Below are 457379 nucleotides of genomic sequence, written 5' to 3'. Positions count from 1 at the left end.
GGATCCTTGAGCGCCGCGTCGGCCTTCTTATCCGTCATTCTCGTCTCCTTCTCGCGGGCCGTGCTCAACGAACGGCGCGTGGCAGCGCGGGCGCGGCCGGCAGGACGAATTGAAAAGAGCGGAATGCTTCGCAGCCTCGGCCCTTTTAGTCCCTTGTTTAACGTGGCGGCAAGCCGGCCGGCCCAAATGACCACGAACCGCCAGAATAGGCCTTGCCTTCGGCTGGCTCAAGGGGAAATAGCTGTTCGCCAATCGTCTGGCGGCAGTTTGGCGCCTTGACGCGGCGCTCTACGACGGGCGTGGTTCCTCCGTAGGGTCGTAGAGCCAGATTTTCATGGAAACAGCGCCGGTTTCAGCCCTTTTTGAAGATGAGAGCGCCTCCCTTCTCTTTGGGAATGCGTTTGGCCTGCTCGGCCGCGAAAAAATAGACATCATGCTGCAGCGGCGGATGATCCTCACCCGCGACACGATCGAACGTGGCCAAATGCAGCCCGCAAGTTTGGACTTGCGGCTTGGCCCCAAGGCCTACCGCGTCCGCGCCAGCTTCCTGCCCGGCAAAAACCGGACGGTTGCCGAACAGCTACAGAATTTGAAATTTCATGAAATCAGCCTGACCGGTGCCGGCGCGGTTTTGGAGCGTGGCTGCGTTTATGTCATTCCGCTTCTTGAATCCCTTGTCCTGCCCGATAGCATTTCGGCCGTCGCCAATCCGAAAAGCTCGACCGGGCGGCTCGATATTTTCACCCGCCTCATTACCGATCGCAGCGAAATCTTCGATCACGTCGAACGCGGCTACAAGGGACAGCTTTATGCCGAAGTCTCGCCGCGCAGCTTCAGCGTTCGCGTGCATGAGGGCAGCAAGCTGAATCAAATCCGCTTTCGCCGACTCAACTCGTCGCAGCTTTCAAATACCGACTTCACGTTGACCGACAGCCAGCTCGCCGCACGCCATCGCGATCAGAAGCTGGTCGACGGCGATCAGTTGAACCTGCGCGACGGTCTCGTGTTGCGGGTCGCGCTCAGCACGGAGACGATTGGCGATATCGTCGGCTATCGCGCGCAAAAACATACCGACATCATCGATGTCGATCGCGTCGGCGCCTATGATATTGCCGATTTCTGGGAACTGGTCCGCTCAAGGCCGGACAAAAGGCTGATCCTCGATCCGGATGAATTCTACATTCTGGCCTCGCAGGAGAAGCTGCATATTCCGCGCGACCTCGCGGCCGAAATGGTGCCGATCGACCCGGCAATGGGCGAGTTCCGCGTCCATTACGCTGGCTTCTTCGATCCGGGTTTCGGCTTCACCGAGAGCGGAGAGCCGGGCAGCCGGGGCGTGCTCGAAGTGCGCAGCCATGAGGTGCCGTTCATTCTCGAAGATGGGCAAATGATCGGGCGTCTCGTCTACGAGAAAATGGCGGAAGCACCGCAAGCGCTCTATGGCCAGGTCGGCGGTTCCAATTATCAGGGCCAGGGGCTGAAGCTCTCCAAGCATTTCCGTATGCCTTAGCCCTTTTCGTCATCGGCGATCGCGTCTTAAAAGGACTGGCGCGCCTCCAACGTGCCACTGCCCACATGGACCCCCGATGCCGCATGCCGCTCTGATCACCTTTGCTCTTATCGCGCTGACGGCGATCGGCGCGATCATGGCGCGGCGGTTGCGCGTTCCCTCGTCGATCTTTCTCGTCGTCTTCGGCATCGCCGCGAGCTTTCTGCCGCATCTGCCGCAGATTCCGATCGAGCCGGATGTCGTTTTGCAAGTGCTGTTGCCGCCGCTGCTCTATATCGCCGGCGTCGGCGCGAGCTGGCGCGGTTTCAAGCGCGAGTCGGGCGAGATTTCTTTGCTGGCGGTCGGGTGTGTCTGCGCTACGGCGGCCGCCGTGGCTGTCACTGTGCATGGCCTTCTCGGATGGCCGCTGGCGCTCGGCTTCGTCCTCGGCGCGATCGTCGCGCCCCCGGATGCCGTGGCGCCGCTCGCCATTCTCGATGGGCTGGCGTTGCCGCAGCGTATTATAACCATTCTGCAAGGCGAAGGCCTTGTGAACGATGCCACCGCGCTGATCATTTTCAGTTTCGCCGTAACCGCCGTGGAAAAAGGCACTTTTTCTCTGCCGATTGCGGCGGGGCTGTTCGTCGTTGTCGCGATCGCCGGAATAGCCTGGGGCATCGCCGTCGGCTGGGGCACGCTGCGGCTGCGCCGTCATATCGGCGATCCCGAAATCGAACTCACGATCGCATTGCTCACGCCGTATATTGCGTTCTGGCCTCTGCAGGCGCTGGGCGGCTCCGGCGTTCTCGCCGCCGTCGTCGCGGGGCTTTATGTCAGCGCCAATGGCGCGAGTACGATTCCCGCGGCCACGCGTCTTCAGGGCTATTTCTTCTGGCGCCTCGTCGTCTACATCACGGAAGGATCGATCTTCGTCATCACCGGCTTGCAGGCCCATTCGATCGTCGCGGCGTTGCGGGACAAGTCCTGGGAGAAGCTCCTGCTGCCGGTGGGCGTGGTCATCCTTGCGGTGGTTGCGGTGCGCCTGATCTGGGTCGTTATCCTGACGCGCTTTCCGCGCGATCTGATCCGCAAGCGCGAGGGCAAACCCGCGCCACCCTGGCAGCATGATGTGTTCATCGGCTTCACCGGCATACGCGGCGTCGTTTCGCTGGCGGCGGCGCTGTCGATTCCCTTCACGGTTCAGGGGACGCCATTTCCGCAGCGCGACTTTGTGCTGATCATCACCTTTGCGGTGATCCTGGCGACGCTCGTAGGGCAGGGCCTCAGCCTGCCGTTCGTCGTCCGTAAGCTCGGCCTTGATGTCGATGGGCGACGCGAACTGGCGGGGGCCAAGGACCGCGAAATCCGCGCCCGCGTGGCAGGGGTCGAAGCGGCGCTGAGTGATCTGGGTGCAATCGGGCCAGATGGCATAGCGCCCGGCACGTTGCGCGTTTTACGCAACCGCTTTCGCGATCGCCGCGACACGCTGATCAGCGCGCTCAAGCGTGTCGATAATCAGTTCGGCGATTCTCTTGCCGTTCAGCTTCGTCTCATCGGGGCCGAACGAAAAAAGATCGCCGAACTCTACGCACGAGATGCGTTGACGGACGAGGCACGCCGCCGGATCGAGCGCGAGCTCGATCTTGAAGACGCGCGTGTGCGGCATGCCCACGACGGCGCCTTACCGTTCAAGATCGACGATCCGCTGCCCTGAACGGCGGTGACACAGTCCGGCGCTCGTCTTTGGTCATGCGAAGCCGAAAGCGCGATAATGAGTTTATCCACGGTCTATTGGCCATCCGCGTAACGCCGGGTAGCGGGCCGATCAGCTCTTTTTGAGTGGATCGAAACCGACTTGCGGTGCAAGCAAAAGCCCGAGAGCCCAACCGATATAAAAACGCACATCCATCCAGAAATCCGCGGCGTCATAGAGATGAAACGGCAGGACGTGTAAGACCTTTGTCGCGGCTTGAAGGAGCAGAATCGTCGCGAGCCAAACGGTGCTGACAGCTAAAACGAGTCTTGCGCCACGGCCGCGATTTTCGAGAACACCATGGCGATATCCGAGGCCAAGAATCGCCAAGCTCGGAATGGCAGCGCTGATCACAGAGCCAACCGGCCATGAAAATAACCATTCGGCGATAAACGGGGTGCCGGCGGCGGCGATGCCGAGGGGGATCGCGAGCCAGCGGCACGCTGCTCCGAGCCATGCAATGGTAACTGCAAATGGCCCGATGGCCCAGGCCGCTACGAGCGCGAAGGCAGCCAAGAGTCCGGCGTTCTGATCAGAATGTCCGCCGTGCTTAGCGGACACGAAAGCGATCAACGCATCATGTAGACAAATGGATACTATCGCAAAAACAAACGCGAGGCTCGCGGCAAATAACGCATTGGGTGTCCGTTTGCGTACTGGTCGATACCCCGTCCGATTGACGAGATATTCTCGCAAATACTGCATCATTGGTTCGACAAAGAACGCGAGAATCATCCCGACCAATAGGGCCGAGGGTAACCACGTCCAAATCGGCACCGAGAATGCAATTTGTAACCCTCGCCAAATGAATTCCGGCGCAGCGGCGCAAATCGCCACCCATAACGAGGTGATCACCACGGATAGGCCAGTGATCAGTGCGGAGGTGATATTCGAGCCGGGGTGCAAATTACTCGGGGAGGGCATGTACACATCTCAGCCTGATGGGACACATCAGATCAGGTTGGGCCATATCCGTAAAGCAAAGCGACCACATGAGCTGTTATCGTTCGCGTCGGGATAACAGGCATGAGTATTTCGTCTGACTTTCGGATCGAATCGATTGATGGAAAATTCTTGGTGCATAAGCTCTGTGTTGTGTTTGGTCCTCACGTCTTCAGCACCGCGCCATTGCCGCGTCGTTAGCCTCTACAATTTGCGCGAAGCTTTGCGCGGCATTGCGGGGTCAGTTTCAAAAAGTTCGCGATCATGCAGGCTTTTACGCGACCTTCAAACGGGATATTTTAAACCCAAGGGTAAGCTATTCTTCGACTGCCGCTCCTTCAGCTTCGCGACGGTGTCGCGCGTGGTGACTGCGCTTTCGCCGCAGCAAAGGGCTTTTCGTCCGCAAAGTCCGGTTTAGGATGGCTTCGTTCGGCTTACGTGCCCATTTACCTGCGGAAGAAGGTCGGGCATAATGACCGCGCTGTTTAAGCCTAAGCCATTGAATTATAATGTTCGATCGGTGAATTAAGCAGCCGGTGCGCGGGCGTAGTTCAATGGCAGAACGGCAGCTTCCCAAGCTGCATACGAGGGTTCGATTCCCTTCGCCCGCTCCAGCCACATGCTGCAATGCTGCGGCCTGTTGGCCTAGGGGCGCGATCTGAGGAATTTCAACGCAAAACCGATTTCGAAAACGCGGACGACGTCCGCCGCACGATGGATCGCCCCGCGTAAGACGATGCGGCTGCTCTCCGGCGGGATGATCCTCGCCCTGATCAGAGCATCGTCTTCTGAGATATTGACGAGCGTGCCTTCGCGTAACGTGCCGGTGTGATCGAGGAATTGACACCTTTTAATGGACGGCTCGACTGTTGAGATTTTTGAGGTCGCACCGGTGCCACGTTCGACCGCGACGGCATAGTTCGCGGCCATGCGTGCCAGCCTGTCGCGGATGGCCGGCCGATATTCACTATCGATCCGCACGTCAAAACCTTCCGGCTTCTTGGTGGCAACAGTGCCGGCGAGGCTGCCTAATTCCTCTACATGCAGACGCACGCCGGTGCCTTCCGGCAAGCTTTCGGCCTGTGTACGCGAAGCTTCGATAGATTGGCCCGCCTTCGTATCGTAGACGAGATGGACGGCATCGGCCGCGATCTTCGTCGTTTTGCAGTGTAACGGGGCGCCTGTCGCGCTCTCGCAGGTCGTCTGCAATTGCGCGTTGATCGATGGATGATAGTTGTAAAGAGCCATCATGGTCGTCAGCTCTTCGGCCTGAATCGCCGGAGAGCGTTCACGATTCTGCAGCACTCTTTTCTCAGCCGCGACCACAGACCGCCGCTCGGAATTCGATGCCGATTCCTTCCCTAATTCCCAAATTCTGTAACGATGCTTGTCGCGGTCGTTCATTGGGTCTTCCTCGCTTCAAGCGGAGGTACCGAATGTAACAGATCAGATTATTTCCAAAGAAATAGTAAAGCTGACTTCCCTCGAAGTCGTACAAGCGTCCGGATACGGAGAATGAGGCGCATACAGTTGTGAAGGCGAGCGACAACCGTAGCACCGCACGAATTCACGATTACCAATGCAACAGAAGACAATGCTCTAAGAAAGTCGTACCGGCCATTCGACTTTTGTCTAATATTGAATTCGCATCTCTCGTTTTGGAACATCGAGACTGGCCTCAAAAATCACGCCACTCCGTTTTAGACGGCGACGGTTTGCGAACCACGGCCGTGTTGCCAGTGCTGCCAACCGTTTTCAACATCGGCCGCGAAGCCTGCGGATTTGGCTTTTTCCCCGCATGAGATTCAGCTTCGCGAATTGCCTCCCGACCCGTCTTGAAACGACCGATCATATGCGCGAGACGTTCGGTCTCTTCCGAAAGCAAGTGCGCTGCTGCGGTCGACTCCTCCACCATTGCAGCGTTCTGCTGGGTGACTTTATCCATTTCGTTAACCGCGATATTGACTTGGTGCAGCCCCGCTGCCTGTTCCTGCGCACTCGTCGCGATATTGCTGACAACCTGGTTGATTTCGATTACCTGCTCGACGATCCGCTGAAGCGCTTTGCCGGTCTCCTCGACCAAATGCACGCCCTGATCGACCTGGGTAGTTGAGGCCGAAATCAATCCTTTGATTTCCTTGGCGGCCTCTGCTGACCGTTGCGCTAACCCGCGCACTTCCATCGCCACGACGGCAAAACCGCGGCCAGCGTCGCCCGCGCGAGCGGCTTCTACGCCGGCGTTCAAGGCGAGAAGGTTCGTTTGGAAGGCGATTTCGTCGATGACGCTGATGATCTGACTAATCTGGTGGGATGATTTCTCGATGCCGGACATAGCGTGCATCGCTTCGCTCACCACGACGCCGGCTTTTTCCGCCTCCATCTTTGCCGCGGAGACGGTGACATGGGCATAGTTTGCGTTCTCAGCAGTCTTTTTGACCGTCGCGGTGATTTCGTCGAGGGCGGCGGCCGTCTCTTCCAGGCTGGCCGCTTGTCTCTCGGTGCGGTGTGACAGGTCGTCGGCGGCGACGGCAATCTGCTCGGTACCCGAGCGAATGGCCTGCGCGTTGGCGCTGACCGCCAACACGGTTTGCTGCAGCTTCTCCATTGAGCTGTTGAAGTCGATGCGCAGTTGCTGGTATTCGACAGGAATGTCGTCCGCCAATCGGCAGGTAAGATCGCCGTCCGAGAGAGAGGACATGGCCTTGCCGACGGAAGCCGACACGTCCTCGCGTTCTTGCGCGAGCACGGCTTCTTCCGCCCTTTTACGCGCGGTTTCGGCCGCTCTGAGATAAGCCGAAATCGCAAAGTCCATGTCGAGCATAGTTGCCTTGATGAGTGCGCCGAGTTCTGCTGCGACCTGTTGGACGGGCATGCGTCGCGATCCGAAACGGTGCTTGGGGAACCGCGCCTCCATAACTTTCGCAACGAGCACCTCGACCACGAGAGCATAGCCGCCGATGTACCAGCGCGGCTCAAGGCCGATCTTTGCGTGAATATCGCCGACGGCCGAGGCGGCTCTGACATAGTCGCCGTCAAACCGGCCGCTTGATATCGCGTCCCAGTGAGCAAGCTGTCTGCTTTTGGCGCTCACAATCTGGGCTTCGTTTGAGAAGAATTTGACCGTTTCGGGGAAGCGGCGCACTTGCGCATAAAACGTATCGAGCGCGCCGGGCAATTCCTGGGTGATGATGGTTTTGACCGACTGAATATTCTTCTGAGCCTCGGCCCCAAGGTTCATGAATTTGAGTTGGTCGGCTAGCACGTCCACTGACATCGCTTGGCTCCAAAAAGGGCAATCCAACCGCCGCGGAATCTTAGAATCTACTGTGTCGTTTCGCGTAACGCGTGCGCTTTTACTGACTAACGAAGATCGGCCGCGTGGCCTGCGAATCACCAAATAAAATAAGATCTACTTTTGGTAAGTTGGTGCGACGGAATGGTCCATGTAAAGTTCACACTTATGCCGTTTTTCAGCAAGGCATCAAAAAATATTTTCAATAATTGATATTTTTATACTTAGATTGGCAACATAGATTGTGAACATATCTTGTGCGTGTTGGGTATGTCACCAAGTATGACCAGCGTTGCCAATTCATATTATCTATGTGCTTATCGTAGCGGCGCAGGTTCCGCCGCTAGAGAGTCGGAATGCTTTATAATGACATTCGCGAACGCGGTCGGCCTTGCGTTGCATGTCCGGCCGGATATCCGCCAGCCTGCTGCGTATTGATTGATCCTCAAGCCGAAGAGTTTGGCCGATTTCAGCAACGCCTCGCGCAAAACTTCGAGATCTTTGAACCTCACCGCAATGTCTATCTGCGCAATGCCAAGTCAGACGATATCTATATTTTGTGCGACGGCTGGGCGTTCACGTTTCTACAAACGGCGGATGGCCGGCGCCAGATCATCTCCTTCCTGGTGGGTGGGGATTTCTCCTCGCCCGGCATATTGTTCGAGGAGACATCGGCCCTGTCGCTGCGAACGCTGACAAAGGCGCTGTTCTGCCGCATGAAACGTGCCGACGTGAGAAAAAAGGTCGTTTCGTCCGACGAGACATTGGATGTCATCGGCAAGATCGGCGCCGCGAACGAGCGGGCGAAGAATGAGCTCCTGCTCGATCTTGGACGCCGCAACGCCGATGAGCGGATTGCGCATTTGATGCTGACCCTGACCGAACGTCTGGATCGTCTGGGCACGGTTCAAGGAGGCACCTATCCTTTTCCGCTACGCCAGCGCGACATGGCCGATGCTACGGGGCTCACGCCGGTTCATGTCGGCCGGACGATCGCCAAATTTCGCGAGTCCGGGCTGATCGAATTGTCCGCGGGGTTCTTGAGAATCCTCAACCGCACCGAACTCCGCCGTATCGGCTGCATCGACTGAAATTGGCAGCGATAGGTTCTAAGAGACGTCTAATCCTGAAGGGCGAGGCGATAGCCGACGCCTGTTTCGGTGAGGATGTGGCGTGGCCGCTCGGGGTCGCGTTCGATTTTCTGCCGCAGCGCGCGGATGTAAATGCGCAGATATTGGACGTCGGCATCGCCACCCCAGACCTCACGCAGGATAAAACGATGCGTCAGGACCTTGCCAGCATGCGCGATCAGTAATCGCAGCACATCATATTCTCGCGGTGAAAATTTCACCTCTTGGCCGCGGACGGTGATGATCCGGCGGACGAGATCGGCGGTCAAATCGCCGTTGCGGAAAATCGCTTTCTCACCTTGCTGCTGGAGGCGGTGACGTTGCGCCGCGCGGATGCGTGCCAGCAATTCGTCGATGCCGAAAGGCTTGGTGACGTAATCGTCCGCACCGAGATCAAGCGCCGCGACTTTCGCGCCCTCTGTCTCGCGGCTCGACAAAACAATGATTGGCAACGTTTCGCCGGCGCCGCGCAATTGGCGGATGATCTCGATTCCATCAATGTCGGGCAGGCCGAGATCGAGGACGACCACATCGGCTGCCTTCGCGCGGATCGCGTCGAGGGCGCTGCGCCCGTCCTTCGCTTCAGAGACGACATAGCCCTGCGTCGCCAGACTTGGCCGCAGAAAGCGTAAGATTGCCGGTTCGTCATCGACGACCAGCACGCGCAGGGGTGCCGAAAGTGTCGTCATGTCATCGCCTCTATATTTGACGGGGGTGGCACAGGAAATTTGAGTGTGAAGATCGCGCCGCTCCGGTCTGTGCGGTTTGCGGCGGTGATTGTGCCGCTCATGGCTTCGACAAAACCGCGGCAGATGGCGAGGCCAAGGCCGGTGCCGGCGCGCTGGTGGTCGCCGCGATGAACGCGATAGAACTTGTTAAAAATCTGCTCATAATCCGCGGGCGGGATACCTTCACCCTCGTCGGTGACCGTAATCAGAACATTGCCGTTCTCGCGGTGCGCACCGAGCGTGATCTTGGTACCGGGCGGTGCGTATTTTGCAGCGTTGTCGAGCAGGTTGAAGAGGACCTGCTCGGTCAGCACGACATCGAGCGAGAGCATCGGCAGCTCCGGCGCGACGGCGATTTCCACTTTATGGTCTTTCAGGATTTTCTGCCCCCGTTGGAGCACGGCGCCGACGAGATCGGAGACATCCACCAGATCGGAATTGGGTTTGAGCGACCCCGACTCGAGCCGCGTCATGTCAAGCAAATTGCCGATGAACCGGTTCAGCCGCTCGCCTTCTTCCTGAATTGTCCGAGCTAGGCTTATCTGTGTCGCGCGGTCGAGTTCGGCGCCGTGGGCGACGAGGCTTGTCGCGGATCCGATGACCGAGGCCAGCGGTGTGCGCAGATCATGCGAGATCGACGTCAGCAGCGCCTGCCGCAGCCGGTCCGTCTCCTCCGCGAGTCGGGCCTTTTCGATATCCGCGGCAAGATGGATGCGCTCGATCGCCAGCGCCGCCTGGTCCGACAGTGAATCGAGCAGACGGCTTTCTTCGGAGCGCAGCAGGGGGCCCGGGCGTTCTGAATCGATGCCAATCACGCCGATGGCACCGCGTCCGGTACGCATGGGAATAAAGAGCCGCTTGGCGCCGGGGAGCGTGTCGGCGCCACGGCCGGCAGCGTGATTCCTCTCGAACGACCATTGCGCGGCTGCGAAATCGGCTTCGTCCAGGCGATCCTCGGGTGGATAGCCGCCCATCGGCTCGAGCTTACCGTTGCGCGGCAAAAGTAAAACGACATTCACTTTCAAAAGCAGCGCGATCTCGTAGACACTCGCCCAGATGATATCGTCGAGCGACGCAGCCCCGGCCAGCTTGCGGCTGAAAAGATAAAGCTCTTCGGTAATGCGGGCCCGCGCCCGCGCCGCGATCGCCTGCGTCCGCAAACGCGCGGCGAGATTGCTGGCGATCACCGCAACAATCGCGAAAGTCGTCAGCGCGACGACATTTTCGGGATCGGCAATCGTAAACGTGTAAAGCGGCGGCAGGAAAAAGAAATTGTAAGCCAGCGCACTGGCCAACGCGGCGACAAGCGATGGGAAGAGTCCGTAGCAGACGGCGCTTGCCAGCACGCCGATGAGGAAAACCAGCGCGACGCTGGAAACGCCGAGCGTCTCGCGCAACAGAAAAGCGAAAGCACCCGCGCCGGCGACGAAGACGAGGCTCTTAAGATAGACGGTCCAATCCCGCGGAGAATCGGGCGCCACAAACGCAAAACGTTGTGTTTTGCCGGCGGCGGAATCCGCTGTCGCGATGTGAATGTTGATGCCGCCGGCGTTCTGGATCAGTTTATTGAGAGTCGAGCCGCGCAGAATGTCGAGCCAGCTTGCACGGCCGGTCCGGGCAACAAGGATGTGCGTGACATTGTGCGTATGGGCATAGTCGAGGATCGTCGTTGCGGCATCCTCGCCGGGAAGGGTGACGGCGGTTCCACCGAGCCGCGTTGCAAGCTGCAAAGTTTCGGCAACCGTCTTGCGTTCTGCTTCGTCGCAACGCAGTTCGCGTGATGTCTCGACGTGCAGAGCCGTCCAGGGCGCGCGCAGATATTCGGCGAAGCGCCGCGCCCGGCGCACCAAAGCGGCGCTGCCGCCGCCGCCGTCAATCGCAACCAGTACGCGCTCGCCAGCCGGCCAAGGCCCGTCGATCGCATGCGATTGCATATAATCGACCATTTGTGCGTCGACACGCTGCGCCGTGCGGCGCAGAGCCAATTCACGCAAAGCCGTCAGATTGCCGCGCGAGAAATAATTCTCGATCGCGCGCGCAGCGCGATCGCCGACATAGACTTTACCCTCGCGCAGTCTGGCGAGAAGATCGTCGGGCGTCAGATCGATGACTTCGATGTCGTCGGCGTGATCGATAATGGAGTCAGGGACTGTCTCGCGCACGCGGGTATGCGTGATACGCGCGACGATATCGTTGAGACTGTCGATATGCTGGATATTGACGGTGGTATAGACATCGATCCCCGCGGCCAGAAATTCCTCGACATCGAGGTAGCGTTTCGGGTGACGGCTTTCGGGCGCGTTCGTATGGGCGAGTTCGTCGACCAGAACCAGCTTGGGATGCCGCACCAGTATGGCGTCGATATCCATTTCCGTCAGGACGCGGCCTTTATAGACGACATTGCGGCGGGGGATGACTTCGAGGCCGGCGACGAGCGTCTCGGTTTCGGCGCGGCCGTGGGTTTCGACGACGCCCACGACCATATCAATACCCTCGCGCCGCTTCGCCTGGGCCGTCAGCAGCATTTCATAAGTTTTGCCGACTCCCGGGGCCGCGCCAAGAAAGATCTTGAGGCGTCCGCGCGTGCCGTTTTCGGCTTCGCGGAGCAGGGCCTCGGGAGATGGCCGTTTGTCGCCTGACGGAATATCCATGTGCGGCGATCATATCCTAATGTTCCGATTCAGACGATTCACTCGCACTGCGTCATTGCGAGGAGCGGAACGACGAAGCAATTCAAGTCTTGTCCTGGATTGCTTCGCTTCGCTCGCAATGACGTAAGCGGTTAGCTTTTTTTCAGCGCGTCGAGGGCGAGGTTCAGGTCGAGAACGTTAACATGCGGCTCGCCAATAATGCCGAAGAGCCGTCCCTCGATATGTGCCGCGACAAGCGTTTTGAGCGCGTCCTCGGTGACGTTGCGGGCTTTGGCAACGCGCGGCACCTGGAAATAGGCCGCCGCCGGCGTGATGTCCGGATCGAGACCGCTGGCCGAAGTCGTGACGAGATCGACCGGCACGGGAGCCGAGGGGTTTTCCTTATGCAGCCGGGCAGCGTCGGCCTGAACGCGCTGGATCAGGGCTTTCGATATCGGCCCGAGATTCGAGCCGGTCGAATTATCGGCAGCGTAGGGCACGGGATCGGATTTCGTCGGATCCTTCGCATCGGGCTCCGTGGTCGCCGAGAGGCGGCCATGGAAATATTTGTCGCTGATGAAATTCTGGCCGATCAGCATCGAACCGATCACTTTGCCGTCCTTTTCGATCAGACTGCCGTTTGCCTGATGCGGGAAGAGAACCTGGGCGATGCCGGTCATGCCGAGCGGGTAGGCGAGGCCAGTGATGATTGTCATCAAGACGATCATCAGGATGGCAGGGCGGATTTGTTTCAACATTGGAAAATCCTCAGACAAGACCAATGGCAGAAACTGCCATGTCGATGAGCTTGATGCCGATGAACGGCACGATGATGCCGCCGAGCCCGTAGATGAGCAGGTTACGGCGCAGGATGTTGGCCGCACCAAGCGGGCGGTACGTGACGCCTCTGAGCGCCAGAGGCACCAGCGCGATGATGATCAGCGCATTGAAGATAATGGCTGAGAGAATCGCGCTCTGCGGATTATGCAGATGCATGATGTTCAGCGCCTGAAGCTGCGGGTAGAAGGCGAGGAACATTGCCGGGATGATGGCGAAATATTTCGCCACGTCGTTGGCGATTGAGAAGGTCGTCAACGCACCGCGCGTCATCAGCAATTGCTTGCCGATCTCGACGATCTCGATCAGCTTGGTCGGATCGCTGTCGAGATCGACCATGTTGCCGGCTTCGCGCGCCGCCATCGTGCCGGTGTTCATCGCCACACCGACATCGGCTTGCGCCAGGGCCGGGGCGTCGTTGGTGCCGTCGCCGCACATTGCGACGAGTTTGCCTTGCGCCTGCTCAGAGCGGATGAGCTTCAGTTTCATTTCCGGCGTCGCCTGAGCGAGGAAGTCATCGACCCCCGCTTCGGCCGCGATCGCCGCCGCGGTGAGCGGATTGTCACCCGTGATCATCACCGTGCGGATACCCATGCGGCGCAATTCCTGGAAGCGCTCCTTGATGCCGCCTTTGATGATGTCCTTGAGGTGGATGACGCCGAGGAGTCGCCCGTCCTTGGCGACGCCGAGGGGTGTCGCGCCCGCTTTGGCGATTTCGTCAGACTTGGCGATAAGTTCGCGAACCGAGACTTCGATGTCCGTGGAGCTTTTGCTACGGGCATAGGCGATCACTGCATCGATCGCGCCTTTGCGGATTGAGCCTTCGCTGCTGTCAATGCCGCTGATGCGTGTTTGCGCCGAAAAGGGAATAAAGGTCGCGTTCAGGCTCGAAAGATCGCGGCCGCGGATGCCCTGCTTTTCCTTGGCGAGAACGACGATCGAACGGCCCTCCGGTGTTTCGTCGGAGAGCGACGCAAGCTGCGACGCGTTGGCAAGATCGGCCTCGCTGACGCCCGCCAAGGGAATGAAGGCGGTCGCCTGACGATTGCCGAGTGTGATCGTGCCAGTCTTGTCGAGCAGCAGCGTATCGACGTCGCCCGCGGCTTCGACCGCGCGGCCGGACATGGCCAGTACTTTGAAGCGCACGAGACGGTCCATGCCGGCAATACCGATCGCCGAGAGCAACGCGCCGATGGTCGTGGGGATCAGCGTTACGAACAAGGCGACGAGAACGAGCACAGTTGTCGAGCCACTGGCGTAAGACGCAAAGCTCGGGATCGTCGCGACGGCGAAGACGAAGATGATCGTCAGGCCGGCGAGCAGGATGTTGAGCGCGATTTCGTTCGGCGTCTTCTGCCGCTCCGCGCCTTCGACCATCGCGATCATGCGATCGAGGAAGGTCGAGCCCTGCGCGGCGGTGATCTTCACCTTGACCCAGTCAGAGATCACCAGCGTGCCGCCGGTGACGGCCGAGCGGTCGCCGCCGCTTTCGCGGATCACCGGCGCCGATTCACCGGTGATCGCCGATTCATCGACCGAGGCGACGCCTTCGACGACATCGCCATCGCTCGGGATCAGATCGCCGGCTTCGACGAGCACGATATCGCCGGGTTTCAGCGAGACGGCCGGCACCGAGCGCCAGGCCGTACCCTTCGCGTCCGGTTCGTCAGCTGCCCGCAGCAGCTTGGCATCCGATTCCGTCTTACTGCGCCGCAGGGTCGCCGCTTGCGCCTTGCCGCGGCCTTCTGCGACCGCTTCAGCGAAATTGGCGAAGAGTACGGTAAACCACAGCCACAGGATGATCTGGAAGGCAAAGCCGTAATGGCCATGCCCCAAGATCACGTCGCGGATGAAGAGCAATGTCACGAGAGCTGCGACCACTTCCACCGTGAACATCACAGGGTTGCGGATCAGCAAACGCGGATTGAGTTTCTTGAACGAGTCGCCGACGGCGGTGAGGAGAATATGCGGGTCGGCCGAACCGGCGACCGGCATTCTCGTGCGAGTGGATTGGTCCATAGCTTGCCTCTTGGCTTAATAGAGAGTGCCGGCGTTCATCGCCAGATGTTCGACGATCGGGCCGAGTGCGACTGCAGGGAAATAAGTCAAACCACCGGTGATCAGGATGACGCCGATGAGCAGGCCGACAAACAGCGCGCCGTCGGTCGGGAAGGTGCCTGCCGACGCTGGCACGATCTTCTTCGTCGCGAGGGAGCCAGCGATTGCCATGATCGGCGCGATCATCAGGAAGCGGCCGATGAACATCGCGAGGCCCAGCGTCGAATTATAGAAGGGCGTATTGGCGGTGAGGCCTGCAAAGGCGCTGCCGTTGTTGCCCGTCGCCGACGTATAGGCGTAGAGGATCTCGCTGAACCCGTGCGGACCTGAGTTCGCCGGACCGGCGAGGCCCGCCGGCAGAACGGTCGCAAGCGCCGTAAAGCCGAGGATCGAGAACGGCAGAATGAGAATGGCGAGCATGGCCATTTTCACTTCCTTCGCGTCGATCTTCTTGCCCATGTATTCCGGCGTGCGGCCGACCATCAGCCCGGCAATGAAGACCGCGAGGATGGCGAAGACCAGCATGCCGTAGAGGCCCGAACCGACACCGCCAAAGATGATCTCGCCCAGCATGATGTTGACCATCGGCACGAGACCGCCGAGCGGCATCAGGCTGTCATGCATCGTGTTGACAGCGCCTTCCGATGCATCGGTTGTCACGGTTGTGAACAACGCCGAATTGGCGATGCCGAACCGGACTTCCTTGCCTTCCATATTGCCGCCGGCCTGCAGCGCCGAAGACGCCTGGTCGACGTGGAGCGCGGCAAAAGCCGGATTGCCGGGTGCTTCGGAATGATAAACGACGGCCACACCGGCAAAATAAAGAATGCCCATGACCGCGAAGATCGCCCAGCCCTGGCGTTGATTGCCGACCATCCGGCCGAAGACATTGGTCAGGGCTGCGCCGATCACGATGATCAGGATCATCTCGATGAAATTGGTCAGCGCGTTCGGGTTTTCGTAAGGATGCGCGGAATTGACATTGAAGAACCCGCCACCGTTGGTGCCGAGCATCTTGATGACTTCTTGCGAGGCGACGGGACCCTGCGCAATGACCTGTTTCGCGCCTTCCAGCGTCGTCACCGCAGCATAGGGATTGAGGTTTTGCGGCATCCCCTGCCAGACGAAGAACAACCCGACGACGATCGAAGCGGGCAGGAGTATGTAGAGCGTGCAACGGGTCATATCGATCCAGAAATTGCCAATCGATTGCGCCGAACGTCGCGCGAAGCCGCGAACCAGAGCGATAGCGAGAGCAATGCCGGTCGCCGCAGAGACGAAATTATGTACCGTCAACCCGGCCATCTGCGTGAGATAGCTCATGGTGGTTTCGGGCACATAAGACTGCCAGTTCGTATTGGTGACGAAGCTTACCGACGTATTGAAGGCGAGACTCTGCTCGACCGCGCTCTGGCCCTGCGGGTTGAAAGGCAAGATACCTTGCAGTCGCTGGATTGCGTAAAGCGCGACAAAACCCGCAGCGCTGAAGAACGCCATCGCGATCGTATAGGTGACCCAATGCTGCTCTTCGGCCTCATTGACGCCGCAGACGGCGTAGATCGCGCGTTCAACTGGCCGAAGGATCGGCGAAAGGAAAGTCCGTTCGCCCGAAAAAACGCGCGTCAAGTAGAAGCCGACCGGCTTCGTCAAGGCGATGATTGCCACCGAATAAAGGGCAATCTGAATCCATCCGTTCACAGTCATAGCAAAAACTCCTAGAAGCGTTCGGGACGGACGAGCGCGTAGACGAGGTAGGCGAGGATGAAGACGACGGCGAGGCCGCCGAGCGCGTAATCGATGATCATGGTCGGCTCACAATCTGTCGCAGACGAAAACGTAAAGGGTGAGGATCAGAAACGCGGCGATGCCGATCGCGAGATAAAGAATGTCAAACATGCGGACGACCTCCGTGGCGCGCGCTAGAAAGAGCCAGCGAATGATCGCAGGACACGATCTGCCGCCTTCGGCTCGTGGTCGTGATGTGGCCCAAGGCGCATAAAGGTTCGAGCGGTCTTCGCGGCGGCGGATATATAAATTTCATATAAATGCGTGGTGTGGCTCCCCCTGGCGGCTTTGATGCAGATCAAAGCCGGGGCGGGATTTGCAGCTACGCTTGGAAAATGTCCTCGTTCCGTGTCCTCGCTGAACGCAACGTACCGCGCTACACGTCTTACCCGACGGCGCCGCATTTTTCCGCCGCGGTTGGGCCTGAGACATATGCGCAATGGCTTGGTGCGCTCGCGCCGGACGCGCGGCTCTCCTTTTATATTCATGTGCCTTATTGTTCGGACATCTGCCTCTATTGCGGGTGTCATACCAAGGCCGTGCATCAGCGCGCGCCAGTCGATTTCTATGCCGAGCGGCTCATCGACGAGATCGCGCGGGTGGCGGAGATCGCGGCTGGGCGACGCGTGACGCATCTGCATTGGGGCGGTGGTACACCGTCGATCCTCGGAGCCTACTGGCTGCGCCAGATCATCCGAATCCTTGCCGCGTCATTCGATCTTTCGGAGATCAAGGAGCACGCGATCGAACTCGATCCACGGCATATTTCGACGGAGTTGGCGCAGACGCTGGCTGAGATAGGCGTCAATCGCGCCAGTCTGGGTGTTCAGGATTTCTCGCCGCATGTGCAAAAGGCGATTGGCCGTCTCCAGCCGTTTGAACAGGTCGCACATGCCGTCGGCCTGTTACACGAGGCCGGGATTTCGAATATCAATATCGATCTGATGTATGGCTTACCGCATCAGAGTGCTGAGGATGTCGACGCGAGCGCGCAACTCGCCGCTTTGCTGTCGCCGCAACGGATCGCACTGTTCGGCTATGCGCATGTACCTTGGCTAAAGGCAAATCAGAAGCGCATCGATGAGGGAGCTCTGCCTGGCGTCGTGGCGCGGCTCGCGCAAGCGCAAAAAGCGGCCGAGACGTTGACAGCTTTCGGCTATGTCGCGGTCGGCTTTGACCATTTCGCGTTGCCCGACGATCCGCTAGCGGTCGCCGCGCGCGAAGGCCGTCTCCACCGCAATTTCCAAGGCTATACGGTCGATAATGCGGAGGCGCTGATCGGACTCGGTGCGTCGGCGATTGGCAAGTTGCCACAAGGTTTTGTGCAGAACGCCGCTGATATGGCGGGCTATATGCGCCGCATCGATGGCGCCAGCTTCGCCACGGCGAAAGGTTTTGCCACCTCGGCCGAAGACCAGCGCCGGGCGATGATCATCGAAAAGCTCATGTGCGGTCTCGCGGCGGACCTCGGCGGACTCGCGGGTGCTTACAGTGCGGAGATGGAATCGTTACGGCCGTTGATACAAGACGGGCTGGTGGAGTTCGACGGCTCGCGGCTCGCGATTACCGAACGCGGCCGCCCGTTCTCGCGGATCGTCGCTGCTGCTTTCGATGCGTATCTGCCAGCAAACGTCGCACGGCATTCCATGGCCGTATAACGACGCGGCCTATTCGCCCGTGGCCGCCATCGGCAGTAGAGCGACATTCGCCAAGTCTTGCTTATTATGCACGGTCAGCCGTTCGCGGGCGAGCGAGATCAAGCCTTCGCGGCGGAGAGTCCCCAAGGTACGGCTTGCATGGGTGATTGTGATGCCGAGCGCATCGGCGATATGCGCAAGGCCAAGCGGAAACGGGACGACATCCCCTTCCGCATATCCACGTCTTTTCAGCTCATGGAAAAGCGAGAGCAAAAGCCAGGCTGTTCGTTCCTGTGAATTGCGCTGGTTGATTTCCGCCAGCCGCGCTTCACCGCCGACGAGACCGGTGGCGCAGACGATCTCGATCCGGCGCGTCGCTTCCCTTGAGACCTGCGCCTGATCGGTGATCTCCTTCAAGGCAAAGGTGCAGAGCTTTGCATCAGTGAGCGCATGAACGGTGTAGGGCAGGCGCGACACGAACAGCAGCGGCAAAAGGATCGGATCGCCGGGCAACAAAAATTCCAGAATCTGTCGTCGGCCATTCGGGAGAACGGTGAAGCGGAAGGCCCAACCTTCACGCAGGATGTGAACCTGCCCACCAACACTCCCTTGATAATAAATCGAGCGGCCTTTGCGGCAGATATGAATGCCGGCGCCGTCGTGCGCGATTGCCATCTGCTTGCCGGACGTTTTGCAGATTTCGAGCATCGGGCATTGCGCGCAAACGCGGAGGAGCCGGGAATCGCCGAAGCCAGTCATGCTACACCGTTACCAAAATCTGCAGGGAGCCAAGCGCTCCGGCGCGCCGGTCGGGGGCTTTAGCGCATCCTGCATTCTGTCATCAATTGAAATCAATGCCGTGCGCTCCCGTTGGTCGCCTCTGCGCCAAGTTTTTCTCTATAGCTACGGCCGGGGAGTAACCTTGCGAAATGTCAAACTCATAAATCAAATATGCGCTGCCACATGTCGCAATGGTCTTGTCGGGCGCGGCGTGGGATTGAGATTTGGCTTCTTCGGAAGCTTTGGAAACGCCAATCCCATAATAGGGCATCAAAGCTCATCAATGACCAAGCGACAGCGATTGATTCTGGGATCGGCGTGCTGCCTAGCTGCCATCCCGCGGGCGGCTAACGCTCATAATCCTTTCGAATTCCAAACACCCGTAACGCCGATCGCGCGGGAAACTCTCTATGTCCATGATCTCTTTCTGACGATCATTGCGGTCCTTTTCTCGGTCGGTTCTGGCTTTCTCCTCTTTTCGATCATCCGCTATCGGCGCAGCCGCGGTCATCAGCCCGCGACGTTCTCGGCGCCGCGGACACCGCTGCAATGGGGGCTTTCCGCTCTTCCGATCCTGACTCTTATTGTCATTGATTATGTCGTCATGGGCATACCCGCCTATCACGCGGTCCTCACGCTTGCGGACACGCGCAACGATGCTGCGCTCGTCATCAAGGTGACGGGCAGCCAATGGCGTTGGCGCTACGACTATCCCGACGCAGGGATTTCCTTCATCAGCAATCTGGCGACGTCGGCCGAGCAGCGCGATAGCGGCGCGCCGACCGATCCGAATTATCTTCTTGAAGTCGATAAACCGCTCGTTCTGCCCGTCGGCAAGAAAGTGCGCGTTCTTCTCACATCGACCGATGTTATCCACGCTTGGTGGATTCCTTCCTTTGGCATCAAGCAGGATGCGGTGCCGGGCTTCCTGCGCGAAACCTGGGTGAAGATCGACCGGCCCGGCATCTATCGCGGCCAATGCGCCGAGCTTTGCGGCGTCGGCCACGGTTTCATGCCCATCGTCGTCGAGGCGAAGGCACAGCCGGATTTCGACAAATGGCTTGCCGATGCGCAGACGGCGGCGGCGCAGGCGGCGGCGGTGACGACGCTGAGCAAAGCCGAGCTTCTCAAGCGCGGCCAGCAGGATTATGCGAATTATTGCGCGATGTGCCATCAGCCGACCGGGCTCGGTATGCCGGGCGCGATTCCGCCAATCGCCGGCAACAAACCGTTCAGCGCCCCGCCGGCCATGACCGATCTGCTGGCGCAGCGCGGCTTCTACAACAGCGGCAAGATCGTCGTCGGCCCTGTGGCGCGCCATATCGATATCGTGCTGAAGGGTATCCCCGGCACGCCCATGCCTGGCTTCGGCACGCAGCTCAGCGATGCTGATGTCGCCGCTCTCGTGACCTATGAGCGCAACAGCTTTGGCAATCAGACCGGCGACGTCGTCCAGCCCTCCGCTGTGAAGGCCGCGCGGGCGAAATAAGACTTGGTGCTTGAGAAGAGGAAACCCGATGAGCAGCGCCGCAACCGACCTCGGCCATCACGACGCCCATGACGAGCCACGAGGCTTGCTGCGCTGGTTGACGACGACCAATCATAAGGACATCGGCATCCTTTACATGCTGTTCGGGCTGACGATGTTTCTGCTCGGCGGCTTCTTCGCTGAACTGATCCGCGGCCAGCTTATCCATCCGGCCAATCATTTGCTGACGCCGGAAGTCTACAATCAGGTCATCACGCTGCACGGCCTCGTTATGGTGTTTGGCGCGCTGATGCCGGTGACGGCGGGCTTCGCCAATTATCTCATTCCGCTGATGATCGGTGCGCCGGACATGGCGTTGCCGCGGCTGAACAATTGGGGCTTCTGGCTGCTGCCGCCGGCCGCCATCGTTCTCGTGCTGCCATTCATCTTGAAGCTGATCGGCATCGGCAACGGCCCGGTCGATACCGGCTGGACCATGTATGCGCCGCTCTCGGTGCAGGGCGGCCCCGGTGTTGATTTCGCGATCTTCGCCATTTTCCTGCTCGGCGCCTCATCGCTGATGGCCTCAATCAATATCGTCGTGACGATCTTCAACCTGCGCGCGCCGGGCATGACGATGATGAAGTTGCCGCTCTTCGTCTGGAGTTGGCTGATGACCTCGTTCCTGCTGATCGCGGTTTTTCCGGCGCTCATCGCGGGAAGCGCCATGCTGCTCGCCGACCGGCATTTCGGTACGCATTTTTTCAGCGCCGCTGGAGGTGGTGATCCCGTGCTCTGGGAGCATCTGTTCTGGTTCTTCGGTCATCCGGAAGTTTACATTCTGCTGTTTCCGACCGCCGGAATCATGTCGCACGTCTTGCCGACCTTCGCGCGCAAGCCGGTCTTCGGATATCGCGCCCAGGTCTATTCTTATTGGGCGATCGCGGCTTTATCGGTCGTGGTCTGGGCGCATCATATGTTCACTTCGGGCATGCCGGTCGCCGGGCAGCTCTATTTCATGTATTCGACGATGCTGATCTCGGTGCCGCTAGCGATTCTCTTTTTCTGCTGGATGGGCACGATCTGGAGGGGATCGCTCAGTTTCGAGACGCCGATGCTGTTTGCGCTCGGCTATATCGTTCTCTTCTTCATCGGCGGCTTGACCGGTCTGGTTCTCGCCGATGCCGTCGCCGATCAGCAATATCACAACTCTTTCTTCCTCGTTGCGCACTTCCATTATGCGCTGTTTGGCGGCCCGATCATGGGTGTCATCGCCGGAGTCTATTATTGGCTGCCGAAAATCACCGGCCGCATGTACAGTGAGCGCCTTGGCAAATGGCACTTCTGGCTGACGATGATCGGGTTCAACATCACCTTCATGTCGCAATTTTTCCTCGGCGTTGCCGGCATGCCGCGTCGCATTCCCGACTATGCGCTGCAATTCGCGTCGCTCAACACGGTGTCGAGCCTCGGCGCCTTCATTCTCGGCGCGGCGCAATTGCTGCTCGTCTACAATGTCATTCGTGCCGCAGCTGGCTACGGCAAGCGGGCTACGAACCAGGTTTGGGAAGGCGCGGAAGGACTCGAATTCACGCTGCCGTCGCCGCCGCCGCATCATACGTTTGAAGAACAGCCGGTCGTCGCATGAGCGAGGATGCCGGTGCCACAAAGACCACGACGAAGCGCGCGGCAAACGGGCGGCTCGCTTGGGTTTTGGCGGTTGTGGCGCTCGGCTTCTTCGGCTTCGGCTTCGGCCTCGTGCCGCTCTATAACACCCTTTGCCATTTTACCGGGCTGAACGGCAAGACGGACGAGGCGAGTGCGCGACCCGTGGGCGGCGTCGATCTATCCCGCACCGTGACAGTCGAATTCATGAGCACGGTAATGCCGGGTCTGCCGTGGCAATTCCGGCCGATGGAGCGGCGCTTGCGCGTTCACCCCGGCGAGCCTTCGACAGCAACTTATCTCGCCACAAATCTCGGCGGCACACGATTCTATGGGCAAGCCATCATGAGCGTAAGTCCGGAGCAGGCGGCGACACATTTTAAAAAGATCGAATGCTTTTGCTACCACAAGCAGGGGCTCGATCCGCAGCAATCGCGCGTCATGCCGGTCGTGTTTTTTGTAAGCCGCGATCTGCCGCCGGAAATCTCGACGATCACAGTGTCCTATTCGGCTTTTCCGGTTGCGGAAGAGGCCGCGCTGAGGGGAGTTAATTAAAGTGAGCGCAGATGTCGCCGCAACCCGCCGCTATTTCGTCCCGCGGCCGAGCCCCTATCCGGCGCTCATGTCGTTTTCGATCATGCTGCTCGCGATCGGCCTCGGCCTCGGCGTGAACGGCTATCCGGCCGGCCGATGGTTCGCCGGCGTCGGGATAATATCGATCCTCTTCGCGCTAACACGCTGGATCGGCAAGGTCATCGCCGAGAGCCAGGGCGGCTTCTATCATCATTGGGAGGATCGTTCATTCCGGCTCGGCATGATCTGGTTCATCGTTTCCGAAGTGGTGTTGTTCGCGACGTTGTTCGGTGTCTTATTTTACGAGCGCGAAGTTTCGCTCCCGTGGCTTGCGTCGCTTGATGCGCATTTCACGCCTTGGCCGCACTTCTCCGGCGCGTGGCCATCTGCGGGCCCGGCTGGAAAGCATTTTTCGACCGTCTATCCTTGGGGCATCCCGGCGCTCAATACGCTGCTGCTCGTCAGTTCCGGCGCAACGGTGACGCGGGCGCATTATTGGCTGCGGCGGGATCGCCGTGACGCGCTCACCTTCTGGCTGGCGCTGACGATCTTGCTTGGCGTGATCTTCCTGGTTTTGCAGGCGCGGGAATTCTATGAGGCCTATACCGAGTTAGGTCTGACGCTCGGCTCCGGCGTCTATGGCGCGACGTTCTTTGCACTGACCGGCCTGCACGGATTCCACGTCACGGTCGGTGTCGTGATGCTGACGGCGCTGCTCGCGCGCATCTTGCGTGGCCATTTCGACGCGAGCCACCATTTCGCTTTCGAGGCGGTGAGCTGGTACTGGCATTTCGTCGATGTGGTCTGGCTGTTGCTCTTCGTCCTGGTTTATTGGCTGTAAGCTAACTTAATCTGGATCCTTGTCGGACGTTGCGCGCCGCATGGCCTCGCGCAGGTCGGACCAGCGTCGATAGCCTTCATTGGCGCCAAGCAGCGCGAAGGCGAGAACGAACGGGATCAGATAATAGATAATGCGGAACATGAGCAGTGAGGCGAGCACACCCTCCTGCGACGGGATCGGCAAAATCTTGAGCATCGTCGCCTCAAAGACGCCGATACCGCCGGGCGCATAGCTTGCGATGCCGAGCGCGCAGGCGAACACATAGACCGCCGCGAAAGTGAAGAAATCAATACCATGCGTGTCGGGAAGCAAGGCGTAAAGAACGCCTGCCGCTGCGCAAAGATCGATGACGCTGAGGACAATCTGCGCCGTCGTCAGCTTGAACCCCGGCAGTTCGAGTTTGAAACCTTGAATGCGCGTCCAGCGATGTTCGACAGACACCCACACGAGATAGGCGACCAGGCCGCCAAGCGCGGCGATGCCGATCAACATATTGATGTGAGGTGCGAAATGATCGAGCTGGCTGATCATCCCGGCGCGAAAGATCAGACCGATCGCGAGGATGAAGACCATGCCGAGCCAATAGGTGACGCCCGCAATCACCGTGAGGCTGGCGATCTTTGCCGGCGAGATACCCGCTTGCGAATAAATCCAGAAGCGCACCGTGCCGGCGGTAATCAGCGGAAAGCCGAGCGTGAAGCAAATCGCATAGCTCGTGAACGAGGCGAGCGCCGTCGTCGTATACGGCACTTTCTGGCGCAATTGCAGCAGAGCGACGCCGTCGTAGCCGGTCAATGCGAGGAAAGATAAAGCCGTCAGGCCGAGAGCGGCGAGGATCTGGTTGTTTTCGGTGGCATCGAACGCGGCCCGCAATTGGCCGGGGTTGATATGCGCCAGGGTGTGGATGAGGACGAAAATGGCAAGGGCCGCGATGCCTAGACTGAAACACGCGCCAATGTAGGTCGCGATCTGTCGTCGGCGCTTGTGGTCTTCGCCGCCGCCCTCCGCGGAAAAGCTCGCCAACCACGAGTGTAGATTAGGCTTCTGCGGCAGACTGCCCCCCAGGCCGCGCCGGCCCTTCATGCGTTCGGGGCGTACTTCCTCATTGATCGCCATTCATTTTCCGTCGTGCAAGCGCTCTGGCAGGCGGGTTATGTGGGCTGAACGCGCCAGGGGCAAGTCCCGTTGCCCTTCCTGTAGATGAGTCGCGCCGCGGGCAGGTCAAGCGTTGCGTCGCATCCGCTTGTGCCCTCGAGCTGGAATGTTAACTATTTGATAAAGCGAGCCTTTAGCATAGCTCGTAGCAGACGGGTTCAATTATTTTGTGTCAGAGGCCAGGCCAGTCCTTGCCAATTCGGGCCGGCCGTTGCGAAATCACCACATTATTTTGCCATCCCTTGGCGATGCGGCAGCTTGGGCGCGCCTGCGGCGGAAAACCGGCGCCTTTTTAACGGACGGAGCGAATATGCGCGCGGTCGCTGGCTTTCTGTGTCTGCTGCTGGTTCTCGCCGTCTCCGGCCGCGCCGAGACTCTGCAAAGCGATTATCGAAACGCCAATCTCGCCAGCGATGCCGTTCGGCTCGCGGCGCAAGTGGCGCAGGACGGCGATGATCTGATGGATCAGACGCCGGACGCACTTCGGCAGGCCGCGGCTACGGCGCTCGCCAAGCGCGATTCGAAGGGTATGCTTCACGCTCTGGCCGGGCTGATCGCCATTAATCCGAACGATGCCACAAGCTGGCTTGCCTATTCGCGCGCGGAAGTTGCGTCCGGCAATTCCGACGACATTCTGCAAGCGGCAACGACGGCCGCCTATCTGGCTTACCTCAAGGCCGCCGACAAACGGCAAGCCGCCCTCGCGCTCGCGCAGCTCGGCGCCATCTTTGCGCAGCGTGAATCGTGGCGCCCTTCGCTCGACGCCTATCACGCAAGCCTTGGGCTTGTGGACGATCTAGCGGTGCGGACGACCTATCAAAAAGAGCGCGACACCTATGGCTTCCGCATCCTCGACTACAAGGTCGATAAGGATTCCGCCGCGCCGCGGGCGTGCTTCCAGCTCTCCGAGTCGCTGGCCGGCGGCCACGTCGATTTCGCGTCCTATGTGAGCGTCGCCGGTATCGATCGACCGGCGGTTTCGGCGGAAGATCAGCAGATTTGCGTCGATGGCCTGCAGCACGGGGCGCATTACACGATCGTTCTGCGGCAGGGGATTCCTTCGGCGGTCAATGAGCAGCTTTTGCGCACGGCGACCTACAACATCTATGTGCGCGACCGCTCTCAGCAGGTGCATTTCACAGGCAAGAATTATGTGCTGCCGCGCGTCGGCCAGCAGGGCATTCCGGTTGTCTCCGTCAACGTCAAAAAGATTGCGGTGCAAATTCTGCGCGTCGGCGACCGCGGCCTGCTGCCGATCATTACATCGAGCGATTTTCTCTCCCAGCTTTCGAGCTACCGGCTCGATCAGCTTAAGAACAGCGACGCGCGCAAAATCTGGAAGGGTACGCTCGATGTCGCGAGCCTGCTGAACAAGGATGTGACGACCGCCTTTCCTGTGCTTGAAGCGGCCGGCGCCTTGCAGGCGGGCGTTTACATCATGACGGCGAAGCCCGGCGACGGGCTCCAGTCTTCGGATAGCGACGACGATTCGAATGTCGCGACGCAATGGTTCGTCGTATCGGATCTCGGCCTCACTGCGCTTTCAAGCCGCGATGGTCTGCATGTCTTCGTGCGTTCGCTGACGAGCGCGAAGCCGCTTGCGGGCATTTCGCTACGTCTTGTCGCGCGCGACAACGAAGTGCTCGCGACCAAGCAGACCGATGCCAACGGCTATGTTCGCTTTGAGCCGGGCCTCTCGCGCGGCAGCAATGGCCTCGCGCCGGGTCTCATCGTCGGTGAGGACGGCAAAGGCGATTACGGCTTCCTCAATATGCAGCAGGGCGCGTTCGATCTGACCGATCGCGGCGTCTCCGGCCGCGACGTGACGCAGCCGCTCGACGCTGAGGTTTTTACCGAGCGCGGCGTTTATCGCTCCAACGAGACCGTCTATGTCACCGCATTGCTGCGCGACGCCAAGGGCAGTGCCAAGACCGGCGTGCCGCTGACGCTTGTCGCCAAGCGGCCGGACGGCGTCGAATACAAGCGCGTGCTGATTGCCGATCAGGGTGCTGGCGGGCGCAGCTACGGGCTGACACTTTTGCCATCCAGCGCCAGCGGCACATGGCGTGTTGAGGCCTACGTCGATCCGAAAGGCGCGCCGGTCGGCGAGGCGACATTCCTCGTCGAGGATTACGTGCCCGAACGGCTCGACTTCAAACTCAAGCCACAAGAGACGCAGGCGCGGGCCGGTGACTCAAGTACGGTCGATGCGAATGCACGCTATCTTTACGGCGCGCCGGGCAGCGGCCTCGATATCAGCGGCGATGTGACTGTCGAGGCGGCGGGGAATCACGGCCTGCCGATTCTGCAAGGCTATGAGGCGGGTCTTCAGGATCAGACGTTCACCGCGGTCAGTAAGGATTTGCCGACGAGCGCGACGACCGACGCCAAGGGCGACGCGAAAATCGACGTGCCGATTCCCGATATCGCCGCCACGCAGCCGCTCGAGGCGAAGGTCACCTTGCGCGTCGGCGAGCCGGGCGGCCGCGCGGTTGAGCGGAGCGTCACGCTGCCGATCCTGCCGAAGGGTGGCCTGATCGGCGTGAAGCAGGATTTCGTGACGCTCGGCGATGGCGACATCGCCTCGTTCGATGTGATCGCCGTCAATTCGAGCGCCGCGCGCGTCGCACGCAAGGGCGTGACCTGGTCGCTCTATCGGCTTCTGACCGATTACCAATGGTACAATCAGGATGGGCATTGGGATTTCGAGACGGTGAAATCCTCGCGCCGTGTGGCTTCCGGGACGCTCGATCTTGCTGCTGATGCTTTGGGTAAAATCTCGGCGCCGGTGGAACTCGGCGATTATCGTCTCGATGTCACCAGTGCCGATCCGAACGATGCGCCGACGAGTGTGACATTCGGTGTTGGCTGGTCGGGCGATGCGAGCGCCGATGCGCCCGATCTTCTCGAAGTGACGCTCGACAAAAAGGACTATGCGCCGGGCGAGGCGATGAAGATCAAGATCGCCTCGCGCTTTGCCGGCACGGCGACGGTCGCGATCCTCAATGATCAATTGAATTATTCGTCGCTGGTCGATCTGAAGAAGGGTGACAATCTCGTCAGTGTGCCGGTCAATGCCGCTTGGGGCGCGGGCGCCTATGCTGTCGTCTTCGCGCATCGGCCGCTGGATCAGGCCGCGCAACGCAATCCGGGCCGGGCGCTGGGGCTGGCGTGGTTCAGCGTCGCCGCCGCAAGCCACAAGCTCGGCGTCGCTTTCGATACGCCGGACAAGCTGCGGCCGCATCAGCACATCAGCGTTCCGATCACATTGACAGGTTTGGCGCCGGGCGAGCAGGCCTATGTCACGCTGGCCGCCGTTGATGTCGGCATTCTCAATCTCACGCATTATCAGACGCCTGATCCGCGCAAATATTTCTACGGCCAGCGCACGCTCGCCTCCGAAATCCGCGACATCTATGGTTTCCTGATCGATGGCATGCAAGGCACGCTTGGCGCCATTCGCTCAGGCGGCGACGCGGGCGGCGATCTGCAAGGCAACAAGCCCACGGAAGCGCCGCTCGCGCTCTTTTCCGGCGTTGTGAATGTCGGGCCAGACGGCAAGGCGGAGGTCGGGTTTGATCTGCCGCCGTTCAACGGCACGATGCGCCTCGCTGCTGCCGTGTGGACCGCGGAAAAGGTCGGCAGCGCCAGCGCCGATATCATCGTCCGCGATCCGGTCGTCGTGCAGCCGACGTTGCCGCGCTTTTTGGCGCTGAAGGATCATTCGCGACTCTATCTGCAAATCGACAATGTCGAGGGCGAAACAGGCCTCTACAATTATGATGTCTCGGCGCAGGGGCCCGTCTCGGTTGTGGGCCGCGGGCGCGGTGCGATCCGCCTCAAAGCGGGCGAGCGCACATCGCTGTCGGTGCCGCTTGTCGGCACGGGAATCGGCGAGGCCGACATTGCCTTCAAGATGAGCGGCCCCAGGTTCAAGACCGAACGTAATTTTGCACTCGATGTCGAACCCGGGACGCCCAACATTTATCGACGTGTGGTGCGGCAACTGATGCCAGGCGATTCATTCCTCGTCACGAAGGACCTGACGGCGGAATTTCTGCCAGGCACCGGACGTGTCTCTGCGGCCGTCGCGAGCCTGACCGGCATCAATGCCGCGGGCAATCTGCAGGCGCTGGCCGATTATCCGTTCGAATGTTCCGAACAGCTCGTCAGCCGCACGATGCCGCTGCTCTATGTTGCCAAGCTCGCCGATCCTGAGGCGCTTGCGTTCGATACCGGCATCGCCAGCCGCGTCAATCGTGCCATCGCGCTGTTGCTGGCGCGGCAGGATTCGACCGGCGCGTTCGGGCTCTGGTCGGCGGGCAATGCGGATGACGCATGGCTCGATGCGTTCGTCACCGATTTTCTCACGCGCGCACGCGAGGAAAATTATGACGTTCCGCAGGAAGCTTTCGCCCAGGCTCTTGAACGGCTGCGCAATTACGTCGCCAACACGAGTGAGGTCCAGGCCGGGCAGGCGCCGGCGCTGGCTTATGCCATCTACGTCCTCGCCCGCAACGGCAAGCCGGTGATGGAAGATTTGCGCTATCTCGCTGATGCGCAACTTTCGGCTTTCCAGACGCCGCTGGCGCGGGCGCAGCTCGCCGCATCGCTCGCGCTGCTCGGCGATCGCGGCCGCGCTCAAAAGGTCTTCGCAGCGGCGGGCGAAAGTCTGGCACAAGTGAAAGATGCCGACAGTTTGACACGGACGGATTTCGGCTCACGCCTGCGCGATGGCGCCGGGCTTCTGACATTGGCGGTCGAAGGCGGCGCCGACAACACGCAGATCGAACAGGCGGCACAGGTTGTCGAAAGCGCCCGTGATGCGATCGATTATACAAGCACACAGGAAGAATCCTGGATGGTTCTCGCTGCCGAGGCGTTGGCCGCGCGCGATGTGTCGATCTCGCTCGCTATTGACGGCACGGCGCATAGCGGCGCCTATTATCGAACCTGGCTCGCCGCGAAACTTTCCACGCAGCCGGTGAAGGTCGTCAATCAGGGCGCGCAGCCCGTCACCCTGGCGCTGACAACTGCCGGAAACCCGATCTTGCCGGAGCCCGCGGCCGGGCAGGGCTATACGATCGAGCGTGGATATTATTCGATGGACGGCAACCCGATCGATCCGACGAAGATCAAACAGAACGACCGCTTCGTCATCACGTTGAAGGTGACGGAAAACGCCGCCGCCCATGCGCATCTCGTCCTCAACGATCCTTTGCCGGCGGGTCTCGAGATCGATAATCCCGATCTGTACGACGGCGGCAATGTCGATGCGCTCTCCTGGGTGAAGACCGACGTCCAGCCGACGCATACCGAATATCGCGACGACCGCTTTGTTGCGGCCTTTGACCGCGACGGCCAATCGGTGGCAACCTTCGCGGTGGCCTATATCGTCCGCGCCGTGACGCCCGGCCGCTATGTCGCGCCGGCGGCCACGATCGAGGACATGTATCGCCCGCAACGTTATGCGCGGACGGCCACGGGCAATGTCACGGTCGCGGCGCCAAAATGATTCTGCGGCGCTGGCTGATCTTCCTTGGCGCCGCGTTTCTCGTCGCCGTCTTCAGCCTCTCATGGGCCTGGGACGATTATTTCGCCAGCCTACATCCGCTCGACCTCGCGTTGGCGGAGCGCGCCTCGCCGGTTGTGCTCGACCGCTATGGGCAATTGCTGCGCGCCTTCACGATGTCGGATGGCCGCTGGCGTCTGCCGGTCACGGCACAGGATGTCGATCCGCGTTTCATCGCCATGCTTCTCGCTTATGAGGATCACCGCTTTTATACGCACCGCGGCGTCGATCCCGAAGCGTTGGGGCGCGCCGCGCTGCAATTTGCGACCCGCGGGCGAATTGTGTCCGGCGGTTCGACCCTGACCATGCAGGTCGCGCGTCTGCTTGAGCCGCGCAAGGAAAAATCTGTCGCATCGAAAGTGCGGCAGATGGCGCGCGCGCTGCAACTCGAATCGCAATACGCCAAATCGATCATTCTCGATCTCTATCTTGGCCTCGCGCCCTACGGCGGCAATATCGAAGGCGTGCGCGCGGCGAGCCTCGCCTATTTCGGCAAGGAGCCGAAACGCCTGAGCGTTGCCGAGGCCGCGTTGCTCGTGGCTTTGCCGCAGTCGCCGGAAGCGCGGCGGCCAGATCGTTTTCCGGTGCGTGCCCGCGCCGCGCGCGACCGTGTGCTGGCGCGTGCCTATCGTCGCGGCGTTATCAACTTGGCTGAGCGCGATGAGGCCATGCAGCAGGATGTGCCGCATGCGCGGCTGGCCTTCCCACATCTCGCGCCGCACGCGGCCGAAGCGGCCTTACGTGCGGATAAGGAACATGGTGTTCATCATTTGACGTTGTCTGCGGCGTGGCAGGCGCCGCTCGAACAATTGGCGCGGGAGAGCGCGCAGCGGCTCGGTCCGAAAATTTCGGTAGCAATCCTCGTCGTCGACAACGCGACCGGCGAAGTTCGCGCGCATGTCGGCGGCGCGGATTATTTCTCCGCACCGCGCAAGGGCGCGATCGATATGACCAAGGCGTTTCGTTCGCCGGGGTCGGCGCTGAAGCCCTTCATCTATGCGCTCGCTTTTGAATCAGGCATCGCGCATCCGGAGACAGTTCTTGACGATAGGCCGGTGCATTTCGGCCAATATGCGCCGGACGATTTCGACCTCGGCTTCGAGGGCACAGTGACGGCGCGGCACGCCCTCCAAATGTCGCTCAATCTGCCGGCCGTCGAACTGCTCAATGCCGTCGGGCCGGAGCGATTTCTCGCGCGGTTGCGCAGCGCCGGCGCTGAGGTGAAACTTCAGGACGATCAACCGCCGGGACTGGCCATCGGCCTCGGCGGCGTCGGCATCCGGCTCGTCGATCTCGTCAAACTTTATGCCGGACTAGCGCGCGGCGGCAGCGTGCCGGTTCTGCACGAGCGTGCGATGGGCGCGCTCACATCGCATGCGCGCATCTGCGAGCCGGTCTCGGCCTGGTATGTCGCCGACATTCTGCGTGGCGCACCGCCGCCTGATAACGCGCCGTATAATCGTCTCGCCTTCAAGACCGGCACGTCTTACGGCTATCGCGACGCTTGGGCCGCCGGTTTCGACCGCAGGAATACGATCGCCGTCTGGGTGGGACGACCTGACAATGAACCCGTCCCCGGCCTCATCGGCCGTGTGGCGGCTGCGCCGATTTTGTTTGATGCTTTCGCGCGCATCGGCAGCGATTACGAGATCATCCCAAAACCCGCTGATGCGCTTGTCGCGCGCACATTGGATTTGCCGCCGCCGCTCAGGCAATTGCGCGACGATCATGTCGCCGATGCCGGCAATGGCGATACGCAGGCGCTGAAGATCATTTATCCGCCGAATGGCGCGCGCGTCGATCTCGGCCTCGCGGCGCCCGACGCCAGTGACCTCGCGTTGAAGGCAGCAGGCGGCGTGCCGCCGTTCCGCTGGATGGTCAATGGCACACCCGTCGGTGCACCCGATCCACGCCGTGAGTCCGAATGGACGCCAGACGGCGCCGGCTTTGCCCGCATTTCCGTGATGGATGCAAAAGGGCAGTCGGACAGCGTGCGCATCCGACTGCAATAGATCAGGCCTTCGGATAATCCGTGCCTGCCGAGACGGGTGCCCATTTCATAATTTCGGCCTGCAAGGCACCAAGCTTTTCACCAACCAATTGCAGCGCGTCCGATCCGAGCAGCAGATGTAGCGGCGGCTCTTCCACCTGCGTGATGTGCAGCATGGCTTCCGCCGCCTTGCGGGGATCGCCCGGCTGGGTGCCATTACGCGCCGCGAGTCGCTTGCGTGACCAGCCGGCGGAGGGCTCATAATCTTCGATCGTGCGTTCGACATGTCGCATTGAGCGCCCCGCCCAATCAGTGCGGAAGCCGCCCGGCTCGACGAGCGTCACCTTGATGCCGAGATGCTTCACTTCCTTGGCTAGCGATTCCGAAATGCCTTCGAGCGCGAATTTGCTGCCGTGGTAGGCGGAAATTCCGGGGAAGGCCATGAGCCCGCCCATCGAACTGATATTGAGGATGTGGCCGGCGTGGCGGCTGCGCAGATAGGGCAGGGTCGCCTGCATCATCGCAATGGCGCCGAAGACATTCACCTCGAACTGCTGACGGAAATCGGCGAGCGTCGCTTCCTCCAGCGCGCCCTCGAATCCGTAGCCGGCATTGTTGACGAGCACCTTAATGCCGCCGAGCTTTTCTTCGGCTTCCTTGACGCCGCGATGCACCGCGGCTTCATCGGTGACATCGAGCAGAATGCCGAAGGCGCGGCCCGGTGCGAGCTTTTCGAACTCGGCTTTATCTGCGTCCTTGCGAACGGTACCGGCGACCTTGCCGCCTTTTTCGAGGATTAGTTCCGACAGCGCACGGCCGAAGCCGCTGCTGACACCCGTGATGAGCCAATTCATAGCGAACTCCTTATTGAAAGCCGACGATCGGATGTGGGACATAGGGCGATTCGAGCTTGGCGATTTCATCCGCCGTCAGCTTTAGCGACAGGGCCGCGACCGCATCGTCGAGGTGGTTGAGTTTGGACGCGCCGATGATTGGCGCGGTGATGCCGTCTTTCTGCAACAGCCAGGCGAGCGCGACCTGCGCGCGCGGCACGTCACGGGCCTTCGCAACGTCTGCGACCTCTCCGGCGATCTTCTTGTCGGACTCGAGTCCATAAAGCGTCTTGCCGAAGACATCGCTGTTCTGGCGTTCACTCGTCTCGTCCCAATCGCGCGTCAGGCGGCCGCGCGCGAGCGGGCTCCAGGGCAACACGGCAATCTTCTGGTCGCGACAGAGCGGCAGCATTTCGCGCTCTTCTTCGCGGTTCAAGAGATTGATGTGGTCCTGCATGGAGACGAATTCCGTCCAGCCGTTGAGGCGCGAGATGTAAAGCGCCTTGGCGAATTGCCATGCGAACATGGAGGACGCGCCGATGTAGCGCGCCTTGCCGGCCTTCACGACATCATGCAGCGCCTCAAGCGTTTCCTCGATTGGCGTAGCGTGATCCCAGCGATGAATCTGGTAGAGATCGACATAATCGACGCCAAGACGGCGTAAGCTGTTATCGATCTCGGCAAGAATTGCGCGGCGCGACAGGCCGCCGCCGTTCGGCCCAGGATGCATACGACCGTGCACCTTGGTTGCGATCACGACATCCTGGCGCGAAGCAAAATCCTTCAGCGCGCGGCCGACGATTTCTTCCGATGAACCATCCGAATAGACATTCGCCGTGTCGAAGAAATTGATGCCGAGTTCGATTGCCTTCTTGATAATCGGCCGGCTCTTTTCCTCGTCGAGCGTCCAGGTGTGCGGGCCGCGTCCCGGCTCGCCATAGGTCATGCAGCCAAGGCAGATGCGCGACACGTCGAGTCCGGTGTGGCCGAGTTTTACGTAGTCCATTCTTCGATCTCCGGAATGCAAACGGCCGCGGGAGCCGCGGCCGTGAAAGCGTAAGTCGCGCGGCTCAAACGAGCTTGAGAGTGACCTGGACGTTGCCGCGCAAGGCGTTGGAATAGGGGCAGACCTTGTCCGCCTTCTCGATGAGCTGCTGGGCTTCTTCGTGCGGCAGGCCGGGCAGCGATACGTCGAGTTCGACTTCAAGGCCGAAGCCGCCTTCCGAGCGCGGGCCGATGCCAACGATCGCCGAGACGGCAGTATCCTCGGGAACTTTTGGGCCGCCCTGCGACGCAACAAATTTCATGGCGCCCAGGAAACAGGCCGAATAGCCGGTCGCGAAAAGTTTTTCGGGATTGTTGCCGGGCGTGCCGGGACCGCCGAGTTCCTTCGGGATGGTCAGCGTGACATCGAGCGTGCCGTCTTCCGTACGCGAATGGCCGTCGCGGCCGCCATGGGCGGTGGCCTTGGTGCGATAAAGAACATTGACCGACATGGCTTTACTCCTTGGGCTGAATTCATGCGGGCTGGCGCCGGGCGTTTAAGCAGGCGCCACTCACATGAAACGTATTGGAGCGGTTTTCAATCTAGCCCCGCGGCGGGCGGAAGGTCTCGCCTGTATAAACGAACCGGCTGTGTCCCGCTTGTTGGATATTGCCGAAATCGCTGGCCGGCTGAGTCGCAGGGCTTCTTGCATCGGCACACCGAAGCGGCGATAATTGCCGTTCAACAACGACGATTCTCATCCTTATCGCCTTGAAAGAGGCCGAATTTCCCGCCAAACACTCTGAGTCCTCAGCAATTATACGAACAAGGGACCAGCGGGCTTTTGTCGTCATCCTCTCGGATTTATATACGGTCTCCCATGCGCACCGTTTCCGCTTGCTCGTCACTCGTCGCTCTGCTTCTTCTTGTCACGACGCTGGCGATCGTCCCCGCTGCGGCGGAAGTCATCGCGGCGCGTTATGCGGTGACGCTGGTCGGGTTCCGGATCGGTGAGGCAAGCGCGCGGGGCGCCGTCAGCGCCGCGGCTTATCGCGTCGCACTCGACGCGCATCTGACCGGCTTGGCTGAGTGGCTCGCGCATATGCGGATCGCGCTTGCATCATCGGGCGAGATTCGCCGCGGTGCGGTTCTGCCGAATGCTTATGCGACAACGGCCGCGTCGGAGCGCGATACACGTACCGTTCGCATGGCGCTCGCAGCTGGCAATGTGCGCGCCGTCGATATTTCTCCGCCACTCGACGACGAATCGATTCGCATCCCCGTTTCGTCGGCGGAAAAACGCAACGTTCTCGATCCGACAAGCGCACTGATCATGGCAGTGCCCGCCGGGGAAGCATTGGTCGGACCAGCGGCCTGTAACCGTACGCTGCAGATCTATGACGGCGTTGTCCGCTTTGATTTGACGATGAGCTATAATGGAACGCGCAACGTGTCAGCCATTGGCTACGACGGCCCCGTGTCCGTCTGCGCGGTTCGCTACAAGCCCATCGCTGGCCATCGTTACGATTCGCGCTCGACGAAATTCATGGCGCAAAATCACGATATCGAGGTTTGGCTCGCGCCGATCGAGCGGGCGCATGTCGTCATCCCGTTCCACATCGGGCTGCGGACGATGGCCGGCATGGCCTATGTCGATGCGGTTGAGCTTCATTTGCAGCCAAGCGGCAAGACTTTGAAGGCCGACCGCTGAAGATTCGCGTGCGCCAATTCACGGCGCTTTGAACGATCGATGATTTTTCATCGCGGACTTGACAAAGCGCGTCGTCAGAGTCCGTCCCGAGTCGTACGCGGCGTAGCCTATGAAGCCCCGGAAAAGCTCGAGATTCACAACCCATAGCGATGAATCGATCTCACGCCCAACATCTTGCGGTGAACAAACGCGGATTCCGGCCCAGTCAGCGATTCGGGCTCGATTCGTTCGTGGCGTGTTCGAAGTGTCAACGGAAATGGCAATCTCGCCATGGTGTTTGCCACAGATTGAAACAGGCGCCAGGTACTTTCGTGGCATTTAGATGATGGAAATGCCCTCGCTGTCAGCTCGCCGCGACTTGTCGCCGGGCCATCGGAAGCGCATATGTCACCCGCCGGCGCCGGCACGCGATTGCCGTCGCTGAAAGTTAGTCTCGATGAACCTCGCCGTATGAACCTCGTCGTTCCTGGCTCTCGAATTCATCCTCCCGATCGTGCGCGTGGCGTAAAAATCGTGTTGGGGCCGACCAACACGGGCAAGACGCATTATGCGATCGAGCGCATGCTGGCCCATCCGACAGGGATGATCGGCTTGCCGCTGCGTCTATTGGCACGCGAAGTCTATAACCGCGTCGCTGAGAGGGTGGGGCCAGCCGCCGTCGCACTCGTCACCGGCGAAGAAAAGATCAAGCCGGAATCGCCGCGCTATTGGGTTTCGACGGTCGAGGCGATGCCGCGCGATCTCAATCTCAGCTTCGTCGCGGTCGATGAAATCCAGCTTGCCGCCAATCTCGACCGGGGCCATGTTTTCACGGACCGGCTGCTCAACCGCCGCGGCCGTGACGAGACTTTGCTGATTGGCGCTTTGACAATGCAGCGCCCGCTTGAGGCTTTGTTGCCCGGCGCACCAATCATTTCGCGGCCGCGATTGTCGAAGCTGAGCTTCGCAGGGGAGCGCAAAATCGCGCGCCTGCCACCGCGCAGTGCGATCATCGCTTTCTCGGTCGAGGAGGTTTATGCGATCGCCGAATGGATCCGCCGCCAGCGCGGCGGCGCAGCCGTCGTGCTCGGGGCTTTGTCGCCGCGCACGCGCAATGCGCAGGTGGAGATTTATCAAAACGGCGATGTGGATTATATCGTCGCGACAGATGCCATCGGCATGGGGCTTAATCTCGATGTCGATCACATTGCGTTCGCGGCCGATCGCAAATTTGATGGCTGGCAATTCCGGCGGCTCAATCCGGCCGAATTTGGCCAGATCGCCGGTCGCGCCGGCCGCCACATGCGTGACGGCACATTCGGTACGACCGGGCGCTGCGCACCTTTTGACAATGAACTTGTCGAGGCGATCGAGGAACATCGTTTCGAGCCGGTCACAATGTTGCAATGGCGCAATAGCGACCTCGACTTTGCGTCGATCAGTGCGCTCACAGCCTCGCTCGATCAGTACCCGACGGATAGGGGTCTGACGCGCGCGCCGCTCGCGGAAGATCAAATGGTGCTTGACATCGCGGCGCGGGACGAGAATGTCCTGCGGGCGACCAAGACCGCGGCTGACGTGGCGCGGCTTTGGGACGCCTGCCAAATTCCCGACTACCGCAAATTGTCGCCGGCAGCGCATGCCGAACTCGTACTTTCGATCTATGGCTTTGTCGTCCGGGCGCGTCATATTCCCGAAGGCTGGTTTTCACGCCATATTCAGGAGCTTGATCGCGTCGATGGCGACCTTGACACCTTGTCCGCGCGGCTGGCTCAGGTCAGGACATGGACATTCATCGCCAACCGGCCCGATTGGCTTCGTCAGCCGGAGCATTGGCAGGAGGTCGCGCGTCAGGTAGAGGACAGGCTGTCGGACGCGTTGCACGAACGTCTCGCACAAAGATTCATTGACCGGCGCACAAGCGTGCTGATGCGCCGTCTGAGAGAGAACGCGATGTTGGAAGCCGAAATCACCCCAGGCGGCGATGTGCTGGTTGAAGAACAGCATGTCGGGCATTTGTCGGGATTTCGTTTTACGGCCGATCCACTGGCCGACGGCGAAGCCGCCAAGGCCTTGAACGCTGCGGCGCAAAAAGCGTTGGCGAGCGAGATCGAGGGCCGCGCGCGCCGCGTGCATGAAGCAGTCGATGAGGCTTTCGTCCTCGCCAATGACGGCGTCATCCGCTGGCTCGGCGAAGCGATCGGCAAGATCGTGCCGGGCGAGCATATCCTGCAGCCGCGCGTCACGGTTCTCGCCGACGAACAATTGACGGGCGCGTCTTTGGAAATTGTCCAGAAGCGTCTCGATTTGTGGCTGGCGCAGCACGTCAAAAAGCTGCTGGGTCCGCTTGCCGAATTGGAAAATGGGCAGGGGCTTGAGGGCATCGCGCGCGGCGTGGCCTTCCGTATTTCTGAATCGCTGGGCGTGCTTGAACGTTCGCAAGTTGCGGAAGATGTGAAAAGTCTCACGCAGGAAGCGCGCGCGACATTGCGCAAGCTCGGCGTGCGGTTCGGGGCCTATCATCTTTATCTGCCGGCGCTGTTGAAGCCGGCGCCGCGCGCCTTCGCCGCGCAGCTTTGGGCCTTGCGCAATTCTACTGTTGAAAGCATCCAGGGGCAGGCCGAAGTGCCGCATCTTGCCGCCTCGGGCCGTACGTCCTTCGTTGCCGACAAAGACATTCCGAAGGGATTTTATCGCGCGGCCGGTTTCCATGTCTGCGGCGAGCGGGCCGTGCGGGTCGATATATTGGAGCGGCTTGCCGATCTCATTCGCCCGGCGATTGCGTATCGGCCGGGCACCACGCCGGGGGATCCGCCGGCAGGTGCTGCGGATGGCGACGGCTTCATTGTGACCGTGTCGATGACGTCGCTCGCCGGATGCTCTGGCGATGCTTTCGCCTCGATCCTGCGTTCGCTGGGCTATCAAAGCCAACAGCGCAACGGCCCGGCGATTACCGTGCCGCTTGTTCCGAAAGCTTCGATCGAGTCCATCACGCCTACGACTGTGGAGGCGGCGTCGCAAGACGCGACTTCGACGGACCCAGCCGCGTCAAGTGTCGAAAGCGGTTCGGACGACGGGGCTTCGACGCTGGACGTCGTTTCGGATGAGCCGCCAGCAGCGCCCGACGCCGTTTCGGATGAGGCGCTGGTGTCGCCTGTAGACGAGGCGACTATTGCGGCTGAACCCGCCCCGGTCGAGGTGATTGAGGTTGAGGCCACGGCCGCCCCTATTGCCGAACTGGCAGAGGCGCCGGTCGCCGAGGCTGTAGCGGACCCGGAACTCGCCGAAACAGCGACGAGCACGGAACCCGCTGAAACGGCGGCTGCGGCGGAGGCTATCGAAAGCACCACCGCCGAAGTCTCGGCCGAGCCCGCGACGATCGAAATCTGGCATCCGTTCCGGCATCGCCAGGTTCGGCGTCCGGCGCGGCCACAACGACAAGGTCAGGCGCAGGGGCAAGGCCGGTTTCAACGGCCGGCGCAGGAGGCGCCAGCAGGCGCCTCGGCCGTTGCAGCGCCGGATGCAGCGGCAGCGGCGAATCAAAATCCGCGCCCGCCGCGGCCGGAACATCGCCGCCGTCACAATTTCGACGGCATCCCGAACGGCGCGCCACGCCCGGACCGGAAGCGCGATTTCTCGCAAAAGGACGCACACCGCGGGCCGCGCAATGGCGACGGCCAGGCTAAGGGCAAATGGTCGTCCGCCGAAAAGCCGCGCGAACGCCAGCCCGATCCCAATTCGCCCTTCGCCAAGCTGCTTGAATTGAAGCAGCGCATGGAAGAGGGAAAGAATTGAAGTGGGTTTAAATTCCGCAATCTGACGTGTGACGGCGGCTGGGCGAGGGGGCGACATAGGGGCTTCCCCGGCACGGCACCCCCGTGTTATCCCGGCAGGATTGACTTAAGCTATTGGTCTGACTTCCGCGCAGACGTTCTCGGAAAAGGGGATTATCGGTGGACACAAAGAGTTCCGAGCAGAAGGACGAACTCATCAACCAGATCGTTGATGTGATCGTTTCGGAAGGGATGATCGATCGCGAAAAGGTCAAGATGGACGCCTCGATCGAGAGCTTGGGACTGAAGTCCATCGATATCGTCATGATCCTGACGGCGCTTGAGGAAAAGTTCGACGTCTACATCCCGATGGACGGCCCGTTTCACGAGGCCAAGGATGTCAAAAGCCTGATCGATGCTATGGCGAATTATATCAGTAAAGAAAAGACCGCCTGAATGGCGCAAAGGCGGGTCGTTATCACAGGTATAGGCGCGGTCTCGTCGTTGGGGATTGGAGCCAAGGCGCTCTGGGAGGGAGCACGCGACGGTCGTTCCGGCGTGCATGAAACGACCTTCCGCCATCCTTATCCGGGTCGCATCAAGATTGCGGCGCAGGTTCAGGATTTCGATGCCACGCTCTATCTCGACAAGAGCACATTGTCGCTTTGCGATCCTGTGATCAAATATCTGCTCGTCGCGGCCGATGAGGCGGTCCAGCAGGCGGGCCTTTCCCGCGAAACGCTGCAGGGGCCGCGCACGGCTGCGATCATCGGGACCGGCATTGCCGGGATGAACACGATTGAGGACGGGCTCTACACGGTTTTCAAAAGAGAAGTGCGGCCGGACCCGCTGACGATCCCACGGCTTATTCCAAGTTCATGTCCCGCCATGGTCAGCATGCGCTATGGCACGACAGGGCCGTCGTTTGCGGTTGGCAGTGCCTGTTCGTCAGCAACGCAGGCCATTGGCATCGGCATGCAGATGATCCGCGCCGGCATGATCGACCGCGCCATTGTCGGTGGCACGGAGGATTGCGTCACGATCGGTACGATGCTGGCGTGGGAAGCGTTGCGCGTGCTGACGCCGAATTTCTGCCGGCCGTTCTCGAAAGACCGCAACGGCATGGTGATCGGCGCTGGCGCCGGCGTTTTCATTCTTGAGGCGGAAGAGATTGCCGCCGAGCGCAACGCTTATGTGCTCGCGGAGCTCGCTGGCTATGGCACCACAAGCGACGCCAAGGACCCTGTGCGGCCGGATGTGTTTGGCGCTGCCTCGTGCATGCGCAATGCGATCGAGGACGCCGGCGTGACGCCGGACGAGATCGATTACGTCAACGCGCACGGGACAGGTACGACGGTCAACGATCTGACCGAATCCGCGGCGATCGGAGTCGTCTTTGGCAAGCGGGGACCACATGTGCCGGTGTCCTCGACGAAGCCCATCCATGGCCACGGCCTTGGCGTCGGTGGCGCCTTTGAATTGATCGTCACGCTCGGCGCCTTGCGTGAGAATGTTGCGCCGCCAACGATCAACTGGCAGGTCGCTGACGAAAAATGCCCGGTCGATTGCATCCCGAACGAAGCGCGGCCGATGCCGATCAATGTCGCCATGTCGAACTCGTTCGCTTTCGGAGGCATCAATGCGACGCTCGTCGTGCGCCGTCTCGCTGCCTGAGCCGATCGAGATTGGGGGACGCCATGTCGGGTGAGCGGGCCCTTGGGACGTTTGTTGTACGGGCGGCGGCTGCTGAGGCGGCGGCATTTCGCCGTGAAACCGGCGGTACGGGGCAGGGTGTTCCCTTCACATTCCCCGTGCGCTGGCTGGCGCGGGCAGACTTCCACGCGGTGGCTGTCGACATGATCGGCGACGGCAATTGGGTGCCGATTCACGAGTCGCAGAGCTTCGATTATCGGACGCCCCTCGCGTCCGACACCGACTATGAAATGGCGGTGACGATGAAGCGCGAAATCGAGCCGTCGCGCATCGTGCTGGTCGCGCAGATCGGCCTCCCGAACGACGCGTCGCATCTCACGATGGAAATGATCCTGCGGATCATCCCCTTGCCGACGGAGCAGGCCGCGTGACGCTTCTGGCTAAATCCGAGCAAGAGAATTTGCGCGCCGGCGACAAGCTGCTGCCGCAAACATTCGGGCCTTTCGAGATGCCGCATCTCGCGCGCTATGCCGAGGTTTCCGGCGATTCCAATCCGATTCATCTCGATGAAGCCCTCGCGCGTAAAGCTGGGCTCGCAGCGCCGCCGGTGCAGGGCATGTTGCTGATGAGCGCGTTCGAACCGGCGCTCACGGCGTGGCGGCCGGATTTCGTCCTGCAGCGGCTTTCGGCCAAGTTTCTACGCCCGGTTCTGGCGGGCGAGAGCATTGTCGTATCGGGCCGTGTCGGCAGCGTTGCCGGGGATGGCGCGGCCCGCGCCACGCTGCGTCTGATGGCGCATAACGAACGGCGCGAAATCGTCGTTCTGGCGGAAGCCGTGCTTGTCGCGGCGAACTAGGCGACGATGCAGCAGCCCCGCGCCATTCTCATCACGGGCGCTTCGAGCGGGATCGGGCGGGCTTTGGCGCTGGCCTATGCCGCGCCGGGACTTCATCTCACTTTGCTGGGCCGCAATTCCGAACGCCTCGCCGAGGTCAAAGCGGCGGCCGAAGCGCGCGGCGCGACAGTGTCCGCGATCCCGGTCGATGTGCGCGACCGCGTGGCCATGCATGGGGCCGTGCTTGCCGCCGACAGTCCCCACCCAATTGATCTCGTCATCGCCAACGCGGGAATCACGACCGGCCTCGCTGACACAGCGGTCAGCGAAGACCCGGAGGCGGTTCGCGCGTTGCTGGCGACGAATCTGTTCGGGGTCCTGAACACGATCGAGCCGTTGATCGGGCCGATGTGCACGCGGGGGCGGGGGCAGATCGCCGTCATCGGCTCGCTCGCAGGATTGCGCGGCCTGCCGTTCTCGCCAGCCTATAGCGCCAGCAAGGCGGCGGTTCACGCCTATGCGGAATCGCTGCGCGGGCGGCTCGAACGCCGCGGCGTGCTGGTCAGCCTCGTCGTTGCCGGCTTCGTCAAAACGCCGTTGAACGATTCAATCGACGCCGTCAAACCGTTCGAGGTCAGCGACGTTCAGGCGGCGACAATTATCAAAAACGGCCTGGCGCGAGGACGGGCGGTCATCGCTTTTCCGATGGCACTCTATCTCGCGACGCGGCTGGCGCGCATTCTGCCGCCGCGTTTCGTCGATCGACTCTTCACTCGCTTTTCGGTCAATGTTCCTGAAACGCAAGAAAGAGTGAAATCATGAACTTAGCGCCTGCCGGGTTTTCCTTGTTTTGATTATCATTTTCGTGCTTCAAACGCGGGCGAGGCCCGCCCGAGAGGCCGCGCAGAGTAACCCCGAAAGGCGCGCAGCTTGATCCTCATCGAAATTCTGCGCTCGATTCTCGAAGTCATTCTCGGAATTGCCGTTTTCGGTCTTGTTGCCGTCGGTGTCAGCTTTCTCATCCTCATCGTCATTAACATCATCGAACTCGCAACCGGCAAGCGTTGGCGCGAGCCTGTGCCGCCGCTCAAATTGAGCGATGCCGAACTGCCGCACGTACTCGTTCAGATTCCCGCTTTCAACGAAGGCAAGATCGCAGCGGATGCGCTCTTCGCCGCCGCGACGCTCGACTGGCCACAAGACAAACTCCACATCCAGCTTCTCGACGACAGCACCGACGAGACATCGGAACTTGCGGAAGCAGCGACGCAACAATTACGCGCGCAGGGTTTCGATGTTCTGCATATACGCCGCGATGACCGCGATGGCTTTAAAGCGGGCGCGCTCGCGCATGGGATGACGAAGAACGACGCGCCGATTGTCGCCTTGCTGGACATCGATTTTCGCGCGCCGCGCGGCTGGCTGCGCATCGCGGTGCCTTACCTTCTCGCCGATCCGAAGGCCGGTTTCCTGCAATCGCGCTGCGAATTCTCCAATTATCGCACGAATTGGCTGACGCGCGTGCAAGGCCTCATGCTCGACGCGCATTATGTGATGGAGCAGGCGACACGCTATCGCGCCGGCTGGCTGTTCCAGTTCAATGGAACAGGCGGCCTCTGGCGGCGTGCGGCGATCGAGGCGGCCGGCGGCTGGATGGGCGATTCTCTCAGCGAGGATCTCGATCTCGTGGTGCGCGCTGAACTTGCCGGTTGGCATGGAATCTTTCTGATGGACCCTGCCGTGCCTGGCCTCGTCCCGGATCGACTCGACCATTGGCGGGTCCAGCAGCGGCGCTGGTCGAACGGTTTCGTGCAGGTTGCGCGTAAGCTGCTTGGCGACGTGTGGAGTTCGGATTGGACATTGGGCCGGAAGATTTCGGCGAGCGCCCTGATCCTCATTCAGGCATTCTACCTGTGTGCGGCGACCGCGACTTTGGCGCTTCTCGCCTGCGTCGTGCTGCGCGGCTTCAATATCGTTCCTTATTTGCCGATGATCGAGTTCTTGCTGATCCTGATCGCGATCGTGGCCCTGAGCATGACGCTGCTGCCTTATCTTATTTTACGGCGCGGCTCGGTCTGGCAATATCTCACCACTGTCGTCTCGGTGCCGCCGATGATGATCTATATGAGCGTTTCGAATGCGCCTTCGATCCTGAAGACGGTTTTCCGCGGCAGCCGCGAGAGTTTCATGCGGACGCCGAAGTCTCATCAGAACGCCGGCACGCAGGAATTCTAGCCTAGCCGCGATTGCGGCCAAGCATTCAGTCGTCCGTGAAGAACAACCAAGCTACTGATTAAGAGTGATTTTTGGGTCTCGGCCAGTATTGGTTTTTGCCGGATTTGGCGGCTTGGGGATGGTTTTTTCTTGCAAATTGATCGGCGGCTCTGCTCGTGATTCTCTTCGTTTCGGGGACGAAGCGGAGGGTGATTCTGATGCGGCCGAAAGAGCAGCGCGAGACTGGGCAGAAGGATCTTTTCAAAGCCCGGCTCGACCAGATCGTCGACATGAGCCATCCGCTCGCGAAGCTCGCCGGGGCGATCGATTGGGGCTTTCTCGAAACAAGCTTCGGTGCCGCCTACAGCGACAAGCCGGGACATCCGCCGCTGGCGACCAGGCTGATGGCGGGGCTCGCCATCCTGAAGCACATGCACGATCTTTCCGACGAGGTTTTGTGTGATCGTTGGGTCGAGAACCCCTATTATCAGCTGTTCTGTGGCGAGGAGTTTTTCCGCCACAAGCTTCGCTTCGATCGCTCCTCGATCACGCGCTGGCGGCAAAGGATGGGTGAAGAAAGGCTCGTCGCGCTTTTGCAGGAGAGCCTTGCAACGGCGCCGCGCGTTGGCGCAGCAAAACCCGCCGACTTCACCAAGGTCATTGTCGACACGACGGTGCAGCCGAAGGCGGTCGCCTTCCCGACCGATGCGCGGTTGATGCATCGTGCGCGCGAGCGGCTGGTGCGGCTCGCCAAGAAACATGGCGTCGGGCTGCGCCAATCCTATGTGCGCGTCGGCAAGTTCGCTTTGATCCAGCAGCAGCGCTATGCGCATGCCAAGCACTTCAAGCGGGCAAAGCGGGCGCTGAAGACGTTGAAGACCCAGCTCGGCCGCACCATCCGCGACATCGCCCGCAAGATCAAAGCCCACGCGCCGCTCGAAGACGCCTTCGCTAAGGAGCTGATGCTGGCGCGCCGGGTTCACGCGCAGAACAGGAACCTGCGCCGCATCAAAGGCACCCCGGCCGATGCCGATCTCCGCGTCTTCAGCCTGCATGCGCCAGAGGTCGAATGCATCGGCAAAGGCAAGGCGCACAAGCCTTACGAGTTCGGCGTGAAGGTCTCGGTCGCGACGACGCTCGCGCACTCGAAAGGCGGCCAATTTATCGTTCACGCCAAGGCTCTGCCCGGCAAACCCTATGACGGCCATACGCTTGCCACCGTCATTCCCGCCATCGAACGCATCGTCGGCGCCGCCCTTCAGCGCATTATCGCCGACGCCGGCTACAAAGGTCACAATGCGCCGCAGGAACACCGCTTCAAGGTCTATACCGCCGGCCAAAAGCGCCGCATGACCGATGCCATCAAGCGCGAGATGCGAAGACGCTCGGCCGTCGAGCCGGTCATCGGCCATGCCAAATCTGAACATCGCATGGGCCGCAATTATCTTGCCGGACAGGCCGGCGACGCGATCAACGCCGTGCTCGCCGCCGCTGGCTACAACTTCCGCCGCCTCTTGGCCTGGTTCAACCTTTTGTTGTCCGCAATCTGGATCGCCATCAGCCCCGCAAACGCCCCGGAAACACATTACGAAACCGCTTGGGACGCCTTCTTCACAGACGACCATTCATTATCTTGGCAAGGCCGAGGCGTCTCGTCGCATTTGCGCCGCGAATTCTAGCGCGTCGCGGCGGCGGCCTCATTGGCGCGGCGCAGGATCGAACGATCGACGCGCGAATAGAGCGTGTAGCGCGGATCGAAGATGAAGGTGAGAAACAGCTTCGTCAGCGATTTATGCGCCTTCAAATTGTCGTAGAATTCCGGCGCCATGCGCTTCAATTCGGGCAGCGCCCGCCACGGGATTTCGGGAAAGTCGTGGTGTTCGTTGTGGTAGCCGATGTTGAGCGCCACGATGTTGAGCGGCCCGTAATAATCGTAGGTTTCCTGCTGCGGATCGAAGGTGAAATGCTCCTGGATCCAGCGCGCGCCGAGCGGATGCAGGCCGACGGAAAACCAGAATGACGCGAAGAGATAGAAAAGCGCGTTCCAGCCGAAGAAATAGAGCATCGCGACATCATAGACGATGACGACGACCGTGTTGATGTAGGTCCACTTGCCCCAGATCGGCACCGTGCCCTTGAGCCGGCCGAGGCGGGAGAGCTGCCAGAAGGCAAATCCAAAGAGCCAGAACGCTTTGCCATACCAGCGATTGCCCGCGAGCTTCGCTTCAAGATGGCCGGGCAGGTCGGCGTCATACTCGTAGTCGCCAAGATGCGAATGATGTTTCTGGTGATAGCAGCGAAAGCCCATCGCGGTCGGGAAGGCATTCGGCAGGTCGGCCAGGATCGCCACCCATTTGTTGGCATCCGGCGTTTTGAAAATCGTGTTGTGAACCGCGTCGTGGATGACGACGAACATCGCGTGGTTGGCGAAGGCGCCGACAAAATAGGCAACGATCAAGATCAGCCACCAATAGCCGAGGCCGAGATGGCCGAGATAACCGGCAATCGCGGTCTGGCCGATGACAACGCCGAGCGTGATGAACGCGGTGAGCGGATCGGTGACGAAAAGTTCGGCGACCTCGGGGTGCGCGGCCAGAATGGCGCGCCGACGCTGCGGATGCGGCCGCATCGGCTCCGCGACGAGGAAATCGTGCGGGGGCTCGTTGCTCTCAGCCCCTGTATCTCGAACCGCTATATTCATGTGCGAAGCCTCGCTTATCGCGTCCCGAGTTCTCGCCCCCCAGCGAATTCATGTCTACCAGTAACCAGAAACCCTCGCCTTGCGAAGGTCTACGGTCAACTTTGGAAGCGAACCAATCGTCGAACGAAGGGTCCGATCCTCGTCTTTAGGCCGCGACCGCCTTGGGTGCCGCGGCCGCCGTCAGATCCTTGCCGTAGATGCGGTGGACTTTGTCGATCTCCGCGCCAGACATTTCGATCGGCTTGCGCATACCCATATTGTCCTCGAGCACCCAGCCGAATTCGCAATGCTCGATCGACGGATATTGTGCGGATCGGCGGCGGATTTCCTGGATGAAGGCAAGGATGACCGCACCGCCGATGGCCTTGCGCTGCAGGGCTTTGCGAACGCCAAAGAGCATCAGACGCGCGGTCTTGTATTGGTGGTTGCGAACGCGCGAAATCACCTTCGGCAAGCCGAACGGAAGCAGTTTGCCTTCAAAGTCTTCGGTGATCTCGTTCAAATTCGGCAAGACGACGGCGAAGGCCTGCGCAACGCCATCCAGCTCGACCATGAAGCCGCATTCGGGCGGCATTATATATTTCAGCGAGTCGGCCGAGGCCATGAATTCCTCGTAGGTGAACGGCACGAAGCCCCAGTTCTCGCTCCAGGCGTCGTTGAAAATATCGACAATCTGTACCGCTTCGGCCTTGATGTTTTTGAGGTCGATCGTGCGGATCTTCAGGCGATCGCGCCATTCAGGCCGGGAGACGATGCCGGCCCCTTGGTCCTTATCCTTGTCGGTGATCGCATAGCGATAGGAGATCAGGTCGCGGGCTTTCACGTAGCCGTGGCGTTCGAGCATCGCCGGCAAATAGGCCGGGTTCCAGGGCACGAAAATCATCGGCACGGCCGTATAGCCTTCGACAAGCATACCCACTTCGCCCCAGATGTATGGTGAGAAAGGTCCATGCACGATTCCAGCACCGCGATCGCGCAACCAGGTCTCCGCCGCTTCGAGCAGGGCGCCGAGTACAGCATCATCCTCGATCGTATCGAGACAGCCGAATTGCGCCGGCGAGGCGCCGAGCGGCACAAGCTCTTTGTAGATCTGTGCCTGAATGCGGCCTGCGATTTTGCCATCCTTATAGGCAAGCCACGCCTGCCAATCGACCGACTCGAAATGCGGATTGAACTTCGAGCCGTATAGGGCCCAACGCTCCACGTCGAGCTGCGCGGCAAAGCCCTTCATGCCCTTATAGATGAGCCGTTGGACTTTGCAGAACTCCAGGAAGCCGCCAAGCCCTTTGACGGGAACGATCTTGATTTCACTCATCCGATTTCCGTTGCCGACGCTCATCGAGACTTGAAGCGGCGCTGATGCGAATTCTCATCTCGAAGCGTTCATGCGACCGAAAAGTCTCACTTTTTCGGCACTGGCCTTCAGGGCGTGGCGCTAACAGGCTCGCCTTTGACCAACGCCTGGTTTTGCGGCCGGGCGAGGAGATTGATGACACCGCGGATATCTTCTTCGCGATGCGTAGCGGAGAGGAAAAAGCGCAGCCGCGGCTGATTTTTTGGCACGCCGATCTGGAAGATCGGCGGTACGTAATAGCCGTTCGCCATGAGATGTCGGGAGGCGGCGACGGTCTCAAGACCATCACTAAACAGGATCGGCATAACGCCGCGCCCAATCGCCGGGCCGGTATCGAGCCCGGCCTCATGCGCGAGCTCGAGGAACAGCTCCGCATTGTGGCGCAGTTTTTCGATACGCCAGGTTTCTTTCTGGACGATATCCAGCGCCGTCGAAGCCGCTGCCGAGATCACCGGCGAGATACCGACGCTGAAAACAAAGCCAGGCAGGGTATAGCGTAGCCATTCGGTGACCGGCTTCTTGCCGGCGATGAAGCCGCCGCAAGAGGCGAAGGTCTTCGAGAGCGTACCGACGATGAGATCGATCTGATTTGGATCGACACCGGTATGTTCGCAAAGGCCGCGACCGTCCTGGCCCAGAACGCCGATGGAATGTGCCTCATCGACCAGGAGCCAGCAATTATAGCGGTCCTTGATCTCGACGAGACGCGGCAAATCGACGATGTCGCCGTCCATGCTGTAAAGTGATTCGACTGCGATCAGCACATGGCGGTAGGAGCCACGCTTCTGCTCAAGCAGCGATTCCAGATGATCGAGATCGTTGTGCTGGAAGAAATGGCTCGTCGCGCTTGCGGCCTTGGCGCCGCTGATGATGCTGTTGTGGGACAGTTCGTCGAGAAAAATTGCATCATGCGTGTTCATCATATGTGAAATCGCCGTCACATTGGTCAGATAACCCGAAACCAGCGTGAGAACCGATTCGACGCCGAGGAAACTGGCGAGCTTGTCTTCCAAAACATGATGGGTCGAGCGTTGACCGCCGACGAGGCGCGAGGCGAGGGCGCCGACGCCCTGTTCCTCAAGCGCGTTGAGTGCGGCGGCCTTCACGGCCGGATGGCCGGAGACGCCGAGGTAATCGTAATTGGCGAAGCTGACAAAATTCCGCCCGTTCGCCTGAGCGTCGTGACGAGCCGTATCGGTCTCAACAAAAAACGGATTGTATTGTTCGAGGTAGGCTTTGCCGGCGAGCCCGAAGCGTCTGTTCGCATAGTCTGCGAGACTTTTTATGCGATGTGCCAAGTCAGATTGTCCATATGTTCGAGCCTAGCCTTGCGAGAATCGACAAGGCGGACCGGGCCTTCTATGTCCCTGGAGCCATAACATTCCCGACGGCGGCCAGCAAAAAACGCGAACAATCGGCCGTGGGCGGCGTCGGGCTATAGAGCCCGCAATTAGCTCAACGTCTTTAGAAGCACAAGCTTAGGATGATAAGTCAAATAGGGTTACAAAGCGTAACAAAAGCAGCGCACAAAGCAGAAAAGGGCCTCGCGCGTGGCAAGTGACACGATTCTCGTCGAAACCCATGAGAAGGTTGGGCTGATTCGGCTCAACCGCCCTCAGGCGCTGAACGCCATCAACGCCGAACTGATGGTGGCGCTCAACGAGGCGCTCGATGCCTTGGAGGCTGACGCCGGAATTTCCGCGATCGTACTGACGGGCTCCGCCAAGGCCTTCGCGGCTGGCGCCGACATCAAGGAAATGCAGCACAAGACCTATGCCGAGGCGTTGATCCCGGATTTCATCGCCAATTGGCAGAGGCTGTCGCGGGTGCGCAAGCCGACAATTGCGGCGGTTGCAGGCTTTGCGCTCGGCGGCGGCTGCGAAATCGCCCTGATGTGTGACTTCATCATCGCCGCCGACAATGCCAAATTCGGCCAGCCGGAAATCAAACTCGGGATCATGCCCGGTGGCGGCGGGTCGCAGCGCCTGACGCGGGCGATCGGCAAGGCCAGGGCGATCGAACTTTGCCTGACGGGCCGAATGATCGACGCTGAGGAGGCCGAGCGGGTGGGGCTCGTCGCCCGGATCGTGCCAGCAGATCAACTGGAGGCCGAAGCCTTGAAGACGGCGGCCACCATCGCGGAACATTCGTTGCCGGCTCTGCTGCTGACGAAAGAGGCGATCAATCGCGTCGCCGAATCGAGCTTGGCCGAGGGGCTGCTCTTCGAGCGGCGCGCCTTTCAGTCGCTTTTCGCCACGCATGATCAGAAAGAGGGGATGGCGGCTTTTGTCGAGAAGCGGCCGGCCAAGTTCGAAAATCGCTGATTTATCTGGTGCTTTTGGGCCGGTCTTGCCGCGGCAAAGCGTTTAAGGCGCGGTGTGAAAAAACTCGCGGGCGCGTTGACGGCCAGCGCGAGCGCAATTATAACCTGCCGCTTCGAGTTTGCGCATCCGCCGATGCGGCCCTTTACGGTTGCCTTCGGCCGAGCCTTTCCAGGACATTTCTATCTATGGCGAATACTTCGTCGGCCAAAAAGGCCGTCCGTAAAATTGAGCATCGCACGACGGTCAACCGTTCCCGCCGTTCGCGCATGCGCACCTACGTCCGCAAGGTCGAGGAAGCGATTGCCGCCGGCAATCACGAAGCCGCCGCCGAGGCGCTGAAGGCCGCTGAGCCGGTGATCGTCCGCGCTGCCCAGAACGGCATCATTCACCGGAACACAGCCTCCCGCAAAGTCTCGCGGCTGACGCACAGTATTCGGGCGCTGGCAAAGGCATAATCCCGAAAAGTCGCAGACTTTTCGGATGAGCTTATGCGTTTAAAAGAGCCTCAGCGCGCCAGCCCGTATGCGTAATCCAGCCACGCGGTGAGCTGTGTGAGATCGCGTGCTTCGATCGTCGGTCCGCACCAGATGCGCAGGCCCGGCGGCGATTGCCGGTAGGCGCCGATATCATAGGCGACACCGGCTTCTTCGAGAATTTCCAGCATTTCTTCGACCAGAGCATGCTGCTCCGGGGCGGGCAGTCGCGCCACCTCGGGCTCGGCTAAGGTTAGGCATAGGCTCGTGTTCGAGCGGGTTACCGCGTCCTTGGCGAGGAAGTCGATCCAGTCCGTCGTTTCGACCCAAGCGCCGAGCGTGCGCGCATTGGCGTTGGCGCGGGCAATCAGGGCGTCGAGGCCGCCGACCGATTCCGCCCAAGCCAACGCGTCGAGATAATCTTCGACGCAAAGCAGCGACGGCGTATTGATCGTCCAGCCCTTGAACAGGGCCTCGTCGAGGCGGCCGTGCGCGTCGACCAGACGGAAAATTTTCGGAATCGGCCATTGTGGGCGGTAGCTCTCGAGCCGCGCGACGGCGCGCGGGCTGAGAACCAGCATTCCATGCGCCGCTTCGCTGCCGAGCGCCTTCTGCCAGGAGAAGGTGACGACATCCAGCTTCGGCCAATCGAGCTCCTGCGCGAAAACGGCGGAGGTCGCGTCGCAAATCGTCAGCCCTTGGCGGTCGGCGGCAATCCAGTTCGCGTCCGGCACACGCACGCCGGTGCTGGTGCCGTTCCATGTAAAGACAATGTCGCGGGCGGAATCGGTCTTGGCGAGATCGACGATCTTCCCGGGCGGGGCGCGGAAGGTGCGCAGATCTGCGAGTTTCAGCGACTCGGCATCATGTACCCAGCTTTCGCCGAAAGCATCCCACGCCAGCACATCCACCCCGCGCGCGCCCAGGAGCGACCACAGGGCCATTTCGATCGCGCCGGTATCGGAGGCTGGCACGATAGCAATCCGATAATCCGCCGGAACGCTGAGCACGGCACGCGTGCGATCAATCGCTTCCTGCAGCTTCGCCTGGCCGGCGGGGCTGCGGTGCGAACGCCCGAGCAGCGCCTCCCTGAAAATCTCAGGCGTCCAGCCGGGCCGTTTGGGGCAGGGACCGGAGGAGAAGAAGGGCTGGGCGGGCTTGGTGCGCGGTTGGGGAGGCGCGAGGGTCATGCCTTGTTTTGCGGCCAGAAGCGGGAAAGTGCAACTGGCCGCTTCAAGATGAGTGATCTTAATCGACGATGTACCGAACGCCGAGGCGGACTTCCTGCGAACTTAGGTTCTTGTTGAACAGTGAATCCGAAAGGGACCTAAACGACATCGAGCCGAAATTCACGTAGCGGTAGCCGATGTCGAGCTTGAGATTCTGCGATATGTCGTAAGAGAAGCCAGCCATCAATGCGAAAGCGAAATTCCATTTGGATGACGAGGTGGAATAATTGGGATGTTGCGCCCCAGGAGTGAAAGTCGGTTGTGGGTTAAGTCGAACACCCTGGTTGTTATAATAGACCAGCGGTACTGGCGACGGGTTTGGAAACGTTAAAGTGGCATTGTAGGGAGCGCCTCCCTGAGTATTGTCAACAACGTTGAGACTTTGCTGCGCATTGAGATAGGCTGTGCCGATACCACCGCCGATATACGGTGTTACGCCCCAATAATTCCCAAGATCAACGTAGCCGTTGGCAAGAAATAGATTTTTTTGCAGCGAGGTATGTTCGTTGTAGCCGCAGGAATCATAAACCGGAATGATTCCTTTTGGGGGTTCGATCTGCGAGCCGTCTGGGTTGAAGCCGCTGAAGTAAGGATCAAGGGCAACCGCGCAATTTCCTGCCGTGGAACCGCCCATGGGCTGGCTGCCGTAATAAGTATATGTCGCGTCCGTCCGGAACCATTGGTTGAACTGATAGCCAGCGCCGAGTTCGGCCGACCAATTAAGCTGTTGCGTGAACGAGATGTTGGACGGATCCGAAAGCAAGTTAGCTGTGTCCTGCACAGCCCCGCCGACGCTGCCGCGAATGTACCAGCCGGTGCCGAATTCGACGGGCTGCGTCGGCGCGTCCGCTTGTTGATCGTCCTGTTGACCGCCGAAGAACGATCCGAGATCGGCAGCTTCGGCTTGAGAAGCAGCGCCGATTGCAGCCGCAGCCGTCAACGCAAAGCTGCAAAAAATAGAGGCGCGATTCGACATCGCTTGTGTTCCTTTCGGCTCCCAATTGAAAGGAAGTCTGAAGGATATTTCTTAAGTCCCGCTTAACTATAAAAAATAACGCATCGAAAACCATAAACCGGTCCGCGTTTCCGTCGCGGCAAACACAAAAAAGCGGGCCAGAGGCCCGCTTTTCTTTTCGAGGAATCTTTCCGCTCAGTATTTTGTGACGAGCGGCGGAGGCGGGGGCGGTACGTCGGCGAAAATGTAGCGCAAGCCGACGCGAACTTCGTTCGCAGTCAAATGGAAGCTCTGGGTTTCAGGCGTCCCGCATCCGCCGTCGCAAACGATGCCGCCGCTCGTCAGAGTGCCCATGTCCAGATAGCGGTAGCCGACTTCGAACTTCCAGTTTGGCGAGATGTTGTAGTCGATACCGGCCATCGCAGCCCAGGCCAATCGGGCCATGCCGACGTCCGGCGCAGTGCCGAAGGATGTTGGCGTGGAGAATGGGCCGAAGCCTCTATCCGTCAGCCCGTGGAACTGATGAAACGCCACACCGACGCCGCCGCCGACGAAAGGCGTGAAGCCATACCAGGTGCCGACGTCGAAATAAGCGTTCGCGAGAATATCCTCGCTCTGGATGGAAGCGTTGTAGGCATCGCCGCCAAAAACACCGCCGCCATCGTTGAAGCTTTCCACGTTGGAATAATGCGTCGGCGTCCGATATTCCGCGGTCACGTCGGCGCGGAACCAATTGTTGACCTGGTAGCCGACGCCGCCGCCGAAGCTTGCCTGCCCATCAATGCCCGCGCCGGTGTCGGCGAAGCCGGGCGTGGTGCTGGCGAGGTTTGACCTGACACTGCTGAGTTGGTCGAAACCGTAGCCCACGTCGCCGCGCAGATACCAGCCACCACCAACAGGAGGCGGCGGCGGTGCCTCGACGGGCGGCGGCGGCGGTAAATCAAGATCAGCCGCGTGGGCGGCGTTTACTGCGCCGATCGCCACGGCGCCGGCAATGATGACGACTCTAAAGCTGGCCATAACGATCAGTCCCCTCAAAGGGGCGCGAGCGGTCATGCCCGCGCCGGTCCAGTGGAAGGAAAGATGCCGCAAACAGCTTAAAAGGGTCTTAACCCTAACGCTTAACGTTAATGGCCCGTAAGATCAGTAGTTTGCGTATGATGCGGCCCGCAACTTTACGGGGGCGTACACCTAGGCCGCGACGGCGCTCAGCGCGTCGCAGACATCATCGACGATTTTCTCGACAAGGTCGCGGTCGTCGCCTTCGCCCATGACGCGGATGACCGGCTCCGTGCCGGATGGCCGGATGACCAGCCTGCCGTTCGCGCCGAGCATCCGGCGCCCGGTTTCGATGGCGCGGGAAACGCGCTCTTCCTCAAGCGGCTGGCCGGTGCGGAAGCGGACGTTCTTGAGCACTTGCGGCACGGGCTCGAATCGATGGCAGACCTCGCTCACCGGCTTTTCGCGCCGCTTGACGATCGAGAGCAATTGCAGCGCCGCGACCAGACCGTCGCCCGTGGTGCAGTAATCTTTCAGGATAATGTGGCCCGATTGTTCGCCGCCGAGGTTATAGCCATGCTCGCGCATATGTTCGAGCACGTAACGGTCGCCGACAGCAGTGCGGGCGAGGGCGAGACCGATGCTCGAAAGATAGCGCTCGAAGCCGAGATTCGACATCAGCGTGGCGACAATGCCGGGCCGCGACAGGCGCCCGTCCTGCTGCCAGCTTTCGGCGATCGCCGCCATCAATTGGTCGCCATCGACGACCTTGCCGCGCTCATCGATGACGATGACCCGATCCGCGTCGCCGTCCAGCGCGATGCCGATATCGGCGCGCATTTCGCGCACCTTGGCGGCGAGCGCTTTAGGCGCGGTCGAGCCGACATCGCGGTTGATGTTGAAGCCGTCCGGACTGTCGCCGATAGTGAAGACCTCGGCGCCGAGTTCCCAGAGCGCCTCGGGCGCGACCTTATAGGCGGCGCCATTGGCGCAATCGACGACGATGCGCAGCCCTTCAAGCGATGTATTTCCAACGAGGGTGCGCTTGGCGAATTCGATGTAGCGGGCGCGGTCGCCCTCGACGCGCATGGCGCGACCCAGATCGCCGGGTTTGGACAGTTTCAACGGCTGCTCGCCGTCGAGGATGGCTTCGATCCGCGCCTCGACCTCGTCGGAGAGCTTATAGCCGTCCGGGCCGAACAATTTGATCCCGTTGTCCTCGAACGGATTGTGCGAGGCGGAAATCATCACCCCGACATCGGCGCGCATCGAATGCGTGAGCATCGCGACGGCGGGCGTGGGCATCGGCCCGAGCAGCAACACATCGACGCCGACGGAGGTGAAGCCGGCGACCATGGCTGTCTCGATCATATAGCCGGAGAGCCGTGTGTCCTTGCCGATCACGGCGCGGTGGCGGTGGTCGCCGCGCTGAAACAGGATGCCCGTGGCCTGCGCCACCTTCATCGCCAGTTCGGGCGTGATAACCTTATTGGCTAGGCCGCGAATTCCATCGGTCCCGAAATGCTTTCCCAAGCCCTGGTGCTCCTGCGTACACTGGATTATCGAGCCGGCGGCGCGGCGAAAACGGCCTCAAGGGCTCTAGGGATACTATCCCAATCTCAAACCAACACCCAATGCTAAGCCAAATCAGTTCGGCGTTACAAATTCACGAGAGGGAAGTCGCGGGCCTTTCCCGGTGAATTTCTTCTCGAAAACCTAACTTTGGTCGAAGTGTGCCTTATGATGTGGTTGGGTAATCTGGATTTTTTTAGCATGACTCGATTGAACGCATATGTGACGGCACTGACGCTGGCCGGATTTATGATCCTGAGCGCAACCTCGCTGAGCTTCGCGCAAAACTACGGCGCACCGCCGGACAATGTCGGCGGTGGCGGCGATTCGCAGGGCAATGGCGGCTCTTATACGCCGGACGCGAGCGGCGGCAGCCCCGACGCAAGCCTGATCGTCCGCGTCGAACGGCTTGAGGATCAGATCCGGCAGATGACGGGCCAAATCCAGCAGATGCAGTTCGAGAACCACCAGCTTCAAGATCAGCTGAAGAAATTCGAGCAAGACGTTGATTTCCGCCTCCAGGACAGCCGTGGCGGCCACCTCCAGCGTCACAGTGAAATGACGCCGGCCTCACCGCCGGCGGCGGTGACGGATGCGGACAGCGGATCTGCTTCTTCCAACGCCACGGCGGACCCGGCTGATTCGGCGGATGCGGGCGCGTCGGCCGATACGCCGGCGCGGCATGGGCGCGGCGACGATGTCTTCGACCCCGCAGCCGACCCGAATGCGCCGGGCGCGCCGAAGCCGCTCGGCGCGGGGGAAAGCGCGCCACCGCCGCCGACTGCTGATAATGCCGGCGGCGCGGCCAACAGCGATCCGAACGCGCCGCTCAACCTTCAAAGCGCCTATACGCCCCCCGCGCCCAGCGTGCCCGCTGGCGGCGTTTCAACGCCCGCCGACACCCACCTCGCCAGCACGCAGCCGGAGCCGGCTTCGCCGCGCCAGGAATTCGACGCGGCGCTCGGCTATTTCAAGCAGAAGGATTACGACAACGCCGAGCGTGGCTTTCAGTCGTTCCTCGACAAAAATCCCAAGACCCGCCTGACGGCCGAGGCGATGTATTTTCTCGGCGAATCCTATTCGGCGCGGGGCCGCGCGCGAGAGGCGGCTGAGCAGTTCCTCAAGATTTCGACGAATTACGCGGATTCGGCGCGGGCGCCACAGGCAATGCTCCGGCTCGGTGAATCTTTGCACACCTTGGGCGCCAAGGAGCAGGCTTGCGCCACCTTCAGCGAAGTGCCGCACAAATATCCGAACGCCTCGGCGGCGGTGAAAGCGGCCGCGGAGCGCGAGGCCAAGCGCAGCCAGTGCGGCGCTTGAGCGGGGAACTAGCGCCCACGGAGCCTCTCAGCGGCGCGAGCCTCGTGTCCCTTTTTGCGGCACTTGCCGGACGACGCGCCTTGCTCGCGGTGTCCGGCGGTCCGGATTCCATCGCGCTGATGCGGCTTGCCGCGCAATGGCAGGGGCAGGGCGCACCCGCTGGAACAAGCTTTTTCGTCGCCACTGTCGATCATGGTCTGCGTAGCGAATCACGGGCGGAGGCTGAAACGGTCGGCCGCTGGGCGCAGTCGGTCGGCCTGGCGCATCAAACCCTCATTTGGCAGGGAGCAAAGCCCCGCACACGTGTCCAGGAGCGGGCCCGCGCGGCGCGTTATGCGCTGCTGCGTGCGCATGCCCAGTCGCTCGGCGCGGATTATTTGCTGACAGGACATCACGCTGATGATCAGGCGGAAACGATTCTGTTTCGGCTGATGCGGGGCAGCGGCATTGGCGGCCTTGCCGGCATGCAAAGCATGACAGAACAGGATGGCGTCGTCCTCTACCGGCCGTTGCTTGGTGTGCCGAAAAAGCTGCTGATCGATTATTGCAACGCGTGCAATCAACCCTATTTTCGCGATCCATCAAATGAGAATTTGGCTTTTGCACGTACGAGGTTACGAGAAATTCTTCCACTTCTCGATGAAGCGGGTCTGGATGCCGCAGGTTTGGCCCGTCTCGGGCGCCGCACGGCGCGAGCCGAGCGTGCTTTAGCTGCTCAAGCCGATCTCGCGCGGGCAACGCTCAAACGGACGTCAGCTCCGGATATTGTCCATATTTCCGCCGCGAGCTTGCGCGATCTGCCGGAAGAGATTTTGCTGCGTGTCGTTGGAGTCGAAATCGCGGCTCTCGGCAGTAAGCCACCGCGTCTCGAACGGCTCGAAAGTTTGGCGCAAGACCTGTGTGCAGCATTGCAATTACGTAAGGTCTGGCATCGTACGCTCGGCGGGGTGAAATTATCGCTTGATGGAGAGGGGTTGACCCTTCAACGCGAGGCGCTTCGGCGGCGCGGCGGGGTCAGTGCCTCCGCTCATCTGGCGTCACATGACCCTGCTTTTCCGAGGGGCAATGCGGTATCTTAAGTTCCCTTGGCAAGCCTTCCGGCCGCGCCTACATTACATCAACGCGCTCCGAGAGGAGTGCCTCCTTTAACGGGCTTGTCTCAGAGGTCGGAGCCAGCCTGTCGCGAGTAGAATATGCATCCGAATTTCAGGAATTTTGCACTCTGGGTCATCATCTTTCTGCTCGTCGTCGCGCTCGTGATGTTGTTCTACAACCCGAGCCAACGAACGGCTGCGCAGGACAGTATCAGCTTCAGTGAGTTCTTGAGCGACGTCCAGGGCGGTCAGGTCCGCGAGGTGACGATCGTTGGCAACGAAGTGTCCGGCCATCTCAAGAACGACAAGGCGTTCGAGACCTATACGCCGAACGACCCCTCGCTGGTGCAAAGCCTCGTCAAGAACGGCGTGACGATCAACGCCAAGCCGCCGTCCGACGGCAATAGCTGGCTTTTGACCCTGCTGATCAACGGCCTGCCGATCCTAGCTTTCGTCGGCATGTGGATTTTCGTCACCCGGCAGATGCAGGGCGCGGGCGGTAAAGCGCTCGGCTTCGGTAAATCAAAGGCGAAGCTGCTGACCGAAGCCCACGGGCGCATCACCTTTGAGGATGTTGCTGGCGTCGATGAGGCCAAGGAAGATCTGCAGGAGATCGTCGAATTTCTGCGCGATCCGCAAAAATTCCAGCGGCTCGGCGGCCGGATTCCGCGTGGTGTGTTGCTCGTCGGGCCCCCCGGCACGGGTAAGACGCTGCTTGCCCGCGCCATCGCCGGCGAAGCCAACGTGCCGTTTTTCACGATCTCGGGCTCTGACTTCGTCGAAATGTTCGTCGGCGTCGGCGCGAGCCGCGTGCGCGACATGTTCGAGCAGGCGAAGAAGAATGCGCCCTGCATCATCTTCATCGATGAAATCGATGCGGTCGGTCGCCATCGCGGCGCTGGCCTCGGCGGCGGCAACGACGAGCGCGAGCAGACGCTGAACCAGTTGCTCGTCGAGATGGACGGCTTCGACGCCAACGAGGGCATCATCCTCATTGCCGCGACGAACCGGCCGGACGTGCTCGATCCGGCGCTGCTGCGCCCGGGCCGTTTCGACCGCCAGATCGTCGTCCCGAACCCGGACGTCATTGGCCGCGAGCGCATCCTGAAGGTGCATGTCCGCAAAGTGCCGCTGTCGCCTGATGTCGATCTCAAGACCGTCGCGCGCGGCACGCCGGGCTTCTCGGGCGCTGATCTGATGAATCTCGTCAACGAGGCGGCGCTGCTTGCGGCGCGGCGCGGCAAACGCATTGTGATGATGAGCGAGTTCGAGGACGCCAAAGACAAGATCATGATGGGTGCGGAGCGCCGCACTTTGGTCATGACGGAACAGGAGAAAATCCTGACCGCCTATCACGAAGGTGGCCACGCGATTGTCGCGCTCAATGTGCCGGCGACCGACCCGGTCCACAAGGCGACGATCATACCGCGCGGCCGTGCGCTTGGCATGGTCATGCAGCTTCCCGAACGCGACAAGCTGTCGATGAGCTACGAGCAGATGACGTCGCGTCTTGCGGTGCTGATGGGTGGACGCGTCTCCGAGGAGATCATCTTCGGCAAGGACAAGGTCACGTCCGGCGCCCAGTCGGACATCGAGCAGGCGACGAAACTCGCCCGGGCGATGGTCACGCGCTGGGGCTTCTCCGACCAACTCGGCACCGTGATGTACGGCGAGAACCAGGAAGAAGTCTTCCTCGGCTATTCGATGGGCAAGCAGAACAACATCTCCGAATCGACCTCGCAAAAGATCGATGCGGAAGTGCGCCGCCTCGTCGAAAGCGGTCTCGCGGATGCGACCCGCATTATCACCGAGAAGCGTCAGGATCTTGAGACCCTGGCCAAGGGCCTTTTGGAATACGAGACGCTGACCGGCGAAGAGATCTACGGTCTCTTGCGTGGCGAAAAGCCGATCCGCGATGCAGGCGACGAACCGCCGCCGGCACCGGCGCCGCGTCCTTCGCCTGTCCCGGCGAGCGGGCGGCAGCCGAAGGCTGGGCCTGAGACCGGCGGTCTGGAGCCGCAGCCGCAGACATAAAGAGTTCTGCTTCGCTATAAAATCCAAGTGCGGCGCTAACGGCGCCGCACTTTTTTTGAGCTGTCGCGACCTTTTGCGTTCGCGCTTAGTCTGGCCTTCCGTAAGCGGTGCAAATCCCCGGAGGCTCGGACGATGCTGGGTTTACATTTTAATCTTGCGACCGCGGCGGGCGTCGTTCTCGCGACGGCGGCAACGGACGCGGTCTATGTCATGTTCACGTCGGCCGTCAGCGCGGGGCACCGCTTTTCGGCGGCGAGTTGGAGCAGCTTTTGGTATCTGCTCTCGTCTTACGCTGTCATCAATTACACAGAGAACTGGATTTACGTGTGCTTCGCCGCTGCTGGTTCATGGGTCGGCGCATTCTTTTCTCTGACTTTCTTGCGTGCGATTCCCTCACGTCCGCCCGCGGGTGCGCCCCCAGAATAAACGACGAGCCAAGCGAAGAGTGTTGGCGTTGACGAGCCTGTCCGGGCGGAGCGCCTTGCCTAGCGAGCGTCAAAACAAAAGGCCGGTCTGTGTGACCGGCCTTTTCGTAACTTGGAACCGCCTATTAGGCTTACGACTGACCCGGGTTCAGGTCGGTCACGACGCGGCGGTTTTGCGACCAGCAGGAAATGTCGTTGCAAACCGCGACAGGGCGTTCCTTGCCGTAGCTGATCGTGCGAATGCGCTCGCCCGAAATGCCACGTGCGGTCAGATATTCCTTGACGCGTTCGGCACGCCGCGCACCCAGCGCGAAGTTATATTCGCGCGTGCCGCGCTCGTCCGCATGTCCTTCGACAACGAAATTGTAGCGACCGTATTGCTGCAACCAGGTGGCCTGCTTGTCGAGCGTCGCTTGCGCGGTTGGCGTCAGCTCGGTCGAATCTGTTTCAAAGAAAACGCGGTCGCCGACATTCTGGCTGAAATCCTGCGGCGAACCAGGCGTCGCAGTGCCATAGCCGCCAGCGAGACTGTCAGCCCCGGGATTTTTGGCGCAGGCCGCCATGGCGAGGGCAGCGCCTAAAGCTACGGCAAGCTTGAAAGCTCCCGTGCGCGGGTGAAGGCTCATGACAAAACTCCTTTCATGGCACTCGATCCGATAGTCCTACCGGGCGATGGTTAAACGAAGGTTCCGTCAACCTTTATGAGACCTTCTTGAAAAGCGTTGCATTTGGGCCATCGGCTAAGATGGTTAAGTTGGCCTTGATGGCAGTAATACGGCCAGCGGCCCGCTTTGGAGCACTTGAGAACTTTCCGCTCCGAAGCGTGCTCAAAAAGCATCATTTCGCGATTGCGGTGACGCTTTCGGTGCGGAAGGGATGGGGGGCGTAGACGCCCAGAATTTTGAATTCCTTGCAGAAGAATGCCAGTTCCTCGAAGGCCCGCGCGAGCGCGGGATCGTCGGGATGGCCGTCGACATCGGCGAGAAATTGAGTCGCGGTGAATTCGCCGTCGACCATATAGCTTTCGAGCTTTGTCATATTGACGCCGTTGGTGGCGAAACCGCCGAGCGCCTTATAAAGCGCTGCCGGGACGTTCCGGACGCGGAAGACGAACGTCGTGACGGTCGCAACAGTGCCGCGTTCAGGCCAATGCGGCGCGCGCGCCAGAATGACGAACCGCGTCGTATTATGCTTCTCGTCCTCCACGTCAGCCGCGAGGAGATCGAGCCCATAGATCTCCGCGGCCAAAGCTGGCGCGAGCGCGGCCTTCGTCGAGTCGCCCCATTCGGCGATCTCCTTGGCTGAGCCTGCGGTGTCGCCGCTGATATGGGCGACAAGGTTCAGCTTACGGATGATCTTCCGGCATTGGCCGAGCGCGTGGACGTGGCTATAGACCGATTTGAGACCATCGATCTTCGCGCCCTTGATCCCTAGCAATTGGAAATGCACCGGCAGGAAATATTCGCCGACGATATAAAGCCCCGCTGTGGGCAAAAGCGCATGGATATCGGCGACGCGCCCCGCCAGCGAATTCTCGATCGGGATCATCGCATAATCGGCGGAGCCATCGGAGACCGCCGTAAGCGCATCCTCGAATGTGGCGCGGGGCAGGGGCTCGAAATCCGGATAGACGGCGCGGCAGGCGATATCGGAATTGGCGCCGGGCTCGCCCTGATAAGCGATTTTTCTGTTCGTCATCTCTCGTCTCAGAAGCGCGCGTCCGCGGAGGACGCTTTCGCAGCCTCGGCGCTCGGAAGGACCGCCGTTTGGATAAGGTCCCAGATTTACTGGCGAAGCCTTTACCCGCAGGAAAATTATTATTGGCCGCCTTATACGGGTTGCCAAGGCTGCGGCAAAGCGACTAATCAACGGTCGCTAATATGATCGCCGTCAATGCCGGCTCTGCGGGGGAGTTCGTAAGGCCATGAATTCTTTTGAGTTCAATAAGATCGCAGGGGGCGTTCTCGGCACGCTTCTTTTTGCTCAGGTCGTTTATCTGGCGTCGAGCGCGCTATTCTCGCATCCGGCTCCGCCCAAGCCAGCCGAATCGGCTGCGACCGACGCTGGGAAGCCCGCGGCGGCGCCAGCGCCAGCGCCGGCCGAACTTCTCGCCGCCTACATCGGCAAGGCCGACGTCAAGAAGGGTGAGGACGATTCCAAGCCCTGTCAGATCTGCCACAATTTCGCGAAGGGCGGCGGGATCATCCTCGGGCCGCCGCTCTATGGCGTTGTCGGGCGCGCGCGCGCCTCTTTCGCGGGCTTCCAGTATTCGGATGCGATGAAGGCCAAGGGTGGCACCTGGACGCCGCAAGACATTTTTATCTTCATCAAGGATCCGCAGGCGTTTGTGCCGGGCACGAAGATGACCTTCTCCGGCGAGCCCTCGCCTGAGAAGCGCGCCGACATCGTCGCTTATCTCGACACGTTGTCGGACCATCCGGTGCCGCTGCCAGCACCCGCCGCGCATTAAAAGGTCCTGGCTAAAGCTCCATGAAGACCGGCCGCGCTTGCGCGGCCGTTTTGTTATCGCGGACGGTCTCGTGTTGCGCTGCCGGGTTAAAAAGCGACATAATCCTCGGACAGTCTGACCGCATCTCGCAAAGCGTCAGAGAGGCTTTTTTGACATCGCAGCAACGTTTGGTCGTTTCCCGCCGCTCCGTTCTACAACTTTGCTCCGGCCTTATCGGCGCCAGCATTCCATTCAGGTCCATCCCGGTTCTGGCCGATGCGCCGGCCAGTGGCGGCGAAACGCATGGATTGTCGATCTTCGGCGATCTAGCATTGCCAAAAGATTTTAAGTCCTTCGCTTACGTCAATCCGCAGGCGCCGAAGGGCGGCCAGCTCGCCTTGCAGCCGAGCGGCGGCGGCGCCAACGTTAGCCCGACGACGTTCAATTCCTTCAATGATTATATTTTAAAGGGGGATGGCGCGGCCGGCATGGGCGCGATCTTCGACTCGCTGATGGCAGGCAATAGCGACGAACCGGACGCACTTTACGGCCTTGTCGCCGAAAAGGTCTGGGTCTCCACCGACAAGCTGACTTATCGATTTTTCCTGCGCAAGCAGGCGCGCTTCCATGACGGAACGCCACTGACGGCGCATGATGTCGTCTTCTCGCTCAATATCCTCAAGACGCAAGGCCATCCGGCGATCTCGCAATCCCTGCGCGATCTCGAAAGTGCGGTCGCCGAAGCCGATGACGTCGTACGCGTGTCATTGCGCAAGGGCCACGGCCGCGAAGCGGCGATGATCATCGCCGGCCAGCCGATTTTTTCCGCCGCCTATTACGGCAAGAATGCATTCAACGAGACGACGCTTCAGCCGCCGCTTGGCTCCGGTCCTTATAAGGTCGGCGCTTTCGATGCGGGCCATTTCATCGTCTTCGAGCGCGTCGCCGATTATTGGGGCAAGGACCTGCCGGTCAATGTTGGGCAGAACAATTTCGATCGCATCCGCTACGAGTATTTTGCGGATCGCAAAGTCGCCTTTGAGGCCTTCAAGGCCGGTGTTTTCACGTTCCGCGAGGAATTCACCTCTGCCGTCTGGGCGACGCAATACGGCTTTGCCGCGGCCAACGATGGCCGTGTGAAACGCGAGACATTGCCGGATCAATTGCCGCTGGGAACGCAGGCATGGTTCCTCAATATCCGCCGCGACAAGTTCAAGGACATCCGAATTCGCGAAGCGCTTGAGCAGTGTTTCGACTTCGAATGGACAAACCGCAACATCATGTACGGGCTTTATCATCGTACGACGTCCTATTTTCAGAACTCGCCGATGATGGCGACCGGCACGCCTTCGCCGGAAGAACTCGCCATTCTCGCGCCCTTCAAGGCCAAATTGCCGGCGGCCGTCTTCGGCGAGGTGCCGGTGCCGCCCGTCTCGGACGGCTCTGGTCAGGATCGCGCGCTGTTGCGCAAAGCAAACGATCTCCTCATCGCCGCGGGTTGCAAACGCGACGGCGACAATCTACTGCTGCCTGATGGCAAACCTTTTGAAATCGAGTTTCTCGATTTCGATAACGCGCTCGAACCGCACACCGCGCCCTTTATCCGCAATCTCAATTTGCTCGGTATCACGGCGCGCTTTCGCGTCGTCGATCCGGCACAATTCAAAGAGCGGACGGATAATTTCGATTACGACATCATCACCTCGCGCTTCGGTCTCGGACTGACGCCAGGGGAGGCGATGCGCGCCTATTTCAGCTCGCATACAGCTAATGTGCCGGGCTCCTATAATATTTCTGGCATTGCGGATCCCGTCATCGACGCCCTGATCGAAGAGGCGCTGGTCGTCGATACGCGTGAGAAGCTCACCTACATCTGCCGCTCGATCGATCGCATTCTTCGTGTCGGGCATTATTGGGTACCGATGTGGAACAAGCCCAATCATCTTGTCGCCTATTGGGACCTGTTCTCTCGGCCCCAACGCAGCGCGAAATACGATATCGGCGTCGTCTCGACCTGGTGGTACGACACAGCCAAGGCCGCGCGCGTTCATCTGCCCGGGCAGTGATATGCTCGCCTATCTCGTCCGCCGCATCCTTTTGATGATCCCGACGGTCTTCGGCATCCTGCTTATCTCGTTCGTGATCGTACAATTCGCGCCGGGTGGCCCGGTCGAGCGCATCCTGGCGCAATTGCAAGGGCTCGAGACCAACGCGACAGCGAATTTCACCGGCGGTGATACTCGCGCGGGCGGCGGCGGCTCAGCGGAGTTTGGCTCGCGCTATCGTGGTGCGCAGGGGCTTGACCCGAAATTCATCGCTGAACTCAACAAGCAATTCGGCTTCGACAAGCCGGCGCCGGAACGTTTCTGGATCATGCTGAAGGACTATCTGCGCTTCGATTTCGGCAAATCCTATTTCCGCGACACGTCGGTGCTCGAATTGATCAAGGAGAAGCTGCCAGTCTCGATTTCGCTCGGGATCTGGATGACGCTCATCTCCTATCTCATTTCGATCCCGCTCGGCATTGCCAAGGCGGTGCGCGACGGCTCGCGTTTCGATGTTTGGACATCGAGCGTCATTATCGTCGGCTATGCGATCCCGAGTTTCCTTTTCGCGATCTTCTTGATCGTGCTCTTCTGCGGCGGCTCGTTCTGGCAGATTTTCCCGCTGCGCGGCCTGACGTCGGAGAATTTCGATACGCTGTCGCTGTTCGGCAAGATCAAGGATTACTTCTGGCACATCACCCTGCCGGTGACGGCGCTGACATTGAGCGGCTTCGCGACGATCACCTTCCTCACCAAAAATTCCTTCCTCGATGAAATCCGCAAGCAATACGTGCTCACCGCGCGGATGAAGGGTTTGAGTGAACGGCGTGTGCTCTACGGGCATGTGTTTCGCAATGCGATGATGATTGTCATCGCCGGATTTCCGGGCGCATTCATTAACGCGTTCTTTGGCGGCGCACTGCTGATCGAGACGATTTTCTCGCTCGATGGCCTCGGGCTGCTTTCCTATGAGTCGGTCATCAACCGCGATTACCCGGTAGTCTTCGCCAATGTCTATATTTTCGCCTTGCTCGGTCTCGTGGTGAATTTGATCGCTGACCTGACTTATACCTGGATCGATCCGCGCATCGATTTCGAGACGCGGGAGGTCTAGCGATGAGCGCGCCCGCGTCGATCGCCGCCACGAAGGGCGAATTTGGCCGCGCGCCGCCGCTAAGTTCAAGCGGGTTGATCCGGCTGTCGCCGCTCAATCGGCGGCGGCTCGCCAATTTCCGGCATAACAAGCGCGGCTATTGGTCGTTGTGGATTTTCCTGATCCTGTTCGTCCTGTCGCTGCTCGCCGAATTCATCGCCAACGATAAGCCGCTCGTGGCGTCTTACAAAGGTGAGTTCCTGTTCCCGATCTTTCGCGATTATCCGGAATCGCAATTCGGCGGCTTTCTCGCCCGGACAGATTATCGCGATCCATTCATCTCGGATGAGATCAAAGCGCATGGCTGGATGATCTGGCCGCCGATTCATTATTCTTACCGGACGATCGAACGTGCGCTGCCGACGCCCGCGCCATCGCCGCCGACCTGGATGTTGACGAAAGCGCAATGCGACGCCGCGGCGACGCGCGTCTTGCCGCCGGGCAAGCCAAACCACGGCTGCGGGGATATCGAATGGAATTGGCTTGGCACCGACGATCAGGGCCGGGATGTCGCCGCGCGGCTGATCTACGGCTTCAGGATTTCGATCCTCTTCGGCTTAGCGCTCGCATCTGTTTCTTCCGTCGTTGGCGTCGCGGCGGGGGCAGTGCAGGGCTATTTCGGCGGTTGGATCGATCTCATCATGCAACGGCTGATCGAAATCTGGTCTTCCGTGCCGCAGCTCTATTTGCTGATCATCATATCCTCGATCATCACGCCCGGCTTTTTTATTCTGCTCGGGACCCTGCTGCTGTTTTCATGGGTCAATCTCGTGCATGTCGTGCGCGCCGAGTTTCTGCGCGCACGGAACTTTGAATATGTAACAGCGGCGCGGGCGCTCGGCCTCAGCAATGCGCGGATCATGGTCAAGCACGTCTTGCCCAACGCGATGGTTGCGACGCTGACATTTCTGCCCTTCGTGCTCAACGGCTCGATCTCGACTTTGACGGCGCTGGACTTCCTGGGCTTCGGCCTACCGGCGGGTTCGGCTTCACTTGGGGAATTGCTGCTCGAAGGCGAGTCGAACCTTCAGGCGCCGTGGCTTGGGCTTACCGGCTTCTTCGTCATCGCGATCATGCTGTCGCTGCTGATCTTCATCGGCGAAGCGGTGCGCGACGCCTTCGATCCGCGAAAGACGATTGCATGAGCGACGCGCCGCTCCTCGATGTCCGCGATCTGCGCGTCGTCTTCCAGCAGGACGGAAAGGCGTTCGATGCCGTCAAAGGCATTTCGTTTTCGGTCTTGCGCGGGCGCACGCTGGCGATTGTCGGTGAATCCGGCTCCGGCAAATCGGTGACGGCCATGTCGATCCTGCGGCTGCTGCCGCCGGCGGCTACGGTCTCCGGCACGGCACTGCTCAAGGGCGAAGACATCCTGAAATTGAGTGAACGACGGCTGCGCGGCATTCGCGGCGCCGCCGTCACTATGGTCTTTCAGGAGCCGATGACCTCACTGAATCCGCTGCATACGATCGAGCGGCAGGTCGGCGAAATTCTTGAATTGCACGGCGGCCTCAAAGGTGCGGCTTTGCGGCGGCGGATTATCGAACTGCTCACCGAGGTTGGTATTCCTGACCCGGCGCAGCGTCTGTCCGCCTACCCACATCAGCTCTCCGGCGGTCAGCGTCAGCGCGTGATGATCGCGATGGCGCTTGCCAACAGGCCCGACCTTTTCATCGCTGACGAACCGACGACGGCGCTCGACGTCACGGTGCAAGCCCAAATCCTGACCTTGCTGAAGGATTTGCAGCAACGCTATGGCATGGCCATGCTTTTCATCACGCATGATCTCAACATCGTCCGCAAGCTCGCCGACGATGTCGCGGTGATGCAAAAGGGCGAGATCGTCGAGGCGGGAAGCGTCGCGCAGATTTTCAAATCGCCGCAGCATCCCTATACAAAGGCGCTCCTTGCGGCCGAGCCGAAGGGGACGCCGCCACAGAGCGATCCGTCGGCGCCGATCGTGCTCGAAGCGCAGGATATCCGTGTCCATTTTCCGATCCGGCGCGGCCTGCTGCGGCGGACGGTCGGCGCGGTAAAGGCGGTCGATGGTATCTCGCTCGTTTTGCGGCAAGGCGAGACACTTGGCATCGTTGGCGAGTCGGGATCCGGCAAGACGACGCTCGGCCTCGCCGTGCTGCGGCTGATCCGTTCGCAGGGGCCGATTGTCTATCTCGGTCAGCGCATCGACGGGCTGTCGTTTCGGGCTATGCGTCCGCTGCGGCGCGACATGCAGATCGTGTTTCAAGACCCTTACGGCTCGCTGTCGCCGCGGCTCTCGATCGCCGATATCGTCGCCGAAGGCTTGATCGCGCAGGGCACACGCCTCAGCCTCTACGAGCGCCGCGAAATCGTCGCCAAGGCGCTCGCCGACACGGGACTCGATCCAGCAGCAATGGATCGCTACCCGCACGAGTTTTCAGGCGGCCAGCGCCAACGCGTTGCGATTGCGCGGGCAATGGTGCTGGAGCCGAAATTCGTCGTGCTGGACGAGCCGACATCGGCGCTGGATATGTCGGTGCAGGCGCAAATCGTCGATCTGCTACGCCAATTGCAGCAGAAGCGGGATCTCGCTTACCTCTTTATCAGCCACGATCTGCGCGTCGTGCGCGCACTCGCCAGCGAGATCATCGTCATGCGTCACGGCAAGGTCGTGGAACAGGGCGTTGCGAGCGAGATTTTCGCCAATCCGCAGAGCGATTATACCCGGGCTCTATTCGCTGCGGCCTTTGCCATCGAGGCGGACCGCAGCGGCGCGGTCGCGCAATAGTACGTGGCCTCACAATTTTGCGGTGCGCGAACCCGTGCCTTTCGGCGTCTTGATCGTGGTGCAGGTGCCTTTGGGGACGAATCTGAAATAATGGCCGTCGTAATCGATCGCTTGCGTCCCGGCGCAGGTGGTGCCGGCGCCGGCGGCACAATCGTTCTGGCCCTTCAGCGCGACGCCAAAGCATTTCTCGGACTTTTTGGTTTCGGCCTGCGCCTGAACGGCGATCAACGCGACGGCTGCGGCAAGTGAAGAGGCCAGGGTCGCCTTGGCCAGTGTAGATTTGGTCATCATGAATCTGCTCCCGAGCCTCGATAAATGGGGCCCGCCTTGAAGCTCAAGACGGTTTGCAACCCGCACCGCTCTGGTACGGCCGGCCTTCGCTGAGCGTTACCCCCGAACGCGGCAGATTTTAGATCACGAAGGCGTGACAAGACGTGGGTAAAAAGGCATGTAACGCCGAGCCGGGCTTTTGCGAACGCCAAAGAGGACGCGTGCGGGTAGACCGAAACAGCGAGTGGAGCGCTCTTCTACGCGCCGCCAACGCGGGGGATGCCCGGGCCTATCAACGGTTCCTGCAAGAATTGGCGCCGGTACTTCGGGCGTTTGTGCGGCGTTTGCTGATGCGAACGAGTTCGGGGGGTACTGAGGCTGAGGACATCGTGCAGGAAATCTTGCTTGCCATCCACCTGAAACGGCAGACCTGGATAGACACGGCGCCGGTGACGCCCTGGGTCTTTACGATCGCGCGGCATAAGACCATCGACGCGCTGCGGCGGCGCGGCCGCCATATCGACGTGCCGATCGATGATTTCACCGATGTTCTGGCCGCGGAGAACGAGGAGCCCAACCTCGCCAGCGTTTATATCGATCGCGAGCTTGGAACGCTGCCCGATGGCCAGCGCAAGGTTGTGCAGGCGATCGCCGTCGCGGGCGATTCCATCACCGAGGCGGCGGAGAAGCTGAAGATGACGCAAGGCGCGGTGCGGGTGGCTTTGCATCGCGGGTTGGCAGCGCTTGCGGCGCGCACCACCAAGAGGAGTGGCAGCGCATGAAGACGGACGATCTGATCCGTAGTCTTGCCGCCGACAACGGCCCGCGCATGTCGCTCGGCCGGGCGCTGCTCTATGGCTTCTTACCAGGTATGGCGATTTCCTTGCTTATCTACGCCGTGCGGATGGGTATGCGACCGCATATTTTCGATATGATTGGCGAGCCGCGACTCCTCTTCAAGATCGCTTTTCCAATCGCGGTTTTTGCCTGTGCCGGGCCGTTGGCTTTGCAATTGGCGCGGCCGCGCGGCAATCCGCGGCCGCTTGTCATCACCCTCTTGGCACTCCTGGTCGTGCTTGCCGTCGCAATCGTGGCTGAACTTTCCGTTTTGCCGCCAGGTCTTTGGTCCGTTCGGCTCATCGGCCACAATGCCCGCTTCTGCATGGTGATGGTCCCGTTGCTTTCGGCGGCGCCCTTGATTGGCGCATTGATCGCCCTGCATCGGGGCGCGCCGCAAAATCCCGGCCTCACGGGCGCGACCGCCGGGCTTTTTGCCGGGGCTTTTGCCGCCTCGCTTTACGCGACCCATTGCCCCGACGATTCACCGCTTTTCGTCGCCACCTGGTACACGCTTGCGATTCTCGTCGTGATGATCGTCGGCGCGCTGGCAGGCAACCGCTTCCTGCGCTGGTAGCTATTATTTTACCTGCCGCTTTTCGAGCTTGCGGGCGAGGGTGCGCCGATGCATGCCGAGCCGCCGCGCGGTTTCCGAAATATTGAAATCGGCTTCGACCAGCGTGCGGTGGATGTGCTCCCATTCGAGCGTTTTGATCGAGGTCGGCCGCTCGGTGAGTGGCACTTCGATATTGCCAGCCGATTTCTTGAAGGCTTCCTCGATATCGTCGGTATTCGAAGGCTTAGCGAGATAATGGCAGGCGCCAAGCTTGATCGCCTCGACGGCGGTCGCGATGCTGGCATAGCCGGTGAGCACGACGATCAGCATATCGGGATCGTGCGCGTGCAGGGCTTCGACGCAGGCGAGCCCCGACCCACCGCCAAGTTTCAGATCGACGACCGCATAACCCGGCGTCTGCGTCTGCAGTAACGAACTGACGTCCGCGAGGCTCTCGGCGAGCAGGACGTCATAGTCACGCCGCTCAAACGAGCGCTTAAGCGTGTTGGCGAAAGCGGAATCGTCCTCAACGATCATCAGCAGACGCTCATTCGGCATAATGTGGCGCTCCAATTACCAGCGCGGTCAGCGGCAGGCGCAACGTGACGATGGCGCCCCGGCCGGCGCGATTACGCGCCTCGGCGATTCCGCCGAGTTTCCTGACCACATTCACGACGAGGAAAAGACCGAGCCCACGGCCCGCGCGGCCCTTGCTCGATTGATAGGGGCGCCCGAAATTGGCAAGAATCTCAGGCGCAAATCCGGACCCGAGATCGCTGACTTCCAGAATGAGCGAATCCGTGTCGCGCATCGCGGTGAAGCCAACCCAGGTCGGCGAGGCTTCGACGGCATTGTCGAGCACGTTGAAAACGATCTGCTTCAGCGCCGAATCGGAGACGATGGGCAGATCGGTGCCGAATTTATTCTCATAGGAGAGCACCGCCGCGGGTCTGCCCTCGCGCCAGCTCGCGACGATATCGTCGAGGAATTTTGTCACCGTGGTGATGCTTGGAGCTTCGCCACGCGCCTCGCCGGCCGAAAGCAGAATGTCGGTGACGATCGCCTTACAGCGATTGACGGCAGCCTGCATTTCCTCGACCTCCTGACGCATCTCGGCATTGCCTTTGATCAGCGGCATACGCCGCCAATCGCCGAGGATGACGGAGAGAGAGGCGAGCGGCGTTCCAAGCTCATGCGCCGCCCCTGTCGCGAGCAGGCCGATACGAACGATATGATCCTCCTCGATCGCGCTTTGTCTGAGCGCGGCGAGACGTGCATCGCGTTCGCTCAAGTTGCGCGTGATGCGGGTCAAGAACACGACAAGCAGCGCTGCGTTGAGAATGAAGCAGACGAGCATTCCGAAAATGTGCAGGGAGAACATATCGCCGGACCAGCGGCGCGGCATTTCCAAAGGCTGGTGGAAACTAACAAGCACGACGAAGCCGGTGAAGGCGAGCGCGACGACCAGCCAGGTCGATTGCGCGTCCAGCAGGATCGCCGCCATCGTGATCTGGAGCAGATAAAGCGAAACGAACGGATTGGTCGCGCCGCCGCTCAACCAAAGTTGCGCCGTTAGCGCGAAAACGTCGAGCATTGAGACAAGAAGCAGCGCCGCGCTGCTGATATCCTCGTGCAGGCGCAGCCAAATGAAGCTTGCGACATTGACCAGAATCAGCGCGGCAAGAACGGCGAGCATTGCGGGCAGCGGCAGGAGGATGCCGAGCCCATATTGCACCATCGTGATGGTGACGAGCTGCCCGACTACGGCGACCCAGCGAAACTGGATCAGCAGAACCATGTTCTTGCGGTTGGCGGCGTTTGAAATCGGCGGCGCGGTCTTCGGCTCCGCGCGGCTTGAGGCGTGCGGCGTCGCTTCGAATTCCGGCTTCGCGATCTGAGTGTCTTCGCGCGCGAGCATCTGGTCCAGCATCAGTTGCGTTGGCGGACATTATAGAGGGTTGCGCCGGCCAACATCAAAGCCAGGCTGAACCAGGTCAGCGCGTAGAGGAGATGGTTGTTCGGGAAGTCGAGCACGGTCAGGCCGCCGCGGGGCCACGCTTCGGGGTCGGCGCCGGCCTCGACATCGATGAAATAGGGCGCGACGTCAGTTAGCCCGCGAGCGCTCGCGATGGCGACGACGTCGCGGGAATACCAGCGGTCCTGTGCTGGATCGTTCGTGCGCAAAAAGCGGCCTTTCGGCTCCGTCATTCGCAGCAGGCCGGTCACTGTGGTTTCGCCATTGACCGCGCTGTGCGCCGCAGGTGAGCGCCGCTCCGGCGGAACAAAGCCGCGATTGGCGAGAATAATAAAGCCTTGGTCGGTCTTGAACGGCGTCAGGACCCAAAAGCCCGGACCTAGCGCGGTCAGAGCCTGGACATCGGTCTCATGACCGTTGAGGAAATGTCCGACGGTGCTCACCCGCAGATATTCGTCCCGCTTAACGGAGACTTTTGGCCAGTCTATTGGACCCGGTGGCGCAACGGGCGCGGCGTGGACGCGCGCATCAACACGGGCGATGAGGCCGAGTTTCCAGACGCGGCGTTCAAGCTGCCACACGCCAAGACCAATTAGCCCGGCGATGACGAGAAGGACGCCGGCGAGAACCGCGAACCGTGCGAGCGGCGAGCGTTGCCCGCCGCCGCCCGTAATTGTCACGGCATTTGTCTCATGACGGCAGGAGTCGGCGCCATGTTCGAGGTCAGATGGAACATGACCCACAGGGAGCCGCTGAGCGTGATAAACAGAACGATCGCGGTGAACATGAGCGTCAGGAACGTCCAGCCGCGCTCGGACCTGAAGTTCACATGCAGGAAATAGATGATGTGGACGACAATCTGCACGGCGGCGAACGCCATGATCGTGATCGCTGCGATAGCCTTGTTGGCGATGACGCCCGACATGATCAGCCAGAAGGGAATGACCGTCAGGACGACCGAAAGGCCGAAGCCGATCAGATAGCTTTGCAGCGTCCCGTGCGGGGGGGCGTCATCATGGCCGTGATCGTCGTCGATCGCGTGCGCGTCATGGCTCATCGCAACATCCCCAGAAGATAGACAAAGGTGAACACGCCGATCCAGACGACGTCGAGAAAGTGCCAGAACATGCTGAGGCACATCAGCCGGCGCTTATTGGCCGCGATCAGGCCTTTGGTCGCGACTTGCGACATCAGAACCAGCATCCAGACGAGGCCGGACGTGACGTGCAGGCCGTGGGTGCCGACGAGGGTGAAGAACGATGACAGGAAGGCGCTGCGCTCCGGCGTCGCGCCTTCGTGGATCAGGCCGGCGAATTCGTGCAATTCGATGCCGACGAAGCTCGCGCCGAAGAGTGCGGTGACGGCGAGCCAGCCTAAGGTGGCGCCAGCTTTATCCTTCTCCATCGCCAGCATGGCGAAGCCGTAGGTGATGGAGGAGAGGAGCAGCATCGCGGTGTTGACCGCCACAATCGGCAGTTCGAACACGTCCTTCGGTGCAGGGCCGGCGGCGTAATTACCGCCAAGCACGCCGAAGGTCGCGAAGAGGCACGCGAAGATGAGACAATCGCTCATCACATAGATCCAGAAGCCCAGATAGGTGCTTCCGCCCTCGGGATGCTCGTGCTCGTCGACGACGTAATAAACGGGCGGTTGCCCGCCATGGGCGACGGTGTCGCTCGCAACGGTCATGGATTAAACCTTCGCCGAAAGATGACGGGTGCGCTCGTCTTCCGTAAGGCTGACGTCAGCCGCCGGAATATAGAAGTCGCGGTGATAGTTGAACGTATGCGCGATGCCGGTCGCGATCGCCGCGGCAAAACTCACGATCGCCAGCCACCAGATGTGCCAGATCATCGCGAAGCCGAAGGCGGTGGCGAAGCCCGCAAGGATGATGCCGGCGGCTGTGTTCTTCGGCATGTGGATCGGCTTGAACCCTTCGAGCGGGCGAACGTAGCCATGTTGCTTCATGTCCCACCAGGCGTCGATGTCATGCACCACGGGCGTGAAGGCGAAATTGTAGGAGGGCGGCGGCGACGAGGTCGACCATTCCAGCGTGCGGCCGTTCCACGGATCGCCGGTCGTGTCAGCCAAAGCTTCGCGATTCTTGATGCTGACGGCAATCTGAATGAGGAAGCTGACAATCCCGAGGAAGATCAGCACGGCGCCGACGAAGGCGATGATGAACCAGTTGTGTAGCGACGGATCGTCGATCACACGCAGGCGACGCGTGACGCCCATGAAGCCCAACACATAGAGCGGCATGAAGGCGAAGTAGAAGCCGACGACCCAGAACCAGAACGACATCTTGCCCCAGAACTCATCAAGCTTGAATCCGAAGGCTTTCGGAAACCAATAATTGACGCCGGCAAACATACCGAACAGCACGCCGCCGATGATGACGTTGTGGAAGTGAGCGATCAGGAAGAGGCTGTTGTGGAGAACGAAGTCGGCCGGTGGGACGGCCAACATAACACCTGTCATGCCGCCGATCACGAAAGTGAGCATGAACGCGACCGTCCACATCATCGGCACTTCGAAGCGGATACGGCCGCGGTACATCGTGAACAGCCAGTTGAACATCTTCGCGCCCGTGGGGATCGAGATGATCATCGTGGTGATGCCGAAGAACGAGTTCACGCTCGCGCCGGAGCCCATCGTGAAGAAGTGATGCAGCCAGACAAGATACGAAAGGAGCGTGATCACGAGCGTCGCGTAGACCATCGACGTATAGCCGAAGAGGCTTTTGCCGCAGAACGTCGCAGTCACTTCCGAGAAGACGCCGAAAGCCGGCAGGATGAGGATGTAGACTTCCGGATGGCCCCAGATCCAGATGAGGTTCACATACATCATCGGGTTGCCGCCGAAATCATTCGAGAAGAAATTGAACCCGAGATAACGGTCGAGCGTGAGCAGGGCGAGCACTGCGGTGAGCACGGGGAAGGCGGCGACGATCAGGATGTTGGCGCAAAACGCCGTCCAGGTGAAAATCGGCATGCGCATCAGAGTCATGCCCGGTGCGCGCATCTTGACGATCGTACAGATCATATTGATGCCGGAGAGCAGCGTTCCGATACCTGCGATCTGCAGACCCCAGATGTAATAATCGACGCCGACGTCCATGCTGTAAGCCGCTTCCGACAGCGGCGGATAAGCGAGCCAGCCGGTGCGCGCATATTCACCGATGAAAAGCGAGATCATCGTCAGCACGGCGCCGGCGACCGTCATCCAGAAGCTGAAACTGTTCAAGAATGGAAAGGACACGTCGCGCGCGCCGATCTGCAGGGGCATGACCAGATTGATCAGGCCGGTGATGAACGGCATGGCGACGAAGAAGATCATGATGACGCCGTGCGCCGTGAAAATCTGGTCGTAATGGTGCGCCGGCAGATAGCCCTGGCCGCCACTAGAGGCCAACAATTGTTGCGCGCGCATCATCAGCGCATCGGCAAAGCCGCGCAGCAACATGATGATGGCGAGCACGAGGTACATCACGCCGATCTTTTTGTGATCGACGCTGGTGAACCATTCCTTCCAAAGATATCCCCAGGCGCGCAGATATGTGAGCGCGCCGAGAACGACGACCCCGGCCACCGCGACGCCGGCGAACGTCATGATCAGGATCGGCTCGTGATAGGGGATCGAATCGAGGGTCAGACGACCGAAGATTTCTTTCTGCAGGGTCGGATCGAGCATAGCCTATTGTCTTAGCTTGAGAGCGTCATTCGGCGGAAGCTTGCGGGGACGCAAGATGCACGGGTTCGGAAATCCGGCGCGCAAGATCGGCCACGCTGGTGCCGGTTTCTAGCACGCCGTTGCGCTGGCATAGTGCGGCCACGTAGGCACGCATCGGTCCCGAACCCCGCCGGGCATATTTGTCGTAGACGAGCGGCATGATGTTGTTGACGCCGGCGAGGCCGAGACCGCCCTTCGCATCGATCGCCATCATTTCGTCGAGGCACATCTTGCCGGGTTCGACGCATTGATTGAGCGCGAGCTTGAATAGCGCGGCATCGACCGTGCCCCAAGTCTTGGGAGGCAGATTCTGGCTTGGCCGTTCAAGGTCGAGATAAGTGTTGCGATCGAGTGCGCCACCGTCAGATTTGACCTTCGCGACCCATTTATCGAAATCGGCCACGCTGAGGCTGGTGTAGGGGAAATGCATTCCGGCGAAGCCGTCACCGCTGTAATTTGCCGAAAGGCCCGCATAGGTGCCGGTCTGGGTCATCACGGCGTGAAGCTGCGTTTCCATCCCCGGCATGGCATAGATCATGCCCGCCATCGCCGGGATGTAGAACGCGTTCATGACGCTGGAAGAGGTGATGCGGAACTCGACCTGCCGGTCGATGGGGGCACTAACCTGATTAAGTGTCGCGATGCCGTATTGCGGGTAGATGAAGAGCCATTTCCAATCCATCGCCACCACATCGATTTCAAGCGGCTTCGCATTCGCAGGTAGCGGCTTGCCCTCGGCGATGCGATCGATAGGCCGGTAGGGGTCGAGCAAGTGTGTACCCGTCCATGTGATCGCACCCAGCGCGATGATAATGAGGAGGGGAGCCCCCCAGATGACCAGTTCGAGCTGCGTCGAATGATCCCAGTCCGGCTCGTAGCGGGCGGATGTATTGGACTTGCGATAATGCCAGGCAAAAAGCACTGTCAGTGCCATCACCGGGACGATGACGAGCAGCATCAGCCAGACGGAATCGAGCAGGGCATCGCGTTGCTGAATAGCGACATCGCCGGAGGGATCCAGTACAACCGCTTTGCAGCCGCCGAGGAGCGCGAGGCACGAAAGCAAAACGATGGAGCGCAGACGTCTCACGGCAATCCCATCCTTCGGTCCGGTCCGCCCTTTGGCCGGACGGTTATTGTCATGACTGGCTAGCTGCACTGCAAAAGAGCGGCTATTGGACAATTTGCCCAATGCCCCGATAGCGCGTTGCAGCAGAAAAGAAGCGAAATCCTTGTGGGCCCTTGCGTGACCGTCTGCAATGGCCTTGCCACTACGGAGTAAGATCGACCCATGAGCGCCGAATCCGCAGCGCCCCACGCAGTTCTCCCGGCCGATTCCGTATTGCCTGGGGTTGATCCTCACGGCGATGTGAGGCCGGCCGATGTCGCGACGGGTGTGATCATCGGGCGCACGTCGGAATATTTCGATTTCTTCGTCTATGCGATCGCGTCGGTCCTTGTCTTCCCGAAATGGGTCTTTCCCTATGCCTCGCCGCTGAACGCCACGCTTTATTCGTTCGTGGTTTTCGCTGTCGGCTTCCTGGCGCGGCCGATCGGTGATGCGATCTTCCTGTCGGTCGAACGAGCCTGGGGCCGCGGTGTGAAACTGACCGCTGCCCTATTTCTCATGGGCGCCTCGACCGTCTCGCTCGGCTTTTTGCCGGGTTACGCGCAGGTGGGCTGGGTTTCGGCACTCATCCTGGCGATCTTGCGCATCTGCCAATGCATGGCGTTTGGCGGCGTCTGGGACGGTCTGCCGTCGCTGCTCGCCATTTACTCGCCGGAAAAGCAACGCGGCTGGTACGCGATGATTCCGCAGCTCGGTGCGCCTCTGGGGCTGATCGTAGCGAGCGGCCTCTTTGCTTATTTCATCGCGTATCTGTCGCCGCAGGACTTTTACGATTGGGGCTGGCGCTATCCGTTCTTCGTCGCTTTCGCGATCAATGTCGTGGCGCTGTTTGCGCGGCTGCGAATCGTGGCTGCGCCGGAATACCGCGAGAAATTCGAAGCACTCGAATTGCAAGCCGCGCCGGTCATCGAGACGATCGAGGCGGAGGGCCGCAACATTCTCATCGGCGTGTTTGCGCCGCTGGCGAGTTTCGCGATGTTTCATATGGTGACGGTGTTTCCGCTGTCCTGGGTCATGCTGTTTACGAAACAGACGCCGGTGACATTTCTGATCATCGAGCTCATTGCGGCGGGCTTCGGTGTGGTCGCCATCGTGGCATCCGGCTATCTCGCCAATCGCGTCGGCCGCACGCGCGTTTTGATTGTTACCGCCGCCGCCATCGCCGCGTTCAGCGGCTTCGCGCCGCAATTGCTGAATACCGGTGTTGTCGGCGAAACGAGCTACATGATCATCGGCTTCATTCTGCTGGGTCTGTCGTTCGGGCAGGCCTCGGGAACGGTCGCGTCGAACTTTGCGCCGATCTATCGTTACACAGCCTCGGCCCTGACATCGGATCTCGCCTGGCTGTTCGGCGCCGGCTTCGCGCCGTTTCTCGCGCTCGCCCTTTCGGCGCGTTTCGGCGTCATGGCCTCGGGCGTCTATCTTCTCTCCGGCGCCATCGCGACGGTCACCGCGCTGGCCATCAATCGCCGGCTTGAGGTCGATTAGCCCGAAGCTATCGGGGAATCAGCAGCTTCTCGGCCAGATCGGCGAGGTCTGCTGCTGCAAAGTCGACTGTCACGCTTGGGGCCGTTTCACCACGACCCGCCCCATGTTCGTCGGGCCGCGCGATGTGCGCGGTGTGCAGCCCATGGCTCGCGGCCGCCGCGAGGTCGCTGCTGTGGCAGGCGACCATCAGACATTCCCTGGCTTTGAGACCGAAAGCATCCACGGCATCGAGATAGATTTGAGCCTTGGGTTTGTAATCGCGCGAAAAATCACCGCCGAGAATTGCGTCCCAAAGGAAATTGTTGCGGCGCGCGAGATCGACCTGCAGGGCGATGTTTCCATTGGACAATGGCGCGATACGAAACTGCGTCCGTAATCGTGCAAGCGCCGCCGGCACCTCTGGCCAGGCGTCGAGTCTGTGCCAGGCGAGGTTCAATTCGGCGCGTGTATCTTCATCGAGATGTTCGAGGCCGAAGCGCGGGAGAATACGATCGAGGTTGCGGCGATGGATAATATCGAGCCGGACGTAGCCTTCGCGTCCCGAGCGGATTTCTTCCATGCCTGCCTGATATTCGCCGCGCCAGGCATCGGCGAAAGCGCCCCAATCGAGAGTCTTGCCGGTCGGCGCGATGAGCCGCTCTGCCTCGCGTGCGACGCCAGTGCGGAAATCGACGAGCGTGCCGAAGACATCGAAAAAGAGGGCTTTTATCGGGGTGTCGGGCAACGTCCACCTCTCATACTGCGAGGGGACCTCATTGGCGCGGTTTTGGTTATTCGTCCAGCGGTCGCGTGAAAGTTATTGGTTTGAATGGTGGGCGGTACAGGGATCGAACCTGTGACCTTCTCCATGTCAAGGAGACATTCTCCCGCTGAACTAACCGCCCGTTGGTTCAGTTGAACCATAATACATTGGGAAGCTGCCTGTAATTGCTCAGGCCAATACTATTACGTCAACGTAGTGCTTTCCCGCTGAGCTACGCGCCCTGAAACGACGGCCTCTCGACCGCGGGAAGAGAGGCTATATCGGCTTCGTGCAGGCTGCGCAAGCTGTCGATGTGCGGCGCTTCACGCCGCCGCAAGCAGCCGGTTCACCTCGTTGACGAGGTCTTTCAGATGAAAGGGCTTCGACAGGATTTTCGCCTGTCGTGGCGCATGGTTGTCCGGGTTGAGCGCCACCGCCGCGAACCCGGTGATGAACATCACTTTGATTTCCGGGTCGAGTTCGGTCGCCCGCCGCGCCAATTCAATGCCGTCCATCTCCGGCATCACGATATCGGTCAGGAGAAGCTCAAACGGTTCTTCGCGCAGCCGGTTATAGGCCGAGAGGCCATTGTCGAAGGAAACGACGGCATAGCCGGCATTTTGGAGCGCCTTGGCCAGGAAGCGACGCATGTCGTTGTCGTCCTCGGCGAGCAGGATCTTTTGATTTGGCTGAAAAGAATTGTCGTTCATCGGTGCCCCTGATTTACCGTCTATCAAAGCCCGATCCGGTAAAAATCGAGTGAAAATGATCATATAATGAGCGGGTTTCGGTCGTTTTCGCGGAGATTTGACCGGCGCCTGATGCATCGACAGATTGGCCGGCTGATGTCAAACTCCCATGACGCTGACGCCTCGGCCGGCCTTCGGCGGCCTCCACTGGAGCATTAATGGCCTCATTTATTCCCGGCAACCTTTCGTCTTTGCCGCTCGCGTGGGCCATCCCAGTGCATGAGCCGGAGCTTGATCCGCCGTTCGAAATCGTCGACCCCGCGCGCCTGGCATCGCCGCTGGTTCTCTCGTCGCCGCATTCGGGCTCGATCTATCCCGCGCAATTTCTGGCGAGTTCGCGGCTCGATGCCGCGACGCTGCGACGTTCGGAAGACGCCTATGTCGACGAGCTCTTCATGGGTGGCGTCCGCTCTGGCGGGCCGTTGATACGCGCACGCTTTCCGCGGGCCTACCTTGATCTCAATCGCGAGCCCTACGAACTCGATCCGCGCATGTTCGAGACGCGCCTGCCAAGCTTTGCCAACACGCGCTCCGTGCGTGTCGCCGGCGGTCTCGGCACAGTGGCGCGAGTCGTCGGCGATTCGCAGGAGATCTACGCTCATAAACTGCGCCTCGATGAAGTGCTCGCCCGGATCGAGACGCTTTATAAACCATATCATCGCGCGCTTGAGACGCTGCTGTCGCGCGCCTGGCAGACATTCGGGATGGCCGTCCTGATTGATTGCCATTCGATGCCGTCGGTTTCGATATGCCCGCCGGGGCGGGAAAGCGAGCGCAAGGTCAAAGCGGATTTCGTCCTGGGCGACCGCTACGGCACGAGTTGCGCGGGCGATCTCATCGATCTCGTGGACCACGAATTGCGCCGCATGGGTTACACAATTTTCCGTAACAAACCCTATGCTGGTGGTTTTATCACCGAGCATTACGGCGACCCGACGAATCATATCCACGCGATGCAGATCGAGATCAATCGCGGGCTTTACATGGACGAGGCGAACATAACCAAAGCGCCGCGTTTCGAGGCGATCGCCAGTGATTTGTCGAATGTCGTTGCGGCGCTCGCCGCGCATGTCGCCTCCGGCTATTCAGGCACGGTCCGCGCTGCGGCCGAATAAAGCATCCTGAAAAGAAAGAGGCCGCCTGCAATGAAGCAAGCGGCCCAAGTCTAGGGAGGAAACGCCCAAGGAGGGCATCGGCGACAACCGGGTTGTCGCACCGCAATAATATGGACGTGCGTCGCACAAAGCGCAAGTCTTATTGACCTATTTGTGGGTTGTGCGGCGGTGCGACGCATCGAGCATCTTAAAGCATTATATATACACGTATTTTCCCTTTGAAATCTTGACTTTCAGGCGCTTCTGACGCGTTGCCATTGTGTCACGCTGGCGGGGTTAAAGAGTTTAGCTTGAGTTCGGCGCGCCATTCAAAATCCATTGCCGTTATGGTCCATTCGATTCTCTCGGGTCTTGCATGACAGCCGTCGATCTCACCGCCTTTATCGAAAAGCTCGCCGACGTCGCTGGCCAGACGATCTTGCCGTTTTTCCGCACGACCTTTGGCGCCGAGGACAAAAGCGCAGGTGGCGTTTTCGATCCGGTCACCGAAGCCGACCGAGCTGCCGAAGTCGCGATGCGCCGCCTTATCCGCGAAACTTTCGCCCATCACGGCATCATCGGCGAAGAATTCGGCAATGACCGCGACGATGCGGAATATGTCTGGGTGCTCGATCCGATCGACGGCACCAAAAGCTTCATTTCGGGTTTTCCGACATGGGGAACCCTGATCGGTCTCTTGCATAGAGGCCGGCCGATTTACGGCGCGATGGCGCAGCCGTTCACGCGCGAATATTTTTTCGGCGATGGGAAAGTCGCGACTTGGCGCGGGCCGGGGCACGACCACAAGCTGATACAACGCAAGCTCTACGTCCGCGCCTGCGAGGCCTTGTCGCGCGCGACATTGTTGACGACTTCGCCGCTGCTGTATCCGCCGGACGCGCTGTCCAAATTTCGCCGCGTCGAGGAAAAGACGCGACTCTCGCGCTATGGCTATGATTGCTACGCCTTCGCGATGCTCGCCGCGGGCCACGTCGATTGCGTCATCGAAGCTGGCGTCAAGGCTTACGATATTGCGCCGCTCATCCCGATCGTCGAAGGGGCAGGGGGCGTGGTGACAACCTGGACCGGTGGCGATGCGGCCGCTGGCGGCGATGTCATCGCCTCGGGTGATGCGCGTCTGCATGAGGCCGCGCTGGCCTTGCTCGCTTAAACCCGCGCAGCCAGTGGCCAACGCAACAGACCGCGCCGGCGGCGGCGTGGTGGGGCCGCGCGCAGCGTCTTTGCCATCTCATCTTCCGCGCCCGGAATGAAGGCATCGAAGGCCGCCCAGAACTGGCTGCGAAAAACATCGCGCTCCATCAAAATGTCGTGGCGCGCCTGTGGCAGCGTGATGAAATGGCCGGCCTTGAGACGGCTGGCAAAGGCTTCGATCGCCGGCGTCGCAACGATCCGGTCGGCACCGACGGCAATCACAAGCGCCGGTGTCAGCGTCCTGCGCGCATAATCGGGATTCTCGAACTGGCGCATCAATCGCAGCGCCGCGTTCGCCCAGCTCACGGTTGGGCCGCCGATAGCAAGTTGCGGGGCGGCGTTGAGCGTCGCGACGGTGCGCGCATAGCGCGTTTCGTCCGATGTCAGGACTTGCTGCGCAAAGGGCCGCAGGTAGATCGATCGGCCGCTGGCGCCGGGGATGTAAGAGCCGCCGAGACCGATAATATCCAGGCCTTCGATAAAGAGCCGCGCCCCGGCCTTGAAGCGCAATAGATATAAATCGATCATGGGCGACGTCAGAACCAGCCGCGCAAAAGGCGAACGACCCGCGTGCGCCTGCGCCAGCAGCACGGCGGCACCCATGCTGTGGCCGAGCGCGAACCACGGCTTCGGGCACAGCGGCGTCAGGATCTGGTCGCGTAGCGCGACGAGGTCTCGCTCATAAATCTCAAAATCGTCGATATGACCTTTACGGGAATTGCGGAGCTGACGTTCGGACAAACCTTGCCCGCGCCAGTCCAGCGCCACAACGGCGAAGCCGCGGGCAAGCAATTCTGCGACGGTTTCGAAATAGCGTTCGATGAATTCGGCGCGTCCCGCAAGAATCACGACGGTGCCGCGTTGCGTTGGCCGGCCCTCCCAACGCGCAACGCGCAAGTTCACGCCATCCTGCGCGGTCAGTGTCGTGACGATGGCGCCGTCTGGGACGGGATTGGCGGGAATGCTGATCAGATCCAAGACGAAGCCTTACCTTCGCAATATTGCGGGCGTGTTCGGCGTCCTGGAATTGTTGCCAGAACCATCCTTGCAACGGCCAAAACCCCTACCATATCGAGGTTGCGTGGGCCAATCGGACGCGCAGAAAACTGGGTGCAGTCAGGGCTTTAGGCCGGCTGTTGCCTGCTCGCTTTTTTTGAGGAGAACGCAAATGCGCCAACTCGATCTTACGCCACTTTACCGATCGACCATCGGCTTTGACCGCCTGTTCAATCTGGTCGATCAGGCTGCTGGCTTTGAGGCCGCCCCTTCCTATCCGCCCTACAATATCGAACGTACGGGCGAAGATTCCTATCGCATCTCTGTCGCTGTCGCCGGCTTTAGCGAGAACGAGCTTTCGGTCGAGAGCCGCGAGAACAGCGTGATTCTCCGGGGTTCGAAGGAAGCTCGGGTTGAAAGCGATCCGGCGAAGAAGGAAGTCCTTTATCAGGGCATTGCCGCGCGCGCGTTCGAGCGGCGTTTTCAGCTCGCCGACCACGTCTACGTAAAGAGTGCGAGCCTTGAGAACGGTCTGCTGCACGTCGATCTCGTGCGCGAATTGCCGGAGGCGCAGAAGCCCCGTCAGGTGCCGATCGGCAAGGCGGCCACCGGCCCGAAGGCCGTCGAGACCGATTCGTCGCCAAAAGCTGCATAATCCCGCGTAGCGCATCCCAGCGGATCGGGAAGGGCGCCCACGCGGCGCCCTTTTCATTGGCGCTTTATTGACCGGCTTTCGGCGCGGCTTTGTGCGCCGTGTCTTTGCGGGGTGGCAGTTTGGTGTTTTCGATCAGATGGCCGCTGTCTGCGTCGAACACCATCCGATGGGCAACGCCATTTGCGTCCTCGGCTTCTGCAAGGAAAATATTATCCTTGCGGCGCGGTTTCGCGACGAGATGAAGACCAAGCCTCGTCACGCGGCGGCGCACGTCTGCAACCGTGAAACTCCGCGGTGCCTCATAGCCGCTGCCCGGATAGTCAGGACCCGGCGGCCCTTCATCGCCCGGAGGACCTGGCGGTGATGGATAGCCGCCATGATAGTCATGGTAATAAGGATAGGCCCACGGCGGCGGCCCATATTGTGCGTTTGCTGGAATAATTGTGAGCGAGGCCAGAAGACTGCCGGCAAACGCAAGGGCGCCTCTGCGCACGACACGGAAGCTTAGCGTACGAGAGCCAGACATGTGTCCTCCATCCGGTCGGCGTCTATCATAACCTTCACAAGAATTCCGGCGAAAGTCGGCATGGATTACGGCGGCGCGGCGACCCGCGGCGCTTGAACGAAGAAGGGCAAAAAGATGCGCCGATCGCGATCGATTTCACTACGGCAACGTTGCGGCGCGATATTTTGCCCTCGGGCCTAAAGTGTGCTTGTGTTTTCATTCTAAATTTGAAAAAGTCCCGCCGCGGATAGGACAGCCTTGTTGACCTTTTAAGATGCTGGCACGTTTCCAGCATTTTCTAGTCGCAGAGCTGGTCGCGACGGCGGGCATTCTCAGACAATGGGCGAGTTCGACCCGGCTTTGAGTTTTGGGGACGGAGCATGACGGCTGTGGAAAAGCATCAGCGGATTGGGTCGGAACTCGGGGGTCAGACGGCCGGCAAAGCCGCTTTTTCCGTCGGCGCCGGTCTCGATCCCGGCCTGCCGCCGGCGCAGGGTCTCTATGACCCACGCCAGGAGCATGATGCGTGCGGTGTCGGCTTTATCGCCAATATGCACAATCAGAAGTCGCACGACATCATCGGCAAGGGTCTGGAAATCCTCCTCAACCTCGATCACCGGGGTGCCGTGGGGGCAGACCCCAAGGCGGGCGACGGCTGCGGCATGCTGGTGCAGATGCCGCATCGGTTCTTTGCGGCGGAAGCCAACAAACTCGGCTTCCGGCTTCCGGCATTAGGCGAATACGCCGCCGGTCTCATCTTCCTGCCGCGCGATCCTGAAATCCGCAGCAAGATCGAATCGCTGATTGCATCGGTCGTTGCCGCCGAAGGGCAGGTTTTGCTCGCGTGGCGCGACGTGCCGCGCGATTCGTCCGGACTTGGTGAGAGCATCAAGCCGACAGAACCTGTCATCCGGCAGATTTTCATCGAGCGCGGCCTCGACGCGGGGCGGTCGGGCGCCGACTATGACGAGTTCGAGCGGCGGCTGTTCATCCTGCGCAAGGTGATCTCGAACAGCGTGCGCGATCTCAACGATCCGCGCACCAAGGGATTCTACATCGTCTCCCTGTCGTCGCGCACGATCGTCTACAAAGGTCTGCTGCTCGCGACGCAGCTTGGCGAATATTTCAAGGATCTGCAGGATCCGCTGTTCGAATCGGCGCTGGCGCTCGTGCATCAGCGTTTCTCGACCAACACGTTCCCGACCTGGCAGCTCGCGCATCCTTACCGGATGGTCGCGCATAACGGTGAGATCAACACCGTGCGCGGCAATAACAATTGGATGGCCGCGCGCGAAGCGTCGGTCAGTTCGCCGCTGTTTGGCGACGACATCAAGAAGCTTTGGCCGATTTCCTACGAGGGACAATCGGACACGGCCTGTTTCGATAATGCGCTCGAATTCCTCGTGCGCGGCGGCTATTCGCTGACGCACGCGATGATGATGCTGATCCCGGAGGCCTGGTCGGGCAATCCGTTGATGGATGAGAGCCGTCGCGCTTTCTACGAATATCATGCGGCGCTGATGGAGCCGTGGGACGGCCCCGCCGCCGTGGCTTTCACCGATGGCCGGCAGATCGGCGCGACGCTCGACCGTAACGGCCTGCGTCCGGCGCGCTATATTGTGACCGATGACGGCTTTGTCGTCATGGCGTCGGAAGTCGGCGTGCTGCCGATCCCGGAAGAGAAGATCATCACCAAATGGCGGCTTCAGCCGGGCCGGATGCTGCTCGTCGATCTCGAACAGGGCCGCATCATTTCGGACGACGAGATCAAGGCGGAAATGTCGAAGCTGGCGCCTTACGGCGACTGGCTGGCGCGCACGCAGATCAAGCTTGAAGAATTGCCGACGCCATCCGGACAACGCCCACCGCGAGGCGATGCCTCCTTGCTCGATCGCCAGCAGGCGTTCGGCTACACGCAGGAAGATATTGCGCTGCTGATGGAGCCGATGGCCGAGACTGGCCAGGAGGCGATCGGCTCGATGGGTACCGACACGCCGATCTCGGCGCTGTCATCGAAGTCGAAGCTGCTCTACACCTATTTCAAGCAGAATTTCGCGCAGGTGACGAACCCGCCGATCGATCCGATCCGCGAAGACATCGTCATGAGCCTCGTGTCCTTCATCGGGCCGCGGCCGAACATTTTCGACCGCGAAGGCAATTCCAAGCGCAAGCGCCTTGAAGTCAAGCAGCCGATTCTGACGAACGACGATCTGGAAAAGATCCGCAACATCGGCATGGTCGAAGATACGTTCGACACACGCACGCTCGACGTGACCTATGGGGCCGACAAGGGTGCCGAAGGCATGGCCGAGGCGCTCGATCGGCTCTGCAGTCGCGCCGAACAGGCAATCACGAGCGGCTATACGATCATCGTTCTGTCCGATCGCCTCGTCGGGCCGGACCGGATCCCGATTCCGTCATTGCTCGCGACTGCGGCCGTGCATCATCATCTGATCCGCAAGGGTCTGCGCACCTCGGTCGGCCTTGTCGTCGAGACGGGCGAAGCGCGCGAAGTGCATCATTTCGCGCTGCTCGCGGGCTATGGCGCCGAGGCGATCAACCCCTATCTCGCGTTTGAAACGCTGTACGCAATCGCCTCCGAATTGCCCAAGGATGTCGACGGGCACGAGGCGGTGAAGCGCTACATCAAGTCGATCGACAAGGGCCTGATGAAGGTCATGTCGAAGATGGGCATTTCGACCTATCAATCTTACTGCGGTGGACAGATATTCGATGCGATCGGCCTCGCCGATGATTTCGTCGCCCGCTATTTTACCGGCACGGCGAGCCGCATCGGAGGCATCGGCCTCGCCGAAGTCGCACAGGAATCGGCACGCCGGCATCAGGACGCTTTCGGCAATGCGCCGATCTATCGCAACGCGCTCGATGTCGGCGGCGAATATGCCTATCGCATTCGCGGCGAAGTGCATTCCTGGACGCCGCAGAGCGTCTCGCTGCTCCAGCACGCCGTGCGCAGCAATTCCGTCGAGACCTATAAGTCCTATGCGGCGCTGCTGAATGAGGAGAGCGAACGGCCGTTGACGATCCGCAGCCTGTTCCGCATCCGCCCGGCCGAGGAAGATGGCCGTACGCCGGTGCCGTTAGAAGAAGTCGAGTCGGTAGCAACGATCGTCCGGCGCTTTGCGACGGGCGCCATGTCGTTCGGCTCGATCTCGCGTGAGGCGCATACGACTCTCGCGATCGCGATGAACCGCATCGGCGGTAAATCGAATACGGGCGAGGGCGGCGAGGAATCCGATCGCTTCAAGCCGTTGCCGAACGGCGATTCGATGCGCTCGGCGATCAAGCAGGTCGCTTCCGGTCGCTTCGGCGCGACGGCGGAATATCTGGTCAACGCCGACATGATCCAGATCAAGATGGCGCAAGGTGCGAAGCCCGGCGAGGGTGGCCAATTGCCCGGCCACAAGGTCGATGCCGTCATTGCCAAGGTTCGCCACTCGACACAGGGCGTCGGCCTTATTTCGCCGCCGCCACATCACGACATCTATTCGATCGAAGATCTGAAGCAGCTCATCTACGATCTGAAAAACGTCAATCCGCGCGCCGACGTGTCGGTGAAGCTCGTCTCGGAAATCGGTGTCGGCACGGTCGCCGCCGGGGTGTCCAAGGCGAAGGCCGATCACGTCACGATCTCGGGCTATGAGGGCGGTACGGGCGCTTCGCCGCTGACCTCGATCAAGCACGCGGGCTCGCCGTGGGAGATCGGCCTCGCCGAGACGCATCAGACGCTGGTGCTCAACCGGCTGCGTTCGCGCATTGCCGTGCAGGTCGATGGTGGTTTGCGCACTGGGCGCGATGTCGTGGTCGGCGCGCTGCTCGGCGCCGATGAGTTCGGTTTTGCCACCGCGCCGCTGATCGCGGCCGGCTGCATCATGATGCGCAAGTGTCATCTCAATACCTGTCCGGTCGGTGTCGCGACGCAGGACCCGGTGCTGCGCAAGCGCTTCGTTGGCCAGCCCGAGCATATCATCAATTATTTCTTCTTCGTGGCTGAGGAAGTGCGCGAATGGATGGCCAGGCTCGGCTATCGCACATTCGATGAAATGGTCGGCCAGATGCAGATGCTCGACCGCGCCAAGGTCGTCGAGCATTGGAAGGCGCACGGCCTCGATTTCTCGAAATTGTTCCATAAGCCGACTGCCGACGGGCCGGAGGCGATCTATCATTCCGAAGGGCAGGATCATCAGCTCGAGAGAGTGCTCGACCGCGGCCTGATCGCGGAGGCGCAGCCGGCGATCCAGCGCGGCGCGAAGGTGCGGATCGAAACGACGATCCGTAACAGCGATCGCACGGCGGGCGCCATGCTTTCGGGGGAGATCGCCCGCGTCTACGGCCACACCGGCCTGCCGGACGAAACGGTCCATATCAAAATGAAGGGCACGGCTGGACAGAGCTTCGGTGGGTGGCTCGCCAAAGGCGTGACGATCGAACTCGAAGGTCAGGCCAACGATTATGTCGGCAAGGGTCTTTCGGGCGGCAAGATCATCATCTATCCGCCGGCAGAATCGCGCGTCGTGCCGGAAGAGTCGATCATCGCGGGCAATACGGTGCTCTACGGCGCGATCGCCGGGGAATGCTACTTGCGTGGCGTTGCTGGCGAGCGTTTTGGCGTGCGTAATTCCGGCGCGATCACAGTCGTTGAGGGCACCGGCGATCACGGCTGCGAATATATGACCGGCGGCATTGTCGTCGTGATCGGCAAGACGGGCCGCAATTTCGCCGCGGGCATGTCGGGCGGCATCGCGTATGTCCTCGATGAGGATGGCGATTTCGCCCAGCGCTGCAATCTGGCGATGGTCGAACTCGAACCGGTCGTCGCCGAAGAAGAGAAGATGCAGGAGAGCTATCATCAGGGTGGCGATCTCGACTTTCACGGTCGCGTCGATGTCATGCGTGACATGACGCGCTTCGATGCCGAGCGCCTGCATCAGCTGATCAGCAATCACGCGGCCTACACGGGCTCGATGCGGGCGCGTCTCATCCTTGACAATTGGGATGAGTACAAAGGCAAGTTCCGGAAGGTGATGCCGGTGGAATACCGGCGCGCGCTGGCCGAGCTTTTGGCGCAGGAAGAGGATGCGCCGCCATTCGCTGCCGCGGGCGAATAAACGTCAGGCATTCGCAGATAATCGATTTCGCCCGCTGGTAACGCGGGCGCGTTTGGGGCTGATATGGGCAAAGTTACGGGCTTCCTCGAAATCGACCGGCGCGACCGGCGCTATGCGCCAGCGTCCGACCGCATCCGCAATTACAAGGAATTCATGATCCCGCTTTCCGAAGAAGCGACAAAGGATCAGGCCGCGCGCTGCATGGATTGCGGCATCCCGTATTGTCACAACGGCTGCCCGGTTAACAATCAGATCCCGGATTGGAACGACCTCGTCTACAATTCCGATTGGGAAGAGGCGGCGCGCAATCTTCATTCGACCAATAATTTTCCGGAATTTACCGGCCGCGTTTGCCCGGCGCCGTGCGAGGCTGCCTGCACGCTCAATCTCACCGATCAGCCGGTGACAATCAAAACGATCGAATGCACGATCGTCGATCGCGCCTTTGCGAAGGGTTGGGTCAAGCCGGAGCCGTCAGAGCGCCGCACGGGCAAGAAAATTGGCGTCGTCGGCGCGGGTCCCGCGGGCCTTGCCTGCGCGCAGCAGCTCGCGCGCGTCGGCCATGATGTGCATGTCTTCGACAAGCATCTGAAAATGGGGGGCTTGCTGCGTTATGGCATTCCCGATTTCAAGATGGAGAAGCATCTGATCGAACGCCGCGTTCAGCAGATGGAAGCGGAGGGTGTGAATTTCCACGGCGGCGTCAATGTCGGCGTCGATCTCGATCCCGCCAATCTGCTCGATGATTGCGACGCTCTCGTGCTTGCGGGCGGGGCGGAGAAGCCGCGCGATCTGCCAATTCCCGGGCGCGATCTCGCCGGCATTCACTTCGCGATGGATTTTTTGCCGCAACAGAACCGCCGCGTCAGCCGCGAGCCGTTCCATACCAATCAGCCGATCCTCGCGGCCGGCAAGCGCGTTATCGTCATCGGTGGCGGCGACACCGGTTCGGACTGCATCGGTACGTCGGTGCGTCAGGGCGCCGTGAGCGTCACACAGCTTGAAATCATGACGATGCCGCCGGAGAAGGAAAACAAGCTTCTGACTTGGCCGGATTGGCCGCTGAAGCTGCGTACCTCGTCGAGCCACGAGGAAGGCGCCAAGCGCGACTTCGCCGTGATGACCAAGGAATTTCGCGGCGAGAACGGCGTGGTCAAGCAGCTTGTCTGCGTCCGTCTCGACGAGAAGATGAAAGAGATTCCCGACAGCGCGTTCGTTCTCGAAGCCGATCTCGTGTTGCTCGCGATGGGGTTCGTTGCGCCGATCTACGAAGGTCTGTTGGAAAAGCTCGGCGTCAAGCTCGACGGGCGCGGCAATGTCGAAGCCAATGTGAAGGACTACAAGTCCTCGCTCGACAAGATTTTCGCGTGTGGCGACATGCGCCGCGGACAATCACTCGTCGTCTGGGCGATTCGCGAAGGCCGTCAGGCGGCGCAGTCGGTCGATGAATTCCTGATGGGCGAGAGTGTCCTGCCGCGCTGAGAGGGCGCGGCCGCTCAAACGCCCTTGTTTAAATGGCTGTGCTTGCGGCCATAGAGGAAATAAATCGCAAGCCCGATCACCAGCCAGACGGCGAGCCGGATCCAGGTATCGGGCGGCAAGCCGATCATCAGAAGCAGTGACACCGCCGCGCCGAGCGGACCGACGACCACGATCGCGGGCGCTTTGAATGGCCGTTCAATGTTCGGATGCCGGAAGCGCAAAATTACCACGCCGATGCAAACGACAACAAAGGCGAACAGCGTTCCGATCGAGACGAGCTCTCCGACAAGGCCGATGGGGGCGAGGCCGGCGAGAACAGCGACAATGATGCCGGTCGTGATCGTCGTGATATAGGGCGTACGAAATTTCGGATGTACGCGCGCCGCGAATGGCGGCAGAAGGCCATCATGCGCCATTGCGTAAAAGATGCGCGTTTGTCCAAGCAACAGCACCAGGACGACAGAACTTAAGCCGAGGATGGCGCCAAGTTTTACGATCGGTGCGAAAAAGCCGAGGCCGATGTGATCGACACCTACGGCGATCGGGTCCGGCACGTTCAGTTGGTCGTAGGGGATGATGCCCGTGATCACCAGGCCAACGAGCGCGTAGAGGAGCATGCAAAAGAAGAGCGAACCGAGGATCGAGCGCGCCATGTCGCGTTTGGGATCGATGGCTTCCTGTGCCGCCGTCGAGATCGCATCGAAGCCGATATAGGAAAAGAAGACAACGCCTGCGCCGCGCAACACGCCGCCCCACCCGTAATGTCCGGGCCCCAAAGCCGGGGGTATGAAGGCGCCATGCGGATTGGTTGCGGTGACCCAATTCGATGTCTTGAAGAAGAAGGCGCCGATCGCAATGAAGAGAATGATGATCACAAGCTTGATCGCGACGATCACATTGTTCGCGACTGCCGAGTCGCGAATGCCGATCACGAGCAATGTGCTCATCAGCATGATGATGAAAGTCGCAGGAAAATTGAAGAACGCGCCGGTATGAGACCAGTGCCCGCTTATGGGATCGAACGCGAAGGGCGCACTGGCATAAGCCGACGGAATATGCAGCCCGATATTGTTGAGGAAACTCGTGACATAGCCGGACCAGCCTATCGCGACTGTTGTCGAACCCAGCGCATATTCGAGGATCAGATCCCAGCCGATGATCCAGGCGATGAATTCGCCCATGCTCGCATAGGCGTAAGTGTAGGCGCTCCCCGCAACGGGGACGGCGGAGGCAAGCTCGGCGTAGCAAAGTCCCGCCAGCGCGCAGGCAAAGCCTGACAACAGGAAGGAGAGGACGATCGCCGGGCCGGCATATTCGGCTGCGGCATGACCGGTGAGGACGAAAATGCCCGCCCCGATGAGGCCGCCAATTCCGATCGCCGTCAGACTTACAAGGTTGAGCGTGCGCTTAAGGGGCGGGCGACCGTGCGCAAGAATGCTCTGGGATTCGGCATTTGTCGCTTCCGCTTCGAGAACCGCCAATGATTTGCAGGCAAAAAGATCGGCCATGCGGTCCCCCAGTTTGGTTCAGTCTACAAGTTGCAGCCGTTCAGGAAAGGCGGTTGCGAGAGCGTCTTTTCGTGGCGCAATGATGCCGCGTTCGGTGATGAGTCCTGTCACAAGGCGCGCGGGCGTCACGTCGAACGCCGGATTGGTGGCACGACTTCCCTCCGGCACGATGCGCACCGTTTCGAGCCGGCCATCGTCCGTCCGTCCGCGCATGTGCGTGACTTCGCGCGCATTGCGTTCTTCAATCGGAATGTCGCGCACACCGTCCGCGATCGCAAAGTCGATAGAGGAGGAGGGCGCCGCGACATAAAACGGCACGTCGTTGTCCTTTGCCGCGAGGGCTTTGAGGTAAGTGCCGATCTTGTTGCAGACGTCGCCGGTTGCTGTTGTGCGGTCGGTGCCGACAATCACGAGATCGACGCCGCCATGCTGCATGATGTGGCCGCCGGCATTATCGACGATCACCTGATGCGAAATGCCTTGCTGCGAAAGTTCCCAGGCGGTGAGCGAGGCGCCTTGGTTGCGCGGCCGGGTCTCATCGACATAGACGTGAAGATCGATGCCGGCATCCTGCGCTTTGTAGATCGGCGCTGTCGCCGTGCCCCAGTCAACCGTCGCAAGCCAGCCGGCGTTGCAATGAGTCAGGATGTTCACGCGCGATTTGCGCTCCGCGATCTCGCTGATCAGCGCGAGGCCGTTGACGCCAATAGCGTCACAGATCGCGACATCGAGATCGGCAAGTTCGCCAGCTTTGGCGAAAGCGGCCTCGGGCCGTGCGGCCGGCGGCAAAGGCGCGAGCGCCGCGCGCATGACGTCGAGCGCCCAAGCGAGGTTGACGGCTGTCGGCCGCGTTGCGAGCAGTTTTGCGCTTGCCGCAGCAAGACCGGAATCGCCCGGATCGTCGCGTAAGGCGATAGCCAAGCCATAGGCTGCGGTGACGCCGATCAACGGCGCGCCGCGAACTTTCATGTCCTTGATGGCCGATGCGAAGTTGTCGAGCGTGACGAGTTCCGAAATCACGAATTCGTGGGGCAGGCGGGTCTGATCGATGATCATGACCCCTCCGCCATTCGCGGCCGGCCAGATCGTACGGGTCGGCTTGCCGTCAACGCGCATCTAAGATCCTGAAAGAATGTGGTTTCGCAGGGAGGGTCGAGAATTTGTGCGGCGAAAGCATGGGCAGGTTTGGCAAGCAAGCGCCGCGCCGGAAATGTGCGATTTGTCGCAAACCTGCCGCCTCCGGACGGGGAAATGCCGATTCTTCAACAAGCTTTTAACGAAATCCCCTGCAACGTTGCGAATGTCTTAATCTGCTGCCGGGACACATGCCATGGATTCCTCTGCCGATCCGCAAGCTTTCGACGATAAGAAATCCGAGTCTGTGCCTGAAGGCGCGGCCGATGCCGCACCCGCTGCGCCGGGTGAAGCGAACAACACGTCGCACGCGCTGACGAAGTTCGAACCGAAAGCCGCGACCAGCGCGAGCGGAGCCGAAAGCGAGGAGCCGCCGGAAGTCGAATCGTTTCCCGGTTCGGCGCTGGTTATCCTGCCGCCGCAGAAAGAAAAGATCGGCAGCGGCTTCAGCGCCGGCGAGCGCCTTGGTGGTCCAGCGCGGATGAAACGGAGTTCATTGACAAATAATGCCATGCGCGCTGCGGCGGTCCTGCTTATCGCAGGGGGCGCCTATGCCGTTGGCAGCCATTATTTGTCGGCTCCCGGATCGGCTCCCGCGCATGCTGCGATGGTGCCGCAATCTGCGACGGTCGCTGCGATCGCTCCGCCTGCGACGGAGGCCACGCCATCGGCCGTATCTGTCGGCTCAGACGAACCGCAACTCGCCGCGCTTCGCCACGAGACGGTCGCGCTCAACAGCGAAGTTCACAAGTTGCAGGCACGTCTCGCGGCCTTGCAGGGCGAACCCGACCAGATGCGCAGCTTGCGGAAAAGCCTTGATGGGCTGAAGGCCGGCTTCGAGGCCGAAAAAGCCGATTACAAGGCGCAGATCGCGCAACTGACCGCCAAGCTCGACCACGCTCATGCTGCTACGGCCGAAAAAGCGCGCGTCGCGCGTCTCGACGCTCAAGCTATCCAAGCGACGCTCGACCGTGCGGCGCGGACAGAGACCACGTCGGGCGATTCAACCGGGTCGATCCCGAATGCGGCCGCGCCCAGCCCGGTCACGCTCGCCTCTGCCGTGGCGCCCCGCCATGCGTCGCAGCCACTCAACGATTGGGTCGTGCGCGATGTTTATCGCGGCATCGCCTTGGTCGAAGGGCCGCAAGGTGCCATCGAAGTCATGCCGGGTGATACGCTTCCGGGTGCGGGGACGGTGCGTGCGATCGAGCGGCGCGGCGATGGCTGGGTCGTGGTGACAAGCCGCGGCTATGTCGATTACGAGCACGATTAGAGGGAAGCGGCCGTCCGCCTCCCTTTCACGATGGGGCGGCGGGAAGGCGGATCGGCGCTTCCAAGCATTTCAATCTGAGCGATTGCTTCCGCAATAGGCGGCTGCGCAATGGCTGACGGTGCCCGTCCAGCGATCCAGGACGACCACGAAGTTCTGCGCCTCCACGATTTGGTATCGGAAGAGATACGCGGCCAGCAACAACGCGAACACCGCCAAGCCAAGCCACGCTATGTTCAAGAATCTCATTTCCGTCTCTTCGAATGCGCCATGTAACCGCATCGAACTCAAACATATTTCGTACATCAAAAGCGATGGTATTCAGCGTTAGGTGCGGCCGGAGCGAAACTGCGCGCGGCATAGCGGGCTGAGTTTCGAAAAGTTCGCAATCATACAGGCTTTGACCGGGCGCTCCCACGGGATGTATTGGCGGCACAGACGAAAGGCGTCTGCGCGACAGGCGCGTCGTTGCTGCGGGGTTCCCGCCGCAAAGGCTGGCGCCGCGCAGATTGAAACGAGCAACAGCGCCAAGCAGACACGAAGGATCGAGTTCATCATTTGCCTCTCAAGATAAAACTTACGTCATTAATGGTGACATTTGTCGTCTAGGATTTTCGCCTCGTCCGTATCTTTGAACGTCATTCCTGAAGTTGCGTGCCCTCCGACAATGATTGTGCCGACTTCGGTCCATGTTCCGTCGCTCCCGCGCTGCCACGCATCGCAGGGAACCTTGTTCAAGTCCTGAGGCCAGTTTTGGATCGTGTAGGTAGCGGCGCTGGCAAAAGCAGAGGACGCGGATAAAAACACAAGGGCGAGAAACGTTCTCATAGCGACCTCTAAAGTTCGCGACGGGAATTTTGAAGGTTGCTCTGGTTGCAGCCTCGTTCAACCTTTTGTTTTCTGAGCCTGACACCTAGGGTCAGGACTCATTGATTAGAGCCAGAAGATGACGGCGGCTGCGATACAGATGGCAGACATGAATGTATGGGCGCATCGGTCGTATCGGGTGTGGATGCGTCGCCAGTCCTTGAGCCTGCCGAACATGTTCTCGATCTTGTGCCGTTGACGATAGAGCTCGCGGTCATGTTCGATCGGCTTTTTTCGGTTTGACTTCGATGGGATGCAGGCCGCGATGCCGCGTTCGGTAAGAGCCCGGCGAAACCAGTCGGCATCATAGCCCTTGTCAGCGAGCAACTGCTTCGCGGACGGTAGAGCATCGATCATCAGGGCCGCGCCCCTATAATCGCTCATCTGGCCTTCGCTGAGCAGCATGATGACGGGGCGCCCCTGACCATCGCATACGGCGTGCAGCTTGGAGTTCAGGCCGCCCTTCGTGCGGCCGATACGTCGGGAAACAGACCCTTTTTTAAAAGGCTGGCGGCGGTGCGATGCGCTTTCAGATGCGTCGCATCGATCATCAGACGAGATGGCTTGCCGGCCTTGCGTGCCAGTTCGGCGAAGATCTTGTTGAACACGCCGAGGCGGCTCCAACGCACAAACCGATTGTAGATCGTCTTGTGCGGACCATAGCCGGGCGGCGCATCGCGCCAGCGCAGACCGTTTCTGATGACGAAGACGATGCCACTGATCACCCGCCGATCGTCAACCCTCGCAATCCCGTGCGACAATGGAAAATACGGTTCGATCCGGCGCATCTGCGCCTCCGACAGCAACAACAAATCAGCCATGGCGATGCCTCCCGACATCCCCATTGAATCAATCCGCTAACCCTCACGCAACAATTTAATGGGTCCTGAGCCTAGTCTTACTGCGTCATAAATTTCGTAGCCTGACTTTCTTGATCGGTCGTGCACAGCAGGGACATCGCGCGAGTTGTCTGGCGAGCGCGACCGTTAATCGTCGTCGCATGGTCGCGATGGAGTTTGGGATGTGACGTTCTGTGCGCAGCGGCAGAGCCGCGGGGTCGCTGATTGGCGGAAAGACAAGGCGTTTGGAAGACCCCGCCGGGACGCATGCCCGAGGGGGGAATCGTCTGCCTTTCGCAGATCAGGAATCCATAGGAGGCAATGCACAGCGTCGCGTGATGATGGAAGCCGCGCCAGCCGCGGCCTTCGAAGTGCCCCAGGCCGATCTCCTGCTTGAGATCCTGATAATCGCGCTCGATGCGCCAACGCAGCTTTGTAAGGTCAACCAGACGCGTGAATGCGATTTTCTCCGGCAGCGTCGAGAACCAGTATTTTATCGGTTCAGCTTCGCCCTTGGGCCACTCGATCAATAGCCATTCTTCAAGCCGCGCCTCGGACAGATTGTAATCGCGATGGGCGGCACGAACGCGCAGGCGTGCGAAACGCGAGGTGAGCGGCTCGGCGGTTCCTTCGCGCCATGTGACCGTGCGCCAGGCTTTGGCCGGCAGGCTCTGCGCCAGCGCCTTCACCGAGATCGGTTGGTGGTGGCTGTCGCGGCGCATCAGGCTGGGTGGGCGGCCGCGGCCTGACCACGCCTTGGGACGAGCCGGTGCGGTGCCCGGCGCCCACACTGTGGTGTTGGGCAGAATGCCGGCGACATAGGTCAAGCCCAAGGCGGCAATGGCCCGGCGCAGCTCCGTGTTGGCGCCATAGCCAGCGTCCATCAGGACGACGCCGCGAGGCAGTCCCGCGTCATAGGCCGCGCGGATTTGCGCGAGCGCGATCTCGGGCTTGGTCTTGAAGCCGATCTCCTGAGGCACATGGGCTTTGCACCGCCGCAGTTCGTCGTCGGCCCAGTCGTGCGGAAGATAGAGCTGATAAGCTACCGGCAGGCTGGCGTGCCTGTTGGCCAGCGACAGCGAGACGGCGACCTGACAATTATCCTGCTTGCCCAGCTGGCCGCAATATTGCCGCGCCACGCCGACCGAATGCCGGCCTTTCTTGGGGAACCCTGTGTCATCGATGATCCACGCCTGGATTGGTCCATGGTCCTCGATCTTCGGCAGGACCATCTCCTGCACCTTGGCCAAAACCGCCTCATCGGACCAGCGTCCCTCACCCACGAAGTGCAACAGGGATTGGTGCTGTGCCGCCGTCCGTTCCGGCGCTGTCACCGCCGCCATCGGCTCAACGCTCTTGCGTTCGACCGGCATCAGAAGCCCGGTGCAATAATCGCGTAGCGGACGAGCTCGGTCCACATGACCGAGCACGCTCACCAGCCCTGCAACGTAACCCAAAACCGTTCCGCACAGCCATCCGTTCGAAGATCCATCATGGCCTCCGTGCCGAAATGAATCTCCCAAGCCTACGTGAGTCGCCTCCGCAAACCGCCGCGGCTTTCTGACTCAGTAAGACTAATCCACTGTCTTTGTCGGCATCCAAGAAGACGAAGCGCCCTCTTTAAGGGCGCGCTCGACTGGCAGTGGGTTTGCGACGAAATATGCGCCCAACGGTTCTCCATGCCACGCAGATCATTCCACCTGTTAAGACGAGCAGGCCGACCGCCACCGCGCCCGAAACATAGGGGTATGCATAGACCACGTAGAGCAATCCGCTGGTGGCGATGTCCTCAGTTGTAGAAAGGGCGATATTGCTGAACGGCTCGGGGCTGACGTTGACTATCGCGCGCGCCCCGGCTTTGCCGCTATGCGCCAGCAGCGCACCGCCGCCGCCAAGAATGAAAGCCACCACCTGCATCGTGGGATCGGACGGATCGACGATGGCGGTCGCCAAGAGGGCGCCGCCTATTGGGCGGATTGCCGTATGGACCGTATCCCAGATCGTGTCGATCCACGGCACCTTGTCGGCAAAGAACTCGCAGAGCGTTGCCAATGTGGCGGCGCCCATCACCCAAGGGCTAGCCAACACGCGCAACGCCTGAAGATGCTCGGGTAGCGGCACGATATGCCAGTGCATCGCAAGGCCCGTCGCAAGAATGCACAGATAGAGCCGCCAGCCTGAAAGCAGGCTGACGCTGGCGGCGATGCCGAGCAGTGTTATGATTCCAGGATGTGTATTCATCGGAGCGTCTCGCTTCCATATCGAGCCGTGAGACGGGCTCGATCAGCTTAGCGCAGCGTGTGGCCTTTTTTCAATTTCATGACCCGTTCGCCGCACCGTTGACGCTCGGAGCCGGTGAGGCAGCCCCATGTTCGCCGTCGATTAAAGCAATGTATCGGGAGTTAGCGTCTTGTGCGGCTGTCGATTGGCGTGACCTGCGGCCCATCTGCGGTTATTTTGCCACGATGCAGAGAATCACCCTTGTTCTGATCATATTGACCGCCATGACCGTTGTGCCGGCTCAAGCCATCCAGGACAGCTTCACCCCTCGGCTCATCGAGGCCGTCCAAAATTATCTGCAGGCTTATGAAGTCTGTCTTCGGCGCGTCATCGCGGCTTCGCCGGTCGCGGGCAAGAAGCCCGAACAAATCGCGACGGCAGCTATCAAGATATGCAAGGAACGGGACGCCGATGTCAGGGCGACAAGACGGCGGGTGTATGGGTTCCCGAGCGTGGATAACTTCATGGCTGGGACAGGCGACAGGATATTCGCCTTCAGCGTGGAGCTGGCAAAGGCCCACATCGCAAACTCGGGTCTTCGGTAGCGTCCTGGGTCCGAACGCCGCAGATGCCCAACACATCGAACTTAGACACTTAAAGCTAAACCAGAACTTTAAGTCCGAACTCGGCGGCGCTTTCGCTGAGCCAATGACAGAAGGCGGCCGCGAAACTGCGCGGGACAGCGACGTCATAGGTCGGCGCGTCGTCGATCTGCCAGATAACGACATTGAGATGCGCGCAGGAGGTCGAGGCCGCATCGCCCGCCTGAAAGGCGCGCGGATGCAGATCGACGCCAAGTCCTTTCTCGAATGTAGCGCGCGCGTTTGGACCCGCGATCCGCAAAACGGCATAGCCGCTCGATTGATCCGTGATCGCGGCCGTCTCGCCCAGGCCTTGACGCAGCGCGTTCACCAAATTGTCGCCGCCTTCGCGCACGGCTAGCCAAGCGCGGGGACCCGTTGCGACCAGTATGAGGCCACCGCCTGAACTCATTTTGCTCCCCAACGTGAGTTCGACGCCGAAAGCCTCTTTAAGGCGCTGCGCGAATTCGCCAATTGGCCCGCGCGCGATGATTGTCGCAATCTGCGGCGCGCGTTCGCGCACGTTGACGCCGGGCAGGCCCGTGAGCCCGATATCTTTCAGAGCGCCGACACAGGGCGAGCGAAATTCCAATACTTCACTCATGCAGCCATTTCCCTTCGGGATCGACGAAGATCGGGGGAAACGACCTCGACCTCGACATCGCCGTTGCGGACGGGATCGTAGGCGCGGACATATTCGCCGATGCGCGTCGCACCGTGCTTGAGCAGCCCCAGCCCGACCCAGCAGCCGGCGTGCGGCGAATAGGCGACGGAGGTCATATAGCCCTCGTCATTCTCTGCGCTTTCCGCGGCGTCGAGGGGTAGGAGATGCGCGCCGGAGCGTAGCCGCTGGCCCGGGTCGACAGGCTTCAGGCCGACGAGGCCGGGCCGTTCCGGATCGGTCAGCGCCGGACGATCCGCCAGCACGCGGCCGATGAAATCTTTTTTCTTGGAGAGCATCTTGCCGAGGCCGAGATCCGCCGCCGTCGTCTGGCCGTTCAGCTCGGGCACGGAGACGTGCCCCTTCTCGATGCGCAAGACGCCCAGCGCTTCGCTGCCGTAGGGTACGACGCCAAACGGCGCGCCGGCGCGCATCAATGCGCGCATGAGGCTGTCGCCATAATTCGCCGACACGGCGATTTCGTAGGCAAGCTCGCCCGAGAAGGAAATGCGATAGAGCCGCGCCGTGACGCCGCCCCAGACGAATTCGGCGCAAGCGAGGAATGGAAAGGCCTCATTCGACATATTGAACGCATCGCCGAACAGGTTCTTCAAGAGTTCCCGCGATTTGGGACCAGCAACGGCATATTGCGTCCATTGTTCGGTGACCGACACCATCGCGACATCGAGCTCCGGCCATAGAACCTGATGGCAGAATTCGAGATGCTGCATCACCTTGCCGGCATTGCCGGTGGTGGTCGACATCACATATTCCTCCGGGCCAAGCCGCGCGGTCGTGCCATCGTCGAGCACGAAACCATCTTCGCGCAGCATGAGGCCGTAGCGCGCTTTGCCCACCGGCAGAGTCGAGAACATGTTGACATAGACGCGATCGAGAAAAATACCGGCATGGCGGCCCTGAATGTCAATCTTGCCGAGGCTCGAAACGTCGCAGATGCCGACCGCCGCGCGCACCGTCTTCACTTCGCGGGTCACGCTTTCGAGCCAATCACTTTCACCGGCCTGTGTGAACCAGCGCGGCCGCAACCATTGTCCGGCTTCGACCATTGTCGCGCCGTTTTCGAGCGCCCAGTCATGGCCCGCGCAATAGCGCGTCGCCTTGAAATGCTTGCCGACATGGCCACCGGCCAAAGCCCCGATCGCAACGGGCACATGCGGCGGCCGGAAGCGCGTCGTGCCGGCATCGTGCATCGTGCGGCCGGTCAGATGCGCCATCAGCGCTTGACCGTTGACACTCGACGTCTTGCCTTGCTCGGTCGCCATGCCGAGCGTCGTGTAGCGCTTCAGATGTTCGACCGAGCGGAAGCCTTCGGTCTTGGCGATGGAAATGTCTTTGGCGGTCACATCGTTTTGCTGATCGACAAAGGCTTTCCCTTTGCCACCCTCGATATACCAGATCGACGACGTCGAGCTTGGCTCGTCATCGGCGCGCGGAATATCCGCGGGCGTTGCCGCAAAACCAAGGTCGGCGGCGAGCGTTTGGCCGGTTTGCATTCCAGCCTTCAGGCAGGCGCCAAGGCCGAAATCGCCGGCCGCGGCTCCCGCGACTCGCATGCCAAGCGGAAGTTCACCGGGCAAAAAGGCGCTGTGCGTATCCGACCAGATGGGCTTGCCGCCAAGATGCGTCGTCAGCCCCACTTGCGGATTGTGGCCGTTGGAGACCGCCAGCACGTCCACGTCGAATTGAAGCACTTTGTCGTTCTTTCGCACATCGATGCGCTTCAATCCGAAATGTCCGTGCGTGCCGGTCACGAATGCATCGAGCAGAATGCGGACGCCGGCGCGGGCGACGGGCCGGGTGAGTGAGTCCGCGACGCTGCCTCGCGAGTCGATCATGATCTCGATTTCGAGACCGGCGTTCAAGACGTCCTGCGCGGCGAGCCAGCCGTCATCCGACGACACGAAGAATGCGATCTTGCGGCTGGGCGTTGCGGCGAAACGGTTGACATAGGTGCGCAGCGCAGAAGCCAGCATTACGCCCGGACGATCGTTACCGTTGAAGACGATAGGCCGCTCGATCGCGCCCATCGCATTGAGCGTGCGGCGCGCAACGATCTGCCAGAGACGCTGGCGCGGCTGGTGCGGCGCTGGTTGCGGCAGATGATCGGCGACGTGTTCGAGCGCGCCATAGACACCGCCGTCATAGGTTCCGAAAACAGAGGTGCGGCGGAAAATGCGCACGTCCGGCATCGCGGCCAGTTCCGCTTCAGCATTTGTGACCCATTCGGTGCCGGGCATGGAATCGATTTCGCGTGCCTCAGATAACAGTCGGCCGCCCAAGCGGAAATCTTCCTCGCACAAGATGACGCGTGCGCCTGCGCGCCCGGCGGCCAGAGCCGCAGCAAGACCCGCCGGTCCGGAGCCGATGACCAGCACATCGCAATAGGCCGTCGCGTGCTCGTAATGATCCGGATCGGGCAGGGCGCTCGCTGCGCCAAGCCCGGCAGCGCGGCGGATCGCCGGCTCATAGACCTTCTCCCAAAAGGAGGCGGGCCACATGAACGTCTTGTAGTAGAAGCCGCCGACGAAGAGTGGCGCGAAAAGCTGATTGATCGAAAGAATGTCGAGGCTGAGCGACGGCCAGCAATTCTGGCTTGTCGCAACGAGGCGGTCATACAGCTCGATCGTTGTCGCTTTGGTGTTCGGCTCGCGCCGCGCGCCGTCGCGTAGAGTGACAAGTGCATTCGGCTCTTCCGGCCCGGCGGTGAAGATGCCGCGTGGCCGATGATATTTGAAGGACCGGCCGACGAGTTTGACCCCATTCGCCATCAACGCGGAGGCGAGTGTGTCGCCGGGATGGCCGAGGTAATTCTTGCCGTCGAACTTGAAAGCGATTTCGCGGCGCCGATCGATGAGGCCGCCGTTTGGCAGACGCAGCAGAGCGCTCATCGCGCGCCCTCCCTGGCGAGAACGGCGCTTTCGATTGTATGCGTGCGCGTCTCACGCACGACTTTCAGCCACGAGCGACAACCGAACGCATGATACCAATATTCCTCGCTCGGGCCGGCGGGGTTGGTGCGCAGATAAGCATAGTCGAAGAATTTCTCCGCCGCGTCTGGCGCTGCGGGATCGGGGCGCGGGCCTGTCGCTTCGCCGAAGGTGACGAATTCGGAAAGGTCGCGGAAACCGCAATAGGGGCAGGGGATACGCATGGCGTCTACATCACGATGGTCTTAGAGCGGGATTGAAACAAAAAACCGGTCTCCACTTTTTTGCATCCCGCTCTAATGCAGATTGGGTTGCGGGCCTTGGCCCTTTTCGTCGAGGACCGCGCCGCGGGCGAAGCGATCGAGCCGGAAAGCCGCGGCAGCGGAATGTGTTTCGTCGCGGGCAATCAGATGAGCGAAGCACCAGCCCGCCGCGGGCACGGCTTTGAAGCCGCCGTAGTTCCAGCCAGTGTTGAGATAGAGGCCTTCGACCGGCGTCTTGTCGATGATCGGCGAACCATCCGCCGACATGTCCATGATGCCACCCCAGTTGCGTAGAACGCGCAGGCGCCCAATCATCGGCATCAACGCCATGCCGCCTTCGCAGACATCCTTCACCGTCGGCAGATTGCCGCGCTGGGCATAGGACTTGTAGCCATCGAGATCGCCGCCGAAGACGAGGCCGCCCTTGTCGGATTGGCTGATGTAGAAATGACCAGCACCGAACGTGATGACGTTCGGAATGAGAGGCTTTAAACCTTCCGAAACGAAAGCCTGAATGACATGGCTTTCGATCGGCAGGCGCAGGCCGGCGAAGGCCGCAACGCGCGAGCTGTTGCCGGCAACGGAAAGACCGACCTTTTTGGCGCGGATGGGGCCGCGCGTCGTCTCAACGCCGGTGACGCGGCCGTTCTCGATGGTCAGGCCCGTCACTTCGCAATTCTGCACGATATCGACGCCGCGGTCGCTGGCACCGCGCGCATAACCCCAGGCAACGGCATCGTGCCGTGCCGTGCCGCCACGCTTCTGCAAAAGGCCACCTTGAATCGGGAAGCGCGCATCATCGAAATTCAGAAATGGCAGCATGGCGCGCACCTGCTCGCGGTCGAGCAAGTCCGCATCGACGCCGTGGAGCCGCATCGCATTGCCGCGCCGCGCATAGGCGTCGCGCTGGCCATCGGAATGATAGAGATTCAACACGCCGCGTTGGCTGACCATCGCATTGTAGTTGAAATCCTGCTCCAGTTTTTCCCAGAGCTTCATCGACCATTCGTAGAAGACGATATTGCCGGGCAACAGATAGTTTGAACGGATAATCGTCGTGTTGCGGCCGATATTGCCGCCGCCGATCCAGCCTTTTTCCAGCACCGCGACATTGGTGAGGCCATGCTCTTTGGCGAGATAATAGGCGGTCGAAAGACCGTGGCCGCCGCCGCCGACGATGATGGCGTCGTATTCCGGCTTGGGTTCGGCATCGCGCCACGTCGGCGTCCAGCCTTGATGGCCGGTGAAGGCGTTTTTCAGCAGGGACAAGAAGGAATAATGCATGTCGATCGCAAAGGGGCGGCGGCGCTGCGGCCTTGACTTCGGCCAGCATGGACGCGGATAAATGGAAAATCTTGTCCACGAGCGCCATTTCCATGACCAAAGGCGACATATCAGTGGGGCAGCGCGATGAGGTGCGAAAGCTGGGCTTTCTGCTGATCGACGATTTCGCGCTGATGTCATTTGCGTCCGCGATTGAGCCGTTCCGCGCTGCCAATGTGCTCGCGGGCCGCAGCCTCTACGAGTGGGTCGCGATCGGTGTCCATCGAAACGGCGCAGCCGCGTCCGCCGGACTCTTGGTGCAAACGCAGCATCTTGTGGGTGCCGATCTAGATCTCGATACGCTTTTTGTTTGCGCCGGCGGCAATCCGGCGGAATTTGCCGACGAGGCGACATTGCAATGGCTTCGGCGTCTGGCGCGCCGCGGCGTGCGGATCGGCGGCGTCTCCGGCGGCCCTTTCATTCTGGCCCGCGCCGGCCTTCTCGACGGCCACCGCTGCACCATTCACTGGGAACACGTTCCGGCTTTCCGCGAAAGCTTTCCGCAGCTCACATTACGCTGCTCGCTCTATGAGATCGACCGCGACAGGCTCACGTGCGCCGGCGGCATTGCCGCGCTCGACATGATGCATGCATTGATCGCCGCGGAGCAGGGTCGTGTGCTCGCCGACAAGGTCAGCGACTGGTTTCTGCAAACCGACATCAGGCTTGGAACGGGCGCGCAACGTCGCTCCCTGCAGGAGCGCTATGATACAGCCAATGCGCATCTCCTGACGGCGTTGGAGCTGATCGAAGGCCATGTTGAGCGCCCGATGAAAAGGCGAGCCCTGGCGCAGGCTGCCGGCATCTCCGTGCGCCAGCTCGAACGGCTCTTCGCGCACCATCTCGATACGACGCTCGACGGTCATTATCGCGAAGTCCGGCTTGAACGGGCGCGAACGCTGCTACGGCAGACGGCGATGCCGATTGCGGAAGTGGGACTTGCGAGCGGCTTTCAAAGCGCCAGCCATTTCTCCCGGCAATTCAAAGAGCGCTTCGGCCATGCGCCCCTGCAGGAGCGACCAATAAAGGTGAAAACGAAAATCAGGTCCGGTCGCGTTGATAGATGATGATCGAAAGATAGGTCATCGGCAGTTCGATCAAATTCTCCGGGCCATGCATGGCGCTCGAATCGAACAGAAGCGAATCTCCCGGCGCGAGTCGATAGACCTTATCGCCGTGGCGATAATCGACGACGCCGGTGAGCATATAGATGAACTCGCGGCCGGCGTGCTGAAACGCGGTGTAAGGCGCGGCTTCTTTCTCCAAAGTGATGAGATAAGGCTCGACCGCGATGTCACCACCCAGCGCGTGGCCGAGAAGCTGGTAGATATGCCCGACCTTGGAGCCGCGCCGCTCGATGACGACGCCTTGATCCGCCTTCACGAAAGAGCAATCGCGCTGCTCCTCGAAGGCGGCGAAGAGGGAGGTCATTGGCGCGCTCAACGCCGCGGCAATCGATTGAAGCGAGGCGAGGGAGGCCGAAATCTGCCCCGTTTCGATCTTCGACATCATGCCGGTCGAGATCTGCGCGGCGCTGGCAAGATCGGCGACCGAGAGATTGAGACGCCGCCGCAATTGCCGGATCTGGCTGCCGATCGCCCGCTCGAGGCTGCGCGCCTCTCCAGGCGGAGCGTTTGAGACCGTCAGCAGATTTTGTGCAGTGGTAGCGGAATCGTCTGCCACTGCGACGGCGTTCTTCGTCTTGCGATCCATGCTTTCGACCGGCGAATGTGAATTCGACAAGCTCTAACGATTAACTTGCGCGCAATATCAACCGCAAGGTACGACGCACCTTGGTGCCGATATTTTTACATCCATCCACCGGGATAATACGGCAACGGCAAAACTTATCCAGTCAGATGCGCTTTGCCGTGCCTTTGAGCCTAGCAATCAAGCGTCGTCTCGACCTCCCATTTGCTGAGATGGCGCATATATTCGTTCCAATTGTCGGTTTTGAGCTTCACGTAAGCAGTCACGAATTCGGTGCCGAACGCCTTTTCAAAGAGCGGCGAGGCTTCGAGTGCCCGCAAGGCATCGAGCAGATTGAGCGGCAGCTTCTTGGCGCCTTCGACGAGATGGCCGTGCGTATACATATTGATGTCGAGCCGTTTGCCCGGGTCGCGCGAATGCGCGAGACCGTCGAGACCCGCTGCCAGAAGCGCCGCCTGAAGCAAATAGGGGTTGGCTGCGCCGTCGGCGAGACGGAATTCGAACCGCCCTTCTTCGGGAATCCGCACCATGTGAGTGCGGTTGTTGCCGGTATATGTGATCGTGTTCGGCGACCAGGTCGCGCCCGATAGCGTGACCGTGCCGTTGATGCGCTTGTAGCTGTTGGCCGTCGGATTGGTCAGCGCGGTCATCGCCTCGGCGTTGGCGAGAATGCCGGCGAGGAAATGGTAGCCAAGCTTCGAGACGCCGAGTTCGCCCTTCGGATCCTCGAAGACGTTCTCGTCCTTCTTCCAAAGCGAAACGTGTGCGTGACAGCCGTTGCCGGTGAGGTTCGAGAAGGGCTTTGGCATGAAGGTCGCGCGCAGCCCATGCTTTTCGGCGATCGACTTCACCATGTATTTGAAGAACGAATGTCGATCGGCCGTCACAAGCGCATCGTCGTAATTCCAGTTCATTTCGAACTGGCCGTTGGCGTCTTCATGATCGTTTTGATAGGGCTTCCAGCCCAATTCGAGCATGCTGTCGCAGATTTCCGCGATCACATCAAAACGGCGCATCAAAGCCGTCTGATCGTAGCAGGGCTTGGCCTGGAAATCGCTGGGATCTGAAATACAATCGCCAGCCGGCGAGATGAGGAAAAATTCGCATTCCACGCCGGATTTCATTTGCAGGCCCTGTTCGGCCGCGGCGGCGATTTGACGGCGTAGAACGTTGCGTGGCGCCTGTTCGACTTCCTTGCCGTCCATCCAGGGATTGCCGGCGAGCCAGCCGACTTCTTTTTTCCACGGTAATTGGATGAGGCTGTCGGGATCCGGGATCACGAACGTATCGGGGTCGGCTGGCGTCATATCAAGCCAGGTAGCAAATCCCGCAAACCCTGCGCCGTTCTTGGCCATGGCGGTGATGGCTTCCGTCGGCACAAGCTTGGAGCGCTGCGTGCCGAACAGATCGGTAAACGAGATCAGAAAGTATTTGATGCCGCGATCTTTCGCGATCTTCTCGAGATCTTTTGACATGTCCTTTTCCTATCCCAAGCTTGGGTTATTAGCGTTCAGCTCGCCTCGTTTTGTCGCTCCGGGCAAGGCGTGAATGTCGATCGGCGCGCATGCACCGCAGGCACGATTTCTGCAAAGACGGGATATCAAGGCCGGCATTAGCCGCCACTTCCACAGGACTGATTTCGTCGAACCAGTGAAGGGCGATTCCTGGATGTCAGGAACCGAGCGATGCAGCGCATATACTATTGATCTCCTCCGTTATCACACGGTATTGGCAAAAATTATTCCCGTCAACTAAAGGGAACTAATTTTTCGTCACAGGAAATTATTGGTATTTGCCGCTTTGGGAGCCAGGAGGGAGTCACATGGCCTCGCCGTTAGTTCCATTCTGCGCGAGAGCAGATTGCATGCCTGTTGCAGGTACACCTCCGACGACAAGGTAGACGGGCGGCTCGGCCAAGCGACGCACGCGGTAAGGTTCCTGTTCCCAGAAGAAATGCGCAATCAGCCAATGAAGTGGCGGCGGCGCCCCCATGACGATGGCGCCTGGCCTACGCCGTTTGGCCTCGGCCAAAATCCGTCCTGATGCATTGCGCGTACCGACGACAGCGGCCGTGGCTTCAACGCCGCGCTGCTGCAATTGGTGCAATATTTCAGCGACTCTGTCGCGCTGGGCCTGCCATTCGCGCTTGGTCGGCCTCAAACCTGGATGGGGCAGGCCGAAACTGCTGCCCCAAACGCGCGCGATCATGAGCACATGCACCGGCGCATGTGCCTTTCGCGACAGACGCGCCGTGAAGTCCAAAACCTCTGGCGTTATCGGTGCGCCCTCCGACGCTAGGAGGATGGAAGCCGGCGCGGAGTCTTGGGGGTCAGGCGGTTCCGGCGACCGGCTCCAGGGCCAGCGCCGCGCGAATTTCAATGCCATGGCGCAATCCAAACGAGGTTGATGAAAGATTCGATCAGCAGCCGCGCAGGCTGCTGATCGTCTTGATCTACGTCTCGTCCTGCTTAGGACGTCGCACGGGCTTCGATCGCCGGCTTTCGCTTGTCCTCATACCTCCGGTACCAATAGAGCGGGAGGTAAGCGAGGAGCGCTGCCCAGCCGGCCCAATAGTAGATCTCAACATTGCCGAGCTTCGAGTACCAAAGGCCGCCAAACAGCCAGAACACGAAATAAATCACCGCCAAAGCCAGGGCGACATATTTCATGAATTCCGGCAATCTGAATGGCCGCCGCAACTCGGGCTTATCTTGCCGAAGCAGAAAGTAACCGATCAGAACCGGAATGAAGGAAATCGTGTAGCCGACATTGGAAAAGCTGTAGATTTCCACCGCGCCGCCAGCCAGCACGACAAGCAGCGAACAGACAACGTTGAAGGCCATGGCGCGGGCCGGCACGCCATGTTCGTTGAGTTTCGTGAACCATGTTGGAAATTCACCGTCGAGCGCCATTTGATAGAGCGCGCGACCCGACCCCATGATGGCGTTGAGCGCGGAAAGCGCCAGCGCCACGATGAGCATCGCGGCGATGATCCAGTTTAACGCTTGTCCCGCGACGCCGGGGAATATCTTGCCGGCGAAGGTCACGAAGATCGTCTTCGGGTCCGAAAGGGCGGAGTTGGACAGCGCCTTTGCGCCGAGCACAACGATGAAGGCGATTGGGATAAGCGTGTAGATGAAAACGCCGTAGCCGCCTTCAAGGTTCATCGCGATCTTGGCGTCATGATCGGGATTGGAACACTCGCCGATATAGCAAGCGGCGGCTTCCATCGCGATCACGTTCCATGTCAGCAGGAAGCCATAGGCGATGTAGACTTCGAACCAGTTGAAACCGCTGATCGGTGAAAAGAAGCTTGTTCCGTCTACGTGTTTGAACCCGGCGAGTTCGTTGAAATGGACGACACCGGGATTGAAAATCCAGGCGACCGCAATGAACGTCAGCGGAATCATCGAAAGCAAAGCCAGCACCGTGGCGAAGGCAGCACCGAACTTGATTCCCCGGTACGCCGGAATGAAGAACAGCAGGATGCCGATCACCGAGATGACCAATGTCGACCAGGCGATGAACGTATGGATTGGGGTGAAGCCGGCCGTCGTGTTGAAACCAAAACGGTCGGCGAGATAGGCGGCCGCCAGGATCACGTTGAGCGGCGCGACGGGGAACCAGCCAAGCCAATAAGCCCAGGCCGTAAAGCCGTTGACGTGCTTGGCGAATTTTGGCCATCGGGACACGAAGGCCGGGTAGGCATACGACGGCGATCCGCCGGTGCGCTCCGGCATCATCGCCGCAAGTTCGGCAAGGAAGAGGCAGAGCAACCAACCCGTCAGCGTGATGAAGACGGTGATCGGAATCGACGAAGCGCCGAGCGAGGTGACCATCACTGGCGCGATGCCCGTCACCAGAATGGTGCCGGCCAAGCCGATGACGAAAGCGCCCCACCATCCGGTCTCGCGTTTTAGTCCACCGGCACTGTAGCCCAAGTGATCGGTTGCATGAATATCTATGCTTTGATCAGACTGAATTGTCATTGGTCTCGCGCTCCTTGGTTGCCGGCGCCGAGATGTTTTTATTTTTCATACGATCGAGCGTGCCTTGTTAGGCACGTGCCAACCGCGATGCTGTTTTTTTATTCATCGCGGAATTGCAGACGTCTCGATACCGGCTTTTTGCTTATGTCGTTTCCTCACGACGTCAGGATGCTTCGAAAAATCATTCCCGTAAAGAAACTCTTTTTCCAAAATGAAATTTTGTGGGCGTGCGCCCATTTCATTGCCTATTTACGATGCAATTTGCCGCGATGTTTGACAGCTTTCATTTGCGCTTCGCAATGCAGCGCAGTTTTCGCATTGCGGTTTTTGCATCGCACAGCGATCAGCGAAGAACTGCGCGCTTTCAAACAGGCGTTTCGTTTTCGACTCGGCCATTGCTGAATCAGAGCAGCGCGTAGGTAAAGATCGCGAGTCGAAGCGCGTGAGAGTCGAGCGCAACATGATACGCGCAACGAGATCAAGCGGTGATCAAAAACTCTCTTGGCAAGCGCGGCCGCGCACCCGGAACTTTCACCCTTGCCTCCAGTTGCAGGTGCGACTGAATGCAAGGAGCTCAAAATGCGGACCGTTCCTGTTTTATCGATTTTTCTTCTACTGAGCGTGCCAGTGCTAGGTTCATCCGTGGAGGCCCAGTCGCTGACTGAAAAGACCGGCATAAACTCTTTGATCGGCAGGGCGGCATCGACTCAGGATTTCGTGACGGAAGCTGGCATCAGCGACATGTTCGAGATTCAATCGAGCAAGCTGGCGCTGGATAAGGTCAGCGACGATGCGACGAAGACGTTCGCCCGGCATATGATCACAGATCACAGCAAGACCACCGCTAAACTGGAAGATCTGATCGATTCAGGCAAAGTCAAAGCGAAACCGCCGACCGTGCTCGACAATTCGCATCAATCCTTGCTCGATAAGCTCAAGTCGCTGAGCGGCGCGGATTTCAGAAAAGAATATCTCGACGATCAGGTCAAAGGGCATAAAGATGCCGTTGACCTTTTCAAGCGCTATTCCAAGGGCGGAACGAACCCCGATCTCAAGCAATTTGCCGACAGCGTTTTGCCGACGATCGAGCGCCATCTCGACATGGCGCAAAATCTCGACAAGTAAAGAACTCGTTTTTCCGTTTATTTGCGTGATATAAGGCCTCACGAATTTCGTGAGGCCTTTATGCTCGCTGCTGATGACGAAATCCTTCGGACCGCGCTCGCGTGGCACGCGCAAAGTGTCCAGGTTGCCATTGCGACCGTTGTCGAGACGTGGGGGTCGGCGCCGCGCCCGATCGGCAGTCAATTGGTCATCGGGAGTGATGGCCGTTTTGTCGGGTCGGTCTCGGGAGGTTGTATCGAGGCAGACATTATCACCGAAGCGCTCGATGTTATCGCGGATGGCCAGCCAAGACTGCGCGAGTTTGGCGTTAGCGATGAAACGGCATGGCGCGCCGGTCTGTCGTGCGGTGGCCGCATAAAAATTTTCGTCGAGCGCGTTGACTGATGCGTGCCGCCCTTCTCGCCGAAATGAACGCCGAACGTGAGTCACGCCACGCGTCCATACTCGCTACCGATATTGCGACGGGCGCACAGCGTCTCATCCGCGACACGGAGGTTGATGGCGATCCGCTCGCGCCGCAATTGCGTGAGCAGCTCCGTCTTGGCAAGAGTGCATTAGTTGAAAGCGGGGATTCGACATATTTTCTGCGCGTGCGCGTGCCCACGCTGCGCATGGTCGTTATCGGCGCGGTTCATATCGCGCAAGGCCTGACGCCCATCGCGCGTCTTGCCGGCTACGACGTCACGGTAATCGATCCGCGCAGTGCCTTTGCCACGCCGGAAAGGTTTGAAGATTGCGAAGTGATCGCGCAATGGCCGCAAGACGTATTTGCGACGCGTCCGGTCGATCGCTACACCGCGATGGTGGTGCTCTCGCATGTGCCCGATATCGACGATGAAGGTATCAAGGCGGCGTTCACAGGCGAATGTTTCTATGTCGGTGCACTCGGCTCGCGCAAAACCAACGCTGCGCGGCTTGAGCGTTTGCGGACGCAGAATGTTCCCGAGGCTGCGCTGGCGCGAATCCATGCGCCTGTCGGCCTCGACATTGGCGCCGTGGGTGCGACGGAGATCGCGATTGCGATCATCGCGGAGGTGATCGCGGCGCGACGGCAAAAGCCGCTGCGGTCGGAACAGGGCGCGTGAACAAAATCGCCGCGATTATTCTTGCGGCTGGCCGCTCGACGCGTTTCGGAGACGACAGGTCGACGACAAAGCTCGTAGCTCAATTCGGCGGCGCAGCGCTCGTGCACCGTGTAGCCGAAGCAGCACTTGCGTCGCACGCGTTTCCAGTCATCGTCGTGACGGGCCTGGCCAGGGACGCGATAGCGGCGGCGCTCAAGGATTGCGACGTGAGGCTTGTCGATGCGCCGGATTATGCCGCAGGACTCTCGCAATCGTTGCGGGCGGGCGTCGCCGCCGTGCCAGCTGATGCCGGCGGCGCGATCGTTTTGCTTGCCGACATGCCGCTGATTACACCAACGCTGATCGATGCTTTGATTGCGACATTCGAGGCGGCGCCGAATGCCACGGCAGTCGTTCCAACCTATGCCGGCCGTCGTGGCAATCCGGTCCTTCTCGCGCGGACGCTTTTTGCTACGGTTGCAAAGCTCGATGGCGACCGCGGCGCCGGGAAAATTCTTGCGGAGATTGAAGGCGTCGTCGAATGTCCCGTGTGGGACGAGTCAATTTTCGCCGACGTCGATACGCCGGACGATCTGCGCCATCTCGCCGATTCCCGGGATTAATGACGAGTTGAAATGTCAAATAGGTTGCCGCAATCTTCGCCCAAGTCCAAGCTCCTATAAGTGAAGCAAGCTCCTATGAGTGAAGATGGAGCGGAGCCGGTCGTGCCCCGCCACGCAAAGAGTCACGTATGATCGATTTCATCACCACCGCGCCACTCTGGGCACAGACCTTTTGGATTCTGATTGTGCCGACAATCATCTTTATGTTCGGACCACTCGTCGTCCGGCGGTTTGTGGCCCTTGAGAGCCTTTCCACGAACAATGAGGTCGCCGGGTTCAAATTCGCGACCGTCGGCGTGTTGTATGCCGTGCTTCTCGCCTTCTCGATCATCATTGTGTGGGAAAAATTCAACGACGCCGAGTCGACCGTCGAGCGGGAGGCAGCCGCTGCGGCAACCATTTATCATTTGGTTCCGGGCCTCGATCCCGCACAGGCCGTCGCGACGCGCAATGCCCTGACCGTTTATTTGAAATCGATCGTCACCGAAGAATGGTCGGCGATGGAGCAGGGGCGGGCGAATCGATCGACCTGGACGGATCTCGGCAACATTTACGTAGCGCTGCTGACGAATGACCGGACTGCGAAAGGCGACGCAACGGTCAAAGCCGAAATTTTCAATCAGCTTAATACATTGACACAGGCGCGGCGGACGAGGCTGCGCGCGGCCGAAGGTGACGTGCCAGGGCCTCTTTGGATCGTTCTCTTCGGTGGCGCGGTTCTGACGATCGTTTTTACCTTCTTCTTCGGCACAAAAAACCTGCGCGCACAGACATTGATGACCGGCTTTTTGAGCGTGCTGATTTTCTCCGAGTTGCTGATCGCTGTCGCGCTCGACCGACCGTTCACCGGCGGGATCCGCGAATCACCGGACGCCATCGTCCACGTGCTGAACGACTTCTCACCCTAGTTCACGCTGCCGCCCCGAGGCCGTAATTCAGGCGTCCAGTTCGACGGCTTAAGAAACTCGAATCGGGGGAAAGATGCGCAAAGCTTGGCTCGTGGCCGTAGGTCTATTGATGATCGCTGTGCCGACTGCACTTGCGGCGCAGGAACGTGCGGTCGATGGAACGCTCGGGGCCGTGGCTGGTGCGGTCGTCTTCGGTCCGCTCGGCCTTATCGCGGGGGCTGCGGTCGGCGCGACGGCTGGGCCTGGCATCGCGTCAAGCTGGGGTTTGCGACACCATCATCATTATCGTCGTGTCCGCTACGTCAGACATGAGCATTAGGATGGATAGATCGGCGTCACCGAAACTTATTGCGAATCATACCAGCCTTGATCGTGCCGTCCGCCACATTGACGGCGCGTCAGGCAAACGCAGCGCCCGCTTTCGTCGCAAACGGGCTTGCGATCTGCGCTGCAAGGATATTCGCGGCCATCATAGCCACGCATCGCACCGCCGCAGGCACCTTCCCAATATTGCGCTTTCGCCGGCGAATAGGCGGCGAAACAAACCAGCGCAAAGATGGCGGCCGCGATGATTCTCAAGCCCATTATTCCATCCCATAGCTGGTGCCGGTTGCAGGAATCGAACCCGCGACCTACTGATTACAAATCAGTTGCTCTACCAACTGAGCTAAACCGGCATTCTCGCTGCGGTGTCCCAGATGCAGGGAGCTAACAGCGTCGGCCCGCGCTGGCAATGGCGTCTGCGGCCAAAAATCTTAAGTAAAGCTTCACCAAATTGCGAAAAATTGAGGAAGTGTCGCGTTCTTGCCGATGTCCGCATCGGGCATTGGCCGCATCCTTGCCGTAATGGCGGCCTAGCTTCGCCGAGAGTGCCGGTCGGTAGGCCACCAGAGACGTTTGCCTGTGCGAGCGAGTCCCTCTGGATCGACGGTCAAAAGGTTCTAGAGCGTCGTGCGGCGCGCTTTCGGAGGGGAGAAATGTCGGATCAAGTGAAGTCTGCGTTGAAGTCGGGCGTCGCGCTCGCACTTGCCGCAGGGCTTGTAACTGCCGTCGCTCTGCCGGCTCAAGCTGGTGGGGACGGGGGCGCTTTCGCGGCCGGTCTGATTGGCGGCGCCGCTCTTGGCGTCATTGCGGGCAGCGCTGCTGCCGCCGCGGCACCGCCGCCGCCTCCACCACCGCCGCCAGGCTATTACGCGCCGGCCTACGCGGGCGGGCCCTATCCGCCGCCCCCGCCGCCGCCGCGCTGCTGGTATGAGCCGCAGCAGGTTTGGGATGGCTATGCCAACGCCTATGTCGTCCGGCGCGTCCGGGTCTGCCAATAAATCAACTGATTCTGTGCTCTAGGCGCGTCCTGGCCGGTCGAAAGCTGGACCCGGGGGCTTTGGCGCGTTAATCCTCTTGTTTCCGTTAATGGTTTCTTAACCTTTGGCGGATGCGAGGGAGCGTGGCATGCGCATCAAGGTTCTTCTGTTTTTCGTCCTGGCTGGGTTTTGCTCGGCTGGCCCCGCCGCCGCGGCGTCCAGATTTGTTGTCTTGTCGGCGGCTCATGGCTTTTCCATTCCGCGCATCGGCCATGGCGCCGTGCTGCACAGCCGTTCGCATCGTTTCTTAGGCGGCGTTGACGGGGCTTATGATGCCTGGCTGGGTGCCGGCTACCCGATCGCGATGGACGACGATTCGACGGGGGCGCTTCCGCCGCCTCCATATCCGCCGGCGGTCTATTATCCAGCTTATTACGCCCCCCAACCGCACTGTGTCCGGCCGAAGATTATCTATCTTACGGATGAGAAGCCGGTCGCCAACCCACCGCGCATCATTTACGGGACGGCGCCGCCGCAATGCTATTGATATTTATTTCAATATCATAGGCTGCTTAATTCATATTTTGATTTAGCCGGGCAGCCGGCTACGAACCAGGGCGAGGGCGACCGCGCAGGCGTTTGATACGTTGAGGCTTTTGATGGCGCCCGGCATGTCGAGCCGGGCGAGCAGATCGCAATTCTCCCGACTCAGCCGCCGCAGGCCTTTGTCTTCCGCGCCGAGCACCAAGGCGACCGGCCGCGCCAGCGGCGCATCCGCGAGCGATACGGGGCCGTCTGAATCGAGCCCGACCCTCTGATAGCCAAGCTCGCCCAATTCTTCGAGCGCACGGGCCAGATTGACGACGCTGACGATGGCGACATGCTCCAGGCCGCCCGAAGCGGCTTTGGCCAGGGTGCCGGTAAATTCCGGCGAGTGACGCTCGGTGGTCACCAGCGCATCTACGCCGAAGGCCGCGGCGGTGCGCACGATGGCGCCGACATTATGCGGGTCGGTAATCTGATCAAGCACCAGAACGATGCCGCTTTTCGATTCGATGTCATCGAGATCGCGGGCAGGGAGCGGCTCGGCCTCAAGCATGACGCCCTGGTGGACCGCCTCGCCGCCGAGGCGGCGATTCATATCTTCAGGCGCGACGATCTGCGGCACGATGCCCGCAGCTTCGCATTCTGCCGCGAGCCGCGCGGCTGCTGCGGGCGTCGCGAAAAGCCGAAGCGCCCGCCGCCGTTTGGTCCGCAAGGCCTCGCGCACCGCGTGGAAGCCATAGAGAACGGCAACCTGCGAGGAGGGCCGCCGGAACGACGGCGCGGCGCTTGCGGCCTCTCTGCTGCCCGGGCCGTGGGGTCTTCGCGGCGGCGGACGGGTGCCGGTTTTTTCCGGGCCGCGATGGCGGCCGGCATCGGAATGGGGAGGCTTTTTGCGCAAGGCCTTATCCTAATTGGGTGGCGTGCCTCGCAGGGGTTGACGAAGCGCCGCCGACTTTCCATAAGCGCCCGATCAACGCGCGCAAAGCTGCCTGCTGGCCGCGGCTGTGCGGGGGAGTGTCCCGAGTGGCAAAGGGGGCGGACTGTAAATCCGCTGGCTATGCCTTCGTAGGTTCGAGTCCTACCTCCCCCACCAATTTGCCCCACCAATTTGATTTTTCACTTATTTCTAATGGCGAGGACGCTAGAATCGCGTCCCGCACCTCCTTAGCAAATCTCAGAGGATATGGATCGCCCGTGAATGAAGACCATCACCATAGACATACGCGGCGGACCGAGGCACCTCGCCGCGACTGGCGGCGCATTCATCATTCGCCGTGGTTTTGGGTCGGCGCTGTCATGTTCGTGGCCGCGATCGGGATCTACGTTTGGTCGGACGATCTCGCCTGGCGTCCGCGAATTGAACATCGGTGAGGCCAAGCCCTGACGACAGAGTCAGCTTGGCGCAAGAATAGGGGAGCATTCTCTCATCCAGAAAATACTGGTTACAATTATCCTCAAACTTATTGCGCGCTTTAGCCCCGTTCGGCCATGAAGGCCCAGCGGGGCGTTCTTTATCCTGCTGATGGCTGACGACCCTCAGAAAGCCGATCGCACGACTTCGCTCGGCTATTTCCACCCGCCACCGGGCAGTCGGCCATGGTACGGCGTGTCGCGGCAATGGCCCCAAGGTCCGCGCCAATATCCCGGAGGGCAGCTGTTCCAGTTCCCTTGATACACGCCCCAGTATCCACCCGGGTAAGGCCCATACCCAAAGCGATGACAGTAGCCGCCTGGACCCCGGTACCAGCCATATCCGCAACCTTGCGCGGCGAGGATGATAGGCGCGCCGGAAACTCCGGCGGCGTCGGAGGCGATCGGCATCGCCTCGGATGCTGAAGCAGCCGCGACGAGAGCGGCTGCACAAGAAAGGGACAACAATAGTTTTGTCATGTGGACAGTCCTCTTAATGAGCGCTCGACGCTCATTACTTACAACTAGGACCGAGCGAAATGCCTCGCAACTAAAGCTGATAAATCTGATTAATAGATTCAATATTTCGACTACGCAACTTGATATAGACAGAGTATACCGTAGGTAAATAACTTTTTCGGTTGCTGCACTCATAGAATCTGAGGTTGCTCTAACTTGCCGTTGCCAATTATCTCTCGTCGGGCCGACGGCTGCGCGGCGTAACCAATGACGCTGCAGTCCACTTTGGACATCACGCTGTCCGTTGCAACGAATACGCTTCGCTCGAGTTAGTGCTTCGGTAGGAGGCCAAAGATGTAGGAAGCAATTACCGCTAACTCAATTATCGTCTGGTTTGTCTGGGGATTTTTCATGGCCTTGGGCTGGACGCTTGGCTGCTATGCCATGGACCGCTTGCTCGGCTATTTGCCGTGGCGGCAGCAGGCGCGGCGATGATTGCCAAAGACGTTTTTAATCTTTCAGGGCTTGTCCCCGCGCTCCAGCGCGGGCTCCAGAAATGGTCGGTTGCCGCGGCCTCAGCCGTGCCCGTGGACCAGAAAAATCTGCACCAGCGCCACTAAGGTCTCGGCAAAAATGAGAGCGACGATGATTGCCTCGAGCCGGGCGGAGCGATCGACGTCCAAAATGTCGGTGAGAGTCTGGCCGGTTTCGACAATCACATTGAGCTTTTGCGTCACCGCCTTGGCGCGCTCGTTCAGTTCATACTCGTCTTCGAGCCTGGCATAGAGCCGTTCGAGGCTGGGGTGGTCCCAAAGGATATCCGGCTTTTCCTCCACCGCGACGCGACCGGAAATCCGATGCTGCGCGATGAGCGCCTGCCCAATCAGCTTGAGCATCGAGCGCCGGTTCCAGGGCGCGCGGCCGGTGCGCGCCAGTGCGACGGCGAAGGGCTCGATCGCGTCGAAGACGCCGCCGAGCTTGTTCTCGTCGCGCGCCAGCGATACCGATTTTGCCAAAGCATCGGCGACGACAAGAAAGCGCGCGGGTGAAAGATCGGGGATTTCGACGGGGCCGCCGGGCTGGACGCGATCCTCATAATCGGCGCGGATTTCGAGCGCGGCGGTTTCTTCGTTTTTGTCGTCCGTCCGGCCGGAAATTCTTCCCGCGATTCTCTCGAGAAAGCCTTTTTCCTCGGCCGGACTCAAACCGGCAAAGACGACCACGCCGAAGCGGTAGAGCGCGATGAATTTGGTCGCGGAGAGCCGCGTCGCGAACGGCACGGTTGCGATCATGTCGCCGCGCGCAATGCCCGTGGCGTCGATACGGTCGCCAACATGGATCGCATGCGCGAGGACGCGCGTGATAGCGCTGGGGGCGCCAGCCGCGACCGGCGCCGCCCCGTCATTATCAATCGCATCGTTCTGCGTATTGTCCGACATTTTCTTGCGCCATCCAATTTCGCTGAGCTTCTGTGGTTCCGGGAGCTGGCCTGGACCGATCTTACGACGTTTGGGAGCTAAATAGAGCCAATGAAGCCACGTTATCGGCGCCGGGCCGCGCCCCATAAGGTGTGGCCATGCTGTTTGGGGGCCGGGCACGCGCCTTCACGGGTTCGAGTCGCGTCTCCTTATTTAATTTTCTCGGTATTTCGGGAATGGACTGAGTCGGGCTGCTCGATTTTTCATGTTGCAGCCTTCGCCCCAAAATCATCTGATTACAAAAGGTTTTCAAAAAGGGCGCTGGCACTGAGCCACTTCGAAGCAGGAGAGTTCGATGTTGGATGGCGTGATGCTGCTGTGGTTCCTGATGACGGGGCTGGCGCTGCTCTTCGTGGCGATCGACATTCGCTCTACGCCGGAATCACCGGTGCTGAAGTGGGGATTTTTGTTATTGACTGCCTATGCCGGGGTCGTCGGCGCATTCCTTTACGTCCTCGGTTGCCGCGAACCCTTGCCCGGTCTGCACGAACGCTACACGGCCGTGCGCTGGCGGCAGACGTTGGGCTCGACGATGCATTGCGTGGCTGGCGATGGCCTCGGCATTCTCGCCGGTGCCGTGCTTTCGAGCGTCCTCAGCCTCACGGGATTGACCGAAATCATCGTCGAATATGTTCTGGGCTTCGCTTTTGGCTGGACGATTTTCCAATCCCTGTTCATGCGCGCGACTTTGGGGGGCTCTTATCGCCGCGCTCTGGCGGCCACGTTCATCGCGGAACTGCTGTCGATGAATCTCTTGATGGCCGGAATGCTCCCGACGGTGGCGGCCCTCAGAGCGCATATTGCCTCTGCGGAGAATCCGCTGGCGCCAGCCTTCTGGTTCGTCATGTCGATGGGGCTTCTTGTCGGCTTTATTGTTGCCTATCCGATGAATTGGTGGCTGGTCGCCAACCATCTCAAACACGGGATGATGACCGTCCGTCCTGCCGCCGTGGCTGCGAACGTCATGGCCGGGATGGATATGCCGGGCGTCAAAACTGAAATGTCTATGGGGGCAGGCGGGCCTACACGGCCGTCCGTGCCGGCGATGGCCTTATTGTCATTCCTGGCGCTCATTGCGGGCGTGGTGATCAGCTTCTTTTTGCGGCACTCTTGAGCCGGTCAACGGAATTAAGCGCCCAAGGAAGGAACCGCCGGCAAGCGGCGGTCCCATCGATTTGTTAGCGGACGAAAGTCTTGCAAACTTTCACGCTATCGAGCGCCTTGCTGGCGTCGTCCCAGGACGAGAACGTCTTGTCGCTGACGACCTTCATGCCCGGATAGCCGTTATGAGACGTAACGACGGCGGCGCAATTGCCAACCGTGTCCTTGATCAGAGAGAAGCTCTCTGCAAAGGCCGGCGAAACGATAAGAGAGGCGAACAAGGCGGCCGCGATCAGCTTCTTCATGAATATGCTCCATTCCAGATTTCTCAGGCCGCGCCAACGCGCAGACCTGAAATCACTCAAATACGAATTCCGATGGAATGGACCAGCAAATTATTGTGAAAGCGGCCAAAATCCGCTCCGCGCGGCCACGATTCCTCAGAACTTGAAGAATTTTTCCCGCAGCGCGTCTTCGAGTTGATGCTTGGCGTCGATGACCTTGTTGCGCGCATCGTCTTCCTTGAAATGCGCGTCTTCCCAGGCATCCAGATCTTCGATCGATTGCGGCGCGGATGAAACCAGCGTCTCTTCTTCCCGGATGGCGGCAATCCAAGCTTCGACAGCGGCTTTATATGCGACTTGAAGTTGGTCGAGTTCGATAGCGATATCAGACATAGGGCACCTCCCGCTGCTCCTGCTTAGGTTGCGATCATGAACCTTACGTGACGCGACGAGGCTTCGCGGTTCGCTAGCCCTTCGCTGGTTTCGGCGTGCGCACGAAACAGATTGTCGGGGCGAGCGGCAGCTTCTTGCCGGAGTTCATTTGGAAGATCGTGAAACCGGCGGGACACTCGCTGGCCTTCGACCTCATGATGATGGTGGTGCGGATCGTCGTGTCTTTGTCGGCGGCGGTCTGGGCGAGGGCCGGCATGATTGCGTTCCCCAGACAAAAGATAATGCCCAGCATGACTGACGTGTGTCGCATATTATTCCTCGTTCGCGCCGCGTCTGCGAGCTTGCGCCGGCGCCGGTTGCAATGACTTTGGCGCCATAGCATAGTCCGCCGCGCGCGGGTGTAGCTCAATGGTAGAGCAGCAGCCTTCCAAGCTGAATACGAGGGTTCGATTCCCTTCACCCGCTCCAAGCAAAATCAAGTGCTTACTGCATGATGTGAAAACGGAATTTTTCCGAATTTGGTCGCAAATTCGGAAGAACCATTCAGCCTTTGTTCCGACGCCGCCTACCTTCAATGCGCGCCGCATCGGCTTGACGGACCTTCTCCAGATCGACGGGATTGTAGGTTTTGAACAGCCGGTTAGAGCGGTCGATCGAGTTGCCGAATTTCTCCGTGGAAAGGCTCGCGCCCTTCTCGTCGCCGCCGGTGAAGACTTCGATCACCCCGGACCGGCGCATGTCGCGAAGCTGCCGGAGATCTGATTTATCGACCATAGCGCGCACGGTGGCGTAGTCGCCAGCCATCCGGCTTTCGCCATACGGGACGCCGCTGCGCATGCAAAACAGGACTGTCTCCGGGTGTAGCTCGACGCCGGTGACGATCCCGCGCATCTCAAAATAGCGACGCACGAGATGATCGCCAAACTTTGAGAGCGTTCCGATAACCGGGACCCCGGTCTTTTGCCGGCCTTCCTGTGAGCGGTCCATAAAGAAGCGTCCGTTTTTCGGATCGATTGAGAGGTGTCGGCCACGGAGTGTTCGAGCATCAACCGGCGCGAAGCCGGTATCGAAAAGCACCATGATGATACAGGCGAGGCCATGATAGCCGGCACGCCACGCCGCTTTCGCGCGTACGACGACTTCGCCGTGCGATAGACGTTGGTTTCGCGGCTTCGGTTCGGTGTTGACCACTCCGATCGAGGGATCGGAAAGCGTCGTGTAGCGAAGCGCGACCATCTTCCGCCAGAATGCCCGCCATGTTTTTAAGGCCTTATGGGCCGCATCAAGGCCGCTGGCGCGCTCGATCTGCTGCCTCCACTCCGAAATATCCTCGAGAGTTACGGCGTCAGGATGCGATGTCGCGAAAATCGGTTCGATGCGCTTGACCCAGGCCTCCCACCAGATCTTATGGCGCGTCGACGGTGCCAGCCGCCTCCATTCGCTGGTCTGGACCCAGCGTTGCCACGCTTCGCCGATCGAGTCGGGGGGATAGATTTGGGCGAGGCACGTCGTCTCGCGCGCTTCCTCGCCGCGCGACTGCTGTTTTTTTGCCGGCTTGCCTTTGCGGTCTGCGTTCCATCGCTCGTAAAGGGTCCAGGCCGCCTTGCGGGCTCGATCGCAGTCTGGGCCGAGCGAGCAGGGCTTAAAGCCCATCTGCACCATGCGGCCGCGCGGCTCGAAATATCGAACACCGGCGATCACGCGGGTGTAGGGGATCTTAATCACCCTGTCTCGCTTTTCCCCCATCCCATACCCCAAGACGCGCCCTGATACTGCCTGGAGGTTCGCGCCCCGAGGTGGTCGCGGTCAAGCCGGAACGGGCATCCATCCATAATTCGACGGCTTTGCTATCGTGCATTCCGGTGTCGGGGTCCGGGCGGGGAAACCCGCGAGAATACAGGCGTTCTAGCACTTGGTCGAAGCGAGCGACCGAAAGCCCGAGGCGGCGGGCGACCTTCTCGGCCGGCATATCGCGGGGGTCGACGCGAAAACGCAGCACGCTTAGAGCCTCCCATCGCGCCGGCCGCAGACGCAACGAACTTTTGTGCCAGCAGACTCTGTGAGCTCAACCTCGCTCATTGGGACGGTTCCCCCGAATTGAACCAAAGCCTTCGCGGCGGCGCTTCCATAGTCGGACCCTTTTTCATGACGAGAACGCTGTAGAGAATCACCCGATCTTTGGCGGCGTCGACGTGAGCAGATTGATCGCGGCGATCTCGGCTTTCTGATCCGCCTCGGCGTGGTCTTTGATACGTTTGTTCGCATTGTTCAGCGCACGGATATAGAAATGCTCATACGCTTTCGGATCCTGCGAAGCTTTCTCAAGCTCTAACAACGCTCCCTTGCTCAATGCTTCGCCAATGAGACTTATGGCCATATCAACCGCCTCGTTCGCCGAGATTTGGGATCGCGCGCGGTTATCAATGCCCGCAACGAAGATGGCACTTGCCGTAGAAGAGAACATCTCGGCCTGCTTCTCACGGGGGAGGCCGGTCCGTTCTTCGATTGAGGCGTCTTTCTTCTGCTCAGGCATGATTTTAGTCCTTCTGGTTGCCAAGATGCTGCGGCGGAAAAGGGGAATGAGACCGAGAAGGCACATTCAGATGAACACGCGGCTCAGCCGGGGGCGGACGAACAGTCGTGGAGCTTCCGACATTACCGTGTTGCGCCAGCGGCCTTCCTTCGAGCGTGCCGAGCGGGCCATGCGGTTTTTCTCCACGGTGGTGCTCGGTCGAAGCCCGAGCCGGCGTCGCGGCAACAGGAAGACGATTTCCGCCGGTTGCGGCCACGGCGTCATAGCGGTCGACGGCGGCGGCCACCAAACTCTGCGGAGGCAAGGCCTGGGTCGGTTCGGGGTTGGCGGTCGCCGAGGCCGGAACCTGGGTGAAGGACGAGTGAAGGTGGGGTGCGTAAACTGCGTCGTCGGAAGCAACTACGGCATCGCCGGCGATCAACTTTTGCTTGGTCAGATCCTGTTTCGTTGCCTCGATGGCAACCGCGGCACCACCGCCAATCGGTCCCGAATTTGGGTCCGGCGGCGGCGGGGTGGCCAGAGAACCGCCTTCTGCGTCATCGGGCGGAGATTCTTTCTGGGCCTCGGCCGACTTGCGGTCCTTTGACGCCGCAATACCGTCGCGGAGATCGCCGGTCGCAACCGATTCGCGCCGCGCATGGATGGCGGGGCTCGGTTCGCTGGTGACAATCACCGGGACGGGGACTTCGCCCCGCGCCCGCGGATAGGACGGCGCGAGGATTGGATCGTATGAAATGTCCAAGACGTCCCGTTCGCCCGCGACATCGTGCTGATCGTCAAGGCTTGGTTCTACGCGTTCGACGGCGATCGTGCCCCCGCCACTTAGCGGGTCCAGCTTCGGGGCGGGGGGCGCCGACGCCGGCAACGCGCCGTCCTCGCCATCGTCGTTAGGCGGCGTTTTCTTCGTCGCTTCGGCGGTTTTGCGCTCCTTCGCAGCGGCGATGCCAGCGCGCTGGCGGGCGTTGCGGGCGGTGTGCTCGGCTTGCACCTCGGTTTGGCGGTTTTGAAACTCAGGCGGGGCGACCAGGCCGTTAAGCGCCATAGCCAGGAGGAGTTTATCGCGCTCCTCAGGCCCGGCAACGTGCTGGAGCTGCTCGCAGACGCGGGCAATGTGGTCGAGCGGCGCAAACATTAACAATTCACCCAGCACATTAATTAGGCGGGTCCGCGCCGCGGGGAACTTTAGGGCAAAGGCCATTTCTGTCTCCAAAACCTTCGTGGGATGCGCGAATCGAGCGCCTACATCATACCACTAAACGTTTAGTGAGTTGGAGTCAACCATTTGCGTCTTAATCTGATGGTGCGTTACATTGAATGACTTGGTTATATGCGGGGGGAGGCATGCCTTTAACGTCTGGCGAACTTATAGAACTGGTGGCCAAACTCACGGACGTACCGGCGAAGACAGTCGCGCTTCATGCGCGGAATCTACGTCTCGCGGGCCGCTTGACGACCGGGGGCCGCGGACCGAGCGCTCCGCACATGACGACAGCCGATGCGGCAAGGCTGCTGATCGCGACCGCCATGAGTGACTTGGTGTTGCAATCTGTTGAAACGATTCAAATGGCCGACAGTCTGCGCAGTGGCATCCCAGAACTCTCTGGGAAGGAACATTATTTTCTCGATCATAACCCGGGGCGTCCATCGTCCGGGGCTTTGTTTGCAAATAGCTGCCGGAGACTGCTCTTCACAACATTTGGTGAAGCCGTCAAAAACCTTATCGAGGCCGCGGGACAAACCAACCCTCTGTTGCTTGAAGTCTACACCGATTCAGGACAGCCTTATGAAATCATGCACCCGGGCATTTTGGTTCTGGCTAAGATGGTGCCCGAAAAGGGAAAACGTGTAATTCGGAGCGCGAATATTGTCTTAGGTTATGGCTCTGAATTCGAAATCAAGGCCGATTACGTAATTCCGAAATCCATGCGTTTGCGCCGCCACGACGTGCATTCCCATCTCAAGCGTACCGAGGAGCTGGATGAGTTTCCAATTATGAAGTTAGGAAGCGCGCTAATCTCGGCGGTGAGCGAAACACCCGGCTGAATGCCGCGAGCGTCGCCGCCCGCTGATCGAGCGAAGCTGAGCATTAAAAGTTCTCGTCAGCTAAAAGTCCTTGCGAATATCGAACACGGTGCGGTAGTATGACCCAGTCATACTGCGGATAAATGTCATGGCGACTGTCGAGAAACTCAGCATCGCGCTCACGCCGGAACTCGCCGACGACATTCGGCGGGTGATTGCGAGGGGGGAGTATGCCTCGACCAGCGAGGTCATTCGCGACGCGCTGCGCGCCTGGAAGCAGGCGCGTCAAGAGAAGGCTGCTGCCATTGAGGAGCTGCGCAAGCTCTGGCGGGAAGGGCGGGGGAGCGGCGAACGCGTTCCGTTCGATAAAGACGACATCAAGCGCCGCGGCCGCGAGCGGCTCGCATCATCCCGCGCCGGCAAAGTCTGAGGCTGGATGGGCCACCTTACCTTAACGCCGCGCGCCCGCGCCGATCTCGACGATATCTGGCTACACATTGCCCTGAATAATCTGGCCGCCGCCGATCGGCTTATCGATGAGATCGCCTCGCGCTGCGAAAACCTGACGGCTCATCCTCTTCTTGGACCGGCGCGGCCCGAGATCGCACCGAACGCCAGATCGCTCGTCGTCGGCAACTATGTGGTTCTCTACCGTCTGGCCGGTGAAGGCGTCGAAGTTGTCCGCATTGTCCATGGGGCGCGGGAACTCCAACGCCTGTTCGACGTCACGCCGGACGACGTCTGAACATTTCCGAATTTGCATAATTTGAGGCTACGCAGGTAGTCGTCTGTGAAGAAGGCGTCCCAAGCGGTTTCGTAATGTGTTTCCGGGGCGTTTGCGGGGCTGATGGCGATCCAGATTGCGGACAACAAAAGGTTGAACCAGGCCAAGAGGCGGCGGAAGTTGTAGCCAGCGGCGGCGAGCACGGCGTTGATCGCGTCGCCGGCCTGTCCGGCAAACGAAGAGAATCACGAGCAGAGCCGCCGATCAATTTGCAAGAAAACCCATCCCCAAGCCGCCAAATCCGGCAAAAACCAATACTGGCCGAGACCCAAAAATCACTCTTAATCAGTAGCTTGGTTGTTCTTCGCGGACGACTACACCCAAGCCTATGAAAAACCTCAAAAAGATGTAGCCCTCCAAGCTGAATACGAGGGTTCGATTTTCCTTCACCGGCTCGAAATTTTGGAAAGTTTATGAAAATCACATTGTTGGCAGCGATTGCCGCGATTGCGCTCAACCTGAGCGGTACCTCGAACGTGTTTGCCGCGCCCGTTAACGGCGCCGCGATCTCGGGCGCATCCAGTTTTTCCGCGCCGATCAGCAAAGCCCATTGGTGTCGGGTCCATCGCTGGTGCGAACACGGCCACTGCTGGGTGCATCGCCGCTGCTGGTGACGGAAGAGACGCTATATTGCGAACCGGGGGCCGCGCGATAAGCGCGTCCTCCGGGACATATTTGGAATTCAAAAACATTTCCGACGCGGGAGAGGGCCATGATCGTCGCGACGACTAATGACATCGCCGGCTATAGAATCGTTCGTCATCTCGGTCTCGTTCGCGGCATCACGGTGCGCTCGCGCAGCGTGGTCGGCAATTTTGTCGGCGGCTTGCAATCCTTCTTCGGCGGCCAGATCAGCGCCTTCGTTCACCTTGCCGAGACCGCCCGGCAAGAGGCGTTCGATCATATGTGCGAACATGCGAGCCAAGGCGGGGCCAATGCCATTGTCGGCATGCGTTACGACGCCAACGAGATCACCGACGGAATCACCGAAGTCCTCGCTTACGGGACCGCGGTCTGGGTCGAGCCGATCTAGCTCGAAGGCCCTTTGAGCGCGTGCCAACCCTTTTCCGCCCGCGCCAGATTCGTGTGCGGTGCATCGAGGAAATAAACGAGCGATGTTGCGCTCGTGAAGCAATAGAGCTTGTGGGTGTCGGGATCGGTCCAGTTGATCGAACAATCTGCAGGAACTAATTTGCCTGCCGCCAAGCCGATTGGATCATGATCGTCGAAGCCGCCCTTCATCTTCACCGGCGGCACAACCCATTTCCAGGTTCCCATGCCCGACTTTTGTGCCGCCGCGATCCGCGGGTCGTTGACGGTGTCCGCCATGTCGCTGCTCGAGACCTGGGTGGTTTCAGGCGCGGGCAGGCCGCTTTGCGCCGAGACGGGCGTGCTCAAGCCGCTCGCGAGCCATGCGCTGGCCAGGCAGGGCAAAAATTGTACGAAACCCCGGATTTTTGTCATGAGAGCCTCCAGCAATCGGCGACCTTCAATATAAGCCGCTCACTTCGATAACGCATCACAATCGCCGAGGGTTTTCGACGGGCGGTATAGTCCAAGCGGTCTAGGAATAGCCGCAACCTCGATATGGGCTTTCGCTTGCTTTGGCCGCGCACCTGCGGCAAATACGGGACGCTAGGAGTGTAGCTCAATTGGTAGAGCACCGGTCTCCAAAACCGGGGGTTGGGGGTTCGAGCCCCTCCTCTCCTGCCATCTAAGTTTTTATTCATGAAAAACAATGACTTGTGCACGGCGATCCATCTCTCGGCCGCGACGCGCAGACTATAAGTTGGTGGCATAGGCAAGAGCAGGGGTGCGGAATGCGTAGGGCTGTGTCCAGGTGGGCGTTGCTGCCTCTGGCTCTCTTGGGTCTCGGCCAGGTGCCGGCGTGGGCGGAGAACACCGCTTGCCGGGGCCTTGTCGATGCGATGGTCAAGAATTCCAAGACGCCTTACCACAGCGTCGGCACAATCTCGTTCGACCCCAAGGATCCGCCAGCGCCCGGCACGACAATCTCACCAAAGCCAATATCGACCGAATCGATTTTCACCGGCACGCAGGTTTTTGCAAAAACGCCGAACGGACAATGGAAAGATATCCATGCCGTGATCTCAGATTTGCAGCAGCGGGTTGCAGACAGCGTCAAGAGTTTTACAGATTGCAGGCGGCCTCCCGATGAAATGATCGACGGCAAGCGATTCATTGTCTACATCGGCTCTCAAGACAGTGGCACGCTCAATATCGCGACCAAAATTTGGGTGTCGGTCGAAACGGGCACACTGGCCCTTTCCGATGTCATGATTACTGCACCTACGCCCCCGGACGGCAAGATCAGGCGTCAATTGATGTCGTTGCGCTACGATTATAGCGACATCAAAGCCCCGGCGTCATCGAACTAGTCGGTCGAGCAGACTCATACCTAGGCCGCTATTTTGCCGCGTGTGCCGAAAAGATAGATCAGCCCGCAGGCGAATGAGATGATCCCGGCGAGAATGAAGGCCGGCACGAACGATCCTTTGGCCTGGATGAGCGCGCCCGTTATGAAAGGCGCCAGCGCGCCGCCCACTGAGCCACCGACATTTTGAACGGCTTCGAGCGTCGCAACGACATTTGGCGGCGCGATCACCGCCGGCAAGGCCCATCCGCAACTTGAGGCGACATTCGCAGCGAAAAGCCCGCAGGCGATCAGGCCAATTGCGACATAGACATTTCCGCTCTGCGACGCCGCGATTGTAAACAGCCCGGCTGCCAGCAGGCCCACGACTGTCGGCCACCGGCAGGCTGCGGCCGGACTGATTCCCCGTCGTATGAGCCCCTCGGATATGAAGCCACCGCCGAGGGCGCCGAAAAAGCCCGCGGCGAGCGGCACCGCCGCCCAAAACCCGGCGCTGGCGACGCTCTGATGGCGCGAACTTTCCAGATAGGCTGGCAACCAGGTCGCATAGAGCCAGGAAATATAGACGACGCCGAAGAAGCCGAGGAACATGCCCCAGGTCGTCGGAAAGCGCAGGAGCCATAAGGCTTGCCGAAAGCCGATATGCGGAACGTCAGCCGAGTCCTGCCGGCGAATTTCCGCGAGATCGGCCTCGGGCACGTTCGTATTCTCAGGTGCACGGTAGAAGACAACCCAAAGAGCCGTAACTGCGAATCCGGCGAGGCCTGCGATCAGAAACATCTCGCGCCAGCCGAAAGCCAGCATCAGCCACGTCAGCAGCGGCGGCGCCAGCGCCGGTGCGAGCCCCGAGGATGAATTGAAAATGGCGATCGGCAATGCGCGCTGGTCAAGCGCAAACCAGTCCGTGCAGACGCGTGTGCCGCCGATATACATCGGGGATTCGCCGAGACCCAATGCGATGCGCGCGATGATAAATTGGCTGAGTGAGCGCACGAAGGTCGCGCTGAGCTGAGCCAGTGACCATAAGACCAAGCCGACGCCCAATGTCCGGCGCGCTCCGAAGCGATCGAGGAGAGTGCCCGCCGGAATTTGTGCCAGGCCATAACTCCAGGCGAAGGCCGAGAGCAGCACGCCAACCTGGCCGTAAGAAAGGTGAAGCTCCTGATGAACTTGCGGCTCAGCGACCGCGACCGCGGCGCGATCGAGGTAATTGATGCATCCGGCAGCGACGAGCAGGCCCACCGCAATGACGCGCAGGCGGTGTGTCGTCGGTGAATAGATGAAAGAGGAAGGCGTGAAGCTCTGGCGTCCGGTAGGGCGATCGGCTGCCATGTTATGCGGATGCAACGGGCGAGGCGGATGATAAGGTCTTTTCCACTGAGCGCCCTTTCATGAGTGCCGCGACCTGAAAGCGAGAAAGAACATGCCGGACCGTATACTCGTAATTTACGGATCGTATCGAGTCGACCGTCTGGGAATAAGGCTCGCGAACTACCTTGTGCGAGGCCTCAGTCAGCGCGGCGCAGAGGCGGAACTCATCGATGCCAAAGCGATCGGCCTGCCGATGCTTGATCGCATGTACAAGGAATATCCAAAAGGCACGGTGCCAGCGGCGATGGAGGCGCTGGCCGAAAAGATTCGAAGTGCCGACGCCTTCATCTTCGTGACCGGCGAATACAACTGGGGGCCGCAACCGGGCCTCAAAAACCTGACCGATCATTTTCTGGAAGAATGGTTTTGGCGCCCGGCCGCGGTGGCAAGTTATTCCGCCGGGCGCTTCTCGGGCGTTCGCTCGGGAACGGTCTGGCACGGCATTCTTTCGGAAATGGGTATGGTCGTCGTGTCGAGCACGCTCGCCGCCGGCCCGATCACGCAGACGCTCGACGCTAATGCGCAGCCGGTCGGTGAGGGCGGCAAGGCGCTCGAACAGAGCTTCCCGCGTTTTGCCGACGACCTCGCATGGTGGACGGAGGCTGCGCGCGAGCAGCGCACGCGCCGCGCGCCACCTTACTAGGATATGCAAATGAACGATCTGCTTCCTGCAAATCCATCAATCGACCAGCTTGCCCGCATCATCGGCAATGTCGCCGCACCGGCGTTCTTGCTGGGTGGCGTCGCATCATTCATTTCAGTGTTGATTCGCGGATCAGCCACATAATCGAACGGTCGCAATATTTGCACAGCATCGCCGATGACGATACCACCAAGATCTATCTCAAGACGGACATTCCCCGGCTTAGGCGCCGGGCTGCACTCTTAAATCGATCGCTGTTCTGCGCTATCGTAGCGGCGATACTTACCGCGCTCATTATCATTGTTGCCTTCGTTAGCGCGTTCTACCGCGTGGCACACGAATATGGCGTGGCGTTCTTGTTCGTAGCCGCGCTGATTACGTTTTGCGTCTCGCTGATTGATCTCGCCCGCGAGACGCGAATTGCCCTTCGCGACAATGATCTTCACAAATAGACCATTGCGGTACGAATGAATATTGAGTGGGACAAGTAGAAGTGGCTTTTCTCCCTTGCCCCTTCGCTTGATAAAATTCACACGGCGCTGAGGCCGAAGAGGGCGAAGCGCTGGTCGGCATCGGTCCATGTTGCGCTGACCTGCCAGCCGCTTTCGATCGCGAGTTCGGAAAAGCTGTCGATCGAGTATTTGCGCGAGCTTTCCGTATGGATCGTCTCGCCGTCATTGAAAGCAAAGGAGTGGCCGGCGACGGTGACATTTTGCTCTGCGAGACTGACGAGATGCATTTCGATGGCGGATTCGGCCTCGTTCCAGCGCGCCTCATGCGCGAACCGAGCGAGGGCAAAATTGCCGGAGAGTTCGCGGTTGATCCGCGCCAGCAGGTTGAGGTTGAACTCGGCCGTGACGCCGTCGCGATCGTCATAGGCGGCGATCAGCGTCGGGATGTATTTCTTGAGATCGGCGCCGATCATCGCAAGGCCGCCGGGGCCCACGTGGCGGCGCATCCGCTGTAGAAACGCCAGAGCTTCGGCCGTATCGAGATTGCCAATCGTCGAGCCGGGGAAGAAGGCCACGCGGTGCTTTGCCGGCACATGCGCCGGAATGTCGAAATCGGAGGTAAAGTCGGTCGCGATCGGATGGACGTGAAGCCGCGGAAAGCGATCGCGCATCCGCGTCGCTGTCTGCTCCAGAAAGTCGGCTGCGATGTCGATCGGCACGTAAAGCGCCGGCGCCTCGAGCGTGCCGAGAACGATTTCGGTCTTCACGCCGGCGCCGGCGCCATATTCGAGGAGAATGGCGCCACGACCGCACAGATTGGCGATCTGCCGGGCGTTGTCGCTGAGGATCGCGGTCTCGGTCCGGGTCGGATAATATTCGTCTAGCTGCGTGATCGCCTCGAAAAGTTCACAGCCGCGGTCGTCGTAGAGCCAGCGGGCGGGCAACGTCCGTTGCGGGCGCGCGAGCCCGGTCAACACGTCGGTGCGAAAGGCATCCCGCTGCCGCGTTTTAGCATCGACGAACTCAAGCATCAGGCATCCTCCGCCAGGCGCAGGCCCGAGAACTGCCAACGGGCATCGGGCGGAAAGAAGTTGCGATAGGTCGCGCGAATATGGCTCGCCGGCGTCACGCACGAGCCGCCGCGCAGCACGAACTGGCCGCACATGAACTTGCCGTTGTATTCGCCGACCGCGCCGTCGGCCGTCCGGAAGCGCGGGTAGGGCGAGAAGGCGCTGCGAGTCCATTCCCAGACATCGCCGTACATCTGGCGCAGGCCATTTGTCGGCTTTGGCGCGGGCCGCGGCCGCAGCCGCTCGCTGTCGAGCAGATTTCCAGTCTGCGCCACATCACGCGCGGCATATTCCCATTCGAACTCGGTCGGAAGACGCCGTCCGGCCCAGGTCGCGAAGGCGTCGGCTTCGAAATAGCTGATGTGCGTGACCGGGGCGGCGGGATCGACGGGCTGCGCACCGCGCAATGTCATCGTCCAATAATTGGCCTCGCCGCGGTCGTCCCAATAGAGCGGCGTGCTCCAGCCTTCGGCCTGGGTTTTGGCCCAGCCTTCGGACAGCCAGAGCAGCGGATTGCGATAGCCGCCATCGGCGATGAACTCGATCCATTCCCTATTGGTGACGAGGCGGTCTGCCAGCCGGAACGGTTCGATGAATGTTTTATGCCACGGCCCTTCGCAATCGAACGAAAAGCCTTCGCCATCGTGGCCGGCCTCGATGAGGCCGCCGGGCAGGGGTAAGAATTGCAGAGCATCTGCGCCATCGGGTTCGACGGCGAGCGGCTCGGCGCTTTTGTAAGCCGGGCGCAGCGGGTTCTGCGCGAAGAGGTGCAGAATGTCGGTGAGCAAAAGCTCCTGATGTTGCTGCTCGTGATGACAGCCGAGTTCGATGAGCTCCGTTGCGGCGTCCGGCGCCGATTTTTCGAGCAGACGCGCAATGCCGGCATCGACATGTTCGCGATAGCGATAAACATCGTCGAGGCTGGGGCGGGTGATTAGACCGCGCTTTGGCCGTGGCTGTCGCGCGCCAATCGAATTGTAGTAGGAATTGAAGAGGAAATTGTAGGTCTCGTCGAAACATCGATAGTCCGGCAGAAACGGGACCAGCACCATCTTCTCGAAAAACCATGTCGTATGCGCCAGGTGCCATTTGGACGGACTCGCATCCGGCATGGATTGCGGCGTCGCATCCGCATCGGACAATCGAGCCCCAAGGCCCCGGCTCGTCTCACGCACGCCCTGATAAAAACAAAGGAGCTGGGGCGTCTTTAAACGCGATCGGAAAAGGGCAGCCGTCATCCTCGTGCTCCTCCGCTCTCTGGCCGGTATCATTTGGGGTGGCTGTAGAGAAAGGCAAGCTTTTCCTACGCGGAAGGGGTTTAGTGAAAAAATCCTTCTCTTGCGGGAACCTTATCGCGGGCTGCGAGTTGCGACGGGCTTAGCTTGCTGATGAAGCTGAGTTATCTCGGGGGAGATTACATGCGCCGTGCCGCCCGCGCTCTATCGCAGGCCGTTACCAGTACCGTTTTGGATTTCGCTCGATGGGCTGCGCCGGTCGCCAAGGCTGGCGTTGTAATTACCCTTGCCGGCTCCTGCATCACCGCGCTGGCTGATACAAAGCCGTTGCAAACGCCATTGCCGGCTCCGAAACCGGCTGCTGCACCAGGGCCCTCCAAAGACGCCGTCCCAGCCGTGGTGCTCGATGATAAAGACATCGAAGGCGTGATGGGCCGCGAAATCTACAGTATCGCCGGCGACGATATGGGGCGGATCGTCGATCTTCTCGTCGATCATAGGGGGAATCTTCGTGCCGCAATCATCGACTTTGGAGGATTTCTCGGTGTTGGTAGCCGGAAGATTGCCGTCGATTGGCACGCAATCCAGTTTGGGCAGGATAGGGCACTCTTGTCGCTGACTCGCGATCAGGTTCGCGTGGCGCCGGAATATAAGGAGGGGGAACCGGTTGTCATTTTAGGACCAAGTTCATCGGCGCCGCTGCAGCGGCTCTCGGCGCACCAGCAGCAAACGGCACCGGTGACGGCACCGGCAAAATGATCGACTGAACGAAGACATTCGCCGCGCTGAATCATCGCCGGAATTTTTGCTGTTGTCCGAACGAGAAGGTCAGTGACGCAATTTCCGGATATCAAGGCGAATGCGACAAGCCCCCATCCGTCGCGCCGAAGCCTCGTCGGTCTCGACTGGTTTACGTTTTTCCTCGCCGATGTCCAGACGGGCTTCGGGCCGTTCGTTGCCGTCTATCTGACCACGGCGCAATGGACGCAGCAGGATATCGGCTTCATCCTGTCGATCACCGGAATTATCGGGCTGCTCGGCCGGATGCCGGGCGGTGCACTTGTCGACGCTGCGCGCTCCGAACGTAACGTCGCCGCCATCGCAGTTGTCTGTATCGGTATCAGCGCCTTGATGCTCGCGGCGTGGCCGCTTTTTCCGCTGGTTTTTCTCTCGACAGTCCTCAGCTCCAGCGCAAATTGCGTGCTCGCGCCGGCCATCGGGGCGATCAGCCTCGGGCTTGTCGGCCATTTTGCGATCGGGCCACGTCTCGGACGCAATGCGCGCTTTGCCTCGCTCGGCACAGTCGTCGCGGCGGCGGCCATGGGCGTCGGCGGATACTTCTTCTCAAGCCGATCCGTCTTCATCATCACGGCGCTTCTTCTCGGCCCGACCTTGATCGCACTCTGGCAAATTCGCTCGGGGGAAGTCGATCCGACGCGCGCGCACGGCGGCAGCAAACCTCTGGTGCATCCGGAGCAGAATCTCTTACGTCTCGCGCTGAATGGGCCATTGCTCGCCTTCGCGGTTTGTAATTTGCTCTTTCAATTGGCCAACGCCGCCATGCTGCCGCTCATGGGCAGCATTCTGACGATGCGCTCCGCCAATTGGGCGACAGTTCTCATCGCGGCGTGCATCATCGTGCCGCAACTGATCGTTGCGGCGCTGTCGCCCTGGGTTGGACGTCGCGCCGACAAATGGGGGCGCCGACCGCTATTATTGATCGGCTTCGGCGCGCTGCCGCTGCGCTGTCTACTGTTTGCCTATATGCCCGACCCGAGCTTCGTCGTTTTCGAGCAGATTCTGGATGGAATTTCAGCTGCGGTTCTGGGCGTGCTCGTACCGCTGGTCGTCGCAGACATTTCGCGCAACACGGGACGCTTCAATCTCGCGCAGGGCGTCATCGGCACGGCTGTCGGGATCGGCGCCGCGCTCAGCACATCTTTTGCCGGATATGTGAGTGATCATTCCGGCAGCCAGAGCGCGTTTCTCGATCTGGCTGCCATCGCCGCTTGCGGCTTCGCTTTCGTCTTGTTCGTGATGCCCGAGACGCGGCCACGTTGATGGAGATCAAAACCTCGCGACGGCTAACGGGCGGGGCGTCGCCGCTCTGATCAGTTCGTTATAAACTTCAATATAATCGTTGGCCATGCGGCGTGACGTAAAGCGTTCTTCAAAACGCTTGCGAATTTGCGCCCGCGAAAGCTGCGACAAGCGCCGGATGGCGCCAACCGCACTCGTTTCGTCTTCGACAATGAAGCCGGTTACGCCATCTTCGATGACTTCTGGCACGGAGCCGCGGTTGAAAGCGATGACCGGCGTCCCGCACGCCATGGCTTCGATCATGACAATCCCGAAGGGCTCCGGCCAGTCGATCGGGACGATCAATGCAAGTGCGCCGCTGAGGAATTCGGGCTTCTGTACGTCACCGATTTCACCGATGAACTCAATATTGTCATGCGTGAGAAGCGGGCGAATTTGCTCTTCAAAATAATCCACATCCGCCGCGTCCACTTTCGCGGCGATTTTGAGCGGCAGGCCCGCACGTATCGCGATCTTGATCGCGCGATCGACACGCTTTTCGGGTGAGATACGACCGAGAAACGCAAGATATCGCGGCTCAGCCGGGATCGGCGTCAGCAGATTTTCGGGCATCCCATGGTGGATTGTCCGTGCCCAGCGCGCATTGGGTGCCGGACGGCGCTGCGAATCTGAAATCGAGACGAGAGGCAACGACGAAAACGTCTTAAAAACCGGCTGCAATTCGGGCAGGTCAAGGCGACCATGCAGTGTCGTCACGAATGGCGTCGATTGCCGGGTGAAGAGCGAAAACGGGAAATAATCCAAATGGAAATGCAGCAGATCGAACTCATGCGAGCGTTGATAGACATGTTCGAGCATTGCGATGTGGAGCGCGCTCGGTTCGCGGACGGATCCGTCAAGACGCAAGGCGCAGGGCCACATGGGCGCAAGCGTTGCCGACGTGCGGGAGTCGCCGCTTGCAAATAGAGTGACATCATGCCCTAGCGCGACGAGCTCTTCGGTAAGCCAAGAAACGACACGTTCCGTGCCGCCATAAAGACGCGGCGGGACCGCTTCATAAAGCGGCGCAATCTGGGCAATACGCATTGGAATGAATCCTCGTGAACGACATTTCGAAGCGCAATCGCGGACTGTCGCACGGTTGCAGAACTAGCGATCTGTAAATCGCCTGCAATCGGCCGCCCGAAACTGCAGAGACAACGCGCAACGGCCTAGTTTGTTCAAACTTTTTCGCACTGCACACATTCGACAGGAACTTAAAGCTGCGCTTGGCGTTTGTGATTAGCCGGTCGAACAAGCAGATCTCTGTCCAATAATCGCCGGTATTCAATTTGTAGCGAATCCCGACCGGGGGAAGGTCTTGGATGGACGATCTTTGCCAATACGCCAAGCGGCCGACGGGTTTTGTTCTTCGCTATGTCAAGCTTCAGCCAATCTCGCATCTGATCATATCGATCTGCGTGCTGGCGGCTGTGGGTTGCTCGGTGAGCACGCAATTTGGCATCAAGTTTCTGGTCGATAGCCTGTCGAAAGGCGTGGGCAATGCCAATCCCTGGACAGCCTTTGCACTCTTGTGCGGCTTCATCGCAGCTGACAATTTGCTGTGGCGCGTCGCGGGGTGGATTGCAGCCAGTTCATTCGTTCGCGTGACGGGTGATATGCGTCGCGAAATGTTCCAGCATTTGATGGGCCATTCGCCGAGCTATTTCTCCAACCGTCTACCTGGCACGTTGACGAGCCGCATCACGGCCACGTCCAATGCGGCGTTCACGATCCAGAACATGTTCATCTGGAACGTGCTGCCGCCCTGCGTTGCGACCGTGGGCGCTATTGCCTTCATTGCCGCCGTAAATCTGCAAATGGCCGCGGTGCTGAGTGTCATTGCCGGCATCGTCGTTGCGGTGATTTTCAGAGTTGCCGCGAAGGGGCGGCCGATTCATCAGGACTTCGCCGAAAAAGCTGCCGCCGTCGATGGCGAGATGGCCGATGTCGTGGGCAACGTTTTGCTCGTCAAAGCTTTTGGCGGCTTTAAAAGCGAGCGCAATCGCTTCGCCGGCAAAGTGGGGCAAGAGATGGGCGCGCGGCGGCGCAGCTTGCGCTACCTTGAGAAATTGCGCCTGTTCCACGCCGTCGCGACATCGATCCTGGTCGCGGGTCTTCTGGGCTGGGCGATCCTGCTCTGGCAGCACGGCGCGGTAAGCACAGGCACGGTCGTTCTCGTTTGCACGCTTGGCGTTTCGGTCCTCGCCGCGACGCGCGATCTCGCCGTGGCGCTTGTCGACATCACGCAGCATATGGCAAGGCTTGCGGAAGCCCTGCGAACCCTGCTGGTCCCACATGAACTTGGCGACCGCCCCGGCGCGGTTGCGCTCGCGCGCGCGGGTGCGGAAATTACCTTCCAGGATGTGTCCTTCCATTATCCCGGTGGTCCGCAAGTTGTGAAAGACTTCAGCCTGCGCATCCGCCCGGGCGAGAAGGTCGGTCTTGCTGGACCTTCCGGCGGCGGCAAATCGACCTTGCTGGCTCTGATGCAGCGTATGCACGACGTGCAGGCTGGGCGTATTCTGATCGACGGTCAGGATATTGCGATGATCACGCAGGAAAGTCTGCGCGCCGCGATCGCCGTTGTCCCACAGGACATCAGCCTCTTCCACCGCTCGCTGATCGAGAATATCCGCTACAGCCGACCGGATGCATCCGATGACGACGTGATGAAAGCCGCCGCGGCGGCGCATTGCGATTTTATCGACGATTTACCGGACGGCTTCAACACCACGGTAGGCGACCGAGGGTTGAAATTGTCCGGCGGTCAGCGTCAGCGCATCGCGCTGGCGCGGGCGTTCCTGAAGGACTCACCGATCCTGCTGCTCGACGAAGCAACCTCGGCGCTCGATCACGAATCCGAGGAAGCCATTCGCGAAGCCTCGGTGCGGCTGATGAAGGGGCGCACCGTCATCGCGATTGCGCACCGTTTAACGACGCTGCGAGACTTCGACAGGATCGCGATGCTTCAGGACGGCGAACTCGTCCAGGATGGACCGCCGGGCGAGCTGATCGACGTTAATGGCTATTACAGCGATTTCGCGCGGCGGAAGATGACGGCGCGGCGAAAGTACCACGAGCACGCTGACGGATCGGTTCGGCGCTACGCGATGGACGCTTAACTGATTGTTGTCGCCCAGATGTCGCCCTTGCGCGATAGCACATTGACGGCGACGTCAGTGCCGGTGCGCCGGAGCTGAACGGACATGCTGGCGTCGTTCAGCGTTAAGCCGTGCAGCGTTACCTCTTCGAGGAAATCCGGCAGGTGCGGCCGGTTGAAGATGACGTGACGATTGGCTGGATCGAAGCTGAGGCCGAGCGACGCGGCGAGGACGGCCAGTGGAGTAGCAGCCGCCCACGCCTGCGGCGAGCAGGCGACTGGATAAAAGGTCGGCCCCTGGCCACGCACACGGCGAAAGCCGCAGAACAGCTCCGGCATGCGGCGCAGGTCGATATAAATCGAGGCTTCGAACAGGCCCTTGAAAATCCGTGTCACTTCGGCGCCAAAGCCGTAACGCGCGAAGCCCAACGCGATCAGCGCATTGTCGTGCGGCCAGACTGAGCCGTTGTGATAGCTCATCGGATTATAGCGCGCTTCGGACGCTGCGACGGTTCTGATGCCCCAACCCGAAAAGCCGTCATGGTCTGTGAGATTGCGAACGATCTGCGCCGCGCGCGATGGCAGCGCGATGCCGCTGAACAACGTGTGGCCGGCATTTGAGGTCAGCACGCGGCAGGGACGCTTTTCGCCGTCGAGCGCCAGGACGTAAGTGCCGAGCGCCTCGTCCCAGAACTGCGTATCAAAATGTTTCTGAAGCTGTTCGGCCTCATGCTCAAGCTTTCGAGAGCGATCATGATGGTCGAGGCGTGAGGCGATTGTCGCCGCGGCGCGTTTCGCAGCATAGACGTAGCCTTGGACTTCAACGAGCGCGATGGGGCCTTGCGCCAACGTGCCATCGGCATGGAAGACGGAATCATGGCTGTCTTTCCAGCCCTGATTGAGCAATCCATCATCACTCTTGCGGCCATATTCAACGAATCCATCGCCGTCGCGGTCGCCATAAACGTCGATCCAATTCAAGGCCGCTTCGATATGGGGCCAGAGCTGCTTTAACGCGCGCGCATCGTCAGTTCTTTGCAGATAGGCCCCGGCAAGAACGACGAACAGAGGTGTGGAATCGACGCTGCCGTAATAACGGCGGAAAGGGACTTCGCCGAGTTCGGCCATTTCGCCGCGGCGTGACTCGTGCAAGATTTTGCCGGGCTCGGCGTCGGCCGCCGCGTCGATTTTATCGGCCTGATTTGCCGCCAGATAAAACAGCACGCCGCGCGCGAGCGCCGGGTCGATCCAGAGCGTTTGCAAAGCCGTGATCAAAGCATCGCGGCCGAAGACGGTGCTGAACCACGGAATGCCGGCATAAGGGTAGGGGCCCTCGGGCAAGTCCGTCGTCAGCATATGAAGGTCGGCGACGGAGCGGCGCACGACTTCATTGAAAATGTCGTTGGAGGTCTCGACCGAAGCCTCGCGTGCGAGCGCGGCGCGAAGATCGCGCCTTGCATCGCGCAGCGAGGAAAAGAACAGCCTCCAAGGTGGGATATTGGGCGACACGTTCTCGCAGCGAATTTCGATGAAAATTGACGCACGCTCGCTGGGCTCGAGATCCACGTCGAAGATCGCGTGATTGGCTGTCAGATGTGTGGGCTGCGGCGAGAAACGCAGTTGCGTATCGCGGCGCCGGTCATCGAGGCCTGTGTAGGACATGACGACGGAATCCGCTTTCACTGACGTCGGATGATAGGTGCCGCGCCGTTCGCGCTTGCTGCCGCGAACCTCGAAGAGGTCCGCGAAATCGGCGGCAAAATCGATCTGGATTTTGACGCGCTCGCGCCGCTCGCTGAAATTGCGTACCGCCAGCCGCTCAAAATTCGCATTCTGCCATACGAATTTCAGCCGCCGCAGATGGATGAGATCATGTTCCAGGGCGATATGGTCTCCCTTGTGCAGATCGGGATTCGTCAAATCGCAGATCAGGGCTCCATTGTCGTCGCGCAATGTCGAGCTCAGGAGGATCGGCCGCTGACCAAAGATCGACAGACTCAGATGCGACAGGTGCCGCGTGTCACGATGAAAGATGCCTTCGGGGCTGCCGAGCGAGGAGAGTACATCGCCATTGTCATCGAACATTGCGAACGTGTCGCCATGCTTCAGCGTGCGCGTGCGGCGCTCCTGAAGCGCGGGAATTGTGAACTGGAACTGCTCGTCTTGAGCATCCGGCAGAATGCTGTCTTCCATGATACGTCGGCCTTTATTTCCGAAGGCGCTAGCGGAATCTCTGTCTTAAGATATCCAGCTAACCAAGATTTCGACACGTCCGGAAGGAAGCCGCCCGGAGTTCTTATGTCTGAAGCTTGAACTGAAGTATTGTTGCTCGCGAGGCCGTTTTCGACAGGCTCATCGGACGAGGCAGATTATTGCGGATAGCTTGCGTATATGACGATATCAATCTGTAAGTGCGACCTTCGGAGCGGATTGCAACTATTTTTTGGCGCTCGCAAAGATGCCAACAGGTGAGTGCGGGATGTGCCCTGTCATTGCGGCATTGCCGATTGTTGAAATGCGGGCTCGGGCGTGAGAGCTTTGCAATATGGGGTTCCGTCTCGATACTCAGGCCGATCTGAAGAAGGGCGTCGCACGTCTCGTCGCGCTGGATAAGCGTTTCGCGCCGATCGTCGCTGCGACGGGCGTACCGGGGTTGCGCCGCCGTGAGTCGGGTTTCGCCGGGATCGTTGCGATTGTCTGTGGGCAGCAGCTTTCGACCGCCAGCGCCAACGCGATCTGGGAGCGTTTGCGAGCCGCCTTCGATCCGATCACGCCAGCGGCCATCGCCAAGGCGCGCGCCGATCGGTTGGCGCGGCTGGGCCTCTCGGCCGCGAAGATCAAGACGTTGAAGAGCCTTGCGCGCGAGATTGTCGCCGCGCGCTTCGATCTCGATGCGCTCGCCGACGAGGACGCTGAAATCGCGCACGCAAAGTTGACGGCGCTACATGGGATCGGACCTTGGACAGCGGATGTCTATCTGCTGTTTTGCCTCGGCCATCCAGATGCATGGCCGGCGGGCGACCTCGCGGTGCAGGAGGCGGTCAAGCTCGGATTGGGGCTTCCCATCCGTCCCACAACCAAGGAAATGATGGTGCTCGCAGAAGCTTGGCGGCCATGGCGCGGCGTCGCGGCGCATGTCTGGTGGGCCTATTACAGGACCGTTAAACAGCGCGAAGGAATCCTTCCTACTGGTCCCGCCGCCAAAGCGGCGCGCCGGCAAGCAGCGCGCGTAGAGGTATGATGCAACCGGCATTCTCCTGGCAGACCTGGGCTGGCCTTTCAGCGGTTTTCGCCGCGTTGACGGCGATTTTGGCGAAACTCGGCGTCGAGAACATCAATTCAAATTTCGCGACGCTGATCCGCACGATCTTCATCCTGATCCTCGCCGCGATCATCGTTTCCGTCACGCGGGCATGGCAGGCGCCGAGTTCGATTTCACCGCGAAGCTTCCTGTTTCTGGCGTTGTCGGCCTTGGCGACGGGCGCCTCATGGCTCTGCTATTTTCGTGCGCTTCAATTGGGCCAGGCTTCCAAAGTCGCGCCGGTCGATAAACTGAGTGTCGTCCTCGTCGCGCTTTTTGGTGTCACATTTCTCGGCGAAAAGCTTTCCGCCATGAATTGGCTTGGGGTCATATTCGTGGGCGCCGGGGCGATCTTGTTGGCTTTTAAATTTTGATACGGCCGGCGCGGATCGGCGAGGGGGAAACATGATCGGGGAAATTTTTATCGGCGTCCTGATTATCTTCGCCATAATTTTGGTGCTGCCGATCTTCCGGTCGATCTTCACCATTCAGCAGGCGCATGCCGGCATCATCGAGCGGTTCGGCAAATTCAGTCGCGTTGTCGAGCCGGGCCTGCACGTCAAACTTCCCTATATCGACAGGCTCGCCGCATTGCTGTCGTTGAAGATCGAACAGAACATCATCACCGCGGACACGAAGACGAAGGACAATGTCTTCGTGAAGGTCAATATCGCCGTCAATTATCGCGTAGTCGCTGGCCGTGAGCGTGAGGCGTTTTATGTGCTGTCGGACGCCAAAGGGCAGATCCAGGCTTATGTCCTCGACGTCGTCCGTTCGAAAATTCCGGCGATGACACTCGACGAAGTTTTCGAGAAAAAGGACGATGTCGCACAGGCGGTCACGCAGCATCTTTCGGAATTGATGCAGCAATACGGATTTGAGATCGTCAGTTCGCTCGTCGTCGATGTGCAGCCGGATCCCACGGTCGTCGCCGCGATGAACGAAATCCAGGCGCAAACGCGGCTTCAGCTCGCGGCGCAGGCCAAAGGCGAGGCCAATAAGATTTTGGCGGTGAAGGCCGCCGAGGCCGAGGCCGAGTCGAAGGCTTTGCAAGGCAAGGGTATTGCCGACCAGCGCAAGGCCATTATCGCAGGGCTCAACGATTCCGTGACAAGCCTCTCGACGACGGCGCACACGCCGCCGGCCGAAGTGCTGCGCACGCTGCTCATGACGCAATATTTCGATACGATTCGGGAAATCGGTATTCAGTCCGGCTCCAAGGTCATTTTGCTTCCGCATAATCCCAGCGCGATGACGGAAATTGGCAACCAGATTCGCGATGCAATGATCGTCGCAGAGGAAGTTAAGTGATCCGACTCAAGCATAAACAATTGATAATATTTAAAAATCATTAGTACATAAAAAAGATAGAATGATATATTGACTTCTCGATTGAAACCCGTTTGTTAAGACCTCTCGAAACCGTGATCTGCACGGTTGACGGTCATTTCGTGGGGGTTGAAGAGGGTCATGCGGATTTCTGGATTGAAGACGGGATTTGCCGTAGCTCTGACGGGCTTTGTCGCTCTTGCCGCTGGCGGCTGGAAATATGCCGAGGGTGCCCAGTCGGTCACGCTGCTCAATGTCTCCTATGATGCGACCCGCGAGTTTTATCAGTCGATCAATGATGCCTTCGCGGCCGATTACCTGAAGAAGACCGGCACACAGGTCACGATCCAGCAGTCGCATGGCGGCTCCGGCAAGCAGGCGCTGTCCGTCGTCAACGGTCTGCAGGCCGATGTGGTGACGCTCGGCCTGGCCTGGGACATCGACGCGATCGAGCGGGCTGGACTGCTCAAGCATGGCTGGCAGGCCAAATTCCCGGATAATTCCGCGCCTTATACATCGACAATTGCGTTTCTCGTGCGCAAGGGCAATCCCAAGCACATCCACGACTGGAAGGATTTGTTGCAACCCGGCGTGCAGGTGATTGCCGCCAATCCGAAGTCCAGCGGCGCAGCGCGCTGGGTCTTCCTTGGACTTTGGGGCGCAGTCGGCGGGGCAAAGACCTACGATCTTTCGACCAAGGAAGGTCTCGCGGCTTCGATCACTGACGGCAATGCCGCGAAGGATTTTCCGATCTACAAGAACGCCGCGGCGCTCGCGGCCGTCACCGCGCTTTACAAGCACGTGCCGGTTCTCGATACCGGCGGGCGCGGCGCGACGGTGACCTTCGCCCAGAAACAGATTGGTGACGTGCTGGTCAATTGGGAGAACGAACTCTATTTGGCGACCGACGAATTCGGCAAGGACAAGTTCGACATCGTTTATCCCTCCACCAGCGTTCTCGCGGAACCACCGGTTGCGGTCGTCGATTCCATCGTCGATAAGAAGGGTACGCGAGCAGTTGCGACGGCTTATCTGGACTATCTCTACACGCCCGACGCACAGGACCTCGCCGCGCAATATCATTATCGGCCTCGCAATATCGATATCTATAAGAAATACGAAACTACCCTTCCGCCCGTGAAGCTGTTTACGGTTGATCAGGCATTCGGCGGCTGGCCGCGCACGCAGAAGACTTTCTTTGCTGATGGCGGCGTCTTCGATCAAATCTATAAGCCAACGAAGTAAGGACTCCGCCTTCGCTTTGGTACAAGGCTGTGCAATTGCGGTCTTGGAATACGGCGGCTAAACGAAGGTCGGCTATATTGAACGCGGCGGCCATCGGCTTGCGTCTTATGAGAGTTTGAAGAATGGCGGGCGCGCGCAAGGTCATCCCCGGCTTCCGGCTGACGCTCGGCTATACGCTCTTCTATCTCTCGCTTCTGGTGCTGATCCCGCTCGCGGCGCTGGTCCTCAAGACCACGCAATTGTCGTGGTCCGAGTTCGTCGCGACGATTACCGATCCGGTCGTCGTCGCGGCTTATCAATTGACCTTTGGCGCCGCGGCTCTGGCTGCGATCGTCAATGGTCTGTTCGGCCTGATCGTCGCCTGGGTTCTTGTGCGTGAGCCTTTTCCGGGCCGGCGTTATTTCGATGCGCTGATCGATTTTCCCTTTGCGCTGCCGACTGCCGTCGCCGGCATCACCTTTTCAAACCTCTATCTCACCGATGGCTGGATTGGCGGCTTCGGCGATCACGCAGTTACATTTCTGAACGGGCTGGCGGGTCATTTCGGCCACCCGAATGCTCTGTCCGCCGGCGCGCTGTCCTGGCTGGACTTTCCTTACAGCAACACCAACACCGGCATTGTGATCGTCCTGATCTTCGTCGGGTTTCCGTTCGTCGTGCGCTCGGTGCAGCCGGTGCTGCAGGAATGGGATCCGCAATATGAACAGGCGGCCTATAGCCTTGGAGCAAGCGGGGCGACGACTTTTCGACGCGTGATCTTTCCGGAGATTTTCCCGGCGTGGCTCAGCGGTGTCGCGCTCGCCTTCGCTCGCGCCATTGGCGAATACGGCTCGGTAATCTTCATTGCCAGCAACATTCCGGGCAAGTCGCAGATCGTGCCGTTGCAGATCGTCACCAAGCTCGACGAGTTCGAGCCGGCCCAGGCCACCGCCATTGGCGTCGTGCTGCTGTTCTTCTCGCTCCTGATCCTGCTGGGCATCAACGGGATCGAAACCTGGTCGCGACGCCGGTCGCAAGCGGCGGTCTGAGCGATGTCCGGGGCGCCCATTCTCCAAACGCACACCGCTCCGGCGCGTTCGAACAAGGCCGAGCGCAGCGTGACCGGACGCGTGCTCGTCACGGCCGCGGTTTTGTTTCTTACGCTGTTTATCGTCCTGCCAGTCACCAATGTGTTCACGCAGGCGCTCTCGAACGGTGTCGCCGCCTATTGGCACGTGTTCTTTCCGCCGGCCGTCGATCCCGCGGCACATCTCACGATCTTCCAGAGGCACCGGCAGGTGGCCGCGGTTCGGCAGGCCGCCGATACGTGGAATGCGATCCGCTTGAGCTGTGGCGTCGCTGCCATCGTCGTGCCGCTCAATATCATCTTTGGCATCGCCGCGGCTTGGGCGATTACGAAGTTCCGGTTCCGCGGCCGGCTCCTGCTGCTGACGCTGATCGATCTGCCATTCTCGATCTCGCCGGTCATTGCCGGTCTGGTCTTCGTGCTGCTCTTCGGACGCGGGGGCGTGGTTGGGGATTGGGCGACAAACGTGACCTGGCCGGACCCGACTTCGCTCACCTGGCAGGGCTTTTCCGGCCATTGGTGGCCCTTTGCCTTCGCCAATACCTACACCGGCATCATCTTCACCCCGGTTGCGATCGTGCTCGCCACGTCATTCGTGACCTTTCCGTTCGTCGCGCGATCTCTGATTCCACTGATGGACGCGCAAGGCTCGGACGAGGAGCTTGCCGCGCTTTCGCTTGGCGCCAGCGGCTGGCGGACGTTCTGGACGGTGACGCTACCGAATATCAGGTGGGGCCTGCTCTATGGCGCGATCCTGTGCACGGCGCGCGCGTTCGGCGAATTCGGCGCCGTCTCGGTCGTCTCCGGCCATATCGATTCCAATGATACGATTCCGTTGCGGGTCGAGAAGCTTTGGGACGGCTATGACATGCAAGGCGCCTTTGCGGTTTCGACCTTGCTTGCGCTGCTGGCCGTTGTGACCTTGATCATCAAGGCAGCGGTCGAGATCAGGACCAAACATACCGAGACGGCCGCCGCGGCGGTTCATGAGGTGAAGCCCGATGAGTATCGAAGTCCGCCGGATCAGCAAGACCTACGGCTCGTTCCAAGCGCTGAAGGGCGTAAACCTTAAGGTCAATTCAGGCGAGCTTGTCGCGTTGCTTGGGCCGAGCGGCTCCGGCAAGACGACTTTGCTGCGCGTGATAGCCGGGATCGAGGCGGCCGACCCCGGCGGCGAAGTCTTGTTCGACGGCCTTGACGTTTCCGACACCGATCTTGGCAAGCGCAAGATCGGGTTCGTCTTCCAGCATTATGCTTTGTTCAAGCAGATGAGCGTCTTCGAGAACATCGCTTTCGGTCTGCGGTCGAAACCGTGGCGGCAGCGCCCATCGAATGCCGCGATCAAGAGCAAGGTCGAGGAATTGCTGTCACTCGTCCAGCTCAGCAATTTCGCCCAGCGCTATCCTTCGCAATTGTCGGGCGGCCAGCGTCAGCGCGTGGCACTTGCCCGTGCGCTCGCCGTCGAGCCGCAGGTGTTGTTGCTCGATGAACCGTTCGGGGCGCTCGACGCCACGGTGCGGCGGGAGCTACGCCGCTGGCTGCGTAAATTGCATAATACGATCAAGGTCACGACGATTTTCGTGACCCACGATCAGGAAGAGGCGCTCGAGGTCGCCGACCGCGTCGCGGTGATGAACGCGGGGGGCATCGAGCAATATGACGCGCCCGAGGAAGTCTACGAGCATCCGGCGAACCCGTTCGTGTTCCGCTTCCTCGGCAATTACAATCTGTTCCACGGCCGGCAGGAAAGCCAGGCCTCGGGGCAGGGGAGCACCGAAGGTGAAGCCGTTACGTTCGTGCGGCCGCACGACATCGAAATCTCCCGCGAGAGTGACGCCAGTGCGATCGCAGCCAGGGTGACCCATATCGGCTTTGCCGGGGCCGCCGTGAATGTCGAACTCATCAGACTCGATGATCAACGATCGATCGATGCGGAGCTGACGACGCAGACCTATCGCGATCTGGCGCTGAAGGTCGAAGACCAGGTCTTCGTCCGCCTGCGCAATGCGCATTCCTTCGCCGACGATTACTCGATCTGAGGCGATCTCATCCGAGGCCGGGCGGGGGTAGTTGAGACTTACTGAGAATTCGCTTGGCGCGGCCAATCGCCTGCACTATATTGTCGGGATGTGGCGCGTGGCCGGTTGGCTCCGCGCCCTGATTTTTTTAGCCGGGGCCGCATGGGCGATATCGGTGGCCGCAGCCGCCGGAGTTTGCCGGGGGCGGGCAGAAAATTCCTGCAAATTGGGTGTTTGAGCGACTATGGCCGATCCGCTGCAATTCATTCAGGAAGTCCGTCAGGAGGCCGGCAAGGTCACTTGGCCGACTCGCCGTGAGACGTTGATCACGACGGGTCTCGTCATCACGATGGTCATTCTTGCGAGCCTGTTCTTTCTCGCCGTCGATGAAATTTTACAATTGGTTGTCCGCTTCGTCCTGAACGTCGGGCATTGATTCGAGGGGTTTTTCGGTTTCGTCATGAGCATGCGCTGGTACATCGTCCACGCCTATTCCAATTTCGAGAAGAAGGTCGCTGAATCGATCCGCGAGCAGGCGGCGCAGCGCAATCTGTCCGAGAAGTTCGAGGAAATCCTCGTGCCGACCGAGCACGTTGTCGAGGTGCGCAAGGGTCGCAAGGTCAATTCCGAGCGGAAGTTCTTCCCCGGCTATGTGCTCGTCAAATGTGACCTGACGGACGACATCTATCACCTGATCAAGAACACGCCGAAGGTGACGGGCTTCCTTGGCGCCGACAAGAAGCCGATGCCGATTTCGGATGCTGAGGCCGACCGGATCAAGGGCCAGGTGGCTGATGGTGTCGATCGGCCGAAGTCGACGATCTCCTACGAGATCGGCGAGACGGTGCGGGTCGCTGACGGCCCGTTCGCGTCCTTCAACGGCACGGTCGAGGAAGTCGACGAGGCCCGCTCGCGCGTCAAGGTCGCAGTCTCGATCTTCGGCCGCGCAACGCCAGTCGAGCTCGAATATTCGCAGGTCGAGAAAGTTTAAGAATTTTCGGTGCTTGCACCGAAATGGGCGATGCCCTAAAGGCTCGCCTTCCGCTGTGGGAGAAAGGTCCGGTCTGCCGCCGGGTCGCCTTTTGTACCACAATCCGCAACTCCGATCTTAAGATCGGCTTGTAGGAGATTGAAATGGCAAAGAAAGTTGCCGGTTATATTAAATTGCAGGTTCCGGCCGGCGCCGCCAATCCGTCGCCGCCTATCGGCCCGGCGCTTGGTCAGCGCGGCCTCAACATCATGGAATTCTGCAAGGCCTTCAATGCCAAGACCGCGCAGATGGAAAAGGGGACGCCGATCCCCGTCGTCATCACCGCTTATCAGGACCGCTCCTTCACCTTCGAGATGAAGCTGCCGCCGGTCACCTTTTTTCTGAAAAGGGCCGCAGGCATCACCTCCGGTTCGAAGACCACGGGCCGTGGCTTTGTCGGTCGCGTGACCAAGGCTCAGATCAACGAGATCGCCGAAAAGAAGCTGCCGGATCTAAATTGCGCGACCGTCGAGGCCGCTGCCAAGATGATCGAGGGCTCCGCCCGCTCGATCGGCCTTGAAGTGGTGGGGTGAAGCCATGACCCATATTGCAAAGCGCGTTGTTAAATCCCGCGAAGGCATCGAGCGCACCAAGCTTTATCCGATCAGCGAGGCCGTAAAGCTTGTCAAGGAACGGGCGAGCGCCAAGTTTGACGAGACGGTCGAGATCGCCATGAACCTCGGCGTCGACCCCAAGCATGCGGATCAGATGGTCCGCGGCGTGGTCAATCTGCCGAACGGCACGGGCCGCACGCTGCGCGTTGCCGTGTTCGCACGTGGCGCCAAGGCTGATGAGGCCAAGGCGGCTGGCGCGGATATCGTCGGCGCGGAAGATCTGGTGGCGACCGTTCAGGGCGGCCAGATCGATTTCGATCGCTGCATCGCGACGCCGGATATGATGCCGCTCGTCGGTCGCCTTGGTAAGGTGCTGGGCCCGCGCGGCCTGATGCCGAACCCCAAGGTCGGAACGGTGACCATGGATGTCACGGCTGCGGTCAAGGCGTCGAAGGGTGGTGCGGTCGAATTTCGTGTGGAAAAGGCCGGCATCATTCAGGGCAGCGTCGGCAAGGCATCCTTCGATGAAACGAAGCTGGTCGAGAATATCGCGGCCTTCGTCGATGCCGTCGCCAAGGCCAAGCCGCAAGGCGCAAAAGGCACCTATATTCAACGGGTTGCCATCTCCTCGACGATGGGGCCTGGGGTCAAGGTCGATCCAGCCACCGTCCATGCATAAGAGTGTCCGGGACTGATTATCAGGGTTCTTGACAAGCTGAAAAAAAGCTGAATCAACCCCTTGGCATATTAGGGTCTTGCGTTTAAATAGACGGCTCGGGGTTGCTGGCTCTGCCGCAGCCCCGAACCCATTTAGCTTCCGCGTCTCGACACGCAGTCTTTCATTAGGCGGCGTGAAGAAGGCGCGGCGGAATGACCGGTGAACTGGCGGATTTCGATCCACTTGGTTTCTCCGGTCATGTCCTGTCCGAGACTGCCGGCGTCCAATATGGGGTTTTCGAACTCCACAAGGACTTAATGTCGAAGACGCGCGTCCGGTTCCGGTGTTTCGGTTTCGGATTGCACGTTCGAGATGCCAGCATAGACGGGGTCGAAGCGGAATACGAAGCGCAGGTGCGGCAGTTCCTGCAGCCTTTGATTTTGGTCGAATCCCTCTGTCCGGGACGCGGGGCGTTCCGGAGGACAGGCGTAGCGCCGTGCGACAGCCGGCTGACGCAACCAAGCGGGTGTGAATCCCGCGAGACAGAGAGAGTATTGTGGACAGAGCTGAGAAGAAAGCCGCTGTCGCCGCTCTGAACGAGGTCTTTAACAAGACGTCGGTTGTGGTGGTGGCGCATTATTCCGGCTTGACGGTGGCCCAGATGCAAAATCTGCGTAAGCAGATGCGCGACGCGGGCGCCACGGTTCAAGTCGCAAAAAATCGCCTTGCCAAGATCGCCCTGGAAGGAACCGACACAAGCTCGATTACGAGCCTGCTGAAGGGACCGACCCTGCTTGCCTATTCGCAGGATCCGGTGGCGGCCGCCAAGGTCGCCGTCGGCTTTGCCAAGGATAACGAGAAGCTCGTGATCCTCGGTGGCGCGATGGGAAAAACGTCGCTCAATCCGGAGGCCATCAAGTCGCTCGCGACTTTGCCGTCTTTGGACGAATTGCGCGCCAAGCTCGTTGGGCTCATCCAGGCGCCGGCGACAAAACTCGCGCAGCTTTCGACCGCACCGGCTGCCAAGCTGGCGCGTGTCATTTCTGCCTATGCGAACAAGGACGCCGCCTGACGGCCGTCTCAAAATTTTCAGCTATTCACGACCAAATTCGAAGGAAAACTTGCAATGGCCAATCTGGAAAAAATCGTCGAAGACCTTTCGAGCCTGACGGTTCTCGAAGCCGCGGAACTCGCCAAGCTACTTGAAGACAAGTGGGGCGTCTCGGCCGCTGCGGCGGTTGCCGTCGCTGCCGGCCCGGCTGCTGCTGCCGCCGCTCCGGTCGAAGAGAAGACCGAGTTCACGGTCGTTCTCTCTGCCGTCGGCGACAAGAAGATCGAAGTTATTAAGGAAGTCCGTGCCGTCACCGGTCTTGGCCTGAAGGAAGCCAAGGATCTCGTCGAAGGCGCGCCGAAGCCCGTCAAGGAAGGCGTGACCAAAGAGGAAGCCGAGAAGATCAAGGCGACCCTCGAGAAGGTCGGCGCGAAGGTCGAGCTTAAGTGAGTTGCGGCGGGATCGCGCGCGGTCCCGTTTTTTGATCGAGCGGCTCCGAGGCGTGCTTCGGGGCCGTTCAGCCGTTCCTTATCCGGCTGGTCGATTGAATTTTTTGATGGGGAAGGGCCCAAAACACCCTGCGGACGTCTGTGGCCGCGCAATGTTTTCGGGATGCATGCGGCATCCTGCGCAAACTAACCTGCGAGGAGCACGATGGCCCAACCCATAACGCAAACTTTCTCTGGCCGGAAGCGGGTTCGCAAGTTTTTCGGACACATTCGCGAAGTGGCGGAAATGCCGAACCTCATCGAGGTTCAGAAGGCATCCTACGATCAATTTCTGCTCGTTAACGAGCCCGAGGGCGGCCGCCCGAACGAAGGCCTCGAGTCCGTGTTCCGCTCGGTCTTCCCGATCTCCGATTTCGCGGGCGTGTCGCAGCTCGAGTTCCTGAAATACGTTTTCGAACAGCCGAAGTACGATGTCGACGAGTGTCGTCAGCGCGGCATGACCTTCGCTGCGCCGCTGAAAGTCACGCTGCGCCTCATCGTATTCGATGTCGATCCGGAAACCGGCGCCAAGTCCGTCAAGGATATCAAAGAGCAGGACGTCTATATGGGCGATATGCCCTTCATGACGTCGAACGGCACCTTTGTCGTCAACGGCACCGAGCGCGTCATCGTCTCGCAGATGCATCGCTCGCCGGGCGTCTTCTTCGATCACGACAAGGGCAAGAGCCACTCTTCGGGCAAGCTGCTTTTCGCGGCGCGTATCATTCCGTATCGCGGCTCCTGGCTCGATATCGAGTTTGATGCCAAGGATATCGTCTATGCGCGTATCGACCGCCGCCGGAAAATCCCGGTGACGTCGCTGCTTTTTGCGCTTGGCATGGACGGCGAAGAAATTCTCAGCACGTTCTATAACACCGTCATCTACACGCGGGCCGGTGAAGGCTGGCGCGTGCCCTTTGACGCGGAGCGGATGAAGGGTGTCAAGGCCACCGAAAATATGATCGACGCCGATACCGGCGAAGTCGCGGTCGAAGCAGGCAAGAAGCTCACTGTCCGTGCGGCGCGGCAATTGGTCGAAAGGGGCCTGAAGGCGATCCGCGCGCAGGATGTGGACCTGCATGGCCAGTACATCGCGACCGACCTCTACAATCCCAGTACCGGCGAAATTTTCGCCGAGGCGGGTGACGAGATCACCGCGAAGACTCTGCCGGCCCTGATCGAGGCGGGCTTCGAGGAACTCCCGATACTCGATATCGACCATATCAACATCGGGCCCTATATCCGTAACACGCTCGCGGTCGACAAGAACTCCTCGCGCGAGGAAGCATTGTTCGACATCTACCGTGTCATGCGTCCAGGCGAGCCGCCGACGCTCGATACGGCGGAAGCGATGTTCCATTCGCTCTTCTTCGACGACGAGCGCTACGATCTCTCGGCCGTCGGCCGCGTCAAGATGAACATGCGCCTCGATCTCGATGCGCCGGATACGATGCGCGTCCTGCGCAAGGCCGATATCGTTGCGGTCGTGCGGGCGCTTGTCGATCTGCGCGATGGACGTGGCGAGATCGACGACATCGATCACCTCGGCAACCGGCGTGTGCGCTCGGTCGGCGAATTGATGGAAAATCAATATCGCCTCGGCCTGCTGCGCATGGAGCGCGCGATCAAGGAGCGCATGTCCTCAGTCGATATCGACACGGTCATGCCGCAGGATTTGATCAACGCGAAGCCCGCGGCCGCGGCGGTGCGCGAGTTTTTTGGCTCGTCGCAGCTCTCGCAGTTCATGGATCAGACCAATCCGCTGTCGGAGATCACCCACAAGCGACGCCTCTCGGCGCTTGGCCCGGGTGGCTTGACGCGCGAGCGCGCCGGCTTCGAAGTGCGCGACGTGCATCCGACGCATTACGGCCGCATCTGTCCGATCGAGACGCCGGAAGGCCCGAACATCGGCCTCATCAATTCGCTCGCCACATTTGCGCGCGTGAACAAGTATGGCTTCATCGAGTCGCCATATCGCCGCGTCAAGGACAGTTTGGTGACGGATGAAGTCATCTACCTGTCGGCGATGGAAGAGTCGAAGCATTACGTCGCCCAGGCCAATGCGCCGGTTGATGGTCAGCGCCATCTGACCGAAGACCTCGTTGTCTGCCGTCATGCCGGCGACGTCATCATGGTCCCGGCCGAACGTGTGGACTTCATGGACGTGTCGCCGAAGCAGCTTGTCTCGGTGGCTGCGGCGCTCATCCCGTTCCTTGAGAACGACGACGCGAACCGCGCGTTGATGGGCTCTAACATGCAGCGCCAGGCGGTGCCGCTTGTGAAGGCTGATGCGCCGTTCGTCGGCACGGGCATGGAATCGGTGGTTGCGCGTGATTCGGGCGCGGCGATCGCGGCACGTCGCGCGGGTGTTGTCGATCAGATCGATGCGACTCGTATCGTTGTGCGTGCAACGGAAGAGGCCGACCCGAGCAAACCCGGCGTCGACATCTACCGGTTGCTCAAGTTCCAGCGTTCGAATCAGTCGACCTGCATCAACCAGAAGCCGCTGGTGCGTGTCGGCGATTTAGTTCGCAAGGGCGACATCCTCGCTGACGGCCCCTCGACCGATCTCGGCGATCTCGCGCTTGGCCGCAACGTGCTCGTCGCGTTCATGCCGTGGAACGGCTATAACTTCGAAGATTCGATCCTGCTCAACGAGCGGATCGTCAAGGACGACGTTTTCACTTCGATTCACATCGATGAATTCGAGGTGATGGCGCGCGACACCAAGCTCGGCCCGGAAGAAATCACGCGCGACATTCCCAACGTCTCGGAAGAGGCGCTGAAGAATCTCGACGAGGCTGGCATCGTCTATATCGGCGCGGAAGTACAGGCGGGCGATATCCTCTGCGGCAAGATCACGCCGAAGGGTGAGAGCCCGATGACGCCGGAAGAGAAGCTCTTGCGCGCCATCTTCGGCGAGAAGGCGTCCGATGTGCGTGACACGTCGATGCGTGTTCCGCCGGGCGTCCAGGGCACGATCGTCGAAGTGCGCGTCTTCAATCGGCACGGCGTCGAGAAGGATGAGCGCGCTCAGGCGATCGAGCGCGAGGAAATCGAGCGGCTCGCCAAGGACCGTGACGACGAGCTCGCAATTCTCGACCGTAACGTTTACAGCCGCCTCGCGGAATTGCTCTCCGGCAAGACGGCGATCTCGGGCCCGAAGGGCTTTAAGAAGGACACGGTGCTGTCGCGCGATATCCTCGAGAGCCATCCGCGTTCGCAATGGTGGATCTTCGCCGTCGAGGACGACAAGCTCATGGCCGAGACCGAGGCCATGCGTAAGCAATATGACGAGGCCAAGAAGGGGCTGGAAAGCCGCTTCCTCGACAAGGTCGAGAAGTTGCAGCGTGGCGATGAATTGCCGCCCGGCGTGATGAAGATGGTGAAAGTCTTCGTCGCGGTGAAGCGCAAGATTCAGCCGGGCGACAAGATGGCCGGCCGTCACGGCAACAAGGGTGTCGTTTCGAAGATCGTGCCGCCGGAGGACATGCCGTTCCTTGCCGACGGGACGCCGGTCGATATCGTGCTCAATCCGCTCGGCGTGCCGAGCCGCATGAATGTTGGCCAGATTCTGGAAACGCACCTTGGCTGGGCCTGCGCTGGTCTCGGCAAGCAGGTCAGCGACGCAGTGAATGCCTATCAGCGGAGCCACGATGCGGGCCCGCTGCGTGGCACGCTGAGCCACATCTACGGTGCCAAGAAGGAAATCGACGCGCTGTCGGAAGAGACCCTGCTTGAAGTTGGCGAAAATCTGCGGCGCGGTGTTCCGATCGCGACACCGGTCTTCGACGGTGCACACGAGAAAGACATCGTCGATATGCTGAACGAAGCCGGGCTCGATGCCTCCGGCCAAGTGACGCTTTACGACGGGCGCACGGGTGAGTCGTTCGATCGCAAAGTGACGGTCGGCTACATATATATGTTGAAGCTGCACCATCTGGTGGACGATAAGATCCACGCGCGCTCGATCGGGCCTTACAGTCTCGTCACCCAGCAGCCGCTGGGCGGCAAGGCGCAGTTCGGCGGCCAGCGCTTCGGCGAAATGGAAGTCTGGGCGCTTGAGGCTTATGGCGCCGCCTACACCTTGCAGGAGATGCTGACGGTGAAGTCGGACGACGTCGCGGGCCGTACGAAGGTCTATGAATCGATCGTGCGCGGCGACGACGCGTTTGAATCCGGCATTCCGGAAAGCTTCAACGTGCTCGTCAAGGAGATGCGTTCGCTCGGCCTCAATGTCGAGCTGACGATGGCGGCGAAGCCGGAGGAGCTGCCGCCGGCAGAGGCGGCCGAGTAAGTCTGGCATCGAATGGCTCGCCAGTATCGCGAGCAAGGCGAAGCGATCCGGTCAATCCGGGTTGCTTCGTCGCCGAGCGCCTCGCAATAGCGCGTTATGCATGAGTGAGCGTTTTTAGAAATTTCGCCCGCGGCCCGGTGGTCGCCCGCGCGGGCAGGTCAGGAGAAGACGATGAATCAAGAGGTCATGAATCTCTTCAGTCCGGTCGTAGCGCCGCAGGCGTTCGACCAGATCCAGATCTCGATCGCGAGCCCGGAGAAGATTCTCTCTTGGTCGTTCGGCGAAATTAAAAAGCCAGAGACGATCAATTACCGGACCTTCAAGCCGGAGCGCGACGGTCTATTCTGCGCCCGTATCTTCGGGCCGATCAAGGACTATGAGTGCTTGTGCGGCAAGTACAAGCGGATGAAGTACAAGGGCGTCATCTGCGAAAAGTGCGGCGTTGAGGTGACCCTCTCGCGCGTGCGGCGCGAGCGCATGGGCAATATTTCGCTTGCCGCCCCCGTCGCCCACATCTGGTTCCTCAAGTCGTTGCCGTCGCGCATCGGGCTTCTGCTCGACATGGCGCTGAAGGACCTTGAGCGCATTCTCTATTTCGAGTCGTATATCGTTCTCGACCCAGGTCTCACGCCGCTCAAGGACCGTCAGCTCCTGAACGAGGAAGAATACCTGCGTGCGCAGGACGAATATGGCCAGGATTCCTTCACAGCCATGATCGGCGCGGAAGCGATCCGCGAGATTCTGCGCTCGCTCGATCTGCAGAAGATCGCCGAGCAGCTTAAAGTCGAAATCTCCGAGGCGACGACCGAGCTGAAGCCGAAAAAGCTCGCCAAGCGGCTGAAGATCATCGAGGCGTTCATTCACTCGGGCAACAAGCCCGAATGGATGATCCTGACCGAGATTCCGGTCATCCCGCCGGATCTGCGTCCGCTCGTGCCGCTCGACGGCGGCCGATTCGCGACCTCGGACCTGAACGACCTTTATCGCCGCGTCATCAACCGCAACAATCGTCTGAAGCGGCTGATCGAACTGCGCGCGCCGGACATCATCATCCGTAACGAGAAGCGCATGCTTCAAGAAGCGGTCGATGCTTTGTTCGACAACGGACGCCGCGGCCGCGTGATCACGGGCGCCAACAAGCGGCCGCTGAAGTCGCTGGCCGACATGCTGAAGGGCAAGCAGGGCCGCTTCCGCCAGAACCTGCTTGGCAAGCGCGTCGACTATTCCGGCCGTTCGGTCATCGTCGTCGGTCCGGAGCTCAAGCTGCACCAGTGCGGCCTGCCGAAGAAGATGGCGCTCGAACTCTTCAAGCCGTTCATCTACTCGCGCCTCGACGCCAAGGGCTTTTCGGCCACCGTCAAGCAGGCGAAAAAGCTCGTTGAGAAAGAGAAGCCGGAAGTTTGGGATATCCTCGATGAGGTTATCCGCGAACATCCGGTGATGCTGAACCGCGCGCCGACGCTGCACAGGCTTGGCATTCAGGCTTTCGAGCCGAAGCTTATCGAAGGTAAAGCGATCCAACTGCATCCGCTCGTCTGCGCGGCGTTCAACGCCGACTTCGACGGCGATCAGATGGCCGTTCACGTGCCGCTGTCGCTTGAGGCGCAGCTTGAAGCGCGCGTGCTGATGATGTCGACGAACAATATTCTGCATCCGGCGAATGGTCAGCCGATCATCGTGCCGAGCCAGGATATCGTTCTTGGGCTTTATTATTCGACGCTGATGCGCGACGGCGAGCCGGGGCAGGGCATGGCCTTCTCCGACATCGGCGAGCTTGAGCATGCGTTGAATGCGAAGGCCGTAACCCTGCACACGAAGATCAGGGGCCGCGCCTGGAGCTTCGATGAACAGGGCAATCGCGTCGCGAAGATTTTCGACACGACGCCCGGCCGTCTGTTGCTTGGCCAGCTCGTGCCGAACCACAAGAAGATTCCGTTCGACGTCGTCAACAAGCTGATGACGAAGAAAGAAATCTCCAACATGATCGACGCCGTCTACCGCAATTGCGGTCAGAAGGAGACGGTGATTTTCTGCGACAAGATCATGGCGCTCGGCTTTCGTGAGGCGTTCAAGGCCGGCATTTCGTTCGGCAAGGACGACATGCTTGTGCCGGAGACCAAGAAGAAGATCATCGAGCAGACAACGGCGCTCGCCAAGGAATATGAGCAGCAGTACAACGACGGCCTCATTACCCAAGGCGAGAAGTACAACAAGGTTGTCGATGCCTGGGCGAAGTGCTCCGACAAGCTCGCCGAAGAGATGATGGCGCGTATCTCGGCCGTCCATAAGGACGAGCATGGCCGCGATATGCCGATCAACTCGATTTACATGATGAGTCATTCCGGTGCGCGCGGTTCGCCGACGCAGATGAAGCAGCTCGCCGCGATGCGTGGCCTGATGGCCAAGCCGTCAGGCGAGATCATCGAGAGCCCGATCATCTCGAACTTCAAGGAAGGTCTGACCGTTCTTGAATACTTCAACTCGACCCACGGTGCTCGTAAGGGCCTCGCGGATACGGCGTTGAAGACGGCGAACTCCGGCTATCTGACGCGGCGTCTGGTTGACGTCGCGCAGGATTCGATCATCACGATGGTGGATTGCGGCTCGACGAAGGGCATCCGCATGCGTGCGATCATCGATGCCGGCCAGATCGTTGCGTCGCTCGCGACCCGTATCCTGGGCCGCACCGCCGCGGAGGATCTCAAGAGCCTCGACGGCGAAATCATCGTTCCCGCCGGGACGATGATCGAAGAATGGCACATGGATAAGATCAACGCCGCCGGTATTCAGGAGGTGAAGATCCGCTCCGTTCTCGTCTGCGAGGCGAAGAACGGCGTCTGTGGCACCTGCTACGGACGCGATCTCGCACGCGGCACGCCTGTCAATATGGGCGAAGCCGTCGGCGTCATCGCGGCACAGTCGATCGGCGAGCCGGGTACGCAGCTCACGATGCGCACGTTCCACATCGGTGGCGCGGCGCAGATCGCGGATTCGTCGTTCCTCGAAAGCAATTTCGAAGGCACGGTCAAAATCCGCAACCGGCATCTGGCGCGCAATTCCGATGGCGATCTGATGGTCATGGCGCGTAACGTCGCCGTCGTCATCGAGGGGCCGGATGGAGTCGAGCGTGCGGTGCAGCGCGTGCAATACGGCGCGCGGCTCAAGGTTGATGAGGGTGACAAGATCAAGCGCGGCCAGCGGATTGCCGAATGGGATCCCTATACGCGTCCGATCCTGACCGAGGTGGATGGTATCGTCGGCTTCGAGGACCTCGTTGAAGGTTCCTCGATGTCGGAGGCGGTCGACGAATCGACGGGTATCGCGAAGCGTGTCGTCATCGATTACCGTCTCAACCAGCGTTCCGCGACGTTGAAGCCGGCGATCGTGCTGAAGGGCGCCGACGGCAAGATCCTCAAGCTGCCGCGTGGCGGCGATGCGCGCTACACTTTGCCGGTGGACGCGATCTTGAACGTCGATCCAGGCGCCAAGATGAAGGCCGGCGACATCATCGTGCGTATCTCGATGGAATCGGCCAAGACCCGCGACATCACCGGCGGTCTGCCGCGTGTTGCGGAGCTCTTTGAGGCGCGCCGTCCGAAGGATCACGCGATCATCGCTGAGGCCTCCGGTACGGTGCAATTCGGCCGCGACTACAAGAACAAGACGCGGATTTCAATCGTTCCGAACGAAGAAGGTGCGGAGCCGATCGAATATCTGATCCCGAAGGGCAAGCACATCCATCTCCAGGATGGCGACATCGTGGAGAAGGGCGATTACATCGTCGACGGCAACCCCGCGCCGCACGACATCCTGGCCATCAAGGGCGTCGAGGAACTCGCTGCTTATCTCGTCAACGAGATTCAGGAAGTCTACCGGTTGCAGGGCGTCAACATCAACGACAAGCACATCGAGGTGATTGTCCGGCAGATGTTGCAGAAGGTCGATATCACCGATCCGGGTGATACGGACTTCCTGTCCGGCGAACAGGTCGACCAGATGGATCTTGAAGAAGCCAACGAGAAGGCGCTGTCCGAGGGCGGCAAGCCCGCCAGCGGCACGCCTGTGCTCCTTGGCATCACGAAGGCCTCGCTGCAGACGCGCTCGTTCATCTCCGCCGCCTCCTTCCAGGAGACGACGCGGGTGCTGACCGAGGCCGCCGTCAACGGCAAGACCGATACGCTCGAGGGCCTGAAGGAGAACGTCATTGTAGGCCGGCTCATCCCGGCGGGCACGGGCGCGGCGATGGCGAAACTGCGCCGAATCGCTACGACCCGCGACGAGCTCATCATTGCCCAAAAGGCGACCGACGCGCCGCTCGCCCTCCCGCCGGCGGAAGCCGTTCCGGAAAGCGCTGCGAAGTAAAAAACTGGAAGCCGCCCTCCTTCTGCTGTGGAGAAGGGCGGCTCCGTGCTTGTGACGTGAAATTCCCCTCTGAAAGGGGTTGACGCGTCTCGGGTGTGTCATTAAGTTCCGCCCACTTTCGACAGGTCGTAGGTTCTTTGTTCATCAGGACGTCTCGTCCGGAACGCAGTGAGCCTAAACGCTGTCGGTTTCAGCGTCTGACAAGTCACATCGGGTCCGCGGTTTAACCGTAGACCTTCTGGGGGCAAGACCGGGGCCATGCCGCGGTCCTCTGCGATGTTCCAGCGCCGGAAGCCCTCTCGGGGCTGAAGGCGCTGATTTGTTTATGCGCGACCATAGTTTCGCCGCCCGGCGTGTTGGGCGGAAAGAGTGCTGAAGTTTTAATTGCCGCTTTGGCGGCTGCTTTGGGATTTGAAGGGCGAATATGCCGACGATCAGTCAGTTGATCCGCAAGCCGCGGCAGGAAAAGGTCTATCGTGAGAAAGCGCGCCATCTGCAGGCTTGCCCGCAGAAGCGCGGTGTCTGCACGCGCGTCTATACGACGACGCCGAAAAAGCCGAACTCCGCGCTGCGTAAGGTCGCCAAGGTGCGCCTGACCAACGGCTTCGAGGTCATCGGCTATATCCCGGGCGAAGGCCACAATTTGCAGGAACACTCCGTGGTCATGATCCGCGGCGGCCGCGTCAAGGATTTGCCAGGCGTGCGTTACCACATCCTGCGCGGCGTGCTCGATACGCAAGGCGTCAAGAACCGCAAGCAGCGCCGTTCCAAATACGGTGCCAAGCGGCCGAAGTAAGATTGGCCGGACGCGTTCTGCGGGTCCGGTTTGGTTAAGAGAATTTAACGGATGGCCGCTTTGGCGGTCGACGCAAAGAGAGTGAAGCAATGTCGCGACGTCATCGCGCCGAGAAACGGGAAGTCATTCCGGACGCCAAGTTCGGCGACGTCATTCTGGCCAAGTTCATGAATTCGATCATGTACGACGGCAAGAAGTCGAACGCCGAATCCATCGTCTACGGGGCTTTCGATGTCATCGAGGGCAAGCTGAGGTCCGAGCCGTTGCCGGTCTTCAAGCAGGCGCTGGATAATGTTGCGCCGTCGATTGAAGTTCGTTCGCGCCGCGTCGGTGGCGCCACGTATCAGGTGCCGGTCGAAGTGCGGCCCGAGCGTCGGCAGGCGCTTGCCATCCGATGGATCATCACCGCCGCCCGCGGCCGTAACGACAAGACGATGGTCGACCGGCTATCAGCGGAGCTGATGGATGCTGCCAACAATCGCGGTAACGCAGTGAAGAAGCGGGAAGACACGCACCGGATGGCGGAGGCGAACCGCGCCTTCTCGCATTATCGCTGGTGATTTTTCCGAGACCCTGAAGGAATTCGTTCGATGCCGCGCGTTCATAAAATCCAAGACTACCGAAACTTCGGTATCATGGCGCATATCGACGCGGGTAAGACCACGACGACGGAGCGCATCCTTTTCTATTCCGGCAAGTCGCATAAGATCGGCGAAGTCCATGAGGGCGCCGCCACGATGGACTGGATGGAGCAGGAGCAGGAGCGCGGCATCACGATCACGTCTGCCGCGACCACGACCTTCTGGAACGGCTATCGTCTGAATATTATCGACACGCCCGGCCACGTCGATTTCACGATCGAAGTGGAGCGGTCGCTGCGCGTGCTCGACGGCGCGGTTTGCGTGCTCGACGGCAACCAGGGTGTTGAGCCGCAGACGGAAACCGTATGGCGCCAAGCGGATAAGTATAACGTACCGCGTGTCGTCTTCGTCAATAAGATGGACAAGATCGGCGCCGATTTCTTCCGCTGCGTCGAGGAGATTCATACCAAGGTTGGCGGCCGCCCGATTTGCATTCAATTGCCGATCGGTTCGGAGTCGAATTTCAAAGGCATTATCGATCTCGTACGGATGAAAGCCGTCGTCTGGGAAGACGAGGCGCTTGGTGCCAAATATCACGACGAGGATATTCCAGCCGAGCTGCAGGAGCAGGCGGAAAAATATCGCCACGATTTGGTCGAGGCGGCCGTCGAACTCGATGACGATGTGATGGGTGCTTATCTCGACGGCACCGAACCGGACGAGTCGACGCTCAAGCGCCTCATCCGTAAAGCAGTTCGCGACATCGCCTTTATTCCGGTCCTCTGCGGCTCGGCCTTCAAGAACAAGGGCGTGCAGCCCTTGCTCGACGCCGTTGTCGATTATCTGCCGTCGCCGCTCGATCGCGAGGCGATCAAGGGCGTTGACGTGAACACCGGCGAAGAGACCGTTCGCGTCGCCAATGACGACGAGCCGTTCTCGATGCTTGCCTTCAAGATCATGGACGATCCGTTCGTCGGGTCGCTGACCTTCGCCCGCATCTATTCGGGCAAGATCGATTCGGGCACCACGGTGCTCAATTCGACGAAGGACAAGCGCGAGCGCATCGGCCGTATGTTGCTGATGCACGCCAACAACCGCGAAGACATTAAAGAGGCTTTTGCCGGCGACATCATCGCGCTTGCTGGTCTCAAAGATACGCGCACTGGCGACACGCTATGCGATCAGCAAAAGCCCGTCATTCTTGAGCGGATGGAATTTCCGGAGCCGGTCATCGAGATCGCCATCGAGCCGAAGTCGAAGGCCGACCAGGAGAAGCTTGGCATCGCGCTGTCGAAGCTCGCTGCTGAGGATCCGTCCTTCCGCGTTTCGACGGATCAGGAGTCCGGCCAGACTATTCTGAAGGGCATGGGCGAGCTGCATCTCGACATCAAGGTCGATATTCTGAAGCGTACCTATAAGGTCGACGCCAACATCGGCGCGCCGCAGGTTGCCTATCGCGAGCGCCTGACCAAGCGCGTCGAGAAAGATTATGTCCATAAGAAGCAGACCGGCGGTACGGGTCAGTTCGCGAAGGTGGTCATCATCTTCGAGCCGAACGAGCCAGGCGCTGGCAATGTGTTCGAGTCGAAGATCGTCGGCGGCGCCGTGCCGAAGGAATATATTCCGGGCGTTGAAAAGGGCATCAACAGCGTCATGGGCTCCGGTGTTCTCGCCGGCTTCCCGGTTGTCGACGTCAAGGCGACATTGATCGACGGCGGCTTCCACGACGTCGATTCATCTGTTCTCGCTTTCGAAATCGCTGCGCGCGCTGCGTTCCGCGAGGCGTTGCGCGAGGGCGGCTCGGTATTGCTCGAGCCGATCATGAAGGTCGAAGTGACAACGCCGGAAGATTACACCGGCTCGGTCATGGGCGATCTGCTTGGCCGGCGCGGGCAAGTGCAAGGCCAGGACATGCGCGGCAACGCGGTGGTCATCAATGCGATGGTGCCGCTCGCCAATATGTTTGGTTATGTCAATCAATTGCGGTCCTTCAGCCAGGGCCGTGCTAACTACACGATGCAGTTCGATCACTACGAGCAAGTGCCTGCGGCGGAAGCCGCCAAGGTGCAGGCGAAGTTCGCCTGAGGACTGGGAAAGGGTTGAAGGAGCCGAGTCATGGCCAAAGAAAAATTTTCGCGCAACAAGCCGCATTGTAACATCGGAACGATCGGTCACGTCGATCATGGCAAGACGTCGCTAACTGCGGCGATTACCAAGGTCTTGGCTGAAACGGGCGGTGCGACCTTCACGGCCTATGACCAGATCGACAAGGCGCCGGAAGAAAAGGCGCGCGGCATCACGATCTCGACGGCGCACGTCGAGTACGAGACCAAGGCGCGCCATTATGCGCACGTCGATTGCCCCGGCCACGCCGACTATGTGAAGAACATGATCACCGGCGCAGCGCAGATGGACGGCGCGATCCTCGTCGTGTCGGCTGCTGACGGCCCGATGCCGCAGACCCGCGAGCATATCCTGCTTGCGCGCCAGGTCGGCGTGCCGGCGCTCGTTGTCTTCCTGAATAAGGTCGACATGGTCGACGATCCGGAATTGCTTGAGCTCGTCGAACTCGAAGTCCGCGAGCTTCTGTCGAAGTACGAGTTTCCCGGTGATGATATTCCGATCACCAAGGGCTCGGCTCTTTGCGCGCTTGAGGGCCGCAACCCCGAGATCGGCCATGACGCTGTTCTGGCTCTGATGACGACGGTTGATGATTACATTCCGCAGCCGGAGCGTCCGATCGATCAGCCGTTCCTGATGCCGGTCGAAGACGTGTTCTCGATCTCGGGCCGCGGCACGGTCGTCACGGGCCGTGTCGAGCGCGGCATCGTCAAGGTCGGCGAGGAAGTCGAGATCGTCGGTTTGAAGCCGACCGTCAAGACCACCGTCACTGGCGTCGAAATGTTCCGCAAGCTGCTCGATCAGGGGCAGGCGGGCGACAATATCGGCGCGCTGCTACGCGGCACCAAGCGTGAAGACGTCGAGCGCGGCCAGGTGCTGTGCAAGCCCGGCTCCGTGAAGCCGCACACCAAGTTCAAGGCTGAGGCTTACATCCTCACCAAGGACGAGGGCGGCCGTCACACGCCGTTCTTCACCAACTATCGTCCGCAGTTCTATTTCCGTACGACGGACGTGACCGGTGTCGTCACGCTGCCGGAAGGTACGGAAATGGTCATGCCGGGCGATAACGTAACGATGAGCGTTGAGCTGATCGTGCCGATCGCGATGGAAGAAAAGCTGCGCTTCGCAATTCGCGAAGGTGGCCGCACCGTCGGCGCCGGCGTCGTCGCTTCGATCCAGGAATAAGGTAACTCGGCCGGACGCGGGCTTAAGTCCGCGTCCGATCGTCAAGGAAAAAAGAAGATGAACGGCCAAAACATTCGCATCCGCCTCAAGGCGTTCGATCACCGAATTCTCGACACCTCGACCAAAGAGATCGTGTCGACGGCGAAGCGGACGGGTGCGCAGGTGCGCGGCCCAATTCCGCTGCCGACAAAGATCGAGAAGTTCACGGTCAACCGCTCGCCGCATGTCGATAAGAAATCGCGCGAGCAGTTCGAGATCAGAACCCACAAACGGGTGCTCGATATCGTCGACCCAACGCCGCAGACAGTCGATGCTTTGATGAAGCTCGACCTCGCTGCTGGTGTCGATGTGGAGATCAAGCTTTAAGCGTCGCTGGCGAGAAGTGCATACTTCTCCGATTTTGGCGATGCCATAGAGATTTATGCACTGTCTTATGACGGTGCGATGAAAAGGACGAACGGGCCGGGGCGGAAGCTTTGGTCTTGAAGGACAAAGAACATGCGGTCAGGTGTTATCGCACAGAAGCTGGGCATGACTCGCGTCTTCACAGACGGCGGCGAGCATGTACCGGTCACGGTTCTGAAGCTCGATGGCTGCCAAGTCGTCGCGCAGCGGACCAAAGAGGTGAACGGCTACACAGCCGTGCAGCTGGGCATCGGCCATGCCAAGGTGAAGAACGTGTCGAAGGCCGAGCGCGGCCGGTTCGCGATCGCCAAAGTCGAGCCGCGTCTGAAGCTGGCTGAGTTCCCGGTCGAGGAAGCGACGCTGTTGCCGGTCGGCGCGGAGATCACTGCGGATCATTTCGTCGTCGGTCAGTTCGTCGATGTCACCGGCACGAGCATGGGTAAGGGCTTCGCCGGTCCGATGAAGCGGTGGAACTTCGGCGGTCTGCGCGCGACACACGGTGTCTCGATCTCGCACCGCTCGCATGGTTCGACTGGTGGCCGTCAGGATCCGGGCAAGACCTTCAAGAACAAGAAAATGGCCGGTCATATGGGCGCTGACCGTGTCACGACGTTGAATCTGCGCGTCGTGCAGACCGATGTTGAGCGTGGCCTCATCCTGGTTGAAGGCGCCGTGCCTGGCACCAAGGGCGGTTGGATCTATGTCCGCGATGCCGTGAAGAAGGCGTTGCCGAAGGACGTTCCGCAGCCCGGCAAATATCGTTTGGCCACGGAAGCGCAAGGCGAGACGCCTGCAGGGGCGCCTACGGCGCCGGCGGAAGGAGCTTCGTCGTGAAGATCGACATCACCTCGCTCGAAGGCGGCAGCGCCGGCGAAATTGAATTGAATGATGCCATTTTTGGCCTGGAACCTCGCGCGGACATTCTTGCCCGCATGGTGCGCTACCAGCTCGCCAAGCGCCGGGCCGGCACGCATCAGACGCAGGGCCGCGCCGACGTCGCGCGGACCGGCAAGAAAATGTACAAGCAGAAGGGCACCGGCAATGCCCGCCACGGCTCGGCCCGCGTGCCGCAGTTCCGCGGCGGCGGTCGTGCCTTCGGTCCCGTCACGCGTTCGCATGCGCATGATCTGCCGAAGAAGGTGCGCGCGCTGGCGTTGAAACATGCGCTCTCGGCCAAGGCCAAGGACGGCGGCATCATCGTTTGGGAAAACGCCGAGTTTGCCGAAGGCAAGACCAAGGCGCTGCTTGGCCATTTCGCCAAGCTTGGCCTGACCAATGCGCTGATCATCGACGGCGCGACCGTTGCCGCGAATTTCGGCCAGGCGGCGCGCAACATTCCGTCGATCGATGTTCTGCCTGTGCAAGGCATCAATGTTTACGACATCCTCCGCCGTGAGAAACTGATTCTCACGAAGGCGGCCGTCGATGCGCTGGAGGCGCGTTTCGCATGAGCACGTCGAAGACTTTCGCTACGGCGCGCCACTACGATCTGATCGTCTCTCCGGTTATCACCGAGAAGGCGACGGCGGCGTCGGAGCACAACAAGGTGATTTTCAAGGTCCGCAAGGAAGCGACGAAGCCTGAGATCAAGGCCGCGATCGAGAAGCTATTCGACGTCAAGGTCGAGGCCGTGAACACGCTGGTCCGCAAGGGCAAGCGGAAAGTGTTCAAGGGCGTGCGCGGCGTGCAGTCGGACGTCAAGCAGGCGGTCGTGACGCTGGCCGAAGGGCACAGCATCGACGTGACCACCGGGCTCTGAGGGTAGGATCATGGCACTCAAGACATTCAAGCCCATCACGCCCAGCCTTCGCCAATTGGTGATTGTTGACCGGTCGGAGCTTTACAAGGGCAAGCCGCTCAAGCAGCTCACCGAAGGCAAGTCCTCGTCGGGCGGCCGTAATAACAACGGCCGCATAACTGTTCGCTTTCGTGGCGGCGGCCATAAGCAGACCTACCGGATCATCGACTTCAAGCGCCGTAAGCTTGACATGCCGGCAAAGGTCGAGCGGATCGAATACGATCCGAACCGCACGCCTTTCATCGCGCTCATCCGTTACAGCGACGGTGAGCAGGCTTATATCATCGCGCCGCAGCGCCTTTCGGTCGGCGACGAAGTGATTGCTGGTCAGCAGGTCGATGTGAAGCCGGGCAACGCCATGCCGCTTGCGTCGATGCCGGTCGGCACGATCGTGCATAACGTCGAGATCAAGATCGGCAAGGGCGCCGCTATGGTGCGTTCGGCCGGCAATTTCGCGCAGGTCGTCGGCCGCGATCAGGGCTATGTCATCGTTCGTCTCAATTCCGGCGAGCAGCGGCTTGTTCACGGCCAATGCTTCGCGACGGTCGGCGCGGTGTCGAACCCGGATCATATGAACGCTTCGGTCGGTAAGGCCGGTCGTAGCCGCTGGCTTGGCCGCCGTCCGCATAACCGCGGCGTCACCATGAACCCGGTCGATCACCCGCATGGCGGCGGCGAAGGCCGCACCTCGGGTGGCCGGCATCCGGTCACGCCCTGGGGCAAGCCGACCAAGGGCAAGAAGACCCGCTCGAACAAATCCACTGACAAGTTCATCGTGACCTCGCGTCACAAGAGCAAGAAGAAGGCGTAAAGCAATGGCGCGCTCGCTCTCCAAAGGTCCGTTCGTCGACGGCTATATGCTGAAAAAGGCAGATGCCGCGCGCGGTTCGGGCCGCAACGAAGTTATCAAGATCTGGAGCCGTCGCTCGACGATCCTGCCGCAGTTCGTCGGCCTGACGTTCGGCGTCCATAACGGTCATAAGCACATCCCCGTTATGGTGAGCGAGGATATGATCGGCCACAAGTTCGGCGAGTTCTCGCCCACCCGGACGTTTCACGGACATTCCGGCGACAAAAAAGCCAAGAGAGGCTGAGGCGCATCATGGGCAAGCAGCAAGCGCCGCGCGCTTTGAAGGATAATGAGGCGAAAGCCGTCTGCCGGATGATTCGTGTCAGCCCGCAGAAGCTGAACCTCGTCGCGCAATTGATTCGCGGCAAGAAGGTGGAGCGCGCCTTGGCGGAGCTCGAATTTTCGCGCAAGCGCATTGCGGTCGACGTCAAGAAGACGCTCGAGAGCGCGATCGCCAACGCTGAAAATAATCATAACCTCGATGTCGACGATCTTGTCGTCGCTGAGGCGTTCGTCGGCAAGGGCCTTGTGCTCAAGCGTTTTTCGCCGCGTGCACGCGGTCGCGCCGGGCGGATCGAGAAGCCGTTTTCGAATTTGACCATCGTCGTGCGCGAGGTCGAAGCGCCGGCACCAGCCGGGGCTTGAGGAGCAAGCAATGGGACAGAAAGTCAATCCAATCGGCCTGCGCCTTGGCATCAACCGGACCTGGGATTCGCGCTGGTACGCCAACAAGGGCGAATACGGCAAGCTGCTGCACGAGGACATTCGCATCCGCGAGCTTCTGTTCAAGATGCTCAAGCAGGCGGCCGTGTCGAAGGTCATCATCGAGCGGCCACATAAGAAGTGCCGCGTGACGATCTATTCGGCGCGCCCCGGCGTGGTCATCGGCAAGAAGGGCGCGGACATCGACAAGATCCGCAAGGCCGTCGCGAAGCTCACCGAGTCCGAGGTCGTCATCAATATCGTCGAGGTGCGCAAGCCCGAGGTCGATGCGACATTGATCGCAGACTCGATTGCCCAACAGCTCGAACGCCGCGTGGCTTTCCGCCGCGCAATGAAGCGCGCCGTGCAATCGGCGATGCGTCTTGGCGCTGAAGGCATTCGTATCAATTGCTCTGGTCGTCTTGGCGGCGCCGAAATCGCCCGTCTCGAATGGTATCGCGAGGGCCGGGTGCCGCTGCATACGCTGCGCGCCGACATCGATTATGGCACCGCGACGGCGCATACGGCTTACGGCACGTGCGGCATCAAGGTCTGGGTGTTCAAGGGCGAAATCCTCGAACACGATCCGATGGCGCAGGACAAGAAGATGGCGGAGCAGGATCACGGCGGCGGTGGTGGCGGTGAACGCCGTCCACGGCGCGATCGCGACGCGGCCTGAGAACGACGCGAAGATTTTGAAAGACTAGAACCATGTTGCAACCTAAGCGCACGAAGTTCCGCAAAGCTTTCAAGGGCCGTATTCACGGCGACTCGAAGGCTGGGTACAACCTCGACTTCGGCGAATATGGCCTGAAGGCGATGGAACCCGATCGCGTTACCGCACGCCAGATCGAGGCCGCCCGCCGCGCTATGACGCGGCATATGAAGCGCGCCGGCCGCGTCTGGATTCGCATTTTCCCGGACGTGCCGGTGTCGAAAAAGCCGACGGAAGTCCGCATGGGTAAGGGCAAGGGCGCGCCGGAATTCTGGGCCGTGCGTATCGCGCCCGGCCGTATCATGTTCGAGATCGGCGGCGTGCCGACGGAACTCGCGCGTGAAGCGTTGACGCTGGCAGCCGCTAAGCTGCCAATCAAGACGCGCTTCGTGCAACGTATCGTGGAATAGGAGGCGCACCGTGAAAAACAAGCAACGTTTGTCGGACCTGCGCGTCATGTCCGCGGATCAATTGGAACACGAAGTCCTGAACCTCAAGAAGGAGCAGTTCAATCTGCGCTTTCAGCGGGCGACCGGGCAGCTTCAGGATACGGCGCGGGTGCGCATCGTCCGCCGCGATATCGCGCGGGCGAAGACGATTGCCGCCACGCAAGCTAAGAAAAAGGTTTAAGTCATGCCGAAACGCGTTCTCCAGGGCGTCGTCGTCAGCGACAAGCAGGATAAGACAGTCGTGGTGAAGGTCGAACGGCGTTTCACCCATCCGCTGCTGAAGAAGACTGTGCGGCGGTCGAAGAATTTTCATGCGCACGATGAGGCCAATAAGGCCAAGGTCGGCGATACGGTGCTGATCGAGGAAACTCGTCCGATCTCGCGGCTGAAACGCTGGGTCGTTGTCGAGGGTGCCGCGGCGGCCACAACGAATTAAGCCAGGTCCTGCAAGGGATTCGGGCATTGGAACAAGAAACTCAGGCGAAGTCCGGCGACGGAAACCTGTCTGACAAGAAAGGCGCAAGGCCATGATACAGATGCAGACCAATCTCGACGTCGCCGATAATTCCGGCGCGCGCCGCGTGATGTGCATCAAGGTGCTCGGCGGTTCAAAGCGGAAATATGCCTCGATCGGCGACATCATTGTCGTTTCGATCAAGGAGGCGATTCCGCGCGGCCGCGTCAAGAAGGGCGACGTGATGAAAGCGGTGGTCGTGCGGACCGCCAAGGATATCAAGCGGCAGGACGGTTCGGTCATCCGCTTCGATTCCAATGCCGCCGTGCTGATCAACAATCAGTCTGAGCCTGTCGGCACCCGCATCTTCGGACCGGTGCCGCGCGAGTTGCGCGCCAAGAACCACATGAAGATCATTTCGCTCGCGCCGGAGGTTCTGTGATGGCCGCGAAGATCAAAAAAGGCGACAAGGTCGTCGTTCTCACCGGCCGCGACAAGGGCCGTGGTGGCGAGGTGCTGCAGGTATTGCCGCGTGAAGAGCGTGCTGTTGTGCGCGGCGTCAATATCATCAAGCGCCATCAGCGCCAGACGCCGAGCCAGGAAGGTGGCATCATTTCTAAGGAGAGCACGATTCACCTCTCCAACCTCGCGCTGGCCGATCCGAAAGACGGCAAGGCAACGCGGGTGAGCTTCAAAATTCTCGACGACGGCCGCAAGGTCCGCGTTGCCAAACGTTCGGGAGACCTGATCGATGGCTGAGCCGAAAAACGAAAAGGGCGCGCCGAAAGGCGGCGCCAAGAAAGACGCAAAGCAGCAGGCCAAGGGCGGCGGTGAAACCCGGTCGGCGCGGGCGCGTGAAAACGCCTCTGCCGAGCCGTTCATCGCGCCGGCTGATTACGTGCCGCGTCTCAAGAAGCATTACAATGAGGTCGTGCGTGACGAGCTCGTCAAGCAGTTTGGCTACAAGAATGCGCTTGAAGTGCCGGTGATCGAGAAGATCGTGATCAACATGGGCGTCGGCGAGGCGGTCAATGACACGAAGAAAGTAACCTCGGCGGCAGCCGATCTTGCTTTGATTGCAGGGCAGAAGCCTGTTATCACCCGGGCCCGCAAGGCGATCGCGACCTTCAAGGTGCGCGAGAACATGCCGATCGGCGCGAAGGTGACGTTGCGCAAGACTCGGATGTACGAGTTTCTCGATCGTCTCGTGACGATCGCGTTGCCGCGCGTGCGCGACTTCCGCGGCCTCAACCCGAAGAGCTTTGACGGGCGTGGCAATTATGCGCTCGGCATTAAGGAGCACCTCGTGTTCCCGGAAATCGATTACGACAAGGCTGAGAGCATGCTCGGTCTTGACGTCATCGTTTGCACGACGGCGAAAACCGACGAAGAGGCGCGCGCCCTTTTGCGCGCATTCAACTTCCCGTTCCGGCAGTGAGACCCGGTCTCAAACGCGGAGCCAAGAGGTAGGTATATGGCTAAGAAAAGTTCGATCGAAAAGAACAAGCATCGCGAGAAGCTCGTCAAGCAATATGCGGCGCGCCGCAAGCGGCTGAAGGCTGTGGCGGATGACCAAAACCTTCCCGCTGAGGAGCGCTTTGCCGCGCGGCTGAAGCTTGCCGAATTGCCGCGCAATTCGTCGGCGGTGCGCGTGCGCAATCGTTGCGAAGTCTCCGGCCGTCCGCGTGGCTTCATCGGCAAGATGAAGATGTCGCGTATTGCAGTCCGTGATCTCGGCTCCAGTGGCCAGATCCCGGGCCTTGTGAAATCGAGCTGGTGAGGAGGGCCGCATGTCCGTGAACGATCCGCTCGGCGATATGCTGACCCGTATCCGCAATGCGCAGATGCGCCGCAAGGGCAAGGTGAATACGCCTGGCTCGCGGCTGCGCGCGCATGTGCTCGACGTCCTGACGCAGGAAGGCTATATCCGCGGCTATTCGGCCACGGAATATGGCAATGGCCGCACCGAGTTCGAAATCGAACTCAAATATTATGACGGCGAACCTGTCATCAAGGAATTGGAGCGCGTGTCGAAGCCCGGCCGGCGCGTCTATGCGGCGGTTGCCGAGATGCCCCAGGTTGCGAATGGCCTCGGCATCACCATCGTGTCGACTTCGAAGGGCGTGATGGCCGACCATACGGCGCGCGATGCGCATGTGGGCGGCGAAGTGCTCTGCAAAGTCTTCTGATCGGAAAGTAGGATAGCGATATGTCTCGCGTCGGAAAAAAAGCCGTCGTTCTGCCAGCCGGCGTCACTGCCAAGGTTGAGGGACAGAACATTGCCGTCAAGGGCGCGAAGGGCGAATTGCGCTTCGAGGTTCCGGGCGACGTCAACGTCAGTTTCGCTGATAACCAGATCAAGGTTGATCCGCGCAATGAGACCAAACGCGCCCGCGCGCTGTGGGGAACGGCCCGCGCGCAGGTGAACAATCTCGTCATCGGCGTCACCAAGGGCTTCGAGCGTAAGCTTGAGATCAACGGCGTCGGCTACAAGGCCGCCGTGGCCGGCAAGAATTTGCAATTGTCGCTAGGCTACAGCCACGACGTGGTCTTCCCGATTCCGCAAGGCATCGCGATCACCACGCCGAAGCCGACCGAGATCACGATCGTCGGCATCGATAAGCGCCAGGTCGGGCAGGTGGCGGCGGAAATCCGCGCCTTTCGGCCGCCGGAGCCCTATAAGGGCAAGGGCGTGAAATATTCTGACGAATTCATCTTCCGCAAGGAAGGCAAGAAGAAATAAGGCGCAAGCCTTCAGGAGTTTGGACCTATGGCGAAGGATATCAAGACAGGGGCTCGTCGCAAGGCGCGTGTCCGGCGGGCGGTCAAGGCCCATGCCTATGGCAAGCCGCGTCTGTCGGTGCATCGTTCGTCGAAGCAGATCTATGCGCAGATCATCGATGATGCGGCTGGCCGCACGGTGGCCGCTGCCTCGACGCTTGAGAAAACCAATCGCGACGCGCTGAAGACCGGCGCGACGATCGAGGCGGCGCGCGAAGTCGGCAAGCAGATCGCCGCCCGCGCACTCGAAGCGGGCGTGAAAGAGGTCGTCTTCGATCGCGGCGCTTACGTGTACCACGGCCGCGTCAAGGCGCTTGCCGAAGGCGCGCGCGAGGCGGGGCTGACCATTTAAACAATTCGAAGCGAGCGGCAGCAGAACGCCGGCCGCGTAAGTGACGAAAGAACGGAAGAGACTATATGGCACGCGAAGGTGAAGGCGGCGGCCGAGGCCGCGATCGGGATCGGGAAGACAGCGAATTTGTGGATCGTTTGGTCCACATCAATCGCGTCGCGAAAGTGGTGAAGGGCGGCCGGCGTTTCGGCTTTGCTGCGCTTGTCGTCGTCGGCGACCAGAAGGGTCGCGTCGGCTTCGGCCATGGCAAGGCACGCGAAGTGCCGGAGGCGATCCGCAAGGCGACGGAAGCTGCCAAGCACTCCCTGATTCGCGTGCCGCTGCGCGAAGGTCGTACGCTGCATCATGATGTGACGGGCCGCCACGGCGCGGGCCGCGTCGTCCTGCGCGCCGCACCGGCCGGTACCGGCATCATCGCCGGCGGCCCGATGCGCGCCGTGTTCGAGACGCTCGGTATGCATGACGTCGTCGCCAAGTCGCAGGGTTCGTCCAATCCCTACAACATGGTCCGTGCAACTTTCGATGCCTTGCAGCAGGAAGACTCGCCGCGCGCGGTTGCCGCGCGCCGTAGCCTGAAGGTTTCGACGCTGCAGGCACGCCGCCTTGGCGGCGATTCCGAAGCCGCAGCTGAGGCGTAAGGATTTTGCCATGACGAAAACGTCGAAATCGAAGCTCGTCGTCGAGCAAATCAAGAGCCCGATCGGCCGTCCGGCCGCGCAGCGCTCAACGCTGATCGGCCCTTGGCCTTAACAAGCTTGGTCGCCGTGCGGAGCTTGCCGATACGCCGGCCATCCGCGGTATGATCGATAAAGTCGCGCATCTCGTGCGCATCGTCGAGAACGCGTGAGGATAGTCAAATGAAACTCAACGAGATCACCGACAATCCCGGTTCGTCGAAAGACCGCATCCGCGTCGGGCGCGGCATTGGCTCGGGCAAGGGCAAGACCGGCGGCCGCGGTGTGAAGGGCCAGAAGGCGCGCACCGGCGTTGCCATCAAGGGCTTCGAAGGCGGCCAGATGCCGTTGCATCGGCGCCTGCCGAAGCGCGGCTTCACCCCGCCGAACGCCAAGGACTACAACGAAGTCAACATCGGCCGTATTCAGGAGGCTGTTGCCGCCGGCAAGCTTGCCGCCGATACGCTTGTTACGATCGAGGCTTTGGTGGCCGCCGGCGTGGTCAGCAAGCCCCGCGATGGCGTCAGAATCCTTGGCGTCGGCGAAATCAGCGCCAAGCTCGCTTTCGAAGTCGCGGGCGCCTCGAAATCGGCCATTGCCGCCATTGAAAAGGCGGGTGGTTCGGTCAAGCTTCTCAATGTCGTAGCAGAGGCTGCGACAGACGCCTGAGCGACGGTTGCAGGGGAGCCTTTGGCTCCCCACATCTTGAGCTTCAGGGTATTTTTGTGATTTGGCGTTGAAAGCCAGGCGGAGCACTTTATGGCATCGGCCGCAGAACAGCTTGCTGCTAACGTCAACTGGGGCGCTTTCGCCAAAGCCGATGAACTCAAAAAGCGGATTTGGTTCACGCTTGGCGCGTTGATCGTTTACCGGCTCGGCACTTATATTCCGCTGCCGGAATTGATCCCGCAGCCTTCGCCCATGCCTTCAATGGCAATAGTCAGGGCGTCTTACAGCTCTTCAATATGTTTTCGGGCGGCGCCGTGCAGCGCATGGCGATCTTCGCCCTGAACATCATGCCCTATATCTCTGCCTCGATCATCATCCAGCTTCTCACGAGCGTGTTTCCGTCGCTTGAGGCCTTGAAAAAGGAAGGCGAGTCGGGGCGCAAGATTCTCAATCAATATACGCGCTATCTGACTGTCGTACTGGCCGGGTTCCAGGCTTATGGCATTGCTGTGGGCCTGCAGGGGCAGGCGGGCATCGTCACCAATCCGGGTATCTTCTTTACAATCACGACGACGATCACGCTGGCCGGCGGCACCTTGTTCCTGATGTGGCTTGGTGAGCAGATCACAGCGCGCGGCATCGGCAACGGTTCCTCGCTGATCATTTTCTCCGGCATCGTCGCCGCTTTCCCGCTGGCGATCGTTCACACGCTGGAACTCGGCCGCCAGGGTCAGCTCTCGACGTTCCTCATCCTCGCCGTCGTAGTGGTGGCGATCGCGGTGATTGCCTTCATCGTCTTCATGGAGCGGGCCCAGCGACGGTTGGTGATCACCTATCCGAAGCGCCAGCAGGGCAATCGCACCTACGACCGGCAGACGTCGTTCCTGCCGTTGAAGCTGAATACGTCCGGCGTTATTCCGCCGATCTTCGCCTCGTCGTTGCTGCTTCTGCCGACGACGATCGCCAATTTCTCAAGCCATGGCGGCACTACCGGCGGCATCCTTTCGACGATCTCGCTTTATCTCGGCCACGGCCGGCCGCTCTACATGATCCTTTATGTGTTGCTGATCGTTTTCTTCGCCTTCTTTTATACGGCGATCGTCTTCAATCCGACCGAAACCGCCGACAATCTGAAGAAACATTCTGGCTTCATCCCCGGCATCCGGCCCGGCGAGCGCACCGCACAATTTATCGATAAGGTTTTGATGCGGATTACCGTTCTCGGTGCCGGCTATCTCTGCCTCATCTGCATTTTGCCGGAGCTTCTCGTATCCTACGCCAACATGCCGTTTTATTTCGGCGGCACCTCGCTCCTCATCGTGGTTAGCGTTATGATGGATACTGTGGCGCAGATCCACGGCCACCTTCAGGCGCACCAGTATGAAGGTCTGGTCAAGAAAGCGAGATTAAAAGGGAAGAAGCGATGAGGTTGATTCTGCTCGGACCGCCCGGAGCAGGCAAGGGGACACAGTCGTCACGCCTCGTAAAGAAATACAGCATCCCGCAACTCTCGACCGGCGACATGCTGCGTGCCGCGGTTGCGGCCGGCACGCCGATCGGGCTTAAGGCCAAAGCGGTGATGGACGCGGGTGGCCTGGTCTCGGACGAGATCGTGCTTGGCATCATTGCCGATCGGATCGATGAGCCGGATGCGGCCAAAGGTTTTATTCTGGACGGTTTCCCGCGGACGGTGAAACAGGCCGAAGGGCTCGATCGGTTGCTCGCCGACAAGGGACTGAGCCTTGATGCCGTGGTTGAGCTGAAGGTCAACGAAGCCGAATTGCTGGGACGGATCGAGAAGCGTGTGAAAGAGACACTCGCCGCGGGCGGTAGCGTCCGCGCGGATGACAATCCCGAGGCCTTCAAGACCCGGCTTCACGCCTATCGTGAGATGACGGCGCCGGTTTCGGCCTATTACGCCGAGCGCGGCGAACTGAAGACGGTGGATGGCATGGCGCGGATCGAATCCGTAAGCGCGGCCATTGATGACGCCATTGCAGCGGCCCAGAATGTATGAGGCTTGCTACGGATAAAGCTCTGATTTTGCCGCGATTTGCAGTTGACGGCGCGCATCTGAAACACTAGGTAAAGCGTTCAAACCCAAATAAACCGGTCCGGCCTCTCTGGCTAGCCATGAGAGGGCAGTTTATTGTTATCAGATATCCCCGCAAGGGCCGGTCTCCACCGGACGCGGGATTTCCCGCCGCCAATACGCGGCAGACATGGAGAAAATAGTGGCTCGTATTGCTGGCGTTAACATTCCGACGAACAAGCGTGTCGTCATCGCCCTTCAGTATATTCACGGCATTGGCCCGAAGAACGCGCAGGAAATCATCGAGAAGGTCAACATCGCGCCGGAGCGCCGTGTGCATGATCTGACCGATGCGGAAGTTCTGCAGATCCGCGAAACGATCGACCGCGATTATCAGGTCGAAGGCGACCTGCGCCGCGAAGTTTCGATGAACATTAAGCGGCTGACCGATCTCGGCGTCTATCGCGGTCTGCGTCATCGTCGCCAGCTGCCGGTGCGCGGTCAACGTACCCACACCAACGCCCGCACCCGCAAGGGCAAGGCGAAGCCGATCGCCGGCAAGAAGAAGTAATCGCGCGAGACGCGCTCGCGCCCTGGCTGCCTGATATGCCGGGGTGCGTATGATTTGACGTTTAAACCAAGAAGCCCGAGCGCCTGGAATTACGGGCGCGCTGGAAGGACCAAGAGCAATGGCAAAAGAAGCAACCACACGCGTCCGCCGCCGCGAGCGCAAGAATATCGTCTCCGGCGTGGCGCATGTGAATTCGTCGTTCAATAATACAATGATCACCATCAGCGACGCGCAGGGCAATACGATTTCCTGGTCGTCGGCCGGCACGATGGGATTTAAGGGTTCGCGTAAATCGACGCCTTATGCTGCGCAGATGGCGGCTGAGGATGCGGCGCGCAAAGCCGCCGAACACGGCATGCGCACGCTTGAAGTCGAAGTCTCGGGCCCGGGTTCGGGTCGCGAATCAGCGCTGCGCGCCTTGCAGGCCTCGGGCTTCACCGTCACATCGATCCGCGACGTGACGCCGATCCCGCATAACGGCTGCCGCCCGCGCAAGCGCCGCCGCGTCTAATTGTTTTAACTCGCAGAGGCTTTCGGTATTGGCCGGAAGTCCCTCATACCCCCATGAGGATGCTCTCGTGATTCAGAAGAACTGGCAGGAGCTCATTAAGCCGAACAAGCTCGAGGTTTCCCCGGGCGACGATTCCAAGCGTCTCGCAACCGTCGTTGCCGAGCCGTTGGAGCGTGGTTTCGGTGTGACGCTCGGCAATTCGCTGCGGCGTATTCTTTTGTCGTCGCTGCAAGGCGCGGCAATTACCTCGGTGCATATCGACGGCGTGCTGCATGAATTCTCGTCGATCCCCGGTGTTCGCGAGGACGTGACCGATATCGTCCTCAACATCAAGGACATCGCGATCAAGATGCAGAGCGAGGGTCCGAAGCGGATGGTCTTGAAAAAGACCGGCCCGGGCAAGGTCACGGCCGGCGACATTTCGACCGTTGGCGATGTCCAGGTGCTGAACCCCAATCTCGTCATCTGCACGCTCGATGAGGGCGCAGAAATCCGCATGGAATTCACCGTCAACACCGGCAAGGGTTACGTGACGGCGGATCGCAATCGCAGCGAAGATGCGCCGATCGGCTTGATCCCGGTCGATAGTCTTTATTCGCCGGTGCGCAAGGTCAGCTATCGCGTCGAGAACACCCGCGAGGGCCAGATCCTCGATTACGACAAGCTCACCATGCAGCTCGAAACCGATGGCTCGGTTTCGCCGGAAGATGCCGTGGCTTATGCCGCGCGCATTCTGCAGGATCAGCTCAATGTCTTCGTCAATTTCGAAGAGCCGCGCCGCGAAGAAGTCGCGCCGTCTATCCCAGAGCTCGCCTTCAACCCGGCGCTGCTCAAGAAGGTCGACGAACTCGAACTATCAGTGCGTTCGGCGAACTGCCTGAAGAACGACAACATCATCTACATCGGCGACCTGATCCAGAAGACGGAAGCCGAGATGTTGCGCACGCCGAACTTCGGCCGAAAGTCCTTGAACGAGATCAAGGAAGTGTTGGCGCAGATGGGCTTGCACCTCGGCATGGAAGTCACCGGCTGGCCGCCGGAGAATATCGACGAACTCGCCAAGCGGTTCGAAGAGCATTATTGATATCGCTCCCTCCCCGAAAACGGGGAGGGAATAATACCCGGCCGTACCTTGGCACGGCGGCCGCATAAGGAGACTGGCCATGTATCACGGTCGCGCGAAGCGCCGCTTCAATCGTACAGCCGAGCATCGCAAGGCGATGTTCGCCAATCTTTCGCAAGCCCTCATCAAGCATGAGCAGATCGTCACGACGCTGCCGAAGGCGAAAGACCTTCGTCCGGTCGTCGAAAAGCTCGTGACACTCGGCAAGCGTGGCGACCTGCACGCGCGCCGTCAGGCGATTGCGCAGATCAAGGACGTCGATCTCGTCCGCAAGCTCTTCGATGTTCTCGGTCCGCGCTACAAGACCCGCAATGGCGGCTATACGCGCGTGCTGAAAGCCGGGTTCCGCCAGGGCGACAATGCGGCGCTCGCCGTCATCGAGTTCGTGGATCGCGACGAGGATGCGAAGGGCAAGGATTCAGGCCCGGTTCGCGAAGAGGCCGCTGCGGGGGCTTAAAGGCCATGCCGATGACATCGGGTGCCGTCGTCGGCGCGCCGAAGTTGATTTTATATTTGGAAGGGGCGGTGCTGGCACTCAGCGCCGCCTTTTTCTTTTGGCGCGGGACGCCCAACTCGGCGCCGACCGGGCGTTTGGCTATGGGCTTAAATATGCCACGGCCTTCGGTGACACACATTTGGGATACATTGGCCGCTAAATCCGGGTGATTGGTGGAATTGACGAGGACTGCATGAAAGAGATTTCGCGCTTCGGGATTGTTCTTGCTTTGACTCTCGGCTCGGCTCTTGCCGTAGCGCCTCTGGCGGCCGATCCGGCCGTGCCGACATCGGCCGGCGAGATCACTTTATCTTTCGCGCCCATCGTCAAGAAAGTCGCGCCCGCCGTCGTCAATGTTTACGCGTCGCGTACCGACGTTCAGCCGCGCAATCCTTTGTTCGACGATCCGGTCTTCCGGCATTTCTTTGGCGATTCGCAGGAGCAAAGACCAGGCGGCCCGACCGCGCAATCGCTCGGCTCCGGCGTGCTGATCGATCCGAGCGGCCTTGTCGTCACCAATTATCATGTGATCGCGGGCATGACCGACGTGAAGGTCGCGCTCTCGGACCGTCGCGAAATGCCGGCGAAGATTGTGCTGCGCGATCAGCGCACCGATCTGGCTGTGCTGCGGCTCGATGGTAAAGGACCGTTCCCGTATATGGAGTTCGACGATTCCGACAAGCTTGAGGTCGGCGATCTCGTGCTCGCCATTGGCGATCCTTTCGGTGTCGGGCAGACCGTGACGCAAGGCATCATCTCGGCACTGGCGCGGACGGAAGAAGGCATTTCGCACTACGGCTTCTTCATTCAGACCGATGCGGCGATCAATCCCGGCAATTCCGGCGGCGCGTTGGTCGATATGCGTGGCCGCCTTATTGGCATCAATTCGGCGATTGTCTCGCAGACTGGGAGCTCGGTCGGCATCGGCTTCGCGATACCCTCCGACATGGTGAAGGTCGTTGTCGCGACGGCAAAAAGCGGCCGTACCGAGGTTCGTCGGCCATGGCTCGGCGCGGGCCTGCAAAACATCACCAAGGATATCGCCGATTCCCTCAATCTCGACCGCCCGGTCGGCACGCTCGTCACCGACGTGACGGCGAAGGGGCCCGCTGAGAAAGCGGGACTTCAGCACGGTGATCTGATCGTCGCCGTCGACGGCCAGTCCACGGATGATCTCGAAGCTTTCAGTTACCGCTTCGCGACGGTACCGCTCGGCAACAACGCTATCTTCTCGGTGATCCGTGATGGCAAGCCGCTCAAACTCACGATCAAGGCGGAGCCGGCACCGGAACTGCCGCGAGATCCGGTGAAAATCGCCGGATCATCGCCCTTCGCGGGCGCGACGGTCATCAATATTTCGCCCGCGGTGGCGGAGGAGTTTTCGCTGGAATCAGCGCAGCACGGCGTTGTCATCAGCGATATCGATAGCGACTCGCGCGCGGCGGTGGTCAACCTGCAGAAGGGCGACGTCGTGATCGCGGTCAACAATACAAAAATCAACACGACGCATGATCTGGAGACCGCGACGGCTGGCGAGCATTATTTCTGGAAAGTCAGCATCGGCCGCGGCAACCAGATCATCACGACTGTCGTCGGCGGCAACTGAGGGCATGGGGCATGAAACGAGGCAATCAACATGATTGCTTCGCCAGCTTCGTAGAATTTAGGCTGCGCGCCGGCCGCCCTTTTCGGCCGGCTTCAAGCGGCTGAGGCGGCGCTTCAACGACGACCAGAGATGGGAGATTTCCTCGGCGGCCTTGCCCTCGGAATCGATTTCCGTCGCGCCCATGCCTTCGCGGGCCGCTTCCTGATAATCGACGCGTGCGACGATGAAGGGGCGTAGCAAGCCGCCCATCGCCTCGACGGCGGCGGCGCCGTCGTTGACGCGCTGGCTTTCCTGCATCGGTGGACATTGGTTGAGGATAAAAGCGTAATCCTTCGCGAGCGTCTTCAGCTTGCCGCGCGTCGCTTCGCTCGCCCAGATATCGAAGATCGTCGGGCGGGCGGGGATCAGGCAAAGATCGGCCACGCGCATGGCGGCATCGGCCGCAGGCGAATCCGTCGCCGGGGTGTCGATGATCACGAGCGTAACACGTCCGCGGGCCAGAGCCGCGACAGCGGCCTCAAGCTTCGCCGCCGTTACCGCTTCGCACGGCATGTTTTCGTCCTGGCGGCGATGAGCCCATTTCAGCAATGATTTCTGCGGGTCCATGTCGAGGAGGAAAACGCGCTCGCCGCTTTCCTGCGCCGCGACGGCGAGGCAGGCCGCCAGCGTGCTCTTGCCCGATCCACCCTTTTGATTGACCATTGCGACGACACGCATGCGCGATGCTCCCGACATTCGACTCAGAATATACTTCCTTTCAATTCTCATCGAAACGTTAACCGACTGATAAAGATTTGGATTTCGTGTCGGAGCGGGGACGTGCGATGATGCGTGCGGATGCGTTTTTGCCCTTCATTTCCGAGGCTTTCGCGCCCAAATTGAAGCAATATGTCCGATCTTTTCGCCGCCGCTCATTTGTCTGATCAAGCCCCGCATCCGCTGGCGGATCGTCTGCGCCCGCAGCATCTGGATGAGGTTGCCGGGCAGGATCATTTGCTCGGGCCTGAAGGGGCGTTAGGCCGTCTGATCCGCGCTGGTTCGCTCGGCAGCCTGATTTTCTGGGGGCCGCCCGGCACCGGCAAGACGACCGTCGCGCGGCTTCTGGCGGCGGAAACCAAGCTCGCTTTCGTGCAGATCTCGGCGATTTTTACGGGTGTCGCCGAACTCAAGAAGGTGTTCGAGGAAGCGCGCAAGCGCCGCGCAATCGGGCAGGGCACGTTGCTCTTCGTCGATGAAATCCATCGCTTCAACCGCACGCAACAGGACAGCTTCCTGCCTGTGATGGAGGATGGCACGATCACGTTGATCGGCGCGACGACCGAGAATCCGAGCTTCGAACTGAACGCTGCGCTTCTGTCGCGCGCACGCGTGCTGACTTTTCGCGCCCTCGACGAGCCGGCGCTCGACAAGCTTCTGACTCGCGCCGAGACGCTTGAGGGCAAAGAGCTGCCGCTGACGCCGGACGCCCGCGAGGCCTTGCTACGCATGGCGGATGGCGACGGCCGCGCCATCCTGACGCTGGCCGAGGAAGTCTGGCGGGCCGCGCCGCTTGCGCCGCTCGATGTCGAATCGCTGACCGAGATCGTCCAGCGCCGCGCACCGATTTACGACAAGGCGCAGGAGGGCCATTACAATCTCATCAGCGCGCTGCATAAATGCGTGCGCGGCTCAGACCCCGATGCGGCACTCTACTATCTCGCGCGAATGCTCGACGCGGGCGAGGCGCCGCTTTTCATCGCCCGGCGCATCGTGCGCATGGCGACCGAGGATATTGGCCTCGCCGACCCGCAGGCGCTTGTCGTCGCGAACGCGGCGAAGGACGCCTATGATTTCCTCGGTTCGCCGGAGGGGGAACTGGCGTTGGCCAACGCGCTGATCTATGTCGCCACCGCGCCGAAGTCGAATGCCGCCTATCGCGCCTATGGTGCCGCGCAACGTCTCGCCAAGGAGCACGGCTCGCTGATGCCGCCGAAGGTCATTCTCAACGCGCCGACGAAATTGATGAAGACCGAGGGCTATGGCTCAGGTTACGAGTACGATCACGACGCGCCTGAAGCATTCTCGGGCCAGGATTATTGGCCGGAGAAACTTGGGCGGCAGGACATCTATCGTCCTGTCGAGCGCGGCTTCGAACGCGAGATCAAGAAGCGGCTCGAATATTGGGAAAAGCTCAGGAAGGAACGGGGACGAGGGTGAAAAAAGCACCTGCAAAGGTTCGGGCGAAAAGTCTCCCATCGGGAGAAGGCGGCGGCTTGCGCGGCAAGGTACGCGTCGCGCGAACGCCAAAGACGGAACCCTCTCCCCCGGTCGCGCCCGCCGGCCACCACCCGCTCCTCGAGGAAGAGGTGATCCATCGCACCGTCCAGACGCTCCTGGTCAGCGAGGACGAGGATGGATTGCGACTTGATCGCTGGTTCAAGCGGCATCTGCCGACGCTGTCGTTGTCTCATCTGAACAAGATCGTCCGCACCGGTCAGGTGCGTGTCGATGGTGCGCGCGCGACGACATCGACGCGGCTGGTCACTGGACAGAAAATCCGCGTCCCGCCGGTCAATGTTACGCCGCCAGCGCCGAAGCCTGCCTTCAACGAGGCCGACCGCAACGCGATCCGCGATATGATCCTCTATGAGGATCAGGATCTCATGGTGCTCAACAAGCCGCATGGCCTTGCAGTGCAGGGCGGCTCCGGCACCAAGTATCATGTCGATGGCATGCTGGCCTCGCTCGCGGACGAAAAGGGCGAGCGCCCGGTGCTTGTGCATCGGCTCGACCGCGATACGGCGGGCGTCCTGCTTATCGCCAAATCGCGCCGTGTCGCGGCGAAGCTGGGCGACGTTTTTCGCTCACGTCAGGCAAAGAAAATCTATTGGGCACTCGTCGAAGGTGTGCCGAAGCCCGCACAGGGGCGCATTTCGCTGTTTCTCGCCAAGGGTGAGGGGATGGGCGACGACCGCGGCAAAAAGGGGCCAGCACCGCACGCCAATCGCGAGAAGATGCAAATCGCCAAGCATGGCGATGCTGAAGCGCAGCATTCGGTGACGTATTACGCCGTGGTCGACAAGGCTGCGCCGCGGCTGGCGTGGCTCTCGATGAAGCCGATCACCGGCCGCACGCATCAATTGCGCGCCCATGCTGAAGCTATTGGCCATCCGATCGTCGGTGATCCGAAATATTCGGGAGATGCCAACACGCCGCGCCGGCTCGATCCGATCCGGCAAATTCCGGATGGCGTTGAACACAAGCTGCATCTGCTTGCGCGCCGGCTCGTGCTGCCGCATCCGCGTGGCGGGACGCTTGATGTGACGGCGCCGCTGCCGCCGCATATGCAAAAAAGCTTCGACATGTTCGGCTTCGACGTGAAGGGCCGCGATCCGATCGAAGACGCGCCGGAATAATTATCCGGCGTAAGTCCCGTAGACCGGCCGATAAGCGCGGCTACGAATGTGGGCGGAGATATCGGCCGGGCGCGGCACGCCGGCGAGGTCGTGATCGAAGATATATTCTGCGATGCGCGCCGCGACATGCAGCGAGGCTTCGAGAATCTTGCTTTGCGGCGGATAGATCAGCCCGTCGGCGAGATTTTTCTCGGTCACCTGTTCGGCAACCGCTTTCGCCGCGACAATGAACATTTGCTCCGTCACGCGCTTGGCTTCGGTGGCGAAGATCGCCATGCCCATCGCCGGAAAAATATAGACATTATTGCCTTGGCCGGGCGTAAAGCTTTGGCCTTCGATCTCGACGGGGGGGAAGGGACTTCCGCTGGCGAAAATCGCGCGGCCTTGCGACCAGCGATAGGCTTCCTCCGCCGTACATTCCGAGCGCGACGTCGGGTTGGAATAAGGAAAGATGATCGGCCGCTTGTTGATATCCGCCATGGCTTCGATGACGGCCTGATTGAACAATTTCGGCACGGTGCTGACGCCGATGATGCCCGTCGGGCGCAGTTCCTTGACAGCCTCAACGAATTTGGAAATCGGCGCATGATCGAGCGCGAAAGGCCGTTGAAAATCGGCGAGATCGTTGCGTGTACGCACAACAAGGCCGTTGATGTCGAAGAGGGCGTTGCGCGCGCGCGCCGTCTTGAAGTCGAGCCCTTCGAGCGTCATCGCCTCGCTGATGAGTTCGGCAATACCGGTCGCCGCCGAGCCGCCGCCAAGGAAAAGAAATCGCTGATCGGTGAGCTTCTGTTTCGTGATTCGCAACGCGGCGAAAATGCCCGCGAGCGCGATCGCCGCCGTGCCCTGGATGTCGTCGTTATACGTGCAGATCTTGTCGCGATAGAGTTCGAGGATCGGCACGGCGTTGAAATTGGCGAAGTCTTCCCATTGAATGCAACACTTGGGATAAAGCGACTGCACCGCTTCGACGAACTCATCGATGAAGGCGGCATAGTCCGCGCCGCGCACGCGCTTTTGATTGAGGCCGAGATAGAGCGGGTCTTCGAGCAATTCCGGATTGTTGGTCCCGACATCAAGCGTGATCGGCAGGCAATATTGCGGCGGCGTGCCGGCGCAGGCGGTGTAGAGCGCGAGTTTGCCAATCGGGATGCCCATGCCGCCGACGCCCAGATCGCCCAGGCCCAAAATTCGCTCGCCATCTGTGACGACGATGAATCGAACATCTTTTTGCGGCCAATTGCTGAGGACCTCACGCAGCCGACCGCGAGCGGTGATCGGCAAATACATGCCGCGCGCGACACGGTAAATCTGATCGAATTTCTGACAGGCCTCGCCGACGGTCGGCGTGTAGACGATCGGCATGAAGGTCGCCGGATCGGACATCAAGATCGCGTAGAATAAGGTCTCGTTGCGCGCCTGAAGATCAGACAAAAACATATATTTCTGCAGATCATTGTCGAGATTGGCGAGTTCCGAATGGATTCGCGCCATCTGCAGTTCGAGCGTGACGGGGCGGGGCGGTAGCAATCCTTCGAGCCCGAGCGCCTGGCGCTCAGCCTCGGTAAAGGCGGTGCCCTTGTTGAGCCTCGGCGTGCGGAGGAGCTCGTAGCCAGCGGTTGTGATTTCAGAGGACATTTGCAGGTCCAGATTTCAGCGGATTGCGTGTGAGCTACCATAAAACACGCAAAACCGCGCCGCACCGAGATAATTTTCGCAACGCAGCGCGGTCATATTTTCTTGTCCGGGGATTTAACCGCTATTGCGTAGCCCGGCCGAAATTCCGTTGATCGTAATCTGCACGCCACGCAGGATCGATTCATCCTCGTTGTCCGCAGCGCGATGCAGCTTCAGCAATTCGACCTGCACATGGTTCAGCGGATCGAGATAAGGAATGCGCATGCGCAGCGAGGCATCGAGCATCGGATTATCCTGCAACAATTCCTTCTGGTTGGTGATCTTCAGCAGTCCATCAACCGAAACCAGCCATTCAGCGCGAATAGCCTGGAAGATTTTGTCGCGCACATTGCGGTCGGGCACGAGTTCGGCATAGCGCGAGGCGATGCCGATATTGCTCTTGGCGAGCACCATTTCCATGTTCGACAGCATGGTGCGGAAGAAGCCCCATTCGCGATACATGTCCTGAAGGAATTTCAGGCCGGTGTCCGGATGCTTTTCGGTCCACGCCTTGAAGGCGGAGCCGAAGCCAAACCAACCCGGCAGCATAAGCCGGCATTGCGCCCACGAGAAAACCCAGGGGATCGCGCGCAGATGCTCGATCTTGCGCGTCTTCGTGCGCGAGGCCGGACGGCTGCCAATGTTCAACGTTGCGATCTCGGTGATGACAGTCGAGCCCCAGAAATAGGATTCGAATTCGGGCGTATCGTAGACAAGCGCGCGGTAGGCCTTGAAGGCATAGCCCGACAGCTCTTCCATCGCCGAAAGATATTCTTCCTGCGGCGCGTGCTTCTCCGGCATCAGCAAAGAGGCTTCGAACGTCGCCGCGACGAAGGTTTCAAGATTACGTCGGCCGACATCCGGATTTGAATATTTGGACGAGATGATTTCGCCTTGCTCGGTGACGCGGATTTGGCCGCCGACAGCGCCGCTCGGCTGCGCCAGGATGGCCTCGTAGGCCGGGCCACCACCGCGGCCGACCGAGCCGCCGCGACCGTGGAAGAGACGCAACTTGACCTTATGCTTCTTGAAGGTCTCGACGAGGCCAATTTCGGCCTTGTACAATTCCCATCCGGAGGTGATGAACCCGCCATCCTTGTTGCTGTCGGAATAGCCGAGCATGATCTCCTGCGTATCGCCGCGGCTTTCGACAAGGCGGCGATAGGCGGGCAGGGCGAAAGCTTTCTCCATCACGCCTGCACAATTGCGCAAATCTTCGATGGTCTCGAACAGCGGCACGATATCGATCTTGCTCTTGCCGCCCGGCCCGATCAGGCCGACCTCCTTGAGGATGATCGCGAGTTCGAGCATGTCGGAAACGGATTCCGCCTTTGAGATGATGCTCGTGCGGATCGCCTCGGCGCCATAGGTCGCGCGCGCTTCGACAGCCGCTTGGAAGATCGCGAGTTCTTTCCGCGTCTCGTCCGAGTAGGCGAAGAAGGGCGAGATCAGCGGACGGACTTCGCTCAGCTCCTTGGCGAGAATTGCGACGCGCTCGTCCTCATTGCGTGAAGTGTAATTCGTCCCCGGCGCGACAGCTTCCAGCAGTTCCGCGATCGTGCGCTCATGCACGTCAGAATTCTGCCGCAGATCAACCGTCGCCAGATGGAAACCGAAACAGCTTGCCGCACGGCGAAGCGCCCGCAGCCGCCCGCGTGTGACAAGCCGTGCGCCATTCAATTTCAACGACTGGTCGATGATATGCAGATCGCGGCGGAATTCGTCCGCATTGCGATAAGGCGGCATGAAGTCGTCGCGCGAGCGGATCGGGTATTGATCGTCGATCGCACGCAGATTTGCCGCGACGCGGCCGCGGATGGCGGCAACGGCGCGGCGGTAGGGCTCCGCCATGCGGTGCGGTGAGGAATCCGGGGAACTCGAGGCAAGTTCGCGCAACTCGTCGGTGATTTCGACGAGTTCTCCGGTGATTGAAAGCTCCATACCGAGCTTGCTCAATTCATCGAGGTAATGCGTCAGAATGCGTGCGCCGTGCATCTGCGTCGTGGACCGCAGAACTTCGGCATCGACAAACGGATTGCCATCGCGGTCGCCACCGATCCAGCTTCCAAGCCGCAGGAACGAGGCGATCGGAACATCGTCGAGGGACGGATCGTAGGCACGCACCTGACGTTCGACTTGCTGATAAAGGCGCGGCACTTCATCGAGGAATGTATAATCGTAATAGGCAAGGCCGTTGGTGACTTCGTCGCGGACATTGAGCTTCGTGCGACGTAGCAGGCTCGTCTGCCACAAAAGCAGGACGGCGCGGCGGATCTTGTCCTCGATCTCCTGTTCCTCGTCGGGTGTCCATGTCTGCCGGTCGCGCCGTTCGAGCAGATGTGCGATCGCCATCTCGCGCATCATCGTGCTTTTGCGCCGTACCTCGGTCGGATGCGCGGTCAGCACCGGAACCATGAAGGCGTGATCGAAGAAATCCTGCAATTGCGCGGCAGTAATGCCGGCCTCATGGGCGCTGGAGAGAGAGCGTGCCAGCGTGCCGGGCTGCGGGGGGACGTTGGCGATGGCATCGCGCCGCATCTTGCGGATCAGGTTCTGATCTTCCGCCAGATTGGAGAGGTGCGAGAAATAGCTATAGGCGCGAACGATCTGCACGGATTGCGTCGGCGTCAGCGAGCGCAGAATGGATTCAAGTTTAGCGCGTGCCTCCTGGTCGCCATTGCGATGGAAGCGCACCGAGGTCTGGCGAATGAGCTCAACCAGGTCGAAAATTTCCTGGCCCTGCTGATCGCGCACCGTGTCGCCGAGAATGCGTCCTAGAAGCCGAATGTCGTCCTTCAGCGCGCGATCGGGCTCCCGGTCGGCGGTAAAGTCGGTTCTGTCGGTCTCTTTGTTCATCTTTTTCTCCGGCGCTTCCTTTATTCCCGCTCCTTCTATAGCCGCTGACGCGCGCCCGTGCTGCGTCTTTTTCGGTCAGCCGCGCGCGACATTTCACCCCTAAAGGGTTCTGCGCTAAAGGAAACTGATGCGCGACGATCTCACGAAACCACAGCCTCAGCCGGCCGATCCCGTTGCCCTGGCGCGGCGCGAACTGCAAAAAGCGCTTCCCGGGCGTTTCTACAAGGACGTGCGTGCCAAACCCCTCGGCGACGGCTTCGCCCTTGCGCTTGACGGCCGCATTGCAAAGACCCCGGCCAAGCATGACTTGGTCGTGCCAACCCCGGCGCTAGCCGATGCCATCGTAGGCGAATGGCAAGCGCAGGGCGAGAAGATCGATTTTGCCGCGATGCCGCTGACACGCCTCGCCTTTACCGCCATCGACGGGATCGCCGGTAAGGTTCAGGCCGTGACCGAGGACATCGTCAAATATTCGGAAACCGATCTCGTCTGCTATCGCGCTGCTGAACCAACCAGTCTGGTTGCGGCTCAGGCCGCGGCGTGGGATCCGATCCTGGATTTTGCTGCGACGCAACTTGATGCGCGATTTGTCTGCGCCGAGGGCGTTATGTTTGTCTCCCAGCCGGAGGCCGCCCGCGCGGCGATTGCGGCTCGGGTGGCCGAGATTGGGGGAGGGATGAATGCGCCCTTCGCCCTCGCGAGCCTTTCAACGATGACGGTTCTGACCGGCTCGATCCTCATTGCGCTGGCACTCACAGGCGGCGAGCTGAGCCTCTTTTCCGCCTGGGCCGCCGCGCATGTCGACGAAGACTTTCAGGCCCGCCAATGGGGGCAGGATCGCGAGGCGACGGCTCGGCGCAACCTACGCTTTGCCGATATGGCCGCCGCGGAAAAATTTTGGCTTCTCCTCCATAGGCCGGAAAAACGCCCGGAAGAGCAGTACAATCCTTGAGTTCCTCCAGCCGGAGGCATAGGTTCCGGCCAGACTGAAAAGGAGTCCGAAATGGGATCGTTGTCGATCTGGCATCTGCTGATCCTTGGTGCTGTTGTGCTTCTGCTGTTTGGCGGCAAGGGCAAGATTTCAGACATCATGGGTGATTTCGCCAAGGGCATTAAGTCCTTCAAGAAAGGCCTTGCCGACGAGGATGCGCCGTCTGCGACCGCGCCCGCCTCGCTCGATCATCGCCAAGCCGTTGAAGCTAATCCGGTTTCCCAGTCGCAGAAGGTCAATTGACCCTTCCGCGCCAACGGCGTTCGCTTCCCCATGTTTGAATTCGATGCCGGCAAGCTGCTGATCATCGCCGTGGCGGCGTTGATCTTCATTGGCCCAAAGGATCTACCGCGCGTGATGCGGCAAGTCGGCCAAGCTGTCGGCAAACTCCGCCGCATGGGCGCCGACTTCCAGGCCCAGTTCATGGAGGCAATGAACGAGGCCGGCGCCGAAGACATCAAGGCGAGTGTCAATACGTTGAGCGACAGCGCCAAGATCAATCTCGACTTCGATCCCCTCAATGTGGCGAAAAGTGAAGCCGCGCAGATGACCCGCCAGATCGAGGCGCCCATCGGCGCGCCAGCCGCACGGGGGCCTGCGATGGTGCCGGAGACAGCCGAACCTGAAGCCACGGCCGGGCGCGCTGGCGGCGATTGATACCATCCCCATGACCGACGCTGACATCGAGTCGACCCGCGCGCCGCTGATCGAGCATCTGATCGAATTGCGAGCGCGTCTCATCAAGGCGCTGCTCGCTTTTATCGCGATGTTCGTTGTCTGCTTTTTCTTCGCGAAGAATATCTACAATATCCTGCTCGTTCCCTATCAGCATGTTGCGGGGCCAGGCGCCAAACTGATCTTTACTGCGCCGCAGGAATACTTCTTCACGCAGATTCAGGTTGCTCTATTTTCGGCGGCATTTCTGGCGTGCCCGGTGATCTTCGCGCAGATTTACGCGTTCGTGGCGCCGGGGCTTTATCGGCAGGAGCGGCGCGCCTTCGTGCCCTATCTTTTCGCGACCCCGGTCTTTTTCCTGCTCGGCGCTTTGATGGTTTATTTCGTCGTCATGCCCAATTTGCTGAGCTTCTTCCTCGGCATGCAGCAGGCAGCCCAGCCGGGCCGGGCGCAAATCGAGCTTTTGCCGCGTGTCAGCGAATATCTGGCGCTGATCATGACGCTGGTTTTTGCCTTTGGCGTTGTTTTCCAACTGCCCGTGGTGCTCACGCTGCTTGGCCGCGTCGGCCTCGTCAACGCGCCCTTCCTGCGGCGCCAGCGCCGCTATGCCGCCGTGCTTGTTTTCGTCGCTGCGGCGATCCTGACGCCGCCAGATGTCTTTTCAATGATGGCCCTTGCCGTTCCCGGCATGCTCCTTTACGAGCTTTCGATTATCGCGGTCGCCTTCCTTGAGAAGCAGCGCGCCGAAGCGGCGGCCAAGTCTACGACCGGCACCTGATCCAGAGTACGCCCCATGCATGACATCAAATGGATTCGCGAGAATCCCGAGGCTTTCAATGCCGGATTGAAGCGGCGTGGGTTGGAGCCACAATCGGTGGCCTTGCTGGCGCTCGACGACAAGCGCCGCGCCGCGATTGCCAAGGCTCAGTCGGCGCAGGAGCGGCGTAACGCTGCCTCCAAAGATGTTGGCGCCGCGATGAAGGCGGGCGATGGTGCTAAGGCGGCGATCCTGAAGCAGGAAGTGGCCGATCTTAAAACAGCGCTCACCACCTATGAAGACGAAGAGCGCAGCGCGATTGCCATCTTGGATGCCGCGCTTGCGCAAATTCCCAATATCCCGCTGCCGGAGGTTCCCGACGGTAAGGACGAGAACGACAACCCGGAGCTTCGTGCCATCGGCGGCAAGCCCCAATTTTCCTTTGCGCCGAAAGAGCATTTCGAGATCGGGGAAAACCTCGGCCTGATGGATTTCGATACAGCGGCGAAATTGTCCGGCGCGCGTTTTGTCGTTCTGAAAGGCGCACTCGCGCGGCTGGAGCGCGCGCTGGGTGCGTTCATGCTCGATCTGCATACCAGCGAGCATGGCTATACAGAGGTCAATCCGCCGCTTCTCGTCCGCGACGAAGCGATGTTCGGTACGGCGCAATTGCCGAAGTTCCGCGACGATCAGTTTCCGACATTTTTGGAACCGATCGCGCGGCTCGACGGAATGCTGGAATACGAACGCCGCCGCGGCGAAGAGAGAGACGCGATCGAGGCCGAGGCGGAAGTGCGCGGCGAGCAATTCGTCGAGGACTTCATCCGCGGTGCCAAGGGCCGTGGGCTCGATGAGCGTTACGCCAGAAATCTCGCGATGCGCGATGCGCGTTACGATCTCTACGCTGAGTTCGATCTCAAATATTGGAACCATCAGCTCGCCAAAAGGGCGCTCTGGCTCATCCCGACGGCGGAAGTGCCGCTAACCAATCTTGTCCGCGAGTCGATTCTCGAAGAGAAAGAACTGCCGCTGCGCGTCACCGCCTGCACGCCGTCTTTCCGGGCGGAGGCCGGCGCCGCGGGGCGCGATACGCGTGGTATGATCCGCCAGCACCAATTCACCAAAGTCGAACTCGTCTCGGTCACGACCCCGGAAGAAGCCTCCAAAGAGCACGAGCGCATGTTGGCCTCTGCCGAGGAAGTGCTGAAGCGGCTCGGCCTGGCTTATCGCGTCGTGACGCTTTGCACCGGCGATATGGGTTTTGCGGCGCAGAAGACCTACGATATCGAAGTCTGGCTACCGGGGCAGGGGCGTTATCGCGAAATTTCGTCCTGCTCGCTCTGCGGTGACTTCCAGGCGCGGCGCATGAATGCCCGTTTCCGGCCACAGGACGAGAAGGCAACGCGTTTCGTCCATACCTTGAACGGCTCCGGCGTCGCCGTTGGACGCGCGCTGGTCGCGGTTCTGGAAAATTATCAGAACGAAGACGGCTCGGTGAACGTCCCTGATGTTTTGCTGCCATATATGGGCGGTATCAAGCGGGTCTCGAAGTCAGCTTAGGCGAATCACGGTTAAGATGCGCATTTTGGTCACCAATGACGACGGCATTCATGCACCTGGGCTTCAGGTCCTCGAGCGGATTGCCGCGCAGCTCTCCGATGATGTCATCGTCGTCGCGCCGGAGCATGACCAAAGCGGCGTCTCGCATTCGCTCTCGCTCAACGATCCGCTGCGGCTGCGCAAGATTTCCGAACGGCGTTTCGCCGTTAAAGGCACGCCGACGGATTGCGTGATCATGGGCGTGCGCGAGATTTTGCGGACGCGCCAGCCGGATCTCGTTCTTTCCGGTGTTAACCGCGGCTCGAATGTCGCCGACGACGTAACATATTCCGGCACGATCGCGGCAGCGATCGAAGGCACGATTCTCGGTATTCGTTCCATCGCGCTGTCGCAGACCTATCATCCGGCCGATCACGACGAATTGGATTGGGATTGCGCCGAAGTTCATGCGCCGCGGATCATTGAATCCCTTCTTGCCGAGGGCATCGACCGCGATGTTCTCATCAACCTGAATTTCCCCGGCTGTCCGGCTGGAGATGTCGAGGGCGTCTCCGTCACCCTGCAAGGGCGACGCGACATGCAGTTGGCCCGGCTTGAGCGTCGCCACGATGGGCGTGGCAACCCCTATTATTGGGTTGCCTTCGATCGGGACGCCAGCGCGCGCCGGCCCGGCACCGATCTCGATGCGCTCTGGAACAACCGCATTTCTGTGACGCCGCTCAAGCTCGACATGACGGACGAGGTATCGGTCACGCGCTACACGCGCATCTTCGACAAGCCTGAATTTATTCCTCGTCCCAAGGAACGCGCCGAATAGCTGTTGGGCTTCGGCGGCCAGCTTTAAGCCTGGCCTAAATCATGAAAACATGAGCCTCCGTCTGATTCGGCTGCGTCACCAGCGCGGCGGGCATGGCTGCGTCGGGTGAGGAACGCAGATCTTGAGCAAAAGCAGATCATTGGCCATTGCGGAGGAAAATGCCGCCGCCGCGCGTGCCGAAGAAAAAGCCGCCTTTCTGCTGCGTTTGCGCTCCGGCGGCATTCGCGATCTTGATCTCTTGCGGGCTCTCGAAAAAGTGCCGCGCGAGATGTTCGTGCCGCACCGGTTTGTCGATCTCGCGCGGCGCGATCTTGTTTTACCGATCGGTTGCGGTCAAACTCTGTCCGAGCCTTCGCTGGTTGCGCGGATGATCGCAGCGCTCGGCGTCGGGCCTGACCATCGCGTGCTCGAAATCGGCACGGGCTCCGGCTATGCGACGGCGATCCTCGCTGAATTGGCGGCGCAGGTCAGGTCTGTAGAGCGGTTTCAGACGTTGGCTTTGGCGGCGCGGCTGCGGCTCGAACGCTTGGGCAAACAGAATGCCGAAATCGTCTTCGCCGACGGGCTCGCGCTGCCGGCCTCCGCCGGTCCGTTCGATCGCATCTTGATTCACGCGCGGCTCGATAACCTGCCGCCGTCGCTCGCCGCGCTGTTGTCGGAAGAGGGCCGGATTGTCATGGCGCGCCCTCATGCGCGCCTTCCGCGCCGGCAGATACTGGTCGAGTTGCGTCACGGCAAAGATGGCGAAATGCAAGAGACGGAACTCGGCACGTGCCGTTTGCAGGCCTTGTTGCCCGGCGTGGCCGAGGTTCTTTGAGGCAGGCCGCGTTAACGTCGCATTAAGCTAAAATGCGAGGGAATTAGGTGAAGCGGCGTTCATCTTAAACGCTCCCTTAACTCGCTTGCTTCCTTAATGCGATCCACGATTTTCGTCTGTGGGTTGCGTCATGGCTAGTTTTGCGTCGGCTTTAAGCTCAGGTTTTACGATACGCCTTTTCATGATTGGCGCCTGCGCCGGTCTGCTTGCTGGTTGCGCCGATTCAGATCGCCTTTCCAACCCGTTCTCGGACCCTTTCCGCGGCGATGTTGATCGTACGCCGACGGCGAGCATTTCCGAGCCGACGCAATCCTACGCACCGACGCATCCGGTCGAGTCGCGTCCGCTGACGCCGCCGAGCGGCAGCTATTATTCCCATTCGAGTGCAGCTTACACGGCGCCGTCTTACCAGAGCCAGCATGTGGCTTCGCGCGGTTGGAGCGGCAGTGACACGCAGACGTCACCCGTCCGCCAGAGCGTCGCCGGTTGGACCGCAGAAGGCGGCATGCCGGTGGTCGTTGCCTACGGCGAAAGCGCCGAGATCATCGCGCGCCGCTATGGAATTCCGACCGAGGCTTTGGTTCACACCAACGGCTACGCTTCTGCCGCGCAAATTCGCCCCGGCGCGCATATCGTTATTCCGACCTATAATGCCGGACTCGCGGCATCGAGCGGCGTACGCTTTTCCGCGGCGCGTGACGAACAGCGCCGCGCGCAAGCACGCCTGCATGAAGAGCATCTGCATTTCGTTCGCGGGCCGGACCCGGCGGATACGCGCCGCAGCCGCATCGCGGAGGCCAAAGAACGGGCGCATGAAAAGCTGGTGCTTCGCGAAAAGCATGAAAAGCTGGCGCATATCGCGAAGTCGCATGCGCGCCACGACGCCGAGGCCGATCCAATCGTGCCCGTTCATACTCGGGCGGCCATGCTCGCGCCATCGACGCATTCGGTGGATCGCATGCCCACTGCGACCCTGGAATCCGAGCATGACCAGCAGGCGGCGCTCGCCAATGCTGCGCCGGAATTCCGCTGGCCGGCGCGCGGCCGTATTACCGAAGGATATCGCCGTGGTTCCAACGACGGCATCAATATCGCGCTGCCGGAAGGTACTGCGGTCAAGGCGGCCGAGGCGGGAGTGGTCGTCTATGCCGGCAACGAAGTGCGCGGCTACGGCAACCTTGTTCTGATCCGTCATCCCAATGGCTTCGTGACCGCTTATGCGAATAATGGCGAACTCGACGTCAAGCACGGCGAAGTCGTCCGGCGCGGGCAGATCATTGCCAAGTCGGGCGAGACTGGCAACGCCACATCGCCGCAGCTTCATTTTGAAGTCCGCAAGGGCGCGACGCCGGTCGATCCCACGCAATATCTCGCTGGGCTTTAAGCCGCCGCCACATGATTGCAAAAAAAAGCAGTCCAGAGTTTTCTGGACTGCTTTTTTATTTCTCGTCTCGCGATGACGTTGCGGTTAGTTCGCCGGCTGGCCAGCGTCGGCGTTACGGCGCGGGCGGCCGCGGAAGGCTGGCCGTTTTGTCGGCCGCGCGGCCTGTCCCGGTTTTGCCTGGGGCGCGCCACGATGGTTCGCGCGCTGCGGATGACGTTTCTGCTCGTGCGAGTTCGGCCGTTGCCTCTGGCGATCGGCTGGTTCGGCGCGGTGGACGCCGGGTGTGCGCCGATCCGTGACCGACAGCGTCTGCCGGGTCAGTTTTTCGATCGCCCGCAAAAGATGCTTTTCGCTATCGTCGCAAAGCGAGACGGCGATGCCTTCTGCGCCGGCCCGCGCAGTCCGGCCGATGCGATGGACGTAAGTCTCCGGAACGTCGGGAAGTTCGAAATTCACGACATGCGTGACAGCATCCACATCAATGCCGCGGGCGGCGATGTCGGTCGCGACCAGAACCTTGGTGCGACCGGCGCGAAAGGCGTCGAGCGCGCGCTGGCGTTGCCCTTGGCTCTTGTTGCCGTGGATCGCAGCGGACGGAATGCCTGCAGCTTCGAGATGCTGCGTGACCTTATCGGCGCCGTGCTTCGTGCGGGCGAAGACGATGGTGCGCTGAAACGCCGGCTGCGCCAGCAATTCAACAAGCAGGCTGCGCTTTGCGGCCGCATCGACGAGGTAAACCTCCTGCGCGACGCGCTCGGCAGTTGCCGCCACGGGCGTGACTTTAACCTCGACGGGATCGCGCAAAAAGTCGGCGGCAAGCCCGGCGATTTCCTTCGGCATCGTCGCCGAGAAGAACAGGCTCTGACGCTCCTTTGGCATCCGCGAGATAATTTGGCGGATCGGAATGATAAAGCCGAGATCGAGCATGTGGTCGGCTTCATCGAGCACGACCACCTGGGTCATATCGAGCCGGACGTTGCCGGTTGAGAGATGATCGAGGAGGCGTCCGGGCGTCGCCACCAGAATGTCCACGCCACGGGCGAGGGCCTTGATCTGGCCGACACTGCTCACGCCGCCGACGACCGTCGCGACACTTAAATGGCCAAACCGGCCGTAGGTGCGGAAACTTTCGGTGATTTGCACCGCCAGCTCGCGGGTTGGTGCCAGCACCAGCGCGCGGACACTGCGCGGCGCCGGCCGCTGTTTGTCGTGGAGGAGACGATTGAGGATCGGCAAGGCAAACGCGGCGGTTTTGCCTGTGCCTGTCTGGGCGATGCCCAGCAGATCGCGGCCCTGGAGCAGGGACGGAATGGCCTGCGCCTGGATCGGTGTCGGATGTACGTAGCCCTCCTGCTGGAGGGCGCGAAGCAGCACCTCGGAAAGGCCGAGGTCGGAAAATTGTGTCACTGAATGTCTTTCTTCAAGGCAGACCCCGCGCCGCGTCCAGAAGGACGCACGCGAACTCATACGAGGGTTTGAGACCGCCCCGCGTATCGGGCTGCCGGCTGGATGTGGGGAGGCGCTCAACAGATCGCCGATCTTTTGATCAGCCTACGCGACTGGAGCACATCATGCTGCGATGCAGCGATTCAGGCTTTACAGGTTTTGCCCCGCCGCGTCAACGAAGGGCTCATATCCGCGCAGCAAAGACGAGATAGGCTGCGATCTCGGCAGCTTGCTGCGCGGCGCCGGCGACATCGCCGGTCTGGCCGCCGAGCTGGCGCCGCGCCAGCGCCGTCATGCCATAGGCCGCGGCGGCACTGACCAATAGGCCGCCGAGAACGCGCCAAAGACTGGCGCCGGCCAGTAGCGGCAAAAGGCTGATAATGAAGGTGAGGAGGGCCGCCATCCGTAACGGCGGCTGATCGCTCCGCGCCGAAAATCCTGCACCTTCCGCGCGGGCGGGCGGCAAAAGAGCGAGCGGCATCAGCCCCAGCGTGCGGGAAACAGCGCCTGTCGCAATCAGGATGAGACCGGCCAAAGCGATATTGTGCCGCGCCAGAATCGAAACGCTGAAAATCCGCAGCAAGACGCTTGCGAGCAATGCGAGCGTTCCAAAAGTGCCGATCCGGCTGTCTTTCATAATGACGAGTCGTTGTTCCGGCGTGGCGCCGCCTGTCGAATCGGCGAAATCGGCGAGGCCGTCTTCATGAAAGGCGCCGGTGACGATGATGAGCGCGAAGATCGCAAAAATCGCGGCGATCTGCGACGTCAGCCCGAGTTCCGTGACGAGTAGCAGGACGAGCGCCGCGAGGCTGCCGATCAGCGCACCAGCAAGCGGCAACATTTTCACCCGCGCGGATATTTCGGCCCCATGGGGATTTGATTCGAAGCCGAGCGGTGGGATCGGCAGCCGCGAGTAAAAGCGCAGGCACGCCACGAGATCGGCGGCGAATTCAGTCAGGACTTCGCGGATGTTGGGAAAATTCATCTCCGCAGTTTCAGACGGTGCGTTTGCTTTGTCGAGCGTCCGTTTTCGCTGAATCCACCGCGTTTCCAGCAATTCTGCAAAATACCACCTCACACCGTATCTGACGGTCGTGTATGGTCGAAGAGCAAAGCAGTCTCGCAACAGACGGGAACGCCGCGCCAGAAGCGTCAAAATGAAAACGGCGCTCGATAATATCCAGGGAGAACGTCATGGCTGGGGACATCCAGGCTATCGAAAGCAATCCAAAATTTCAGGAATTGGTATCAGCCAGGCGATCGCTCGGCTGGTCGCTGACTGCGCTGATGATCGTGATCTATTTCGGGTTCATCCTGTTGATCGCGTTCGATCCCAAATTTCTCGGCATGCCGATCGGCAGCGGCGTCATGACAATCGGTATTCCAGTTGGTCTTTTCGTCATAGTCGCCGCGTTTGTTCTCACCGGCATTTATGTCGCGCGCGCCAACGCGACTTACGACGCCTTGACCCAGCAGATCGTCGAGGAGAGCAAGTGATGTCACGCTTGAAGCTTTTCCCGGCGGCCGTGCTGCTTGCCTGCGTCGTACCATCGCTCGCCCTAGCCGATGCCTTGACCGGGCATACGGTCAAACAGCCGACCAATTGGGTCGCAATCGGCATGTTCGTCGTTTTTGTCCTCATCACTCTTGCGATCACGAAATGGGCGGCCAGCAGGGCGCGTTCGCGGGCGCAATTTTATTCGGCCGGCGGGTCCATCACCGGCCTGCAAAATGGTCTGGCCATCGCCGGCGATTTCATGTCGGCAGCGTCATTCCTCGGCATTTCCGGCCTGGTCTACCTCTCGGGTTATGATGGGCTCATTTATTCCGTTGGCTTCCTTGTGGGCTGGCCGATCGTCACGTTTCTGATTGCCGAACCGCTGCGCAATCTCGGCCGTTACACATTCGGCGACGTCGCTTCGTTTCGCTTCGAACAGGCGCCGATCCGCGTGCTCGCGGCCTGCGGCACGCTGGTGACTGTCGCCTTCTACCTGATTGCTCAAATGGTAGGTGCTGGTTCGCTTATCAAATTACTCTTCGGCCTCGATTATTGGGTCGCAGTGGTGATCGTCGGCGTGCTGATGATCGTCTATGTGACCTTCGGCGGCATGGTGGCGACGACGTGGGTGCAGATCATCAAGGCCTTCTTGTTGCTTGCCGGGGCGACGTTCATGGCTTTCATGGTGCTCGCGCATTTCGGCTTCAGCCCTGAGGCGCTCTTTGCCAAGGCCGTCGCGGTACATCCGAAGAAACAGGCGATCATGGCACCGGGGTCTTTTGTGACCAATCCGATCTCGGCCGTATCGCTCGGCATCGCGCTGATGTTCGGGACCGCCGGCCTGCCGCATATCCTCATGCGGTTCTTCACTGTCGCCGACGCCAAAGAGGCGCGCAAGTCGGTATTCTATGCCACCGGCTTCATCGGCTATTTCTACATCCTGACCTTCATTATCGGCTTTGGCGCGATTGCGCTCGTCTCGACCGACCCCGCCTATCTGACCGATCCGGCCAAGGGCATTTTGGCTATCAGGGGCGGCGCGAACATGGCGGCGATTCATCTCGCGGCTGCGGTGGGCGGCAATGTTTTCCTCGGCTTCATCTCGGCGGTGGCTTTCGCCACGATCCTTGCGGTCGTGTCAGGACTGACGTTGTCGGGCGCATCTGCAATCAGCCATGATCTCTATGCGACGGTGATCAAGGCCGGCAATGCGAATGAGAAAGATGAAGTCTGGGTCTCGAAGGTCGCGACAATCGTCCTCGGCATCGTGGCGATCCTGCTCGGGATCGTTTTCGAGAAACAGAATGTTGCCTTCATGGTCGGTCTTGCGTTTGCGATCGCCGCCTCGTGCAACTTCCCGGTGTTGCTCATGTCGCTGCTTTGGCGCGGTATGACGACGCGCGGCGCGGTCATTGGCGGCTTCCTCGGTCTCATCACCGGGCTCATTGGTGTTGTTCTGTCGCCAAGCGTCTGGGTGGAGGTGCTCGGGCACGCGAAAGGCTCGGCGCCGTTTCCTTATACCAATCCGGCGCTGTTCTCGATGACGATCGCATTTATCGGCATCTACGTCTTCTCGAAGCTCGACAACAGCGCAAGAGCGGCCAAGGATAAGGCCGGGTTCGATGCACAATTCGTGCGGGCGCAGACGGGCATTGGCGCAAGCGGCTCGTCAGGGTACTAAAACATTGAAAAAAGAGGGCATTGGACCGTCGTCCACGCCCTCTTTTTGCCATATGCGCTGCCCCGCAGTGTGGCTTTAAAGCCCTAGCGACGGCTGCGGGGGTCGGCCATACTCCACGATCACAATAAGTTTAAACCGGGGGTGCGGAATGCTCAAAAAGATCGCGCTTGCACTTCTCGCGCTCGGCCTTGCCGGATGTGGGCCGCTCGGGCTCCCGTCGCCGTCCGCATCTACATCAGCCTCCACACAGCAGCCGCAACATCTGAATGATTTTTCCGCCATGCGGTGCGGCGACGCGACCGGGCCGACGACAGGCTGCTGACGTGACTATTTAGCGACCGCCGTTTCCGGCAGGTCGGCGTAATCTTCGGCGCGCGTCTCGTCGAGCGCCGTATTTGGCAACAAAGCTGAAAGCACCGCCGCGACCAATACGTTCGCGACGAAAGCTGTGACGCCGTTATAGACGGTGAGATTTGAGCCGAAGATAGCATGTACTGGCACCCAGGCCGCCGGCGTCCAGGCGAGCCACGTGCCAAGCACCATGCCGGTCGCCCAGCCGGCGAGAAGCGCCCAGCCATTGAACCAGCGCGTATAAAGCCCGAAAATGACGGCGGGGAAGACCTGCGCCATCCACATGCCGCCGAGCAATTGCAGATCGAGCGCGAATTTCGTCGGCACGAAGAGGATGAAGGCAAGCGCGCCGACCTTGACGATCAGCGACATCAGCTTGGCGAGCACGGCCTCTTCCTGCGAATTCATCGCAGGATGAATGAACGGCTTCCAGATATTACGCGTGAACGTATTGGCCGCGCCGATCGACATGATTGCGGCGGGAACCAGCGCGCCGATGGCGATTGCGGCGAAGCAGAAGCCGACAAACCAATCGGGAAAGACGGCGAGGATCAGGTGCGGCACGGCATCTTGTGGATTGGTGACATGCACGCCCGCTGCGAGCGCCATATAGCCCATCAGAGCGATCAGCGCGAGCATCACCGAATAGGCGGGAAGTGCCACGGCATTGATGCGGATCGTATTGCCGCTTCGGGCCGAGAGCATCCCGGTCATAGAATGCGGATACATCAGCAGCGCGAGGCCTGAACCAATGGCGAGCGTGATGAAGGGCAACATTTGCTTGGGCGAAAGCAACAGGCCCGCAGCGATCTTGCCGCCGCTGACCGCGGCTTTCTTGGCAAGCGCCGCCCCCGCTGCATCGAAAATCGCGCCATAGCCGCCGAGCTTCATCGGTACAATGACGATTGCGGCAAGCACAAAGATATAGATCATGATGTCTTTGACGAAAGCGATCATGGCCGGCGCGCGCAATCCGCTGCGATAGGTGTAAAGCGCCAGGATGACGAAGGCGATGGTGAGCGGCAGGTGGCTCATGATGCCATGGCCCTGGAAGCCGAGCGCGTCGATGACACGCTCCATGCCGACGAGCTGCAACGCGATATAAGGCATGGTTGCGAATATGCCGGTGAAGGCGACGGCAAGCTCCAGCCAATTATTGCCGTAGCGGCCAAGCACATAATCGGCAGCGGTCATATAATTCTTGCGATGCGCCACCGCCCAAAGCCGGGGGAAGGTCGCGTAGAGCAGGGGATAGATGATGATCGTATAAGGCACGGCGAAAAAGCCGTAGGCGCCGACGGCGTAAACGACCGAGGGCACCGCGATCACGGTATAGGCGGTGTAGATGTCGCCGCCGATCAGGAACCAGGAGATCCAGGCGCCGAACCGGCGTCCGCCGAGGCCCCATTCGTTCAGATCGTTCAGATCGCCGCGTTTCCAATGCGCGGCAACGAAACCCAGAATTGTGACGAGGAGGAAGAAAGCGATGAAAACGCCGGCGGCCATCCAATTCAGATGATCGATCACCGCTTCTCCCCCTTATAGACGAGATACGTCACAAGGCTGGAGGCTGGAATCAGGACAATCAGAAACCAGTAGAAGAACGGAAATCCGAACAGACGCGGCGTAGTGGAATTGTAAAACGGCACCAGCAGCGTCGCTAAAGAGGGCAGACTCAAAAGTAGATATTTCATCTTTCCCCCGTGCGGCGTCGGCAAGTTCTTTCGTTGACGGCAAGACTTACAGAAGCGGGCAATTGCGATCAAGCCGCACGGTCGCTGAGATCAGCGCGCGACGACCTCGACGTCGCGATCGTGCGTCGATTCGACTTTGAAGGTCGCTTGATAGGTCTTGTCGCCGTGCCGGGCGATGGCGACATATTCGCCTTCCGCCAAGACGAGTGAGGGAAAGGCGCCGATCAGTTCGCGGATCACGTCACCGCCGGGTGTGAGAATGGTGAAGGCCGAATTGGCCAAGGCTTCGCCGCCTGGCGCATTGACGAGCTTCAGCGTCATCACGGCGGCGCGGTGGCGCAGCGTCGCGTCGGTCAGCTTGCCGGGCTGAACGCGCAAGTCCGCGTTGACCACCGAGTTCGTCGCATTGGCGATGCCGTTTTGCGCCATCGTGCCAAAGCCGGTTGTGTCGAGCAGCGTCGAGACGATGTGATAATTCCCTTCCGGCAGGCCGATGACATCACCAGCCCGGGCTTTGGAGAGAATGAGTTTGGCCTCCGCATTGTTGTGCTCAGGCACGTAGATCGAAATCGTCAATTTTGCGGGATTGATCGGTTGATCGCCGAGCACTGGCACGATCCGCAGGCCGCCCGCGTTGAGCAGCAGCCGTTCGCTCGTCGGCGCGCCAGCCATCATGACGCGTTGCGTCATGCCCGCGAGGCCCATCGCACAATGGACGATGTAATTACCGTCCGGCAGCGAGAATGAGGGTGAGGCTTCGCTCGATTCCGCGACAAGCCTGTGCGATCCGTCGGCCTCCGTCACTTCGTCGAAGACGCGCCATTTGAGACCCGATGTGACCGGGTGCAGGTCGGTGGCACTGAGCAAGGCCGAGAGCAGCAGAGTATTATGCGGCGTCTGTGCTTCGTTGTCGTGGCGCGGGCCGAGAAGGCCGCCGCGCGGAATCATTGGCGCGATGGCATCGGAATCGTTGTCCTGCGCAGCGGCTTGCCATGAAGCGCTCAGCACGAAAACGAGAGAAAGCACCGCGAGGGCGGGCATGCAGTGGCGAGCAAACCGGATCATCGAGAGAATCTAGCAGGAAATCCGGCTTTGTCATGGCCATCGCTAGGGCGCCGTCGCGTGAAAAGACGTGCGCCGCAAGGCATTCCATGCCATGAGCAGCGCCGAATTTGGATGAAAAAGGCGATAGATTTGAACAATTCCATGATCGAACTTTTGCAGAGGCGCCGCTCGGCGCCGCCTGCCACGATGGCAGGGCGTGCCCCCAGCGCCGAGGAACGCGACCTGCTCCTGACGCTTGCGTCTCGGGTTCCCGACCACGGCAAAATCGTGCCGTTTCGTTTCATTGTGTTCGAGGGCGAAGGCCAGCAAAAGGCCGGCGAGATCGTTGCGAAGGTTTATGCAAAGGCACATCCGGACGCGAGCGCATCCGAACTCGAAAAGGAACGCCGCCGTCTGACGATGGCGCCGCTGGTGATCGGCGTGGTGTCGCGTACCGAACCGGAGCATAAAGTCCCCGAATGGGAGCAAGTGCTCTGCGCGGGCGCGGTTTGCTTCAATCTTGAAGTCGCTGCCAACGCGCTCGGATTTTCGAGCATCTGGCTGACGGAATGGCATAGCTACGACCGCGCCGTATTGAAGCGTTTCGGCATCGGCAAGGACGAGAAGATCGCAGGCTATATTCACATCGGTCATGATTCGGGGCCGCGCGAAGACCGGGCGCGTCCCAAGCTCGCGGATATCGTCACCGAGTTCGAGGGATGAGGGGCCAATCGTGTTCTATACGCCGGAGCACCGCGACCGACATCTGCTGCCGCACGACCCTTTCAAGGCGCTGATCGCGCCGCGGCCCATCGGTTGGGTTTCGACCAAAGGCAAAAGCGGTGCGCTCAATCTCGCACCGTACTCTTTCTTCAATGCGGTTGCGGATCATCCGCCGATTGTGATGCTGTCGTCCCAGGGTTGGAAAGATTCCGCGACGTTCGCCAGCGAGACGCGCGAATTCGTCTGGAACATGGCGACTTACGATCTGCGCGAACCTATGAATCTCTCATCGGCAAATCTGCCGCGTGGTGAGAGCGAATTCGCCTATGCAGGGCTGGAAACCGCACCGTCGCGTTTCGTCGCGCCGCCGCGCGTCGCGCAAAGTCCGGCTGCACTCGAATGTAAGGTCATTGATATTCTACTCTTAAAGGATTTGGACGGGGCGTTGACGGGCAATGTTCTCGTTTTCGGTCAGGTTGTCGGTGTCTATGTCGACGATGCTTTCATCAAAGACGGACGGGTCGATACATCGGCCATGCGGCCGATCGCACGCTGCGGCTATATGGACTACGCCGTGACCGACAAATTGTTCGAGATGCCGCGCCCGCGGCGCGTCTGAAGACTCTATTTGAGATTGGCGCGCGCGCTCGCAATGTCGGCGGGATCGCGCACAAGTATCGCGTCGAAGCCGTCGCGCTTCGCCGCTTTGCCGGCATCGGGTGAATTTGCTACTGCATCGTCCGCGAGAATGGCCGCGACGCCAGCGGCCCTCGCGGCGAGAAGCGTGAGATTACGCGCGAGGTCGAGCGGCGGTGCGCTCAAATCGGCGATCTCCAGCGATGCTGCGAATGCCTGCGCGTCGAAGGCGAGCGCCACGAGCCGCGGGCTTGCGCTCACGAAGCTGCCCAACTGAAAAATAGTGCCGGACGCGGCGACAAGCGCAATAATCTGGGTTGCGCCGTCGGCAAGTCCCAATTCGGCTTCGCGGACGGCGAGCTTGATGCCGAGATGCTGCACATCCGCACCGTTGCAGGTTGGCAGAACGATTCCGTCGGGCGCGGCGCACATTGCGGCATCGAGATCATTGTCGAACGCGCCATTGAGAGCGCCGAGGCAGACGTAGAGCTTCGGATTCGCCGCCCGCTGCTGTGCCGCGCGTAGGGCGTCCGCTCCAATTGGGCCTTTCAGCCAAAGCGCGTCGGCGCCGCTCGCAGCCGCTTTGTCGAGTGTTGCCGGGTCGGACGGAACGAAAAGATGAACGCGCATGTCTCTGCCTTAAGGGTACGTTTACCATGATCGCGGATGGTGAATGAGAGCTTAAGACGCCGCGTTTGCCGCTGCGTGCAGGACATTCCGATGATTGTGCGTCGATTTATGAATTGGGCGCGGACCGCCAGCGCAGTGCAGCGGGCGGAAGCGGCGGCGGCCCTGGCACGCGTCTATCTCATCACCGATCTGGAGCCCTCCGAGCGGGGAGAGGCAGATCTGGCGCTGACCGGTCTGCTCGACGATTCGTCGCCGCTTGTGCGCCGCGCGCTCGCCGAGGCCTTCGCCAGCGCGCCAGATGCCCCGCATCATATCGTTCTCGGCCTCGCCGATGACCAATCGGATATTTCCTCCATCGTGCTCGGCCGGTCGCCGGTTCTGTCCGATTCCGATCTCATCGATTGCGCGGCGATCGGCGATGCGATTGCCCAATCCGCGATTGCGCTGCGTCCCGTCGTTTCGGCGGCCGTTGCGGCTGCAATTGCCGAAGTCGGCGCCCGCGAGGCGCTGATCTCGCTTGCCATCAATCCCGGCGCCGATCTGCCGGCATTTTCGCTGCGCCGGATGGTCGAGCGGTTCGGTTCTGATGCCGAAATGCGCGAAGCCTTGTTGACGCGGCCCGGTCTGCCGACGGCCTTGCGGGCCGACCTCGTCGCCGCCATGGCGGATGCTCTGCGGGCTTTCGTCACCGAACGGGAATGGATGTCTGGCGAGCGCGCGCAGCGTGTGATGCGCGACGCTTGCGAGCAGGCGCGAGTCATCATTGCTGCGACGAGCGAAGAGGGCGATGGTGCTGTCGCGCTCATCGCCCATTTGCGCACCTGTGGACAGCTCACCGCGAGCCTGCTTCTGCGCGCGTTGCTCTCCGGCAATGTCAGCCTGCTTGAAGCGGCGCTTGCCGAACTTTCGGGATTGCCAATCATGCGGGTGAAAGGCCTCGCGCGCGACTGGCGCGGCGCAGGCTTCGCCGCGCTTTACCGCAAGGCGGGAATGCCGGATGCCTTGATGCCAGCCTTCCGTGCGGCGATCGAAGCACTTGGCAATGGCGATATGGGCGACGCGACGGGTGCGAGTCTGTCACGCCAGAGGGTCGAGCGTGTGTTGACGGCATGCAAGGCCGAAAACGCCGGCGAACTCGATTCGCTGCTTGCGGTTCTACGCCGCTTCGCGGCTGAAGCCGCGCGAGATGAAGCCAGACAATTCTCTGCGGCTCTGCCACGCGCGGTGGCGGGCGTCGAGCGTATGGCGCTGCCCGACTTGTCCAGTGCGGACGAACCGCCGCTGCTGCTCGTTGATCAGGACGCGGCCGAAACGATGCCTGTCGGCATCATTATCGATCTCGCGGCCATCGAAGCAGAACTCGCGGCAGCCTAGCTCTCCATCAATTTATGCAGCACGGCGTAATGGATGAGCAGGATCGTCTTGGCATCCTCGATCTCGCCACGCGCGATCATATCCAACGCTTCGTCGAGGCTCGGTTCGACGACATCGATGTCCTCGCCTTCGTCCGCCAATCCGCCGCCCGCCGCGATCCTGTCCTGAGCCGAATAGCGTGCGGTAAAGAAGCTGATTTTCTCGGCATAGACGCCGGGACTCATATAGGCGGAGAAGAGGAATGTCGGCGCGCCGATCCTGACGCCGGTTTCCTCCAGAACTTCCATCACGATGCGCTCCGGCGCCTCTGCACCTTCGAGCTTGCCGGCGCAGGTTTCGAGCAGGCTGTCGCGGCCTTCGACGAGATAGACCGCCGGACGGAATTGCCGCACGAGCAGGATGCAGCGCCGCTCCGGATCGTAAAGCAGTATCGTAGCGCCAGGCCCGGTATCGTAGAATTCGCGCTCAATCTCCTGCGGCTTGCCGTCGAACTGGCGCCGCCAGAAGGTGACGCGTTCGAGCAGACCGAAGCCGCGCGAAACCACTTCACGGCGAAGAATTTTAACCGCGTCGTTCATCTTCAAAGCCGAATTGTTCGCGCAGGATCCGCTCGTCGAGCGAATGGCCGGGATCGTGCAGAATGACGAGGTTCGTCGCATGGTCCATTGCGATTTCGACTTTCACAACTTCCTTGAACTCAAAATGGTCGGCGACGGCGGCGACGGGCCGCTTGACCGCCTCAAGCACGTCGAGCGTCACATGTGCAGAATCAGGCAGCAGCGCACCGCGCCAGCGCCGCGGCCGGAAGGCCGAGATCGGCGTCAGGGCCATCAGAGGCGAATTGAGCGGCAGGATCGGCCCATCGACCGAAAGATTATACGCCGACGAGCCGGCCGGGGTTGCCAACAGCACCCCGTCGGCGATGAGTTCCAGGAGGCGCTCCTTGCCGTCGACCGAAATGCGAATTTTCGACGCTTGATAGGATTGCCGCAGAACCGAGACCTCGTTGATGGCCATCGCAGTCGCGATTTTGCCGTGAATGTCGGTCGCGATCATCGCCAGCGGATGGATGACGGAGGATTCCGCATCGTCGATCCGTTGGATCAAATCGTCTTCGCGGTAATCGTTCATCAGAAAGCCAACCGAGCCTCGGTTCATCCCGTAGATCGGCTTGCCGGTATGCATGAAGCGATGCAGCGTCTGTAGCATGAGCCCATCGCCGCCCAACGCGACGACGACATCCGCCGTCTCCGGATCGCTATCGCCATAAAGCTCGATCAGGCGTAACCGCGCCGCCTCGGCCTCGGGCGTGTTCGCGCTGAGGAAAGCGATGCGCCTCCCGGGTGCGTTGGCGTTCGTGTCGGTCATCATCGGGCTTTCGTCCACCGCATGTTGAACACCGCAGCCGGCTGCCGCCGGTAGCCGCCTGGCTCAATAGGCGGCGTAGCTTTTTTCCTCGATAATCGCGCTTTGCAACAAGGCGTTGATTTCGCGCTTTAATGCCGCACGGCGGTCGTTGGTCTGATAGACCGAACGGGCGAGGGCGATGAATTCCGGGCCGAAGTCTTTGGCGCGCTCGTACTCGCGAATATCGTCCTCGACGTGCCACAATTCCTGATTGGCGGCCTTTAAGGCTGCGGTGAGTTCCGAAAGCTCTTCGCCGGGCGTGATCTGCTCCTGGAGCACGGCACTCAACAGTTCATATTCGCGGCGAATATTGGCGCGTTTGGCCGTTTCGTTGATCTGATCGAGCTTGATCTCGAGAATCGTGATCTTGTCGATCAACTCGCCGGCGGCGATTTCGACGAAAATGGGCATGGGCGGCCCCCCTGCGGACGCGTTTCGCTCTTAAACGCTCCCACGCTCACCCGCAATACGTTGAAATGCAACCCGCCCACCTATAGGAGCGTGTTCCGGAAAAGTTGCATGACTTTTCCGATCAGAACACGCTCCAATATTTTGATTTGGCGCGATTTCTTGTCGGCCAGATGATTCCATCTGGCCGGAAAGCGCGCTAGAAGCGCCTCGCGCCCCGAGACGCGGCTTTGCGTGGATCCTATGCCCGATTTTTTGCTTGAGCTTTTTTCCGAGGAAATTCCCGCCCGCATGCAGGCGCAGGCGGCGGACGACCTGAAAAAGCTCGTCACCGATGCTTTGGCCGCGCAGAATATTTTCGGCGAATCCGCCGGCAGTTTTGTCACGCCGCGCCGTCTCACGCTGCACATCGAGGGTTTGCCGCCGCGCCAGCGCGACACGAAGGACGTCCGCAAAGGCCCGCGCACCGACGCGCCGGCTGCCGCCATCAACGGTTTTCTGAAAAGCGCCGGTCTCACCGATATTGCCGAAGCACAGATCGAGAGCGACCCGAAAAAGGGAGATTTCTACGTCGCGACGATCGAACGGCCGGGCCGAGCGACAGAGGAAGTTCTGGCGGACATTCTACCGCCGATCCTGACCAATTTCCCCTGGCCGAAGTCGATGCGCTGGGGGGCGCAATCGGCGCAGCCGGAGGCGTTCCGCTGGGTGCGGCCTCTCCATTCGATCCTTGCGACGTTCGGGCCGGAGACCGAGGAGCCGGAGGTCGTCGCGTTCTCCATCGCCGGTATTACGGCTGGCAACGTCACGCACGGCCATCGCTTCATGGCGCCCGGCGCGATCCGCGTGCGCCGTTTCAACGATTATGCGACGTCGCTCGAAAAGGCCAAAGTGGTGCTCGATGCGGCACGCCGGCGCGACATCATCTTCCACGACGCGCGCAATCTCGCCCATGCGCAGGGGCTGGAACTGGTCGAAGACACCGGGCTTCTGGATGAGGTGGCCGGGCTCGTCGAATGGCCGGTTGTCCTGATCGGCGCTTTCGATGCGGAATTTCTGGCCCTGCCGCCGGAAGTGATCCGCGCCACGATCCGCGCCAACCAGAAATGTTTCGTTCTGCGCGATGCCGCGACCGGTGCGCTTGCCAATAAATTCGTCCTCGTCGCTAATATCGAGGCGCCGGACGGTGGTGCGGCGATTGCGGCCGGCAATGCCCGAGTCGTGCGGGCGCGGCTATCGGACGCGAAGTTTTTCTACGATACCGATCTTCAAGTAAAACTTGAGGATCGTCTGCCAAAGCTCAAAAATATCGTCTTCCATGCCAAACTCGGTTCGCAGGCCGAGCGGGTCAGAAGGTTGGCCGAACTTGCGCGTTGGCTGGCGCCGCACGTCGGCGCCGACGCCGGTAAAGCCGCTCATGCGGCACGTTTCGCCAAGGCCGATCTCGTCACCGAAATGGTTGGCGAATTCCCCGAGCTGCAGGGCCTGATGGGCCAATATTACGCCCGTGCGCATGGCGAGGCGGCGGACGTCGCGACGGCCATCGGGGAACATTATCGCCCGCAAGGCCCGTCGGATTCGATTCCCGCTGCGCCGGTTTCGATCGCGGTGGCGCTGGCCGACAAGCTCGACACGCTCGTCGGCTTCTTCGCCATCGAAGAGAAGCCAACCGGCAGTAAGGACCCCTATGCACTGCGTCGCGCGGCGCTGGGTATCATCCGCGTCATCCTCGAAAATAATCTGCGGCTGCACATCACAGCAGCGATAGAGGCGACGCGCGAAGGTTACTCAAATCTTAAAAGCGTTCCGAATGATCTTGCATCGAGCGTGCTTGGCTTCTTCGCCGATCGCTTGAAAGTCTATCTGCGCGACAAGGGTGCGCGGCACGATCTGATCGATGCGGTCTTCAGCCTGCCGGAGCAAGATGACCTTTACTTAGTCGTTCGTCGCGTCGAGGCGCTTGGCTTGTTTCTCGAGAGCGACGACGGCAAGAATCTCCTTGCCGGTTATCGCCGCGCCGCCAACATTCTGCGCGCCGAAGAGAAAAAGGCCGGTGCCGGCGAGGCTAAAAGTTACGCCGAAGCTTTCTCTGCCGGAGCACTCGTTCTGCCGGAAGAAAAGGTGCTGGCGAACAGCCTCGGCATCGCCGTTTCTGAGGCCGACCGCGCCATCGCTTCGGAAGATTTTGCCGGCGCCATGCGGGCGCTGTCGCATTTGCGCGCGCCGGTCGATGCGTTTTTCGACAAGGTGACGGTCAATGCCGACGATCCGGCGCTGCGGCTGAACCGGTTGCGGCTGTTGAGCGGTCTCCGCGACGCCGTTCACCGCGTCGCCGACTTCTCCAAAATCTCGGGTTAAGAGACTGCCGGGTAAAGAATTTTCCTGGCAGTCGTCATCCCTATATTTCGCGCCGTTTCGATCCCTCTCGAATCTATATGGCCGCTTCGCCAGATTCCAGGCGCTGCCGGGATTTGTTCTGACGCGTTTTCTTTACGCGAAGCGATATCCACTTCGCTCGAAAACGCTTTGGGTTTCGGCGTTGGAGACCAAGATGAGATCGAGAGCACGTGCTCGGAATGCTGCCACCGAGCCCAGTATTATCATACGGCCCGAAGTTTTATTTGCAGGCGTCGTCGCCTGCATCATCGTTTTCTGCATGCTTGTGCGTGCCGCCGATCTTCTGTCCGGCCATTGAGAGACGGTCGATGCACATCGAAGAGCAAGGCGAGGCGGCTGCCGATTGGCCGCATTTTGTTGTCGGGCGCGATCAATTGGCGCGCTGGGTTGTCATTGAGACGCACGGCCTCTGCGGCGGTGTCTTCCGGGATCAGGCGGCGGCGCTGCGCTACGCCGAGGAAGAATCCCAAGCCTACAAGGCCGATTTCGAGATCAGCGGCGAGCCCGTCAGCCTGAAATTCGCTTAAAAAACGTCACCCTCGACTTTCTCCGCCGATTCGCTACCAAAGCCGGATCGGCGGAGGTGCGCTTATGGCGAACGAGAAGGCGAGGAAACTCAAATCCATGGGCATGACGGTCCGCGGCGGGGCCTTCGTGCTGCGCGGACGCGATGCGCGCCGGCTCGATTGGCGCGATCCTTATCACTTCGCGCTGGCGATGAGCTGGCCGCGTTTTGCGGCTCTATTTCTTGGCGTCGATCTTTCGCTCAACTTTCTCTTTGCGTTGCTTTATCTGGCGCAGCCGGGCAGTCTTGTTAACGCGCGGCCGGGCTCGTTGACCGATGCGTTCTTCTTCAGCATCGAGACGCTGGCGACAGTCGGCTATGGCGTGATGTCGCCGGCAACGCTTTACGGCCATGTTGTCGCGACGGTCGAAATCTTCGCCGGCATGACCTTCATGACGATCATGACCGGCCTTGTGTTCGTGCGCTTCTCGCGGCCGCGCGCGCGGGTCATTTACGCAGAGAATGCAGTCGTCGGGCATTTCAATGGCGAACGCACACTGATGATCCGCGTCGGCAACGGACGGGCCCATGCCATGGCGGAGGCGAAAGCGCAGCTTTCCGCTCTGATCAGCGAATGGACGTCTGAAGGCCAATTCTTCCGCCGCGTCTATGATCTCAATCTGTCGCGCTCGCATATCCCGGTCTTCGGCTTGACATGGACGCTGATGCACAAGATCGACGAAACGAGTCCGCTTTACAAATACGATGCAGAAAGCTTTCAGAAATTCGTGATGCGCCTGTTTCTTTCGATCGAAGCCCGCGATCCGATGCTTTCGGCGAATGTCTACGACGGCAAGGACTACGATCCGAGCGAAGTCCTGTTTGGCAGCCGCTATGCCGATGCTGTTGCGGTGGACGAGCAGGGACGCACGATCGCCGATCTGTCCCGTATCGGCTGGACGGAGCCGGAAAATGCCGCGCCCGAGCCTGAACCTAATTGATTATTCGGCGTCGAGCGGCGCGGTGCCGGCCGGCTTGCCGTCGGCGCCAAACGTGATCTTCTGAATTTTTTCCTCGGCGTTTTTTAGCAAATCGTCGCAGCGCTTCTTCAAAGCCTCGCCGCGCGCGTAGATCGCGATCGATTCCTCAAGCTCGACATTGCCTTTTTCCAACCGTTCGACAATCGACTCGAGTTCTTTCATCGCGGTCTCGAAGCTCAGCGTGCTGATGTCGTCGTTTTGATCGGTGCTCACATTTGGCTCGCGTCGAAAAGAGAGAATGGATCAGTCGAGTTCAAGTACGAAAGGTTCGGCCTCGAAACAATCCGCGCCGCGGCCGATCTGCTTGATGGCTGCGCTCATGCGTCCGTCGCGCGCCAGGATGCGGTCCGCCAAAGCGACGAGATGCATGTTCGGCGTCGCGGTGGGCGACGCACGCCGCAATTGCTGCGCGAGTGAGGTCTCGTCCACGTCGGATTTGAGCGCGCAGGCGGTGATGTAGGCGGCGGCCGTTGAACGGCTGACACCCGCATAGCAATGGATCACGATCGGCTCGGCCCGGTCCCAGGCGCGCACGAAGTGGATGAGGCTCTGCACGTGATCCTCTTCGGCGAGGATATGCCCCTCCATCGCTTCGCAAATATCGGAGATTGCCACATGAAGATGACGTTCCGGCGCGATGGCCGACGGCCGCGACACGCGAATATTGTTATTGACGAGAGTGACGAGCGACTTGGCGCCCGTCGCCTCGGTGAGGTCGGCGATCCGCGACAGGGAGCAGACGTGAATACGCGGCACCGGGCGATTCCTCTTATCGAATTGGCTGGCGGCCGAGTCGTCGCGCCGCCGCCATTCTAATCGTCTCGTCGGAGCCGGGCGAGGGCATCATGCCGTTAGATGCGATAACTTTTTTAAACGATTGATTTTTCTAGCTTATTTTTCACGCCCGGCAGCGCGGCAGCCTCGGTCAGTGCGCGTAATTCGGCGAGAAATCGCTCCGCCGCCAGTTGCGGGGGCCAGGGCGCGAAGGCGGCGTCGCCATAGACCGGCTGCAATGGGTCCTGCGCCAGCGGGTCGTAGGGGATGCGCAGTACGCGGTGAACCTCGTCCTCGGTCCAACCGACGACTCGCACGGCTTCGGTCGCGGCGGCGATCCTGTCGTCCTCCTTGTGAAGGCGCTTTTCCTTCGCCGTCCAGGCCGACAGGCCGTAGCGCACGTCGATGGCACTTTGCAGACGCACGACGAGATCGTGATAGGCCTCGCCTAGGAATGGCTTGAGTGGCGAAATCGAATCGAAGCCGAGCAGGCCTTCGTCGGCATCGTGCAACAATTCGCGCAAATCGGCGCGCACGTCCTTCGCCTCCGGGAAACGCCGCCGCCGCAATTGCAGCACGAACAACGAATGCTGCGCGACGGACAGTGGCAGCGGCCAGGCTGAATGCCCGCCCCAGCGATAGGTACGCGCAAGACCGAGCGCCAGATCTTCGTCCTCCCAATCGAACGGGGTCGGATTGAGAAGGTCGAGCCGTTTGCCGGACGGCAGCCGAACCCAGGCGCGCGCGGCCATGTCAGCGGCCCTTGGCGTGATGCTTGGCGAGCGCCGCCACGGCGTCGTGCCGCCAGCAAGGCACGATATGGTCGTTGACCATGCCGACGGCCTGCATGAACGCATAGACGATTGTTGGGCCGCAGAATTTGAAACCGCGTTGCTTCAGGTCTTTCGAGATTTTGGCCGAGAGCGGCGTTTCAGCCGGGATTTGTCCCTGAGTGCGAAACTTGTTCTGGATTGGCGCGCCATCCACAAAGTCCCAGAGGTATTTGCTGAAGCCGCCTTGCTCCTGCAAGGCAAGATAGGCCTGTGCGGAGGTGACTGAAGCTTCGATCTTGGCGCGATTGCGGATGATGCCTTCGTCCTGCATCAAGGTTGCGAGCTTCGCCGGTTTGTAGCGGGCGATCTTGGTTGGCTCGAAATAATCGAAGGCTTTGCGGAAACTTTCGCGGCGGCGCAGGATCGTGATCCACGAAAGCCCGGCTTGGAATCCGTCGAGAATGAATTTCTCGAACAAGGCGCGGTCGTCGAATTCTGGCACGCCCCATTCATCATCGTGATAGGCGAGATAGATCGTATCGACGCCGGGCCAATGGCAGCGCGTCTTGCCGTCGGGATGTTCGTGCGTGTGCGTCATTGCGGCGGCACCGGTGCGACATTGAGCGCGGCGGCGCCGGCGGTAAGTTTCGTGCCGGCCGTTCGCGCATCTTCGACGCGATCGAGCCGCAGCATGGCAAGGCCCTGCGCACCGGCGACGGAGCCGATGTGGCCGATGTTGATATCGCCCATCATCACCTCGCTGCCCGAAGCCGGCGGCGGCCCATCAAAGTGAACTTTGACGATTCGCTTGCGCGCCGATTTGCGGAAATGCACGCGCGCGACGACCTCCTGGCCCGGATAGCAGCCCTTGTTGAAATCGACGCCATGCAGCCAGTCGAGATCGGCATCATGCACGAAAGCGTCGCCATAGGGGAAATCGACGCCGCCTTTGGGCACGCCAAGCGCGGTGCGATGCGCCTCATAGGCGTCTTGCGGGGTCGTCGCGAAGGCCAGCGCCTCGGCCGGAGCGATGAGTCGAAGCCCCATGTCGGCGGTGCGCGGATCGGCAAAGGCGAGACCTGAGAAATCTGCTGGCACCGACTCTCCCCAAACGGTGGCGACGGCCAGGCTGGCGCTCGCGTCCTCGATCGTCACCGGGGTGCGCAGCTTGTGCAGCGTAAGCTTGCGGATGAGGTCGGCGATTTGCGCGCGGGGGCAATCGAGCAGGCAGCCATCAGGCATGGGAATTACGAAAAAATCGAACAGGAGTTTTCCCTGACCGGAGAGCAGCGCCGCATAGCGGGCCCCTCCCGGCTTCAGGTCGAGCAGGCTGTTGGTGACGAGCTTATGCAGAAAGCTCAGCGCCTCGATGCCCGAAATTCTGATAACGCCTCGGTCAGCGAGGAAACTTGCGCCTTTGTCCATGAACTATTCCGGCTTGCGTTACACCCCAATCGTATTTAATCGGCCCGAACGGGGCCGCAAGGCAAGTTTTGGCGCGTCTTCAAGCAGCGAGACCCATGTCCCAGACTTTCGATCTGATCCTCAAGGGCGGCGTTCTGGTCAATCAGGATGGAATCGGCGCGCGCGACATCGGCGTCCGTGCCGGCAAGATCGCCGAGATCGGCGACCTGTCGCGGGCTTCGGCCGACGAAGTGATCGACGCCAAGGGGCTGCACATCCTGCCGGGCGTGATCGACACGCAGGTGCATTTTCGCGAGCCGGGCGCAACGCATAAGGAAGATCTGGAGACGGGGTCACGTGCGGCGGTCATGGGCGGCGTCACCGCTGTCTTCGAAATGCCCAACACCAATCCACTGACGACCGGCGCGGCCGAGCTCGAAGACAAGGTGCGCCGGGCGCATCACCGGATGCATTGCGATTTCGCCTTCTGGGTCGGTGGCACGCACGAGAACGTCAAGGACATTCCCGAGCTTGAGCGGCTGCCGGCCGCGGCGGGCATCAAGGTTTTCATGGGCTCGTCCACCGGGGCGCTGCTTGTCGCCGACGATTCCGGCGTCGCGGCAATTCTCGGCCAGACGCGGCGGCGTGCAGCGTTTCATTCCGAGGATGAATATCGGCTCGAAGAACGCAAGAATTTGCGCGTCGCAGGCGATCCCTCATCGCATCCCGTCTGGCGTGATGAAGAAGCGGCGCTCAAGAGTACGCGGCGGCTCGTCCGCATCGCGCGCGAACAACATGCCTCGATCCATGTGCTGCATGTCTCGACAGCAGAAGAGATCGATTTTCTGGCGCAGCATAAGGATGTCGCCAGCGTCGAAGTTACGCCGCAGCATCTGACGCTGAGCGCCGACGATTATGCGCGGCTTGGCACGCGGTTGCAGATGAATCCACCGATCCGTGCGCCGCGCCATCGCGAGCGCATCTGGTATGGGTTGCATCAGGGCATCGCCGATATCCTCGGCTCCGATCACGCACCGCACACGCTGGAAGAGAAGGCGAAGCCCTATCCGCAAAGCCCCTCGGGCATGACAGGCGTACAGACGCTTGTTCCGATCATGCTCGATCATGTGAATGCCGGGCGGCTGAGCCTTGAACGCTTCGTCGACATGACAAGCGCCGGGCCGGCACGGCTCTTCGGCATCGCCGGCAAGGGACGGGTAGCCGTCGGCTACGATGCCGATTTCACGCTCGTCGATCTCAAGCGCCGCGAGACGATCGCCGATCAATGGAGCGCGTCACGCAGCGGGTGGACGCCTTATGACGGTGTCACGGTCACGGGCTGGCCAATTGGCACCATCGTGCGCGGGCAGCGCGTGATGTGGCAGGGCGAGATCGTCACGCCGGGGCAGGGTGACGCGGTGCGGTTTATCGGCAGTCTATAAAGTGCAAACGCCCGCAAAAGCATAACAACGCCGGGGCATCGCGTGGGAGGACGTGCATATGCGATTCAATCGGGCGTTGATCTCGGCTTTTTTCGTTTGGGCTTTTTCCTTCGCCGCGCACGCTCAGCCGGCGCCGCAATCGGATAGTGACAAAGCGCCGACGATCCTCGCCTGTTTCAATGCCGGGCAGACGGCGATTCGCGATCTCCGTGCCTGCGCCCAAGCGTGGCTGACGCCCACGGCCCTGCTGCTGTGCGCGCTCCAAAACACGGACGCAGGGAAAGCTGGTCCGATTGCGTGTCCCTTTCTGCCGGATACGCCTAATGGACGCGCGATCCTGGATGCTCTTCTGGAGCAGCAATATTTGACGCGCGACAGCAATCTGTCCCTGGATACGCGCAACTTCCCCGGTCTCCCCAGCGCCGCCACTGTGGACGCTTGCAATAAGACCGCCGCGACACAGCAAGATTTCCTCGCCTGTATTCAGACGTCGATGCGCCACGATCAAAGCCAGGCGCTTTTACAATGTGTCGGAGCGACCGATTCGGAGACCGGGCGCGCCTTGTGTCTTGCGAAAAGCGTGGCAGCCGATCCGGATCTGCCTGCCATCGTCAAATGTTTTGGCGCGCAGGGCGCCGCGCCCGACAAATTTGCATCCTGCCTCGGCGCCCCTGATCGGGTCGCGGCGGCGAAGGCGGCGATCGGATGCGCCGCGCAGGCTGGAACCTCCGCATCGGCGCTCGCCGATTGCCTTTTGCCAAACGCCAGCCCTGCCGAAAAAGCGCTCGCAGCCTGCCTTGTGCAATCTGAAGATGACGACAGAAGCGTCGCCGGATGTCTCGGCAATTTTTCGCCTGCGATGGGGCGTGCCGAGCAAGCCTCGGCCTGCTTTTCCGATCCGGGGAATAGCGCCGCGAAATGCGCGGGGGTGCTTTTAGGCGGCACAACTCACGTATCGGAAATCGTTGCCGCCTGTGCCGGCGTGCGGCGCAACGCGCAGGTCGGCTGTTTCCTCGATAAAAGACCGGAGCTGGCGGCGACGCAAAGGCTCTACGGCTGTTTCGCGAACGGCGGCGAAGGCAGTTCGCTCGTCGCGGCTTGCACCGGCGAGCTCGTCCCGGATGAGAAAATCCGCCGGACGCTTGCCTGCGCCACCGTCGCGAACAATGATCCTGCAACACTTGCCGTCTGTGCAGCGGGTTCGGTTTTGTCGGATGACGCGGCGCATCTCGCCGAATGCGCCGCCACCTCGCAAGACTCGCCTGTTTCTTTCGCGTTATGTGCGGCTGCGCCGAAAACGGATGACAATTGGCGGATTTCCGCGCAATGCGCCGTCTCATCGGCAGGCGATTCAAAATCCTATGAAGGCTGTATGGGAACGCCGCTCGCGATGAACGAACTTGGCAGGTGCTTCAAAGGCAAATTCGGCAAGGATTGTTTCGGGCCGGGCAACACCCTCGCCAAAATACTCAATATCGCGCAGTGAAGTCGCAAACGAATCGTCGTCGCAGAGCTTTACGACGTCCCATATCGATGCGTGACATCGCGGGCGATCTTGCCGGTTTCGTCGAGGAAGCGGCCGATCACGACCTTCGCGTTCGGCGTACATTCGCGGTAGCTCAATTCATAGCCGTTGAAGCCGCGGTTGTAAGCGCCGGCCAGCCTTGAGCGGCGTGACGCATTTTGCGTCTCAGCGTCCATCAGCGCGCTCATCTTGTCGCGCCAGATCTGGGCATCCTGACTGCCGCAAAGATGCTGAAGATAGGTCAATGCGCCGAGCAGTTCCGATAGGCGCAAAAGCTGCGGCTCGTAAGGTGGCGGCGGCTCATCCGGAGGTGGCGGCGGTGGTGTGCCGGGCTTGGCATTGGCGACGCCGGGTTTGGGCAGAGATGCTGACGGATGCGGGTGAGGATGCGGGCGGGGACGGCGCGGGATCGTCCGCGGGGGCTCGAATTCCTGCGGCCTATATTGCGGCGGCGCTCCGAAAAGATTGAAACCGCCGCCGCCAAACCACCCCTGCGCCTGCGCGGCCGGCGGCGCGAAGCTGCAAAGCGCGCTGACGAAGATGATCGCGTATCGTTTGACCACGAGTTCAGCCCGGACTTTTCTGCATCAAAACCTTATGCGCATTGGTCACGACTTCGATGAGGCGTGGCGATGTCGCAAGTTGCGCAATTTCATCCGGATAAGTCCACAGAATTTCGCCCGCTTCAGGGCCGGGCGCGCCTTCACCCGAAATCCATCGCGCCACGAAGGACAGAATGACAAAGTGCCGGGTCAGGCCGTCCGTATCGGGTGGGGCGATGATTTCGACATATTGGTTGAAGCCGACAAGCTCGGCCTTGACGCCGGTTTCCTCTTCGAGTTCGCGCAACGCGGCATCGGCGACCTTTTCGCCCGCCTCCAGATGACCGCCCGGCAGGGTGAAAAGCCCCGCATACGGCGGCTTGGTCCGCGTTGCGAGCAGAACGCGCCCGTCGCGGAAGACGGAAATGCTGACGCCGACATGCGGACGCGGTGCATCGAACGCCAATGCGCTCACGGATAAAGCCGCTGCTGTTGCCAGCCGCCTTCGGGCGTCGCGCGGGTGAAGACAATGCGGTCGTGAAGCCGGAATGCGCCGTCCGACCAGAATTCGATCGCGACCGGCGTGATGCGATAGCCAATCCAATAGGGCGGCCGAGGCACCGTGCCGAGCGCGAATTTGGCGGCATATTTTGCCGCGGCTTTTTCGAGCGCGAAGCGGCTTTCGAGCGGGCGCGACTGCTGACTGGCCCAGGCACCGATGCGGCTTTGCAGCGCGCGGCTGGCAAAATAGGCGTCGGCTTCGGCATCGCTTGCCTTTTCGACGAGCCCGCGGACACGCACCTGTCGGCGCAGCGACTTCCAGTGAAACAGCACAGCGGCTTTCATGTTCTGCGCCAGTTCAAGCCCTTTGGCGCTTTCCGAATTGCTATAAAAAACAAAGCCGTTCGAGTCGAACGACTTCAGCAAGACCATGCGGACATCGGGCAGGCCATCGGCGCCTGTTGTCGCAAGTGCCATCGCATTTGGATCGTTGGGTTCAGCCTTCTCCGCCTCTGCCATCCAATCTGCAAAGAGCGCGAACGGCTCGTCAGCCTCGGTAAAGTCACACACAGTTAATTTATCCATGCCTAGGCTTTCAGGGCCATTGAATGAGGTTAAGCTTTGTCCAACAGGCGGGGGTCGCGTTGCATGCGTTATACGGGAAATAGAGTCGGTCTGACGAGGGCTTCAGCGTGGCCTTTGCTTGCCGTCCTGTTTACCGCTACGACGCTCAGCGGGTGTTCCGTATCGATGCCGATGGGCTCGCTGCTCGGGGATGACGATTCGACCGGCTCGATCCAGAAATCGCAATTCGATGGTCTCGTTGGCGAAGATTGGCGCCGCGCCAAGGCGGCGCTCGCCTCAGCGCTTGGCGGTGACGAAGCCAAAAATAGCGTGGCGTGGGCAAATCCGGACTCCGGCGCCAAGGGCTCGTTTGTGCCTGTCGGCTCCGCCTACCTGACGGCGTCCGGCACCTGCCGCGCCTTTGCTGCGGCGGTCGATCGTCATGATGCCGACGATTCGCTGCAAGGCACGGCCTGCGCCGGCAAGGATGGCGATTGGCTGGTCACGGATGTCCACGCGGTCGGCAAAGGCTAAGCGCCTGCATTTTCGAACCAGCCGCGCGAGGCTTGCGCCAAACGCATGAAACCCCCAAGTTGGCGGTGAGACATTTGCGCCCGTGCCATAGCGCGTGTTCCGAAAAAGTTGCATGACTTTTTCGATCGGAACATGCGCCAGAATTAGCGTGCTTTCTTATCGACCGGATATCCCATCTGGTGGGGAAGCGCGCTGCGGGCGGGCGCGTTAACGGGCTCGAAGATGCGTGATCCATATATTGTTTTAGGTGTAGCGAAGACGGCCAGCCTCGACGAAATCAAGAAGGCCTATCGAAAGCTTGCCAAGAAATTTCATCCCGACCAGAGCAAGGACCCCAAGGCGAAGGATAAATTCGCCGAGGTGAGCTCTGCCTATGAGATTATCGGCGACGAGACCAAGCGCGGCCAGTTCGACCGTGGTGAGATCGATGCCGAAGGCAAGCCGAAGTTTCAGGGATTCGAAGGCTTCGGCGCTGGCGCCGGGCAGGGCGGATTTACCCGCCGCGCGCCGGGCGGTGGATTCGAGCACTTTGAATTTCGCGGCGCACCGGGTGGTGGTGGCGGCGGAGCCGGAGGGTTCGACGCGAGCGACATTTTCAGCGAATTGTTTGGTGCAGGACGCCGCGGCGCCGGCCAGCAGAGCCGCTCCTTGCCGCGCGGCGAGGATGTGACGGCGGACATCAGTGTCAGCCTGCGCGAGGCGGTGCATGGCGGCAAAAGCCGTGTCAGCCTTCCCACCGGCCGCACACTCGAAATCAATGTTCCAGCCGGGATTGAAGACGGCAAAACGATCCGGCTGAAGGGGCAGGGCCATCCGAGCGCCTATGGCGGCGAGGCGGGTGATGCGTTGGTGACTGTCCGCATCGCCAAACATCCCTATTTCCGCGTCGACAATCGCGATCTGAGACTCGATCTGCCGCTGACCCTCTATGAGGCCGTGTTGGGTGCGAAGGTCAACGTGCCGACGCTTGACGGTAAGGTGGAACTGACCGTTCCGCCCGGGTCGAACGGCGGCCGCACCCTGCGTCTTCGCGGCAAGGGGCTGCCCCATCCAGGCGGCACGTCCGGCGATCTGCTGGTGACTTTGCGGATTGTCCTGCCGGATGGGTCCGATCCCGATCTCACCGCGCTGGCTGAGAACTGGCAGAAGCAGCATCCCTACGATCCCCGGCAGGATCTGACCTGAAGCGGCCACCCGGCGGGGATCACGATTGCGGGCTTTGACTGTAACAATCGCAAGCCATCGTGATTTATTAGCCTTGAACCGCCTGCAATCGCAGCAAGTTCCGCTTTGAAAGGCGTGGGTTTGCCGGGATGGCGCGACGACATGGGCTTGGCCAATCGGCGTAAACCGGGTTAAAGGCTTCAAGCCCGGCGGCGTCGCCCGCGCGCGGCCTCTCAATTATTGCCCAGGACCCAGAATGACGCAGCCGGAGCGCCTATCCGCAGAGACGAACGCCACCGGAATTTTGGCTGGTAAACGCGGCCTCGTGCTGGGCGCGGCCAACAATCGTTCGATTGCCTGGGGCATTGCCAAGGCGGCTCGTGCGGCGGGCGCCGAGCTTGCCTTCACCTATCAAGGCGAGTCGCTCGAAAAGCGCGTGCGCCCGCTCGCGGAGGAATTGCAGGCCGCCGTCGTCGGCCATTGCGACGTGACCGACGAAGCGAGCATCGATGCGGTTTTCGGTGAGATCGAGCGGCTCTGGGGTAGCCTTGATTTCGTCGTCCATTGCGTGGCGTTTTCCGACAAGGATCAGCTCACGGGCCGCTATGTCGAGACAACGGCAGACAATTTCAGCAACACGCTGCTGATCTCCTGCTATTCCTTCACCGCGATCGCGCAGCGCGCCGAAAAGCTGATGACGAATGGCGGCTCGCTGCTGACGCTCACTTATTACGGCGCCGAGAAGTGGATGCCGCATTATAACGTGATGGGCGTTGCCAAGGCGGCTCTTGAAGCCTCCGTGCGCTATCTCGCCGCCGACCTTGGACAGAAGAACATTCGCGTTAATGCGATTTCGGCGGGTCCGATCAAGACGCTTGCCGCGTCGGGCATCGGCGACTTCCGCTACATCCTCAAGTGGAATGAATATAACGCGCCGCTGCGGCGCTCGGTGACGATCGACGAAGTTGGCGAGAGCGCCGCCTTTCTGCTCTCGCCATTATCGCGCGGCATAACCGGCGAGATCATGCATGTGGACGCCGGCTATCATATCGTCGGCATGAAAAATCCCGCCGCGCCGGATATGTCGGCGCTCATCAAGGAATAGACGCTTGATCCCGAAAAGTTGCAGACTTTTCGGATAAGATCATGTGCGAAAACAATGTCGCATAATACGTTTGGTCACCTGTTTCGCGTCACGACCTTTGGCGAGAGCCACGGGCAGGCGATCGGCTGCGTGGTCGATGGCTGCCCGCCGGGCATTGCGCTCACCGAGGCTGACATTCAGCATTATCTTGACGAGCGCCGGCCGGGCACCTCACGGTTCACGACGCAGCGGCAGGAGAGCGATAAAGTCCGCATCCTGTCCGGCGTGTTTGAAGATCGCACGACCGGAACGCCGATCGGTCTGCTGATCGAGAACGAGGATCAGCGCTCGAAGGATTACGACGCGATCAAGGACAAGTTCCGTCCGGGTCATGCCGATTACACTTACGAAGCGAAATACGGCATTCGCGATTATCGCGGCGGCGGCCGGTCCTCGGCGCGCGAGACGGCGATGCGCGTCGCTGCCGGCGCCATCGCGCGAAAAGTCCTCGGCAATGTGACCGTCCGTGGCGCGCTCGTTGCGATGGGCAGCGAGTGGATCGATCGCGCCAAATGGGATTGGGACGAGACGCGGCGCAATGCCTTCTTTTCTCCAGATGCCGACAAGGCGCGGGAGTTTGAGACGCAGCTCGATGCTATCCGTAAGTCCGGCTCGTCGATTGGCGCGGTGATCGAGATCGTTGCCGAAAACGTACCGGCGGGCTGGGGTGCGCCGATCTATAGCAAGCTCGATTCGGAACTCGCCTCCGCGTTGATGTCGATCAATGCGGTGAAAGGCGTCGAGATTGGCGATGGCTTTGCCGCCGCGGCGCTGTCGGGCGAAGAAAACGCCGACGAGATGCGCATGGGCAATGACGGCCTGCCGATCTTTTCGAGTAATCATGCCGGCGGCATCCTCGGCGGCATTTCGACAGGGCAGGCGATTGTCGCGCGCTTCGCGGTGAAGCCGACATCTTCAATCCTGGCACCTCGTAAAACGATTGATCGTGCCGGCGCGGAAACGGAGATCGCCACTAAGGGACGCCACGACCCCTGCGTCGGCATCCGCGCGGTTCCCGTCGGTGAGGCCATGGTCGCCTGCGTGCTGGCCGACCAGTTCCTGCGCCATCGCGCACAGGTCGGTTAACGCACGCCGTAATTGACCACGCCGATAATCGGGCCGAGCGGCAACAAAGCATCATCGCGGCCGACAGCCGGCGCATAAAGACTCGAAACCGAGCCATCGAGAAAAAGTGCGTTCGGACAATTCAGCCGGTCGCGAAACAGCGTGGCGAATTGATAGAACGTCACCGGGTCGTCCGAGATCGCAAAGACGACGATATGGCCGTCGCGTACCCCAACGCCGTTGCGGATTTTCTGCGACGTCCCCGAGGCTTCGATTTTCGGATGCAGCGCGCCTTCGATGACCAGCATCGGGCCGGACTGTGTTGCGTATTCAGGATGTAGATGAGCTTCAAGATAGCGGCTCGTCTCCATAATGCCGGCGTGCCGGGCGTCGAAATAGAAGATGCCGTTGGGCTTCAAGTGAAAATTGCCGGAGCCTGCGCGCGTATTGGCCGGCATAAGCTGACGGCCGCCCTCGACATAAAGCCCGATGGGGCGATAATCCGTCCCGAACATGCCGGCATTCATCGCGAAAGCGAGCGAATCGCCACGTGATTTCAGAGCCTCGGCAATCGCGGCAAAATTGCTATAAGGCTTGCCATCCGCACCCGCCAGGAAAAGCCGCAGCCGTGCTCTGCGCACATCGAAGGTACAGATCGTATAGCGTTGGCCGCCCTCGCTGATGGCATTGCAAGGCCCGCTTTCCTGCGCGTGCGCCGATGCCAGCGCAGAGGATAGGAGAATGGCGCCGAGCGCGATACGCAGCAACAGCGCGTCAAGACCAGTTTTGCGCAGCATTGTCCAAGCGGCCGATGTTCCTTATCTAGCTTAGATAACAGGATTCGTGGAGTTTTCAGAATGCGTCATACCGTGACAGAGGCGATCGAGGCCATCGCTCGGGGCGAGATCGTGATCGTCACCGATGACGACGATCGCGAGAATGAGGGTGACCTCATCTGTGCCGCGTCGCTCTGCACGCCAGAAAAGATGGGCTTCATCATCCGCCATACGAGCGGTATCGTCTGCGCGCCGCTGCCCCCAGAGGAGGCGCGTCGTCTCAATCTGCAGCCGATGGTCGCCACGAACGATGCCCCGTTGGGTACGGCCTTCACAGTCTCCGTCGATGTCCGGCATGGGCTGACGACCGGCATTTCCGCCGAGCAGCGCTCGAATACGGTGCGGGCGCTGGCCAATGGCAATATGGGCGCTGCGGATTTCGTCCGCCCCGGCCATGTGTTTCCGCTCATCGCCCGCGACGGCGGTGTCCTGATGCGCTCGGGGCATACCGAGGCGGCCGTCGATCTCTGCCGCCTCGCGGGCCTGCCGCCGGTCGGCGTCATCTGCGAACTCGCCAACGATGACGGCAGCGTGATGGCCGGCGCGCAAATCCAGGCGTTTGCCGATACCCATAAGCTCAAGCGCATCTCGGTCGCCCAACTCATTGCCTATCGGCAGGAGCGGGAAAAACTCATTGAGCGCGTCAAGGTGTTTCCGGTCGATGGGCCAAGCGGCCCGCTGACAGGTTACGCCTACGCGACGCCTTATGAGCCCGTGCATCACTTCGCTTTTGTTCAAGGCGAAATCGGCGACGGCCGCAATATTCCGGCGCGCCTGCACCGGGTCGATCTTATCGCCGATGTCATCACAGGAAGCGCGCAGATTCCGAAGACATTGGCGTGCTTCCGCAAAGAGGGACGCGGCGTTCTTGTCCTGCTGCGCGATGGCACGGCGGGTGTGCCGGTCCTGTCCGATGTGAAGGAAAGCGCCTCCGAGGCGATGCGGACCAAGGAATGGCGCGAGATCGGCGTCGGCGCGCAAATCCTGCGCGACCTCGGCATCTCATCGATCCGGCTACGCACGTCGTCGCCGCTAAACTACGTCGGCCTGTCCGGCTTCGGTATCGAGATCGTCGCTTACGAGCCGGTCGAAGGCGAGAAATAACCGGAACCCATCAGCGCCGCGACATGCGCGGCGGTGGACCGGCCGAGCCCGACGAGATCATAGCCGCCTTCGAGCAGCGACACGATTCGGCTGTCGCAGCAATGTTCTGCGGCTTCCATGAGTTGCGTCGTGACCCATGCGAAATCAGCCTCCGTGAGATTGAGGCTCGCCAGAGGGTCGCGCCAATGCGCGTCGAAGCCCGCTGAGATGATCACAAGATCCGGCGCGAAGGCGATTAGCCGCGGCAGAACGACGGCTTCGATCGCCTCGCGAAAGATGAAGCCATCGGCGCCGGGTGCGAGTGGCGCATTGACGATCGTCCCGTGGGCGCCGGTTTCTGAGGCGGCGCCGGTGCCGGGAAACAGCGGCATTTCATGCGTTGAACAATAGAGCACGCTGAGGTCGGCCCAGAAGATCGCCTGCGTGCCATTGCCGTGATGGACGTCGAAATCGACGATGGCGATGCGCTCGGCGCCATGCGCGGCCTGGGCGTGCCGTGCGGCGATCGCGGCATTGTTGAAAAGGCAAAAGCCCATCGCATTGGTTTGGCTCGCATGATGGCCGGGCGGCCTTGTCACCACGAAAGCGTTATCGGCGTCGCCGCGCATGACGGCATCGACGGCTGCGATGCCGCCGCCGACCGAATGCAGGATCGCTTCCCAGGAGCCGTGGCTGACGGGCGTATCGGCGTCGAGATAGGCGATGCCTTTTGTGGGGATGGCGGCTTCGATCGCCGCGGCATAGGCTGGCGGATGCACACGCAGGATCGGTTCGAGTCCGGCCCGCGGCGACGCTTCGCGCTTGAGGTCGTGAAATGCTTCGGCAGTGAGCGCCTGATCGATCGCGCCAAGCCGAGCCTGGGATTCCGGATGGCCCGGACCGGTGTCGTGGCCAAGACTCGCGGGATGGCTGAAGAGCAAAGTCGTCACGGGCGCCCGATGCAATCGGAGTGATTCGCCTGAAGCGTAGCATTGGCGTACGACAGTCCGGCCGACGCAGTCCCTCGGGGCGGATTCTGGCCTTTAAAATGTTTCATTTGCGCCACAGCATTTCCTCTTCTTGCTGTGCCAGAGGCTACGAACGCTTGTAGCAGTGGCGAGACTGCAGCCGATGCGTTATTTCCTTCATAAAGGCGGGGATCGTTGAAATGAAATTTCGCAAAATCATTTGGGCACTGCCACTTTTTACATTCTTGGCGGGTTGCGAGGCGGACGGATTGGCGACCCCTGATCCGAGCCTTTCGGGGCGCGATCAAGAGTTTCTCGCCCTCGCACCGAAGGCCGACATTCCTTCGCAGTTCCATCGCTATGAAGTTGAAGACCCGACGGGCCAGTCGCCTGGCACGGTTGTCGTCGATACCAAGCATATGTATCTCTACTACGTCATGCCGCACGGCAAAGCCATGCGCTACGGCATTGCAGCCGGTTCCGAGGCTGCGGGCTGGACCGGCACAGCCAAGATCGGCGCCAAGCAGGAATGGCCGCATTGGATGCCGCCGTCCGACATGTTGAAGCGCTGGCCGCATCTGCAGCCGACGGCAGACGCCGGTGGTCTTCCGGGCGGTCCGGAAAATCCGCTCGGCGCGCGCGCCATGTATCTCTACCAGGGCAACAAGGACACGATGTACCGCATCCACGGCACCAACGAGCCGGAGCAGATCGGTCAAGCGGTGTCTTCGGGTTGCATCCGCATGTCGAATATCGACGCCATCGACCTCTATAACCGGGTCAAGGTCGGCACCACGGTCGTCGTCGAATAGACCGGACAAAATACACGGCTCATCATCAAGAAGATTCGGCGCCTGCATCTTTGATGCAGGCGTTTTCGTTAGGCGAGGGCGCTCTCGCTGCCGATGTTGACCAGCACGATTTCCGGCGGCCGGAACAGGCGGATCGGTGCGATCGACGTGCCGAGTCCGGCTGAGATGATCATATGGCGGCCACCTTCGACGATGTGGCCATAGACGTTCTTCATACCGAATTGGGCTTCAGTAAATTGCTCCGTGATGATCGGCAGATTGACCTGGCCACCATGCGTATGGCCGCAAAGAGTCAGTGACACGCGCGCCGGGACGCGGGGGAATACAAAGGGTTCATGCGCCAGCAAGAGAACTGGCGCGCCGTCGGCCGCTTTCGCGAGAGTTCCCTCGAGATCGTCGTCGCCTTGAAAGCCACGCCAGTGCGCGTTCGGGTGGGCCAATTGATCGCCGAGGCCGGCGACCCAGAAGGGCTGGCCGTTTTTCATCAGCCCGACCGCTTCATTGTCCAATAGTTTGAAGTTCGCCTGGTGCAACGCGCTGCGGATCGCCGCAGCATCGTCGCTCCGCATATGCGGCAGCGCGCCGTGCCACCAATCGTGGTTCCCGAGGATCGCGAAAACGCCGAGCGGCGGACGCAGGATCGACAAAGCCTCCGCCCATTGCTCCGGATAGACCGGACCCGTCACGAAGCGATGTGCAGCGTTGAAGTCGCCGAGCAGAAAAACGATGTCTGGATTGAGTAGATTAGTGACTTCGGCGATATGGCGAATTCGCGCGGCGGACATCTGCGGTTCGCAGGCGTGGATATCGGCGATCAACGCTGCTTTAAGATTGAGCCCCGGCGTCCAATGCGGCGGCGTCAGACCATAATTTGTGACGTCGAGACGGAACCCCGGTTCGATCACGCAGGCATAAGTGCCAAGGCTAGCGCCAGCCAATGTCATGGCGCCGGCGCCTTGAAGAATGTGCCGGCGGGTCAGCAAGGTCATTCGGAAAACCGATCAAGGCGCGCATGGCGCACGTATACGGCCGCCATAATGAAGCGGCGGCCGCTGGGATCAGGTTTTCCTAGGGAAGGTTAGGGGCTAAAATTTGTTCACCCCTGTTCTTTAGGCAGTGCTTTAAGCTGCACGTCCGTCAAAGCGGCGCGGCTGCTGGCGTTTGGCGTCTTCCACCTGTTTGTCGACGGGCCTTGGCTGCGTCGCCTGAAGCGCGGCCGCGACGGCGGAAATACCGATTTCACGATAGAGGCGGGCAAGAATATCGCGCGCATCGCCGGGCGCCTGGGCGTAGCGCAAATTTGGATCTTGTTCCTTCATCGATTTTTCTCACTGTCTTGGCGCACAAACGCATTGCACATGCAGGAGAGCTTCGGGCGGGGCAGTAAACAGAACCTTTCGAATTTAAGTTAAAGCCGCGCGAATTTTATTTCGCCGGCATTTGGCCGCAGGTTGTGTCCACGCTTCAACATCCGTAATTTTGCGTGGGGTCCGCGGGTTTACTCATGCGCCATCTGATCATCGAGGAGCCGTTTTCGGAGAGCGCGATCTGGGCGCGCCGCCTCGCCGTCTTCGCTGTCGCCGTCGTTGCGACCGGCCTCGGCCTTGCGCGCCTTGGTCTCGATCCGACGGCTGTCCTGGCGGTCATCGGCTCGGCGATCATCCTCGCCTGTCTCGCCATCCTTTGCGCTGGCGCCGCGAGCGTCGAAATCTGGCAAACCGGACGCAAGGGTGTCGGCCTCCTTTTTGGTGGCGCGTTCCTCGCGGTGCTTTTGCTCGCTTATCCCGCCTATCTCGGCGTGCAGGCCGTACGGCTACCGGTGCTCAACGACATTTCGACCGACACCGACGATCCGCCGTCTTATTCCCTGTCGCGGAAAGCTATGACCGCCCGGCACGGCTGGATTCCGCCGTCCATTTCGGACGCTGCACGAGAGGCACAGACTGGAGCCTATCCGAATGTGCAGCCGATCTATCTCGATCTGGAGGCCGATGATGCCTATCAGGCCGTACTCGCCGCCGCCTCGGCCCTACGCTGGAAAATCGTCAATGCAATTCCGCCCGGCGGAAGGCTTGGGCTCGGACACGTGGATGCGATTGCGCACGGCATGATTCTCGGCTTCGCCGATGACATCACGGTCCGTATCTGGCCCTTAGCCGGCGAGACGCGCGTCGATATCCGTTCTTCATCGCGGATTGGGCGGCATGATTTCGGCGGCAATGCTTCGAGGATCGAAGCTTTTGCCGCCGAATTGAAGACCCAGGCTAATGCGAAATAGTCAGATACGGCTGTAGACGCCCACAAGCCCGTCGCCTTCGGGAACCTGCACGAGCCCGCGGGTTCCGAGATCCCGCAGATGTGCAAGAACGGAAAGCCCGGCGGCGCTGCGAAGGCGCGGGTCGAGCCCTTGGTAGAGTGATGCAACGAGCGTTGGAATGTCCGCTTGTCCTCTATCGAGCGCTGCCAGGATCGCGGCCTCGCGCAGCCGGCGATGATGCAGCAGGGCGCGAACCATGCGTTGCGGTTCCGTTAGGCCGCCGCCGTGGCCGGGCCAATATTGCACGTCGTCCCGCGCCAGCAGTTTTTCGAGCGAGGCCATGTAGTCGCGCATCTTGCCATCGGGTGGAATCACCACCGTCGTTGCCCAGGCCATGACGTGATCGCCGGAGAACAGTGCGCGTTCCTCAGCCAGTGCAAACGCCAGATGGTTGCCGGTATGGCCGGGGGTCGTCACGGCCTTGAGAACATAGCCGGGCCCGTTGATTTCATCGCCGTCGGCCAAAACCCTGTCCGGCCGATACGTGCGGTCATGCGCGGCTTCGAGCCCCGAACTGCTTCCATTCTCGGACGCGATGTAGGGCGCACAGCCGATGATTTCCGCGCCCGTCGCCGCCTTCAAAGCCACAGCGCCTGCCGAATGGTCGCGGTGCGTATGGGTCACGACAATGTGCCGGACCTGCTCGTCCTTCAAAGCATCGAGCAGTGCGGAGAGATGCGGGGGGGAATCCGGTCCGGGGTCGATAACCGCGACGTCGCCGGTGCCAACGACATAGGTACAGGTGCCGGTGAAGGTCATCGGGCCGGGATTGTCCGCAATGATGCGCCGTACGAGCGGCGAAAGCCGGACAAGTTTATCGGGCGCGCCCGGTGAGCGGAGGTCGAATGGAATTTCCGGATCGGGATTGCTCATTCGGGCGATGCCGCGTCGGTCTTGGCAGCTTTATCCAGAAAGACCTGTGCTAGAGCGTGATAGATGCTGTCCTTGCAGATCGACTTCGAGACGGCATCAGCAATCAGGGCGGCCAGCATCAAGGGGATGATCATCCTATGGTTTTGCGTCATCTCCGACACGATGACGAACGACGTGATCGGCGTCTGGACGACACCCGTGAGATAGGAAACCATGCCGACCAATGCCAGCGCGCCCAGAGGCACATCCTGAAACAGCGGATGAAGATTGGCAGCGAGCCCTGCGCCGACTGCCAGCGATGGCGCAAAGAGGCCGCCGGGAATGCCGCCGATCGAGGAAAACAGGCTCGCGAAGAATTTCATGAGGCCGAAGACGGCGCAGGACGGCATGGCGCCATGAACGATCGCACGCGCCTGCTCGTAACCGGTGCCGTAGCTCGTATCGGCGGAAAGTAGGCCAGTGAGCGCAACGCCAAGCCCGCACAACATCGCGAAGGCGATCGGACGTTTGGCGATCAATCGTCCAGCTTGGCCCGGTAGGCCACGCGCGAAACCGACGACGATGCGGCTGAATAGACCGCCCGATAGGCCGCCGAGAACCGCGCATACAGGAACAACGAGCCAGGCGCGGCCGAGTGGCAGCACCGCAGCCGTCGAGCCAAAATAGGTATAATCGCCAACGAGACCGAGAGAGGTCAGGCCCGCGGCGATAATCGCGCCGAGAACGAGACCGCTTGTCCGTGATTCAAACGAACGGCTTAACTCTTCGATGCCGAAGACGATGCCGGCTAGCGGCGTGTTGAACGCGGCGGCAATGCCCGCCGCAGCACCGGCGAGCAGCAGTCCGCGTTGATATTCCATCGCGCGGCGCCCCATCGTATACATGAGTGCGGCGCCGACCTGGACGGTTGGCCCTTCGCGGCCGATCGAAGCGCCGAAGAAAAGCCCGAGCGTGACGGCGACGATTTTCCCAACAGCGACGCGCAAAGATACGAGCGCGGTGCGTGTCGGGCCCTCCGGCAGTTCGCGCGCGGCGATCACTTGCGGAATACCGCTGCCTTGCGAATTCGGAAAAACATGCAGGGTGAGAAAGACGATGAGACCGAAACCGAATGGCGTCAGCACGAGCGACAAGTATCGAGAGATATTTAGGAGCTGATGGAATTCATGCTGCGCGAGATCAGCGAGTATCGCCATCAGAATGGCCGCTCCACCGACGAGAAGACCACCGATGACAAACAACGTCCGACGGCCCCAGGGCCGCAACGCGTCGCGCGTCGCAATTCGAAGATGGGTCAGGCGGCTTGGGTCGGGCATCGGCGGGTTATGTGCGATTTTGCTTTGTTGTCAGACGTTTCATGCCACAGAAACGGTCGGCGGCAAAAATTCCATAAGTTTCTCGAACGTGGAGGCGTCGGGAGCATTATGCGGGATCGTCACGACGGGCCCCTTCCAGAAATGACTGAGGCTCTCGCGGGTTGCCTCCATCGTTACACTCGAATTTTTTGTTTCATTGAGGACGAGCGCAGCGATGTGCAGATCACGCTTTTGCGCAACTTCGAGCGCCGTGAGTGTATGGCTCAAGCTGCCGAGATAAGTGCCGGCGATCAGGATCGTTGGAATTTTGAGCGCCGCGATGAGGTCGCAGACCGTCGATTGCGCATCGAGTGGCACCATCAGGCCGCCGATGCCCTCGATGAGCAGTACGTCTTCGGCTTCGGCGATCGCCTCGGCGCAGAAGCGGTGGACGGCTGAGACGTCGATCGTCCTGCCTTCCTCTGCTGCCACCATATCCGGCGAGAGCGGTGCGGCGAATCGCCAGGGCGAAATCGCCGCGATCGCATCGAGATCGACGTTGCGCCCACAAGCTTTGAGCAGCAGAGCCGCATCGCTGGCGGCGAAGTTTTCCGCGTCGAAGCCGGTTGCTATCGGTTTCAATACAGTGACCTTGCGGCCGTGCTGGTGCAACGCGTGAATAAGCCCGGCCGTGACGAAGGTTTTGCCGATGTCGGTTCCCGTTGCGGTGATGAAGAGAGGGGACATGATGACGTTCCCGCTAAGCCGGCGCGCGAAGATCGAGCCGAGCGACAACATCGGCGAGGCGTGCCACATCCTCGTCACGATGCGCGGCAGAAAAAGCAAAGCGAAGCCGGGCAGAACCTTCCGCCACCGTCGGCGGGCGGATCGCGACGACGAGAAAGCCTTCGTCTTCCAGAATTCTTGAAGCCTTGAGCGCCGTTTCCGCCCGGCCGAGGACGAACGGCACGATCGGGCTTTGCGCCTCAGGCAGTCCGAGCCGTTGCGTGAACGCGCGGGCATGCGCAAGAGGACGCGCACAAAGCGCCGGGTCGGCGGCGATGAGATCGAGCGCGGCAATCGCCGCAGCCGTGCTCGCTGGCGGCAGCGCGGTCGAGTAGACGAGCGTGCGCGCCCGCGATGTCATAAGATCGATCACATCGCGCGAGGCGCAGAGATAGCCGCCATAGCTGCCGAGCGCCTTCGACAGCGTGCCCATTTGAAGCGGGACGTGGGCTTGATGTGTTTGCGTGTCGAGAACGGCGAGACCGTGGGCGTCATCGGTCATCAGCCAGGTATCATGCGTTGCGCAGACATCTGCCAGGGCCGCGACAGGCGCGCGGTCGCCATCCATCGAGAAAACGTGATCGGTGATGAGGAGGGCATGCCGATGGCGCTCGCGCTCTGCGCTGAGAATGGCATTTGCATCGTCCACATCATTGTGACGGAAGATTCGAGTCGTCGCGGGCGAAAGCCGGCCGCCAGCGAAGATGCACGCATGCGCCAGTTCGTCGATGAGGATCAGATCGCCATCCCCGGCGAGCGCCGGAATAACTCCAAGATTTGTCAGATAGCCGGAGCCGAAAACGCGCGCGGCCTCAGTATGTTTCAATTGCGCGAGCCGCGCCTCAAGCACGTCAAGTAACGGATAATTGCCGGTGACGAGGCGCGAGGCGCCGGCGCCCGCGCCAAACGCCTCGGTTGCGTCAATGGCCGCGGCCTTGACGCCCGGATGCTGCGACAGGCCCAGATAATCGTTGCACGAAAAGGACACGAGCCGGCGCCCGTTGCGCATGACAATGGCGCCGTCCGAGCGCTCGGTTTTCACCAGGCCTCGCCGCAGGCTCGACTTGTCGAGTTCCGCCAGTTTGTGTCGCGCAAATGCGTCGAGGGATTTCACGGGCTTTCCTTCGTTGCCATTGCGGTTTAACCGTGGCGCCCGGCTCTGGCAACAAGGCGTGTCTTTTGACGCAAGATATTGATTGGCAAGGTATTGATTGGAAAGAGGCTTGGCGCGACTACATCTGGCTGCCCTATGCCCAGATGAAGGATATGGCGCCGCCGCTTGCGGTTTCCGCGACACATGGTTCGCGCATCGTGCTTGCGGATGGCCGCGAGCTTATCGATGGGATCGCAAGCTGGTGGACGGCCTGCCATGGCTACAATCACCCGCATATCCGCGCCGCAGTCATGCAGCAGCTTGAAACCATGCCGCATGTCATGTTTGGCGGTCTGATCCACGAACCGGCGGTGCGGCTCGCGTCGCGGCTTTCAGCGCTGTTGCCAGGCGATCTCGACCGCGTATTCTTCTCCGACAGCGGCTCGGTTGCGGTCGAAGTCGCGCTGAAAATGGCCTTGCAATATTGGCTCAACAAGGACGTGCGCGGCAGAACCAAGATGCTCGCCTTTCGCGGCGCCTATCACGGCGATACATTCGCGACGATGGCGATCTGCGACCCTGACGAAGGGATGCATAAGCGCTTTGCTGGAATTTTGCCGGAACAGATCATTGCCGATCTGCCGCGCGACGAAGACGCGATGGCGGCCCTCGACGCGCTGATCGCACAACATGCCGATAAGCTCGCGGGCATTATCGTGGAGCCGCTGGTGCAGGGCGCCGGCGGGATGATTTTTCATGATGCGATTGTGCTGTCGCGTTTGCGCGCACTCGCGGACAAATACGATCTTCTTTTGATTTTCGATGAGATTTTCACGGGCTTTGGCCGCACCGGCACGATGTTCGCCTGCGAATCTGCGGATGTCGTGCCGGACATCATCTGCCTGTCGAAGGCCCTGACCGGGGGCACCATGCCGCTCGCCGCGACAATCGCACGGCAAAAAATCTTTGACGCTTTTTGGTCCGACGATCCGACCCATGCGCTGATGCACGGGCCGACCTTCATGGCGAATGCTTTGGCCTGCGCAGCGGCGAACGCGTCGCTCGACCTCTTCGCGCACGAGCCGCGGCTGGCACAAGTCGCCGAGATTGAAGCCTCGTTGAAGGCGGGGCTTGAGCCTTGCCGTGACATGCGCGGCGTTAAGGATGTGCGCGTCCGCGGCGCGATCAGCGTTGTCGAATTTTCGAAAATTGACAATATCGCAACGCTAAAGCGACGCTTTGTAGAACGTGGCGTTTTCATCCGGCCATTTGGCGATATTATTTATCTCACGCCGGCCTTAACCATCAGCGGTGACGATTTGCGGCAGCTGACAGACGCCATCGTCGAAGTGGTCCGCAATGAACTCAATTGAATAAGCTTGGCTTTTGGCAGCTCTTGCCAAATGCGCGTTTCGCCCGCATATAGCGGGCCTCGCTTTTGGACTGACTTCTGAATCGCTTCGTCTGGACTGCCGGCGCACGTTTCAGCCACGTTACCAAATTCGACTGAAACAAGCGGCCGCGCTCATGCGGCCGTCGAGCAAATGCCGGAAAGGGCGATCGATGGCAACCGGAACTGTTAAATTCTTCAACGATCAAAAAGGTTATGGTTTCATTCAGCCGGACGACGGCGGCAAGGACGTGTTCGTGCATGTCAGCGCCGTCGAGCGTTCCGGCCTGCGCGGCCTTGTCGAAGGCCAGAAGGTAAGCTTCGAGGTCGAGACCGACCGTCGTTCGGGCAAGCCGTCTGCGGTTAATCTGCAAGCCGCCTGATCGTAAAGATTTGAACTGAAAAGCCGCCGTTCCTCTGAACGGCGGCTTTTTGCTGGGTCAAAGCGTCGAACTGACGTGGCCACCATTTTAATGAAAATTCCGGCCTTTCGGCAGAACGTGGTGGATGTCGTCGCGCTTGTCGGCTGTGGTTTGTCCGGTCTTTGTGTCAAATAATGTCGGCGGTGTGTGGCGCATTTGATTGCGCGGATGCCGTTGCGGATTTTTGATTGGTTGGGTGAGGCTGTTGTCCGGTCGGGATAAAACTCCGAGCAGCGGTGTCAGATCGTCGAGCCGTTCGACGACGACATGAATGACGCCCGATTCCGATTGCAATCGCCCGGTGATGGCGACGAAACGCGCAGCGATGACAATCGCCCGGTTGGATTCGAAAATTTTCGGCCAGACGATCGCATTGGCGATGCCTGTTTCATCCTCGATCGTCAGAAAAATCACGCCGCTTGCCGTACCAGGGCGCTGCCGGATCAGCACGAGTCCGGCGGTGCGCACACGCTGGCCCGAAGCCATGAGTGCAAGATCCTGCGTACGCACGATCTTTTCGGTTTTAAGATGCGGCCGCAGAAAGCTGACCGGATGTGCCTTCAGCGAGAGCGACAAATGCCGGTAATCCTCGACGACATGTTCGCCAAGCGACATCGGCGGCAAATGCGCTTCCGGCTCCAGCGCGCGGAAGCTTAAGTCTCTCAATAAGGGGAGGTCGTCCTTATCGCCGGCCCGATTCAAGCCGCGCACGGCCCAGAGCGCGTCGCGCCGGTCGAGGCCGAGGGAGCGGAACGCATCCGCTTCGGCCAGCGCCGCGAGAACGCTTGGCGCGAGACCAGTCCGCAGCCAGAGATCGCGGATTGAGTCATAGCCTTTGCCGCGATTGACGACGAGCGCTTCCATATCCGCTTGGCCAACGCCCTGAATCTGACGAAAGCCAAGGCGTAATTTATGCGTGGAACGGATATCGTGTCGCATTGAGGCATGGCGCGAATGGAGGCGCGACGAACACGTGGTTTCGTCTTCTTCGAGCGTACAATTCCAGTCGGAATAATTGATATCTATTTCTTCGACCGCGACGCCATGTTCGCGCGCGTCGCAAACGATCTGCGCTGGTGCATAAAAGCCCATCGGCTGGGCATTGAGCAGGGCGCAGGCGAAAACATCCGGATAACGGCATTTGATCCAGGCTGAAGCATAGACGAGCAAAGCAAAAGAGGCCGCATGGCTCTCGGGAAAGCCATAGGAGCCGAAGCCCTCGATCTGTTTGAAACAGCGTTCGGCAAAATCGCGCGGGTAATGACGTTCGACCATGCCTTCGACCATTTTGGTACGGAATGTGTCGATGATGCCGACGCGTTTGAAGGTTGCCATGGCGCGGCGCAACCTATCGGCCTCGGCCGGAGTGAATCCTGCGGCGACGATGGCGATCTTCATCGCCTGTTCTTGGAAGAGTGGAACACCAAGCGTCTTTTTCAGCACCTCTTCGAGTTCTTTCGAGGGATAATTGACAAGCTCCGGATTCTGCCTTCGCTGCAGATAGGGATGCACCATATCGCCTTGAATGGGGCCGGGCCGGACGATCGCGACTTCGATGACAAGATCGTAGAACGTCTGCGGCCGCAGCCGCGGCAGCATCGACATTTGTGCGCGGCTCTCGATCTGGAAGACGCCAATCGTGTCGGCATTTGAGATCATATTATAGACCGCACGTTCTTCCGCCGGAATGGTGTCGATCACATGATCGATGCCGTAATGCAAACGTAGAAGGTCGAAACTCTTTCGCAAACATGTGAGCATGCCGAGGGCGAGAACATCGACCTTCAGGATGCCGAGCGCATCGAGATCGTCCTTGTCCCATTCGACGGTGGTGCGGTCGTCCATTGCGGCATGGGCAATGGGCACGGTTTCATCGAGCCGGTCGCGGGTGATGACGAAGCCGCCGGTGTGCTGCGAAAGATGGCGCGGGAAACCGACAAGCTCCTGCGCAAGCGCCAAGGTTTGCGCGAGGCGATCCTCGCGCGGATCGAGGCCCAGGCGGCGGATTTGTTTCTCCTGTGGGCCTTCCGAGGAGCCACCCCAGAGCGAACTCGACAACGCGGAAATCGCATCTTCCGAAAGGCCAAAAACCTTGCCGACATCGCGGAGCGCTGAGCGGCTGCGATAGGTGATGACCGTCGCCGTGAGCCCGGCGCGCGCACGGCCATAGCGATTGTAGATATATTGCATCACCTCTTCGCGCCGCTCGTGCTCGAAATCGACATCGATGTCGGGCGGCTCGCCCCGGTCTTTCGAAATGAAGCGTTCGAAGAGCAGCGCAGATTGCGCCGGATCGACATCGGTGATGCCGAGGCAATAGCAGATCGTCGAATTGGCCGCCGAACCACGCCCTTGGCAGAGAATGTCTTTACTGCGCGCGAAACGCACGATGTCATGCACGGTGAGAAAGTAGGGCGCGTATTCCATCTCCGCGACGAGCGCGAGTTCGTAAGCGAGCGTGTGTTTCACCTTCTCAGGCACTCCGCCCCCGTCCTCATAACGCTTCTCTGCCCCGGCCTTGGCGAAGGCTTCGAGCGCCACTTGCGGCGAGGCGTAGCCTTCGCGCAATTCTTCCGGATATTGATTCTTGAGATCGGCGAGCGAAAAGGTAAGACCTTCGAGAAAGCGCAAAGTCTCGTCGATGGCCTCAGGTGCTTCGGCGAAGAGCCGCGCCATTTCGCGGCCGTCTTTCAAATGCCGTTCGGCATTGGCTTGCAATTTCCGGCCGATTGCATCGAGCGTCGTGCGGTTGCGGATGGCAGTGAGTACATCCTGCAACGGGCGCCGCGCCGCTTCATGCATCAGCACATCGTTCGTGGCAATGAGCGGCATGCCAAGATTTCGTGCCAGCGCGGCGCGTTCGGCCAGCGCCTGGCGCATCTGCGGGCCATAGATCATGCTCACGGCGAGCCAGACGCGGCCGGGGGCAATGTCGCGTAGCTGCTGCAGGAATATGTGCGCACCGCTCGATGATTCAGACGGCTTGCTTTGAAGCGAAAGTGCGCGCGCCGGCTCGGCTGCGAAATCCGCATAGAATTTGCCGGGCTTTGCGTCGTCGTCGTCCGGTTCCCAGGTACTCATCGGAAAAACCGCGAGTTGCAGGCCTTCGTTTGCGTCGAGCAGATCGGCAGCTTCGAGTCGGCACAGCCCCTTCTGTCCTTTTAGATTGCCGCGCGTGATGAGGCGTGTGAGCCGTGCATAGGCAGCGCGATCTTGCGGATAGGCGAGGATATCCGGCGTGCCATCGCAAAAAACCAGACGGCAACCGATGGCGATGCGCAAAGTCTCCGGCTCAATCTTATTTTCGCGTGCGAAGAGATGCGCGCGCACGACGCCGGCGAGCGAATTACGGTCGGCGATACCAAGGCCTCTCAGACCGAGCTTATAGGCGTGTTCGACGAATTCTTCCGGATGCGAGGCGCCGCGCAGGAATGAGAAATTCGTCGTCACGCCAAATTCGGCGAAGGGGACAATGATCTTTTCTGCTGGGGTCGCGTCATCGCGGGCAAAGCGAAGCAATCCAGTTTTTGTGTCTGGCTTGCCGCGCGTCGGGTGCGGACGCACATCGCCGCTCACGCGAAAAGTCCATGCATGAACCAGCGCGGCCGCGCCGTCTCGGTTTCGTAGAGACCTTCGCGAAAGAGCCAGAAGCGTCGCCCTTCGCTGTCCTCGGCGCGGAAATAATCGCGGGTAAGGGCTTGATGGCGCCACCATTCCGAGGCGATCCGCTCCGGACCTTCGATGGCGGCTACTTCATGCAGCACGCGCCGCCAGCGGAAGCGGACGGGCGGTCCGTCCGGCACGCTGGCGATGGCCTCGATCGGCTCCGGCTTTTGCAGCAGACGGATCGGGCGAAACGGAAGCTCGCTTTCGGCGTCATGGCCGGGCTTGTCTCGGCCATCCACGTGATGTCGCGGCGATAATGCTGCAAAAAGAGGTGCATCGGCTTGGCGTGGATGCCCGGCACGAGGCCGGGCATGACGCGCGCCGGAGGCAGGCATCGCCGTCACCGCAAATTCTGGCCAATGAGACTCGGCGAGCGTCAGCCTAGTCACGCGCCGCACACCGAGCCGTGCGCCGAGCCGATCAATGAGGTCGGCAAGGTCCTGCTCCGCTGCGGGGGTCAGCCAATTGGTCTGGTCCTCATCCTGCCGCTCGACCGCTTCGGCCGCGAGTCGCACGACATCGAAACCAAAGCCCGCATCGAGCGGATCGCGCTCGTCCACATTGCCCGCGGCCTCGATCTTTTCGCGAAACAGCCGGGCGATGACCGCTGGGTTGCGCAAAGGCCGGCTGGTGCCGGCGCGCAAATGTCTCACACGACCATCGACGCCGAAGAGACTCACGTCGAGCTGACGCGCGCCGTGGCCCTGTCGCGTGAGCAGGCGCGAAAGTTCCTGGGCGAGGGCGAGGATCGTCGCTTCAATCGTCTCGCGTTGGACAATCGGCTCGGCAAAACGCCGCTCAGTGAGATAGGCCGGCGCTTCGAAGCGTGGCGTGATCGGCGTTCTGGTGCGTCCGAGCAGGGCATCGAGCCGGTGGAAAAGAGCTTGGCCGAACCGGGCGGCGAGGGGCGCGCGCGGTCGCAGAATGAGATCGCTGATACGGCGCAGGCCCGTCTGGGCAAGGCCGGTCAGACTCTTTTCATCGAGCCGCAGAGCGGCAAGGGGCAGTGCGCCAAGCTGGCGGCACAGATCCGCCTCGCTGATATCCTCGGGCAAAAGGCGCGTTTCGCCAAAACGCGCGAGCGCCCAGGCGGCTTCCGGCGTCGGGGCGAGCGCGGCGCGGGCGGCAAAGCCTTGCGTTGCAAGCCACTGCTCGATCTCGCCGAGAAGTTTGGCTTCGCCGCCGAAAAGATGTGCCGCGCCGGTGACGTCGAGCATGGCGCCATCGGGTGCATCGAGCGCGGCGAGCGGCGTGAAGCGGCGGCACCAATCGGTGATCGCGGCCAATGTCGCGGCCTCCGCCGTTTCATCCGCGGCGCAACAGCGCAAGCTGGGGAGAATGGCGCGCGCGTCCGCTAGCGCCAGGCCGGGCTTCAATCCATGCCGGGCGGCAGCACGGTTCACGGCGGCAAGCCTTTGCGCACTTTTCACCTTGGCGATGGTGGCAAGCGGCGCCCTACGCGCTTCGACGTTGCGGCGGGTGATCCGATCCGTCGCCAGCGACGGTAGCCAGAGGGAGAGATAACGCGTCACGGAATAAGACCTCTCGATGGTCCCAGAGAACGGGATAAAATTTGTCACGGTCGATAAAAAAGCCGTTCGGTCCGGCGCGTGCCTTGGCAATGCGGACATCGAAGGCGGCGGGGCCGGGCAGGGAGATGCGACTGGCGGCAGACGCCGAATGCAGGCTCGACCGGGTGCGGATTTCGAAACGCGTCTCGGCGCTGCTCGAAAGCGCCTCGGCCCGCGCTGGGCCGCCGAGGAAGAGGAGACCGGCCGTGCCGTGTTTCTGCGCGGCCAAGACAAGCCGGCGCGAAGCGGTGAGGTCATAGAGTTTTGAGGAGAAGATTTCGCCGATCACCGCGGCCGGCGCCCGGCATTTCAGCGCTTCTTCGATTGCCCAAAGTGCGTCTTTGGCATTCGCTGCGTGGACAAGAGCGAGCGCGTCCGGATCTAGCCCGTAAAGCGCGAGGCCGGGACCATAGAGAGCGCCTTGTTCGAAACCGGCAAAATCCTCGCCGATCCAGATGAGCGGCGCCTTGCGGCTGGCGGCAAAGCGCGCGGCCAACGCTAGGGCGAAGCCGGCTGCGGCCGGGGCATCGCCCGGGCCGGCGGCGGTGATCTCATGCAGCGCGCCAGCCGCAAGGCCACCAAGCAGACGATCGAGCTTTGTCTCGCCGAGAGAGACGCGTGCGCGCGGGTCGTCAGACGCCGGATGAGGCGCTGCGGTAATGCCGGGGATCGCAATACCAGCGATCTCTCGGCGCAAAAGGCTGAGCCGCCCCGCCACACCGCTCCCATGCGGAAGGGTTTGGCGAAGCCGCAAAAGCTCCCCGGCCATGTCTCTCGACCAAATGTTCCATATTTGTTCTTACGGATTCCCCTTTTTGAGGAGGGAGTCAAGGGAGGAGAAAGAGGGGTAGTGTCTTCCGTAATGGGCCTTTGGGTGTCAATCCTCGTTTATCCATCCGCCGGTATCACGCTTCCGTCCGTGGTCGGCGTCTTGCCGCCACAAGATGACATCAGATGGAAAGTCGGAGCCGATCTCAGTTGCGCGCTCGAAGCGCAAGGCACTACACGGTTTTCCGACCTTCCGCGTCCCGGCGAAGGGACCTCGGAGAACGTCCTTACGGACTGTTCAATTCATCAACAACATTACGACTTCATGCCGAAGCGGCGCCTTCCTCCCGGTTCCAGTGGAACTCGCTGCCATCGACCCACATGCGATGCAGGACAGTGGCCAGCTTGCGGGCCACAGCCACCAGCGCCCGCTTGGCGCCTCGCCGGCGGGCGACCATCATCCCCCAGGCTTTCAGCGACGATGGCCGCGCCTTGAACAGCAGGACCAGGGCGGCTTCATAAAGGGTAGCACGCACCATAGCGTCGCCAGCCTTGGTGATACCGCCGCTCACGTCCGTCTCGCCCGACTGGTATTTCCGCGGCGTCAGGCCGAAATGAGCGCCGACGGCACGCGATGATTTGAACCGCGCAGGATCGTCGATCGCCGAAGTAAAGGTCAGCGCCACCACCGGCCCAACGCCCGGTGCCGTCATCAACCGCCGACATATCCCGTCCTGCCGCACGATCGCCAGCAGTTGGCGGTGTAGCTTGGCGAACTCCGTCCGCAGCGCTTCCCGGCACCGCAACAGTGGCTCAATGACGCTTTCCAGCATCGCCTGGCCAGCGATCAGCTCATGCACTCGGCCGGCGAATCCCAACCTGCTCGCCAGACCAACCTTCAAACCGAAGCCCCGCAACAGGCCGCGGATCGCGACCTCAATGTCGATCATCTTGCCGAGCAGCAGCTTGCGCGCCGTTAGCAGGACCCGCGTTTCCTGCGCCGGCAGCGACTTGCGATGCACTGAACGAAACCAGCCCATGCGCAGCAGCTGGGCAATGCCGCGGGCATCCTTCCGGTCGGTCTTCACCGTCATTGCCGAAAGGGCCGCCTTGACGTGCCGGGTTTCCAGCAAGACCACTTCGTAACCGGCATCCGTCAACCCCGCGTGCAGCCACTGCGACAGCGGACCCGCCTCAAGCCCGATCCGGATTACAGGAAAAGCCAAGCCTGCAAACAGCGCCGCCAGCGCAGCCGGCTCGCTCGAGACCTTCGCCTCCCGGATGATCTGGCCTTTCTCGTCCACAATACACACGCTGCTCTGTTCCAACGAAACGTCGATCCCGGCATAATACTCCATGGCAGTCCTCATACTGTTTGGGGCCGTAAGGACCCCGTTGATCTACACATCATCAGTATCGGGGACTGCCACCCCTACCGGCTAGAGCCAGTGCGCCGGCCCATTACGTCATCTCAGTTTGAAATTTCTGACCCCTCCCTCCCAAGCTTGGCACCGACCGCTCCCCTCTTTAGAGGGCCGGAAGCTGTGCTATGGGAGCACGCATGTCCGACTACGATCTGCCGCCCGAGGATCAATTCTTATTTCCAACACCGCCGCGTACGCCGTGGCGAACGTGTTGGAAAGAGCATTGCGATCTTTTCAGGCGGATGGAATGGCTGGCAATTATGCTTGCCATCGTACTCGGAACCTTTTTGGCGGCATGGCTGTCAGGTGGTGCCATGAATATCGTGGCTCCTGTAATTTTTATTGGCTGGTTGCTTGCAACAATTGCGTGGCTTCGCGCACCAGAAATTGGGCCTAGGTCAAAAATTTGCTGGATAATTGCGACCACTCTTTTTTCTTTTTTTGTGGCTTCTCTAATCTCGCACCGCCATCCAGAAGCATCGATTCAGACTATCAATGTTCCTGTTACAAATTCTCCGATAACAAACTATCCGCTGTTCTTATTTCCGTTAGCGGAAGATATGTTTCGACAATCGCCGCGCGCGCATCCCTTTTGGAACACCTGTGTAAAATTAGAAAATATGCAAAATGTCATCATTGAAGAAAGCGATTTAGCCTGTGAAACAGGCATAGACGCAAAAAATTCAAAAGACATTTATGTCAAAAAAACAAAGATCACCGAACCGAACCCCTAGTTGTGATCATTTGGTTTTATAAGGCCCACGCTTCTTGGGTTCGCCGTCCCGCACATCAATCAGCGCAACAATATCCTCCATGCTCCAAAGCTTGTCAGTGAGCCCGGCAGCCATAGCGGGCGACATGCGAAGCGTTTGTGCATCCGAACGAAGTTGTAAAACACGAAGTAGAGCGACAGTGCACTAACAGGCTGCTGAAAAACCCTCTTCCTTTGCGGGGCTGATCGTGATTCCATTTCGTTGGGAGACAGCAGCATGCGCGGCAGTGACGAAGGTTCGGGACAGCTTTTCAGTTATGTTGATCTGGAGGCGCGGGTGCGCCGTGATCATCCGTTGCGAGTGATCCGCGCGATCGCCAACGAGGCGCTCGGAGCCCTGGCGGCGGATTTCGCGGCGCTCTATTCGAAGGTCGGCCGTCCGTCGATCCCGCCGGAACGGCTGCTGCGGGCGATGCTGTTGCAGGCTTTCTATTCAGTTCGCTCGGAACGCCAGTTGATGGAGCGATTGGATACCGACTTGCTGTTTCGTTGGTTTGTCGGGCTCGCCATTGACGATCCGGTGTGGGATGCGACGGTGTTTTCCAAGAACCGCGATCGTCTGCTCGATGGGGCGATCGCCGCGAAGTTCCTCGCCGCCGTGCTGGCCCAGCCGCGCGTCAAAAGGCTGATCTCGTCGGATCATTTCTCCGTCGATGGCACGCTGATCGAGGCTTGGGCCTCGATGAAAAGCTTCAAGCCGAAGGACGATTCAGGGGATCAGCCGCCGTCAGGTCCTGGCCGCAACGCCGAGGCGGATTTCAAGGGTGAGAAGCGCTCGAACGAGACACATGCCTCGACCACTGACCCCGAGGCCCGACTTTATCGCAAGGGGCCGGGCATGGAAGCAAAACTCGCTTTCCTCGGCCACGCCTTGATGGAGAACCGTTGCGGCCTCATCGTCGATGCCTGTCTCACGCCCGCCAACGGCCATGGCGAACGCATCGCGGCGCTGGCCATGATCGAGCCGCGCGCCGATCGGCCAAAAGCCATCACGCTCGGCGCCGACAAGGGTTATGACGCGGCCGATTTCGTCAATGAACTGCGAACCATGAATGTGCGTCCGCACATCGCGCAAAATATCAGCGGCCGGCGTTCAACCATCGACCGGCGAACAACGCGCCATCAGGCCTATTCGGCGAGCCAGCGCATTCGTAAACGGATCGAGGAGGCCTTTGGTTGGATGAAGACCATCGCCGGGCAGCGCAAGACGAAGTTTCGCGGCGTCGATCGCGTGGGCTGGGCCTTCGCCTTCGCCGCCGCAGCCTACAACCTCGTCAGACTACCGAAATTGATTGAGGAGATGACACCATGATGCCACCTAAGGCGTCGCTCATCACAGCCACATCCGCCGACCGTCATCATCGACAAAGCCATTCTCGGAAAGTCAGCAGCAACTCTCTCCGCGCCTGAAGCACCGCAATTTTTCAGCAGCCTGCTAATGCGGTATTATGCAGCAGCCGCCACAAGCCATCTAGCTGAATCTCGCCTATTTTGGCGGCATGGCTGAAATCCGCACCACCAATAGCTGCGACCGTCTTCGCGCTCGTCCGCGATAGCAAACATCCTCGACTCCCCTGAATAATTTTGTTTGGAAAAGCATTGAACTAAAATCGTCTACAAAACGGGCAGAGAATACGTCTGCGGCTATCGCGTCGCCAAGCAGGATTAGAAGCTCATCCTCAGACAATTCCAGGAGCACGCAACCGCATCGCGGCCCCGGCATACGTCCCGCAATCTTATCGAGATTTCATCGCGATGATGCTGCGTAATGTGACTGCTAATCCCAGCAAATTGAGGTTGAGAACGAATCCGGGCGCAACCTAACAAAATCGCGAGCGCCGTAACGCTTTTGTCCGCATAAGCGTAAAAAGAACCAGCTGATCGTCCGGAGACCTCGCCAATGGCCTCGCCCCACCTGTTTTATCGTCATCCGCTCTGGATACGGGTGACGCATTGGCTCAATGCGATTTGCATGGCCGTTCTTCTGATGAGCGGGCTGCAGATTTTCAACGCCCATCCGGCGCTCTATTGGGGCCAGAAATCGGATTTCGACCATCCGATCTTTTCGATCAACGCGGTCGAGGACGCGCAGGGCAACGAGAGCGGCGTTACGATGATCGCTGGGCGCAGCTTCAATACGACGGGCGTCCTTGGCCTTTCGAGGGGTGGCGATCGCGCTTTCCCCGATTGGGCGACATTGCCGCATGAGCAATGGCTGGCGATCGGGCGGCGCTGGCATTTCTTCTTCGCCTGGATTTTTGTCATCAATGGCCTGATCTATATTCTGACCTCGCTGATCGGGCGGCATCTGCGCGGCGATCTCGTGCCGACGCGTGCTGACCTCGCGCATATCGGTCGCTCGATCTGGGAGCATGTGCGGCTGCGTTTCCCGAAAGGGGATGAGGCGAAGCGCTATAATGTGCTGCAGAAGCTCGCCTATCTCATCGTCGCCTTCGTGCTCGGTCCCGTGATGGTGCTTGCCGGGCTGACGATGTCGCCGCGGATCGATGCGAGCTATCCGATTCTGCTTGAGATTTTCGGCGGCCGGCAATCGGCGCGGACGATCCATTTCATCTGCGCTTTTTCATTCCTCGGCTTTTTCGTCATCCATATCGTCATGGTGCTCTTATCGGGCGTGTTCAACAATCTGCGTTCGATGATCACCGGCTGGTATAATCTCGGAGAAAATCGTGAGCACGCCTAAGGATATCGAGCGGCGCAAGTTTCTGCTGCGTGCAGCGGGCGGTCTCGCCGCCTTGTCGCTCGGGGGGTGCGACGACAGCCTGTCGCAAAACCCGAAGGTCATCGACATTCTTGAAAGCGCCGAAAATCTGACGCGCGTGTCGCAGAAGGCGATCACGGGCGCGATGACCCTCGCGCCGGAATATAGCGAAGCGGACATTTCCACGGATTTCCGCGCCAACGGCACGACCGATCCGGGCGACGACAAGTACAAAGCCCTGGCAAAGAACAATTTCGCTGATTATCGACTTAAGGTTAGCGGTTTGGTTGAGGCGCCCGCGCAGTTTTCGCTCACCGATCTGCGGGCGATGCCATCACGAACGCAGATCACCCGGCACGATTGCGTCGAGGGCTGGAGCTGCATCGGCAAATGGAAGGGCGTGCCGCTCTCGCTGGTTCTGGATAAGGTGCGCCCGAAATCGAACGCACGCTATGTCATGTTCTATTCGGCCGATCCGATGGATGACGACACGGGGCCGAACAGCCTCTATTACGAGAGCATCGACATGCAGGGCGCCTATCACCCGCAGACGATCCTTGCCTACGATATGAACGATCAGTCGCTGCCCGTTCCCAACGGCGCGCCGCTGCGGCTGCGGGACGAACGCCAGCTTGGCTACAAGATGGTGAAATACATCATGGAGATCGAGTTGGTCGAAAGCTTCGCCCATATCCGCGGCGGCAAAGGCGGTTATTGGGAAGACCAAGGCTATGAATGGTATGCGGGGATTTAGCTCTTATTTCTTCGCGTAATAGTTCACCGTGCCGTCGATCCAGTCCTGCCGCTGCGGCGAGAAAATATCGATGTCGATCGTATCCTCGGTGAAGTGGAATTCATGCGGCACGTTCGGCGGAATGATCATCAGATTACCGGCGCGCAAAAGATATTTCTTGCCTTGCGAATAGACCTCGCAGGCGCCTTCCGTGATCCAGGTGATCTGCTCGTTGATATGATGATGCAACGGGACGATTGCACCTTTCTTCATCGTCCATTTCACGAAGGTCGAATGCGACCCGTGCAGATATTGCCGCGAGATCAACGGTGACATTTCATCGATCGGCTGCGCGTCGAGTTCGTAGAGATTAGGCAGCGCCGCGATATGGCCGCTGATATTCGGGTCGATGCCGCGGCCGGGCGCGTCCGTGACCTGAGGTGGCGCGATGAGTGCCGGTGCGATGTCCTTTGTCATGACCCCTCCCGTTTGCGCGATACATTGAACATAAAAATATTACTCCGCAATGGCGGTGTCTGCCCGGCGCCTTGCATTTGCGACACAAAAATTCGCGCTGAGCCCGGCTAATATTCCAGGCGCGGCTTCGTTGAAGATCGCACCGAAGCCGAGAAACTTCCAAAGCGCGGCGGTGACAAAACCGGCGAGAATGGCGGCGGTGACCGAGCCGCCGGTGCGCTGCCAGCCGAGCACGCGAACCATCATCGCGGGCGCGAGCGCCGCGCCGAGAAGGGAGATGGAGGAGAGAACCAGGCTCACGACCGACGCGTCGAGTTTCGCCGAGATTGCCATCGAGAAAATGCCAAGCAGCAGGACAATCGGCCATAAAGGCAGCGTGCGGGGCGTCAGCATTTCAATGATGTCGAATTTCGCCGTCTGTGCCATCGCGACCAGCAGGCTGTTGGAAGTCGCGGCGATGGTCGCGAAAATATCGGCGACGATGAGGCCGGTGAGGATTGGTCCCATGTTGGTGCGGAAGAAAAGGCTCAAGCCTGCCTCCGGATCGTGGATTGCGGGCATGAGTCCGCGCAACGCGATGCCGAAGATCGTCATGCTTATCCAGGTGAACTGGATGAAGCCGATGAATATCCACCACGCGCCGCGCGTCTCGTTCGGTGTGCGGCCGGCGAGGTAGCGCGAAGTCATCTGCGGCTGCCCGAGGCCGAAGCCGAAAGCCGACGCGGCGAAGCCAAGCATGAACACGAGCGCGGCGACAAGGCCGTGCGGCAAAAGTTGGAAAAACGACGGGCCAGCCTGCGTTGTCTTTTGCCAGAAAGTTTGGGGATGCTGCGTCGCTACAAAGATGACGGCGATGAGCGCGAGGCTGGTGCCGAAAATGCGGATCAAGGCTTGCAAGGTGTCGGCATAGACGGAGCCGCGAAAGCCGCCGATCCCGGTGTAGAGGACGATCAAAGCCGCGAACAAAACGAGCGACAGAAAATGCGAAAAGCCGAAGGCGCCTTCGAGAAATTTTTGGCCCGCGATCCATTGCGCAGAAATATAGCCAGTGAGGCAGAGAAGAATGAGCGCGCCGGCAAGTATCTTGACACGACGCCGCGCAAAGGCGGGCAGGCCGCTGGCGATTACGTCGGTGAGCGTGGCGGCGCGCGTCTCGCGGCCAAGGCGATTGATCTTGTCCGGGAAGAAGGTCCAGAACGCGATGTCGCCAAAGAGCCAGCCAAACGGCAGAAGCAACGCTGGCACGCCGAGCGTATAGCCTAACCCCACGACGCCAGTGACGATGAAAGCGCTGTTGCCGGTTGCTCCGGCGCTGAGGCCGACGAGCCATTTGCTCAGCTTCTGATCGGCGAGGGCGTTCGAGTTGAGTTTGCGTGCATGGGCGCGGCCAAGAAAAGAGACGGCGAAAGTCCCGGCCAGTGTGGCGAGGAAGATGAGGACCGATAGGTCGTCGGCGTCATGCATAAAAGGGTTCCGCTCACTCGCTGAACCATAGAGCGCACCGTCACACCGAAAGCTAGAGGTAGGGGAGTTTCAACGCCGGTGGCTTGCCGTGGTCTCATAAAAAGAAATGCCGGCAGGAATCCCGCCGGCATGAGTATTCAAGCAAGTAACGCGCGCTGATTACCGACGATGTCCGCCACCCCGGTGACCGCCACCGCCACGATGTCCGCCGCCATGCCCGCCACCGCGATGTCCGCCACCACGATGACCACCGCCGTGGTGTCCGCCACCCCGGTGTCCGCCGCCGTGCCAGCCACCACGACCGCCGTGTCCGCCGCGATGTCCGCCATGCCAGCCGCCGCCATGCCAGCCACCGCGGTGTCCGCCCCGCCAATGGCCGCCGCCATGCCAGTGACCGCCGCGGCCCCAATAACGTCCGCTGTGCCAGCTCCAGCCGCGCCAGCCGTGGCCGCCGCCCCAACCAAGGCCATTCCGCCAAGCGTAACCGCACCAGTACCAGCCGGGGCCGCGCCAGCCGGTATCATACCAGCAATAAGTCTGGCCGCCCCACACATAGGCGGTCTTCTCGATAGCGCCCAGGTCGGCGCCGGATTGCACAACCGCCGTCTGGTTCGCGATCGGCGCGGCTTCTGCCGTCGTCGCCAGCGAGCCGACGGCGATGATCATCGCCGCAAGCATCGATAAAACATAACGCATCTCGATCTCCCCATTGAGATTTACGACGAGACCACCCCCGGTTCAGTCCAAGGCGAGATCCCAGCCTAAGTCTAGAAACGCACCGATGAATGGGAACTGAAGAAAACCCGCGACAAACGAATGCTATTTAGGCAATGGCAGCCTCAGCGATCGAAAACAGCGCATGTTCATACAATCGTGATTGAGACATCGACGTCACAAAACATCCCGGCGCTAAGCCTAACTGATTTTTCTGCATCGGAAATACGAGCCGAGTACGAACCCTTTAAGCCCACCTTAACCGTAACCATCGTTTGGTGATCGGAAAAGCGGGAAGCGTCTCGGAACGGCTCGGTGATAGATGATGCAGCAGACATCGGCTCTCAGTTTAATCGACATCGAGCATGGTCACCCGGCTGCAGTCGCGATTGCGCTCAGAAGCGGCGGCGATTTCAGGATCGCGGTCGATCCGCTGAGCGGCCGCAACAAATACGGCGTTCCACCCGCACCCGCCGAGGATGAGATCTGGTTCTCGTCGTCGACAGCTTCAGCAGTCTCGCCACTTGGCTTTGACGCGGCGAGTGCAGCTTACGACAGATTATTCGCCGATGAGGCGAGTCGCAGCCTCGCGCCCGGGCGGTGGTTCGATAATTTACGTGCGCGTATCGCGGCGCTCTCCGGTTGTCAGGGGACTCAGGTTATCCTCTGCGCATCCGGGACCGAAACCGAAATTCTCGCGCTCACACTCTCTCGCCACCTCCTCCGCCGGCCTTTGACGAACATCGTCGTCGCGACGCAGGAGACCGGTGTCGGTGTCATGCATGCGGCTGCCGGCACGCATTTCGACAGTACGGCGGCGTTGCAGCCGGGCGTGGAGAAGGGCACGCCTCTGCAAGGTTGGGAGCATGAGGCGATCCAAGCGGTCAAAGTCGATATCAGGGATTCGAACGGCCAACTCCGCTCACTGGATGACGTCGATCAGGCAATTCGTGACGAAGTCTCACATGCGCTTCGGTCGGGGCGCGACGTGCAATTGCATGTTCTCGATACGTCGAAGACGGGGTGGGGCGGCCCGAGTCGTGCTGCCGCAAAAGCGATCGTCGCGGCGGATCCAAGCCGTGTGATGGTTGTCGTCGATGCTTGCCAACTGCGCTGTTCCTTCGAAGATATCCAGGCCGATCTTGAGAGCGGCTTCCTGGTGATGATCACCGGATCGAAGTTTGCCGGTGGGCCGCCATTCTGCGGCGCGTTGCTGATTCCACCGGCACTTGCCGATCGGCTGGAAGACCTGGAGGCGCCGGCGGGGCTCGCCGCTTATTCGGCGCGTTTCGATTGGCCAAAGCGCCTACGCGTTGCTCTTCGCGGGACCGAATACACTCCGTTCAATCTTGGTCTTGGTCTGCGATGGGAAGCGGCACTTGCCGAAATCGAGGCCCATGTCGCGATCAGGCCTGAGTTGCGCAAGCGTATCGCTCTCACCTTCGGCGACCACGTCCGGGAACTTGTCGCGGCACGCGCGCATCTACGTTTTCTTGATCCGGATGCACGATCATATCTGGGCCGCACGCCGACGATATATTCGATCGTGTCGGGCGATGGAAACGCCGCGCAAACCTCGGCCCTTCACAAGGCGCTTCGCGCGCCGATCATCGCCGCTGGCGCCGGGAAGGCCGGCGAGGCGCTTGCGCGTATGTGCCATTTCGGCCAGCCCGTCGCGATCGGGAATCGCGCCGCTCTGCGCGTCTGCATCGGGATGCCCACGATTCGCGACATCGCGCAAAGGCTTGATCGCATGCCAATGCAAAGCGCCTATCTTCCTGTCGCGCAGGATCTGGAAATCGCTTTCCGTAAGTGGGACATCCTCGAAAAAAGGGCAAGTTTGTGAGCAAGGACGATCTTGCTCATACCGACTCGACCGCCGTGGCCAGCGTCCACGACGGATCGGCCCTGTTCGACACGGCGCATGCGGACAAACCAATCGATAAACTCGAGGCCTTCCGTCGCATTTGCGCGGAGAGCGGCCGCAAACCGACGGACATCGTCAAAGAATTCTTTGCCTTGGCGCGAGGCCGCGGCCGGCTGTCGTTTCGAGATTACATTGCCTATCGGCTCTACGACGACAACTTCATCGGCGGCGCGGATAAAACCGCCTTTATCGGCCGACGCCGCAATCAGGAGCTTGTCGGAGAGATCAACTACCGGCACGAATGGAATTGCCTCGCTGACGACAAGTTTGCCAATGCCAGCTATCTGGCAAGCTATGGACTACCAATCATTCCGACAAAGGCGATCTTCGCGCCGAACATGCGTCGAGGCGCAAAGAGCCTTCTGAAAAGCCGAGCCGACCTCCAACGCTTTCTGTCGGACCCGGCCCAATATCCTCTGTTCGGCAAGCCGATCGACGGCTTCCAAAGCCTGGGCTCGATAGCGCTTGTAAATTTGGACCGGGAGACCGGACAGATTACAACTTCACATTCCCTCGTCTCGGTCGATGCTCTTGTCGAAGCGATCGATACGAATTTCAAGGACGGATATATTTTTCAGACCCAGCTTCATGGTCATTCCGATCTTGCGCCTGCAATCGGAACCGGCTTCAGCACAGCGAGGATTATCACCATCGCCACGGAAGAGGGCCCCCGTCTTTTTTCGGCTGCGTGGAAAATCATTGGCGGCGCCAATGTCGCCGACAATTATTGGCGCCCCGGCAACATTCTCGCGGCGCTGGATCGCGTGAGCGGCGGCGTTTTAAAGGCCGTGACGGGTAATGGCTTCGAGATGAAGGACATCGATCGTCATCCTTCGACCGGTGTATTGTTGCTGGGCTTGGTGCTGCCAAAATATTCGGAGGTGATAGAGATCGCCATCGAGGGCCATCGGACGCTTCGAAATGTCGGTATCATCGGATGGGATATCGGCGTGACCAACGAAGGGCCGGTGATCGTCGAGACCAACGTCATGCCGGATCTGATGCTGGTACAGGCAGCCCATCGCTCCGGCGCGTTCAACGACGATCTGGCGACGCTGCTGACGCGTCAGAAATCCGGGGCGGAGGCCCACAAGCGCGCAATGGCTGCGACACTGGTCAAGGACTGAGCAGAGTCTTCATTGCTGGTTGAGCCCGTCAGGCGCTCGCGGCCCGCAAGACGGCCAAAACGATCGTGCCGCTTCGTAGCTCATATGACCGGGGACGCCGCGGAACGGAGGATAGCCGCCGCGTCTCCTGATCCATGCGTCGAGATCGCGTCCAAGCGGAATAGGATCGCCGTAATTCGTCCGATGAAACGCAAACTCTGCATGTGGCGTAATGCAGACGTAGGGCCGCGCCTCGCTCGCGAGGGTCATGCACGACGAACCGCAAAAGCCATTGATAACGACTTGCACCTGCGCCGCGCGGGCGGCGTGCGCCGCTTGCTCAAACCACGCGACATGGCCCCCGCGGCTATATTCAACGACACAGGGGTCCTGGCATGGGCCGAATACGCGGGCGAGCAAAACGAGGGCGACAGAAGCTTGGCTCATTGCCGCGATCCTTTGCAATTACGATGCTACGGCACCGCTCATCGCCGCCGCTGCGGGGCCCGGGCCGTCGCGACGGCAAAATATCACGCGTAAGAATTAACAATAGAGTCCGGATTGGCGGCCCCGTTCTTGGGCTAGAGCGAGGACGCTGTCGACGACGGGCGTCGCGACCTCGACCAATCGTCCCAGCTCTTGAACCACAGTGACGATAGCGTCGATCTCGAGAGACCGGCCGCGCTCTAAATCCTGCAGCATCGACATCTTGTGCCCTGGAACGGCACCGGCAGCCGTCAACCGCCGATCGATCATCTCGTCCGGAATGCGCACGCGCAGCGCTTCGGCAACCGCTTTTGCCTCCAGCATCATTGTTTTGCACAAAGCCCTGAGGCCTGGCTCGTTGGCAATTTGATCAAGCGTTGCCAACGTTAAAAGGCTGATTGGGTTGAAGCAGACATTGCCCCATAGTTTCAGCCATATGTTCCATCGGATGCCTTCGCGAATTGGAGCATCAAAACCGGCCGATATCAAAACGTCGCGCAACATCGCGATGCGCTCGGACCGGGCGCCGTCCGGCTCCCCGATCGTGAAGCGATTGAGTTGATGATGTTCGATCACGCCTGGCGCTATGACCTCACAGGCCGGATCGACCGCACAGCCAATCGCGCGTTCCGGTCCAATCAGGCGCCATTGCTTGGCGTCCGGATCTACACTTTGTAAGTGTCGTCCCTCAAATTGGCCGCCCTCTTTATAAAAATACCACCAGGGAATTCCATTCATCGCGGTGACGACGGCGGTGTCGCGCCCCAGCAGCGGTAAAAACTCCGCCGCGCTGGCATGCGCCTGATGCGCCTTGAGAGCGCAAATCACGATATCCTGCGGACCAAAATCTGACGGGTCGTCGCTGGCGGGAAAGCGTGCGACGCGCTGGCGCCCATCCGAAATCAACTTCAAACCATCTTGGCGTATGGCCGCCAGATGAGCGCCACGGCCGATGCCGCACACATCATGACCTGCGAGAGCCAGTTCGGCGGCCATATATCCGCCGATTGCCCCGACGCCGAACACGCAAATTCTCACGTTTTCTTCTCCGACATGCGCGTCGATGATTTAGCTGCGCTGGTAGGAGCATCTTTAACCGGAGCGCCCAGCCCAGCAAAAAGGCCCGTTTTACGGGCCTTTTTCATGCTCACCATGTTGGCTGGGGGACCTGGATTCGAACCAAGATTGACGGAGTCAGAGTCCGCAGTTCTACCGTTGAACTATCCCCCAAGACGCTGAGAAATAAGCGTTTTGGGTGAGGGCGGCGCTGTTGAGGGGCGCCGATCACCCTCAGAGGGCCACACACCTAAGACATTTGCCGGGTTTTTCCAAGCGCGAAGGCGAGGGTGGGGATCAGATATTGACCTTGTTGAAGATCGGCGCGGGCAGACCGCGGACGACCAGCATGATCCCACGCCAAAATCCCGGCGCGTAGATCGCCGGGCCGCCTTTTTCGCCGGCGCGGACGATCACGACTGCGACGGCTTCGGGCGTCGCCCAGAGCGCACCCTTGTTGGCGATCGCGTCCGTCATTGGCGTATCGACGAAGCCCGGCTTGATGATTACGGCGCGGGCGCCCAGCGGCGCGAGCTTATGCGCGATTCCCTCGACGAGATGGGCGAGGCCGCCTTTGGTCGCGCCATAGATGTAATTGGAGCGACGGCCGCGATCGCCGGCGACAGAGCCAATCACAAGTAGGGTGCCGCCGCGCTGTTTTTCCAGAACCGCGCTTGCCGCGAGACACCAGGCGGCCGCGCTGGAGAAATTCGTGGCAATGAGTTTCGCGGCGGCGGCGGGGTTGCGTTCGAGTTCGGCATGGTCGCCAAGCGCGCCATAGGCGAGAAGCAGAATGTCGAGGCCACCGAGATGCTCGACCATTTTGGCGAGTTCCGCGCTGGCGTCCGCACTGACGAAATCGAGCGGCCAATCGATCGTTTCGCGTGCGCCACGCGCTTTCAGATCGGTCGCAATTTCGTTGAGCCGCGCCTCGTTGCGTCCGGCAAGAACAATTCGTGCGCCGCGCGTGGCCCAAAGGCGGGCGGCGGCTTCTGCGATGGCCGATGTCGCGCCTAGGATCACAATTCGCTGGTGGACCTGCGGCACGACAATTTCCTCGGATGCGCCGCTCATATCGCCACCCTTCGCCAGAAGTCGGAACTCATCAGAGGGTCCCTTTGCAGTTCCTGCCAACGCGGGAACGAGCGCTGGAACATGTCGCTCGGAATGCGGCCATCTTTAGCCGGATAGAGCGCACCCCCAGCCTCGGCGACGATTGCGTCGAGCCGCGCCAGCAAGGCGAGCGTCGCCGCGCCGCGATTGGGAAAATCAAGCGCCAGCGTCGTGCCGGCGCGGGGAAACGACAACAACCCGACGGGTGGAAGGTCGCCGAAGGTTTTGAGGACGGCGAGAGACGAACCCTGACCATCGGCCGCGATGGTTTCGAGCAGGGTGCGGATCGCAGTGCGCTCAGTCGCGCGGGGAACGACGCATTGATATTGGAGAAGGCCTTTGCCGCCGTAGAGTTTGTTCCAGCCGTGCACCGCATCGAGCGGATAGAAGAATGGCGCATAGTGCTGAAGCTTTTTTCCGCTGCGGGCTTTGTTGACGCGATAATAAAGCTCGTTGAACGCGCTGATGCTCATCCGGTTGAGCACAAAATTCGGTGCGTCTGCTGGTATGCGCTTCAATGTCCCATCGCGATGGCTGTCAAAAGATCCATAGGGTGTCCAATCGGCGCGGGAAAAAATACCCCGACCCAAATTGTCCCCGCGCGCAAGACAATCGACCCAGGCGACCGTGAATTCAAATTTCTCAGCGCTCGCCTCAGTGATGTCCCAGAACGCGTCAAGATTTTCAAACGGCACGGTTTCGGATTCGAGATAGGCGCTGTCGATCTTGACGAGATCGATTTCCACCCATTCGATCAATCCTGTGAGGCCGAGGCCGCCGACTGTCGAGGCGAATAAAGAGGGTTCGGTTTGCGGCGTCAGCGTCAGCCGGCCGCGATCGCTGCGCAGCAGGCCGATGGCGCGGACGTGCCGGCCAAAGGTCCCGGCTGTGTGATGGTTTTTGCCATGGACGTCATTGGCAACGGCGCCGCCGAGCGTGACAAAGCGGGTCCCCGGCGTGACGGGAAGAAACCAGCCGTGTGGCACGATGAGTTGCAGGATCGCCGAAAAGCTTGCGCCAGCTGCGGCGCGCAGAATTCCATTGGCGGAGTCGAAGTGGATGATGCGATCGAGCTTCGACATGTCGATCAGGTCGCCATCCCCGTTGAGACAGGAATCGCCGTAGGACCGCCGCAGGCCCGATGCAAGCAGGCTTGAGTTTCGCGCTGCGTCCACCAGAGGAGGGAGCTGATCGAGGAAACGCGGCGTCGCAACGTGTTGCGGCTCACGCACCACACGGCCCCACGACGTGATGTCGTTGCGAGTAACGAAAGGTTCGCTCACGTTCGGACTTTCCTGATCAGAGAGGCATCAATCCTTCGCACACACGGAAGGGCGATGCGAACCGGAAATCTCATCGCGCGCAATCCAGCTTCGCCGTTGAATATATCTTAGCGCGACAAGAGAGAAAACCGCGAGAAGATAAGTTCGGAGAAAATACCGCTCTCGCGAGTTCAGCGAGCATTAGCGCCGTCTTGTTACGATCATATGCCAGCCGGCTACTTTCGCAGAAATGGCCGCATTCCCTCACGCGCCAATTCGTCGGCGCGCTCATTCATCGGGTCGCCGGCATGACCTTTGAGCCAGTGCCATACGATCTTATGCGGCGCGGCGGCCTGTTCGAGTTCCTGCCAGAGTTCGATATTCTTGACCGGCTTTTTATCGGCCGTGCGCCAGCCGTTCTTCTTCCAGCCCGCGAGCCAGGTCATGATGCCGCCGCGCAGATAGGCGGAATCCGTATAGAGATCGACAGTACAGGGCCGCTTCAAGGCTTCAAGAGCGCGGATCGCGGCGGTGAGCTCCATGCGATTGTTGGTCGTCGCCGCTTCGCCGCCCGCAAGTTCCTTACGATGCCCGCCGAATGTCATGACGGCGCCCCAGCCGCCGGGGCCGGGATTTCCGGAGCAGGCGCCGTCCGTCCAGATCGTGATCTTTTCACTCAACGCGTCAACCCGAGATTCTGCGCGCCCGTGGTCTGCTGGTGAAAGCGCAGGCGGCGCGCATATTCGCGCGGATCTTTCGGCCGGACGAGGGCGCCAGGTGGAACATTCAACCAATCGACGAGGCGTGTGAGGGTGAAGCGCAGGGCAGCGCCGCGGGCGAGAACAGGCAAAGCAGCGGCTTCTTCATCGGTCAATCGGCGGCAGGCTTGATAGGCGTCGATCAGCGCCTTTCCTTTGGTGATGTTGAACGAAAAATCCGCTTCGAAACACCAAGCGTTGAGACAGATCGCGAGATCGTAGGCGAGAAAATCTGTGCAGGCGAAATAGAAGTCGATCAAGCCTGAGACATCGTCGCCGAGGAACAGAACGTTGTCCGGAAAGAGATCGGCGTGGATGATCCCGCGCGGCAGGCTCTGCGGCCAAAGTCCGGCAAGCGCCGAGAGTTCGGTTGCGAGAAAGTCAGCGAGCCCAGGCTCGACGCTATCGGCGCGATCTTCGGCCTGGGCGAAAAGGTTGGGCCACGCGGACATTGAGAGATCGTTCGTGCGCTCGTGCGGAAAATCAGCGCCCGCGAGATGCAATTGCCCCAGCGCTGCGCCGAGCGCCGCACAATGCGCGACCGTCGGCATCCGCGTCGAAACGCCTTCGAGAAAAGTCACGATGGCGGCGGGCTTGCTCGCGAGCGTGCCAAGCAGGACGCCCTGCCGGGTTTTCACCGGCTGGGGGCAGACGAGACCACGCGCGGAAAGATGTTCCATAAGGCCGAGGAAGAACGGCAGGTCGCTCGCGCGGACGCGCTTTTCATAAAGCGTCAGGATGAAGAATCCAGCGGCGACATGCAGCAGAAAATTGGAATTTTCGACGCCTTCGGCAATGCCTTTATAGGCAAGCAATTGGCCGAGATCGTAATCGGCGAGAAAGCCCGCGAGGGCCGTGTCGGAAACTTCAGTATAGACAGCCATGAGCGTGTGCGCGACTCGGAATGAGCGGCCAACTTGCCCGCAGGTTTAGCACTTGGGAAGGGGGGAGAAGATCGTAGGAGAGCCGCAAGTCTTGGTTGGTATTTTTACCTGAAAAAGGAGAATAAAAAAGAATTTTTATGCCTTTTTTGAGAGCAGGATGACGCATTGCTGCGTGACAATGCGTCACGCGTGAGCTACAAACGCCCACCGTCCAGTTGAGAGCGTTCGAGTTCTCCTGAACGGGTACGTAGTCCAAGTCGTGGGAGGAACCCCTTTCGCATCGTCTGCGTGGAAACGCGCTATCCCCAAACGGGAACAGACGGGAAAGGGTCTAGGGCGAGGGAGCGGAAAGGCGAAGTCGGGCCCTTGAGCCTGCTTCGCCTTTTGCTTTATGGGGTGCGCGCCGACTCGCCGCGTGACCATTTGGCTTTCGTTTCCGCACAGAAGTCCGGATAGCGCCCGGCGGCGATTGCGGCGCGGACCTCGGCCATCAGCGTTTCGTAATAAGCAAGATTGATCGTCGTCAGCAGCATCATGGCGAGAATTTCGCCGGCTTTCACGAGATGGTGCAGATACGCGCGGGAGTAGACGCGCGCCGCTTCACAAGACGATTCCGGATCGATGGGCCGCGTATCGTCGGCATGTTTTGCGTTGCGCAGATTGATCCGGCCGAAGCGGCTGTAGACGAGGCCGTGGCGGCCCGCGCGCGTCGGCATCACGCAGTCGAACATGTCGATGCCGCGCCGCACGGATTCGATGAGATCGTCCGGCGAGCCCACGCCCATCAGATACCGCGGGCGCGCGGCCGGCAGATGCGTAACGCTTGCCTCGATCATGGCCAGCATCACCTCTTGCGGCTCGCCTACCGCAAGGCCGCCGAGCGCATAGCCGTCGAAACCCATATCAACCAGCGCCTCGGCACTCGCGTGCCGAAGCGCCGGGTTTGCGCCGCCCTGGACAATGCCGAAGAGAGCATGGCCGGGTTGCACGCCGAAGGCGATCTTGCATCGCTCCGCCCAGCGCAACGAAAGCCGCATGGCACGCTCGACCTCGGCCTCGGGCGCGGGCAGCTTCACGCATTCATCGAGCTGCATCTGGATGTCGGAGCCGAGCAGGCGCTGAATTTCCATCGCGCGTTCAGGTGTCAAATGATGCCGCGCGCCGTCAATGTGGGATTGAAAGGTCACGCCGCTTTCGTCGAGCTTCCGCAGCTTTGACAGCGACATGACCTGAAAGCCGCCGGAATCAGTGAGGATCGGCCATTGCCAATTCATGAACCTATGCAGGCCGCCCAACGCGGCGACGCGCTCGGCCCCCGGCCGCAACATCAGATGATAGGTATTGGCGAGGACGATATCGGCGCCGAGCGCATGAACATCTTGCGGGAACATCGCCTTGACGGTCGCAGCTGTGCCGACCGGCATGAAGGCGGGCGTACGGATCGTACCGCGCGGCAAATTGATTGCGCCTGTGCGCGCATTGCGGTCCTTGGCGTGAATGTCGAATGTGAGCGAGGTCGTCATGATTGCGGGGCGAGCAGGCATGCGTCGCCATAAGAATAGAAACGATAGTCCGTGGCAATCGCATGCCGATAGACGGCTTGCATTGTTTCGAGCCCGCTAAAGGCCGAGACGAGCATGAAGAGCGTCGAGCGCGGCAGATGGAAATTGGTGAGCAGCAGATCGACGGCTTTGAAGCGATAACCCGGCGTGATGAAAATCGCGGTATCGCCAGAAAAGGGCGCAATCTGACCATCGGCTGTTGCTGCGGATTCGAGCAGACGCAACGATGTCGTGCCCAGCGCAACGATGCGGCCGCCCGCCGCGCGTGCCGCATTCAGCCGCGCCGCTATCTCCGCGTCGATCTCGCCCCATTCGGCATGCATGTTATGCGCGTTTGTGTCGTCTGACTTCACGGGCAGAAATGTTCCGGCGCCGACGTGCAGGGTGATCTCCGCGATGTCAACGCCCCGCTTGGCGATTGCCGTTTTCAGTGCGGGCGTGAAATGCAGGCTCGCGGTTGGCGCCGCGACCGCGCCGCGGTGGGTCGCGAAGAGACTTTGATAATCATCCGCATCTTGCGCATCGGCCGGGCGTTTGCCGGCGATATAAGGCGGCAGAGGCATGGCGCCGAGCTTTTCGACGGTGCGATCGAGATCGTCGCCAGCGAGCGCGAAAGTAAGCAAGACTTCGCCCTCGCCGAAATTTTCGAGCACTTCAGCTTCGAGAGTCGCCGCCCCATTGCGCGCGAAAGCGATCGTGTCGCCGCGTTGCAGTTTCTTGGCGCCCTTCGCAAACGCGCGCCATGTGTTGGCGGAAACGCGCTTGTGCAGCAGCACTTCGATCTTGGCTTGTGTCGTGCCGCGGCTGCGCACACCTTCGAGCCGGGCGGGGATGACGCGTGTATTGTTGACGACAAGGATATCGCCCGGGCGCAGAAAGTCCGGCAGGTCGCGGATCGTCCGATCTTTGAACAATTCAGATTCGCCGGGCGTGACGATCAGCATCCGTGCCGTATCGCGCGGGACCGCCGGGCGCAAGGCGATCCGCTCGGGCGGCAGATCGAAATCGAAAAGATCGACACGCATATCATCCAGCCGTCATTGCTGGGCGCAAAAGCGAAGAAGCAATCCAGTCTTTTTCTCTGGATTGCTTCGTTTCGCTCGCAATGACGGAATTGCGCAATGTTAGCTCAATTTGGCGGAGACGATTCGGTCCGGATCGCGCACCGGTTCGCCGCGCTTGATCGTGTCGATATTCTCCATGCCAGAGACGACCTTGCCCCAAACCGTATATTGCTTGTCGAGGAAGCGCGCGTCATCGAAGCAGATGAAGAATTGCGAATTCGCCGAATCGGGGCTTTGCGCCCGCGCCATCGAAACGGTGCCGCGCACATGCGGCTCCGCATTGAACTCGGCCTTCAGGTTCGGGTATTTCGAGCCGCCGGTGCCGGTGCCATGCGGGCAGCCGGTCTGCGCCATGAACCCATCGATGACGCGATGAAACGCGACGCCATCGTAGAAGTGCTCATCGACGAGCTTCTTGATATGCGCGACATGATTGGGCGCGAGATCAGGCCGCAGTTCAATCACCACGGGGCCCTTGGTCGTTTCGAGAGTTAGGGTGTTGCCGGCTTCCGCCATGCCGATGCCTCCAATTTGTATTGGGCTTCCCATAGTCGAAGCCAGCCGCAAGGTAAACCTTCGCAAAGGCTAGCGCGGGCTTGGCCGCGCTAGCCAGCAAGGCGTTACTTTGTGTCAGTCGCGAGTTCCATCTTCACGATCTTGTCCGGGTCGGTGACGGTGCCGTTGTCGGCCTGCGAGCCCTTCTTGATCTTGTCGACGACATCCATGCCATCGATGACTTCGCCGAAGTTCGTGTACTGGCCGTCGAGAAATCCGGCATCGCCAAAGCAGATGAAGAATTGCGAATTGCCGGAATTCGGATCATCGGCGCGCGCCATGCCGAGCGAGCCGCGCTTGAAATGCGCTTTGTTGAATTCGGCGGGCACGTTCGGCAGATCGGAACCACCGGTGCCGGTGCCGGTCGGATCGCCCGTCTGCGCCATGAAGCCGTCGATCACGCGATGAAACTTGAGGCCGTTGAAGAAGCCGCGCTTGGTCAGAATCTTGATCTGCTCGACGGTCTTCGGCGCGAGATCAGGCCGCAGCAGGAGCGTGACGCGCCCGTCCTTGGTATAAAGATAGATCTCGTTTTTGAGATCGGCCGCAGCAAGCGGCGCAGTCAGGAACATGAAGGCGAAGACAGCCAGAAGACTGCGGCGGACGAGGTGCATATTTCCTCCTTGGAAAGCTTAAGGCGCGTTGTTGAGTTTTACGGCGAGGGCTTTGGCGACGACATCAGGCACGAAAGGCGCGATATCGCCCCCGAGCAGCGCGATTTGGCGCACCAATGTCGCGGCAATGTGACGAACTTGCGGAGAGGCTGCCAGGAAAATCGTTTCGATCTCTGGCGCCATGATCGCATTCATGCCTGTCATCTGCGCTTCATAATCGAGATCGGTGCCGTCGCGCAGGCCGCGGACCAGAAGCGTTGCGCCGGCTTCCCGCGCCGCCGTTACGGCAAGCCCGGAAAACGTCAGCACCGATAATTTGCAGGAATGGTTTGCCGTGAGACCGCCGCAAGCAGCGCGGATGAAATCAGTGCGCTCGGCCGCGGAAAACATCGGCGTCTTGCCCGGATGCACACCGATCGCGACCACAAGCTCGTCGCAGAAACGCGCCGCGCGCGCGATGATATCGACGTGCCCGTTGGTCAACGGGTCGAACGTGCCGGTATAGAGCGCCTTGATGGTCATCGCGGACTTCTAGCCGAGGGCGCGGGCAGGGGCAAATCTCCCCTCTCCCGCGCCGTGATTACTCGCTTGCGGTTTCGTCCGAAGCCTCGCCGTTTTCCGCTGCTTCATCTTCGCTGATGCACTCAACGCTGACGACACGCTCGTCCTCGGCGGTGTTAAAGACGATCACGCCTTGCGTGCTACGGCCGGCAACGCGGATGCCTTCGACCGGGCAGCGGATCATCTGGCCACCATTTGTGACCAGCATGATTCCGTCGGTCTCCTCGACCGGCATTGAGGCCACGAGTTGCCCGTTGCGCGGGTTTACGGCCATCGCGACGATGCCTTTGCCGCCACGCCCGGTGATCCGATACTCGTAGGACGACGTGCGCTTGCCGTAACCGTTCGCTGAAATCGTCAGGATGATTTCCTCCGCGGCCGACATTTGCGCATAGCGCTCGGAGGACAGCGCGGCGGCGGCTGCCTCTTCGCCATTCGTGTCGTCGTTTACAGCTTCGGTCGCCTCAGTCTCCCCGGCAATGGCGCGGCGCATCTTGAGATAGGCCGTACGCTCGCCGCTGTCGGCTTCGATATGGTGAAGGATAGCCAGCGAAATGACGCGATCGCCTTCGCCAAGCGAGATGCCACGCACGCCCATCGAATCGCGGCCCTTGAAGACGCGAACGTCAGTCACCGGGAAGCGGATGCACTGGCCGTCCGCGCTCGTCAGCAGGACATCGTCATTCTCGTTGCAGATCTGGACGTTGACGATCTCTTCGCCGGGATCGAGCTTCATGGCGATCTTGCCGGCGCGATTGACCTGGGCGAAGTCGGAGAGTTTGTTGCGCCGCACAGTGCCGCGCGTCGTCGCGAAAATTACGTCGAGCTTTTCCCATTGCTCTTCGTCTTCCGGCAACGGCATGATCGTCGTGATGCGCTCGCCCTGTTCGAGCGGTAGAATGTTGACCAACGCCTTGCCGCGCGCCTGCGGGGCGGACGCGGGGAGACGCCAGACCTTTTCCTTGTAGGCTTGCCCAAGCGACGAGAAGAACAGCACCGGCGTGTGCGTCGAAGCAACGAACAATTTGGCGACAAAATCCTCGTCGCGCGTCTGCATGCCGGTGCGGCCTTTGCCGCCGCGACGCTGCGCGCGATACGCCGAGAGCGGCACGCGTTTGATGTAGCCTGCATGCGAAACGACGACGACGACATCCTCACGCTGAATGAAATCCTCGTCTTCGAAATCGGCGTCGCTATCTAGGATGATCGAGCGGCGCGGTGTCGCATGCGCGAGTTTAACCGCCAGCAACTCATCCTTGATGATGCCGAAGAGTCGCGCACGCGAGCGCAGAATGTCGAGATAATCTGCGATCTCGGCGGCGTGCTTTTCCAGCGCCTGGCCGATTTCATCACGGCCGAGCGCCGTGAGGCGCTGCAAGCGTAGCTCCAGGATACCACGCGCTTGCGCCTCGGAAAGCCGGCACATGCCGTCTGCTGACAGCACATGGCGCGGATCGGCGATCAGCGCGATGAGCGGCGCCATATCGCGCGCCGGCCATTCGCGGCTCATCAAGGCTTCACGTGCTGTCGCCGCATCGGGCGAGGTGCGGATGACGCGAATGACCTCGTCGATATTGGCGACGGCGATGGCGAGACCGACTTGCAGATGCGCCGCATCGCGCGCCTTGCCGAGCAGGAATTTCGTGCGGCGCGTGACGACCTCTTCGCGGAAATCCACGAAGGCTCGCAGGAAGTCCTTGAGGTTCAGCGTCTCCGGCCGTCCGCCGTTGAGCGCGATCATATTGGCCGGGAAGCTCGATTGCAGCGACGTGAAGCGCCAGAGCTGGTTCAGCACGACATCGGCCACAGCATCGCGCTTCAGCTCAATGACGATGCGCATGCCCTGGCGATCGGACTCGTCGCGCAGGTCGGAAATGCCTTCGACTTTCTTCTCGCGCACGAGCTCGGCGATTTTCTCGACCAGCGTGGCTTTGTTCACCTGATACGGAATTTCGGTGACGATGAGCGCCTCGCGCTCCTTGCGGATTTCCTCGACCTCGACCTTGGCGCGCACGAGGATAGAGCCGCGACCGTTGAGATAAGCGGCGCGAATGCCGCCACGGCCAATGATATTGCCACCGGTCGGGAAATCAGGTCCGGGGACGATTGCGATCAGCTCTTCGATGCTGATCTCGGGCCGGTCGATGAGCGCGAACACCGCGTCGATCACTTCGCCAAGATTGTGCGGTGGAATGTTCGTCGCCATGCCGACGGCGATGCCGCCGGCGCCATTGACGAGCAGATTGGGAAATTTCGCGGGAAGAACGACGGGCTCGTGTTCGCGGCCATCATAGTTCGCCTGAAAATCGACCGTCTCGTTGTCGAGATCGTCAAGCAACGGCAGCGCGGAGGTCGCAAGACGCACCTCGGTGTAGCGTTCGGCCGCCGGTGGATCGCCATCGACCGAGCCGAAATTGCCCTGGCCGTCGATGAGCGGCAGCCGCATCGAAAACGGCTGCGCCATACGCACCAGCGCATCATAAATCGCGAGGTTGCCGTGCGGATGATACTTGCCCATCGTATCGCCGGTGACGCGCGCCGATTTGTTATAGGGCCGGTCCGGCAGATAATTGTTTTCATACATCGAAAAGAGGATGCGCCGGTGCACCGGCTTCAGGCCGTCGCGCACATCGGGGAGCGCCCGGCTGACGATCACGCTCATCGCGTAATCGAGATAGGAGCGGCGCATTTCGTCAGAAATAGAGACCGGACGGACGTCCGAATCCGTGGGTCCGGCGCCGTTTTCGTTATTATCGGCCAAGGCAATTCATCCAAACTTGGGAGGAGACTTCTATATAATCAATTGCGCCCAAAAAGGCCAGCCGAGCAGGCTTTGAGTGGCTCAAAAATACTCATAAATTTCAATCTCTTATTGTGGGGACTTGGGATTCTAACAGGCGGATGCGGCGCGAGGCCGCGCATGGCTTGCGAACCGGCCTTTTTCGCGACGAAGTTGGCGTTCGATTCGCACCATGGATGCGGAGCAGAAAGACCGCTAGGCCGCCAGAAATTCTCTGATCTTTTCGCCAAGCGGTGCCATGGCAAAGAGGCCATTGGCATGGCCGAAGGGTCCGTGGATTTCAGCCGTCTCGACCTCTGCGCCGCCCTTAGCGATCGCCGCCGCCGTCGCGCGGGATTTGGCGGCGCGAAAGACCTGATCTTCGGGTGAATAGAGCAGGAGAGTTCTGGCTTTTATCTTTTCGAGATCGGCGACCGTACCCGTCGGCCCGACAGCAAAAGTCTGGTTGGCTTTCACAAGATAAAGCAGATGATTGGCGTCGGATATTTTTGCGCGTTCGGCAGCAATGCCTGACACCACCGTCTGCGCCTTGAAATAATTGCGCAGCGCATTTCCAGGATCAGCGCCGGGCTCCGCGAAGGTGCGGCCGAATTGCGTGTCAGCCCAGATCCAATGATTAGCCTGCAATGTGACGAGTTCGAGCGCCAGCTTCAGGCCCGCGAGCGGCTGTTCATCGAGCGCGTAGGCGCCGTTTTTCCAGGCCGGATCGGCGATGATCGGCGCGCCCCAAAGGCCAAGCCACGCGATGAGCCACGCATCCACTTCGCCCGCGCAAATGACGGGGACGATACGATCCATCATGTCGGGATAGATGGCGGCCCAGGCGAGCGTCTGCAGGCCGCCCATCGACGGGCCCATTACCGCATGAAGCCTGCGGATGCCAAGATAATCGACGAGCGCCTTCTGCACAGCGGCGAAATCGCGGATCGTGACCAGTGGAAAATCGAGACCGTAAGATTTTCCGGTGTCAGGATTGATGCTCGCGGGACCTGTCGTGATGACATGCGGATCGCGCGCATTGAGATTGACCAGCGTGTCGGATGAGAAGACGAAATAGCGATCGGTATCGATCGCCTTGCCCGGGCCGATCAAAGCGTCCCAATAGCCGGGAAAGACATCTTCTTTGGCGTGGCGGCCGGCGGCGTGACTGGTGCCGGAAAAATAATGCGCGATGAGGATTGCATTAGAGCGATCCGCATTGAGCGTGCCGTAGCTCTCCCAGCCAATGCGGACATTTTTGATGAGCTGGCCGCCGGATGTGCGAAACTCCGGCAGCTCGAAGACTTTTTTCTCGACGATCATGCAGCGATCCCCCGCGGCATGATCGTCTGATATCTATTAAAACGGAATGTCGTCGTCGATCATTTCCGCGGCGCGGCTTGGGCGCCTGTCGGAGTCCATCGGCGACGAACGACCGAAGCTGGCACCGCTGCTTGCGGCTTCAACCGCGCCGCCACGCTCGTCGAAAGATTCGCCACGCGCACTGCCGCGACTGTCGAGCAACGTCAACTCGCCGCGGAAACGCTGCAGGACGACTTCCGTCGTGCGGCGCTGGTTACCGTCCTTGTCGGTGTATTCACGCGTCTGCAATTGGCCTTCGAGATAGACCTTCGAGCCCTTCTTGCAATATTGCTCCGCGATCTTCCCCAAATTCTCATTGAAGATCACAATATTGTGCCATTCGGTGCGATCCTTGCGCTCGCCCGAGGCTTTGTCTCGCCAGGATTCGGTCGTCGCGAGGCTGAAGTTCACGACGGAATCGCCGGAATTCATCCGCCGCACTTCCGGGTCGCGGCCCAGATTGCCGATCAGAATGACTTTATTGACGCTGCCCGCCATGACTCTCTCCATTACGCGCTTTGGCCGTGGACCTTAGGGCCGTAGCCGCCTGCCGTAGACTCCAAATAACCCCTCAGATCGGGTTTTCCACGGAAAGGCATTGTTCTTCGTTTGTTCCTAACAATTCTGTTGTTACATAGCAAGTTAGAAATTGACGCTTGCGGCATCGCAAAATCTTGGCAAACGCGCGCCGTGCGGCCTAGGCTGGGCGGCAGACGACGCCGCATCGGGGCGGGGAAACATTCATGTCACAAAAGCCGCTCGACTTCAGTCTTCTGTTGAAGTCCAAGCTGTCCCGACGCTCGTTCGTCGCAGATGAAGTGATTTTTCGCGAGGGCGACAAGGCTGAAGCGCTCTTCGTCATCGAAAAAGGGCAGGTGGAAATTCAGGGCGGCCGGCGCGTCGTCGCCATCCTGGGCCCCGGCGAATTTTTCGGCGAAATGTCACTCGTCGATCCGGCACCGCGCAGCGGCACGGCAGTCGCGGTGACCGATGTCACGCTCGTGCCTGTCTCCGAAAAGGAGTTTTTGCGGATCGTCGGCGAGACGCCGAGCTTCGCGCTCGATCTCATGCGCCTCTTCGTGCGACGCATCCGCGCGCGGGACGGGTATTATTGAGCTAAGCCGGACATTGCCGATAATGATGACGCGCCTTTTGACGAACCGACCCTCGTCGACATGACCATTCATTCGCCCGTCCGGCGGGTCGAGTCGCCGTCCGGCAGCCTTATTTCCGATTGGTATCCGCACGCGCAGCTGCTCGACAGCTACGCCATCGACATCCCCTCTGCACCGTCGCCCAACATGCGCCAGCTCGCGACGCTCGCTCTCGGCAATCCTCCGGTCTGGTTCCGCACGTTGTTGACAATCCGGGACGCGGCCATGCGCCCGCTCGGCGTCAAGAGTTCCCGCCAGTTGCGCGAGGGCACGCCGTTTGCAGCCCGTGTGGACTTCTTTCCGATCCTGGAAGAGAAAGAAAACGAGATCGTCTTTGGCGAGGATGACCGGCATCTCGACTTCCGCATATCCTTGCTGCGTATCCGGGCCGGCGGCAATACAAAGGTCATTGCGACCACGGCGGTGCACATCCACAATCGCCTTGGGCGGGCCTATATCAACATCATCCGCCCGTTTCATCATCTGGTGGTCACGCGATCCATGGCGCGGCTGGCAGCTGGATGTTGAAACCGTCAGGTGCTAGGCGAGCGTCATCTCGCCGGTTGCATTCTCCGTCGTGCCACGGCTCAGCGCGGCATTGAGCTTTACCCTGTCCAACTCGCCTTCCGAGGCCGAGATCACCACGGTCGCGACACCGTTGCCGATGAAATTGGTCAGTGCCCGGCATTCGCTCATGAATTTGTCGATGCCGAGCAGAATGGCCATGCCAGGGACCAGGGCTGGCGAGACCGACGATAGCGTCGCTGCCAGCGTAATGAAGCCGGCACCGGTGACGCCCGTCGCGCCTTTCGAGGTCAGCATGGCGACGAGCAGGATCGTCATTTGCTGACCGAACGAAAGATCGACCCCCAGCGCATGGGCGACGAACAGCGTCGCTAGCGTCATGTAGATATTCGTGCCGTCGAGATTAAACGAATAGCCGGTCGGGACGACAAGGCCGACGACCGAGCGTGAGCAGCCCAGCACCTCGAGTTTTTCAATGAGACCGGGAAGGCCGCTTTCCGATGAACTTGTGCCGAGCACGATCAGCAATTCGTCCTTCAGATAGGCGAGAAACTTGAAAATATTGAAGCCCGCCAGACGGGCGATCGTGCCGAGTACGACGATGACAAAAAGCGCCGACGTCAGGTAAAACGTCGCAATCTCGCCGGCGAGCGCGCCGAGCACTTGCGTCCCGTATTTGCCGACCGTATAGGCCATCGCGCCGAAGGCACCGATGGGTGCGGCCCGCATCACGATGTTGATGATTCCAAAAACCGCAAGCGTGGCCTGGTCGAGCACATCGGTCAGAAGCTTGCCGCGCTGGCCAAGCGCCATCAGGGCAAAGCCAAACAGAATCGAGAAAAGAAGCACCTGCAAAACATCGCCGCGCGAAAAGGCGCCGATGGCGGTATCGGGGATGATGTTGAGCAGATATTGGACCGGGTGCTCCGCGCCGGCGGCCTTGGCATAGGCCGCAACAGCGGCGGCGTCGGCATGTGCGGCAAAGCCCGCGCCAGGGCGCACCAGATTGCCGACGAGAAGGCCGATCGCCAGAGCGAAGGTCGAGACAATTTCGAAATAAACGATGGCCTTGACTGCGACGCGGCCGACCTTGCGGGCATCGGAAATATGGGCGATGCCCGCCGTCACCGTCAGGAAAATGAGCGGTGCGATCACAATCTTGATGAGCCTGACGAAGCCGTCGCCGAGCGCCTTCACCCAATCGGCGGTGGCGACGTGGGGCGCAAGCCAGCCAAAAATCGCGCCGAGGGCAATGGCGAAGAGCACCTGCGCATAGAGCAGCTTATAGATCGGCGTTCGGATTTTGACGGCGGGGGCGGTGGCATCCATGGCGTTTCCTGCTGGCGTTTTCGTTCTTCTTGGGCTGGCTTCTCAGGCTTGGCGGCCCCGCCGAAAAGGCGCTCTTGGCCTTGGCTCGGCGAGCCCCTATCTTAAGGCGTTCCGATCTTCGACGAACCTTAAGCCGCGCGCAACTCGCCGCGACGTCCGACCTGATATTTCCTCTCTCCGGAGAGCCAAGATATTCTACGAAAGTCCATGAAAGCACCGCGCAAGACCATCCCCCGCAAAGCCAAAGAGCCCGAACTCGACCTGCCGTTCCCCAAGGACGACCGGCGGCTCATCGTCGTGCGCGGCGCGCGCGAACATAATCTGAAGAACGTCGACCTCGTCATCCCGCGCGACAAGCTCGTCGTGTTCACCGGTCTGTCCGGCTCCGGCAAATCGTCTCTCGCTTTCGATACGATCTACGCCGAGGGCCAACGCCGCTACGTCGAATCGCTTTCGGCCTATGCCCGGCAATTCCTGGAGATGACGCAGAAGCCGGACGTCGATCAGATCGACGGGCTTTCGCCGGCGATTTCGATTGAGCAGAAAACCACGTCGCGCAATCCGCGTTCGACGGTCGGCACCGTCACCGAGATCTATGACTACATGCGCCTCTTGTGGGCGCGCATCGGCATTCCCTATTCCCCGGCGACCGGCTTGCCGATCGAGAGCCAGACGGTCTCGCAGATGGTCGATCGCGTGCTGGCGTTGCCAGAGCGCACACGGCTTTATTTGCTGGCGCCGGTGGTGCGCGGCCGCAAGGGCGAATACCGCAAGGAAATCGCCGAATATATGAAGCGCGGCTTCCAGCGATTGAAAATCGACGGACAGTTTTACGAGATTGCCGACGCGCCGACGCTCGACAAGAAGCTCAAGCACGACATCGAAGTCGTGATCGACCGCATCGCGGTGCGGCCGGACCTCGCGGCGCGGCTTGCGGAAAGTTTCGAGACGGCGTTGGAGCTGGCGGACGGCATCGCCGTCATCGAATATGCCGACGAGAAAGATGAGAACGGCAAGGCGAAGCAAATCGTCTTCTCGTCGAAATTCGCCTGTCCGGTTTCAGGCTTCACCATTTCCGAAATCGAGCCACGGCTTTTTTCGTTCAACAATCCATTTGGCGCATGTCCGGTCTGCGGCGGTCTTGGCAGCGAGGAGACGGTCGATCCGGACCTGATCGTGCCGGATCCGAAACTCACGCTGCGCAAAGGCGCCATCGCGCCTTGGGCGAAGTCCACATCGCCTTATTATCTGCAGACGCTGGAATCGCTCGCCAAACATTACAAGTTCCGGCTCGATACGCCGTTCGAGGCGCTACCGAAAGACGTTCAGGAGATCATCTTCTACGGTTCGGGCGATGATCCGATCCGCTTTTCCTACAACGACGGCCTGCGCTCCTACGATGTGAAGAAGCCGTTCGAGGGCGTCATCAGCAATCTCGACCGGCGCTATCACGAGACGGAAAGTGAATGGGCGCGCGACGACATTTCTCGTTTCATGACGGCGACGCCCTGCAAAGCCTGTAAGGGCTACCGGCTGAAGCCGGAGGCGCTCGCGGTCAAGATCGAAGCCAAGCATATCGGCGAAGTCTCGGAACTCTCCGTGCGCGAAGCGCGGAGCTGGTTCGGCGCGCTACCGGAAAGGCTCGACGAGAAGCGCAGCGAAATTTCGCGCCGAATCCTGAAAGAGATCAACGACCGGCTGACGTTCCTGATCGACGTCGGGTTGGATTATCTGACCTTGTCCCGCGCATCGGGCACCCTCTCGGGCGGCGAGAGCCAGCGCATCAGGCTCGCCTCGCAGATCGGCTCGGGCCTCACGGGCGTGCTTTACGTTCTGGACGAGCCGTCGATCGGTCTGCACCAGCGCGATAACGCCAAGCTGCTCGAAACCTTGCGGCGGCTGCGCGACCTTGGCAACAGCGTCATCGTCGTTGAGCATGACGAAGACGCGATCATGTTGGCCGACCACGTGGTTGATGTCGGACCGGGGGCAGGGATTCATGGTGGCGAGATAGTCGCGCAGGGCACGGCGGCCGAGATCATGGAAGATCCGAAGTCGCTGACCGGGCAATATTTGTCAGGCCGTTTGCAGGTGCCCGTGCCGCGCACGCGGCGCAAGCCGGACCCGGCGCGCAAGCTCAGGATCGTCAACGCGACCGGCAACAATCTGAAGGACGTGAGTGTCGATATTCCGCTTGGTCTCTTCACCGCCGTTACGGGCGTTTCCGGCGGCGGCAAGTCGACGCTGATCGTTGATACGCTCTACAAGGCCGTGGCGCGCAAGCTCAACGGCTCGATCGAGCATCCGGCGCCGCACAAGGCGATCGAGGGCCTGCAGCATCTCGATAAGGTCATCGACATCGATCAATCGCCGATCGGCCGTACACCACGTTCGAATCCAGCGACCTATACCGGCGCCTTCACGCCGATCCGCGAATGGTTCGCGGGTCTGCCCGAAGCTAAGGCGCGCGGCTATCAGCCGGGACGTTTCTCGTTCAACGTCAAGGGCGGCCGCTGCGAGGCCTGCCAGGGCGATGGCGTCATCAAGATCGAGATGCACTTTCTGCCGGACGTCTATGTGACCTGCGACGTCTGCAAGGGCACGCGCTATGAGCGTGAAACGCTGGAAGTGAAATATCGCGACAAGTCGATTGCCGACGTCCTTAACATGACGGTCGAGGAAGCCGGCGCACTGTTCAAGGCGGTGCCATCGATCCGCGAGAAAATGGAAACGCTGAGCCGTGTGGGCCTCGGCTATATCAAGGTCGGCCAGCAGGCCAACACCTTGTCGGGAGGCGAGGCGCAAAGGGTGAAGCTCGCGAAAGAGCTGGCGCGCCGCGCGACCGGGCGCACGCTCTATATTCTCGATGAACCGACAACGGGTCTGCACTTCCACGATGTGGCGAAATTGCTTGAAGTGCTGCATGAGCTTGTCGAGGGTGGCAACAGTGTCGTCGTGATCGAGCACAATCTCGATGTGATCAAGACAGCCGACTGGATCATCGATCTCGGCCCCGAGGGCGGCGTAGGCGGCGGCGAGATCGTCGCGCAGGGAACGCCCGAAGCGATCGTCAAAGTCCCGCAGAGCCACACCGGCCATTATCTCAAGGCGATCCTCGAGCGTCGCGTGACACAGCGCAAAGATGCGGCGGAGTAGAGAGCGGTAGGAAGCCTGCGACCAAAATGCCCGATCGTATGCGTATTTCACATGTGTTTATTCAAACTTTCTATCGATCATTGGCATCGATTGGCAAATTTCCCCGGAGGGGTCTTGTGACACTTGATTACAATAGTGTCACATTCGCTGAATGCATGCGTTTAAGGCATAACAGTGCCGCGATCTTTAAACTTCTGCTCAGGCAAAAATCGATTTACGAAAGCGGGGACGCTGGCACACCTTGAGTTATTCCAAATTTTTCTTGGTGTTTCCGGCTTTGACGCGAGAGCTTTATTACCGCGACTCGCGTGCCAAAATGCCCGCCGGATCCTCCTCCCATCCGGCGGGCGTTTTCTTTTTCTAAGTCGCTTTATTCCGCGCCGGCTTTCAGCAGTTTGTAGGTGATCGCATCGGTGAGCGCCTGAAACGAGGCGTCGATGATGTTCGCTGATACGCCGACCGTCGACCAGTTTTCGCCGCTGCCGTCGCTGAATTCGATCAGCACGCGCGTCACGGCATCCGTGCCGCCCTGGAAAACGCGGACGCGATAATCGACCAATTCGAGATTCTGGACGAAGGGTTGATACTTTCCAAGATCCTTGCGTAACGCGAGATCGAGCGCGTTGATCGGACCGTTGCCCTCGGCGACCGAAATCGATGTGTCGTCGCCGATTCGCATTTTCACGACGGCTTCGGAGACGGTGACATATTCGCCCTTGGCGTTATGGCGACGCTCGGCATTGACGCTGAAACGCTCGACCTCAAAATAATTCGGCACCGTGCCAAGACTGCGCCGCGCCAACAGTTCGAAGGATGCCTCGGCGCCTTCGTAGGCATAAAGCTGGGCCTCTTTCTCTTTGACCTCATCGAGGAGGCGCAAAAGGCGCGGATCATTCCTGTCGAGCGCGACACCGAAGCGTTCGAGCTCGGCCAGAATATTGGATTTGCCCGCCTGACCCGAGACGAGCAGCCGGCGGTGATTGCCAACGGTGTCTGGCGCGACGTGCTCATAGGTCGCCGGCTCTTTCATCACGGCCGAGGCGTGAATGCCGGCCTTGGTCGCGAAGGCGGAGGCGCCGACATAGGGCTGATGCCGGTTTGGCGCCCGGTTCAGGAGTTCATCGAGCGTATGGCTGACCTTGGTCAACGCGGCGAGCTGATCGGGCGACACACCAATGTCGAACGCCTCGGCATAATCCCGCTTCAAGAGCAGCGTCGGGATGATCGAGACGAGATTGGCATTGCCGCAGCGTTCGCCAAGGCCGTTCAACGTACCCTGAATCTGCCGCGCGCCGGCGCGCACCGCGGCGAGCGAATTCGCGACCGCGTTCTCCGTGTCGTTATGCGCATGGATGCCGATGCGGTCATTCGGGATGTGCTTGGCAACCTCGGCGACGACGCGCTCGACCTCATGTGGCAGCGTGCCGCCATTGGTGTCGCAGAGGATGACCCAGCGAGCGCCGGCCTCGTAGGCTGTGCGGGCGACTTCTAAGGCATACGCCGGGTTGGCCTTGTAGCCGTCGAAGAAATGCTCGCAATCGAGTATGGTCTCGCGTCCGCGCTTGACCGCGAGGCCGACCGATTGCGCAACGCCGGCAAGGTTGTCCTCAAGCGTCGTGCCGAGGGCGACATGGACATGATAATCCCAGGATTTCGCGACGTAACAGATCGCGCCGGCTTCGGCGTCGAGCAGGGCGGCGACGCCAGGATCGTTTTCGGCTGAGCGGCCGCTGCGGCGGATCATGCCGAAGGCGGCGAATTTCGCGTGATGGAATTTTGGCTTCTTCGAAAAGAATTCGGTGTCGAGTGGATTCGCGCCCGGATAGCCGCCCTCAATGTAATCGACGCCAAGCGCGTCAAGCAAAGCGGCGATACGGCGCTTGTCGTCGAGCGAAAAATCGACGCCCGTTGTCTGCGCGCCATCGCGCAATGTCGTATCGTAGAGGTAGAGACGTTCTCGGCTCATGGACGTTCGCGCCCGGCCGACGCTTCAAGCGTCTTCGCCATTTTCGTATTGGCGAGCCATTCGCCTTCGAGCGCGATGCTTTGGCGAAGCTGTGGCTTGAATCCAAGCTTCTCGAAGAAGGGTAGGGCGGTGTCGCTCGCATCGACGCTGAGCGTCTTAGCCTTGCGCCCGCGCGCCAGCGTTTCGATCGCGGTGGCGAGAAACGTGCCGATTCCTTCACCCGCAACTTCCGGGCGCACATAGAGCATGTCGATGTGATCGTTTCCCTTCAGGCTGATGAAGCCGACAGGTTCGCTGTCACGCAAGGCGAGCAATGTCGTTTGCCCGGCGAGGCGCTTGGCAAAGCTTTCCTCGTCGTCGGCGCTTGCCATCCAGGCGGCGCGCTGCGCATCGTCGTAATCGTCTTCGGTCAATTCTCCGATCGCATCGCGGAAGATTTGCGCGACCGTCGCGGTATCTTGCGGCAGAAAGGGGCGCAGGGCGGGCTTAGTGCCGGTGGCGCTCATCGCTTGACCTCCCAGCTTGTGGTCCCGTCCTTGTTATCCTTCAGGGCGATGCCCATGCCGATCAGTTCGTCGCGGAGGCGGTCGGACTCGGCCCAATCCTTCGTCCGGCGCGCTTCAAGCCGCGCTTCGATCAGGCTTTCGACATGGCTCTTGTCTAACAAGATGGGCGCCGGATTCCAATCGGCAAGATCGGATTGGAAAAGCCCGATGAAGTGGCCGGAAGATGCGAAGCGCGTTCCTGCCAGTGCGACATCGCCACTCTGCGCCTCGCGATAGAGCCGGCGCAACACGGTGATGGCTTCTGGCGTATTGAGATCGTCTTCAAGCGCGACAAGAAATTCCGGCGCCAGGGTGGCGGAGGAAACCGCGAATTGCTTGGCCACGGGATAGAATTTATCGAGTTCGCGCTGGCTTTCGTTGAGGCTCGCAAGTGTCCAGTCGATCGGCTGACGATAATGCGCCTTCAGCATGTTGAAGCGCAAAACCTCGCCAGGCCAATCCTTCAGCGCCTCTCTGATGGTGATGAAATTGCCGAGGCTCTTCGACATTTTCTGGCCTTCGACCTGCAGGAAGCCGTTGTGCAGCCAATAGTTCGCCATCACGCTATGGCCGAAGGCCGAGCAGGTCTGGGCGATCTCGTTTTCATGATGCGGGAAGACGAGATCGATGCCGCCGCCGTGGATGTCGAAAACTTCGCCGAGGTATTGCCAACTCATGGCCGAGCATTCGAGGTGCCAGCCGGGGCGTCCGTAGCCCCATGGGCTTTCCCAGCCGGGCTCATTCGCGGCTGAGGGCTTCCATAGCACGAAGTCCGTCGGGCTTTTCTTGTAGGGCGCGACTTCGACGCGGGCGCCCGCCACCATCTCGTCGAGCGGGCGCCGCGACAGACGCCCATAATCCGGCATTGACGGTACGTCGAAGAGCACATGTCCTTCCGCGACATAGGCATGGCGCGTGAGAATGAGCCGCTCGATCAGGGCGATCATCGCATGGATATGCTCGGTCGCGCGCGGCTGGATATTCGGCTCAAGGCAGCCAAGTGCCTTGGCGTCGGCCTGGAAAGTCGCGTTGGTTTCTTCGGTCAGTTCGCGGATGGAGATATTCCGCTCGGCGGCGCGGGCGTTGATCTTGTCATCGACGTCCGTGATGTTGCGGACATAGGTGACGTGGTCCTCGCCGTAGAGATGGCGTAGCAGCCGATAGAGCACGTCAAAGACGATGAGCGGCCGCGCATTGCCGATATGGGCGAAGTCATAGACCGTCGGCCCGCACACATACATGCGCACGTTGGCTGCATCGATCGGCTCGAAGACCTGCTTCTGCCGGGTCTGCGTGTTGTAAAGCTGCAAAGCCATAGCTTCCCTTTACAGCCTCGGCTGGCCTGGGAGGTCCAATCTGAACTCGGGAAGAGGACGAGACGTCTCCGGCCAGCGCGAAGCTAGCGAATAATTATCCGGCGAGGGCGGATGGAGCACGTCATGGGTGGAACATGGGCGAGAAGAAGCCGCCGGTCAAGCTGTTCCGAACGGCACACTTAACCGTTTTTTAGCTCCGCCCGGAGAAAACTTATTCACCTGCGGGAGTCCGATTCCCGGCCTCCGCGGGCGTGGACGCGGAGTGCCGATCATGCGCTCAGGGCGTTTGGGGGGCGTGATGACGTTTATCGTGCGCGATTACCGGCGGCTCGTGCCGCTCGGTCTATCGATTTTAGCTGGCCTGATCGCGCTGGCGGCGATGCGGACCGAAGCACGCGCACAGGATAAACAAGCCCTCGCCAGCGAGACTTTTGTCATTCCCGCCGACGATGGCTACGGCACTGAAGACTGCCTTGGCAAGGACAAGACCTGCGGACAAGTCGTTGCCTCGGCCTGGTGCGAAGCGCACGGGATGTCGGAACCAATCGCCTTCGGCCCGGCGTCTGATGTGACAAGCGCGACGCGGAGCCTGAAGCCGGTCAAGCTCGACCCGAATTCCTTCATTATTACCTGTCGCGAGTAGACGGGGCGTCAGCCCGCAGAACTGGTGATTTGCAGAATGGCTTGCGCGGCGAGGCCGGCGGCGAAGATCAATCCTGCGTCGCGATTGGAGCGGAAGAGTCTTAGCGCGAGATTGCCGTCAGCGGGCTCGAGTCGCGCGATCTGCCAGATGAAATGCGCGCCGAGACAGAGCCAGCCGAGCAGGCCGAAGCCGTGTGCCGCGCCAGCCGCAAAGAGTGCCGCGCCGATGAACCCGAAGGCGAGCACATAAAACGCGCCGACGCCTTCGCGCACGTGGGCGCCGAATCGCAGCGCCGTCGATTTCACCCCGGCGACGAGATCGTCCTCGATGTCCTGCAGCGCGTAGATCGTGTCGTAGCCGATCGTCCAGCAAATGCCACCGAGGTAAAGCAGAACGGGCGGCCACGCGAGGCTGCCCATTTCCGCCGCCCAGCCGACCAGTGCACCGAACGCGAAGGCAAGCCCCAGCACGGCCTGTGGCCAGAACGTGATACGTTTCATCAGCGGATAGATCGCGACGATTACGAGCGAGGCGGGCGCGAGCAGGAGGGTGAAACGATTGAAGCAGACCAGAACCGCGAGACCGACAAGTATCAGCGCCGCAAGAAAGCCGATGGCCGCTTGCGGACTTACGCGGCTTGAGGCGAGCGGCCGGTTGCGGGTGCGCTCGACCTTGGCGTCGATATCGCGGTCAATGAAATCGTTATAGGTCGTGCCCACGCCGCGCATGGCGACCGCGCCGATCAGGAACAGCGCAAGATGCCAGAGGTTGGGCGGACTGTGCCGCACGACGCTGGCGAGCAGCGAGGCCCACCAGCATGGCAGCAATAAAAGCCACCAGCCGATCGGCCGGTCGAGCCGCGCGAGCTGGATATATGGCTGCCAGGTATAAGGCGCGTGCCGCAGCAGCGTCGGACGCCCGGCGTCTGGAAGGCCTGCGCCGAGCGGAGAATTCATAGAGGTCCGGAAGGCAATTTCTGGCCACCGAGGGCGGAATCACTGCCCGCCTGCTGCGCTTTCTTTTCCTGAGCCGCGAAGGCGCAGGCCTTGCCGGCAATCTCGGTCGAATGTTTGTAACTTTTGTCGAGGTTCGAGATCGCGTCGTCGGGGATCATGCACCAGTCCTTGTTCTTGGCGAGGTAGTCGAGCATCGCCTTTTCCGCGACCGCAAGCTCGCGCAGTTTGGGGCAGGAGAGGGCCGGATCGAGCTGGCCCTTGGCGGACGAATGGGCGATCTTGTTCAAGGATTGAATGATATCCATGCGCCGTTTCGACAGGTTGCCGATATCCTCGCTGCATTCTGCGGCGTGCGCCGGCCGGCTCAGGCCAAGGAAAGTTGTGACCGGCGCTCCCCATGAGAGGGCCAGAAGTGCTAAACCCACGGCCGCTGCCGCGCCGCGGGTTGGAAGAAGCTGCATCAGCATGGCGCTCGTCCCGCAAATTCGTTTTGACTGTAACGTGTTGGTCTCATAGCAAAAATCCCTTGCGGGGGGCAAGCGCCCGGCGGAAAGGGAGAGAATGGCACGCTACGACTTCACCACACACCGGCTTTTCGTCGAGGCGCCGCTTCAGACCGGGGCGCGGATAAATCTTCCGCAGCCGGCGGCGCATTATTTGCGCAACGTATTACGTCTTTCCGATGGCGCGGAACTGCTGGTTTTCAATGGGCGCGATGGCGAGTGGCGGGCGGCTCTGGCCCCTGCCGCCAAGAAGCAGACGGCCCTCGATGTGCGAGCCCAGGTGCGGCCGCAAGAGGCGCCCCATGATCTGCATTACCTGTTCGCGCCGCTCAAACATGCCCGGCTCGATTATATGGTGCAAAAGGCGGTCGAGATGGGTGCTGGTGTTCTTCAACCGGTCCTGACCCAGCGTACCCAGGGCGAGCGGCTTAACATCGAGCGAATGCGCGCCAATGTCGTGGAAGCGGCCGAGCAATGCGGCATTCTGGCAGTCCCTGACGTCGTCGCGCCGGTGAAACTTGCGGCACTCCTCGCCGCATGGCCGGCGGAGCGAATGCTCGTTTTTTGCGACGAAGGGGCGGACGTTCAAGACCCCGTCGCAGCCTTGTCGGCATGCCCTCGGCCGACGGCTTTGTCCGTGTTGATCGGTCCCGAAGGCGGATTCGATGACACAGAGCGCGCCGCGCTCCTCTTGCTACCGCAGGTGGCTCGAATCTCACTCGGCCCGCGCATCTTGCGGGCCGATACGGCGGCCGTCGCGGCGCTGACCCTGGTTCAGGCGGTTTGGGGCGATTGGCGCGATGGTGCTTGAAAGCCAAACATTTGCGGCGGCGCGTCCACGATATTGCCTCAAACCATTCTTAACCATTGCGTCGTCGAATGAAACGAACGTCCCGGTGGTCGTGATCACTAGGGCCGGAAAATTGCCGCGGCAGCTCCCTCGGCAATTCAAAGATAGGACTGTTCATGTCTCTCGGATCGCACTTCCGTATCGGTCCTGTCTGTTGCGTTTCGAGTCTGCTGTTTCTTGCCTTCACCCCGTCGAGCTTCGCGCTCGGCACTTGCGCCGCGTACGGGCCTAATTTTGCTCTGGTGGAAGGGACGCATACCTGCGTCAGAATCGGCGGGCATATGCGCGTGCAGTTTTCGCCCTCGGCCGAAGCTGACCCTTTCGAGACAGGCAGCCTGCACGCAAACGCGACATCTGCAACATTGCGCAGCGAAGGCTTCGATAACGACGGCGGCCTACGCCATATGCGCGTCGATACGAACGACGAATCGTATCGCTAAAATACACATTCGCTGAAAGCAGGATCGACGCTGCCGTTCCACTTTGTCTTGAAATGGTGGATCAAATTTTCGGCTTGGCTTTTCCCCGCAACGACAGCTTCAAGCGGTTCAAGAAACATCGTTTCGTCGTTTTGCATCGCATCGCGTTGGGCGCGGTGTATGAGCCCCTGCCTGGCGAGAGCCAAGACGTCGCGCGCGATGTCCCGCAATAGACGATTGCCGATCTTGGCGCCGAGACCCAGACGCGGTGCCTCGGCCCGCAAAGTCTCGCGCGCTTCGTCATCCCAGTTCTTGACGATGTCCCAGGCGCCATCCAGCGCCGACGTGTCATAAAACAATCCAAAACAAAGCGCGGGCAGCGCGCAGAGAAACGGCATGGGACCGGCATCGGCACCGCGGATCTCAAGATAGCGCTTCAGCCGCACCTCCGGGAAAATCGTCGACAGGTGGTTGGCCCAATCGGACAAGATTGCCCGTTCGCCGGGAAGTGCCGCGAGCCGGCCGGCGAGGAGATCGCGAAAACTCGCACCGGCGACATCATGATAATGATCGCCGCGCTTGACGAAATACATCGGCACATCGAGCGCGTAATCCACGTAGCGTTCGAAACCCATTCCCGGCTCAAACGCGAACGGCAACATGCCGGTGCGCGCGGCATCGGTGTGGCGCCAGATCTCCGAGCGCATAGAGAGATAGCCGTTGAGCTTGCCGTCGGTGAAAGGCGAATTGGCGAAAAGCGCGGTGATCAGCGGTTGCAGCGCGAGCGACACGCGCAGCTTTTTCACCATGTCGGCTTCGCTCGCATAATCGAAATTGGTCTGCACCGTGCAGGTGCGAAACATCATGTCGAGCCCATGCGTGCCGACCGTCGGCATGTAGCGCGCCATAATCTGATAGCGCTGCTTCGGCATGATCGGCGTCTCATGACGCGTCCATTTGGGGCTCATGCCAAGGTCGAGAAATTCGATGCCAAGCGGCTCGGCGACCGTCTTCAGAGTCTGAAAATGGCGATCAAGTTCCGCTTTCGTCTCGTGCGCGCTCGCAAGCGGTGCGCCGGAAAGTTCAAATTGGCCGCCGGGTTCAAGCGAGATCGCGCTGCCCGCCCCATCGTAAAGACCTATGCTGTTGCCGCCTTCGATGATCGGCTCCCACCCAAGCGCATTCTGCATTCCGTCGAGCAAAGCGCGGATGCCGCCCTGGCTGGCGCGCCCGGCATAAGGCACCGGGCGCAGGTCGGCGCGATAAAATGGCAGCTTCTCGTGCTCGGTGCCGATGCGGAATTGGTCCAGCGGCTTCGCGCCGGCTTCGGACCACGCTACGAGCTGGTCACGCGACGTAACGGGCGTCGAGTCGGAAACGTCGCGGGCCATAAAAAGCTTTCGTTGATCTCTTGTGCGGGAAAGACGGCGAGAGAGCTAATGCACGGAGGCTTTATGACGGGCTAGTTGCGCCATTTCCGCAGATATTTCAGTTTGCTCGCACATATCTCTCAGAATGCACTTTAGGGCGAACGGCCGGTTCTCTGGCCTCGGCGAAACCAGATCGCCGAAGTCGCCTAATAAGCGCAGCCACGCCTACTTCGCAAGAGACGCGCGTCAATCTCGGCCAATCGCTCAAGGCTAGTTTACTGTTTGCGGGTAGGGCAAAGTTTTGCTGGGCTGCTTAAGAGTTCCTCCATCGCCGGTATGCTATCGAGCGGCAAGGAGATTGTTATGAGCCTTATTCGGCGTTTTGCCCTGGACAATCGCGGCGCCACCTCGATCGAATATGCCATGATCGCGTGTGTGATTTCGGTCGCCCTCGTTGCGGGCGCGCGCGCCGTCGGCCTCGCCCTGCAAACCAAGTTTTATGGCCCGCTGTCTTCGAATTTGAGCTGACGTCCTCGCGGGCCGACCCGCGAGAACGCGTGTGCTTCTGCGGCTAGCGGCTGCCGCCGAGAATTTTACCGATTTCGTCCTGCAAGCCGGATTGCGAAATGTTCGACGGCAGATTGCCGGTCTGGAACATATTGGTCAGCGAAGTAAGCGCCCCGCCGAGAGATGAATTCCCCGTGGTGCTGCTGGCGCCCGAGCCGGAAGACTGGCCGCCGAAGAGGCCGCCGAGCAAATTCGTCAATATGCTGATCAGGCCGCCGCCGGAGCTGCCGGCCGTTGTACCGGCCGCGCCGCCGAGCACCGAACCGAGGTTGCCTTGTTCGGCCGCCGTGGCGAGCTGGCCCAGCATGCCGCCGAGGCCTTGATTTTTGAGCGAGGTTGCGAGGCCGCCAATGACGACCGAGGCGACGACCGGGAGCATCTGCATCAGGATGTCGGGCCGGATTCCGGTCAGGGCCGATGCACGTTGAACGATCTGCTGAATTATATGATTTGAGCCGAGAATTTGCGACAGCGTATCGCTGCTCTTCTGCGTCGCTGCGGGCGATTGCGCGGCGTTGGGGTCGTTGAACGAGGCCTGGTGCGTGCTGTCGTTGACCGCCGAAATGACCGAGCCGAGCGTGCCGGGGTTCGCAGCGGCTTTCGTCAAACCAGCTGAGAGCGCAGGAATGAGAGCCTGAACGGCGGCTTGCGCCTGTTCCTGTGAAAGGCCGAACCGCTGCGCAATATTATTGATGGCTTCGCCACCCTGCGCACTTTGCAGAATGTCATTTAGGTTGAACATGCACAAATCTCCTCGCTGCCGGCCGCATTGTTGCCGTCGCTGCACCGGCGCCCGTATCACGCGCGGTAATCCTACGTGGTTGAAGGCGAATTTGCGAGAGGCGACCCCTGGCCATTGTCCCGGCAACCCGCAACATTGCGCGAGGACGCCCTACCAGTCTGTTATGACATTGATCTTACGCCGCTTTCGAGATGGCGGCCTAATGCGCTTTCTTACCGAAGATGAATTGCTGCGGATTTTCCTGAACGGATTTGATGACCTTGTCGAGGTCTTGCAGCGTCTGACGCCCGTCGACGGCAAGCCCTTCGTATTGGCGCAATCCGGTACTGCTGAAATGATTGAGATTGGCGGTCAGCTCCTTCGTCCGCTCATCGAGATGGTCGGCGAGGATATGGATCGATTTGGCTGCGCCCGCGATCTCCTGGAACGCGCCCTTTGAATCGGTCGTCTTGAAGAAGCCGCCGAGGCTGGTCAGCACAGTATCGACCTGATCGGCAGCCTTATTGAGTTTGGCGGAGAGTTCCGAGAGATCCTTGATCATCGACTTCACTTGCGCCGGATCGACTGCTTTCACGACATGATCGGTGTCGTCTGCCAAGGTCGAGAGCTTCGTCGAGAGAGGTCCGATTTGCTTGCCGACCTCCGTCATCGCCGAAAGGAATTGCTTCACGCCGTCCGAATTTGCAGCGAGGGCGTCGGAAAACTTTTGTATGTTCTTGATTGATGCATTCAAGGGCGGCGCGTCGTCGTCGAGCAGCTTGTTCGCCTTGGTCAAGAGATCGGAGGCCTGGCCGGTGATCGAATGCGCCGCCTCCAGCAAGTCTTGAAAATTCGAGTGTTCAGCGATGATGACTGGCGGGCCGCCGTCGGCCGGCTTCGGCAGGATCGGCGCGCTGATGTTGCCGCCGGAGAGCGCCACCGATTGCACGCCGGTGAAGCCGCTTGATTCGAGCTGTGCCTTGGTATCCGCGCGCATGGGCACGCGTGAGTCGACGCTGATCAACGCGTAAACATGCGCTGGATCCTGCGGCATGAGATTGATCTCGGTGACTTCGCCAACACGCACGCCATTGAACAGCACGAAGCTGCCCCGGCCGAGGCCTGCGATCGAGCCGGCGAAGATCACTTTGTAAGTGTGCGTGCCTTCTGGCCTTGTGCCGCCTCCGGAAAGCCAGAAGATGGAGAAAAAGCCGACAGCGATCACGGCGAGCGCGAAGGCGCCGATCAGCGCGTAATGGGCCCTGGTTTCCATATGTCCTCGTCGTTTATCGTACCGGTGGCGTCGCGCGCGCCTGCGGCCGGGAGGCCGCGTCCGCCTGGCGCGCGCGTTTGCCGTGGAAATAATTGCGCAGCCACGGATGCTCCGAGGCCAGCATAGTGCCGATCGGCCCGGTCGCGATGACCTTCCCATCGGCTAGGGCGGCCACGCGATCGCAGGCCGCGAAAAGGCTGTCGAGGTCGTGCGTCACCATGAAGACTGTCAGTCCGAGCGTCTTCTGCAACGTGGCGATCAATTCGTCGAATTCGGCGGCACCGATGGGATCGAGCCCCGAAGTGGGCTCGTCGAGAAAGACGAGTTCCGGATCGAGCGCCAAAGCGCGGGCGAGGGCGGCACGTTTGATCATGCCGCCGGACAATTCGGCCGGATATTTGTCCGCCGCATCGGGCTGCAGGCCGACGAGTTCGATCTTCAGCATCGCAAGTTCGTCGGCGAGCCGTCCGGTCAAGCGTAGATGCTCGCGCAGCGGCACTTGCACGTTTTGCTTCACCGTCAGACCCGAGAAGAGCGCGCCCATCTGAAACATCACACCGAAACGGCGCTCGACCCGTTTGCGCGCGGCGAAATCGAGTGTGTCGAGGTTAGAGCCGAAGACTTCGATCGTGCCGCGCTGTTTGGGTGTCAGGCCCAGGATGGTGCGCGTCAGCACCGATTTGCCCATGCCGGAGCCGCCGACGAAGCCCATGACTTCGCCACGGCGCACGTCGAGATCGAGCCCATCGAGGATGATTTTATCGCCGAAGGAGACGCTCAGATCGCGCACCTTGATCGCGAGGGGCGTCGTATCTCCGGGCGGCGCGGCATTAAGGAGCGGGGCTTCGATCATCGCTAGAACCGGATCGAGCTGAAGAAGATGGAGAAGATTCCATCGACGACGATGACCATGAAGATCGCTTTGACGACGGAAGCCGTCACCTGGTGGCCGAGCGATTCCGCTGAACCCGCGACATTGAAACCTTCGGTCGCGGCGATCAGGCCGATGACGAGCGCCATGAACGGCGCCTTGATGACGCCGACCCAGAAATCGCTGGTATCAACGGCGTTCTGCAAATGCGTGAGAAAATTCTCCGGCGTAATGCCGCCGTAGGCCCATGCGACGAGCAGGCCGCCAAAGAGCGCGGCCGTGTTGGCGGCGATGGTGAGCGCAGGCAACGCCAGGACGAGCGCGATCAGCCGCGGCACGACAAGAACTTCGATCGGCCGCAGGCCCATCACATGCAGCGCGTCGATTTCCTCGCGCATTTTCATCGCGCCGATTTCGGCGGTAATCGCGGAGCCTGAGCGTCCGGCGATCATGATCGATGTCAGCAAGACACCGAGTTCGCGCAGCGTCAGCATGCCGACGAGATCGATCGCGTAAGTCGGTGCGCCGAACCTTTGCAACAAATAAATGCCGCGTTGCGCGACGATGCCGCCGACGAGAAAATTGATTAGCGCGATGATGGGCAGGCTGCGGAAGGCGAAATTCTCGAAATGGAAGACGACGGACGGGCCGCGGAAGCGCGACGGCTGCAGAACGAGTCGGCCGAGGCTCGCCACCACTTCGCCGAGAAACGAGACCGCGTTGAAAAGATCGCGGCCGGTGGTGACGAGGCTTTCGCCGACATCCGCGGCGATCTCGAACGCGATATTTTTGTGCGGCTGTGGCAAGTCCGGGAAGGCCCGATACCGCGCCTCCGTGAGCAGGATTTCGAATTCCGGCCGCACGCGTTCGAGCCGCGTCGCAACACCGCGGCCATTCAAATCCTGCCGTGTGCGGTCGATCAGAAAAGCGCCGGAGGTATCGAGGCGCTCTATCTCGCCGAGGTCGAAGATCGCTTGTGTTGCACCATGCGCGCTCGCGATCAGCGTCTCGACGCGCTCCTGAAGTCTGCGTGCAGCATCGATTGTCCAGCTTCCGGCGAAACGGAAGTACAGGGCATCGTTGCTCCAGGTGCTTGAAAAATCCGGGATTTGCGGCATCTGCCCGACGGGCCGGAGAGGGTGCTGATATGCTCTCGTTAAAAGCCGACATCGCGGCAAAGTCGAGGCAAAGTTATTCTGCGGCGCTTTGTGCCGCAGCCCCGGCCCAGACATCGAGATCTGCCATTGCGCGTGCGCTTAACGCGCGTTTCTTCGCGGCGGCTTTATCCGTACCGCGCAGACGTTTGCCGTCCTCGGCCTTCAACGCGGCGTCCAAAGGCGGAAAGAGCCCGAAATTGACATTCATCGGCTGAAACGAGGCGCGGCCGGCGTCGATCACGGCGATATGGCCGCCGGTGATGTGATTGACCAGCGCGCCGAGCGCGGTGGTCGGCGGTGGCGATTCGAGTTCGACGCCGAGGCGTTCGGCTGCCGCAAGCCGTCCGGCAAGAAGGCCGATCGCGGCGCTTTCCACATAGCCCTCGCAACCTGTGATCTGGCCAGCAAAACGCAGCCGGGGTTCGGCCTTCAAACGCAGCTTCGCGTCGAGCACTTTCGGCGAATTGAGGAACACGTTGCGATGCAGGCCGCCGAGCCGGACGAAATTCGCGTTTTCGAGACCGGGAATGGTGCGGAAGACGGCGACCTGCGCGGCATGTTTCAGCTTGGTCTGGAAGCCGACCATATTGAACAACGTGCCGAGCTTGTTGTCCTGGCGCAATTGCACGACGGCGTAAGCCTTCTTATCCGGCTCATGCGGATTGGTGAGGCCGAATGGCTTCATTGGCCCATGACGCAGTGTCTCGCGGCCCCGCTCGGCCATCACTTCGATGGGCAGGCAGCCGTCGAAATAGGGCGTATCCTCGAAGTCCTTGAACGCGACCTTTTCGCCGGTCAGCAGACCGTCGATGAAAGCCTCGTATTGCTCGCGCGTGAGCGGGCAATTGATGTAGTCGGCGCCGTCGCCTTCCGGTCCGACGCGGTCATAGCGCGATTGGAACCATGCCTTGTCCATGTCGACCGTTTCGCGCGAGACGATGGGTGCGATCGCGTCGAAAAAGGCTAGATCGGCTTCACCCGTCAACGTGCGAATTGCTTCGCCGAGAGCCGGCGAGGTGAGGGGGCCGGTGGCGATGATGACTTGATCCCAATCCGCCGGGGGCAGGCCTGCGATCTCGTCACGGACAATCGTGATGTTGGGTTCGGATGCAAGGCGCCGCGTGACGTGTTGCGCGAAGCTCTCGCGATCAACCGCAAGCGCGCCGCCGGCGGGCACTTTATGCGCATCGGCGGCGGCGAGGATGATCGAATCGAGCCGCCGCATCTCGCGATGTAGGATACCGATGGCGCTCGTCTGCGGATCGTCGGCGCGGAACGAATTAGAACAGACGAGTTCGGCAAAATCGCTGGTCTGATGCGCTCCCGTCATGCGGACGGGACGCATTTCGTGCAAGACGACAGGCAGGCCATGACGCGCGATCTGCCAAGCGGCTTCCGAGCCTGCGAGTCCCGCGCCAATGATGTGGACCGGCCGGCTCACAGGCGCGGATCGATATCGGTTTTCGTGAGGCCGAGTTTGGCCGTGCGTTCAGCCGCGGTTTCGAGCATCGGCAGGATGTCGTCGACCGCTTCGGCCACGAGATAGCGCACTTCGAATTTCGCCTGGATAAAGCCTTGCGTCCGCATATGGGCGAAAACGTCGAGCAGCGGCCGCCAGAAACCACCGATATCGGCGATGAGCACGGGCTTGGTGTGGCGTTCGAGCTGTACCCATGTCAATTGCTCGACCAATTCCTCCAGCGTGCCGATGCCGCCCGGCAGCGCGACGAAAGCGTCGGCCTTCTCGAACATCAGCCGTTTGCGTGTATGCATGTCCGGCACAACGATCAGTCTTTGCGCGGCTTCTAGCGCAACTTCGCGATCCGATAGGAATTGCGGGATGATGCCGGTGACATGGCCGCCTTCGGCGAGAACGGCGCGCGCGACCGCGCCCATCAGCCCGGTGTTGCCGCCACCGTACACGAGGCCAATGCCCGCGCCAGCGAGGACGCGCCCGAAGGCAGTCGCAGCCTCGACATGAATAGGCGTTGTCCCTTGCCCCGAACCGCAATAGACGCAGACATTGCGGATGAGACCGTTACCTGGGGCGGCGAGGGGCGAATCCTGAAAATCGATTGTTGCTGTCATGGCGCGCTTGTCGCGCCCGCGCCCAAAAGGGTCAAGAAATTCCGGGAAAATGTGATGTCGCGCCGCAAGACACGGGGGACGACGCCTCGCGACCTCTATGATTCCGCTTCACTATTCAAATAATGCAGTTAAATGAAACTGAGAACCAAACGACGGATAAGTAAGTCCGCGAGGAGGACGCGCCGATGAGGCCACCACAAATTGCAGCCCTTGGGCTCGGTGCCGCCGTGGTCGCCGTCGGTGCTGGCCTCGTTTGGCACGAATATCGGGCGAATGCGCCAGCGCCGCGCGCGCTTTCGTTCGCGGCCGTCAACCCCGCGAAGCCTGAGCCGCGGGTTCCCGCGACACCGCCGCCGCAGCAAACCGCAAAAGTCGAGCCGGCGGTGCCGGAAGCGCCGGTGCCACCGCCCGCGGCGGACCTCGCGCCGACCTTGCCGCAGTTTGACACGGTCCGTGTCGAACCTTCGGGCGACACAGTGGTCGCGGGTCATGGCGCGCCCGGTGCGCAGGTCGCGCTGCTCGCCAACGGCAAGCCGATCGCTAACGAAGCCTCGGACGGCGCTGGCAATTTCGTTATCATCCCGACGCAACTGGCGCCGGGGAATTATAATCTGACATTGCGGACCGAGCGGCCCGGCAAACCCGCCGAAGTGTCCGTTCAGGTCGTGACCGTATCCGTGCCGGCCCGTGGCCAGAAAAACCTGGTCGTCGCCGTGGCAGAACCCGGCAAGCCGACGCGAATCCTCGCCGACACGTCCGCACTGGAGAAACCGATGGCACCGCCTGTGCCCGGCGCTCTGCAGACGCCCTCGGTCAGTTTTAAAACGGCCGAAGTCGATAAGGACGGCTTCTACGCCACCGGCACGGCGACACCGCCCGGCGAGCATTTGCGCATTTATCTCAACGGCACCCACATTGCCGATCTCGCCGCCGCGGCTGACGACCATTGGTCGCTGACGGTGAAGCGCGGTCTCTCGCCGGGCCATTATATATTGCGCGCCGATGCTCTGGACGGGGCGCAAAAGGTTAGCGCCCGCGCCGAGGTCGGCTTCGACGTGCCGCTTCTCACGGCCTCGGCGGCACCGACCCAACCGCATAGCGGGGTGACGCAATCCGATGCCGAACCGACGCCCGCCATGTCCGCGCCGGGGTCGATGCAGCAGCGGGCTGAGGTGCCGCCGGCCGCTTCAACCTTGAACGATGCCGTTGTGCCGACCCTCGGAACGGCCACAGTCATTCACGGCGACAGCCTCTGGCGGATCAGCCGGAAAATCCTCGGTCATGGCGTCCGCTATACGTTGATCTATGAGGCCAATGCGTCGCAAATTCGCGATCCGAATCTGATCTATCCCGGTCAGGTTTTCGTGGTGCCGCCGCAGCCCTGAAACGGCTTCAGCCCGAGGGCGTCCGCGGCATCTGGGCGGGCGACTAGGGATTTGCACGGGTGCGCCTATATGAAAGCCAGCGCCGCTGCCGGGCGCTAGTGATCACCCGCGCCGATCTGTCGTTCAAAGAGAAATATGCTGCAAACCAATCCGATATCGTCCTCCGCGCCCGTCAAACATTCGTGGTCCGCAAATCTCGCGGCCAGCGTGACCGGCATCTCAGAGGTTTGGAGGAAACTCTGGCCCTATGTCTGGCCGAGTGGCCGGCGCGATCTGCAAATGCGGATGTACGCGACCTTCGTGCTGCTCATCGTGGGCAAGCTCGTCACGGTTGCCGTTCCCTATGCGTTCAAATGGGCGACCGACGAACTCTCCGGCCATCACCTGACGCATCACATTCTCGGCTGGGTGGTCGGGCCGCTGGCTTTGACTCTGCTTTACGGCTTGATGCGCATCATCATGGCCGCCCTCACGCAGGCGCGCGACGGGATCTTTGCTGATGTCGCGATGCACGCCGTGCGGCGCCTCGCCAATGACGTCTTCATCCATTTGCATCTTCTGTCGCTGCGCTTTCATTTGCAGCGGCGCATCGGCGGCCTGACGCGCATCCTCGAACGTGGGCGCGACGCGATTGAAACAATCGTGCGCACCGTCGTCCTCGTCGCGGCGCCAACGGCCGTCGAATTCTTGCTGATTCTCGCTGTCGTCTTCTTCCAATTCGACTGGCGCTACACCGCCGCGGTCGCTGTGATGATCGCGGCCTATACTGCCTTCACGCTCGTCGCCACCAATTGGCGGATCGGCATTCGCCGGACGATGAATGAGAGCGATGTCGACGCCAACAGCAAGGCACTCGATTCGCTGCTGAATTACGAGACGGTCAAATATTTCGGCGCCGAAGGTCGTGAGGCGACGCGCTACGACAAATCGATGGCGCGCTATGAAGCAAACAGTGTCAAGTCCTACACCTCGCTGACCTTTCTCAATTTCGGTCAGGCGTTGATCTTTTCTCTCGGCCTTACCGTTGTCATGGCGATGAGCATCATGGGCGTTCGTGCCGGACACAACAGCGTCGGCGATTTCGTGCTGATCAACGCGATGATGATCCAGCTTTACCAGCCGCTGAATTTCCTCGGCTCAATCTATCGCGACATTCGGCAGGCGACGATCGATCTCGAAATGATGTTCGGTATTCTCGGGGAATATCCCGATATCGCCGACAAGCCGGGCGCGAAGCCGCTTGTCGTCTCCGGCGGCGACGTCCGCTTCGACAATGTGCGTTTCAGTTATGATCCCGAGCGCGAGATATTGAAAGGCGTGAGCTTCGAGGTTCCAGCGGGCAAGACCGTTGCCATTGTCGGTTCCTCCGGCGCCGGCAAATCGACGCTCTCGCGGCTGATCTTCCGCTTTTATGAGCCCTCGTCGGGCGCGATCACGATCGATGGCCAGAATATCGACAACGTGACGCAGAAATCGCTGCGCGCCGTGATCGGCATGGTGCCGCAGGATACCGTGCTCTTCAATGATACGATCGCCTACAATATTCGCTACGGGCGCGCCGACGCCAGCGATGCCGACATGCGCGAGGCAGCGCGTCTTGCCCAGATCGATCGGTTCATCGAGAGCCTGCCGAGCGGCTATCAGGCGCAGGTTGGCGAGCGGGGTCTGAAACTTTCCGGCGGCGAGAAACAGCGCGTCGCCATTGCCCGGACGATTCTGAAAGCGCCGCCGATCCTCGTGCTCGATGAGGCGACCTCGGCGCTCGACAGCTTCACCGAGGGTGAAATCCAGGATGCGCTCGATCGCGTTTCGCGCGGCCGCACCACGCTTGTCATCGCGCATCGACTCTCCACCGTCGTCAATGCCGATCAAATCCTCGTTCTCGATCAGGGGCGAATCGTCGAGCGCGGATCGCACACGGTGCTGCTCGAAAAAAATGGCATCTATGCCGCCATGTGGAACCGGCAGAACGAGGTGCGTCGCGCCGAGGAAGTCTTGCGTCGGGCTGCCGCGGAAGAGCAGGGTGTCACGCGCCCGGTAGAGGATGATACAGCCGAGCCTGCTGCTCGCTCTTACGTCGAAGATGACGCCGACATCGCATTGGGATAAAGCCTTGCAGCCATGAGCGTCATCGACTCCATCCGTAAGCAAATTCCGCCGATCCACCCGGAAGGCTATATTTTCATCGCGATTTTCGTGGTGATTACGCTCATTGCAGGCTGGATCTTCGATCCGCTGTTCTGGATCGGCTTGCTGCTGACGATCTGGTGCGCGCTTTTCTTCCGCGATCCGGTGCGGGTGACGCCGCAGGCGAGCGATCTCGTCATTTCGCCGGCGGATGGCAAGGTTTCCGCCGTGGGTCTCGCCGCGCCGCCACCCGAATTGGGCCTCGGCGCCGACCCCTTGCCGCGCATCTCGATTTTTATGTCGGTCTTCAATGTGCATGTGAATCGCGCGCCGATGGCGGGCCGCGTCGCCAAGATCGCTTACCGGCCGGGTATCTTTCTCAACGCGGATCTCGACAAGGCCAGCGAGGACAACGAGCGCAACGGCCTCGTGATCGACACGGCCGCGGGGCGGATTGGCGTCGTTCAGATTGCCGGCCTCATCGCCCGGCGAATCGTTTGCTTCGTCGAACAAGGCGATAGCGTCGATGCGGGTGAGCGTTTCGGCCTGATCCGCTTTGGGTCGCGGGTCGATGTCTATCTGCCGCATGGGGCGCGGGCGCTGGTCGCGGAAGGCGCGACCGCGATTGCGGGCGAGACCATCCTGGCCGATTTCCACGCCGATGAGCCGGTGCGCCTGTTCAAGCTGGCCTAGGGCCGAGATCAAGCAGGTTTCCGTCGTGCCACAATTTGCTTTATGAAGGCGGCGATGAGCGATCCTTTGCCGCGACGATTTTCTGTGCATGAACGCGAGCCGGAACAGGGCGAGCGCCGGCTCGGACTCGTGCGCGGGCGCCGTTTTCGGCCGGTGCCGTTACGCATCATCCTGCCCAACCTCGTGACGTTGCTGGCCCTTTCGATGGGCCTGACGGGCATCCGTTTTGCCATCGAGGGGCAATTCCAGATCGCGGTTCTTGTCGTGATTATCGCCGCCATTCTAGACGGTCTCGACGGGCGCATCGCGCGGGCGTTGCGCGGCACGAGCCGTTTCGGGGCAGAGCTTGATTCGCTGGCCGATTTTGTCGATTTCGGCGTCGCGCCCGGCTTGATCCTTTATCTTTGGAACCTGCATCAGCTCAAAAGCTTCGGCTGGTTTGCCGCGCTGGTCTTCGCCATCGCCTGTGCGCTACGGCTCGCCCGCTTCAACGTTTCGCTCGATGATCCCGACCGCGCGAGCTGGGAAGGCAATTTTTTCACCGGCATGCCGGCTCCCGCCGGCGCGATCCTTGGGCTTTTGCCGCTGTATCTTAATTTCTCGTTCCTGGGCCTTCCAGCGACGCACGTAACGGCGCCGTTCGAAATCGCCTATGTGCTGCTGATCGCCTTCCTGATGGCGAGCCGGATTCCGCATTTTTCGGCGAAGAAGATCGGCCGCGTGCCGCGCGAATATGTCATTGTCGTTCTGTTCGCCATTGCAGCTTTGATATTGCTGCTGGCGAGCTTTCCTATGGAAGTTCTGGCCTGCCTCAGCCTGGTCTATCTCGCGACCATCCCCCTGGCGGTCATGAAATACCGGGCTTTCGCCGCGCGGGACACAAAGGCCGCTACTTGAGCGGATGACGTTGCCGCAGCAGTTCACAAATCCGTCGTTCTCGATTAGGGTCCACGCCGCCTATATCCGTGAAGCCGTGGCGGCCGGCTTCAGCAGAAGGAATCAAATGTCGAAAGAAGAATTGCTCGAGTTTCCGGGCGTAATCACAGAATTGCTCCCGAACGCGACCTTCCGGGTCAAACTCGAGAATGAGCACGAAATTATTGCCCATACGGCCGGAAAGATGCGTAAGAACCGCATCCGCGTCTTGACCGGCGACAAAGTCCTCGTCGAGATGACCCCCTACGACCTGACCAAGGGTCGCATTACCTATCGTTTCAAGTAAATTCGGGCGGCGGCCGTGAGCGGCGAGAGCAAACCCTGGCGGCCCAAGCTGATCCTCGCTTCGGCGTCCGTGCGCCGGCTCGAACTCTTGCAGCAGATCGGGCTTGATCCCGACGCCTTGATTCCCGCCGATCTCGACGAGACACCCAATCGTGGCGAGTTGCCGCGTGTTCTCGCCGCGCGACTTGCGGCCGAAAAGGCGGAGGCCGCAGCAAAGATCGCTGCCCAGCGGCCCGAACTCGAGGGCGCCTTTCTGGTCGCGGCCGATACAGTTGTCGCAGTCGGGCGCCGCATCCTGCCGAAATGCGAGGTCGTCGATGAAGCGACGCAATGTCTGCGGCTGCTCTCGGGCCGCATTCACCGTGTCTATACCGGCGTGACGCTCATCACCCCCAAGGGCGGCCGCCGGCGGCGGCTGGTCGAGTCGCGCGTGCGCTTCAAACGCTTCTCTACCGATGAGATCGAGGCCTATCTCGCCTCCGGGGAATGGCGCGGCAAAGCCGGCGGCTATGCGATCCAGGGGCTCGCTGGCGCTTTTGTGGTAAAGCTCGTGGGGTCTTATACGGGCGTGGTCGGTCTGCCGCTTTACGAGACGCTGTCGTTACTTGCGGGGGAAGGGTTCCCGGCGCATTTCTTCTGGTTGAATCGCGTCTAGTCGCGAAGTCTCCCTCGGAGGGCATCCTAGGAGCATCATGCAGTCCAAGGCTCACGAAAAGCACGACAGCGCGCCTCAGAGCCGTCCGTGCCCGATTTGCGGCAAGCCGGCGAGCGCAGCGGATCGTCCGTTCTGCTCGGCGCGCTGCGCCGATGTCGATCTGCATCGTTGGCTCAAGGGTGCCTATGCGCTGCCTGCGAAGCCGGAAGATGACGACGCCGACGATTCCGGGCTAAGGGATGCCTCGCCGGAGCAGGATTGATCCCGGTGCCGAGGTTCGGTCCGCGGGAGCGTCATGTTTTTCGTTGTTGCCAAGCTGTTTTGGGCGCTCGCTGAGCCGTTCAATTTTCTACTGATCCTGGGCTTGATCGGGGTGGCGCTGAGTTTCAGCCCGTGGCGCTGTTGGGGTCATCGGCTCTGCGTGATCTCGCTCGCTCTTTTCACGATCCTGACCTTCTCGCCGCTCGGCGCATTTCTGCTACGGCCAATCGAGGATCGTTTTCCGCTGCCGCCTTTGAATATCGCCGCGCCGACCGGCATCATCGTTCTCGGCGGCGGCCTCGACGAGGATCTGACGGCGACCCGGCACGAGCCGACAGAGGTGGGCGAGCGCGTGACGATGGGCGCGGTCCTCGCGCGCCGGTTTCCCAAGGCACGCCTGATCTTTACCGGCGGCTCCTCAAGCCTGCGCCCGAGTGGCGCGGATGAAGCGACCGGCGTGCGCGAGCTTTGGACCGAATTGGGCGTCGATCCGGGACGCATGGCCTTTGAGACGAGATCACGGAATACCTGGGAGAACGGCCTTTTCGCCCGCCCGCTGACGCGGCCGCAGCCGGGCGACACGTTCCTTCTGGTCACCGCGGCCTGGCACATGCCACGCGCGATGGGCGTGTTCCGCAAGCTCGGCTACCATGTCATCGCCTATCCGACGGACTACATGACCCTCGGAGATAGTCGCGATTATGGCTGGTTCCATCTTGGCATCGGACAGCTCGGGATGTTCCAGGCTGGTCTACACGAATGGATCGGCCTGACCGTCTATCATTTCACTGGCAAGACGAGTGCCTGGTTCCCGGCGCCCTAACATGGCCGAAAAGCAACTTGCACGGCGCATCGTAAGCCAATAAATCCGCTTTGATTTTCAAGCTGAAACGCAACAAGCCGCGGACCGACGCGGCGGTAATATGGGAAGGAAGTTTTATGCGTCATTTATGGTTGGCGGTTGCCATCGTTCCGTTCGCGCTTTCCACAGCGCCCGCTTTTGCCGTCGATCCGCTCGACATTCAGCATTGCCAGCAGCAGGGCGATGCGGATCTGGCGATCAGTGGTTGCGGCAAGATCGCTGCGGATAAGAGCATCGATGTTCACGACCGCGCCGTCGCCGCCTTCAACCTCGGCATCGGCTATTATGCGAAAAACGATTTGGACAATGCGATCAAGGCCTGGACCGACGCCGTTTCGTTCGAGCCGGCTTATGCTCATGCCTACAACAATCTCGCCAAAGCCTATTTGGCGAAGACCGATTTCGGTTCGGCGATCAAGAACTACGATCAGGTGATCAAGCTCGATCCGAAACATGCGCTGGCTTATAAGGGCCGTGGTATTGCTGAATTTTTCAACGGTGAAAAGGATAAGGCCAAAGCCGATTTTGAGCAGGCCGTGGCGCTCGATTCGTCCGATGCTTATTCGCTGCTGTGGCTCGAACTGACTAAGCGCAGGCTCGGTGCCAAGGCCTCGCCTGATCTCGCCAAAGCCACGACGCAAGTGAACATGACGTCATGGCCAGCGCCGCTGCTTCTGCTCTACGCAGGTCAGATGACGCCGCACGATGTCGTTCTCGCAGCGCAGAACGTCGATCTCAAGGTTTCCAAGGCGCGCATGTGCGATGTCGGCTTCTACGCTGGCGAGTTTTCGCTCGCCCAAGGCGAAAAGAGCGACGCGATCGAATTGTTCAATCATTCGCTCGATGTTTGCTTCAATTCGGTTGATGAGAAGACGGCTGCGACAGCAGAGCTCAAAGCCCTCGGGCAAAACTAGGAACGAGGCGCGCGTGTCGCTCACGCTTCTCATCGCCAACAAGGCTTATTCGTCCTGGTCGCTGCGGCCCTTCATCCTCATGCGCCATTTGGGGATCGCGTTCGACGAAATCGCGATTCCCCTGGGTCAGGAGACGACGCGGGCGGATATTCTCAAATATTCGCCGTCGGCGCGATGTCCAGCCTTGATCGACGGCGATCTCGTGGTTTGGGATTCGCTCGCCATCATCGAATATGTGGCAGAGAAATTTCCTGATCTGCCGGTCTGGCCGCGCGACCGGGCGGCACGTGCCGTCGCCCGCTCGCTGGCGGCTGAAATGCATTCGGGTTTCCAGCCGCTGCGTGTCCATTTGCCGATGAACATGCGCCGCGCGGTGAAACGTCGCGATCTCACGCTAGAGGTCCTGGCGGATATTGCGCGTCTTGAAATTGCATGGTCCGATGCGCGCGGAAGATTTGGCGCGGGCGGCGACTTTTTGTTCGGGAATTTCTGTGCAGCAGACGCGATGTTCGCGCCGGTGGTGAACCGGCTCTACATCTACGATGCGCCGGTCAGCGCGGCGAGCCGGGCATATATGGAAGCGGTCATGGCGTTGCCTGCCTATCAGGATTGGCGCAAAGGCGCTGCGGCGGAGACTTGGCGCATCGCCAAATACGAGGAAGTCTAAGCGTCGGACGGTCTAATCCGGCGCGATTTAAAATGCGACGCATGGAGGCCGGACGAAATGCATTATTTGCCGCTGTCGCTGCCGTTCTTTTTCATGCTCGGGGGCATTCTTGTCCTGCTCGTCATCTGGGTCGAGGTCCGGGCGCTGACATTTGCCTATCAGCGTGCCGGGATCAGTTCGCCCGCTGCCTTGTTCATGCTGTTCGCCTCCTGGGTCGGCAGCTATGTGAACATCCCGCTGTTCTGGCTGCACGGCCGCCCGGTCATGTCGGATCAGCAGGTTGATTTCTTTGGCATGCAATATGTCGTGCCGACCGCCGATTGGCAGGGAACGGTACTTGCCGTGAATGTCGGCGGTTGCGTGATTCCCGTTCTGCTCTCGCTCTATATCCTGACGAGATACGATCTTTGGGTGCTCGGCGCGGTCGGGACCGCAATTGTCGCGGTCATCACGCATATGATGGCAACTCCGGTGCACGGCGTCGGCATTGCGTTGCCGATCTTTGTGCCGCCGATCATCACGGCGATCGTCGCCGTCATTCTCTCTCGCACTTATGCCGGCCCGCTTGCCTATATCAGCGGCAGCCTCGGCGTGCTGATTGGCGCGGACCTCTCGAATCTGAACAAGGTCGCCGACCTTGGCGCGCCCGTCGCGTCGATCGGTGGGGCGGGGACGTTCGACGGCATTTTCCTGACCGGCGTGCTGGCCGTGCTGTTGGCGAGCCTCACCGCGCCGCGTTATCAGCCTGCTTTAGGCCGTTAGGTCTTGCGCTTTTTCTTCCCGTCCGCCTCCGTAACCGCCGTGTGATAGTCGCGGCGGATTTTGGCAAGATCGACGCTGGGCTTGGGATATTTCATGCCGAAGTCCACCATGGTTTCCGCGACGATCTGGGAGATCGCCAGATTGCGGAACCATTTGTGGTTCGACGGGATGACGAACCAGGGCGCATCCTTGGTACTCGTCGCGCTCATCGCTTCTTCATAGGCGTCCATATAGGCGTCCCAGAATTCGCGCTCGGTATAATCCGCCTCGCTGATCTTCCAATTGCGCTGTGGGTCTTCGAGCCGCTGGGCGAAGCGTGCGAGCTGTTCCTCCTTGCTGATATGCAGGAAGAATTTGAGGATATGCGTGCCGTTGTCGAGAAGCTCTGATTCGAAATCGCGAATCTGCGCGTAGCGTGACCTGCAGGTCTCTTTGTCGATCAGCTTATGCACGCGAGTGATCAGCACCTCTTCGTAATGCGACCGGTTGAACACGCCGACCTGGCTGCGCCGCGGCACCTTGATATGGACACGCCAGAGAAAGTCATGCGCTTGTTCTTCAGGCGTCGGCGTTTCGAAGCGCGCAACACTGACGCCTTGTGGGTTCATGCATCGCATCACATGCGAAATGGTCCCATCCTTGCCGCCGGCATCCATAGCTTGGAGCACGATGAGCAAAGCCCGCTTGTTTTCGGCATAGAGCAGGGTCTGCAGCTGGGCGAGCCTATGCCGGTAGTCCTCGGTCAGATCGGCGGCACCGGCCTCGGATTTTTGATCCGGCGTACCCGCTGGGTCGATTTCCGAGAGGCGAAGCTTTTTATCCGGTGCGACGATGAATTTCTTGCGATAGTCCATGACGGCTTCTAGCACGGGTATTATGTGGCCGTCATATTATGGCCGGAGCCCTCCATTGACGCTTCATCTGCTGAAACTTGCCGTTGGCGCGGAGTCGATTGCCGATCTTGAGGATTTTCAAGCACGCCGCGCTCAGCCGCCATTTCATGTGACGCGCATGGTCCCCCGGCGCGTCGAAGAATTGCTCGATGGCGGCTCGCTCTATTGGGTCATCAAGGGGCAGATTGCCGTCCGGCAGCCGCTACAGGCAATCGAAGCCTTCACCGACGACGATGGCGTGAGCCGCTGTCGGCTGGTGCTCGACGCGGCGATTGTACGGGTCCGGCCGCGGCCGTTTCGAGCCTTTCAGGGCTGGCGCTATCTGCAGCCGAAGGATTCGCCGCCGGATCTCGCGAGCCGGGATGTCGCCGAGATGCCGGAGACGTTACGCAGCGAACTTGCAGCTCTCGGCTTATTATGATGGATCGTAGCCAGAAAAAAGTCGCGGCGTTCGCAAAGCGGCTTGCCGAGACTGCGCCGGCATAGGAACGTAAGCTCTGACGCAAACGGGCAGGGCGGATGCCTTATCTCCTCGTAGGCTTTTTGGTCTTTTATCTCGTGCTTTGGGGCATGCGGGCCTTTGCCCGTGCAAACCCCGCCGCGCTTGCCGTGGCTCTGCGGCGTTTTGGCGGCGTCCTGGTGTTGCTCCTTGCGGGATTGGCGCTTTTACGGGGCAGCCCGGATGGAGCGGTGGTCCTCGCCGCGATCGGGCTCTGGCTTCTGGCAAGCGCCGCGAAATCATGGCGTAGCCGGCTAAGCACGATTGCCGGGCGGCGCACCGGGGCGACATCGCGGTTGCGCTCCGCCGTCATTGAGATGGAGGTCGATCATGCCTCCGGCACGATCTGCGGCACGGTGCTGGCGGGACCTGACGAGGGCAAGTCGCTCGCACAGATGACGCGCGAACAATGCGAGACGTTGCACGCCCTGTGTTTGCGCGAAGATCCGGACGGCGCGAAGCTTTTAGAGGCTTATCTGGACCGCCGGTTTCCCGGATGGCGTCCGGCACGAAACGAGAGTGCGGACGCGCGGCGCTGGCGCGCGCAGACTTCTGCCCGTCCGGGCATAATGACTGAGGATGAGGCCTATGAGGTCCTGGGCCTTCACAAGGGGGCGACGCGTGACGACGTCGTGCGCTCGCACCGGTCCTTGATAAAGAAATTGCATCCCGACCACGGGGGATCGACGGATCTTGCTGCTCGTGTCAACGAGGCCAAGGACGTTTTGATGCGCAGACACAACTAACTCCTACGCGATACGCGACGCGGTCGTCATCGCTGACGACCATAAAAACATTCCACTAATTCTTCATTGCGAAGCAGGCGAAACCAGATCTTTTTAGGCTACGGCAGACGGCTTGTGCGTCACCTTCGTCGAGGCCCGCGAAACGCGCGCGGTAAAGGGTGGCTTCGCCTTTCTGAACCTTCTGCGTAAAGGCGTGCGCATCGTCGAGTGCGCTAAGCCCGCGCGCCTTGGCGCGAGCCAGCAGCGCATGAGCCTTGTCGGCGTCATCGGTCGCACCGATCTGGATCATCCAGCCGGACGGAAGAGCCTGCGCCGCGTCCGACGCATCGTCGTCCTCGTGTGCTTGAGGCTTGACCTCGATACCGGCGGCGGCGAGCTCGCTATCGGCGATAACGGCCGAAGCCTTATGGATTTTCGCCGGTGCGGGGCCGGTCACCCAATGCAAATTCGAAGGAGTCGCGCTCGATGCTTCGGGCCGTCCGGTCGAACCATCGAAGGCGACGCGATTTACGCTGCCGGTTGTGGCGTCAGAAGCATCGGATGCGTCGCCGGCGTCCGTGGCGTCCGCGGTATCGCTGGTGTCTTCGTCGGAAGAAGCCGCCGGGGCGCTGGCGATATAAGCTGGACGCGGCCGTTCGACCGGCATGGGCACGGGCTCGGCCGCCTGGAGGGCTTCCGCCTTCTCAGCCCATGACGAAGTCTTGGTAATGTCTGCGGCCTGTGGGCGGGCTGTCGCGCGTTCTTCGACGACCTCGGCGATCATCGGCGCCGTCCGGCGCATCGAGGCTTCCTGGATTTCGCGGCCGATGAGGGCGGCCATCGCCCGGTCGCGGCTCGCCGCGGTGGCGCCCCCCATAACAACAGCAATGATTGCGCGTCCGTCGCGATGCACCGAGGTCAACAGGTTGAAGCCGGAGGCGCGGGTATAACCCGTCTTGATGCCGTCCATGCCAGCGATTCTGCCGAGCAGGTGATTATGATTGCGGATGAGTTGGCCGTGAAAGGCGAACTCCTGCAGCGAGAAGTAATGATAATAGCGCGGAAACCGCTCCTGGATGGCGCGGCCGAGAATGGCGAGGTCGGCGGCCGTCGTGATCTGCGCGTCGTTCGGCAGGCCCGAAGCATCGGCGTAATGGGTATGCGACATGCCGAGCGAATGCGCCTCGCGCGTCATCATGGCGCAAAAATTCCCTTCGCTGCCACCGATGGCTTCGGCGATGGCGACGGCCATATCGTTGGCGGACTTGGTGACGATCGCCTTGATGGCGCTATCGACGTCGATGGTCTGGCCGGGCCGCAGGCCGAGCTTGGTCGGCGCCTGCGCGGCGGCATGGGCAGAAACCGTGAGGCGCGAATTGAGATGCAACCGCCCTCTGTCCAGCTCCTTGAAGAGCAGGTAGAGGGTCATGACCTTGGTGATTGAGGCGGGGTGGCGCAGCTCATTTTCGCTCTGCGCGTAAAGGACGCGACCGGAATTGCTGTCGACGACGATTTCGGCAAGGCCCGAACTTCCGCCCCCGGCTGCATATCCGTGATGCCGCGCCGCATATTCATGGTGTCGGCGATGGGAAGCGACCCGGAAACGCGCGTGGTGCGCGGAATGGGCGAAATGCCGGAGGTGGTGGCGGTGATGGGCTTCCGCGGGACTTCCGAGCGCCGGAAGCAGCGATGCCGCGAAACTTGCCAGGATCAGAGTACGCCCACGGCCCGCCAAGCCACGCATAAACATCACGCGTCTATCCTTTAAAGCCGCATTATCAAATACTTAGACAGCGTGCATCCCCGCTAGGATCGCTGAACTCACTGGCGAAAGCTAAAAACATTTCACCGAATGCTCGAATAAAACTAAAATGTCTCGGTTACCCGTCGGTTAAAGCGATCGGGTAAATACCGGCTCGGCGTGTCAGGAAGAGATTTTTGTTGCACTGCAAAAAATCTTGACCGCTTTTGTGCAACGCACTATATAGCGGGGGTGGCCCCGGGGCTTATCTCGACGCGAAGCCCTTTGGCATGGAATGCTGCAATTCACCTCTATGCACGTCAGTCAAAGGAGCAACGCATGGCAACGAATTTTGATGATTTCCAGAAATTCAGCAAAGAGCAGCTCGAGGCCGTGAGTTCGGTCGCGTCGTCCCTTGCCAGGGGCTTCCAGACGATCGCCGCGGAAACGACGGATTATTCGAAGCGCTCGCTCGAGACGAGCTCGGCTTATCTTGAGAAGCTTGTCGGCGCCAAGTCGCTCGACAACGCGATTCAAATCCAGTCGGAATATGCCAAGGTCGCTTACGAAGGCTTCGTCGCCCAGACGAGCAAGATCAGCGAACTTTATGCCAGCCTCGCCAAGGAAGCTTTCAAGCCGGTCGAGAGCGCGATTGCCAAGGTCCAGTCTGTCGCAAGCAGCGTGACGCCGATCGTCAAGTAAGATTCGGCAGGGTCGCACGCGCGAGGGCGGATGCCTCGTCCGCCGGATAGTGCGCTCTCATAGACATTTCAAGACCCCAAAAGGGGCACTGAAGGCTCGACAGATGTCGGGCCTTTTTTATTGTCTCGCGCACAGGCAGAATTGCGAATCGCCAGATAAGCGAAATAAATTATCGCCACGATGACACGCTATTCTGGAAATGCCACGTTTTGTATCTATCTTGCATGGATCGGCAAGATAATTGCTGAGAGTGGCAATCGCGGCGCAGTTTCGCCTAGGCGAGCGTTGCGAACCGGAGTTATGGTTGCGTATTGACCGGAGTTCCGGTCGGGAAAGCTTCCGGCCGCTCCGTGCCGCTTGCGCGACAGGAGGCAAAGGCATGCCGTCACGGGCAGCCAAGGACCCACAAAAAATCAATGATCCCGGGCCGGGGAACGGCACCGCGGTCATCACGCGCACCAAGCCGCAGACGCGACGCCCCAATATGTATCGCGTGCTGCTCCTCAACGACGATTACACGCCGATGGAGTTTGTCGTGGTCGTCCTACGCAAATATTTCAACAAAGGGCCGGAAGAGGCGACGCAGATCATGCTTCATGTCCACCAGCATGGCGTCGGCGAATGCGGTGTTTTCACTTACGAAGTCGCTGAGACTAAAGTCACCCAAGTGATGGACTACGCCAGGAAGCATCAGCACCCACTGCAATGCATCATGGAAAAGAAATGAGAGATCGGAGTTTCCATGCCGTCCTTCTCACGTAATCTCGAGCAGACTCTTCACCGCGCTCTCGCTGTTGCCAACGAGCGCCATCATGAATACGCGACGCTGGAGCATCTCCTCCTGAGCTTGACGGAGGATACCGACGCCGCGGCGGTTCTGCGTGCGTGTTCGGTCGATCTCGAAATCTTGCGGAAGAATTTACGTGATTACATCGACCAGGAGCTCGACAATCTTGTCAGCGATGGTCGCGAGGATGCCAAGCCCACGGCTGGCTTCCAGCGCGTCATTCAGCGCGCCGTCATTCATGTCCAATCTTCGGGCCGCGAGGAAGTCACGGGCGCGAACGTGCTTGTGGCCATTTTCGCCGAGCGCGAGAGTCACGCCGCCTATTTCCTGCAAGAGCAGGATATGACCCGCTACGACGCGGTAAACTACATCAGCCACGGCATTGCGAAGAGGCCCGGTATGTCCGATTCGTCAAAGACGCCGCGCGGTGCCGACGACGATGACGGCCGCGACGGTAAGGATAAAGAGAGCGGCGACTCCAAGAAAAAGGAGGGCGCGCTCGATGCCTATTGCGTCAACCTCAATCGCAAAGCGAAAGATGGCCGCATCGATCCGCTGATCGGTCGCGAGGCCGAAGTGCTCCGCACGATCCAGGTGCTTTGCCGCCGGCACAAGAACAATCCGTTGCTGGTCGGCGATCCGGGCGTTGGCAAGACCGCTATTGCCGAGGGTCTGGCGCGAAAGATCGTCAAGAACGAAGTGCCGGAAGTGCTGGCCGATGCGACCGTGTTCGCCCTCGACATGGGCACGTTGCTCGCCGGCACACGCTATCGTGGCGATTTCGAAGAGCGCCTGAAGCAGGTGATGAAGGAGATCGAAAACCATAAGAAGGCGATCCTTTTCATCGACGAGATTCATACCGTCATCGGCGCCGGCGCGACATCCGGCGGCGCGATGGATGCGTCCAACCTGCTAAAGCCGGCTTTGGCGCAAGGCACGCTGCGTTGCATCGGCTCGACGACCTATAAGGAATATCGCCAATATTTCGAAAAGGACCGTGCGCTGGTTCGTCGCTTCCAGAAGATCGACGTCAATGAACCGACGGTCGAGGATGCGATCGAAATCATGAAGGGGCTGAAGCCCTATTTCGAGGACTATCACAAGGTTCGTTATACCAACGAAGCCGTGAAGGCGGCTGTCGAGCTCTCGGCGCGCTACATCCACGACCGCAAGCTGCCTGATAAGGCGATCGACGTGATCGATGAGACCGGCGCGAGCCAGATGCTGGTCCCTGAGGCAAAGCGCAAGAAGACGATCGGCATCAAGGAAATCGAGACAACGATCGCCACGATGGCGCGAATCCCGCCGAAGACCGTGTCGAAGGATGATGCTGAAGTGCTCGAGCATCTGACTCAGACATTAGAGCGGGTGGTCTATGGGCAGAACAAGGCCATCGATGCGCTGACGTCGGCGATCAAGCTCGCGCGTGCGGGTTTGCGCGATGGCGAGAAGCCGATTGGCTCTTATCTCTTCTCGGGCCCGACGGGTGTCGGCAAAACGGAAGTCGCACGCCAGCTCGCCACGGCTTTAGGTGTTGAGCTGCTCCGCTTCGACATGTCGGAATATATGGAGCGTCACACGGTGTCGCGCTTGATCGGTGCGCCGCCCGGCTATGTCGGCTTCGATCAGGGCGGTCTCTTGACCGATGCGATCGATCAGCATCCGCACAGCGTTCTTCTGCTCGATGAGATTGAGAAGGCGCATCCTGATCTCTACAACATCCTGTTGCAGGTGATGGATCACGGCAAGCTGACGGATCACAATGGCAAGCAGATCGACTTCCGCAATGTGATCCTGATCATGACGACGAACGCCGGCGCCGCCGATATGCAGCGCGAAGCCTATGGCTTCACGCGCACGAAGCGCGAGGGGGAGGATACGGAGGCGATCAATCGCATGTTCGCACCGGAATTCCGCAACCGTCTCGATGCTGTCGTGACGTTCGGTCATCTGCCGAGCGAAGTTGTCGCCAAGGTCGTCGACAAGTTCATTATGCAACTCGATGCTCAGCTTGCTGAGCGCAACGTGACAATCGAGCTGACCGATGAGGCTCGCAATTGGCTCGTTGAGCATGGCTATGACGAGCAGATGGGCGCGCGGCCGATGTCGCGCATCATCCAGCAGACCATCAAGACACCGCTGGCCGATGAAGTGCTGTTCGGACGGTTGAAGAACGGCGGCAATGTTCGTGTCGTCGTGGTGGCGGATGAGGACGGCGGCAAGAAGCTGGGCTTCGTCTTCCCTGAAGGCCCGGTTCTGCCGCGGCCGGAGAAGGATATCGTCGAGGCGAGCAAGAAGCGTGTGCGGCCGGAGCCGGAAGTGCGTCGCGCCCGAGCGCGCAAGCTTAAGACGGACGACGATGATGACGGCGGACCGGAAGGCGAGCCTGACGACGACCTGCCGACCGACGAGGCACTTGATGCTGAGCCTTCGGATGAGACAGCATCCGAAGGCGAAGCGAAGCCTTCCGGCATCGTGCCCAACGTACCGCTGCAGGGCTAAAGCGAAGGTTTGCTTCGAATGAAGAAAGGGCGGCTATGGCCGCCCTTTCTATTTCAACGCCGTAGCAATTTTTGTCTGGAATTTCTCGAGAACTTCCGGCGCTTCCATTGCGCTTGCCGAGGGCTTCAATTCGATGCCTTCCCAGCGTGGTAGGATATGGAAATGCAGGTGAAAGATCACCTGGCCGCCGGCGCTTTCATTCGATTGCAGTAAAGTGAGTCCCTCGGCGCCGAGGCTGTTCTTCACAGCGGCCGCGACCTTTTGCACGCGTTTGATGAGTTCGCCCAGTTTATCCGGATCGGCATCGAGAAGGGTGCGGGCAGGGAACTTCGGGATGACGAGCGTATGCCCGTCAATACGGGGCATGATGTCCATGAAAGCGAGCGCGACGTCGTCTTCGTAGACTTTGTAGCAAGGGATTTCACCGCGTAAAATTTTCGCGAAAACGTTGTTGTTGTCGTAAGCCGAGGACATGAATGTTCACTTTGTTGATTGCCGTGCGACGATAATCGAGGTCAGGTGTAGGGCAAAGCTTTCTGGAGAAATACCGTGACTGCAATCGCCATTTAGTAAATGTGACATCTACGTGTATCGTAGACAAAATCGAGTTTCTTTATGAATTCTTCATCATCTTGAGCGTGACGGATTTAGCCCTTCTTGAACGGCGCAAGTTCAGCATATTCAGCGAGCTGTTCATCCATGATGACACGTTCCCGGACAAGGTAATCATCGATCGCCGATGCAAAACGCGTGTCCGCAATATCATGAGCTGAATAGGTGGGCACAGCAGCATAGCCGCGGGCAAGTTTGTGCTCCCCTTGCGCGCCGGCTTCGACCCGCTTCAACTTATGCGTGATGGCATAATCGATCGCCTGATAATAACAGACCTCGAAATGCAGAAACGGGTGTTCCTCGATCGCGCCCCAATAACGGCCGTAAAGCGCATCCGTACCGATGAAATTCAGCGCGCCGGCAATGTAGCGTCCGTTGCGCTTGGCCATCACCAGCAAAATGCGCGGCGCGAGACTCGCACTGATCTCGCTGAAGAAGCGGCGGCTCAGATAAGGTCGGCCCCATTTGCGTGAGCCGGTATCCATATAAAACTCGAAGAACGCATCCCAGTGCGTTTCTTGAATTTCGCTGCCGGTGAGATGCTCGATGCTGATCCCGTCAGTGATCGCGCCCTTACGCTCGCGACGAATCGTCTTGCGCTTGCGTGACGCGAGGTCATTGAGGAAACCGTCGAAATCGGCATAGCCCTTGTTGACGAAATGGAACTGTTGCCCGGTGCGGCGCAGGAATTTTGCCTCGCCGAGTGCCAGCCATTCGGCCTTTGTCGGGAAAGTGACATGGATCGATGAGGCTTCTGTCTCTTCACGCCATTTGCGCAGGCCGAGAATCAACGCAGCCCTTGCAGTCGCGCCGCCTTCTGGCGTCACGAGCAGGCGCCGTCCCGTGACTGGCGTGAAGGGTACCGCGACCTGGAGCTTGGGGTAATAATCGAGGCCGGCCCGCTCGTAGGCATCGGCCCAGGCGTGGTCGAAAACATATTCGCCCATTGAATGGGTCTTGAGATAGGTCGGCGCGGCCGCGAGCAGGTCGCCGCTGTCGTCTTCGACGAGGACATGCGTTGGTACCCATCCGCTTTTGCGCCCGACGGAGTCCGAGTCTTCGAGTGCAGCCAGAAAGGCGTGCGAAATAAACGGATTGAATCGCTCTTCGCCGTCAGATTCCGTCGGCGTTGTCACCACTGGGTTGGCGCAGGCATCCCATTGCGCGGCGTTGATTTCGCGGATTGAGGCTGCGATGCGGATTTTATATTGGAAGGTCATGCTTGCGGATCGAATTCGGTGGCCCATTCTACATCCTTCGCGTCTGCGCCAAAACATCGCCAAAAGCTTGGCAGCTCTGGCGTTTTGCGAAGCCAGCGTCCCATTCTCGTCACCTTTTGGCGTCATTGACGCCCGGGCAGGCCAGTCGCCGGGCGGCGGCGTGGGGTATTTGATGTTGGCCTTTTCGCGCGCACATCCATGCGGCAAACTTTTGCCTCTTCTAGCCGGATTGCTTCTCGCCAGCCTCGTCGCGGGCTGCGCGTCGACGACTGGAATGATGGCGAGCGCTGACGCTGGCCCGCACTCGATTCTGACCTTCGTCTGCTCAACCCGCGATTCCGGTCCCGGCGGCGTCGATACGATGCGGACTGACGGGCCAGCCTATTCCTTGCAGATCCTCAGCATCCCGCCAGATCACCATCCTGGCCAGATCGAACGGCCGGCATTCGGGAGTCCGGATCCGCAGCATCACTTTATGGTCGCCAGCACGCGTGATCTCAGCGAGACCGAATTCCGCAACGAACTTGCTACCGATATTTCCGGCCGCATCGGCTCGAACCGCGATGTGCTGCTTTATGTGCACGGGTTTAACACAGGCTTCGATGCCGCGCGGTTCCGGTTGGCCCAAATCGTCACCGACGGCCGCTTTGGCGGTATTCCGGTGCTTTTCACATGGCCGGCAAGCAACAATTTGTTGGACTACGAGGCGGCGCGAGAAAGCGCGACGGCTTCACGCGACTCACTTGCCAATCTGCTGAAGGATCTGAGCGAGATTCCGGACATTGGCCGCATCCATATTCTGGCCCATTCGCTGGGCACCTGGCTTACCATGGAAGCGCTGCGCCAGCGCGCGATCGCCGGCAGCCCCAGCCTTAATGGCAAGCTCGGCCTCGTGATGCTGGCGGCGCCGGACATCGATCTTTCCGTGTTCCGCTCGCAGCTTTCAGAACTCGATGCATCGCATTTTTCCGTTCTCGTTTCGGCCGATGATCGGGCATTGTCGCTATCGCGGACGCTGGCCGGGGATCGGCCGCGCGTCGGTGCGCTCGATCCGCGCAAGCCATCCGATCGTGCGGCGCTGGCCCGCCTCGGCGTGAAAATTTACGATCTTTCGGGCAAATCCGATGGACTGATCGACCACGATGCCTATGCCGATCTGCCAGACGTCGTGCGCTCGATCGGCGCGCAGATCGGCCGCCAACGCATTCAGGATCAGGACGTCACAGCGGTGCTTGGGGAGCGCCCGGTCGATACGCAGGTTTCGACAGCGCCCCTGCAGCCGTCATCGCAACCTGTTGCCGGCGCACCCGCCGGTTCCAGCACAGGGGGCAACGTGTTGCCGCAAACGCCGCTGCCCGGCACGCTACCGGTGCCCGCATCAGCGACCGCGCATTAAATCGGCTCGCGTTTAATTTTGGCGCGCGGCGCGCCAAAGGCCGCCGCAAAATGCGGTCGGCGACGACCAGAAGCCCTTGCCGCCGGAGCCTTTCATCTGGCCGCCAACATTTGCAATCTGATCAGCTTTGCGGAACGCCAATGAAATCGTGCCGTCGCTCTCGATCCCACCGCTTGCTGTCGCCGCAGGATCGCTCAGCGCAACAATGCGAAAATCGCGAACCGTGAGCGTTCCCACATAGGATGCCGGGCAACTTCCATGGCCATCGGTGGTCGTGATCTCGACGTTGTACGTGCCGTCGAAACCTTGCTGGGCCGTGGCCGTGGCTATCTTGTGGTGGTGGCGGGCCGCTACCGGGCCGGCAAACGCGGCGCAAAGCGCGGCAAAAACGCAGAAGCGAAGCCAGAAGCGTGGCATGGGAAATTCCGATGGGATTGGCCACCGAGCAATTCAACGGCGTTGCCGCGAACTGTTCGCGTGAGCCTTGATGGCAGAGCCCCAGCTTTTGCCGCACCGCGCTCATAAATCAAGAGCTTTGCTTTGCCAGCAAAGCTCATAGGCGCTTAATCACCATCATTCGGGCCACACCAGCCCGGCAGGAAATCCGTTTCTTTGCTTTTGGCGAAACCAAGAGCCTTTTCGATCGCCGACGAGAAATCGGATTCGACGAGCTTGCGCTTGATCCGTCTGCGCAGGAAATCGGCCCAAAGAAATTCGGCGAAGGGCGTCGTGTCTTTGGCGTAGCCACCAGCGCGGCGCAATTCGCCGGCAAGCGAGCGGAATGGATCATCGGCGAGATCGGTGAGCGCCTTCGGCAGATCGGCATAGGTTTTGCGCTGTCCATCCGCATCGAAGGGATGCATCCAGCCGCGATTGTCGAGGAAAACCCAGAAAGCTTCTTGGCTCAGCGTCCGCAGGTCAGCGACGACGTTGACGAGAATGTCTTTGACCTTCTCCTCGATCAGGGCGAGGCCCAGATGGTGATGGTCGATGACGTAATGGCGTTCCTTCGGCCCGAGAATGACCGGGATCATATGTTTGCCGAGGAATTCCGAACCTTTCGAGTCGGCGATTTCCTTCCAGGCTTTGCGCTTTTCTTTCACCTCGCGGTATCCGACGGTGATTTGTGTCGGACGCAAATCGGCAAGGGGAACCGGTTTCAAGAGGGGTTCGCGTACGCTCATCTTACGTCTCTCACTGGTCAGTTGAGTGGCGTGCAACCTAGGCCAGAGTAGGCGCGGCGTAAACTGGGCTGCGCGCTCTCGCGACGCTCAGGGAATTGAGATGTCAGATTCCGCACGAAGCGCGCGGATGACTTTCGGCGAGAGGTCTGCTCGCGTTGGCAGGTGATGATCGCGTTCGAATTGCGTGATGGCCTTGCGTGTGGCGTCGCCTTCGATGCCGTCGGGCTCTAATACAAAGCCCAGTTTCACGAGGGCCCGTTGGACCCCCAAGACGGTCCGGCTCGGCTTTGGCGGAACATCCGAGGTTTGGCTGTCCTCGTGCAGAATCTGGGAGATCGGGTCGGCATGCGGCGCGGCTGGCCGTGACGGCCGTTTGTTATGGGCCGGTCCGGGCGCCTCGTCCTGGCGGATGAATTGGCCGAGAGGGTCTGCATTAGGGGCGGGCGCGACCGGTGCAGCGCTGACGTAAGGCGTTGGTACGGACGCTGACTCTGGAGCTGGAACCACAACGCGCGCGGGCGGGGCCGGCGCTATCGCCGACGCTGCTTCGACCTGGGCCGTCGCATGGCCGAACAATGGTGCAGGGTGGCGTGTCGTCTGCAATTCGAGTGCATTGACCGTAATGGCGACTGCCATCGCGACGAGCAGGGCACCGGCAACGCGATTTGGATAATTCGCGACGCCGCCGAGAAACCGGGCGACACCGATTAGCTTGCTCAGAGAACTTTTCCGCGCGGCGGGTTTTCTGCGGCGCGGTTCGGCGACGAGGAAATCATTGTCGCTGCGGGCGAGAGCTTCACGCAATTTTCTTCACCATCATCTCGTTGCTGAAAACACGTTGATCGTCACTGCGCGAGCGGCGCGGCAAGGTTTCGATTTTGGCCGTGCCGGTCTTGCTCGCTGGCAGACGGCGGCTGTCGAGCGGCAGGCGGACGCTGACGCAGGTTCCACGATCAGGTTCGCTCTCAATCGAAATCGTCCCGCCATGGAGACCGACGAGGCCGCGCACGACAGAGAGCCCGAGCCCCGTGCCCTCGTAAGGCCGATCATACGATGCGCCGGCTTGAAAGAATGGGATGCCGAGACTGGCGAGGTCGTTCTGCGCGATACCGATGCCGGTATCCGCGACCGAGACGATGATGTGGTTGCCATCCGGCCGCAGCTTGATCGTTACACGGCCGCGCGGCGGCGTGAACTTGATCGCGTTGGAAAGCAGATTGAGAAGAACCTGCCGATACGCTCGCTTGTCGCCGATGATCTCATCGATCTTCTCGGGATAGGCGCGAACAAGCTCGACGCTACCCTCGGTCGCCTTGAGTTTCACCATATCGCAGCAGAGATCGATCAACGGCGGCAACGGGAAAGGCTCAGCCCTGATCTCGAACGCGCCCGACTGAATCTTTGACATATCGAGAATGGTATTTACGACGGCGAGCAGATGCTGGCCGGATTTGTGGATGATCGCAGCATATTCGCGCTGTTTGCCGGGCTCCTGCGGGGACAATCCCTCGTCGGACAGAATCTCCGAAAAGCCGATGATCGCGTTGAGTGGCGTGCGCAATTCATGGCTGACATTGGCAAGGAACTGATCTTTCCAAAGATTTGCATCTTCGGCGGTGGCGCGTGCGGCCTCATAGTCCTGCTCGCGCTGCTTGATTTGCGTGATGTCGTGCAACGTCGATACGACGCGCCCCGAGTGCGCCGTTGCATCCCCGGCCTCGGATGAGCAATGCTGTGCGCGCAATTCGATCCAGCGAAAGTCTGAGTCGGCGCCCGCCTCGCCATGCGGACCGGGCGCGCGCAAGCGCAGGGTTGCCGTCGCAATGCGCGACGATGTCGCGGCATCGGAAATCGCTTTGAGAAACGCCGGCCTATCAGCGACGTGGATATGTTCAAAGAGGCCGCGGCCCAGGAGATCGGCGCTGGGCAGGCCGAAAAGATCATAGCAAGCCGGACTGACAAATTCCGCGGTGCCGTCGCTGGCATGATGCACGATCAAGTCGCCGACCATCTCGTAGACCGCGCGATAATAGTCCGAACGTGCGTGAGCCGACGTCTCGCGCCGGTGCTGGAAAGCGACGAGGCCATAGGCGACGAACGTCGCGTAGGCGATCGCCGGCAGTACGAGAGCCGGCGCGTGACCGCTGGCAAGGCTCGAACGGATAAGGATCAGCCCGAGCGCCGCAAGCGCGGACAGAGCTCCGCCGCCGAGTACAAGCCGGGAATTCTGTGAAAGCGCACCCTCAAATGGCGCAAGGACAAGCCAGACGAGAGCGGCTTCCCATGGACCACCAGCCGCTGCAACCGACGCCGCTGCGCCGATGAAACTGGCGATGCAAATCGTCTGTGCCAGCAACAGATTGCCGCTACGCGACAGCAGCAGAACAGCGCCGATCGGGACAATACACCAGACGAAGACAAGGGCATGCCACAGCGCTGGCGCGCCATAGATCGCGAGAAACAGCGGCGCGAGGCATATGACCGTCATCGAACTCGCCAAACGGCGAAGAATGAAGGTCTCATGGCGCAGGCGCTCAGCCGGACGCGGCAGAACGTTTGGATGCACCAGGGAGGTGATCTGCTTCTCGATATTTAACGCAAAACTCAACCGCTGAACTCCGGCTTCCGCGCGACGGCGCAGCAAGCTGCGGGCGCGGCCGCGAAGCGAAGGGGATCGCAACTCGTCTGCGAATCTCCGCCTTTCGACGAAAACAAGTTCGCAGGCGCGTCTTAAGTGAACACTAAGCCACACCATCAAAACGCTGGCAGCGATGAAACGCCCGAGAGGAAGCGCAGCGGCGGGAGACGCGAATTCTCCCGCTATGGTTTAGAAGGTCTTGCCAGATAGCTTCCCGCGCGCTCGGCGAATGGTCATCAAAAGGTAAATCTTGCGGCTCGAATTGTCGTGCCGATAATCGCACGATTTTTATGCGCTCCGGCTAGGGTATCGCATCGGTCGTTCTGCGGCTGCCTGAGACGAGACGAATATGTTCTTTTTGATCCGCTGCGTTTTCTGGCTTTGGGTGGTGTTCAGCACCATCTTTGCGCAGCCTTCGGGCGAGCACGGCACGCCGCATGCGTCGTCGTCCGCGCCGCAAGCCGTGGCTCTGCAGCCGATTGCCTCGAACGCACAAGCCTGGCTCGAGAGGGCCGCAACCAGGGTTGCAGACCGCTGCGGGAGTGCGCCGGCAACTTGCCTTGCCGTCGCCGCGCAGCTCTCCAAATTGGCCGGCAGCGGCATTCCGGCTTCCGCATGGCCGAGCGCGCAGGTCACGCAAATCACGCCGGAAGTTCCACGGAACCCGGATGTGCCTCTGCCACCGCGCCGGCCCCAAAACTTCGCCAGAACGGCCCGGCCGACGCTGGAGAAGACAGCGCGGCATGAATATCTTATGGATCAAGAACGCGCCGAGTTCTGACCCGGCGCAGGCGCCGGATGGATCATGAGCCTCGACGAAATCATCGAAAACTTCAGCTATCTGGACGATTGGGAAGATCGTTACCGCTACGTTATTGAGCTTGGCCGCACGCTCGAGCCAATCGACGAAAGCGCGCGAACCGATGCCAACAAGGTGCTCGGCTGCGCCAGCCAGGTTTGGCTCGAAACTCACGTCGATCACGGCGGGCAGGGAGAGCCGATCCTCAGCTTTCGCGCCGACAGCGACGCGCATATCGTGCGTGGTCTCATCGCGCTGATCCTGGCGCTTTATTCGGGCAAGACTTCTGCGGACATTCTCGCGACCGACGCGGAAGCGCTTTTTGATAAGCTCGGCCTCTCCGCGCATTTGACGCGCCAGCGTACTAATGGCACGCGCTCGATGGTCGAGCGTATCAAGCGCGATGCGCGGCGTGCGGCGGAAGAGACTGTGGCTTAGCTGGACGGATTGGAAGGATTACCGCTTGCGCCGGCGCTGCTGGCCGAGCCCCATCTGTTTGGCAAGGTTGGAACGCGCCTTGGCGTAGTTCGGCGCGACCATCGGATAATCCGGAGGCAGGCCCCATTTCTCCCGGTACTCATCGGGTGACAAATTATACTGGGTCCGCAAATGTCGCTTGAGCGACTTGAATTTCCGGCCGTCCTCAAGACAGATAAGATAATCGTTTGTGATCGATTTTTTGGTCGGTATCGCGGGCTTGGGCGCCTCCGCCACGACGATGGGGTGTCCAGAGGTGACCTTCAACAGCGCCGAATGAACTTCATGGATGAGGCTGGGCAAATCGCTCGCAGGAACGGAGTTGTTGCTGACATAGGCAGAAACAATTTCAGCCGCCAATTCAATGTAGTTTCCAGAATTTATGTCGCTCATTTGCCGGCCCCTGCTTTTAATTTTAAGTCAGCATTGATCAAAAAGTAACGGATGCACCACAGACATCGCGTCGCATCCCCATAAAATCTTTTGAAAAATCACCACAATGCGATTTGTCACGCGACTCTTCAGGAATCGCACGGAGGTGATAAAATGAAAACTTTCACGGCACAACTGCTCGACAGTCTAAGATTATGGAATTCCACCGGAAAACTTAGATGCCCTTACGTCAGCTTCTAACTAGATGGCCGAAATCGCAGGTACGGCCAAGTCTAGGCGTGGAAGGATGCTTTAAGCTCGGCCATTGAATTGAAATGGCGTGTCCCTTCCGCGGATTGTGCCTCGATCGATCCATCGGCGAACATCACGTAGATCGTGCCGTCGGCCTCATAGCGGCCAATGGCCTTCGGCTTGGGTGCTTCCGGTGCGGAAGCTCCGTTTCCTTCAGCAGCGGCAAATTCGGCTGGCGCCGCAGGCACCGGTTCGGCTTCCGGCTCTTGCGTCTCGACTTCGAGTTCGGCCTCCGCTTCGCGGCGCAATAACTCCGGCTCGTCAATGTCGAGATCGTCGAGATGCAGTGGTGGCGGTGTTACCGGCGCCGGTTCAGGTTCGGTCGAGACAGGTTCGGCCGGGGTAGGTTCGGCGGGGATTGCCGGCTCGCGTGGCGGCTCTGGGCGTTGATTGAAACTCGGCCAATTCAAGGAAAAATCGTCTGCCACGCGTTGACGCAATGCGGCGATCGCGGCTGATGGCTCCGTTGTATCTTGTGAACGCTCGAATTGGGGCGTCAACCGTGGCCGTTCTTTTGGGAGCGGGCTCGGGATCACATCCGGCGGGGGCGGTTCCGGCAGTTCGTCCCGCGCGACCTCTTCTTCAAAGAGAGAGGGAGCATCGGCGTCGAACAGCACTGGACCGAAGTCGGGGGCGACGGGCGTTTCGATCGGGGTAACAGACGGCGCTGGTGTTTCCAGGAGCACGGGGCCGGCGGCAGGCCGTTCGACGCCGGCTGCCCAAAGGCGCTGCAAATCTTCGAGGCTCTTGACGACTCCTGCAAGGCCCAAGGTAATCACACCGCCCGTCAGTGCGGTCGTCCCCGCAATGACGCTTGACCACCCGCGCTCGACTTCGATGATGTTCGAGCCGCTGAAGAGGAAATAGCCACCGACCACGATGAGAATCATGCCGAGGACGAAAAGGGCGTATTTCATGATTTCCGCCTCCGTGCTTTAAAAGCCAGCGCGAGCATTTGACTTGGCCTGTCACATTGCCTGTCATCCGTTGTGGTATCGCTAACGGAAGGGAAGGGTCGGCCGGCGGACGTCAGATGTCGCTCAACCACGCTTCCGGTTCGCACCTTTGCCCAGTATAAGGTTGCCGAACCGTCCCGCCTTCCTACCTGACATACGCGGCCCGATCCTTTCGCGATGGGATATTGCGGCCGCCTCATGAGTTTCCCCGTCTCCATGCCAATAAGGAGTAGACATGGCTCTCACGCTTCCCCCCCTGCCTTATGCTTACGACGCGCTACAACCCTATATGTCGCGTGAAACCCTCGAATATCATCACGATAAGCACCATAAGGCTTATGTCGACACGGCCAACAACCTCCTGAAGGACAGCCCGCTGGCAGACAAGCCCCTGGCAGAGATCGTCAAGGAATCACACGGCAAGAATGCGCCGCTTTTCAACAATGCTGCCCAAGCTTACAACCATACCCACTTCTGGCATTGGCTGAAGCCGAACGGCGGTGGCGCAATTCCCGGCAAGCTTGAAAAAGCGCTCGCCGATTCATTCGGCTCCGTTGAAGAGGCGAAGAAGCAGCTCGTTCAGGGCGGCGTCGGCCAATTCGGCTCCGGCTGGACGTGGTTCGCGCTTAAGGACGGCAAAATCGAAGTCATGAAGACCGCCAATGGCGAAAACCCGCTGATCTTCGGTGCAATTCCAATTCTTGGCATCGATGTCTGGGAACATTCCTATTACATCGACTACCGCAATCGTCGTCTCGATTATCTGCAAGCTGTCGTCGATCACCTCGTCAATTGGGAATATGTTGCCGAGCGCTTCGAAACCGGCGAAGCTTAAACTAGGTTTCGCCTGAATTGCGGCGATAAAAGGTCGGCCAAGCATTTGGCCGACCTTTCATTTTGTGTACCTTGGTCGCAACGGCGTGCGTTTTGACTTGGCGCCGAAATAAAAAGATCGTGGTCCTCCGCGATTCGCGGGGGCGGACGCTTGGATGTATAGAAACCTTTTCTCCGTCGCAGTGCTGACGCTCGTTTCGCGCGCGACGGGATTTATCCGCGACGTCATTCTGGCCGCCGTGCTTGGCGCGGGCCTCAATGCCGATGCGTTTGTCGTGGCTTTCCGGCTGCCAAACCATTTTCGTGCGATCTTCGGCGAAGGCGCGTTCAACGCCGCCTATGTGCCTTGCTATTCGCAGATTCTGGCGAAACGCGGCGCCGAGGCGGGGCGCCATTTCGCCAGCCAGATATTCACACTGTTGTTGGCCTCGCAGGTCGTGCTGCTGGCTGCGGCGCTTATTTTCATGCCGCAGTTTATTGATCTTCTGGCGCCGGGATTTCGTGCTGATCCGCAGAAATTCGCGCTCGCCGTGACGCTGACTCGGATCACTTTTCCCTATTTGCTTTTCATCACGCTCGTCACATTGCAATCAGGCACGTTGAACGCGCTGGAGCATTTCACCGCCGCGGCCTCCGCGCCGATTTTGCTGAACGTCGTGATGATCTTCTTTCTGGCATTGGCGTTTCTTTTTCCGAGCGCCGGGGTCGCCGCCGCGGTCGGCGTCACCGTTTCGGGCATCGCGCAATTCGCGCTCACGTTCATGGCGCTGCAGCGGATTGGCCTGCACGAACATCTCGTGCGTGACGTCTGGAATGCCGACGTCAAGCATTTCTTTGTCATCCTCGGCCCGGCGGTGATCGGCTCGGCCGGCGTGCAACTCGCGCTTTTCGCCGATACGATCATCGGCTCGATGCTGCCGACGGGCGGCGTTTCTTCGATCTATTATGCCGACCGCATCTATCAATTGCCGATCGGCGTTGTTGGCATTGCCGCCGGCACGGTGCTGCTGCCGGAAATGAGCCGCCGTCTGGTCCGTGGCGATGCAGACGGCGCTTATCACGCGCAGAACCGGACAATGGCGCTTTCTGTGACGATCGCCGCACCATGCTTCGTCGCCTTCGTCATGATCCCGGAAATCATCATGCGCGGCGTTTTCATGCATGGTGCTTTTAACGAAGCTGATGCGCTCGCCGCCGCCGCAGTTTTGACAGCCTATGGATTCGGCATCGTACCGATCGTCTTGATCCGTTCGGCGGTCGCGAGTTTTCAATCGATCGGCGACACGCGAACGCCGATGTATGTCTCGCTCTTCGCCGTGGCCGTAAACGTCGGCTTAAAACTGCTGTTATTCCATCCGTTCGGCGCCGCGGGTCTTGCCACGGCGACAGCCACGGGTGCCTGGATCAACCTGCTTCTGTTGATGGCGATCGCCTCGCGTCAGGGCCTGATGCGGCTCGATTGGGTGTTCGGCAAAAGCGCGGCGGTGACATCCGTCGCGGGCTTTGCCTTGGCACTTTTTGCTTTGCTCGCTGCTTGGCCGGCGGCCGAATTTTGCGCCCGCCTGCCGCGCTTCCAGAACGAGAGCGAGTTGATTCTGCTGCTTATCGGCGGCGCTTTGGTTTATGCGCCTGTGCTGGGCGCAGGACTTTATGCGACAGGCGTGAGGCTCGGGATTCGCTCGCGGCGTCAGCGAGCCTAGAATTTCCGCGCGACTCCGCGAAGTTTTTCGTCATAGACGACCGCCTTTATCGCGCCGCGCGTGGACCGTGGCGCGGGCTTGACGCCATCCTGATTCCGAATGACGTGGCCGACGGCTTTCTTTCGCTCCATGTCGGTCATCCTTTCCTGCGGCGCTCGCCCGATCTGAAATTTGCCGATGAAATCGTAGAGCTGTGACATTTCCTGTGACACGGAATGGGCGGCTGCGGTCGTCTCTTCGACCATTGTCGCATTCTGTTGCGTCACGCGGTCCATCTCGTTGACAGCGGCGTTGACCTGATCGAGACCAAGTGCCTGTTCGCTGGCGCCCGTTGCGATCTGGCTGACGACATCACTGATGTCGCCGACCTGTGCCATGATTCGTTCGAGCGATTTACCGGTTTCTCCGACAAGCTTCACGCCGTGATCGACTTGCATGCTGGAGGCGGAGATCAGGGCCTTGATCTCCTTGGCGGCATCGGCGGAACGTTGCGCCAGGCGCGAACTTCAGAAGCCACGACCGCAAAGCCGCGTCCGGCATCGCCAGCGCGGGCGGCTTCCACACCCGCGTTAAGCGCAAGCAGATTGGTTTGGAAGGCGATCTCGTCGATGACGCCGATGATCTGATTGATTTGCTGTGCCGATTTGGCGATCGCATCCATCGCGGCGATGGTTTCCTGCACGACGAGGGCGCTTTGCTTGGCGTTTTCATCGGCAGCCAAGACGACCGATCGCGCATGGCGCGCGCCCTCGGCCGACTTCTTGACCGTCGCGGTAATCTCATCGAGCGCCGCCGCCGTCTCCTCAAGGCTTGCTGCTTGTTGCTCGGTGCGGCGCGAGAGATCGTCGGCGGCCGAGGAAATCTCCTGCGTGCCGGAATGGATGGCCTCAGTGCTTCCAGAGACAGCGCCTATCGCGCTTTCAAGCTGTTCTACGGCCGCGTTGAAATCGCCTTTTAATTTAGTGTAGGCGTCTGGAAGATCATCGGAAATGCGATAGGTCAGATCCTTGCCTGCAAGCTTGGTCAAGCCGGCGCCAAGGGCATTGACGGCGTTCGCCGCCTCGCGCTTAACGGTTTCGTTTGCTTGCTGCGCGGCTTGGCGCTGCCCGTCGAGTTCATCGAGATAGACGGAAATGGCGAGGTCCATGTCGAGCATTGCCGCCCTGACGAGCGCGCCCAAGGACTCCGCGACACTTTGGGGGTTGCGCTTCGAGAGTTGCGTCAAGCGCGGCCATTGCTCCTTGACAAGGGCACGGACAAGCTCGGTGAGGACTGCCGCGTAGCCGCCGATATACCAGCGCGGTTCAAGGCCGATGCGGGCATGGGCCTGACCGATGCGCCGGACAGCATTTGTATAATCCGTATCAAAGTTTGCTTCGGCGATCAGCGCCCAATGCTTTTCCTGATGGCTTTGCGCAGCCGCGATGTGACGGTCGTCGCTGAAAAAAGCCCGCATATGCGGCGTGGCGCGGACCTTATCATAGAAGGTGTTCAGGGCGGGGCGGATGGCCTGCGCGAGAACAGGCCTCAAGTCCCGGAGCGCTGTGCGTATCCCCTCGTCGAGCCCCAGAAAATCGAGACGTTCACTCAAACCATCCAGGCTATACGCGGACTCAGACATGGGGCCTCAGATTCCAATGTATTGATTCGCCCTGTATATGACGTGGATTGAGTTCCGCTGTTGATTAGGATCAATATTGTGTCGGAGATCTTTCGTATTGGAAACGTTTTTACCTCATTAAATTCTCATTAATACTTACAACCAGAAATATAGACATCCGCGGCAGAGTTGAAACTTGGTGACATCGAACGTCGTGAAGAGCGCTGCAAAAGACTGCGGGAATCGTCAGGCGGATTGACCTGGAGCATGATTGCGAAAAGTTGCAGACTCTTAGGAGCGTAATGGCGCTTTTGCACCCGCGCCCGCGCGACAGCCTTGAGCAGATGCGATGTCTCGCATCTGCTCAACTTGGAAATTTTAGATCGATGGTTGCGGCTGCGCGGCAATTCCATCGCAGGTCTTAGCGCCTTAGAATAGCCCTTCGATCTGGCCCTTGTCGTCGAGCCGGATGTTCACCGCTGCCGGCACTTTCGGCAGGCCGGGCATGGTCATGATTTCGCCTGTGATCATCACGACGAAACCAGCACCAGCCGAGAGCCGCACTTCGCGCACCGGAACGGTAAAGCCGGTCGGTGCGCCGAGCTTGGTCGGATCGGTCGAGAAGGAATATTGCGTCTTCGCCACGCAGACGGGCAAATGGCCGAAGCCGAGCGCCTCAATGTCGGCGATCTGCTTCTTGGCCGCGGGCTCAATCGAAATATCCTTCGCGCCATAGATATCCTGCGCGATCTTACGCATCTTCTCGGTGAGCGAGAGGTCGTCGGGATAAAGCACCTGGAAGTTGGCTTTGCCGGATTCGGCGAGCTCGATAACCTTCTCGGCGAGCTTGACCGCGCCCTTGCCGCCTTCCGCCCAATGTTTGCAGACGATCGCCTCGGCGCCGAACTCGTCGCGCGAGGTCTTGGCGATGATCTCGAGTTCATCCTCGTGATCGCCGCCGAAATGGTTGATCGCGACGACGACCGGCAGACCGAACTTGCGCACATTGGCGACATGGCGGCCGAGGTTGGCGAGGCCGGCCTTCACCGCCGCATGGTTCTCCTTGCCGAGATCGGCTTTGACGACGCCGCCCTGCGCCTTGAGCGCGCGGAGCGTCGCAACGATGACGGCGGCGGATGGTGCGAGGCCTGCCTTGCGGCACTTGATGTCCATGAATTTTTCCGCGCCAAGGTCGGCGCCGAAGCCCGCTTCCGTCACCGTGTAATCGGCGAGCGCGAGTCCCGCCGTCGTCGCGATCACCGAATTGCAGCCATGCGCGATATTGGCAAAGGGACCGCCGTGAATGAACGCCGGCGTGCCTTCCAGCGTCTGCACCAGGTTCGGCATCAGCGCGTCCTTGAGCAGAACGGTCATCGCGCCCGCGGCTTTCAAGTCTTCCGCGGTGATCGGCTTTTTATCCGGACCATAGGCGACGACAATCTTACCCAACCGATCTTGCAGATCGGCGAGATTGCGGGCGAGGCAGAAGATCGCCATCACTTCCGAGGCAACGGTGATGTCGAAACCGTTTTCGCGCGGATAGCCGTTGGCGACACCGCCGAGCGAGACGATGATCTCGCGCAGCGCGCGGTCGTTCATATCCACCACACGGCGCAGCGCAACGCGGCGTGAGTCGATCGCCGGCTGATTGCCCCAATAGATGTGATTGTCGATCATCGCCGCGAGCAGATTGTGCGCGGCGGAGATGGCGTGGAAATCGCCGGTGAAATGTAGGTTGATCGCCTCCATCGGCACGACCTGGGCATAGCCGCCGCCGGCGGCACCGCCCTTCATGCCGAAGCACGGGCCGAGCGAGGGTTCACGCAGGGCAACGACGCTCTTCTTGCCGACATGGCGCAACGCATCGGCGAGGCCAACCGAGGTCGTTGTCTTGCCTTCGCCGGCCGCCGTCGGGTTGATGGCGGTGACGAGGATGAGCTTCGATTTCGCGCGGCTTTTGGCGCGTTCCTGCGCCTCGGCCAAGAAGCCGAGATCGACCTTGCCGATCTTCGTGCCGTAGGGCTCGACCGCCTCAGCCGGAATGCCGATCTTCTCGGCAATCTTCAGGATAGGTTCGAGCTTGGCAGCGCGGGCGATTTCAATATCGGTGGCCATGGCGGTCCTCGGGTTCGGTCTCGCGCTGGTTGACGCCGCGCAAGTTGTTGATGGCGGAAACTTATAAGCCTTCTTGGGCGAAGCGTGGTCCTGCCGTCAACGCGCCAAAAGGTCAATGCCCAGTTTGACGCAGAGTGCGCTTCCGCGCCGCACCAACGGCGCGGGCAGTGCAGCATTTTGAGCGCGCTGACTTATGCCGCGCCGAGCGCCGTCAATATCCGCGCCCAGCTTCGCGCGCCCTTATGAAATGATGAAAGCTCGTACTTCTCGTTCGGCGAATGGATACGATCGTCTTCGAGGCCGAAGCCGATCATCAGGCTTTCCATGCCGAGGTCGCGTTTGAACGCGCCGACGATCGGGATCGAGCCGCCCGAGCCGATCAGCACCGGCTCCTTGCCCCATTCGTCGTGCAACGCCGCACGGGCACGCGTGAGCGGCGCCGAGTCGAACGGCAATTGCAGCGCCGCGGAGCCGCCATGCGCCATGAACTCGGCGTGGCAATCGGCCGGCAGATGCGCCTTGACGAAAGCGCGGAAGTTCGCGGCGATCTTCTCGGGGTCCTGGGCACCGACGAGACGGAAGGAGATTTTGGCGCTGGCCTGCGCCGGGAGCACCGTCTTGAATCCCTTGCCGGTATAACCGCCGATGATGCCGTTGATCTCGCAGGTCGGTCGCGCCCAGATCATTTCGAGCACGCTGCGGCCTTTCTCGCCCACCGGAACGGAAAGACCGACATCCTTGAGGAATTGCGCGCCGTCGAAGCCAATCTCGCGCCATTGCGCGGCGATCTCCGCCGGCAATTCGGCGACGCCATCGTAAAAGCCGGGCAGGGTGACGCGGCCATTTTCGTCGTGCAGATCGGCGATGATTTTCGTCAGCACATGGACCGGATTGACCGCCGCGCCGCCGAACAGACCGGAATGAAGGTCGCGATCCGCGCCCTTGATGACGACTTCCTGCGTCACGATTCCACGCAACATGGTGGTGATGGCCGGCGTGGCGCGATCAAGCATGCTCGTATCGCAGATCAGCGCGACGTCGGCGCGGAGTTCATCCCTATTCTCCGCGAGGAAGGCGGGCAACGAGTGCGAACCTGATTCCTCTTCACCCTCCAAGAGAATGGTTATGTCGCAAGGGAAATCGCCGGTTTCTTTCAACGCCCGACACGCCTCGACGAAGGTCATCAACTGGCCCTTGTCGTCAGAGGTGCCGCGGCCGACGATCTGGGTGCCTGTCGGCGCGTCGGCAAGGCGCGGCTCGAAGGGCGGGGTCTTCCAGAGATCGAGCGGGTCGGACGGCTGGACGTCGTAATGCCCATAGAACAGTACATGCGGCGCGTTGGCGCGCCGGGCTTTCGCCTTGGCGATGACCATTGGCCGTCCGGCGGTCGGCCGCACAGAGGCTTCAAACCCGAGGCTGTGCAATTCGTCTTTCAGCCATTCCGCCGCATTTTGGCAGTCCCCGGCGTAGGCCGGATCGGTCGAGATCGATGGGATCGAGACAAGGGCGAAAAGGCGCTGCAACGCCGCGTCCAAATTCGCATCGATTTTCGCCAGCGCGGCATCGAGCTGAGCCATGCGGCCTCCGTAAGGTGTGGGATGCCGGCTGGCTTAACCGCTTGGCGTCGGAGCGGCAAGTCCTGCCGCCCAAACAAAAGGCCGGCCCTGGGGGCAGGGCCGGCCTCTCTGCTCAAAAAGAACTTCCGATCAGAAGATGTGGCGGAAGATCCAGTAGAGCGTGGCGGAGAGCGTGATCGCGCAAGGCAGGGTCAGCACCCAAGCGAGGGCGATATTGCGCAGTGTCGCAAGTTGGAGCCCCGAGCCATTCGCCGCCATCGTGCCGGCAATGCCGGACGAGAGGACGTGGGTGGTCGAGACCGGGAGACCGAAGTTGTCGGCCGCGAAGATCGTACCCATCGCGACGATTTCGGCGGCGGCGCCCTGACCATAGTTCAGATGCTCCTTGCCGATTTTTTCGCCGACGGTAACGACGATGCGCTTCCAGCCGATCATCGTGCCGAGGCCGAGCGCCAAGGCGACGCAGATCTTCACCCAGATCGGGATGAACTTCGTCGAGAGATCGAGTTCCTTCTTATAGGCGGTCAGCGTTTTCACGTCGCTCGCTGAAAGGGAGCTCGCTTTGTCTTTGCTCAGAACGCGAATCGCTTCCGAGGTCAGGTACATGTCGTTGCGGGTGTTCGAAACCTGGTTTGCCGGCACTTTGGCAAGCGAGCCGTAGGTCTGCACCTGTTTGGCGATGTCCTGGATCAGCGCGGCGAGCGACGGATAAGTGCCCTCGTTGAGCTGATGCTGGGAGACATAGGCGGTCACCGCGGGGCGGGGATCGCCGATGATGTTGTAGCCACTCGCCTTCGAATTGACGACTTTTGACGCCGCTTCCGAGGTGGCGACAAACGTCTGGATGTGATGCGGAGGCACAGCGCGGTTAAGTGCGTAGGCTGTCGGCACCGTGCCGATCAGGATCAGCATGATAAGGCCCATGCCCTTCTGACCGTCGTTCGAACCGTGCGCGAACGAAACGCCGGTGCAGGTCAGAACCAGAAGACCGCGGATCCAGGCCGGCGGCGGCTGATCGCCCTTCGGTTCTTTGAAGAGATCCGGATTCTTGATGAGAGTCTTGAAGATCAGCAGCAGAAGCGCTGAAAGGGCAAAGCCAACCAGCGGCGACAGGAGCAGCGCATAGCCGATTTCGGTCGCCTTGCCCCAATCCACGCCCGAGGTGCCGTCACGGCCACGCATAAGTGCGTTAGCAACGCCGACGCCAATGATCGAGCCGATCAACGTGTGGGAGCTCGACGCCGGGAGGCCGAGCCACCAGGTGCCGAGGTTCCAGATGATCGCGGCGATCAACATGGCGAACACCATGGCGAAACCCGCTTCTGAGCCGACCTGGAGGATCAACTCCACTGGCAGCAACGAGACGATGCCGAAGGCAACGGCACCGGTCGAGGTCAGAACGCCAAGGAAGTTGAAGGTGCCCGACCACACCACGGCGACCTGCGCCGGCAGCGAGCGGGTATAGATGACGGTGGCGACGGCATTGGCGGTATCGTGGAAGCCGTTGACGAATTCGAACCCAAGGGCAATCACCAAAGCGACGCCAAGGAGGAGGTAAGGCAGGACACTTTTGACGACCGTCCCGGTCGCTTCGACGTCATTATGCACACTAAAAGCGGCGAACAGCAGTCCGCAGCCAATAATCGTAAGAAAAACAATCACAGCCTTCATATCGATCGGATGATCGAGTTTCGGGGCAGGACCTCGCGTCTCTTGCGGGGCGGTATCAATAGATGAAAGGGAAGTCATGGCGCGCATCCTCCAAACGGCGGCGCTAACCAAACCGAAGTGCATTGCAGTTTTGTGACAAAGTTGGGGATGCGGGCGATATGGGTCCAGTTTAATGCGATTGCGAAGCGATATCTGGATTGCCGCGTATTTGCGGCGCTGCGGCGTAGAAGGCGCACCCGCCTACTTACGCCGACGGGGCGCGGCGGAAGCCGGCACCATATTCGTAAAGATCGACAGGCTTGATGGACAGGCCGCTCTGTTTGGCCCAGCACCGCCGAGCGAAGTTGATGACGGCGTGCGCCTTTTTACCCGGCTTCATAAAGAAGAATGGCTCGATCCCGGCGCCATTGAAGCGCGGCTTAAACGCGAAATCGACTTCGATGTCGATCTTTGGATCGTCGAAGTCGAAGATCGCCTCGGCCGCAATTTTCTCGATCTCGCAGACGCGTCCTGATGCCTTTGTAGCGCCGGAGCCACGCCGCGCTTTTCTTTCCAATCTTTTAAAATCCGTTGAGAAAGCATTAACCAACCCGGGGTGACGCTTGTCCTCACGGGCTCGGCGTGATGCGGAGAATAGGGACGGACGCAGGGCCGCGTGGAGGTCAAACCATGGGCGAGCTGTTAGCTTTTAGGGCGCAAACGCGCGTTGCGCGCAGCGCAGCGCCGCGCGGCGAGGAGGCGGAAATTCTCTTCTTTACGGGTGTGCGTTACATTCGCACAGAGACTTATCACGAGGCCGCCATTCGATCCGATCGCATGGACACAAAGCGCAAAAGTGTCGCCCAGCGCGAGCAGGCGCCGCATTAATTGTCTTGCGCAATTGTTTCGGGGGCGCAGGCGACCGATTTGACTTCCGCCTCGGCCTCAGCGCGTTCGCTCGGATAGGCCGAAAGAGCGTTGATCAGGACGAAGCCCTTGGCGTCCGGGGCGACGAGGCGCAATTCCTTCAACGGCTGATCATTTTCATCGTCGTCATTATCTTCATCGTCTTGCTGCGCGGCGTCGAGTTCTGCCTGCGTCATGATGGTGACGTCGATCGTTCCGTGCAGTGAGGCACGATCGGTCATCGAATAAAAAACCTCTCCGGTTCGCGTGCGAAACGACATCGTCAGCAAACGGTTGTCGGGAAGATCGGCGTGAACATGCAGCGGCCCGTCGGAAAGGTCGTAAAGGCACACAGCTTGCGCCAAGGCCGGATCCGCGAACGGTTCAATTTCATGACCAGGCTGCGCCTGCGGCAAGAGCGTCGTCTTGCCCGGTTTCGCCAGCGTAGCGAAACGCTGATAAGCGTCATGCGCAGCGACATGCGGCATCATCAATATCGAGACGATATGAACAAGGCCTGCGACGCAGAGAACGCCGGCCAAATAAAGCAGCAAGCTGAAGAAGCGGTCACCCAGGCTCATGAGCACCTGCCACGCTGGATTTTCGGCAGTGCCGCCGCCTCGACTTTTGTCGTGCCGAAGTCAAGCAGCGTATCATAGAGACGAAGCATCAGAGCGAAGCGCCTGGTGTCGCCGACGGGCAGCCAATTGCCGGGCCGTGCCTGGCGGCTGACGTCGATAGCGAACGTCCCGTCCGCTGCACGAACGACCTCCCGCGACGTGAAGCCGAATTTTTGCGGCTGGTTGGAAATCAAAAATCCCTTTGGCGATACGATCGTCAAAGTCCAGTAACGCGTTGGTGGGACCGTGCCGCTGATTGTGTAATCGCATTCAGGCCGCAGCGGCGCATCCTCGCTATCGGTGCGCGCAATGAAGCTGAGGCCTTCGGCGCTGCCGAGCGGCAACTCGGCCGTGCGGGCAATGATCGCATGGGCATAGGGATCGATATCCATGGTTCCCGCTTTTGGCTGGCCAAGCCAGGGGCCGGCGCGGGCCGTATCGAAACCGATGCCACGATCGAGCACGCGCGCGGTGATGAGGAAGCCGAGCAATGTGCCGACAAGGACGGTGAGAATGAATTTGATGAGAGTCAACGCACCAGGCCTTCAGCACTCATTGCGGCGCAGGTCCATCCTGCCGGTTGCTCGCGACGTTATGCGCCGCCGTCTCGATGCCAGCGAGGACATCGGCGGAATGGCGTGACAGCGCTGCAGGGTGGCGCGGCGGAGGCGGCCCCGCGTCCGCGGTTGCTGCCACCGGCGGCGCTTTAACGGCGACGGGCGGGGGCGGTAATCCCGGCAGTGGTTTCAATTCGATGCCCTGATGCGCATAGGCCATGATGATGTGCCAGGTCATCGCCGGCAGCGAGCCACCAGTCATGTTGTCGGTCGGCGTGTCGTCGTCGTTTCCAAACCAGATCGTGCCGACGAAATTACCCGAATAGCCATTGAACCAGGCGTCCTTGAAGCCGTTCGTCGTGCCGGTTTTTCCGGCGATATCCACATTATCGAGCTTAGCGCGCTGCGCGGTGCCGTCCTGTACGACATTGCGCATCATCGTCACCATGTCGATGATTTTATCCTTGTCGAAGACCTGTCGCGGCGGGGGATTGTCACGCTGATAGCTGTAAACGAGATCGCCGTGGCTGTTGTAGATTTCGACCGCGGCGTGCGGGGTTATATGCTTGCCGCCGTTGGCAAAGGTGGCGTAGGCGCCGGACATTTCGATCACATTCACATCGTCGGCGCCGATCGGCAATGAGACAGTGTCGGGCAACGGCGTGCTGATCCCCATCTTGCGGGCCGTCTCGATGATTTTAGCGCGGCCGCGTTTGGCTTCCTCGTAGACATTGTTGTGACCGGGCACTGAATTCGCCGCGCCGATCGCGATCGACAGCCGCACGGCCACCGTGTTGAGTGAATGCGTCAGCGCGGTGATGAGCGGAACGTTGCCCATATATTTGTTGCCGAAGTTATGCGGGCACCAATTTCCGATACAGACCGGCGCGTCGAGAACGACCGTCGTTGGCTTGTACTTGCCCGTCAGCAGTGCGGTCAGATAGACGATTGGCTTGAACGATGAGCCCGGCTGGCGCATGGCATCGGTGGCGCGATTGAACTGACTCTCGCCATAGTCCTGGCCGCCGATGAGCGTGCGGACTGCGCCGGTCGAAGGGTCGAGAATGACCATGGCCGATTGTTTGACATGGTAGCCTGGACCGAATTCGCGAAGCTGGTTGGCAATCGTCATGTCCGCGTATTGCTGCAGATTTGAATCGAGCGCTGTCCGCACGGTCAGCACGCGATTGTTGCCGAGCTTGCCTGCGGCCGAGAGCTGATGCACTTCGCTATAGGCCCAATCGAGGTACCAGTCCGGCGAATAGGTTTGGCCGCGTGCGACCGGCGTCGCAGGATTTCGCACCGCGGCATAGATTTGACCTTCGGTCAGATAGCCGGCGTCGACGAGATTATTCAGCACCTCATTGGCACGGGCGCGGGCGGCAGGCAGATTGACGTGCGGCGCATATTTGGTCGGCGCTTTAAAGAGACCCGCGAGCATGGCGGCCTCGGCAAGGCTGACATCGCGGACCGACTTGCCGAAATAGAATTGCGACGCGGCTTGAATTCCAAATGTGCCGCCGCCCATATAGACGCGGTCGAGATAGAGCTGGAGGATTTCACGCTTGGTCAGATGGCCTTCGAGCCAGAGCGCGAGATAGGCTTCCTTGACCTTGCGGGTCAGCGTCCGCTCATTGGATAGAAAGATGTTTTTGGCGAGCTGCTGCGTGAGCGAGGAGCCGCCCTGGACCACGCCGTTGGCCTTCGCATCGACCATCAGCGCGCGGAAAACGCCAACGAAATCGATGCCGATATGTTCGAAGAAGCGCCGGTCTTCGGTGGCGATCACTGCGTCGATCAAATATTTCGGCATCTGCTCGATCGGCACGGAATCATCGTGTTTGATCCCGCGCCGGCCAACGATCTGGCCATAGCTGTCGAGAAAGGTGACGGCGAGGTCTTCCTTTTTCAGCCAATCGGCGCCGGCGGTATCCTCGAAGGCCGGGATGGCGAAGAAAAGGGCGATTAGCCCGATCACGACGGCGATGTTCGAGCCTTCGCAGAAGAGTTCGACGAGCAACCGCCGCCAGCCGGACACATGCAGCCGGTCCATGAAGGCGATGAGCGAGGCATAGGCACTGCGCGAGCGCTCCCCCGACTCGAACATGGAAGAGTCGAAAAAGGCGTCGATTTCGAGTAGGGCGCGGGAGGCCCGTTTATAGAGCCTGGACGAACGCAGCCTGTCCAAAACACTCATGCCGCTGTGGCTTTCTTCTGGGCCGAGACCGGAATGGATTGCAATTTTAAAGCATCGGACCGAAAAGTGCGAAGCGGTTTTCGGGCAAATGCGATGTGACCGAAAGACTTAAGGCCAGCTTCCTCTTCGCGTAAACGGGCGGCCGCTAGGCGCCATTCTGCGATTATGGGTTCGGGACGGGCCGCGGGCAAAGGCACAGACATGGCTCAAGAACCACAGCGTCGGGGCAAGAGCATGGCAAAGACGGATGCCTATTGGGAGAAGCCGCTCGGAGACTTGACCGCGGCGGAGTGGGAAAGCCTTTGTGACGGCTGCGGCCGCTGCTGTCTCGTTAAGCTGGAAGACGAGGACACCGGCCGCATCTATTTCACCGACGTGGCCTGTCGGCTGCTCGACGTCGAGACCTGCCGCTGTGCCGATTATGCCCATCGCCGTCGCAAGGTCCGCGATTGTCTCAAACTCACGCCAGACCTGGCGGCATCACTTCATTGGCTGCCGCCGACCTGCGCCTATCGGCTACGAGCGGAGGGCCGGCCGCTGGCCTGGTGGCATCCACTTGTCTCCGGCTCGCCGGAGACCGTTCACGAGGCGGGAATTTCGGTACGCGGCCGGGTCGAACTGACCGAGACCGATCTCAAGGTCGATGATTATACCAACCACATCGTCAGTTGGCCGGGCCGTTCGCCCCGCGCCGCGCGGAAGCGTTCCGCGTAAACGTCAGCCGAACGGAGAAGCGCGATCTTTCAGCGAATGCGATAGGGCCTGATTTACCAAGGCAAAAGCTCAATGCCAGAGTGTTTTGCAAGCCAAGTAGCCCGGCCGACGACACAGAAACCCTTGTTATTTCACCAGAAATAAAGGTCTTCTCGGGGCGTTGCGAGCCAAAAATTGCGCGATGCACCGATCACTTTGCTATTAACTGTAAGAACTCTTTACCAATAGAGGCTTTAGCTACGGGCATCAGATTTCAAGGACTGCGCCCGTGACCACACGTTTCGACCCCTCATCGATTTTACGCGCCGGCCGCGCGTTTGTGGCCGACCTTATTTTCCACGCCCGGCACGAACTTTCGCGCTTTAAATCCGATCAACGTGGCAATGTCGCGATGATCTTCGCCTTATGCTCGATTCCGATCCTCTTCGCGGTTGGTGCAGGGATTGATTACACCAACGCCACGCGGCGCAAGGCCAAGCTCGACGCGATCGCTGATACGGTCGCGCTGTCCACGGTCACGCTTTCGGGGAGCCCGCCGGCCTACTCACCCATACCGGGCGAGGGATTGGATCAGACAGATGCGCAGACCCGGGCGCAACTGATGTTCAATTCTCTCGCCAGCGCTGTGATCGGCGCGACCAACGTTCATGGAACGGTGACGGTTACTGACGGGACCAACTCGTCGCAGCCCCCGCGTTCAACGAAGGTCGTATACACCGCAAACTCGATCGATGCCTTCGGCGGCATCATCGGCATGAAAACAATTCCGATCGGCAACGGAGCCGGTGGCGCCGTGGCGCAAGTGTCTATAGCGCCCAACATCAATTTTTACATCCTGGCGGATTCGTCGCCGTCCATGGCGATTCCAGCCTCGGCTCAGAACATTACCGATATGTTCAATTACACATCGAGCGGCACGGGGGGCGGTGGGGATAACGAAGGCGGTTGCTCCTTCGCTTGCCATGAATCCGATTACAAAACGTGGGTTTTGCCTGGAAATTCTTCTTGTATTGGGGTCAACGCCAACTCAGGCTCGGTTACGACAGGGAGCGGGAAGAATAAAAAAACTCAGACATTCACTTACTACACGGCAGGAACTTCCAAAAATCCCGGTTACGTCGATGATTACACTTATGCGGAATGCGTGCAGGGCATGACACTTCGTATCGATAATCTGCGTGCCGCCGTCCAACAGCTTGGCCCCTATGCGACAAGTATGAGCCAAGGGAGCGGAAGCACATTAGGCAATGGCGCGGTGTATCAGATGTCGGTCGCCACATTCGATACCGATTGGACGACCGCATCCCCATGCAATTCTGGCAATCCGCCGCTACATTTTATCTCTGGGGGAAGTTCCCTGACACCGCAGGATATGTCCACCGCTTCCACGGCTGCCGCGAATATCCAGATGCTGCAGGTGTTTGACAATGGAAGTTTCACAGGCGTGAATCAGACGTCGTCAACAGATCCCAGTCAATACCAGCAGACCTGCACGAACTTTCAGGACGGCGGTACAGCGCTCGACGCGGCCATGAAGCAAATCAGCACGCTGATGCCGACGCCGGGCAACGGAACCAAATTGCCGGGAGACACGCCGCAAGAGGTGTTGATGCTCATTACCGACGGCGTGAATGACTATCAGGTCAACGGCGGCGGACGAACCATTTCGATGATCAATACGGCAAATTGCACCGCCATCAAGCAGAAGGCGAGCGCCGCCGGGTTGCCAATTCAGATCGCCGTACTTTATCTTAACTATTCAGCTTTGCCGAGTAACAGCTTCTACAACGGCAATGTTAAGCCGTTCGATAGCAACACGGTTCCGACGCCAAATCCTAATAATGCAACCGCCCTGCAATCCTGCGCGTCGTCGCCGTCTCTCTATACCGAGGTCTCGACGGACCAGGATATTAGCACGGCGCTGCAGTCGCTTTTCACTGCCGCAGCGAACCAGGCAGCCCATTTAACCGAATAGGTCGCAAAACTATCTGAAATGTTTTGGCCGGGCTTGTCCCGGCCATTTGCGTGGTTGAATCCAGTCAATACCGCTCGAGGTTTCACAACGTTCAGACGATTTCACGGCGATCTGGCGAGAGTGCAAGGCCGTAATATAAGTCGGAATAATTTGGTCTCAATGACGTCAAGACGTGACGCGTTTGACCCGGTCGAGTATAGCTGACTATTGCGGACATTCGTTGACGACAGGGACGCAGGTACCTGTCCGCGGGTACAGATAGATCGAGTCGGAGAGTGTCATCGGTCGAATGATCTTATAGCCAAGGATCGGCGTGTAGCCGTAGCTGACCTGCCCGTAGATAATTGTGATGTTTGCCCCTGCCAAGCTGCTCGGAAGTGTGAACGCAGAGCCAGCGACCAAAGCATTATTATTGTTGGGCCAGGATTGACTCCAATTTACCGTCGCATTGCCGTTCGAATCCGTTACAATTTGCGATACGGTCACTGTCAGAGTGGTTGACGGGTACGGCGCTATAACTTGCGCCGCTGCCGCCAGATCCGTCTGAATCGTGGACGCCGGGACTAAGCCGGTTGAAACGGTCTCTCTAGTGACGAGATCGGTAATCGTGCGCGCCGTGATCGTGACCCTGTGGCTGATCGAAACCGCTTGGCCGACCTGCGTCACGCCCACAAAGACGAACAGCATAATCGGCAAGGTCAATGCGAACTCGACCGCCGCAATCCCTTTTTCATGGGATGTGAAGCGTGTCAGGTTATCGTATAAAAGGTGCGAGCGCATCATTGTTGGCCTGGCTCGTTTTTGAACACCGCAGTTCCGATCAGCAGGCGCTTGCCGTTCGCCAGATCGGCGAGGTTGAAGCTCATCGGGCTTCCGAAGACCGGCCATTCGTACATGACCTGGAGGATCACGGTGTTCGGGGTCAAACCGTGCGATCCGGTGCTGTAGCTCCATTGGTTCTGCTGAAGCGTGGTATAGGTCGGCGCTGAAGTGTTCACGCCGCTGAATGAACTCGCGGCCTGCATGTTGACCATCAGGTTTGAACAATTGAAGAGCGCGGGCAGATAGCTACAGACTTTCTGGGTAAACTGAGCCTGTGTCAGGTAACCGGTCTGACCCACAGTACTCGATACCTGGCCGGTCATGACGAGGCGACCCGCTTCATCTGTCGCATAGTCCAATTCCTGCTCAGCCAACAGAACGAGCGCAGCTTGCAGCGACGCCATAATGATCGCGAAAAGCGGCAAGGCGACCATCGCGAATTCCACCGCGGCCGCGCCGTCTTGATCGCGCACGAATCGGCGCGGCAATTTCGGCCAGCGGAAGCGCTTTCTGGAGGCATGATCTGGTTCAGCGGTCATAGCCAAGCGTCAGGGGTCTCGGAAACATTTTGTCTCGAAAGACCCTATCCGATGGAAATTGCGCAATAGTTACGGGAACGCCTCTATTCGAGTAAACGAACCGTTGCGTCGAGAGGGTAGGCTTTGCAAAGCCCGGGAGCGCCTGTATAGCTTCGCTGATCCGCCCGATGTTCATCGCGCATTCACCGCGTTGAAGCGAGTCTCGACCCGATGCGGCACGCCGGCCTTGTACTCGCAGCTCTTTTCTTTGCCTGCGTCCAAGCGCTGGCAGCCGGAACGTCGCGCCAACCCGGCAGTGCGCATAGTCCGCATAGTGAAGGTAGCGGCCGGCTTGGGACGAACTCACACCTTAGCAGTGCTCTCCATCTCGCTGGCGCAGCGCGGGCGGTCCCGCCGGAGCACGAATGCTTTTCAGCTTCGCAGACGCGGGAGAAAATTGCGGCGCACAAGCTCGCCGAGCCGTTCAGGCTGCTGATGGGCGCTGCTCGCCGTTACGAGGCCGAGGCGCTTGGCGTTCGACTTTGCCGTCGCAAAGAACAATATATCTATGAAATCAGCCTTTTGCGGACAAATGGCCGGGTGATTCACGTTTATACCAATGCATTGACGGGCCAGATTCTCAGCGCCAAAAACGCCAAGTGAGTGTCGCCGAATGAACTGCGGTTAGGGAGAGCGGATTGCGGCTTCTGGTTGTCGAGGATGATAGGGATTTGAACCGGCAGATCGCGACCGCGCTGACGCAGGCGGGCTATGCGGTCGATCGCGCCTACGACGGCGAGGAGGGGTGGTTTCTGGGTGATACGGAGTCTTATGACGCTATCGTCCTCGACCTTGGTCTGCCGAAGAAGGATGGAATCAGCGTCCTCAAGGATTGGCGCGATGCCGGCCGTGCGATGCCGGTGCTGATTCTTACGGCGCGCGACCGCTGGAGCGACAAGGTACAGGGCTTCGATGTCGGGGCGGACGATTATGTCGCCAAGCCCTTTCACATCGAGGAGGTTCTGGCGCGAATCCGCGCTCTGTTGCGGCGCGCAACCGGCCATGCCTCAAACGAATTGACCTGCGGACCCGTGCGGCTGGACACTCGTTCAAGTCGTGTCCTCGTTGATGGCAATCAGATCAAACTGACCTCGCATGAATACCGGCTATTAGCCTATCTCATGCACCATGCTGGCAGGGTCGTCTCGCGTAGTGAACTGGTCGAACATCTCTACGATCAGGACTTCGACCGCGACTCGAATACGATCGAAGTTTTCGTTGGGCGCCTGCGAAAGAAACTCGGGATCGATATCATTCAGACGGTGCGCGGACTTGGCTATGTCGTTGCCGAGCCGGAGGCTGAGCAAGCAGGCAAAGGCGACAAGCCGGGCGCACCCGCACCCAAAACCTCCTGATGCGACGCCTCAATCCGCGACATTGGTCGATCGCGGCGCGGCTGTTCGTTTCGGCTGCGGTGCTCAGTTCGATCATTCTGGTCATCGCTGGCGCGGGTCTTTCCGCGCTCTACCGCAAATCGGCCGAGACGCGCTTTGACGAGCAGTTGGGATTTTATCTTCGCGCTCTTGTCGCCGACATCGCCTCGCCCAGCGAAGAAAACCGTCCCCAGCAATTCGAACTCGGCGAACCGCAATTCGAGATTCCGCTGTCCGGCTGGTATTGGCAGATCACCCGGCTCGACGGCAACGATCCGAATATCATTAGTTCGCGTTCGCTCTTCGCCGAGCGCCTGCCGCAGCTTGTCACCAAGGGTGTTCCAGCCGGCGTGGGCGGTGCGCGCGACGGTTATGTGAAAGGTCCTGACGAAAAAATCCTTCGCATGGTCGAACGCACCATCGATACCGGCGATGAAGGCATCTATCTCGTGCAGGTTGCGGCGACGACGGCGCCGATGGAATCCGAAGTCGAAGGCTTCGAACTCGCGTTGATCGTGACGTTTACGTTGCTCGCCGCGGCGCTTGTCGGTTCGGCGGTGCTGCAGATGCGTTACGGGCTGGAGCCCTTGCGCCGCTTGCAGGAAGGCGTCGCGTCGATCCGGCAAGGGCAGGGCGAAAAGATCGGCGGCGAGTTTCCGCAGGACATTGCACCCCTTGCCTCCGAAGTGAACCTCCTGCTCGACGCCAACCGCGAGGTCGTCGAACGCGCCCGCACCCAGGTCGGAAATCTGGCGCATGCACTGAAGACGCCACTCAGCGTCATTATCAATGAGGCGGACATCGAAAAGGGTCCGCTGTCGTCCAAGGTGCATGAGCAAGCGGCGATCATGCGCGATCAGGTGACTTATTACCTTGATCGCGCGCGGGCCGCCGTGCGTGTCGGCGCCATCGGCAATATGGCGGAGGTTGCGCCGGTGACGACGGGTCTGGTGCGCACATTCGAGAAAATCTATCGCGACCGGGGCATCAATTTCTCGGCGCAGGTCGCAGACAACATCCGTTTTCGCGGCGAGCGGCAGGATCTTGAGGAGATGATCGGCAATCTCGTCGATAACGCCGGGAAATGGGCGCGTCAGAATGTGACCATCGCCATCACGGCTTTGGCCGCCAATCCACAGGGTAAGAAATTCTTTCGCGTCGTCATCGATGATGACGGCGTCGGGCTCGCGCCGGAATTGCGCGAGGCCGCCATGCGGCGTGGCCGCCGATTGGATGAAACGCGGCCCGGATCAGGGCTGGGTCTTTCAATCGTCGCCGACCTTGCCGCTCTCTACGGCGGTGCGCTGCGGCTCGACGCGAGCCCGGCGGGCGGGCTGCGTGCAGAACTGGAATTGCCGGCGGCAGCTTGAATTTACCGTTTAAGAATGAGATGCAATAACATGATAATATACGTAAATATATTTTTTATCAGTTCAAAGTGTTCACGCCTTTGTCGGATGGAAATTCCGGCGAAAAAGGCGTACTGAGCCAGCCGGAAGAGGCACAAGGAAAATCATGCTCTGGAGTTTGTTCGCGCTTTTGACCGGCGGCGCGGTCTTCGCCGTTCTCTGGCCGCTAGCGCGGCCGGCGCGGCGCGATTCTACGGCTCCGGACGTAGCTTTCTATCAGGCGAAGCTCGAAGAGATCACGCGTGATGAAGCGCGCGCCAATATTTCTGCGGAGGAAGCCGCCGCTGCGAAGACCGAGGCGGCGCGCCAACTCCTCGCCGTCAGCGGGAAAGACCCGCACTCATCCGATACAACGGTACAAAGCCCGAAATGGCATTTGCGGGTTGCGGCCGTTATCGCGCTCGTCTTTGTTCCGGCGATCGGGTTTGGATTCTATACATATCTCGGTCATCCGACGTGGCCGGATTTGCCGCTGCAGGCGCGGCTCAACGCACCAGTCGGACGGATGGACGTCAATGCCGCCATCGCCCGGGTTGAAGCCCATCTGGCGCAGCATCCGCAGGATGGTCTTGGCTATCAGGTGCTGGCCCAAGCTCTCTTGATCACCGGGCGCGTGGGCGATGCCGTCAACGCCGCGCAGACGGCGGTTCGTCTGCGCCCCCAAAATGCCGATACGCTGACCGTCTATGGCGAAACGCTCGTCGTCGCGTCGAATGGCATCGTGACGGAAGACGCGCGTCACCAGTTCGAAAAGGCAATCGCCTCCGATCCGCACGAAGCCAAAGCCATGTTCTTCCTCGGCCTCGCGGCCTCGCAGGAAAACGATGCTGTCGCCGCGCGGAAATATTGGGGACCGCTTTTGGCATCGGCGCCACCCAATGCGCCCTGGCGGGCCGATCTCGTCGCGCGGCTCGGGCAACTTGATAAGGGTCTGCCCGCGTCGGGTCAGGCGGCGCGGATCGCGGCCATGTCTCCGGCGCAGCAACAGGCGACGATCCAGTCGATGGTCGATGGCTTGGCGGCACGCCTTGCGCAGAATGGTAACGATATTGACGGTTGGGTTCGTCTCGTTCGCGCCTATAAGGTTTTGAATGAAATCGACAAGGCGCGCGCGGCGCTGAAAACCGCCCGGCACGATTTCGATGGCGATGCCGCTGCGACAGCGCGGATCGATGCGCTGGCGCACGAGCTTGGACTTGAATCATGACCCGGAAAAAGAAGCGCGCGACGCTAATTATTGCGGCGATGGCGGTGCTAGGCACGGCCTTGGGCCTCGTGCTCTATGCGCTGCGCGACAACATCGTTTTCTTTTACGGGCCGAGCGAGATCGTCGCGAAAGACCTGCCGCCGGGCACACGGGTGCGGATCGGCGGTCTGGTCAAAAAGGGTTCTGTCGTCCACGAGGGCCAGGATGTGCGCTTCGACGTCACCGACGGCAAGCATGAGATCGCTGTGACCTATGACGGCGCTTTGCCCGATCTTTTCCGTGAAGGGCAGGGCGTTGTGGCGGAGGGTGTCCTGGCGGCGGGCGGCCTTGACGCTTCGGAAGTTCTCGCCAAGCACGATGAGCGCTATATGCCCAAAGAAGTCGTTGACGCTTTGAAGAAGTCCGGCCGCTGGCAGGAGAATGCAGATATGGGGTCGAGCCAATGATCGTCGAAACCGGCCATTTCGCGCTGATCCTGGCGCTGGCGCTCGCCTGCCTCAATGCGATCGTGCCTCTATGGGGCGTCGCGACACGCGATTCTCGCCTGATGGGTGTCGCGCCGACAGCCGCGCTTGCAGGATTTGGTTTTGTCGCTTTGTCGTATGCTGCGCTGACCTATGCGCACATCACGTCTGATTTCTCGCTCGTCAACGTCTATGAGAATTCGGCCTCGGCGAAGCCGCTGATTTATAAGATCACCGGCGTCTGGGGCAATCACGAAGGCTCGATGCTGCTCTGGGTGCTGATCCTCGCCGTCTTCGCGGCGGCGGTGGCGCTTTCGGCGCGCAGCATGCCGCAGGATCTCCATGCCGCTGTGCTCGCAGTGCAATCCTGGATCAGCGCTGCCTTCCTGCTTTTCATCCTTCTGACCTCCGATCCATTCGTGCGGATGGCCAATCCGCCGATCGAGGGCCAGGACCTTAATCCGCTGTTGCAAGACCCCGGTCTCGCCATCCATCCACCGTTGCTCTATCTCGGTTATGTCGGGCTTTCGATCACTTTTGCTTTCGCAGCGGGCGCACTGATCTGCGGCCGGATTGATGGCGTCTGGGCGCGGCTTGTGCGGCCGTGGACGTTGATTGCCTGGATATTCCTGACGCTTGGCATCGCGATGGGCTCTTATTGGGCCTATTACACGCTCGGCTGGGGCGGCTTCTGGTTCTGGGACCCAGTGGAGAACGCTTCGCTGATGCCTTGGCTCGCTGCGACCGCGCTACTCCATTCCGCGACCGTGATGGAGAAGCGCGAGGCGCTGAAAGTCTGGACGATCTTCCTCGCCATTCTCGCGTTTTCGCTCTCGTTGATCGGTACGTTCATCGTGCGCTCGGGCGTGCTCACGTCGGTGCATTCTTTCGCCAACGATCCGCAGCGCGGTGAATTCATCCTTGCGATTCTCGTGTTCTTCATCGGCGGTGCGCTGCTGCTCTTTGCTTTGCGCGCCAACACTTTGAAACCTGGCGGCTTCTTTGCGCCGGTTTCGCGCGAGGGGGCGCTCGTTCTCAACAATCTCGTGCTGACGACATGCTGCGCCACCGTGTTCGTCGGGACGCTTTACCCGTTGGCGCTGCAATCGTTTACAGGCGAGAAAATCTCGGTCGGTGCGCCGTTCTTCAATGCGACGGTCGTGCCTCTGTTTCTGCCGCTCGTCCTGTTGATGCCCGTTGGTCAAAATCTCGCGTGGAAGCGCGGCGATTTTCTCGGCGCGGCGCAGCGGCTCTATTTCGCGCTGCTCTGCGGCTTGGCGATGGTGTTGGTGCTTGCGGGCTGGCATCATAACGGTCCGCTCACATCGATCATCGTCAGTGGGCTTGGCGTCTATGTGATCGTGGGAGCCTTCGCCGAGATCGTGAGCCGCAGCTTCAGTCGCATCGCGCTGGTCAAGGGCGGCATCGCGCAAGCTTGGCGTCATGCGACGGGCCTGCCGCTTTCGACCTACGGCACGGCCCTCGCGCATGCGGGCATTGGTGTCTCTCTGCTGGGCCTCGCGGGAACAAGCTGGGGCGCCGAAAAAGTGCTCACCATGAAGCCCGGCGACAGCGCCATTGTCGGACCTTACCAATTGACGCTGACAAGCCTTGTCAGTGAGACCGGCCCGAACTTCACCGCGAAGGTCGGCCATGTCGTCATCCGTTCGGACGGACGCGAGATCGCCGCGATCAATCCGGCCGTGCGCTTCTATCCGACCCGGCAGATGAGCCGGGCCGAAGCCGGCATTAAAACGCTCAATCTCGGGCAGGTCTATGTCGGCATCAGCGACGGCGTGAAGCCGGGCACGGTCGATGCGCGCCTCTATTGGAAACCGCTCGTCACATTGATCTGGATCGGCGCCCTCGTCATGGGCTTCGGAGGCCTCCTTTCACTGAGTGATCGCCGGCTTCGGATTGGCGTCGCCCACCGCTTCCGCAAGTTCGCCGGCGCGCAGCAGGCGCCTGCCGAATGAAGTGGCTCTTACGCCTCATTGTGCTTGCGGCCCTCACATTAGGGCCGCTGATCGCGCACGCGGTTCAGCCGGCGGAAATGCTGTCCGATCCGAAACTTGAGGCGCGCGCACGGGCGATCTCCACCGGATTGCGTTGCCTCGTTTGTCAGAACGAGTCGATCGACGAATCCAATGCGACATTGGCGCATGACATCCGCGTGCTTGTCCGCGAGCGTCTGCTCGCGGGTGATAGCGACGAGCAAATTCGCAATTTTCTCGTGTCTCGCTACGGCAATTTCATTCTGCTGAAGCCGCCGTTCGAGCCCGGGACTTATCTTCTGTGGCTGACGCCGCTTATTTTGCTGCTCGCCGGCGGGGGCGCCATTTATCTCAATACGCGGCGAAAGCCGCCCCCAGCGCCAGCAAATCTAACCTCTACCGAAGCGACCAAGCTCGCGCAGATTGTCGGCCATACGGACGATCACTGAGCCTCCTGGCGAGCGAGGATTGCGGGCGTCCAGCGATGGGACTTCGCAACCTTACGAAAGTTTCATTCCCTCGAAATAGCCGCGTAAGCCGGCCGGCGTCATCTTCACGATCAGAGTCGGACGCCAGCGCTCAAGCCCGCGGCCAATCCGGCAACAGGTCGCGGAGCCGTCCGCATTTCGTTTCGAACGCCGTCAGTGGCACAGGAGAAGAAAAAATGACTCAACCGGTTTCTGAAAAGAACCCGCAATCGACGGTGGGAAAAAGACCGCGCCCGTCGCGCTTCGTCCTTCTCAGCACGGTTGCGGCGGTCGCCTTGGGCGGCGCGGTTCTGGGCAACGGCGGATTCTCGAAGGGAACCCCCGGCGCGATTTGGACGACGCCCGCAAACGCTGAAACCGGCTCTGTCGCGCCGCTTCCGGCGAATGCATTCTCCTTCGCCGATGTCGTCGATCATGTCCGCAGCGCGGTTGTTTCCATCAAGGTGAAGATTTCGGAAGTCGCCGACACCGACCAGTCCGATGAGGGAGGTCCGCAACTTTCGCCGGATGATCCGCTAGAAAAGTTTTTCCGTCGGTTCGGCGGTGAGGAAGGCCAGCCTTTCGAGTTCCATCATAACCGCCCGCATACCGAGATGGCGCAAGGCTCAGGCTTCATCATTTCGTCCGACGGTTATGTCGTGACCAACAATCACGTCGTTGACCACGCGACCGAAGTGACGATCACGATGGACGATGGCTCGACGCATCCGGCCAAGGTGATTGGCACGGATAAGCGCACCGACCTTGCACTCTTGAAGATCAAGGGCGGCGGACCGTTCAGCTACGTCAAATTCGCGTCGAAATCGCCGCGCGTCGGCGATTGGGTGATTGCGGTCGGCAATCCGTTCGGTCTCGGCGGCACAGTGACGGCCGGCATCGTTTCGGCCCGCGGCCGCGACATCAATTCCGGCCCGTATGACGACTATCTGCAAATTGATGCGCCAGTGAACCGCGGCAATTCGGGCGGCCCGACCTTCAACACGCAGGGCGACGTCGTCGGCATCAATACCGCTATTTACTCGCCATCGGGCGGGAGCGTCGGCATCGGCTTCGATATTCCGTCGGACGAGGCACGTACTGTTATCGCCGCGCTTGAGAGCAAGGGCATCGTGACGCGTGGTTGGATCGGTGTCGAAATCCAGCCTGTGACATCTGACATCGCCGACAGTCTTGGACTCAAGAGCGAGAAGGGTGCGCTGGTCGCGGACACCGAGAAGAATTCTCCGGCCGCTGCGGCCGGGATCAAGACCGGCGACGTGATCCTCAGCGTCAACGGCGAATCGGTCGATAGTCCGCGCGAACTTGCTCGCAAGATTGCGGCGCTAGGACCCAACGCCAATGCCGCGCTTCTCGTCTGGCACGATGGCTCGCAGAAATCCTTCGACGTCAAGCTCGGCACCCTGCCGAACGAGCAGGTCGCCAAGGCCGACACCGATCAGGATACCGGAACCGACAACCTCACCGCTTTCGGCCTCACCCTGGCGCCCTCTGACTCCGTCCCCGGCGCGGCCGCTGGCGGCGTCGTGGTGACCAATGTCGACCCGGATGGCACCGCCGCACAGAAAGGCTTGAAGGTCGGCGATGTGATCCTCGAAGCCGGCGGCAAAACCGTGAAGACGCCAGGCGAAGTCGCCGGCGTGCTGGGCGACGCAAAGAAGGCGGGCCGCAAGGCCGTCTTGCTGCGGGTAAAAAGCGGCGACGAAACCCATTTCGTGGCGCTCGAGCTCAGCAAGGCGTCGTGATTTCGCTTCGGCTTGCGCGCGGCGGCACCCCCGCCGCGACCGATGTTTTCCACTCCCCGCCGGGAATCGCATAAGCCCCCCGTCTGCGATGCCGGTTTCGGAGGCGGCAGGCCCGGAGTGACCTCCGGCCTGCCGTTTTTTTGCGGAATTGGCTATATGTCGTCTATGCGCATCCTGATCATTGAAGACGATACCGAAGCAGCGAACTACCTCGCCAAGGCATTGCGCGAGGCCGGACATGTCGCGGACCACGCGGCCGACGGCGTCGAGGGCTATGACAAAGCGCGCGATGGCGGTTACGACGTTCTCATCGTCGATCGCATGCTGCCGAAGCTCGATGGGCTGTCCCTGATTGGCGGCCTGCGGGCACAAAAGCTCGAAACGCCGGTGCTCATTCTCTCTGCTCTCGGGCAGGTGGACGACCGAGTGAAGGGGCTGCGCGCCGGCGGCGACGATTATTTGACGAAGCCCTACGCCTTTTCCGAATTGCTGGCGCGAATCGAGGTTCTGGCGCGGCGCAAATCGAGTGGCGCTGGCGAGGAAACAGTCTATCGCGTCGGCGGCCTTGAGCTCGACCGGCTCTCGCACAAGCTCTCACGCAATGGCAAGGAGATCATCCTTCAGCCGCGGGAATTCCGGCTGCTCGAATACCTCATGAAACACGCCGGCCAGGTCGTCACCCGCACCATGCTTCTTGAAAATGTCTGGGATTATCATTTCGATCCGCAGACCAATGTGATCGACGTGCATATTTCGCGGCTGCGCGCCAAGATCGACAAAGGCTTCGAGCCTCAGCTTCTGCAAACGATCCGCGGCGCGGGATATATGATCCGTGACGCCCATCGCTAAACTTCTGAAGTCGACGGCGTTCAAGATTTCGCTCGTCTATATGCTTGTCACCGCGGTCGGAACGGGGCTTGTTCTTGGCCGCGTCGGCTGGAACGTCACGCATCTCATCGATGCGCAGATTCGCCAAACCGTCGATACCGATATCACCGGCCTCTCCGAACAATATTCGGAAGGCGGCATTGCGCAGCTCGTCACCGCCGTCGAGCGGCGCACGCGTCAGCCGAGTGCGGGGCTTTATCTTGTGACGACGCAGGCTGGCGAGCCCATCGTCGGCAATATTTCTTCGTTGCCAGAAGGGGTTTTGTCGCAACCCGGCGTTGTCGTGACCGATTATCTGCGCTCTGGCGATACGGCCGGGCGCCATCGCGCCATCGCGCGAATCTTTTTGTTGCCCGGCGGCTTTCGCCTGCTCGTTGGTCACGACATTGAAGAAGGCATGCGGCTCCGCCGTATCTTCGTCGGTGCTCTGATCACCTCTCTCATCTGGCTCGTCATCATCGGGATGATTGGCGGCCTCTGGATCGCCCGCCGCGTGCTGCACCGCGTTGACCGTATCAACGACAAGGCGCGTGCAATTGTCGGCGGCGACCTCTCCGCACGCTTGCCGCTCGCGGGGACTGGTGACGAGCTCGACCGTCTTGTCGATAATTTGAACTCGATGCTGGATCGGATCGCGCTTCTTGTCGTTGGATTGCGTGAAGTCTCCGATAATATCGCGCATGATCTGAAGACACCGCTGACACGGTTGCGCAGCCGGGCCGAGCAGGCGCTGCAATTCGGCAAATCGCCGGAAGACTATCGGGTGGCCCTCGAAAAGGTCATCGAGGAATCGGATTCGTTGATCCGTATTTTCAACGCGTTGCTGATGATTGCCCGTGCAGAGGCCGGGGCGGGACCCGAGAGCCTTGTCGATTTCGATGCCGCGGATGTGGCACGGGACGTCGGCGAGCTTTACGAGCCTGCGGCCGAAGAGCGTGGCTTGACCCTGAGCGTGACGGCCGAGCCGGGACTGATGCTTTACGGGAGCCGCGAACTTGTCGGGCAGGCGGTCGCCAATCTCGTCGATAATGCGCTGAAATACGGCACGCCGGGCGATGGCGCAGAAGGCGGGGTCAGCATTTCGGCGAAACGCCAGGGCCAGATGATTGAAATCAGCGTTGGGGACCGCGGCCCGGGAATTGCGCCGATCGACCGTGAGCGGGTGCAGGAACGGTTTGTGCGTCTTGAGAATTCCCGGTCGCGGCCGGGTTCCGGTCTCGGGCTGTCGCTGACGGCAGCCGTCGCGCGGCTGCATAAGGGAACGTTGCGGTTTGAGGATAATGCGCCTGGGCTCAAGGCTGTCCTGTCATTGCCGGCAGCGTTGGCTATGCCGCCAAAACTCCCCGCGATTGCGCCGCGCGGAGAAGCGGCCTGACGCCGGGAAGGCGGACGGCCATGCCGGCTGAACTTTTGCCTCTCTATGAGCGGCTGGTGAAAGCCCCCGCATTGAGCGATTCCGTTGTCGCGGAGGCCCGGCTGGCGCCGCTTTGTTCCAGCAGCACCGCGGTCGCGACTTTGGCGGACGTGCCCGCTATCGCAGCGCTTCTCAAAGGTATTGCCGATCATTCGCCTTATCTCTGGAAGCTCGCGGCCGCCGAACCAGGGCGGCTCGCACGGCTTTTGACGGCCGCGCCGGAAACGAGCCTTGCGGATTGCCTGACCGATCTCCGCGAAGCTTTGAAGGGCGTAAACGAAGCGGATGCTATGCGCCTTTTGCGGCGCGCCAAGCAGGACGTTGCACTTCTCGTCGCGCTCGCCGACCTCGGCGGTGTCTGGACGCCCCAGGACGTGATGAATGCGCTGACGCAGGCGGCTGATGTTTTTGTTGCCGGTGCTCTCGATTTCATCCTGCGCGACGAGCATGCGGCCGGGCGGCTTTATCTGGTCGATCCATCACACCCTGCGGAAAATTGCGGCGCAATTGTTCTCGCGCTCGGCAAGCACGGCGGCGGCGAACTGAATTATTCAAGCGACACCGATCTGATCATCTTCTTCGATCCAGCCAGCGCGACGGCACAACATCTGAGTGAGCCCGTATCCACCTTCGTGCGGATGGCGCGCCGGCTCGTCAAAATTTTGCAGGAGCGGACTGCGGACGGCTATGTGTTGCGCGTCGATCTTCGGCTGCGTCCGGATCCGGCTTCGACGGCGATCGCGATTTCGACGCCCGCGGCTTTTTTCTATTACGAGTCCTTCGGGCAGAATTGGGAACGGGCCGCGATGATCAAGGCGCGCCCCATCGCCGGCGATCTCAAACTCGGCACAGCGTTTCTCGAACAGCTGACGCCCTTTGTTTGGCGGCGGTATTTCGATTATGCCGCAATCGCCGACATTCATGCAATGAAGCGGCAAATCCATGCCGTCCGCGGCCATGCCGAGATTGCCGTCGCGGGGCACGATCTCAAATTGGGGCGCGGGGGGATTCGCGAGATCGAATTCTTTGTCCAGACCCAGCAATTGATCTACGGCGGACGGCGGCCGAATCTGCGCGGCCGGGCAACGCTGCCGATGCTCGCCCAATTGCACGAACAAGGCCTCGTCAGTCTTGAGGCGCGCGACGAGCTCGAAGCGGCCTATCTGTTTTTGCGAGAGCTGGAACACCGCCTGCAAATGATAGGCGACGAGCAAACGCAACGTCTGCCGGCCGATCAGCAAGAGCTGGAGCACTTTGCGAATTTCTGTGGCTATCCGGGGACAACGTCTTTCGCCGCCGATCTGACGCATCATTTCGAGCGCGTCGCGGAACATTACGCGCGGCTGTTTGAAGCCGCGCCGGCACTTTCCGGCACGACGGGCAATCTGGTCTTCACGGGCGTCAGCGACGACCCGGGAACCTTGGAGACATTGCGCGGGCTCGGTTTCAAGCGCCCGGAATTGGCGGCGGAAACGATCCGCGGCTGGCATTTTGGCCGCCGGGCGGGCGTCGCTTCGGAGCGCGCACGCGAGGTTTTGACGGAACTCGTTCCAGCATTGCTGGATGCTTTCGCCCATACGGCCGATCCGGACGCCGCGCTCGCCGCTTTCGATCAAGCCCTGGCGCAACGCATCGCGGCTGTCGAACTTCTCTCAATTTTGAGATCGAACGGAAATCTGCGAAATTTATTTGCCGATCTCCTCGGCAGTGCGCCGAGGCTCGCCGATATCATCATCCGGCGGCCGCATGTGCTCGATTCCATGATCGACCGGCATCTGCTGACCGCGAAACTGGACGAGGTCGAATTCGCTCAACGCCTCTCGCGCGTATTGGCGGCGGCCGCCGCGGCGGAAGATGTGCTTGATGGCTTACGGGATTTCCGCCAGGAGGAATCTTTTCTTATCGGCCTGCGACTTTTGACGGCCGATCTGACGCCGCGCGAAGCGGGCGCAGCCCATTCGGCGCTGGCCGCCGCGATCGTGCGCGCTATGCTCGCGCATATGACCAGTGAGTTCGAAGCGCGTTTCGGCAACGTCCCAGGTGGACGTTGCGTCATTCTAGGCATGGGTAAGCTCGGCTCGCACGAAATGACCGCGGCGTCAGATCTCGACCTGATCGTGATCTACGATTTTGACGCGGCGCATCCCGACTCCGATGGCGCCACGCCGTTGCACGCGACCAATTACTATACGCGGCTGTCGCAACGTCTTATCTCCGGTCTCACGGTCGCGACGCGGCGCGGTGGGCTTTACGATGTCGACATGCGCCTACGGCCATCGGGGCGACAGGGGCCTCTCGCGGCGCAGTTCGAGAGCTTCCTTACATATCAAAAGACCGAAGCCGAGACGTGGGAGCATATGGCGTTGACCCGCGCCCGTGTCATCGCCGGCGATGTATCGCTCGCTATTGAGGCCGAAACCGCGCTGCGGAAGATATTGACGATGCCACCGCGCGCGAACTTGCGCAAAGACGTCCGCGACATGCGCCGCCTGATCGCCAAGGAGAAGGGCGAAAAAGATCCGCTTGATTTGAAATATGCGGCTGGCGGCCAGGTCGATCTCGATTTTCTCGCGCAATATCTTTGTCTGAAACATGCACATGCGGCCCCAACGCTCCCCACGGGCGCACCGGCGGATATTTTTGCGCGCGCGCAATCGCTAGGCTTTTTAGCGGTCGCGGATGCGACGAGTCTTTTGGCGGCCAATCAGCTTTACGCGCACGTCACACAAGTGCTCCGCGCGATTCTCGAAGGCAATGTTCGATTGGCGCAGGCGGGCGATGCCGTGAGACGACGCCTCGCGACGGCGCTGAACCTGCCGAGCTTCGGCCAGCTTGAGGCGGAGCTTTTGGAAACCGAAGCGCGGGTAGGCGCAATCTTCAATACGGTCGTCGGCTGACTTGTATTTCTGGCCGCGATATTGCGCGCCCAGCCACATGCGGCTGGACGCTGGTCAGCGGGCGCCGGGCCGCCGGCTTGGACGCGACAGCGAAGGCGGGTTTTTCGATGGGAAGATGGACCTGCACGATCGTGCCGTGGCCCGGAGTCGAGCGGATGCGGATCGACCCGCCATGCAACGCGACGAGCGAGCGGGCGATGGCGAGACCGAGGCCCGCGCCCTTCATGCCGTTGGCGAGCGGTGCATTCCATTGCTCGAACGGCCGGCCAAGCCTTTCCAAAGCCGCCGGCGCTATACCCACCCCGTTGTCCTCGACATAGACATTCAAAGCGCCATTGACGTGACGCGCGCGAATATTCACGCTCCCATGTTCGGGCGTGAATTTCACCGCGTTATGCAAGAGCGCGGCGATAACCCGTTCGAGGGCCGCGGAATCGGCATGAAGTCTGGCGGTGGCCGCGATCTGGCTTGTCAGCGCAATCGACTTCTCGCGTGCTGCCGCTTCGATGCCTTGCAGCGCGGCGGACACGATCGTGCCGATTGCGACCTCGGCTTTCTGCAATTTGACACGCCCGGCATCGAGCCGCGACATTTCAAGCACATCTGAAATCAGTGCCAGCAATTGCTGACCGCTGCTTTGGATATCCTTGGAATAATCGAGATAGCGCGCGGGCAGGGCGCCGAAGACTTCGCCGATCATCATGTCCGAGAACCCGATGATCGCATTAAGCGGCGTACGCAGTTCGTGGCTCATGTTGGCAAGAAACTCGGATTTCGCTCGGCTTGCGGATTCGGCCTCGGCTTTTTGTTCGAGATATTTCTCGGCAAGTTCTGCAAGCTGCTGCGCCTGATGCTCGAGCGTCTGACGTGACTTGTGCAAATCCGCGACCGTTGCGGTGAGGCGCCGCTCGGAGTCGAGCAATTGGCTTTCGTGCCGCTTGAGGGCGGTGATGTCGGTGCCGATCGAAACGTAGCCGCCATCCTTGGTGCGGCGTTCATCGATCTGCAGCCACCGGCCGTCACCGAGTTGCGCTTCGTAAGTCCGCGCGCCGATAGAGGGTCGTTCGCCGAGGGCGAATTGCGATTGAACCAGCGGCGACGTTCCTTGCGCCATCACCTGTTGATAAGGCTGCCCGCTGATGACGGCGGTGTCGGGAAGATTGTGAAATCGCTGGAACTTGGAATTGCACATGACCAGCCGATTTTCTCTGTCCCAAAGAACAAAGGCTTCGGAGACGGTTTCCAGTGCATCCCGCAGCCGCATATTTGCCGTGGCTGTCCGTTCGGCGAGAATCTTTTGCTCTGATGTATCGACGGCGATGCCGACGAGATGCGCGGCTTCGCCTGGCCCCTCACGTACGATTTCGGCGCGCGCCCGCAGCCAGATCCAATGGCCCTTGGCGTGTCGCATCCGGAACGAATGATCGATGGCTTTGGCCTGTGAGTCCGCGAGCATTTCAGCGACATGGGCGAGATCGCCGTCGTGCGGATGAACCAGCGCATTGATCTCGCCAAAGGAAAGAAAGGCCCGCTCCGGCTTCAGGCCAAGCATGTCGTACATCGAATCCGACCAATAGACATGGCCGCGGGCGAGATCCCAATCCCAAAGTCCGCAGCGGCCGCGATTGAGGGCGGTATCGATCCTGTCGCGAATGCGGTTGCAGAAAATATCGGCCTTACGCGCCCGCGCCGCTTGCCAAAAGTACGCCACAGCGACGGACAGAAGCACAACGATCGTGGCCAAGAATGCCGCCGCCATCCGCAGGATGCCGTCGCGCCAGTCAGCCAGCACGGCGCTGATCGGATGCACGAAGGCAATCTGACCGTACGGCGCTCGCAAAGTCCGCACAATCGCCAGGGCATCCGTGCCGTCATCAAGACGGACGCGCAGAACACCGCCGCGTTCGGCCAGACTCGTCAACAACCGTCCGCTGCCGAGACAATCGGCCAGTGCGCCGCCATGGTGAAGCGCCTTCGGCAGTGCCGCGACAATGTTGCCCTTGTTATTGCTGATGAAGATGCGGCGGCCGCGCATGAGGGCACGGGCGGGGAGGGCGTGTAGCAACGCCACACTGGGATCGCGATCCGACGCTTTGGCGAGACCGACGAGGTCGTTCGCCGTCGCGGCGGCGACGAGTTCGAGATCATCTACTGCCGCGGCGATGGCGCGGTCGTGCGCGTCGAGAAGGATGATGATGAGTGTTGCGCTTAGCGCGGCGACGAAGAGGCCGACGAGCGCCGGAACAGCCAATCTGAGCCAGGGCTCAAACTGAAGATAGGTTTGATCGGAGGCCTTCAGGCGAGAGGCCTTTGGCTGCCTGGCGTAAGACAGATCAGCGCGTGCCAACAGGCCCGCTGCATCCGCACGGATCATCGTGGAGCCCCCTCGAAACGATCCGAAGTCGATGTGCCGCATCTCTTCGAATCCGACACATCTGAATCCGAGAGCGGTGATTTGTCCAGAGATTAATGAATCCTGAAAAGAAAATTGATTAGGTCAGGCGAGCGAGCGCTCGACGATATCCTTGACGTCTGCCGACAGACGCCCGTGTGATGCAACGCGACGCAACGCATTTTCCGCCAGTAAACGCCGATGCGCCTCAAGCGCCCGCCAGCTTTTGAAAGCCCCCAGAAGCCGCGCCGCGACCTGCGGATTTTTCTCATCGAGCTGCAAGACTATCGACGTCACGAACTCGTAGCCGCTGCCATCCGGCGCATTGAATTGCGTCTGATTACCAGCCGCGAAGGCGCCGATTAAGGCACGGGTGCGATTGGGATTTCCGATCGAAAAGCCGGGATGCTGCATCAGATTTTTGACGCGGGCGAGTGTGCCGGATTCAGGGATGGCCGCTTGCAAGGCGAACCACTTGTCGATGGCGAGCGGCTCGTTCCGGTAAGTCTCGTAATAGGCTTGCAGGGCCGCTTCACGCGCTGCGCCGGGTTGGAGCGCCATGATGTTGAGCGCGGTGATTTTGTCGGTCATGAAGCGTGCGCGTGCGAACTGTGTTTCGGCGAGCGTAACCCCCTCGGGATTTGCGGCTGCGTAAAGATCGAGTGCTGCATTGCGCAAAGCGCGGCGCCCGGCTGCGGCCGAATCGGGCGAATAGGCGCCGTCATCGGCGAGAGAATCATAGATCGCGCGGAGTTCCGCGGTGAGGCTGCTACCGATCGCTTGGCGCAACGCTTTTCGCGCCACGAAGATCGCATCGGGGTCGACGTGGTTGCCGATCTCGCGGGCAATGTCGGCCTCGCCCGGCAACGTCACGACTTGCGCGGCGAACGCAGGGTCGGCAGCGCTCGTCTTCAGAACATGGCGCAAGGCTTCAATGAAACGCGCGTCCGAGACCGGTCCATCCCCAGCGCGAACCTGCTCGACTGAGCGCAGAAGCAGCCGTGTCGCATAGGTCTGCGAAGCCTGCCAGCGGTTGAAGCTGTCGCCGTCATGCGCCGTCTGCGCGATGAGGTCTTCTTCGCTTGCGGCATAGGCGAGGCTCACCGGCGCGGAAAAGCCGCGCAGCAACGAGACGACAGGCTGTTCCGACAGCGCGTGGAAAACAACACGCCGCTGCGGCGTCGTCAGTTCGATCAAGCCTCCGACAAGTTCATCGGCGCTCGCCCCGTCTTGCGGCCCCGTCACGAGGTCGAAGATTTTACCGTCACGGCTCAAGAGGCCAAGTTCGATCGGGATGACGAACGGCAGCTTTTGGTCTTGGCCCGGCGTCGGCTTGCTGCTTTGCGCGAGATCGAGGGTCAACGCCTGCGTCGCTGGATCGTAATTGGCGGCCACTTCGACGAGCGGCGTACCGGCCTGCGTGTACCAACGGAAGAACTGCGTCAGATCGCGGCCTGAAACTTCGGCGAAACAGGCAATGAACTGTTCGACCGTCGCCGCCGTCCCATCATAACGCGCAAAGTATAGGTCCATCCCGGCGCGAAACTTTTCCGCGCCGATCAACACCTTCAACATGCGGATGATTTCGGCACCCTTTTCGTAAACCGTCGCCGTGTAGAAATTATTGATCTCATAATAGGTTTCGGGCCGGACGTTATGCGCGAGCGGGCCAGCATCCTCGGGGAATTGCTGCGCCCGCAAGGTTCGTACATCGGCGATGCGGCGCACCGCGCGCGAGCGCATGTCGGCCGAGAATTCATGGTCGCGGAAGACCGTGAGGCCTTCTTTCAGACAAAGCTGAAACCAGTCGCGGCAGGTGATCCGGTTGCCGGTCCAGTTATGGAAATATTCGTGGGCGATGACGGCTTCGATCTGCGCATAATCGCCGTCGGTCGCGGTCTCGGGCGAGGCCAGGACGTATTTATCGTTGAAGACGTTGAGGCCTTTGTTCTCCATCGCGCCCATGTTGAAGTCGGACACCGCGACGATATTGAAGACGTCGAGATCATATTCGCGGCCGAATGCTTCCTCGTCCCAGCGCATCGAGCGTTTCAGCGCGTCCATCGCATAGGTGGCGCTGGCTTCCTTGCCGTGCTCGACGTAGATGCCGAGTTTCACTTCGCGGCCAGACGCCGTGACGAATGTGTCGTGGATCGCGCCGAGATCGCCGCCCACCGCCGCAAAGAGGTAGCAGGGCTTGGGAAACGGGTCGTGCCAAACGGCAAAATGGCGCGTCGTGCCTTCGATCGCGCTCGCGGCGGTCATGTTGCCGTTCGAGAGCAACACCGGCGCCTCGCTTATTTCAGCCTCAAGCCGCACCGAATAGACGCTCAGCACGTCGGGCCGGTCGAGGAAATAGGTGATACGGCGAAAGCCCTCCGCCTCGCACTGGCTGCAATAGGCCAACCCGGTGCGATAAAGCCCCATGAGCTGCGTATTGGCGGAAGGGTTTAGCTCGGTCTCGATCTCGAGCGTGAACGGCTCGTCCGGCGGCGACGCGATGGTCAGCCGGTCGGGCGTCACGAAATTGGCATTGGTGTCGAGACCGGCGCCGTCGAGCACCAAACGCTTGATCTTCAACCCGTCACCGTCGAGCACGAGATCCGCACCCGCGTTGCCCTTCGGATTGGGCCTTATGCTGAGCCGGGAGACGACGCGCGTTGCGTGCTGGTCAAGCCGAATGTCGAGGTCTACGCGGTCGATCAGATAGTCCGGTGCGCGATAGTCCGCGAGGCGGATCGGTTGGGCGACATCGGTACGCATCTGGGCCTCGCAGCGGGACGGAATCTCAACGTTGTGAGGATCATAGAGATTCCGATGCGGGGCGCAAACGTGCGACGGTCAACCAGATTTTGCCTCGGCGCCGATGATGGCGCGGCGGATATAGATGGCGGCCGCGACATTGCCGAGACCAAGAAACGCCAGCAGCGCAGGCTCGCCGAGGCTAAAGAAACGGCTTTGCAGCCATGCGGTCAAAAGCGAGCCCGCGACCATGAACAAGGCGTTCTGAATGTTCACCGCCGCGACCGTGCGCGCGCGTTTATCTGGCGCCGCGCGCGCCTGGATCGCGGAGAACAACGGCACGACAAAGAGACCACCTGCCGCCGCCAAGCCAAAAACTTCCACAGCGATCATCAGGCCTCGTGCGGTTGCGAAAAAGCTACCGAGACTTGCATCGCTGGCGTGCGGGGCAGGGATGCCGCGCGTGGACAAAGCCAAGGCGAGGAGAAAGACGGCCATGCCGATGGCGGCTGCGGGCGCCGGTGCAAGACTGATGCGGCCTCTTGCGAGCAGCGCCGCCGCGATCGATCCCGCGCCGATGCCAAAGGCGAAGAAGCCGCTGATCGCGGCTTCGACCGCGATGCCGCCGCTGGTCGCGTTACGGACCGCCACCGGCACCAGCGATAGCGCGACGGCGCCGGTCAGCCAGAACCACGAGACCGCCAGCCCGGGCCGCCAGAGCTTCGGCTCAGCATGTAATTCGCGAAGAAGCTCGACTGTCGAAGCCAGAATATTGCGGTGGACCGGCAAACCCAGCGCTGCGGCGCCTTTGCGCGGTATGAAAAGGCTTGTCGCATAGGCCGCGAGAGCGACAAGCATCAATTGGCCAACGATGAGGCCCGGCGCGAGAGCTTTGTCCGCCGCGAGCGCGCCGGCGACGAGGCCAAGGAGGATCGCGAGAAAGGTCGCGGCCTCGACCAGAGCGTTACCCGCGGGCAATTCCCGCGTTTCCAGATTCTCTGGCAGAAACCCGTATTTCACCGGCCCGAAGAGGGCCGCGATTGTTCCGAGTCCGCAGAGCGCAACATAAAGAAGCGGCAACGAGCCAAACCACACGCCCGCCGCCGCGATGGCCTGCACGAAGATCTCGCCGATCTTCAGTCGACGTGCGACCAGCGCCTTATCATGAGCGTCCGCTAACTCACCGGCGAGTCCCGAGAGGAATACCGATGGCAGGATGAAAACACCGATAGCCAGCGTGATCAGCGCGCCGGCATTCTCTCGGCCGAGCCTGAACAGGATCAGCGTCGCCAGAAGATTGCGAACGAAATTGTCGTTGAAGGCCGAAAGGAACTGGCACCAGAACAGGCCCGCAAATCGCTGGCTGCGGAGGAGGGAAAGGAACATGCGGTCTTAGCGCAAAGGTTCGGCGTGGCCAACGAGCCGCGCGATCGCCGGAAATTCTTCGCGCACTTTATGTTCGAGCGCATCGACTGCCTGGTGAACCACGGCGACGCTGGTACGCGGATCGGCGCGGCAATGATAGTTCACGACGAGCCCTGATGCCGTCTTGCGAGCCCGGACGTTGTGAATATCTTCGATGCCGCCGCTCGCCGCGGCAGACAGTGCAGCGGCAATCGCGTCGCGTGTGTCTTCCGGTGCATCTTCGCCGGCGAGTTCGTGTGGCTCGAGCGGTTCTATATGCGTATCGATCTCGACGTCCGAACCTAGCTCCTTGCGAGCCTCGGCCTCCAGGCCTGAGGCGATGCTATGCGCCTGGCCGAGTGGCATCGTGCCATCGACTTCTATGTCGCAGGATAGGGCGATCTTGCCGCAGACCTGCTGGACGATGACGTGATGGATGGCGACATGCCGTTTCGCCGCGATGAGCAGCAGCCGTTCGACAACGCTCTCGTCGTCGAGCGCGACCGGCGTTGTTTCAACCGTCAATTCCACATCAGGATGCGTTGCGGCGATGGCGGCGCTGACATTACCCTTGATGGCCGTCACGCCGTCCTGCGGCAATGTGCGGGGCACGCGGATTGCAATATCGCCGAGCACGTTGGCGCCGACCGGACGCAGCCGCAGGCTGTCGACACCGATGACGCCGGGGACGCGCAGCGCCGCCGCGCTGATACTTTCGGTGAGGCCGGGCGGCGCGGCATCGGTCAAGGCATTTATGGTGCGTCTGGCAAGATTGAAACCGGCGATACCGATAAACACGGCGACCCCAAGGGCGCCGATCGAATCGCCCTGCCAAAAACCGAAATGCACGGCAAGAAGTCCAAGCAGAGCAAACGTCGACGCGACGATGTCACTTGCGAAATTCAGAGCGTCGGCCGCAAGGGCCTCGCTTCTGGTCTCTTTGGCGATCTTGTTAAGTGAGTACCAACGCGAAATATCGACGATAATCGAGACGATCAGAACCCCGAAGGCTAAGGTGCCAGGAACGACATTGACGTATCCAGTCATGAGCCGATTGACGGCGGTCGCGAAAATATAGACCGCCAGCCCCAGCAAAAATCCCGTCTGGGCCAAAGCTGCGAGCGTCTCGACCTTCGCATGCCCATAATGGTGCGTGTCGTCAGCCGGCTTGTTCGCAATGCGAATGGCGACGAAGCTGAAACAAACGATGGCGATATCGCCAATGTTGTTGGCAGCTTCCGACAGCAAGGCAAGCGAGCCTGACATAAGGCCGGCGACAAGCTTGCCGACGGCAAGAAGAGTTTTCACGCCAACTGAAACGAGGGCGGCCCGCTCTTTTATGTCGTTATTTTCGATCACGAGCGTCTTCCGCGAAAGCTATTTCATCTCTGATGGCGGCATATTCGGCGACCGCGAGCGGCACGCTAGCCGCGATAGGGGCAGGCGCAGCTCTTTCCTTGATGCGTTGAGCCTGATCCATTGCGCGTCCGGCGCCTAATGAGAGATAAAGCCGCGGCGGCGGGCGGGTTCTAGCAGCCTCGACCCGCGAACGGCAAGGCTTCCAGCCATCAGCAGGTGCGCAAATGGAATATCTCCACACCATGGTTCGTGTCACGGACCTCGACCAGTCTCTCGATTTTTATTGCGGCAAGTTCGGCCTTGTCGAAATGAACCGCATCGTTAACGAGAAAGGCCGCTTCACTCTGGTCTATCTCGCCGCACCCGACGACGCGGAGGCGGCCAAGGCAACCAAGCGGCCGCTCATCGAACTCACCTATAATTGGGATCCGGAAACTTACACAGGCGGACGCAATTTTGGCCATCTCGCGTTTGCGGTCGATGATATCTATGCGACCTGCGAAAAATTGCAGAAAGCGGGCGTGACGATCAATCGGCCGCCGCGCGACGGATACATGGCCTTTATCCGTTCACCGGATGATATCTCGATCGAACTCTTGCAAAAAGGCGGCGCGAAGCCCGCACAAGAGCCGTGGCAGTCCATGTCCAACACGGGCGTCTGGTAGATTAGAGCTTCTTCTGTTTGCTGGCGGATTTTTTCGTCGGCACCGCCCGCGGCGCTGCAACGAGCGCCGCGACAACATCGGACTGATAGCCGTAGGACTTGAAGCGCTCGACCGTGATCGCAATCTCCTCATCGGGCAGGATGTGCGGCCGGCCGACGCTGCGGGCGATCACGTACATTTTCGCCAATGTTTCAAGTTCGACCGCACGCCACATCGCCTGGCCAAGATCGCGCCCGGTCACGACCATGCCGTGCTGACCAAGCAAAACGCCGTGGCGATCACGCAATCCTTCGATGACGAGATCGGACAGCTCCTGTGTGCCATAAGGCGCATAAGGTGTGCACCGCACATTGGGACCGCCAAAGGCGGCAACCATATAATGCGCCGCGGGAATTTCTTCGCGCAACATCGAAAGCGCTGTCGCGTAGACCGAATGTGTGTGGATCACGGCACCGTCATCGGGACGGGCACGAAGAATATCGAGATGCATACGCCATTCGCTCGAAGGCTTTTGCGGGCCTCGCCAGGCGCCATCGTTTGCCGAAAGCGGCATGAGGGCGACCATTTCGGGTGTCAAACGGTCGTAGGGGATGCCGCTTGGCGTGATGAGCATCGCGTCGCCGGATCGGACAGATAGGTTGCCGGACGTGCCCTGATTGATTTGGAGTTTTTCCAGATCACGAGAGGCCTCAACCAGAGCGTGGCGAAGTTTGGCTTCCGTCATTGCGTCGCTGCCGTTTTAAGCCGAATGGAAAATATTTTTCGCAAACCGGAACCCGATGGACGTCTGCGAGTTGGGGTATTTGCGCTCGGCTTGGCTGCCTGTTCGAATTGTGCGACCGCGATCTGTCAAGATGATAATCGCTCCAGACAAGACATAAACATTTAGTGCAATTTCGCGCTGGTTCTTGGGAGATCATTATCATTACATCGCGGCGCACACAAAGCCGTTCAAAAATTCTTCCCCATAAGCAAAGTTTGACTCGACAACGACGAAGTTTGGCGCATTCTTCGCGTGCTGTGCCGATACTCGCTGCTCACTTCAAATGTTCGTTGTGAGCGAGCCCATCTCAAACTCTGAGAGTGCTCATTCCAGCATGGCCAATTTTTAATATTGCATTTGGATGACAACGCACAACGCCGTGAGGCGGTAACACGAAAGAATCGCGTTACCGTCACGAGTTTGCCGAGTTCGACCGTCATTGGTTTTTTGTCGCCGCCGATGACGAAGATGCGGCCTTTGAAACGGCAGCGATGAACTAGATTCTTTCAAATTCAGAAAGACTCTAAGTGTCGCAAACGCGGGAGACATCCATCTAAGCCGGATGTCTCATCGAGTTTGCAAAAGCAATGCAAAGGAGGCTTCAATGTCGATCGATGAAATCGTTCACACATGCTCGAACGAGAATGTTGCGCGAGCGGCTGTGGCTTCGATCGGAGTTTCCTTTGCTTCGAGAGTCCGATCGGCTGCCGACCTTTTGGGTGTGAGCACCGGCCTATTCGCTGCGCGGGCCGTACGTACGTTTGCCGCGGCGGCGCCTATCGACGAGCAGCGCGAAGTCGTGCGTGCAATGTTTCGCGCCGACCAGCCAATCCTGCGCGGGCTTGAGGCGATCCTGGAACGCGAATTGGATGATGTCAGTTCGCTCGATGGTCGCGAGTGGCGGCCACTCAAGCCTGCGATGTCGAGCGACGCCGCCAGGGACTTTTGCTGTCCTTGATCTCTGGCTCTTCGCCGGGCTGGTAGAAATGCGTCATCACCGGCTTGCGGCCGGATTCGAGCAATTTGATCGTTACGACGTCTTTGATATCGAGTGAATCGAAGCCAGAACGACCATAAAGCTGAGCCTGATCGAAGAGGATGTCGCCGACGGCTCGGAGTTCGCCGGCGAATTTATAGCGGTCGCGGAGGATTCGCGCCGTCGAATAACCCCGCCCGTCAGTGAATTTGGGGAAACTCACCGCAACGAGCGACAGCCGTGGCAAATCCTCGGCAATCATCTCCGCTGTTTCGCCGGGTTCGAGCACGACACCAAAGGCGATATTGCTGCTCTTTTGCTCCGCCGTAAATCGCCGCCATTCGGCGAGGCTCAAAAGCACATGACCTTCTTCTGGAAGTTCGTCGGCCTCAAGCCGGCGCCAGGAATCGCTCTCAAACTTTCCGTCGCGATAAAGCGCCATAATCAGATATCCGCACCGGCTTCGAGAGTTTCGGGAACATGCACGCCGCATTCCGTTTTGCCGCGGCCGCGCCAGCGCCCGGCGCGCGCATCTTCGCCGGGGCGAACCGGGGACGTGCAGGGAATGCAGCCGATCGACAGATAACTCTTTGCGACCAGCGGGTGCGGCGGCAGATCGTACTTCTTGAAATAAGCTTTTATGTCGTCGGGCGTCCACGTCGCGAGCGGATTGAGCTTGATGCGCTCGCCGTCGCTTTCAAACAATGGCAATGCGGCGCGCGTCGCTGCCTGAAAGCGTTTACGGCCGCTAATCCACGCGTCGTAATTTTTAAGTGCCTTCGCCAAGGGTTCGACTTTACGAATCGCGCAACAACGATCGGGGTTGCTGGACCAGAGGAAAGTCTCGGGGTCTTCCTCGGCGAGTTGCCTTTCGTCTGGTTTCAGCTCGATGACGTTGGTCAGGCCGAGACGTGCGACGAGCGCGTCGCGGTATTCGAGTGTTTCCGAAAACAGATGCAAGGTGTCGAGAAAGAGAACCGGCGTCGCTGGATCGATCGCCGAAGCCATGTGCAGAAGCACCGCCGATTCGGCGCCGAAGCTCGAAACAAGCGCGATTCGACCGGGAAACAGGTCCCCGATCGCAAGCCGCAAAAGCTTCTCCGCACCGAGCGCATAAAAGCGATCGGACAAGCGCGCGGCCGCAACCTGATCGCCGAACAGCAGGCCGTTAGGCGTGCTCATAGACCGCTTCCTTGAAGGGCGCGACGCCGACGCGCTGATAGGCCGAGAGAAAATCTTCGTCGCGATTCTTGCGAACCTTGAGATAGGTGTCGACAATCGTCTCGATCGCATCGACAATCGTTTCGCTCGAAAAGCCCGGACCCAAAACGTCGCCAAGGGCGCAGTTTTGGTCGGCGGAGCCGCCAAGCGTGATCTGATAGGTTTCGACGCCTTTCTTCTCAAGCCCGAGAATGCCGATATTGGCGACGTGATGGTGGCCGCAGGCGTTGATGCAGCCAGATATATTGATGTGCAGCTCGCCAATGTCGGCAGCGCGGCCATTCTCTCCGAAACGTTCGGAAATGCGCTGCGCAATTGGGATCGAGCGTGCCGTCGCCAGCGCGCAATAATCCAGCCCGGGGCAGGCGATGATGTCGGTGACGAGGCCGATGTTGGCAGTCGCGAGGCCGATATCTTTCAGCTTGTCATAGATGGCTGCCAAATCGTCGAGCGCGACATGCGCCAGGACGAGATTCTGCTCATGTGCGACGCGGATTTCGTTGTGCGCGTAGGTTTCTGCGAGATCGGCGACCGCCTCCATCTGCTCGGCGGTGATGTCGCCGGGGATGCCGCCGATCGGTTTCAGCGAGATCGACACGACGCCGTAACCCGGCACCTTATGCGCGACGACATTCTGCGCGACGAAATGCGCGAACTCGGCGTCCTGCGCACGGCGTCCCTCGAAATTCTGCGCCGGCACCGGCCGCGGCGGCAAATCAGGCAAGGCGAAATAAGACTTGAATTGCTCGATGATGTCCGGGGTAAGAACGAGATCTGGATTTTGACTGATCGCGAATTCTGCCTCGACTGCCTCGCGCATCGCGTCGGCGCCCTTTTCGTGGACGAGGATTTTGATGCGCGCTTTGTATTTGTTGTCGCGCCGCCCTTCGAGATTGTACACGCGCAGAATCGCAGCGGTGTAATTCAGAAGGTCGGCTTTCGGCAGGAAGTCACGGATTTTGTGGGCAATGAAGGGCGAACGACCAAGGCCGCCGCCGACATAAACCCCAAAGCCGATCTCGCCCGCGGCGTCGCGGACGACCTGCAAGCCGATGTCATGCACCTGAATCGCAGCGCGATCGTGTGGCGCGCCCGAAACCGCGATCTTGAATTTGCGCGGCAGATACGAGAATTCCGGATTGAGCGACGACCATTGGCGCAGAAGCTCGCAATACGGCCGGGGGTCTTCGATCTCGTCTGCGGCGGCGCCTGCAAATTGATCCGACGTCGTATTGCGAATGCAATTGCCCGATGTCTGAATGGCGTGCATTTCGACGCTGGCGAGGTCGTTCAGAATATCCGGGCAATCGGCGAGGGCAGGCCAGTTGTACTGGATGTTCTGCCGGGTCGTGAAATGGCCGTAGCCTTTGTCATAGCGGCGCGCGATATGGCCGAGCATCCGAAGCTGGCGCGGCGACAAGGTGCCGTAGGGAATCGCGACGCGCAGCATATAGGCATGAAGCTGCAAATAGACGCCGTTCATCAACCGCAACGGGCGAAACTGTTCTTCGGTCAGTTCGCCAGACAGACGGCGTGCAACCTGATCCTTGAACTGCTCAACTCGCTCAGCCACGAAGGCAGCGTCGAAGTCGTCGTAGCGATACATACTAGCTCCGCGTCGCCGCGATGGGCGATGTCTTGAAAGCGATCGTCGGGCCGAGTTCGCGGATGGCATTGCGCAAACTGACGGCATGAAGCCCATCCACGCCTTGCTCCACCGGTATGGCAAAGGCGTCGACGACCTCATTGGCCGCAATGGCGGCTTGCGCCTGGCGAAGCCCAGCCTCGACATCCGCCGGTGTGGCGAAGACGGTTGCGGATGCCAGCGATTCACCCCAATTCCCTTGAGAATTGAGGTAGACGACGGTGCCATCGCTAAGCCGGTTGGCCGAAACGACTTGCATCACGCTGCATTTTCCCAAAAAAGTGAACGCGAGTGGGATATAGGTCATGCTGGCGAATTTCGCCAGAAATTTGTGACAATTGATCTATATAACATTCTGAAATCGTAATTCTTGCTGGACTCATGAACTGGGGCAGAATTCGTGTCCCTGGGAGGCATTTTGTTTTTTGGGATCGACTTCCATCCGCTGATCGTCCGGCACGGATATGCCGTGGTCTTTTTTGTCGTTCTGCTCGAAGGTGCGGGCTCGCCGCTTCCGGGTGAAACGGCGCTCGTTTTGGCCGCGGTCTACGCTGGCGCGACGGGGAGGCTCGATATCGCAACGGTTCTGCTTGTTGCTGTGGTTGGCGGCATCCTTGGCGGGACGATCGGCTATTGGATCGGCCGCAGTGTCAGTAGCGATTTTTTACGCAGATACGGAAAGTGGATTGGATTGACCGAGAATCGGCTCGCGCTGGGGCGGCATCTATTTCAGAGCCACGGCGGCAAGATCGTCTTCTTCGGCCGGTTCATTGCCGTTCTGCGTATCGTTGCTGCGCTGCTCGCGGGCCTCAATCGATATGATTTCGGGCGGTTTTTTCTGTTCAATGGGGCCGGCGTCATCACCTGGGCCGCGATCATGGGGCTCGGCGGCTATTTCTTCGGCGACGCGATGACCCGGGTCAGCGGACCATTGGGTGCCATCGGCTTGGCCTTTGCTGCCGCGGTTGTCGTGGGGTTTTTTATTGTCCTGCGCCGGCAGGAAAAGAAATTCGAATCGAAACTCTCCGAAGATGCTTTTGCGAAAGATGGCGAAGCAAAATTGGAAACGACCGACCCCTCCTGAGCAGCGTCGGTTGCGCTGGAACAGCCACCCATCAAAGGCGTTCGCTCCCAAAGGAGGCGCCGATGATGGCCATGAAAAAGACGCCAGTTTTTTCGCGGTTTGGTGCAGCTTTGCTGATCGTGGCGGCGCCCATGGGCGCGGCTTTTGGGCAGACGCCGGGCTCCGCTGCGAAACCGAGCACAACGATTCCGGACAAGCAGCATCTCGGCCCCGTCAATCCGCCGCACGCAGGCGTGGTGAAGCCGCCGCATGACACCGATCCTGATATGACCAAAAAGCCGCCGCCACAGGATCCGGCGGAAACGCCGGTAATCCCGCCGTCGGCGACGCCGGGCGGTAGCGAAGCTAAATAGCTACGCCGTCGTGCCGAAGAGATCGTAGGCGTCGGCCCGCTCGATCTTGACCTGAACAATATCGCCCGGGCGTAGCGGCCGGCGGCTGGCGATGTGGACTTTGCCATCGATCTCCGGCGCATCGGCCTTGCTGCGGGCCTCGGCAACCGTCGGGCCGGCCTTATCGACAATTGCCTGAATATGGCGGCCAACTTTGCGCTTCAGCAGATTCGCGCTGATGGCCTGTTGATGCTGCATCAAGCGCCCGTAGCGCTGTTCGGCTATGTCCGCCGGCACTGGAGGGAGTCCGAGGTCATTGGCCGGGGCGCCGCCAACCGGCTCGTATTTGAATGCGCCGACGCGGTCGAGCCGCGCCTCGGTCAGCCAGGTCAGCAAAAGCTCGAAATCCTCGTCCGTTTCGCCGGGAAAGCCGACGATAAAGGTCGAGCGCAGGGCGAGATCGGGGCAGGCGGTGCGCCAGGACTTGATTCGGTCGAGCGTCTTTTCCTGGTCGCCGGGGCGCCGCATCGCCTTCAGGACCTTCGGGCTCGCGTGCTGGAACGGAATGTCGAGGTAAGGCAGCACCTTACCGTCCGCCATCAGTTCCATCACATCGTCGATATGCGGATAAGGATAGACGTAATGCAGCCGCACCCAGGCGCCGAGGCTGCCGAGTTCGCGTGCGAGATCGATGAACTTGGCGCGCACCTGACGGTCGCCGAGCGTGCTTTCCGCATAGCGCAGGTCAAGCCCATAGGCGCCGGTGTCCTGGGATATGACGAGCAATTCCTTGACGCCAGCGGCGACGAGCTTCTCGGCCTCGCGGAGCACGTCCGCGGCGGGGCGCGAGACAAGATCGCCCCGTAGGCGCGGAATGATGCAGAAAGAGCAGCGGTTGTTGCAGCCCTCGGAAATCTTCAGATAGGCGTAATGGCGCGGCGTGAGCTTGATGCCCTGTGCCGGTACGAGATCGAGGAACGGATCGTGCGGCGGCGCGATCGCATCGTGGACGGCGCCGACGACACTTTCGTAGGCTTGTGGGCCGCTGATCGCGAGGACATTGGGATAGGCGCTGCGAATCGTCTCCGATTCGGCGCCCATACAGCCAGTGACGATAACTTTCCCGTTTTCTTCAAGCGCCGCGCCGATCGCCGCGAGCGATTCGGCCTTGGCGCTATCGAGGAAGCCGCAGGTGTTCACGATCACCGCATCGGCGCCGGCATGGCTACGGGTCAGCTCATAGCCCTCGGCGCGCAGCCGCGTGATGATTCGCTCGCTGTCGACCAAAGCCTTGGGACAGCCGAGCGAAACGAAGGAGATTTTGGGAGGGCTGGCGGCCATAGTCGCCGTCGATGGCTCGCGCGTCATGGCCGTGCAGTGCCATGTCTCGCTCGTCGCCGCAAGGGCGCGAATCGGAACTGTAGGGCTGGGAGGGGACGGCACAACGAAAAACCCGGCCACAAGGGCCGGGTTCTTGGATTTCCTAAAACAGCTCTCAGTACTTCGAAACGATCGGCGCCGGGGGCGAGAAGATGTCGAACTTGTACGAGAAGCCAGCCTGCACGCGGTTGTCGCGGATGTGGTGCGAAACAGCGTCAAACCCTTCGGACGAAGGGAAATCCGTAGTGTGACCATAGTCGGTATAGCGATATTCCGCGCGAACCGACCAATTGTTGTCGATGGCATATTCGAGACCGCCGCCAACCGTCCAGCCGATGCGGCCGGTGTTGAAAGCGTCGACGCCGTTGTAGGACGTGTGGAAGTTGCCGTAGGCACCACCGCCTGTGGCGTAGATCAACACGCGATCGAAAGCGTAACCGACGCGGCCACGGATCGACGCATCAATGTTCTCGCGCAGCGAGTAGCCGCCCGCGAACGGATCGAAGGTGCTGTCACGCTCGGAAGACCCATTCACGTCACCTTCAAGACCGAAGACGAACTGCGAAACTTGGTAATTATAGCCAATGTGAGCGCCGCCGACCACACCGCTCTGCGAAAGACCGTTCAGGCCCACGCCAGCAGTGTTGTCAACAAAGTGAGTCGTGCCCCAGCCGTAGCCGACCTGGCCACCGAGATAGACGCCCGACCAGCTGAAAGCCGGCGGCGGCGGCGGAGCATAAACGGGCGGACCCTTTTCGCTCGGAAGATCGGCCGCGAGCGCCGTGCCACCGGCAAGGCAGATCAGGGCCGTCGTTGTTAGAAGCTTACGCAACATTAGGAAATCCCCTCTTCGAGTTGGCATCATGCAGCCAGCTAAATCCTACCGTTGTCTGGATCAATAGACGTGAGACCGAAAACCTAGTCCAAACCCTGTTTAGCGCCGCGATGTAGTACTTATGCAACGCTGCAAAAAGACGAACTTCGAGCGCTGGCTTGTTAGAGCGTCCAACAAGCAAAATTGAAGGCGCAAATGTGGCAAGCTGAAGAAGCAAAGTTTGATCACCGGAACTTGAAAACACGCGCAATGTGCGCGGCCTAAACCTTCCGTTAACCGAACTCAAAGCTGCAAAGCTGAAGCATTTATTGCGGAAGAACATTCACCGCGATCGATGCCGCCAATTTGCCCTGACGCCCCCAATTGGCATGGCGCTGGTCAAAGTTTCCTTAAGCCCCCGAACATTGAAACCAACCACGGTTAAAATCTCGCTTTAGCGTTCGGCCGTTGCCGTGCCATAACGCACAACATGGAAGGGTGGCCGAGCGGTTTAAGGCAGCGGTCTTGAAAACCGCCGTGGGTGAAAGCCCACCGTGGGTTCGAATCCCACCCCTTCCGCCAGTTTTCCTTCTATGTTATTGAAATGGATCGGCTTTTATGCTGACGCTAAAGGAACCCCGGTCTTTGAACCCGGATCGAATCGCGCTTAAGCGAGACGATTGCCGGACCGCTCAGAGAAGCTTTTTGGTCGCGTTTTCGTTCCGGTATTTTTGCAACACGTTTTGCTAATCATGTCGTACGATTCGTGATCTGGGCGGACTCGTCCAGATCAGCGGAACGAGAGCCTCGCAAAACGCAGAGCAGGGCTGCGGAAAACCCCTGTCACGTCGTGACCCTCGACGACTTCGCTACGAAAACGGCGAAGTGCAAATCAGCGATGCGATGGGTCGGTAGCGGATATAAGATTTTCGCCAGCGTCTTTGCTGGGGCCGCTAGCAGAAAACGGAAACGCGGTTTCCCGGACCTTTTGCAGCGGATCGCGTTTCGCCTTCCGGAAAATCCAATAATCGTTCCATGGAGATGCGCGAGACCATGTTCGCTTCGGCGTGAAGCGCGGAGTCGGAAAGCCGCTTCGCCAACATGGCCATCGCGTCCGCTTTAAACTTGATCTGGATCACGCGCCCGCGGGTCTGAGCATTTTCGAGGGCGTGGAGAGCATTCTCAAAAAAGTGGACGGTCGACTCTAGATCGTCGCGGGCAATACTCATGACAGCCTCTGGGGCGTAGCTCCGATAACGTCGCCCTTATGCGGCATTTGAATTAATACTTTAATAACTTGCCGGTTGGGGCCGCCTTACCGAGCACGCGCGCCCAGCGGCGAGCGCTGCCAGATGCTGATCACCTTTGGAACAGCCGCTCGATGAGCTTCGCCGCAGGGCCTTGCCAGAGTTCGTTTTCGCCGGTGCCGGCCCATAGCGACAGGAAGTCCGCGGAGCCGCGCGCCGCCGAGGCGTTCCGGATATCGCGTGTGAATTTGTTTTGGGCCTGGAAGGGAAGGATTGCGTCGGCCTTCGCTGCCATCTCGTTCATGAAACGATTCTCGACGCCGCGCGCCAGGCGGCCGGAGAAGGCGCGGGTCGTTTTCGTCACGCGCCTCGCGGAATCGAGAAGTCTCGCCTTGTAAGGCTTGGACGTTCCAGCCTCGGCGCAGGCCAAAAACGCGGTGCCCAATTGTACCGCTTGCGCACAGGCGCGAAGCGCCTCATCGACGTCAGGCGCGGCCATGATGCCGCCAGCGGCGATGAGCGGGGACCGGATGCGACCGACGCATTGCCTCAACAGGTCATGAAGGGGGACTTCCTCATCCCGCGCGCCGGCGTCAAAAATGCCGCGATGACCGCCGGCTTCGAATCCTTGCAAGGTGATCGCATCAACACCGCTGTCGTCGAGTGCTTGCGCTTCTGCGAACGTTGTCGCCGTGCCGATGAGAAGAATGCCGGCATTCCGCGCAGCTCTGCTACGCTCACTGCGCAATACGCCGAAGACGAAACTCAAAACGGCGGGTTTGGCTTTGAGAACAGCTTCGAATTGGGCGTCGAAATCCTCTTCAAAGGGCGGCGCCAGGTCGGGAGTCGAAAGATCGAGTTCCGCACGATATTGCGACGTAGCTTCGATAGCGCGATCGACATGGTCGCGATCGATCTGCGAAACGGGTGCCGGAATGAAGAGATTGATCGCAAAGGGACGGTCCGTCCGCTGCCGTACCGCGTCGGCAAATTGTGCGATCGCCACCGGATTCGAGTAAGCGGCGCCCATCGAGCCCAATGCACCCGCAGTGGAACTTGCCGCCACCAAGTCGACCGACGACGGACCGCCCGCCATAGGCGCAACGATCAGCGGATATTTTAAACCGAGCTTTTGCGAAAGATCGGCTTGTGAGCTTGATGGCATGTCCGAATGTCCGTCCGATCACATCGGTTAACGGCCAGAGGATCGATACGCAACATATCCGTGCGTATCGATCTGCCCTTATCAGATTGGCGTCAGAGGAATCGCTTATTGATCGCCCGGAACGAAAATCTGCTGGCGCAGATAATCGGGAAGATCGGCCATCGGAATCATAACCATCATGTGGCCATTCATTTTGACGACTTGGACATGCATCTTTGTGCCGTCTTTCATCGTGGCCATCGTGTGGCGCATCATCTCGACCGAAACAAAGTGATGATGGTGGCCTGCGTATGCGGCGATGGGCGCAAGCACGGCGGCGGCGAGAAACGTAACGCCAACGAATTTCAGGAAATTCTTGCGCATAAACAGACTCCTATAACGCGGGGGCACGGCGCCTCTTCGCGCGGTTTACTTAGCATGAACAAAGTATTCGATCTAAATATTTTGGATATTCTTCAAAGTCTATAATTTAGCGGGTATTTAGACGCTCTATAGCTTTATCAGCGAGCTTTCGTCAGAAAGCCGTCGATCAATTCAGCAGCTTCGTCGGCCGCCGTGTCGAGCGCAAAATGGCCACCGTCGAGAATGTGAACTTCGGCCGTAGGAACGTCGCGTTTGTAGGCATCCGGCTCGGATATCTGGAAAGACGAATCGTACTTTCCCCACAGCACCAGCATCTTCGGCTGATGCTCGCGCATCCACGTCTGCCAGGCTGGATAGGACGCGACATTCGTACGATAATCGTAGAACAGGTCCGTTTGAATTTCGGCTTGGCCCGGCGCGCTCAAAAAGGCGAATTCGTCGGTCCACAAATCCGGATCGTAGCGATCGACGTTCGGATCGCTACCGACATGGCGCGCCCGCGTTGTCTCAAGAGACAGAAGATTTGTTTTCAGCGCCGCTTCATGCGTCGCGCGATCCGCCCAGAAGGCGCGCCGCATAATCCAATTGGGGCCGAGCCCGCTATCATGCGCGACGGCATTCTGAATGATGAGCGTTTCGATCCGCTCGGGATGCGCCTGCGCCAGCCGAAAGCCGACCGGGCTGCCATAATCCTGCATGTAGAGGCTGTAGCGCGACAGACCGAGCTTCTGCGTAAACCCGTCGATGACTTCCGCAATATGATCGAACGTGTAAGCAAAATGTTCGGGCGCAGGCCAGTCGCTATGGCCGAAGCCCGGATAGTCAGGCGCCATGAGATGGTAGCGATCTGCCAGACGTTGCAAAAGAGGCTCGAACATCCGCGACGAAGACGGCAATCCGTGCAGCAACAGGAGTGTCGGCGCATCGTTTGAAGCGGCTTCGCGATAGAAGATCGAAAGCCCATCGACCTCAATTGTGCGGTAGTGAACTAAGTATGTCGTCATAGCCACGGCCCATTTTTGCGGATCGCGCAGGGAGAGACCTACAACATCCCAGAGATCGTCGAAAGCGCGGCCTAACTCGCACGCCAAAAGGTGATGACAAGGCCGCCGGCAACAATCAGCGCTCCGCCGACAAAGATCGGCAGGTCGGGGCGTGCGCCGAAAAAGATGAGATTGACGATCTGCGCGACGACAAAGAACAGCGTGACATAGATACCAAGCAGTTTGCCGAAGTCCCAGGGCGGCGAATTCACCGTCACGCCGTAAGCGAAAAGAACCGCCGCACCTAACGCAAAAATTCCGATTCGCGTCGGTGTACCCGAAGCGTGAAGTCCCTTGCGCACGATGGCGTCACCGCCCGCTTCGAGGGCCGCGGCAATTGCCAGGACAAGGTAGGCAAGGGCTGGATTCATCGGACACCGTCGGCTTATTCAAATTTCAGTTGAGGACGCGCTGAGCGAAATCCTGCCTGAATCGCGGCCCTGAATAGCCGCATAATCAGCCAAAGCTTCCCGGCGCAGCAAATCAATGCACGTAAATCCGGGAGGGATCAAATGCGCAAATCGCTCATTTTCGCGAGCTTCGGTCTGGCTTTGGGCGGCGTGTTCCAAAGCGCCCATGAAAGCGCCTATGCGCAATCCGCGCCGCCACTTTGCGGGGCGGGGACATGGGCGGTTCGCTCCTCGCACAGCGCGACCGGATGGGTCTGCTCTAACCAGACACCGTCCGATACGCCATCAAGCGATTCAAGCTCCAGCACCAGCCGCCATCATCGCGGTAGCAATGGCGGTTTCGGCAACGGTTACGGCGCAGGCGGGTCGCAATAGCGGATGCGGTTTGCGCCTAGTTTCTCTGCGAGATGCGCCACATCAGTGCGTCTTTCATTCGATCGGGCAAAACGTGCGTCAGAAATAGAAATATCGGCGCGCCGCCGGCGGCAGCGTAGCGGGCGCGCGGCCGCTTCGCGGCCACCGCGTCGCCGATGACCTTTGCCACAGCCTCAGGTGGCGAGGGCAGCCGCGATATTTCCATTCCGGCGAACATCTTGGCGTGGCGGCTGGCATAAGGACCATAGGCCGTGGCGCCCGAACGCGCGACGAGACTGTCATGTGCAATGCCGCCCCATTCGGTGCGGCTTTCTGACTCAGTAAGACTAGAGCGGGATGCGAAAAAGTGGACACCGGTTTTTCGCGGCAATCCCGCTCTAAATTATTAGAATCGATCACGTTCATGAGTTTGAATCGATTTGATTCAAACTCATGAACGTGATCTAGGGAGCTTCGTCTATAAGTGTGGAGTATGGTCCATGGTCAAGAGGCGATAATGCTGATTTCGGAGTTCGTGCGCGAGTCGGGCCTCAGCAAGGATACTGTGCGGTTTTACGTGCGGCAGGGGCTGCTGACGCCGGAGACGAACGGCAAGGGCGGCCGCAATCCCTATCAGGTCTTCACGCAGGAACATGTGCGCGTTGCTGCACTCATCCGTCTGGCGCAATCGCTCGGCATGTCACTGAAAGAAATCGCCGCGATTGGCGAGGAATACGCACGCGACGGCGGCATAAGCACGGCGCGGTCCATCGAAATCATGAATACGCAGCTCAGTCGCCTTGAACAAAAGGCGGCTGAGATCGATTCGATGGCGCGGTACATGCGCGCCAAGCTCGCATGGCTCAAGAGCGGCGCGCAGGGACCTGAACCTGATATCGGCAACTTCATCGCCCATGTCGTGCCGGTCGCCTGCGCCGAAAATAGTGCGCGGTCTACAGGAACATCCCGCCCGAAACTTCGATCCGCTGTCCGGTGAGCCAGCGATTCTCATCGGCGAGTAGATTGGCGATCATCGGGCCGATGTCGTCCGGTACGCCTACGCGGCCCATTGCTGTGACCGAGGCAACGAACTTGTTGAGGTCCGCATTGTCGCGCACCGCGCCGCCGCCGAAATCGGTTTCGATCGCGCCCGGCGCAACGACATTGGCGGCAATGCCGCGCGGCCCGAGTTCCTTGGCGAGATAACGCGTGAACACCTCGATCGCGCCCTTCATCGAAGAATAGGCTGCATAGCCGGGCAGGGAGAAGCGGGCGAGGCCGCTCGAAAGATTGACGATCCGGCCGCCGTCGGCGATCAGCGGCAACAGCTTCTGGGTCAGGAACACGACGCCTTTGAAATGCACTCTGTAGAGGCCATCGAAATCCTCTTCGCTCATCGTCGCAATCGGGCCCGGCGCGCTGTGGCCGGCATTATTGACGAGATAATCGAAATGGTTGCGGCCCCAGGTGTCGCGCAGCGCGGCAGCGATTGTCTCGGCGAAGGCCGGAAAACTGGCGCTGTCGCCCGTGTCCAATTGCAGCGCGAGAGCCTTGCGGCCTGATGCTTTGATTTCGGCGGCGACCTTTTCCGCCTCGGCCTTGTTGTTGCAGTAGGTGAAGATCACGTCGATGCCGCGTGCCGCGACGGCAAGCGCCGTATTGCGGCCGAGGCCGCGGCTGCCGCCGGTGATGATTGCGATTTTCGTGTGTGTATCAGACATGGCTTTTTGCTCCCTCTGTCTGACGTGGATATGGGCGGGATACGGCGCGCGGTCATTGCCGGAAGGCCCGAAAAGCTTGCCTGATCCTCCAAACCCGTTTGGAAGTGCCACGCGGTGCTCTATTCTCCTCACAGAAGAATTCAGGGTGTTGATCCGATGTCTGTTGCTTTGAAAGAGGCCTTAATTGCCTACATGGCCGAAAAGGGCGGCCATGATGGGCCGTATCCGACCGAAATCGAAGCTCTTACTTTGATGCGCAGCACGACGCCGGTCTTGCCACATCCAATGGTCTACCGTCCGGCGCTCTGCGTCATCGTTCAGGGTGCTAAACAGGTCATGTTTGGCGACCGAATCTTCGATTACGAGGAGATGCAATGTCTTGTGATCAGCATTGCTCTGCCGGCCTTCGGCCGCGTCGTGCGTGCGACGCCAGACAAGCCGTTACTTGCGTTGCATCTCGATTTCGACATGGGCATCATGCGGGACGTCATGGCCGCGTTGGAACCGCCGCCACGGCCAAGCGGCGCGGAGGATTTCAGCGTCTTTGTCGAAGACTTGCGCGAGCCCCTGGCGGGTTGCCTTGCACGCCTTATCCGACTCCTCGCCACGCCGAAAGCCATTCCGATTCTATATTCCGCGATCATGCGCGAGATCTGCTTTTGGCTGCTTACCGGGCCACATGCGGGCGAAGTCTGTAAGCTCGTCCTGCCGAACAGTCAGACGCAGCGCATTGTCCGGGCGATCCATATGCTGCGAGAACAATTTTCCAAGCCTCTTCGCATCGAGGAGCTTGCTACTGCGTCTGGAATGAGCGCGTCGTCGTTTCATCAGCATTTCAGGGCGCTCACCGCGATGACGCCGCTGCAATACCAAAAGCAATTGCGTCTGCTCGAAGCACGCCGTCTGCTGATCGAGGGCGACATCAATGCCGCGCATGCCGCCTATCGCGTCGGCTACGAAAGCGCATCCCAATTCAGCCGCGAATACGCGCGCATGTTCGGGCAGCCGCCAAAGCGCGACGTGACCGAGGTCAGGGCGCTGTCGGCATGATGGCGCCGTAGCCATAACGAAGACAAGCGACGCTCACGAGGTAACGTGCCTCAAGATCGTCCGCGACTGCGATAATCGCAAAATTCACCTGGCTCAATTTTTCGCTCGGATCGACATGTGGAAATATGAGCTGGGCGTAAAAGCCGACATCGCGATCCGCTTCCTTGACTATCGCACAATAATCGCTGATCCCTTCGCGGCTTGTCAGGATCAGCGGCGGCCATGCGATCGTCGCGACCGTCGCATCCTTTAATGTTTGTGCAATCGCGGCGACGATGATGTTTTTTTCCGGCGTCGCCAAGGTGCGGCGCTGCGCGGTAATCGCGTGTTGTGATGGTTCCACGAACGAAAGCCGCCCGGCGATCAGCCCGGCGCTCGCGACAAGAACGCAGACTAGGATTTTGAAGCGCGTGGGACTACACCCCGGCGCAGCGAGCGCGGCCATCCAAATGACGTCCCGATGAAAATCAATTTATTCAATATCATTAGGCTTATAGTTTTGCCGCGATTGCAAAGACAGCAGGTAATTTCATTTGCGTAAAAATTAATACTGAATGGTGCGCGAGCGGCCGGGTCGAACCAAAGTGTCAGCTTTCGAACCGGCTCATTGCCACGATCCGTAGGCCCAGGAAAAAAAATCTCGTAACCAATCCGGCGGTCCGGTTCGGCTTTGTTGCCTGCGGGCAAAGGGCTTTCTTCGTCTTTAGCTCTTTCAAAAAGTCGGAATAATCTCTGGCCCAATTCGAGCGCCGTCGCGTCAACGGCGAAAAATCGATCGCACGTCCGGGGGTCGTAGTGAGGCGCGTGGCTAGGCGGCGCTGCGCGCCTGACGCGCGGCGGACGGTTCCGGCGGCATGGGCTCGGCGGGTTCGTCCAGATCGAGCTGTGGGAGCGCGTCCATCACGCGCTCCGGCGGGAAGATCACGATAACCTCAGTTCCCTCGCGGACGCGCGATTTCAGCGTAAACGTGCCGCCGTGCAATTCAACGAGGCCCTTGACGATGGGAAGCCCGAGACCCGAACCTTCTTCGGCATTTTTCTGCGCCAGCGTGCCGCGCCCGAACGACGACATGACGACCGGAATTTCGTCTTCCGGAATTCCGGGCCCTGTGTCCTTGACCGAGAAATACTGGCCGCCGGTTGAAGTCCAGCCCACTTTGATCGTCACCGTTCCACCCTGAGGCGTAAATTTCACGGCGTTCGACAGAAGGTTGATCGCAACCTGACGGACGGCACGCTGATCCGCCCAGATACGCGGCAATCCTGCTTCGGAAGATTCGGTGATCGTGATGTCGCGTTTCTTCGCCCGCAAGGCGATCAGATGGCGGCACTCGTCCATGATAGCATTGAGCGCGACCGGCTCAGCCTTCAATTCATAGCGTCCGGCTTCGACGCGTGACAGATCGAGAATCTCATTGATCAGCGTCAGCAAGTGCTGGCCGCTTGAGTGAATGTCTTTTGAATATTCCTTGTAGGAGGGCACCTTGTGGGCGCCGAACAGCTCCGCCTGCATGACTTCGGAAAACCCGAGAATGGCATTGAGCGGCGTGCGCAGTTCATGACTCATCGTCGCGAGGAAGCGAGACTTCGCCAGATTGGCTTCCTCAGCACGCCGACGCGCGACGTCGCTGTTGATCTTGGCCTGTTCGAGTTCAGCGATCAGTTCGTCTTTTTCCGCCTCGAAGGAGAGCGAGTCGATCGAGCGTGCATAAAGTTTTTTGGCGAGGACGGCGGAATAAAGCAGTGTGCTGCAAGCAAGTACGGCCAGGGGGATTGTGCGATCGTCCAAACTAGCCGGCCATAAGAACGCGACGGCGGCCACCGTCATTGGTGCGAGGCCGGCATAGACGGCAACCGGAATCGAAGCGGTGATCGTCGCGTTCATCGCTGCGACAAGTAGCAGCATGACCAGTACAAATGTGCGAGCGCTCGGATCGGGAGTATCACCGATCAATGACACCATCTGCGCCCAGACGATACCCTGAATGACCTCGGCGATGACGAAATTGCCGCGCCAATTGCCGACATTGACGCGCGCCGGCTCCAGCGACAGAAATTTCCCGGCGAGCCAATACAGAACGGCGGTCGTGATCAGATCAAGGCCAACCCATGCAATCAGCCGCGCGGGTGTGGCCCAGGCAAGGGCAACCAGCGCCGCGACCAGGCCGTAAAGCATAAATGCGAGCGTTGAGCCCTTGCGTGCCTTCGCGTAGAGCTGGAGCAATTCGACATCGAACGCGCGATGGCCGGAACCCGCCGAAGTAAGCTTTTCACGCGCTTCGCGGACTTTTGCAGCCAGCCGTCGTCGTTCGGTCGCGACCTTCGGGTCGGCGCCGCGTCCTCGCTCGATCATCTCGGCGGTGACTTCGGTCATCCTTGGCAAAATCCGTCGATTTGTAGAACCGCGCGCAAGTTTTCGTTAGAGTGTGATCAGGAAAGATTAACGGTCGCCTCATGAATTCGTTAAGATCGAGTCAATCTGGCCTCCTAAGATCGTTAATGTCTGCTGTGTCATCCCGCACATCGTGCATTTCAAATATTGGTTAAATATATGCTTCAGCCGAGTTACCCGTGCCGGAGGGGCGCGAAAAAGCGTAAGCGCGTTCGCGAGTTAATGTCTCAACTTCCTGGACGAAGCGATGTCGTTTTTTTCGAAGCTTGTTGCAAATTTCCATGTTGATTCCGGCGATGATGAGCAACCCCGCGATTTCGCCCCGCTCGACGATATGAAGGTCACGATCGTCGGTTCAGGGGATGCCTTCGGCTCGGGCGGGCGGGCGCACACCTGCATCCGGATTGACGCCGCAGCGACCACCGTATTGGTGGATTTCGGCTCCGGTTCGATGATCGCTTGGCAGAAGCTCGGTTTCGATAGCAACGACATCGATGCGATCGTGGTGAGCCATCTGCACGGCGACCATTTTGGCGGCATCCCGGCACTTCTGTTGCACGCTCAGTTCGTTGCCGGACGGCGTAAGCCGCTTCTGATCGTTGGGCCGTTTGGTCTCAAGGAGCGGCTGCAGGAAGTCTTCGATCTGCTTTTCCCCGGCAGCGCGGCGATCGAATGGGATTTCGACTGGCGCGTACAGGAGATTTCGGGCGGCGAAACGGCGACGGTGGCGGGGCTTGGACTGGAGACTTTCGACGTCATCCATTCACCGGGAAGTCGTCCGACGGGCATTCGGCTTTCGGACGGCAAACACGTGTTTGCGTATTCAGGCGACACGGCCTGGACAGACGTCTTGAACCTCATTGCTGCTGACGCTGACCTCTTCATCGTTGAATGTTCGTCCGGCGACGAGCCCGTGCCGAATCATTTGCATTGGCAAGAGCTCAAGGGCAAGCTCAAGGGCTTCACCGCCAAACGCATCGCCGTTACGCATATGGGCCCGTCCGCTATTGCCAAAATCCCTGAAATGCAGGCCGCCGGACTTATCGTCGCCAAAGATGGACTCAGTCTCAACCTCTGACCTCGATGCCTACGCGGCCCGCATTCGCGCCTGCCGCTATTGCCGCGATTTGCCTGAACCGATGCGCCTGCCGCAGGAGCCACGGCCCGTGCTGCGCGTCTCGACGAGCGCGCGGCTGGTGCTCGCCGGGCAAGCGCCCGGCACACGCGTCAATAACACCGGCATTCCTTACAACGATCCCTCCGGCGATCGGCTTCGCGCCTGGATGAATGTCACGCGCGAGACTTTCTACGACGAGTCTCGTTTTGCCATTGTGCCGATGGGGTTTTGTTTTCCTGGACTGAATGCTGCGAAGGCGGATCTGCCGCCGCGTCGCGAGTGCCGCGTACTTTGGCACGACGCGCTTTTTGCGCTCATGCCGCAGGTCGCTTGCGTCGTCGCGATCGGCCGCTACGCACAGGACTATCATCTGACGCGGGCAGGGTATGCGGTGCCCAAAGGTGCATTGCTCGCCGATATCGTCGGCGATTGGGAGAGTCATGCGCGCTTGACGCCGCGGATCATCGCGCTGCCGCATCCGTCCTGGCGCAACAATGCCTGGATCACACGCAATCCGTGGTTCGAAAAAAATGTCTTGCCGCTGTTGCGCGCCGAAGTGGCGAAGGCGCTTGCCTAGACTGCTGTTTTTTCTCTTCGCGGCAGCATGAGCGCGATCAATATGACGAGCGCGGCGCCCGCGACTCCGCAAACCAGGATGAAATAGGGCCATTGCGCAATCGCCCAATGCGGCGATGGCCACATGCCGGTGGTGAACTCGTGGGCGATCATTTGGCCGGCGATGAAACCGAGCATCGCCGCGCCCAGCCAAATGAGCATGGGAAAGCGGTTGATCAATCCCAGCACAAGGCTCGATCCGAAAATGATGAGCGGAATCGAGAGGCCAAGTCCGAAGAGAATCAGGAGCGGCGAACCTTTCGACGCGGCGGCGATTGCGATGACATTATCGAGCGACATCACAGCATCGGCGACAGCGATGACTCGCACAGCGGCGAAGATGGACGTCTGCTCGACAATAGCCTTTTTGCTTCGCTCGTCACGCGCAAGCTTGACGGCGATCCAGAGGAGCAGCAAGCCACCGAACAATTTTATGAATGGCAAGCCAAGCAGGTCTGCAAAGAGGAGTGTGAATATCATCCGGAGGCCGATGGCCACAGCCGTGCCGAGGATTATACCTCTGAGGCGCTGCTCTTTCGGCAGACCGGCGCAGGCGAGCGCGATGACCACCGCATTGTCGCCGGACAAAAGCACGTCGATCCAAATGATTTCGAGGATTGGAACGATGAAATTCGAAAGGGCAGGACTCATGCCACCGCTTTCGCGCGGCGAATTACGCCGGCGCTGATGGATTTACGCGTGTTGTCCGGTGTGGAGGTGGCGAGTGAATTCACCTGGCGAACATGCAGCACGAGCGCAACAATCGCAATCTCCGCGGCCGCGACAATGTGATCGAAGCTGACCTGCGATGCGTTTCGTGGCCCCGCTGGAAAAGGGATATGGATAAAACCGGCAGGCAGATTCTTCCGGCTTCGCAATGTTTCATAGAGCGTCGCATTGCATAAATAAGCCCCGGCATCGCATGAGGTCTCGGCGGCAATGCCGCCGGCGCGAATACGTGCGGCGATTCCGGCGGCAGGAATTCTCACGGCGAGACTCTTATCCGCTTTGCCGTCGAGTAGTTCCGACGGCGGCCTGTCGCCTTGCGCATCCGGCGCGCTGCGATTGGCATGATTGCGGGCGCGGGTCTCGACCGAAATGATCTTCCGGCGGGTGGCGACGCCGAAATGCAGGATAGCGTCGGGGGCGGTGTCAGCCGCCAATGCCGAGAGCCGCGCTGCGAGACCGTGATAAGCGACTGGCAGAACATGCGTTTCAAGGTGGATGCCCAATAGCTCGAAATGGCCGCGGCGCGTTCGCAAAGCCGTCATAAGCGGCGCTGAAGGATTGTCTTTCACGCCAGGAAACGGGCCGAAGCCCGTAACGAGAATCCTGCTCATGGCTGCAAACGCCCCGCAAGGTCACGTTTTGGAAAGGCTGTCTGCAAAAAAGCGCGGCCCATGTGCCAGAAGCTACGGCAAACGGAAGCAGCTGGTAACTTCCACCCGCCAAGTTCACGCCGAGTATGCGTAAGAATGGAGCAATGGCGTGGCGGAATGGGCGGACGATCATGACCAGGCAGCAAGCCTTTCCCTAGATCCAGTTTTGGATATCAAGGCTGTCTCGCTGCTGGCCGAAAATCTTTTGGCTCGTCGCGGCAGCGATATCGTCATCAATGCGGGGCAAGTCGAGCGGTTCGGCGCGCAGTCGCTCCAGGTTTTGCTGTCGGCGGTCGCGACGTGGCGTGCCGACGGGCATTTGCTCGAATTTGCGAACCCGTCCGAGACTTTCATCGAAGGCCTGCGGGTTTTCGGTGTCGATGCGGAAAGCTGGTTACAACACCCGCACGTGGCCGGTTGAGTCTCAGGCTCCGGCCGCTTCCGGCGTAATGAGAATCGCGCGAAAATCATTGACGTTCGTCAGCGTCGGACCCGTGACGACGCTGTCGCCTAGGGCTTCGAAGAAGCTGTGTCCGTCGTTGTTCGCCAATGAATCCGGCGGCTTGATTCCGAGCTTCCACGCGCGGGCAAGTGTGTCCGGGCTGAGATAGGCGCCGGCAATATCTTCGAGCCCGTCGACACCATCGGTATCGCCCGCCAGGGCATGAATGCAGGGATGGCCCGCGAGCGCGACGCCAAGCGACAGCAGAAATTCGACATTGCGGCCGCCGCGACCGTTGCCGCGCACCGTCACCGTAGTCTCGCCGCCGGACAGGATGAGGCAAGGGACGGTGAAGGGCTGGTTATGCCGCGCGATTTGCCGGGAGATGGCCGCCATGACTTTGCCGACATCGCGCGCTTCGCCTTCGATATCGTCGCTGAGGATGTGAACCGTGTAGCCGTGCTTACGGCCGACGTCTGCCGCGGCTTCGAGCGCCATTTGCGGCGTGGCGATCATATGGATTTCGCTGTTTTTCAAACGCGGGTCGCCGGGCTTGATGCTTTCGCCACGTCCGCTGGCGAGGACATCGCGCACTTTGTCGTTCATCTCGATGCCGTAGCGGGTGAGTATGGTCAGCGCGTCCTGGCAGGTGGTCGAGTCGGCGATCGTCGGGCCGGAGCCGATATCGACGGGTTCGTCGCCGGGCACATCCGAGATCAGCAGCGTCACGAGCTTGGCCGGGTGGCAGGCGACAGCGAGCCGTCCGCCCTTGATGGCGGAGAGATGCCGGCGCACGCAGTTCATCTCACTGATCGTCGCGCCACATTTGAGCAGCGCCTTGTTCAGCGTTTGCTCGTCACTGAGTTCCAAGCCTTCGAGCGGCAGCGGCAGGAGCGCGGAGGCACCGCCGGAAATGAGGCAGATGACGAGATCGTTTTCCGTCAGCCCCTGAACGGCGGCCAATAGGCGCTTCGAACCGGCGAGGCCGGCTGCGTCGGGCACTGGGTGGCTCGCTTCCAAAACTTCGATGTCGCGGGTCGGCAGATGATGACCGTAGCGGGTGACGACGACGCCCGACAATTTGCCCGTCCACGCCGCCTCGACGGCGCGCGCCATGGAGGCCGCGCCCTTGCCAGCGCCGATGACGATCGTCCGGCCCTTTGGCGGCGGCGGCAGATATTGGGCGAGAACGCGTGCCGGATCGGCGGCGGAGACGGCGGCGTCAAACAGCGACCGGAGCAAAACCTTTGGTTCAACTGACATCTTAAGAAAACCGCCCTTTTATTTGTTTTATAAGCTTATTATAGCCACACAAATGCGGCCGGCCGCGACAGCCGGTTTAGCCGATCATTTCCGGCTAGTCCTGCCGCGTCGAGGCGTCAGATCGTATAGGTGAATTCCTGCTCGCCGCTCAAGGCCAGAGCACGCATATCGGCCAGCGTCCGATTGTCCAGAACCTGCGTGATCGCCTCGCGCGCCTGCAGCATCAGCAGCCGGACGCCACAGGTTGTCTCATCGGTGCAGTCGTCGCAGCGTCGGTAGGCGGTTTTGCTCGCGCATTGGATTGGCGCCAAGGGCCCGTCGAGGACTCGGATGATATGGCCGACGCGGATATCCTGCGCCGGGCGGGCGAGCGTATAGCCGCCGCCTTTGCCCTTTTTCGAGTTGACGAAGCCGGCGTTGCGCAACTCGCCGAGGATCGTATCGAGAAACTTCTTCGGAATGTCGTTGATCGTCGCAATGTCGGTTACGAGGGACGGCTCGCCCGGCGGATAGCCGGCGAGGTGCACCATCGCCTTGAGCCCGTATTTTCCTTTTTTTGTCAACATGTTCTGACTTTGCGGAAGGTATGCGTTTCCGCATAGGAAACGCTTTATGCATTGTCCACTAAATTTATGATCAGAATCGAGAAATGCCAGCCTAGCACGAGTTTTTAGCCGCGCCCAAGTTACCGTGCCGCAAGTTCGACTTCCGCGGAAAGCTGCAGCCATTCGTCTTCGGCGGCTGCAAGCGCCTTCGCAAGGTCGCCACGCTGGCGGGCGAGCTGCGCTGCGTGACCGGGCGAAGCCGCGAAAGCATCGGGTGTCATTAAAGCCTTGTCGACGCGGGCGAGCAGATCCTGGAACTTGGCGATTTTCTCCTCAGCCGCCACGACGCGCTTCTTGAGCGGCGGCGCCTTGGCCGGGCGCGGCGGAGGCGGCGTTTCGGAGCTTTCCTCCGGTTTCGCCTTCGTCCGCGCAGGCGTGTCGCCGCGGGCGGACAGCACGAGGCGCTTGTAATCGTCCATCGTGCCATCGAAGGACGCGACGCGGCCGTCGCCGACGACCCAGAGCCGGTCGGCGCAGGCATCGAGCAGATAACGATCGTGCGAGACGAGGATGACCGCGCCCTGATATTCGTTGATCGCTTCGATTAAAGCGGCGCGGCTGTCGATGTCGAGATGGTTCGTCGGCTCGTCGAGGATCAACAGATGCGGGCCGTTGAAGGCCGCGAGGCCCATCAGGAGGCGCGCCTTCTCGCCGCCGGACAGCAGCGCGATTTTGGTATCCGCCTTGACGTTGGGAAAGCCGAGCTGCGCGCAGCGGCCGCGGATCTTCGCCTCCGGCTCGCCGCGCATCAATTCGGCGACACATTGATAGGGCGTCGCCCCTTCGTTCAGATCATCGACCTGATGCTGCGCGAAAAAGCCGACATCGAGCTTCGCGCTGCGCTCGACAAGGCCTTCCATCGGCGCAAGCCGCCCGGCGACGAGCTTGGCAAAGGTCGATTTACCGTTGCCGTTCGAGCCGAGCAGGCCAATGCGATCGTCTTCGGCGATAGTGAGTGACAGTTTCTGCAACACACGGGTATCGCCATAGCCGGCGACGGCGTTTTCCATGCGCAGGATCGGCGGCCGCAGCGGCTTCTGCGGCGAGGGCAAGACGAAGGGCTGAACGTCGCCATCGACGATCGCAGCGACCGGTTCCATCTTGGCCAGCATCTTGATGCGTGCCTGCGCCTGTTTGGCCTTGGTGGCCTGGGCGCGGAAGCGATCCACGAAGGCCTGAAGATGCGCGCGCTGCGCGTCCTGCTTCTTCTTCTGCTTCGACAGGGCCGCCTGCTGTTCGCGCCGCTGGCGCTCGAAACCCTCGTAATTGCCGCGCCAGAGGGTCAACTTGGCCTGATCGAGATGCAGGATATGGTCGGCGACAGCGTCGAGCAGGTCGCGATCATGGCTCACGACAAGGATCGTCGCCGGATAGCGGGCGAGATAATCGATGAGCCAGAGCGTGCCTTCGAGATCGAGGTAATTGGTCGGCTCGTCGAGGAGCAGCAGGTCCGGCGCCGAAAAGAGCACGGCCGCCAGTGCCACCCGCATCCGCCAGCCGCCGGAAAATTCGGACAGCGGTCGGCCCTGCGCCTCGTGATCGAAACCCAAACCGGCAAGAATATGCGCGGCGCGCGAGGGCGCGGCATGGGCGTCGATATCGACAAGCCGCGTCTGAATCTCGGCGATGCGATGAGGATCGGTCGCCGTCTCGGCTTCGTCGAAGAGAGCAGCGCGCTCGGTGTCGGCGGCGAGGACGAAATCGAGGAGGGTGGTTGGGCCACCCGGCGCTTCCTGTTCGACGCGGCCGATCCGCATCTGTTTTGGTACCGAGATCGTGCCGGAATCAGGCGCCAGATCGCCGGCGATCATATTGAACAGGGTGGTCTTGCCGGTGCCGTTGCGGCCGACGAAGCCGATCCGCGCCCGTTCGGGGAGGGCGGCTGTCGCTTTATCGAAGAGAACGCGGGGGCCGAGGCGGTAGGTTAATTCACTAATATGCAGCATCGGCGGGTTTTGACGCGATGCAGCGAAGATGGCAAGCCAAAGTCATTCCGGCCTGCCTACGACCTAGCCGAACGAGACGGGGCCGACCGCGCCGATCCAATGGCGCACCTTGGCATGGTCTTTTTCATCCATGTAGAAGAAATGCGTCATTGTCGGATGGACGCTGGGCCCGGGCCCATTGTCGGGTGTCATGTCGACGACTCCATGGAATATTTTCAGAAATCCACCGTCCCAATATTCGGCCACATGATGCAGGGCGGTGAAACCCGTGTCGATGAAGGCCTTCAGGTTCGCGCGAATGGCTTCGCGTCCGTGCCAGTCCGCCACACCAAGATTGCAAACGGCGTCCTGCATAAAACAGTCGAAGCCATTCCCGAATGTCTTGTTGTCGATCTCTTTCCACATATCGAGCAGCCAGCGCGGCGGCTCCTTCTTAGTGAAGGTCACCTGCTTAGTGAAGGTCACCTGCATTGTCATATCTCCTGATTTTCGTGAGTGCGCGCCGCGCTTAAAGCGGCTCAGCGACGCTGAGCTGTCTTGCAATTTCCCGCGCCGTCGAGAGCCGCGCTTCGGTTAGCGGACGGTAGGCGGCAGTGACCGACGTCAGCACGTCGCGCGGCGCGGTCTCAGGTGTGCCCGCGTGGAATGGCGGATCAGGCGCATATTGGATATCGAGCTGGATGTGTTGCGCTTCGGCGTCTCCGCGCAGCAAAGCCGCGACCGTCAGCGCGCCATCGATGCCGGCCGTAACGCCGGCGGCGGTGATGATGTTGCCGTCGATAACGACGCGCTCGCGGACCGGGATAGCACCGAAATAGGGAAGTAGATCGAAGGCGGACCAATGCGTCGTCGCATGCCGTCCCTTCAAAACACCTGCTGCGCCGCAAATGAGCGCGCCGGTGCAAACGGAAAACAATGGCTTGCCAGCGGCAACATGGTCGCGAATGAGTCTCAGAACAGGTTCGTCATGCATCAAGGCCTGCTGGCCCGGGCCGCCCGGCACCTGAAGAAGATCGAGCGGCGGGACACCGTCAAGCGTAATGTCGGGCGTCAGGATCATCCCGCCGCGGTCACGAAAATTCCCTGGCTGCGTACCGATGACATGCACCTTGGCATTGGGCAGGCGCGACAGGACTTCGAACGGCCCCGTGAAGTCGATCTGATCCATGTTCGGGAAGATCAGGATGCCGATATTCAGAGGCTTATCGCGAAGCGCCGTAAAGGCTTCGGGCTTGGAGACGATCCCGGTATGCGCGAGCGTCACGCCCGGCACGCCGACCACAACCGCCGACAGGCCAAGGGCCGAGAGCTTCGCGAAAGTGCGACGATCGAGGCGTGCATCTTCATTATGGTTTATCATAGGACACCCATTGATTAGGGGGAAGGGAAAGCTGGTTTGCTGTCAGTTGTTGCGTGGCGCGGCGCGAGCGTCTGGCTTCAGCGATCGCTGCAAGGTTCGGCTGCTGCCGAATCCAACGGACGCCGCCACGGCTTCCTGATTGCCCGACAATTCCTGGACGCGGCGCCGCGCGGCCTCGATGCGTAATTGTCGGAGATATTCGCCGGGCGTCATCCCGGTCTGCTGCTTGAACAGACGCGTGAAATTGCGCGGGCTCATGTGGACGTAAGCCGCCATGTCCTCGACCCGCACAACGGATTGGAGATTATCCGGCATCCATTGTTGCAAGGACCGGATCGGATCGCGATCGGCCATGCGCAGCGCGAGCGCCGTGCTGAGTTGCGGCTGATCGCCTTGCCGCTGCAAAAAGACCACAAGATCGCGTGCCACGGCCTGAGAGACATCATGCCCGCAATCCGCTTCTACCAAAGCGAGTGCGAGATCGATCCCAGCGGTGATGCCGGCGGACGTGTAGATATCGCCGTCACGGACAAAAATAGGATCGCGCTCGACCGAAACATCTGGAAATGAATCCGCAAGCCTATCCAGATAGCGCCAATGGCTTGTCGCGTGGCGTCCCGCGAGGAGACCTGCGTGTGCGAGATAGAACGACCCCGTGCAGATCGATCCCATGCGCCGCGTGCGTGTCGCCGCATCGCGGAGCCAATCGAGGAAAGCAGGGTCAGCCTCGCCCGATACACCTTCGTCGCTGCCGGCGACCAGAACTGTATCGAGGGCCCCGATGAAATCGTGAACAGATCGTTCGCAGACGATTCCGAGACCGAACTTTGTCTCGACCTGCTTCTGCAATCCCGCAGAAACCACCGCTACATCATAAGTGCCGGGTCTCAGCCCTTCAGCGCGACAGAACACTTCCCATGGGCCTGTCACGTCCTGAAGTGTGACGCGGGGTGGGGCGATAATGAGAACTGTCTTGGGAGCCATGAGTGTCCGTCCCGCTTTGTCCTAACGCGATGAGGTTACGGCCATGCCATCTCGCGGGCCAGGACAAAAACCGGACAGATCGCGCCAACTTCGCTGTACGAGCTAAGGCTAAGCCACTTCTTTGCGCAGCGAGGCCGTATTGCTTTTCGCGTCTCGGGGTGAAACCTTGGCTCGCTCGGCCTGCTGACAACAAAAAGGATAACGCTCCACAAACTTCGCTGCCCCTCTCAACGGCTTCTCGCAGGCGAGACGAAGGAGGCACAAATGACTTTGCCAAACAATTCCATTTCAGCAGATCGCCGCGACGTTATTTGCAGCGGCGGGGCATTCGCCTTCAGCAGTTTCATTTCATTGCTATTCTCAACAAGCGAGACGGTCCGAGCCGCAGCCCTTCAAGCCAAGCCGCCGGAAATCGATCAACTGTCGGTTCGCATCGTGACCGACAGCTACCAAATGGCCGTTGCGCCGAACCTCAAAGTCGGGAACCTGGAAATAAAGCGCTTTGGATTTGCTATTGGCGATCATCCGCCGGAAAAAGCAATTCTGAGCGAGTTTGGGCTGTCGCTCCATGCGACATCGCAGATCGGCAGTGATTCACGCCGGGTGCTGATCGATTTCGGTTATACGCCACAGACGCTCTTGAACAATTTCGATCTTCTTGGCCTGGATCCGGGTTCGATCGACGCGCTTGTCTTGTCGCACGGGCATTACGATCATTTCGGCGGATTGGTCGGCTTCCTCGATCATTCCAAAGGAAGGCTCAAGCCAAAGCTACCGATCTTTCTCGGCGGTGAGGAATGTTTCTGTGCGCGCCAATGGGTAGCTCCTCCCATGAAAGGCGATTTTGGCGCCTTGAATCGAGATGCGATTGAGAAAGCCAATCTGTCGATCATGTTTGCGCCTGGACCCGCCGTCGTTGCCGATCATGGATTCACGACAGGACGAATTGAACTGACATCTTTCGAGAAAGTGCTTTCACCGAGCAAAATGAAGATCGGCAGGACAGGTTCGTTCGGTTGCTATCCCGAGGACTTCACTCAGGATGAGAGAGATAAGGGAATTATTCCGGACCAGTTTCGCCATGAGATCGCGACCGCCTTCAATTTGAAGGGACGGGGGCTGATTATATTAACCTCTTGTAGCCATCGCGGTTTGGTCAATACAATCAAGCAGGCGCAAGGCGCCTCCGGGGTCGAGAAGATTCACGCGATTGTCGGGGGTTTTCATCTCGCACCCCAAAAGGAAGAGTCGTCTGTGAAGAAGGCGTCCCAAGCGGTTTCGTAATGTGTTTCCGGGGCGTTTGCGGGGCTGATGGCGATCCAGATTGCGGACAACAAAAGGTTGAACCAGGCCAAGAGGCGGCGGAAGTTGTAGCCAGCGGCGGCGAGCACGGCGTTGATCGCGTCGCCGGCCTGTCCGGCAAGATAATTGCGGCCCATGCGATGTTCAGATTTGGCATGGCCGATGACCGGCTCGACGGCCGAGCGTCTTCGCATCTCGCGCTTGATGGCATCGGTCATGCGGCGCTTTTGGCCGGCGGTATAGACCTTGAAGCGGTGTTCCTGCGGCGCATTGTGACCTTTGTAGCCGGCGTCGGCGATAATGCGCTGAAGGGCGGCGCCGACGATGCGTTCGATGGCGGGAATGACGGTGGCAAGCGTATGGCCGTCATAGGGTTTGCCGGGCAGAGCCTTGGCGTGAACGATAAATTGGCCGCCTTTCGAGTGCGCGAGCGTCGTCGCGACCGAGACCTTCACGCCGAACTCGTAAGGCTTGTGCGCCTTGCCTTTGCCGATGCATTCGACCTCTGGCGCATGCAGGCTGAAGACGCGGAGATCGGCATCGGCCGGGGTGCCTTTGATGCGGCGCAGGTTCCTGTTCTGCGCGTGAACCCGGCGCGCCAGCATCAGCTCCTTAGCGAAGGCGTCTTCGAGCGGCGCGTGGGCTTTGATCTTGCGGGCGATGTCGCGGATGGTGCGGCCGAGCTGGGTCTTCAACGTCTTCAGCGCCCGCTTTGCCCGCTTGAAGTGCTTGGCATGCGCATAGCGCTGCTGCTGGATCAAAGCGAACTTGCCGACGCGCACATAGGATTGGCGCAGCCCGACGCCATGTTTCTTGGCGAGCCGCACCAGCCGCTCGCGCGCACGATGCATCAACCGCGCATCGGTCGGGAAGGCGACCGCCTTCGGCTGCACCGTCGTGTCGACAATGACCTTGGTGAAGTCGGCGGGTTTTGCTGCGCCAACGCGCGGCGCCGTTGCAAGGCTCTCCTGCAAAAGCGCGACGAGCCTTTCTTCACCCATCCTTTGCCGCCAGCGCGTGATCGAGGAGCGATCGAAGCGAAGCTTGTGGCGGAAAAACTCCTCGCCACAGAACAGCTGATAATAGGGGTTCTCGACCCAACGATCACACAAAACCTCGTCGGAAAGATCGTGCATGTGCTTCAGGATGGCGAGCCCCGCCATCAGCCTGGTCGCCAGCGGCGGATGTCCCGGCTTGTCGCTGTAGGCGGCACCGAAGCTTGTTTCGAGAAAGCCCCAATCGATCGCCCCGGCGAGCTTCGCGAGCGGATGGCTCATGTCGACGATCTGGTCGAGCCGGGCTTTGAAAAGATCCTTCTGCCCAGTCTCGCGCTGCTCTTTCGGCCGCATCAGAATCACCCTCCGCTTCGTCCCCGAAACGAAGAGAATCACGAGCAGAGCCGCCGATCAATTTGCAAGAAAACCCATCCCCAAGCCGCCAAATCCGGCAAAAACCAATACTGGCCGAGACCCAAAAATCACTCTTAATCAGTAGCTTGGTTGTTCTTCACGGACGACGGAAGATTACATTCGCGAGACGATCAAAGGGCTGGCCGCGGTCAACCCCGATTATGTCATTCCGCTCCATTGCAGCGGCGAATTGTTCTACGACATCATGAAGGCCGAACTGCCGACAAAACTGATCCGTGGTTATACCGGATCGGAGATCATTTTCCGCGCGTGAGGTTGCGCGCCTTGGCCTCTATTGCGTCATGGCCGGAACAAGTCCGGCCATGACGATTGAAAGAGCCCTGATAAATGATTACGCCGCTTCTTTGCGCAGCGAATCCATGTCGATGACGAAGCGGTATTTCACGTCGTTCTTGATGAGCCGCTCATAGGCTTCGTTGACCGTCTGGATGTCAACCATCTCGATGTCGGCGACGATGTTATGCTCGCCGCAGAAATCGAGCATCTCCTGCGTCTCTTTCATGCCGCCGATGGCGGAACCGGCAACGCTCTTGCGGCCCATGATGAGGCCGCCGCCTTGAACCGGCGGCTCGAGTTCGGTCAGGACGCCGACCAGCACCATCGCGCGATCGCGCTTCAGCAACGCAATATAGGGGTTGAGGTCGTGCGGCACCGGAACGGTGTTGAGCAGGAAGTCGAAACTCGCCGCGTGTGCCTGCATCGCCGCCGCATCGGTTGAGATCAAGACCTCGTCCGCGCCGAGCTTTTTCGCATCCTGCGCCTTGCCGGGCGATGTGGTGATCATCACCACATGCGCGCCGAGCGCCTTGGCGAATTTGATGCCCATGTGGCCGAGACCGCCGAGGCCGATGACGCCGACCTTCTGGCCCGGGCCCACATTCCAGTGCTTTAGCGGCGACCAGGTGGTGATGCCGGCGCAAAGCAGGGGCGCGACGGCCTTGAGATCGAGGTTTTCAGGCACTTTGGCCACGAAACGCTCCTCGACAACGATCTTCTCGGAATAGCCGCCGAAGGTCAGTTCCTTGCCGCTGCGATCCTTACAATTGTAGGTCCAGGTCGTGCCGTGTTCGCAATATTGCTCGAGATCGTCATTGCAGGCCGAACATTGACGGCATGAATCGACCATACACCCGACCGCGGCGAGATCGCCGGCCTTCAGCTTTTTGACATGCGCGCCGGTCGCGACGACCCGGCCGACGATCTCGTGACCCGGCACCATCGGATAGAGCGAATTGCGCCAGTCGTTGCGCGCCTGGTGCAGATCGGAATGGCAAATCCCGCAATAAAGAATTTCAATTTCAACGTCGTGCGGGCCGGGCGTCCGGCGCTCGAAGGTGAAGGGGGCCAACGGCGAACTTGCGTCGCGAGCGGCATAGCCGCGGACTTCTGTCATGGTCAGCTCTCGATTTTTGAGAATCCCGGCGCACCGGTCCCCGCGCTTGAAACGCAAAGGTCCAGCCAGTCGGCTTTTAGGAACCGGCGCAGAATAGTTCCGCGCACAGTGATCGAACAATCGCGAATTTGAGCATGGTTTGTTGAATATTGCTCAATAATCGTTTGGGTCGCGACCGTTTCCCCCGCGGCCTTCATCGCCGCGTCATCTCGCCGGGATGGCTTTAAGGCCGCGATCGTCTAAAAGACATTCGTCGAATACCTCCTCAGGAGAAATGTGCATGATTACGAGCGAAAAGGCCCATCGTGTCATCGCCGCTGGCGAAGCCAAGGCAAAAGAGATCGGTCAGCCGATGAACATTGCCGTCGTCGACGCCGGCACGAATCTCAAGGCTTTCACCCGGATGGATGGTGCGTGGCTCGGCAGCATCGATATCGCCATCAACAAGGCCTTCACCGCCAAGGCCTTCGACATCTCCACCAAGGACCTCGGCCAGAACAGCCAGCCGGGTGATCAGTTCTATGGCATCCAAGAGTCGAACCACGGCCGGGTCATGATCTTCGCCGGCGGCCTGCCGCTGGTCGTCGACGGCAAGATCGTCGGCGCCGTTGGCGTCAGCGGCGGCAGCGGTGTGCAGGATCAATCCGTCGCCGAAGCGGCGGCGGCGGTTTGTAAATAATCAGGAGCGCGGCGCGGCGGCGAACCGCCGCGCATTATTTGAATTTGCGCGCGCCTTTACCTGCCGCCCGCAGCCGTTAAAAGCGCAGCGGGAGAGTTTTCATGCAAACCACTGACGTGCGCGCCGTCATCGCCATCGGCCTTCGCGGCCAGTTCGGCCTTCATGGCCGGCTACCGTGGGAAGGCAATCGCAGCCGCGAATTTGTTGCCGATGTCGAGCGGTTCTTCGATCTGACGCGCGGCCATGTCCTGATCATGGGCCACCGCACCTTCATCTCGGTGCCCGAATTCGCCTTCAGGGATCGCGACATCGTTGAAATCCACGCCTCCGACGACCCACGCGACGTGCTGGCGCGGTTTCGAGGCCGGTCTGTGTTCATCGGCGGCGGCCCCGTGGTCTATGCCGCCTATGCGCCCTTCATCCGCCATTGGGACATCAACCGCTTGCCCTATGATGGCGAGGCCGATCGCTGGTTCGATCCCGCCTGGCTCGTGGCGGGCGGCCATCCGGTCTAGCGCCGGCCTTTTGTTGATCGCCCCGGCGAAATGGGGCACAACCCGCCCAACATGACGGGCTGGCGCTCAAGCCGGCGATTCAGCAGAGATTTTTGCGATGTCTTCTCCCTTGCGTCTCGGCGTGGCCGGCCTCGGCACCGTGGGCGCTGCCCTCTTAAAACTTCTCGACCGTCAGGCTAACGCTTTGGCAGAGCGAACCGGACGCCGGATCGCGGTAATGGCTGTCTCCGCCCGGGATCGCAGCAAGGTCCGCGATCTCGATCTGGCGCGTTTTGAATGGTTCAGCGATCCGGTCGCTTTGGCGGGTTCTCCCGAGATCGACGTTTTCGTCGAATTGATCGGCGGCGCTGACGGCGTGGCGCGCGCCGCGGTCGAGGCCGCCTTGCAGGAGGGCAAAGCCGTCGTGACCGCTAATAAGGCGCTGCTGGCGAAGCACGGGCTGCATCTCGGCAAACTGGCCGAATCGAAGGGCGCCGCGCTTGGCTTCGAAGCCTCGGTCGCCGGTGGCATACCGATCATCAAGACGCTGCGCGAAAGCCTCGCAGGCAATTCAATCTCGCGCGTCTATGGCATCCTGAATGGCACTTGCAATTACATCCTCTCGCGGATGGAGACAGAGCAGCTTTCCTTCGCGCAATGTCTCGCCGAGGCGCAAAGGCTCGGCTATGCCGAGGCTGACCCGTCCTTCGACATCGGCGGCTATGATACGGCGCATAAACTTGCGATCCTGACGGCGCTTGCCTTCGGCACCGAGATCGCGCCCGATTCCATCGCCGTAGAAGGCATCGAGCAGATCACGCTCGCCGATATTTCGGCTGCCGCCGAGCTTGGCTACCGGATCAAGCTGCTTGGCGTCGCTGCCCGCACCGCAGCGGGGATTGAGCAACGCGTGCATCCGACGATGGTGCCGCGCTCGTCCGCCATCGCGCAGGTCATGGGTGTCACCAATGCGGTGACGATCGACGCCGATGCCGTGCAGGAACTGACGCTGGTCGGGCCGGGGGCGGGCGGGATGGCGACGGCATCATCGGTCGTTGCCGACATTGCCGACATTGCCCGCGGCCTGCACGTGCCGCCCTTCGGCCTGCCGATGGCGTCGCTGACGCCGCCGCGCCGCGCGGCGTTGCAGACGCACGAAGGCGGCTATTACATTCGGCTTTCGGTTTACGACCGGCCCGGCGCCGCGGCAGCGATTGCGACCCGCATGGCCGAGCGCACGATTTCGCTGGAGAGCATCGTCCAGCGCCGCCGTCCGGGCGAGCAGAAGGGCGCGTCGGCCGTGCCCGTGATCCTCATCACCCACGCGACGTCGGAGAAGTTGATTGGCGAAGCGTTGAAAGACGTGCTCGCCGACGGTTTCATCGCCGAACCGCCGCAGGTTATCCGCATCGAGCGCGAATAGGAGTTTTCGTGACTGATCTTATCGTCAAGGGCCAGGACATCATCGACCGTATCCTGACTCTCGAACTCGTCCGCGTCACCGAGCGGGCCGCGATTGCCTCCGCGCGCCTGCGCGGGCGCGGCGACGAAAAGGCCGCCGATCAGGCCGCCGTCGATGCGATGCGGCGCGAATTGCATCGGCTGCCGATCGACGGCACCGTCGTGATCGGCGAAGGCGAACGCGACGAGGCACCGATGCTCTTCATCGGCGAGAAGCTCGGAACCGGCGGGTCAGCGGTCGATATTGCAGTCGATCCGCTCGAGGGCACGACGCTCTGCGCACACGATATGCCGGGCTCGATTGCAGTGATGGCGATGGCGACCGGCGGAGCGCTTCTTCATGCCCCCGATGTTTACATGGAAAAAATCGCCGTCGGCCCCGGCTATCCGCAAGGCGTGGTCGATCTTGACAAAAGTATCGAAGAAAATGTTGCTGCGCTCGCCAAAGCGAAGGGTGTGTCGTCGAAAGAGATTTCTGTCCTGTTGCTGGACCGGCCGCGGCACAAGCCGATCCTCGAAGCCTGCCGCGAAATCGGCTGCCCAGTGCGGCTCATCCCCGATGGTGATGTCGCGGGCGTGATCTTCACGACGCGCCCGAATGAGACCGGTATCGACCTTTACGTCGGCATCGGCGGCGCGCCGGAAGGCGTGCTCGCGGCGGGCGCCTTGCGCTGTGTCGGTGGCCAGATGCAGGGCCGTCTCATTCTTGATACTGACGAAAAAATCGCGCGCGCGGCCCAGATGGGCGTCAAAGATCCGAAGCGCAAATATGATCTCACCGAGCTAGCGGCCGGGGACGTCATCGTGTCGCTAACCGGCGTCACCGATGGCGCGCTCGTGTCGGGCGTCAAATTCGACGAGGACGCCATCCGCACCGAAACCCTGATCTATCGTTCGACGACAGGCACAGTGCGCCGGATCGCCACCGAGCATCGGCAAAAGGCCCGCGGGCGCGCCTGAAGCGTTACGGACAGACCTTCACACCAATGGCAGCGGCCTGCTGCCAGGTCATTCGCGTGAAGCTGACCTTTTGCAGCGCGTGGTGGGCCGCGACCCAGCGTTTCACGTTGGCCGGATAATAGCTCGCAGCGTAATTGTTGAGATAGGCGGGAGCGAGTTTCCCGTCGATTGTCGCGCCGTGGAAATAAAGCACCGAGCCCTGGGTGACGCAGGCGCCTGAAATGCCAAGCAGCAGCGTACAAGACGAGAAACATTCGAGCGGCAGGCGATAAACATTATCGTTGCGGTGATGCTCGACGAATTCGATGCGGTTCAGCAGATTGCCGCCGTTATCCTGCTCGACGACATCGGGCAGGCGATTGGCCGATCGATCGAGAAGGCCGGCGGCTTGGATTGGGCTAGATAGCAGCGCAACTGCCGCAACGATCACCAAACCCAGAAACCGCATCGCGTCGTCTCCTGCTATCCGAACCTGCATTTCAGCAGATTCGGCAAGCAATGTCCGCGCCTCAGCGGTAGTTCGAGAGACGATCCACCAGCTTTAGATGGCTTAGAGCCAGCGGCGTGGGCCCGGTGCCGCCGGTCCGGCGTCGCCGCCCAGTCTGCTGGCGACCAAACGCCAGATCAGCAAAATGACCACAGCGCCAATCGTTGCGCCAATCAAACCGGCGCCTTGATCAATCCGATACCAGCCGACGGACTGGCCGATGAAAGTCGCCAGAAACGCGCCTGCGATGCCAAGCACAACGGTAAAAATGAAGCCGCCTGGCGTGTTCGGCGCTGACGAAAACCACCGCGCCAGCATGCCGGCGACGAAGCCGATGACGATAATCCAGATGATATGGCCCATGGTCATTCTCCCCAGTTCTGGTCGCGGATTCGGTCAAGCCAGCTTTTAAAAGAGCTTAAGCGGGCTTTTGGACCTGTCAATCTGACCGGCCGGGCAGGTTTTAGAGCAGAGCCGGCGACAGCTTGATGACTCGGCATGCGTCGCCAGCCGCCGCGACCGGTGCGTGAGGTGGTCGTACCAGCAGGCATTGGGATTGCGCGAAAACGCTTAAAAGCGAGGAATCCTGCACATCATGCGGCGTGGCGAGAAGCAGGCCATTCGTGTCACGACTCAGCTTGGCGCGCAGATAATCTTCGCGCGGGCCGTTTGGCTGCATCGGCGCGCCAAGAATTGCGGGTTCGGACGGATCGTCCGCCGCGCGCGGATCGCCATTCAACGCGCGCAGCAAGGGGATGAGAAAGAGCAGGGCGCAGACGATCGACGAGGCCGGATTACCTGGCAGCCCGAGGATCAGCATGTCGCCCAAGGGACCGGGAAGCCGCCCGTGAATCAGCGGTTTGCCTGGCCGCATCGCGATGCGCCAGAAGACCAGTTCCATGCCTTCGTTGGTGAGGGCTGACTGGACGAGATCATGCTTGCCGACCGAAGCCCCCCCAAGCGTCACGAGAACATCGGCTTCAGCCTGGCGTGCAGCGAGGACGGCCGTTTCGAGCGCGGCGAAATCGTCGCTGGCGATGCCAAGGTCGATCGGCTCGCCCCCCGCCTGTCGGACGAAAGCGGCGATGGCGAAGGAATTCGACGCAACAATTTGATCGGCGCTCGTCGCCTCTCCGGGCTGCACGAGTTCGTCGCCGGTCGCCAGGATTGCCACGCGGGGTTTCCGTGCGACAGCGACCTTGGAATGGCCGCCCGCCGCCGCGAGCGCGATGTCGATCGGGCCAAGCCGCGTGCCGGCGGGAAGCAGCACCTCGCCATCGGCGAAGTCGATGCCGATCTCACGGATATGCCGGCCTTCGACAACGGTTCGGCTCGCCGTGACTGTATCGCCGTCGAGCGTCGCGTCTTCCTGCATCAGCACGGCATCGGCGCCTTCCGGCACCGGCGCGCCGGTGAAGATGCGAACGGCCTCGCCGCGCTTCAGCGTTTCAGTAAAGCCGTGGCCAGCGGCGCTTTCGCCGATCAGCTTCAGGGTCGCAGGCAGCGATTCCAAATCCGCTGCCTTGAGAGCAAAACCGTCCATCGCCGAGGCGCGAAACGGCGGTTGCGTGCGCTGCGCGTAGAGCGGCTCGCTCAAAGTGCGCCCCAGTGCTTTAGCAAGCGGCACGCGCTCATTTCCCCGCGGGCCAGCGCCCGCAAGGACGCGCGCCCGTGCTTCGGCGACGGGAAGAAGTTTTTGTGCATCCATGTCGTTCAATCGCCGCGCCGGAATAGGCCAGACCGGCCGCCTGATTTTTCGACGAGCGTGATGCCTTCGATGTGCATCGTACGGTCTGCGGCCTTGAGCATGTCGTAGATCGTAAGGCAGGCGACGGACACGGCCGTCAGCGCCTCCATTTCGACCCCGGTCTGGCCGCTCACTTTCGCTTCTGCGGCGACGCGCAGGCCGGGCAGGGCGGCGTCGGGCTCAATATCGACTATCACCTTGGTCAACGCGAGCGGATGACAGAGCGGGATGAGGTCGGCGGTTTTCTTCGCTGCCATGATGCCGGCGATCCGCGCCGCAGCGAAGACATCACCCTTTTTGGAATTGCCTGCGAGAGCGAGATCGAGCGTCTCTTTGCGCATCGCCACATGGCCCTCGGCGCGGGCGATGCGGTCAGTCGCAGGCTTTTCGGACACATCGACCATATACGCCTGGCCGGCCTCGGCCAGATGGGTGAGCTTCGCCATCAGCCGTGCGCTTTGCGCACGGCATGTCGCTCGCTCTCATCGCCGCACAACAGAAGATGCGCCGCGGCGGCGACATCGTGCTGGCGCATCAGGCTCTCGCCGACGAGGAACGTATCGATGCCGGATTTGTGCAAACGCAGGCAATCGTCATGCGTCGCGATTCCGCTTTCCGCGACGACGATCTTATCGGCGGGGATTTTTGACGCGAGGCGTTCGCAGGTCTCGAGTTTTGTTTCGAACGTCCGCAGATCGCGGTTGTTGATGCCGATCAGCCGCGTCTCGAGTTCGAGCGCGCGATGAAGTTCGGCCTCGTCATGCACTTCGACCAGCACGTCGAGCCGCAGATCGTGCGCAGTCTTGTTGATCTTCTTGGCTTCCTCGTCGGTGACGCTCGCCATGATGATCAGAATACAATCGGCGCCATAAGCGCGGGCTTCGTACACCTGGTAAGGATCGAAGAGAAAATCCTTGCGCAACGCCGGCAGGCGGACGGCCTTCCGCGCCGCTTCGAGATAATCGAGCTTGCCTTGAAATGACGGCGTGTCGGTAAGGACCGAAAGACAGGCGGCGCCACCTTTTTCATAAGCCTTGGCGAGCGCCGGCGGATCGAAATCATCGCGGATGAGGCCCTTTGAGGGGCTGGCCTTTTTGATCTCCGCGATCAAGGCAAAGCGGCCCTCAGTGAGTCTCGTTTCGATCGCATGAGCGAAGCCGCGCGGCGGATCGTGATTTTCGATCCGGCGTTCCAACGTCGAAAGCGGCATGCGCAATTTGGCTTCCGCAATCTCTTTGCGCTTATAGGCTTCGATCTGCTTCAGAATATCGGCCATGGGTACCCTCTACAGCCCCCGCAAAATCACTCTGCCACGAAGCGGAGCGAAGGCAAAATGGCAGACGTTGCTGGATATCAAATCCCTTTAGCACCGCCATGCGACGCTTTGATCAGCCGTGCGAGCACTTCGGCGGCACGACCCGCATCGAGAGCGGCGGCAGCGGTGGCGACACCTTCGCGCAGCGTCTCGGCCTTTTCCGCGACGATCAGTGTCGCCGCGGCGTTCAGGACCGCGATATCGCGATAGGGATTGCGCGCGCCGTGCAGGACGGCATTGAGGGCCGCCGCATTATGCGCGGCATCACCCCCTTTGAGATCGGCCAGGTTTGCCGGTTGGAGCCCGGCCTCCTCTGGCGTGATGACGAAGGAGCGGATCACGCCATTTTCGAGCGCCGTGACATAGGTCGGGCCGGTGGTCGTCACCTCGTCGAGCCCGTCCGCGCCATGGACCAGCCAGACGCGCTCTGAACCGAGATTGCGCAGCACCTCCGCCAGAGGCTCCAACCATTCTTTTGCAAAAACCCCCAGCAATTGCCGCCGGACCCGCGCCGGATTGGAAAGCGGACCGAGCAGGTTGAACAGGGTGCGGGTTCCGAGCTCCGTGCGGATCTGTCCGACATTGCGCATGGCGGCATGATGGACGGGTGCTGTCATGAAGCCGATGCCGGCCTCGTCGAGACAATAGGCAACTTCGTCCGGCGACAGGCCGATCTTGACGCCAAGCGCTGTCAAAACGTCGCTCGATCCCGATTTCGACGAGGCGGCGCGATTGCCATGTTTGGCGACGGGCACGCCGCAGGCGGCGACGATCAACGCGGTTAACGTCGAGACATTATAGGTGCCGTGGCCATCTCCGCCCGTGCCGACGATATCGACCGCATTCGGCGGTGCCGCCACGGGCAGCATTTTGGCCCGCATGGCCGCGACCGCGCCGGTAATTTCCTCGACCGTCTCACCGCGCACCCGCAACGCCATCAGAAAGGCGCCGGTCTGTGCCGCGGTCACCGTGCCGCCAAGCAGGAGATTGAAGGCGTGTTCTGCGTCGGCGCGGCTGAGGCTCGCGCCGGTGGCGATCTTCGCGAGGAGGGGCTTGAAGGCGTCCATGGTGTCTCATTGCTCTGGCAGACGCGTAAGCGCAAGATCTTAGACGGCGCCTCGCTCGCTCGTGATGTTGACGAGTGCGCGGCTGCAGACGGCGATGACAAGTCCGGCGAAGGCTGCGATGGCGGCTGTAGTCAGAAAAAATTCAACCCGGCCCATGCGGCTCCAGAAGCTTCCGAGCCAGCCAGCGAGAAAATTGCCGGTGAAGCTCGTCGCCAACCAACAGCCCATGACGAGTGAAAGCATCCGTGTGGGCGCCAACTTCGTCACCAGGGACAGACCGATTGGCGACAGATAAAGCTCGCCCAATGTCAGGATTGTGAAATAGCCGATGAGCCAGAGCCAGCTCGCCTTGCCCGCACCCGAGTACCAGGCCGCCAGCGCCAGGATCGCATAGGCCAAAGCTGCGCCAAAGCAGCCGAACCCCATTTTCATGATCGTCGAGGGTTCGCGACCTTTCAACGATTGGCGCTGCCAGAGCGCGACAAGGAGCGGCGTGAAGACGAAGATCAGGAAAGGATTGATCGACAAAAACCATGTCGTCGGGATTTGCCCATGCCAGCCGAATAGCGAGACTGCGCGGTCGGTATCGGCGTCGGCCCAGAGGGTGATCGTGTTGCCCTGCTGTTCGTAGACAGCCCAGAACAGCGTCGTCGGCACGAAAAGCACGGCCAGAGCGAGTAGCCCGCGTTTTTCGTTAGGTATCAGCGTTCGTTTCGGCTGGGATAGGGTTGCGGTTCTCCCATCCGGCGGCAGGTCACGTAGGCCGTAAAGATAAATGCCAAGGCCGATCACCATGCCGACGCCGGCGGCGGCGAAGCCGTAATGCCATCCCGCTTCCTCGCCCAATGTGCCGCAAACGAGCGGCGAGAAGAACGCGCCGATATTGATGCCGACGTAGAAAATCGAGAACGCCCGGTCGCGCCGCGCATCCCCCGGCGGATAAAGGCCGCCGACCTGCGTCGAGATATTCGGCTTGAATGCGCCCGAGCCCAGGATCAGCGCCAGCAATGCAAAGAGAAAGAGATGTTCGACGGCCATCATGAAATGGCCGATCGCCATTAAAGCCGCGCCGACGATCACGGTGCGACGCTGGCCGAGTAGACGGTCGGCCAGGAGGCCGCCGAGGATCGGCGTGAAATAGACGAGCGCGGTGTAGAAGCCGTAGATCTGAGAGGCGAGTGGCTGCAACGCGAGCGGGCCGAACACAAATTCCAATCCGTGACGGACGGCGGCTAGCCCCGCGACATGCTCCGCATGGCCGGGCAGCAGCAGATATTTCGTCATGTAGAGAACGAGGAGCGCGCGCATTCCGTAATAGGAAAAGCGCTCCCACATTTCCGTCGCGAAGAGAAAAGACAGGCCTTTCGGATGGCCGAAAAGCTCGGCCGGAGCCGCTTCGCTGGCACGCAGAAATTCGATCGGTTCGTCCAAGCAGAAAGCCCTATGCGACGCGAGGAAAAAACTCAGCGTAGCATTTCAGGGGCCAGTCAGGCGCCTCTGTGTGTCTTGTTCCATTCCTGCGCGAGTTCGAGAAAATTCGCCAGGATGCGGTGCCCGTGTTCGGACTCGATACTTTCGGGATGAAATTGCACGCCGTGGACTGGCCGCGATTTGTGCGAGAGCGCCATGACAAGGCCGTCGGTCTCGGCGGTGACGTTCAGTTCTTCGGGAAACGTCTCGCGTTTGACGACGAGCGAATGATAGCGCGTCGCACGGAACGGCCCGTTGATGCCGCGAAAGATCGTCTCGGCGCGATGGCTGATCTCCGACATCTTGCCGTGCACCGGCACTGGCGCACGCACGACGTCGCCGCCGAAGACTTCGCCGATCGCCTGATGGCCGAGGCAGACGCCGAAGATCGGGATATCGGCGCTGGCTTCGCGGATGAGATCGAGGCAGATGCCGGCCTCATGCGGCGTGCAGGGGCCGGGTGAGATCACGATGGCGTCCGGCCGCGCGGCGATGACCTCCGCGACGCTCACCTTGTCGTTGCGATGCACTTCGACCTCGGCGCCCAATTCGCCGAGGTAATGCACCAGATTGAAGGTGAAGCTGTCGTAATTGTCGATCAGGGTGACGTTGGGCATGGCAACCTTTTGAGCCGGGCGGCCTGGCAGGTCAAGACTCAGGCCGCCTTGCGGACCGGCGGCGCCATGAATTCCGGCCCGACCGGATCCTTGATGTTGTCGGTGAGAATCTTGTCGATCGCGATCAACGCCCCGGCGTCGAGCTTCCAGTCCGAGACGCGCGAAATCGGGTCGAGCTGGCCTAGTTTGCGCGCGCCCCAGAGCGCAATGCTCAGCGGCTGACGGTCCAGAACCCAGCGAATGGCGAGATCGAGGACCGTCTTGCCATAATTGTTTCTGGCGAAGGCCTCGAGTGCCGTCACGGCGGCGAGATATTGCGCGAAACGCGGCGGCCGGAATTTGGGGTCGTTGCGGCGCAGATCGTCGCCGGTGAAGGTCGTGTCGGCGTTCATCTTGCCGGCGAGCAGGCCACGGCAGAGCGGGCCATAAGCCAGCGTCGCGATGTCGTTTTTGGCGGCATAGGGCAGCACGTCCTTTTCCGCGCCACGCTCGAAGAGATTATGCGGCGGCTGGATCGTGTGGAGCGGCGCGACGGCGCGGAAGGCTTCCATCTGCGCAACGTCGAAATTGCTGACGCCGATGGCGCGGATTTTTCCGGCCTTGAACAGCTTGCCCAGGGTCTCTGCCGTCTCGGCGATCGGCGTTGCGTCATCCGGCCAATGGACCTGATAGATGTCGATCACATCGGTCTGGAGACGGCGCAGCGAATCCTCGATCTCTTTCTCGATCCGGGCGTTGCTGGCGTTGCGGAAAATTTTGCCGTCCTTCCATTCGAGCGCGACTTTCGTCGCAATGATCGTCTTATGCCGGCGGCCGCCTTCGACCAGGGCGCGGCCGACGATCTCCTCGGAATGGCCGAAGCCATAGACGGGCGCGGTATCGACGATATTGATGCCGCGATCGATCGCGCTTTGAATGGTGCGGATTGAATCGGCATCGTCGCTGCCGCCCCACATCGAGCCGCCGATGGCCCAGGTGCCGAGCGCGATCCGCGTCGGCTGCAGGCCGGTGCCCGGAATATTGATGGTTTCAAGCTGAGACATGGCCGATCCTTTGCTGAAAGCCCCTGCCTAATATCGGACGTCAGGCCGAAGTTTCGAGGCACTATGGCGAAAATGCGCAAGATCGAACATGCGGCGGTCGGCTCTCGTCATGGCCGGACTTGATCCGGCCATCCATCAACGTTTCGTGTCTGGATGCTCGGGTCAGCCCGCGCATGACGCGAGCAGGGGCTTACTGCCCGCGCTTCGTCCGCGCGGCGAAGCGCACCGCTTCTTCCGCGGCGCGGAACAAAGCCTGCGCTTTGTTGATCGTCTCGCGCCGCTCGTAGGCCGCATCTGAATCGTAGACGACGCCCGCACCGGCCTGGACGTGCATCTGGCCGTCTTTCACCACTGAAGTGCGTAGAATGATGCAGGTATCCATATCGCCGTGCGCGCCGAAATAGCCGATGCAGCCGGCATAAATGCCGCGCTTATCGGTTTCGAGTTCGTCGATGATTTCCATCGCCCGCACTTTCGGCGCGCCGGAGACCGTGCCGGCTGGAAAGCCCGCGCAGAGCGCATCGATCACGTCGTGCTGCGCATCCAGTTCGCCTTCGACATTCGAGACGATATGCATCACATGGCTGTAGCGTTCGATGGCGAACCGCTCTGTGACTTCAACGCTGCCGATCTTTGCGACGCGGCCGACATCGTTGCGGCCGAGATCGAGCAACATCAGATGTTCGGCGCGCTCCTTTTCGTCGGCGAGAAGGTCTTCAGCGAGTCGTATGTCTTCCGCCGCGGTCTTGCCGCGCCAGCGCGTACCGGCGATCGGCCGGATCGTGACCTTTCCAGCGCGGGCACGCACGAGAATCTCCGGGCTTGAACAAACGATCTGAAAATCGCCGAAGTCGAGATAACAAAGGAACGGCGCGGGATTGACGCGCCGCAGCGCCCGATAAAGCGCAAACGCGGGCAGGGTGAACGGTGCCGTGAATCGCTGCGACAGCACGACCTGAAAAATGTCGCCAGCGCGAATGTATTCTTTCGCGCTCTCGACCATCTCATGGAAGCGCGCTTCGGACGTATTGGATGTCGGGTTCGCGGTCTGAAGATCGGCGTCCAGATCCGCAGCGCTCGACGGCAGCGGCGCTTCAAGTGCACCGACAATCGCCTCAATGCGTTCGATGCCGCGTTCATACGCGACCTTGGTGGCGAGATCGGTTAGCGGACGCACCGGCGTCACGACAAAAATCTCGTCGGTGACGCTGTCGAAGACAACCATAACCGTCGGACGTAGCATGATCGCGTCGGGCACGCCGATCGGGTCAGGTTTGGCGGGTGGAAGTTGCTCCATCTGCCGCACCATGTCGTAGCCGAGATAGCCGAAGACACCGGCTGCCATAGGTGGCAGATCGTGCGCCGCTTCGATGTGGGATTCAGCAATAAGCGCACGCAAAGCCTCAAGCGGCGAGGCGGCACAGGGTACGAAAGCCGCGGGCTCGGTCGCCGCCGTCCGGTTGATTTCCGCGTGGCCGTCCTGGCAGCGCCAGACGATATCGGGGTCAAGCCCGATCATCGAATAGCGCCCGCGCGCGCCGCCGCCTTCGACCGATTCCAGCAGAAAGAGACGGCCCTTGCGGCCTGCGGATAATTTGAGAAAGGCTGAGACCGGCGTTTCGAGATCGCCGACGAGCCGCGTCGCGAGCAACGTGGGGGCGCCGGAATCGTACGTCGCGGCAAAAGTCTCGTAGGCCGGCGTAATCATGCGGTTACTGCTGATCCGCCGGCGCGCCGGAAATCGATTGCCAGACTTGCTGATTGATCCTTGTATTCAAGCCCGTCTCAAGATTGGTGACGAATTGCGCCGTCATGTCGTCGTTGAGGGCGGTCTTCATCTGATCGAGGACATTGGCGAAATCGTACCGCTTGACGTCCAGCGGTGGCACGCTGGCGCTGGCGACGCTGAAAATGATGCGGCCGCCATCCTGCGCTTCAGCCGAGCCGGCTTTTCCAACCGCGCGGTTGAAAACCTCATCAAGTATCGTGCTCGAAAGACCCTGCGGATCCAGCCGCGTGATCTTGTCGACATGTTTGACAGGCAGATTGCCTTGCGCCGTTGCGAGGGCAGCGATGGTCGCGCCGCTGTCGAGCTTCTTGGTCAGATCGACAGCCTTGTCGACGAGGCGGCGCGAGGTCTCATCGGCAGTCCAATCCTGCGTGACGCGGTTCTTGACCTCATCGAACGTCAGATTGCGCGCGGGATCGATGTTGAGAACGTCGAACCAGATTCCGCCGCCGTCTTTGGTCGTAATCGGATCGTTATCGACGCCGATATCGGACGCGAAGACGGCTTTCAGCAAGGCTTTCTGGTCATCTCCGAGATCAGGCACCGCCTTGCTCGCTTTGTCGTTACCTTGCGCATCAATCTCATCGATTGTGCGGGCTGATAGCCCGGCAGCTTTGGCCGCATCGGCGACGGACTTGCCGCCCGCGCGCAGATCTTCGATCTGATCATGGATCTTGCCCAGGTCCTTATGCGCGCGGAAGATCGCAAGTTCCTGGGCTAGCGACGTCTTCACGGCGACAAGCGGGATGACAATCTTCGGAATAATCTTCTGGACGTGCAGGATCGCCCAGCCGAATTGCGTCTTCGCCGGCTTGGAGACGCCACCAGCCGACAGAGCGAAGACCGCGGCAGCGACGCTCTTGTCGGCAAGGGTTGCTTCCGTGACGGTGCCGAGGTCGGTATCCTTCGGCGACAGTTTGCGTTCGGCGATCAGCGCGTCGAAGGTCTCGCCGCCGGCGAGTTTCGCAGCCGCAGCGTCGGCGGTCTTCTCATCCGGGAAGATGATCTGCTGAATTTGCCGTTGTTCGGCTTGTGTGTAGCGCTGATCCTTGACCTCGTCGTAGCGCTTCTTGATCTCAGCGTCGCTGATCGGGTGTGCAGCGGACTCGATGCCTGCCAGACTTGTCGAACTCACCAGAAGCAGACTGACCTTGCGATATTCATGCTTGCGATAGAGATCGCGATGCGATTCGAAATAACTCTTGAGCTCGGCATCTGACGGCGCCGGGATCGCGCCGGCCGCGGATTTCGGCAGCACGATGTAATCGATATTGCGGGTCTCGTGGTAATAGCGATTGATGATTTCGAGCATCGCGCGCGGCGCCGTAAGGCTGTTGGTCAGCGTCGCAACGATTTCCTGACGCAGGGCCGCGGCGCGGGTTTCGGCGACATAGTTCTGTTCGGTCAAGCCATTGTCTTGCAGACGTGCTTCGAACGTCTGCCGATTGAATTGTCCGTCCGGGCCTTTGAAAGCGTCGTCCTGCATGATTTGGCGCGCAATGACGCCGTTGGGGAGGGCGAGGCCGAGACGGTGTGCCTCCTGATCGAGGGCTGCGTCGCTCAGCATACGGCTCAGGACTTGCCGGTCAATTCCACGTTCCCGCGCTTCCTCGCTGCTGATCGCCCGGCGCTGCTGTTCCTGCATCTGAACGAGCTCACGCTGATAAGCGACTTGGAATTGTTCCGGCGTGATCTCGGCCGACCCAACGCGCGCCAAAGTGTTGGCGCCAAACCCCTTGAAAACGTCTGCGATCCCCCAAAAGCCGAAGGCGATGACGAGCAAGCCCATCACGACGGCCATGATTGAGCGGCCAACCCATGTCTGGCTGGAGGCACGCAACGCATCGAGCATAATTTAGAATCTCCGCTTGCCCGGGGGTCGATTGGGCGCCGGACTATAGGGAGGCGCTTTCGGGCTGGCAATGTATGAAGAAGGGGTGCCGAGCGGGCTGCAAACTGGCCGATTTTGCCATTCTGGCACCGGATGTTAGGGCGTTGCCAAACGTGGGGCATTTGAGCATGGCGGAAAAACCGCGGCCGCTGGTCGCCGGAAACTGGAAGATGAACGGCCTGACTGCCGACCTCGCCGAGATCGCGGTGATTCGCGATGCATTGGCCGGCGCTTTGGGCGGTCCAGACATCATCATTTGTCCGCCGGCGACGCTGATCGCCGCGGCTGCGCAGCTCTGCGCCGGCTCCTTCATCGCCATCGGGGGTCAGGATTGCCATCCCGAAAGGCGCGGCGCTTACACGGGCGATATCGCGGCAGAAATGCTGCGCGATGCCGGCGCCTCGTATGTGATTGTCGGCCATTCGGAGCGGCGCCGCGATCATGGCGAGAGCGACGTGCTGGTCTCGGCAAAGGCCGAAGCTGCCCTGCGGGCGGGGCTCAAAGTCATTCTCTGCGTCGGTGAAACCGAGGCGGAGCGCGCCGCAGGCCATGCGCCTGATGTGGTGGCCCGACAACTTGAGGGATCACTGCCCTCCGCGCCGCATGGCGACAGCCTCGTTGTCGCCTATGAGCCGGTTTGGGCGATCGGCACCGGCGTGACTCCGACGCCGAACGACGTCGCCGAGATGCATGGCTTTTTGCGCCAAAGACTGGCGGCGCGGCTACCTGAAAGTAGCGACGTGCGCCTTCTCTATGGTGGCTCGGTCAAGGCCGATAATGCTGCTGAATTGTTGCATCTGCCTGCTGTCGATGGCGCGCTTATCGGTGGCGCGAGCCTCAAGGCGGCGGAATTTCTGGCGATTGCCGCGACCTATCGTTAAGCGCAAATGGCTGAATTTGCGTAGCTTTCCATTCGACAGCCGGAAGCGGGGCGGAAATTACGCTAGCCAGACGGAAGGTCGCGGTATAAGAGCGGGCCGAATAAAATTTTTGTCCCGCCGATAGGCTTTTCACAAAGATGCAAACCGTTCTGATTGTCGTTCATATTATGGTCGTTCTGGCGCTGATCGCGACCGTTCTCCTGCAGCGCTCCGAAGGTGGGGCCCTGGGCATCGGCGGGGGCGGCGGCTTCATGACTGGGCGCGGCCAGGCCAATGTGCTGACCCGCGCGACCTCGATTCTGGCGGCTTTATTCTTCGCGACGAGCCTCGGGCTGACATTGTTGGCCAACGCCCAGCGGTCGCATGGGTCGATTTTTGAGGGTGTGACTCCGGTTGGCGCACCAACCTCGCAGGGTACCGTTCTGCAGCAGCTTCAAAAGGAGCAGCAGCAACGTGCCGCGCAACCGCCCGGACCGCCGGCCCAGCCGGAGCCGCCTAGATCGCAATGACGTTGCGTTGAGCCGACAAAGCGCAACGCCCTTTCAGGGCGTTTTCGCGTATGGTTTTTGACAATCGCAAGACAAACCCACTGAAAACGGGTTCTGTGTGGATGGCCGATAAAAAGGCTCCCCAAACAGTTCAAAACAGGATATTCACCGAGGCCCATGGCGCGGTACATTTTCATCACCGGCGGCGTGGTCTCTTCCCTCGGTAAAGGGCTTGCGTCAGCGGCTCTCGGGGCTTTGCTTCAGGCACGCGGCTATACGGTTCGGCTTCGCAAGCTCGATCCCTACCTCAACGTCGATCCGGGGACGATGTCCCCCTATCAGCACGGCGAAGTCTTCGTCACCGACGATGGCGCGGAGACCGATCTCGATCTCGGTCATTACGAGCGATTCACCGGCCGCGCCGCGGTGCGCGAAGACAACATCACCACCGGGCGCATCTATCAGGAGATCATCTCGAAAGAGCGGCGTGGCGACTATCTCGGCGCAACCGTGCAGGTGATCCCTCACGTCACGAATGAGATCAAAGAATTTGTCCTGCGCGGTAACGAGGGCGCGGATTTCGTTCTGGTCGAGATCGGCGGCACAGTCGGCGACATCGAGAGCCTGCCGTTTCTCGAAGCGATCCGCCAGCTCGGCAACGATTTGCCGCGCCAGCACGCAATCTACATCCATCTGACGCTGATGCCCTATATCCCGAGCGCGGGCGAGTTGAAGACCAAGCCGACGCAGCATTCGGTCAAAGAGCTGCGTTCGATCGGTATTCAGCCGCAGATCATTCTTTGCCGGACGGATCGCGAAATTCCGCGCGAAGAGCGTCGCAAGATCGGGCTCTTCTGTAACGTCCGTGAGAGTGCCGTCATCGAAGCGCGCGATGTCGCGTCCGTCTATGACGTGCCGCGCGCCTATCACGCGGCGGGGCTCGACCAGGAGGTGCTCGCCGCCTTCGGAATCGAACCGGCACCCAAGCCTGACATGAGCCGTTGGAACGCGGTGACCGAACGCGTCCACAATCCCGAAGGCGATGTGACCATCGCGATCGTCGGCAAATATACGGGAATGAAGGACGCCTATAAGTCGTTGATTGAGGCGCTCGCACATGGCGGCATGGCGAACCGTGTCAGGGTGCATCTCGATTGGATCGAGTCCGAAGTCTTTGAAGGCTCAGACCCGGCGCCGCGGCTGGAACGGGTGGACGGCATTCTGGTGCCGGGCGGTTTCGGCCAGCGTGGTGCCGAAGGCAAGATTCTGGCGGCGCGTTTCGCGCGCGAGCGCAACGTCCCTTATTTCGGCATCTGCTTCGGTATGCAGATGGCGGTGATCGAGGCTGCGCGGTCGTTGGCAGGTATTGCCGATGCCAATTCGACCGAATTTGGCGCGACAAGCGATCCTGTCGTCGGGTTGATGACGGAATGGATGCGCGGCAACGAATTGCAGATGCGCGCTGCGGAGGGCGAGCTTGGCGGCACGATGCGGCTCGGCGCCTATTCCGCCTTCCTCAAGCCAGGTTCGAAAATCGCCGGCATCTACGGCGAGATGGAAATCTCCGAGCGCCATCGCCACCGCTACGAAGTCAACATGGCTTATCGCGAACAGCTCGAGGAAAAGGGCATGGTCTTCGCGGGTTTGTCGCCGGACGGCCTGCTGCCGGAGACGATCGAGCTTGCAAACCATCCCTGGTTTGTCGGCGTCCAATATCATCCGGAGCTGAAATCGCGGCCCTTCCAACCGCATCCGCTGTTTGCGAGTTTCGTCGCCGCCGCGGTGGAACAGAGCCGGCTCGTCTGATCACGCCTGCGATTGCGCGACGTACGCCGCGAGGCCTTCGCTGAGGTGATCCATCATCAGCCGCAGGCGCTTGCTCGTACGCAGATCTTCGTGCAGCGCCAGCCATACATCAAGCGTAACGCCGATCTCCTGCGTGAAGACCGGGACGAGATCGGGATCGCAGCGTGCGATGCCATGCTGGATGAAGCCGATGCCAACGCCGGCGCGGACCGCCGCGAGCTGTCCGAGATCACTGTCGCAGCGCAGAACGAAATCGGCGTGCGCGATCGGCATACGTGCCAGGAGTTCGCGCAGATACGGCGTCCCCTGGTCGAAGCCGATAAGTGCATGATCAAGGGCGAGCGCCGTCAGATTCGTGAGCGGCGGCGCGGAGGCGAGATAATGCCGGTGTGCATAAAGGCCGAGCCCGATTTCGCCGATGCGCCGCGCCACGAGCGCATCCTGACTTGGCCGCACCATGCGTACAGCGATGTCCGCGGCGCCGTGCAGCAAATCTTCAACCCGATTGGATAGGTCGAGTTCGACATTGATGGCCGGGTGAGCGCGACGGAATTGCGCGAGCAAGGGCGGCAGGACTTCCGCGCCGATAATTTCGCTCGCAGTAATTCGCACGACGCCCACCGCGTCGTTCGTTCCGCCGGATGCGGCCCGCTGCAAGGCTCCAGCGGCGGCTTCCATCGCCTCGGCGTGCGGGCGCGAGTTCAGCGCAATGTCGGTTGGCATGAGCCCGCGGGGCGAGCGTGTGAAGAGCACTGCGCCGAGGGCGTGTTCGAGGTCGGCGATTTGACGGCCAAGTGTCGGCTGCGTGAGGCCGAGCGCCCGCGCCGCGCCCGACAGACTGCCCTCGCGCAGCACCGTCAGGAAAGCGCGATAGGCACTCCAGTCAGGAGAAGTCATACAAATATCTATAGCTTATAAAGCTTATTATGCAATTTTATAATAGTTAATCCCGCGCGATATCCGTTTCAGGATTTCTCTCTTGAAGGAACGCGACTATGTCCCAAACCAATAAAATTGCTCTCGTGATCGGTGCCAGCGGCGGCGTTGGCGGTGAGACGGCGGCTGCCCTGAATCGGCATGGCTGGACTGTGCGGGCGCTGACACGACGGCCGCAGCCGGGCAATGCGACAGCCGAATGGATCATCGGTGATGCGATGAATGCCGCCGACGTTCTCCGCGCCGCGCAGGGCGTCTCGCTGATCGTTCATGCCGCCAACCCGCCCGGTTATCGCGACTGGGACAAGGTCGTACTGCCCATGCTGGACAATACGATCGCCGCCGCCAAGGCAAACAATGCGCGCATCATGCTGCCGGGGACGATTTATAATTTCGGTCCTGATGCTTTTCCTGTCCTGCGTGAAGATTCGCCGCAGCATCCGCTGACCCGAAAGGGTGCGATCCGGGTCGCGATGGAGGAGCGATTGCGGGCAGCGTCGACGGATGGCGCGCCAGTTTTGATCGTGCGCGCCGGCGACTTCTTTGGCCCAACCACGTCCGGCAATAGCGTTTTTTCAGCCGTGATGGTCGAGCGCGGCAAGCCCGTGCAGCGGATCATCGACCCCGCGCGCGCGAGCCACGCCTGGGCTTATCTGCCCGATCTCGCGGAGACGATTGCGCTTCTCATGGACCGCGCGAATGAGCTAAGCGCGTTCGAACGGTTTCATTTCGCTGGCCATCAATTGGCGCGGGGCGAAATGGCGGCGGCGATCCGCCGGGCTACGGATAATCCGCGCCTGCGCGTTTGGCCGTTTCCCTGGTTTCTGGTTGTCGGTCTGCAGCCTTTCGTGCGGCTGTTCTGCGAAATGGCCGAGATGCGTTACCTCTGGCGCGAATCGATCTCGATCGACAGCGCAAAACTCCGGGCTTTTCTTGGCAATGCGCTGCCGGCCACGCCGCTGGACAAAGCCGTGCGTGAAACGCTGACCGGATTGGGATGTCTGCCGGAAGCAGGCGGGAAGGCAGGCGCACGATAGGCTTTGCGAACGCACCCGGCTGGTTTTGCGGTTTTGCGTGCCTACATGTAAAATAACCCGGTCGGCACGGATCGCGGCACGCAGAAAGGTCATTTGATGAAAATCTTATCTACCGTTCTCGCAATGTCGGCGCTGGCCGTCGCGTGGGGACCTGCGCAGGCCGCAACCCATCACCACGTTCACTACGTTCACGTGGTGCATCATTATCATCATCATTATTACGCGGGCGGTGTGAGTTATTACGGAGCGCCGCGCGGCTATTATCCGCCCCCGCCTGGCTATTACCCGCCGCCGTCCGGCTACTATCCTTTGCCTGGCGTTTACGTCCCGGGTTATTTCTACGCCACGCCCGAGGAACCTTTAGGAAATCGCGGTATCGGTAAGGCGCTGATCGACAGCGAATGGGATCCGCCGTTCTCGGGCCGCTAAATCGCCGCCACGCGCTTTAGCCCCGCCCGCGATAGGGCGCGACGCCCTGATCCGGCACCCAAACGCCGGCGGGCAGTTTGCCACTCTGCCAGAAAACATCGATCGGCATGCCGCCGCGCGGATAGAAATAGCCGCCGATGCGCAGCCACCGCGGTTTGAGCAGTCCGACGATATCCTTGCCGATGCGCAGGGTGCAATCCTCGTGAAAGGCACCGTGATTGCGGAACGAGCCGAGATAGAGCTTCAGCGATTTCGATTCGACGAGCCAGCGGTCAGGCACATAATCGATGACGAGATGGGCAAAGTCCGGCTGGCCCGTCACCGGGCAAAGCGACGTGAATTCCGGCGCCGTGAATCGCGCAACATAGTCCGCATCGGGATGCGGATTGGGCACGCGGTCGAGCTTCGCGTCGTCAGGTGAGGCGGGCAGTGCGGACTGATGGCCGAGGGCGGCGACGGGCTTTTTGCTCATGGGTACTTATAACGTTGCGGGCGGCAAACGGCCATCACTAGGCGTCGCCGAGATCGGCCGCCGCGACATCATGAAGGATTTCGCGAAGATCGCTGGCGCGTTTGGCGCCAAAGGCTTTTTCGAACTGGGATTGGGCTTCCAGCCAGCCGTCCACGGCGCGTTTCAGTCTTTCGCGGCCGGTCGCCGTGAGCGTCAATTCCTTGCTGCGCTTGTCCTTGTTGCTCTGGGTGACAACAATCAGCCCATCGCGCTCAAGCGGCAGAATGTTACGGCCAAGCGTCGTGCGGTCCATGACCATCGCCTCGGCCAGGGCGTGGATGCTCATGGGACCGGAGTCGTGAAGCCGCGTCAGAATTGAAAACTGCGTTGTCCGCAACGCCGCGGGCGCCAGAAAGCGATCATAGAATTGCGTGATGCGGCGCGCGGCCTGTCGCGCCGCGAGGCAGTTGCAATCCGATGGCGTGTTCTTGCCCAAGGCTGCTCCAAATTTCCGAAAAACCTTGCCTTATCAGCAGATAAGAGCATATGCGCGCATGTCAACTGATCTTGATCGGGACTGGTTAGCTAAAGCGTCCCAAAAATGTTTAAAGACGGCGGTTCAGGAGACAGTTTATGCGGATTCTTGTGATTGGCGCGGGGGCCCTCGGCGGCTATTTCGGCGGCCGCCTTCTCGCCGCAGGGCGTGATGTTACGTTTCTTGTCCGGCCGCGGCGTGCGGCCCTGCTTGCCGAACGCGGGCTGGAGATCATCAGCGTGAAGGGCGGCCTGCAGCTCGCCCACCCGCCGACCGTGACCGCCGATAAGCTCAATCAGCACTATGATCTCGTGCTCCTGAGCTGCAAAGCCTTCGATCTCACCGACGCGATCAAGTCCTTCGCCCCGGCTATCGGCCCGCAGACCATGATCCTGCCGGTGCTCAACGGTCTGCTGCATCTCGATATTCTTGCCTCGCATTTCGGCGCCGAGCACGTTCTCGGCGGCCTGAGCAAGATTTCCGCGACGCTCGATGCCGAGGGTCGAATCCACCATCTGAGTAGCTTTCATTCCATCAGTTTCGGCGAGCAGAACGGCGCGCGGACGGAACGGATTGAGGCCTTGGCGGAGACGCTGCGTTCCAGCGGCTTCGACGCACCTTTGAGCGAAAATATCCTTGCCGAAATGTGGAACAAATGGGTGTTCATCGCCGCCGCGGCGAGCCTCGGCTGCTTGATGCGGGCTGAGGTCGGCGACATCGTTGCCACTGGCGCCGCCTCTTACGGGAAGACGCTTTTGAGCGAATGCGCGGCGATCGCGGCGCGGCATAATTTTCCGCAGGACGCACAAGGCTTACAATTCGGCGAGAAGATGCTGACCGAAGCGGGCTCGGCCTTCAAACCGTCGATGTTGCGCGACATCGAGCGCGGCCAGCAGACGGAGGCGCATCACATCGTCGGCGATCTTTTGCGCCGTTCCGGCGATCTGCCGACGCCGATTCTGCAGATCGCCGATGCGAATCTTAAGGTCTACGAGGCGCGCCGCGCCCGTGAAGCTGGCGCCTGACACATAGATTCAACGCAGTGAGGAAAGATCATGCCTCTTCTTCGTGCCGAAATGCCGCGCGGCAAATCACGCGAGTTTAAGCTTGGAATCGGTGACGTCGTGTATGCAGCAATGCGTACGGCGCTCAACGTGCCCGAGGGCGATCGTTTTCAGATTTTCACCGAACACGCGCCCGAAGATCTTTCGATCGATCCGAATTATCTCGGCATCACGCGTTCGCCCGAGGCGCTGATCCTGCAAATCACGCTGAACGAGGGACGAACGACCGATCAGAAGCGTGCCTTTTACAAGGCCATTGCGGATGGTCTTCATAGCCGACTTGGTGTGCGGCGTGAGGACGTGACGATCAATCTCGTGGAAGTGAAGAAAGAGAATGGTCATTCGGCAATGGCGAAGCCCCATATGCCTGAGCGACACCCAAGCGAATGAGGAAAATATGGAATATCGGCAATTAGGTGCTTCGGGGTTCAAAGTCCCCGTCCTGAGTTTCGGCACCGGCACGTTCGCCGGCAAAGGCGAATTGTTCGCGGCCTGGGGCTCCAGCGACGTGAAGGAGGCGACACGCCTTATCGACATCTGCCTTGATGCCGGCCTCACGCTCTTTGATACGGCGGATGTTTATTCGGCCGGCGCCTCTGAGGAGGTGCTCGGCGGCGCCATCAAGGGCCGCCGCGACAAGGTGCTGATCTCGACCAAGGCGACCTTTCGAACCGGTGACACACCGAATGATCTCGGCTCTTCGCGCTTTCACCTGACACAGACGATCAACGCATCGCTGAAGCGCCTGCAGACCGATTACATCGATCTCTTCCAATTGCACGGCTTCGACGCGCTGACGCCGATCGAGGAAGTACTGTCGACGCTCGACGATTTCGTCCGTGCCGGGAAGATCCGCTATATCGGCTGTTCGAATTTCTCCGGCTGGCATCTGATGAAATCGCTGGCGATCGCCGATCGCTACAATCTGCCGCGCCATGTTGCGCACCAGGCGTATTATTCGCTTATCGGCCGCGAATACGAATGGGAGCTGATGCCCCTGGCGCTCGACCAGAACGTCGGCGCGGTTGTCTGGAGCCCACTCGGTTGGGGGCGCCTCACAGGAAAGATTCGCCGCGGCCAACCCCTGCCGGAAACGAGCCGTCTGCATAAGACGGCGGATATAGGACCACCGGTCGACGACGAATATCTCTACAAAGTCATCGACGCCCTGGACGAAATTGCCCAGGAGACCGGCAAGACAATCCCGCAGATCGCCCTCAACTGGCTGCTGCAGCGTCCGACCGTCGCGACCGTTATCATCGGCGCCCGCAACGAGGAGCAGCTCAAACAGAACCTTGGTGCGGTCGGGTGGTCGCTGACGCCAGACCAGGTGAAAAAGCTCGACGCGGCGAGCGAGCGGCCGCTGATCTATCCCTATTGGCATCAACGGCTTTTCGCCGAGCGTAATCCACCCCCGGTCTAATTGCTGTCATCAAGAGCGTCATATCGTCCTTTCGGCGGCCCGGCCGAGCCGCCCCCTTTTTTCGGCAGCATGTTCGTCGTAGAACCCGCCGCAAACGAGGAAACCCGCCGAAAGGACGCATTATGACCGCCATTGTCGATATTGCTGGCCGCGAAATTCTGGATAGCCGCGGCAATCCGACGGTCGAAGTTGACGTCACTCTGGAGGACGGGTCTTTCGGGCGCGCGGCTGTTCCGTCGGGCGCCTCGACCGGCACACACGAAGCTGTCGAATTGCGTGATGGCGACAAGGGACGTTTCGGCGGCAAGGGCGTCCTGAAGGCGGTCGAATCCGTCAATCGCGATATTTTCGATGCGCTCGCCGGCATGGATGCTGAGGATCAGGTCGCGATCGACGAGGCGATGATCGCCCTGGATGGGACGCCAAACAAATCAGGCCTTGGCGCTAATGCGATCCTCGGCGTGTCGCTCGCCGTCGCGAAGGCCGCGGCCGATGTCAGTGGTCTGCCGTTGTTTCGCTATGTTGGCGGTACGCAGGCGCGGGTTTTGCCGGTGCCGATGATGAACATCCTGAATGGCGGCGTTCATGCCGACAACCCGATCGACTTCCAGGAATTCATGATCCTGCCTTACGCCGCGCCGACATTGCAGGAGGCGGTGCGCTGGGGTGCTGAGGTCTTCCACGTTCTCAAGAGCGCGTTGAAGAAGGCCGGTCTCAACACGAATGTCGGCGATGAGGGCGGCTTCGCGCCCAACCTTCCGTCGGCCGAAGCGGCGCTCGATTTCTGCCTGAAGGGGATCGAAGGCGCCGGGTTCAAGCCGGGCAAGGACATCGCCCTTGGACTCGATTGCGCATCGACCGAATTCTTTCGCGATGGCGCTTATCGTTACGAAGGCGAGGGCAAGACCCTCAAGATCGAAGAGCAGGCGCAATATCTCGCCAAGCTCGCTGCCAATTATCCGATCGCGACGATCGAGGACGGCATGTCTGAGGAGGATTGGGAAGGCTGGAAAATTCTCACTGATCTTCTCGGTAAGAAGGTTCAACTCGTCGGCGACGATATTTTCGTCACCAATGTCGAGCGCCTGTCCAAAGGTATAGCGGATGGCGTTGGCAATTCGATCCTGATCAAGGTCAACCAGATCGGTTCGCTGACCGAGACTCTGGCCGCGGTCGATATGGCACAGCGCGCCGGCTACACGGCGGTCATGTCGCACCGCTCGGGTGAGACGGAAGATTCGACGATCGCCGATCTCGCGGTTGCTACGAATTGCGGGCAGATCAAGACCGGCTCGCTGGCGCGTTCCGATCGGGCCGCGAAATACAACCAGCTCATCCGCATCGAAGAAGAGCTTGGCGCGCAGGCGCGCTACGCTGGCCGCGCTGCGCTCAAAGCCTGGGCCGGCTAGAGCGGTTCAGGCTTTCTGGCGGCGAAACGCGTGCGTGCCGGCGTCCTGGTGCGTGCGGAGAAAGTCGGCAACCTTCGCGGCTGGCATCGGCCGCTCGAACAAATAACCTTGCCCCTCCGAGCAGCCGCGCGCCAGCAGCCAGATCCGTTGTTGCTCGGTCTCGATACCTTCCGCCGTCGTGCGCACATCAAGGCTGCGTGCGAGGTCGAGCATCGCCCTGATGACAGCCATCGTCTCCTCGTGCGTGTGAATTTCGCCCACAAAGGATCGATCGATCTTCAATCGGTCAAACGGGAACGAGCGCAGATAGGACAAGGACGAATAGCCGGTCCCGAAATCGTCAAGCGCGATGCTGATGCCTCGCTGCTTAAGGCCGTGCAATATTTCGCGCATCGCGGCGTTTTCGATGAGCGGGACAGTTTCCGTGATCTCGAGTTCGAGACGTTGAGGCGCGAGGCCACTGTCGGCGAGCGCGTGTTCGATTTCCTGAATGAAGCCGTGGCGGCCAAGCTGGACCGATGAGAGGTTGACGGCGACCTTGATATCGCCTGGCCACGTCGCCGCTTCGATGCAGGCGCGACGCAAGATCTGTTCGCCCAACTCACCGACGATTCCCATTTCCTCGGCGAGTGGAATGAAAAGGTTTGGCGGGACGAAGCTACCGGCAGGCAAGATCCAGCGAGCCAAAGCCTCGAACGCGATTACTCTTCCGGTGGCAAGGTCGACGATTGGCTGGAAGTAGGGCACGAGCTCGTCATTTTCGATGGCTTCGCGCAGATCGCTTTCGATCTCCCCTCTGACGAGAAGCTGTTGACCCATTTCTTCGTTAAAGGGGCAATAGGTCGCGCGGCCGACACTTTTCGCGCGGTAGAGCGCGACATCCGCGCGCCGGAGCAGATCGGTGAAATTGTCGCTGTCCATCGGGGCCCGCGCGATACCGATGCTGGCGGAAATGGTGATTTTGCGACCCTCGATCTCGAAAGGCTCTTCGAAACAATTGAGGAGCTTTTCAGCAAGGCGATCGATGTCTTCGGAAGAATTGAATGGAAACTGCAAGACCGCAAATTCGTCACCACCGAGCCGGGCGACGTATTCGTTATTCCGGCACACCGTGAGAAAGCGTTCGGCGACCGCGCGCAGAAGCTGATCCCCGACGACATGGCCGAGTGTATCGTTGACGCCCTTGAAATTATCGAGATCGATGTAATGAAGCGCGAGGGCGTGACCCGTGCCAGGAATTTGCTGCAACACCGCGCAGGTGTGCTGTTGAAAGGCGGTGCGGTTGGGCAGATCCGTCTGCAAGTCCCGATAGGCAAGCTTTAGGATGCGCGAATGTGCATAATCATGATCGATGGCGAGAGCACAAAGGTGAACGCAGGCTTCGACGATTTGCCGCTCGAGCATATCCGGCCCGCGCGGCTCGCGGTAGTAGAAGGCGAAGGTGCCAAGTACTTCGCCGCTGCGACCCTTGATTGGCGTTGACCAGCAGGCGCGGAGGCCATGCGGCAGGAACAGATTCTTAAATGGCTCCCAACGCGGATCGGTTGAGATGTCCGTCACTTCTGTGGCCTCGCCATAGAAAGCGGTGTTTCCGCAGGAGCCCATGCCGGGTCCGATCGGCACACATTGGGTGGCGTCCTGGATTTCCTTCGGCAAGTTCGGGCCGGCCAACGGATAAAGGCAATTGGCGCCAAAATCGGCGCGCAGAACCGAACAGATGACGCCCGGCGACATCGCTTCAGCACGTCGGCAAAGAAGATCGACGACCTCCGGCAGGGGCCAGCCGGTTGCCACGACTTCGAGAATTTCACCCTGCAATTGCTGCAGCAATTGCGAGTTGCTCGACGCAGCGTGCCTGATTTCGACAGATGCAAGACGCCCCTGAGCACCAAAGACCGGCGTGACAGAGACATCGTAATTTATGTCGGCGGAGCCGTGCCTTCTTCGCAGCGTGACCGTCTGCCCTGCATCGAGCTTCAGCCAGGTCTGCGCCCAGACTCCGTCATCGATCCGCGGAAGTATATCCGAGATCGCGATGTCGCGACGAAGATCACTTGCGGGGAAATTGGCAGCGAAAGCACCGTTCCAACCCGTCAACGCCCCGGAACGCGTGAAAAGCGCGTGCGCAAAGTCGGCGGCCTCAAAGAATGAGTCTGCACGAGTGTCGGGTAGATCGGCGTCAACGCGATGTGCCACAAAAAGCTCGTGCTTCATTCTCTCTTGCTTGTCTATTTTACGACATAGCAATAAAGACTTGGTTACGGTGAGCTTGGCCGATTTGCTCGACTGATCGCTCCGGCCGTTTAAGAGAGCGCTAACTTTGATCGGCGAAGCTTAGAGAATGGTTATTCGCCGTCGCGTTCGCGCTGTTCTTCTTCCTCTTGCGCTCTATTGCTTGTCCGGTGCTGCCGGCAGCTATTTTCTTTGGCATGCCGTCAACGACGATCGCGGCCTTCGCGCAAACGAGGATTATGAACGCCAGATCAAAAGTTTACATGCTCAAGTTGATGCGAAGGAGAAAGAGCGTCAGGCTTGGGCTCGGCGTATCGCGCTCCTGAGTGGCGCCACGATCGATCGCGATATGCTCGACGAGGAGGCTCGGGCGCGCCTTGGACGCGTCAATAAAGACGACCTCATCGTCCTCCTCAAACCTAACGCGGACGGCGAACCGGTATCAGCCACAAACCCTTAGACGCAGGGTAGGTTCCCTTTGCTGTAAAAATCTTTTGCGCAAAGGGGATGCTTTGCGCGTGGATTCGCCTGCGCCGTTAGAGTAAAAACCGAAAGCGGAATCGAGTGAGCTTCGCTTTTATGCGAAGGCGCGAGTTAGCTTTGCTGCGCGCCTTCGGAGGAGAAATGATGGCGGCGAAATCCGGGGGCCAGATCAATGGCTCGACCGCTGCGGCAGACGTCAGCCATTTGAGTCTTTCCAACGCGGGGCTCGTGCAATTCACCCTCGATCAAGAACTCGCGGTCTACCGCGAAATGCTGCTGATCCGCCGCTTCGAGGAGAAGGCCGGCCAGATGTATGGCATGGGTCTGATCGGCGGCTTTTGCCACCTTTACATCGGGCAGGAGGCGGTTGTCGTCGGTGTGATGCGGTCGGCGAAGCCGGGCGACCAGACAATCACCGGCTATCGCGACCATGCGCATATGCTTGCCTGCGGCATCCCGCCGAAAGCCGTGATGGCGGAATTGACCGGTCGCCGTGACGGGATTTCCAAGGGCAAGGGCGGCTCGATGCATATGTTCTCCAAGGAACATCATTTCTACGGCGGCCATGGCATCGTCGGCGCGCAGGTGCCGCTCGGGACTGGCCTTGCATTCGCCAATCGCTACAACGACAACGCCAATATCAGTTTCACCTATTTCGGTGACGGCGCCGCCAACCAAGGCCAGGTTTACGAGAGCTTCAACATGGCGGAGCTGTGGAAGCTGCCCGTCGTCTACGTAATCGAAAATAATCGTTACGCCATGGGCACATCGGTCAAGCGTGCCTCGGCGATGACGGATTTCTCCAAGCGCGGCTTGTCCTTCAACATTCCCGGCGAGCAGGTGGACGGTATGGACGTCCGTGCCGTGACGGCGGCGGCGGAGCAGGCGGCGCAATGGTGCCGCGATGGCAAAGGGCCGATCATCCTGGAGATGATGACCTATCGCTATCGCGGCCATTCCATGTCCGACCCGGCTAAGTATCGATCGAAAGATGAGGTGCAGAAAATGCGCACCGAGAGCGATCCGATCGAGCAGGTTCGCGAGCGCCTCCTGAACAGCCATCAGGCGAGCGAGGTGGCTTTGAAGGAGATCGACGCCGAAGTGCGCGCCTTGGTCAACGAGGCGGCGGATTTCGCCACCCACGATCCCGAGCCGGATCCCGCCGAGCTTTACACCGACATTTGGAAATAGCCCCATGTCCGTCGACATCCTCATGCCGGCCCTGTCTCCGACGATGGAGCAGGGCAAGCTATCCAAATGGTTGAAAAAGGAAGGCGATCAGATTCGCGTGGGCGATGTGATCGCCGAAATCGAGACCGACAAGGCGACGATGGAAGTCGAGGCCGTCGATGAAGGCACACTGGCCAAGATCATCGTGCCCGAGGGGACCGAAAACGTCGCGGTCAATTCGCCGATTGCCGTGATTGTCGCCGAAGGCGAGACGTTCAACGGATCAGTGCCCGCGGTAAGTCCGTCGGCCGCACCCAAGACGGCAGATGCGCCTGCCGCTTTCATTGCGGTCGCGCCGCCCGCTGCGGTCGCAACCCCAGCGCCCGCGGAAGTCGAGCCTGCAACCGGCGTGAAGACTGTGAAGATGACGGTGCGCGAAGCTTTGCGCGATGCCATGGCGGAAGAAATGCGCCGTGATGCCGGCGTTTTCATCATGGGCGAGGAAGTGGCCGAATACCAAGGCGCTTACAAAATCACCCAGGGACTGCTTGAAGAGTTCGGCGACAAGCGTGTCGTCGATACGCCGATCACCGAACACGCTTTTGCCGGCATCGGCATCGGTGCCTCGATGGCGGGTCTGAAGCCAATCGTCGAATTCATGACCTTCAATTTCGCCATGCAGGCGATCGACCAAATCATCAATTCCGCCGCCAAGACGAATTACATGTCGGGTGGCCAGATGGGATGCCCGATCGTTTTTCGTGGGCCGAATGGCGCCGCCGCGCGTGTTGCCGCGCAGCATAGTCAGGACTACGCCGCCTGGTATTCGCATATACCGGGGTTGAAAGTCGTCGTGCCCTATACCGCCGCCGACGCAAAGGGCCTCTTGAAGAGCGCCATTCGCGATCCAAACCCGGTGATCTTTCTCGAAAACGAAATCCTCTACGGGCAGAGCTTCGAAGTGCCGGAAGGCGACGTTCTGGTGCCGATCGGTGTCGCGAAGATCGCGCGGCCCGGCACGCATGTCACGCTCGTCTCGTTCGGCATCGGCATGACCTATACGCTGCAAGCCGCAGAGGCTCTCGCCGGTGAGGGAATCGAGGCGGAAGTCATTGATCTGCGGACCATTCGTCCGCTCGACATCGAGACGGTTCTGGCATCGGTACGCAAGACGGGTCGCTGCGTCACCGTCGAGGAAGGCTGGCCGCAAAGTGGTGTCGGTGCGGAGATTTCCGCGCGGGTCATGGAAAGCGCCTTCGATTATCTCGATGCGCCGGTGCTGCGGATCACCGGTCGCGATGTGCCGATGCCTTACGCCGCCAACCTTGAAAAACTCGCGCTGCCGAATGTCGCCGAAGTTGTCGCGGTGGCGAAAGCCGTCTGCTACCGAACATGATGTCCCGTCATTGCGAGGAGCCAAAGGCGACGAAGCAATCCAGCCTTTGAGCAGCCACTAGATCCTGGATTGCTTCGATCCGCTCGCAATGACGAGCTGTTAGAACAGGTCTGCCTGATGTCCATCAAAATTCTCATGCCCGCGCTGTCGCCGACGATGGAGAAGGGCAATCTCACCCGCTGGCTCAAGGCCGAAGGCGATGCTGTGAAATCCGGCGATGTGATCGCCGAGATCGAGACCGACAAGGCGACGATGGAGGTCGAAGCGGTCGAAGAAGGCACGCTCGGCAGGATTCTCGTGCCCGCAGGCACGAACGACGTACCGGTCAACGAAGTCATCGCGCTGATTGCCGAAGAGGGCGAAGACCCGAAGACGCTCATTGCGGGGGCTTCAGCGCCTGCGGCGGAGATTTCGACGGCTCCTGCCGTCGCGCCTGTAGCGTCGTCGGCCGCTGCGGCCACGCCGCAAGGCAATGTCGTCGCCTTTCCGCAAGCATCGAGCGAAAAGCCCGCGCGCCGTTTCGCTTCGCCGCTGGCGCGGCGCATCGCGGGTCAGAACGATCTTGATCTCGCGCTCGTTGCCGGCACTGGTCCGCACGGCCGCATCATTGCGGCGGATGTTACGGCCGCCTTGGCGAATGGCACGGCGAAAATTGCGCCCGCCGCCGCGCTGGCCGCGCCGTTGCCGAAGCCGACGCAATCCGATGCGATCATCAAGCAATATTTCTCGCCGGACTTGTTCGATGAAGTGCCGCATGAGGCAATGCGCAAGACCATTGCACGCCGGCTCGTCGAGGCGAAGGCGGTCATCCCGCATTTCTATCTGACGGTCGAATGCGAGATCGATGCGCTCCTGAAACTGCGCGGCGAGTTGAACGCGTCGGCTCCGAGAGCTAAAGACGGAACACCCGCCTACAAGCTCTCGGTCAACGACATGATCGTCAAGGCGCTGGCACTGGCGCTTATCGATGTGCCGAACGCCAATGTCACCTTCCTTGAAAATACGATGCTCAAACATCGTCATGCGGATGTTTCGGTCGCGGTTGCGATTCCGGACGGCCTTATCACGCCGGTTTTGAAACAGGCCGATCTGTTGCCGCTTTCGGCGATCTCGAACACGATGAAAGATTACGCCGCGCGAGCCAAACAGCGGCGGTTGAAACCAAGCGAATATGAGGGTGGGGTCAGCGCCGTCTCCAATCTCGGCATGTTCGGGATCAAGGAATTTTCCGCGATCATCAACCCGCCGCAGTCCTCGATCCTCGCGGTCGGTGCCGGCGAGGCGCGGCCTGTCATTCATAATGGCCAGATCGTCCCGGCAACGCTACTTGGCGCGACGCTCTCCTGCGATCACCGCGCTATCGACGGGGCGACCGGCGCGGAGCTTCTCGCGGCCTTCAAACATCGAATTGAAACGCCGCTGACCTTGCTGGGCATTTAGAATGGCCAATTCCTACGACGTCATCGTCATCGGCGGCGGCCCGGGTGGCTATGTCGCCGCGATCCGCGCGGCGCAACTCGGGCTGAAGACCGCTGTCGTTGAGCGCGAGCATTTGGGCGGCATCTGCCTCAACTGGGGCTGTATTCCGACCAAGGCGCTGCTCCGCTCGGCGGAAATTTTTCATTATGCGCAGCACGCCAAGGATTACGGCCTCAGGATCGAGGGAACGGTTGGCTACGATTCCGAGGCGATCAAGGATCGCTCGCGAAAAATCTCGGCGCAGTTGAACGCGGGCGTTGGCTTCCTGCTCAAGAAGAACAAGGTCGATGTGATCTGGGGCGAGGCGGCGCTGACGAAGCCCGGCGAAATCAAGGTCGGCAAGTCGTCGAAGCCCGCACACCAGCCACAGGCGCCGGTGCCCAAAGGCATCTTGGGCGAGGGGAGCTATCAGGCGAAACATATCATCGTTGCCACCGGTGCGCGGCCGCGCGTCCTGCCGGGGCTCGAGCCGGATGGCAAGCTCATCTGGACCTATTTCGAGGCGATGATGCCTGACGCCATGCCGAAGAGCCTGATCGTCGTCGGCTCCGGCGCCATCGGCGTCGAATTCGCCTCGTTCTATCGCGACTTCGGCGTCGAGGTGACCATCATTGAGGTGCTGCCGCGCATCTTGCCGGCCGAGGATGCCGAGATCGCTGGACTCGCCCGCAAACGCTTCGAGAAGCGCGGCATCAAAATCCTGACCGGCACCAAGGTCACGAAAGTCGAGAAATCGGCGAATGGCGTGACCGCAACTGCCGAAGATGCCAATGGAAAAAGCCAGGTTCTGCAGGCGGAGCGGCTGATTTCAGCCGTCGGCGTTGTCGGCAATAGCGAAAATCTCGGGCTCGAGGCGCTTGGCGTGAAGATCGAACGCGGCATTATCGCCGCCGACGGGCTTGGCCGCACCAACGTGCCGGGCATTTATGCCATCGGCGATGTCGCGGGCCCGCCCATGCTGGCGCACAAAGCCGAACATGAAGGCGTTATCTGCGTCGAGGCGATTGCCGGTGGCCATCCGCACCCACTCGAACGCGATATGATTCCCGGCTGCACCTATTGCAATCCGCAGATCGCCTCACTCGGCCTGACCGAGGAAAAGGCCAAGGCAGCGGGCTATCAGCTCAAGATCGGCCGCTTCCCCTTTATCGGCAATGGCAAGGCGATTGCACTGGGCGAGCCTGAGGGCCTGACCAAGACGATCTTCGACGCCGCGACCGGACGGCTCCTCGGCGCCCATATGATCGGCGCGGAAGTCACGGAACTTATTCAGGGATTTGTCGTCGCGATGAATTGCGAGACGACCGAAGCGGAGCTGATGCACACGATCTTTCCGCATCCGACCCTGTCCGAGACGATGCACGAGAGCGTGCTCGACGCCTACGGCCGCGCCATCCATATATAGGGGTGGCCTGCCATATATAGGGGTGGCCTGGAGATTGAGATGACCCTAGTAGACGCGCCAAAGGTGCCCTTGCGGCACCCGGAAAAAGCGCATCGGCCGGACCAGCCCGTTGCGCCGAAGCCGGACTGGATCCGCGTCAAGGCGCCGGGTTCGCCCGCCTGGCGCGACACCGCCGCGATCGTGAAGGAGCACCGGCTTGTCACCGTCTGCGAGGAGGCGGGCTGCCCGAATATTGGCGAGTGCTGGGAAAAAAAGCACGCGACCTTCATGATCCTCGGCGACACCTGCACGCGGGCCTGCGCCTTCTGCAACGTCAAGACGGGCCTGCCAGGCGCCGTCAGTCCACATGAGCCGGTACATATCGCGGAAGCCGTTGCTAAGCTGCGGCTTGCCCATGTGGTCGTCACCTCCGTCGATCGCGACGATCTTGCCGACGGTGGCGCGGCGCATTTCGCCGCGGTGATCGACGCGATCCGCATGGCGAGCCCTGCGACGACGATCGAAGTTCTGACACCGGATTTTCTGCGCAAGCCCTGCGCGCTGGAGATTGTCGTCGCGGCGAAGCCCGACGTCTTCAACCACAATCTCGAAACCGTGCCGTCGAAATATTTGAGCGTACGCCCCGGCGCGCGCTATTTCCATTCGGTCCGACTGCTACAGATGGCAAAAGAGCTTGATCCGCAGCTTTTTACCAAGTCCGGAATTATGGTCGGGCTTGGCGAAACGCGTGACGAAATTTTGCAACTCATGGACGATTTACGAAGTGCCGATGTCGATTTTCTGACCGTCGGCCAATATCTCCAGCCGACGCGCAAACATCATCCCGTGGTCTCATTCATGCCGCCGCCGGAATTCAAAGCACTCGAAGATATCGCGTGGGCCAAGGGCTTTCTAATGGTCTCGGCGTCGCCGCTGACGCGCTCATCCTACCACGCAGCGGAAGATTTCGCTAAGCTGAAGGCCGCGCGAACGAATCAGCAGCAAATTTGATCCGCGTGCGGCATTGCATTGCGACCGCGTTCATCAACTAAAATTATCACGAAAAGATGCCCAGTTTTCGGACCAGCCGGATCGTTCCTCATTCCGCCAAGGCGATGTTCGACCTTGTTGCGGATGTCGAATCCTATCCGAAATTCCTGCCGCTCTGCCGCTCACTTAAAGTTCAGCGCCGCGAGACGTTGCCCGATGGGCGCAGTTTGCTCGTGGCTGAAATGGAAGTCGGCTACAAGGCGATCCGCGAGCGGTTTACGAGCCGCGTCACCTGCGATCCGGAGAAGCTTGAAATTCTCGTCGAATATATCGATGGGCCATTTCGCCAACTCGAAAACCTCTGGCATTTCGTGCCGCAAGGCGAGCGCTCGTCCAAAGTCGAATTCGATATTTCTTATGAATTCAAAAGCCGGACGCTCGCGATGCTCGTCGGCGGCATGTTTGAGACCGCGTTCCGGAAATTCGCCGAGGCGTTCGAAAGTCGCGCCGATCTTGTCTATAGGCGCCCTTAGAACGACGACGCGTTAAACAGAAGATCAAGCGCAGTCTCGATAGAGGCGAGGCGCACCTCGCTGCGGCCGATATCGCCAAACTTCTTTTTCAATATCGCGATCTGCCCGGCGCGACCGTAGCCGAAATAGACAAGGCCGATGGGTTTTGTCGCGGTGCCGCCACCGGGGCCCGCAATGCCCGTCACCGAGATTGCAACTGTCGCCGCGGAATGCTCCAGGGCGCCTTCCGCCATCGCCGAAGCCACTTCGGCGCTCACCGCACCAAATTGATCGATGAGGTCGGGGGCGACGCCGAGAGATTCCTCCTTGGAGCGATCAGAATAGGTGATGAAGCCGCGCTCGAAGACTTTGGAGGATCCGGGTGTCTCGGTCATCAGGCCTGCAATCAGGCCGCCGGTACACGATTCAGCCGTCACCAACGTCAGTCCGCGCTCTTCATAGAGCGCGATGACTGCCGCCGCGCGTTCCCGCAATGACGCTGAAAACATAACACCTCACCATTAGCCCGCGCACATTTGGCACGGACTTCATTACGACTTCAAGTAATGTTGAATGGGGATATTAGATCGAATAACTGAAGGAATCGTAGGCGAGCTTGCTCAGGATCTGATCCATGTCGCGCGCCGGCTCAGGGCAGCCCGCTGTACCGACGAGCTTTGCCGGCACCCCCGCAACGGTCGAATTTGCGGGAACCGGGTTCAGCACGACAGAGCCGGCTGCGACGCGCGCGCAGGGACCGATGTCGATGTTGCCGAGAATTTTAGCGCCGGCACCGATCATCGTGCCGCGTTTGATCTTGGGATGGCGGTCGCCATGTTCCTTCCCGGTGCCGCCGAGCGTCACGTTCTGCAGGATCGAGACATTGTCCTCGATGACCGTCGTTTCGCCGACGACGAAACCCGTTGCATGATCGAGAAAGATGCCATTGCCGAAATGGGCCGCCGGGTGAATGTCGGTCTGAAACAACTCAGACGAGCGGCTTTGCAGATAGAAGGCGAGATCGCGTTGGTTGGCGTTCCACAGATAATGCGCCAGCCTGTGGGTCTGGATCGCATGGAAACCTTTGTAATAGAGCAGGGGCTCAAGCAGGCGCGCGGTTGCAGGATCGCGATCCACAACCGCCGCGATGTCGGCGCGAAAAGCCTTGCCGATCTCCGGATCGCTGCGCAGCGCCGCCGTGAACGCATCGACGATCAGATCAGTCGAGACCGTGCTATTCGCAAGCCGCAACGCGACGCGGTGAATGACGGCCTCTTCGAACGTGTCGCGATTGATGATTGTGGTGAGGATCAATGTCGCGAGGATTGGCTCGCGCGTGAGGACTTCGGCGGCCTCCTGGCGAAGGCGTTCCCAAAGATTGTCGTCCGAAAAAACTTGCCGCAACGGCGTCGGTGAAGACGAGACGAGCGTCACGCGCGCTTTTTCCGAGGCCATAGGCGAAATCCCGCTCACCGATAATAACGAAGACAAAATTCCTTCGCGCTCACTCATTCGGCAGCCTGCGCAAATATGCGGGCGGCGGCAAAACCACGATCGAGATCGGCGACAATATCGTCGATATGCTCAAGGCCGACCGACAGCCGGACATAATCGTCCGAGACACCCGTGGCAAGCCGATCTTCGGCCGACAATTGCGAGTGGGTCGTCGTCGCCGGATGAATAGCGAGACTACGGGAATCGCCAATATTGGCGACGTGATAAAATAATTCGAGCCCATCGATAAAGCGCCGCCCAGCCGCGCGGCCACCTGCCAATTCAAAACCGACGAGGCCGCCATATTGGCCGTTCAGATATTTGTCGGCCCGGGCGCGCTCGGCACCCGTCTGCTGGGAAGGATGAATGACGCGCGCAACCTCCGGCCGCTGCCGCAGATATTCGACGACTTTGCCGGCGTTCTCGACATGCCGCTCAATGCGCAGAGGCAAGGATTCAATGCCTTGCAGGATGAGGAATGCATTGAACGGCGAGAGCGCGGCGCCGAGGTCGCGTAACAGAACCGTCCGCGCGCGCAAGATATAGGCGATGGGACCGATTGGCTTCGCGGCCTGCGTCCAGATCGTACCGTGATAACTTGGGTCCGGCGTGTTGAGGGCAGGCTGGCGTTGCGGATGTTTCTGCCAGTCGAAATTGCCGCCATCGACAATGATGCCGCCGATCGAATTGCCATGGCCGCCAAGATATTTCGTTGCGGAATAAACGACGATCGCTGCGCCATGCTGCAAAGGCCGCGCGATAAGCGGCGTTGCGGTGTTATCGACGACGAGCGGAATGCCTTGTTCGCGGCCGATCGCGGCGATCTCGGCAATTGGCGGCACGACGAGCTTCGGATTGGGCAAGGTCTCAAGATAATAGGCGCGCGTGCGCTCGTCGGAGGCGCGGCGGAAGTTTTCCGGGTCTGAGGGATCGACGAAGCGAACTTCGATTCCCTGCGACTTGAGCGTATTGGCGAAAAGATTCCAGGTGCCTCCGTAGAGGTCTGTCGCCGAGACGACATTGTCGCCGGCCGACGCTATATTTTGCAGCGCATAGGCGGAGGCCGCCTGGCCGGAGGCGACGGCGAGCGCTGCGGCGCCGCCTTCCAACGCCGCGACGCGCTTCTCCAATACGTCGTTGGTCGGGTTGCCGATACGCGTGTAGATGAAACCCAATTCCTGCAAGCCGAACAGGTTTTCGGCGTGCTCGGTATCGTGGAACAGATATGACGAAGTTTGGTGGATCGGGACGGCGACCGACCCTGTGGTCGGGTCGGCCCGCCAGCCTCCATGCAATGCCAAGGTCTCAGGTTTGAAGACGTCGTCTGGCATTAGAAGCTCCGATTATCGGTCGAGAATTGGGGCGCCCGACACCCGTGGTAATACGCCGAAGTTGGCGACCAATTGGCGCGCTGCGCGCTCCGCCGCATAGGGCTCGGCAAATTCCAACCCCTCCAGAGGGTGGAAACGCCGCGTCGCGGCGAAAAAGCTGAAGGTTTCGGCCTTACTGTCGCGAACCACGATCCCCGCGGTCTGGCCGCCCACTTCGACAACATAAGCGTCTGACATTTTCTTTCGAACCCTTCGATCCTCCGGCGAAAAAGCACCGGCTTTTTCATGTGATTGCGTTTCAGGTTCCGGATTTACCGGGCTGAGACACAACAAGACGCGTTTCGCATCGGGGGTTTCAAAAGGCGCATCCCAATTCACGTTGATTCGCAGGGACAAAAGAATTCCTACACTCATCATGTATAGTCTACATAAATTGTCAACTAACAATCCGGCTTAAGCCCTGAAGCACGGATTTGAACGAAGTTCGTGCCAAGCGTTGATTTCGTAGAATGTTATTCTAAAGTGCACAACGAACATAGAAAAACTAATTGTGAAACAACGGCTTGCACCGGTCCGATCACGATTGTAATAGAGCGTTGCCGCGGAAGAATTCGCGCGTGAATCCGTAGAATGATCTTCTACGAATTTGGATAAATATTTTCAGAAATTCACGGCAACGGTTGTGCAGGAGGCCATTGGATGCCCGACGAAATCGAAGAACCGCATATCCGCCGCACATTAAGCGAGGCCGCTGCGAGGCAGCTTGCCAACGCCACCAAAACACGGGCGCAATGGTCGGGCATCACCCCGCGCTGGCTCGTTTCGTTCTTACCCTGGACACCGGTCGAAGCCGGTATCTATCGGCTGAACCGCGTACGCGAAGCCGACACGCTCGAAGACGCCGATGTCGCCTGCAGCCCGCGCCGCGACGTCGATTCGGATCTGCCGCTGACCTTCGTCGATTACGAGGCCAATCCGCGCGAATATTCGCTCAACGCGGTGTCCACCGTCCTCGACGTGCAGACCCGGGTTTCCGACCTCTACAGCCATCCCTACGACCAGATTCAGGAGCAGGTCCGGCTCCTCGTTGAAAAGGTGAAGGAGCGGCAGGAAGCCGAACTCATCAACAATCCGGAATACGGGCTCCTGACCAACGCGCACCCCTCTATGCGGGTGATGACACGGGGCGGGGCGCCGACGCCGGACGATCTCGACGAACTCATCACCAAGGTCTGGAAGGAGCCGGCCTTCTTCCTCGCGCATCCGCGCGCCATCGCCGCCTTCGGCCGTGAATGCACACGACGCGGTGTGCCGCCGCCAACAGTGACGCTTTTCGGTTCGCCCTTTATCACTTGGCGCGGCCTGCCGCTGATCCCGAGCGACAAGCTCTACATCGACGACGCCGGCAAGACGAACATTCTCCTGCTGCGCACCGGCGAAAAGAAGCAGGGTGTCGTCGGCCTGTTCCAGCCCGGCATTCCAGGCGAGGTCGCGCCAAGCCTTTCGGTACGCTTCATGGGCATCAACCGCAAAGCGGTCGCCTCATATCTGATCTCGCTTTATTGCTCGGCCGCCGTGCTGACGCATGATGCGCTTGGCGTGCTCGAAGGCGTTGAAGTCGGCAAATATCATCAATATCCGTTCACTTACGTCTGAACGGATATTGGATCGCGGTGAGTTTGGACCAGTCCAACTCGGGCTTGCCTGAGTTGGACATTTTAAAGTTCAAGCCGGGCGAGCCTGACTTGAATGATCCAAATTCGTAGAGCGCGATCGACTCTGAATAATTTGGAGCGGGATTTTCGCGAAAAACCGGCATCCACTTTTTCGCATCCTGCTCTATCACGCCGAGGATCCGGCCGCGCTTCCGCCGCCGGAACGAATTAGCAAGGTAGACCATGGCTTCGGCACCATCCGCACCCGATCCGAGCGTGATCGCGCAGCTTGCCAATTATTTCTTCCAGGCGCAGCCGGGCGGCCCTGTGCCGGCGCAGGATTCGCCGGGGATGCCGCTCGTGCCGCCAAGCCCCGCGATGGCGCCGGCGCCTTCCGTCGTCACCAGTGCGGCGCCGTTCATTCCCGCGCCGCTGCCTTTCGGGCCGCCGGATTTGCCACCGACAACGATTGCGTCGATCGTCCCGACGCCCAACATTTCCGCGCCTGCGACGCCGGCAGCTCCGCATGGTCTGCCTGACGTTCCGCAGCCGGGCTCGACCGCCGGCGGCTTTGCGCCGAATGCGCCCGGCGATATCGATGCCGCTGGGCCGTTGGCGTATCTGGCTGAATTCACCTCTTTCGTGCCGGCGGAACATCTCGCGTCACCATTTGGCGCGCAGGATTTGACGCCGTCGCCGTTCAACGCGCCGCCGAAAGATTCGCTGTATTTTCTTGACGAGAATGCGCTCGCGCGGCGCGATCTCAATTTGGGCGCGGCACCGGCTGCCCCCACCACATCATTTGCACCGGCATTGCCCGATCCGCCGTCCGCCCCGCGGCCTGATGCGCAAAGCGCATCTTCAAATGTGCCGCAGGGGACCGACGCACCTATCCCGCGCGAGAAGCCAGCAACCCCGGAGCTTCCACAAATCTTTGGGTGGCCGGGCGCTCCCCTTCCGCAAAAGCCGCAGGCGCCACTCAATATCCCGCATGTGCCGGACAGCCCCGGCGTGCCGGATGCACACATCCCGGGCGAGGCTTTCTATTTTCTCGGTCCCGCCCAATCCTTCGTACCGAGCGAGCCCGTGCCGCAAGGCGACGCTACGGCGCCCGCTGTGCCGGCAAGCTTCTCGCCGGAAATCGTTGCACTCGACACCGCGCCGGCGGCCGTCGATCTCGGCTCCGCGACGCGGCCCTTCGATGCCTATTCGGTCAAACGTGACTTCCCGATCCTGCAGGAAAAGGTTCACGGCAAGCCGCTCGTATGGCTCGATAACGCGGCGACGACGCAGAAGCCGCAATCGGTCATCGACCGCATCTCATATTTTTACGAACATGAGAATTCGAACATCCATCGTGCCGCGCATGATCTCGCCGCGCGCGCGACCGATGCCTATGAGGCCGCCCGGCAGAAGTCGGCGCGCTTTCTCAACGCCGGATCCGAGCGCGACATCATCTTCGTGCGCGGCACGACCGAGGGCATCAACCTCGTCGCCAAGGCCTGGGGCGGCCGCAACGTCAAGGAAGGTGATGAGATTGTCATCACCTGGCTTGAGCATCACGCCAATATCGTGCCCTGGCAGCAGCTCTGCGCCGCCGTCGGCGCAAAGCTTCGCGTTGCCCCCGTTGACAGCACCGGGCAGGTGATCCTCGAAGAATATGAGCGGCTTCTGGGGCCGCGCACGCGCATCGTGGCCATCCCGCAGGTCTCCAACGCGCTCGGAACGATCGTGCCGGTCAAGGAGATGACGGCGATCGCGCATCATTACGGCGCTTGCGTGCTGGTCGACGGCGCGCAATCGGTCTCGCATATGCCGGTTGACGTGCAATCCATCGATTGCGACTTTTTCGTCTTTTCCGGCCATAAGGTCTTCGGGCCCACCGGCATCGGCGTTGTGTATGGCAAGCCGGATGTGCTGGCGCATATGCCGCCCTGGCAGGGCGGTGGAAACATGATCGCCGATGTAACCTTCGAGAAGACGATTTACCAGCCGCCGCCGGGCCGTTTCGAAGCCGGCACCGGCAATATCGCCGACGCCGTCGGGCTCGGCGCTGCGCTCGATTATGTCGAATCCATCGGCCGCGAGATCATCGACCGGTACGAACACGAACTTCTCGTCTATGCGACCGATAAAATGCTCGGCGTTCCGGGCCTCACCATGATCGGGACGGCGAAGGAAAAGGCGAGCGTGCTATCCTTCGTGCTGGACGGGTGCCGGAGCGAGGATGTCGGCAAGGCTCTGAACCAGGAAGGTATCGCGGTGCGAGCCGGGCACCATTGCGCGCAACCTATTCTGCGACGCTTTGGCCTCGAGACGACGGTGCGCCCGTCGCTGGCGTTCTACAACACCAAGGACGATGTCGATCTCCTTGTTGCAACATTGCATCGGATTCAAGCTGGACGCGCCAAAGGGGTCACGAAAGCGTCGTGATGAAGCGCCGGACGTCGGATTGCCTCTTTATAACCGCAATCACCCGTCACGGCTCTCGTTGAAGTAACGGGGAGTTTTCCAATGCAATTCGATGTCCTGAAATTAGCTGCCGCTGGCTTTGGTGCGACCCTTGCCGCTTCGCTGGCTTTGGCGCCCGCCGCGCAGGCCCATGAATACCGGCATCACCACCACTACTACCATTCGGCGTATAACGAGCGGCCGCTGATCGTCCGCCACCATCACCATTATTACGCACCGGCTCCCGTCGCCTACGATCCCTGGCGTGGCCCAGCGCCCGTCATTACCGGCCCGAACTACGTCGCCGCCACAGTTGTCGGCTTTCCGTTCCGCGTCGCCAATTCGATCTTCCCGGCTTATGGCGATCCCGCGACCAATCCGCTGATCCTGGTCGGCGCCCCGGTGCATGTCCTCGCCCAGGCGGTGACGTTTCCGTTCTACGCTGTCGGCACCGTTTTCGGTGCGCCCCCGCCGGTCACGTACTGAGCAAAGCGGTTGAGGTTGCCGCGGTAGCGGCAACCTTTTTACACATGGATAGGCAAGGCCGTTTCGGCCTTGATGCTCTCAAGCGCGAAGCGTGACGTGACTTTCTTGAGCGGCAGCGCTTCGATCAGCTTTTTATAGAACGCGTCGAAGCTCTTGGTGTCGGCCACGACGACCCTCAGCAGATAGTCGACGTCTCCCGCCATGCGATAGATGTCGAGCACTTCGCCCATCGCCGAGATGGTCGTGGCAAAATGATCGAGCTTGTCGTGCGCGTGTTCGCCGACCTCGATTGTTACAAAGACCGTCATCCCCAGACCAAGTTTCGCCGGGTCCAGCAGGGCGATTCGCCGGCGGATAATGCCTTCCGCCTCCAGCTTCTGAATCCGCTTCCAGCACGGGGTTTGCGACAATCCGACCTGCGCCGCGATGGCGGCAATTGACAAGCTTGAGTCCGTTTGCACGATTTGAAGAATTTTGCGGTCAGTCGCGTCCATAAATATTCCCCCAATAGAATGCTATCAGAATAATTCTTCTTAAGTCCACTTACTACATAAAAATAATAGAAATATAGTCCAAGGCGTAATGCATTGTTTTTGACGGATTTATGGGACTTGTGTTTACCGCGGAGGATGCGGAGCGTGGTAAAGCGCGTAACCCAGGCCCGAGAGGGGCGCCCGCTCGACGACTGTCGCGAGACGATAAGGTCCAGCGCAGCCTCCGGGTCCGAAGGCGTCCGGCAGTTTCTCTCCCGGCCTATCTGTCAGCACATACCAATTCGGCGGCCGGGCGCACCAGTCCCGACTTTGTACCAACGTCAGCGCGCCACGCGGATCATAGAAATGGAGACTGACCCAGGTTTCCAACGGCATATTCGTGCCGAACGTGGTTGCGCCGTCGTGCTCCATGCGGGCAACGAGCGGACGTATGTTGCCACGGCCGAAGACGAACAGCTTTTCGAGATGAATGGCGTTGCCGACCAGCAGAAATCCGCCAAGCCCGAACAACGCGGCCCAACAGCGCTGGCGCCAAAATTTTTGCGTGACGTCGCTTACGAGCAGAACCAAGCCCAAGACGGCAATGAGATAAAATCGCGGATATTGGACGTTCGGCGCCCGCGTCAGCGCGGCGAATGCAGCGGGCAATAAAAGCGTGGCAAGCGGCAGGACCAATCGTTCCGGCGCCAGCAGCAACACGGCCAAACCGGTGAGGCCAAGGCACAATAACAACGCAAACGGCAATGGCAGATCGAAGGGCAGGCCTAACGTTGCAGCATAAAGCGATGTCAGACTCTGGCCGAGCGCCGTTACGCTAAAGGGCGTCAGTGCCCCGGTTTCGATTCGATGCGTATTCAGGATGCTTGCCGCCAAAAGGGCAAGTGCCGGGGCGGCGCCGATAATGCCCATCAGCGCGGGGTCGAGGCCGTTGACCAGAACCTCGGCAAAAGAACGCCCGCGAAACTTCGACCGCAGCAATGTCGCGGCAGTCAGCGTCGCGGCCGCCGGCAACATTGTCAGGTGAAACAGCGCGCCAAGCGCAACGGCGCCCGCGAAACCGAATCGAGCGGCGGTGGAAGGCTTTTCAAGGAAACATTCGAGGGCTTCGGCTGCGACGAAGATCATCAGCAAAAGCCCAGCATAACCGCGTGCTTCCGACCCATATTGCACGAAGATCGTCGCGCCCGCGGCGAGCGCTGCGCCAGTGATGGCGGCCACCGGGCCGCTTCTCCCGCAGAGCAGAGCAGCGACGGGCACGGTGAGCGTCCCGACAATGATCGATTCCAAACGGATCAGAACGACCGGCGCTTTCGACCCGATGATCCAAAGCCATAGAGAATTCAGAATATGATTATTGGTGCTTGGCAAGCGCCAGAGAATGGCTCCAGCATTGGCGAGGTTCCGGATGTGGTTTACCGACCAAATTTCATCGAGCCAAAGATCGCCGTGCGCGCAGGCAAGCCGCAGCAGAAAACCCGCGACCGTCAGGGCGGCGACCGCAATCCATACGCGCCTGTCTTCGAGGCGCGCGCCGGTCTCGGCCTGGGTTCGGATGTCGCGCATGGCACTCCGGAAGTATCGCCGTTCATGGGTTGCGCGGGGCGGCGCAACCCTGTTTGAGTGCTGTTATGACCGTAGTTTCTTCCAAATCGCCTAAATCACTCGTTGATCTTCGCAGCCTATTGAAAAATCTGCCGCCCCCCGCCGAAGATAGCGGGGCGGCGGCGCGGGCTCGCCAGGCGGAATTGACCAAACCGCCAGGTTCGCTCGGTCGTCTCGAGGAGATCGCCGAGTTTCTCGCGCGCTGGCAGGGCCGCGCGATCCCCACGCTCGACCGGCCGTTGGTGCTGGTCTTCGCCGGCAATCACGGAATCGTGGCGCAGGGGGTCTCGGCTTATCCGCCCTCCGTGACGCAAGCCATGGTCGACAATTTTGGCGCAGGCGGCGCCGCGATCAATCAGATCTGCAAGACTTTCGCGCTGAATTTGAAGGTCGTGCCGCTCGATCTCGATTCGACGACCGAGGACTTTACGCGAGCGCCGGCGATGAACGAGGCGGACACGGCGGCCTATTTCGCACGCGGCATGGCAAGCGTGCCGGCCGACGCCGATCTCGTCATCATCGGCGAAATGGGCATCGGCAATACGACGAGCGCCGCGGCGATCTACACTGCGCTTTTTGGCGCGGCTGCCGCGCATTGGGCAGGGCGGGGGACGGGCGTCGACGACGCAGGTCTGACGCGCAAGATCGCGGCCATTGAGGCTGCCTGTGCCCTTCACTTTGCCTTTCTTGGCGACCCACTCGAAGTGCTGCGCCGTCTCGGCGGCCGCGAGATCGCGGCGATGGCGGGCGCGATCGCGGCGGCCCGACGCGCATCCATTCCGGTTTTGCTCGACGGCTATGTCGCGTGTGCCGCCGCTGCCGTGCTGCACGCGGAGAATCCGGATGCCGTCGCGCATTGCCTTGCGGGGCATCAGTCCGTTGAAGGCGCACATGCGGACATCTTGGCACGCCTCGGCAAAAAGCCATTGCTCGATCTCAATATGCGGCTTGGCGAAGCAAGTGGCGCGGCGGTCGCGACCGGCCTCGTGCGGGCGGCGCTCGCCTGCCATTCCGGCATGGCGACGTTTGCTGAAGCGCAGGTCGCGGGCAAAACTGAAAACTAGTTGCCGGAATGACGATACTTTGGGACTGGCTAGAGCACTCCCTCGTTAAGAGAGTGCTCTAGCTCGATTAGGCTCGGCTACAAGCCCGTCATGCGATTGGGCTAAGGGGGGCTGTCCCTTGACGCTCAGGAGCGGCCGCTTAAGGTTGCGCTCAGCCGATGTCAGCGCTTTCCGGAGCACGCATGACGGCCACGCTCAGAATGCTCCTGGCAATTACAATGATCGTCGCGTCGCTATCGGCACGTGCTGCTGATGGCTGTTCCGGTTCGGCTTTCTTCCCTGAGCAACACCCGATTTATGAGCTGACTCTGCTGGCGCAAAAGTCGAACACCCCGCACGCCACCACCGCGGACTTATCGATTTTCGGCACGTCCGCCGGGCGTCGTCTATACCGCGCGCGGTACAGCGCTGGCGCTCAAGAGCAATATTGGCGAAAGCGACGTCGACGTATTCCTCAAAGTGCTTAGCGTGGGCCTGATACCGACCAAAGTAAAAGTCACGGTCTATTATCCGGGCGAGATCGCTGCCATGCCGCGCGTTACGCTGAGCGGTCCATTCGGCGCGGTCGAACGCCAGGCCTCGCGCCCCGACCCGAAGCTCAATGACGTCTATGCCGATTTCAAGCTGACCGACGCGCAGCTCAACGTGCTTTCCCCGGGCGCACAGCTTGATCTGACCGTCAACGCCGACGACGGAACTTTGTTGGAAAGTGGCACCTTCAACGTCGCCGATGTGGCGACGCTGAAGACGTTGGCGAAAGCGGCGGCCAGCGACCTCAACTTGTTTTGCATTCCCCAAGAGAATGCGTTTCCGTTTTAGACGTCTGCCGAGATTCAACGACTCATCGGCACTTGCTGCAAGTGCGGCGCAACGTGAAACATTCGCTTATCTATATATTTTTCGATATAGTATGGGCCGCATAGTACTTTTCGCCATCAAGATTGCGGACAGGTCATCATCGATGTAGGTTTGGAATGGTTTCGATTATTCCGGAGTATCAAATATGATGCCCGATGCCACGAACTATCCCAGAGTCATTGACGGCGCGCTCCGTGTCACCGACGAGAGTGGCAAGATACTGAGCACATTTGTCGGCCACGATTTGCCCGCTTGGCGACGGTTTCAACTCGACGCGATCAAAAATTTTAACGTCGTCGTGACCGACAGCTCTATGCCTGCGGAAATATCCAGGACGATTCGAGGGCCCGACAAACGCAACGATAAGTTTGTTGCGTCGGGTTAACGTTTCGGCCCGTCATATGCGGTGCTGTTCTCCGACGGGCGCTAAAGCGGTAGGCGCACTGTCGCGATGGCAAGCGCCGCCATGCCTTCTTCGCGGCCGGTAAAGCCTAGACGCTCGGATGTCGTCGCCTTCACCGCGACGCGGTCGAGCGAGACGCCCATGATCTCGGCGAGGCTTTTGCGGATGGCATCGCGATGCGGGCCGATCTTCGGCCGTTCGCAGACCAGCGTGGCGTCCACATGCGCCAGCATACCGCCGCGCTTGCGTAGATGTTCGACGGCGGCGGCGAGAAAGATCGATGAGGCGGCGCCGCGCCATTGCGGATCGGCCGGCGGAAAATGGCTGCCGATGTCGCCATCGCCGATCGCGCCGAAGATCGCATCAGTGATCGCATGGCTGAGCACATCAGCGTCGGAATGTCCGACGAGCCCGTGGTCGTGCGGAATTTTGAGACCGCCAAGCCAGACGTGATCGCCGGGGCCAAATGCGTGCACGTCATAACCCTGGCCCATGCGTACATCGTCAAGCGTGCGCGCGAGTTTGGCCTCGGCCAAAGCGATATCGTCTGCGGTCGTAATCTTCATATTTTCCTGCTCACCTTCAAATACATAAACCGGATGACCCGCCCATTCAGCGATCGCCGCATCGTCGGTCAGGCCCTCTTGCCCGGCGGCAGCCGCCTTGCGGTGCGCCGACAGAATGAGATCGAACTGAAACGCCTGTGGCGTCTGCACCGTGCGCAATCTGTCGCGTGGAGGTGTCGCTATGATGCGGCCGTCAGCATCGATTTGTTTGACCGTATCGGTAAGCCCGAGCCCCGGAACGGCTGCGCCGTGCGCGATTGCGGTGTCGCGGGCACGATCAATCAGGCCGCGGCTTGGAAAGGGCCGGGCGCCATCATGGATCAAGACGATCTGCGGCGCGGCCTGTTGCGCCAGGGCCTCGAGACCCTTGAGAACGCTGATCTGCCGCGTCTCGCCACCAAACGTCGGTGGAAGCAGGCGTTTGGCAAGATCCCGAGGCAAATCTGCGACCGTCTGCTTGTAAAACTCGATATCGTCGGGATGAATGACCGCGAGCACGCGGGCCTCCGGCGCCGCTTGCAACAGCGTAAGAAGCGTATGCCCCAATAAGGGCTTGCCAGCGAGGGGGCGATATTGTTTGGGTAGGCCTTGTCCTGCCCGTGTGCCACGCCCGGCCGCCACCACCAAAATCGCAAGATCGATCGTTTCACTCATTGCTGCGGGGCGGCTTCCAAATAGGCAGGACGGGCCGTTTTCCTGTCGCGTTTCGCTGTTCCAGTCAATGCAGGCTAAAACTTAGGCTTGGCGCGCAAGTCACTGTTGCCGCGTTGCACAAATGTCTATAACGTGAACTTTGACTAAAGTATAAGCATGCACCAGAGAGATGAAATTTTAGGCAAACAACCATTTGATTTTGCGGTCGGGCCTTTGAAGCTGCGGAGCCGTGCTTTTCTCGCGCCTATGGCTGGCATCACAGACCTTGGCATGCGCCGGGCCGCACAACGCTTCGGGGCTGGCCTGACTTTCACGGAAATGCTCGATGCTGATTGCTATCTGGGCGGGGAGTCCGAGGCAGTTTTGCGAGCCGAAGGCGCCGGCATCTCTCACCACGTCGTCCAGATTGCCGGCTGCCGCCCTGAAAGCCTGGCTGACGGCGCGCGGCAGGCCGAAGCCGCTGGCGCAGCGATGATCGATATCAACATGGGCTGCCCGGCGAAACGCGTCACTGGTGGCTTGGCCGGCTCGGCCCTCATGCGCGACCTCGATCTAGCCGTGAGGCTTATTCACGCCGTCGTGAGTGCTGTCAAAATACCGGTTTCGGTGAAGATGCGGCTTGGCTGGGATGCGAGTTCGCTGAACGCTCCTGAATTGGCGCGCCGCGCCGAAGCTGAAGGCGTCGTCATGCTGTCGGTTCACGGCCGTACCCGGTGCCAATTCTATCAGGGAAAAGCGGACTGGGCGGCGATCCGCCGGGTGAAGCAGGCGGCCTCGCTCCCTGTCGTGGCGAATGGCGATTGCACCAGCCTTGCTGACGCCGATGCGATGCTGCGGCTCTCCGGCGCGGACGCCGTGATGATCGGCCGAGGCGCTGTCGGCCGGCCGTGGTTCGTCGGCGAAGTTGCGCGGCATCTGGCGGGCGATCCGCCGGAACAAGGGCCGGATGCCCAGACGCGGCATGCCGTTGCGCGTGAGCATTACCGCACTCTGCTCGACTTGATGGGCAAAGAGCATGGGATGCGCCATGCGCGCAAACATCTCGCCGGTTACGCCACTTATGTGCCGAGGGCCGATGCGGCACATCTGCGCCGCAGGCTTGTCACCAGCGAAAATCCGGAGGAGGTTGAATCCCTTCTCGAAGTTCTGTTCGAGTTTGAAGAAGCGGCAGTCGCAGCATGAGCGTTAAAAAGTCGGCTCAAAGTACGCGCGGGCGACGCGATCCGCAAAAGGCCAGCGAAGCTTTTCGCGATGCCGTAAAACTTTTGAATGCGCTGCCGCATCCGGTGCTTGCGGTCGCGCCTGACGGCTTCGTCGTCGAAGCCAATGTTGCGACGGAATCTTTCTTCGGCATCAGCCGATCAATTTTGATTCAGCAAACGCTGGCCAATCTGCTGCCCTACGATTCCGTCCTGCTCGCGCTTGTTAGTCAGGTCACGGCAACGCATGCCGCGATCACCGAATATCGCGTCGATCTCGGTATTCCGCGGCTCGGCACAGAGAAATTGGTCGACCTTTTCGTCATGCCGGTGTCGGATTTCGACGAGGGTGTCGTCGTCATGATCCAGGAACGGTCGATGGCCGAAAAAATGGATCGTCAGCTTACGCATCGTGGCGCGGCGCGATCTGTTTCCGGCATGGCCGCGATGCTCGGGCATGAGATCAAGAACCCGCTGTCGGGCATTCGTGGCGCTGCACAATTGCTCGAAATCGGCGCAAGCGATTCCGACCGCGCACTGACGCGGCTGATCTGTACCGAAACCGACCGGATCGTGAAGCTCGTCGACCGGATGGAAGCGTTTTCAGATAGCCGGCCGCTGGAGCGCGAAAGCGTCAACATTCACACCGTTTTCGATCATGTGAAGCGGATCGCCAAGGCCGGTTTCGCGCGCCATATTCGCTTCACCGAAAGCTACGATCCATCGCTGCCGCCGGTGCTCGGCAATCGCGATCAACTGATTCAGATTTTCCTTAATCTTGTTAAGAACGCGGCGGAGGCAATCGGTGAATCAAGCGAGGACGGCGAGATCGAGCTCTCGACGGCCTTTCGTCCGGGCGTTCGCCTAAAGTTGCCAAACTCGGATCGATCGGTGAATTTGCCTCTGCAATTTTGCGTTCGCGACAACGGGCCGGGCATTCCACAGGAAATTCGCCAGCATCTGTTTGAACCTTTTATCACGACGAAGAGCTCGGGGAGTGGCCTCGGACTTGCACTGGTTGCCAAACTCATTGGTGATCACGGTGGAACCATCGAATGCGAGTCGCAGCCGCGTCGGACGATATTCAAAGTGCTCATGCCGATGTACGCACCGACGGACGGTCGCAGCGCCAAAAAGACTTAGAAAAGGATTGGCTCTCGGGAGCCCTCAGGAGCAAAACTGCAATGGGCGGGAATATTCTCGTCGCCGATGACGATGCCGCGATCCGGACGGTGTTGAGCCAGGCGTTGACTCGTGTCGGCTATGAGGTCCGCACGACAGGCAATGTCGCGACTCTATGGCGTTGGGTGCAAGCCGGCGAGGGCGATCTCATAATCACGGACGTCGTCATGCCTGACGACAACGCGTTCGAGATTTTGCCGCGCATCAAAAAGCTGCGCCCGGATTTGCCGATCATTGTGATGAGCGCGCAAAACACTTTCATGACGGCGATTAAGGCGTCTGAACGCGGCGCCTATGATTATCTGCCGAAGCCGTTCGATCTGCGCGAACTCGTCAATATCGTCGGGCGCGCGATGAGCGAGCCGAAAACACGAACTCGGCCGGAGCCGCAGGTCGATCTCGAGGGTATGCCGCTTGTCGGACGTTCGCCGGCGATGCAGGAGATTTACCGCGTTCTCGCTCGCCTGATGCAGACCGATCTGACGGTAATGATCACCGGTGAGTCAGGCACTGGCAAAGAGCTCGTTGCGCGTGCGTTGCACGATTACGGCAAGCGAAAGAGCGGCCCCTTCGTAGCCATCAACATGGCGGCGATCCCGCGCGACCTGATCGAAAGTGAGCTCTTTGGCCACGAGAAAGGTGCCTTCACCGGCGCCAACCAGCGCTCGGCCGGACGGTTCGAGCAGGCCGAGGGCGGCACGCTCTTTCTCGATGAAATTGGCGACATGCCGATGGAAGCCCAAACACGGCTTCTGCGTGTTCTGCAGCAGGGCGAATATACGACCGTCGGTGGCCGTACGCCGATCAAGACCAATGTGCGGATCGTTGCTGCGACGAACAAAGACCTGCGCAATCTGATACATCAGGGATTGTTCCGTGAGGATCTGTTCTTCCGGCTCAATGTCGTGCCGCTGCGCCTGCCGCCGCTGCGCGAGCGTGCCGAAGACGTTCCCGATCTGGTTTATCATTTCTTTGCGCTGGCGGCTTCTGAAGGGTTGCCGCTGAAACATGTCGAGCAACCGGCGCTTGAGCGGCTTAAGCGGCACCGCTGGCCGGGCAATATCCGCGAACTCGAAAATCTCGTGCGCCGTCTCGCAGCACTTTATCCGCAAGAATCGATCAGTGAGCATTTGATCGAAGCCGAACTCTCGGCTGAAGCTGCGCCGTTCCTGTCGGGCTTTGCGCCGCGCCCCGGCGGCGATGAGCGCGGGAAGGACTCAGATCATACCGACAGCCTGGCCTCGGCTGTTGAACGGCATCTCAACGAATTGTTCCGCGCCCACGGCGATGGTTTGCCGCCGCCCGGCATTTACCATCGTGTCCTGCGGGAGTTGGAATATCCGCTGATTTCGGCTGTGCTTGCGGTCACGCGTGGCAATCAGATCAAGGCGGCGGAGCTTTTGGGCCTCAACCGCAATACTTTGCGCAAAAAGGTCAAAGATCTGGACATCAAGCTGATGCGTCTGCCGCGCTGAGACCACTCGCCCCGGAAATGTCGTAATTCTGCAACAGCGTCACCGCTGTGCAACGCCAGATTTTTCGGGCCGTTCCTGATAAAACAAGCTTGCGACATGCGGGATGAAACAGCCCGCCGGCGAGACCGGCGCGCGGACTTTAAGCAGAGAACCGGATGAGTGAAGCCACGAATGCGCTTGACCCCAAGGTTCCGCGCAGAACGCCGAAGCGCCTGATTTTCGGGCGCGCGGTGGTCGTGCTCGCGATCGCCACGGCGCTAATCAGCTTCCTGATTTTCGCCGGTTACACGTCGATCGCGCCGACCGACGTCGTCGTTCTGCGCCTCTTCGTCCTCAACCTCGTTTGTATTCTGGCGCTCATCGGCTTTGTGATGGTCGAAGCCTGGTCGATCATCGCTGCGCGGCGACGACAGGCAGCCGGCGCGCGGCTGCATATCCGCATTGTCGGGCTATTCACGATCATCGCTATTGTCCCGGCGATTCTCATGGCGCTGGTCGGCTCGATTACGCTCGACCGCAGTTTGAATCCAACGTTCCTGCGCGACGTGCGCGGTTTCATCTTAAGAACGGGAGAGGCGGCGCAATTTTTCCAAGAGGGTCAATGCCGCGTGCTTCTGCGCGAGGCGCAATTGACCGCTTCCGACCTCGATCGCGGCGTCTCGCTCTTCAAGTCAGATCGGCAATTGTTCCACGAATTCTTCTCGTCGCGCATCGAGGCGCTCGGCTTCGGTGCAGCGGCAATGATCCACCCGGACGGGAAGATCGACGACAAGGTCGTTGCAGCGGGCAGGGAGGGCGCGCCAATCGTGCGGCCGCAACCCAACGATTTTGCCGACGCGAGCAAGAACGAACCGTTGTGCATGATTTTGGACGAGGGACGGACCTTCGTCGCGCTGCGTAAGCTGCAAGCCTTTGACGATGCATATCTCTATGTCGCGCGGCCGGTCGGACCGTTCGGCGTCGAATTTGGTCAGCAGGCGCGCCGCCTCATCACGTTCTACGATATGTTCGACGCCTACCGGCACAACATCCAGATCGCCTTTGCGACAATGTATGTGCTGATTGCTCTGATCATGTTGCTCGCTGCGACCTGGGTCGGCCTTGCCTTCGCCAATGGTCTTGTCGCGCCGATCCGGCGCCTTATAACTGCCGCTGATGAGGTCGGCTCCGGCAACCTTGATGCCCATGTCGCCGTTAACCCCTCCGAAGGTGAGTTGGGCCATCTCGGCGAAACCTTCAACAAAATGACCTCCGAGATCCGCTTGCAGCAGAACCGCCTGATTGCCGCGAGCACACTGATCGACGAACGGCGCCTATTCACCGAGGCGGTTCTCTCCGGCGTGCCGGTGGCGGTCATCGGCGTTGACGGGAAGGGCCAGATCACGGTCGTCAATCCATCCGCAGAGAAGCTCATTGTAAGCGAGGATGGCCGCGGCGCCGTCGGCCGTGCCATCGATGATGTGCTGCCGGAAGTTGCGCCCGTGCTTCACGATGCGCGAGGGATGAACGGACGGCTGGCGCGCGGCCAAATTTCGGTCAATAGAGGCGGGCGTGACCGCACCTTCAACTTAGCCGTGACGACCGAACTCGGTGGCGGTACTGAAAAAAATTACGTCATCACGCTCGATGACATTAGCGATCTCGTCACCGCGCAACGGACCGCCGCCTGGGCGGATGTGGCGCGGCGCATCGCGCATGAGATCAAAAACCCGCTGACGCCGATTCAGCTTTCAGCCGAACGGCTGAAGCGCAAATACGGCCGCCTTATTGTCGATGACCGCGATATTTTCGACCAATGTATCGATACGATCGTGCGCCAGGTTGACGATATCAAGCGTATGGTCGACGAATTTTCCGCTTTCGCGCGCATGCCGCGGGCGCAGCTTGTGCAGGACGATGTCGCCGAATGCTTGCGCCATGTGATTTTCCTTATGCGCGTCGGTCACCCGGACATCGAATTTGCCGACGCGCTACCGCAATCGCCGCTGCTTGCCAATTTCGATCGGCGGTTGCTCTCGCAAGCCGTCACCAATATCACCAAGAACGCAACAGAGGGCATTGCAGCGCAAGCGGAGGTCGAGCCCATGAAGGGCAAAATCGCGATTTCGCTGGATGTGACGCCGGAAGGACTTGTCGAAATTCTCATTGCCGATAATGGTAAGGGCTTTCCGAAAGAAAATCGGCACCGCCTGCTCGAACCCTATATGACGACCCGAGCGGAAGGCACCGGGCTTGGCCTGCCGATCGTCGCTAAAATCCTCGAGGATCACGGCGGCGGTATTGAATTGCTTGATGCGCCGGGGGGCCGCGGAGCCTGCGTCCGACTTTATTTTCCGAAGGGTGACACTTCGCACGGCGTCAAAGAGTTTGCCGGGGAAGAACGTTCAACTGCCCTCATTGAGACTGCCAAGTGGTAACGCTAAAAGCGAGAGCTTGAACCTTAATGCCAAGCGACATTCTCATCGTCGATGACGAGGCCGATATCCGTGACATCGTGTCGGGCATTCTGTCCGACGAAGGCCACGGCACCCGCACGGCAAAAAACGCCGAGGAGGCCCTCAGCGCTATCGAGGCGCGGCGGCCGCATCTTGCCTTCCTCGATATCTGGCTGCAAGGCTCGCATCTCGATGGCTTGCAACTGCTGCAACTGGTGAAGACCGCGCATCCGACCTTGCCGATCGTGATGATTTCCGGTCACGGCAATATCGAGACCGCCGTATCGGCGATCAAAATGGGCGCTTACGATTTCATCGAGAAGCCATTCAAGGCCGACAGGCTAGTGCTGGTCGCGGAGAGGGCGCTCGAAGCTTCGCGTCTCAAGCGTGAATTGAGCGAATTGCGCTCGCGCTCCGGCGTCGCCAATCGTATCGTCGGCAAGTCGAGCGTGATCCATCAGTTGCATCAGGTCATCGGTCGCGTTGCGCCGGCGAATTCACGCGTGATGATCACCGGCGCGCCGGGATCCGGCAAGGAACTTGTCGCACGTAGCATTCACGATGCTTCTCCGCGTGCAAATGCGCCGTTTGTTGTCATCAATTCGGCGACAATCACGCCGGAGATGATGGAGATCGAGCTCTTCGGTGTTGAGAGCAAAGACGGCCAGCAGAGCCGCAAGGTTGGTGCGCTGGAAGAAGCCCACGGCGGCACGCTTTATCTCGACGAAATCGCCGACATGCCGAAAGAGACGCAGGGCAAGATCCTGCGGGTTCTGGTCGATCAGAATTTCTTGCGCGTCAACGGTGCAACGCGCGTGAATGTTGACGTGCGCATATTGTCTTCGAGTTCGCGCGATCTCCCGGCTCTTATTGCCGATGGGGCTTTGCGCGAGGACTTGTTCCACCGCCTCTCGGTCGTGCCGATCCGGGTGCCGTCGCTGTCCGAACATCGCGAGGACATTCCGGAACTCATCGAATTTTTCATGGACCAGATATCGTCGACGACGGGTCTGCCCAAACGCAATATTGCCGATGAAGCGATGGCCGTTCTGCAGTCGCACGACTGGCCGGGCAACATTCGTCAGCTCCGCAATAATGTCGAACGCCTGATGATTCTCGCGGCTGGCGATCCCAGCACCGAACTGACGTCCGACATGTTGCCGTCGGAGATCGGCGCTTTGGTGCCCTCGACGCCAAACGGGTCGGGCGGCGAAAGATTAATGAGTCTGCCGTTGCGTGATGCGCGCGAAGTCTTCGAACGCGAATATCTGATCGCACAGATCAATCGTTTCGGCGGCAATATTTCGCGCACGGCCGAATTTATCGGCATGGAACGCTCGGCACTGCATCGCAAATTGAAGTCGCTTGGAATCGATTAGAGCATCGGACCGAAAAGTGGGCAGCGGTTTTCGGATCAATCCGATGCAATTAAACAATTGAGGGCAGGGTGGGGCGTATTGCATATGTAAACGGCCGCTACCTGCCGCAGGCTCAGGCGACCGTTTCGATCGAGGATCGCGGCTATCAGTTCGGCGATGGCGTCTATGAGGTCTGCGAGGTCCGTTGCGGCGCGCTGATCGATGAGGAGCGACATCTTGCACGTCTCGACCGATCCCTGCGCGAACTCAAAATGTCCGCACCTTTGGCGCCCAAGGCGCTGTCGCGGGTTTTGCGTGAAGTTCTGACACGCAATAAAATCCGCGACGGCTATGTCTACGCTCAGGTGACGCGCGGCGTCGCCCCGCGGGATCATGCTTTCCCAGTGCGGGCGGTGCGGCCGAGCCTCGTGGTCACTGCCAAGGCGATCGACCCGGCGAAAGGCGCCCACCAGGCTGCCAAAGGCATCAAGGTCATATCTCTGCCCGACATCCGCTGGAAACGTCCCGATATCAAGACGATCAACCTGCTTCCTAATGTGCTCGCGCGGCAGGCGGCGAAGGAGCAGGGCGCTTATGAAGCCTGGCTCATCGACGCGGATGGCATGGTCGTCGAGGGCGCCGCCTCCAACGCCTGGATCGTGACGCCTGAGAAGATCATCGTGACGCATCAGGTCGATCAGTCGATTCTGCGTGGGGTGACGCGGACCACCTTGCTCGATCTGATTGCGGCGAAGGGCTACCGGCTGGAAGAACGCCGTTTCAGCCTCGATGAAGCCAAGCACGCGGAAGAAGCCTTCATTACTGGGGCGACGACGCTGGTGATGCCTGTCATCGCGATCGACGACGCGCCCGTCGGCGGCGGCAAACCAGGGGCCATCGCGACGAGTTTACGGGCGCAGTTTCACAATTTTGCTAGAGCAACCGTCTAAAGGGCGGGGCAGCGGGAGTTGGAATTTGGCCCTGCATGCCAAGGATAAAGTCTCTCTTGCAGCTATGCCACGCGATAAGGTCTAATACGCTTGGTCGGCTGCCGCTAAAGCTAAGCTGGCGCTGGTCCACCTTGAGTTTTTTTCGTTGCGTCCAGGGTCACGTATTTAACGGGGCCTCAAAAAAGAACAGGAAGAAAAAATGGCGGCCGAGCGCACTCAAAATCTACAAGACACTTTTCTAAACTTCGTTCGGAAAAATAAAGTCCCGCTCACCATTTTTCTGGTCAATGGCGTCAAGCTGCAAGGCGTCGTGACATGGTTCGATAATTTTTGCGTCTTGCTACGGCGCGACGGGCATTCGCAGCTCGTCTATAAGCATGCGATCTCGACGATCATGCCGGGTCATCCGATTCAGATGTTCGAACCCGGCGAAGAGACGCCGGCCGGTTCGTGACGTCCCGGGACGCAGACACGAATACAGCATTGGTGGCGCGGACCCGCGCCTTCGTGATCGGGCCTTATCTCAATGAGCGGCACAAGCGTCGCGCCGATGCCGTTCAGGGAAGCGATAATGCACGGTCGGCGGAAGCGCGGATCGAGGAAGCGCGCGGTCTCGCGCTTGCGATCGACGTTGACGTCGTTGATGCCTGGCTCGTCACGCTCACGCAAATTCGCCCCGCGACCTATATCGGGCCCGGCAAAGTCGAAGAGATTGCGGAACGCACCAAGGCCGAGGCGATTGATCTCGTCGTCATGGATTGCGGACTTTCGCCGGTTCAACAGCGCAATCTCGAGAAGGCTTTCGCCTGCAAGGTGATCGACCGGACGGGGCTCATTCTCGAAATCTTTGGCCGCCGCGCGCTGACTCGTGAAGGCACATTGCAAGTCGAGCTCGCACATCTGACCTATCAGAAATCGCGGCTTGTACGGTCATGGACCCATCTTGAGCGCCAACGCGGCGGCTTTGGCTTTCTCGGCGGCCCCGGCGAGACGCAGATTGAAACCGACCGGCGGCTCATCCAGGAGCGCATCACCCGAATCGAGCGCGATCTCGATAAGGTGAAGAAAACGCGCGGCCTTCACCGGAAGAGTCGTAATGCCGTGCCTTATCCCATCGTCGCGCTCGTCGGCTACACGAACGCCGGCAAATCGACCTTGTTTAACCGGTTGACGCGCGCCGACGTGCTCGCGGAGAACATGCTCTTCGCAACGCTCGATCCGACATTGCGAGCGCTGAAGCTGCCGCGCGGAAGCGAGATTATCCTATCCGATACAGTCGGCTTCATCTCCGACCTGCCGACGATGCTGATTGCTGCCTTCAAGGCCACTTTGGAAGAGGTGCTGGAGGCCGATATCATCCTGCATGTGCGCGATATCGCGCATGATGACAGCGAGGCGCAGCGCACCGATGTCGATAAAGTGCTTGTCGAACTCGGCATCGACATCGAACAACCGGGCCGGGTTCTTGAAGTCTGGAACAAGATTGACGCGGTCGACGCCGAGACCGCTCTTGCGCTGCTTAACGCTGCGCGCCGGCGCCCTGCGAATGCGCGGCCGGTGCTCATCTCGGCGCTCACAGGGCAGGGTGTCGATGCCCTGCTCTCGCGCATCGAAACTTTGCTATCAAGCGAACGCGTCGTCATCGAACTCGCGCTCGATCCAGCCGACGGGCAAGGGCGGCACTGGCTCTATGAGCATTCCGAAGTCTTGAGCCGGAATGAGGGTTCGGACGGCCGGCTGTTTCTCACCGTCAGCGTGCCGCCGTCCTTGGCCGACAGAGTGCGGCAACGTTTCGTCGAAGAGGCGCGGCCGCGCGCTGGGGTCGCGCAACAATAGCCTGAGAGGCAGACTATTTCTCGCGTTCCTTGGCGTCGTTCCAGAGCGCGTCCATTTCTGCAAGACCGACTTCACCCAACTTTTGACCGCGACGGCTGATCTCGGTCTCGATATGGCCGAAACGGCGCTCGAATTTTGCGTTCGTACCGCGAATTGCGGCTTCTGGATCGGCGCCCACATGACGCGCCAGATTGGCGACGGCGAACAGGAGATCACCGATCTCGTCTTGAATTGCGGCGTCGTCCTTGGCATCGAGCGCGGCTTCGATTTCATGGGTTTCTTCGCGGATTTTATCGAGTACGAGGCGCGCATCGTTCCAGTCGAATCCGACTGTTGATGCCTTGCTTTGCAATTTTACGGCGCGGGTCAGGCCGGGCAGCGTCACGGGCACATCGGCGAGGAGACCTGGTTTCTCTTGCGGCCGCCCGGCTTTCTCCTCCGCTTTGATCTTCGCCCACAAGCCTTTGACTTCTTCGGGAGAAAGATCGCGCTTAGCGCCGAAAACGTGCGGATGACGGCGAATCATTTTCGCCGTGATGGCCTCAACCACATCACCGAAATCAAATGCATTCTGCTCCTGCGCCATGCGCGCATGAAAGACTACTTGAAGGAGCAGGTCACCGAGTTCGTCTTTGAGATCGGCAAGATCATAGCGTGCGATCGCGTCGGCGACTTCGTAGGCTTCTTCGATTGTATAGGGCACGATCGTAGCGAAAGTTTGCTCAATGTCCCATGGGCAACCGGTTCGCGGGGCGCGCAAAGCCGTCATGATTTCCAGAAGTCGTTGAATGTCGCGCGACTTTTGCATGGCCGATCAAATAAAGTGGCCGTCCAAAATAAAACGGCGCGAGGGATGGCCTCGCGCCGCGAAATGAAACCCGGAGCGAAAGCTCAGGCGAGGTTGATCGACAAAGCTTCGCGACCTTTCGGCGTATCGACGACGCGCATCGTTACCGCCTGGCCTTCGGCGAGGTGGTGAACGCCGGACGGCCCAAGAATCGAGATGTGAACGAACACATCCTTGCCGCCATCATTCGATTGCACGAAGCCGAAGCCCTTGTTGTCGTCGAACCACTTGACCGTCCCGCCGATCTCCGTTGCAGTCGCAGGATCCGGATGGCGGCGCGCAGGACGCGCTTCGGTGAATCGCGGCGCCGGTGCACGTTCGGCAGCGCCAGCCGTGTCGACCTCAAGCACGCGGGTGACTTGCGCGCCCTTCATGCCGTTGCCAACGTAGACTTTCAGCTTGGCGCCCGGCGGCACAGTCTCATAGCCCGCGCTCTGCAAAGCACCGATATGCAGGAAGGCATCGCCGGTCCCATTGCTCAATTCGACAAAGCCAAAGCCTTTATCGCCTTTGAACCACTTGACGACCGCATCGACCGGCGGGGTGCTCGGGCTAGGGGGCGCTAAATCGGGGCCACCGCCGAAACCGCCACCGCCAAAGGAGGGCCGGCTGCTCCGGCTCGGACGCGGTGCATCGTAGGGTGACGGGCCATCGTCATCAAAACCACGTTTCCTCGGCCCGCGGAAATCTTTACCTTTGCTCATGATATGCCTGTTCTAAACTCACAATTCTGGACGTGCCGCCAACCAAACGGCGCGCGGCAGGTCAATCGTTCCTCAGGTAAATCAGACACACTTGAAAGCGAATGCGAAAAAAGCACCCGGTCATAATGTGCGCGCTGAGCTTGTCCAGAAATGCCGAAAGTCCCGCCTTTCAAATATTGATAACAGATATTCTAGCCCCTTGGCTACCGCTTTTGCGCCAAACTATGACGCTTCCGTTCGTTTATGATTGCGCTCAGCTTACGCTGGCCCTCGAATAAGCGGGCGTTGCAAACGAGGCTCCAATAAGTTCAATGCCTTAGGCCATGCTGTTGTCATAGCAATCCCGAAATGGCACTCGCGGCGCAAAGTAGAGATGGCACTGGAAGACCTTCATAAGGCACAAACCTAGCAGGCCGCGAGCGAAGCGCGCCCCATATAGCGCCGTAGCGAGCGAGCGGCTTTGCGGTGGGAGAACTTCACCAAAGGCAGAATCAAACCATTCGCCATTACGCCAGTGATTCAGCACGAAATTTCATGTAAGAGGGCTATTGCCTAAGCAAGTCCCCATCCACCCCCCCCAGAAGCATCAACAGGCTATTGCAAGAATCATCAAAAGACGAAATACAACAGCTTTGGTCGTTCCAGAGAACAGTTAGCTATGACTTATATTTCGACTCTGGAACCAAGGGATAAATTTGAAATATTCAGAAATAATGGAGAATTCCTAGCAGTATTAAATATCGGTTACACTGACGACATTGATTCGGTAGAAGATTAAGATGGTATAGATTATTCTCTTGTTGTTGGATTAGCGCCGATGATTGGAGGTGATTTTGAGTTCTTTTTTTATATTGTCGGAGTAGATCGCAAGACTGGCAAGCAATATACTTATTGGTCTGGAAAAGAGACTGCCGTTTTTATAACAAATATACATGATCGGGTAGCAATACTTGGTAAAGTCCTTGAAGGAATTGTAGAATTAGTCAATTTAGCTGAACCTACCCGTGTCTGTATGTTCGCCTACGATGAACCTTTACCAGAAAAAGCTCTGTTCAAGCTTCTGGATGTAAAAGAGACCTTTCACAAATTGGGGTTCAAGGTTGAGGAACTCCCGAAAGCTCAGGGCCATCTGGGATGGTCTATGGAACGTAACACTTGATTGAAATGTTTCAGCGATATAAGATCGCCTTTGGAGGTTGCTATGAACCGTGAACGCCTAATGGAGCTGATGCTATCAGCCGAGGAGCGCACCCAAGGCTATCTCCGTGCTTGGGTTAAGCGCGAACCCAAACTTGGGCAAGCTCTCCGCAATAAAAAGCGGCCGCTCAAATCGCAAGATGCAAAACAAGAAGCTCGCTGCGCTTAATATCAAAGCTGAGTTTTGGATGAAAAACGCCCAGATGGGGCGTTTTTCATTTTAACGGGCACACTACGTCAAAACACCCCCAGCCAGAAGGTCGCGCAATCACCTATTCCGCAGCCTCCTGAAATCCCGCCCGCGGCTTGAGCCTTCTCTTACGCTTTCGCGCCGGCAACTTCCCCGCAATCTGCCGTGCCAGCATCATCGCTGCGTTCAGACGACCGCCGGCGCCGATCTCCTCGATCGGACTCTCGACTTTCGGAGAAACCGGCTCTTTTGCCTCGACCGGCACGAACATATGGTTCGTCTGGCCACTGCGCCTCGGCGCGCTACGGCTCCGCGTCTTTGGCGGTATATTCGCTTGAAGCTCCCGGCAAATATTGAGGGCTTCACTCAACCGCTTGTTCTCGACGATCGGCCCTTGATCAATCCTGGCGACCCGATCAAACGTCGTATAGGGCAGGGACTTGCCATTGTGCCGAACCTCAACGCGTCCATCTGGGAGGTCGTAGATCCAGACACGCTTGCGCGCGAGGCCTCGGGTCACCTCGTTCGGTTCAAGAAGGAACATGACGCGATCGTATTGAACCGTCGGATTATAAGTGACCGTCCTTTCCTCGCGCCAGGCAAAACTGCCGTCCAAATCATCCGCAGGACCCAAAGGCCGATGAAGATCCTTGTCGTTGCGCGGCGGCTTACCGAAACGCGCATTATAGTCCGCCATAAACCAGCCCAGGAAGCCGTTCGCAGCATCCATGTCGCTGATACCAGCCAACCGGAGTTCCTTCACCAGGCGGTCCTGAAGCGTCTGATTGGCCCGCTCGACACGGCCTTTGGCCTGCGAGCTGTTCGCGCACAAGATATCGATGTTCAGCTCGTGCAGCGCCCGTCCAAACTGCGTCATGCCATCGCCGCCAACGGCATGCGTCTTCGACACCCGGAACACCGAGTGCTTATCGCTGTAAAACGCGATCGGCTTGCCATGGCATTCAAGGTACTCACGCGTCGACTGAAAATAAGCGAAGGCGCTTTCGCTCGTGACAAACTTCAAATGCATCAGCCGGCTTGTTGCATCGTCAACAAACACGAGTAGGGTGCATTGCGGCCCTCGCTCCTCAAACCACCAATGATCGGATCCATCGATCTGAACCAGCTCGCCGAGGCAATCACGTCGATTCCTCGGCTGATGAACGTCCTTGCGACGATCCTTCCGCCGCGTCCACAAGCTATCCTCAATCATCCACTTGCGCAGCGTCTCGCGGGAGAGCCTGTAGCCGTGCACCTCAGAAAGCTTCTCGGCCGCCAGCGTTGGCCCGAAATCAGAATAGCGTTCCTTCACGACCTCCATGACCAGATCGCGGACTTCCGGCGGCAGGCGGTTATTGCTCGGCTTCCCGCGGCGCTTCGAGACCAGACTCCTTGCGCCATCCTTCCGAAAACCCGCCAGAATGCGGAAAACCTGGCGCCGCCGCAGCCCCATCATGGCGCCGGCATCCTCAGCCGATATCCGGCCCGCTCTCAAATCCAGCAAAACATCGAGACGAGAAAACTCTCGATCGCTCATCGACACCACCGCCATCTGGCTGTGATCCGGCGTGGAATATTGACCCCCGTAGATAGGGGGATCGGCGTGGAATATTGACCCCCTGAGAAGTGTTTGCAGTGTGCCCGCTTTGGATTGAGCGGGCGGTGGGGGATGCTGGTTGTGGAGACGATTGGCCGGATACGGCGGGAGCATCTAGTCAAGGGTAAGTCGATCAAGGAGATCGCGCGCGAGTTGAAGATCTCTCGCAACACCGTCCGCAAGGTGCTGCGGTCGGAAGAGACATCGTTTTCTTATGAGCGGGAGGTTCAGCCGCGTCCGAAGCTGGGGCGCTGGAAAGCCGCGCTCGATTTGATGCTTACGGGGAATGTCGGCAAACCGGCCCGCGAGCGGTTGACGTTGATCCGGCTTTTCGAAGAGCTGCAAGCCAAAGGCTATGATGGTGGCTATGATGCCGTCAGGCGCTATGCCCGCAGTTGGAGCCGGGAGCAAATAAGCGTCACGGCTGAGGCCTATGTGCCTTTGTCATTTGCGCCGGGCGAGGCCTACCAGTTCGACTGGAGCCACGATGTCGTGGTGATCAATGGCGTGACGACGACCGTGAAGGTCGCGCACGTCCGTCTCTGCCATAGCCGCATGATGTTCGTCCGAGCCTATCCGCGTGAGACGCAGGAGATGGTGTTCGACGCGCATGAGCGGGCCTTTGCCTTCTTCAAGGGTGCCTGCACGCGTGGCATCTACGACAATATGAAGACGGCGGTAGAGACAATCTTCCTCGGCAAGGACCGCCAATATAATCGCCGCTTCCTGCAGATGTGTGCACATCATCTGGTCGAGCCCGTTGCTTGCACGCCGGCGTCCGGCTGGGAGAAGGGTCAGGTCGAGAACCAGGTTGGTCTCGTGCGTGAGCGCTTCTTCACGCCACGGCTGAAGTTCAAGACCTATGACGAGTTGAACGCTTGGCTGACCGACAAGATCATTGCCTATGCCAAGATGCATCCGCACCCGGAACGTCCCGAGCGTACGATCTGGGAGATGTTCGAAGAGGAGCGGCCGCAGCTTGTTGCTTATCGCGGCCGGTTCGACGGATTCCACGCGCTCCCGGCGTCGGTGTCGAAGACCTGCCTGGTCCGCTTCGACAACAATAAATACTCGGTCAATGCCGCGGCCATCGGGCGGCCCGTCGAGATCTTCGCCTACGCCGACCGGGTCGTGATCCGTCAGGAGGGCCGCGTCGTTGCAGAACACGCGCGCTGCTATGGGCGCGGCGAGACGATCTACGATCCCTGGCATTATGTCCCGATCCTCGCCCGCAAGCCCGGCGCCTTGCGCAATGGCGCCCCGTTCAAGGACTGGGTGCTGCCAGCTGCCCTGGAGCGTGTCCGGCGCAAGCTCACCGGGTCCAATGATGGCGATCGGCAGATGGTCAAAGTTCTCGCGGCTGTGCTGACAGACGGCTTGCCGGCGGTCGAAGCCGCCTGCGCGGAGGCCCTGGCCGAGGGTGTTTATAGCGCTGACGTCATCCTCAATATCCTCGCGCGGCGCCGCGATCCCGGTCCCTCGCCCATCATCCTTACCCCGGAGGCGCTTAGGTTGCGGCATGCGCCTGCCGCCGATTGTGCCAGATACGATCAGCTCAGGATCACATGATCATGGAACGTACCGAAGTTCTCGACATGATGAGCAACCTCAAGCTCTTTGGCATGAGGAATGCCTACGACGAGACCCTTGCAACAGCTGTCAAACGTCAGCATGAGCCGCAGCACTTCGTCGGCGATCTTCTCAAGGCCGAGATCAACGAGAAGCACGCCCGATCCATCAAATACCAGCTGACGGTCGCCAAGCTGCCGCTCGCCAAGGATATCGATGACTTCCTGTTCGCCGACACACCCATCAACGAGAGCCTGGTGCGCGATCTCGCCGGCGGTAACTTCATCGTCGAACAGCGTAACGTCGTTCTCGTCGGCGGTACCGGAACCGGTAAGACACATCTCGCCATTGCCATTGCACGCGCCTGCATCCGCGGCGGGTCACGCGGCCGGTTCTTCAACGTCGTCGATCTCGTCAACCGCCTCGAGGCCGAGGGACGCGCCGGCCGCCAGGGGCGCCTTGCCGATTATCTGACGCGCCTCGACTTCATTATCCTCGATGAACTTGGCTATCTGCCCTTCGCCCAGGCCGGCGGCCAGCTTCTCTTCCATCTGATCAGCAGGCTCTATGAGCGTACCTCGATCCTGGTGACGACCAATCTCGCCTTCGGCGAATGGCCGAGTGTCTTCGGCGATCCGAAGATGACCACCGCGCTGCTCGATCGTCTCACCCATCACTGCGACATCGTCGAGACCGGCAACGAAAGCTGGCGCTTCAAGAACCGCGCCTGATCAGGTAGCCAAGCGCGTTGTAACTCCAGTCGGGCTACGCCCTCATTCCGTCACAACGCGCAAATGAACGGGGTGACTTTTGCGCGCCGATCGGGGGTCAAAGTTCAACGCCGATGGGGTGGACGCCCCTCCGACGGCATCTTGTGCCAAGGTCGCGGTTGTCGAAGGACCGCGAGGAGAGGAGAGGCGTCCATGAAAGAAGTTAGCATCATCGGGCTTGATCTGGCGAAGAATGTATTCCAGCTCCATGGAGCGGGATCGGACGGCTCGGTTGCGTTCCGCCGGACGCTCTCACGAGCGAAACTTCTCCCGTTCTTCGCCGCCATGCCGAGATGTCTTGTTGCCATGGAGGCTTGCGCTAGCGCGCACCATTGGGCCCGGCAAATCAGCGCGCTCGGACACGACGTGCGATTGATTGCGCCGATCTACGTGAAGCCTTTCGTGAAGCGAAACAAGAATGACGCCGCTGATGCGGAAGCGATCGCTGAAGCCGCATCCCGACCCACTATGCGTTTCGTGGCGGTGAAATCCGTCGAGAAGCAGGCGGCCGGGGTTGCGTTCAAGACCCGTGATCTTCTCGTCCGTCAACGCACGCAAGCCATCAATGCTGTTCGCGGACACATGGCCGAGTACGGCGTAGTTGCTCCCAATGGACCGGCACATGTCGAGCGGCTTGCGGCAGCGACTCAGGATCCGGAAAGCAGCGGCCTACCGGCTTGCATCCTTGGGGTCTGCCGACTGCTTCTTGACCACATAACGAAGCTTTCCGAACAGATCGCATTGCTCGAAAAAGAATTGCGCGAGCGGGCGCGGGCTGACGAGACTGCAAGACGCTTGATGACCATCCCGGGAATTGGGGTGATCTGCGCGACCGCAATGGAAGCCCTGGCACCTCCGCCCGAAAGCTTCGGCAAGGGGCGGGATTTTGCTGCCTGGTTGGGCTTGACGCCTAAGCAGAACTCATCTGGAGGCAAGACTAAGTTAGGCGGAACATCCAAGATGGGCCAGCGGGATTTGCGTCGGCTGCTCGTTAGCGGCGCGATAACGCAGGTGCGATGGGCTGCACGAAAAGGCGCGCCAGAGGGATCGTGGCTGGCACGAATGATGGCGAGAAAGCCGCGGCTGGTCGTCGCGGTGGCTCTTGCAAATCGCACCGCGCGGATTGCGTGGGCATTAATGACTAAGGGTGGAATTTATCAAGCTTCGCGGCTGGCCGGCGCCTGAGCGTCGACCGCAGCTGAAGACGTCGGAGATGTGAGCAGGTCGATCAACGGGTAAGGGCAAACGGTCAATGAGACGGAGCCGAGAAAACCAGCGTCAATCGGAGCGCTTCGAGCGCGCAACGCCGATTTGGACTCGGCTCGCGGACTTCCCATACGGGCCCGCGGCGTGTGAAAAGCCGCATCATGAGGCCGGACACACGAAAGCGCCTGACCACACCCTTACCCATAGAAAAACCCTTGCATCCAACGGGGCGTCCACACACGATTGACAATCTGGCATCACCTCCGCCAACCCCAATCGGCGGGTGAGTGCCATTTGAACCTTGCACAGGGGTGTCATCTCTATATTGCGCCTACAGCTGTTGTCGGAGCAATCTTAAAATGGCACTCCGGGCGCAAAATAGAGATGGCACTGGAAGACCTTCATAAGGCACAAACCTAGCAGGCCGCGAGCGAAGCGCGCCCCATATAGTGCCGCAGCGAGCGAGCCGCCTTGCGGTGGGATAGCCTCCCTAAAGGCAGAACTGGTGCGATCTCCCCCAGAGAGCTTCATTGACCAAAAATCGATGATGTTCTATTATTGTTCTAGTTTCTGCGGGCAAAATCGCTCTGCCCCCAAAAAATCAACCTTTCGAGGCAAAAATGGAATCCAAAGCGACAGATCCGGTCATGCCGGAGTCCCTGTACGATATTCTGACCGCCTGGCAGTCGGGCTCCTTAACAGCCAGAAGGGCCATGCGCCGGGCAGGTCTGGACACAGTCGGAGATCTTTACGCGGCGGCAGCCAGCAGCGGCGTGCGCTTGCGCAGACATCTACTGACCGCCGAACAAGCGGCGTCAGATGCCGCAACTAAGGCCATTCGCAAAAAACTTACTTTGGCCACGAAAAGACAAACCGAGGCGCAACGTGCCTAAACCAATCACACTCGTCGTTGCCGACAGTGGACCGCTCATAAGTCTCGCGATTGCTGAACGGACGGATCTCCTCAATCTTTTCGGAGTACCGATCCACGTTCTCGACATCGTTAGAGAAGAATGCCTTAGAAAACCAGACTCACCCGGCGAGCCTGAACTTAAACACTGGTTCGCCGGTAACAAAGATAAGATAGATATCATCAAGAGCCCAATTATCGGCGCTTATCATGAAGCTGTCGAAAGAGAAATTGCGGGCATCGAGCCCCATGCAACGGAAGGCCTCGGAGACGCAGCAATCTCCTGGTTCATAGTTCAAGCGCCGCGCCGTTACGGATCGGAAACGATAAGCCTTATACTAACGGAAGACGGCCCATTCGGAGATACCAGGCTCGATCGCAGTGTCCATGTCCTGTCCACGAGACCTTTTCTGCAAACCCTCGAAAACATGAATCTCATCCCTTCTGCGCAAACGATAATCAGCGACATCGAGGCCAAGAGCGGCAGACGTGTTGCCCGCTACGCTGCCGACAGACCAGCTCTAATCGGCAGAACAGGACGAACCAGAAGTAATTGGACAGACACAGTCAAACGAAAAGCAGGTAGCGGAATCGCCGACTAAACCACTTATTCAGACGACGAAAGTCTCCGGTCCTGCAGTGGTCGCTTGCCCTGTGCGGAATGTTTTGCCGCTAT

At 60.2% G+C, this 457379-nt stretch carries 438 protein-coding genes, 8 tRNA genes, 10 pseudogenes and 1 riboswitch (1 of these 457 running past the window's edge); of the genes and pseudogenes, 249 read left to right on the top strand and 207 right to left on the bottom strand.

The genetic code is table 11. The annotated features are described in order from the left end of the window. Positions 1-38, bottom strand: the 5' end (the start) of a protein-coding gene (locus WDN02_RS17405) for an O-succinylhomoserine sulfhydrylase (protein WP_337294683.1). It extends 1198 nt beyond the left edge of the window; only the first 38 of its 1236 coding nucleotides appear in the window; the start codon lies at positions 36-38; the stop codon falls past the left edge of the window. Between the two features lie 86 nt (positions 39-124). Beyond that, a riboswitch (SAM riboswitch) is annotated at positions 125-204 on the bottom strand. A 130-nt stretch (positions 205-334) separates the two neighbouring features. On the opposite strand from WDN02_RS17405, the gene WDN02_RS17400 reads away from it, so the two are divergent. After that, the gene (locus WDN02_RS17400; protein ID WP_337294682.1) at positions 335-1510 is read left to right on the top strand and encodes a 2'-deoxycytidine 5'-triphosphate deaminase; all 1176 of its coding nucleotides are present in this window, start codon (positions 335-337) and stop codon (positions 1508-1510) included. A gap of 76 nt (positions 1511-1586) precedes the next feature. Beyond that, entirely contained in the window at positions 1587-3203 is a 1617-nt protein-coding gene (locus tag WDN02_RS17395) for a Na+/H+ antiporter (protein ID WP_337294681.1), read from the top strand. 111 nt (positions 3204-3314) lie between these two features. On the opposite strand, the gene WDN02_RS17390 is transcribed toward WDN02_RS17395, so the two are convergent. After that, the gene (locus tag WDN02_RS17390) at positions 3315-4100 is read right to left on the bottom strand and encodes a hypothetical protein (RefSeq protein WP_337294680.1); all 786 of its coding nucleotides are present in this window, start codon (positions 4098-4100) and stop codon (positions 3315-3317) included. A 624-nt stretch (positions 4101-4724) separates the two neighbouring features. Between WDN02_RS17390 and WDN02_RS17385 the strand changes: the two genes are divergently transcribed. Beyond that, positions 4725-4798: transfer RNA gene (locus WDN02_RS17385), tRNA-Gly, on the top strand. A 31-nt stretch (positions 4799-4829) separates the two neighbouring features. On the opposite strand, the gene WDN02_RS17380 is transcribed toward WDN02_RS17385, so the two are convergent. Together WDN02_RS17380 and WDN02_RS17375 are read right to left on the bottom strand one after the other, a co-directional pair. After that, positions 4830-5588 carry a hypothetical protein gene (locus WDN02_RS17380; RefSeq protein WP_337294679.1) on the bottom strand — a complete coding sequence of 253 codons (759 nt, stop codon included), beginning with the start codon at positions 5586-5588 and terminating at the stop codon, positions 4830-4832. A 274-nt stretch (positions 5589-5862) separates the two neighbouring features. Then, positions 5863-7458, bottom strand: coding sequence for a methyl-accepting chemotaxis protein (locus WDN02_RS17375; RefSeq protein ID WP_337294678.1), 1596 nt, complete (start codon positions 7456-7458; stop codon positions 5863-5865). Positions 7459-7832: 374 nt separating this feature from the next. Between WDN02_RS17375 and WDN02_RS17370 the strand changes: the two genes are divergently transcribed. Next, complete coding sequence (locus WDN02_RS17370; protein WP_337294677.1) at positions 7833-8567, top strand: Crp/Fnr family transcriptional regulator; 735 nt, start codon at positions 7833-7835, stop codon at positions 8565-8567. 29 nt (positions 8568-8596) lie between these two features. Here WDN02_RS17370 and WDN02_RS17365 read toward each other — a convergent pair whose 3' ends face one another. The 6 genes from WDN02_RS17365 to WDN02_RS17340 all read right to left on the bottom strand — a co-directional run bounded on the left by WDN02_RS17365 (position 8597) and on the right by WDN02_RS17340 (position 16664). Next, positions 8597-9295: a response regulator transcription factor gene (locus tag WDN02_RS17365; RefSeq protein ID WP_337294676.1), complete on the bottom strand. Its 699-nt coding sequence runs from the start codon at positions 9293-9295 to the stop codon at positions 8597-8599. Continuing rightward, positions 9292-11985 carry a sensor histidine kinase KdpD gene (locus tag WDN02_RS17360; RefSeq protein ID WP_337294675.1) on the bottom strand — a complete coding sequence of 898 codons (2694 nt, stop codon included), beginning with the start codon at positions 11983-11985 and terminating at the stop codon, positions 9292-9294. Before WDN02_RS17360 ends, WDN02_RS17365 begins: the two co-directional genes overlap by 4 nt. Before the next feature lie 131 nt (positions 11986-12116). Continuing rightward, entirely contained in the window at positions 12117-12722 is a 606-nt protein-coding gene (locus tag WDN02_RS17355; RefSeq protein WP_337294674.1) for a K(+)-transporting ATPase subunit C, read from the bottom strand. 10 nt (positions 12723-12732) lie between these two features. Next, complete coding sequence (gene kdpB, locus WDN02_RS17350; protein ID WP_337294978.1) at positions 12733-14796, bottom strand: potassium-transporting ATPase subunit KdpB; 2064 nt, start codon at positions 14794-14796, stop codon at positions 12733-12735. Between the two features lie 39 nt (positions 14797-14835). Beyond that, positions 14836-16563 (bottom strand): potassium-transporting ATPase subunit KdpA, encoded by a 1728-nt coding sequence (gene kdpA / locus WDN02_RS17345; RefSeq protein ID WP_337294673.1) that lies wholly within the window; start codon positions 16561-16563, stop codon positions 14836-14838. 11 nt (positions 16564-16574) lie between these two features. Further along, entirely contained in the window at positions 16575-16664 is a 90-nt protein-coding gene (locus WDN02_RS17340) for a potassium-transporting ATPase subunit F (protein ID WP_337294672.1), read from the bottom strand. A gap of 315 nt (positions 16665-16979) precedes the next feature. Here WDN02_RS17340 and hemN point away from each other — a divergent pair, with 315 nt between their 5' ends. Next, entirely contained in the window at positions 16980-18302 is a 1323-nt protein-coding gene (gene hemN, locus WDN02_RS17335) for an oxygen-independent coproporphyrinogen III oxidase (RefSeq protein ID WP_337294671.1), read from the top strand. Between the two features lie 9 nt (positions 18303-18311). Here the strand turns inward: hemN and WDN02_RS17330 are convergent, their stop codons facing one another. After that, complete coding sequence (locus WDN02_RS17330; protein ID WP_337294670.1) at positions 18312-19040, bottom strand: Crp/Fnr family transcriptional regulator; 729 nt, start codon at positions 19038-19040, stop codon at positions 18312-18314. A gap of 304 nt (positions 19041-19344) precedes the next feature. On the opposite strand from WDN02_RS17330, the gene coxB reads away from it, so the two are divergent. The 4 genes from coxB to WDN02_RS17310 are packed head-to-tail and all read left to right on the top strand — an operon-like array spanning position 19345 to position 23608. Next, positions 19345-20550 (top strand): cytochrome c oxidase subunit II, encoded by a 1206-nt coding sequence (coxB, locus tag WDN02_RS17325; protein WP_337294669.1) that lies wholly within the window; start codon positions 19345-19347, stop codon positions 20548-20550. A gap of 28 nt (positions 20551-20578) precedes the next feature. After that, positions 20579-22177, top strand: a complete 1599-nt coding sequence (ctaD, locus tag WDN02_RS17320) for a cytochrome c oxidase subunit I (protein ID WP_337294668.1) — start codon at positions 20579-20581, stop codon at positions 22175-22177. Next, positions 22174-22749 (top strand): cytochrome c oxidase assembly protein, encoded by a 576-nt coding sequence (locus WDN02_RS17315; RefSeq protein ID WP_337294667.1) that lies wholly within the window; start codon positions 22174-22176, stop codon positions 22747-22749. The genes ctaD and WDN02_RS17315 overlap by 4 nt, the downstream gene beginning before the upstream one ends. Before the next feature lies 1 nt (position 22750). After that, positions 22751-23608, top strand: a complete 858-nt coding sequence (locus WDN02_RS17310) for a cytochrome c oxidase subunit 3 (RefSeq protein WP_337294666.1) — start codon at positions 22751-22753, stop codon at positions 23606-23608. A gap of 6 nt (positions 23609-23614) precedes the next feature. Here the strand turns inward: WDN02_RS17310 and WDN02_RS17305 are convergent, their stop codons facing one another. Then, on the bottom strand, positions 23615-24724 hold the full coding sequence (locus WDN02_RS17305; RefSeq protein ID WP_337294665.1) for a lysylphosphatidylglycerol synthase domain-containing protein: 1110 nt from the start codon (positions 24722-24724) through the stop codon (positions 23615-23617). A gap of 349 nt (positions 24725-25073) precedes the next feature. Between WDN02_RS17305 and WDN02_RS17300 the strand changes: the two genes are divergently transcribed. Together WDN02_RS17300 and pbpC are read left to right on the top strand one after the other, a co-directional pair. Next, a complete protein-coding gene (locus WDN02_RS17300; RefSeq protein WP_337294664.1) occupies positions 25074-30278 on the top strand; it encodes an alpha-2-macroglobulin in 5205 nt (1734 codons plus the stop codon). Further along, positions 30275-32347 carry a penicillin-binding protein 1C gene (gene pbpC, locus WDN02_RS17295; protein WP_337294663.1) on the top strand — a complete coding sequence of 691 codons (2073 nt, stop codon included), beginning with the start codon at positions 30275-30277 and terminating at the stop codon, positions 32345-32347. The genes WDN02_RS17300 and pbpC overlap by 4 nt, the downstream gene beginning before the upstream one ends. A gap of 1 nt (position 32348) precedes the next feature. On the opposite strand, the gene WDN02_RS17290 is transcribed toward pbpC, so the two are convergent. From WDN02_RS17290 to WDN02_RS17280, 3 genes are all read right to left on the bottom strand, one after another. Continuing rightward, positions 32349-33179: an oxidoreductase gene (locus tag WDN02_RS17290; protein WP_337294662.1), complete on the bottom strand. Its 831-nt coding sequence runs from the start codon at positions 33177-33179 to the stop codon at positions 32349-32351. A 10-nt stretch (positions 33180-33189) separates the two neighbouring features. Beyond that, positions 33190-34164, bottom strand: a complete 975-nt coding sequence (locus tag WDN02_RS17285) for an aldo/keto reductase (RefSeq protein WP_337294661.1) — start codon at positions 34162-34164, stop codon at positions 33190-33192. A gap of 64 nt (positions 34165-34228) precedes the next feature. Further along, complete coding sequence (locus tag WDN02_RS17280) at positions 34229-34654, bottom strand: organic hydroperoxide resistance protein (protein ID WP_337294660.1); 426 nt, start codon at positions 34652-34654, stop codon at positions 34229-34231. Between the two features lie 369 nt (positions 34655-35023). On the opposite strand from WDN02_RS17280, the gene WDN02_RS17275 reads away from it, so the two are divergent. From WDN02_RS17275 to WDN02_RS17235, 9 genes and pseudogenes are all read left to right on the top strand, one after another. After that, entirely contained in the window at positions 35024-35854 is an 831-nt protein-coding gene (locus tag WDN02_RS17275) for a DUF3108 domain-containing protein (protein ID WP_337294659.1), read from the top strand. A gap of 450 nt (positions 35855-36304) precedes the next feature. Next, positions 36305-39628, top strand: a complete 3324-nt coding sequence (locus WDN02_RS17270) for a helicase-related protein (protein WP_337294977.1) — start codon at positions 36305-36307, stop codon at positions 39626-39628. Positions 39629-39786: 158 nt separating this feature from the next. Then, entirely contained in the window at positions 39787-40062 is a 276-nt protein-coding gene (locus WDN02_RS17265; protein WP_337294658.1) for a phosphopantetheine-binding protein, read from the top strand. Then, entirely contained in the window at positions 40063-41280 is a 1218-nt protein-coding gene (locus WDN02_RS17260; RefSeq protein ID WP_337294657.1) for a beta-ketoacyl-[acyl-carrier-protein] synthase family protein, read from the top strand. Between the two features lie 23 nt (positions 41281-41303). Then, positions 41304-41690 (top strand): hypothetical protein, encoded by a 387-nt coding sequence (locus tag WDN02_RS17255; protein ID WP_337294656.1) that lies wholly within the window; start codon positions 41304-41306, stop codon positions 41688-41690. After that, positions 41687-42115 (top strand): MaoC family dehydratase, encoded by a 429-nt coding sequence (locus WDN02_RS17250; protein WP_337294655.1) that lies wholly within the window; start codon positions 41687-41689, stop codon positions 42113-42115. Before WDN02_RS17255 ends, WDN02_RS17250 begins: the two co-directional genes overlap by 4 nt. Positions 42116-42121: 6 nt before the next feature. Then, positions 42122-42916 (top strand): SDR family NAD(P)-dependent oxidoreductase, encoded by a 795-nt coding sequence (locus WDN02_RS17245; RefSeq protein ID WP_337294654.1) that lies wholly within the window; start codon positions 42122-42124, stop codon positions 42914-42916. Positions 42917-43024: 108 nt separating this feature from the next. After that, positions 43025-44329: a glycosyltransferase gene (locus WDN02_RS17240; RefSeq protein WP_337294653.1), complete on the top strand. Its 1305-nt coding sequence runs from the start codon at positions 43025-43027 to the stop codon at positions 44327-44329. Between the two features lie 194 nt (positions 44330-44523). Then, positions 44524-45867: pseudogene (locus WDN02_RS17235) on the top strand (IS5 family transposase); the annotation flags it as partial. Between the two features lie 116 nt (positions 45868-45983). Here the strand turns inward: WDN02_RS17235 and WDN02_RS17230 are convergent. The 3 genes from WDN02_RS17230 to WDN02_RS17220 all read right to left on the bottom strand — a co-directional run bounded on the left by WDN02_RS17230 (position 45984) and on the right by WDN02_RS17220 (position 49661). After that, positions 45984-47009: a fatty acid desaturase gene (locus tag WDN02_RS17230; RefSeq protein ID WP_337294652.1), complete on the bottom strand. Its 1026-nt coding sequence runs from the start codon at positions 47007-47009 to the stop codon at positions 45984-45986. A gap of 145 nt (positions 47010-47154) precedes the next feature. Beyond that, positions 47155-48324, bottom strand: coding sequence for a hypothetical protein (locus WDN02_RS17225; RefSeq protein ID WP_337294651.1), 1170 nt, complete (start codon positions 48322-48324; stop codon positions 47155-47157). A 107-nt stretch (positions 48325-48431) separates the two neighbouring features. Next, positions 48432-49661, bottom strand: a complete 1230-nt coding sequence (locus WDN02_RS17220; RefSeq protein WP_337294650.1) for an aminotransferase class I/II-fold pyridoxal phosphate-dependent enzyme — start codon at positions 49659-49661, stop codon at positions 48432-48434. Positions 49662-49913: 252 nt separating this feature from the next. Here WDN02_RS17220 and WDN02_RS17215 point away from each other — a divergent pair, with 252 nt between their 5' ends. Both WDN02_RS17215 and rpsT read left to right on the top strand, forming a co-directional pair. Then, on the top strand, positions 49914-50687 hold the full coding sequence (locus WDN02_RS17215) for an enoyl-CoA hydratase (RefSeq protein WP_337294649.1): 774 nt from the start codon (positions 49914-49916) through the stop codon (positions 50685-50687). Between the two features lie 185 nt (positions 50688-50872). Next, positions 50873-51142, top strand: coding sequence for a 30S ribosomal protein S20 (gene rpsT / locus WDN02_RS17210; RefSeq protein WP_337294648.1), 270 nt, complete (start codon positions 50873-50875; stop codon positions 51140-51142). A 50-nt stretch (positions 51143-51192) separates the two neighbouring features. On the opposite strand, the gene WDN02_RS17205 is transcribed toward rpsT, so the two are convergent. From WDN02_RS17205 to glmM, 4 genes are all read right to left on the bottom strand, one after another. Continuing rightward, positions 51193-52350: a phosphoserine transaminase gene (locus WDN02_RS17205; RefSeq protein WP_337294647.1), complete on the bottom strand. Its 1158-nt coding sequence runs from the start codon at positions 52348-52350 to the stop codon at positions 51193-51195. A 58-nt stretch (positions 52351-52408) separates the two neighbouring features. After that, on the bottom strand, positions 52409-53365 hold the full coding sequence (locus tag WDN02_RS17200; RefSeq protein ID WP_337294646.1) for an opacity family porin: 957 nt from the start codon (positions 53363-53365) through the stop codon (positions 52409-52411). Positions 53366-53539: 174 nt separating this feature from the next. Continuing rightward, positions 53540-54364 carry an outer membrane beta-barrel protein gene (locus tag WDN02_RS17195; protein ID WP_337294645.1) on the bottom strand — a complete coding sequence of 275 codons (825 nt, stop codon included), beginning with the start codon at positions 54362-54364 and terminating at the stop codon, positions 53540-53542. Between the two features lie 171 nt (positions 54365-54535). After that, positions 54536-55876, bottom strand: coding sequence for a phosphoglucosamine mutase (gene glmM, locus WDN02_RS17190; protein WP_337294644.1), 1341 nt, complete (start codon positions 55874-55876; stop codon positions 54536-54538). Positions 55877-56116: 240 nt separating this feature from the next. Between glmM and ybgF the strand changes: the two genes are divergently transcribed. The 4 genes from ybgF to WDN02_RS17170 all read left to right on the top strand — a co-directional run bounded on the left by ybgF (position 56117) and on the right by WDN02_RS17170 (position 60789). Beyond that, positions 56117-57235, top strand: coding sequence for a tol-pal system protein YbgF (gene ybgF / locus WDN02_RS17185; protein WP_337294643.1), 1119 nt, complete (start codon positions 56117-56119; stop codon positions 57233-57235). Between the two features lie 44 nt (positions 57236-57279). After that, positions 57280-58314, top strand: coding sequence for a tRNA lysidine(34) synthetase TilS (gene tilS / locus WDN02_RS17180; protein WP_337294642.1), 1035 nt, complete (start codon positions 57280-57282; stop codon positions 58312-58314). A gap of 114 nt (positions 58315-58428) precedes the next feature. Further along, complete coding sequence (ftsH, locus tag WDN02_RS17175; RefSeq protein ID WP_337294641.1) at positions 58429-60363, top strand: ATP-dependent zinc metalloprotease FtsH; 1935 nt, start codon at positions 58429-58431, stop codon at positions 60361-60363. A 132-nt stretch (positions 60364-60495) separates the two neighbouring features. Next, positions 60496-60789 carry a hypothetical protein gene (locus WDN02_RS17170; protein ID WP_337294640.1) on the top strand — a complete coding sequence of 98 codons (294 nt, stop codon included), beginning with the start codon at positions 60496-60498 and terminating at the stop codon, positions 60787-60789. Between the two features lie 130 nt (positions 60790-60919). Here WDN02_RS17170 and pal read toward each other — a convergent pair whose 3' ends face one another. Both pal and WDN02_RS17160 read right to left on the bottom strand, forming a co-directional pair. Continuing rightward, the gene (gene pal, locus WDN02_RS17165; protein ID WP_337294639.1) at positions 60920-61414 is read right to left on the bottom strand and encodes a peptidoglycan-associated lipoprotein Pal; all 495 of its coding nucleotides are present in this window, start codon (positions 61412-61414) and stop codon (positions 60920-60922) included. A 211-nt stretch (positions 61415-61625) separates the two neighbouring features. Continuing rightward, positions 61626-62486, bottom strand: coding sequence for a prephenate dehydratase (locus WDN02_RS17160; RefSeq protein ID WP_337294638.1), 861 nt, complete (start codon positions 62484-62486; stop codon positions 61626-61628). 226 nt (positions 62487-62712) lie between these two features. On the opposite strand from WDN02_RS17160, the gene WDN02_RS17155 reads away from it, so the two are divergent. The 5 genes from WDN02_RS17155 to WDN02_RS17135 all read left to right on the top strand — a co-directional run bounded on the left by WDN02_RS17155 (position 62713) and on the right by WDN02_RS17135 (position 69202). Beyond that, positions 62713-63258, top strand: a complete 546-nt coding sequence (locus WDN02_RS17155) for a c-type cytochrome (RefSeq protein ID WP_337294637.1) — start codon at positions 62713-62715, stop codon at positions 63256-63258. A gap of 149 nt (positions 63259-63407) precedes the next feature. Continuing rightward, the gene (locus WDN02_RS17150) at positions 63408-65303 is read left to right on the top strand and encodes an extracellular solute-binding protein (RefSeq protein ID WP_337294636.1); all 1896 of its coding nucleotides are present in this window, start codon (positions 63408-63410) and stop codon (positions 65301-65303) included. A 1-nt stretch (position 65304) separates the two neighbouring features. Further along, entirely contained in the window at positions 65305-66396 is a 1092-nt protein-coding gene (locus WDN02_RS17145; RefSeq protein WP_337294635.1) for a microcin C ABC transporter permease YejB, read from the top strand. Positions 66397-66398: 2 nt separating this feature from the next. Then, entirely contained in the window at positions 66399-67580 is a 1182-nt protein-coding gene (locus tag WDN02_RS17140) for an ABC transporter permease (protein ID WP_337294634.1), read from the top strand. Next, positions 67577-69202, top strand: coding sequence for an ABC transporter ATP-binding protein (locus tag WDN02_RS17135; RefSeq protein WP_337294633.1), 1626 nt, complete (start codon positions 67577-67579; stop codon positions 69200-69202). The genes WDN02_RS17140 and WDN02_RS17135 overlap by 4 nt, the downstream gene beginning before the upstream one ends. 9 nt (positions 69203-69211) lie before the next feature. Here WDN02_RS17135 and WDN02_RS17130 read toward each other — a convergent pair whose 3' ends face one another. Continuing rightward, positions 69212-69490 carry a DUF2282 domain-containing protein gene (locus WDN02_RS17130; protein WP_337294976.1) on the bottom strand — a complete coding sequence of 93 codons (279 nt, stop codon included), beginning with the start codon at positions 69488-69490 and terminating at the stop codon, positions 69212-69214. A 146-nt stretch (positions 69491-69636) separates the two neighbouring features. Here WDN02_RS17130 and WDN02_RS17125 point away from each other — a divergent pair, with 146 nt between their 5' ends. Together WDN02_RS17125 and WDN02_RS17120 are read left to right on the top strand one after the other, a co-directional pair. Further along, complete coding sequence (locus tag WDN02_RS17125; RefSeq protein WP_337294632.1) at positions 69637-70254, top strand: sigma-70 family RNA polymerase sigma factor; 618 nt, start codon at positions 69637-69639, stop codon at positions 70252-70254. Further along, positions 70251-70886 carry an NrsF family protein gene (locus WDN02_RS17120; RefSeq protein ID WP_337294631.1) on the top strand — a complete coding sequence of 212 codons (636 nt, stop codon included), beginning with the start codon at positions 70251-70253 and terminating at the stop codon, positions 70884-70886. The genes WDN02_RS17125 and WDN02_RS17120 overlap by 4 nt, the downstream gene beginning before the upstream one ends. Before the next feature lie 3 nt (positions 70887-70889). Here WDN02_RS17120 and WDN02_RS17115 read toward each other — a convergent pair whose 3' ends face one another. From WDN02_RS17115 to cyoA, 7 genes are read right to left on the bottom strand one after another with little or no spacing between them, the layout of a single operon-like run. Further along, positions 70890-71423, bottom strand: coding sequence for a response regulator transcription factor (locus WDN02_RS17115; RefSeq protein WP_337294630.1), 534 nt, complete (start codon positions 71421-71423; stop codon positions 70890-70892). Continuing rightward, on the bottom strand, positions 71413-72795 hold the full coding sequence (locus tag WDN02_RS17110; RefSeq protein ID WP_337294629.1) for an ATP-binding protein: 1383 nt from the start codon (positions 72793-72795) through the stop codon (positions 71413-71415). The genes WDN02_RS17115 and WDN02_RS17110 overlap by 11 nt, the downstream gene beginning before the upstream one ends. Further along, positions 72795-73520: an SURF1 family protein gene (locus WDN02_RS17105; protein ID WP_337294628.1), complete on the bottom strand. Its 726-nt coding sequence runs from the start codon at positions 73518-73520 to the stop codon at positions 72795-72797. The genes WDN02_RS17110 and WDN02_RS17105 overlap by 1 nt, the downstream gene beginning before the upstream one ends. Further along, entirely contained in the window at positions 73517-73897 is a 381-nt protein-coding gene (gene cyoD / locus WDN02_RS17100) for a cytochrome o ubiquinol oxidase subunit IV (RefSeq protein ID WP_337294627.1), read from the bottom strand. Before cyoD ends, WDN02_RS17105 begins: the two co-directional genes overlap by 4 nt. Then, positions 73894-74529 (bottom strand): cytochrome o ubiquinol oxidase subunit III, encoded by a 636-nt coding sequence (cyoC, locus tag WDN02_RS17095; protein WP_337294626.1) that lies wholly within the window; start codon positions 74527-74529, stop codon positions 73894-73896. The genes cyoD and cyoC overlap by 4 nt, the downstream gene beginning before the upstream one ends. 3 nt (positions 74530-74532) lie before the next feature. Then, positions 74533-76533: a cytochrome o ubiquinol oxidase subunit I gene (cyoB, locus tag WDN02_RS17090; RefSeq protein ID WP_337294625.1), complete on the bottom strand. Its 2001-nt coding sequence runs from the start codon at positions 76531-76533 to the stop codon at positions 74533-74535. A gap of 25 nt (positions 76534-76558) precedes the next feature. Then, a complete protein-coding gene (gene cyoA / locus WDN02_RS17085) occupies positions 76559-77662 on the bottom strand; it encodes a ubiquinol oxidase subunit II (protein ID WP_337294624.1) in 1104 nt (367 codons plus the stop codon). Positions 77663-77863: 201 nt separating this feature from the next. Here cyoA and WDN02_RS17080 point away from each other — a divergent pair, with 201 nt between their 5' ends. Further along, positions 77864-79189, top strand: a complete 1326-nt coding sequence (locus tag WDN02_RS17080) for an MFS transporter (RefSeq protein ID WP_337294623.1) — start codon at positions 77864-77866, stop codon at positions 79187-79189. Positions 79190-79196: 7 nt separating this feature from the next. On the opposite strand, the gene WDN02_RS17075 is transcribed toward WDN02_RS17080, so the two are convergent. From WDN02_RS17075 to WDN02_RS17065, 3 genes are all read right to left on the bottom strand, one after another. Beyond that, a complete protein-coding gene (locus tag WDN02_RS17075) occupies positions 79197-79913 on the bottom strand; it encodes a haloacid dehalogenase type II (RefSeq protein ID WP_337294622.1) in 717 nt (238 codons plus the stop codon). Positions 79914-79998: 85 nt separating this feature from the next. Continuing rightward, positions 79999-80073 (bottom strand) — tRNA-Val (locus tag WDN02_RS17070). Positions 80074-80254: 181 nt separating this feature from the next. After that, a complete protein-coding gene (locus WDN02_RS17065) occupies positions 80255-80641 on the bottom strand; it encodes a response regulator (protein ID WP_337294621.1) in 387 nt (128 codons plus the stop codon). 248 nt (positions 80642-80889) lie between these two features. Here WDN02_RS17065 and WDN02_RS17060 point away from each other — a divergent pair, with 248 nt between their 5' ends. Continuing rightward, positions 80890-81795: an N-formylglutamate amidohydrolase gene (locus WDN02_RS17060; protein ID WP_337294975.1), complete on the top strand. Its 906-nt coding sequence runs from the start codon at positions 80890-80892 to the stop codon at positions 81793-81795. 355 nt (positions 81796-82150) lie between these two features. Next, complete coding sequence (gene hisN / locus WDN02_RS17055) at positions 82151-82945, top strand: histidinol-phosphatase (protein ID WP_337294620.1); 795 nt, start codon at positions 82151-82153, stop codon at positions 82943-82945. Here hisN and WDN02_RS17050 read toward each other — a convergent pair. Then, positions 82942-83964, bottom strand: coding sequence for an alpha/beta hydrolase (locus tag WDN02_RS17050; RefSeq protein WP_337294619.1), 1023 nt, complete (start codon positions 83962-83964; stop codon positions 82942-82944). The genes hisN and WDN02_RS17050 overlap by 4 nt on opposite strands. Before the next feature lie 190 nt (positions 83965-84154). Between WDN02_RS17050 and WDN02_RS17045 the strand changes: the two genes are divergently transcribed. Further along, positions 84155-84637: an Hsp20 family protein gene (locus WDN02_RS17045; RefSeq protein ID WP_337294618.1), complete on the top strand. Its 483-nt coding sequence runs from the start codon at positions 84155-84157 to the stop codon at positions 84635-84637. A 64-nt stretch (positions 84638-84701) separates the two neighbouring features. On the opposite strand, the gene WDN02_RS17040 is transcribed toward WDN02_RS17045, so the two are convergent. Continuing rightward, entirely contained in the window at positions 84702-85163 is a 462-nt protein-coding gene (locus tag WDN02_RS17040) for a hypothetical protein (protein WP_337294617.1), read from the bottom strand. A 359-nt stretch (positions 85164-85522) separates the two neighbouring features. Here WDN02_RS17040 and gltB point away from each other — a divergent pair, with 359 nt between their 5' ends. Beyond that, the gene (gltB, locus tag WDN02_RS17035; protein WP_337294616.1) at positions 85523-90271 is read left to right on the top strand and encodes a glutamate synthase large subunit; all 4749 of its coding nucleotides are present in this window, start codon (positions 85523-85525) and stop codon (positions 90269-90271) included. A gap of 63 nt (positions 90272-90334) precedes the next feature. Beyond that, positions 90335-91753 (top strand): glutamate synthase subunit beta, encoded by a 1419-nt coding sequence (locus WDN02_RS17030; protein ID WP_337294615.1) that lies wholly within the window; start codon positions 90335-90337, stop codon positions 91751-91753. Between the two features lie 14 nt (positions 91754-91767). Here WDN02_RS17030 and WDN02_RS17025 read toward each other — a convergent pair whose 3' ends face one another. Continuing rightward, positions 91768-93261 (bottom strand): amino acid permease, encoded by a 1494-nt coding sequence (locus WDN02_RS17025; RefSeq protein ID WP_337294614.1) that lies wholly within the window; start codon positions 93259-93261, stop codon positions 91768-91770. A gap of 18 nt (positions 93262-93279) precedes the next feature. Beyond that, entirely contained in the window at positions 93280-94377 is a 1098-nt protein-coding gene (gene mtnA, locus WDN02_RS17020; RefSeq protein WP_337294613.1) for an S-methyl-5-thioribose-1-phosphate isomerase, read from the bottom strand. A gap of 214 nt (positions 94378-94591) precedes the next feature. On the opposite strand from mtnA, the gene WDN02_RS17015 reads away from it, so the two are divergent. Together WDN02_RS17015 and WDN02_RS17010 are read left to right on the top strand one after the other, a co-directional pair. After that, positions 94592-95668, top strand: coding sequence for a hypothetical protein (locus WDN02_RS17015; protein ID WP_337294612.1), 1077 nt, complete (start codon positions 94592-94594; stop codon positions 95666-95668). Positions 95669-95776: 108 nt separating this feature from the next. Beyond that, on the top strand, positions 95777-95941 hold the full coding sequence (locus WDN02_RS17010) for a hypothetical protein (protein WP_337294611.1): 165 nt from the start codon (positions 95777-95779) through the stop codon (positions 95939-95941). Positions 95942-96598: 657 nt separating this feature from the next. On the opposite strand, the gene WDN02_RS17005 is transcribed toward WDN02_RS17010, so the two are convergent. The 4 genes from WDN02_RS17005 to WDN02_RS16990 form a co-directional block, all read right to left on the bottom strand. Next, entirely contained in the window at positions 96599-97093 is a 495-nt protein-coding gene (locus tag WDN02_RS17005) for an IS5 family transposase (protein ID WP_337294929.1), read from the bottom strand. After that, positions 96985-97353, bottom strand: coding sequence for a transposase (locus WDN02_RS17000; RefSeq protein WP_337292878.1), 369 nt, complete (start codon positions 97351-97353; stop codon positions 96985-96987). The genes WDN02_RS17005 and WDN02_RS17000 overlap by 109 nt, the downstream gene beginning before the upstream one ends. Positions 97354-97430: 77 nt before the next feature. After that, positions 97431-98828: an IS701 family transposase gene (locus WDN02_RS16995; protein WP_337294610.1), complete on the bottom strand. Its 1398-nt coding sequence runs from the start codon at positions 98826-98828 to the stop codon at positions 97431-97433. 163 nt (positions 98829-98991) lie between these two features. Next, complete coding sequence (locus tag WDN02_RS16990; protein WP_337294609.1) at positions 98992-99612, bottom strand: DUF4126 domain-containing protein; 621 nt, start codon at positions 99610-99612, stop codon at positions 98992-98994. Between WDN02_RS16990 and WDN02_RS16985 the strand changes: the two genes are divergently transcribed. Beyond that, positions 99603-100196: a hypothetical protein gene (locus WDN02_RS16985; RefSeq protein WP_337294608.1), complete on the top strand. Its 594-nt coding sequence runs from the start codon at positions 99603-99605 to the stop codon at positions 100194-100196. The genes WDN02_RS16990 and WDN02_RS16985 overlap by 10 nt on opposite strands. A 55-nt stretch (positions 100197-100251) precedes the next feature. Here the strand turns inward: WDN02_RS16985 and WDN02_RS16980 are convergent, their stop codons facing one another. The 4 genes and pseudogenes from WDN02_RS16980 to WDN02_RS16965 all read right to left on the bottom strand — a co-directional run bounded on the left by WDN02_RS16980 (position 100252) and on the right by WDN02_RS16965 (position 105388). Then, positions 100252-100836, bottom strand: a complete 585-nt coding sequence (locus WDN02_RS16980; protein WP_337294607.1) for a sarcosine oxidase subunit gamma family protein — start codon at positions 100834-100836, stop codon at positions 100252-100254. Further along, positions 100829-103802 (bottom strand): annotated as a pseudogene (locus tag WDN02_RS16975) (sarcosine oxidase subunit alpha family protein). Before WDN02_RS16975 ends, WDN02_RS16980 begins: the two are co-directional and overlap by 8 nt. Continuing rightward, positions 103799-104065: a sarcosine oxidase subunit delta gene (locus tag WDN02_RS16970; protein ID WP_337294606.1), complete on the bottom strand. Its 267-nt coding sequence runs from the start codon at positions 104063-104065 to the stop codon at positions 103799-103801. The pseudogene WDN02_RS16975 and the gene WDN02_RS16970 overlap by 4 nt, the downstream one beginning before the upstream one ends. A 72-nt stretch (positions 104066-104137) precedes the next feature. Continuing rightward, positions 104138-105388, bottom strand: a complete 1251-nt coding sequence (locus tag WDN02_RS16965) for a sarcosine oxidase subunit beta family protein (protein WP_337294605.1) — start codon at positions 105386-105388, stop codon at positions 104138-104140. 92 nt (positions 105389-105480) lie between these two features. Here WDN02_RS16965 and WDN02_RS16960 point away from each other — a divergent pair, with 92 nt between their 5' ends. Then, the gene (locus WDN02_RS16960; protein WP_337294604.1) at positions 105481-106494 is read left to right on the top strand and encodes a GlxA family transcriptional regulator; all 1014 of its coding nucleotides are present in this window, start codon (positions 105481-105483) and stop codon (positions 106492-106494) included. Here the strand turns inward: WDN02_RS16960 and WDN02_RS16955 are convergent. The 4 genes from WDN02_RS16955 to WDN02_RS16940 form a co-directional block, all read right to left on the bottom strand. Further along, positions 106469-107140, bottom strand: coding sequence for an XRE family transcriptional regulator (locus tag WDN02_RS16955; RefSeq protein WP_337294603.1), 672 nt, complete (start codon positions 107138-107140; stop codon positions 106469-106471). The two genes, WDN02_RS16960 and WDN02_RS16955, sit on opposite strands and share 26 nt — an antisense overlap. A 170-nt stretch (positions 107141-107310) precedes the next feature. Then, entirely contained in the window at positions 107311-108612 is a 1302-nt protein-coding gene (gene glnT, locus WDN02_RS16950) for a type III glutamate--ammonia ligase (protein ID WP_337294602.1), read from the bottom strand. Positions 108613-108955: 343 nt separating this feature from the next. After that, complete coding sequence (locus WDN02_RS16945; protein WP_337294601.1) at positions 108956-109522, bottom strand: universal stress protein; 567 nt, start codon at positions 109520-109522, stop codon at positions 108956-108958. Between the two features lie 83 nt (positions 109523-109605). Next, complete coding sequence (locus WDN02_RS16940) at positions 109606-111126, bottom strand: APC family permease (protein WP_337294600.1); 1521 nt, start codon at positions 111124-111126, stop codon at positions 109606-109608. Positions 111127-111705: 579 nt separating this feature from the next. Here WDN02_RS16940 and WDN02_RS16935 point away from each other — a divergent pair. The 6 genes from WDN02_RS16935 (at position 111706) to WDN02_RS16910 (ending at position 115165) form a co-directional block, all read left to right on the top strand. Then, entirely contained in the window at positions 111706-112251 is a 546-nt protein-coding gene (locus WDN02_RS16935) for a DUF4142 domain-containing protein (RefSeq protein WP_337294599.1), read from the top strand. Positions 112252-112311: 60 nt separating this feature from the next. Further along, positions 112312-112635 (top strand): XdhC family protein, encoded by a 324-nt coding sequence (locus WDN02_RS16930; RefSeq protein WP_337294598.1) that lies wholly within the window; start codon positions 112312-112314, stop codon positions 112633-112635. After that, positions 112635-113336 (top strand): XdhC family protein, encoded by a 702-nt coding sequence (locus WDN02_RS16925; RefSeq protein WP_337294597.1) that lies wholly within the window; start codon positions 112635-112637, stop codon positions 113334-113336. Before WDN02_RS16930 ends, WDN02_RS16925 begins: the two co-directional genes overlap by 1 nt. Then, on the top strand, positions 113333-113938 hold the full coding sequence (locus WDN02_RS16920; protein WP_337294596.1) for a nucleotidyltransferase family protein: 606 nt from the start codon (positions 113333-113335) through the stop codon (positions 113936-113938). Before WDN02_RS16925 ends, WDN02_RS16920 begins: the two co-directional genes overlap by 4 nt. Positions 113939-114066: 128 nt before the next feature. Then, a complete protein-coding gene (locus WDN02_RS16915; RefSeq protein ID WP_337294595.1) occupies positions 114067-114846 on the top strand; it encodes a DUF4239 domain-containing protein in 780 nt (259 codons plus the stop codon). Between the two features lie 73 nt (positions 114847-114919). Continuing rightward, positions 114920-115165: a hypothetical protein gene (locus WDN02_RS16910; RefSeq protein ID WP_337294594.1), complete on the top strand. Its 246-nt coding sequence runs from the start codon at positions 114920-114922 to the stop codon at positions 115163-115165. Between the two features lie 26 nt (positions 115166-115191). Here WDN02_RS16910 and WDN02_RS16905 read toward each other — a convergent pair whose 3' ends face one another. Beyond that, positions 115192-115431: a hypothetical protein gene (locus WDN02_RS16905; RefSeq protein WP_337294593.1), complete on the bottom strand. Its 240-nt coding sequence runs from the start codon at positions 115429-115431 to the stop codon at positions 115192-115194. A 16-nt stretch (positions 115432-115447) separates the two neighbouring features. Next, a tRNA-Thr gene (locus tag WDN02_RS16900) sits at positions 115448-115523 on the bottom strand. Between the two features lie 300 nt (positions 115524-115823). Here WDN02_RS16900 and WDN02_RS16895 point away from each other — a divergent pair. Together WDN02_RS16895 and WDN02_RS16890 are read left to right on the top strand one after the other, a co-directional pair. Then, positions 115824-116168: a hypothetical protein gene (locus WDN02_RS16895; protein WP_337294592.1), complete on the top strand. Its 345-nt coding sequence runs from the start codon at positions 115824-115826 to the stop codon at positions 116166-116168. 127 nt (positions 116169-116295) lie between these two features. Further along, a complete protein-coding gene (locus tag WDN02_RS16890) occupies positions 116296-116694 on the top strand; it encodes a hypothetical protein (RefSeq protein WP_337294591.1) in 399 nt (132 codons plus the stop codon). A gap of 42 nt (positions 116695-116736) precedes the next feature. On the opposite strand, the gene rlmB is transcribed toward WDN02_RS16890, so the two are convergent. Then, positions 116737-117591 carry a 23S rRNA (guanosine(2251)-2'-O)-methyltransferase RlmB gene (gene rlmB / locus WDN02_RS16885; RefSeq protein WP_337294590.1) on the bottom strand — a complete coding sequence of 285 codons (855 nt, stop codon included), beginning with the start codon at positions 117589-117591 and terminating at the stop codon, positions 116737-116739. Positions 117592-117701: 110 nt separating this feature from the next. Between rlmB and WDN02_RS16880 the strand changes: the two genes are divergently transcribed. Next, positions 117702-117786: transfer RNA gene (locus WDN02_RS16880), tRNA-Tyr, on the top strand. Between the two features lie 1351 nt (positions 117787-119137). Here WDN02_RS16880 and WDN02_RS16875 read toward each other — a convergent pair. Beyond that, complete coding sequence (locus WDN02_RS16875) at positions 119138-120001, bottom strand: RMD1 family protein (RefSeq protein ID WP_337294589.1); 864 nt, start codon at positions 119999-120001, stop codon at positions 119138-119140. A 334-nt stretch (positions 120002-120335) separates the two neighbouring features. Between WDN02_RS16875 and WDN02_RS16870 the strand changes: the two genes are divergently transcribed. Continuing rightward, the gene (locus tag WDN02_RS16870; RefSeq protein WP_337294588.1) at positions 120336-121154 is read left to right on the top strand and encodes a DUF4396 domain-containing protein; all 819 of its coding nucleotides are present in this window, start codon (positions 120336-120338) and stop codon (positions 121152-121154) included. Between the two features lie 64 nt (positions 121155-121218). Here WDN02_RS16870 and WDN02_RS16865 read toward each other — a convergent pair whose 3' ends face one another. The 3 genes from WDN02_RS16865 to WDN02_RS16855 form a co-directional block, all read right to left on the bottom strand. After that, a complete protein-coding gene (locus WDN02_RS16865; RefSeq protein ID WP_337294587.1) occupies positions 121219-121446 on the bottom strand; it encodes a hypothetical protein in 228 nt (75 codons plus the stop codon). Positions 121447-121581: 135 nt separating this feature from the next. Continuing rightward, positions 121582-121818 (bottom strand): hypothetical protein, encoded by a 237-nt coding sequence (locus tag WDN02_RS16860; protein WP_337294586.1) that lies wholly within the window; start codon positions 121816-121818, stop codon positions 121582-121584. 73 nt (positions 121819-121891) lie between these two features. After that, positions 121892-122074 carry a hypothetical protein gene (locus WDN02_RS16855; RefSeq protein ID WP_337294585.1) on the bottom strand — a complete coding sequence of 61 codons (183 nt, stop codon included), beginning with the start codon at positions 122072-122074 and terminating at the stop codon, positions 121892-121894. Between the two features lie 138 nt (positions 122075-122212). On the opposite strand from WDN02_RS16855, the gene WDN02_RS16850 reads away from it, so the two are divergent. After that, positions 122213-122286 (top strand) — tRNA-Gly (locus WDN02_RS16850). A gap of 75 nt (positions 122287-122361) precedes the next feature. Here WDN02_RS16850 and WDN02_RS16845 read toward each other — a convergent pair. From WDN02_RS16845 to WDN02_RS16835, 3 genes are all read right to left on the bottom strand, one after another. After that, positions 122362-123564, bottom strand: a complete 1203-nt coding sequence (locus tag WDN02_RS16845) for a hypothetical protein (protein ID WP_337294584.1) — start codon at positions 123562-123564, stop codon at positions 122362-122364. A gap of 421 nt (positions 123565-123985) precedes the next feature. Continuing rightward, complete coding sequence (locus WDN02_RS16840; RefSeq protein WP_337294583.1) at positions 123986-124417, bottom strand: hypothetical protein; 432 nt, start codon at positions 124415-124417, stop codon at positions 123986-123988. Then, entirely contained in the window at positions 124356-125549 is a 1194-nt protein-coding gene (locus WDN02_RS16835; protein ID WP_337294582.1) for a hypothetical protein, read from the bottom strand. The genes WDN02_RS16840 and WDN02_RS16835 overlap by 62 nt, the downstream gene beginning before the upstream one ends. Before the next feature lie 284 nt (positions 125550-125833). Between WDN02_RS16835 and WDN02_RS16830 the strand changes: the two genes are divergently transcribed. The 5 genes from WDN02_RS16830 to WDN02_RS16810 all read left to right on the top strand — a co-directional run bounded on the left by WDN02_RS16830 (position 125834) and on the right by WDN02_RS16810 (position 128190). Beyond that, on the top strand, positions 125834-126394 hold the full coding sequence (locus WDN02_RS16830) for a hypothetical protein (RefSeq protein WP_337294581.1): 561 nt from the start codon (positions 125834-125836) through the stop codon (positions 126392-126394). 127 nt (positions 126395-126521) lie between these two features. After that, positions 126522-126803 (top strand): type II toxin-antitoxin system ParD family antitoxin, encoded by a 282-nt coding sequence (locus tag WDN02_RS16825; RefSeq protein WP_337294580.1) that lies wholly within the window; start codon positions 126522-126524, stop codon positions 126801-126803. 6 nt (positions 126804-126809) lie between these two features. Continuing rightward, on the top strand, positions 126810-127118 hold the full coding sequence (locus WDN02_RS16820) for a type II toxin-antitoxin system RelE/ParE family toxin (protein ID WP_337294579.1): 309 nt from the start codon (positions 126810-126812) through the stop codon (positions 127116-127118). Positions 127119-127570: 452 nt separating this feature from the next. After that, entirely contained in the window at positions 127571-127771 is a 201-nt protein-coding gene (locus WDN02_RS16815; protein ID WP_337294578.1) for a hypothetical protein, read from the top strand. 98 nt (positions 127772-127869) lie between these two features. Continuing rightward, a complete protein-coding gene (locus WDN02_RS16810; RefSeq protein ID WP_337294577.1) occupies positions 127870-128190 on the top strand; it encodes a heavy metal-binding domain-containing protein in 321 nt (106 codons plus the stop codon). On the opposite strand, the gene WDN02_RS16805 is transcribed toward WDN02_RS16810, so the two are convergent. Then, positions 128187-128621 carry a hypothetical protein gene (locus WDN02_RS16805; protein WP_337294576.1) on the bottom strand — a complete coding sequence of 145 codons (435 nt, stop codon included), beginning with the start codon at positions 128619-128621 and terminating at the stop codon, positions 128187-128189. The genes WDN02_RS16810 and WDN02_RS16805 overlap by 4 nt on opposite strands. A gap of 173 nt (positions 128622-128794) precedes the next feature. Here WDN02_RS16805 and WDN02_RS16800 point away from each other — a divergent pair. Continuing rightward, positions 128795-128870 (top strand) — tRNA-Trp (locus tag WDN02_RS16800). A gap of 107 nt (positions 128871-128977) precedes the next feature. Beyond that, complete coding sequence (locus WDN02_RS16795; RefSeq protein ID WP_337294575.1) at positions 128978-129556, top strand: hypothetical protein; 579 nt, start codon at positions 128978-128980, stop codon at positions 129554-129556. 20 nt (positions 129557-129576) lie between these two features. Here WDN02_RS16795 and WDN02_RS16790 read toward each other — a convergent pair whose 3' ends face one another. Beyond that, entirely contained in the window at positions 129577-130884 is a 1308-nt protein-coding gene (locus WDN02_RS16790; protein WP_337294574.1) for an MFS transporter, read from the bottom strand. A gap of 91 nt (positions 130885-130975) precedes the next feature. Between WDN02_RS16790 and WDN02_RS16785 the strand changes: the two genes are divergently transcribed. From WDN02_RS16785 to WDN02_RS16775, 3 genes are read left to right on the top strand one after another with little or no spacing between them, the layout of a single operon-like run. Continuing rightward, positions 130976-131566 (top strand): NAD(P)H-dependent oxidoreductase, encoded by a 591-nt coding sequence (locus WDN02_RS16785; RefSeq protein WP_337294573.1) that lies wholly within the window; start codon positions 130976-130978, stop codon positions 131564-131566. A gap of 9 nt (positions 131567-131575) precedes the next feature. After that, complete coding sequence (locus WDN02_RS16780) at positions 131576-131710, top strand: hypothetical protein (protein WP_337294572.1); 135 nt, start codon at positions 131576-131578, stop codon at positions 131708-131710. A 17-nt stretch (positions 131711-131727) separates the two neighbouring features. Then, positions 131728-132018, top strand: coding sequence for a DUF2721 domain-containing protein (locus tag WDN02_RS16775; protein ID WP_337294571.1), 291 nt, complete (start codon positions 131728-131730; stop codon positions 132016-132018). A gap of 77 nt (positions 132019-132095) precedes the next feature. Here the strand turns inward: WDN02_RS16775 and egtD are convergent, their stop codons facing one another. Continuing rightward, positions 132096-133049 (bottom strand): L-histidine N(alpha)-methyltransferase, encoded by a 954-nt coding sequence (gene egtD / locus WDN02_RS16770; RefSeq protein WP_337294570.1) that lies wholly within the window; start codon positions 133047-133049, stop codon positions 132096-132098. Further along, complete coding sequence (gene egtB, locus WDN02_RS16765) at positions 133049-134326, bottom strand: ergothioneine biosynthesis protein EgtB (RefSeq protein ID WP_337294569.1); 1278 nt, start codon at positions 134324-134326, stop codon at positions 133049-133051. The genes egtD and egtB overlap by 1 nt, the downstream gene beginning before the upstream one ends. Before the next feature lie 180 nt (positions 134327-134506). Here egtB and WDN02_RS16760 point away from each other — a divergent pair, with 180 nt between their 5' ends. Together WDN02_RS16760 and WDN02_RS16755 are read left to right on the top strand one after the other, a co-directional pair. Next, positions 134507-135082 (top strand): PRC-barrel domain-containing protein, encoded by a 576-nt coding sequence (locus WDN02_RS16760; RefSeq protein WP_337294568.1) that lies wholly within the window; start codon positions 134507-134509, stop codon positions 135080-135082. A gap of 72 nt (positions 135083-135154) precedes the next feature. Continuing rightward, positions 135155-136384, top strand: a complete 1230-nt coding sequence (locus tag WDN02_RS16755; protein WP_337294567.1) for an MFS transporter — start codon at positions 135155-135157, stop codon at positions 136382-136384. Positions 136385-136390: 6 nt separating this feature from the next. On the opposite strand, the gene WDN02_RS16750 is transcribed toward WDN02_RS16755, so the two are convergent. Next, on the bottom strand, positions 136391-137449 hold the full coding sequence (locus tag WDN02_RS16750; protein WP_337294566.1) for a glycosyltransferase family 4 protein: 1059 nt from the start codon (positions 137447-137449) through the stop codon (positions 136391-136393). A 278-nt stretch (positions 137450-137727) separates the two neighbouring features. Here WDN02_RS16750 and WDN02_RS16745 point away from each other — a divergent pair, with 278 nt between their 5' ends. Then, positions 137728-139527 carry an ABC transporter ATP-binding protein gene (locus WDN02_RS16745; RefSeq protein ID WP_337294565.1) on the top strand — a complete coding sequence of 600 codons (1800 nt, stop codon included), beginning with the start codon at positions 137728-137730 and terminating at the stop codon, positions 139525-139527. Here the strand turns inward: WDN02_RS16745 and WDN02_RS16740 are convergent. Continuing rightward, the gene (locus WDN02_RS16740; protein WP_337294564.1) at positions 139524-141698 is read right to left on the bottom strand and encodes an amylo-alpha-1,6-glucosidase; all 2175 of its coding nucleotides are present in this window, start codon (positions 141696-141698) and stop codon (positions 139524-139526) included. The two genes, WDN02_RS16745 and WDN02_RS16740, sit on opposite strands and share 4 nt — an antisense overlap. 352 nt (positions 141699-142050) lie before the next feature. On the opposite strand from WDN02_RS16740, the gene WDN02_RS16735 reads away from it, so the two are divergent. The 49 genes and pseudogenes from WDN02_RS16735 to WDN02_RS16495 all read left to right on the top strand — a co-directional run bounded on the left by WDN02_RS16735 (position 142051) and on the right by WDN02_RS16495 (position 181775). Beyond that, on the top strand, positions 142051-142746 hold the full coding sequence (locus tag WDN02_RS16735) for a DNA-3-methyladenine glycosylase (protein ID WP_337294563.1): 696 nt from the start codon (positions 142051-142053) through the stop codon (positions 142744-142746). Further along, the gene (locus WDN02_RS16730; RefSeq protein ID WP_337294562.1) at positions 142743-143180 is read left to right on the top strand and encodes an EamA family transporter; all 438 of its coding nucleotides are present in this window, start codon (positions 142743-142745) and stop codon (positions 143178-143180) included. The genes WDN02_RS16735 and WDN02_RS16730 overlap by 4 nt, the downstream gene beginning before the upstream one ends. A gap of 31 nt (positions 143181-143211) precedes the next feature. Further along, entirely contained in the window at positions 143212-144117 is a 906-nt protein-coding gene (locus WDN02_RS16725) for an SPFH domain-containing protein (protein WP_337294561.1), read from the top strand. A 159-nt stretch (positions 144118-144276) separates the two neighbouring features. After that, positions 144277-145380: a sulfate ABC transporter substrate-binding protein gene (locus WDN02_RS16720; protein WP_337294560.1), complete on the top strand. Its 1104-nt coding sequence runs from the start codon at positions 144277-144279 to the stop codon at positions 145378-145380. Between the two features lie 122 nt (positions 145381-145502). Then, positions 145503-146408 (top strand): ABC transporter permease subunit, encoded by a 906-nt coding sequence (locus tag WDN02_RS16715; protein ID WP_337294559.1) that lies wholly within the window; start codon positions 145503-145505, stop codon positions 146406-146408. A 3-nt stretch (positions 146409-146411) separates the two neighbouring features. Continuing rightward, positions 146412-147518: an ABC transporter permease subunit gene (locus WDN02_RS16710; RefSeq protein ID WP_337294558.1), complete on the top strand. Its 1107-nt coding sequence runs from the start codon at positions 146412-146414 to the stop codon at positions 147516-147518. Beyond that, positions 147448-148485: a sulfate ABC transporter ATP-binding protein gene (locus WDN02_RS16705; protein WP_337294557.1), complete on the top strand. Its 1038-nt coding sequence runs from the start codon at positions 147448-147450 to the stop codon at positions 148483-148485. The genes WDN02_RS16710 and WDN02_RS16705 overlap by 71 nt, the downstream gene beginning before the upstream one ends. Before the next feature lie 223 nt (positions 148486-148708). Further along, positions 148709-148900, top strand: a complete 192-nt coding sequence (gene secE / locus WDN02_RS16700) for a preprotein translocase subunit SecE (RefSeq protein WP_337294556.1) — start codon at positions 148709-148711, stop codon at positions 148898-148900. A gap of 24 nt (positions 148901-148924) precedes the next feature. After that, the gene (nusG, locus tag WDN02_RS16695; protein WP_337294555.1) at positions 148925-149455 is read left to right on the top strand and encodes a transcription termination/antitermination protein NusG; all 531 of its coding nucleotides are present in this window, start codon (positions 148925-148927) and stop codon (positions 149453-149455) included. A 143-nt stretch (positions 149456-149598) separates the two neighbouring features. Further along, positions 149599-150027, top strand: a complete 429-nt coding sequence (gene rplK / locus WDN02_RS16690) for a 50S ribosomal protein L11 (protein ID WP_337294554.1) — start codon at positions 149599-149601, stop codon at positions 150025-150027. 4 nt (positions 150028-150031) lie between these two features. Next, entirely contained in the window at positions 150032-150727 is a 696-nt protein-coding gene (rplA, locus tag WDN02_RS16685; RefSeq protein ID WP_337294553.1) for a 50S ribosomal protein L1, read from the top strand. A gap of 191 nt (positions 150728-150918) precedes the next feature. Next, on the top strand, positions 150919-151302 hold the full coding sequence (locus tag WDN02_RS16680) for a hypothetical protein (RefSeq protein ID WP_337294552.1): 384 nt from the start codon (positions 150919-150921) through the stop codon (positions 151300-151302). Next, positions 151263-151778, top strand: a complete 516-nt coding sequence (rplJ, locus tag WDN02_RS16675; protein WP_337294551.1) for a 50S ribosomal protein L10 — start codon at positions 151263-151265, stop codon at positions 151776-151778. Before WDN02_RS16680 ends, rplJ begins: the two co-directional genes overlap by 40 nt. A 54-nt stretch (positions 151779-151832) precedes the next feature. Then, complete coding sequence (gene rplL / locus WDN02_RS16670; RefSeq protein WP_337294550.1) at positions 151833-152207, top strand: 50S ribosomal protein L7/L12; 375 nt, start codon at positions 151833-151835, stop codon at positions 152205-152207. Between the two features lie 204 nt (positions 152208-152411). Continuing rightward, a complete protein-coding gene (gene rpoB, locus WDN02_RS16665) occupies positions 152412-156542 on the top strand; it encodes a DNA-directed RNA polymerase subunit beta (protein WP_337294549.1) in 4131 nt (1376 codons plus the stop codon). A 171-nt stretch (positions 156543-156713) separates the two neighbouring features. Beyond that, positions 156714-160904, top strand: a complete 4191-nt coding sequence (gene rpoC / locus WDN02_RS16660; protein ID WP_337294548.1) for a DNA-directed RNA polymerase subunit beta' — start codon at positions 156714-156716, stop codon at positions 160902-160904. Between the two features lie 424 nt (positions 160905-161328). Then, positions 161329-161700 carry a 30S ribosomal protein S12 gene (rpsL, locus tag WDN02_RS16655; protein WP_297300453.1) on the top strand — a complete coding sequence of 124 codons (372 nt, stop codon included), beginning with the start codon at positions 161329-161331 and terminating at the stop codon, positions 161698-161700. Positions 161701-161789: 89 nt separating this feature from the next. After that, the gene (gene rpsG, locus WDN02_RS16650) at positions 161790-162260 is read left to right on the top strand and encodes a 30S ribosomal protein S7 (protein WP_337294547.1); all 471 of its coding nucleotides are present in this window, start codon (positions 161790-161792) and stop codon (positions 162258-162260) included. Positions 162261-162290: 30 nt separating this feature from the next. Then, positions 162291-164366: an elongation factor G gene (fusA, locus tag WDN02_RS16645; RefSeq protein ID WP_337294546.1), complete on the top strand. Its 2076-nt coding sequence runs from the start codon at positions 162291-162293 to the stop codon at positions 164364-164366. 30 nt (positions 164367-164396) lie between these two features. After that, positions 164397-165587 (top strand): elongation factor Tu, encoded by a 1191-nt coding sequence (tuf, locus tag WDN02_RS16640; RefSeq protein WP_337294545.1) that lies wholly within the window; start codon positions 164397-164399, stop codon positions 165585-165587. Between the two features lie 57 nt (positions 165588-165644). After that, positions 165645-165953 (top strand): 30S ribosomal protein S10, encoded by a 309-nt coding sequence (rpsJ, locus tag WDN02_RS16635; RefSeq protein ID WP_012384350.1) that lies wholly within the window; start codon positions 165645-165647, stop codon positions 165951-165953. Between the two features lie 132 nt (positions 165954-166085). Next, positions 166086-166826 carry a 50S ribosomal protein L3 gene (gene rplC, locus WDN02_RS16630; RefSeq protein WP_337294544.1) on the top strand — a complete coding sequence of 247 codons (741 nt, stop codon included), beginning with the start codon at positions 166086-166088 and terminating at the stop codon, positions 166824-166826. Next, positions 166823-167443, top strand: a complete 621-nt coding sequence (rplD, locus tag WDN02_RS16625) for a 50S ribosomal protein L4 (RefSeq protein ID WP_337294543.1) — start codon at positions 166823-166825, stop codon at positions 167441-167443. The genes rplC and rplD overlap by 4 nt, the downstream gene beginning before the upstream one ends. After that, positions 167440-167751 (top strand): 50S ribosomal protein L23, encoded by a 312-nt coding sequence (locus WDN02_RS16620; protein ID WP_337294542.1) that lies wholly within the window; start codon positions 167440-167442, stop codon positions 167749-167751. The genes rplD and WDN02_RS16620 overlap by 4 nt, the downstream gene beginning before the upstream one ends. Before the next feature lie 10 nt (positions 167752-167761). After that, positions 167762-168601, top strand: a complete 840-nt coding sequence (gene rplB / locus WDN02_RS16615; protein WP_337294541.1) for a 50S ribosomal protein L2 — start codon at positions 167762-167764, stop codon at positions 168599-168601. A 4-nt stretch (positions 168602-168605) separates the two neighbouring features. Further along, positions 168606-168884, top strand: coding sequence for a 30S ribosomal protein S19 (rpsS, locus tag WDN02_RS16610; RefSeq protein ID WP_337294540.1), 279 nt, complete (start codon positions 168606-168608; stop codon positions 168882-168884). An 8-nt stretch (positions 168885-168892) separates the two neighbouring features. Then, a complete protein-coding gene (gene rplV, locus WDN02_RS16605; protein WP_337294539.1) occupies positions 168893-169285 on the top strand; it encodes a 50S ribosomal protein L22 in 393 nt (130 codons plus the stop codon). A 10-nt stretch (positions 169286-169295) separates the two neighbouring features. Beyond that, positions 169296-170021, top strand: a complete 726-nt coding sequence (gene rpsC, locus WDN02_RS16600; RefSeq protein ID WP_337294538.1) for a 30S ribosomal protein S3 — start codon at positions 169296-169298, stop codon at positions 170019-170021. A 32-nt stretch (positions 170022-170053) separates the two neighbouring features. Beyond that, complete coding sequence (rplP, locus tag WDN02_RS16595) at positions 170054-170467, top strand: 50S ribosomal protein L16 (protein ID WP_337294537.1); 414 nt, start codon at positions 170054-170056, stop codon at positions 170465-170467. Positions 170468-170477: 10 nt separating this feature from the next. Then, positions 170478-170687, top strand: coding sequence for a 50S ribosomal protein L29 (rpmC, locus tag WDN02_RS16590; protein ID WP_337294536.1), 210 nt, complete (start codon positions 170478-170480; stop codon positions 170685-170687). 3 nt (positions 170688-170690) lie between these two features. Beyond that, a complete protein-coding gene (gene rpsQ / locus WDN02_RS16585) occupies positions 170691-170942 on the top strand; it encodes a 30S ribosomal protein S17 (protein WP_337294535.1) in 252 nt (83 codons plus the stop codon). Positions 170943-171033: 91 nt separating this feature from the next. Further along, complete coding sequence (gene rplN / locus WDN02_RS16580) at positions 171034-171402, top strand: 50S ribosomal protein L14 (protein ID WP_337294534.1); 369 nt, start codon at positions 171034-171036, stop codon at positions 171400-171402. Further along, on the top strand, positions 171402-171719 hold the full coding sequence (rplX, locus tag WDN02_RS16575; RefSeq protein ID WP_337294533.1) for a 50S ribosomal protein L24: 318 nt from the start codon (positions 171402-171404) through the stop codon (positions 171717-171719). The genes rplN and rplX overlap by 1 nt, the downstream gene beginning before the upstream one ends. Next, a complete protein-coding gene (gene rplE, locus WDN02_RS16570) occupies positions 171712-172398 on the top strand; it encodes a 50S ribosomal protein L5 (RefSeq protein WP_337294532.1) in 687 nt (228 codons plus the stop codon). The genes rplX and rplE overlap by 8 nt, the downstream gene beginning before the upstream one ends. Positions 172399-172434: 36 nt before the next feature. After that, positions 172435-172740, top strand: a complete 306-nt coding sequence (gene rpsN / locus WDN02_RS16565; RefSeq protein WP_337294531.1) for a 30S ribosomal protein S14 — start codon at positions 172435-172437, stop codon at positions 172738-172740. Between the two features lie 10 nt (positions 172741-172750). Then, complete coding sequence (gene rpsH / locus WDN02_RS16560; RefSeq protein WP_337294530.1) at positions 172751-173149, top strand: 30S ribosomal protein S8; 399 nt, start codon at positions 172751-172753, stop codon at positions 173147-173149. A gap of 20 nt (positions 173150-173169) precedes the next feature. Further along, positions 173170-173703, top strand: coding sequence for a 50S ribosomal protein L6 (rplF, locus tag WDN02_RS16555; protein WP_337294529.1), 534 nt, complete (start codon positions 173170-173172; stop codon positions 173701-173703). A gap of 27 nt (positions 173704-173730) precedes the next feature. Continuing rightward, entirely contained in the window at positions 173731-174093 is a 363-nt protein-coding gene (rplR, locus tag WDN02_RS16550; RefSeq protein ID WP_337294528.1) for a 50S ribosomal protein L18, read from the top strand. Between the two features lie 65 nt (positions 174094-174158). Next, positions 174159-174731, top strand: coding sequence for a 30S ribosomal protein S5 (gene rpsE, locus WDN02_RS16545; RefSeq protein WP_337294527.1), 573 nt, complete (start codon positions 174159-174161; stop codon positions 174729-174731). Between the two features lie 10 nt (positions 174732-174741). Beyond that, positions 174742-174940, top strand: a pseudogene (rpmD, locus tag WDN02_RS16540) (50S ribosomal protein L30). 10 nt (positions 174941-174950) lie between these two features. Then, positions 174951-175436: a 50S ribosomal protein L15 gene (rplO, locus tag WDN02_RS16535; protein ID WP_337294526.1), complete on the top strand. Its 486-nt coding sequence runs from the start codon at positions 174951-174953 to the stop codon at positions 175434-175436. Positions 175437-175526: 90 nt separating this feature from the next. Continuing rightward, positions 175527-176863, top strand: a pseudogene (secY, locus tag WDN02_RS16530) (preprotein translocase subunit SecY). Further along, the gene (locus tag WDN02_RS16525) at positions 176860-177453 is read left to right on the top strand and encodes an adenylate kinase (protein ID WP_337294525.1); all 594 of its coding nucleotides are present in this window, start codon (positions 176860-176862) and stop codon (positions 177451-177453) included. The pseudogene secY and the gene WDN02_RS16525 overlap by 4 nt, the downstream one beginning before the upstream one ends. Before the next feature lie 217 nt (positions 177454-177670). Then, positions 177671-178039: a 30S ribosomal protein S13 gene (rpsM, locus tag WDN02_RS16520; protein ID WP_337294524.1), complete on the top strand. Its 369-nt coding sequence runs from the start codon at positions 177671-177673 to the stop codon at positions 178037-178039. A gap of 118 nt (positions 178040-178157) precedes the next feature. Continuing rightward, positions 178158-178550: a 30S ribosomal protein S11 gene (rpsK, locus tag WDN02_RS16515; protein ID WP_337294523.1), complete on the top strand. Its 393-nt coding sequence runs from the start codon at positions 178158-178160 to the stop codon at positions 178548-178550. Between the two features lie 67 nt (positions 178551-178617). Then, positions 178618-179634, top strand: a complete 1017-nt coding sequence (locus WDN02_RS16510) for a DNA-directed RNA polymerase subunit alpha (protein WP_337294522.1) — start codon at positions 178618-178620, stop codon at positions 179632-179634. Between the two features lie 79 nt (positions 179635-179713). Next, positions 179714-180130: a 50S ribosomal protein L17 gene (gene rplQ, locus WDN02_RS16505; protein ID WP_337294521.1), complete on the top strand. Its 417-nt coding sequence runs from the start codon at positions 179714-179716 to the stop codon at positions 180128-180130. Between the two features lie 109 nt (positions 180131-180239). Beyond that, positions 180240-180329 (top strand): annotated as a pseudogene (locus WDN02_RS16500) (DUF4260 family protein); the annotation flags it as partial. Between the two features lie 33 nt (positions 180330-180362). Continuing rightward, positions 180363-181775 (top strand): DegQ family serine endoprotease, encoded by a 1413-nt coding sequence (locus tag WDN02_RS16495; protein ID WP_337294520.1) that lies wholly within the window; start codon positions 180363-180365, stop codon positions 181773-181775. Positions 181776-181832: 57 nt separating this feature from the next. Here the strand turns inward: WDN02_RS16495 and WDN02_RS16490 are convergent, their stop codons facing one another. Further along, positions 181833-182492, bottom strand: a complete 660-nt coding sequence (locus tag WDN02_RS16490) for a ParA family protein (protein WP_337294519.1) — start codon at positions 182490-182492, stop codon at positions 181833-181835. Positions 182493-182663: 171 nt separating this feature from the next. Here WDN02_RS16490 and WDN02_RS16485 point away from each other — a divergent pair, with 171 nt between their 5' ends. Both WDN02_RS16485 and WDN02_RS16480 read left to right on the top strand, forming a co-directional pair. Next, a complete protein-coding gene (locus WDN02_RS16485) occupies positions 182664-183971 on the top strand; it encodes a replication-associated recombination protein A (RefSeq protein ID WP_337294518.1) in 1308 nt (435 codons plus the stop codon). Positions 183972-184120: 149 nt separating this feature from the next. Then, on the top strand, positions 184121-185170 hold the full coding sequence (locus WDN02_RS16480; RefSeq protein ID WP_337294974.1) for an RluA family pseudouridine synthase: 1050 nt from the start codon (positions 184121-184123) through the stop codon (positions 185168-185170). Here WDN02_RS16480 and WDN02_RS16475 read toward each other — a convergent pair whose 3' ends face one another. Next, entirely contained in the window at positions 185171-186808 is a 1638-nt protein-coding gene (locus WDN02_RS16475; protein ID WP_337294517.1) for an NAD-dependent malic enzyme, read from the bottom strand. A 114-nt stretch (positions 186809-186922) separates the two neighbouring features. Beyond that, positions 186923-189703 (bottom strand): phosphoenolpyruvate carboxylase, encoded by a 2781-nt coding sequence (gene ppc, locus WDN02_RS16470; protein ID WP_337294516.1) that lies wholly within the window; start codon positions 189701-189703, stop codon positions 186923-186925. Positions 189704-189830: 127 nt separating this feature from the next. Between ppc and WDN02_RS16465 the strand changes: the two genes are divergently transcribed. From WDN02_RS16465 to WDN02_RS16430, 8 genes are all read left to right on the top strand, one after another. Next, positions 189831-190655: an ATP12 family protein gene (locus WDN02_RS16465; RefSeq protein WP_337294515.1), complete on the top strand. Its 825-nt coding sequence runs from the start codon at positions 189831-189833 to the stop codon at positions 190653-190655. Between the two features lie 51 nt (positions 190656-190706). After that, positions 190707-190937 carry a twin-arginine translocase TatA/TatE family subunit gene (locus WDN02_RS16460; protein WP_337294514.1) on the top strand — a complete coding sequence of 77 codons (231 nt, stop codon included), beginning with the start codon at positions 190707-190709 and terminating at the stop codon, positions 190935-190937. 30 nt (positions 190938-190967) lie between these two features. Further along, positions 190968-191351, top strand: a complete 384-nt coding sequence (locus tag WDN02_RS16455) for a twin-arginine translocase subunit TatB (RefSeq protein ID WP_337294513.1) — start codon at positions 190968-190970, stop codon at positions 191349-191351. Positions 191352-191361: 10 nt separating this feature from the next. After that, entirely contained in the window at positions 191362-192147 is a 786-nt protein-coding gene (tatC, locus tag WDN02_RS16450) for a twin-arginine translocase subunit TatC (protein ID WP_337294512.1), read from the top strand. 15 nt (positions 192148-192162) lie between these two features. After that, a complete protein-coding gene (gene serS / locus WDN02_RS16445; RefSeq protein WP_337294511.1) occupies positions 192163-193686 on the top strand; it encodes a serine--tRNA ligase in 1524 nt (507 codons plus the stop codon). 16 nt (positions 193687-193702) lie between these two features. After that, positions 193703-194503 (top strand): 5'/3'-nucleotidase SurE, encoded by an 801-nt coding sequence (gene surE, locus WDN02_RS16440; protein ID WP_337294510.1) that lies wholly within the window; start codon positions 193703-193705, stop codon positions 194501-194503. Between the two features lie 121 nt (positions 194504-194624). Further along, positions 194625-195320: an rRNA adenine N-6-methyltransferase family protein gene (locus WDN02_RS16435; RefSeq protein ID WP_337294509.1), complete on the top strand. Its 696-nt coding sequence runs from the start codon at positions 194625-194627 to the stop codon at positions 195318-195320. A gap of 181 nt (positions 195321-195501) precedes the next feature. Continuing rightward, positions 195502-196704: a M23 family metallopeptidase gene (locus WDN02_RS16430; RefSeq protein ID WP_337294508.1), complete on the top strand. Its 1203-nt coding sequence runs from the start codon at positions 195502-195504 to the stop codon at positions 196702-196704. A gap of 84 nt (positions 196705-196788) precedes the next feature. Here WDN02_RS16430 and WDN02_RS16425 read toward each other — a convergent pair whose 3' ends face one another. Together WDN02_RS16425 and cobS are read right to left on the bottom strand one after the other, a co-directional pair. Next, on the bottom strand, positions 196789-198111 hold the full coding sequence (locus WDN02_RS16425) for a DEAD/DEAH box helicase (protein ID WP_337294507.1): 1323 nt from the start codon (positions 198109-198111) through the stop codon (positions 196789-196791). 223 nt (positions 198112-198334) lie between these two features. Beyond that, entirely contained in the window at positions 198335-199135 is an 801-nt protein-coding gene (cobS, locus tag WDN02_RS16420; protein WP_337294506.1) for an adenosylcobinamide-GDP ribazoletransferase, read from the bottom strand. A gap of 209 nt (positions 199136-199344) precedes the next feature. Between cobS and WDN02_RS16415 the strand changes: the two genes are divergently transcribed. The 3 genes from WDN02_RS16415 to WDN02_RS16405 all read left to right on the top strand — a co-directional run bounded on the left by WDN02_RS16415 (position 199345) and on the right by WDN02_RS16405 (position 201651). Continuing rightward, a complete protein-coding gene (locus tag WDN02_RS16415; RefSeq protein WP_337294505.1) occupies positions 199345-199647 on the top strand; it encodes a DUF485 domain-containing protein in 303 nt (100 codons plus the stop codon). Then, positions 199647-201329, top strand: a complete 1683-nt coding sequence (locus WDN02_RS16410; RefSeq protein WP_337294504.1) for a cation acetate symporter — start codon at positions 199647-199649, stop codon at positions 201327-201329. The genes WDN02_RS16415 and WDN02_RS16410 overlap by 1 nt, the downstream gene beginning before the upstream one ends. Before the next feature lie 148 nt (positions 201330-201477). After that, positions 201478-201651 carry a hypothetical protein gene (locus tag WDN02_RS16405; RefSeq protein WP_337294503.1) on the top strand — a complete coding sequence of 58 codons (174 nt, stop codon included), beginning with the start codon at positions 201478-201480 and terminating at the stop codon, positions 201649-201651. 5 nt (positions 201652-201656) lie between these two features. On the opposite strand, the gene WDN02_RS16400 is transcribed toward WDN02_RS16405, so the two are convergent. From WDN02_RS16400 to WDN02_RS16390, 3 genes are all read right to left on the bottom strand, one after another. Then, a complete protein-coding gene (locus WDN02_RS16400) occupies positions 201657-203207 on the bottom strand; it encodes a sodium:solute symporter family protein (protein ID WP_337294502.1) in 1551 nt (516 codons plus the stop codon). Next, positions 203204-203374: a DUF3311 domain-containing protein gene (locus WDN02_RS16395; protein WP_337294501.1), complete on the bottom strand. Its 171-nt coding sequence runs from the start codon at positions 203372-203374 to the stop codon at positions 203204-203206. The genes WDN02_RS16400 and WDN02_RS16395 overlap by 4 nt, the downstream gene beginning before the upstream one ends. A 90-nt stretch (positions 203375-203464) precedes the next feature. After that, positions 203465-204439 (bottom strand): hypothetical protein, encoded by a 975-nt coding sequence (locus tag WDN02_RS16390; protein ID WP_337294500.1) that lies wholly within the window; start codon positions 204437-204439, stop codon positions 203465-203467. A 111-nt stretch (positions 204440-204550) separates the two neighbouring features. On the opposite strand from WDN02_RS16390, the gene WDN02_RS16385 reads away from it, so the two are divergent. Next, the gene (locus tag WDN02_RS16385; protein WP_337294499.1) at positions 204551-205141 is read left to right on the top strand and encodes a nitroreductase; all 591 of its coding nucleotides are present in this window, start codon (positions 204551-204553) and stop codon (positions 205139-205141) included. 10 nt (positions 205142-205151) lie between these two features. Next, positions 205152-205760 (top strand): flavin reductase family protein, encoded by a 609-nt coding sequence (locus tag WDN02_RS16380; RefSeq protein ID WP_337294498.1) that lies wholly within the window; start codon positions 205152-205154, stop codon positions 205758-205760. A 5-nt stretch (positions 205761-205765) separates the two neighbouring features. Here the strand turns inward: WDN02_RS16380 and WDN02_RS16375 are convergent, their stop codons facing one another. Next, the gene (locus tag WDN02_RS16375; RefSeq protein ID WP_337294497.1) at positions 205766-206407 is read right to left on the bottom strand and encodes an aldolase/citrate lyase family protein; all 642 of its coding nucleotides are present in this window, start codon (positions 206405-206407) and stop codon (positions 205766-205768) included. A 90-nt stretch (positions 206408-206497) separates the two neighbouring features. On the opposite strand from WDN02_RS16375, the gene WDN02_RS16370 reads away from it, so the two are divergent. Continuing rightward, complete coding sequence (locus WDN02_RS16370) at positions 206498-207781, top strand: DUF2336 domain-containing protein (RefSeq protein WP_337294496.1); 1284 nt, start codon at positions 206498-206500, stop codon at positions 207779-207781. On the opposite strand, the gene WDN02_RS16365 is transcribed toward WDN02_RS16370, so the two are convergent. Genes WDN02_RS16365 through WDN02_RS16355 form a run of 3 tightly spaced genes read right to left on the bottom strand, consistent with a single transcriptional unit; the run spans position 207778 to position 209599 of the window. Continuing rightward, entirely contained in the window at positions 207778-208359 is a 582-nt protein-coding gene (locus WDN02_RS16365) for an NUDIX domain-containing protein (protein ID WP_337294495.1), read from the bottom strand. The two genes, WDN02_RS16370 and WDN02_RS16365, sit on opposite strands and share 4 nt — an antisense overlap. Next, positions 208343-209152, bottom strand: coding sequence for an NAD kinase (locus tag WDN02_RS16360; protein WP_337294494.1), 810 nt, complete (start codon positions 209150-209152; stop codon positions 208343-208345). Before WDN02_RS16360 ends, WDN02_RS16365 begins: the two co-directional genes overlap by 17 nt. A gap of 60 nt (positions 209153-209212) precedes the next feature. Continuing rightward, positions 209213-209599 carry a DUF6165 family protein gene (locus WDN02_RS16355; RefSeq protein WP_337294493.1) on the bottom strand — a complete coding sequence of 129 codons (387 nt, stop codon included), beginning with the start codon at positions 209597-209599 and terminating at the stop codon, positions 209213-209215. 240 nt (positions 209600-209839) lie between these two features. Between WDN02_RS16355 and glyS the strand changes: the two genes are divergently transcribed. The 3 genes from glyS (at position 209840) to WDN02_RS16340 (ending at position 213499) form a co-directional block, all read left to right on the top strand. Continuing rightward, the gene (gene glyS, locus WDN02_RS16350) at positions 209840-211954 is read left to right on the top strand and encodes a glycine--tRNA ligase subunit beta (RefSeq protein WP_337294492.1); all 2115 of its coding nucleotides are present in this window, start codon (positions 209840-209842) and stop codon (positions 211952-211954) included. A gap of 347 nt (positions 211955-212301) precedes the next feature. Further along, positions 212302-212520 carry a hypothetical protein gene (locus WDN02_RS16345; protein WP_337294491.1) on the top strand — a complete coding sequence of 73 codons (219 nt, stop codon included), beginning with the start codon at positions 212302-212304 and terminating at the stop codon, positions 212518-212520. A gap of 64 nt (positions 212521-212584) precedes the next feature. Continuing rightward, positions 212585-213499, top strand: a complete 915-nt coding sequence (locus WDN02_RS16340; RefSeq protein ID WP_337294490.1) for an ion channel — start codon at positions 212585-212587, stop codon at positions 213497-213499. Here WDN02_RS16340 and WDN02_RS16335 read toward each other — a convergent pair whose 3' ends face one another. The 5 genes from WDN02_RS16335 to WDN02_RS16315 form a co-directional block, all read right to left on the bottom strand. Beyond that, positions 213500-213751 carry an exodeoxyribonuclease VII small subunit gene (locus tag WDN02_RS16335; protein WP_337294489.1) on the bottom strand — a complete coding sequence of 84 codons (252 nt, stop codon included), beginning with the start codon at positions 213749-213751 and terminating at the stop codon, positions 213500-213502. It abuts the gene before it with no gap. A gap of 30 nt (positions 213752-213781) precedes the next feature. Beyond that, positions 213782-214294, bottom strand: coding sequence for a protein-tyrosine phosphatase family protein (locus tag WDN02_RS16330; protein WP_337294488.1), 513 nt, complete (start codon positions 214292-214294; stop codon positions 213782-213784). Between the two features lie 113 nt (positions 214295-214407). After that, a complete protein-coding gene (locus WDN02_RS16325; RefSeq protein ID WP_337294487.1) occupies positions 214408-215064 on the bottom strand; it encodes a phosphohydrolase in 657 nt (218 codons plus the stop codon). A 1-nt stretch (position 215065) separates the two neighbouring features. Further along, positions 215066-215683 carry a DNA-3-methyladenine glycosylase I gene (locus WDN02_RS16320; protein WP_337294486.1) on the bottom strand — a complete coding sequence of 206 codons (618 nt, stop codon included), beginning with the start codon at positions 215681-215683 and terminating at the stop codon, positions 215066-215068. After that, entirely contained in the window at positions 215680-216510 is an 831-nt protein-coding gene (locus tag WDN02_RS16315; RefSeq protein ID WP_337294485.1) for a folate-binding protein, read from the bottom strand. The genes WDN02_RS16320 and WDN02_RS16315 overlap by 4 nt, the downstream gene beginning before the upstream one ends. A 95-nt stretch (positions 216511-216605) precedes the next feature. Here WDN02_RS16315 and WDN02_RS16310 point away from each other — a divergent pair, with 95 nt between their 5' ends. Together WDN02_RS16310 and WDN02_RS16305 are read left to right on the top strand one after the other, a co-directional pair. After that, positions 216606-217931 (top strand): dihydroorotase, encoded by a 1326-nt coding sequence (locus WDN02_RS16310; RefSeq protein WP_337294484.1) that lies wholly within the window; start codon positions 216606-216608, stop codon positions 217929-217931. Between the two features lie 58 nt (positions 217932-217989). Next, a complete protein-coding gene (locus WDN02_RS16305; protein ID WP_337294483.1) occupies positions 217990-219417 on the top strand; it encodes a hypothetical protein in 1428 nt (475 codons plus the stop codon). Positions 219418-219446: 29 nt separating this feature from the next. Here WDN02_RS16305 and WDN02_RS16300 read toward each other — a convergent pair whose 3' ends face one another. From WDN02_RS16300 to pdxH, 3 genes are read right to left on the bottom strand one after another with little or no spacing between them, the layout of a single operon-like run. After that, a complete protein-coding gene (locus tag WDN02_RS16300) occupies positions 219447-220019 on the bottom strand; it encodes a TIGR02301 family protein (RefSeq protein ID WP_337294482.1) in 573 nt (190 codons plus the stop codon). Positions 220020-220023: 4 nt separating this feature from the next. Beyond that, a complete protein-coding gene (locus tag WDN02_RS16295; RefSeq protein ID WP_337294481.1) occupies positions 220024-220473 on the bottom strand; it encodes an NUDIX hydrolase in 450 nt (149 codons plus the stop codon). Then, on the bottom strand, positions 220470-221084 hold the full coding sequence (pdxH, locus tag WDN02_RS16290; RefSeq protein WP_337294480.1) for a pyridoxamine 5'-phosphate oxidase: 615 nt from the start codon (positions 221082-221084) through the stop codon (positions 220470-220472). Before pdxH ends, WDN02_RS16295 begins: the two co-directional genes overlap by 4 nt. A 63-nt stretch (positions 221085-221147) precedes the next feature. Here pdxH and WDN02_RS16285 point away from each other — a divergent pair, with 63 nt between their 5' ends. The 4 genes from WDN02_RS16285 to aroC all read left to right on the top strand — a co-directional run bounded on the left by WDN02_RS16285 (position 221148) and on the right by aroC (position 224991). Continuing rightward, positions 221148-221597: an RT0821/Lpp0805 family surface protein gene (locus WDN02_RS16285; RefSeq protein ID WP_337294479.1), complete on the top strand. Its 450-nt coding sequence runs from the start codon at positions 221148-221150 to the stop codon at positions 221595-221597. 222 nt (positions 221598-221819) lie between these two features. After that, positions 221820-222782, top strand: coding sequence for a DnaJ C-terminal domain-containing protein (locus tag WDN02_RS16280; RefSeq protein WP_337294478.1), 963 nt, complete (start codon positions 221820-221822; stop codon positions 222780-222782). A 235-nt stretch (positions 222783-223017) separates the two neighbouring features. Further along, positions 223018-223866 (top strand): enoyl-ACP reductase FabI, encoded by an 849-nt coding sequence (gene fabI, locus WDN02_RS16275; protein WP_337294477.1) that lies wholly within the window; start codon positions 223018-223020, stop codon positions 223864-223866. Between the two features lie 54 nt (positions 223867-223920). Next, complete coding sequence (aroC, locus tag WDN02_RS16270) at positions 223921-224991, top strand: chorismate synthase (protein WP_337294476.1); 1071 nt, start codon at positions 223921-223923, stop codon at positions 224989-224991. Here aroC and WDN02_RS16265 read toward each other — a convergent pair. After that, positions 224988-225767 (bottom strand): phosphodiester glycosidase family protein, encoded by a 780-nt coding sequence (locus tag WDN02_RS16265; RefSeq protein WP_337294475.1) that lies wholly within the window; start codon positions 225765-225767, stop codon positions 224988-224990. The two genes, aroC and WDN02_RS16265, sit on opposite strands and share 4 nt — an antisense overlap. Positions 225768-225827: 60 nt before the next feature. On the opposite strand from WDN02_RS16265, the gene ribB reads away from it, so the two are divergent. Then, a complete protein-coding gene (ribB, locus tag WDN02_RS16260; RefSeq protein ID WP_337294474.1) occupies positions 225828-226910 on the top strand; it encodes a 3,4-dihydroxy-2-butanone-4-phosphate synthase in 1083 nt (360 codons plus the stop codon). Here the strand turns inward: ribB and WDN02_RS16255 are convergent. Next, positions 226883-227839 carry a histone deacetylase family protein gene (locus tag WDN02_RS16255; protein WP_337294473.1) on the bottom strand — a complete coding sequence of 319 codons (957 nt, stop codon included), beginning with the start codon at positions 227837-227839 and terminating at the stop codon, positions 226883-226885. The two genes, ribB and WDN02_RS16255, sit on opposite strands and share 28 nt — an antisense overlap. 218 nt (positions 227840-228057) lie before the next feature. On the opposite strand from WDN02_RS16255, the gene WDN02_RS16250 reads away from it, so the two are divergent. Then, positions 228058-228669 carry a L,D-transpeptidase gene (locus WDN02_RS16250; protein WP_337294472.1) on the top strand — a complete coding sequence of 204 codons (612 nt, stop codon included), beginning with the start codon at positions 228058-228060 and terminating at the stop codon, positions 228667-228669. A 68-nt stretch (positions 228670-228737) separates the two neighbouring features. Here the strand turns inward: WDN02_RS16250 and WDN02_RS16245 are convergent, their stop codons facing one another. Further along, entirely contained in the window at positions 228738-229658 is a 921-nt protein-coding gene (locus WDN02_RS16245) for a metallophosphoesterase (protein WP_337294471.1), read from the bottom strand. A gap of 132 nt (positions 229659-229790) precedes the next feature. Continuing rightward, positions 229791-229988 carry a hypothetical protein gene (locus WDN02_RS16240; protein WP_337294470.1) on the bottom strand — a complete coding sequence of 66 codons (198 nt, stop codon included), beginning with the start codon at positions 229986-229988 and terminating at the stop codon, positions 229791-229793. Between the two features lie 185 nt (positions 229989-230173). Between WDN02_RS16240 and WDN02_RS16235 the strand changes: the two genes are divergently transcribed. After that, a complete protein-coding gene (locus tag WDN02_RS16235; protein ID WP_337294469.1) occupies positions 230174-230947 on the top strand; it encodes a DUF1499 domain-containing protein in 774 nt (257 codons plus the stop codon). Here WDN02_RS16235 and WDN02_RS16230 read toward each other — a convergent pair whose 3' ends face one another. Genes WDN02_RS16230 through WDN02_RS16215 form a run of 4 tightly spaced genes read right to left on the bottom strand, consistent with a single transcriptional unit; the run spans position 230948 to position 235054 of the window. Further along, complete coding sequence (locus WDN02_RS16230; RefSeq protein ID WP_337294468.1) at positions 230948-231859, bottom strand: MBL fold metallo-hydrolase; 912 nt, start codon at positions 231857-231859, stop codon at positions 230948-230950. Further along, positions 231856-233175 carry a chloride channel protein gene (locus tag WDN02_RS16225; protein WP_337294467.1) on the bottom strand — a complete coding sequence of 440 codons (1320 nt, stop codon included), beginning with the start codon at positions 233173-233175 and terminating at the stop codon, positions 231856-231858. Before WDN02_RS16225 ends, WDN02_RS16230 begins: the two co-directional genes overlap by 4 nt. Before the next feature lie 39 nt (positions 233176-233214). Next, complete coding sequence (gene bioD, locus WDN02_RS16220; protein ID WP_337294466.1) at positions 233215-233901, bottom strand: dethiobiotin synthase; 687 nt, start codon at positions 233899-233901, stop codon at positions 233215-233217. Positions 233902-233914: 13 nt separating this feature from the next. Then, positions 233915-235054, bottom strand: a complete 1140-nt coding sequence (locus WDN02_RS16215) for an aminotransferase class I/II-fold pyridoxal phosphate-dependent enzyme (protein WP_337294465.1) — start codon at positions 235052-235054, stop codon at positions 233915-233917. Positions 235055-235119: 65 nt separating this feature from the next. On the opposite strand from WDN02_RS16215, the gene WDN02_RS16210 reads away from it, so the two are divergent. Continuing rightward, positions 235120-236406, top strand: coding sequence for an adenosylmethionine--8-amino-7-oxononanoate transaminase (locus WDN02_RS16210; RefSeq protein WP_337294464.1), 1287 nt, complete (start codon positions 235120-235122; stop codon positions 236404-236406). Between the two features lie 190 nt (positions 236407-236596). Beyond that, the gene (locus WDN02_RS16205) at positions 236597-236806 is read left to right on the top strand and encodes a cold-shock protein (protein ID WP_337294463.1); all 210 of its coding nucleotides are present in this window, start codon (positions 236597-236599) and stop codon (positions 236804-236806) included. Positions 236807-236893: 87 nt separating this feature from the next. On the opposite strand, the gene WDN02_RS16200 is transcribed toward WDN02_RS16205, so the two are convergent. The 4 genes from WDN02_RS16200 to WDN02_RS16185 all read right to left on the bottom strand — a co-directional run bounded on the left by WDN02_RS16200 (position 236894) and on the right by WDN02_RS16185 (position 244208). Continuing rightward, a complete protein-coding gene (locus tag WDN02_RS16200; RefSeq protein ID WP_337294973.1) occupies positions 236894-240322 on the bottom strand; it encodes an error-prone DNA polymerase in 3429 nt (1142 codons plus the stop codon). Between the two features lie 95 nt (positions 240323-240417). After that, the gene (locus WDN02_RS16195) at positions 240418-242043 is read right to left on the bottom strand and encodes a DNA polymerase Y family protein (RefSeq protein WP_337294462.1); all 1626 of its coding nucleotides are present in this window, start codon (positions 242041-242043) and stop codon (positions 240418-240420) included. Continuing rightward, complete coding sequence (locus tag WDN02_RS16190) at positions 241967-242851, bottom strand: hypothetical protein (RefSeq protein WP_337294461.1); 885 nt, start codon at positions 242849-242851, stop codon at positions 241967-241969. The genes WDN02_RS16195 and WDN02_RS16190 overlap by 77 nt, the downstream gene beginning before the upstream one ends. A gap of 322 nt (positions 242852-243173) precedes the next feature. Further along, positions 243174-244208 carry an IS110 family transposase gene (locus WDN02_RS16185; protein ID WP_337292223.1) on the bottom strand — a complete coding sequence of 345 codons (1035 nt, stop codon included), beginning with the start codon at positions 244206-244208 and terminating at the stop codon, positions 243174-243176. 203 nt (positions 244209-244411) lie between these two features. On the opposite strand from WDN02_RS16185, the gene WDN02_RS16180 reads away from it, so the two are divergent. After that, positions 244412-245008: a hypothetical protein gene (locus WDN02_RS16180; protein ID WP_337294460.1), complete on the top strand. Its 597-nt coding sequence runs from the start codon at positions 244412-244414 to the stop codon at positions 245006-245008. A 6-nt stretch (positions 245009-245014) separates the two neighbouring features. Here WDN02_RS16180 and WDN02_RS16175 read toward each other — a convergent pair. Then, positions 245015-245190, bottom strand: a pseudogene (locus WDN02_RS16175) (IS1 family transposase); the annotation flags it as partial. Positions 245191-245263: 73 nt separating this feature from the next. Here WDN02_RS16175 and WDN02_RS16170 point away from each other — a divergent pair. The 3 genes from WDN02_RS16170 to WDN02_RS16160 all read left to right on the top strand — a co-directional run bounded on the left by WDN02_RS16170 (position 245264) and on the right by WDN02_RS16160 (position 248522). Next, a complete protein-coding gene (locus WDN02_RS16170; RefSeq protein ID WP_337293870.1) occupies positions 245264-246358 on the top strand; it encodes an IS5 family transposase in 1095 nt (364 codons plus the stop codon). Positions 246359-246946: 588 nt separating this feature from the next. Next, complete coding sequence (locus WDN02_RS16165) at positions 246947-247750, top strand: cytochrome b/b6 domain-containing protein (RefSeq protein ID WP_337294459.1); 804 nt, start codon at positions 246947-246949, stop codon at positions 247748-247750. Further along, on the top strand, positions 247737-248522 hold the full coding sequence (locus tag WDN02_RS16160; protein WP_337294458.1) for a molybdopterin-binding protein: 786 nt from the start codon (positions 247737-247739) through the stop codon (positions 248520-248522). Before WDN02_RS16165 ends, WDN02_RS16160 begins: the two co-directional genes overlap by 14 nt. 3 nt (positions 248523-248525) lie before the next feature. Here WDN02_RS16160 and WDN02_RS16155 read toward each other — a convergent pair whose 3' ends face one another. The 3 genes from WDN02_RS16155 to WDN02_RS16145 form a co-directional block, all read right to left on the bottom strand. Beyond that, positions 248526-248978 (bottom strand): cupin domain-containing protein, encoded by a 453-nt coding sequence (locus WDN02_RS16155; RefSeq protein ID WP_337294457.1) that lies wholly within the window; start codon positions 248976-248978, stop codon positions 248526-248528. A gap of 39 nt (positions 248979-249017) precedes the next feature. Beyond that, positions 249018-250442: a hypothetical protein gene (locus WDN02_RS16150; protein ID WP_337294456.1), complete on the bottom strand. Its 1425-nt coding sequence runs from the start codon at positions 250440-250442 to the stop codon at positions 249018-249020. Positions 250443-250601: 159 nt separating this feature from the next. Beyond that, positions 250602-251138, bottom strand: coding sequence for a hypothetical protein (locus WDN02_RS16145; protein WP_337294455.1), 537 nt, complete (start codon positions 251136-251138; stop codon positions 250602-250604). 340 nt (positions 251139-251478) lie between these two features. On the opposite strand from WDN02_RS16145, the gene WDN02_RS16140 reads away from it, so the two are divergent. Then, the gene (locus tag WDN02_RS16140) at positions 251479-253002 is read left to right on the top strand and encodes a hypothetical protein (RefSeq protein ID WP_337294454.1); all 1524 of its coding nucleotides are present in this window, start codon (positions 251479-251481) and stop codon (positions 253000-253002) included. Continuing rightward, positions 252999-254210 carry a sugar-transfer associated ATP-grasp domain-containing protein gene (locus WDN02_RS16135; RefSeq protein WP_337294453.1) on the top strand — a complete coding sequence of 404 codons (1212 nt, stop codon included), beginning with the start codon at positions 252999-253001 and terminating at the stop codon, positions 254208-254210. The genes WDN02_RS16140 and WDN02_RS16135 overlap by 4 nt, the downstream gene beginning before the upstream one ends. Positions 254211-254219: 9 nt before the next feature. Here WDN02_RS16135 and WDN02_RS16130 read toward each other — a convergent pair whose 3' ends face one another. The 15 genes from WDN02_RS16130 to ssb form a co-directional block, all read right to left on the bottom strand. Continuing rightward, positions 254220-254636 carry a hypothetical protein gene (locus WDN02_RS16130; protein ID WP_337294452.1) on the bottom strand — a complete coding sequence of 139 codons (417 nt, stop codon included), beginning with the start codon at positions 254634-254636 and terminating at the stop codon, positions 254220-254222. Positions 254637-254732: 96 nt separating this feature from the next. Further along, entirely contained in the window at positions 254733-255701 is a 969-nt protein-coding gene (locus WDN02_RS16125; protein ID WP_337294972.1) for a 2-dehydropantoate 2-reductase, read from the bottom strand. A gap of 130 nt (positions 255702-255831) precedes the next feature. Next, positions 255832-255905: transfer RNA gene (locus WDN02_RS16120), tRNA-Gln, on the bottom strand. Positions 255906-256028: 123 nt separating this feature from the next. Beyond that, complete coding sequence (locus WDN02_RS16115) at positions 256029-256805, bottom strand: SDR family NAD(P)-dependent oxidoreductase (RefSeq protein WP_337294451.1); 777 nt, start codon at positions 256803-256805, stop codon at positions 256029-256031. Next, positions 256802-258127: an FAD-binding oxidoreductase gene (locus WDN02_RS16110; protein ID WP_337294450.1), complete on the bottom strand. Its 1326-nt coding sequence runs from the start codon at positions 258125-258127 to the stop codon at positions 256802-256804. Before WDN02_RS16110 ends, WDN02_RS16115 begins: the two co-directional genes overlap by 4 nt. Before the next feature lie 215 nt (positions 258128-258342). Beyond that, positions 258343-258786 carry a ribonuclease HI gene (gene rnhA, locus WDN02_RS16105; RefSeq protein WP_337294449.1) on the bottom strand — a complete coding sequence of 148 codons (444 nt, stop codon included), beginning with the start codon at positions 258784-258786 and terminating at the stop codon, positions 258343-258345. After that, positions 258783-259748: a homoserine kinase gene (gene thrB, locus WDN02_RS16100; protein WP_337294448.1), complete on the bottom strand. Its 966-nt coding sequence runs from the start codon at positions 259746-259748 to the stop codon at positions 258783-258785. The genes rnhA and thrB overlap by 4 nt, the downstream gene beginning before the upstream one ends. A 389-nt stretch (positions 259749-260137) precedes the next feature. After that, positions 260138-261271 (bottom strand): tRNA guanosine(34) transglycosylase Tgt, encoded by a 1134-nt coding sequence (gene tgt, locus WDN02_RS16095; RefSeq protein WP_337294971.1) that lies wholly within the window; start codon positions 261269-261271, stop codon positions 260138-260140. Beyond that, positions 261268-262335 carry a tRNA preQ1(34) S-adenosylmethionine ribosyltransferase-isomerase QueA gene (gene queA, locus WDN02_RS16090; RefSeq protein ID WP_337294447.1) on the bottom strand — a complete coding sequence of 356 codons (1068 nt, stop codon included), beginning with the start codon at positions 262333-262335 and terminating at the stop codon, positions 261268-261270. Before queA ends, tgt begins: the two co-directional genes overlap by 4 nt. 99 nt (positions 262336-262434) lie before the next feature. After that, positions 262435-262890: a peptidylprolyl isomerase gene (locus tag WDN02_RS16085; protein WP_337294446.1), complete on the bottom strand. Its 456-nt coding sequence runs from the start codon at positions 262888-262890 to the stop codon at positions 262435-262437. A 104-nt stretch (positions 262891-262994) separates the two neighbouring features. After that, positions 262995-263501 (bottom strand): peptidylprolyl isomerase, encoded by a 507-nt coding sequence (locus tag WDN02_RS16080; protein ID WP_337294970.1) that lies wholly within the window; start codon positions 263499-263501, stop codon positions 262995-262997. Between the two features lie 60 nt (positions 263502-263561). After that, a complete protein-coding gene (gene coaD / locus WDN02_RS16075; protein WP_337294445.1) occupies positions 263562-264065 on the bottom strand; it encodes a pantetheine-phosphate adenylyltransferase in 504 nt (167 codons plus the stop codon). A gap of 58 nt (positions 264066-264123) precedes the next feature. Continuing rightward, positions 264124-266865 carry a DNA gyrase subunit A gene (gyrA, locus tag WDN02_RS16070; protein WP_337294444.1) on the bottom strand — a complete coding sequence of 914 codons (2742 nt, stop codon included), beginning with the start codon at positions 266863-266865 and terminating at the stop codon, positions 264124-264126. A gap of 234 nt (positions 266866-267099) precedes the next feature. Next, positions 267100-268206: a homoserine O-acetyltransferase gene (locus tag WDN02_RS16065; RefSeq protein WP_337294443.1), complete on the bottom strand. Its 1107-nt coding sequence runs from the start codon at positions 268204-268206 to the stop codon at positions 267100-267102. 36 nt (positions 268207-268242) lie between these two features. Then, positions 268243-268743 (bottom strand): single-stranded DNA-binding protein, encoded by a 501-nt coding sequence (gene ssb / locus WDN02_RS16060; RefSeq protein WP_337294442.1) that lies wholly within the window; start codon positions 268741-268743, stop codon positions 268243-268245. A gap of 245 nt (positions 268744-268988) precedes the next feature. On the opposite strand from ssb, the gene WDN02_RS16055 reads away from it, so the two are divergent. Both WDN02_RS16055 and WDN02_RS16050 read left to right on the top strand, forming a co-directional pair. Continuing rightward, a complete protein-coding gene (locus WDN02_RS16055; protein ID WP_337294441.1) occupies positions 268989-269360 on the top strand; it encodes a cyclic nucleotide-binding domain-containing protein in 372 nt (123 codons plus the stop codon). 60 nt (positions 269361-269420) lie between these two features. Beyond that, entirely contained in the window at positions 269421-269927 is a 507-nt protein-coding gene (locus tag WDN02_RS16050; RefSeq protein WP_337294440.1) for a DUF2867 domain-containing protein, read from the top strand. A gap of 12 nt (positions 269928-269939) precedes the next feature. On the opposite strand, the gene dctA is transcribed toward WDN02_RS16050, so the two are convergent. Then, positions 269940-271253, bottom strand: a complete 1314-nt coding sequence (gene dctA, locus WDN02_RS16045; RefSeq protein ID WP_337294439.1) for a C4-dicarboxylate transporter DctA — start codon at positions 271251-271253, stop codon at positions 269940-269942. Positions 271254-271460: 207 nt separating this feature from the next. On the opposite strand from dctA, the gene uvrA reads away from it, so the two are divergent. Then, positions 271461-274409: an excinuclease ABC subunit UvrA gene (gene uvrA, locus WDN02_RS16040; RefSeq protein WP_337294438.1), complete on the top strand. Its 2949-nt coding sequence runs from the start codon at positions 271461-271463 to the stop codon at positions 274407-274409. Positions 274410-274779: 370 nt separating this feature from the next. On the opposite strand, the gene cimA is transcribed toward uvrA, so the two are convergent. From cimA to cysS, 3 genes are read right to left on the bottom strand one after another with little or no spacing between them, the layout of a single operon-like run. Continuing rightward, entirely contained in the window at positions 274780-276375 is a 1596-nt protein-coding gene (cimA, locus tag WDN02_RS16035) for a citramalate synthase (protein ID WP_337294437.1), read from the bottom strand. Beyond that, positions 276372-276881 carry a GNAT family N-acetyltransferase gene (locus tag WDN02_RS16030; protein WP_337294436.1) on the bottom strand — a complete coding sequence of 170 codons (510 nt, stop codon included), beginning with the start codon at positions 276879-276881 and terminating at the stop codon, positions 276372-276374. The genes cimA and WDN02_RS16030 overlap by 4 nt, the downstream gene beginning before the upstream one ends. Next, complete coding sequence (gene cysS, locus WDN02_RS16025) at positions 276878-278236, bottom strand: cysteine--tRNA ligase (RefSeq protein ID WP_337294435.1); 1359 nt, start codon at positions 278234-278236, stop codon at positions 276878-276880. The genes WDN02_RS16030 and cysS overlap by 4 nt, the downstream gene beginning before the upstream one ends. A gap of 298 nt (positions 278237-278534) precedes the next feature. Here cysS and WDN02_RS16020 point away from each other — a divergent pair, with 298 nt between their 5' ends. Next, positions 278535-278879: a hypothetical protein gene (locus WDN02_RS16020; RefSeq protein WP_337294434.1), complete on the top strand. Its 345-nt coding sequence runs from the start codon at positions 278535-278537 to the stop codon at positions 278877-278879. An 8-nt stretch (positions 278880-278887) separates the two neighbouring features. Here WDN02_RS16020 and ubiA read toward each other — a convergent pair whose 3' ends face one another. Together ubiA and WDN02_RS16010 are read right to left on the bottom strand one after the other, a co-directional pair. Continuing rightward, the gene (ubiA, locus tag WDN02_RS16015; RefSeq protein WP_337294433.1) at positions 278888-279835 is read right to left on the bottom strand and encodes a 4-hydroxybenzoate octaprenyltransferase; all 948 of its coding nucleotides are present in this window, start codon (positions 279833-279835) and stop codon (positions 278888-278890) included. After that, positions 279832-280296 carry a hypothetical protein gene (locus tag WDN02_RS16010; RefSeq protein WP_337294432.1) on the bottom strand — a complete coding sequence of 155 codons (465 nt, stop codon included), beginning with the start codon at positions 280294-280296 and terminating at the stop codon, positions 279832-279834. Before WDN02_RS16010 ends, ubiA begins: the two co-directional genes overlap by 4 nt. Before the next feature lie 100 nt (positions 280297-280396). On the opposite strand from WDN02_RS16010, the gene WDN02_RS16005 reads away from it, so the two are divergent. Continuing rightward, positions 280397-281149: a 16S rRNA (uracil(1498)-N(3))-methyltransferase gene (locus tag WDN02_RS16005; RefSeq protein WP_337294431.1), complete on the top strand. Its 753-nt coding sequence runs from the start codon at positions 280397-280399 to the stop codon at positions 281147-281149. Between the two features lie 155 nt (positions 281150-281304). Beyond that, on the top strand, positions 281305-281628 hold the full coding sequence (locus WDN02_RS16000) for a porin (RefSeq protein WP_337294430.1): 324 nt from the start codon (positions 281305-281307) through the stop codon (positions 281626-281628). Here the strand turns inward: WDN02_RS16000 and WDN02_RS15995 are convergent. Further along, positions 281625-282998 carry a glutamate--cysteine ligase gene (locus tag WDN02_RS15995; protein ID WP_337294429.1) on the bottom strand — a complete coding sequence of 458 codons (1374 nt, stop codon included), beginning with the start codon at positions 282996-282998 and terminating at the stop codon, positions 281625-281627. The two genes, WDN02_RS16000 and WDN02_RS15995, sit on opposite strands and share 4 nt — an antisense overlap. A gap of 342 nt (positions 282999-283340) precedes the next feature. Between WDN02_RS15995 and WDN02_RS15990 the strand changes: the two genes are divergently transcribed. Further along, positions 283341-283505, top strand: a complete 165-nt coding sequence (locus WDN02_RS15990; protein WP_337294428.1) for a Flp family type IVb pilin — start codon at positions 283341-283343, stop codon at positions 283503-283505. A gap of 43 nt (positions 283506-283548) precedes the next feature. On the opposite strand, the gene WDN02_RS15985 is transcribed toward WDN02_RS15990, so the two are convergent. From WDN02_RS15985 to WDN02_RS15960, 6 genes are all read right to left on the bottom strand, one after another. Continuing rightward, the gene (locus WDN02_RS15985) at positions 283549-284286 is read right to left on the bottom strand and encodes a DUF937 domain-containing protein (protein ID WP_337294427.1); all 738 of its coding nucleotides are present in this window, start codon (positions 284284-284286) and stop codon (positions 283549-283551) included. Between the two features lie 199 nt (positions 284287-284485). After that, positions 284486-285538, bottom strand: a complete 1053-nt coding sequence (locus WDN02_RS15980) for an MlaD family protein (RefSeq protein WP_337294426.1) — start codon at positions 285536-285538, stop codon at positions 284486-284488. A gap of 13 nt (positions 285539-285551) precedes the next feature. Next, the gene (locus WDN02_RS15975) at positions 285552-286391 is read right to left on the bottom strand and encodes an ATP-binding cassette domain-containing protein (protein WP_337294425.1); all 840 of its coding nucleotides are present in this window, start codon (positions 286389-286391) and stop codon (positions 285552-285554) included. A gap of 2 nt (positions 286392-286393) precedes the next feature. Then, on the bottom strand, positions 286394-287527 hold the full coding sequence (locus WDN02_RS15970) for an ABC transporter permease (RefSeq protein ID WP_337294424.1): 1134 nt from the start codon (positions 287525-287527) through the stop codon (positions 286394-286396). Between the two features lie 73 nt (positions 287528-287600). Beyond that, positions 287601-289007 (bottom strand): methylenetetrahydrofolate--tRNA-(uracil(54)-C(5))-methyltransferase (FADH(2)-oxidizing) TrmFO, encoded by a 1407-nt coding sequence (trmFO, locus tag WDN02_RS15965; RefSeq protein WP_337294423.1) that lies wholly within the window; start codon positions 289005-289007, stop codon positions 287601-287603. Further along, complete coding sequence (locus WDN02_RS15960; protein ID WP_337294422.1) at positions 289004-289654, bottom strand: TIGR00730 family Rossman fold protein; 651 nt, start codon at positions 289652-289654, stop codon at positions 289004-289006. The genes trmFO and WDN02_RS15960 overlap by 4 nt, the downstream gene beginning before the upstream one ends. A gap of 185 nt (positions 289655-289839) precedes the next feature. On the opposite strand from WDN02_RS15960, the gene WDN02_RS15955 reads away from it, so the two are divergent. The 11 genes from WDN02_RS15955 to WDN02_RS15905 all read left to right on the top strand — a co-directional run bounded on the left by WDN02_RS15955 (position 289840) and on the right by WDN02_RS15905 (position 299201). Beyond that, complete coding sequence (locus tag WDN02_RS15955; protein ID WP_337294421.1) at positions 289840-291039, top strand: LysM peptidoglycan-binding domain-containing protein; 1200 nt, start codon at positions 289840-289842, stop codon at positions 291037-291039. A 135-nt stretch (positions 291040-291174) separates the two neighbouring features. Continuing rightward, the gene (locus tag WDN02_RS15950) at positions 291175-293148 is read left to right on the top strand and encodes an ABC transporter ATP-binding protein/permease (RefSeq protein ID WP_337294420.1); all 1974 of its coding nucleotides are present in this window, start codon (positions 291175-291177) and stop codon (positions 293146-293148) included. A 12-nt stretch (positions 293149-293160) separates the two neighbouring features. Then, positions 293161-293859, top strand: coding sequence for a phosphatidylserine decarboxylase (locus WDN02_RS15945; RefSeq protein ID WP_337294419.1), 699 nt, complete (start codon positions 293161-293163; stop codon positions 293857-293859). 54 nt (positions 293860-293913) lie between these two features. Next, the gene (locus WDN02_RS15940) at positions 293914-294756 is read left to right on the top strand and encodes a phosphatidylcholine/phosphatidylserine synthase (RefSeq protein WP_337294418.1); all 843 of its coding nucleotides are present in this window, start codon (positions 293914-293916) and stop codon (positions 294754-294756) included. Positions 294757-294862: 106 nt separating this feature from the next. Next, positions 294863-295081, top strand: a complete 219-nt coding sequence (gene infA, locus WDN02_RS15935) for a translation initiation factor IF-1 (RefSeq protein WP_337294969.1) — start codon at positions 294863-294865, stop codon at positions 295079-295081. A 15-nt stretch (positions 295082-295096) separates the two neighbouring features. After that, positions 295097-295735 (top strand): Maf-like protein, encoded by a 639-nt coding sequence (locus WDN02_RS15930; protein ID WP_337294417.1) that lies wholly within the window; start codon positions 295097-295099, stop codon positions 295733-295735. A gap of 37 nt (positions 295736-295772) precedes the next feature. Next, positions 295773-295997 (top strand): DNA gyrase inhibitor YacG, encoded by a 225-nt coding sequence (yacG, locus tag WDN02_RS15925; protein ID WP_337294416.1) that lies wholly within the window; start codon positions 295773-295775, stop codon positions 295995-295997. A 33-nt stretch (positions 295998-296030) separates the two neighbouring features. Continuing rightward, positions 296031-296819, top strand: a complete 789-nt coding sequence (locus tag WDN02_RS15920) for a YdcF family protein (protein WP_337294415.1) — start codon at positions 296031-296033, stop codon at positions 296817-296819. 116 nt (positions 296820-296935) lie between these two features. Next, on the top strand, positions 296936-297772 hold the full coding sequence (locus tag WDN02_RS15915; protein ID WP_337294414.1) for a tetratricopeptide repeat protein: 837 nt from the start codon (positions 296936-296938) through the stop codon (positions 297770-297772). A 13-nt stretch (positions 297773-297785) separates the two neighbouring features. Continuing rightward, complete coding sequence (locus WDN02_RS15910) at positions 297786-298439, top strand: glutathione S-transferase family protein (protein ID WP_337294413.1); 654 nt, start codon at positions 297786-297788, stop codon at positions 298437-298439. Positions 298440-298496: 57 nt separating this feature from the next. Beyond that, a complete protein-coding gene (locus WDN02_RS15905; protein ID WP_337294412.1) occupies positions 298497-299201 on the top strand; it encodes a DUF1614 domain-containing protein in 705 nt (234 codons plus the stop codon). On the opposite strand, the gene WDN02_RS15900 is transcribed toward WDN02_RS15905, so the two are convergent. Next, positions 299198-300055 carry a polyphosphate kinase 2 family protein gene (locus WDN02_RS15900; RefSeq protein WP_337294411.1) on the bottom strand — a complete coding sequence of 286 codons (858 nt, stop codon included), beginning with the start codon at positions 300053-300055 and terminating at the stop codon, positions 299198-299200. The genes WDN02_RS15905 and WDN02_RS15900 overlap by 4 nt on opposite strands. Before the next feature lie 55 nt (positions 300056-300110). Between WDN02_RS15900 and WDN02_RS15895 the strand changes: the two genes are divergently transcribed. Both WDN02_RS15895 and WDN02_RS15890 read left to right on the top strand, forming a co-directional pair. Continuing rightward, positions 300111-300515, top strand: a complete 405-nt coding sequence (locus WDN02_RS15895; protein WP_337294410.1) for a DUF1489 domain-containing protein — start codon at positions 300111-300113, stop codon at positions 300513-300515. A 98-nt stretch (positions 300516-300613) separates the two neighbouring features. Next, complete coding sequence (locus tag WDN02_RS15890) at positions 300614-301339, top strand: DnaJ domain-containing protein (protein ID WP_337294409.1); 726 nt, start codon at positions 300614-300616, stop codon at positions 301337-301339. 55 nt (positions 301340-301394) lie between these two features. Here the strand turns inward: WDN02_RS15890 and WDN02_RS15885 are convergent, their stop codons facing one another. Further along, positions 301395-303068 carry an SPOR domain-containing protein gene (locus WDN02_RS15885; protein ID WP_337294968.1) on the bottom strand — a complete coding sequence of 558 codons (1674 nt, stop codon included), beginning with the start codon at positions 303066-303068 and terminating at the stop codon, positions 301395-301397. 330 nt (positions 303069-303398) lie between these two features. On the opposite strand from WDN02_RS15885, the gene WDN02_RS15880 reads away from it, so the two are divergent. The 3 genes from WDN02_RS15880 (at position 303399) to clpA (ending at position 307050) form a co-directional block, all read left to right on the top strand. Beyond that, positions 303399-303761, top strand: coding sequence for a phasin family protein (locus WDN02_RS15880; protein ID WP_337294408.1), 363 nt, complete (start codon positions 303399-303401; stop codon positions 303759-303761). Between the two features lie 379 nt (positions 303762-304140). Further along, positions 304141-304488 (top strand): ATP-dependent Clp protease adapter ClpS, encoded by a 348-nt coding sequence (clpS, locus tag WDN02_RS15875; protein WP_337294407.1) that lies wholly within the window; start codon positions 304141-304143, stop codon positions 304486-304488. A 15-nt stretch (positions 304489-304503) separates the two neighbouring features. Then, positions 304504-307050, top strand: coding sequence for an ATP-dependent Clp protease ATP-binding subunit ClpA (clpA, locus tag WDN02_RS15870; protein WP_337294406.1), 2547 nt, complete (start codon positions 304504-304506; stop codon positions 307048-307050). 48 nt (positions 307051-307098) lie between these two features. On the opposite strand, the gene WDN02_RS15865 is transcribed toward clpA, so the two are convergent. Next, complete coding sequence (locus tag WDN02_RS15865) at positions 307099-307524, bottom strand: HIT family protein (RefSeq protein ID WP_337294405.1); 426 nt, start codon at positions 307522-307524, stop codon at positions 307099-307101. Positions 307525-307697: 173 nt separating this feature from the next. Then, positions 307698-308882: a GNAT family N-acetyltransferase gene (locus WDN02_RS15860; RefSeq protein WP_337294404.1), complete on the bottom strand. Its 1185-nt coding sequence runs from the start codon at positions 308880-308882 to the stop codon at positions 307698-307700. A gap of 172 nt (positions 308883-309054) precedes the next feature. On the opposite strand from WDN02_RS15860, the gene WDN02_RS15855 reads away from it, so the two are divergent. Then, positions 309055-310278, top strand: a complete 1224-nt coding sequence (locus WDN02_RS15855; protein WP_337294403.1) for an alpha/beta fold hydrolase — start codon at positions 309055-309057, stop codon at positions 310276-310278. A 12-nt stretch (positions 310279-310290) separates the two neighbouring features. Here WDN02_RS15855 and WDN02_RS15850 read toward each other — a convergent pair whose 3' ends face one another. The 4 genes from WDN02_RS15850 to WDN02_RS15835 form a co-directional block, all read right to left on the bottom strand. Next, the gene (locus WDN02_RS15850) at positions 310291-310695 is read right to left on the bottom strand and encodes a hypothetical protein (protein ID WP_337294402.1); all 405 of its coding nucleotides are present in this window, start codon (positions 310693-310695) and stop codon (positions 310291-310293) included. Between the two features lie 146 nt (positions 310696-310841). Next, positions 310842-311462, bottom strand: coding sequence for a ParB-like protein (locus tag WDN02_RS15845; RefSeq protein WP_337294401.1), 621 nt, complete (start codon positions 311460-311462; stop codon positions 310842-310844). 87 nt (positions 311463-311549) lie between these two features. Next, positions 311550-312266 carry a peptidoglycan-binding protein gene (locus WDN02_RS15840; protein ID WP_337294400.1) on the bottom strand — a complete coding sequence of 239 codons (717 nt, stop codon included), beginning with the start codon at positions 312264-312266 and terminating at the stop codon, positions 311550-311552. Then, positions 312259-314070, bottom strand: a complete 1812-nt coding sequence (locus WDN02_RS15835) for a PAS domain-containing sensor histidine kinase (protein WP_337294399.1) — start codon at positions 314068-314070, stop codon at positions 312259-312261. The genes WDN02_RS15840 and WDN02_RS15835 overlap by 8 nt, the downstream gene beginning before the upstream one ends. Before the next feature lie 379 nt (positions 314071-314449). On the opposite strand from WDN02_RS15835, the gene WDN02_RS15830 reads away from it, so the two are divergent. Beyond that, the gene (locus WDN02_RS15830) at positions 314450-314881 is read left to right on the top strand and encodes a hypothetical protein (RefSeq protein ID WP_337294398.1); all 432 of its coding nucleotides are present in this window, start codon (positions 314450-314452) and stop codon (positions 314879-314881) included. A gap of 24 nt (positions 314882-314905) precedes the next feature. Further along, positions 314906-315337, top strand: a complete 432-nt coding sequence (locus WDN02_RS15825; RefSeq protein ID WP_337294397.1) for a SufE family protein — start codon at positions 314906-314908, stop codon at positions 315335-315337. Between the two features lie 18 nt (positions 315338-315355). On the opposite strand, the gene WDN02_RS15820 is transcribed toward WDN02_RS15825, so the two are convergent. Together WDN02_RS15820 and WDN02_RS15815 are read right to left on the bottom strand one after the other, a co-directional pair. After that, positions 315356-315769, bottom strand: coding sequence for a MucR family transcriptional regulator (locus WDN02_RS15820; protein WP_337294396.1), 414 nt, complete (start codon positions 315767-315769; stop codon positions 315356-315358). 272 nt (positions 315770-316041) lie between these two features. Next, positions 316042-316977 (bottom strand): sodium/calcium exchanger protein, encoded by a 936-nt coding sequence (locus WDN02_RS15815; protein ID WP_337294395.1) that lies wholly within the window; start codon positions 316975-316977, stop codon positions 316042-316044. 274 nt (positions 316978-317251) lie between these two features. Here WDN02_RS15815 and WDN02_RS15810 point away from each other — a divergent pair, with 274 nt between their 5' ends. Beyond that, complete coding sequence (locus WDN02_RS15810) at positions 317252-317851, top strand: superoxide dismutase (RefSeq protein WP_337294394.1); 600 nt, start codon at positions 317252-317254, stop codon at positions 317849-317851. Between the two features lie 154 nt (positions 317852-318005). Next, a complete protein-coding gene (gene murJ, locus WDN02_RS15805) occupies positions 318006-319550 on the top strand; it encodes a murein biosynthesis integral membrane protein MurJ (protein ID WP_337294393.1) in 1545 nt (514 codons plus the stop codon). Here murJ and WDN02_RS15800 read toward each other — a convergent pair. The 5 genes and pseudogenes from WDN02_RS15800 to WDN02_RS15780 form a co-directional block, all read right to left on the bottom strand. Next, positions 319547-320589: pseudogene (locus WDN02_RS15800) on the bottom strand (methyl-accepting chemotaxis protein); the annotation flags it as partial. The gene murJ and the pseudogene WDN02_RS15800 overlap by 4 nt on opposite strands. A gap of 132 nt (positions 320590-320721) precedes the next feature. Further along, positions 320722-321171 (bottom strand): annotated as a pseudogene (locus WDN02_RS15795) (protoglobin domain-containing protein); the annotation flags it as partial. A gap of 408 nt (positions 321172-321579) precedes the next feature. Beyond that, complete coding sequence (locus WDN02_RS15790) at positions 321580-323265, bottom strand: formate--tetrahydrofolate ligase (RefSeq protein WP_337294392.1); 1686 nt, start codon at positions 323263-323265, stop codon at positions 321580-321582. Positions 323266-323456: 191 nt separating this feature from the next. Further along, on the bottom strand, positions 323457-324842 hold the full coding sequence (locus WDN02_RS15785) for a M20/M25/M40 family metallo-hydrolase (RefSeq protein WP_337294391.1): 1386 nt from the start codon (positions 324840-324842) through the stop codon (positions 323457-323459). A 129-nt stretch (positions 324843-324971) separates the two neighbouring features. Beyond that, entirely contained in the window at positions 324972-326513 is a 1542-nt protein-coding gene (locus WDN02_RS15780; RefSeq protein ID WP_337294967.1) for an inorganic phosphate transporter, read from the bottom strand. A 172-nt stretch (positions 326514-326685) separates the two neighbouring features. Here WDN02_RS15780 and WDN02_RS15775 point away from each other — a divergent pair, with 172 nt between their 5' ends. Both WDN02_RS15775 and WDN02_RS15770 read left to right on the top strand, forming a co-directional pair. Next, positions 326686-327027 carry a DUF1491 family protein gene (locus WDN02_RS15775; protein WP_337294390.1) on the top strand — a complete coding sequence of 114 codons (342 nt, stop codon included), beginning with the start codon at positions 326686-326688 and terminating at the stop codon, positions 327025-327027. Positions 327028-327182: 155 nt separating this feature from the next. Next, positions 327183-327380, top strand: coding sequence for a hypothetical protein (locus WDN02_RS15770; protein WP_337294389.1), 198 nt, complete (start codon positions 327183-327185; stop codon positions 327378-327380). Here the strand turns inward: WDN02_RS15770 and WDN02_RS15765 are convergent. The 3 genes from WDN02_RS15765 to WDN02_RS15755 are packed head-to-tail and all read right to left on the bottom strand — an operon-like array spanning position 327377 to position 330772. Beyond that, positions 327377-327979: a hypothetical protein gene (locus WDN02_RS15765; RefSeq protein ID WP_337294388.1), complete on the bottom strand. Its 603-nt coding sequence runs from the start codon at positions 327977-327979 to the stop codon at positions 327377-327379. The two genes, WDN02_RS15770 and WDN02_RS15765, sit on opposite strands and share 4 nt — an antisense overlap. Further along, the gene (locus tag WDN02_RS15760; protein WP_337294387.1) at positions 327976-328551 is read right to left on the bottom strand and encodes a DUF1214 domain-containing protein; all 576 of its coding nucleotides are present in this window, start codon (positions 328549-328551) and stop codon (positions 327976-327978) included. The genes WDN02_RS15765 and WDN02_RS15760 overlap by 4 nt, the downstream gene beginning before the upstream one ends. Before the next feature lie 19 nt (positions 328552-328570). Beyond that, positions 328571-330772: a PBP1A family penicillin-binding protein gene (locus tag WDN02_RS15755; protein WP_337294386.1), complete on the bottom strand. Its 2202-nt coding sequence runs from the start codon at positions 330770-330772 to the stop codon at positions 328571-328573. Positions 330773-331006: 234 nt separating this feature from the next. Here WDN02_RS15755 and WDN02_RS15750 point away from each other — a divergent pair, with 234 nt between their 5' ends. Both WDN02_RS15750 and WDN02_RS15745 read left to right on the top strand, forming a co-directional pair. Continuing rightward, positions 331007-331486, top strand: a complete 480-nt coding sequence (locus tag WDN02_RS15750) for a YcgN family cysteine cluster protein (protein WP_337294385.1) — start codon at positions 331007-331009, stop codon at positions 331484-331486. A gap of 268 nt (positions 331487-331754) precedes the next feature. Then, positions 331755-333461: a TadE/TadG family type IV pilus assembly protein gene (locus tag WDN02_RS15745; RefSeq protein ID WP_337294384.1), complete on the top strand. Its 1707-nt coding sequence runs from the start codon at positions 331755-331757 to the stop codon at positions 333459-333461. Between the two features lie 204 nt (positions 333462-333665). Here the strand turns inward: WDN02_RS15745 and WDN02_RS15740 are convergent, their stop codons facing one another. Together WDN02_RS15740 and WDN02_RS15735 are read right to left on the bottom strand one after the other, a co-directional pair. After that, the gene (locus tag WDN02_RS15740) at positions 333666-334244 is read right to left on the bottom strand and encodes a TadE/TadG family type IV pilus assembly protein (RefSeq protein WP_337294383.1); all 579 of its coding nucleotides are present in this window, start codon (positions 334242-334244) and stop codon (positions 333666-333668) included. Beyond that, the gene (locus WDN02_RS15735) at positions 334241-334822 is read right to left on the bottom strand and encodes a TadE/TadG family type IV pilus assembly protein (RefSeq protein WP_337294966.1); all 582 of its coding nucleotides are present in this window, start codon (positions 334820-334822) and stop codon (positions 334241-334243) included. The genes WDN02_RS15740 and WDN02_RS15735 overlap by 4 nt, the downstream gene beginning before the upstream one ends. Positions 334823-335032: 210 nt before the next feature. Here WDN02_RS15735 and WDN02_RS15730 point away from each other — a divergent pair, with 210 nt between their 5' ends. The 11 genes from WDN02_RS15730 (at position 335033) to WDN02_RS15680 (ending at position 348737) form a co-directional block, all read left to right on the top strand. Continuing rightward, positions 335033-335464 carry a PepSY domain-containing protein gene (locus WDN02_RS15730; RefSeq protein WP_337294382.1) on the top strand — a complete coding sequence of 144 codons (432 nt, stop codon included), beginning with the start codon at positions 335033-335035 and terminating at the stop codon, positions 335462-335464. Between the two features lie 35 nt (positions 335465-335499). Further along, the gene (locus WDN02_RS15725) at positions 335500-336216 is read left to right on the top strand and encodes a response regulator transcription factor (RefSeq protein WP_337294381.1); all 717 of its coding nucleotides are present in this window, start codon (positions 335500-335502) and stop codon (positions 336214-336216) included. Continuing rightward, complete coding sequence (locus tag WDN02_RS15720) at positions 336216-337604, top strand: ATP-binding protein (RefSeq protein ID WP_337294380.1); 1389 nt, start codon at positions 336216-336218, stop codon at positions 337602-337604. The genes WDN02_RS15725 and WDN02_RS15720 overlap by 1 nt, the downstream gene beginning before the upstream one ends. Positions 337605-337749: 145 nt before the next feature. Beyond that, a complete protein-coding gene (ccmI, locus tag WDN02_RS15715; RefSeq protein ID WP_337294379.1) occupies positions 337750-338850 on the top strand; it encodes a c-type cytochrome biogenesis protein CcmI in 1101 nt (366 codons plus the stop codon). Continuing rightward, positions 338847-339296, top strand: coding sequence for a cytochrome c maturation protein CcmE (gene ccmE, locus WDN02_RS15710; protein WP_337294378.1), 450 nt, complete (start codon positions 338847-338849; stop codon positions 339294-339296). Before ccmI ends, ccmE begins: the two co-directional genes overlap by 4 nt. Further along, positions 339293-341290 carry a heme lyase CcmF/NrfE family subunit gene (locus WDN02_RS15705; RefSeq protein WP_337294377.1) on the top strand — a complete coding sequence of 666 codons (1998 nt, stop codon included), beginning with the start codon at positions 339293-339295 and terminating at the stop codon, positions 341288-341290. Before ccmE ends, WDN02_RS15705 begins: the two co-directional genes overlap by 4 nt. Beyond that, positions 341287-341757: a cytochrome c-type biogenesis protein gene (locus WDN02_RS15700; protein ID WP_337294376.1), complete on the top strand. Its 471-nt coding sequence runs from the start codon at positions 341287-341289 to the stop codon at positions 341755-341757. The genes WDN02_RS15705 and WDN02_RS15700 overlap by 4 nt, the downstream gene beginning before the upstream one ends. Before the next feature lie 215 nt (positions 341758-341972). Continuing rightward, entirely contained in the window at positions 341973-343538 is a 1566-nt protein-coding gene (locus WDN02_RS15695) for a Do family serine endopeptidase (protein WP_337294375.1), read from the top strand. Positions 343539-343703: 165 nt separating this feature from the next. Further along, complete coding sequence (locus WDN02_RS15690) at positions 343704-344387, top strand: response regulator transcription factor (RefSeq protein ID WP_337294965.1); 684 nt, start codon at positions 343704-343706, stop codon at positions 344385-344387. Next, positions 344371-345801: an ATP-binding protein gene (locus tag WDN02_RS15685; protein WP_337294374.1), complete on the top strand. Its 1431-nt coding sequence runs from the start codon at positions 344371-344373 to the stop codon at positions 345799-345801. Before WDN02_RS15690 ends, WDN02_RS15685 begins: the two co-directional genes overlap by 17 nt. A gap of 20 nt (positions 345802-345821) precedes the next feature. Continuing rightward, on the top strand, positions 345822-348737 hold the full coding sequence (locus WDN02_RS15680) for a bifunctional [glutamine synthetase] adenylyltransferase/[glutamine synthetase]-adenylyl-L-tyrosine phosphorylase (protein WP_337294373.1): 2916 nt from the start codon (positions 345822-345824) through the stop codon (positions 348735-348737). Here the strand turns inward: WDN02_RS15680 and WDN02_RS15675 are convergent. The 4 genes from WDN02_RS15675 to WDN02_RS15660 form a co-directional block, all read right to left on the bottom strand. Then, a complete protein-coding gene (locus WDN02_RS15675) occupies positions 348718-351111 on the bottom strand; it encodes an ATP-binding protein (protein WP_337294372.1) in 2394 nt (797 codons plus the stop codon). The two genes, WDN02_RS15680 and WDN02_RS15675, sit on opposite strands and share 20 nt — an antisense overlap. A 123-nt stretch (positions 351112-351234) precedes the next feature. Further along, positions 351235-353892 (bottom strand): aminopeptidase N, encoded by a 2658-nt coding sequence (gene pepN, locus WDN02_RS15670; RefSeq protein WP_337294371.1) that lies wholly within the window; start codon positions 353890-353892, stop codon positions 351235-351237. A 78-nt stretch (positions 353893-353970) separates the two neighbouring features. After that, positions 353971-355257: an MFS transporter gene (locus WDN02_RS15665; RefSeq protein WP_337294370.1), complete on the bottom strand. Its 1287-nt coding sequence runs from the start codon at positions 355255-355257 to the stop codon at positions 353971-353973. 6 nt (positions 355258-355263) lie between these two features. Next, a complete protein-coding gene (locus tag WDN02_RS15660) occupies positions 355264-356634 on the bottom strand; it encodes a cation diffusion facilitator family transporter (RefSeq protein ID WP_337294369.1) in 1371 nt (456 codons plus the stop codon). Between the two features lie 224 nt (positions 356635-356858). Here WDN02_RS15660 and WDN02_RS15655 point away from each other — a divergent pair, with 224 nt between their 5' ends. Then, positions 356859-357299, top strand: coding sequence for a VOC family protein (locus WDN02_RS15655; protein WP_337294368.1), 441 nt, complete (start codon positions 356859-356861; stop codon positions 357297-357299). 1 nt (position 357300) lies between these two features. On the opposite strand, the gene WDN02_RS15650 is transcribed toward WDN02_RS15655, so the two are convergent. Further along, positions 357301-358023 carry a class II aldolase/adducin family protein gene (locus WDN02_RS15650; RefSeq protein ID WP_337294367.1) on the bottom strand — a complete coding sequence of 241 codons (723 nt, stop codon included), beginning with the start codon at positions 358021-358023 and terminating at the stop codon, positions 357301-357303. 643 nt (positions 358024-358666) lie between these two features. On the opposite strand from WDN02_RS15650, the gene WDN02_RS15645 reads away from it, so the two are divergent. Beyond that, entirely contained in the window at positions 358667-359020 is a 354-nt protein-coding gene (locus WDN02_RS15645) for a hypothetical protein (protein ID WP_337294366.1), read from the top strand. Here the strand turns inward: WDN02_RS15645 and WDN02_RS15640 are convergent. Genes WDN02_RS15640 through WDN02_RS15625 form a run of 4 tightly spaced genes read right to left on the bottom strand, consistent with a single transcriptional unit; the run spans position 358971 to position 362163 of the window. Next, on the bottom strand, positions 358971-359480 hold the full coding sequence (locus WDN02_RS15640; protein WP_337294365.1) for a DUF934 domain-containing protein: 510 nt from the start codon (positions 359478-359480) through the stop codon (positions 358971-358973). The genes WDN02_RS15645 and WDN02_RS15640 overlap by 50 nt on opposite strands. A gap of 2 nt (positions 359481-359482) precedes the next feature. Continuing rightward, the gene (locus WDN02_RS15635) at positions 359483-360220 is read right to left on the bottom strand and encodes a phosphoadenylyl-sulfate reductase (RefSeq protein ID WP_337294364.1); all 738 of its coding nucleotides are present in this window, start codon (positions 360218-360220) and stop codon (positions 359483-359485) included. Continuing rightward, complete coding sequence (locus WDN02_RS15630) at positions 360207-361865, bottom strand: nitrite/sulfite reductase (RefSeq protein ID WP_337294363.1); 1659 nt, start codon at positions 361863-361865, stop codon at positions 360207-360209. The genes WDN02_RS15635 and WDN02_RS15630 overlap by 14 nt, the downstream gene beginning before the upstream one ends. Before the next feature lies 1 nt (position 361866). After that, positions 361867-362163, bottom strand: coding sequence for a DUF2849 domain-containing protein (locus tag WDN02_RS15625; protein ID WP_337294964.1), 297 nt, complete (start codon positions 362161-362163; stop codon positions 361867-361869). Positions 362164-362322: 159 nt separating this feature from the next. On the opposite strand from WDN02_RS15625, the gene WDN02_RS15620 reads away from it, so the two are divergent. Then, a complete protein-coding gene (locus tag WDN02_RS15620) occupies positions 362323-362988 on the top strand; it encodes a DedA family protein (protein ID WP_337294362.1) in 666 nt (221 codons plus the stop codon). Positions 362989-363050: 62 nt separating this feature from the next. Next, on the top strand, positions 363051-363341 hold the full coding sequence (locus WDN02_RS15615; protein ID WP_337294361.1) for a hypothetical protein: 291 nt from the start codon (positions 363051-363053) through the stop codon (positions 363339-363341). Here WDN02_RS15615 and rimO read toward each other — a convergent pair whose 3' ends face one another. Both rimO and WDN02_RS15605 read right to left on the bottom strand, forming a co-directional pair. After that, on the bottom strand, positions 363342-364661 hold the full coding sequence (gene rimO / locus WDN02_RS15610; RefSeq protein ID WP_337294360.1) for a 30S ribosomal protein S12 methylthiotransferase RimO: 1320 nt from the start codon (positions 364659-364661) through the stop codon (positions 363342-363344). 154 nt (positions 364662-364815) lie between these two features. Then, a complete protein-coding gene (locus tag WDN02_RS15605; RefSeq protein ID WP_337294359.1) occupies positions 364816-365535 on the bottom strand; it encodes an outer membrane protein in 720 nt (239 codons plus the stop codon). A gap of 471 nt (positions 365536-366006) precedes the next feature. On the opposite strand from WDN02_RS15605, the gene WDN02_RS15600 reads away from it, so the two are divergent. After that, positions 366007-366096: transfer RNA gene (locus tag WDN02_RS15600), tRNA-Ser, on the top strand. Positions 366097-366467: 371 nt separating this feature from the next. On the opposite strand, the gene WDN02_RS15595 is transcribed toward WDN02_RS15600, so the two are convergent. The 5 genes from WDN02_RS15595 to WDN02_RS15575 all read right to left on the bottom strand — a co-directional run bounded on the left by WDN02_RS15595 (position 366468) and on the right by WDN02_RS15575 (position 369703). After that, a complete protein-coding gene (locus WDN02_RS15595) occupies positions 366468-366743 on the bottom strand; it encodes a hypothetical protein (protein WP_337294358.1) in 276 nt (91 codons plus the stop codon). Positions 366744-366873: 130 nt separating this feature from the next. Beyond that, positions 366874-367926: a nitronate monooxygenase gene (locus WDN02_RS15590; RefSeq protein WP_337294357.1), complete on the bottom strand. Its 1053-nt coding sequence runs from the start codon at positions 367924-367926 to the stop codon at positions 366874-366876. A 105-nt stretch (positions 367927-368031) separates the two neighbouring features. After that, the gene (locus WDN02_RS15585) at positions 368032-368289 is read right to left on the bottom strand and encodes a hypothetical protein (protein ID WP_337294356.1); all 258 of its coding nucleotides are present in this window, start codon (positions 368287-368289) and stop codon (positions 368032-368034) included. Positions 368290-368426: 137 nt separating this feature from the next. Next, entirely contained in the window at positions 368427-369293 is an 867-nt protein-coding gene (locus WDN02_RS15580; protein WP_337294355.1) for an alpha/beta hydrolase, read from the bottom strand. A gap of 71 nt (positions 369294-369364) precedes the next feature. Beyond that, the gene (locus WDN02_RS15575; RefSeq protein WP_337294354.1) at positions 369365-369703 is read right to left on the bottom strand and encodes a hypothetical protein; all 339 of its coding nucleotides are present in this window, start codon (positions 369701-369703) and stop codon (positions 369365-369367) included. A gap of 141 nt (positions 369704-369844) precedes the next feature. On the opposite strand from WDN02_RS15575, the gene WDN02_RS15570 reads away from it, so the two are divergent. Continuing rightward, positions 369845-370117 carry a hypothetical protein gene (locus WDN02_RS15570; RefSeq protein WP_337294353.1) on the top strand — a complete coding sequence of 91 codons (273 nt, stop codon included), beginning with the start codon at positions 369845-369847 and terminating at the stop codon, positions 370115-370117. Positions 370118-370133: 16 nt separating this feature from the next. On the opposite strand, the gene WDN02_RS15565 is transcribed toward WDN02_RS15570, so the two are convergent. Next, a complete protein-coding gene (locus WDN02_RS15565) occupies positions 370134-370487 on the bottom strand; it encodes a hypothetical protein (protein ID WP_337294352.1) in 354 nt (117 codons plus the stop codon). A 126-nt stretch (positions 370488-370613) separates the two neighbouring features. Between WDN02_RS15565 and WDN02_RS15560 the strand changes: the two genes are divergently transcribed. After that, the gene (locus WDN02_RS15560) at positions 370614-371093 is read left to right on the top strand and encodes a MerR family transcriptional regulator (protein ID WP_337294351.1); all 480 of its coding nucleotides are present in this window, start codon (positions 370614-370616) and stop codon (positions 371091-371093) included. Here the strand turns inward: WDN02_RS15560 and WDN02_RS15555 are convergent. Beyond that, positions 371050-371817 (bottom strand): SDR family oxidoreductase, encoded by a 768-nt coding sequence (locus WDN02_RS15555; protein WP_337294350.1) that lies wholly within the window; start codon positions 371815-371817, stop codon positions 371050-371052. The two genes, WDN02_RS15560 and WDN02_RS15555, sit on opposite strands and share 44 nt — an antisense overlap. 156 nt (positions 371818-371973) lie before the next feature. On the opposite strand from WDN02_RS15555, the gene WDN02_RS15550 reads away from it, so the two are divergent. Further along, positions 371974-372867: an AraC family transcriptional regulator gene (locus WDN02_RS15550; protein WP_337294349.1), complete on the top strand. Its 894-nt coding sequence runs from the start codon at positions 371974-371976 to the stop codon at positions 372865-372867. Here the strand turns inward: WDN02_RS15550 and WDN02_RS15545 are convergent. Both WDN02_RS15545 and WDN02_RS15540 read right to left on the bottom strand, forming a co-directional pair. After that, a complete protein-coding gene (locus WDN02_RS15545) occupies positions 372848-373312 on the bottom strand; it encodes a hypothetical protein (RefSeq protein ID WP_337294348.1) in 465 nt (154 codons plus the stop codon). The genes WDN02_RS15550 and WDN02_RS15545 overlap by 20 nt on opposite strands. A gap of 363 nt (positions 373313-373675) precedes the next feature. Continuing rightward, complete coding sequence (locus WDN02_RS15540; RefSeq protein WP_337294347.1) at positions 373676-375241, bottom strand: HAMP domain-containing sensor histidine kinase; 1566 nt, start codon at positions 375239-375241, stop codon at positions 373676-373678. A 265-nt stretch (positions 375242-375506) separates the two neighbouring features. Here WDN02_RS15540 and WDN02_RS15535 point away from each other — a divergent pair, with 265 nt between their 5' ends. Both WDN02_RS15535 and WDN02_RS15530 read left to right on the top strand, forming a co-directional pair. Further along, complete coding sequence (locus WDN02_RS15535; protein WP_337294346.1) at positions 375507-376337, top strand: MBL fold metallo-hydrolase; 831 nt, start codon at positions 375507-375509, stop codon at positions 376335-376337. Beyond that, positions 376315-376953, top strand: a complete 639-nt coding sequence (locus tag WDN02_RS15530; protein ID WP_337294345.1) for a uracil-DNA glycosylase family protein — start codon at positions 376315-376317, stop codon at positions 376951-376953. The genes WDN02_RS15535 and WDN02_RS15530 overlap by 23 nt, the downstream gene beginning before the upstream one ends. On the opposite strand, the gene WDN02_RS15525 is transcribed toward WDN02_RS15530, so the two are convergent. Together WDN02_RS15525 and WDN02_RS15520 are read right to left on the bottom strand one after the other, a co-directional pair. Continuing rightward, complete coding sequence (locus tag WDN02_RS15525; RefSeq protein WP_337294344.1) at positions 376950-377642, bottom strand: TerC family protein; 693 nt, start codon at positions 377640-377642, stop codon at positions 376950-376952. The genes WDN02_RS15530 and WDN02_RS15525 overlap by 4 nt on opposite strands. Further along, positions 377639-378331 (bottom strand): peptidase C15, encoded by a 693-nt coding sequence (locus WDN02_RS15520; RefSeq protein ID WP_337294343.1) that lies wholly within the window; start codon positions 378329-378331, stop codon positions 377639-377641. Before WDN02_RS15520 ends, WDN02_RS15525 begins: the two co-directional genes overlap by 4 nt. A 148-nt stretch (positions 378332-378479) precedes the next feature. Here WDN02_RS15520 and WDN02_RS15515 point away from each other — a divergent pair, with 148 nt between their 5' ends. Continuing rightward, complete coding sequence (locus WDN02_RS15515) at positions 378480-378791, top strand: STAS domain-containing protein (protein WP_337294342.1); 312 nt, start codon at positions 378480-378482, stop codon at positions 378789-378791. A gap of 3 nt (positions 378792-378794) precedes the next feature. Here the strand turns inward: WDN02_RS15515 and WDN02_RS15510 are convergent, their stop codons facing one another. The 6 genes from WDN02_RS15510 to WDN02_RS15485 all read right to left on the bottom strand — a co-directional run bounded on the left by WDN02_RS15510 (position 378795) and on the right by WDN02_RS15485 (position 384970). Next, on the bottom strand, positions 378795-380075 hold the full coding sequence (locus WDN02_RS15510) for a glycerate kinase (protein WP_337294341.1): 1281 nt from the start codon (positions 380073-380075) through the stop codon (positions 378795-378797). A gap of 116 nt (positions 380076-380191) precedes the next feature. Further along, positions 380192-380641: an Rrf2 family transcriptional regulator gene (locus WDN02_RS15505; RefSeq protein ID WP_337294340.1), complete on the bottom strand. Its 450-nt coding sequence runs from the start codon at positions 380639-380641 to the stop codon at positions 380192-380194. 119 nt (positions 380642-380760) lie between these two features. Further along, on the bottom strand, positions 380761-382626 hold the full coding sequence (locus WDN02_RS15500) for an ABC-F family ATP-binding cassette domain-containing protein (RefSeq protein WP_337294339.1): 1866 nt from the start codon (positions 382624-382626) through the stop codon (positions 380761-380763). A gap of 63 nt (positions 382627-382689) precedes the next feature. Continuing rightward, positions 382690-383097, bottom strand: a complete 408-nt coding sequence (locus tag WDN02_RS15495) for a nuclear transport factor 2 family protein (RefSeq protein ID WP_337294338.1) — start codon at positions 383095-383097, stop codon at positions 382690-382692. 37 nt (positions 383098-383134) lie between these two features. Beyond that, complete coding sequence (locus tag WDN02_RS15490) at positions 383135-383986, bottom strand: DJ-1/PfpI family protein (protein ID WP_337294337.1); 852 nt, start codon at positions 383984-383986, stop codon at positions 383135-383137. A 42-nt stretch (positions 383987-384028) separates the two neighbouring features. Beyond that, positions 384029-384970, bottom strand: a complete 942-nt coding sequence (locus WDN02_RS15485) for a DJ-1/PfpI family protein (protein ID WP_337294336.1) — start codon at positions 384968-384970, stop codon at positions 384029-384031. Positions 384971-385234: 264 nt separating this feature from the next. Here WDN02_RS15485 and WDN02_RS15480 point away from each other — a divergent pair, with 264 nt between their 5' ends. Continuing rightward, positions 385235-386254, top strand: coding sequence for an MBL fold metallo-hydrolase (locus WDN02_RS15480; RefSeq protein ID WP_337294335.1), 1020 nt, complete (start codon positions 385235-385237; stop codon positions 386252-386254). On the opposite strand, the gene WDN02_RS15475 is transcribed toward WDN02_RS15480, so the two are convergent. Then, on the bottom strand, positions 386194-387624 hold the full coding sequence (locus WDN02_RS15475) for an IS5 family transposase (protein WP_337294963.1): 1431 nt from the start codon (positions 387622-387624) through the stop codon (positions 386194-386196). The two genes, WDN02_RS15480 and WDN02_RS15475, sit on opposite strands and share 61 nt — an antisense overlap. Positions 387625-388033: 409 nt before the next feature. Beyond that, positions 388034-389095: an NAD(P)-dependent alcohol dehydrogenase gene (locus WDN02_RS15470; protein WP_337294334.1), complete on the bottom strand. Its 1062-nt coding sequence runs from the start codon at positions 389093-389095 to the stop codon at positions 388034-388036. A gap of 280 nt (positions 389096-389375) precedes the next feature. On the opposite strand from WDN02_RS15470, the gene WDN02_RS15465 reads away from it, so the two are divergent. From WDN02_RS15465 to glpX, 4 genes are all read left to right on the top strand, one after another. Next, complete coding sequence (locus WDN02_RS15465; RefSeq protein WP_337294333.1) at positions 389376-389774, top strand: heme-binding protein; 399 nt, start codon at positions 389376-389378, stop codon at positions 389772-389774. Positions 389775-389875: 101 nt separating this feature from the next. After that, complete coding sequence (locus WDN02_RS15460) at positions 389876-390289, top strand: dihydrofolate reductase (protein WP_337294332.1); 414 nt, start codon at positions 389876-389878, stop codon at positions 390287-390289. Between the two features lie 97 nt (positions 390290-390386). After that, positions 390387-391691, top strand: coding sequence for a homoserine dehydrogenase (locus WDN02_RS15455; protein ID WP_337294331.1), 1305 nt, complete (start codon positions 390387-390389; stop codon positions 391689-391691). A gap of 8 nt (positions 391692-391699) precedes the next feature. Continuing rightward, entirely contained in the window at positions 391700-392689 is a 990-nt protein-coding gene (glpX, locus tag WDN02_RS15450) for a class II fructose-bisphosphatase (RefSeq protein ID WP_337294330.1), read from the top strand. Positions 392690-392693: 4 nt separating this feature from the next. Here glpX and WDN02_RS15445 read toward each other — a convergent pair whose 3' ends face one another. From WDN02_RS15445 to WDN02_RS15395, 11 genes are all read right to left on the bottom strand, one after another. Then, positions 392694-393137, bottom strand: a complete 444-nt coding sequence (locus WDN02_RS15445) for a hypothetical protein (RefSeq protein WP_337294329.1) — start codon at positions 393135-393137, stop codon at positions 392694-392696. A gap of 102 nt (positions 393138-393239) precedes the next feature. Next, the gene (locus WDN02_RS15440; protein WP_337294328.1) at positions 393240-393545 is read right to left on the bottom strand and encodes a GlsB/YeaQ/YmgE family stress response membrane protein; all 306 of its coding nucleotides are present in this window, start codon (positions 393543-393545) and stop codon (positions 393240-393242) included. A gap of 94 nt (positions 393546-393639) precedes the next feature. Next, positions 393640-394884: a gephyrin-like molybdotransferase Glp gene (glp, locus tag WDN02_RS15435; RefSeq protein ID WP_337294962.1), complete on the bottom strand. Its 1245-nt coding sequence runs from the start codon at positions 394882-394884 to the stop codon at positions 393640-393642. 5 nt (positions 394885-394889) lie between these two features. Next, positions 394890-395369, bottom strand: coding sequence for a cyclic pyranopterin monophosphate synthase MoaC (gene moaC / locus WDN02_RS15430; protein ID WP_337294327.1), 480 nt, complete (start codon positions 395367-395369; stop codon positions 394890-394892). Further along, entirely contained in the window at positions 395369-396199 is an 831-nt protein-coding gene (trpC, locus tag WDN02_RS15425) for an indole-3-glycerol phosphate synthase TrpC (protein WP_337294326.1), read from the bottom strand. Before trpC ends, moaC begins: the two co-directional genes overlap by 1 nt. A gap of 77 nt (positions 396200-396276) precedes the next feature. After that, positions 396277-397305, bottom strand: a complete 1029-nt coding sequence (trpD, locus tag WDN02_RS15420) for an anthranilate phosphoribosyltransferase (RefSeq protein WP_337294325.1) — start codon at positions 397303-397305, stop codon at positions 396277-396279. Between the two features lie 39 nt (positions 397306-397344). Next, positions 397345-398736, bottom strand: a complete 1392-nt coding sequence (locus WDN02_RS15415; protein WP_337294324.1) for a peptide MFS transporter — start codon at positions 398734-398736, stop codon at positions 397345-397347. 56 nt (positions 398737-398792) lie between these two features. Beyond that, entirely contained in the window at positions 398793-399392 is a 600-nt protein-coding gene (locus tag WDN02_RS15410) for an aminodeoxychorismate/anthranilate synthase component II (protein WP_337294323.1), read from the bottom strand. A gap of 38 nt (positions 399393-399430) precedes the next feature. After that, positions 399431-400435: an aldo/keto reductase gene (locus tag WDN02_RS15405; RefSeq protein WP_337294322.1), complete on the bottom strand. Its 1005-nt coding sequence runs from the start codon at positions 400433-400435 to the stop codon at positions 399431-399433. Positions 400436-400625: 190 nt separating this feature from the next. Beyond that, positions 400626-402143, bottom strand: coding sequence for an anthranilate synthase component I (gene trpE, locus WDN02_RS15400; RefSeq protein WP_337294321.1), 1518 nt, complete (start codon positions 402141-402143; stop codon positions 400626-400628). 4 nt (positions 402144-402147) lie between these two features. Further along, positions 402148-404076, bottom strand: coding sequence for a SurA N-terminal domain-containing protein (locus WDN02_RS15395; protein ID WP_337294320.1), 1929 nt, complete (start codon positions 404074-404076; stop codon positions 402148-402150). 167 nt (positions 404077-404243) lie between these two features. Here WDN02_RS15395 and tpiA point away from each other — a divergent pair, with 167 nt between their 5' ends. The 3 genes from tpiA to WDN02_RS15380 all read left to right on the top strand — a co-directional run bounded on the left by tpiA (position 404244) and on the right by WDN02_RS15380 (position 407290). Next, entirely contained in the window at positions 404244-404996 is a 753-nt protein-coding gene (gene tpiA / locus WDN02_RS15390) for a triose-phosphate isomerase (RefSeq protein WP_337294319.1), read from the top strand. Positions 404997-405133: 137 nt separating this feature from the next. Further along, on the top strand, positions 405134-405505 hold the full coding sequence (gene secG, locus WDN02_RS15385; protein ID WP_337294318.1) for a preprotein translocase subunit SecG: 372 nt from the start codon (positions 405134-405136) through the stop codon (positions 405503-405505). A gap of 156 nt (positions 405506-405661) precedes the next feature. Next, positions 405662-407290: a CTP synthase gene (locus WDN02_RS15380; protein WP_337294317.1), complete on the top strand. Its 1629-nt coding sequence runs from the start codon at positions 405662-405664 to the stop codon at positions 407288-407290. Here the strand turns inward: WDN02_RS15380 and WDN02_RS15375 are convergent, their stop codons facing one another. Then, on the bottom strand, positions 407291-408187 hold the full coding sequence (locus WDN02_RS15375; protein WP_337294316.1) for a LysR family transcriptional regulator: 897 nt from the start codon (positions 408185-408187) through the stop codon (positions 407291-407293). It abuts the gene before it with no gap. Between the two features lie 98 nt (positions 408188-408285). On the opposite strand from WDN02_RS15375, the gene WDN02_RS15370 reads away from it, so the two are divergent. Together WDN02_RS15370 and WDN02_RS15365 are read left to right on the top strand one after the other, a co-directional pair. Beyond that, positions 408286-409263, top strand: coding sequence for an NAD-dependent epimerase/dehydratase family protein (locus WDN02_RS15370; protein WP_337294315.1), 978 nt, complete (start codon positions 408286-408288; stop codon positions 409261-409263). 96 nt (positions 409264-409359) lie between these two features. Beyond that, positions 409360-409692: a hypothetical protein gene (locus tag WDN02_RS15365; RefSeq protein WP_337294314.1), complete on the top strand. Its 333-nt coding sequence runs from the start codon at positions 409360-409362 to the stop codon at positions 409690-409692. 16 nt (positions 409693-409708) lie between these two features. Here the strand turns inward: WDN02_RS15365 and queF are convergent, their stop codons facing one another. Both queF and WDN02_RS15355 read right to left on the bottom strand, forming a co-directional pair. Then, the gene (gene queF / locus WDN02_RS15360; RefSeq protein ID WP_337294313.1) at positions 409709-410164 is read right to left on the bottom strand and encodes a preQ(1) synthase; all 456 of its coding nucleotides are present in this window, start codon (positions 410162-410164) and stop codon (positions 409709-409711) included. 37 nt (positions 410165-410201) lie between these two features. Then, positions 410202-410639 carry a MarR family transcriptional regulator gene (locus tag WDN02_RS15355; RefSeq protein ID WP_337294312.1) on the bottom strand — a complete coding sequence of 146 codons (438 nt, stop codon included), beginning with the start codon at positions 410637-410639 and terminating at the stop codon, positions 410202-410204. Between the two features lie 137 nt (positions 410640-410776). On the opposite strand from WDN02_RS15355, the gene WDN02_RS15350 reads away from it, so the two are divergent. The 4 genes from WDN02_RS15350 (at position 410777) to eno (ending at position 414574) form a co-directional block, all read left to right on the top strand. Then, positions 410777-411703, top strand: coding sequence for a ketopantoate reductase family protein (locus WDN02_RS15350; RefSeq protein ID WP_337294311.1), 927 nt, complete (start codon positions 410777-410779; stop codon positions 411701-411703). 30 nt (positions 411704-411733) lie between these two features. Further along, entirely contained in the window at positions 411734-412132 is a 399-nt protein-coding gene (locus WDN02_RS15345) for a tautomerase family protein (protein ID WP_337294310.1), read from the top strand. A 7-nt stretch (positions 412133-412139) separates the two neighbouring features. Continuing rightward, a complete protein-coding gene (locus WDN02_RS15340) occupies positions 412140-413165 on the top strand; it encodes an aldo/keto reductase (RefSeq protein WP_337294309.1) in 1026 nt (341 codons plus the stop codon). Between the two features lie 122 nt (positions 413166-413287). Next, positions 413288-414574, top strand: coding sequence for a phosphopyruvate hydratase (gene eno / locus WDN02_RS15335; protein ID WP_337294308.1), 1287 nt, complete (start codon positions 413288-413290; stop codon positions 414572-414574). 6 nt (positions 414575-414580) lie between these two features. Here eno and WDN02_RS15330 read toward each other — a convergent pair whose 3' ends face one another. Next, complete coding sequence (locus tag WDN02_RS15330; protein ID WP_337294307.1) at positions 414581-416770, bottom strand: EAL domain-containing protein; 2190 nt, start codon at positions 416768-416770, stop codon at positions 414581-414583. A gap of 145 nt (positions 416771-416915) precedes the next feature. Here WDN02_RS15330 and WDN02_RS15325 point away from each other — a divergent pair, with 145 nt between their 5' ends. The 7 genes from WDN02_RS15325 (at position 416916) to WDN02_RS15295 (ending at position 424241) form a co-directional block, all read left to right on the top strand. Beyond that, positions 416916-417266, top strand: a complete 351-nt coding sequence (locus tag WDN02_RS15325; protein ID WP_337294306.1) for a septum formation initiator family protein — start codon at positions 416916-416918, stop codon at positions 417264-417266. Positions 417267-417433: 167 nt separating this feature from the next. Further along, entirely contained in the window at positions 417434-418480 is a 1047-nt protein-coding gene (gene pdhA / locus WDN02_RS15320; RefSeq protein ID WP_337294961.1) for a pyruvate dehydrogenase (acetyl-transferring) E1 component subunit alpha, read from the top strand. 4 nt (positions 418481-418484) lie between these two features. Then, positions 418485-419855 carry a pyruvate dehydrogenase complex E1 component subunit beta gene (locus WDN02_RS15315; protein ID WP_337294305.1) on the top strand — a complete coding sequence of 457 codons (1371 nt, stop codon included), beginning with the start codon at positions 418485-418487 and terminating at the stop codon, positions 419853-419855. Positions 419856-419972: 117 nt separating this feature from the next. Further along, positions 419973-421295: a pyruvate dehydrogenase complex dihydrolipoamide acetyltransferase gene (locus WDN02_RS15310; RefSeq protein WP_337294304.1), complete on the top strand. Its 1323-nt coding sequence runs from the start codon at positions 419973-419975 to the stop codon at positions 421293-421295. A gap of 1 nt (position 421296) precedes the next feature. Next, positions 421297-422739, top strand: a complete 1443-nt coding sequence (gene lpdA / locus WDN02_RS15305; RefSeq protein WP_337294303.1) for a dihydrolipoyl dehydrogenase — start codon at positions 421297-421299, stop codon at positions 422737-422739. Between the two features lie 39 nt (positions 422740-422778). Beyond that, entirely contained in the window at positions 422779-423729 is a 951-nt protein-coding gene (lipA, locus tag WDN02_RS15300; RefSeq protein WP_337294302.1) for a lipoyl synthase, read from the top strand. A 56-nt stretch (positions 423730-423785) separates the two neighbouring features. Next, positions 423786-424241, top strand: coding sequence for a type II toxin-antitoxin system RatA family toxin (locus tag WDN02_RS15295; protein ID WP_337294301.1), 456 nt, complete (start codon positions 423786-423788; stop codon positions 424239-424241). Here WDN02_RS15295 and WDN02_RS15290 read toward each other — a convergent pair. The 4 genes from WDN02_RS15290 to WDN02_RS15275 all read right to left on the bottom strand — a co-directional run bounded on the left by WDN02_RS15290 (position 424238) and on the right by WDN02_RS15275 (position 427282). After that, positions 424238-424729: a CinA family protein gene (locus WDN02_RS15290; protein WP_337294300.1), complete on the bottom strand. Its 492-nt coding sequence runs from the start codon at positions 424727-424729 to the stop codon at positions 424238-424240. The genes WDN02_RS15295 and WDN02_RS15290 overlap by 4 nt on opposite strands. 73 nt (positions 424730-424802) lie before the next feature. After that, positions 424803-425675: a serine O-acetyltransferase gene (gene cysE, locus WDN02_RS15285; RefSeq protein ID WP_337294299.1), complete on the bottom strand. Its 873-nt coding sequence runs from the start codon at positions 425673-425675 to the stop codon at positions 424803-424805. Between the two features lie 53 nt (positions 425676-425728). Beyond that, positions 425729-427045 carry a PLP-dependent transferase gene (locus tag WDN02_RS15280; protein ID WP_337294298.1) on the bottom strand — a complete coding sequence of 439 codons (1317 nt, stop codon included), beginning with the start codon at positions 427043-427045 and terminating at the stop codon, positions 425729-425731. 12 nt (positions 427046-427057) lie between these two features. Beyond that, positions 427058-427282: a hypothetical protein gene (locus WDN02_RS15275; protein ID WP_337294960.1), complete on the bottom strand. Its 225-nt coding sequence runs from the start codon at positions 427280-427282 to the stop codon at positions 427058-427060. A gap of 462 nt (positions 427283-427744) precedes the next feature. Between WDN02_RS15275 and WDN02_RS15270 the strand changes: the two genes are divergently transcribed. Then, a complete protein-coding gene (locus tag WDN02_RS15270; protein ID WP_337294297.1) occupies positions 427745-428701 on the top strand; it encodes a family 2A encapsulin nanocompartment shell protein in 957 nt (318 codons plus the stop codon). Here WDN02_RS15270 and WDN02_RS15265 read toward each other — a convergent pair. Further along, positions 428688-428945: a hypothetical protein gene (locus WDN02_RS15265; protein WP_337294296.1), complete on the bottom strand. Its 258-nt coding sequence runs from the start codon at positions 428943-428945 to the stop codon at positions 428688-428690. The genes WDN02_RS15270 and WDN02_RS15265 overlap by 14 nt on opposite strands. On the opposite strand from WDN02_RS15265, the gene WDN02_RS15260 reads away from it, so the two are divergent. Both WDN02_RS15260 and WDN02_RS15255 read left to right on the top strand, forming a co-directional pair. Beyond that, positions 428944-431133 carry a family 2A encapsulin nanocompartment cargo protein cysteine desulfurase gene (locus WDN02_RS15260; RefSeq protein WP_337294295.1) on the top strand — a complete coding sequence of 730 codons (2190 nt, stop codon included), beginning with the start codon at positions 428944-428946 and terminating at the stop codon, positions 431131-431133. The genes WDN02_RS15265 and WDN02_RS15260 overlap by 2 nt on opposite strands. An 81-nt stretch (positions 431134-431214) precedes the next feature. Next, entirely contained in the window at positions 431215-431637 is a 423-nt protein-coding gene (locus WDN02_RS15255) for a hypothetical protein (protein ID WP_337294294.1), read from the top strand. A gap of 38 nt (positions 431638-431675) precedes the next feature. Here the strand turns inward: WDN02_RS15255 and WDN02_RS15250 are convergent, their stop codons facing one another. Both WDN02_RS15250 and WDN02_RS15245 read right to left on the bottom strand, forming a co-directional pair. Then, a complete protein-coding gene (locus WDN02_RS15250; protein ID WP_337294293.1) occupies positions 431676-432131 on the bottom strand; it encodes an Lrp/AsnC family transcriptional regulator in 456 nt (151 codons plus the stop codon). Between the two features lie 123 nt (positions 432132-432254). Then, positions 432255-433694, bottom strand: coding sequence for a hypothetical protein (locus tag WDN02_RS15245; protein ID WP_337294292.1), 1440 nt, complete (start codon positions 433692-433694; stop codon positions 432255-432257). A gap of 65 nt (positions 433695-433759) precedes the next feature. Between WDN02_RS15245 and cobT the strand changes: the two genes are divergently transcribed. The 4 genes from cobT (at position 433760) to WDN02_RS15225 (ending at position 436040) form a co-directional block, all read left to right on the top strand. Next, positions 433760-434797: a nicotinate-nucleotide--dimethylbenzimidazole phosphoribosyltransferase gene (cobT, locus tag WDN02_RS15240; RefSeq protein WP_337294291.1), complete on the top strand. Its 1038-nt coding sequence runs from the start codon at positions 433760-433762 to the stop codon at positions 434795-434797. A gap of 182 nt (positions 434798-434979) precedes the next feature. Continuing rightward, complete coding sequence (locus WDN02_RS15235) at positions 434980-435264, top strand: hypothetical protein (RefSeq protein ID WP_337294290.1); 285 nt, start codon at positions 434980-434982, stop codon at positions 435262-435264. Between the two features lies 1 nt (position 435265). Further along, positions 435266-435616, top strand: coding sequence for a hypothetical protein (locus tag WDN02_RS15230; protein WP_337294289.1), 351 nt, complete (start codon positions 435266-435268; stop codon positions 435614-435616). Positions 435617-435800: 184 nt separating this feature from the next. Then, positions 435801-436040, top strand: a complete 240-nt coding sequence (locus WDN02_RS15225) for a hypothetical protein (RefSeq protein WP_337294288.1) — start codon at positions 435801-435803, stop codon at positions 436038-436040. A gap of 41 nt (positions 436041-436081) precedes the next feature. On the opposite strand, the gene WDN02_RS15220 is transcribed toward WDN02_RS15225, so the two are convergent. Further along, a complete protein-coding gene (locus WDN02_RS15220) occupies positions 436082-437278 on the bottom strand; it encodes a bifunctional 2-C-methyl-D-erythritol 4-phosphate cytidylyltransferase/2-C-methyl-D-erythritol 2,4-cyclodiphosphate synthase (protein WP_337294287.1) in 1197 nt (398 codons plus the stop codon). 156 nt (positions 437279-437434) lie between these two features. Between WDN02_RS15220 and dusB the strand changes: the two genes are divergently transcribed. The 8 genes from dusB (at position 437435) to hflX (ending at position 447713) form a co-directional block, all read left to right on the top strand. Then, entirely contained in the window at positions 437435-438460 is a 1026-nt protein-coding gene (gene dusB / locus WDN02_RS15215; protein WP_337294286.1) for a tRNA dihydrouridine synthase DusB, read from the top strand. After that, entirely contained in the window at positions 438457-439620 is a 1164-nt protein-coding gene (locus tag WDN02_RS15210) for an ATP-binding protein (protein ID WP_337294285.1), read from the top strand. The genes dusB and WDN02_RS15210 overlap by 4 nt, the downstream gene beginning before the upstream one ends. Before the next feature lie 41 nt (positions 439621-439661). Further along, on the top strand, positions 439662-441134 hold the full coding sequence (gene ntrC, locus WDN02_RS15205; protein WP_337294284.1) for a nitrogen regulation protein NR(I): 1473 nt from the start codon (positions 439662-439664) through the stop codon (positions 441132-441134). A gap of 155 nt (positions 441135-441289) precedes the next feature. Next, entirely contained in the window at positions 441290-443551 is a 2262-nt protein-coding gene (locus tag WDN02_RS15200; RefSeq protein ID WP_337294283.1) for a PAS domain-containing sensor histidine kinase, read from the top strand. Between the two features lie 26 nt (positions 443552-443577). Then, a complete protein-coding gene (locus tag WDN02_RS15195; RefSeq protein WP_337294282.1) occupies positions 443578-444948 on the top strand; it encodes a sigma-54 dependent transcriptional regulator in 1371 nt (456 codons plus the stop codon). 68 nt (positions 444949-445016) lie between these two features. Continuing rightward, complete coding sequence (locus WDN02_RS15190; protein WP_337294281.1) at positions 445017-445877, top strand: D-amino-acid transaminase; 861 nt, start codon at positions 445017-445019, stop codon at positions 445875-445877. A 199-nt stretch (positions 445878-446076) separates the two neighbouring features. Then, positions 446077-446331 (top strand): RNA chaperone Hfq, encoded by a 255-nt coding sequence (gene hfq / locus WDN02_RS15185; protein ID WP_337294280.1) that lies wholly within the window; start codon positions 446077-446079, stop codon positions 446329-446331. A gap of 32 nt (positions 446332-446363) precedes the next feature. Then, positions 446364-447713 carry a GTPase HflX gene (gene hflX, locus WDN02_RS15180; RefSeq protein WP_337294959.1) on the top strand — a complete coding sequence of 450 codons (1350 nt, stop codon included), beginning with the start codon at positions 446364-446366 and terminating at the stop codon, positions 447711-447713. 13 nt (positions 447714-447726) lie between these two features. On the opposite strand, the gene mazG is transcribed toward hflX, so the two are convergent. Both mazG and WDN02_RS15170 read right to left on the bottom strand, forming a co-directional pair. Continuing rightward, a complete protein-coding gene (gene mazG / locus WDN02_RS15175; protein ID WP_337294279.1) occupies positions 447727-448521 on the bottom strand; it encodes a nucleoside triphosphate pyrophosphohydrolase in 795 nt (264 codons plus the stop codon). An 83-nt stretch (positions 448522-448604) separates the two neighbouring features. After that, positions 448605-449264, bottom strand: a complete 660-nt coding sequence (locus WDN02_RS15170; RefSeq protein ID WP_337294278.1) for a cold shock domain-containing protein — start codon at positions 449262-449264, stop codon at positions 448605-448607. Between the two features lie 817 nt (positions 449265-450081). Here WDN02_RS15170 and WDN02_RS15165 point away from each other — a divergent pair. Beyond that, positions 450082-450423, top strand: a complete 342-nt coding sequence (locus tag WDN02_RS15165; protein ID WP_337294277.1) for a hypothetical protein — start codon at positions 450082-450084, stop codon at positions 450421-450423. A 42-nt stretch (positions 450424-450465) separates the two neighbouring features. Continuing rightward, entirely contained in the window at positions 450466-450630 is a 165-nt protein-coding gene (locus WDN02_RS15160) for a hypothetical protein (RefSeq protein WP_337294276.1), read from the top strand. A gap of 286 nt (positions 450631-450916) precedes the next feature. Here WDN02_RS15160 and WDN02_RS15155 read toward each other — a convergent pair. Further along, positions 450917-452203 (bottom strand): annotated as a pseudogene (locus WDN02_RS15155) (ISNCY family transposase); the annotation flags it as partial. A gap of 117 nt (positions 452204-452320) precedes the next feature. Here WDN02_RS15155 and istA point away from each other — a divergent pair. The 5 genes and pseudogenes from istA to WDN02_RS15130 all read left to right on the top strand — a co-directional run bounded on the left by istA (position 452321) and on the right by WDN02_RS15130 (position 457305). Then, a pseudogene (istA, locus tag WDN02_RS15150) lies at positions 452321-453923 on the top strand (IS21 family transposase). After that, complete coding sequence (istB, locus tag WDN02_RS15145) at positions 453820-454548, top strand: IS21-like element helper ATPase IstB (RefSeq protein ID WP_337291678.1); 729 nt, start codon at positions 453820-453822, stop codon at positions 454546-454548. The pseudogene istA and the gene istB overlap by 104 nt, the downstream one beginning before the upstream one ends. Positions 454549-454740: 192 nt before the next feature. Further along, entirely contained in the window at positions 454741-455772 is a 1032-nt protein-coding gene (locus WDN02_RS15140) for an IS110 family transposase (RefSeq protein ID WP_337294847.1), read from the top strand. Positions 455773-456413: 641 nt separating this feature from the next. Further along, on the top strand, positions 456414-456686 hold the full coding sequence (locus WDN02_RS15135; protein WP_337294275.1) for a hypothetical protein: 273 nt from the start codon (positions 456414-456416) through the stop codon (positions 456684-456686). Beyond that, positions 456679-457305, top strand: coding sequence for a hypothetical protein (locus WDN02_RS15130; protein WP_337294274.1), 627 nt, complete (start codon positions 456679-456681; stop codon positions 457303-457305). The genes WDN02_RS15135 and WDN02_RS15130 overlap by 8 nt, the downstream gene beginning before the upstream one ends. Positions 457306-457379: the final 74 nt, after the last annotated feature.

It is taken from the genome of Methylovirgula sp. (assembly GCF_037200945.1).
Classification (GTDB): domain Bacteria; phylum Pseudomonadota; class Alphaproteobacteria; order Rhizobiales; family Beijerinckiaceae; genus Methylovirgula.
Note: the sequence above shows the minus strand (reverse complement) of the source record. Positions and strands in the feature narration are given on the sequence as shown.

Excerpts from the sequence above, each read along its gene's own strand:
- WDN02_RS15550 (WP_337294349.1), top strand. The coding sequence starts at position 371,974 with ATGTCTGTTGCTTTGAAAGAGGCCTTAATTGCCTACATGGCCGAAAAG.
- WDN02_RS17065 (WP_337294621.1), bottom strand. The coding sequence starts at position 80,641 with ATGAACGACAATTCTTTTCAGCCAAATCAAAAGATCCTGCTCGCCGAG.
- WDN02_RS15700 (WP_337294376.1), top strand. The coding sequence starts at position 341,287 with ATGAAGTGGCTCTTACGCCTCATTGTGCTTGCGGCCCTCACATTAGGG.
- WDN02_RS17045 (WP_337294618.1), top strand. The coding sequence starts at position 84,155 with ATGCGCCAACTCGATCTTACGCCACTTTACCGATCGACCATCGGCTTT.
- rplN (WP_337294534.1), top strand. The coding sequence starts at position 171,034 with ATGATACAGATGCAGACCAATCTCGACGTCGCCGATAATTCCGGCGCG.
- WDN02_RS15755 (WP_337294386.1), bottom strand. The coding sequence starts at position 330,772 with ATGAGTGTTTTGGACAGGCTGCGTTCGTCCAGGCTCTATAAACGGGCC.
- dctA (WP_337294439.1), bottom strand. The coding sequence starts at position 271,253 with ATGGATGCCACCGCCCCCGCCGTCAAAATCCGAACGCCGATCTATAAG.
- WDN02_RS15915 (WP_337294414.1), top strand. The coding sequence starts at position 296,936 with ATGCGTCATTTATGGTTGGCGGTTGCCATCGTTCCGTTCGCGCTTTCC.
- WDN02_RS16385 (WP_337294499.1), top strand. The coding sequence starts at position 204,551 with ATGAAAAAGGCGATAGATTTGAACAATTCCATGATCGAACTTTTGCAG.
- WDN02_RS15540 (WP_337294347.1), bottom strand. The coding sequence starts at position 375,241 with ATGACCGAAGTCACCGCCGAGATGATCGAGCGAGGACGCGGCGCCGAC.
- mtnA (WP_337294613.1), bottom strand. The coding sequence starts at position 94,377 with ATGCGCGTTGACGGCAAGCCGACCCGTACGATCTGGCCGGCCGCGAAT.
- WDN02_RS15160 (WP_337294276.1), top strand. The coding sequence starts at position 450,466 with ATGAACCGTGAACGCCTAATGGAGCTGATGCTATCAGCCGAGGAGCGC.
- WDN02_RS15470 (WP_337294334.1), bottom strand. The coding sequence starts at position 389,095 with ATGACAGAAGTCCGCGGCTATGCCGCTCGCGACGCAAGTTCGCCGTTG.
- WDN02_RS15990 (WP_337294428.1), top strand. The coding sequence starts at position 283,341 with ATGAGCCTTATTCGGCGTTTTGCCCTGGACAATCGCGGCGCCACCTCG.
- WDN02_RS16930 (WP_337294598.1), top strand. The coding sequence starts at position 112,312 with ATGCTCGCTGCTGATGACGAAATCCTTCGGACCGCGCTCGCGTGGCAC.
- WDN02_RS15555 (WP_337294350.1), bottom strand. The coding sequence starts at position 371,817 with ATGTCTGATACACACACGAAAATCGCAATCATCACCGGCGGCAGCCGC.
- WDN02_RS15200 (WP_337294283.1), top strand. The coding sequence starts at position 441,290 with ATGAGTGAAGCCACGAATGCGCTTGACCCCAAGGTTCCGCGCAGAACG.
- WDN02_RS15255 (WP_337294294.1), top strand. The coding sequence starts at position 431,215 with ATGCAATTCGATGTCCTGAAATTAGCTGCCGCTGGCTTTGGTGCGACC.
- WDN02_RS16370 (WP_337294496.1), top strand. The coding sequence starts at position 206,498 with ATGATTGTGCGTCGATTTATGAATTGGGCGCGGACCGCCAGCGCAGTG.
- WDN02_RS17375 (WP_337294678.1), bottom strand. The coding sequence starts at position 7,458 with ATGTCAGTGGACGTGCTAGCCGACCAACTCAAATTCATGAACCTTGGG.
- pdxH (WP_337294480.1), bottom strand. The coding sequence starts at position 221,084 with ATGGATAAATTAACTGTGTGTGACTTTACCGAGGCTGACGAGCCGTTC.
- uvrA (WP_337294438.1), top strand. The coding sequence starts at position 271,461 with ATGAAAGCACCGCGCAAGACCATCCCCCGCAAAGCCAAAGAGCCCGAA.
- WDN02_RS16150 (WP_337294456.1), bottom strand. The coding sequence starts at position 250,442 with ATGCATGACGCCGACGACCTATCGGTCCTCATCTTCCTCGCCACACTG.
- WDN02_RS17155 (WP_337294637.1), top strand. The coding sequence starts at position 62,713 with ATGAATTCTTTTGAGTTCAATAAGATCGCAGGGGGCGTTCTCGGCACG.
- rplA (WP_337294553.1), top strand. The coding sequence starts at position 150,032 with ATGACCCATATTGCAAAGCGCGTTGTTAAATCCCGCGAAGGCATCGAG.
- WDN02_RS15365 (WP_337294314.1), top strand. The coding sequence starts at position 409,360 with ATGAAAATCTTATCTACCGTTCTCGCAATGTCGGCGCTGGCCGTCGCG.
- WDN02_RS15520 (WP_337294343.1), bottom strand. The coding sequence starts at position 378,331 with ATGAGCAGGATTCTCGTTACGGGCTTCGGCCCGTTTCCTGGCGTGAAA.
- glp (WP_337294962.1), bottom strand. The coding sequence starts at position 394,884 with ATGGATGCACAAAAACTTCTTCCCGTCGCCGAAGCACGGGCGCGCGTC.
- queA (WP_337294447.1), bottom strand. The coding sequence starts at position 262,335 with ATGCGTGTCGATCTTTTCGATTTCGATCTGCCGCCCGAGCGGATCGCC.
- WDN02_RS16475 (WP_337294517.1), bottom strand. The coding sequence starts at position 186,808 with ATGTCCTCTGAAATCACAACCGCTGGCTACGAGCTCCTCCGCACGCCG.
- WDN02_RS16455 (WP_337294513.1), top strand. The coding sequence starts at position 190,968 with ATGTTTGAATTCGATGCCGGCAAGCTGCTGATCATCGCCGTGGCGGCG.
- ribB (WP_337294474.1), top strand. The coding sequence starts at position 225,828 with ATGCGTCATACCGTGACAGAGGCGATCGAGGCCATCGCTCGGGGCGAG.
- hfq (WP_337294280.1), top strand. The coding sequence starts at position 446,077 with ATGGCGGCCGAGCGCACTCAAAATCTACAAGACACTTTTCTAAACTTC.
- glyS (WP_337294492.1), top strand. The coding sequence starts at position 209,840 with ATGCCCGATTTTTTGCTTGAGCTTTTTTCCGAGGAAATTCCCGCCCGC.
- WDN02_RS16735 (WP_337294563.1), top strand. The coding sequence starts at position 142,051 with ATGGGGTTCCGTCTCGATACTCAGGCCGATCTGAAGAAGGGCGTCGCA.
- WDN02_RS16345 (WP_337294491.1), top strand. The coding sequence starts at position 212,302 with ATGCACATCGAAGAGCAAGGCGAGGCGGCTGCCGATTGGCCGCATTTT.
- rpsK (WP_337294523.1), top strand. The coding sequence starts at position 178,158 with ATGGCAAAAGAAGCAACCACACGCGTCCGCCGCCGCGAGCGCAAGAAT.
- WDN02_RS15560 (WP_337294351.1), top strand. The coding sequence starts at position 370,614 with ATGCTGATTTCGGAGTTCGTGCGCGAGTCGGGCCTCAGCAAGGATACT.
- WDN02_RS15290 (WP_337294300.1), bottom strand. The coding sequence starts at position 424,729 with ATGTTTTCAGCGTCATTGCGGGAACGCGCGGCGGCAGTCATCGCGCTC.
- rplO (WP_337294526.1), top strand. The coding sequence starts at position 174,951 with ATGAAACTCAACGAGATCACCGACAATCCCGGTTCGTCGAAAGACCGC.
- WDN02_RS16990 (WP_337294609.1), bottom strand. The coding sequence starts at position 99,612 with ATGAATACACATCCTGGAATCATAACACTGCTCGGCATCGCCGCCAGC.
- WDN02_RS16750 (WP_337294566.1), bottom strand. The coding sequence starts at position 137,449 with ATGCGTATTGCCCAGATTGCGCCGCTTTATGAAGCGGTCCCGCCGCGT.
- WDN02_RS16895 (WP_337294592.1), top strand. The coding sequence starts at position 115,824 with ATGTCGGATCAAGTGAAGTCTGCGTTGAAGTCGGGCGTCGCGCTCGCA.
- rplV (WP_337294539.1), top strand. The coding sequence starts at position 168,893 with ATGGGCAAGCAGCAAGCGCCGCGCGCTTTGAAGGATAATGAGGCGAAA.
- WDN02_RS16180 (WP_337294460.1), top strand. The coding sequence starts at position 244,412 with ATGTCCGACTACGATCTGCCGCCCGAGGATCAATTCTTATTTCCAACA.
- lpdA (WP_337294303.1), top strand. The coding sequence starts at position 421,297 with ATGGCCAATTCCTACGACGTCATCGTCATCGGCGGCGGCCCGGGTGGC.
- WDN02_RS15920 (WP_337294415.1), top strand. The coding sequence starts at position 296,031 with ATGTTTTTCGTTGTTGCCAAGCTGTTTTGGGCGCTCGCTGAGCCGTTC.
- WDN02_RS15775 (WP_337294390.1), top strand. The coding sequence starts at position 326,686 with ATGCGATTGCGAAGCGATATCTGGATTGCCGCGTATTTGCGGCGCTGC.
- WDN02_RS17380 (WP_337294679.1), bottom strand. The coding sequence starts at position 5,588 with ATGAACGACCGCGACAAGCATCGTTACAGAATTTGGGAATTAGGGAAG.
- WDN02_RS15275 (WP_337294960.1), bottom strand. The coding sequence starts at position 427,282 with ATGTCAGACGCTTATGTTGTCGAAGTGGGCGGCCAGACCGCGGGGATC.
- WDN02_RS16190 (WP_337294461.1), bottom strand. The coding sequence starts at position 242,851 with ATGGCCGGGGAGCTTTTGCGGCTTCGCCAAACCCTTCCGCATGGGAGC.
- WDN02_RS16055 (WP_337294441.1), top strand. The coding sequence starts at position 268,989 with ATGTCACAAAAGCCGCTCGACTTCAGTCTTCTGTTGAAGTCCAAGCTG.
- WDN02_RS15575 (WP_337294354.1), bottom strand. The coding sequence starts at position 369,703 with ATGAATCCAGCCCTTGCCTACCTTGTCCTGGCAATTGCCGCGGCCCTC.
- ccmE (WP_337294378.1), top strand. The coding sequence starts at position 338,847 with ATGACCCGGAAAAAGAAGCGCGCGACGCTAATTATTGCGGCGATGGCG.
- WDN02_RS17030 (WP_337294615.1), top strand. The coding sequence starts at position 90,335 with ATGGGCAAAGTTACGGGCTTCCTCGAAATCGACCGGCGCGACCGGCGC.
- WDN02_RS16250 (WP_337294472.1), top strand. The coding sequence starts at position 228,058 with ATGAAATTTCGCAAAATCATTTGGGCACTGCCACTTTTTACATTCTTG.
- clpS (WP_337294407.1), top strand. The coding sequence starts at position 304,141 with ATGCCGTCACGGGCAGCCAAGGACCCACAAAAAATCAATGATCCCGGG.
- WDN02_RS16355 (WP_337294493.1), bottom strand. The coding sequence starts at position 209,599 with ATGCCCATTTTCGTCGAAATCGCCGCCGGCGAGTTGATCGACAAGATC.
- rpsH (WP_337294530.1), top strand. The coding sequence starts at position 172,751 with ATGTCCGTGAACGATCCGCTCGGCGATATGCTGACCCGTATCCGCAAT.
- WDN02_RS15370 (WP_337294315.1), top strand. The coding sequence starts at position 408,286 with ATGTCCCAAACCAATAAAATTGCTCTCGTGATCGGTGCCAGCGGCGGC.
- WDN02_RS17255 (WP_337294656.1), top strand. The coding sequence starts at position 41,304 with ATGTCGGGTGAGCGGGCCCTTGGGACGTTTGTTGTACGGGCGGCGGCT.
- WDN02_RS15590 (WP_337294357.1), bottom strand. The coding sequence starts at position 367,926 with ATGCCATCAAGCTCACAAGCCGATCTTTCGCAAAAGCTCGGTTTAAAA.
- WDN02_RS17110 (WP_337294629.1), bottom strand. The coding sequence starts at position 72,795 with ATGCTGGACCAGATGCTCGCGCGCGAAGACACTCAGATCGCGAAGCCG.
- WDN02_RS15645 (WP_337294366.1), top strand. The coding sequence starts at position 358,667 with ATGTCGATCGATGAAATCGTTCACACATGCTCGAACGAGAATGTTGCG.
- WDN02_RS16280 (WP_337294478.1), top strand. The coding sequence starts at position 221,820 with ATGCGTGATCCATATATTGTTTTAGGTGTAGCGAAGACGGCCAGCCTC.
- WDN02_RS15960 (WP_337294422.1), bottom strand. The coding sequence starts at position 289,654 with ATGACAGCAACAATCGATTTTCAGGATTCGCCCCTCGCCGCCCCAGGT.
- trpD (WP_337294325.1), bottom strand. The coding sequence starts at position 397,305 with ATGGACGCCTTCAAGCCCCTCCTCGCGAAGATCGCCACCGGCGCGAGC.
- WDN02_RS17355 (WP_337294674.1), bottom strand. The coding sequence starts at position 12,722 with ATGTTGAAACAAATCCGCCCTGCCATCCTGATGATCGTCTTGATGACA.
- queF (WP_337294313.1), bottom strand. The coding sequence starts at position 410,164 with ATGAGCAAAAAGCCCGTCGCCGCCCTCGGCCATCAGTCCGCACTGCCC.
- WDN02_RS17365 (WP_337294676.1), bottom strand. The coding sequence starts at position 9,295 with ATGACGACACTTTCGGCACCCCTGCGCGTGCTGGTCGTCGATGACGAA.
- WDN02_RS17010 (WP_337294611.1), top strand. The coding sequence starts at position 95,777 with ATGGCTGACGGTGCCCGTCCAGCGATCCAGGACGACCACGAAGTTCTG.
- WDN02_RS15505 (WP_337294340.1), bottom strand. The coding sequence starts at position 380,641 with ATGTTGACAAAAAAAGGAAAATACGGGCTCAAGGCGATGGTGCACCTC.
- WDN02_RS15770 (WP_337294389.1), top strand. The coding sequence starts at position 327,183 with ATGGGCGAGCTGTTAGCTTTTAGGGCGCAAACGCGCGTTGCGCGCAGC.
- WDN02_RS16155 (WP_337294457.1), bottom strand. The coding sequence starts at position 248,978 with ATGACAAAGGACATCGCACCGGCACTCATCGCGCCACCTCAGGTCACG.
- WDN02_RS16185 (WP_337292223.1), bottom strand. The coding sequence starts at position 244,208 with ATGGAGTATTATGCCGGGATCGACGTTTCGTTGGAACAGAGCAGCGTG.
- WDN02_RS17330 (WP_337294670.1), bottom strand. The coding sequence starts at position 19,040 with ATGACTGGCTTCGGCGATTCCCGGCTCCTCCGCGTTTGCGCGCAATGC.
- WDN02_RS16145 (WP_337294455.1), bottom strand. The coding sequence starts at position 251,138 with ATGCGTTATGTTTTATCGATGCTTGCGGCGATGATCATCGCCGTCGGC.
- fusA (WP_337294546.1), top strand. The coding sequence starts at position 162,291 with ATGCCGCGCGTTCATAAAATCCAAGACTACCGAAACTTCGGTATCATG.
- WDN02_RS15445 (WP_337294329.1), bottom strand. The coding sequence starts at position 393,137 with ATGCGGTTTCTGGGTTTGGTGATCGTTGCGGCAGTTGCGCTGCTATCT.
- rimO (WP_337294360.1), bottom strand. The coding sequence starts at position 364,661 with ATGGCCGCCAGCCCTCCCAAAATCTCCTTCGTTTCGCTCGGCTGTCCC.
- murJ (WP_337294393.1), top strand. The coding sequence starts at position 318,006 with ATGTATAGAAACCTTTTCTCCGTCGCAGTGCTGACGCTCGTTTCGCGC.
- WDN02_RS15765 (WP_337294388.1), bottom strand. The coding sequence starts at position 327,979 with ATGAGCCTGGGTGACCGCTTCTTCAGCTTGCTGCTTTATTTGGCCGGC.
- WDN02_RS16905 (WP_337294593.1), bottom strand. The coding sequence starts at position 115,431 with ATGGGCTTGAGAATCATCGCGGCCGCCATCTTTGCGCTGGTTTGTTTC.
- WDN02_RS15940 (WP_337294418.1), top strand. The coding sequence starts at position 293,914 with ATGAGCGATCCTTTGCCGCGACGATTTTCTGTGCATGAACGCGAGCCG.
- WDN02_RS16860 (WP_337294586.1), bottom strand. The coding sequence starts at position 121,818 with ATGTCTGATATCGCTATCGAACTCGACCAACTTCAAGTCGCATATAAA.
- rpsJ (WP_012384350.1), top strand. The coding sequence starts at position 165,645 with ATGAACGGCCAAAACATTCGCATCCGCCTCAAGGCGTTCGATCACCGA.
- WDN02_RS17145 (WP_337294635.1), top strand. The coding sequence starts at position 65,305 with ATGCTCGCCTATCTCGTCCGCCGCATCCTTTTGATGATCCCGACGGTC.
- WDN02_RS15630 (WP_337294363.1), bottom strand. The coding sequence starts at position 361,865 with ATGTATCGCTACGACGACTTCGACGCTGCCTTCGTGGCTGAGCGAGTT.
- WDN02_RS15640 (WP_337294365.1), bottom strand. The coding sequence starts at position 359,480 with ATGGCGCTTTATCGCGACGGAAAGTTTGAGAGCGATTCCTGGCGCCGG.
- WDN02_RS16815 (WP_337294578.1), top strand. The coding sequence starts at position 127,571 with ATGAAAATCACATTGTTGGCAGCGATTGCCGCGATTGCGCTCAACCTG.
- WDN02_RS16970 (WP_337294606.1), bottom strand. The coding sequence starts at position 104,065 with ATGCGTATCCCCTGCCCCTATTGCGGTTTCCGCGACCTTTCCGAATTC.
- rplQ (WP_337294521.1), top strand. The coding sequence starts at position 179,714 with ATGTATCACGGTCGCGCGAAGCGCCGCTTCAATCGTACAGCCGAGCAT.
- WDN02_RS15510 (WP_337294341.1), bottom strand. The coding sequence starts at position 380,075 with ATGTCAGTTGAACCAAAGGTTTTGCTCCGGTCGCTGTTTGACGCCGCC.
- WDN02_RS16310 (WP_337294484.1), top strand. The coding sequence starts at position 216,606 with ATGTCCCAGACTTTCGATCTGATCCTCAAGGGCGGCGTTCTGGTCAAT.
- WDN02_RS15440 (WP_337294328.1), bottom strand. The coding sequence starts at position 393,545 with ATGACCATGGGCCATATCATCTGGATTATCGTCATCGGCTTCGTCGCC.
- rpoB (WP_337294549.1), top strand. The coding sequence starts at position 152,412 with ATGGCCCAACCCATAACGCAAACTTTCTCTGGCCGGAAGCGGGTTCGC.
- ssb (WP_337294442.1), bottom strand. The coding sequence starts at position 268,743 with ATGGCGGGCAGCGTCAATAAAGTCATTCTGATCGGCAATCTGGGCCGC.
- WDN02_RS16935 (WP_337294599.1), top strand. The coding sequence starts at position 111,706 with ATGCGGACCGTTCCTGTTTTATCGATTTTTCTTCTACTGAGCGTGCCA.
- WDN02_RS17040 (WP_337294617.1), bottom strand. The coding sequence starts at position 85,163 with ATGTCTGGCTCTCGTACGCTAAGCTTCCGTGTCGTGCGCAGAGGCGCC.
- cobS (WP_337294506.1), bottom strand. The coding sequence starts at position 199,135 with ATGAATTTTCCCAACATCCGCGAAGTCCTGACTGAATTCGCCGCCGAT.
- WDN02_RS15605 (WP_337294359.1), bottom strand. The coding sequence starts at position 365,535 with ATGTTGCGTAAGCTTCTAACAACGACGGCCCTGATCTGCCTTGCCGGT.
- WDN02_RS15345 (WP_337294310.1), top strand. The coding sequence starts at position 411,734 with ATGCCTCTTCTTCGTGCCGAAATGCCGCGCGGCAAATCACGCGAGTTT.
- WDN02_RS16485 (WP_337294518.1), top strand. The coding sequence starts at position 182,664 with ATGTCCGATCTTTTCGCCGCCGCTCATTTGTCTGATCAAGCCCCGCAT.
- WDN02_RS16065 (WP_337294443.1), bottom strand. The coding sequence starts at position 268,206 with ATGATCGTCGAGAAAAAAGTCTTCGAGCTGCCGGAGTTTCGCACATCC.
- WDN02_RS17280 (WP_337294660.1), bottom strand. The coding sequence starts at position 34,654 with ATGTCGGTCAATGTTCTTTATCGCACCAAGGCCACCGCCCATGGCGGC.
- WDN02_RS16725 (WP_337294561.1), top strand. The coding sequence starts at position 143,212 with ATGATCGGGGAAATTTTTATCGGCGTCCTGATTATCTTCGCCATAATT.
- WDN02_RS17120 (WP_337294631.1), top strand. The coding sequence starts at position 70,251 with ATGAAGACGGACGATCTGATCCGTAGTCTTGCCGCCGACAACGGCCCG.
- WDN02_RS15980 (WP_337294426.1), bottom strand. The coding sequence starts at position 285,538 with ATGGAAACCAGGGCCCATTACGCGCTGATCGGCGCCTTCGCGCTCGCC.
- secG (WP_337294318.1), top strand. The coding sequence starts at position 405,134 with ATGCAAACCGTTCTGATTGTCGTTCATATTATGGTCGTTCTGGCGCTG.
- rpsQ (WP_337294535.1), top strand. The coding sequence starts at position 170,691 with ATGCCGAAACGCGTTCTCCAGGGCGTCGTCGTCAGCGACAAGCAGGAT.
- WDN02_RS15570 (WP_337294353.1), top strand. The coding sequence starts at position 369,845 with ATGCGCAAATCGCTCATTTTCGCGAGCTTCGGTCTGGCTTTGGGCGGC.
- WDN02_RS15225 (WP_337294288.1), top strand. The coding sequence starts at position 435,801 with ATGATGCCCGATGCCACGAACTATCCCAGAGTCATTGACGGCGCGCTC.
- WDN02_RS15655 (WP_337294368.1), top strand. The coding sequence starts at position 356,859 with ATGGAATATCTCCACACCATGGTTCGTGTCACGGACCTCGACCAGTCT.
- lipA (WP_337294302.1), top strand. The coding sequence starts at position 422,779 with ATGACCCTAGTAGACGCGCCAAAGGTGCCCTTGCGGCACCCGGAAAAA.
- aroC (WP_337294476.1), top strand. The coding sequence starts at position 223,921 with ATGTCGCATAATACGTTTGGTCACCTGTTTCGCGTCACGACCTTTGGC.
- rplC (WP_337294544.1), top strand. The coding sequence starts at position 166,086 with ATGCGGTCAGGTGTTATCGCACAGAAGCTGGGCATGACTCGCGTCTTC.
- WDN02_RS16375 (WP_337294497.1), bottom strand. The coding sequence starts at position 206,407 with ATGCGCGTTCATCTTTTCGTTCCGTCCGACCCGGCAACACTCGACAAA.
- coaD (WP_337294445.1), bottom strand. The coding sequence starts at position 264,065 with ATGACCATCAAGGCGCTCTATACCGGCACGTTCGACCCGTTGACCAAC.
- WDN02_RS15615 (WP_337294361.1), top strand. The coding sequence starts at position 363,051 with ATGATGGCCATGAAAAAGACGCCAGTTTTTTCGCGGTTTGGTGCAGCT.
- WDN02_RS15245 (WP_337294292.1), bottom strand. The coding sequence starts at position 433,694 with ATGCGCGACATCCGAACCCAGGCCGAGACCGGCGCGCGCCTCGAAGAC.
- WDN02_RS15975 (WP_337294425.1), bottom strand. The coding sequence starts at position 286,391 with ATGATCGAAGCCCCGCTCCTTAATGCCGCGCCGCCCGGAGATACGACG.
- WDN02_RS15830 (WP_337294398.1), top strand. The coding sequence starts at position 314,450 with ATGTTCTTTTTGATCCGCTGCGTTTTCTGGCTTTGGGTGGTGTTCAGC.
- WDN02_RS15485 (WP_337294336.1), bottom strand. The coding sequence starts at position 384,970 with ATGGCTCCCAAGACAGTTCTCATTATCGCCCCACCCCGCGTCACACTT.
- WDN02_RS16365 (WP_337294495.1), bottom strand. The coding sequence starts at position 208,359 with ATGAACGACGCGGTTAAAATTCTTCGCCGTGAAGTGGTTTCGCGCGGC.
- WDN02_RS15375 (WP_337294316.1), bottom strand. The coding sequence starts at position 408,187 with ATGACTTCTCCTGACTGGAGTGCCTATCGCGCTTTCCTGACGGTGCTG.
- WDN02_RS15380 (WP_337294317.1), top strand. The coding sequence starts at position 405,662 with ATGGCGCGGTACATTTTCATCACCGGCGGCGTGGTCTCTTCCCTCGGT.
- WDN02_RS17305 (WP_337294665.1), bottom strand. The coding sequence starts at position 24,724 with ATGGCGATCAATGAGGAAGTACGCCCCGAACGCATGAAGGGCCGGCGC.
- WDN02_RS16680 (WP_337294552.1), top strand. The coding sequence starts at position 150,919 with ATGACCGGTGAACTGGCGGATTTCGATCCACTTGGTTTCTCCGGTCAT.
- rpsC (WP_337294538.1), top strand. The coding sequence starts at position 169,296 with ATGGGACAGAAAGTCAATCCAATCGGCCTGCGCCTTGGCATCAACCGG.
- WDN02_RS16620 (WP_337294542.1), top strand. The coding sequence starts at position 167,440 with ATGAGCACGTCGAAGACTTTCGCTACGGCGCGCCACTACGATCTGATC.
- WDN02_RS16820 (WP_337294579.1), top strand. The coding sequence starts at position 126,810 with ATGGGCCACCTTACCTTAACGCCGCGCGCCCGCGCCGATCTCGACGAT.
- WDN02_RS16865 (WP_337294587.1), bottom strand. The coding sequence starts at position 121,446 with ATGAAGAAGCTGATCGCGGCCGCCTTGTTCGCCTCTCTTATCGTTTCG.
- WDN02_RS16230 (WP_337294468.1), bottom strand. The coding sequence starts at position 231,859 with ATGAGCAATCCCGATCCGGAAATTCCATTCGACCTCCGCTCACCGGGC.
- cobT (WP_337294291.1), top strand. The coding sequence starts at position 433,760 with ATGACCGTAGTTTCTTCCAAATCGCCTAAATCACTCGTTGATCTTCGC.
- WDN02_RS16915 (WP_337294595.1), top strand. The coding sequence starts at position 114,067 with ATGATCGATTTCATCACCACCGCGCCACTCTGGGCACAGACCTTTTGG.
- WDN02_RS15720 (WP_337294380.1), top strand. The coding sequence starts at position 336,216 with ATGCGACGCCTCAATCCGCGACATTGGTCGATCGCGGCGCGGCTGTTC.
- rpsL (WP_297300453.1), top strand. The coding sequence starts at position 161,329 with ATGCCGACGATCAGTCAGTTGATCCGCAAGCCGCGGCAGGAAAAGGTC.
- kdpA (WP_337294673.1), bottom strand. The coding sequence starts at position 16,563 with ATGACTGTGAACGGATGGATTCAGATTGCCCTTTATTCGGTGGCAATC.
- WDN02_RS16825 (WP_337294580.1), top strand. The coding sequence starts at position 126,522 with ATGGCGACTGTCGAGAAACTCAGCATCGCGCTCACGCCGGAACTCGCC.
- WDN02_RS16720 (WP_337294560.1), top strand. The coding sequence starts at position 144,277 with ATGCGGATTTCTGGATTGAAGACGGGATTTGCCGTAGCTCTGACGGGC.
- WDN02_RS16795 (WP_337294575.1), top strand. The coding sequence starts at position 128,978 with ATGCGTAGGGCTGTGTCCAGGTGGGCGTTGCTGCCTCTGGCTCTCTTG.
- WDN02_RS15165 (WP_337294277.1), top strand. The coding sequence starts at position 450,082 with ATGATTGGAGGTGATTTTGAGTTCTTTTTTTATATTGTCGGAGTAGAT.
- WDN02_RS15315 (WP_337294305.1), top strand. The coding sequence starts at position 418,485 with ATGTCCGTCGACATCCTCATGCCGGCCCTGTCTCCGACGATGGAGCAG.
- WDN02_RS15135 (WP_337294275.1), top strand. The coding sequence starts at position 456,414 with ATGGAATCCAAAGCGACAGATCCGGTCATGCCGGAGTCCCTGTACGAT.
- WDN02_RS17285 (WP_337294661.1), bottom strand. The coding sequence starts at position 34,164 with ATGGACTACGTAAAACTCGGCCACACCGGACTCGACGTGTCGCGCATC.
- WDN02_RS16205 (WP_337294463.1), top strand. The coding sequence starts at position 236,597 with ATGGCAACCGGAACTGTTAAATTCTTCAACGATCAAAAAGGTTATGGT.
- WDN02_RS16830 (WP_337294581.1), top strand. The coding sequence starts at position 125,834 with ATGACGACAGCCGATGCGGCAAGGCTGCTGATCGCGACCGCCATGAGT.
- WDN02_RS17340 (WP_337294672.1), bottom strand. The coding sequence starts at position 16,664 with ATGATCATCGATTACGCGCTCGGCGGCCTCGCCGTCGTCTTCATCCTC.
- WDN02_RS16835 (WP_337294582.1), bottom strand. The coding sequence starts at position 125,549 with ATGGCCTTTGCCCTAAAGTTCCCCGCGGCGCGGACCCGCCTAATTAAT.
- WDN02_RS16140 (WP_337294454.1), top strand. The coding sequence starts at position 251,479 with ATGATGCAGCAGACATCGGCTCTCAGTTTAATCGACATCGAGCATGGT.
- ybgF (WP_337294643.1), top strand. The coding sequence starts at position 56,117 with ATGACTCGATTGAACGCATATGTGACGGCACTGACGCTGGCCGGATTT.
- WDN02_RS16410 (WP_337294504.1), top strand. The coding sequence starts at position 199,647 with ATGTCACGCTTGAAGCTTTTCCCGGCGGCCGTGCTGCTTGCCTGCGTC.
- WDN02_RS16170 (WP_337293870.1), top strand. The coding sequence starts at position 245,264 with ATGCGCGGCAGTGACGAAGGTTCGGGACAGCTTTTCAGTTATGTTGAT.
- WDN02_RS15170 (WP_337294278.1), bottom strand. The coding sequence starts at position 449,264 with ATGAGCAAAGGTAAAGATTTCCGCGGGCCGAGGAAACGTGGTTTTGAT.
- rpsN (WP_337294531.1), top strand. The coding sequence starts at position 172,435 with ATGGCTAAGAAAAGTTCGATCGAAAAGAACAAGCATCGCGAGAAGCTC.
- WDN02_RS17315 (WP_337294667.1), top strand. The coding sequence starts at position 22,174 with ATGAGCGAGGATGCCGGTGCCACAAAGACCACGACGAAGCGCGCGGCA.
- pdhA (WP_337294961.1), top strand. The coding sequence starts at position 417,434 with ATGGCGGCGAAATCCGGGGGCCAGATCAATGGCTCGACCGCTGCGGCA.
- WDN02_RS15885 (WP_337294968.1), bottom strand. The coding sequence starts at position 303,068 with ATGTTTATGCGTGGCTTGGCGGGCCGTGGGCGTACTCTGATCCTGGCA.
- WDN02_RS17245 (WP_337294654.1), top strand. The coding sequence starts at position 42,122 with ATGCAGCAGCCCCGCGCCATTCTCATCACGGGCGCTTCGAGCGGGATC.
- WDN02_RS17260 (WP_337294657.1), top strand. The coding sequence starts at position 40,063 with ATGGCGCAAAGGCGGGTCGTTATCACAGGTATAGGCGCGGTCTCGTCG.
- tuf (WP_337294545.1), top strand. The coding sequence starts at position 164,397 with ATGGCCAAAGAAAAATTTTCGCGCAACAAGCCGCATTGTAACATCGGA.
- rplE (WP_337294532.1), top strand. The coding sequence starts at position 171,712 with ATGGCTGAGCCGAAAAACGAAAAGGGCGCGCCGAAAGGCGGCGCCAAG.
- WDN02_RS16840 (WP_337294583.1), bottom strand. The coding sequence starts at position 124,417 with ATGTGCCTTCTCGGTCTCATTCCCCTTTTCCGCCGCAGCATCTTGGCA.
- WDN02_RS16785 (WP_337294573.1), top strand. The coding sequence starts at position 130,976 with ATGCCGGACCGTATACTCGTAATTTACGGATCGTATCGAGTCGACCGT.
- cyoC (WP_337294626.1), bottom strand. The coding sequence starts at position 74,529 with ATGACCGTTGCGAGCGACACCGTCGCCCATGGCGGGCAACCGCCCGTT.
- WDN02_RS15350 (WP_337294311.1), top strand. The coding sequence starts at position 410,777 with ATGCGGATTCTTGTGATTGGCGCGGGGGCCCTCGGCGGCTATTTCGGC.
- WDN02_RS17080 (WP_337294623.1), top strand. The coding sequence starts at position 77,864 with ATGAGCGCCGAATCCGCAGCGCCCCACGCAGTTCTCCCGGCCGATTCC.
- WDN02_RS15410 (WP_337294323.1), bottom strand. The coding sequence starts at position 399,392 with ATGCCCAACGTCACCCTGATCGACAATTACGACAGCTTCACCTTCAAT.
- WDN02_RS15500 (WP_337294339.1), bottom strand. The coding sequence starts at position 382,626 with ATGCTGCATATTAGTGAATTAACCTACCGCCTCGGCCCCCGCGTTCTC.
- WDN02_RS15480 (WP_337294335.1), top strand. The coding sequence starts at position 385,235 with ATGACTTTGCCAAACAATTCCATTTCAGCAGATCGCCGCGACGTTATT.
- WDN02_RS16845 (WP_337294584.1), bottom strand. The coding sequence starts at position 123,564 with ATGGGGGAAAAGCGAGACAGGGTGATTAAGATCCCCTACACCCGCGTG.
- WDN02_RS15495 (WP_337294338.1), bottom strand. The coding sequence starts at position 383,097 with ATGCAGGTGACCTTCACTAAGCAGGTGACCTTCACTAAGAAGGAGCCG.
- WDN02_RS15860 (WP_337294404.1), bottom strand. The coding sequence starts at position 308,882 with ATGACCTTCCAATATAAAATCCGCATCGCAGCCTCAATCCGCGAAATC.
- WDN02_RS15295 (WP_337294301.1), top strand. The coding sequence starts at position 423,786 with ATGCCCAGTTTTCGGACCAGCCGGATCGTTCCTCATTCCGCCAAGGCG.
- WDN02_RS15270 (WP_337294297.1), top strand. The coding sequence starts at position 427,745 with ATGCCCGACGAAATCGAAGAACCGCATATCCGCCGCACATTAAGCGAG.
- WDN02_RS15750 (WP_337294385.1), top strand. The coding sequence starts at position 331,007 with ATGGCAAAGACGGATGCCTATTGGGAGAAGCCGCTCGGAGACTTGACC.
- WDN02_RS16225 (WP_337294467.1), bottom strand. The coding sequence starts at position 233,175 with ATGCCCGACCCAAGCCGCCTGACCCATCTTCGAATTGCGACGCGCGAC.
- WDN02_RS15955 (WP_337294421.1), top strand. The coding sequence starts at position 289,840 with ATGAGGCCACCACAAATTGCAGCCCTTGGGCTCGGTGCCGCCGTGGTC.
- WDN02_RS16130 (WP_337294452.1), bottom strand. The coding sequence starts at position 254,636 with ATGAGCCAAGCTTCTGTCGCCCTCGTTTTGCTCGCCCGCGTATTCGGC.
- surE (WP_337294510.1), top strand. The coding sequence starts at position 193,703 with ATGCGCATTTTGGTCACCAATGACGACGGCATTCATGCACCTGGGCTT.
- WDN02_RS16855 (WP_337294585.1), bottom strand. The coding sequence starts at position 122,074 with ATGCCGGCCCTCGCCCAGACCGCCGCCGACAAAGACACGACGATCCGC.
- WDN02_RS16085 (WP_337294446.1), bottom strand. The coding sequence starts at position 262,890 with ATGGCGGAAGCCGGCAACACCCTAACTCTCGAAACGACCAAGGGCCCC.
- WDN02_RS15815 (WP_337294395.1), bottom strand. The coding sequence starts at position 316,977 with ATGAAATACGCCCTTTTCGTCCTCGGCATGATTCTCATCGTGGTCGGT.
- WDN02_RS17115 (WP_337294630.1), bottom strand. The coding sequence starts at position 71,423 with ATGCCGAATGAGCGTCTGCTGATGATCGTTGAGGACGATTCCGCTTTC.
- WDN02_RS16890 (WP_337294591.1), top strand. The coding sequence starts at position 116,296 with ATGCGCATCAAGGTTCTTCTGTTTTTCGTCCTGGCTGGGTTTTGCTCG.
- WDN02_RS16780 (WP_337294572.1), top strand. The coding sequence starts at position 131,576 with ATGAACGATCTGCTTCCTGCAAATCCATCAATCGACCAGCTTGCCCGC.
- WDN02_RS17140 (WP_337294634.1), top strand. The coding sequence starts at position 66,399 with ATGAGCGCGCCCGCGTCGATCGCCGCCACGAAGGGCGAATTTGGCCGC.
- WDN02_RS15995 (WP_337294429.1), bottom strand. The coding sequence starts at position 282,998 with ATGGCCCGCGACGTTTCCGACTCGACGCCCGTTACGTCGCGTGACCAG.
- ctaD (WP_337294668.1), top strand. The coding sequence starts at position 20,579 with ATGAGCAGCGCCGCAACCGACCTCGGCCATCACGACGCCCATGACGAG.
- WDN02_RS15195 (WP_337294282.1), top strand. The coding sequence starts at position 443,578 with ATGCCAAGCGACATTCTCATCGTCGATGACGAGGCCGATATCCGTGAC.
- WDN02_RS15890 (WP_337294409.1), top strand. The coding sequence starts at position 300,614 with ATGCCTTATCTCCTCGTAGGCTTTTTGGTCTTTTATCTCGTGCTTTGG.
- WDN02_RS16810 (WP_337294577.1), top strand. The coding sequence starts at position 127,870 with ATGATCGTCGCGACGACTAATGACATCGCCGGCTATAGAATCGTTCGT.
- WDN02_RS16285 (WP_337294479.1), top strand. The coding sequence starts at position 221,148 with ATGCGTTATACGGGAAATAGAGTCGGTCTGACGAGGGCTTCAGCGTGG.
- WDN02_RS16360 (WP_337294494.1), bottom strand. The coding sequence starts at position 209,152 with ATGATGACCGACACGAACGCCAACGCACCCGGGAGGCGCATCGCTTTC.
- eno (WP_337294308.1), top strand. The coding sequence starts at position 413,288 with ATGACCGCCATTGTCGATATTGCTGGCCGCGAAATTCTGGATAGCCGC.
- WDN02_RS15235 (WP_337294290.1), top strand. The coding sequence starts at position 434,980 with ATGACGGCCACGCTCAGAATGCTCCTGGCAATTACAATGATCGTCGCG.
- WDN02_RS15405 (WP_337294322.1), bottom strand. The coding sequence starts at position 400,435 with ATGTCTCAGCTTGAAACCATCAATATTCCGGGCACCGGCCTGCAGCCG.
- WDN02_RS16960 (WP_337294604.1), top strand. The coding sequence starts at position 105,481 with ATGACCAAAGGCGACATATCAGTGGGGCAGCGCGATGAGGTGCGAAAG.
- dusB (WP_337294286.1), top strand. The coding sequence starts at position 437,435 with ATGCACCAGAGAGATGAAATTTTAGGCAAACAACCATTTGATTTTGCG.
- WDN02_RS15970 (WP_337294424.1), bottom strand. The coding sequence starts at position 287,527 with ATGCCGCAAATCCCGGATTTTTCAAGCACCTGGAGCAACGATGCCCTG.
- secE (WP_337294556.1), top strand. The coding sequence starts at position 148,709 with ATGGCCGATCCGCTGCAATTCATTCAGGAAGTCCGTCAGGAGGCCGGC.
- WDN02_RS15140 (WP_337294847.1), top strand. The coding sequence starts at position 454,741 with ATGAAAGAAGTTAGCATCATCGGGCTTGATCTGGCGAAGAATGTATTC.
- ccmI (WP_337294379.1), top strand. The coding sequence starts at position 337,750 with ATGCTCTGGAGTTTGTTCGCGCTTTTGACCGGCGGCGCGGTCTTCGCC.
- WDN02_RS16020 (WP_337294434.1), top strand. The coding sequence starts at position 278,535 with ATGACGTTTATCGTGCGCGATTACCGGCGGCTCGTGCCGCTCGGTCTA.
- WDN02_RS15260 (WP_337294295.1), top strand. The coding sequence starts at position 428,944 with ATGGCTTCGGCACCATCCGCACCCGATCCGAGCGTGATCGCGCAGCTT.
- WDN02_RS15625 (WP_337294964.1), bottom strand. The coding sequence starts at position 362,163 with ATGCAAGTCGTTTCGGCCAACCGGCTTAGCGATGGCACCGTCGTCTAC.
- cyoD (WP_337294627.1), bottom strand. The coding sequence starts at position 73,897 with ATGAGCCATGACGCGCACGCGATCGACGACGATCACGGCCATGATGAC.
- WDN02_RS16710 (WP_337294558.1), top strand. The coding sequence starts at position 146,412 with ATGTCCGGGGCGCCCATTCTCCAAACGCACACCGCTCCGGCGCGTTCG.
- WDN02_RS16980 (WP_337294607.1), bottom strand. The coding sequence starts at position 100,836 with ATGAGTGAAGTATTGGAATTTCGCTCGCCCTGTGTCGGCGCTCTGAAA.
- WDN02_RS15635 (WP_337294364.1), bottom strand. The coding sequence starts at position 360,220 with ATGAGCACGCCTAACGGCCTGCTGTTCGGCGATCAGGTTGCGGCCGCG.
- WDN02_RS15855 (WP_337294403.1), top strand. The coding sequence starts at position 309,055 with ATGTTGGCCTTTTCGCGCGCACATCCATGCGGCAAACTTTTGCCTCTT.
- WDN02_RS15850 (WP_337294402.1), bottom strand. The coding sequence starts at position 310,695 with ATGCCACGCTTCTGGCTTCGCTTCTGCGTTTTTGCCGCGCTTTGCGCC.
- WDN02_RS17200 (WP_337294646.1), bottom strand. The coding sequence starts at position 53,365 with ATGTCGAATCGCGCCTCTATTTTTTGCAGCTTTGCGTTGACGGCTGCG.
- tpiA (WP_337294319.1), top strand. The coding sequence starts at position 404,244 with ATGGCGGAAAAACCGCGGCCGCTGGTCGCCGGAAACTGGAAGATGAAC.
- mazG (WP_337294279.1), bottom strand. The coding sequence starts at position 448,521 with ATGCAAAAGTCGCGCGACATTCAACGACTTCTGGAAATCATGACGGCT.
- WDN02_RS15845 (WP_337294401.1), bottom strand. The coding sequence starts at position 311,462 with ATGAGCGTACGCGAACCCCTCTTGAAACCGGTTCCCCTTGCCGATTTG.
- WDN02_RS15545 (WP_337294348.1), bottom strand. The coding sequence starts at position 373,312 with ATGGCCGCGCTCGCTGCGCCGGGGTGTAGTCCCACGCGCTTCAAAATC.
- WDN02_RS15280 (WP_337294298.1), bottom strand. The coding sequence starts at position 427,045 with ATGCCAGACGACGTCTTCAAACCTGAGACCTTGGCATTGCATGGAGGC.
- WDN02_RS16405 (WP_337294503.1), top strand. The coding sequence starts at position 201,478 with ATGCTCAAAAAGATCGCGCTTGCACTTCTCGCGCTCGGCCTTGCCGGA.
- WDN02_RS17170 (WP_337294640.1), top strand. The coding sequence starts at position 60,496 with ATGCTGGGTTTACATTTTAATCTTGCGACCGCGGCGGGCGTCGTTCTC.
- WDN02_RS15810 (WP_337294394.1), top strand. The coding sequence starts at position 317,252 with ATGGCTCTCACGCTTCCCCCCCTGCCTTATGCTTACGACGCGCTACAA.
- coxB (WP_337294669.1), top strand. The coding sequence starts at position 19,345 with ATGACCAAGCGACAGCGATTGATTCTGGGATCGGCGTGCTGCCTAGCT.
- WDN02_RS16115 (WP_337294451.1), bottom strand. The coding sequence starts at position 256,805 with ATGAGCGGCGCATCCGAGGAAATTGTCGTGCCGCAGGTCCACCAGCGA.
- WDN02_RS15220 (WP_337294287.1), bottom strand. The coding sequence starts at position 437,278 with ATGAGTGAAACGATCGATCTTGCGATTTTGGTGGTGGCGGCCGGGCGT.
- WDN02_RS15585 (WP_337294356.1), bottom strand. The coding sequence starts at position 368,289 with ATGCGCAAGAATTTCCTGAAATTCGTTGGCGTTACGTTTCTCGCCGCC.
- WDN02_RS16495 (WP_337294520.1), top strand. The coding sequence starts at position 180,363 with ATGAAAGAGATTTCGCGCTTCGGGATTGTTCTTGCTTTGACTCTCGGC.
- bioD (WP_337294466.1), bottom strand. The coding sequence starts at position 233,901 with ATGTCCCCTCTCTTCATCACCGCAACGGGAACCGACATCGGCAAAACC.
- WDN02_RS15790 (WP_337294392.1), bottom strand. The coding sequence starts at position 323,265 with ATGGCCACCGATATTGAAATCGCCCGCGCTGCCAAGCTCGAACCTATC.
- WDN02_RS15825 (WP_337294397.1), top strand. The coding sequence starts at position 314,906 with ATGAGCCTCGACGAAATCATCGAAAACTTCAGCTATCTGGACGATTGG.
- rplB (WP_337294541.1), top strand. The coding sequence starts at position 167,762 with ATGGCACTCAAGACATTCAAGCCCATCACGCCCAGCCTTCGCCAATTG.
- WDN02_RS16760 (WP_337294568.1), top strand. The coding sequence starts at position 134,507 with ATGCGCCGTGCCGCCCGCGCTCTATCGCAGGCCGTTACCAGTACCGTT.
- WDN02_RS15780 (WP_337294967.1), bottom strand. The coding sequence starts at position 326,513 with ATGAAGGCTGTGATTGTTTTTCTTACGATTATTGGCTGCGGACTGCTG.
- rplX (WP_337294533.1), top strand. The coding sequence starts at position 171,402 with ATGGCCGCGAAGATCAAAAAAGGCGACAAGGTCGTCGTTCTCACCGGC.
- WDN02_RS16235 (WP_337294469.1), top strand. The coding sequence starts at position 230,174 with ATGCGCCATCTGATCATCGAGGAGCCGTTTTCGGAGAGCGCGATCTGG.
- WDN02_RS17130 (WP_337294976.1), bottom strand. The coding sequence starts at position 69,490 with ATGACCAAATCTACACTGGCCAAGGCGACCCTGGCCTCTTCACTTGCC.
- rplF (WP_337294529.1), top strand. The coding sequence starts at position 173,170 with ATGTCTCGCGTCGGAAAAAAAGCCGTCGTTCTGCCAGCCGGCGTCACT.
- rpsE (WP_337294527.1), top strand. The coding sequence starts at position 174,159 with ATGGCACGCGAAGGTGAAGGCGGCGGCCGAGGCCGCGATCGGGATCGG.
- rpsS (WP_337294540.1), top strand. The coding sequence starts at position 168,606 with ATGGCGCGCTCGCTCTCCAAAGGTCCGTTCGTCGACGGCTATATGCTG.
- moaC (WP_337294327.1), bottom strand. The coding sequence starts at position 395,369 with ATGGCGAAGCTCACCCATCTGGCCGAGGCCGGCCAGGCGTATATGGTC.
- WDN02_RS16325 (WP_337294487.1), bottom strand. The coding sequence starts at position 215,064 with ATGGCCGCGCGCGCCTGGGTTCGGCTGCCGTCCGGCAAACGGCTCGAC.
- infA (WP_337294969.1), top strand. The coding sequence starts at position 294,863 with ATGTCGAAAGAAGAATTGCTCGAGTTTCCGGGCGTAATCACAGAATTG.
- WDN02_RS16030 (WP_337294436.1), bottom strand. The coding sequence starts at position 276,881 with ATGAGCGCCACCGGCACTAAGCCCGCCCTGCGCCCCTTTCTGCCGCAA.
- hisN (WP_337294620.1), top strand. The coding sequence starts at position 82,151 with ATGACAGCCGTCGATCTCACCGCCTTTATCGAAAAGCTCGCCGACGTC.
- WDN02_RS15530 (WP_337294345.1), top strand. The coding sequence starts at position 376,315 with ATGGACTCAGTCTCAACCTCTGACCTCGATGCCTACGCGGCCCGCATT.
- WDN02_RS17000 (WP_337292878.1), bottom strand. The coding sequence starts at position 97,353 with ATGGCTGATTTGTTGTTGCTGTCGGAGGCGCAGATGCGCCGGATCGAA.
- WDN02_RS15650 (WP_337294367.1), bottom strand. The coding sequence starts at position 358,023 with ATGACGGAAGCCAAACTTCGCCACGCTCTGGTTGAGGCCTCTCGTGAT.
- WDN02_RS16945 (WP_337294601.1), bottom strand. The coding sequence starts at position 109,522 with ATGGCATTGAAATTCGCGCGGCGCTGGCCCTGGAGCCGGTCGCCGGAA.
- rplK (WP_337294554.1), top strand. The coding sequence starts at position 149,599 with ATGGCAAAGAAAGTTGCCGGTTATATTAAATTGCAGGTTCCGGCCGGC.
- WDN02_RS16525 (WP_337294525.1), top strand. The coding sequence starts at position 176,860 with ATGAGGTTGATTCTGCTCGGACCGCCCGGAGCAGGCAAGGGGACACAG.
- cysE (WP_337294299.1), bottom strand. The coding sequence starts at position 425,675 with ATGGCCTCGGAAAAAGCGCGCGTGACGCTCGTCTCGTCTTCACCGACG.
- WDN02_RS15395 (WP_337294320.1), bottom strand. The coding sequence starts at position 404,076 with ATGCTCGATGCGTTGCGTGCCTCCAGCCAGACATGGGTTGGCCGCTCA.
- WDN02_RS16395 (WP_337294501.1), bottom strand. The coding sequence starts at position 203,374 with ATGAAATATCTACTTTTGAGTCTGCCCTCTTTAGCGACGCTGCTGGTG.
- WDN02_RS15310 (WP_337294304.1), top strand. The coding sequence starts at position 419,973 with ATGTCCATCAAAATTCTCATGCCCGCGCTGTCGCCGACGATGGAGAAG.
- WDN02_RS17360 (WP_337294675.1), bottom strand. The coding sequence starts at position 11,985 with ATGGATATTCCGTCAGGCGACAAACGGCCATCTCCCGAGGCCCTGCTC.
- WDN02_RS15535 (WP_337294346.1), top strand. The coding sequence starts at position 375,507 with ATGTCGTTTTTTTCGAAGCTTGTTGCAAATTTCCATGTTGATTCCGGC.
- WDN02_RS17290 (WP_337294662.1), bottom strand. The coding sequence starts at position 33,179 with ATGAATTGGCTCATCACGGGTGTCAGCAGCGGCTTCGGCCGTGCGCTG.
- serS (WP_337294511.1), top strand. The coding sequence starts at position 192,163 with ATGCATGACATCAAATGGATTCGCGAGAATCCCGAGGCTTTCAATGCC.
- WDN02_RS16940 (WP_337294600.1), bottom strand. The coding sequence starts at position 111,126 with ATGACAATTCAGTCTGATCAAAGCATAGATATTCATGCAACCGATCAC.
- WDN02_RS16305 (WP_337294483.1), top strand. The coding sequence starts at position 217,990 with ATGCGATTCAATCGGGCGTTGATCTCGGCTTTTTTCGTTTGGGCTTTT.
- WDN02_RS15680 (WP_337294373.1), top strand. The coding sequence starts at position 345,822 with ATGCCGGCTGAACTTTTGCCTCTCTATGAGCGGCTGGTGAAAGCCCCC.
- ppc (WP_337294516.1), bottom strand. The coding sequence starts at position 189,703 with ATGAACAAAGAGACCGACAGAACCGACTTTACCGCCGACCGGGAGCCC.
- WDN02_RS16005 (WP_337294431.1), top strand. The coding sequence starts at position 280,397 with ATGGCACGCTACGACTTCACCACACACCGGCTTTTCGTCGAGGCGCCG.
- rplP (WP_337294537.1), top strand. The coding sequence starts at position 170,054 with ATGTTGCAACCTAAGCGCACGAAGTTCCGCAAAGCTTTCAAGGGCCGT.
- WDN02_RS15210 (WP_337294285.1), top strand. The coding sequence starts at position 438,457 with ATGAGCGTTAAAAAGTCGGCTCAAAGTACGCGCGGGCGACGCGATCCG.
- WDN02_RS17400 (WP_337294682.1), top strand. The coding sequence starts at position 335 with ATGGAAACAGCGCCGGTTTCAGCCCTTTTTGAAGATGAGAGCGCCTCC.
- WDN02_RS16965 (WP_337294605.1), bottom strand. The coding sequence starts at position 105,388 with ATGCATTATTCCTTCTTGTCCCTGCTGAAAAACGCCTTCACCGGCCAT.
- rplL (WP_337294550.1), top strand. The coding sequence starts at position 151,833 with ATGGCCAATCTGGAAAAAATCGTCGAAGACCTTTCGAGCCTGACGGTT.
- WDN02_RS16415 (WP_337294505.1), top strand. The coding sequence starts at position 199,345 with ATGGCTGGGGACATCCAGGCTATCGAAAGCAATCCAAAATTTCAGGAA.
- WDN02_RS16925 (WP_337294597.1), top strand. The coding sequence starts at position 112,635 with ATGCGTGCCGCCCTTCTCGCCGAAATGAACGCCGAACGTGAGTCACGC.
- WDN02_RS16050 (WP_337294440.1), top strand. The coding sequence starts at position 269,421 with ATGACCATTCATTCGCCCGTCCGGCGGGTCGAGTCGCCGTCCGGCAGC.
- kdpB (WP_337294978.1), bottom strand. The coding sequence starts at position 14,796 with ATGCCGGTCGCCGGTTCGGCCGACCCGCATATTCTCCTCACCGCCGTC.
- WDN02_RS16315 (WP_337294485.1), bottom strand. The coding sequence starts at position 216,510 with ATGGACAAAGGCGCAAGTTTCCTCGCTGACCGAGGCGTTATCAGAATT.
- WDN02_RS17370 (WP_337294677.1), top strand. The coding sequence starts at position 7,833 with ATGCTTTATAATGACATTCGCGAACGCGGTCGGCCTTGCGTTGCATGT.
- WDN02_RS16715 (WP_337294559.1), top strand. The coding sequence starts at position 145,503 with ATGGCGGGCGCGCGCAAGGTCATCCCCGGCTTCCGGCTGACGCTCGGC.
- WDN02_RS15490 (WP_337294337.1), bottom strand. The coding sequence starts at position 383,986 with ATGATAAACCATAATGAAGATGCACGCCTCGATCGTCGCACTTTCGCG.
- WDN02_RS15460 (WP_337294332.1), top strand. The coding sequence starts at position 389,876 with ATGCAAACCACTGACGTGCGCGCCGTCATCGCCATCGGCCTTCGCGGC.
- clpA (WP_337294406.1), top strand. The coding sequence starts at position 304,504 with ATGCCGTCCTTCTCACGTAATCTCGAGCAGACTCTTCACCGCGCTCTC.
- WDN02_RS17135 (WP_337294633.1), top strand. The coding sequence starts at position 67,577 with ATGAGCGACGCGCCGCTCCTCGATGTCCGCGATCTGCGCGTCGTCTTC.
- yacG (WP_337294416.1), top strand. The coding sequence starts at position 295,773 with ATGCAGTCCAAGGCTCACGAAAAGCACGACAGCGCGCCTCAGAGCCGT.
- egtB (WP_337294569.1), bottom strand. The coding sequence starts at position 134,326 with ATGACGGCTGCCCTTTTCCGATCGCGTTTAAAGACGCCCCAGCTCCTT.
- WDN02_RS16465 (WP_337294515.1), top strand. The coding sequence starts at position 189,831 with ATGCGCGACGATCTCACGAAACCACAGCCTCAGCCGGCCGATCCCGTT.
- WDN02_RS15820 (WP_337294396.1), bottom strand. The coding sequence starts at position 315,769 with ATGAGCGACATAAATTCTGGAAACTACATTGAATTGGCGGCTGAAATT.
- WDN02_RS15950 (WP_337294420.1), top strand. The coding sequence starts at position 291,175 with ATGCTGCAAACCAATCCGATATCGTCCTCCGCGCCCGTCAAACATTCG.
- WDN02_RS17160 (WP_337294638.1), bottom strand. The coding sequence starts at position 62,486 with ATGACGAACAGAAAAATCGCTTATCAGGGCGAGCCCGGCGCCAATTCC.
- WDN02_RS16430 (WP_337294508.1), top strand. The coding sequence starts at position 195,502 with ATGATTGGCGCCTGCGCCGGTCTGCTTGCTGGTTGCGCCGATTCAGAT.
- WDN02_RS15705 (WP_337294377.1), top strand. The coding sequence starts at position 339,293 with ATGATCGTCGAAACCGGCCATTTCGCGCTGATCCTGGCGCTGGCGCTC.
- WDN02_RS15785 (WP_337294391.1), bottom strand. The coding sequence starts at position 324,842 with ATGGCTCAGCTCGATGCCGCGCTGGCGAAAATCGATGCGAATTTGGAC.
- cysS (WP_337294435.1), bottom strand. The coding sequence starts at position 278,236 with ATGGCTTTGCAGCTTTACAACACGCAGACCCGGCAGAAGCAGGTCTTC.
- WDN02_RS15250 (WP_337294293.1), bottom strand. The coding sequence starts at position 432,131 with ATGGACGCGACTGACCGCAAAATTCTTCAAATCGTGCAAACGGACTCA.
- WDN02_RS17195 (WP_337294645.1), bottom strand. The coding sequence starts at position 54,364 with ATGGCCAGCTTTAGAGTCGTCATCATTGCCGGCGCCGTGGCGATCGGC.
- WDN02_RS16955 (WP_337294603.1), bottom strand. The coding sequence starts at position 107,140 with ATGGATCGCAAGACGAAGAACGCCGTCGCAGTGGCAGACGATTCCGCT.
- WDN02_RS16805 (WP_337294576.1), bottom strand. The coding sequence starts at position 128,621 with ATGACAAAAATCCGGGGTTTCGTACAATTTTTGCCCTGCCTGGCCAGC.
- nusG (WP_337294555.1), top strand. The coding sequence starts at position 148,925 with ATGAGCATGCGCTGGTACATCGTCCACGCCTATTCCAATTTCGAGAAG.
- WDN02_RS15525 (WP_337294344.1), bottom strand. The coding sequence starts at position 377,642 with ATGAGTCCTGCCCTTTCGAATTTCATCGTTCCAATCCTCGAAATCATT.
- WDN02_RS15675 (WP_337294372.1), bottom strand. The coding sequence starts at position 351,111 with ATGATCCGTGCGGATGCAGCGGGCCTGTTGGCACGCGCTGATCTGTCT.
- WDN02_RS15325 (WP_337294306.1), top strand. The coding sequence starts at position 416,916 with ATGGTTATTCGCCGTCGCGTTCGCGCTGTTCTTCTTCCTCTTGCGCTC.
- WDN02_RS16870 (WP_337294588.1), top strand. The coding sequence starts at position 120,336 with ATGTTGGATGGCGTGATGCTGCTGTGGTTCCTGATGACGGGGCTGGCG.
- ftsH (WP_337294641.1), top strand. The coding sequence starts at position 58,429 with ATGCATCCGAATTTCAGGAATTTTGCACTCTGGGTCATCATCTTTCTG.
- WDN02_RS16910 (WP_337294594.1), top strand. The coding sequence starts at position 114,920 with ATGCGCAAAGCTTGGCTCGTGGCCGTAGGTCTATTGATGATCGCTGTG.
- rplR (WP_337294528.1), top strand. The coding sequence starts at position 173,731 with ATGGCGAAGGATATCAAGACAGGGGCTCGTCGCAAGGCGCGTGTCCGG.
- WDN02_RS16240 (WP_337294470.1), bottom strand. The coding sequence starts at position 229,988 with ATGAAGGAACAAGATCCAAATTTGCGCTACGCCCAGGCGCCCGGCGAT.
- WDN02_RS16790 (WP_337294574.1), bottom strand. The coding sequence starts at position 130,884 with ATGGCAGCCGATCGCCCTACCGGACGCCAGAGCTTCACGCCTTCCTCT.
- WDN02_RS17205 (WP_337294647.1), bottom strand. The coding sequence starts at position 52,350 with ATGACCCTCGCGCCTCCCCAACCGCGCACCAAGCCCGCCCAGCCCTTC.
- rpsT (WP_337294648.1), top strand. The coding sequence starts at position 50,873 with ATGGCGAATACTTCGTCGGCCAAAAAGGCCGTCCGTAAAATTGAGCAT.
- WDN02_RS17015 (WP_337294612.1), top strand. The coding sequence starts at position 94,592 with ATGGATTCCTCTGCCGATCCGCAAGCTTTCGACGATAAGAAATCCGAG.
- rpoC (WP_337294548.1), top strand. The coding sequence starts at position 156,714 with ATGAATCAAGAGGTCATGAATCTCTTCAGTCCGGTCGTAGCGCCGCAG.
- cyoB (WP_337294625.1), bottom strand. The coding sequence starts at position 76,533 with ATGCTCGATCCGACCCTGCAGAAAGAAATCTTCGGTCGTCTGACCCTC.
- WDN02_RS17225 (WP_337294651.1), bottom strand. The coding sequence starts at position 48,324 with ATGAGTGAAATCAAGATCGTTCCCGTCAAAGGGCTTGGCGGCTTCCTG.
- WDN02_RS15580 (WP_337294355.1), bottom strand. The coding sequence starts at position 369,293 with ATGACGACATACTTAGTTCACTACCGCACAATTGAGGTCGATGGGCTT.
- WDN02_RS15985 (WP_337294427.1), bottom strand. The coding sequence starts at position 284,286 with ATGTTCAACCTAAATGACATTCTGCAAAGTGCGCAGGGTGGCGAAGCC.
- gltB (WP_337294616.1), top strand. The coding sequence starts at position 85,523 with ATGACGGCTGTGGAAAAGCATCAGCGGATTGGGTCGGAACTCGGGGGT.
- thrB (WP_337294448.1), bottom strand. The coding sequence starts at position 259,748 with ATGGCTGTCTATACTGAAGTTTCCGACACGGCCCTCGCGGGCTTTCTC.
- tatC (WP_337294512.1), top strand. The coding sequence starts at position 191,362 with ATGACCGACGCTGACATCGAGTCGACCCGCGCGCCGCTGATCGAGCAT.
- WDN02_RS15265 (WP_337294296.1), bottom strand. The coding sequence starts at position 428,945 with ATGGTCTACCTTGCTAATTCGTTCCGGCGGCGGAAGCGCGGCCGGATC.
- WDN02_RS15595 (WP_337294358.1), bottom strand. The coding sequence starts at position 366,743 with ATGAGTATTGCCCGCGACGATCTAGAGTCGACCGTCCACTTTTTTGAG.
- WDN02_RS15880 (WP_337294408.1), top strand. The coding sequence starts at position 303,399 with ATGGCAACGAATTTTGATGATTTCCAGAAATTCAGCAAAGAGCAGCTC.
- tgt (WP_337294971.1), bottom strand. The coding sequence starts at position 261,271 with ATGACGACCTCGCTCACATTCGACATTCACGCCAAGGACCGCAATGCG.
- WDN02_RS16265 (WP_337294475.1), bottom strand. The coding sequence starts at position 225,767 with ATGCTGCGCAAAACTGGTCTTGACGCGCTGTTGCTGCGTATCGCGCTC.
- WDN02_RS16490 (WP_337294519.1), bottom strand. The coding sequence starts at position 182,492 with ATGCGTGTCGTCGCAATGGTCAATCAAAAGGGTGGATCGGGCAAGAGC.
- WDN02_RS17300 (WP_337294664.1), top strand. The coding sequence starts at position 25,074 with ATGCGCGCGGTCGCTGGCTTTCTGTGTCTGCTGCTGGTTCTCGCCGTC.
- WDN02_RS16165 (WP_337294459.1), top strand. The coding sequence starts at position 246,947 with ATGGCCTCGCCCCACCTGTTTTATCGTCATCCGCTCTGGATACGGGTG.
- WDN02_RS16320 (WP_337294486.1), bottom strand. The coding sequence starts at position 215,683 with ATGACGCACACGCACGAACATCCCGACGGCAAGACGCGCTGCCATTGG.
- WDN02_RS16745 (WP_337294565.1), top strand. The coding sequence starts at position 137,728 with ATGGACGATCTTTGCCAATACGCCAAGCGGCCGACGGGTTTTGTTCTT.
- trpC (WP_337294326.1), bottom strand. The coding sequence starts at position 396,199 with ATGGCCGATATTCTGAAGCAGATCGAAGCCTATAAGCGCAAAGAGATT.
- pepN (WP_337294371.1), bottom strand. The coding sequence starts at position 353,892 with ATGCGTACCGATGTCGCCCAACCGATCCGCCTCGCGGACTATCGCGCA.
- WDN02_RS16340 (WP_337294490.1), top strand. The coding sequence starts at position 212,585 with ATGGCGAACGAGAAGGCGAGGAAACTCAAATCCATGGGCATGACGGTC.
- WDN02_RS15695 (WP_337294375.1), top strand. The coding sequence starts at position 341,973 with ATGACTCAACCGGTTTCTGAAAAGAACCCGCAATCGACGGTGGGAAAA.
- WDN02_RS16740 (WP_337294564.1), bottom strand. The coding sequence starts at position 141,698 with ATGGAAGACAGCATTCTGCCGGATGCTCAAGACGAGCAGTTCCAGTTC.
- rpsG (WP_337294547.1), top strand. The coding sequence starts at position 161,790 with ATGTCGCGACGTCATCGCGCCGAGAAACGGGAAGTCATTCCGGACGCC.
- WDN02_RS17230 (WP_337294652.1), bottom strand. The coding sequence starts at position 47,009 with ATGAATATAGCGGTTCGAGATACAGGGGCTGAGAGCAACGAGCCCCCG.
- hemN (WP_337294671.1), top strand. The coding sequence starts at position 16,980 with ATGTCCTCGTTCCGTGTCCTCGCTGAACGCAACGTACCGCGCTACACG.
- WDN02_RS16000 (WP_337294430.1), top strand. The coding sequence starts at position 281,305 with ATGTCTCTCGGATCGCACTTCCGTATCGGTCCTGTCTGTTGCGTTTCG.
- WDN02_RS16390 (WP_337294500.1), bottom strand. The coding sequence starts at position 204,439 with ATGATCCGGTTTGCTCGCCACTGCATGCCCGCCCTCGCGGTGCTTTCT.
- ntrC (WP_337294284.1), top strand. The coding sequence starts at position 439,662 with ATGGGCGGGAATATTCTCGTCGCCGATGACGATGCCGCGATCCGGACG.
- WDN02_RS15690 (WP_337294965.1), top strand. The coding sequence starts at position 343,704 with ATGCGCATCCTGATCATTGAAGACGATACCGAAGCAGCGAACTACCTC.
- WDN02_RS16080 (WP_337294970.1), bottom strand. The coding sequence starts at position 263,501 with ATGTTCCTGACTGCGCCGCTTGCTGCGGCCGATCTCAAAAACGAGATC.
- WDN02_RS15735 (WP_337294966.1), bottom strand. The coding sequence starts at position 334,822 with ATGACCGCTGAACCAGATCATGCCTCCAGAAAGCGCTTCCGCTGGCCG.
- cimA (WP_337294437.1), bottom strand. The coding sequence starts at position 276,375 with ATGAGCCGAGAACGTCTCTACCTCTACGATACGACATTGCGCGATGGC.
- WDN02_RS16705 (WP_337294557.1), top strand. The coding sequence starts at position 147,448 with ATGAGTATCGAAGTCCGCCGGATCAGCAAGACCTACGGCTCGTTCCAA.
- trpE (WP_337294321.1), bottom strand. The coding sequence starts at position 402,143 with ATGATTACGCCGGCCTACGAGACTTTTGCCGCGACGTACGATTCCGGC.
- WDN02_RS15455 (WP_337294331.1), top strand. The coding sequence starts at position 390,387 with ATGTCTTCTCCCTTGCGTCTCGGCGTGGCCGGCCTCGGCACCGTGGGC.
- WDN02_RS16245 (WP_337294471.1), bottom strand. The coding sequence starts at position 229,658 with ATGACCTTGCTGACCCGCCGGCACATTCTTCAAGGCGCCGGCGCCATG.
- fabI (WP_337294477.1), top strand. The coding sequence starts at position 223,018 with ATGACGCAGCCGGAGCGCCTATCCGCAGAGACGAACGCCACCGGAATT.
- glnT (WP_337294602.1), bottom strand. The coding sequence starts at position 108,612 with ATGTCAAAAGATCTCGAGAAGATCGCGAAAGATCGCGGCATCAAATAC.
- WDN02_RS15865 (WP_337294405.1), bottom strand. The coding sequence starts at position 307,524 with ATGTCCTCGGCTTACGACAACAACAACGTTTTCGCGAAAATTTTACGC.
- pal (WP_337294639.1), bottom strand. The coding sequence starts at position 61,414 with ATGAGCCTTCACCCGCGCACGGGAGCTTTCAAGCTTGCCGTAGCTTTA.
- WDN02_RS16730 (WP_337294562.1), top strand. The coding sequence starts at position 142,743 with ATGATGCAACCGGCATTCTCCTGGCAGACCTGGGCTGGCCTTTCAGCG.
- egtD (WP_337294570.1), bottom strand. The coding sequence starts at position 133,049 with ATGCTTGAGTTCGTCGATGCTAAAACGCGGCAGCGGGATGCCTTTCGC.
- WDN02_RS15665 (WP_337294370.1), bottom strand. The coding sequence starts at position 355,257 with ATGTTCCTTTCCCTCCTCCGCAGCCAGCGATTTGCGGGCCTGTTCTGG.
- WDN02_RS17395 (WP_337294681.1), top strand. The coding sequence starts at position 1,587 with ATGCCGCATGCCGCTCTGATCACCTTTGCTCTTATCGCGCTGACGGCG.
- istB (WP_337291678.1), top strand. The coding sequence starts at position 453,820 with ATGGAACGTACCGAAGTTCTCGACATGATGAGCAACCTCAAGCTCTTT.
- WDN02_RS17025 (WP_337294614.1), bottom strand. The coding sequence starts at position 93,261 with ATGGCCGATCTTTTTGCCTGCAAATCATTGGCGGTTCTCGAAGCGGAA.
- WDN02_RS16875 (WP_337294589.1), bottom strand. The coding sequence starts at position 120,001 with ATGTCGGACAATACGCAGAACGATGCGATTGATAATGACGGGGCGGCG.
- WDN02_RS15340 (WP_337294309.1), top strand. The coding sequence starts at position 412,140 with ATGGAATATCGGCAATTAGGTGCTTCGGGGTTCAAAGTCCCCGTCCTG.
- pbpC (WP_337294663.1), top strand. The coding sequence starts at position 30,275 with ATGATTCTGCGGCGCTGGCTGATCTTCCTTGGCGCCGCGTTTCTCGTC.
- WDN02_RS15465 (WP_337294333.1), top strand. The coding sequence starts at position 389,376 with ATGATTACGAGCGAAAAGGCCCATCGTGTCATCGCCGCTGGCGAAGCC.
- WDN02_RS17275 (WP_337294659.1), top strand. The coding sequence starts at position 35,024 with ATGCGCACCGTTTCCGCTTGCTCGTCACTCGTCGCTCTGCTTCTTCTT.
- WDN02_RS15945 (WP_337294419.1), top strand. The coding sequence starts at position 293,161 with ATGAGCGTCATCGACTCCATCCGTAAGCAAATTCCGCCGATCCACCCG.
- ubiA (WP_337294433.1), bottom strand. The coding sequence starts at position 279,835 with ATGAATTCTCCGCTCGGCGCAGGCCTTCCAGACGCCGGGCGTCCGACG.
- WDN02_RS15900 (WP_337294411.1), bottom strand. The coding sequence starts at position 300,055 with ATGGACTATCGCAAGAAATTCATCGTCGCACCGGATAAAAAGCTTCGC.
- WDN02_RS15740 (WP_337294383.1), bottom strand. The coding sequence starts at position 334,244 with ATGATGCGCTCGCACCTTTTATACGATAACCTGACACGCTTCACATCC.
- WDN02_RS17270 (WP_337294977.1), top strand. The coding sequence starts at position 36,305 with ATGAACCTCGTCGTTCCTGGCTCTCGAATTCATCCTCCCGATCGTGCG.
- WDN02_RS15905 (WP_337294412.1), top strand. The coding sequence starts at position 298,497 with ATGCATTATTTGCCGCTGTCGCTGCCGTTCTTTTTCATGCTCGGGGGC.
- WDN02_RS16010 (WP_337294432.1), bottom strand. The coding sequence starts at position 280,296 with ATGCAGCTTCTTCCAACCCGCGGCGCGGCAGCGGCCGTGGGTTTAGCA.
- WDN02_RS15730 (WP_337294382.1), top strand. The coding sequence starts at position 335,033 with ATGCGGCACGCCGGCCTTGTACTCGCAGCTCTTTTCTTTGCCTGCGTC.
- WDN02_RS16460 (WP_337294514.1), top strand. The coding sequence starts at position 190,707 with ATGGGATCGTTGTCGATCTGGCATCTGCTGATCCTTGGTGCTGTTGTG.